Consider the following 461,373-nt stretch of genomic DNA (forward strand, 5'->3'; position numbering starts at 1 on the left):
ACCGAGTGCACCCGAGCGAGCGCGTAGCGCGCGCAGACCGGGGATGGTCGTTCTGATCCGTGCCGGTTGCTGTGCAGCGTCTTCCTCGAATCGTGCGCCGTAACGCTGGATGACGCTGCCGAGGGCGTAGATGCCGACCATGATCGGCAGGTAGTCGATGCCGTCGCGAAGGATGTCGATGCCGAAGTCGAAGCGGACCGTCCCGTACACGTCGTCGACGCCGACGGTGGCGACCAGCATCCCGATCAGCATTGATGCGATGGAACGAAGCACCGACCGCTCCGCGAGGGCGAGCACGCTGGTCAACCCGAGCAGAATGATGATGAAGTACTCCGCCTGGCCGAACTTGAGGGCGAAATGTGCGAACGAGCGTGCGGCGAAGGTGAGTAGCAGCCATGCGACGAGGCCGCCCGCGAGTGCGGAGATCGCTGCCCACCCGAGCGCCTCGGCGGCTCTGCCCTTGCGGGTCATCTGATAGCCGTCCCACAGCAGCGGTACGTTGTTCGGCTCGCCGGGAATGTGTAGCAGGATCGACGTGAGCGCGCCGCCGTAGGTGCCGGCGACGTAGACCGCGAGCATCAGCACGATGCTCGCGTCGGTGTCCATGCCGTACGTGAACGGCAGGATGAGCAGCACGCCCATCACGAAGGTGAGCCCCGGGAGCACACCGACGATCAGACCGGTCAGCACGCCGACAGCGAGAATCGCCCACATGGTCAGGTCGAAGCTGGTGAGCGCGTCCATCGCGCCTTGTAGGGTTTCCATCGGACCTCCGGTGCAGTCGGCGGGTCAGTAGATTCCGAGTGCGATGAACACCTGGACCGAGAACTCGTCGAACACGCCGATGCCGGTGGGCAGTGCGATGTAGACCAGCTTGATGAACAGGTACGCAGATCCGACCGCAAGCGCGGCTCCGAGCGGCACCGTGATGAACAGGTTGCGTTTACCGCACGCCCAGCAGAAGAGCGGGACGAACAGGAAGGTCGCGAGCAGCCAGCCGAGGTACACGGTGGCGATCACGAACCCGACAGAGATCGCGATCACCTGCGCGATCCGCAGCAGCGGAAGGCCCGCGACGTCCTCCTCCGCCGGCGGCCTGACCGTGCTGGTGCTGGCGTCTTCGTTTGCCCGAAGCGCGGACCGGACCTGGCCGGCGGTCCGCAACAGCATGACGAAGGCGAGCAGTGCGATCAGGATTCGTGGATAGAGGGCAGGGCCCGGTCCTTCGTCGCTCTGGCGAAGGTCAAGTGTTTGTACGTAAAGCGCGATGCTGGTCACGAGTACGACGATCTCGGGCAGCGACGCGCGGAGGCCGATTGCGAGTGCGCGGCTTCGGTTCGAGACCGTTGCGGCCGGCCTGTGTGCGGCGATGGATCGCTCGATCGACATGTCTGCGACTCCAGAACTAGTGTTATACACCTGAGTTACTGCACTATAGTCGTACGAGACCAGGCCGGATAGCCAGCGGGGTCGGATCTCGGTGCGGCGATAGGTGTTTCGCTATATGGCAATCTATTCCACATGACACTAAACCCGTGTCGGCGTGACGTCAATCACTTCGTGTGTATCGCGGGGGAAGCTGTCTGCAATCGAGCACAGGACGACTACGAGACGCCTTGTTTCGTTGAGATGTGGGAATCGCTCAGGCGATCGCCTGGACGGCGCTGAGTAGCGCAACGTCCACGATGTCGTCCGCGGTCGCGCCACGGGAGAGGTCGTTCAGCGGTGCTGCGAGTCCTTGCAGGACGGGGCCGAGCGCGCGTGCGCCGCCGAGTCGCTGGGCGATCTTGTACCCGATGTTGCCCGACGCGAGGTCGGGAAAGATGAAGACGTTTGCGCGACCAGCGACTGGCGAACCGGCGGCCTTCGTTGCGGCGACCGACTCCACGAAGGCAGTGTCGAACTGCATCTCTCCGTCGGCGAGCAGATCGGGTGCGCGTTCATGGAGCAGCGCGAGAGCGGCGCGCACCTTGGAGATACTCGGATGGTCGGCACTGCCCATGCTGCTGAACGAGAGCAGGGCCACGGCAGCGGACTCGCCGGTCAGCGATTCGAAGGTTGCAGCACTCGCGACCGCGATGTCGACGAGTCCCTCGGCGTCGGGGTCCGGTACGACCGCGCAGTCGCCGAAGGCGAGCGGTCGGCCATCGGGCAGGACGAGTACGAAGCTACTCGACAGGGTGCGGAACCCGGGGGCAAGCCCGATGACGTTGAGGCCTGCGCGCAGTACGTCTGCCGTCGGCGAGGTGCAGCCCGCGACACAGGCATCCGCGCGGCCGAGTCCGACCAGGGCGGCGCCCAGGTTGATCGGCGCGGACGCGGCAGCTTCGACCTGTTCGCGCGTACGCTTCCCGTCGGAGTACCGCGACCGTACGTACTCGCCGGCATCACCATCGGCGAGGCTGGCGAGCGTCGCCACTTCCACCCGATCATCGAGCGAGCGTGACACGGCCGACGGTCCGACCACTGCTACATCGATGCCCTTGCTTGCAAGGGAATTGGCCGCACTGATGACACGGTCGTCCTCACCTTCGGGTAGTACCACGCGAACCCGCTCGGACGACCCGACGCGGTCGAGCCAACTGGTAGTCAGCAACTCTTGGTCGGCGAGGGTGGTCACGTGATCAGAGCTCCGTCGGCGCATGCCCTTGGCCAGGTCGTGGCTACGATCCGCATCGTCCACCACCTCGCCGTCGGTCGTGACAACTCTGCTCGCACCTCCTGGGTGGCCGAAAGATCCAGTTCGCTGCAGGATTCGCGGTACCAGTCGGCGCGTCCGACGCCGACGACCTACGCTGACCCGAGGAGGAACGAGCATGAGCGCGAAGCAGGCACCGGCCGGAACACAGGCGATCGGGCGTGCCCTTGCGGTGCTGCGGATGCTCGCCGAGTCGCCGGATGAGCTGGAGGCGGGTGCGATCTCGTCCGGCCTCGAGTTGTCGACCGGCACGACCAAGCGGATCCTCGGTGCGCTACTCGCCGAGAGCCTGATCGCCCAGAACCCGAAGACCGGTCACTACTACCTCGCGAGCGGCGCCATCCTGCTCGGCCAGGCCGCGCAGCGTGGTTTCGGGCTCGACCGGGCGCTTCCCGTTCTCGAGGATCTGAATGCCGAGACGTCGGAGTCGGTGAACCTCGTCGTACGCGAGGGGTCCGAATCGGTGGTCATGATGCGTGTGCAATCCACGCTGCCTCTTCGGTTCGAGCAGCACCCCGGTGCTCGGTTCCCGCTGTACTCGACTGCATCGGGCAAAGCGATGCTGTCGAGGTCTTCTGATGCAGACACGTACGTCGCATCTCTTCCCGAGAGCCTCAAGCCGCTTACAGACAACACGCTTCGTACTCCCGCACGACTCGACGCACAGCTGGCGCAGATCCGAGAGCGCGGCTACAGCATCGACGATGAGGAGAACGTCGCCGGCGTCCGCTGTGTGGGTGCCCCCGTGCTCGACTCGTACGGCGAGGCACAGGCTGCGGTGACCGTGCAGGTTCCGACCGTGCGGATGCCCAAGCGGCGTGTGCTCGAACTCGGAGAGCGGGTGCAGATCGCGGCCAAGGAAGTCGCCCGCTTCGTGCCCATCGACCGCAGGATGTCGGGCTGAGGGACTATCCGGCGATCGTATCGATCGTGGGTCAAATCGGCTGGGGACAGGCGGCGTACAGGCGTTCCCGCATGCTCTGCGAATGAAGAATTTCCGGGTGACGGGGTTCACAGCGAGCTGATCTCGTTCTAGTGTGCCTCACTATGTGGCTACAGCGACCACATAGTGAAGGGACGTTCGATGGGATCAGATACGAGCAATGAGAGCGTGTTCACCTGGGCGGCGCCGCCGCTCAAGTTCGGCCTCGGAGCACTCGACGAGATCGGCGCAGAGGCCGCGGCGCGCGGAGTGACTCGATGCCTGGTCCTGACTGATCCCCGCGTACGACAGACGGGCACCGCGGATCGGGTGCGGGACTCTCTCGCCAGCGCCGGCGTCAAAGCCGAGGTCTACGACGGCGTTGCGACCGAGCCGACCGACGAGAGCATCGATGCCGCTGTCGAGTTCGCGCGGGACCAGGAATGGGACTGCTTCGTCGCCGTAGGTGGCGGTTCGGTCATCGACACGGCGAAGGCCGTCAACCTGCTCACGACTCACCCGGGCACCTTGCTGGACTTCGTGACGCCGCCGATCGGTGAGGGCAAGACGCCTTGGTTGCCGCTGAAACCGCTCATCGCCGTGCCCACCACGGCCGGCACCGGCTCGGAGTCGACGACGATCTGTGTCGTGGACCTCCTCGGGCTACACCTCAAGGCAGGTGTCAGCCATCCGAGTCTGCGCCCTGCCCTCGCGATCATCGATCCGCTCACGACCGTGACGATGCCGCCCGCCGTGACTGCAGCGAGCGGCATGGACGTGCTTTCGCATGCACTGGAGAGCTACACCAGCGTGCAGTTCGATGCCAAACCGGCGCCCGCCGATCCGATGACTAGGCCAGCGTTCTGCGGGTCGAACCCGATCAGCGATGTCTGGTGCGAGATGGCGCTCGGGCTCGTCGGCCGATTCCTCCGACGCGCGGTTCTGAACGGCCGCGATATCGAGGCGCGCTACCAGATGGCGCTCGCGTCGACGTACGCCGGAACGGGGTTCGGGAACGCGGGAACGCACCTTCCACATGCCAACGCATATCCCGTTGCCGGCGCCGTGCGCGACTACCAAGCGCGCGACTATCCGCCGATGCCCATGGTTCCGCACGGGCAAGCGGTTTCGTCCACCGCAGCCGAGGTCTTCCGTTGGACGTATCCGGCCGATCCGGCCAGGCACCTACGCGCCGCGGAACTGCTGTCCGGTGGAACCTTCACCTCGACCGACGGAAGGGACGCGCTTCCGCAGGTCCTGCAGGAGCTGATGCGCGACATCGGAATGCCCGTCGGCCTGCGCAGCTTCGGATACACCCGTGACGACATCGACGAGCTCGTCGAGGGCACGTTGAAGCAGACGCGTCAGCTCGCCGTCGTACCGCGACCCGTGACACGTGAAGACCTGGGGGAGATCTTCACCGCATCTCTGTAGTGCACCCGTCCCCGGCCCCTAGGAGCTTCCGATGAGCAGCACCTCTCCCGCAAGAGAACAGGTCTCGGTACGAAGAGTCGCCTTCGCCTCGGCGATCGGCGCGACCATCGAGTGGTACGACTTCTTCATCTATGGCACGGCCGCTGCGCTCGTGTTCAACCGGTTGTTCTTCTCGAACCTCCCGGACTCCGTCGGAACCCTGGTCGCGTTCGGCACGTTCGCCGTCGGCTTCCTGGCCCGCCCTGTCGGCGCCGTCATATTCGGACATCTCGGCGACAAAGTCGGCCGCAAGAAGATGTTGATCCTCACCCTCGCGATCATGGGTGTTTCGACCTTCGTCATCGGCCTGCTGCCGACGTACGACCAGGTCGGCGTACTGGCGCCGATCCTCCTCGTGGTCATGCGGGTTCTGCAGGGAATCGGCGTCGGTGGCGAGTACGGCGGCGCAGTGCTGATGGCTGTCGAGTACGCGCCGCGTGGGCGGCGGGGCTTCTACGGCAGCTGGCCACAGGTGGGTGTTCCGGGCGGACTGTTGCTCGCCTCGCTGATGTTCAGCGCACTCTCGTTCATTCCCGATGCGCAGTTCGACGCGTGGGCTTGGCGGATCGCGTTCCTGAGCACGATCGTGCTCGCCGCGGTCGGACTGTACGTGCGGCTCAAGGTGATGGAGACGCCCGCGTTCGCCAAGGTCCAGGCGGCGCAGGACGAGGCGAAGATCCCGTTCGCCGAGCTGCTTCGGACCCACCGCAAACAGTTGCTCCAGGGCATGGGCACGCGGTGGATCGAGGGCCTCGTCTTCAATGCGTACGCAGTGCTCGCAGTGAGTTACGCGACCTCCGATGTCGGGGTATCGAAGTCCGTTGTGCTGAACGGTATTGCGATCGGCGCGGCGATCGGATGCGTGCTCACGCCGGTTTACGGACACCTGTCCGACCGATTCGGGCGTAAACGCGTCTACAGTGCGGGCGTCGTGGCGATCGTCTTGTACACCTTCCCGTCTCTCGCGCTGATTCGTACCGGGTCTACGCCGCTGATCTGGCTGAGCATCGCCCTCGGGCTCGGCGTCATCTACGCCGCGATCTACGCGCCGCTCGCAGCGATGTGGTCGGAGATGTTCGATACTCGCGTTCGCTACACCGGCATCGGATCGGTCTACCAGTTCTCCGGCATCTACGCGAGCGGACTGACACCGTTGATCGGCGCCTCGCTGATCGGGTGGCTGGACGGCGAACCGTGGTTGTTCGCTACCTACATGGTCGTGATCGGCGTCTTCAGCCTGGCGGTCGTTTCGCACATGCCGGAGACGTACCGCAAGGAGATCATGCCGACCGTGAGCGCGGACGGAGAGCAGATCGACCCGGAGCCCGTCGGGGAGATCGCCCTCGACGACAGTCCGCGCGCCGGTCTCGGGACGTGAGCGCTGGGTGGTGCGGCCTTGGCTCACTGGCGGGCTCCGTGGCCAAGTGGTTCCTGCTCGCTGCCGGCCTTCCCGATACTTCGGCTGGGCAAAAGACCCGGCGACGCGCGCAGCCGCCACTTCGGTTCGGTCGCTTGGCGGCTGTCCCGTCACCTTAATATGGGGTCAGGGTAACGTTCGGTTTCGATGTCACATCCGTACCAGTTGTCGCTGGCGTACCAGCGGGCATGGCAACCTATCACTTTGCACGGTGTATCTGCCGTGCAGAGTGGAGTTTCACCATGTTTACTTGGTAAACCACCACCCACCGACCCTGCAGAAACCAACCGGAAGGCGAAAGCCGGCAAGCAGCCCAGCCCGTAGCTGCGGATCCCCGCGTTGCCGCGTCTTTTGCCCAACTGAGCGGCAGGGAAAGCCGACAGCGGGGCCGAAACGGGCAGTCGGGCAGTCGCACGGTAGAAGCGGAAAGGCCGAGTACGCACCCCAACCGATGGCCGACCAACTGGGTCAGAATGGATCATGACGCGAACCCCGATCTCGATCAGGCGCGACGCTGATCAGCCGCTGTACGAGCAGCTGCGCGATGCGATCGAGCATCAGATCGCCAACGGGGCGATCGATCCGCGGTTGCCGCTGCCGTCGTCGCGTGAGCTCGCCCGTGAGCTCGGCGTGTCTCGCAACACGGTCAACACCGCGTACCAGGAGTTGCTTGCCGCGGGCTTCATCGAGGCGCGGCCGCGCCGGGGGTTCTTCGTCAACGCCGAGATCACGGTGCCGTTGGACCCGCCCGGCGACCGGCTGCGGGAGGCCCCCGTCGACTGGTCCGAGCACATTGTGCGCAGAGCCGACACCGCGATGCCGCAGATCGCCAAGGTTCGTGACTGGTACCGATATCCGTATCCGTTCATCGCCGGCCAGGTCGCTCCCGACTCCTTTCCTCGGCTGGCGTGGTCTCGGGCGTTACGGGACGCGCTCGACAAGCCGCATCTGCACTTCAGCCTGCGCGACGGCGTCGACGAAGACGACCCGATGCTGGTCGAGTCGTTGTGCAAGCACGTTCTGCCGTCGCGAGGGATCGAGGTCGGTCCCGAGAATGTGCTGATCACGCTCGGATCGCAACAAGGACTCGACCTGCTCGCACATTCATTGCTCGGACCCGATCGTACTGTCGGCGTCGAGAATCCCGGCTACCTCGACGCGTGGCACATCTTCGTACGCGCCGGCGCCGCGTTCGCGCCGATCGACGTCGACGACAGCGGGCTCGTCCCGCCGCGCGATCTCGACGGCATCGACGTGGTCTACCTGACGCCCAGCCACCACAGTCCGACGAACGTCACGCTGTCGATCGGTCGTCGGCAGGCGCTGCTGGCGATGGCCGAACGCTCGCGCTCCCTGATCATCGAGGACGACTACGACAGCGAATTCAGGTACCAGGGAAGCCCGACGCCCGCGCTGAAGGCCTTGCCCGGAAGTCAGCGCGTGGTCTATCTCGGCACGTTCTCGAAGTTCCTGGCCCCTGGGCTACGGCTCGGCTACATGGTGGCGGAGCCCGAGCTGATTGCGGAGGTACGCAACCAACGGCGCTACCGCGTACGCCATGCGGCGGGGCAGACCCAGCGGGCGATGGCGCTGCTGATCGAGAACGGGCAGTACCGACGCACGATCCGCCGTCGCCGAACCGACCTGCAGCGCAAGTGGACTCGGCTGCGCGACGCGTTGCGCGACGAGCTCGACTGGCCGATCAACCCGCCGCCGGGCGGTGTGAGCATCTGGCTGAAGGCCCCGCCGGAGGTCGACGGTGTCGACCTGGCCGAGCGTTGTCTCGAGGCCGGTGTGGTGATTGAACGCGGCGACATCTTTTTCGCCGACCCGGAGGCGAACCGAAACCACCTCCGACTCGGATTCTCGGCGATCGACCTCGAGTCGATCGCCCCGGGCGTACACGAGTTCGCTCGGGTGCTGTTGCGCAGCTGAGCCGCCCCGTCGAAGCGCGCTCGGCCTGGTACCCACGAACTGGCCGATGGGTGGACCTTCAACCAACCCACTGCGATGGGCCACAGTTGGCGAACACCCGTCGGCCGAGTTGGAGGGCCCACCATGACGCGATCCGATCTCCGTGCCCGCGCGCAACGGCATCTGTTTCCGCACTTCACCCGGGGACAGGCATGGCAGGCCGACTCCATTCCGATGATCGTGCGCGGCGAGGGAAGCTATCTGTTCGACGATCGCGGCAACCGTTTCCTGGACGGGTTGTCTGGGCTCTTCTGTGTCAACATCGGGCACGGGCGTACCGACATCCCTGCCGCGGCAACCAAGCAGATGGAGGAGCTCGCCTACTGGACGAACTGGGGCGCCGCACATCCGGCGGCCGTCGACGCCGCCACGCAGATCGCGGAGCTCGCGCCAGGTGACCTCGACGTGACCTTCTTCGTCAACTCGGGTTCGGAAGCGGTCGAGTCCGCAATCAAGTTCGTACGCCAATACCACCGCAGTCGAGGGGATGCGTCTCGTACGCAGATCGTCGCCCGAGACATGGCGTACCACGGCACGACGCTCGGTGCGCTCGCTGTGACCGGAATCCCTTCGTACAAAGAGCCCTTCGGTCCGCTGATGCCGGGGGTTCTCCGGGTGCCGAATACCCTTGGGGAGGAGATTCCCGACGGCGGGAGCGCCGCCGACCTCCCGAGCATTCAGGCGATTCGCGCGACCATCGAGGATGCCGGCCCTGAGACCGTTGCTGCGTTGTTCGCCGAGCCCGTACAGAACTCGCGCGGCGCCCTGGTGCCGCCGGACGGATACTGGCAGGAACTGCGTGCCCTGTGTGACGAGTACGGAATCCTTCTGGTCGCCGACGAGGTGATCTGCGGTTTCGGTCGGCTCGGCGAATGGTTCGGGTCGACCAAGTTCGGCGTCGTACCCGATCTGATCACGTTCGCGAAGGGATCGACCTCGGGGTACGCGCCGCTCGGTGGCGTACTCGTCCGGAGACCGCATGTCGACCAGCTACTCGAGTCGCCGGCAGCCGGGATGTTCAGCCACGGGGCCACGTGGGGCGGTCATCCCGTGTCGACGTCGGTCGCGGTTGCGAACCTCACCGCACTGCGCGACGAACAGGTGCCGGCGCACGTACGCGCGCTGGAGCCGCACTTCCAGTCGGGCCTTGACGGTCTGCGGAATGCGCATCGCAGCGTGCGCGAGTGGCGCGGCACCGGGTTCTTCTATGCGCTCGAGCTGATGGGCGACCGTGACGCCCACCGAGAGCTGACGGCGAGCCAGTCGGTCGAGCTCATCCGTGAGGTCATGCCGCGAGCTATGAGCGACGTCGGTCTCATCACCCGGCCCGACGACCGCGGCGCGACGATGCTGATGCTCTCGCCGCCGCTGGTATCCGACCAGACGGTGCTCGATGACCTACTGGACAAGGTCGATGGCGTGCTCACGGCCGTGGACGCGCATGTTGCCTAGTTGGGGGTTACGCTCCCGCGGGCTCCGATCAACGTGAGCAGTTCACGGTACGTTCTCATCGAGATGTCTTCGTTGAGGTCGAGTGCGAGCGACCGCGGGTAGTAACGGGTAAGCAGATCAATGCCCATCCCGACCCCGATCACCTCGGTGCCTCGTCGTTCCTGCGCGGCGATCGTAGAGCGTAGGTGGTCGTCCAGATACTCGTCCCCATTGGCGCGTGCGGTTGCAGAGTCCATCGGACTGCCGTCGGAGACGACGATCACTACTCGGCGACCGCTGTCCGCGGGCATTCGCGAGCAGGCCCACTGGATCGCCTCGCCGTCGATTCCCTCTCGGAACAGGTCGGTTCGAAGTAGGCCGGCGACTCCCGATCGGCCTTTGTGCCATGGGACATCGGCGTCCTTGAAGACGAGATGAGACAGCTCATTGAGCCGGCCGGGCATACGGGGCTCTCGCGCACGTTGCCATTCACGCAACGTGCGTCCGCCGTTCCACGCGCCGGTCGTGAACCCGAGGATGTCGGTGGGTATGCCGGCGAGCGTGAGTGCGTGCCCGAGAACGTCGACGAAGACGACGACGTGCTCCAGCTGCGGCTTCATCGAGCCCGAGCAGTCGACCAGAATGCTGACGCGACTCCGTGGTTCGAGCTCGACTCCTGCCTGGACGAAGATGTCGTGCGCGTCCGGCGACGTGACGAGGCTGCTCAGCCGTAAGCCGTCGACGTAGCCGTGTTCATGTCCCCCGGACCATCCGTTCGTACGCGGCTCACGAAACAATCGGTACAGGTCACGGGCGAGTCGTCGCACGTTCAAGCCGGAGACCTGAACACGTTCGTCGAGCTGGTGCCGTAGCTGCTCGAGCTGCGCAGTACGTACCAGGTCGTGGATGTCGTGCTGTCGGTCGTAGGTGGTGTCGAAGGCACGATAGGCATGCTCGGGCCGACCTCGTTGACGGTGCCGGCGTGCGGATACTCGGGGTGTTCGGGCGGCCGAGGAGGGATCGAGGTACAGGGTCAGCGAGGTGGACTCACCGTTCGTTGCCGCGTCGATCACGTCCTCGTCCAACAGCTCGGATACGCGCTCGCCGATCTCGATTGCCAGCTCCGCGTATCGCGCCTGGTCTGTACGCGCAGAGCGCAGCGACGCAACGGCGGACCCGATCAGGGGCGATAACGCAGCGCGGTTGCCCTCGAGCAGGTCTTCGGTCTGCTCGACGACGGGCTGCTGTGTGATGCGGGCGCGGCAGATCTCGACGGTCGTGTACAGGAGTAGCCCCGAAGCGGTCGACGTGACGCCCGAGCCATGAACAGCGAGACACCAGCGTACGTAGCGATGTCGCAGATTCGTCGTGACACCCGGCAGCGATGCGCCGACAAGCGACTCGACACGTAACTGCTCGAGCACCTCGAAGATCCATGCCACGACCGGATTCGACGGCTGTAACCTTCGGTGGAGCTCGGGGTCGGACCGGAGTAGTCGAAGGGCGATCCCGTCGGCAGACCCGCGCTGTGAACCGGCCTCGGCGTCGCCGTCAACGTGTACGTGTGGCGCGGCGATCGGCACCCGTACGCCGTCGGCGCGTACGACGAAGCCGTCCAGGTCTGCGGACGGTTCGGCGCTCACGGCGCGGACCGTCGCGCCGCGTAGGTCGTCCCAGTCGACCGTCATCGGCACTACTGCCCCGCGGCCGAGCCCGGGGCGCTCCCGTCGAGTTCTCGGTCGAAGCAACGTTGGAAGAGCTCCGCAACGAGCGGACGCTCGGCTTCGTCGCATCGGTTCACGAAGGAGAGCCGGAACGCGGTGTCGATATCACCGAACAGTTCGACGTTCTCGGCCCACGAAATGACGGTGCGAGGCGACATCAGGGTGGAGATGTCGCCGGCTCGGAAGCTGTCGCGGGTCAATCCGGCGACGGTCACCATCGCATCGATGAGTGTGGGACCGAGCCGGTCGACAACGGCGGGTACGCGCGCCGCCACGATCGCCGACTCCTCCGCGGGAGCCAGATAGCCCAACGAGGCAACGATGTCCCAGCGATCGAGCTGGGCATGGTTCAGTCGCTGCACGCCGTAGTACATCCCGTTCAAGTCGCCGAGCCCGACGGTGTTCGAGGTCGCGAACATCCGGAAGTACGGATGCGGCGTGAGTACGGTGTTCTGGTCGCTCAGCGTCAGTTTGCCCGCGCGTTCGAGCAGTCGCTGGATCACGAACATGACGTCGGGGCGACTGGCGTCGTACTCGTCGAGCACCAGGGCAACGGGGCGTTGCACGGTCCAAGGCAGGATGCCGTCCTCGAAGCGGGTCACCTGCTGACCATCTTCGAGCACGATCCGATCGCGTCCGAGTAGCTCGAGTCGGCTGATGTGACCGTCCAGGTTGAGGCGTACGCACGGCCAGTTCAGCCGCGCAGCGACCTGCTCGACGTGCGTCGACTTTCCGGTGCCGTGCATACCTTGCACGAGAACTCGGCGGTTGTGGGCGAAGCCGGCGAGTAGCGCGAGGGTGGCATCGCGGTTGAACTTGTAGGCCGAGTCGATCTCAGGCACGTGCTCGTCGCGGTATGCGAACGCCGGGACACGCAGGTCGGAGTCGATGCCGAAGACGTCGCGTACCGCGATGGTCGTTGTCGGCTCTGTGCCGCGCAGGTCGACGCTCGGTTCGTTCAGGTCGATGGTCATCGGTTCGTGCTGCCCTCGGACTCGATGGTGCTCAGGGTGGCTGCCGCGCGCCGCAGCGCAGGGAGTACGCGCGATGCGTCGTCCGCCTGGAACCGCATGACGGGCGCCTGCGTAGCAAGGCACAGGTTCGTACGTCCCGATTCGTGCGGGACCAATACGGCGACGCAGACCAAACCGGGGAGGAACTCCTCGTCGTCGATCGCGTAGCCGTTGCGCCTTGCCTGCTTGAGGTCTTGCTCCAAGTCGTCGAGGTCAACGATGGTCTTAGGCGTGTGCTTCTTCAGGGGAGCGTGGCCGAGCAGCTTGCGCTGCTGTTGCGGACCTAGTTGAGAGAGCAGCATCTTGCCGGTTGCGGAGCAGTGCGCCGGCACTCGCGAGCCCGGGTGCAGGTGGAAGCGGAGGGGCTCGGGCGTCTCGGCCCGGTCGAGATACACGACCTCGTTGCCGGAAAGCGTTGTGAGGTTGCAAGCCTCGCCGATCTCATCAACGAGGGCGCTCAGGACTGCGTGGCGTGCTCCGTACTGCGTTGCGTTGAGCAGGATGTCTTCTGCCAGCCGGCGTAATCGGGCGCCCGTGCCGTAGTGCCGACCGTCGCTCTGTCGTACCAGGAGCTCGGCGCTTTCGAGCTGTTGCAGCATCCGGTGCAGGGTCGGCTTCGGGGTGCCGGTCTCCTCGGCGAGCCCCTGCAGAGATACGAACTCGTCCTTGGCAGCGATCAGCTCGAGCAAGGCGAACAGCCGCATGGTCGGTGTGTCACCGGCGAGCTCGACGGGTGCCGGCTCTGCGATGCGTCCGTCGGTGCGTGGCATGGGGCTCCCGGGTCGTCGATTCGGCGGTCGAATCTCATCGTGCCGCAAGCATGCGTTGACGCACTCTGCGGCTCATCCGTATAGTCGACTCAAATTTCAGTTTCAGAGATAGATCATACAGGTTTTCGAGATTTGACGCGGAGAGGACTCGAGATGACGGACAAGAGCGGCGCCGGTGGCCCGCAGCGGATGACGCCGTCGGAGGCATTCGTCGAGACGATGGCCGCGAATGGCGTGACGGACATCTTCGGCATCATGGGCTCGGCCTTCATGGACGCGATGGACATCTTCGCGCCCGCGGGTATGCGTCTCGTGCCCGTGGTGCACGAGCAGGGCGCCGCACACATGGCCGACGGGTACGCGCGGGTCAGTGGCAGGCATGGCGTGGTGATCGGGCAGAACGGCCCCGGGATCAGCAACTGCGTCACCGCGATCGCCGCGGCGTACTGGGCGCACAGCCCGGTTGTGATCGTCACGCCGGAGGCGGGAACGATGGGAATGGGCCTCGGTGGTTTCCAGGAGGCGAACCAGCTGCCGATGTTCCAGGAGTTCACCAAGTTCCAGGTCCACGTGAACAACCCGGCACGAATGGCCGAGTTGACCGGACGTTGCTTCGATCGCGCCATGTCCGAGATCGGTCCGACTCAGCTCAACATCCCGCGCGACTACTTCTACGGCGACATCAACGTCGAGATCCCGCAGCCACAGCGGCTCGATCGGGGCGCAGGCGGTGAGCAGAGCCTGAACGATGCGGCAGATCTGCTCGCCGAGGCCAGGTTCCCGGTGATCATCTCCGGTGGCGGTGTCGTCATGGCCGATGGCGTCGACGAGTGCCGCGTGCTCGCGGAGCGTCTTGGTGCGCCGGTCGTCAACAGCTACCTGCACAACGACTCATTCCCCGCGAGTCATCCGCAGTGGTGTGGGCCGCTCGGCTACCAAGGGTCCAAAGCGGCGATGAAGCTGATCTCGCAGGCGGATGTCGTCGTCGCGCTGGGGTCCCGACTCGGCCCGTTCGGCACTCTGCCGCAGCACGGTCTTGACTACTGGCCGACCGAGGCCAAGATCATTCAGATCGACGCGGACCACCGGATGCTCGGCCTGGTCAAGAAGATCACGGTCGGCATCTGCGGTGACGCGAAGGCAACTGCCGTCGCTCTGAGCGAGCGGCTCCGCGAACGTACCCTCGCGTGCGATGCGACGCGCGATGACCGCGCCGAGACGATCCGTGCGGAGAAGGAAGCCTGGGAGCAGGAGCTCGACGGCTGGACGCACGAACGAGACGATTTCAGCCTCGACGCGATCGCCGAAGCCGAGCAGGAGGAGGGCAACTGGCTCCACCCGCGCCAAGTCCTGCGCGAGCTGGAGAAGGCGATGCCGGAGGACGTCATGGTCTCGACCGACATCGGCAACATCAACTCGGTCGCGAACAGCTACCTGCGGTTCGAGAAGCCGCGGAGTTTCCTTGCCCCGATGAGCTTCGGCAACTGCGGCTACGCCCTGCCGACGATCATCGGCGCAAAAGCCGCAGCACCGGAGCGGCCTGCGATCGCGTACGCGGGCGACGGCGCATGGGGTATGAGCATGGGCGAGATCATGACTGCAGTACGTCACGACATACCTGTCACGGCCGTCGTGTTCCACAACCGGCAGTGGGGTGCGGAAAAGAAGAACCAGGTCGACTTCTACGACCGGAGGTTCGTTGCCGGCGAGCTCGACAACCAGAGTTTCGCCGGTATCGCGCAGGCAATGGGTGCAGAGGGCATCGTCGTAGAGAAACTCGACGATGTCGGTGCTGCGCTGACCCGAGCGGTCGAGGCGCAGCTGACGGAGCGCAAGACCACGGTCATCGAGATCATGTGCACGCGAGAGCTCGGAGATCCTTTCCGGCGTGACGCGTTGTCCAAGCCGGTACGGCTGCTCGAGAAGTACCAGGACTTCCAGTAACGGCGGAGACCTCGAGACGGCCCATCCCATTGCGGGGTGGGCCGTTTCGTCGTCGATGGAAGGGTTGGGCCGCGAGCCGGGCCGGTGGTGATCCCAGGGTGTCGTAGGATCCACATGCATGGCGCGTGCGCCATGCTCTCTCGGGACTCGGAGGGAGGCCGAGGGCAGCTCTCCTTGTCGTCCGGTTGGAGACCTGAGGGAGCATGATGGTCCGCGCCTACCAGAGGCAGTTGGGGCGACGGTTCGTCATGGCCCTTTCCGCCACGGTGACGCTGACGGTCGTGGCGGCCGCCATCACCAATGCGACGACCGCGGCCCCCGTCGCCGAAGACATCTCGTACACGGGTGCGGTTTATCGGGCCACGCCGTACGAGACACGCACCGCCGTGGTCGACCTCGCGGGCGACGAGGGCGACGGTGTGGACAGGTACGAGATAGTCACCCAGCCGACCACCGAAGAGGGTACGGTCGGCACCGCCGAGGTCTCGGGAACCCAGGCGACGTTGTCGATCGACCCCGATGCGCCGGTCGGGGACGCCCACTTCGGGTACGTCGCAGTCGGTCGTGACGGCACCCGAAGCAACGAGGCGACCGTCGCGTTCGAGATCGCGAACCGTAAGCCGTTGACCCGTGCCCTTGCCCTCACCACCAGCCGGGACGAGCCGCTGGACATCTGGCCGTACGCCCGCGACGCGGAGAGCGGCGGGCCGTTCGTGTGGCGTCGGGAGAAGAACCGGCTCACGTACTCGGACCCCGAGCACGGCACCATCGAGCCGTTCTTCGGTGCGAACGGCAGCGAACCCGAGTTCGCCGACATCGACCACAAGGTCGTGTATGTGCCCGACTCGGGTTATGTCGGCGCCGACTCGTTCAAGTACACGTTCACCGACGAGGACGGCACGAAGTCGTCCAGCACCGTATCGGTCGATGTCGTCGATGGAGCTGACGCTGCAGCAAGTGAGGCCAGAGGTGTTCGGTACCGGTGTGCGCTGAACGTGAGAACCGACGGTGACGCGCGTACCGATGCCGACGGCAGGTACGACGCGCAGGCAACGCGACGGCTGTCGCGATACCTCGGCGGCGACCTGATGATCAACGTCGCTGCCGGAGCCGAGGCTCCGCAACAGATCGGGCCGGGAGAAGAGTACGAGCTGCGAGACCCGTGGGTGACGCTCCGGCCCGAACAGGGCTTCGCCGATCTGCTGGCAGGCGCCCCGGTCGGTGGCGAGCGGGGCCTCCGGGAGGTCGGGTTCGCGCAGTCGTCGGTGGCGGCGAGCGCGGATCTGTCGGTTCAAGTGCGTCGGTTGCCCTCCGGCAGTTCCCGTGGGTTCGCAGTCGACGGTCTCGAGGCGGAGCCGGTGAACACGCGGTCGGAGGACCTGACGATGCGTCTCACCGGTTCGCCGCCCGCGCTGCGGGCGCCGGGTACGGGGGCGGTCGAGGTGACGCTTCCGCAGGTCTTCCTCGTCGATCTGTCACTCGATCCGGGCCTACGCGGACGTGATGACTCGGTCGGTCTGCGCTGTTATGCCGCGCATGGCGAGCGGTTGCGGATCGCCCGCGTCGCGGTCGTACGGGACTGACCAAAAACCCCGACTCTCAAACCTCGATCCGAGTTACGAATCCATAACGAAAGTCAACCGAGGAGTAACTACTAGTTACGCAACCGTAGTAGCAAGTCGTAGTGTCACCCGATGTGACGGTAGTCACGGATCTCGGGATCCAGGGGAGGACATCGGTCCTCTCTGCGTCTCACAGGGGAGCACCACGTGAAAATGCGTGCATCACGTCGGCTCAAGCGCGGTCTGTTGATCTGCGCAACGGCCGCCGCACTCGTCGTCGGTTCCACAACAATCACCACCACGGCCGCAAACGGCGCACCCGCCGATCCGGTCGCCGCGGACGTCACCGTGTCCGATCCGGTCCATCGACCCTCGAGCGGGCGTCCCAATCCGGTCAGCGTCGACCTGGAGGCCAGCGGTGGCAACGGCAGCCTGACCTACCAGATCGTTGATCAACCCAGCATCGATGGCACGGTGCACGGCACCGCGACGATCGACGGCGATGTCGCGACCATCGAGATGAAGGTCAGCGCTCCGATCGATGTGCCGGCCACCTTCACGTACAAGGCGGTCGATGCTGACGGTGCCGAGAGCAACGTGGCAACAGTGTCATTCGAGGTCTCGGACATCCTGCCGCTGACGCGCGACTTGCAGTTCAGCACCGAGCAGGACACTCCGCTCGACATCTGGCCCTTCGCCCGCGATGCCGAGAACGCCGGACCGTTCTTCTGGGGCGTTCCGGAGCACAGGGTCACGTACGGCGATCCCGCCCACGGGACAGTCGAACCGTTCTTCAACGAGGACGACGACCTTCCCCTGTTCGCCACGGTTGCACACAAGGCGACCTATGTCCCCGACGACGGATACGTCGGAGAAGACTCGTTCACCTACACCGCGCTGGACAAGGACGGCCAGTCGACGACGAAGACCGTCACGGTGAACGTCACGGAGCCGGCCCCGACCGCGCGCGGTGAGGTCAACAACATCCGGTATCGCTGCGCCTTCTACGTGAAGACGAACGAAAGCGGCCAGGTCGATCCGGACGGTGAGTACAACGAGGACACGACGAAGCTGATCGACCGCGTGATGGGCGGTGACGTCGCATTCCGGATCGACGTTCGGGCGAAGGCGCCGAAGACGCTCGCGCCGGGCGAGAAGTACACGGTGCCGGAGCAGGAGATCGACCTGAAGATGCCGCAAGGCATGGCGGAACTGCTCGCGGGCGACGACATCATCAACGGCGACGTTCCGCTGGAGACCGCAGGCTTCGGGCAGACCGCCGTCGGTGGTCAGGCGACGTCGGATGTGCACTTCACGGAGACGGCCACGGGTGAGGAGTACGACGTGCCGTTGTCCGGGTTGAAGTCGAAGATGATGCCGATGTCGCTGCCGGTGCCCTCTGCCGGTATCACGATTCCGGTGACCGGCGGTCTGCCGGAGCTGACCGCTCCGCAGTCGGGCAAGGTCGTGGTGTCGATGCCGGAACAGTTCTTCATCGACTCGATCCTCGAGCCCGGCGTGCTCGGTGGCGCCATCAAGTTCGTCGGACTGCGCTGCTACACCTTCCCTGGCGAGGACCTGAGAATCGTCAGCTCCAAGGTGGTCCAGCAGGCGGCAACGGCGACGAAGGCCACTGCGCCGAAGGTCGCGTACGGAAAGCCGGCGAAGGTCAACGTGAAGGTGTCCAAGCAGGCCAAGGGCAAGGTGTCGGTCTTCAAGGGCAAGCGCAAGCTCGGCACCGCGAAGCTTGCTAAGGGCAAGGCGACTGTGAAGCTGGGCCGTACGTCGTTGAAGCCGGGTAAGCACAAGCTGCAGGTGAAGTTCGCCGGCAGTAGAGGCTTCAAGGCGTCGAAGGCCAAGACGACGTTGCGGGTGACCAAGGCCAAGTCGACGGTACGCGCGGCGAAGGTGGCGCCGAAGAAGGTCGTGGCGAAGAAGACTCGCGCGAAGGTTCGGGTCAAGGTACGCGCGGCAGGCCTCAAGCCGGGCGGAAAGGTGACGATTCGTTCGGGCGGCAAGGTCATCGGCAAGGGCAAGGTGCGTAAGGGCACGTTGACCTTGCGGGTGAAGAAGTTCGCCAAGCCAGGCAAGAAGAAGCTGACCGTCAGATATGCAGGCAATGCCGTCACCAAGGCCGGCGCCGATCGGTTGACCATTCGGGTGGTCAGGCGACGCTGAGCAAACGGTGGTGCGCTCCACCTCGGTGGGGCGCACCACCGTGCGGTCACCGAATCTCAGTGGCCGCGTTGGTCTCGGGTTCGACGGGGATGGCGAAACGAGTCATCCCCCTTTTGGAGGGAGCGTGCGCATCCGAATGCGTACATCACATCGGATAAGACGCGGCCTGTTGGCCTGCGCAATGTCAGCGGCGCTCGTCGTCGGCTCGACGACAGTCACGACGTCGGCAGCGAACGCGGCACCAGAGCCGCCGGTTGCCTCGGACGTCACATATGAGAAGCCCGTGTACCGACAGTCGGCGTACTACCCCGGCAAGATCGAGATCGATCTGAACGCAACCGGCGGGAGCGGCGCGTTGACGTACGAGATCGTCGACCAGCCAACGTCTGGTGGCGCACCGGCCGGGCCGGTGACCATCGATGGCAGCACTGCGGAACTCCTCGTGCAGGGCTCTGCGCCGGTCGGCGACGGAAGCTTCACCTACAAGGCTGTCGACGCCGACGGCGCGGAGAGCAACGTCGCGACCGTGTCGTTCGACGTCACGAACATGTCGCCGGTCATGCGCGATCTGGAGTTCACCACCGAGCGAAACACGCCGCTCGATTTGTGGCCCTACGCGCGTGACTCCGAGGACAACGGACCGTTCATCTGGAACTCGCCTGGCCTGACCGTCACGTACGGCGACCCGTCACACGGGACGGTCAAGCCCTTCTTCACCGAGGACGACGATTTCGATTCGTTCAAAGCAGTGGGGCATAAAGCGATCTACGTGCCGGATAAGGGTTTCACTGGGACGGATTCGTTCACCTACACGACGACCGACCGTGAAGAGGGTGTGTCCACCAAAACGATCAAGGTCACGGTGACCAAGCCGGCGCGTACCGCACGTGGAGAAGTCAACGACATCCGCTACCGCTGCGCGTTTTACGTCAAGACGAACGAAGCTGGTGAACCCGACCCAGACGGTGAGTACAACGAGAGCATCACCGATCTCACCGCTCGCGTGATGGGCGGCGATGTCGCGTTCCGGATCGATGTGCGGGCGAAGGCGCCGAAGAGGCTCGCGCCGGGCGAGAAGTTCACTGTTCCGGAGCAGGAGATCGACCTGAAGATGCCGCAAGGGATGGCGGAGCTCCTCGCGGGCGACGATGTTGCAAGCGGCGGTGACACCGTGCCCCTGGAGACCGCTGGCTTCGGTCAGACCGCCGTCGGTGGTCAGGCGACCTCCGATGTGCACTTCACCGAGACCGCGACTGGCGACGAGTACGACGTGCCACTGACCGGCCTGAAGTCGGAGATGGTGCCGATGTCGCTGCCGGTTTCGCCCGACGGGGTGGCGATTCCGGTGAAGGGCGCGCTGCCGGAGCTGACCGCACCCGAGTCGGGCAAGCTCGTGGTGTCGATGCCGGAGAAGTTCTTCATCGACTCGATTCTCGACCCGGGTGTCCTGGGCGGCATCATCAAGTCTGTCGGACTGGACTGCTATGCCTTCAAGGGCGAGGATCTGCAAATCGTGAGCTCGCAGGTGGTCACGCCGACCACGACGACGGCGATGGCGCCGAAGGTTACGTACGGCAAGCCGGCGAAGGTCAACGTGACGGTGTCCAAGCAGGCCAAGGGCAAGGTGTCGGTCTTCAAGGGCAAGCGGAAGCTCGGCACCGCGAAGCTTGCTAAGGGCAAGGCGACCGTGAAGCTCGGTCGTACGTCCCTGAAGCCGGGTAAGCACAAGCTGCAGGTGAAGTTCGCCGGCAGTAGAGGCTTCAAGGCGTCGAAGGCCAAGACGACGCTGCGGGTGACCAAGGCCAAGTCGACCGTACGCGCGGCGAAGGTCGCACCGAAGAAGGTCGTGGCGAAGAAGACTCGCGCGAAGGTTCGGGTCAAGGTACGCGCGGCAGGTGTCAAGCCGGCCGGGAAGGTGACGATTCGTTCGGGCGGCAAGGTCATCGGCAAGGGCAAGGTGCGTAAGGGCATGTTGACGTTGCGGGTGAAGAAGTTTGCCAACCCCGGCAAGAAGAAGCTGGTCGTCAAGTACGCGGGCAACGCGACCGTGAAGGGGGATGCGGGACGGCTGACGATCCGCGTCGTCAAGCGACGCTGACAAGCGCCGGTGGGTGCGGCTGGACGGTCCGCACCCACCGGCCATCTTCAATCGAACGCATACACAGGGGAGAATCATGCAGCGCACAGAACTGCGAACGCGCGTACGACGCGCATGTACGACTCCGCTCGCCGCGACGATGGTTGCGGGAGCGGTCGGTCTGGTGGGCGTCGCGTCGGCGCCATCGGCGTCGGCGGCAGACATACCACTGAACAAGGACTTCATGTACCGATGCGAGGTCGTCGCCGGTGGGCTCAATATCGGTACGTACGGCGTCAGCATCAATGCAAAGGTCGCAGTGCCGGCGAGCGTCGCCCCGGGTGACACGGTGCCGCCTCGCAAGACGCAGATCACGCTCACGATGCCGGAGCAGCTGCGAGACGCGACCGTCAAGATGCTGAAGGGCGACGCGGCCTCCGGCTTCTCCAAGAATGCGGCGGTCGACCTGACGATCAACGGGAAAGTCCAAAGCCTGCCGATCGCGAACCTCGAGTCGCCGAAGCTGGACGTACCTCAGCAAGTCGGCGAACCGTGGATCATTCCGACAGAGGGCGATGTGCCGGCGATCGACGTGCCACCAGGCGCCTCCGGCATCATCGACATGGCGATGCCCAAGGCGTTCAAGGTCACCGCGACGGTGTATCGCTCACCCGAGCTGGGCGACCTGCCCGCCACCATGGACTGCGCCGGCCCGAAGAATCGCAAGCTGGGCACGATCGCCGTTGAGAAGCCGGTTGACGAGTCGTACCAGTACACCTGCGAGGTCACGGCGGGCGATCCCGAGAATCCGATCAACCTCGGTGAGCAGGCGGTCGGCGTACGCACGCAGCTGATGGTTCCGTCGGCGGTGAACGCGGGCAGGTCGATCGGGGAACGCGAGGCGAAGCTCACGCTCACTCTTCCCGAGGGTCTCCGCGCGGCCACGAAGGATCTACTGAAGGGTGTCACGGCGGGAGGCTCGTCTGACGACGCCGCTGTCGGAGTGACGATCGGCGGTGCGACGAAGAACTACCCGATCGACGGTCTGTCTGCGCCGCAGACGGCGATTCCCGACACCGTCGATGAACCGTGGCTCGTGCCGACGGCCGGAACGATGCCCGCCATCGACGTCCCCAAGAAGGCAACGGGCACGGCGGCGATCACGATGCCGGCAGCGTTCACGGTGCAGGCAAGCGTTGTCACCGAAGAGGATCAGACCATCCCGGTGTCGATGGACTGTGCGCTGCCGGCCGATGCTGACGCTGCGCTGACCAGCGTTCGGATCATCAAGGCGCCGACGCCACCGGCGAAGACACGTACCTCGGCCACCGCGCCGAAGGTCACGTACGGCCAGCCGGCGAAGGTGAAGGTCAAGGTCTCGCCGAAGGCGACCGGCAAGGTCCGCGTGTTCAAGGGCAAGCGGACGCTGGGTACGGCCAAGCTGAACAAGTCGAGCCGCGCAACGGTCAAGCTCGGCAAGAAGAAGCTGAAGCCGGGCAAGCATGCGCTGCGGGTTCGCTACCTCGGCAATGCGAAGTCCAAGCCGTCGACCGACAAGGTCGCCCTTCGGGTGACCAAGGCGAGGTCGAAGGTTCGCGCTTCGGTCACCACCAAGAAGGTGGTTGCGAAGAAGACGCGTGCACGCGTGCGAGTCACGGTGAAGGTGCCGGGTCTCAAGGCGCGGGGCAACGTGGTCGCGAAGGTCGGCAAGAAGGTCGTCGGCAGGGCATGGGTCGGTAACGGCCGGGCAGTGCTCAAGCTGAAGAAGTTCCCGACGGCAGGTGCCAAGAAGGTCAAGATCCGTTACGCGGGTACGAAGACCATGAAGGCCGGCACGGCCAAGGTGAAGATCCGGGTGGTGAAGCGACGCTAGTCGCGCCACTCGCCCGACCGTGAGCCGGACGTCTCGGTAACCCCCCCCTCGCCGAGCCGTCCGGCTCCCGATCTTTCCGGCCCTGGTTCCGATCGGCGGCGGAACCGAATGCTCGATCTGGCCGCCTCACCAGCTCGCGTGCAGCGGGCGCCCCTCGTCGTAGCCGGCCGAGCTCTGGAGCCCGATCACGGCGCTGTCGTGGAAGTCGTCGATCGTCGCCGCGCCGGCGTAGGTGAACGCCGAGCGTACGCCCGCGGTGATGGTGTCGATGAGATCTTCGACGCCTGGTCGCTGCGGGTCGAGGTACATCCGCGACGAGCTGATGCCCTCCTCGAACAGCGCCATTCGAGCCCGAGCGAATCCGGCGGCGTCGCGCGTGCGGTTCGACACCGCTCGGGCCGAGGCCATACCGAACGACTCCTTGTACGCCCGGCCGTCTGAACCGAACTTCAGGTCGCCCGGGCTCTCGTGGGTGCCGGCGAACCACGAGCCGATCATCACACTTGCCGCTCCCGCAGCGAGCGCGAGTGCGACGTCGCGGGGGTAGCGAACACCGCCGTCGGCCCAGACCGTAGCGCCGGACTCCCGCGCCGCCTCTGCGCATTCGAGCACGGCGGAGAACTGCGGGCGGCCGACGCCGGTCATCATCCGAGTCGTGCACATTGCGCCCGGGCCGACGCCGACCTTGATGATGTCGGCGCCCGCAGCGGTGAGGTCGGCGGCACCCTTGGCGGAGACGACGTTGCCGGCTGCGATCGGGATGCGCGTGCCGTGTTGCTCGGCGTGCTCGTCGCGTACCTCGCGTACGACCGCAAGCGCCTCGATCATCTTGTCCTGGTGGCCGTGTGCGGTGTCGACGACGAGTACGTCGGCCCCGACCGCAATCAGATCGGCGGTCTTCGCGCGTACGTCTCCGTTGATGCCGATCGCCGTACCGACGACGAGCTCGCCGGCCGCGCTCAGAGCGGGCTGGTAGATCGTCGCGCGCAGAGCGCCGGCCTTCGTCATCACGCCGAGCAGCCGATCGCCGTCGAGCACCGGTGCAAGCGTCACATGGTGCTCGGACAACGTGTTGAACATGGTTTGGACGTCTTGGCCGGCCGGCAAGGTGAGCATCTCGGTCGTCATCACCTCATGCACCTGCGCGAACCTGTCGACGCCCTCGCCGTCGTGCTCGGTCATCACCCCGATCGCCTTGCCGTCCTGGACGACGACCGCCGCGCCGTGCGAGCGCTTGGGGATGAGCGACAGAGCCTCGCCGACCGTGGTGTGCGGGTCGACCGTCACGGCCGTCTCGTACAACGGGTGAGCAGCCTTGACCCGGCGTACGGCATTGCCGACCACGTCGAGCGGAATGTCTTGAGGCAGGATCGCCACCCCGCCGCGACGCGCGACCGTCTCGGCCATCCGGCGGCCCGAGATCGCGGTCATATTCGACACGACCAGTGGAATGGTGGTGCCGATGCCGTCCGGGGTCGTGAGGTCGACATCGAAGCGTGAGGTGACGCTCGAGCGGCTCGGCACCATGAACACGTCGTTGTACGTGAGGTCGTGGCCCGGCTGGAGGTCGTTCAGAAATCGCACGACACGAGCGTACCGTCGCCGAAGATTCGTGCCGTGTGAGTTCTGGTCAGAATCCGGTCGAGGCCCGCGCAACCAGCTCGGGCGTGAAGCTCAGCTGCCGGTGTCCGAGGCCGGGATCGGTCGCCTCGTCGAGCAGCAGCTCCGCCGCCGCGCGGCCGAGAGCTGATCGCGGCTGGCGCACGGAGGTGAGGGGTACGGCAGCCGCGGCGGCGAAGTCGATGTCGTCGAAACCGACGATCGCGAGATCATCGGGTACGCCCCGGCCGGTCAGGATCGCGTGCTGCAGCAGCCCGAGCGCAACCAGGTCGTTGGCGCAGAACGCCGCTGTCGGCCGACGCTTGCGCGGCATACCCGCGAGCCTTTCACCGGCTGCTCGTCCGTCGGCGAACCCGAGCGCAGGAGTAGTGATCTCGACGAGTGCAGACTCGTCGAGACCGGCCTCGACGACAGCCTTTCTGGCGCCCTCGTATCGGTCGCGGACCTGACCGAGAGTCGAGGGACCGCCGACGTACGCGATCGAGGTGTGCCCGAGGTCGAGCAGATGCTCGACGGCGAGGCGACCGCCCTCGAGGTCGTCTGCCGCGGCCGACGAGAACGCTTCGTCGCCCCTGGTGCGGTCGACGATCACCAGGGGTGTCGTCCGCGCGATCTCGTCGAGCAGGGGTGACGCCGGCTCGACCGGGGTGATCAGGATGCCGTGTACCTGCTGCTGTTGGAGCTGGCGGAGGTGGCGCTGCTCGCGCTCTGCGTCGTTGCGGCTCGCGCACAGGATCACCGACATATCGCGTTCGTTCGCGACGTCTTCGATGCCTTGTGCAACATCGGTGAAGAACGGGTTGGCGACGTCGAGCATCACGTACGCAAGGGTGCGGCTACGGCCCGCGCGGAGCTGACGGGCGGACTCGTTACGGATGAACCCGAGGTGCTCCATCGCCTGCTCGACACGTGCTCGGGTCTTCTCGCTGACTCGGTCGGGGCGGTTGAGGACGTTCGACACGGTGCCGAGAGACACGCCGGCCTCGGCCGCGACGTCCTTGATGGACGCCTTTCGCTGGACCGGTTGCGATGCCATCGTGCTGTCCTCCCGTGTGGGCGAGTTTGCGCCCGGTCAATGAAACGTAGCCAAAGGCTACGCCACCTTGCGGTCGATCGGTGCCATTCTGACCCTCGTTCCCGAAGCAGCGATGCTCGGGGGAGCGTACGAAGAACCGCCATGTCATCGGCGTTTCGATAACGGCAACGTAACTTTGGCCCGATGTCTTGACGGCGTGAGCCGTCTCACTCTACGCTCCATTGAAACCTTTCATAGCGCGGATCGCAGACATCAAGACTCGCGACGCATCACTCCCGAGTGACGCGCGTCGATCCGACGCATCACTCTGGAGTTCATCGCATGACCAACCAACCGGCAGCCACGCTGGTGCTATGCGACGTCGTGAAGTCGTTCGGCGCCGTCGTCGCGCTCCGCGCCGGTTCGCTGGTGGCGCGTCCGGGCTCGATCCACGCTCTCGTCGGAGAGAACGGCGCCGGCAAGTCGACCCTGGTGAAGATCGTCGCGGGCGTACACCGCCGCGACGGTGGCACCTTGGAGTTCCACGGCGAGCCGGTGGACTTCACCTCGACGGCCGAGTCGAAGGCGGCGGGCATCGCGGTCATCTACCAGGAGCCGACGCTGTTCCCGGACCTGTCCGTGACCGAGAACATCTTCATGGGTCGGATGCCGCACGGTCACTGGCGACGCATCGACCGCGCCGCGATGATCGCGGAAGCGGAGCAGATCTTCGCGCGTCTCGGCGTCGACATCGATCCGCGGCGACCCGCGCGCGGCCTGTCGATCGCCGATCAGCAGATCATCGAGATCGCCAAGGCGATCTCGCTCGATGCGTCGCTACTGGTCATGGACGAACCCACCGCTGCCCTGTCGGGGGTAGAGGTGGAGCGGCTCTTCGCGGTCGCGCGAAGCCTTCGCGACGAGGGCCGCGCGCTTGTGTTCATCAGCCACCGATTCGACGAGGTCTTCGACCTCTGCGACACGGTCACGGTGATGCGCGACGGGGCGTACGTCGACACGCTTGCCGTCGAGGAGACGAGCGTCGACGAGATGGTCGCACTGATGGTCGGTCGAGAGGTCGGCGACCTCTATCCGAAGCTGCCCGCGGAGATCGGCGAGGTGGTGCTCGACGTCTCCGGGCTCTCGTCCCGCGGCGTGTTCGACGACATTGCGTTCCAGGTACGTGCCGGCGAGATCGTCGGTCTCGCCGGCTTGGTCGGAGCGGGGCGCAGCGAGATCGCCAGAGCCGTGTTCGGCATCGACGCCTACGACAGCGGGCAAGTTCGACTCGGTGGTACGCCGGTACGCGCGTCGAACCCACGAGCCGCGATCCGTGCCGGGATGGCTCTCGTACCCGAAGACCGCCGCCAACAGGGTTTGGTGATGGAGAGTTCGGTCGCCCGCAACATCGCCGGAGCCATCCGCCGACGACTCGCCAAAGCGGGCCTGCTGACGGCGCAGATGGAGAACACCGCTGCGCGACCGTGGGCCGCCAAACTCGAGGTGAAGACGAACGCCCTCGATATGGCGGCGACCACGATGAGCGGCGGCAACCAACAGAAGGTCGCCATCGCGAAGTGGCTCGCCACCGAGCCGAAGCTGCTGATCATCGACGAGCCGACCCGTGGCATCGACGTCGGTACGAAGGCCGAAGTGCACCGGCTGCTGTCGTCGCTCGCCGGCCAGGGCATGGCGATCCTGATGATCTCGTCGGAACTTCCAGAGGTTCTGGGGATGGCCGATCGCGTCGTCGTCGTATGCGAGGGCGAGATCACCGCAGACATCGAACGCTCGGAGGCGACACCCGAGAACGTCATGTACGCAGCCACCCACGTACGCGGGCACGAGGCGGGCGCGAGTCTCGCCGATTCGGTGACGGAAGGTGCCGGGGCATGACGGAGACATTGGTGAAACCGTCCGAGCTGTCGCCGGTGCAGCGCATGATCGGTGGTGCGTTGCGCTCGCGCGAGATCGCCGTCTTTCTCGTACTCATCGTGCTGGTGGTCGTCGCCACGGCGAAGAGCAACAGTTTCCTGTTCGGCGGCGACGGCTGGCGCGATCTGCTCGTGACGCCGTCCATTCTGCTCATCCTGGCCGCCGGCCAGACGATGGTGATCGTCACCCGCAACGTCGATCTGTCCGTCGGCTCGACCCTCGGGCTGACGGCGTACCTGACCGGCCGGCTGTTCGCCGATCAGCCAGGTATCCCGGTCGTCGCGGTCTTCGCGATCGGAATGCTGTTCGGCGGCCTGCTCGGCCTCGTCAACGGCTTGCTCGTCGCCGCGTTTCGGGTGCCGGCGCTGGTGATCACGCTCGGCACGCTGTACATCTACCGCGGCATCTTCCTGGAGTGGGCCGGCAGCGATCGGATCAACCCGTCCGACCTACCCGACGGCTTCTTGAGTCTTGGTACGAAGCAGTTGCTCACCATCCCGGTCCTCACCATCATCGCGCTGCTCGTGGTCGCAGCGATCGGCTACTACCTGCACACGGCACGCGGCGGCCGCGAGATGTACGCGATCGGCTCCGACCCCGGGGCGGCCGAGCTGTACGGCCTTCCGGTCGGTCGAAGGGTGTTGTGGGCGTTCATCCTGTGCGGTGCGCTGGCCGGTCTGGCCGGTGTCTTCTACGCGGCGCGATACGGCACGATCAGCTCCGGTGCCGGCCGCAACCTCGAGCTGGAGGCGGTCGCTGCCGCAGTCATCGGCGGTGTCGCGATCTTCGGCGGGAGCGGCACCGTGTGGGGCGCGGCGATCGGGGCGTTCCTGCTGGTCACGATCGACCGAGCGCTCCCGGTTCTCGGCATTCCGGACTTCTGGCAGCGCGCCGTCGTCGGTGCGCTCATCATCGGTGCGGTCGTCCTCGATCGGGTCCTCGCGGCCAGACAGGAACGCAAGCTGATCGAGTCGCGGGCGGAGAGATGAGCATGTCGATCGACGAGGCCGTCAACGAGCGTACGTACGCCGACTACTCGCGCCCGCTGCTGTGGCGCGTGCTGCTGACCCGTGAGTTCGCAGTCATCGCCCTGCTGGTGATCGTCTACTTCTACGCGTACGGTAACGTCGCGAACTTCGACGGACCGCTCACGCTGTACTACCTGTTCCTCGACATTGCGCCGATCCTGTTGATCGCGCTGCCGATGACGTTGGTGATCATCACCGGCGAGATCGACCTGTCGGTGGCGAGCATCATGGGTCTCACCAGCGTCATGCTCGGCATCTTCTACCACGACTTCGACCTGCCGATGATCGTCGCGTTCGTCCTCGCGATCGCCGTCGGAACCCTGTGCGGTGCATTCAACGGCTTCCTGGTCGCGTACGTCGGGCTGCCGTCGCTTGCCGTGACGATCGGCAGCCTGGCGCTGTTCCGCGGTATCGCAGTCGGGCTGCTCGGCACCGAGGCGATCACCGACTTCGACGAGAAGTGGACCGACCTGGCCACCGAACGCATCGGCGGCGACAGCAGCTATCCGGTCATCCTGATCGCCTTCGTCGTCCTCGCAATCGCGTTCGCGATCCTGTTGCACTTCTCGACCTTCGGCCGCGGCGTCTACGAGATCGGGCTGAACGATCAGGCCGCTCGGTTCACCGGCGTCAACGTGGAGCGTACGAAGTTCTGGCTGTTCCTGCTCGCCGGTGCGGTTTCGGCGTTCGCCGGTGTCTTCTACACGCTGCGCTACGGCAGTGCTCGCGGCGACAACGCCGAGTACTACGAGCTGCAGGTGATCGCTGCGGTCCTGCTCGGCGGGGTCTCGATCTTCGGCGGACGCGGAGCGCTGCACGGCGTGATCGCGGGCGTACTCCTGATCGGCGTCGTCTCCAGCGCGATGCGTTTGGAGAACGTCTCGACCAACTTCACCAACATCGTGATCGGTGGGCTCCTCGTGCTCTCCGTCATCTCCGGAAGCCTGCTCTCCTGGGTTTCTGGGCTCCGGGCGAGGCGTTCGCGTACCGGCCAAGGGGCATCCGCACCCGGCGGGAAGCCGTCCGGCGAGTAACCAACGAAAGGCACATCCATGTTGACAAAGAACCGGCCACTGGCCGCCTTCGCCGGCCTCGCACTAGCGGCGAGCCTGGGTCTGACCGCCTGCGGCGGAGACGATGACGGCGGAGGCGGCTCCGGTGGCGACGCCGGGATCACCTTCCTGCCGAAGAACCTCGGCAACCCGTACTTCGACGCCAGCACGACAGGCGGCGAGAAGGCAGCCAAGGAGTTCGACGGCTCGATCGACGAGGTCGGGCCCGACCAGGCGACGCCGGACTCCCAGGTGTCGTTCATCAACACAGCAGCCCAGCAGGGTGTCGGCGCGCTCGTGGTGTCGGCCAACGACCCGACCGCGATCTGCGATGCGCTCAACGAGGCGCGTGACGCCGGCGTGAAGGTCGTGACCTTCGACTCCGACACCGATCCGGAATGCCGAGACGTCTTCGTGAGCCAGGCCGACGCCGAGGGCATCGCCAAGAAGCAGGTCGAGCTGATCGCTGACCAGATCGGCGGCTCGGGCGACATCGCGATCCTGTCCGCCGCGGCGAACGCGACGAACCAGAACGAGTGGATCAAGCTGATGGAGCAGGAGCTGGAGGCCAACTACCCGAAGATCAACCTCGTCGACACGGTGTACGGAGACGACGACGATCAGAAGTCCTTCGACCAGACGGCAGCGCTGCTCTCCAAGCACTCCGATCTCAAGGGCATCGTCTCGCCGACCACCGTCGGCATCGCCGCCGCTGCGCGGTACTTGTCGACCTCGGACTACAAGGGGAAGGTCGCGCTGACCGGTCTCGGTACGCCGAACCAGATGCGCAAGTTCGTCAAGGACGGCACGGTCACCGAGTTCGCACTCTGGAACCCCGAGGACCTCGGCTACCTCTCCGCGTACACCGCAAAAGCGCTGATCGACGGCGACATCGAGGGCGAGGAGGGCGACACCTTCAAGGCCGGTGACCTCGGCGACTACGAGGTCGGTGCCGACGGAGTGGTGGTGCTCGGCGACCCGTTCGTCTTCAACAAGGGCAACATCGACGACTTCGACTTCTGAGGCTTCGGGTCGGCCGGGCCAACCGAAGACCCGGCCGCCCCGCAGGCAGATCCCAACCACAAACTCGAAGAGAAGTGACCATGACGAGGTTCGCACAGATCGCCCACCTGCTGGACGGTCAGGCAATCGAGGTTCCGTCGTGGGCGTACGGCAACTCGGGCACTCGCTTCCACGTGTTCGGTACGCCCGGTACTCCGCGTACGGTCGAAGAGAAGGTCGCCGACGCCGCAACCGTGCATCGGTTTACGGGACTCGCGCCGAAGGTGGCGCTGCACATCCCTTGGGACCGTCTCGACGACTACGCGGCGCTGCGTACGTACGCCGAGGGTCTTGGTATCGGCATCGGCACCATCAACTCGAACACGTTCCAAGACGAGGACTACAAGTTCGGCGCACTCACTCACGTCGACCGCAAGGTTCGCCAGAAGGCGATCGACCACCACTTCGAGTGCATCGACGTGATGAACCAGACCGGCTCTCGCGATCTGAAGATCTGGCTCGCCGAGGGTACGAACTACCCCGGTCAGGGCGATATTCGTGGTCGGCAGGATCGCCTCGCCGAAAGCCTGCACACGATCTACGAGCGACTGTCCGACGACCAACGGCTCGTACTCGAGTACAAGTTCTTCGAGCCGGCGTTCTACCACACCGACGTGCCCGACTGGGGCACGTCGTACACCCAGGTCGCCGCACTCGGTGACCGCGCTCTGGTCTGTCTCGACACCGGGCACCACGCGCCGGGCACGAACGTCGAGTTCATCGTCGCGCAGCTGTTGCGGCTCGGGAAGCTCGGCTCATTCGACTTCAACAGCCGGTTCTATGCAGACGACGACCTGATTGTCGGCGCGGCCGACCCGTTCCAGCTGTTCCGCATCATCTTCGAAGTCGTGCGCGGCGGCGGCTACCAACCGGCCAACCCGGACAGCGATGTGGCGTTCATGCTCGACCAGTGCCACAACATCGAAGCGAAGATTCCAGGACAGATCCGGTCGGTCCTCAACGTGCAGGAAATGACGGCCCGTGCACTACTCGTCGACCGGGAGGCCCTCACGGCTGCGCAAGAGTCCGGCGACGTCCTGACGGCGAACGAGATCTTCATGGACGCCTTCTACACCGACGTACGCGCGGATCTGTCGGCCTGGCGCGATGAACGCGGCCTACCCGCCGACCCGATGCGGGCGTACGCGCAAAGCGGTTACCAACAAGAGATCGAGGCGAACCGTGTCGGCGGTACGCAGGCAGGATGGAACTAGTGGCCGGCAGTACGAAAGCGGAGCTGATCGCGCGATCCAACCGCCTCGGCGCAGATCGCAAGAACACCAACTATGCCGGTGGCAACACCTCTGCGAAGGGAGTCGACACCGATCCGGTGACCGGTGAGTCCGTAGAACTGTTGTGGGTCAAGGGCTCTGGCGGTGACCTCGGCACCCTGCAGGAGTCGGGGTTGGCCGTGCTCCGGCTCGACCGGATGCGCTCGCTCGTCGACGTCTATCCCGGGGTCGAACGGGAAGACGAGATGGTCGCCGCGTTCGACTTCTGCCTGCATGGCAAGGGCGGTGCGGCACCGTCGATCGATACCGCAATGCACGGTCTCGTCGATGCGGCGCACGTCGACCACCTTCATCCCGATTCCGGAATCGCGATCGCGACGGCCGCCGACGGCGAGAAGCTGACTGCCGAGATCTTCGGTGACCGCGTGGTGTGGGTGCCGTGGCGCCGCCCGGGTTTCCAACTGGGGTTGGACATTGGCGCGATCAAGGCCGAACATCCCGACGCGGTCGGGTGCATTCTCGGCGGGCACGGGATCACCGCGTGGGGCGACACGAGTGACGAGGCGGAGCGAAACTCGCTCTGGATCATCGACACAGCCGCGGCGTACATCGCAGAGCACTCCAAGCCCGAGCCGTTCGGTGCTCGGCTCGATGGCTACGAGCCCCTTGCCGAGAGTGAACGGCATCAGCGAGCGGCGGCCCTTGCACCGACCATTCGAGGCATCGCCTCGGTCGATTCCCATGCTGGCAAGGGCCGTGCGATGGTCGGCCACTACGACGACTCCGACGTCGTGCTCGACTTTCTCGCATCGGCAGAGCATGTCCGGCTCGCGGCCCTCGGTACGTCTTGCCCCGACCATTTCCTGCGTACGAAGGTCCGCCCGTTGGTGCTCGACCTTCCCGTCACCGCGACGGTAGAGGAGTCCATCGAGCGTCTTCACGAGCTCGCCGCTGCGTACCGCGACGACTATCAGGCCTACTACGACCGGCACGCGACCGAGGACTCGCCACCGATCCGCGGAGCCGACCCACTGATCGTCCTGGTGCCCGGCGTCGGCATGTTCAGCTACGGCAAAGACAAGCAGACCGCCCGGGTAGCAGGAGAGTTCTACCTGAACGCGATCAATGTCATGCGTGGTGCCGAGGGTTTGTCCACGTACCAGCCGATCGACGAGAGCGAGAAGTTCCGCATCGAGTACTGGGCGCTCGAGGAGGCCAAACTGCAGCGGATGCCTCAACCAAAGGCGCTCGCGGGTCGCGTCGCATTGGTGACGGGCGCGGCGAGCGGGATCGGAAAGGCAACAGCGAAGAAGCTTGCTGACGAAGGCGCGTGCGTTGTCATCGGGGACCTCGATGCACAGCGCGCTTCGGATGCGGCGGCCGAGATCGGCGGTACGGACGTTGCTGTCGGCGTTGCCGTCGACGTCAGCGATCAGAGCGGCGTACGTGCGATGGTCGACGCGGCGGTGCTCGCGTTCGGAGGCATCGACCTCGTGGTCAACAACGCAGGTCTATCGCTGAGCAGGTCACTGCTGGAGACGACCGAGGCCGACTGGGACCGCCAGCACAATGTCATGGCAAAGGGCTCGTTCCTCGTCTCCCAGGCTGCGGCGAGAGTGCTGATCGAACAACGACTCGGCGGCGACATCGTCTACATCTCGAGCAAGAACTCCGTTTTCGCAGGGCCCAACAACATTGCGTACGCAGCGACGAAGGCCGACCAGGCGCATCAGGTACGTCTGTTGGCCGCTGAGCTCGGTGAGTACGGTGTGAAGGTCAACGGGGTGAACCCCGACGGCGTCGTCCAGGGTTCCGGCATCTTCGCCGGCGGATGGGGAGCACAACGCGCTGCGGTGTACGGAGTCGATGAGGCCGATCTCGGCAAGTTCTATGCACAGCGCACGATCCTGAAGCGTGAGGTGCTTCCCGAGCACATCGCCAACGCGGTCTTCGTACTGTGCGGACCGGAACTCACCCACACCACCGGTCTGCACGTGCCGGTCGACGCCGGAGTGGCGGCGGCGTTCCTGCGATGACGCAGAAGCGAGCCGCCGCCGTCGATCTCGGCGCCACAAGTGGCCGGGTCATCGAGGCGACGGTCGGCTCAGACGCCCTTCTCGTACGGGAGGTTCACCGCTTCGCGAACGGCGCGGTCCAGGTCGGCGATTCGTTGCACTGGGATGTGCTGGGCATCTATCGCGAAGTGCTCAACGGCCTTCGTACGGTTGCGCGCGGCGGCAGGCTCGATGGTCTCGGAATCGACTCCTGGGCAGTCGACTACGGACTGCTCGATCGCGATGGAGTGTTGCTCGGAAACCCCTATTCACATCGCGATCGGCGTACGGACGGCGTTGCGGCACGGGTTGCTGAGACGATCGAGCCCGCGGAGCTGTACGCGGTGACGGGTCTGCAGGAGCTGCCGTTCAATACGATCTACCAGCTCGCCGCCGAGGCTGGTTCGGCGCGACTCGGTGTCGCCGAGACGCTGTTGTTGCTTCCAGATCTACTGGCGTACTGGCTGACTGGTGAGATCGGCGCGGAGCGTACGAACGCTTCGACGACGGGGTTGTACGACGTGCGGCGGCAGGACTGGGCCGTCGACGTCGTCGAGCGCCTGGCGTTGCCGGCATCGATCCTTCCACCGTTACGAGATCCCGGATCGGTGATAGGTGCGCTGCGCGGGACGGTGTCGTCCGATGTCGAACTTGCCGACGATGTCCCGGTGATCGCGGTCGGGTCGCACGACACCGCATCGGCTGTTGTCGGCGTACCCGCCACCGGCGACTCGTTCGCCTACATCTCCTCGGGGACCTGGTCGCTGGTCGGACTCGAGCTGGACGCCCCCGTACTGTCGGACGCTGCGCGTGGTGCGGACTTCACCAACGAGGGTGGCGTGGACGGCACCGTCAGGTTCCTGAAGAACGTCATGGGCCTGTGGGTGCTGACGGAGTGCATCCGCGGGTGGGGCGACCCGGCAGCGGATCTGGATTCGCTGCTAGCGGCGGCGGGCAGGGCCGAAGGTCTGCGGACCGTCATCGACATCGACGATGTTTCGCTACTGCCACCGGCGACGGCCACCGACCCGATGGATGCGCGGGTGACGAGGCTCGCCCGGGCTGCCGGCGAACCAGTTCCGACGACGCCTGCGGAGGTCGCCCGCTGCGTACTCGACAGCCTCGCCCTCGCGTACCGACGCCAACTGCGGACCGCCGCCGAGCTGGCGGGCAAAGACTTCGACGTCGTGCACGTGGTCGGCGGTGGCTCGCAGAACGAGCTCCTGTGCCAGCTCACCGCCGACGCGCTCGACGTACCGGTACTCGCAGGACCGGCCGAGGCGGCAGCGCTCGGCAACGTACTGGTTCAGGCGCGCACACTCGGCGTCGACATACCCGATCTTGCGGCGATGCGCGCTCTGATCGCACGTACGCATCACGTTCGTCGGTACGAACCCCGTCGAGATCTGGCCTGGGCCAGCGCCGCTGCGCGGGTATCCGGCGGCGACGTCTGATTCGAGCAAGGGCCGGCCTGTGGACTCGATACGAGCGTGGAAGCCGGCCGAGGTCGACATCGTCATCTTGGACCTACTGGCGCGAGGCCACACGATCGAGTACGTCGCGCGCCAGGTCGAGATGTCGGACCGCACCGTCAGGAGGCGTCTCCGCGCGACTGCAGATGACCTCGGCGTCGATTCGTCGATCGAGGCGGTCGTGCACGCGGTGCGCGCGGGGCTGATCTGAGCCACCGGGACCTACGGCGGCGTAAAGCGCTGGCCGAGCACGGTGACTGCTGATACTTTTCGCGAAGACCGTGCAGCAACCGAGGAGGTGGTACCCCGTGAACGTATCGACATGGGTGCTCCCCTCCGGGGTCACGATCGGGCGGTAGGTCGTCCGGGAGCGCCGTTGTGGAGCACTCCCGAAAGGCACGACCATGGACTTCACCTCCAAACACCAACACAGCAACGGCGTACTCGAACGCGATTTCACGATCGGCGAGGTATCCGGCATCCTTTGGACGCCTCCGTCCGGAGCAGCACCTGCGCCGCTGATCCTCATCGGCCATCCCGGCGGGTTGCGCAACCTGTACCCCCGACTGGCGGGGAGAGCCCAACATTGCGCGACGAATGGCTTCGCCGCCGCCACCATCGAACTTCCCGGGTGCGGTGACCGATCCCGATCGGTCACGGCCGATCAAGCCCGTGCCGATCTGCGCTCAGCGATAGCGGCCGGCGAACCCGTCAACGACGACATCATCGACAGACTCATCCTCCCGCTCGTCGACGAGTCGGTCCCGGAATGGCGCGACAGCATCGACGCACTCCTTCGACTACCCGAGATAGCCGGCCCGGTCGGCTACTCCGGCGGCGTGATCGCAATCGGCGTCAGACTGGCGCTGGTCGAGCCACGCATCGTCGCGGCCGGTCTGTTTGCTGGGAGCTTCATACCGCGGGCGACGTACGAAGAGGCCAGACAGGTCACGATCCCACTGCACGTGCTTCTGCAGTGGGACGACGAGTCGAACGACCGGCAGGCTGCGCTGGACCTGTTCGACGCATTCGGATCGCAGGAGAAGGCGCTGAACGCCAATCTCGGAGGGCATACCGGTGTTCCCGCGTACGCCGGGGAGGACGCGTACCGGTTCTTTGTCAGGCATTTGGGGTAGGGGCTCCCGGTCCCTTTCGGGTTGCTGCTTTCACAGTCTCCGCCTACTTCGGTTCCGTCCTTCATCGTTTCCCGCTACTTACGGTTCTCTCCTTCACAGTTTCTGCGCACTGCGGTTCTCTTCTTTGGCGGCGACGACGCCGGGTACGCGCCGGTGGCCGCCTCCCCGCGACCCTCCCCGCCACTTCAGTTGTCGCTTTTCACAGTTTCTCGCTTCGCCGTTTTCCCAACAAAACAAGGCGATCCGCACCTTCTATCTCTTGTTCATCGAACCTCTGTACGATACAATAGGTGCCATGTTCGAACCGCAGACCTACACCCGCCTCCACGAGCAGGCGCGGCAGGCTGCGAACGCTTCCGACGCCGTCGGTCTTGCGACTGACGAGCAGCTCTGTCAGTCGTTGCGGGATTTGCAGTCGGCGTTGGATTTGCTCGACGGGGTACGCGCCTCCCTGTTCGCGCAGCTGAAAGAGTCCGAGGCGTACAAGTCCGACGGTGCCTCCACGGTCGCCGGGTGGGCTCGCCAAGAGTTGCGGATGGGGTTGGGTGAGTCGCGCCGTCACACCAAAGCCGGCCAGACCCTCAAGACGTTGCCGAAGGTTGCCGCCGCTCTGGATGCCGGGACGATTCGGGGTGCGCATGTCGACGAGTTCACCGTCGGCGTCACCAAGGTCGGCGTCGACATCATGACGAACCTGCAAGACGTACTGCTGCCGATCGCCCGCGAGTGTGAGCCCCGGGATCTGCGGGTGGCGATCAACGAACTCAACGACATCGTGAACTGTGAAGAACGCGATAAGGCGTACCAGCGGGGCATGAACAAACGCGACATCCGGGTCGACAAATGCGGTGACGGCTACTACGTGTCCGGGATGCTCGACCCCGTCACCGGAGCAAAATTCGCCCAATGGGCCAAAACCGTGTCAATGCCTGAATACGACGGCGACGACCGCACACCCTCCGACCGCCGCGTCGACGGACTCGGACGGATGCTCGACGACCAAAACACCCCACCACCAGCCGACCAGCGGCCAGATGAGCAGTCCGCCGACGGGCAGGAGCGACCGAAGCCGCGCCGTCGTGCCGACACCACCCTGCTCGTCCTGGCCGACCTCGAAACCCTCCTGCGTCTGCCCGGTGCACGTCCGGCGACGCTGGTCGGGTTCGGACCCATCGGCCCGCAACTGATGAGCTATCTGACCTGCGGCGCCGACACATCGGGTGTCCTCACCCACGGCACAACGAACGGCCCCGTCCCGCAGGCCAACGTGTTGAACGTCGGCCGCACCAGCCGCCTCGCCACCGCCGCACAACGCAAAGCGATCACCGCCCGCCAAGACGGCATCTGCGCGAACCCCGGCTGCGGCTCCACCTTCTTGGAGTTCCACCACGTCAACTGGTGGAACCGCGACGGCGGGCGTACCGACCTGTCGAATTTGGTCGGGATCTGCGGCGGCTGCCACCACCTCGTGCATCAGAACAAGCTGACCATCCGGCACGACGGCCACGGTGGGTTCACGTTCCACCGCTCCACGGGCGCCGTCATCGACGACCACACCCGCATCACCAGACAACGCGTCCGCGACCTCATCGCCAAAATCCGCCACACTGCGGTCGAAACCGAGACCAAGCAGAAACCGGCGAGATCATCACCACCGCCCGGCCGGCGACGCTCCTTACGTGACCTCCCTGCCTGTGGCTACACCGTCACGTACGTCGACTTCCACCGCCTGCCCAACCCACGCACGTCCGCCTGAGAGGGCACCTCAGCTGTCGCGGGCTGCGACCTCGGCGCGCCAGGCGTCGATCACCAGGATCGTGCGCATCCCGACGGACTCGTACAGCCCCAGAGCGGGAGTCGTGTTGTTGCTGTCGACGTGCAGCAGCGTGCCCGCCAGCCCTCGCGCGGCATCAGCTGCGAACGCCTGCTTCAGCAAGGCCTTCGCAATTCCTCGGCCACGCGCCCGCGGGACGACGCCAACCTGAGCGACATAGCCGCAGTGCTCGTCCTCGACGAACTGCTCCGAAACCCGGATCATGCCGACCGGTTCGCCATCCAGCTCAGCGAGGCGGACCTGGCTCCAGCCGAACGTCGAACGACTCTCCAGCGCTGCGACCCAATCGTCATACGACTCCGGCTCCTCACCGAAGTGCTCGACGAACGATTCCTCTCGCACGCCATGAGCCGCGCGGCGAACACTCACGTCGTCGGAGGCCGGGACCGTGACCCCGGTCGGCAGCAGCGGGTTCGGTTCGACATCGGAACGGTCGACGCGCATCCGGTAGAACGATGTCGCAACACGGAATCCGCGATCGGCGAGCAGCGCGCCCAGTTGCTCGTCACGCCGGTAGGTGCCGTGATCGACAATTGCGCGTTCGTGCCCGGACTCGTGCGCCATTGCCCTGGCGCGCTCGAACGACGCATCGAGCAACCAAGCCGCGACCTGCTCATCGAGCGAGACGACGTCGATCCCGACCTGGTCGCCGTCAGGACGGCGCCGTCGCGCCGTTGCGTACCCCAACACGTCGCCGCCCGCATCCTGCACCAGCCATCCGTCGGTGTCCGCCGCGAAGCCCGGTTCGTTCAGCTCGTCGCGCACGTCGTCAGGCGTGAAGTCCGGGAATCCGACAACCGCGTTGCCGTACGCGGCAACCAGGGCGTAGATGCGGGCGACATCGGCGAGGCGAGGCGGGCGTACAGCGAGCCCGACGGGAAGGTCGTGCGACTCCATTCGCCAATCGTGAACCCGGGACCCGCAGGCGTCCATCGAATTGCGGCGCCGCGACTCAGTCGACGAGGAACCCGTCGACGAGCAGGGAGCGAACCCGGTCGGCGTAAGCGGCGCGAATCTCGCTCTCGTCGCGCTCCAGCAGCTGGGCGAGTGCGTCGAGGATCTGGCCGACGTTGAGCTCACCGTCGCTGGCGCCGATGAGACCCGCCTCGACCGTGTCGACCTGACGTGCCCGGCCGAACCCGCTCTGCTGGCGGACGATGATCGACTCGATCTCGGCGGCGCCGGGAACTGATCGCTGCTCCTGCACGAGATCGGGCTGTCGTAGGTGCTTGGCGAACAACTCGTCATCGGCCGTCGAACTCGTGTCGACGGCCTTCGCCCACTCGGTAATCCGCGGCGCGACGGGCTGCTCCAGCTCATGTGGCCAGTCCTCGAGACGTACGACCGGCTCATCGCGATCGGTGCGGCGCAGACAAATCCAGCCGAACCCGAGCGCCTCGATGCCCTCATCGGCAAACCACGAGAGCCACGTGTCGTAACGCTCACGGTACTGCGGGGTGCCGTGCAGGCCCGCGTCCGCGAGCCAAAGCTCAACGTACGTGGGCAAATCCACCACCTCGCGCTGCAGTACCCAGGCGTCGCAGCCCGTGTCGTCGAGCCACTCCTCGAGGCGATCGTCCCAAGGACGACCGCCACGATGGACCCAGTTGCCGAGAAGCTGCAGCCAGCCCCCAGGTCGTAGGTGATTCGGCGCCTCGGCCACGAGCCGGCGCACCAACTCATCGCCGGGCAGACCGGAGTCGCGGTACACCAGCCGTTCGCCCGTACCCGGTGAGATCACGAACGGCGGGTTCGTCACGATCAGATCGAACTGCTCGTCGGCTACCGGAGCGAACAGGCTGCCGTCGCGTACCTCGAAGTCGACACCGTTGAGACGCGCCGTCGCCCTGCCCATTGCCAGCGCACGCGGATTGACGTCGGTGCCGACGACCTTGCCGGCGTGCGTACTCAGGTGCAGCGACTGGACACCGCAACCGGCGCCCAAATCGAGTGCGGAATCGACGGAGTCGCGAATCGTCAACTGCGCAAGAGTCATCGATGCCTCGCTGATGCCGAGGACGTGATCGGTTGAAACAGTGCGATCGGCACCATCGAGGCCCGGCGTCAGATCGCAGACCACCCACCAGTCGTGCTGCTCGTCGCCGTACGGGCGGATGTCGACGCGGGCACGCACCTCCGAGACGGTTCGTTCGAGCACACCGGACAGGCAGAGCCGATCGACGAGTCCTGGCAGCGCCCGATCGGCGGCCGCTGCATCGACCGGCCGCTGCAGCGAGAACAGTCGGGTCAACGTCGAAAGTGCGCTTCCGTCGCTCGTTGCGCGAAGCGCCGGCGTCGTCTCGTTGCGCAGCAGCGCACGATGAGCGGGCGTACCCAGGAGGTCACCGACCGCCTGCGGTGTGAACGGTGCGTCGTTCAGAGCATCGCGGAGTTCGGCTGCCACGTCGTCATCGATCATGGCACCAGCCTCGCAGGTGGCAGATCGGGCTGCGCGGGCACATCGACCGCGCCGGCTGCAGACACAGATCGGCCGCACGACGCGTACGCCGTGCGGCCGACCTGTGGTTGGTTACCGGGTGACTCAGGGAGCCGCGATGCTGTCTCCCTGTGCCTCACTGATCGCCACCGGGCGCCGCTTCGAGATGTAGACGGCGGCAACGATGACCGCGACCGCGACGACCGCAATCGCGAGTCGCACCGGCGTGCTCGCGTCGTCGCCGTACGACAACGCCACGACTGCCGGAGCGATCAACAGCGACACGAGGTTCATCACCTTGAGCAGCGGGTTGATCGCCGGTCCGGCGGTGTCCTTGAACGGATCGCCGACGGTGTCGCCGATGATCGTCGCCTCGTGGGCGTCCGACCCCTTGCCGCCGTGGTGACCGTCCTCGACCAGCTTCTTGGCGTTGTCCCAGGCTCCACCGGAGTTGGCCAGGAAGACGGCCATCAAGGTGCCGGTTGCGATCGCACCTGCGAGGTACGCGCCCAGCGGCCCGACGCCGAGGCCGAAGCCGACGGCGATCGGCGCGAAGATCGCCAGCACACCGGGTGTTGCCAGCTCACGCAGCGAATCCCTCGTGCAGATGTCGACGACCCGGCCGTACTCCGGTCGACCCGTGCCCTCCATGATCCCGGGGATCTCGTGGAACTGGCGACGTACCTCGAAAACCACGGCGCCGGCGGCACGGCCGACAGCCGCGATCGCCAGACCGGAGAACAAGAACACCACCGAGGCACCGATGAGCAGGCCGAACAGGTTGCCCGGGTCTGCGATGTTGAGGATGCCGCCGAGCGACAGGAACTCAGATACGGACTCGATCTCGTCTTCACCGACGTTCGCGTCGCGTACCGCTCCACCGATGGCATCGGTGAACGAGCCGAACAGCGCCGTCGCCGCGAGCACCGCGGTCGCAATTGCGATGCCCTTGGTGATCGCCTTCGTGGTGTTGCCGACTGCATCGAGCTCGGTGAGGATCTGCGCACCGTCGTCATCGACCTCGCCGGACATCTCGGCGATGCCCTGTGCGTTGTCACTGACCGGTCCGAAGGTGTCCATTGCGACGATGACGCCGACGGTGGTCAGCAGGCCGCAGCCCGCAAGCGCCACCGCGAACAGGGAGACGATGATCGTGCCGCCACCGAGCATTGCTGCTCCGTAAACGGCCGCGCCGATCACCAACGCGGTGTAGACCGCCGACTCGAAGCCGACCGAGAGGCCGGACAGGATGACGGTCGCGGGTCCGGTGAGCGCGGTTTTTCCGACGTCGTTGACCGGTCGGGTCTCCGTGCCGGTGAAGTAGCCGGTGAGCGCGAGGATCAGGGCGGCAAGGACGATTCCGATGACGACCGCCACCGACGCGATGAGCGCCGGGTTGCCGTCGACCTCACCGAGGTCGAGTCCGAGGTCGCCCAACAGGCTTGCGTCCGCACCCGATGCGTCGGTCAGGTCGCCGAAGTTCGTCGGGAGGTACACGAATGCTGCGATCGTGCACGCTACCGCCGAGACCGCTGCCGAGATGTAGAACGACCTGTTGATCGTCGTCAGGCCGCTCTCGCCGGCACGCGGGCGGGTGATGTAGACGCCCAGGATCGCGGTCAGCGCGCCGATCGCCGGAACGATCAGGGGGAAGACCAGGCCTTCCTCGCCGAACGCGACAGAACCGAGGATCAGCGCCGCAACGAGCGTCACCGCGTACGACTCGAACAGGTCGGCCGCCATGCCGGCGCAGTCGCCGACGTTGTCGCCCACGTTGTCGGCGATCGTCGCCGCGTTGCGCGGGTCGTCCTCGGGGATGTTGTTCTCGACCTTGCCGACCAAGTCGGCGCCGACGTCGGCGGCCTTGGTGAAGATGCCGCCGCCGACACGCATGAACATCGCCAGCAGCGCCGCGCCGAAGCCGAAGCCCTCCAGGACCGTCGGTGCGTCACCCTTGTAGATCAAGACGACAACCGCCGCACCCAGAAGCCCGAGGCCGACCGTCGCCATGCCCACGGTGCCGCCGGTACGGAACGCGATCCGCATTGCCGGGTCGCGGCCTTCGTTCTGGGCGGCGGCGGCAACGCGTACGTTCGCGCGTACGGCGAGCCACATGCCCATGTAGCCGATGACCGCCGAGAATCCCGAACCGAAGAGGAAGAAGATCGACCGGCCGATGCGTACGTTTGCATCGCCGGGAAGTACGAACAGCAGTGCGAACGCGAGCAGCGCGAACACGCCGAGTGTCCGGAACTGCCGGGTGAGATAAGCCGACGCGCCCTCCTGGACCGCCGTGCCGATCTCCTTCATGCGGTCGGTGCCCTCGTCTGCGGACAGCACCTCCTGTCGGAACAGAGCGGCCATCGCGAGCGCGACGACCGCGATGACCGCTACTACCACGACGAAGGCGATATTGCCGCCGGACAGCGACAAATCCTCCGCAGCGGCCACAGTCACGTTGGCCATGGATTTCCTCCTAGACGGATCGGGTCGGCCCCCATCCTGGTGAACGAGATCACATTAGATGCCGACCTACCCAATCAGGTGTGAGTTCGACCACAACAGGCGGGTCATGATACGGGCCCGACCAACCGAGCCCTACTCGTACGACCTCTAGCCCTGGTCGGTCTTCCAGCGCAGCTCGACGCAGGTCGTGTCCGCACCCTCGCGTACGCGCAGATCGTCTGCCATCCCGGAAGCGACGGCCAGCCGATCCACCGACTGGGTCGCCGTGGCGGGAACTCGTCCGTGTACGCCGTGGTGCTCGACCGTGACGACCACCTCGTCTTCGCCGATGTCGAGTACCACCGCGACCGGATCGTCGATCTGGGCGTACGTATGCGCGGCGATCGCTTCGGAGGCGGCCTCGGTGACGGCGAGCCGGATGTCGTCGACCAGCGGCTCGGAAAGGTCTCGCAGGCGCGCGGTGGATCCGATGGTCATCCGCATCACCCGCAGCAGTGCGGGATCGGGTTGCAGGCGGAGCTCGACGCGCGGCATGGCGCGCGTCAGTGCGCGCTGATGGCGTCGGTGACGGAAGCGTAGATCCCGAAGACCTTCTCCAGACCGGTGATCCGGAAGATCTTGAGCAGACGCTCCTGCGTGCACACGATCACGAGCCGGCCGCCGTTGGCGCGCACTCGTTTGAGCCCACCGACGAGGACGCCGAGCCCGGTCGAGTCGAGGAACTCGACCTTCTCGATGTCGACGACGAGATAGTGGTGCCCCTGGTTGACCAGGTCGATCAATCGCTCCCGCAGCCGCGGAGCGGTATAGACATCGATCTCACCCGTGACTTCGATGACGTCGTACTGTCCTTCGGACCGGGTGGTCAACGACAGGTCCACTCCAGTCTCCTTAGCCGATACCGGTAACCGTCCACCGCATTCAATCACGATACCGGCCCAGTGCCTTGCCTTCGAAGCAACTTGCTGTCTTTCGCCGCGCGGACTGCGCTTTCCGTGCAGCCACTTCGGATGTAGGCATGAGTAGCGGAAGATCCGCGGTGTCATTGACGTTTGACACACTTCGATGGTGACAACCGACCCATCGACCCTCCTTCGACATGCGCTTGCTGGGTCACGGCGCGAGGACCGGCTCCGTCATCTCGAGCATGTTCCCGAGCGCACTCCGGTCTTCGCCGCGTGGCCGACCGCGATCCCCGCCGAGGTCCGCGCGGCGTACGGCGCGATCGGCGTCGATCAACTGTGGGCGCATCAGGCCGAGGCGATCGACCGGGTGCTCGCAGGCGGCAGCGTCGTCGTATCGACGGGTACGGCCTCGGGCAAGTCGGCTTGCTACCAAGCTCCGGCGCTCGCCGCGTTGACCGCGGGACGCCAGGGCAGCGTGCTTCGCGACCGCTCGCCGAGCGTGCTCTACGTCGCGCCGACGAAGGCGCTTGCACATGATCAGCTGCGTGCGCTCGAAGAGCTGGTCGACGGGCGGCTGAGCGGCGTGCGTCCGGCCGCCGTCGACGGTGACAACTCCAGGGAGGAGCGTGCCTGGGCACGCGACCATGCCAACTACGTGGTCACCAACCCCGACCTCCTGCACCGGACGCTCCTGCCCGGACACTCCCGTTGGTCGCGGTTCCTTGCGGGGTTGCGCTACGTCGTCATCGACGAATGTCATCACTACCGGGGTGTGTTCGGCTCGCATGTCGCGCACGTCGTACGCCGGCTGCGGCGGCTGGCGGCGCATTACGGCGCCGATCCGGTGTTCGTACTCGCATCGGCGACGGTTGCGGAGCCCGAACAACTCGCCCGACGCCTCACCGGTCTCGACGTCGCAGCCGTCACCGACGACGGGTCGCCTCGTGGGGCGGCCGCGATTGCGCTCTGGGAGCCGCCGCTGATCGACGACGGAGGCGGTGAGCACGGTTCACCGACTCGTCGCTCTGCAATCGCTGAGTCCGCGGATGTGCTCGCCGACCTTGTCGTCGCCGGCATCCGGACCCTGGCCTTCGTACGATCCCGACGCGGGGCGGAGGCGTTGGCGATGTCGGCGCAGCGTCTGCTCGACGAGGTCGACCCGAGCCTGACTCAATTGGTCACGACCTATCGCGGCGGCTACTTGCCCGAGGAACGCCGAGAGATCGAGCGGACATTGCGCGAGGGTGAGCTGCTCGGCCTCGCGTGTACGAGCGCACTCGAGCTGGGCGTTGACATCGCCGGCCTCGATGCGGTCGTGACGGTGGGATTTCCGGGCACCAGGGCAGCGCTGTTCCAGCAGTTCGGCCGTGCCGGGCGGGCAACGGATGCCTCGCTCGGGGTTCTCGTCGCCCGCGACGATCCGCTCGACACCTATCTCGTCGGCCATCCGGAGAAGCTTCTCGGCGCGCCAGTCGAGGCGACGGTGCTCGACCCGTCCAACCCGCATGTGCTCGGCCCGCACCTGGCGGCCGCCGCCCAGGAGCTCCCGCTCACGCCCGCCGATCTCGAGCTCTTCGGCCCCGGCAGCGCCGCGGGTGTCGACGCCTTGCTGGAGGCCGGATGGCTGCGCCGCCGCCCACGGGGGTTGTTCTGGACCCGACGTGAGCGGGCCGCCGACCTCGCCGACATCCGCTCCAGTGGCGGACCAGCGGTGCAGGTCGTCGACGGGAATACCGGCCGGCTGCTCGGCACTGCCGACTCCTCGTCGGCTCATGCGAGCGTGCACACCGGGGCGGTGTACGTACACCGCGGAGAGACGTACCTCGTCGAGGAGTTCGATCATGAGGAAGGCGTCGCTGTCGTACACCGTGATGATCCCGATTACACGACGACGGCGCGCGATGTCACCGAGATCGCGATCATCGACACCGAGTCGACCTCTGAATGGGGACGAGCGCGGTTCTGTTACGGATCGGTCGACGTGAGCCAACAAGTCGTGTCGTACCTGCGTCGCCGTATCGGCTCCGGTGAGGTGCTCGCCGAAGAGCCGCTGGACCTGCCCGTGCGAACCCTTCGTACGAAAGGCGTCTGGTGGACGCTTTCGGACGACGCGGTGGCATCCGCGTTGGAGTCCGCAGACGTGCCGGGCTCCGCGCACGCCGCCGAGCACGCTTCGATCGGGCTGCTCCCGCTGCTGGCCAGCTGTGATCGCTGGGACATCGGCGGCGTGTCCACCGCGCTTCATCCCGACACCGGCAGATTGACGGTGTTCGTCTACGACGGTCACCCCGGCGGTGCGGGATTCGCCCGGCGCGCGTACGACCGAGCGGCGGAGTGGCTGCAGACCACCCGAGACGCGATTGCCGCCTGTGAATGTGCAGACGGCTGCCCATCGTGCGTGCAGTCGCCGAAGTGCGGCAACGGCAACAATCCGCTCGACAAGACGGGCGCCGTGCGCCTGCTCGACGTAGTGCTCGCTGAACACCGGTCTGCTCAGCTCGCCGACGTGTCTTCGATGTAGTCGCCGGGTGCCGCCCGTGCCCGCTGCGCAACCTGCCAGGTGCGGCCCCACATCTGCGGACTCTCGATCTCGACCGTGACAGTTGCGACGGCATCGGCGAGGTCACAGTCGCGAACCACGCCGTCGTTGCGGCGGGCCACCTTGCGCGCCTGTGCGCAGCCGTCACGACCGGCCTGCTCGGCCTGTGCGGCCGCGATCGCCGCGAGGTCTGCCGCACTTGCCGCGTGGTGCTGGATGCGGGCCAGCGCGACACACTGTGCCGCCACGACCGCCATCAGGCCGATTGAGGTGGCGAGGACCACGGCGTACACGGTGGCCGACCCGCGTTCGGTACGTGACCTCACGATGCCGAGGCCTCAGTGACGGACGACGCGGTGGCATCGAGGTTGATCGACCCGATGCGGCCGACCAGGGGCAGATCGGGGCGTACGACCAGTTCCGCACGTACCTCTGCGACTCCGTCGACCGTGTCGATCTCGACCGCGGAACCATCGGGTGCGATGCGCTCGGCCATCTTCTGTGCCTTCGCCTGCGAATCGCCGCGCGCGGTCATCCGGGCCGCCTCTCGCGCCGCATCGACGAGACGAACCTGGGCTATGCCGAGTGACACCACCCAGGCGAGCAACATGGTGAGCACGAGTAACACCGGGATCACCATGGCCGTCTCGATCGTCACCATGCCGTGCTCCTTGCGGCGGCCCATCAGAAGCCGAACGGCATCGGGATGCCCGGGAACCGGGGTAGACCCAACGCAAGTTGCAAGATCTGTTCGATCAGGCCGCGGAACCAGTCGCCACCGGCGAGGTGGACGAGCACGCCTGCGAGTCCTGCGGCCCCCACCGTGCCGATCGCGTACTCCGCGGTGGCCTGACCGCGGTCGCTCGGTGTGCCTGAGGGATTCATCGGTTCCTCCTTCTGCTCGGGTCGTTCGTCGAGATGCAGGGCCGGGGCGGGGCACGTTGCCCCGGCCCTGCGGCTTTGCTGCGCCTATCGGCTCAGAACGGAAGCCAGTTGGTGACGTTGTCGATGACGCCCTTCACCAGGTCCCCGAACCAGGGGCTCTGCGCGAGCTTGACGAGTACGCCGCCGAGACCACATGCGCCGACGGTGCCGACCGCGTACTCCGCCGTCGACATGCCGGAGTCGTCGCGACGGAACCGGGCTGTGAGTGTCTTCATTTCGTGTCTCCTCGATCGGATCGATCTGCTCGACGTCTGCGTCGAGCGGGTTCGCCTTCAACGTGCGTGTCGTGGAGCGGTAGTTGTCGCCGCTGCGATGGGACTGGGGATAACGGGGGGAGTCGTCGGCCGGATGTGGACAAGAGCTGGTCGGAGGTCACAACACGAGGTGCCAGAACGCGCCGACGACCGTTGGGACGACGCCGACGACGATGAACGCAGGTAGGAAGCAGACGCCGAGGGGTGCGGCTGTACGTACGCCGGCGCTGCGCGCGACCCGGTTCGCCTCAGTATGGCGCCGACGTCTGAGGTCTTCGACGCATCGGGCGAGCACCGACGTCACCGATGCGCCGCTCTGGGATGCACGGCGAAACGACCTGCCGACCGGGCCGAGTACCGGGTCTGAAGCCATCTCGTGCCATACCCGCATCGGATCGGCGCCGAGCTCGAGTCGGGCCGCAATCGCCGTGAGGTCGTCGCCGAGCGGACCGCCGACGGCGTTCGCAACCGCGGCAAGCGCCTGGCCGGGTGGCCGGCCGGCGGACAGTGCCGCCACGAGGAGGTCGACGGCGACTGGCAGGTCCCGAGCGAGTTGTTCCCGGCGCCGGCGCGCACCCAGCGACTCGAGTCCGTCGACCCACCGATAAGCAACCAACGCCGCGGCGCCGGCGACAACGAGTCCGAGCCAGCCCGACACGAGTTGAGTGACGGCGATCGCGGCGCCGGCTCCGGCCAGCCAGGGGGAGGTCAGCAGGTCAGCGTCGCGAATCCGCGCTAGGGCGCCACCGATATCGGGGCGTACGGCCAGGTGTTCGACCCGTCTTCGCGACGGCGCACGCATCAGTGTCGCCACCGCGATACCGCTGAGGATGCTCGCCAAGACCATGTCAGACCAACTCCGCCGCGTCGGCGATGTGCTCGACCCAGAGGAGTCCCGAGATCGCGAGTGCGCTGCCGGCAGCGAGGCAGATGGCGCCCAGCATCGACTCGAGCAGCACGGCGAGCGGATCGCCGCCGATGCCGGCACCGAGCGCGAGACCGAAGACGGGGAGTACGGCGAGTACCCGCGCCGTTGCACGTGGCGCGCCAAGTGCTGCTATCACCTCTTGGCGCGCCTCGTCGTCTTGGCGTAGGGCGGTCGAGAGTCGGTCGAGCACATCCGCGAGGCCGGCACCCGTGCGTACCGACACTTCCCATGCGGCGGCGATCGACGCGATTGCTTCCCTCCCGCGGGCGGCAGCGACGTTTCGAAGGCTCTGTGAGACGTCGCCGCCGAGCTCGGCGCAATGCGCGACCGGGTCGAGGAACGGCCAGTCGATCGCCACATTGGTAACCGCTCGCGTCGGCGGACTGCCCGCGGCGAGTTCGGCGACGATCGCATCGCAGACGTCTACTGTCTCGGCTTGTCTGCGGTGTCGTTCGGTACGAAGGGCGGACCGCCGTCGCAACATGACCGCGGAGTAGGCGATGCCGCAGGCCGTGACGGCGAGTACGAAGACGTTCGGTTGCGCACCGACCACGAAAAACGCGAGTACGCACGCCAGGACGACTACGGGGCCGCCGACAGCGTGCGGTGTCGCAGCCAACCGCGCGCGAAGCGGAGCGCGAGACGTGCCCAATCGACGCTTCGCGACCCGGTCGGGCGAACCACGTACGAACAGCGCGACAGCACAGCCCGCCAGCGCGATCGCGAGCGCTGCACTCATCGCCGTCTGCCCAGGATCGCGTCGAGACGTGCGCTGCCCGGCCCGGCCTTCACCCCATCGTCGAAGCTGACCGCGGTCACGGCCTTGGCGAGGCCGTCGGCGGACGGCTCGAGAACGGCGACCTCGCGTACCGCGCGTCGGCCGTCGCGGTCGCGACCGATGTGTACGACGGCATCGACGGCGGCCGACAGTTGGCTGTGTACGGCACTTCGCGGGAGGCCGGCGGCCACGCCGAGCGCTTCGATCCGCGCGGGCAGGTCGCCTGCGGAGTTGGCATGGACGGTGCCACAACCGCCTTCGTGCCCGGTATTGAGAGCCGCAAGCAGGTCGACCACCTCGGCCCCGCGTACCTCCCCGACGATCAGCCGATCGGGACGCATGCGGAGGGCCTGCCGGACCAGGTCACGGAGCACAACTGCACCCGCGCCCTCGACATTGATGGGCCGGCCCTCGAGGCCCACGACATGCGGATGATCGGGCCGCAACTCGCTGGCGTCCTCGACGATCACGAGCCGCTCTGCAGGGTCGGCGATGCCGAGCAGAGCAGCGAGCAGTGTGGTCTTACCGCACCCGGTGCCACCGGTCACCAGGAATGCGGCACGAACGGAGACGAGGCGACGCAGCACGTCGGCGCCGCCTGTGCAGACAGTGCCTCCTGCCTCCAGATCGGCGAGGGTGTACGCCCGGCGGGCCGGCACTCGAAGGGAGAGCAAGGTGCCCGGCCTGGCGATCGGCGAAAGCACGGCATGGAAGCGAGTGCCGTCGCGCAACCGGACGTCGACGTACGGGCTTGCGTCGTCGAGTCGCCTGCCGCCGGCGGCCGCGAGCCTGGCCGCAAGCCGGCGTACGGCGTCGTCATCGGCGAAGTGCACATCGACTCGCTCGAGACCCTCGCCGCGGTCGACGTACACGTGGTCGGGACCGTTGACGAGGACGTCGGTCACACCGTCCTCGCGGAGGAGGTCGTCGAGTGGGCCGGCTCCGACCGTCTCTCGGCGCAACGCGTCGACCAATGCGAGAACGGTGCCGTTGCCATACAGTCGCCCCTGGGTGCGCAGAGCGCCGGCGACGTTGGACGGTGTGGGCAGCGCACCGGTGTTTGCGAGGGTTTCGCGTACCGACTCCACCAGCTCGGGCGCGACGGCGCTCATGCGGCGGCCACCGCAGGGATGCCGACGACATCGATGATGTCGGAGCAGGCGGACCCGAGTGAGCCGCGCCGGCGAGCGAATGGCCCGAGACCGTTGTCGATCAGCTCGGCAAGTCTCCGGTCGGTACGAACGGTGGCGGTGAGGGGTAACGCCATCGTCTGCGAGACGACGTCGGCCCGCAGCCCCGACGGCCCTGGCAGGCGTACGACCAAGCGCACGTCGTAGCAGAGCGGACGTAACCGAGCCAGCACCCGCTGCGCCGCTGCGATCGCACGGATCTCGGCCGAGACGAGGAGGACTGTGCACGAAGCGCGTACGAGCGCCTCCTCGGCCGCGTCGTCGAACGCTCGTGGGACGTCGATGACGACCGCGTCGTGGCTACGGCAGCCGGCCGACAGCACCGAGCTCATCGACTCGCGCGGTACGGCGTCGAGCTCGCCGCCGGCCCAGGACAGGACCGACAGGCCCGAGGTACGCGGCAGCACCTGGCGTAGCGATGCGCCACTGACCCGCCCGTGGGTCACGGCGAGGTCGGGCCATCGCAGACCCTGCGCGTCTTCGGTGCCGACCAGCATGTCGATGCCCCCGCCGAGCGGGTCGGCGTCGACGAGCAGCGCCGAATGCCCGTCGCCGACGACGGAAACGGCCAGCCCCGTCGCAAGCGTCGATGCACCGCACCCGCCCGTGCCGCCGACCACCGCTACAACTGACGCGTCGCCTTCTGCGCCGTCAGCGCCGGACGCGAGTCGGTCGACGACCGCGGACTCGTCGTCGGGTAGGGCATAGACGCCCTCGGCGCCGACCTCGACTGCACGCTCCCACACGTCGGCATCGGACTTGTCTCGGGCGATGACCAAGATGCGCGTACGGCGGCCGAGCGTACGGGCGGCCGCTTCGACGTGGTCGGCTCCGATGACCACGCATGGCGCCGACTGCCAGGAGCGTCTTGCCTGCGGGACGTCTGCTGCGACCTCAGGCGTGACGCCGGCGGCAGCGCACAGCCGAAGGATCTCGTCGAGCATGGCCGGGTCGGAAGTCACCACGAGCGGACGCTGTGGTGGATCGATGAATGTCATACCCACACCAGTAGCGCCGTCGGCGCCGTGCTGTTCATACCCGGATCGCGACTGTGGACAAGCCTGTGCACATCGGTACCGGTATGCTCTACCGGCGAAGGGGAGTAGCTCCCGTCCGAACCGGACGGCGGTGCGTCGACACACTGGCCCGAAGGCCCGGCGTACCACCCGAGAGGGCGAGCGAGACCTTCGACCGAAGCAGTGTCAGATCTGCCGGTCGAGGTCTCTGGTTCCCCTCGGCCGGCGCCGAGGAAGGGACTCCATGTCTCCCGATGTCCAGCGCGACCGCGAGCCCAGCGACGCCGATCTGCGTCGCTGGCGTCGCTATCTCGCGAACGAGCGTGCAGAGGCAGCCGTCTACCGCGATCTCGCCGGCAGACGTTCAGGTACGGAGCGCGAGATCCTGCTCGCGCTCGCCGACGCCGAAGGCCGGCACGAGGCGCACTGGGAGGGGCTGCTCGGCGAGCAGATCGGCCATCCGCAGCGCAGTGACTTCCGTACGCGCATCCTCGGGTTCCTCGCCCGCCGGTTCGGTTCGGTGTTCGTACTTGCGCTTGCACAGCGCGCCGAGGGTCGTTCGCCGTACGACGATGACACCGACGCGACCGACACGATGGCCGCCGACGAACGCATCCACGAGGAGGTCGTCCGCGGTCTCGCAGCCCGTGGGCGCAGCCGTCTATCGGGTACGTTCCGGGCGGCCGTGTTCGGCGCGAACGACGGTCTGGTGAGTAACCTGGCGCTCGTCCTCGGCGTCACCGCGAGCGGTGTCTCCAACGAGACGGTGCTGATCACCGGGCTCGCCGGGTTGCTCGCGGGTGCGTTGTCGATGGGCGCCGGCGAGTACGTCTCGGTGCGTTCGCAACGCGAGCTGCTCGAAGCCGCCACGCCGAATCCTGAGGCCGACACCGCGCTCCCGCATCTCGACGTCGACGAGAACGAACTCACCCTCGTCTACCGCGCGCGGGGCATGTCGGAGGAAGACGCGGAGGCCCGAGCAGAGGAGGTGCTGCGTACGCATGACTCGAAGACCGCGTCGGACGGTCAGTCGACCCTCGGCAGTCGAGACTACGAGGAGATCGGCACCGGCGTCGGTGCCGCCGCCTCGAGTTTCTGCTTCTTCGCATCCGGCGCGCTCATCCCGGTCGTTCCGTACCTCCTCGGACTGACCGGCATAACGGCGGCGGTCGTTGCGTCCGTGCTCGTCGGGTTGGCCCTGCTGATGACCGGCGCGATCGTGGGCTTGCTCTCCGGCGGCCCGCCGCTGCGCCGTGCACTGCGCCAGCTCGCGATCGGGTACGGCGCCGCCGCGGTCACGTACGTACTCGGTCTCGCGCTCGGTACGACGGGGATCTAAGGCGGTTTGCTTTGCCGGCGGGTGGGTTGCTTCGGTGCGACTACTCGCCTGTCCGGCTGAGCTTCGCTGTCGGCTTTCCCAGCTTCTACCGTGCGACCACCCGCCTGCCCGATTCCGGCGCTCTGTCGGCTTCCCCGATTCGTCGGCTGGGCAAAGACGCGGCGACGTGCGGAGTCGCCACTTCGGTGCGGTTGTTTCGCGGCTTTCCCCTCACTTTAGGGCGGATTCGGGGTAAGGTTGCTACGTCCCAATGACGGTTGGCGCTGTCCACGGGAAGTGTCCCTTGGGACTGTGGCGGATTGCGTTGGGGTGTACGGCTGGGGGGGGGTGCGATTTGCCTTGGTACCAAGGCAAATCGCAGGACGGTCGGCGTGAGCGAGTGGACTCCAGCCACGTCAGCCCCTGGCGTACCAACGAGCACGGCAACGACTCACTTTGCACGGCGTACCTGCCATGCAAAGCGGTACTTCACCATGTTTACCTGGTAAAGCACCACCCGCCGACCCCGCAAAAGCCAACCGAATCGGGAAAGCCGGCAAGCAACCGGGCCACGTGGCTGCGGCTCCCGCGTCGCCGCGCCTTTTGCTCAGTCGAAGCAAGCGCGAAGGCCGACAGCGAACGTGAATGGGGCAGACGGGATGTCGCCGAAGCAAATGGGAACGCAGCCAGGAAGGCGAATCGGCCAGGCGGGATGTCGCCGAACGAACAGGAAAGCCGACAGAGCGCCGGAATCGGGCAGGCGGGCAGCCGCCGGTAGAAGCGAAGGGCCGCTTCGCGGCGACAACCGATTTCGGCGTACGGAGCAGAACCCACATCGCTCGCTGCTCGGCATACGATGCGTTGGTATGGAGCGGATCGACTGCGACGTGCTGGTCATCGGATGGGGCAAGGCCGGTAAGTCCTTGGCCCGAGCGCAGGGGCTGGCGGGTCGACACGTGGTCATGGTCGAGCAGTCCGAGCAGATGTACGGCGGTACGTGTATCAACATCGCCTGTGTGCCGACGAAGGCGCTGGTGCACCGGGCGGGGCTCCGTCGCGATGATGATCCGCCGGCTCCGTGGTTCGCCGATGCCGTCGGGCGGCGCGACGGGTTGACGGCGAAACTGCGCGCGGCAAACCGCGCCATGCTCGCCGACGTCGATTCCGTGACGCTGATCGACGGCGCGGCGAGGTTCGTCGGCCCTCGTGAGATCGAGGTCTCCGCGGGCGACGACCGGTTGCGAGTCGGTGCCGACACGGTCGTGATCAACACCGGCGCGGTGCCTGCGCGACCGGATCTGCCGGGTGTCAAGAGCGTTCGGGTGTACGACTCAACCACGCTTCAGCACGCCGACCCGCTGCCCGAACACCTCACCGTGGTGGGTGCGGGGTTCATCGGGCTGGAGTTCGCCGGAATGTTCGCCGGCTTCGGCTCGACGGTCACCGTGCTCAACGGTGCAGATCGACTTCTGCCTCAGTTGGACAGCGACGTCGCCGACGCCGTCGAGGCATCGCTCGCCGACGCGGGTGTCGAGGTGCTGCACGGCGTACGGGCGACCGGGTTCCGCGACGGCGGGTCGCAGCTCAGCGTGCAACACGACCAAGGGGAGATCGTCTGCGACGCCGCCCTCCTCGCGACCGGGCGTATTCCCGCAACCGCGGGGCTCGATCTCGCAGCCGCCGGAGTCGACATCGATGAGCGCGGTTTCGTACGGGTCGACGAACGGCTGCGTACGTCGGCCGAAGGGGTCTTCGCGGTCGGTGACGTCAACGGTGGCCCGCAGTTCACCTATGTCTCGTACGACGATCACCGCATCGTGTTGGACCAGCTCGCCGGCTCCGGTACTCGTCGTACGACCGACCGCGTCGCCGTTCCGACGACCACGTTCCTCACCCCGCCGTTGTCCCGGGTCGGGCTGTCGGAGACCGAAGCACGTGAGCGTGGACTCGACGTGCATGTGGTGTCGAAGCCGGTCGCCGCGATCGCTGCGATGCCGCGACCGAAGATCGTCGGCGAGACGCACGGCCTGATCAAGTTCGTGGTCGACGCGAAGTCGCGGATGGTCCTCGGCGCAGTCTTGTTCTGCGTCGACTCCCAGGAGCTGGTGAACCTGGTCGCCCTCGCGATGCGGGCCGGCGTACGCGCCGACGAGCTGCGCGACGGGATCTGGACGCATCCGTCGAGCACGGAGTCGATGAACGAGGTCCTGGCCGCGCTACCTCGCTGACCGTTTGTCTATGCTCGGCGACGTGGGCGGTACCCCTATTCGCGGAGCGTCCAGGTCGGCTGCGTTCTTCGATCTGGACAAGACGATCATCGCCAAGTCGAGCACGCTCGCGTTCAGCAAGCCGTTCTTCGCCGGCGGTCTGATCAACCGGAGGTCGGTGCTACGCAGCGCGTACGCGCAGTTCGTCTTCGCGCTCAGCGGCGCGGACGCGGACCAGATGGCCAAGATGCGTGCGTACCTCACCCAACTCGTATCCGGATGGGATGTACAGACCGTCCGCGACATCGTCGGCGAGACGCTGCATTCCATCGTCGACCCGCTCGTGTACGCCGAGGCGGTCGACCTGATCGCGCTCCATCACGCCGCCGGGCGCGACGTGGTGATCGTGTCGGCTTCGGGTCGCGAGGTCGTCGAGCCGATCGGCGAACTGCTCGGCGCCGACCGGGTGATCGCGACGAGGCTGGTTGAAGAAGGCGGACTTTACACCGGCGAGATCGAGTTCTACGCCTACGCGGAGGGCAAAGCCGATGCGATGCGCGAGCTCGCCGAAGAACGCGGCTACGACCTCACAGCCTCGTATGCGTACTCCGACTCAGAGACCGATATCCCGATGCTCGAGGCAGTCGGGCACGCCCACGCCGTCAACCCCGATAAGGTCCTACGTCGCGCGGCCGAGGCCAACGACTGGCCGATTCTCGAGTTCGCTCGCCCCGTTGCACTGCGGCCGAAGATGCCGTTGCGTTCGACGCCGTCGCGGATAGCGGCCGGTGCGTTCTTGGCCGGTGCGGTCACCGCGGGCGTGGCCGTCCACCAGATGCGTAAGCGGTTCCGTGCCTTGTGAAGTGAACCGCAAGAGGTGACCCGCCGGTAGGTCTTCAGAAAGACCGGAAAGCGGCGTACAAATGATGCAAGAAGTAAACAGAGACCGAGCGGTACCCACGCGGCGATCCACCCTCGCTAAAGGGCAATCGTCCCGGGAGACTCCCGTGGCGATGTTCGATAACTGCACGCCTGGTAACCGCTTCCGGTGATCTGGAGGTCAGCGCCACCCCACGCGGTGGCGCTGATCTTATGTGCGCTCCAGTGGTGTCGCCTCTGCGCCGCGGGCGAATGCGTCGGCCGCGTACAACAACCACTGCTGAGCGCCCGCCTCACTACCGTCTGCATAGGCCGCGAGTGCGCGGGCGTACGCGTTCGGCGCTTGCGCGTGACCCGACTCGGGCACGGTCACCGATGCCGGGTCGACGCCCTTCGCGACCATCACGATGCGCTCTGCGGCGCGCGCGACGATCGCGTTGTCGGAGGTGAACGCCTGAGCGGCAGCGACCTCGGCGTGGACCACGGCCGCGACGACGAGACCTGGCGCGTCGGTCGGGCGTACGACCTGCTGGGCGAGCGCATGCAGCCGTCGTGCTCCGTCCGGGCTCGCCGGGCGTCCGAGGTCGGCGGCGGCGACGCGTCCCGCGCCAACGAGTGCGTGCAGCCGCGCCAAGGCCTGCAGCGGCGCACGCTCCCAGACGGGTACGAGGCCGAGCAGCTCGGTCGACATGCGCACCGCCGCGAGTGCAAGAGCGTCTCCCTCACCGCCGCGCAAGGCATCGACGTCGTACGTACTCCCCTCCAATGCGGCGGTCGCCGAAGCGCCGCGTAGGAGCGACTCGGCGGTGGTGTCGGGGCTGCTGCGTCGCAGGCCTCGGTCGCGGAGCAGCGAGTCGATGCCGTCACGGGTGGCGGCGAATGCGGAGGGGACTCCCTCGAGTCGGCTCGCGGTGGCGATGTCGTCGAATTGCACGGCGGCAGCATAGTGTCGGGTGGGTACGCTGCGAAGTGATGGACGACTCTTTGCGCCTGACCCGCGGCAGTTCCTTCTCCGAGGTCGCCGATGACTATGCGCGTGCGCGTCCCGGCTACCCTGCTCGCGCGACCGGCTGGCTGTTGCCGTCCGCACCCTCTGACGTACTGGAGCTCGGCGCCGGTACCGGCAAGCTGACCGAGTCCGTTGTCGCGCGCGGCCATGCGGTCGTCGCAACCGATCCGTCGGGTCCGATGCTTCGGGAGTTACGCGGCTCGCTCGACATTCCGGCCGTGGAGGCGGGCGCCGAGTCGCTGCCGTTCGGGCCCGAATCGTTCGACTGCGTGCTCGTCGGCCAGGCGTTCCACTGGTTCGACACCGAGCGGGCCCTTCCGGAGATCGCACGCGTACTCCGCGACGGCGGCACACTGGCGTTGATCTGGAACATGCGCGACGAGTCGATACCGTGGGTGCGCGAGCTGACCGAGGTCATCGGCAGCGAGGGTTCCGACTACGCCTGGTTGTACGACGGAGCGCTTCCGGACTCGCCGCTGTTCGGGCCGCTCGAGCGCGAGGACTTCGGCATGTGGCAGGTCCTCGACCTCGACTCCCTACTGGCGCTCGTACGCTCCCGTTCGTACGTCGCCACATTGCCCGACGCGCAGCGGTCTGCGCTGCTCGAGCGCGTGCGTGAGCTCTACGCCGACCACGCGCGCGGTGCCGACGGGTTGCGACTGCGTTATGTGACGTCGTGCTTTCGGACCCGCGTGAACCGCGCCGCGTTGCCGCCCGAACCGCCGGGTGACACCGACGTCGTCTTCCGCTTCCGCTGATCGGCGCGACTGCGGTCGGCAGACCTGACAGACTCCCGGCGTGGACAACGTCATCGTGATCGCCTCGGCGATCGCCGCCCTGGTGGCGGCGGCGTTCGCCGTCCGTTGGGTGGTGCGCCTGCGGCGGCCGCTCGGGTCGCTGACCGAACGCGTCACGTACGAGACGCTACACACTGCTTCGCTCGCATCGCCGACGCTGCGCACCGGTCTCGACCGCGCAAGCGCCGAACGCTCCCTTCGCCACCTGCGTACCCTGCTCGGCGCTCCCGCCGTCGCACTGACCGACAACGAACAGGTGCTCGCGTGGGAGGGCGCGGCGCCGGAGCTGGCCGATCGCGCGGCTGAGCTCGCCCGACGGACCGTCGCATCCGGGTCAACCGAGGTGTTCGGTCCGACCGACGTTCTCACCCCCGGACACGACTCGTTGCTCGGCCATGCGATCGCCGCGCCTCTCATCGTCGACGAGGTCGTCATCGGGTCGGTGCTCGTCGTCACCGATGCACCGTCCGCGGGTCTCGTACGGGCGACCACCGAGGTGGCCAGGTGGGTGTCGAGCCAACTGGAGCTCGCCGAGCTCGACAAGTCACGCACCGCCCTGATGGAGGCGGAGCTACGGGCGTTGCGCGCACAGATCTCACCGCACTTCGTCTACAACTCGCTCGGGGCGATCGCGTCCTTCGTACGCACCGATCCCGAGCGCGCGCGCGAGCTGTTGATGGAGTTCGCCGACTTCACCCGCTACTCGTTCCGCCGGCATGGCGACTACACGACCCTCGCGGAGGAACTGCGCTCGATCGAGCGCTATCTGGTGCTGGAGAAGGCGCGTTTCGGTGATCGGCTGCGGGTGACGGTACGAGTCGCGCCGGAGGTGCTGAGCGTGACGCTGCCGTTCTTGTCGATCCAGCCACTCGTCGAGAACGCGATCAGGCACGGTCTGGAGAAGAAGGCGGGCGACGGCACGATCGTCGTACTCGCCGAGGACACCGGCAACGAATGCGTGGTGACGATCGAGGACGACGGGGTCGGCGAGGAGCCCGATCGCGTACGCCAGGCGCTAGCGGGGAGCGCCGGCAGCGACTCGGTCGGACTCGGCAACGTCGACCAGCGACTGCGCGCGGTCTACGGCGACGAGTACGGCATCGTGATCGAGACCGCACCGGGTGCGGGTACGAAAGTCACCGTGCGACTACCGAAGTACGCGCCCGGCGTCGAGCGTTGAGGCATTTCGCCCACAGCGAAAGTCCCGTGTGATCCCTGGTGGCGACGCGTTCGGGTCCATAGCCTGAGGATGTGACGATCCCACTGCGGCCACTGTCTCCCGTCGACGACCGATCGGAGCCGCTCCTGCGTGAGCTGCTCGGCGAAGTGCTCCGGCGGAAGAGATCGCAGCGCGGACGCACGCTGCGTGATGTCGCCGACGCCGCGAGGGTCTCGCTCGCGTACGTGTCGGAGGTCGAGCGCGGCCAGAAGGAAGCCTCATCGGAGATCCTCGGGGCGGTCTGCCAGGCGCTCGACATCACGATGCTCGAGCTGATCGGCGATGCTCACCGCGAGCTCGAGGTACGACGCACTGCCTCTGCGCCGGCATCCGGCGGCGCCGCCCTCGCACTCGCTGCCTGACGCACTCGATCCAGCCGCGGTTTACCCCCGAGCAGTGCTCGTACGCACGGCGCGAAATACCACGGGCCCATGGGAATCCACGCCGCTCAGTACCAAACTTGCTGGGTAGTGGCGCGAAATACCGTGGGCCCGTGGTATTTCGCGGACCTCGTACGCGCTAGAGGCCGACCGGGCGGCGCTGTGACAGCAGCCGTACGTCGGTGGCGCTGGCGACGACTTGGTCGACGATGCCGTAGTCGCGTGCCTCATCGGCGGTGAACCAGTGGTCGCGGTCGCCGTCGCGTTCGATCTGCTCGACGTTCTGGCCGGTGTGTTCGGCGATGAGGCGCTGCAGCAGCTTCTTGGTGTACAGCAGGTTGGTCGCCTGGATCTTGATGTCCGACGTACTCCCACCGATGCCGCCGAGCGCTTGGTGCATGACGATCCGCGTATGCGGCAGGCTGAACCGCTTGCCGGGTGTACCCGCGCACAGCAGGAACTGCCCCATGCTCGCAGCGAACCCCATCGCCAGCGTCGACACGTCGTTCGGGATGAACTGCATCGTGTCGTAGATCGACATGCCGGCGGTGACTGAGCCGCCGGGACTGTTGATGTACAGCGAGATGTCGCGGTCGGGGTCCTCCGCCGACAGGAGCAGCAGCTGTCCGCTGATCCGGTTGGCGATGTCGTCGTTCACCTCGCCGCCGAGTACGACGATGCGCTCGTGTTGCAGCCGGGTGATCAGTTGCTCGTCGAATGCCGATTCGGCCATGAGGTCCTCCCCGTTCGTGGTGCGGTGATGCCCACGCTGACACTCATCGGCCCGCCTGCGTTAGGGATTCGGCTGTGAGCGGATTCGCTGCCGGCGTACGAACAGCTGCGCCGCGGGAAACGGGTTTCATCAGGTGTTGAATTGCGTGGCGAAGCGTGTTTGAATGAGATTCAACGCTTGATGAATTAGGAGTCGTCATGACACCGCACACTCCACGCCCGCAGGAGGCACGGACGCACCATCGTCTGCTTCTGCCCGCCGTCTTCCTTTCCCTCGCGACGGTCATCTCGGCGGTGACCTCGCTCAACGTCGCGCTTCCCGATCTCGCTGCCGACACCGGAGCCACCCAGACGCAGGTCTCATGGGTCGTCGACGCGTACGCACTCGTGTTCGCAGCACTGCTGTTGATCGCCGGAGCGCTCGGCGACAGGTACGGGCGGCGCCGGGCGCTTCTCGCCGGTCTCGCCGTCTTCGGTGCGGGTTCGCTCGCTGCGATGTTCGCCTCCGACGTCGAGGCGGTCATCGGGCTTCGAGTCGTACTCGGCGTCGGCGCCGCCCTGGTGATGCCCGCAACGCTGTCGATCATCACGACCGTGCTGGATCAGCACAAGCGCCAACAGGCCGTGGCGATCTGGGCAGGTGTCGCCGGCGCGAGCGCTGTGCTCGGCCTGTTGGCTGCCGGCACGCTGCTCGAATGGCTGCCCTGGGAGTCCGTCTTCGGCCTCAACGTCGGGCTCGCCGTGATCGCGTCGGCGATCGTGCTTCGAGCGGTGCCGGAGTCGTCGGAGCGTCCGGAAGGCCGGCTCGACGTCGTTGGCGGGTTGCTGTTCGCCGTCTCAGTCGGAGCGATCGTCTACTCGATCATCGAGGCCCCGCACGCCGGCTGGTCCTCGGCCGAGACCGTCTCCGGGCTGGCGATCGGCATTGTGCTGCTCGCCGTCACGGTCGCCTGGGAGCTCCACCACCCGCGGCCGCTGCTCGACCCACGACTGTTCAGGCACCGTACGTTCGCGGCGAGCTCATTGACGATCACGATGCAGTTCACCGCATTCTTCGGGTTCATGTTCCTGCTGATGCAGTACCTCCAGTTCGTCGGCGACCTGAGCCCGCTCGCGGCGGCGGCCAGCATGCTGCCCTTCGCGGTGGGCATGATGGGCTCGTCGCGCGGATCGGTGAAGGTGGTCGCACACCTCGGCCGCGCCCGCACTGTCCTCGTCGGGCTGACCGTCCTCACCGTCGCGCTGCTTGCGCTGAGCCGGCTCGACAGCGATGTGAACTACTGGCTGCTGTTCACGACGCTTCCGTTCCTCGGTATCGGGATGGGCCTCTCGATGACCCCGTCGACGAGCATGCTGACCGAGGCGCTGCCGCGGGCGCAGCAGGGCGTCGCATCGGCGGTCAACGACCTGTCTCGTGAGCTCGGCGGCGCACTCGGTATCGCCGTCATGGGAAGCATCCTGACCGACACGCTCAACGACCGGCTCGGTGTCGGCGGCGGCATCGGCGGAGCCGCCGAGATGCCGAAGCAGATGATCCCGGTCGCGATGGACGCGTTCGCCGATGGCTTCTCCAACGCGCTGCTCTTCGCGGCCTTCGTGATCGCCGGAACCCTCGCGCTGGTCGTCGTCCTCACTCGCGGCGGGCGTACGCGGCACGAGGGAAGCGACCCCAGTGACGTACCCGCGAAGGTCCATTGAGGACGCGCCGCCAAGACGGGGGGGCCGCCCCGGTCCGGCATATCGCTGGGACCGGGGCGGCGTCGCACGTCAGGCGTCGCAGTCAGTCGAGCGGCACGACCCAGACGTCCGCGATCGACGGGTCGTAGTCGCCTTCCGTGTCGAGGAACCGAATACGGACGGTGCCGTCCGACGACGCGTCCGGCTCATCGACCACGAACTGGTACGCGATGGTCCCCTCTCCGGACTCGGTTCGGGCGAGGTCTTGGGCGTACACGACCTTGCCGTCTGCTTCGACGTCGTACGTCTTGCGCTTCGCGCCGTCGAAGGTCTCGATGGCCCGGATCGCGTACGGCTTGTCCCTCGGCACCTCGACGTCGAACTCGAACCAGCCGCCCGGGTAGGACGAATGGGTGTAGCGCCGCGACAGACCGGCCTCCTGGCTCGTGCCGGAATGCTCCGAGGCCTCGAGGGCATGCGCGGCCTCGGAAGCATCGTCTCCGAGGTCCACATGGTCGTTCGCATCCTCCGGTGGTGTGGCGAGCGAGACGGCGATGGTGCCTGCCGTGCGCTCGCTCGGTGCGTCGCCGATGACCGCCTCCACCTGCGCCGAGCCCGCTGCGATGGTGAGCGGAACGCTCGCCTGCACGTCGACGGAGGTCTTCTCGCCGGGCGCAACCTCGTAGGAGACCGCCTCGGGGGAGTCCCACCCGTCGGGCAGGACCACATTGACCTCACCGGACTGCGTTTCGCTGGTCCGGTTCGCCAGCACCGCAGTCACCGTCGCCGTCTCACCCGGCGCAACCGAGTCTGGTTTGGTCGTGACCGAGTCGACCACGACGCCGGGCGCGATCATCATCCCGGCCGAGACGGGTAGTTTCGCCGTTCCGCCCGTGTGTCGGTACGAGATGGAGCCGGTGAGGTCGGCGACGGACGCCTCCGCGTCGTCGGGGACGCTCATCTCGTACGCATGCGCGACGTCTCCGCGGGCACCGACCGTGGACTTGTGCTGACCGACCGGCCGGGCGCTCCAGCCGTCGGGTGCCTCGAGCTGCGACTCGACGCCGGTCAGCGGGCGTTTGCCGGCATTGTGCAGACCGACCTCGACTCGCACCGTGGCGCCGGGGAGGATCTCCTCGGCCGGAACCTCGAGCGATGCGACGGCGCCGACCAGCCGTGACGATGCCTTCGACAGGACTGATTCGATCTCGGCCAACGACGCACGTAGCGCCTTCGCCGCGTCGGCGTCGATCTGGCCGAGTCGCGCGTACGTATCGGTCCAGCGGTCGAGATCGGCAACGCTCGCGAGCGCACGATGAACTGCCGCAGCGGTGAGCTGGTCGTCGGAGTCGGCGAGTCGGAGGCGTTGCGCTGCCGCGATCTCTGTCGTCATGACCTTCGTACGCAGTTGCAGGCGCTTCTTGGCGACCTTGCCGAGGGGCCCGCGTACGTCCAGCGCGTCGACTGCGTCCGCAAACGATGCCGCCTTGTTCGCTGCGGCACCCAGGTCACCGAGCACCGGGTCGACTGCGAACGCGTACGTACCCGACCCGACCTCGAGCACGACGTCGTCGCCGTCGACGCGTACGAACTCGACGCCGTCCACCTCGGCGATCGGCCTGCCGTCTTCGGTCACTGCCCATCGGTTGGCGGCCGGCAGCCGTACCTCGGCCGCGGTGTTGGCCGGGATCGTCGTGTCGAGCGTCATCGGGCCGTCCGCCGTGCTCCACGCACTTCGTACGGTGCCGTAGCGCGTCTCGTGCTCGAAGTCGGCATGATCGATGCCGTCGCCGGGCTCGGGTGCGATCAGCACCTTCTTGTATCCGGGCTCAGCGGCCGAGACCCCGGCCATCGTGCGATACATCCACTCGCCCACCGCGCCGTACGCGTAGTGGTTGAACGAGTTCATGCCCACGTCGTTGAAGCTGCCGTCGGGGTTGATCGAGTTCCACCGCTCCCACACCGTGGTCGCACCCCAACCGATCTCATAGCCCCATGAGGGGTAGTCGTCGCGCAGCAGCAACCGGTACGCGATGTCGGTGCGTCCGGCCTCGGTCAGCGCCGGCAACAGGCCGTCGACGCCGAGGAACCCGGTCGACAGGTGGAAGTCGCGCCGTTCGAGAGTCTCGACAAACTGATCGATCAGGGCCTTGCGCCGGTTCTTCGGTGCCAGGTCGTTCGTCAACGTCAGCACGTACGACGTCTGGCTTTCGCCCTGCACGGTGCCGTCCGCGCCGATGAACGCGTTCTGGTACGCAGACCGGATCGCCTTGTAGCGCTGCTGCAGCTCCGCGGCGTCTGCGTCCTTGCCGATCGCCTTCGCCATCTGGGCAAGCTCACGCGTGCTCTTCGCGACGAAGGCCGTGTCGACGACTCCGGCCGGAGTCGGGTCGTCCAGGTTGAGCCAGTCGAGGTAGCCGCCGGTCGTTCTGATGTGGTCGGTCGAGTCTGCTTCGAGGTAGTCGACGTACTTGCGCATCATCGCGTAGTTCTCGCGAATCACCGCGGTGTCTCCGTACGCCTGCCACAGGGTCCACGGAACGTGTACGCCCGCGTCCATCCAGCCCGCCGGGCCGTAGCCGCCGTCGAAGCGCTTTGGCACGATCGGCGCGACACCCGGCAGTGCACCGTCATCGCGTTGCGTATCACGCAGATCCTGCAGCCACTTGGTGAGGAACGTACGAGAGTCCATGTTGTAGGCGGCGGTACGCGCGAACACGTTGATGTCGCCGGTCCAGCCCATCCGCTCGTCGCGTGCGGGGGTATCCGTCGGGATCGACAGGAAGTTGCCGCGCATGCCCCAGACGATGTTGCTCTGCAGTTGGTTGACGAGATCGGAGTTCGTCTCGAGGCTGCTGGTCAGCTCGCCGTCGGTGCCGACGACGACTCCGACCACGTCCGCCGCATCGGGTGCTTCGTCCACGCCGGTGATCTCGACGTACCGGAAGCCGTGGAACGTGAATGACGGCTCGAACGTCTCCGGTTCGTCGGAGGAGAACGTGTAGTAGTCCGTCGCCTTCGCAGTACGCAGGTTGGCGGTGTACAGCGTGCCGTCCGGGTTCAGCACCTCTCCGTGGCGGATCCGGACCGTCTGCCCGGGTTCGCCCTGCAGCGTGAGACGTACATGGCCGACCATGTTCTGGCCGAGGTCATAGAGGTACGCGCCATCGGTCGGCGAGTCGATCTGCTCGGTGTCGGTGAGCTCCTGCGTCACTCGTACGGGGTCGTCGGTCTGCGGCTCGAGCACCTCCTTCGGTTCGTCGCGTACGGTGACATCGCTCCACCCGTCGCCCTCGTAGCCGGGCTCGTCCCAGCCGGCGACGTCGGCTGCGACCCGGGCGTCGTACGACTCGCCGTCGAGCGGGTCGGACTCCGTGGTCGGACCGGGCCTCGTCTGCCAGCTGCCGTCCGTGCCGACAACGGCCTGAGTGCCGTCGTCGAAGTCGACCACCAGTTCGGCGATCACCGAGTTGTCCTTGCCGTAGACGTCGGTACCGAACATCGCCACTTTGCCGGTGTACCAGCCGCTCGCCACCTCGGCGCCGAGAACGTTGTCGCCGGTGCGTACCTGGTCGGTCACGTCGTAGGTCTGGTAGTCGATGCGCTTGTCGTACGCGGTCCAGCCCGGTGCGAGCTCGTTGTCGCCGACTCGCTCGCCGTTCAAGCGGAGCTCGTAGACACCCCGTGCCGATGCGTAGATCCGGGCACGTGCCACCTCCTTGTCATCAAGGGAGAAGTCCTTGCGCAGCAACGGGACCGATGCATCGCGCCGCAGCCACGCCTCGGCTCCGGAGCTGTCGACTCGCAGGCCGTCGTCGGTGACGGTGCCCGCGGCGAACGTGCGGTCGCCGGCGGGAAAGTCGGTCTCGACAAGCACTTCGTCATCGGCCGACGTGACCCGTACGTCATGGACGAGACCGGACTCCTCCCCGTTCGTACGAAAGCCGAAGATGCCCGGGCCAGCGAAGGTGCCATCGGTCCGCTCGTCGAAGACCTCGCCGTCGACCCGGGTCGTGATGGTCTTGCCCTCAACGCTGATCGAGTAGTCGTGCTCGGCAGCGAAGTCGAACCCGTCGGGGAACGGAGCTGCCTTCAGCACGGTGTAGTTGCCGTTCTTCTTCACATGCGGACGCAGGGCGTGATCGGACTCGCTCACCTGCCACATGTACGCGTTCTCCGTGTCCTGGCCGCGTACGTACACACCGAGTGCGCCCTTGATGTCCGATGCGGTGAAGTCGATCGAGTAGTCGGTCCATTCGGCGCCGAGCTGCTCGGACTTCGCGCCGACCCACTCGGCTTGCCACGGATCGTCGCCGAGCGACGTGGCGAACCGTGCCGGCTCACTCCAGTCCGATGCGACATCGCGGTCGTCCCACACGCGCACGGACCACACGTAGTCTGTGCGCGGCTTCAGCGCCGGACCGTCGTACGCAACGTCGAGCGATCGACCGGAGGTCACCTTGCCGCTGTCCCAGACGTCGGCGTCGGCGAGGGAGTCGGTCGAGGACGCAACCCTGACCTGGTAGGCCTGCTGGGTAACGCTGCGCCGGTCTTCGGAAAGTTGCCAGCTGAACGATGGATCTGCGACCGGGATGCCGAGTGGGTCGTCCAGGCCATTGGTGGTGAGACCGTCGACGCTGGGCTGATCGGTCGCCGGCGCGGCGGAAGCGGCAGGCGCGGCGGTCGTCGCCGGAGTCTGTGCCGGCGCCTGGCCGACGCCGAGAGTCAGCGCCAGCACGGCGCTCAGTACGGGCGCCGCCACCCGCATCACTGGTTTCCATCGGTACGTGCTCACGGGCCACTCCCTGCGTTGGTCCTGAAACGATTCAGCAACGTGAGAACACATAGTGACTCAGGTCACGCGTCGATCGCAAGGGTGCATCGTGATCGTCAGACTGTGCATCGGCGTTGATGGAGCGAGTTCTCGGCGTTCGCTCTGACGGGAGGTGGCCGGATCCGGCCACCTGTCCGGTGGGCGCTCGTACGTCGCGACAGTCGACGGGACGCCGCAACGTTTCACCGCGCCATGGCGCGTACGAGGGGTAGGCAAAACCCCACCTACAGAAGGGTTGCAGAGCCACTGACCCGACCGCCGATCGCCGGAAGGCTGATACCTGGGCGAACAAGCGCCCACCAGAGTGAGAAGGGGAAGTGCGATGGCACGCACCGCCGTGACCGTACGGGCAGCCCGCTGGAGTGCAAAGCATCCGTGGCGAGCGATCCTGATGTGGATCGTCTTCGTCGTCGCGGCTGTCGGCATCAGCACGGTGGTCCCGCAGCAGCAGGCGACGGACGCCGACCACCGGACTGGTGAGTCGGGCACTGCCGCCGAAATCATCGAGGACGCCGGGCTGGAGGAGCCGCCGTCCGAAAGCATTCTCGTCACCTCCGACGCCGATGAGCTCGATCAGGGAGCCGCACGCGGAGCGGTCAAAGACCTTCGTACCGGTATCGCCGACGTTTCCGGCGTCGAGAGCGTCGGCAAGGCCATCCCGGCGGAGGACGGCAGCGCGTTGCTCGTGCCAGTCACGATGGCCGGCGACGCCGAAGATGCCGGCGACCACGTCGACGGGGTCCTCGACGTCACCGACGACGTCGCGGCGGCGCATCCGGATCTCGAGATCAGCCAGGCCGGTGAGGCATCGGTCGATCAGGCGATCATGGATCGGGTCGGCGAAGACCTCGGGTCCGCCGAGAAGATCAGCTTGCCGATCACCTTCGTGATCATGCTGGTCGCGTTCGGGGCGTTGATCGCCGCGGGAATCCCCGTGCTGCTTGCGATCACCTCGGTCATCGCAACTCTGGGCCTGTACGCGCCACTGTCGTACCTCGCACCCGATGACGGAACCGTTGCGAACGTCGTGCTGCTGATCGGTATGGCCGTCGGAGTCGACTACTCGTTGTTCTACCTCAAGCGAGAGCGCGAAGAGCGCGCCAAGGGTCGAAGCACCCTCGACGCGGTCGAGATCGCGGCCCGCACCTCCGGGCACGCCGTCGTTGTCTCCGGTTTTGCAGTCATGGTTGCGATGTCGGGTCTGTTCATCGCGGCCGACGTCACGTTCGCTTCGTTGGCGGCCGGTTCGATGCTGGTCGTCGGGGTAGCGGTCGTCGGATCGCTCACGGTGCTGCCGGCGCTGCTCGTCAAGATGGGGCATTGGGTCGACCGGCCACGGGTGCCGTTCCTGTGGCGGCTCAATCGTCGGATCGGCAAGGGCGGCATCGCCAGTCGCATCCTCGGCCCCGTCGTACGCCACCCGAAGCGCTCGGCGATCGGCTCGATCCTCATCCTGGCCGTTGCCGCGACTCCGGTGCTCGGCATGAAGCTCGAGCAGGGAACGCTCCAGACGCTGCCCAAGGACCTCGACGCCGTGCAGTCGATGGCGCAGATCCAGGAGAAGTTCCCGCAGGACGCAGACACAGTTCAGATCGCAGTGTCTACCGACAAAGGCACGATTGACGCCGCGACGAGCGAACTGCGCGCCATCGAGCGTGAGGCGCTCGACGGCGACGACTTCGCTCGCACCGGCTCGGATCAGCTGAAGGTCGCCCACGACGGCTCGGGTGCCGTACTCACCCTGCCGACGACGCATCCGGAGGGCTCAGAGGCCAACGAGACAGCGATGCTGAAGCTTCGCGACAAGGTTGACTCCAAGCCCGGCGGCGAGCTCGAAGGCACTGAGTGGGCAGTCGGCGGAGGTGTCGGACGGGTGTACGACGCTTCGCACCATCTCTCGGATCGCCTGCCGCTGGTCGTCGGGTTCGTGCTCGCGCTGACGCTCGTGATGATGCTGGTGATGTTCCGCAGCGTCGTGCTCGCGCTCATGACCACGCTGCTCAACCTGCTGTCGGTCGGTGCGTCGTTCGGGGTCATGGTGCTGGTCTTCCAGAACACCTGGGCGGAGTCGATGCTCGACTTCAACTCGACCGGATCGATCATCGACTGGACCCCGTTGTTCTGCTTCGTGGTCCTGGTCGGGCTCTCGATGGACTACCACGTGTTCGTCCTGACCCGAGTGCGAGAGGGACTCCGTAACGGCTTGTCGCACCGGGCAGCAGTGGAACGAGGCGTACGTGACACCGCGTCGGTCGTGACGAGCGCCGCGCTGGTGATGGTGTCGGTCTTCGCGGTCTTCGCAACGCTCTCGATGATCGAGATGAAGATCATGGGTGTCGTACTCGCCACCGCGATTCTGATCGACGCGACGATCGTACGACTGGTGCTGCTGCCGTCGCTGCTGCTGGCTTGCGAGCCGCTACTGCGTCGCTTCGACCGTCGCGAAGCCAGCCACGGGGAGCCGGAGGCGGTGACGGAGGAGCGGGTGCCGCAACTGGTGTAAGCGCCCCGATCCCCGGGGGGATGGTTCGGCGGGTTCTGGCAGGTGCCAACGGCATCGGCCGGGACCCGCCGAACTGTTTGCGTTCGTACTTCTTCGGGTCGACCACTCGCCGCTTCGCTTCTCGTCGCTGTCGGCATTCCCTGCTACCTCGGTGCGACTACCCGCGTGCCCGATTCCGCTTCGCGGTCGGCTTTCCCTCGCCTTCTGGCTCGGTGAAAGACGCGGCGACGCGGGAGCCGTTGCTACGTGGCTCGGTTGCTTGCCGGCTTTCCCGATTCGGCTGGCGTTTGCGGGGTCGCTCGATGGTGCTTTACCAAGTGAACATGGTGAAACTCCACTCTGCACGGCAGGGACACCATGCAAAGTGACAGGTTGCCTCGCCCGTTGGTACGCCCGTGGCTACCGGTACGGGAGTGACGTCGAAACCGAACATTACCCCGATCCCATATCAAGGTGGCGTGGAAAGTCGCCAAGCAACCGATCCGAAGTGGAGCCTCCGCGCGTCGCCGCGTCTTTCCCAACCGAACGAAGCAGAAGGCCGACAGCGACGAGGATCGGGCAGACGGGTTGTCGTACGGAAGGAGGCACGAAAAGCCAACAGACTCCGGCCTCACCCGAGATCTACCTGCCGAGGCACGAAACCGCAGCGCTCCCTGGTGTCGACGGCTGCGATCGCATTGGGGTCGACGCCTTGTAGTCGTTCCGACAGCCGGTTGCGTGCTCCGTTGATACTGCCGCGGTCGGCCGGGTCGACGTCGTCGTTCGCGAGATCGTCCCAGCTGAGGTCGCGTTCCTCGATGACCGTACGAAAGTCCTGCAAGGGGTCGTCGAGGGGAGCCCACCGTTGCTCGACGTCGTCCGGTGCCGCCGAGCGGATCCGGTGGATCGCATCGGTGACCTCCTCGTAGTCGTCGATGGCGAGGCCGTCGGTGGACGCTGCGGCGATTCGGTCCCAGTCTGTTTGCAGGACTGTGCAGTAGTCGGCTGCCGGCTGCGCGCTGCCGCCACCGCCCGCGTCGGAGCCGGAGTCACCCCACGGATCGAGCAGGTACGCGCCGAACGCCAAGGCCGCGACGACCACCGCGATCACAATGGCGGCGGGAATGCGTTTGCGAGAGCTGCCCTTCAGCACCGGCGTACGAGTCGACGGTGACACCCGGATCGTTGTGTCGGTGGCGGCAGGTTGCCGCGTGTCCGAAGCATCGTCGCCCGCGGCGCCCTCGAGCGCGGTTGCGAAGGCCAGCGGGTCGGGCCAGCGGTCCTCGGGGTCGAGAGCAACCGCACGGAGGACGACGTCGTCGATGCTCTCGGGAGCGTCGGCAACGGCACTCGGCGGCCGGGGCAGGTCGGCGTCGCGCCGCCCGTACAGCGTGCCCTCACGGATGACCTCACCGGTGAGCAGGTGGTACGCGACGGCCCCGAGCGCATGCACGTCGGCACGACCGTCCACGGGTGAGCCGGGCTCCGACTGCTCCGGCGCCATGTACGCAGGCGTGCCGACGATCTGGGTCATCCCGGAGGCGTACATCATCGCCTTGGCGACGCCGAGGTCCGCTACGAGCAGGCGCCTTCCCCGTGCCCGGTCGGACCGCAGTAGCAGGTTCGGCGGTTTGATGTCGCGATGGATCACGCCCGTCGCATGCAGGTCGGTGATGCCCTGCGCGGCCTGGGTGATCAGGTCGACCGTCGTCGCGATCGGCGGTATGCCTTCGCGGATCACGTCTGTGACCGTGCCCTGGTCGGCGAAGCTCATGACGAAGTACGGCGTACGGTCGTCCAGCTCCCCGATGTCGTACACCTGAACGACGTGTGCGGAGTCGGTCGCCCGTAGGAGTTGGGCTTCGTTCAAGAAGCGCTCGCGGATGTCGGCGCGCTGGGCCCAGTTGTCGGCAAGTGCCTTGACTGCGACATGAGACTTGAGCTCGGTGTCGTGATAGAGCCACACCGACGCGAAGCCGCCGACGCCGATGCGACGCACGCGGCGTAGGCGACCTATCGTCTCCGGGGCTGACACGGTGTGCATTCTGCCTCAGCAGACCGCGCTCGCCGGGTAGGGCCAACGAGACGGCCACGGGCCCGGCCGCGCCGGATTCGTGACACAGTGGCTGTTCGGGAGGTCAACGGGGTGAGTGAGTACGCGCGCAGAGTAGTCGCCGTGGCGGCGGCGATGCTGTGTGCGGCCACGTTGCCCGTCGTGACGACCGCCGATGCCGCGATGGAGCCCGAAACCTGCAAGGGCAGGCCGGTCACCATCTCGGGTACGGACGACGACGACACCCTGGACGGTACGTCCGGCGACGACGTCATCCGCGCGTACGCCGGCGACGATGTGGTGCACGGACGCGGTGGCGATGACGTCATCTGCGGTGACTCGGGCGCAGACGAGTTGTACGGCGACGAGGGCGACGACGCACTGCACGGCGGCCCGTACCGGCTCTACTCCGATGACGGTGCGTACGCCGCGGAGGGCGACGTACTCGCAGGCGGTGCCGGCGACGACCGGATCTTCGGTGGCGGTCGACCCTCCAACGAGGCCGTTCGGGTGTCGCCCGCACGCCATACGCCGGATCGCGTCGAGTTCCCGGAGGCGAAATCCGGCATCACCATCACCGCCGACGGAGTGGTGACCGGACGCGGAATCGGACGCGACCAGATTTTCGAGATGCAGCACGTCGTCGGAACGCGATGGGCGGACGACATCACCGTGCACGGCGATGTCATCGTCTCCGGCGGCAGCGGCCCAGATCGCATCACGGTCCTCCCCGGCGCCGAGGACCAGACGTTGTATCCCACGCTGTACGGCGATGGCGGTGACGATCGCCTCGATGTCTCGCGAGCCGATGCGGACGGCTACTGGCTCTACGGCGGCGATGGTGACGACACGCTGCTCGGCTCGAAGTACGCGGACCACATCGGAGACAACGAAGGCGGCGGCCAAGTCGATGCCGGCGGCGGTGATGACCAGATCGATACGACCTCGCTGATGACGGTCCTCGCCGGTGGTGGCGACGACTCGCTGCAGATCGCGCTCGAGTCGGGCACACGCGAACCCATCGACGGGGGACCCGGCGAAGACCACGCCGAGCTGCAGAACGCCACTTCGGCTCCGCTGTCGATCAATGTGCCCGATCGGGTGCTCCGCGCCGACGGGGAGTCGTCGGACCTGACCGGCGTCGAGAGCTTCGGAGCTTCCGCCCGCGAGGCAGACGTACGTTTCGTCGGTGGTCCAGGTGACGAGCGACTCGGGGTGGTCGCCTGGCACGGCAACACCGTGCGTGCGCGGATGGGCGCCGGCGACGACGAGTTCGTCGCGTACGCAGCCATCGACCCCGACGACTACGGAGCAGTGATGGCCTGGGGCGGGCCCGGCGATGACGTGTTCGACGGAGCCGAGAGCGACGACAGCCTGTTCGGCGAGGGCGGCGACGACGTGATGTACGGGGACTCGGGTGATGACGTCATTCGCGGCGGGCCGGGCGACGACCGAGCGTTCGGGAGCCGCGGTGACGGCGACTCCTGCACGGGCGAGGTCGAAAGCGATTGCGAGGAGTGACTCGGCACTGACCCTGCGCTGACGTAGGCTCTACCAATGAGTAATGGGGGAGCAGGGGGTCGGCGATGGCACCTACGGATCTGAGCGAGGGTCCGCCGTTTCCGACTGTGCCCGGTGACGTCTCCGGCGCGGGGCTGAGCGTGCTTCGCTCCGGCGGCATGGTGACCGGCGTCGGCACGTCGCTTCGTACGGCCCATGAGCCGGCGTGGCAGAACGTCGACGGCGTCATCGAAGAGCCCATGGTGGATGTGCTGAAGCTACCGTTCGACGACCTCGACCTGACGTCGAAGACGGCGCGGGTGGCCGCCGGTGCGCTCGGGTTGTACGACGGTGCACGAGTGGCCTACAACGGCACGATCAACGAGCTGAACTCCGAGTGGAAGTCGTACTCTGACCGCGCGTACCTACCCGGCGGCGCTACGAAGGCGCAAGCGGAGGCGTTTCAGGCGGCGATCGATGAGAAGAAGAGCGATCTGCGCCGGCGACAGTCCACTGCCGAGGGCACCTTCGACGACGCCGCGACGGATGCGATCGGACTGCTCGACCTCGGGCCGGCCGCTCTGGACAATCCCCGGCTGAAGTCGATGGTCGATCGTGGGCTCAAGACGTACTTCGTGCCGAAGGCAGGTATGACCTCGGCCGAGCTGAAGGCACTGCTCGATGATGCGCGGGCGTCGGGGCTCGATCCGAAGGACTACAAGGACCTCCTTCAGCAGTATTACGTGACGAAGGCGGCCGAGAAGGCCGGAATCGACATGTCTGACTGGGATCCCTCCAAGGGCGCGGAGGGGCTGCGCGACATCATCGAGAAGGTCTACACGTACTACGGTCAGCTCTACCTCGACAACCCGAACCTCAAATGGGCCGGTATGGCCAACATGATCGGGCCTTCGTTTGCTGCCGGCTTCTTCGACCTGAACCTGTTCCGCAACATCGCCGACAAGGCCGCGGGGCCACTCGACGACCTGCCCGACGAGGTACGCGACAGTCTCCCGCACCCGATCAGCGACATCGGCAAGCTGAGCGATCTGACGCAGGAAGATCTCAACTTCTACGAGACCACCTTCCTGCAGATGCAGAAGGACATCTTCATCGATCAGGCAGCCATGCACGAGGCCTACCTCGAAGGCGGCGTCGATGCGATCGAGGAGATGCGCGATGCGGGATTGTTCGACAACGGTGACCCCGATCAGACCGTCGAGTCGTGGCAGCAGATCGACGACGGCATCACCACTGGTGACAACGACCTGATCAACCAGGGCAACAAAGGGCTGCTCTACAGAGAGCAGCACGACATCATCGACGATGCGTACCAGCAGATGTACGACCACGATCCGACCGGGCCGGTCGTCACGTACCTGATGGGTGTTGTCGGAGACCCGTCGATTCCCGATGCTCAGACGCTCGGCGAGGTCGACCCGCTGACGTTCACCGGCGGGGCCGATCCGTGGGGCCCGGGAAAGATCGACGTGACCGTCGAGACGCCGCTGCCGGCGGGCAACATCGCGGACTTCGACACCCGCTGGAATCTCATCGAGGAAGACACGCTCGACAAGTACCTCGCCGTCGTCGACGGAGACCCGGATCGGGCCGAAGAGATCATCGGCTCGTCGGTTCACGACCGGATCGAGGAGGATCGTATCTACTGGCGGATCGACGACATCGTTGATGACTTCAAGTACAACTGGGATATCGACATCGACGTGGGATGGTAGGCAGATGCGGCTACGACTTATCTGCCTGCTGATGTTGCTTTCCGTCGCCATAGTCGGATGCGAAGGAGCCGAAGTGAAAGACGATGAGCCGAAGCTCCCGCCTGCCGCGTCCGTACGAGACGGGGTCGAGGTCTGGGACCTTCGCGAGCGCCCGACGGCCGAGCAGGTCGGCATCGCCGACGGGAGCGAAACGGCGACGTACGAGCCTGAGAAAGCCCGTACCGTCGAGCTGACGCTGCCCGAGGACGAGTCGGTACGACTGCCCGACACAAGGTACGTGTCGTTCAGCGCCATCCTGAGCTCCGACGACCGTCCGGACAGCTGGGAAGTGCACACCACTCTGCTGGAGACCGACCCGTTGGTCACCCAGCTACGCTCTCTGGCCGAACAGGTCGGCGGCGGGCCTGACGTCGCGAACGACTTCGCGCGACAGATCGACAGCGCGCAAGGAACCGACCGTGTCTCCTCCGACCGGGTCGAGGCGAAGTTCGGTGATCTGAAGCTCGGGGTGTTCGCGCGCTACTATCCGAATTCCGGCAAGGGGCTCGTCGTCATCAACGGCGGCTGGCACTAGGAGCCGGAACAAACCTCGACGCTGCCTGGTTGAGCGTGGCTTGACAGGACGCGTTACCGTGTCCGTCGATCCATTTCTCCCCGTAAACTCGGGAATCTCGCAAGAACCAGGAGCATGCTCGTGACCGCACTCGTCATCGTGGAGTCGCCCGCCAAGGCGCGTACGATCGCGGGTTATCTCGGCAAGGACTACATCGTCGAGTCGTCGATCGGGCACATCCGCGACCTCCCGCACAACGCCGCCGAGGTACCCGCGAAGTACAAAGGTCAGTCCTGGGCACGGCTCGGCGTCGACATCGACAGCGGCTTCGAACCCATCTACGTCGTGCCGTCCGATAAGAAGTCGCACATCTCCAAGCTGAAGAAGCTGCTCAAGGACGCCGATGAGCTCTACCTCGCAACCGATGAGGACCGCGAGGGCGAGGCGATCGCCTGGCACCTCCTGGACGAGCTGAAACCGAAGGTTCCGGTCAAACGGATGGTGTTCCACGAGATCACCCCGCAGGCGATCCAGGCGGCCGTCGAGAACCCCCGTGACATCGACGACCACCTCGTCGACGCGCAGGAGACCCGCCGCATCCTCGACCGGCTCTACGGCTACGAGGTCAGCCCGGTGCTGTGGAAGAAGGTCATGAGCGGGCTGTCTGCGGGCCGCGTCCAGTCGGTCGCGACTCGCCTCGTCGTCGAGCGCGAACGCGAACGGATGGCGTTCAAGGTCGCGTCGTACTGGGATCTCGAGGCGACCTTCGATGCCGGCGCCGACCATGATCCCCGGCAGTTCCCGGCAAAGCTGGTCTCCGTCGACGGCCACAAGGTCGCGCAGGGGCGAGACTTCACCAGCGAGGGAGTGCTGAAGCAGTCCGGCGATGCACCACTGCACATCGACGGCGAGCGGGCTGCCGCGCTGGCCGGTGCCTTGCGTACCCAGACCTTCGAGGTACGCGCGGTCGACTCGAAGCCGTACACCCGCAAGCCGTACGCGCCGTTTCGTACGACCACGCTGCAGCAGGAGGCCTCGCGCAAGCTCGGCTTCGGCTCGTCGCGCACTATGCAGGTGGCGCAGCGGTTGTACGAGAACGGCTTCATCACCTATATGCGTACCGACTCGGTGACGCTGTCGAGCACCGCGGTCAACGCCGCCCGGGCACAGGTACGCGAGCTGTACGGCGGCGACTACCTCCCGGACGCTCCGCGTACGTACTCCAGCAAGGTGAAGAACGCTCAGGAGGCGCACGAGGCGATCCGCCCGGCCGGCGACTACTTCCGTACGCCCGCGGAGACCGGGCTGACCGGTGACGAGTTCCGGGTCTACGAGCTGATCTGGATGCGTACTGTCGCCTCGCAGATGAAGGACGCCAAGGGCAACTCGGTGACCGTGCGCCTTGGCGCACAGGCGACGAGCGGCGAGGACTGCGAGTTCACCGCGACCGGCCGCACGATCACGTTCCACGGGTTCCTCAAGGCGTACGTCGAGGGCGCCGACGACCCGAGCAAGGATCGCGACGACAAACAAACCCGGCTCCCGAACGTCAACGAGGGCGATCGTGTCGACGTTGCGGAGCTCGCGGCGGCCGGACACGAGACCCGCCCGCCGGCCCGCTACACCGAGGCGACGCTGATCCGGGAGCTAGAAGAGCGCGAGATCGGTCGTCCCTCGACGTACGCCTCGATCGTCACGACGATCCAGAACCGCGGGTACGTCTACAAGAAGGGCACCGCGCTCGTTCCGGCATGGCTCGCGTTCGCCGTCGTACGCCTGATGGAGCAGCACTTCGGCAAGTTGGTCGACTACGAGTTCACGGCGATGCTCGAAGACGTCCTCGACCGTGTCGCCCGCGGCGACCGCGACCGCAAGACGGTGCTTCGCGGCTTCTACTTCGGCGAAGAGGAAGGCGATACGGCGCTCAAGTCGCTGGTCGAAGATCTCGGCGACATCGACGCCCGCGGGCTGTCGACGTTCGAGATCGGCGAAGGCATCGCCGCGCGAGTCGGGCGGTACGGCCCGTACGTCGAGGGGCCCGGTAAAGACGGAGAGCCGGCGCGGGCGAACATCCCCGACGATTTGCCCCCCGATGAGTTGACCCTCGAGAAGGCGCGTGAGCTGCTCGCCAACCCGACGGGTGCGGAGACCCCGCTCGGCGATGACCCGAAGACCGGCTACCCCATCGTCGCGAAGAACGGCCGGTACGGCCCGTACGTCACCGAGGTGCTGCCCGACGACGTGCCGACCAAGGGCAAGAACGCCGTCAAGCGGCGTACCGCCAGCCTGTTCAAGGACATGTCGCTCGACACGATCACCCTCGAGCAGGCGTTGGAGTTGCTGAGCCTGCCGCGGGTCATCGGCGCTGATCCGGAGTCGGGTGAGGACATCACCGCCCAGAACGGCCGGTACGGCCCGTACCTCAAGAAGGGCACCGACTCGCGGTCGATCGACTCCGAGCGCAAGCTCCTCACGATGACGCTCGACGAAGCGCTCGCGATCTACGCGCAACCCAAGCAACGTGGGCGCCGTGCTGCTGCCGCACCGCTCAAGGAGCTCGGCGCCGACCCGGTCACCGGCAATCCGGTGGTCGTCAAGGACGGTCGCTTCGGTCCGTACGTCACCGACGGCGAGTACAACGCGACGCTGCGCAAGGACGACTCGGTCGAGTCGGTCACGCTCGAACGCGCATCGGATCTGCTCGTCGAGAAGCGGGCAAAGGGTCCGGCGAAGAAGAGCGCCAAGAAGGCGGCGAAGAAGACGACCAAGAAGACCGCTGCAAAGAAGTCGACGGCCAAGAAGACGGCGGCGAAGAAGACCACCAAGAAGAGCACGGCGAAGAAGGCTGCTGCGAAGAAGTCGTCGTAGCAGCCGGGCCGTCTATTCTGTGGCGGCTGCTGTGGCCAGGTGGTCCCACTCGCTACCGGCTTTCCTGGTACTTCGGTCCCGAGAAGACGCGGCGACGCGCGGAGCCGCCATTTCGGTTCGATTGCTTGGCGGCTTTCCCGTCACCTTGATATGGGATCGGGGTAATGTTCGGTTTCGGTGTCAAACACGTACCGGCGGCCACTGGTGTACCAATGGGCACGGCAGCCTTCCACTTTGCACGGCGTACCTGCCGTGCAAAGTGGAGTTTCACCATGTTTACTTGGTGAAGCACCATCGATCGACCCCGCTTGCACGCGTGACACGTCTCTCGGCACTACGATGCCGAGCGTGCAAGCTCGACAGATCCGACTCGTACGCCCGCTGCGACCGCGTGATCCCACGGAGGAGCACCGAGCCGCAACACCGCTCGAGTTGTTCACCGACCTGTGTTTCGTGGTGGCGGTCGCGCAGGCAGCGGCATCGTTCCACCATGAGATCTCCGACGGGGCGGTGTTCGAAGGCACCATCTATTTCGCGATGTCCTTCTGGGCGATCTTCTGGGCGTGGTTGAACTTCACCTGGTTCGCCTCGGCGTACGACAACGACGACGTGACGTACCGGTGCCTCACCTTGTTGCAGATCGCCGGATCGCTCGTGATCGCCGCCGGCATCCCGCAGGCGTTCGACGGCGACTTCACCCTCGTGGTGATCGGGTACATCATCATGCGGATAGCGCTCGTCGTGCTCTGGCTCCGTGCCGGGCGCAACGATCCGCCTCGCCGGACGACCGCATACCGATACGCCGGCGGGATCGTGATCGTGCAGTGCTACTGGGTTGCTTTCCTGTTCTTGCCGACTGAGATTGCCCTTGTCGGTTTCGTCGTCGGTTTCGTCGCTGAGATGGCCGTGCCCGCGTTCGCTGAGCGTGCCGCGGGCACGCCGTGGCATCCGGAGCATGTGGCGGAGCGCTACAGCTGCTTCTTCATCATCGTTCTCGGCGAGACGATCCTGTCGTCGACAGTCGCGATCCAGTCGTCGATCGATGCCGGCACCGCGGCGAGTGAGCTCACTGAGACGATCGTCGGCGGCATTCTGATCGTGTTCAGTCTCTGGTGGCTCTACTTCAGCCGCGACGACTCGGAGGTACTACGCGGCCGAAGCGATGCGGCCAACATGGCCTGGGGTTTCGGCCACTACTTCATCTTCGCTGCGGCGGCTGCCATCGGCGCAGCGCTCGCCGCACGAGTCGACCACTACACAAACCACAGTGCCGTCGACGATCTTGCGTCGGCGTACGCCTTGGCAGTCCCGATCGCGATCCTGCTATGCGGCTTGTATGTACTGCGGCTTCGTCAACACGACCGCAGTCGGCGTACCGCAGTGCCGTTGTTCGTCGCCGTGATCGCCGTACTCTTGGCCGCGCTCTTCCCGGTGCCGGAGATCGTGATCGGGTTGATCCTCGCGGTCCTGGTGGCGATCGAGGTGCTGAACCCCGAAGGAGTCGGCGACCAGTACGCCGACGCGTCGACCGAGTGAACGGACGCCGTCAGCGTACGACCGCGGCGATGGCCGAGATCTCCACCAGGGCGCCGGGTACGCCCAAGCCGGCGACCATCGCGGCAGTGACCAAGGGCGGCTCGCCACCCGTGTCGAGGGCGCCCGCGACCGCGCCGTACGCCGCGCGCAGATCGACTCCGTCGACGAGCAGGATCGAGTACGAGACGACGTCCGCGAGCCGCGCGTCTGCCGCGGCGAGTGCCGACTCGACGTTCTGCAGGGCCCTGCTGGACTGCGTACCGACGTCGTCCGGGCCGACGATGGCTCCGGACGCGTCGACGGCGTTCTGGCCGCCGATGTAGATCGTGGTCGCGTTCGGTGGGATGACAGCGGCGTGGCTGAAGGCGGGGCTCTTGATCAGTGAATCCGGGCTCAGGAGGGTGATCTTGTCCATGCCCACACGGTAGGAGGAAAACCAGACGATTCGCGTCCGGATTGAGCCTGCATCGGCGAGCGACCTTTCGACCGGGCGACGGCTCGGCACGCAGACGCCTTAGGGTCGTTATGTGAGCGGGTCCGGCATCGACGATGTGAACGCGACGGGTCTCCGGGCAATCTTTCGCATCCGGGACTTCCGGCGTATGTGGGCCGCGCTCGGCCTCGCCTCGCTCGCCGATTGGATGGGGCTGCTGGCGATCACCGCGTTCGCCAACGACATCGCCGACGGCGGGTACGCGGAGAAGAACTTCGCGATCGCAGGAGTGCTGTTCCTGCGCGTACTCCCCGCCCTGCTCATCGGCCCGCTCGGCGGCTACATCGCCGACCGACTCGACCGGCGTACGACACTGGTGGTCGGTCTGGTCCTGCGCGGGCTCTGCTTCGCGAGCATCCCCCTGGTCGGCACGCTGTGGTGGCTGTTCGCTGCGACTGTCCTGATCGAGGCCGTCAACGCGGTGTGGCTGCCGACCAAGGACGCCACCATCCCCAACCTGGTGCCGGCCAAACGACTCGAGGACGCCAACCGGGTCAACCTCGCGACCACGTACGGATCGGCGCTGCCCGCTGCGGCGCTGTTCATCGTCGTCGCCAATATCACCGAGCTGCTCTCCACGTACGCGGGGTTGACCAGCGGTACGTCTGCCGACCTGACGATGTACGTGATCGCGGTGGGCTTCCTCGCCGGCGGAGTCGTCTGCCAGACGATGCGTGACATTCCGCGCGGTTCGTCGATCGCGGCCGACGACCAGCAGGGTCTCGTCCGTACGATCCTCGACGGCTGGTCGTACATCCGCGACACCGACGTCGTACGCGGACTCGTTGTCGGGATCGTGGGGGCGTTCGCCGCGGGCGGTGTCGTGATCGGTCTCGGGCGGGTGTACGCGACCGACCTCGGCGCCGACGATGCCGGGTACGGCGTGTTGTTCGGCTGCGTGTTCCTCGGGCTCGGCTCTGGTATGTGGCTGGGTCCACGCACGCTGGCTCGTATCTCCCGTCGCCGGATCTTCGGCCTCGGGCTCGTGGCGGCGGGCGTGACCCTCGCCGTCATCTCGCTGATCGGCAACATGGTCCTCGCGGCGCTGCTCGTCGTGGTGCTCGGCTACTTCGCCGGCATCTCCTGGATCACCGGTTACACGCTGCTCGGGTTGGAGGTCGCCGACGACGTACGCGGGCGGACGTTCGCGCTCGTGCAGTCGCTGATCCGGATCGCGCTGGCGCTCGTACTCGCCGCGGGTCCGGCGGTCGCCGGCTTGATCGGCGCGCACAAGTGGCGCATCACCGACGAGGCGTCGATCACCTACAGCGGCGCCCAGTTCACGTTCCTGATGGGGGCGGCCGTTGCGATCGTTGTCGGGGTCAGCGCATATCGTCGGATGAACGACAGACCAGGGGTGACATTGCGAGACGAGCTGACCGGGCGGCAGCCGCAGGGTCGTTACAGCGACAACGGCGTGTTTGTCGCGTTCGAAGGCGGCGACGGTGCGGGCAAGTCGACACAAGCACGCTTGCTCGCCGAGTCGCTGCGTGCCGATGGGTACGACGTGCTGCTGACGCATGAGCCGGGTGACACGCCGGTCGGTGCGAAGCTGCGCGAGATCGTGCTCAGCATCGAGACCGGAGAGCTGTCGCATCGCACCGAGGCGTTGCTCTACGCCGCTGACAAAGCCGAGCACGTCGACACGGTCGTGCGGCCCGCGCTCGACGACGGCCGCGTCGTGATCACCGACCGTTACGTCGACTCCGCGCTCGCGTACCAAGGTGCTGGTCGCGAGTTGACCCGTGACGAGGTCGAGTCGGTGATCCGTTGGGCCACCTCGCAGTTGCGCCCGCACCTCACCGTCGTGCTCGACGTGGAGCCCGAGGTGGGCCGTGACCGGTTCAGCACGCCCGACCGGCTCGAATCGGAGTCGGCCGACTTCCACCAGCGGGTACGCGACTCCTTCCTCGACCTCGCGGCAGATGATCCCGAGCACTACCTGGTCCTCGATGCGCATGGCTCCCGAGAGGAGCTCGCAACGCACGTACGCGAACGCCTCGGTGCTCACCTCGGGCACGCCACCCGTAACGAGGGTCAGCAGGCATGACCGTCTGGGACGACCTGGTAGGCCAGGGCCAGATCGTGGAGCAGTTGCAGCGCTCCATCGACCGCGATATGACCCACGCCTGGTTGTTCATCGGGCCGCCGGGGTCGGGCAGGTCCAACGTCGCGCGCGCGTTCGCCGCAGCCCTGCAGTGCGAGTCGGGCGGGTGCGGCGAGTGCAATGCCTGCCGCACCTCCCTGTCCGGCGCGCATCCCGACGTCACCCTCGTACGCACCGACCGCTTGAGCATCGAGGTCGATGAGGTACGCGAGCACGTACGCACGGCGGCGCTGCGCCCGTCAGCGGGCAGGTGGCAGGTGCTGATCGTCGAGGATGCCGATCGGTTGACCGAGAAGGCTGCCGACGCCCTGCTGAAGACGCTTGAAGAGCCACCCCCACGTACCGTCTGGATGCTGTGCGCGCCGACGGCCGAAGACGTCATCGTCACCATCCGATCGCGTTCACGCCAGGTCGTGCTGCGGACGCCGCCGGCCGCAGAGGTCGCGGCGATGCTGGTGCGGCGCGACGGCGTCGACGAGACGATCGCTCTCGAGTCCGCGCGCGCGGCACAGGGCCACGTCGGTCGCGCGCGTGCCCTGGCGACGAACGACGCAGTGCGTACGCGGCGGCACGAGGTGCTCGCGATCCCCTCGTCGCTGCGCGACCTGGGCGCGTGCCTGACGGCCGCCCAGAACCTCAACGAGACCGCACAGGCACAGGCCGCCGACCGCGCCGACGAGCTCGACTCGCGAGAGTTGGCGGATTTGCGGCAGGCGTGGGGCGTGGAAGACCGTGGCCGCCGCCCGGCGGGCTACCAGGGCAATCGGTCATCGCTGGAAAAGGACCAGAAGCGGCGTCGTACGCGGATGGCACGTGACGCCATCGACGGCGCGTTGATCGATCTCATGTCGTTGTACCGCGATGTCTTGTCTGTGCAGCTCGGCGCCGCCGCGGAGATGGTGAACGCCGATCTGGAGTCGACCATCCGTGAGCTCGCCGATAGCGGTACGCCGGAGTCGACGCTGGCCCATCTCGATGCGATCCTCGAATGCCGCGAGGCGCTCACCGCCAACGCCGCCCCGCTGCTCGCCCTCGAGCACCTGATGATCCGGCTGGCGCGCTGACGCCGCTACCGGCCGCTGTGGATAACTTCGACCTGCTTTCGCAGGTTCACGTACCTTGATTGACGACGCCCCGACCACGAGGAGATCGATGCCAATCCGACGCCATGCCCGAGTTGTCGCCGGGCTGCTGCTGGTGACGATGGTTGCCGCCGGCTGCACCGACGACTCGCCGGACGAACCGTCGGACGACTCCGGTTCGAGCGGGGCCACCCAGGAACCCGCCGATGCCGGCGTATCCGGTGACCTGCGGCCGTATTACCGCCAGCAGGTCGACTGGTCGTCGTGCGACCAGGGTGAGTGCGCGACCGTCAAGGTGCCCATCGACTACGCAGAGCCCGACGGCGACACCACCGAGCTCGCGCTGGCGCGCCGACCCGCTGACGACCAAGACGAGCGGCTCGGCACGCTGTTCATCAACCCTGGTGGGCCCGGTGGGTCGGGCATCGACTACCTCGCGTCGTTCGCGGGGCAGGCGAGTGACGAGATGCTCGCGAAGTACGACATCGTCGGCTTCGATCCGCGTGGAGTGGGCGAGAGCGACCCCGTCGACTGCCTCGACGACGAGGAGCTCGACGAGCTGCTCGCGGCCGATCCCGATCCGGACACCCCCGCCGAGACCAAGTCGTACGTCGGCTCGATCAAGGAGATGGGCAAAGGCTGCCTCGCAAACTCGGGTGCACTCGCGGAGCACATGTCGACGGTCGAGGTGGCGAAGGACCTCGATGTGCTGCGCGGCCTCGTCGGCGACGAGAAGCTCACGTACTCCGGCGCTTCGTATGGCACGTTCATCGGCTCGACGTATGCCGAGTTGTTCGCGAAGAACGTCGGCCGCATGGTGCTCGACGGTGCGATCGACCCGAGCCTCTCCCTTCGGGAGTCGACCATCGCGCAGGCAAAAGGTTTCGAAGGGGCGCTGCGGGCGTACGCCGAGTACTGCGTGAGCGAAGGCGACTCGTGCCCGCTTGGCGACGACGTCGATGCGGGTATGAAGAAGGTCGGTGACTTTCTTGATGCGCTCGGCGACAAACCGGTGGAGACCGGTGACACGAACCGTCCGCTGACACGTTCGCTCGCCTTCTACGGCATCGCGCTGCCGTTGTACGACGAGGCGGCTTGGCCGCAGCTCAGCCAAGCTCTCGAGGGCGCCTTCGGTGGCGACGGCGCCCTGCTGCTGCAGTTCGCCGACTTGTACTTCGGCCGTGAGGGCGGTTCGTACCAGAGCAACCAGCAGGAGGCGCAGTCCGTCGTGAACTGCCTGGACTCACCGGGGCGCATCACGCCCGCGGACGTACGCAAGGCATTACCGGCGTACGAGAAGGCCGCACCGGTCTTCGGCGAGATGTTCGCCTGGGGTGAGCTGACCTGTGGCCAGTGGCCGATCAAGCCGTCGCACAAACCGCTGAAGATCGACGGCAAGGGCGCGGCGCCGATCATGGTGGTGGGCACGACGCGTGATCCGGCGACTCCGTACCAACAGAGCGTCGCCTTGGCGAAGGAACTCGACTCGGGCGTACTCCTCAGCCGTGACGGAGACGGCCACACGGCGTACCACCGCGGCAACAGCTGCATCGACGAGACGCTCGATTCGTACCTCCTCGACGGCGACGTGCCCGACGACGGCAAGGAGTGCTGACGCGGGTCGATCTGCTGCTGGACCCGGATCATGATGGGATCTCTGCATGCTTTCGCGTCGTCTGCATGCCGTTGCCGTGGCCAGCGCGATCGCTGTGCTCGCGGCAGGTTGTACGAGCGACGACAGCAGCTCCGGCGATGAATCGGCAGAGTCGGGGGCGTCAGCCGAGCTGACCGCGTTCGCGGAGCAGGACGTCGTGTGGACCGGCTGCCTGAAGGCGTCGGGTGAATGTGCGGGCTTCGACGTACCCGTTGACTACGACGATCCTGATGGCGAGACCGTCAGCCTGAGCGTTCGACGCATACCTGCGACCGGCGAGGCCGAGGGCACGCTGTTCTTCAACCCTGGCGGACCGGGCGTCTCGGGTGTGCAGGAGCTGTCGTGGTTCGCCGAGGGCCTCTCCGCCGAGGTACGTGAGCGGTACGACCTGGTCGGCTTCGATCCGCGGGGGATAGCCGATAGCCAGGGGCTCGATTGCACCCCGCGGGAGGGGCGGCGTTCGATCGCGCCACCGGACCAGACCCCCGACTCCACGAGCGAGCAGCGCCGGCTCATCCGTTGGCACCAGAACGTCGCACGCGCCTGCGTCGAGTGGGACTCCGACCTCGTCCGCAACATGTCATCTGTCGACGTCGCGCGCGACCTCGACGTCATGCGCACGGCGTTCGGTGACGAGAAGCTCAACTATTACGGCGCTTCGTACGGCTCGGTGATCGCCGATCGATACCTGGCGATGTTCCCGGACCGGGCCGGCCGCATCGTCATCGACTCACCGCTCGACCGCTCTCGCTCAGACTCGAAGAGCATGCTGAGCTCGGTGAAGGCGCACAAGCGCACCCTGCGCGGCTACTTGCGCTACTGCGTGAACCGCAACTGTCCGCTGGGCGGCAGCGTGGATGAGGCGACAGCCGAGCTGGCTGGGCTACTGGATCGCCTCGACGCTTCACCGCTCCCGGCCGGCGGTCGACAGCAGCGGCTGACGGAGAACGACGCGCGAGCGGCTCTGGAGTACGCGCTTGCGTCAGGTGCGTGGCCCCAGCTCACGAAGTCGCTGCGTGGCGCGATGAACGGCGATGGCAGCCGCCTGACGAAGCTGGCACTGGGCTGGTACGGCGGCGATCTGAACTGGGCGACGATGCTGGACGTGTCGGGGTTCGGCACCGCCTGTCTCGACAATCCCGAGCGCTTGGGCGTTCGGGGAGTTCGGGGCGTTCTACCGAAGTACGGTCGCGCGTCCGAGATCTTCGGCGAGTACTTCGGGTGGACGCAGCTGCAATGTGCGAGCTGGCCGATCGCCGCGCCGCCGACGCCCAAGCCCAGCACCGACGAGCTCGAAGAGCCGGTCGTCGTCATCGGCAGCATGGGCGACCCACTCACGCCATATGCGGATGCGGTCTCGCTGACCGAGCGGATCCAGCCTTCCACGCTGCTCACCAGCCGTACGTACAGTCACGGCGCGTACGCGCGCGGCCTCGCCTGCATCGACAACAGCGTCGACGCGTACCTTCTGGAGGGAGAGGCGCCCACCGACGGCAAGCAGTGCTGACTTCGGAGGCGTCAGCCGCGGATCGCCTCATGGTGGCGGATTACCTCGCCGATGATGAAGTTCAGGAACTTCTCCGCGAACGCGGGATCGAGATCAGCCTCGTGTGCGAGGCTACGCAACCGCTCGATCTGGCGTGCCTCCCGCTGCGGATCTGCGGGCGGCAAATCGTGGTCGGCCTTCAGCCGGCCGACCCGTTTGGTGCACTTGAACCGCTCCGCGAGCAGATGCACGAGGGCCGCATCGATGTTGTCGATACTCGAGCGAATTTCCTCGAGCTGCGCGAGGGCGTCGTCGGGCTTCGTCACAGTAGCCGAGTCTACGGGCCGTACGACCGATCCGATTTCGGTCTCACCCACCGGCATGGGTATGATCGTGCGCTGTTGCCAAGCAACGCGCCGCCTTAGCTCAGTCGGCAGAGCGTCTCACTCGTAATGAGAAGGTCGTCGGTTCGATTCCGACAGGCGGCTCCACATGCCATCCCCCGCGTTGACCCAGGTCAGCCGGGGTTTTTTCGATTCTCGTCACGGCTGAGACGCCAGCGACTACGGCGCTTCCTCCCTTCCGCGTGTGCCCCTGGCGTGCCCGGAAGCCTGATTGAGGCGATCCAGACCCGCCCTATCGGCCCCGGTTCCGAGGAAATGGACGTACTTGTTGGTCGTCGCGATCGACTCATGACCGAGCCACGCCTGGACCGTGCTCGGGTCGACCCCACGTGACAGCCACAGGCACGCGGCAGTGTGTCGCAGGTCGTGCAGCCGCCGCCCCTCGCCGGTCTTGTGCCACTGGACGGCGCGCAGGATCGACGTTCGATGCAGCCGCGCACCACGCGAGGTCGTCAGCAGCAGGTCGTCGGGCCCCTTGCCCTCGGCCAGCTCCCGAATGATCGGCAGCACCCGGTCAGCCAGCGGCGTGCGGCGGCTTCTGCGTCCCTTGGTCGCCTTGGTCCCGACACCCTCAGGCGCCGACCGCCGCACCAGCACGCCCGGCGTCGGTATCTCCATGAAGTCGGCGACGATGAACGAGCGGGCCTCGGCCCAGCGAGGACCGACCCAGCCCATCACCAGCAGAATGTCGGCGATGCGCTCGTCGTACTTGCGCCACCGCCGCCAGGCCTGCTCTAGACCGTCCTCGGTCCACGGGTTCATCTCCGTTGCCTCGTCAGACTGCCGGGGCACGCGCGTGCCCGTGACCGGATTGCGCGCGATCAACTTCTCGCGTACGCACCAGCTGAAGAACGCCGATAGGCTCGCGCGGTAACGAACGACCGAGCCTTCGGTGAGCCCGGCGTCGAGCAGATGCTCGTAAGACCTGGACACCTCGCGATCCGTCACGGCCGCAATGGAGAGCGCTTGCAGCGAGGACGGCATGAGCCGCCCAAGCGCAGAGTCCGCCCGGTACGTCTTCTTGGCCACCGTCGTGCGTCGGACCTCCAACCAGCGCGGCAGGAGGCTGCGCACACGCTCCTTACCGGCGCGCGGATCGATACCGCCCTCTAACGCTGCTCGCTCGCGAGCCAGCCACGCAGACGCCTCCCGACTGGTATCGAACGTCTTCCCGGCCACGTACTGACCGCCGCTCTTCAACACCGCGCGGTAGCGACCGCTCGGCTCCCGGCGCGGCCTCATGCCGCCACCCGCCGCAACCAGACATCGACATCGTCGCGTCGATAGCGAGGACAACCCTCGGACAGCCACGTGACCCGTGGCCCGTGACCCTCCCGTCTCCAACGGCATAACGTGCTCGGCGAAACACGCAACCACTCGGCTACTTCCGCCGACGTGAGGTAGACCGACTCTTGCGGTAGTGCGAACGTCGTCATCTAGAACGCCTCCTTGGCAACAGCACGTGGACTTGTGGGTCTTCCCCCTCCACCCGAGCGGGGGAATGTACGGACCGATCCGGCAGCGTCAAGGGCGCTCCTGCGTCGCGTCGCATGCGATGGCGCAAGCGCCACCCTTGACCCAACCGGTCCGGTCCTGGTTTCGGCAGCTATCGGGTGGAGGGGGAAGAATGGCGGGGTCGCTTCTGTGTCTGCCCGGCTGACCCGCCGCTGGGCTGGGCGACTCATACGGCCGATCCCTCGTTCGTCTGCTCGGAGTCCGACTCGACCGACTCCGAATCCTCCGACTCTGAATCGCCCGGCTCTGAAACGTCCGCCTCGGAATCGTCGGGCTCAGGGACATCGGGCTCAGGTGCATTGGGGCGCGGGGGCATCGAGTCGGCCATGGCTCGTATCTCGTCGTCGTCGGTGTACGGGAACCGGATCCGTGCCGGGTCGGGATGCCCGTCGAGTGCGACGTAGGCGGTGCCGGGCATGTCGAAGGGGATGAGGTCGCACAGTGCCCCGGCCTTACGCATCCCGGAACCGAGCGCCATATCGACCTGGTCGGCTTCGACCACGCGCAGCGCGATGCGGTGCGGGAACAGGTCACGGATCCGGCCGAGCGTTTCCTTGGCTGCGTCCTGCGTTGCTGCCACGATCGTTATGGCCTGCGAGCGGCCCTGAGTGAGCAGCACCCCGAGCGCGGCGTCGATGCGTTTCTTGGTGGCGTTGTCTGCGAACTTCGTCAACGCCAGGAACTCATCGATGACCACCACGTAATGCGGTTCATCGGTCGTCGGTGTGTGTTTGCGTTTCTGACCGGCCATCGCCCGGGCACGGTCGGCGTTGATCGTCACCAGCCGTTCTAGACCGTCCGCGATATCTGCGATCTCGACCAGCAACTCATCGAACAACTCCGGGCCGAGCGGCAACTCGACCCGCTTCGGGTCGATGCCGATGACCTTGACCAGGCCCGAGCGGATGCCCGGTAGCAGCTGGCCCACGATGGACCAGATCACCGAGCCCTTGCCCGAGTCCGTGGCACCGACGATCAGCAGATGCGTATACAGCAGTTGCAGCCGGTACCGGGTGCCGTCCTCGGTCATCGCGACCGGCAGCCCGCGAAGGTTCGGAACCTCCGCAGGAGTCGCGGCCTCGATCTGCTCCGCGAGCGCATCGCGGCGGATCAACTCGACCGCGACCACCCGCTGCGGGATCGTGCGACGACGACCCCACCGGCCGCCGCCGTTGCGGAGCGGTGTGCGGATACGGCCCGACTGCGCGTTGAGCCCGACTGCGAGCGCGCGTACTTTCTCGTTCCAGTCCTCGATCGTGTGGCCAGCCGGCATCGACACGAGGAACCGATCACGGTACGGCGACGAGACGACCGGGCCAGGGATCGGCATCACCCGCACACCGTCGTTGGTCTCGCCGGTAAGCCCGCATCCCGCGACCACATCGCGCCACCGACGCATCAATATGAAACGACGCCAGCGGCCCCGCAGCCGCCACGTCACCCGCCACCGGAACGAGGTCGGTCTTTTCCAGGCCCACAACCCGAGCCCGACCACCATCCCGACGACAGCGCCGACCAGCACGAGGAGCCCGTAGTCATAGGTCATCGACCCGACGAGCCCGCCAGCAGCCAGCGCCCCGAGCCGCGACGGACGCCGCAGCAGCCACCGCGAAACCTTGGCGAGCCTGCGCAGCACCGCCCACAACAGCGACACCGGCAGCGGTATCCGCACCTTCGCCTTACGTACCTCGACCGCGTCAGTCATGCCGCGTTCGCCCCTTCCACGTTGGTCATTGCGTTACGGGCCGGTTCGGTCGCCCAGGCCGGGCGCAGCGTGTACGACGGGCACACACCCCCGGTCAGATGCGGCCCCGAGACGCCGCAGAACGGACACGGCCCCGTGCGTTCGTGCGCCACCTCATCGAGGCACGAACCGAACGCCGGGCCGATCCGCCAGTCATCGAAAACGACCGCCGCAGCAGCGCCACAGGTGCAGCGCTCACCGGCAACCGCTGGACGACCCAGCGAGCCGCGACGGTCACGACGACGGCCGAACATTGCTCAGCCCGCCTTACGAGCAGGAGCCAGACAGGCCGGGCACAGATCGCCCGGCATCGTCGCCCCATAGCGGTTGCAGTTGCCGCACAAGAACCGATACGGCACCCCGCCACGCTTCGGGTCACGCTCGACCGCGACGAACAACACCGCCTGGTCCTCACACCGGCACGGCCGGATCCCGGTACCCATGGTCAGCACACCGCCCCTACGCCGCAGCGCCGCCGGAGATCGGCGAACAACAGGCTCAGGAGACAGCCGCACTCATCGTCCGCGTCATGGTGGAACCCGACGCAGCGGTCATCGGGACACCCGCACACATCGCCGCCCCAGCCAGAACCCGAGAAGAAGCGACGGGTCCACCCGGCCTCACTCACCCCCGCCGCCGCCAGTTCCTCACGCGCGGCCCGATTCAGTCGCCCCGACATCGGTCACGCCGCCTTGCTATCGGCAGGCTTCGAGGTCGGACGAGCGCCCGACGCGGCAGAAGCCAACGACTCAGCGCGGAAGAACATCGAAAAGCCCTGACCGTCGCGACCCTCCATCACACCGACCGTCAGCCCCTCAACCTCGACCGGCGACATATCCGGAATCGACTTCCCCGGATCCGACTCCGACGCGATGGTCAGTTTCAGAACCTCCGCGACCTCAGCACCAAAACCGTTCGTGTACTGCACCAGCAGCTGCGCGACCCACTGAGGCTTACCGTCCTTCGTGGTCGCCTGCTCCCCGGTATCACTGCCGAACTTCAACTTCGGCGTAACACCAACCTTCGTGAACTTCGCCGCACCAAACGTCTTGTCCTGATCGATAACGAACGTGGTCTGCATCTCAGTCTCCTTAGGCCAAACTCTTGCATTTGGGCATATCGTATCATGAGTCTTGCATTTGCCTATATCTGTGGCTTTCGCCATGTCTTCGTGCATTTCTTGCATCTGACTGCGAGACTGGCGGCATGGCGCAGTTGATGAAGACGAGCGAAGCGGCCGCCCGCCTGGGCGTGAATCCCGCGACGCTGTGGCGCTGGCAGAAGGCCGGCGCAGTCACACCTGCGTTCCTCACGCCTGGCGGACAGGCCCGCTGGGACCTCGATCAACTGCACGAGCAACTGCGGTTGCGGAAGGACGACACCATGGCCGACCCGACACCCGAGTCCCGCAGGCCCGAGCCCCAGCCCGTCGTTGCAGCCATCGTCACGTCATCGCGTGGCGTGCTGGTTGGCCGGCGCAATGACGGCAAGCCACCTTGGACCTTCATCGCAGGTGAGATCGAGCCGGGGGAGTCGCCCGTTGACGCTGCCGTCCGCGAGGTCAAGGAGGAAACCGGGCTACTGGTCACAGCCGCCGAACGCGAGATCGGACGGCGAGTGCACCCCAAGACCGGACGCACGATGATCTACCTCGCTTGCTCGCCGGTCGGGTCGAGCACTGGCGTTTTCGTCGGTGACGAGGACGAGCTAGCCGAGGTCCGGTGGATCAATCGTGCCGAGGCTGACGAGCTGCTACCTGGCATGTTCGAGCCCGTCGCGGAGCATCTACGCATGCAAATCGGTTAGTGGCGGGGCGTCGATCGGCTCGAAATCGTGTTGGGACGGTCGAGCGTCGTCGCGGTCTCAGGGGTACTCCGTTGCCACCTAGCAGTATCGCGACGTTCTGTCCGTCGGTGTCGCTAGTGTGTCGTCATCATGCGCTAGGGCTTGGAGCCGTAGTCTCATCATGGACGCATGCGCAGGAAGGCTAGAGGTTTGACAGACGCGAACCGTGATCGACTGTATCGAGAGACGCTTCTTGCGCCCCTTCGCACGTCGGCTGCTTACCTGCCGAAGATGGGGGGTGGCGACGAGGTCGACCTTCCCGGGTTCACGGACCTCTATGGCGCTGACCCGCTGTACCACTGGATGGGCCTTGACTCACCCCTGATGTTCGCGGCTCACAAGGCTGCTGGTGGTATGACTTCCGTCTACCGGCAACTCGGCATCGGGTGTGAGCGGCTGTTCCGGCAGGTACTAAGGGATGAGCTGCACCTGTCCGAAGAGCAAGTGAAGTGGTCGTATCAGGTGCTCCCTGACAGCGAGGATGAGACCAAGAAGGCACGTACTCTGTCTCTCGATGGCCGGGTGGAGCTGAGCGACGTAAGGGATGACGCTGCGAGCGAGCGGGTTGAGGCATGGATCGAGCAGCAGCAGCGGGCTCTTGCGATAACTGTGCCCTTGAAAGGTGCTGTGTTCGAGGTTCGGCAAGGTTACAAGAGTGCAGACTCCAAGCGGCAAAACGCAGATCTGGCAAACGCGGCGCAGGCGCTCGGCCATGGATACTTGCCAGTGCTGACGATCATGAGTACCCAGATCAACAACGTCGTTCGCGCGCGTTACCTGACTGGAAACTGGAGCGTGCTTCTGGGCACTGTTGGCGCTGGCGATCCGCTCCACAGCACGTTTGACTTTGTAGCCAAGGTGATCGGATTCGACCTCGCGGCCTTTTTTGAGCGAAGCACAGATGACCTGCGGGCTGGCCTTGAAGATGTCCTGCGGCACCTCTTGGAGGCAAAGTGACGGAAGCGATCGACCGTGCGATGCACGGGCGCAACGAACATATGACGTTCCGCGCCAACATGGGAGTCGGTCGCCATGGGTGGCTTCGTCTTACCCCTGCGTACGGGGTACGGCTTGTCCGTGATCGCATATCTCAGATGCCGAGCGGCAGTGTGATCACGGATCCGTTCTCAGGTACCGGCACAACACCCCTTGCGGCAGCTGAACTCGGACACGTTGGTCAGTCGGTAGATATAAATCCGTTCCTCGTATGGCTCGGCAACGTGAAGGCTACGAACTATACGGAGGATGTGCTCCTTGCCGTCTCGGAAGCTGCGAAGTCCATCGTCGACGCAGCTCGTACCCATAAAGAGGGCAGTGACCTATGGCAGCCCAGGCTCTTCAAGATCGAGAAGTGGTGGAGTGCAGGTGCGCTCCACGCGCTTAAAGCACTGCGCTACGAGCTCGACCTGTTCGAGGGACAGGTCCGAGATCTCCTCGAGATCGGTTTCTGTCGATCGTTGATCTCGTGCTCGAACGCTGCATTCAACCACCAGTCGATGTCATTCAAGGCTGAATCAGGCGATGATGTGCTCTTCGACATGAACGACGCCGAGCGCGCTCTTGAGGCGTACGGTACTGAGATGGCCTCCGTAATCGAGTCTGGCCGGTTCGATCTTGCCGGGTCAGCAACGGTTGCACTCGGCGACTCGCGGACAGTGTTGAAGACACTAGCCCCGGCTGATCTTGTCCTAACATCTCCGCCGTACGTCAATCGCATGAGTTACATTCGCGAGCTTCGCCCATACATGTACTGGATGCGTTACCTCGACGAGGCAAGCGATGCCGGGGACCTCGACTGGCAAACGATCGGGGGAACTTGGGGGACGGCTACGAGCAAGTTGAACTCCTGGACTGCGGAGGTTGAGACCCCCATCGATGAGGCGATGAAAGGCGTGTGTGAAAACATTTCGACGGATGGCGGCAAGAACGGTCCGTTGCTAGCGACCTACGTACACAAGTACCACCACGATATGTGGCTGCACTTCCAAGGCATCGCCGAGCACCTGAAGCCGGGTGGCCGAGTGTCTTACATCATCGGCAACTCGACGTTCTACAAGCATGAGGTTCCTGCGCACGAGTGGTATGCCGAGATGCTCCGTGCACTTGGCTTCACAGACGTGCGTGTCGAGACGATCCGAAAGCGGAACTCCAACAAGGCTCTCTTCGAGTACGACGTGACTGGTACAAAGCCTAAATGACAGTCATCCGCGAGAACCCCAGGTCAGGCGTCCAGTTAGTCCAGCGTGACGACGGTAAGTACGTGGTGACCGCTGGCGACGATGTCGTCGTTGAAACGGCGGTTCAATCTCTGGCGGAGTTGACCTACGCGGAGGCTGTCGAAGAGCGTGATCCCGCCAAGGAACACCGTGCACGCGAACGAGCTCACTATGACATGCAGGCGATGCGCTCAGAGTCCTTCGCTCGACGCGCGGCAAACGCGCGGAAGAGCGGTGGTATCGGGGGGCGAGGCGGCGTCTAGGGCTCTGTCAAGGCGTGACGAGTTTCTCGCTCCGATCGCGCCAAGCCCGGCCGGTGTGATCGTGTATTCGATCCCGCGGTTGTCGAGCCAGGCGATAGCGCCGCGTACGCCGTGCTCGGCGGCTTCGAGCAGGTCGACTTGTTCGTTTCGCACGGTCCGCCAGGCGTCGGAGTCGAGCAGCAGTACGTCGGCGTCGCCGCCTTGTTCGTCGGCGGCGATCTCTTCATCGGTGCGTTCCTCGACCGCAAGCCCGGCCATTTCGCGGAGCCCTTCGGACCAGGTGAGTTGCTTGCGGCCGCGCGAGACTTCCTCGAACTCATGCCACCGATCGAGGGCGTCCGCGTCGGCGTGCTCGACCGCATCGGCCAGCAGTTCGAAGGGTGTCCGTGAGTCCTTGCGGCCGGTCTTGGCGTGGCCGTGCGTGGCCTCTAGCGCGAGTTGCTTCGCGAGGTACGCGGCGAGCCACGTCTCGGCGTCGGCGGCGGTGCGGGTGTGGACGCCGCCCTTGCCGTCTTCCTCGCCCTGGAACTGTCGGGCTACGTCGAAGCCGCGGCGGCCAAGCGCACGCGACCACGGCCCGTACATCAGGTCGCCGAGAACACGTACAACGTCGGGGGAGACCTGTCCGCGTAGGACCATCACGACGTGCAGGTGCACGTGCCAGCCGTTGCGGCCATAGGTCACCTCGAGCGCTCGAGCGAACCCGACCACGCCGAACCGCTCGACCAGTCCGATCGTGCGTTCGGCTCGCGGGCGAGGTCGCGAGCCCTTCCAGTCGTTTGCCCAGTCGCCTTCCCACTTGCACAGGCGCTTGTCGTGCGCCGCGACGCTTTCGCCTGCCCACGCCTTCCCGGAGGTCACCGACGACCACGCAGCCGTCAGCGCATCCCAGCACTCGCGGAGACTGTGCCCCTTGTTGTGCCGCATCGTGAACGTCGCCATAGCCGCCGTATGGCCTTCGCGGGTCGCCCACGCGAGGACGTGCCCGAGGTCGCCCGCACGTTCGGCCGCGATCTTCGCCGCACACACCGGACACGCCCACGGCGACCCACACGTAGCGAGACCGGAGAACCCCGCACGACCACCGGAAGCAGGGCCGGGTGCGCGTACGCCGATCTGCTCGACACGTGCCACACGGCCACAGGCACGGACACGTTCCAGCGACGACTCGCGCCACAGTGTGTTCCGCAGTCCGTAGCGACGACGCCGAGCCTGCGCCGACCGCTCGCGGTCATCTTGTGAAGACTTATCCGCGTTGTTCCCAAGGGCCCGGCCAGAGGCCGGGCCGCGTCCACCGTCTGACGGCTTCGGCCCGGCCGCGCGGGCAGGCGCGGCCGGGCATGCGGACCTTCGGCCCGTTCCGGGCCGCGCCTGCCCGCGCTGGGCCTTCGCCGTCGCGGTGGACGCCGTACTGCCAATGGCCCGGCCGGGTCCCGTACGGTCGTCACCAATGACCGGAAGGCCGGGCGTGCGTTTGTCGAGACTACGAGGAACATCTGAGCGACGAGCCATGCTTGCCGCGCACGTGCCCCTGGCGTGCCCGCGTGACGAAAATCAGAGCATTAGCGACCGCCATTGCCGCCTACGCAACGGGTGAAACCACCGCTACGTATGCGCCAGGCCCGCTCGTAATGAGAAGGTCGTCGGTTCGATTCCGACAGGCGGCTCCACCTGCCATTCCCCGCGTTGGCCCAGGTCAGCCGGGGCACCTATCGGTGGTGCGGCTCCCCTGATACTTCGTGGTCGGCGTGGTTGATTGCCTCGCGGACGAGCCGGGTGAGGTGGCCGCCACGCAGGCTGTAGATCATGCGGCGACCTTGCCGGTTGGCCTCGATGAGTCCGCTGTGGCGCAGTTTCGCGAGATGTTGACTCACGGAGGTCCGGCTCGTCGTGACCTGCTCGGCCAAGGTCGTGACGTCGGCCGAGTCGTACGTCAGCATCCACAGGATGTGTAGCCGCGTCGGGTCGGCCAGTTGCGCGAAAACCTCGGCGGCCAACGCGAGTTGGTCCGGCGATGGCGGCCTGTCGTGCTGCCAGCTGACACCGTCGATACCGGCCTCGGGTTTGGGCATGCCGACTATTGTGCCGTGCCTGTTGGGGTCGTGGTCGGCTCGTCAACTCGTGACCATGTCGGCCATACCCGCATCGCAGCAACTCCAGCACCGGTGGAGATGGCAGCGAGAACGGCCGATGCCCACGCGAGACCGGCCCAGCTCCCGACCCATCCGGCGATCGGATAGGTCACCAGGTAGCAGGCGTGGGAGAGCGAGAACTGCGCGGCAAAGATCGCGGGTCGATCCTGCTCGTCGCTGTGGCGACGCAGCAGCCGCGCCGACGGCGTGAGGATCATCGACGTTGCCGCACCGAGCAGGCACCACAGGACCAGAAGCGCCACCCACGTGAGGGTCGCCGACAGGTCGACCCCGAGCAGAGCCGCCGACAGCGCGACGCCGACGCCGAGGGCGAGCCCGGCGGGGATCATGACGCGGCGGTCCGTCGTGCGGTCGAGCACACGCGGGAGGGCCAGCGCGACAACCATGGAGCCCGCGCCATATGCGGCGAGCGCTACCGCAACGTCGCTGGAGCCCAACCCCAATGCACTACGCACGATCACGACTGTGTTCACCAGAACGACAGCGGTGGCGCCGGCGACCGCCAGGTCGAGCGCAAGCAGCGCGCGCAGCTGCGGCGCTGCGAGGAACCGGCGCGTGCCGTAGGTGACCTTCTGCCAGAACGACGCGCCGGAGTCCGGTTCGCCGCGCGGCACGTCGAGTCTGATCGTCACCACGAGGAGCGCCGAGGCGAGGAACCCGATCAGCGTGCCGGCGAACAGGTTGCGGTAGCCGATAACGGTCAACAACGCCGCCGCCAACGCGGGACTCAACAACGACTCCAGGTCGTACGCCAGGCGCGACAGTGACAAGGCCCTGGTGTAGTCGCGCTCGGCCGGCAGCACCGACGGCATCACCGCCTGAAACGCAGGGGTGAACGCCGCGGACGCGGTCTGCAGTACGAAAATCAGGACGTATATCTGCCACACCGAATCCACGAACGGCAGACACGCCGCGACCGCAGCGCGGACCAGATCGGCACTCACCAGCAGCCCGCGGCGGGGAATGCGCTCCGCGAGTGCCGCGATCACCGGTGACAACACGGTGTAGGCCACGATCTTGATCGTCAGCGCCGTGCCGACCACAGCACCGGCTGAGTCCGGCGCCAGATCGTACGCCAGCAGGCCGAGCGCGACGGTCAACAACCCGGTGCCGACCAACGCAACGACCTGAGCCGAGAACAGGTGTCGATACTCCCGATTCGCGAGAACGCCTCGCATGATTACGCCTCCACGTCATATTCATATGTGCGCAGATATGAACATAACGCGATCGAGTGTCCCCCGGCAACCGAGCGGGGCACGGTCAACTGACACGTGAACAGTCGCCGAGGCCGCCGTCAGGCGCGGCGTACGTACGTCACCATCACAACGCCACTCGGAGAGGTCTCGGTACTAGCGAGGTCGAACTGGCTGAGTTGGCCACGTACGCCGAACATGCGTTTGCCGGATCCAAGGATCACCGGGAATATGAGCAGCCGGTACTCATCGACGAGATCACCTGCCGCGAGCGATGCGACGAGTGTTCCTGACCCGAGAACGAGCAGATCGCCCGATGCCTGCGACTTCAATTGGCGCACCCCGTCGCAGGTGTCGTCGTACTCGATGCGCTGAGAGTTCCGCCAGCTCAGCGTTGCCCTCCGCGACACGACGTGTTTCGGCATCCGGTTCATCGCTGCGACGGCGGGTTCGGCCTCGTCCACCGCCGACCAAGCCTCGGTGAGGATTGCGTACGTGCGGCCACCGACCAACAAGCCACTTGCGGAGACAGTCGTGCGGCGCATGAAGTCGGCTACCGTCTCATCGCTATGTGACGTGACCCAACCGCCATCCACGAAGCCGTCATCGCGGTCCTCGTCGGCCGAGAGCGGCGACTGGATGACGCCGTCGATGCTCGTGAAGTTTGCTACCACTATCCGCGCCATGGAGTACCTCCGTATCTGCGTCACTGTGCAGGGTCGAGACGGATCCCGGCCGTCGAGGTCATCGCTGCGACCGGCGTACGCGCTCGGGCAACGGGCTGCGGCGAAAACCACCGGACTGCGCTGGCGCGAGCGAGTACGTTGAAGGTCATGGAATCGACCGCACCGCGACCGGCGATCATCCTGGCATCGCAGGAGTACGCCGACGAGCTCGTCGACACGTTCTGGCGGTACGAGCGCGAGTACGACCTGCGGCCGGCCAGGTCAAGTGGCGAAGTGCTCGAACTCACCGAGAAGCTGCAGGCCGATGGAGTGCCGATCGCCTTGTACGTATCGGATTCTGAACTTCCCGATGAGCATGTCCTCGGTGCGTTCGCGAAGTGGCGGATGGCGGTGCCCACCGCACGGCGAGTGATTGTCACGCCGTTCGAACGGTTCGGCCGTGACGCTCCGGGTTTGCGCCATGGCATGGCGAAGGGCAAGTACGACGCGTACCTACTGATGCCGCGCGGTCCGCGCGACGAGGAGTTCCACAACGCGATCACCGACCTGCTCTCTGACTGGGGCTCGACAGTGCCCGACCCGGAAGCGATCACGGCAAAGGTGATCGGGGCGTCGAACTCCTTGTTGACCACTCAGATCCGCGACTTCTTCGACCGGATGGGCATGCCGACCCGGCTGTACGAACCGGAGAGCGAGGTGGGACGCCGGGTACGTGACAGGTTCCCGTCCGACGTCGACTTCCCGCTGGTGTGGTCGATGATCAGAGACCCCATCGCCCCGCGGTCGGTCAGCGACGTGGCGCGGTCCATCTACGGCGCACCCGATGAGGTAAACGTCCGCGATGTGGTCGATCTGGTCGTGATCGGCGCCGGGCCGGCGGGCCTGGCCTCCGCGGTCTACGGGGCGTCCGAAGGGTTGTCCACGGTTGTGCTCGAGACCGGAGCGGTCGGCGGGCAGGCCGGTACGAGCTCGATGATCCGCAACTACCTCGGTTTCCCCCGCGGCATCTCCGGAATGCGGCTCGCGCAGCGCGCCCGCAACCAGGCGCTCCGGTTCGGCGCGCAGTTCTTCACCGGCTGGCCGGCGCTGGAGCTTCGCCCCGGTGCCCCGCACGTCGTACGCACCGAAGGAGGTGACATCCGAGCGCGCGCCGTGGTGATCGCGAACGGCGTCACCTACCGCAAGCTCGGGGTGAAGCCGATCGAGACGCTGGTCGGCGCCGGCGTCAACTACGGCGCGGCGCTCACTGCGGCCCGCGACCTCGAAGATCGCGATGTCGTCGTGGTCGGCGGCGGCAACTCGGCAGGCCAGGCCGCGGTCCACCTCGCCCGTTTTGCGCGTTCGGTACGCCTGCTGGTGCGACGCGAGGGTCTCGAGGAGACGATGTCGTCGTACCTGATCGGCGAGATCGCCTTCACCTCGCGCATCACCGTGCAGACGTGTACGCAGGTCGTCGACGGCGGCGGCGACCCGAATCTGGAATGGCTCTGCCTCGAAGACACTCGTACGGGCGAGCGGACCAGAGTGGACGCACAGGGCCTCTTCCTGTTGCTCGGCGCCACGCCGGAATGCGACTGGATGCCCGAAGGACTCGCGCGTGACGACCATGGCTTCGTTCTCACCGGCCGCGACGCACCGCAACACGCCTGGACCGACGGACTCCCACCGGTCGAGCTCGCGACAACAGTTCCGGGAGTCTTCGCGGTCGGTGACATCCGATCGGGCTCGATGAAGCGCGTCGCCGCCGCCAGTGGTGAGGGGGCCTCGGTGATTCCCCAGGTGCACCGCTGGCTCGCCGCCGCGCCGGACGTCGCCACTCCCTGACCGGCGGACAATGTCGCGGCCAATGCCGAGATCACGGCCCAGGTCGCCGTCCGTGCGCATTCCGCGATCGCCCGCCGAGTAAGGGAAAACTGACTCTAGCCCGGGAACCGATTCCCGGTGCTAGCCTGGGGTCGGATCGCCACGTAGGACCTTGCTGTGCAGTCGGGTTGCACGACCCGCACCGTCGCAGGAGGAGCAATCGTGTCCGGTAACAAGGCAGTCGCGTACAAGGAACCCGGAGTCGTCGAGGTCGTCGACACCGACTACCCGACGTTCGAGCTGAAGGACGGCCCAGGGGTCAACCCTGCCAACGTCGGAAGAAAGGTGCCGCATGGAGCGATTCTGCGCGCCGTCACCACCAACATCTGCGGCTCCGACCAACACATGGTCAGGGGCCGTACCACTGCACCCGCCGGGCTCATCTTGGGTCACGAGATCACCGGGGAGGTCGTCGAGGTCGGGCCCGACGTCGAGTTCACCAAGGTCGGCGACGTCGCCTCCGTACCGTTCAACATCTCGTGCGGCCGCTGTCGCAACTGCAAGGAGCGCAAGACCGGAATCTGCCTGAACGTCAACCCGGACCGACCGGGCAGTGCGTACGGCTACGTCGACATGGGCGGCTGGGTCGGCGGACAGGCCGAGTACGTGCTGGTGCCGTACGCCGACTGGAACCTCCTCAAGTTCCCGGACCGTGACCAGGCGCTCGAGAAGATCATGGATCTCACCATGCTCTCCGACATCTTCCCGACCGGGTTCCACGGCGCGGTCACCGCAGGCGTCGGTCCTGGCTCAACCGTCTACGTCGCCGGAGCGGGGCCGGTCGGCCTTGCCGCAGCCGTCGGCGCACAGCTCCTCGGCGCTGCGGTCGTCATCGTCGGCGACATGAACGATGATCGACTTGCGCAGGCGCGCAGCTTCGGCTGCGAGACGATCAACGTCGGTGCTGGTGCTCCAGAAGACCAGATCGAACAGATCCTCGGCGTACCCGAGGTCGATGCGGGGGTCGATGCGGTGGGCTTCGAGGCGCGCGGACACGGTGGCGGAGACAAGGCGACGGAGGCGCCGGCGACGGTTCTCAACTCGTTGATGACGTTGACCGCTGCCGGCGGTGCACTGGGCATACCCGGTCTGTACGTGACCGGCGACCCCGGCGGCATCGACGAAGCGGCAAAGGTCGGGTCGCTGTCGATCAGCATCGGTACTGGTTGGGCGAAGTCTCTGTCGTTCACCACCGGCCAGTGCCCGGTGATGAAGTACAACCGTGAGCTGATGATGGCGATCCTGCATGACAAGGTCAACATCTCGAAGGCCGTCAACGCAAAGGCGATCTCGCTCGACGATGCGCCGCGCGGGTACGCCGAGTTCGATGCAGGGGCGGCCACCAAGTACGTCCTGAACCCGAACGGGTACGTCAAGAGCTGACCGGGGTCGCGTACGTACTGGCTCGTTCCGACCACACTGGTGTGATGATGGGCGCCGGTCTCCTCGCTTGGGGGCCGGCGCCCATGTGTGAAAGGACCGCCGAATGCCTGACCGCCCGACGCTGTTGGTACTCGATGACACCGAGGGCCTGATCGAGGCCGCGCCGGCGGCCGAGCGGTTGCGCGAGTTGGCAGACGTACGTTTTGCCGGCTCGCCGGTGGCAGATCTGTCCGACAACGAGCTCGCGGACGTACGCGTGGTGCTCGCGATCCGCGAGCGGACGAAGTTCGACGCGGCGACGCTCGCCCGATTCCCCTCGCTCGAGCTCATCTTGCAGACCGGCGGCCATGCGTACCACGTCGACGAGGCGGCGGCGAGAGCCAGCGGTGTCGCGGTCGCTCTCGGCCGTGGTGCGACGGCGGCGAGCGCCGCTGTCCCAGAGCTGACCTTCGCCCTGATGATCGGTTGTCTGCGGCGCTTCCCGGAGGCGCAGCGCGGAATGGCTTCCGGCGAGTGGCCGGGGCTCGTCGGTCGATGCCTGCGCGGTCGGCGACTCGGCTTGCTGGGTGTCGGCCGGCTCGGCGCGGGTGTTGCGCGGATCGGGGAGGCGTTCGGTATGGACGTCGTCGGCTGGCAACGCCCGGGATCGTCCGGAGCAGACGACGGCGTGACCCGCGTCAATCTCGACACCCTGCTCCGTACGTCCGACGTCGTTTCGATCCATCTCCGGCTGTCGGGCGAGTCGCGCGGTCTGCTCGGCGCGCGCGAGCTGGCGATGTTCAAACCCGGCTCGGTGCTGGTCAACACCGCTCGCGGCGCGATCGTCGACGAAGCGGCCCTGGTCGACACGCTCCGAGATGGCCCGCTCGCTGCGGCCGGTCTCGACGTCTTCGCCGAGGAGCCGCTGGCGGCCGACTCACCGCTGCGGGACCTCCCGAATGTGCTTCTCACCCCGCACGTCGGCTGGACCGTCGAGGAGCACTTCGAGGAGTTCGCGGCCATCGCCGCCCGTCAGCTCGCGGCGTACGTCAGCTGCGAACTCGACCCGGCGGAGCTCCTCGACCCCTCGATGTCGACCCATTGACCGCTGGGCCGCTGCACTGGACCTGTCGGATCTCGGTTGGCATACCGGCTCGAACAGCACATCGCGTACGGTGGCGAGCAGATATCTGGCGGAAGGGGGCGGACGGTGTCGGAGTTCGTCTCGGCAGGCACAGTTGGATCGTCGGATGTGCGACGCCATCACATCCGCCTCGTACTCGGCCTGATCCGCGACGGCGACGGCATCTCGCGCGCCGACCTCGTTGCGCGCACCGGCCTGACGAAGCCGACGGTCACGAGCCTCGTTTCCGATCTCGACAAGCGAGGCATCGTACGCGAGACCGGCACCCGTGAGACGGCGAGCCGCGGTCGTCCGGCACGTCTGCTCGAACTGAACGCCGCGCATGCCGTGACACTGGTCATCGAGGTGAACATCGACCGGGTTGTCGTATCGACCTTCGACCTTCGCGGAGACCTGGTCGCCGAGAACGTCGAGCAGTTCGACGAGTCGCCCCACCCGGACGAGGTGGTACGGATCGCTGCGAATGCGGCAGCGGAGCTCGAGGCCGCACATCGCACGTTGGCCGGGGTCGCGGTAGCTGTGCCGGCGATGATCGACGCAGGAGTCGTGCGATCAGGTCCCCACCTGGGCTGGGACGAGGTCCGGCTGGCGGACATGCTCCACGCGACCACTTCGATCGGTTCGACTCCGGTGATCGTTGACCGGTTGGTGAACTTCTCCGCGGCGTCCGAACGTGGCAGTCGTGGTGGTCTGGCGGACGACGTAGTCGTCGTTTACGGCGACGTCGGTCTCGGCAGCGCACATCTCGTCGACGGTGAGATCGTACGTGGTGCCCAAGGCCTCGCAGGCGAGGCCGGACACACGCTGCTCGACCCGGACGGCCCCATGCACGAATGCGGGCGACGGGGCTGTGCCGCGGCGTTGATCGGCCTCGGTCCGCTGGTACGCGACCTCGGTCTGGGGGAGGGTCGCGTGGGCGCAGCGGGCATGACTGCTCCGGATCTCCTGTCGCGGATCAGCGACCTGGCCGTCGACGCCGATCCCGAGACTCGCGAGGTGTTGGACCGGCAAGGGCGCTGGCTCGGCCGGCTCGTCTCGACACTGCTACACCTGATGAATCCGTCAGAGCTGTTGCTCGGTGGGCATTTCACCACTCTCGCGCCGCTGTACTGGGACGCCTTCGACGACGAACTGCGTGTGCGCGCGCTGCCGCAGCATCTGCGTTCGTGCGAGATCAACGTGTCCGAGCTCGGCGCCGAGTCGGTCCGCAGAGGCGCGCATCGTGTCGTGGCGGACGGCTACCTCGCCCGTTTCTAGGCCTGGGGCGTACTTCGGAATCAACCCTTCCGCGTTCCGCCTTCCGTACGGTAAGGTCTCGATTTAGGTAAAGCGCCTAATACTAAATAAACTCACTGCAGTTAAGGCGGAGGCCGGTATGAAGCGAACGCGTACGACAACGGGGCAGACCGCGATGGGTTCCTGGAGTCGCCGACGCTTCTTGCGGGCGGCCGGAGTGAGCGGTGCCGCCGCGCTCGCACTTCCGGGGTGCGGCGGTGGCGGAGGCGGCGCGCTCGGTGGAGGGTCCGACGGTGAGGTCACCGAACTCGTCGTCCCGACCGCGAGCACCCCGTGGGTCGATGCCTACAAGGCGGTTCTGGCGGAGTACGAGAACAGCAGCGGCATCTCGGTGACGGTGCGCGAGTTTCCCTATGAGGGGTTGGTGACGCAGTACACCAACGACATCCAGAGCGGCGCCGGCACCTTCGACCTGTTCCAGCTCGACGAGGCATGGACCGGCGAGTTCTACGACAAGGAGTGGGCACAACCCGTATCGGATGTCAGCTCCGGCTGGTCGCTCGACTCCGAGACGATCACGTACGCCGACCTCCCGTTCTGGGATCCGAAGGCACGTGCGAGTTCACCAGACGGCAAGCCGATGGGCCTTCCGTACAACGGAAACGTCGAGCTGCTCACGATGCGCTCCGACGTGTACGAAGACCTCGGACTCGAGACACCACGTACCTGGCAGGACGCGATCGAGAACGGCAACCGCGCGATGTCCAAGAAGGCGGTCGAGTTCGGTTACGCGCCGCGTGCACAAGCGGTGCCCAGCGGGCAGTCGATCACCTACACGTTCATGCCGGTGTTCTACAGCTACGGTGCTGACTGGTTTGCAGAGCCGGGCAAGGACTGGACGCCGACGGTCAATACGTCGGAGGCGATCGAAGCGATCACGACGTACCGAGAGCTCGCCCGCCTGGGGCCACCCGAGACGAACAGTCTCGGCCAGGCAGAGGTGATCGCGTTGATGCAGAGCGGCCGGTTGCTCCAGACGCACACGGTCGCCGCTGCGTCGTCTCAGTTTCTCGATCCGGATGCCTCGAACGTCGCCGACGCGGTCTCGTTCGCCGAACTCCCGGCCGGTCCCGCCGGAATCGCTCCAACGAGCGGCACCTGGACGTTGGCGATCCCGGCGGGTCTGCCCGAGAACCGAGCCAAGGCCGCGGCCGACCTGCTGACCTGGTTGGGCGAGCGCGAGCAGCAGCAGAAGTTTGCGGACGAAGGTGGTATCCCCAACCGGCACGACGTTCTCGCGGACGTGACGGGTGAGGCGAGCGCGTACCTGAAGCCGTACGCGCAGTCGCTGGAAAAGGACATCTACCCGTCCATCCGGTATGTCTTCAACGCGGCGATGCTGAAGCCGACCGAGCAGGTCCTCGCGTCCATCACCGCGGGCGACACTGAGCCGAAGAAGGGTATGAACCAGCTGCAGGACGAGCTGACATCGGTTGTCCGCGACGCGGGATTCCTCGACTGACGTATGCGTTCACACTCTCGCCGGACGGCGCTGATCGCGCTGGCGCCGTTCGCAGTTCTCATTGCTGCCCTCGGCGCCTACCCGGCGGCGCAGGTGGTACGAATGTCGTTCTCCGACGTCGGCGTACGCTACGGCGCGTTCGAGTGGGCATTCGCCGGTTTCGACAACTTCCGCGATCTCGCAACCGACCCGATCGCGGGCGAGTCGATACGGGCAACGCTGCTGTTCACGCTTGGCGCACTTCCGTTGAGCCTGCTCATCGGCACCGCCCTCGCGCTTGCAGTTGACCGCGCCCGATGGCTCGGCGCCCTCGCGCGTACTGCCTTGCTCTGGCCGGTTGTGATGACACCGGTGGTGATCAGCGTGCTGTGGTTGCTCTTGTTGAGCCCGACGATCGGCGCCATCAACCGGACGTTCGACTCGTTCGGTCTACCGGAGCAGGGGTGGCTCGGCTCCGGAACGGGCGCGATGGCGTCGGTGATCGCCGTCGACGTCTGGCACTGGACGCCGCTCGTCTTCCTGATCGTCTACACCGCGCTGCGTAACGTCGACGACAGCGTTGTGGAGGCGGCGCGCCTCGACGGAGCCGGCGAGACCCGCCTCGTATGGCACGTCGTGCTGCCGATGATCGCGCCGGCGATCGCCGCCGCGGCAGTGATCCGGCTCGTCATGTGCGTCAAGGCGTTCGACGAGATGTACCTGCTCACCAGGGGTGGCCCCGATGGCGCGACCACGCTGGTCAGTCTCCATATCCGAACCCTCGTCTTCGACGAACGCGCGCTGGGGACCGGCGCGGCATTCAGCCTGCTGGTCGTGCTGGCTCTGACGGCGGTGCTCGGCATTGTGCGCCTTGCACAGCGCAGTCGGATCGTTCTCGCCGCTCGACGGGAGCACGTATGAGTGGCCGGGTGGAACGTACGCCCGCCGGCGGGCGCTCGTGGATAGCGGACGCACTGCTGGCGGTTGCGATCCTGGTCGCTGTCGTGCCGGTCCTGTGGCTGGTCTTCCTGGCGCTCCAGCCGCAGCGCGTGATCATCAGCCGCGGCTGGAACTTCGAGTTCAGCCTGACCAACTTCGAGGCGCTGCTGGAGCCGGGTCAGCCGTACGCAGCGCAACTACTGAACAGCATGGTTATCGTGATCGGCACGGTCCTGATCTGCCTCGTGGTCGGTGCCGTATCGGGATACGCGTTGTCTCAACTACCGGTTCCGCGCAGCGTCGTGCGGATCCTGCTTGCCTTGGCCGGCTTCATCGCCGTCGTACCTCCGATGACTCTCGTGCCTGGACTGTACGTCACCTTGGACCAATTCGGACTGCTTGGAAGCCTCGGTGGCCTGGTGCTGCTCAACGCCGTGTTCCAGCTGCCCTTCGCCGTACTGCTGATGCGCGTCTACTTCGATGCCGTGCCCGCCGATATCGCCGAGGCGGCACGGATGGACGGTGCGGGAGACGTCCGCACGCTCTGGTCGGTCATGCTGCCGATCGTTCGTCCCGGACTCGCGACAGTCGCCGTTTTCACCGCAATCATGGCGTGGAACGACTTCCTGTTCGGCCTGACCATGACTTCTGGCGGCACCACAGCACCGCTCACTGTCGGCATCTCCTCACTGGTCCAGCCGTACGAGACCGCCTGGGGTGAGATGGCCGGGATCGGTGCCGTGGCGGCCGTCCCGCTGATCGTGCTGATCGTCGTCGCCAACCGCCACATCGTCTCGGGTCTCACCGGCGGCGCCGTCAAGGGCTGAGCCCGATCCATCTGATCGACCATGAGCAAGGAGCTGTGCCCACTGATGACGAACGTCGTGCTGATTCTCGTCGACGACCTCGGCTACTCCGATCTCGGCTGCTACGGCAGTGAGATCGCGACGCCGAACATCGATCGGCTTGCGTCGGAGGGCGTACGGATGACCCGCTTCTACAACACGGCGCGCTGCAGCCCGTCGCGGGCCTCGCTGCTGTCGGGTCGCCACCCGCACCAGACGGGGATCGGCATCTTGACCAACGATGATTCGCCACGCGGATACCCGGGCAATCTGCGGTCTGATGTGAAGCTGATGCCCGAGTATCTGCGCGAGCGCGGATTCACGACGGCGATGGCCGGCAAGTGGCACCTAGCCGCCGACGTCCAGAACCCCAACGCTGCCTGGCCGACTCGACGGGGGTTCGAGAGCTTCTTCGGGACGCTCACTGGCTGCGGCAGCTACTTCGATCCGGGAACGCTGACCAGGGGCGAGGAGAACGCGGAGGATGAGGCGCACCGCGACGACTTCCACTACACCGATGCGATCACCGATGAGGCCGTGAACCGGATCGCCGAACTGGCCGGCGGCGACAATCCATTCTTCACTTACGTCGCGTACACCGCTCCGCACTGGCCTCTGCACGCGTCCGAGGAACGCATCGCCGCGTACGAAGACTCCTATGCCGACGGCTGGGACGCGACGCGCGAACGCCGGTTCGAGCGGCAGTGTGAACTCGGCATAGCCGACGAGTCGTGGGAGCTCAGCCCGCGACACCCCGATGCCCCCGCGTGGGAGTCCGAGGAGAACCCGCGGTGGCAGCAGCGACGGATGGCCGCGTACGCCGCGATGGTTACCCAGCTCGATGAGGGAGTCGGCAGGATCCGCGCTGAGCTCGAGCGGCAGGGCGTGCTGGACGACACGATGATGATTTTCCTCAGCGACAACGGTGCATCCGCCGAGGAGCTGCCCTTCATCGAGCTCGACCGCTTCCTGGCGCGTACCGATATCGTCCGCACCCATACCCGAGACGGCGAGCCGGTCGCCGTCGGCAACGACACCGCGATCGATCCCGGTCCAGAGGACACGTACTGCAGCTACGGACTCGGCTGGGCGAACGTGTCGAATACGCCGTTCCGGCTCTTCAAGCAGTGGACACACGAGGGCGGGATCGCGGCGCCGTTCGTGGTCCGGTGGCCCGCTGGAGGAGTGCCGGCCGGAGAGATCGTGCGCACCCCGCGTCAGCTCACGCACGTTCTGCCCACAATCCTGGATGCGGTCGGCCAGGGGACCATGCCGCCTGAGCTCGAGTCGTCGAGCATGCTCGACTCGCTACGGGGAGAGCCCGAGGTCGACACGGCCCCACTGTTCTGGGAGCACATCGGCAACGCTGCGATGCGCACAGCTGAGTGGAAGCTCGTACGTATGTGGGGCTGCGGCTGGGAGCTGTACGACACCTACGACGATCCTTGCGAGCTCGTCGATCTCGCCGATCGCCACCCGGAGGTTGTCGCCGAGTTGAGCGCACAATGGCAGGACTGGGCCGATCGGGTCGGTGTGATCGATTTCGCCGTCACCCGCGATATCTACGCGGACCGGGGCTTGGGCTACCGCGACGCAATCGGCTGAGTAGATCTCGGAGGCAACGCATCGGCCCCCTCGTGCGTCGTACCTGTTAGTAGGCCACTAGTGGTGGCCGAACACATCGCGAGGGAGCAGTGCATGAGTATCGAGTCCCAGGGGCACACCGGCCGTCGCCGTGCCGACGCGCCGGACGAAGTGTCGGGGATCGTGTTCATGCTCGGTGTGATCGCCGTGCTGTGCGTCCTCGCGGTGCTCTTCGTCTGAGTTCACCATTGCCGTACGCCTCAGCGGCGAATGCGGTAGCGCAGGTGGGTGGCGTCGCGTCCTCGGGTCACTCGGATCGTTTCGAGCTGCCGTTGCTCGGTGCCGAGATGGTCGAACAGCCTGCGCCCCTCGCCGAGCAGCACCGGTACAAGATGGAGCTGCAGTTCATCGAGGAGCCCTCTGGTCAGCATCCATTGACCCATCAAGGCGCCGTGAACGAGTACGTTTCCGTCGCCGGCCGCGTTCTTTGACTGTTCGACAGCGGAGGTGAGGTCATCGACGTACGTGACGTTGGGCCAGCTGAACTCCGCAGTGGGCTCGTGTCGGCTGAAGATGAAGATGGGCACGCCGCCGTGGTGGTCGCCGTCCCACCCGTGTGCCGGTTCGAAGGTGCCGCGCCCGGCCAGTACGGAGCCGGTGGACATCACCTCGTCCCAGATCTCGCGGTCCGGGCCGGACAAGTCCTGTGTATGGAGGTGCTTGCCCTTGTCTCCCGGTCCCGACTGGAACCACTCGTGGAGCCGCATGCCGCCATCGCCCAAAGCGTTGTGGCGGGACTCGTTCGGCCCAGTGATGAAACCGTCGATCGACATGGACATATAGAGAACGGTTGACGCCATCGTCGGCTCCGGTTCACTCAGGATTGGTGCAGGCAGACCGAGGCCAACCACGTTAGTTCGTAATCGAACTAGTGTAAAGACGTAACAAATTACGGGTGCGCAGGTACGCCCGGAGCCGCGTCTCACTCAGTAGGTCATTTGTCCCGGACTCTTGACTCAGACAGGTGCAAACGCCATTCTCGCTCTTCAGGTAACCGCTGTGGATGCGGTCCGAGGAGGGAACGCACCATGGGCCCGAGACGTACGATCGGCGTACTTGCCGCGCTGCTCGCCTTGGTCGTGACGGTGGCTGCGTCCGGCGGGGGCGCATCGGCCGGCGGCGCGGATCCGGCGGCGAAGGACAAGTGGTGGGTTCCGACCGATCGACCGGAACCGGATTCGCGGATCAACGTCACGGGTGAGCCCTTCCGCGGGACCGACAAGCATGGCGACGTACGCGGGTTCATCGACGCGCACAACCATGTGATGTCGAATGAGGCCTTCGGTGGGCGATTGGTCTGCGGTAAGCCGTTCGACGAAGCGGGTATCGAAGAGGCCCTCGAGGACTGCCCGGAGCACTACCCCAACGGACTCGGCGCGTGGTTCGAGAACATCACCGGCGGGAGCAACGGTACGCACGACCCCGACGGCTGGCCGACGTTCAACGACTGGCCTTCGCACAAGTCACTCACCCATCAGCAGAACTACTACGCCTGGATCGAGCGTGCCTGGCGCTCGGGGCAGCGCTTGATGGTGACCAACTTGGTCAGCAACGGCGTCATCTGCACGCTGCTCCCGCGCGACCGCGGCTGCAACGAGATGGACGCGATCAGGCTGGAAGCCCGTAAGACCTGGGAGATGCAGGACTACATCGACGACATGTACGGCGGCCCGGGCAAGGGCTGGTTCCGGATCGTCAAGACTCCCAAGCAGGCGCGAAAAGTCATCAAGCAAGGCAAGCTCGCAGTCGTACTCGGCGTCGAGACCTCAGAACCCTTCGGCTGCAAGCAGGTTCTCGGTTTCGCCCGATGCAGTAAGGATGACATCGACCACGGGCTGGACGAGCTGCACGACCTCGGCGTACGCAGCATGTTCTTGTGCCACAAGTTCGACAACGCGTTGTGCGGAGTTCGATTCGACGAAGGCGTGATCGGTACGGTCATCAACATCGGACAGTTCCTGTCGACCGGCACGTTCTGGCAGACCGAGCAGTGCGAGGGCCCTCAGCACGACAATCCGATCGGGATGGTCCGAATCCCTAAGCTGGAGGCGAAACTGCCGGTCGGCACGGTGCTTCCGAAGTACGCCCCCGACGCCCGCTGCAACACTCGCGGGCTGACCGGCCTCGGTGAGTACGCGCTGGACGGCTTGATGAAACGAAACATGATGGTCGAGATCGACCATATGAGCGTCAAGGCCGCAGACCGTACGTTCGACGTGCTCGAGGCGGCAGACTATCCGGGCGTCATCTCCAGTCACAGCTGGATGGATGCGAACTGGACCAAGCGCCTCTACCGGCTGGGCGGCTTCAAGGCCGAATACCCCGGCCAGCCGAAGAGTTTTGCCGAGCAGGCAGCCGACGGCCGGAAACTCAGGCAGAAGTTCCACAAGGGTCTTGGGCTTGGACTCGATATGAACGGTCTCGGCGGCTGGCCTGCTCCCGAGGGCGAGGACGGGAAGTACGCCGTGCACTACCCGTACAAGGGCCTCGACGGCACGACTCGAATCAACCGACAGCAGACGGGCGAGCGTACGTGGGACGTCAACCGCGACGGGATGGCGCACTACGGATTGATGCCCGACTGGCTCGAGCAGGTACGAAAGGCGAGCGGTGGCAAGGCCACCGACGACCTGATGCACGGCGCCGAGTCGTACCTCGAGACCTGGTCGGCCGCGAACTCGTACGGCAGGTAGCCGTCAAGGAACGGGTGCGCTGCGTGTGCGTGGTTCGAACTGGCGAGCCATCACCGGGAGTACGACCGCCACGAGCAACGGGAGTACGAACATGTAGCGCTCGCCGAAGGCATCCGACGTGAAGGCGATGGCAAACGCCGCAACAAGGTAGCCGAGGTAGTTGGCCACGTTGACTCGGGCGATCGCCGTCGTACCGCCTTCGCGGTCGAGGTGTCCGGCTGCCACGTACGAGAGCGGAGGTACGAGCGACAAGCCACCGCCGAGCAACGCGAACCCGATGACCACGACGTACACGCTCGGCGCGGCAACGATCACGACAAGTGCCGCGACCGCGACGATGCCGCTGACTCGTACAACTGCGGTCGCGCCGTAGCGCCCGACCAGTCGGTCGCCGACGAGTCGTACGACGAGCAGCACCGCCTGGTACGCGCCGTACGCGGCCGGTGCTGCGTACGCGGCGGCGTCGAGACCGTCCTGTAGGTAGATGCCGCTCCAGACCGAGGTCGCGGAGTCGTTGACCCACATCGCGAAGGTCGGGATTCCGATCAGGATCACGGGAAGCCACGGCACCCGGTGCGTGGGAGACGGGCCGGATGCCGACTGCGAGCTCGCGGGCTCGGTGCGCAGGAGGTCGGGTCCGGTCAGTGCGTTGGCGGCGAGGCCGACGAGGCAGACGACGGCGAGCGATGCGAACAGCGGCCAGTCCAAGGCGATGGTGAGAGCCGCGTACCCAGCGCCGACGACGGCGGCGATGCTCCACATGGCGTGGAAGCCGGTCATGATGCTGCGGCCGTAGCGGTCTTGGACGGCGACGCCCTGCATGTTCAGCGCCGCATCGACTCCGCCGACGAAGAAGCCGTAGACGCAGGTGCAGGCGACGAGGGCCGGCAACGAGCCGGCCAGACCCGGCAGCACCGAACCGAGCGACGCACCCGCGAGAGCCACCCGCAGCGTCGCGGCGCTTCCCCATCGCTGCGCCGTGTAACCGGCGACGATGCTGCCGACAGCCGACAGAGCCGCGACGGCCGCCAGCAGGAGCAGGACGTCGAGGTCGTCGAGATCGAACTTGTCCTTGATTGTCGCGAGCCTGGTGACGATCGAGGAGAACGTGAGGCCCTGGATCGCGAAGCCGGTGAGTACTGCCCGCCGTGCCGCGACGTCGGTGGCCATCATTAGCCGCGCGCGCTGATGCGGTCGACGACGTGATCTGCGATCGAGTCGAGGATGCGTTCGGCGGAAGCGTTGTTGCCGGCCACGAGGTAGTTCAGGGTCAGCCCGTCGAGCGTGGAGGCGAGGTACCGGGCGAGATCGGCCTTCGACACAGTGGTGTCGGCGTCGAAATGGTCGAGCACCCGATCGATGACCTGCTGGTTGGCCTTGACGTACCGGGCGTACTGCTCCCGCGCAACCTCCTCCAGCCCTGGCTGGCGAAGTACGTACTGCGTCAGTTCGTAGGTCAGCATGTGTTCATCGGGTTTGGCGACGACGTGATCCCAGTACGCCTGGAGGCTCGACCGAACGGTGTCACGCAAGGATGCATCGGGGTCGACGTCGGCGGCGGCCATCGCAGGCGAGGCGGAGTGTTCGGTCAGGGTCTCGATGACGGCTTCGAACAGTGCCTGCTTGGACTCGAAGCAGTAGTGGAAAACGCTCAGCGAGACGCCCGCCTCTCCGACGATCGCACGTGTGGTCGCCTTGGCGATGCCGTCGCGGGTCATGACCCGGATCGCGGCGTCGACGAGCTGGACTCGTCGCTGTGCTGACGACAACCGAGTCATTCGTACGCTCCTGCTGGTGCGGTGATGTGACGGACCGTGGGTCTGGATCGGTTGGGAGCCGGTTCGTCCGCCAATATAGACCCAATTGGTCAGTCGACCCGGACTCTTGACCTGGTACGCCTGGCCCGCGATGCTCGCACCAACCACTGTCACGACGAGGGGCCGCGGATGTCCGACTTGCCGAACCTACCGTCCGACTTCGTCTACGGCGTTTCCACGGCGTCGTACCAGATCGAGGGAGCGGTCGAGGCCGATGGTCGCGGTCGTTCGGTATGGGACACGTTCTGCGCCGAGCCCGGGCGAATCAGGAACGGCGAGACGGGTGACGTCGCATGCGACCACTATCACCGATACGCCGACGACGTTGCGCTGATGCGCGAACTGGGGATCGACTCGTACCGGTTCTCCATCGCCTGGCCGCGCGTTCAGCCAACGGGTTCGGGGCCGGTGAACGACGCGGGTCTCGACTTCTACGACCGGCTCGTTGACGAGCTACTCGCGGCCGACATCAACCCTGCTGCGACGTTGTTCCACTGGGATCTGCCACAGACGCTCCAGGACGAAGGAGGCTGGCGCAACCGCGATACTGCGCACAGGCTTGCCGAGTACGCGACCGTGGTCGCCGAACGGCTCGGTGACCGGGTGCAGATGTGGATGCCGATCAACGAGCCGGTGGTCGTGACGATGTTCGGGCACGCTCTCGGCACGCATGCGCCGGGCGAGCGGCTCGGATTCGAGGCGCTTCCGGTCGCGCACCATCTGCTGCTCGGGCACGGGCTGGCGGTCCAGGCGTTGCGGGCGGAGGGCGTCTCGAACATCGGGATCGCCTCGAACCACCAACCCACCTGGCCGGCGAGTGAGTCTCCCGCCGATCAGGAGGCGGCCGCTGCGTACGACACGTTGATCAACGAGCTCTTCGCCGATCCGATCCTGCGCGGCGAGTATCCGAACGGAATCGGCGACGGCATGCCCGGACCGGTCAGCGAAGACCTCGAGGTGATCGCGTCGCCGCTGGACTGGTACGGAATCAACTACTACCAACCGACCCTTGTCGGTGCCCCGGGCAGCACCACTGGCGCTTCTCCGACGTTGGAGGGCGCCGAGGCCCCCGTCGAGCTGCCGTTCGACCTCGGGCAGATCCCCGACGTGCCCACGACTGACTTCGGCTGGGCGATCGTGCCGGAGGGCCTGACCCAGATGCTCACCTGGTTCCGTGACCGCTATGGAGACTCGTTGCCGCCGTTGTACGTGACTGAGAGCGGGTGTTCGTACCACGACCAGGTCGCCGAGGACGGTCGCGTACGCGACCGTCCTCGGATCGACTACCACCGCGCCCATCTGGCCGCGGTCGCCGATGCGGTCGAGGCCGGCGTCGACGTACGCGGCTACTTCGCGTGGTCACTGATCGACAACTTCGAATGGGCCGAGGGCTACACCGAACGCTTCGGCCTCGTCCACGTCGACTTCGAGACCCAGCGGCGTACGCCCAAGGACTCCTACCACTGGCTACGCGAGCAGCTCGCCGCGCGGCGTGGAAACGGATAGTGCTGGGTACTGCTCGGCTCACTTGACGGTGGGTCTGCTCGAGTGACGAAGCGCGAGCAGGGACGAGCGAGCCATGAGTACGACCGCGACGACGACGACGCAGAGGATCACGATCGTTACCGGACGACCGAGAATATACGAAGGATCGCCATTGGAGTACGCCAAGGTCTGTCGCAGTGATGATTCGAGCGTTGGTTGCAGCACCACTGCCAGGACGAACACGGCCATACTGAAGCCGCTGGCGCGCAGGAGGAACCCGATCAGCCCGGCGATGAGCATGACGATCACGTCGAAGGTGGAGTTGCGGTCGGCGTAAACCCCAATCGTGCAAAGGCCGACGATCAACGGCATCATGACGCGTGGTGGGACCGAGAGCAGTCGTGTGAACAGACCGACCAGCGGCAGGTTGAGCACCAAGAGCATGAGGTTGCCGATGTACATGGCGGCGATGACAGTCCAGAACAGCTCGGGTTCGTCATCGATCAGAGTTGGGCCGGGAACGATCCCGTTGAGGAGTAGGGCCGCGAGTACGAGTGCCATCGTGGGAGCGAAAGGTATTCCCAAAACCATGAGCGGGATGAAAGCGGCCCCCGCGGCGGCATTGTTCGCGGCCTCCGGCCCGGCAACTCCCTCGATCGCTCCGTGGCCGAACTTTTCCGGATGCCGAGAGATTCGCTTCTCGGTTACGTATGAGGCGAACGTCGACAGCACTGCTGCTGGACCAGGCACCAGGCCGAGGAGGAACCCGATAACCGAGCCACGTGCGGCCGCAGGCGCAGCATCGCGCACTTCTCGACGGTTGGGGAGAAGATCGCGCAGGCCGGGCGCGGCGATGGCAGACGACCGCTGGTGCCCACGGACCATGGTGAGTGCCTCGGCAATGCCGAACACGCCCATCACCAGCGCAATGAAACTGAACCCTTGGGCCAAGGTGGTGGAACCCATCGTGAAACGTAGGTCACCGGTTGCGGGGTCCATTCCGACGGTGCCAACCGCGAGACCCAGGCAGATCATGACCAGACCACGCGCCGTCGACCCCTGCGAAAGGGCTGCGAGAAGTACGAGTCCGGCAATGCACAGTGCCATGTACTCCGGTGGCCCGAGCTTGACCGCGACCGAACTGAGGAACGGGGCGAATAGCATCAGGCCGACGATCGAGAGCGTCCCGGCGACGAAGGACGACACCGCCGCCACTGTCAGAGCTGGACCCGATCTGCCCTTCTTCGACATTTGGTTGCCGTCGATCGCCGTAACGACCGACGACGCCTCGCCCGGGATATTGAGCAGGATCGAGGTAGTCGACCCTCCGTACGTGGAGCCGAAGTAGACACCCGCGAAGAGGATCAACGACCCCGTCGGTCCAACCTGGGTTGTTACCCCGAGCAGCACGGACATGGCGCCGATCGGACCGATGCCCGGAAGGACTCCGACAAGCGTGCCGAGGAGAACACCAGCCACGGCGAGCAGGACGTACGTCGGGTCGGCGAACGACGCGAACCCACCGCCTAGGTCGCTGAGCACGTTGGCCCCCTTCTAGACGAGACCTAGACTGCCGGCCGGCAGCGGGACGAACAGCCAGTACACGAAGAAGAACCACACGGTTACACCGAAGGACGCCCCAAGCAGCAGTGGCCACAGCACGCCACGCATGCCCATGAGTTTGGCTATCGCGACGACGGCAGCCGAAAGGGTCACGACGAAGCCGGTGGTGTCGGCCAGCAACGGTACGGCGAGAGCCGCGAGTAGGACACCAACGATCCGCAGCCAGGAACTCGGTCGCTCGGTTTGGCCTCGTTCGTCATGGTCGGAAGGTTCGTTTTGGGCTTCCTGTGCAGCCGCGGTCTCGTCCTCGGCTCTCTCGGAGGAAGCGATACGAGGTCCAGACATCAGTACGACGGCCGACGCGCCGGCGAGCACCGCTGCGACCAGAAGAGGGAAGAATCCGGGGCCGGTGTCGGCCGGTGTGCCAACACCTTCCTGAACAGCCCGATAGCCGTAGAAGAGACCGAACAACAGGAGTACCCCCGCGGTTACGATCTCGGCGGGCAGCCGGCCGCGCTTTTCCGGCTGCCGGTCCATACTCGTCATCCGAGCGTCTCGAGGATCGGCGTCGAGGCTTCGGTCTTGTCGCGCAGATGCTGCGTCGCATCGTCCGGTCCGATACCGCTGACGATCAGTCCTAGCTTTTCTGCCGCGTCGGCGAACTCGTCGCTGTCGATGGCATCGGAGAACGCGCCCTCGAGATCTTCAACGACATCGTCGGGGACTCCGTCGGGCGCTATGACCATGTTGTACGCGCTCCAGTCGATGTCGACACCTTGGCTGGCGAACGTCTCTACATCGGGCACCAGATCGACAGGTTTTGCAGCGGTGACGCCGAGGGCCCGGATCTTGCCGGACTTCAACTGCGGCAGAGCGCTAGCCAACTGCATCACGCCGACGTCGACGTTGTCGCCGAGTAGAGCGGTGGTCGTGGCTTGGTCGCCGTCGAAATCGATGTGCTTGAGTTTGACCCCGGCCTTCTGCTCGAACTCAGTTGCCGGAATCGCGTAGTTGAGCGGGCCTTCCCCGATCGTGATCGACGACGGCTCATCCTTTGCCGCGTCAATGAGGTCCTGCAGATTCTGGTACGGCGACGCTTCCGGTACGACGAAGATGATCGGGGACTCGATCACCTCGTCGATCATCGTGAGCGCATCCGGGTCGTACGCGATCTCTTCGACCTGAGGCACCAGCGTGAGCGGGCCGTCGGGGACCACTCCTATGGTGTAGCCGTCGGCCTTCGCTTGGAGGATCTCAGTGGTGCCGACGGAGCCGCCCCCACCATCTCGGTTGACGATCTGAAGGTCTTCGCTCAGCGCATCGCCCTCGTTGATGATATCGGCGAGGGCACGTGTTGTCGTGTCGATGCCGCTGCCGGCCGGGTACGGAACGATGACTTGGATTGAGCGCTGCGGGAAGTTGCTCGGTGCGTTTTCGCGCGCACCGCACGCAGCGATCGGCAGCATCGTTGCGAGTGCGATTGCGGCAACGTACGTGCAACGGCGCGATGGGGTGGCCTTCATCTGCGACTCCTCTGCGTTCCGGACGCCGACATCAAATCCAAGTGCCGTCTGGGGTGTGGTGAGGACCACAGTCGACTACGCGAATCGCAGCACGTCAAAGACGTGAATCCATCACAACTCATTGCGTAGGGCAATGTGTCATTCATTGGCTTCGGCGATGAGTCGCAGTCCTTTTTGCTCTTTGACGCACTGTGTCAGACGTACAGAGGATGAAATTGCCCCGCAGGCGGCCGCCTCGCGAACGATTTCGAGAAGGAGCGTACCGATGGTAGACCGCCCGCCCCCTGGTTCCTCGGCATCAACGGTTCTGCTTGATGTGGACGATCGTGTCGCGACGCTGACGCTGAGCCGACCGGAACGCCGGAACGCGATGTCCTGGGAGCTTCTCGTAGACCTGGTGTCCGCTGTGGAAGCGGCGAGCACGGACCCGCAGGTCGGCGCCATCGTGCTTACCGGCGCTGGGCGAGACTTCAGTGTCGGCGCCGACCTCGCCCGGGTGGCCTCGGATCGTCGTAGCGACCAGGACAGCCGTACGCTCCGCGGGCGCTCAAGGGACGACGATGTCGAGCGACTCACGTTCGCCTCGAAAGTTGCGGAGCTCATCGTGTCGTGCCGCAAGCCGACAGTAGCGAAGCTCAACGGTGCATGCGCCGGTGCCGGTCTGAGCCTCGCTCTGGCGACCGACTTTCGAATCGCGGCGACCCGAACGGTGATCAACACCGCGTTCGTGAGTGCAGGAGTTTCCGGAGATCTGGGTAGTGCGTGGCTGCTGGCGAGGGCTGTGGGCGATGCCCGTGCGCGTGCACTGCTCCTCGACCCGATGAAGATGACCGCGGACGAAGCGCTCGTGGCGGGTATTCTGACCGAAGTGTCGACCGACCTGGATGCTCGTGTCGAGGCGCTGACCTACAGGTTGGTGCGGCAACCCCCGACGGCGATCGCGTTCGCGAAGGAGAATCTCGCCGACGCGGCTTCACTCACTTTCCCCGACTACTTACGCCAGGAGATCCCGCGCATGGTCGACAGCGCTGCCAGCACGGACGCTCGCGAGGCAGCCCGTGCGTTCCTGCAGAACCGACGCGTGCATCCGTCAGGTGAGTGACCGGGATGAGTGGGCCCCTGGAAGGGATTCGTGTCATTGAGTTCGGCCACTACATAGCTGCTCCGGCCGCCACCCAGATCATGGTTGATCTGGGCGCAGAGGTCGTCAAGGTCGAGCCACCGTCCGGCGATCAGGCTCGTTCCATCGGTGCGTACGGCGAGGGCATCGTGTGTGCGTACAACCGGGGCAAGCGTTCCGTGGTCCTCGATCTCAAGGACCCGGAGGAGCGCAGCGTAGCGCTGGATCTCATCGGCGCAGCTGACGTTGTCGTGCAAAATCTGCGTGCAGGGGCGATGGAACGGCTTGGACTCGACCGGGAGCGCCTGACGGCAGCCAATCCGCAACTGATCCACGTGGCGATCTCCGGGTTCAGCCGAAAGGGACCCTCCGCCGATCGGGCCGGTCTCGATATCGCTGCCCAGGCCGAGAGCGGGCTCATGTCGGTCACGGGCGAGCGCACCGGTGAGCCGCAGCGTGTGGGTTTCCCGATCGCCGACGTCGGGGCGAGCTATGCGGTAGTGCAAGCCGTCCTCGCCGCTCTGTTCCGCCGCGAGCGAACCGGCAAAGGCGGCCACGCGGACATCTCTCTCGTCGATGTCGCCATCCACATGCAGTCGGCGCTGTGGGGCGAGTGGCACGCGTCGGGTACGCAACCTCGTCGTAAAGGGAACGGGCAAGCTACCGTCGCGCCGGCAGCTGACCTCGTCACGACCGCTGATGGTGAGATCGTTCTATCCGCGTACACGTCGGAGCACTTCTCACGTCTGTGTGCCTTCTTGGAGAAGCCATGGATGACAACCGATCCGCGCTTCGCCGACAACGATGCCAGGGTGCGGCATCGTGCTGAGTTGCTGGCCGAGATTTCAGCAGTCCTCCGCGGCTTCACCACCGAGGAGTGCGTGCGGCGTTTGGGTGCGATCGGCCTGGTGGCCGCTGCGGTCCGGACCTTCGCCGATGTGAAGACCGCTACAGATATCGCCGCAAGCGAGGTGTTCGTTACGGCGCGAGATACGGAGGGTCGCGACTTTGCGGTCCCGGGCCTTCCGTTCAGTCTCGATGGGTCGGCAGCGCGCACTGGCTTGTCGGTCGCTGGTATCGGAGCCGATAGCGAGTCGGTGCGACGCCAGTGAAGCCCCAAGAGGACGCGGCGGGGCCGACGCGAGGAATGAACCTGCGTGAACTCGAGTGCTTCTTAGCCGTGGTGGACCACGGCGGAATCACCCGCGCGGCATCTGCGCTCTATCTGGCACAGCCGTCGCTGTCGCAGGTAATTCGCCGACTAGAAGAGAGCATCGGCGTCGAGCTGTTCCGACGAGTGGGGAGGGGCCTGGTGCTCTCGCCCGCGGGAGAGGCGCTTGTCGGGCCCGCGCGTCAGGTGATGCGCGATCTCATCCATGCGCGCAGTGTCGCCGCGGGATACCGGGGGCTATCCGGCGGCCGGGTCGACCTCGCGGTCTCCGCGTCGCTGACATCGAGCTTTCTGGCCGCTTGGGTCGGTGACTTCCGGCGTCAGCATCCGCAGATCACGGTGCGACTCACCCAACACGATGGTGACACCGGTGAAATCGCGGCACTCATACGGTCCGGAGCCGCTGAGGTCGCTTACACCGTTAGCCCGATGACCCAGCCCGGAGTGAAGTGTGCACACATCGGGAAGGGAGAAATCGTCCTGGCTCTCCCGCTCGGCTGGGGCAGAGATCTCCCGGACCCGGTGCCCTTGCCGATGCTCAACGGCTTGCCGATGGTTGTAGATCGTGGAATCGGGCGTAGCTATTTGGCGACGATCCGCGATGAGCACGGGATCGATCCGAACGTGGTCGTGGACATCAGTGAATCCGGAGACCTACTTCCTCTGCTCACCTCTGGCGCGGGCGCAGCGCTGCTACCGATGCGCCAGGCCATGGAAGCGCGACGACGTGGTGCTGTGCTGCGCATGCTGGACCCGCCTCCGACTCGCGATATCTATGCCATTACTCCGACGACCTCGCTCACGCCCCCGGCTCAGCGGTTCCTCGATCTGAGCATCGACAACATTCAGCGTTGGCACCGAGCAGTCGGCAAGCGAACCTCGCAAGGAATGAAGCTGCTGGATGCCGCCGTCGAAGCCGATGACCTGATCGAGAGGGCATATCGACGCCGAGCTGGGACCGAACCCACTCAGTAGGGGCCGGGTGGTTCATGTGGCCGACTCCGATGAGCAGAAGTGCACAGGCCTCTTAGCCTGCCGGGAGCCGACTGGGCGTCCACCCGTCCGCTCCGCCGGTTGCTCCTTTCACAGTTCCCCCGCCTACTTCGGTTGCGTCCTTCATCGTTTCCCCACCGCTGCGGTTCTCTTCTTTGGCGGCGACGACGCCGGGTACGCGACTGGTGGCCGCCTTCCCGCGACCATCCCGCCCCATTTTCCCTGGGACCTTCACAGTTTCCGCACTTCGCCACGATCCCGTTTTCCCAACAAAACAAGGTGATTCGACCCTCTCAGCTCTTGCTCCTCGAACTTCTGTGCGATACAATAGGTTCCATGTTCGAACCGCAGACCTACACCCGCCTCCACGATCAGGCGCGGCAGGCTGCGGACGCTTCCGAGCTCATTGGCCTCGCGACCGATGAGCAGCTGTGCCAGTCGTTGCGTGACCTGCAAGCGGCGTTGGATTTGCTCGACGGGGTACGCGCCTCGCTGTTCGCGCAGCTGAAAGAGTCTGAGGCCCACAAGTCCGACGGTGCGTCCACGGTCGCTGGGTGGGCTCGCCAAGAGTTGCGCATGGGGTTGGGTGAGTCGCGGCGGCACACCAAAGCCGGACAGACCTTGAAGACGTTGCCGAAGGTCGCCGCCGCTCTGGATGCCGGTCAGATTCGGGGTACGCATGTCGACGAGTTCACCGTCGGGGTCACCAAAGTCGGTGCGGACATCATGAGCGACCTGCAAGACGTCCTCGTCCCACTCGCACGGAACTGTGAGCCGCGTGATCTGCGGGTCGCGATCAACGAGCTGAACGACATCGTGAACTGTGAAGAACGCGATAAGGCGTATCAGCGGGGGATGAACAAACGCGACATCCGGGTCGACAAATGCGGTGACGGGTTTTATGTGTCGGGGATGCTCGACCCCGTCACCGGAGCAAAGTTCGCCCGATGGGCCAAAACCGTGTCAATGCCTGAGTACGACGGCGACGACCGCGCACCGTCCGACCGGAGGGTCGACGGACTCGGACGGATGCTCGACGACCAAAACACCCCACCCCCGACCGAACAGCAGCAGCCGGCAGATAAGCAGTCCGAGCAGTCCGCCGACGAGCAGCCTGGTGAGTCATCCGAGCAGGAGCCGTCGAGGCCGCGTCGGCGCGCGGACACCACTCTGTTGGTCCTGGCCGACCTCGAAACCCTGCTGCGTCTGCCTGGTGCACGTCCGGCGACGTTGGTCGGGTTCGGCCCCATCGGGCCGCAACTGCTGGGCTACCTCACCTGCGGCGCCGACACGTCGGGCATCCTCACCCACGGCACGACGAACGGCCCGGTCCCGCAGGCCAACATCCTGAACGTCGGGCGTACCAGCCGCCTCGCCACGACAGCGCAACGCAAAGCGATCACCGCCAGACAAGACGGCATCTGCGCCAACCCCGGCTGCGGCTCCACCTTCCTGGAGTTCCACCACGTCAACTGGTGGAACCGCGACGGCGGGCGTACCGACCTGTCCAATTTGGTCGGGATCTGCGGCGGCTGCCACCACCTCGTCCACCAGAACAAGCTGATCATCAAAGCCGACGGCCACGGCGGGTTCACATTCCACCGCTCCACCGGCGCCGTGATCGACGACCACGCCCGCATCACGAAACAACGCATCCGCGACCTCATCGCCAAAATCCGCCACACCGCCGAAACCGGCGACGAGCCCGAACCATCGGTACCGAAACCACGGATCGACGCTAGCTGGCTCACCCCACTCACACCAGACCAACGCTCACCCGGCGAGCAACACCTCTACGCACACCTCACCCACCGCACCTAGCAAATTCGGGTCACCGATCAGCCCGCCCCGGCGGGCTGATCGGCATGCGTATGCTCTGACCGGAAGCTGTCGAAGCCGACGGAGGTAGTGATGGCAGACAACACGCCCGAATCGGACTTCTCGCATGGCGCGGCGTATGTGGATGGTCAGCTGGTTCCGGTCGCGGATGCGCGAATCCCCTTACTGGACACGGGTTTGACCCGATCCGACGTCACCTACGACGTTGTTGCGGTCTGGGACGGCGGGTTCTTCCGGCTCGACGATCACCTCGACCGCTTCCTGCGCGGATGCGAGCAACTCCGGATGCAGGTCCCACTCGGGCGCGCCGAAATCGCCGACGTACTGACTCGCCTGGTTGCGGTGTCCGGACTGCGGGAGTCGTACGTCGAGGTCATGTGTACGCGCGGCATTCCGCCCGCAGGGTCACGCGATCCACGTACGTACCCCAACCGGCTCTATGCGTACGCCATCCCGTACGTATGGATCCTGCGGCCGGAAGACACCGAAGCGGGCATGGACGCCGTGATCGTGCGCTCGACCCGCCGGATCCCGTCCGACTCCATCGACCCGACTGTGAAGAACTTCCACTGGGGTGACCTCACCCGCGGTCTGTTCGAGGCGTACGACCGTGGAGGGCAGCATCCGATCCTGCTCGATCATCGCGGGTACATCACCGAAGGCCCCGGTTACAACGTCTTCGCGCTGACCGGCGACGAGCTGATCACACCCGCGACTGGCGTACTCGAAGGCATCACCAGGCGCACTGTGCTCGAGGTCGCTGCCGAGCACGGTGTGGCGACTCGAATCACTGATGTCGAGGAATCCTCGCTGCGCAACGCAGCTGAGCTGTTCGCTACCTCGACGGCCGGTGGCATCATGCCCATCACCTCGATCGACGGAGTGCCCGTCGGTGATGGGCGCGCCGGCCCGGTGACGAGCCAGCTGCGTGATGCGTACTGGAAGGCGCACTCCGATCCGCGCTACGTGACCACCGTCGACTATCAGGCGTTTGCGACGAATGGCTGAGCCGCCGCCCGCGATCGTCGAGTCGCTGCGCCGGGCGGGGTGCGTGTTCGCCGAGGACGAGGCGCAGTTGCTGACCGAAGCCGCGCAATCGGCGGAGCAGCTTGCCGCAATGGTCGAGCAGCGCGTATCCGGCACCCCGCTCGAGCACCTACTCGGCTGGGTCGAGTTCGCCGGTCTGCGCATTGCCGTTGACGACGGGTTGTTCGTCCCGCGCCGGCGCACCGAAGTGCTCGTACGAGAGACGCTCAACGTCATCCGGCCCGGCGGAGTGGTCCTCGAACTCTGCTGCGGAGTCGCTGCCGTCGCGACCGCGGTCGCCGCCGAGTCAGACGGTGTCGAGGTTCATGCCGCAGACCTCGACCCGGCAGCCGTACGTTGTGCGGTACGCAACCTCGCGAGCGTCGGGGGGAAGGCGTACGAGTCCGACCTGTTCGACTCGGTGCCCGAGTCGCTGCGCGGCCGCGTCGACGTTCTCGTCGCCAACGCGCCGTACGTACCGACCGATGCGATCGCGACGATGCCACCCGAAGCGCGAGAGTACGAGCCACGCGAATCGCTCGAAGGTGGCCCCGACGGCGTCGACCTCCACCGGCGAATAGCCGACGGCGTACGCGACTGGCTCGCGCCCGGCGGGCACCTGATCATCGAGACCAGTGAGCGTCAGGTGCTGTTGACGATGGACGCCTTCACCCGCAACAGGCTGGAGGCCAAGGTCGCCCGCGCCGAGGATGTCGACGGTACGGCCGTGGTCGGGTCAGCGCCGCGCTGAGAGCCACCGCTGCAGGGCGACCGCGAGTCGGACGGGCTGATCGAACTGGATCAGGTGTCCGGCGCCCGCGATGATCTCTAGCTCTGCGCTGGGGATCAGCTCGGCCAGCCGATGCGCGCGATCGACCGGAATCCAAGCGTCGTCGGCACCCCACACGACGAGCACCGGCATCTCCAGCTCGCCGTAACGCTCCTCGACTTCGGCGGTGAATCGCTCATCGGCCTGCGCGATCTGGCGATAGAACGCCGGCTGACCATCCTCGGTGAGCCATGGCGCGGTCAGCAGCTCGCGTTGATCCTCTGTCAGACCTTGGCCACTCGCCGACTCGATGTACGCCTCGAGCGCACCGCGATGCACGGCAGACGGCTGGGAGGCGAAGGTGTCGGCGTGCTGCGCGACCAGCCGGAAGAACGGCGACCCCCACGGACGCAGAGCCACCACGTCGACGAGTGCGAGCGATGCATACTGCGCCCCATGCAGGAGGTGTGCGCGCAGAGACACGGCCCCGCCGAAGTCGTGGACGACGACGTCTGGCCGGGGCAACTCCCAGTACGTGAGCAGATCGGCGAACAGCTCGGCCTGCGTACCGAGGTCGACGGCGTGCTCGGGGTGCATCGACGATTGTCCGTAGCCGGGCATATCCCACAGGTAGACGGTGTGATCGCGGGCGAATGCCTCGGCGTACGCGCGCCAGAGCGCCGACGACCAAGGCGTGCCATGGCACATCACCACTGCGGGACCGGACCCGATGCGGTCCCAGGCGACAGTGCGCCCGCGCCACTCGAAGCTCTCGGTCAGAGTGTGGTCGATCATGGCGCCCATCCTGCCGCGGCGGTGTGACAGGTACGCACGCAGCGCACCCGGTCGACGACCGCGCCACCCCTCGGGACTACTCCTTGAGCGGTGCCTCGTCGAAGGTTCCCTGCTCGGTGAGGATCCCGAAGATTCGCTTGTACGAGTCGTTGCCGGATCCGTCGACCATCGCCTGGCCGAGGTCGATCACGACGCGCGTCTCGCCGTCGGGGGTCTCCTGGAACACGAAGTTGCCTGCGTACTCGTTGTTCGCCGCGAGCTGTTGGTTGTACAGGACGTTCTCCCCGGCGACGATGGCGAGGTCGAGACGGGCGCCCATCCGTTGGAACTTGTCGAGTCGCGGATTCGGACCGAGCACATCGTCAAGGTCGCCGGACTCGCGGGCAGTTTCGGGATAGGGCCCGCCCGGCTGCGGTTTGATCGTCCCGGTCGGCGCTTCGGGACCGCCGGCGTTGACGAGATTCCCGTTCGCGTCGATCGCCCAGTAGTTCGTCTGATCGTCCTGCACCGGTTGCGGCCCGATCTGTGGCGGCGGACCGAGCGGCAACAGCACCGCCAGGTCTTGGCCGAGCTCGATGTCCGTGAGGTGGCTGTAGAGGTTGGTCCACCCGAAGTTGTGGATCGTCTGTGTGTTGTCGGCGGGCCCGTACGGGACCTCAACCGGGTACCAACGTCCGTCCGGGCCCTGGATCCAGCCGTCGTCCGAATCCATCCCCTCGGGCGAATGACCGGCGGGAATGATGTGATCCTTCGGATTCCAGTCATCGGCGAACTGCTGCATCTCCTCGGGGAAGTTCAGCCACAGCCATTCCAGCTCCTCATCCGTACGCGGGTCTTCTGGATCGCTGAGGATGTCGGGGAAATCGTCGGCTTCGACCTCGAGCAAATCAGTGCTGACCCCCTTGATGGGGACCTTGGTGAGGTCGAGCTCCGGCCATGCCAACGCTGCCCACGCGGGGAGGTTCCCGTTCTGCCAGGCGCGCAGGATTGCACCGTCCGTCGGGCCCGTGTCGATCGCGGTAGCGACACTCCGCGCGGCCGCATCGAGCTCGGCCTCGAGCCGTCGATGTTCATCGTCGAGTCGTTTCTGCTCTGCTGCCTCGAGGTCGGGTGGATCGGTGATGGGGTTCGTGGTGACCAGATCCTGGATGTCGGTCGACGCCGGAGTGGCCGGCAGACAGTCAGCCTCGGCGACTCCTCCGGCGGCAATGATCTCTTGGACCCGGGCATTGAGCCTCGAGATCGACATCGGATCGACGCTCGTGTTGTTGTAGCGCTCGATGGCGTCACAGAATCGCTCGACCTGCAGCCCGGCCCAGATGGCCGTGCGGTTGACCTGAGCTGCGTCCTTGTTGGTCGGCTTCAACAGGGCCGAAAAGTTGGTCACGAGCTCGCCGTCGGCCGCCGACACTGCCTTCTCATGCTGTTGAGCCACGATGCCGCTCACGTCATGGACGGCCTTGCCCGACTTTCGCGCTTCGCCTGCCATCGTGCGAAGAGCGGCCGGATCCGTCGGGTAGTACGCGTAGTACCTCATTCATTCCTCCGAGACAGCGCATGCCCACGCCCGATCGGTGCCGCGACATCGATCGCACAGCGACGTGGAACTCCCGAGAGTCTGCGCTGTTCGGAGTGTAAGAGCCGATCGGCTCATGCGCCGCTAAGGGCGCGGATCAGCCGGTGAGGGAGCGCGCGGCAGAGACGATCGTGTCCTCGTCCAGCAGCACGTGCCGGGTCGCGTCGCCGAGTGGTACGAAGCTGTCCTCGCTTGCGACCCGGACGAGCGGTCCGGTAAACCCGCCGTCAACGAGCGCCGTGATGACTTGCTCGGACACTCCGCCCGTGCGCCGCGTCTCGTCGGCGACGAGTACTCGTCCCGTGGCGCGTGCGGCATCGAGGAGGTCCTGGACGGGCAGGGGAGCGAGCCACCGCAGGTCGAGCACTCGGGCATCGACTCCCTGCTCGGCCAGCCGTCGCGCTGCGCGCAGACTCATTCGTACGCCGTTGCCGAAGGTGACGATGGTCAGATCGGAGCCTTCGCCGTACGTACGAGCAGAGCCGATCGGCACGTGCGTGGTCGGGTCTGCCGGGTCGGGGTAGGCGGCGAGCCATTCGCCGTCGTCATCGTCGTGGAGATCCTTGGTGTGGTACAGCGCGATCGGCTCCAGGAACACGCACACCCGGCCATCGACGCCGGCCGCCGAGACGCAGGTGTGCATCATGGCGGCCGCATCGTCGGGGCGCGCCGGCGATGCGATCACCAGCCCGGGTATGTCGCGCAGCGCGGCAACCCCGTTGTCGTTGTGGAAGTGACCCCCGAATCCCTTCTGGTACGCGTACCCGGCGATGCGTACGACCATCGGGTTGCGGTACCGACCGTTCGAGAAGAAGCTCAGCGTGCTCGCCTCGCCGCGCAGCTGATCGGCGGCGTTGTGCAGGTACGCGAGGTACTGGATCTCGGGTACGGGCAGTAGACCGGCGAGGCCCGCACCGAGCGCCGTGCCGAGCACACTCTGCTCGTCGAGCAGCGTGTCGAAGACCCGTCGTGCGCCGAACTCCTTCTGCAGGCCGCGCGTCACGCCGTAGACACCACCCTTGCGGCCGACGTCCTCGCCGAACGCGATCACCCGCTTGTCGTACGCGAGCTCGTCGGCAAGCGCCCGATTGATCGACTGCGCAAGAGTCAGCGGAGTGTCGTCTGCCGTCGTCGTGACCTCGGTGACGCGTCGTGCGACCGACTCAGGAGACGATTTTGCGATCGACGACATGACCTCGTCGGGACTCTCCAGCCGGCGGCTCGTGAGCACCTCGTCGACGAGTGCGGCGACCTCGCTGCGCTTTGCCTCGTACAGGTCCACGATCTCGTCGGGGGTCGACACACCGGACGCGACGAGTGCGCGCGCTGTGCCGAGCAGCGGATCGCGCGCGTACTCGTCGACGATCGCGGACTGGCGCCGGTACGCGGACTCGACGTCGGATCCCGCGTGACCCATCAGGCGGACGGTGCGCAGGTGCAGGAACGCCGGCGACCTGCGGTTGCGTACCCAGTCTGCGGCGGCCGCGGCGGTTTCGAGGCAGCCGAGTGGGTCGCGCCCGTCTGCGGAGAAGTATGCGAGGCCTTCGCGATCGGCGTAGGTGCGCTCGATCCAGTCGGCCGGCGTCGGGACGCTGATGCCGATCTGGTTGTCCTCGCAGACAAGCAGCAGCGGCATCGGAGCGCCTTGGTAGTTCGCATGTAATGCCGCGTTGATTGCGCCGACAGTGCTGGAGTGGTTGGCCGAGGCGTCGCCGAAGCTGCAGACCACGACCGAGCCGGGCGGCCACTCGGAGACGACGCCGAGCTGTTGTGCTCTGCCGAGCGCGAAGGCCAGCCCGACCGAACGAGGCAGGTGCGATGCGATTGTCGAGGTCTGCGGGATCACGGACAGGTCGGCGTTGCCGATCACCTTGTGGCGTCCGCCCGAGATGGGGTCGTCGACGGACGCGACGATGCCGTGCAGCATGTCGCGAAGTGGATGCTGGCCGGGTAGTTGACCCGCTCGCTCCACATAGAACGCGCCGGAGCGGTAGTGCAGCAGTGCGGGATCGGAGGGCCGCAACGCGGCCGCAACCGCGGCGTTCGACTCATGGCCCGCCGAGCCGATGCTGTAGTAGCCGAGGCCTCGCCGACCGAGGTCTCGGGCAGCGAGGTCAACGTGGCGGCTGCCGGCTTGAGCGTCGAACAGCGCCAGCAGTCGCTTGCCGTCGGCATCGGATTCGGCGACGGACGCGGGATCGATGCCACGGATCGCGTCAAGGAGATGACGGTCGACGTCGGCGGCTGGGTCGGTACGTGCCATGCAGCCATTCTTACCGGGTCGGCGATGCAGATCGGCAGGGGTCCGATCCGGAGGGCTCCTGCCGCTGCAGGGAGAGGTCGAGTCCGATACCCGCCGCGATCGCGAGCGTACGTAGCGGACCTTCCACGTCGGGCTGCAACGTGATCGCGCATCCGACGGTGCTTGCACTGGTGCCGCGCGGGTACGTGCCCTGCACCGAACCGATCGGTCGTTCCTTCACGTCGAGGATGTCGAACGCATGCTGCTTCGCGTTCCGAGTACGCAGCTCGCCCACCGGGGTGCCGCCGCTGGTGAGTCCGAACCGGATCTTGCCGACGGAGTTCAGCTGCGTCACCTCCCCGACCTCACGATCTGTGGCGTCGCTGACGACGAGCTGAGCGCGTACGAAGCGGGCCGGCTGGTCCAGCCGTAGCGTGACATCGCCGTCCTGGTCGACCACCTCGAACTGGTGACTGAGGTACTCGTCGATCTTCGATACCAGCCGAAACGCCTTACGTGCAGCGGACTGCTCGACGCGGCGTACGTGCCCGATCGAGTTTCCTTCGCGGTCGACGATCGCATGATCGGAGCAGACCTCCTTGCGCTCGACGACGAGAACTGGCTGCTGCAGCAGCGTCGACATGGTTGCCCTCCGCGGGATAGTCCTGGATGCGGCCGGCTGGGTTGCCGGCGCGCACTTTGATGCAGGACATCCGCGTTGGGTTTCACTTCGGCGCGTACCAACGAATCCAGGTCACTAGTGCAGGTCACTAGTGCAGAGCACTAGGTGGAGGGGATATCCCGCCGCCGCAGACAGGCGAGCGCCGAGGCGCCGAATGCGATCGCAAGCGCGAGCGCCGCGCCGAGCGCCCAGGTCGCCACCGACTCCGTCGGGACCCGGCCGACCCAGTGCATCGGCGAAAGGTTCATGGCCCAGTCGGGTAGCTGCAACGTATCGCCGAGGGTCGCGACCACGGCGAAGTACGCGTAGACAGCCCAGCCGATCGGTTGCAGCGACGGCTTGGCCGCGTAGAGCAGTACGGCCAACGCGGCGAGTGCGAGAGTCGCGGGGAGGTACGCGAACGTCGCCCCGAGCATCCTCGTGAGCTGACTCGAATCACCTTCGGATGCAGCGACGCCAACCCCGAGGGCAAGGCCGCTCGCGAGCGTGACGAACACGATGCCTCCGCAGATCGCGGGTAGGTGACCGAGCAGCCAGCGTGTCCTGCCGAGCGATCCGGCGAGGACGGGTTCGAGGCGTCCTTCTCGTTCCTCCTCACTCACCCGGCTCGCGGCCGCGACTGCGTATCCGGCGACGACGAGCGCCACGATCATCACCACAAAGGCGACGAACGCATCGGCTTGGTCGGATCCGCCGGCCATCACGTCCTGCAATGCAGTGTTGTCCGATGCGACGTCCTCGATCGCGTCGATGACCGACCCGAACGATGCACCGACGAGGATGCCGACGACCGCCCACGCGATCACGAGGCCGCGGTGCATCCGTGCTGCGAGTCCGACGTTGCCCAGGACCGAACGGCTTGCAGCGGTCGGTCCCGGTCGGGCGATGAGCACCCCGCTGCCCAGGTCGCGGCGCTCGAGTACGGCGAACGCCGCCGCTGCGACCGCGACAGCTGTTCCGACGGTGATCGCGATCGGCCACCAGCGGGTGTCGTCGGCGAACGCGCGTACCTCGTCGGTCCAGCCGAGCGGCGTGAGCCAGGTGATGAAGTTGTGCTCGACGGCTCCGACGCCACGGAGCACGAAGGCGACGGCGAGTACGCCGATGGTCATCGCGTACACGCCGCGGGTACGTTCGGCGAGTTGCGCGGCGAGCGCTGCGACCGCGGCGAACCAGACGCCGAGCGCCGCTTGCGCGACGGCGTACGCCGAGGCGTCCGACGACGACACTCCGATCGTGACGAGCGAGAGTACGAAGCCGACTGCGGTGACTGCGAGAGCCGCGACCGTCCAGGTGAGTGCGGCGGCCAGCGGCGCCCGGCGCGAGACGGCGCCGGCGCGGATCATCTCCAGTCGACCGCTCTCCTCTTCTCGTCGAGTCCAGCGCGCCATCAGCAGTACGCCCATCAGCGGGATGGCGATCGAGCTCATGAAGCCGTACTCGTAGCCGATGACGCCGCCGATGTTGTCGACGCCATGCGGGCGGCCGTTGATGGCGAGCGTCGAGCTGTCGGACCCGCTCACACCGGCCGCATACTCGGCGACCTTCGCGGGGGTGTTGTAGACGCTGTCGAGCGACCACGCGGTCGACGCGAAGAGCGCGATCATCGCGATCACCCAGATGAGCAGGGCACGCCTGCCGCTTCGCCAGTGCGTGGCCAGCATGATTCGGAGCCCGCCGCGCTCCGAGAGCGTCGCCGTTTCGACGGTTGCGGCTCGCGTACTCATGCTCCGGCTTCCGTCGATGCGGAGTCGGCGCCGTAGTAGCTGCTGAGGAACAGGTCGTCGAGGCTCGGCGGCTCCACCGTCAGCGAGTGCAGGCCGGCCGCGTGCACAAGGCCGATCGCTTCGTCGACGTGGTCTGTATCGACCTTGAACGTGACATCGAAACGATCGTCGACCGGAGTCGTTGTCAGATCGTGAACCCCCCCGAGGTTCACGATCTCGACCGGATCGACCTTGGTCACCGCATGCACCGAAGTACGCGTATGCCTTCTCATCTCGGAGAGAGTCCCGGAGGTCACGGTCTTGCCCTTGCGGATGATGGTGACTCGGTCGCCAAGCGCCTCGACCTCGGACAGGATGTGGCTCGACAACAACACGGTCGTACCTTCGCTCGTACGCTCGCGGACGGTGTCTTGGAACACCTTCTCCATCAGCGGGTCGAGGCCCGAGGTCGGCTCGTCCAGCACGAGCAGGTCGACCTCGGCGGCCAATGCTGCGACGAGGGCGACCTTCTGCCGGTTGCCCTTCGAGTAGTCATCGCTGCGCTTGGTCGGATCGAGGTCGAAGCGATCGATCAGGTCCGCACGCCGGCCGGCGGGGAGCCCGCCGTGGACCGATGCGAGAACGTCGATGCATTCACCGCCGCTCATGCCCGGCCACAGCGAGACGTCGCCCGGCACGTACGCGAGGTTGCGATGCAGTCGTACGGCGTCCTGCCACGGGTCGCCTCCGAACAACCTCGCCTGACCGCCGCTCGCGCGTACGAGCCCGAGCAGGATGCGGATCGTCGTCGACTTTCCTGCTCCGTTCGGGCCGAGGAAGCCATGCACCTCGCCGCGGCGTATGTGCAGGTCGAGGCCGTCGAGAGCCCGGAAGGAGCCGAAGGTCTTCTCCAGGGCGCTGATGTCGACGACCACCTCGTCTGGGGTTGTCTGAGTTGTCACGAGAGTCCAATCTGCCGGGTCGGACGGCGCGCCCGACACATCATGTGTACCACTTGTACACACCACCCGTCCAGCGGCTACGATCGTTGCCGTGCCGCTTCCTCGATTCACCCGACTTCCCGCTGACGAGCAACGTCGCATCCTCGACATAGCGTTGACGGCGTTTGCGGAGAAGGGCACCGACGCCGCGTCGTACAACCAGATAATTGCCGCTGCGGGCATCTCCCGCTCGTCGGCGTACAACTACTTCGACGGTCGAGAGGACCTACTCGACGCCGTGCTCGATGAGGTCGCTCAGCGCTTCGGTGACGTACTCGGCACCTGGCCGCCGGTCGCCGACGCCGCGTCGTTCTGGGCCGAGCTGGCGCGGAGCACGGAGCGAATCGCGGCGCATATCGAGCAGCATCCGGCCGACCTCGCGCTCATCGATGCGGCGTTCTACGACCGGAGTCGTGGCCGGTTCGTCGGCTGGATCGAGGACCTCGTGGCGAACGCCGCGGATATCGGGCTGGTGACCATCCCGGTGGACCGATCCCTGCTCGTCACGATCATGACGACCGTGCTTCCGGCGTTCGACACCTGGGCGATCGAGGTGATGCGGTCGGGCGGGCCGATGCCCGACTTCGCCGAGCTGAAGACGGTGCTGTGCCATCTCTGGGGTACGCCCGACGAACTGCGGTGAGTCAGGTCCGGATGATGCGCCGCTCGATCGCTGCGGCTACGGCACCGGCACGGGTGTCGACGCCGAGCTTGCCGTAGATGTGTGACAGATGCGATTTGACCGTGGCCTCGCTGACCAGGAGTCGCTTGGCCAGCTCCTTGTTCGCCAATCCCCTGGCCAGCAGCTCAACGATCTCGACCTCCCGATCGGTCAGGGTAGGCACCGGCGAGCTCGCGCGTCGTACGAGGGTTGCTGCAACTGCTGGTGCGAGCACAGTCTCGCCGCGGGCGGTGCCGCGGATCGCTCGGAACAGCTCGTCCGACGGAGCATCCTTGAGCAGGTAGCCCGCCGCACCCGCTTCGACCGCTGCCAGGATGTCGGCCTCGGTGTCGTACGTCGTCAGTACCAACACCTGTGGCGGATCGGGCAGTGAGCGTACGGTCGCCGTCGCGTCAGCACCGCCGCAACCGGCCCCGAGGTTCAGATCCATCAACACGACGTCGGGCTTCGTCTGCCGCACCGTCGCGGTCGCCGAGGCGGCGTCGGCCGCCTCACCGACGACGGTGAGGTCGTCTTGTCCATCGAGCAGCGCCCGGACCCCCGCGCGTACGACGGGGTGGTCATCGACGAGGACGATGCGGATCACCAGGTCATTCTCCCTGTATGGAGGCGTCCAGCGGAATGCTCACTGCGAGTGCCGTGCCCTCGCCGGGGGCGGACTCGATGACGAAACTGCCGCCCAGCCCGTCGATACGGGCCCTGATGCCCGCCAGTCCGCGGCCCCGCCCGCGACCGTCCGGGCGTACTGCCGTCGGGTCGAAGCCGCGACCGTCGTCGCGTACGTCGAGGGTGACCGAGTCCGGTTGGTACGTCAGCGACACCGCGACGCGGTCCGCGTTTGCGTGCTCGATGACGTTGGCAAGAGCGCCGCGCACGGTGCGTACCAAGGCGGTGGAGATCGGCCCAGGCAACGTGGCGGCCTGCCCATGAACACGCATCGAAACCTCGACCCGCCCGCGTACGGATTCCTCGGTCGCGCGCTCGATCGCCGCCTGAAGGCCGGCGCCGCCGCTCAGCTCTGCCGGGGCCAGATCGCGTACGACCCTGCGTACCTCGTCGAGCCCGTCGCGTGCCGTGAACGCCGCCTGCGACATATGCTTGCGCGCCGCAGACGGGCGGGTGTCCCAGTCCTGGTCGGCTGCCTGCAACAGCAGGTTGATGCTCGACAGGCCCTGCGCGACGGAGTCGTGGATCTCCCGCGACAGCCTGGATCGTTCGGCCTCGACCCCGGCCTGATGTTGCGCTGCGGCGAGGTCTCCTTGCGCCTCGTGCAGTTCGTCGAGGAGCCGCTGGCGCTCTGCGGCTTGTCGTTCGAGCGCGCGGTAGGCACCGACGGCGAGCACGGCAATCGCGATCGGACCGGCGATCACCGTGGGATCGAGAGAGTCGGACATCGTCGACCACGACACGACGACCGTCGTGACCATCACCGCGACGACCACGTACGCAGCGGCGTAGGAGAGGACCCGCAGCGCGACGAACGCGAGCGGGACGGCACACCAGGAGAACGACGGCGCCAGCACGGTGAGGCCGACCCAAACGGCGACGACCAGGCAACACCAGGCCGCGGCGGGAAGCAGCCGGAAGCTCGCGTACGCGCAGAGCAGTAGCACCGCGCCGGACAGGACCAGCGGCCCGCGATCGGATAAGCCGTGGCCATCGAGGTATCGCCACGTGGACGTGACCGTGAGCACCACGAATGCGACGTGGAGCCAGGACTCGAGGCGTTCGACACCGCCGAGCAGGGGACGGATGCGTCCGTGCGCCGACCCGTCCATAGCTGTCGACACTAGCGAAATGAGTGGACCTCGGCATCATCCGTTCGGCTATTCGCGGCAAGCCGATCGGGTGGACGACGCATGGCTGGTTGCCCGATGTGCGGGCGCGTTCGAGCGGCGAGGGTGGTGGAACACGCAAGTGAGTCGATGAGGGAGCACCTATGGCGCGCACGGCCGAAGCGATGCCCGCAGTCACCTCCAACGGACCGGAGGCGACATGATCCGCGGGATTGCCATGGTGGCGGTGGCCTTGACACTCGTCGTTGGCTGCGCCGGGCAGGGCGAGAATGGTGCGCCGGCCGCCGAGCCACAGGGAACAAGCACCTCGCAGCCGACCGGAACGCCAGATCAACCGAAGGAAGCGCAGGAGACGACGGTGCTGAGTGACGAACGCCAGGCGGAGCTCGACGCCGAACTGATCGAGGCATCGTGGGACAACGACGTGCCGCGAGCCCGTCGACTGATCGAACAGGGCGCCGACGTCAACGCCAAGGACGACACGGAGCAGAGTGCGTACCTGATCTCCACCAGCGAGGGGTACGCGCGGTTGCTCGATCTCACGCTGCGGCATGGAGCCGACGTGACGTCGTTGGACAGCTTCGACGGCACCGGGCTCATCCGTGCCGCCGAGCGTGGGCACGCAGACATCGTCGGCCGGCTGATCCGGGCGAACGTCGAGGTCGACCACGTCAACAACCTCGGCTGGACGGCACTGCACGAGGCGATCGTCCTCGGCGACGGATCGCGCCGGTACATCGACACGGTTCGTACGCTCGTCGCAGGGGGTGCGGACGTATGCATTCGCTCCGAAAGGGACGGCGTAGCGCCGCTCGACCACGCCTCGTCGAAGGGATTCGACGCGATCGCGGCGACGCTGCGTGGCGCGATCGATGATGCGCCGATCGCGGGGGCCGATCGGGCGCTGCTGGAGGCTTCGGCGGCGGGCGATGCCGATCGAGCGGCCCTCGCCATCAGGGCGGGTGCCGACCTGGAGACGCGTGACGACCGCCGGCGGACGCCGCTGCTGGCCGCCGTCACGAACGACCGAGTCGGCGTTGCGCGGCTGCTCGTATCGCTCGGGGCCGATCCCGATGCGCTCGACGGCCAGCACGACACGCCCTGGCTGGTCACGGGTGTGACGGGAAGCGTTGTGATGATCGAGGCGCTGCTGCCCGCAGAACCCGATCTGTCGATCCGCAACAGGTACGGCGGCCTCTCGGTGATTCCGGCGAGCGAACGCGGGCACGTCGAGTACGTACGCCGAGTGGTGCGTACCGGGATCGACGTCAACCATGTCAACGATCTCGGGTGGACCGCGCTGCTGGAGGCGGTTGTCCTCGGCGACGGTTCGCGGCCGTACCAGCAGATCGTCCGTGCCCTGCTCGATGCGGGTGCAGATCCGTCGATCGCTGACCGCGACGGCGTCACGGCACTGCGGCACGCGGAGACGAGCGGGCAGACCGTGGTCGCGCAGATCCTCGGGGCGGCGTCCTGAGCACGGACGTCCTACGCTTAGGGCATGACTGAACGGTTCGACGTCGTTGTCCTCGGCGGTGGAGTCGGCGGTTACGTCGCCGCCATCCGCGCCTCCCAGCTCGGCAAGTCCGTTGCCGTGATCGAACGGAAGTACTGGGGCGGTGTCTGTCTCAATGTCGGATGCATCCCGAGCAAGGCGCTGCTACGCAACGCCGAGGTCGCGCATCTGATCCAGCACGAGGCGACCGACGTCTACGGCGTGACGGTCGGCGACGTGAAGCTCGACTACTCCAAGGCGTACGAGCGCAGCCGGTCGGTCTCCGACGGTCGCGTCAAGGGGGTGCACTTCTTGATGAAGAAGAACAAGATCAAGGAGTACGACGGCTGGGGCACGTTCGTCGACGCGAACACCATGCAGGTGACGCTCAACGACGGTGGCGAGGAGACGGTGTCGTTCGACAACTGCATCATCGCGACCGGCGCCACGACGAAGCTGCTGCCCGGCACGTCGCTGTCGGAGCGCGTCGTGACGTACGAAGAGCAGATCATGTCGGACTCCCTGCCCGACAGCATCGTCATTGCCGGCGCGGGTGCGATCGGTATCGAGTTCGCGTACGTGATGGCCAACTACGGCGTCGATGTGACGATCGTGGAGTTCCTCGACCGAATCCTGCCGCTCGAGGATCCCGAGGTCTCCAAGGAGCTGACCCGCCAGTACAAGAAGCTCGGCATCGAGCTGCTGACGTCGACCCGCGTCGACTCGATCGACGACAGCGGTGACAAGGTCACGGTGGCTGTCACCAAGGGCGATCAGCAGCAGACCCTGCAGGCCGACAAGGTGCTGCAGGCGATCGGGTTCCAACCGCGGGTCGAGGGCTTCGGTCTCGAGAACACCGGTGTCACCGTGACCGAGCGTGGCGCCATCGACATCGACGATCGCATGCGTACGAACGTGCCGAACATCTACGCCATCGGCGATGTGACCGCCAAGCTGATGCTCGCGCACGCCGGCGAGGCGATGGGCATCGTCGCGGCCGAGACGATCGCCGACGCCGAGACGTTCGAGCTCGACTACACGATGATTCCGAAGGCCACGTACTGCCAGCCGCAGGTCGCCAGCTTCGGCTACACCGAGGAGCAGGCCAAGGAGCTCGGCCACGACGTGAAGGTGGCGAAGTTCCCGTTCATGGCCAACGGCAAGGCGCATGGCCTCGGCCAGACAGCCGGGTTCGTCAAGGTGGTCGCCGACTCGCAGTTCAACGAGATCCTCGGCGCGCACATGATCGGTCCCGATGTCACCGAGCTCCTACCCGAGCTCACCCTCGCCCAGCTGTGGGACCTCGGCGCCGACGAGATCGCCCGCAACGTACACGCGCATCCGACGCTGTCCGAGGCGGTCAAGGAGGCCGTTCACGGCATCGCCGGCCACATGATCAACATGTGATCGAAACTAGGCGCTGACCTGCGAAGACTCATTCGCGCCACCCTCTGTGGACACAGCCGGTACACGGAGCGCTGCGTCGATGGCCCGTCGTGCACGCTCGCCGCTCGATGGCATCAGGTGCGTGTACGTCCGCAACGTGAAGCCGGGATCGGTGTGTCCGAGGTACTCGCTCAGGGCGCGAATGTTCTCCCCGGCGTCGAGGAGCGCGCTTGCGTAGTAGTGCCGTAGCGCGTGCATTCCGTTCTCGCGGCTTGGCCTTGCCTCTGCCCCTTTCAGCGCGGGAACCCAGACGCGACGGTTGAACTCATTGCGTACGAGTGCATCGCCAGACTTGGACGTAACGATGAGATCGAACCCCGACGGGGAGCCGTCAGGTGTGCCCCACGGCAGCACGACCCGCTGTGCAGGCAAGACCGCAAGATGAGCCGCGAGGGCGTCCCGGACGGAGCTCGGTAGCGGCACGGTTCGTTCAGCCTTGCTCTTGGGCAGGCGGAACGCGAGACCGCCCGTCGAGAACTGACGGACCTGCCGCCGCACGTGTACCTCGCCACCCAGGAAGTCGACATCATCGACTGAGAGGCCGAACACCTCACCCTGACGAAGGCCAAGGCCCGCCGCGAGCGTCGCCACGATCCGGTATCGCTCCGGCAGCGCATCCCGCACAGCGTGGACCCGCTCGACCGACCACGGCACGACCTTGCGCGACGTGCGACGCGGAGCACGTACGGACCCCGCCTTGCACGGGTTCGACCGAACTACCTCGTCATCGACCGCCGCCGTGAAGATTGCCGAAACGACTCCTAGCACGTCGTGTTGGTAACTCTCGCTGATCGACAGCCCACGTAGCCAACTCTGCACCGTGGACGGCTTGATCTGCCGCATCTGCTTACCGCCCAGGACCGGGTACACGTGACGCCTAAGCGCACGCCCCTGAATATCGCGTGAGGTCATGTCGAAGGTCTGAGCCTCTAGCCACCCTGCCGCGTACTTCTCAAACGTGACCTTTCCCGCATCAGGGTCGATGTACTGACCACGCACAAGGTCGGCAGCCACGTTGTCCCGATGGCGCTCAGCGTCACGCTTCAACCGGAACGTCTTGGCACGCTGTCGTCCGTCAGGATCACGCCAACGTACGCGATAGCTCACAATCTCCTTGCCGCTGTCGTCCTCGCGAGTACGACGTTCGATGCTTGCCATCAGCTACGCCGCCTCGTCGAACAGCCATTGCCGAATAACGTCGGGGTCGTACCGCAGGTACCGACCGACACGAAACGCCTTAGGCCCGATACCCAGATGCCGCCAGTGATACAACGTCGCAACGGGAACGCCCAGGTACGCCGAAGCATCCTCTGCCGTCCACAGGGCCTCACGAACTGCTCTACTCATGCTGATCGTCCTTTCTCCGGTTATGCCGCATCGGACGCGGCGGGCTGAGTTGCCGAACGGTTGTCGGGTGGTCCGTCTCGTGCGGCGATGAGTTCGCGTGCTCGTTCGTACTCGGCTCGCCGTTGGTTGCGTTCGGTGATGGCGGATTTGATGATGAGTCGGTATTCGGGTCCGCCGTCGTCGTCGGGGTCGAGGTTTTCCCAGGCGTAGCGGGCTTGGCCGTCGTCGTCGGTGGCGTCGGCGGCGTAGCGGTCGGTACGTGGCGCGTCGATCCCGGCTTGGATAAGAACTTGCCGAATGACGGCGGCACGATCGGCCTTGTGCTCGACGAGCGTCTTACCGGACCACTGCCGCGAGGTCAGGACCCGCCGTCCGCCGTGGCCGAGGTTGTTCGGGTCGTGTGCAGCTTTGCCGCAGTCGCCGGGTTCCATACCAGGCTCGACGCCATCGGGTTGGATTCCGAACCGGAGCCAGTTCGGGCACTCCGGCGAACAGGGCAGGTATTTCGTTTCGGCGGCCAGCCGCGACCGGTGCTCACGCTGACGTGCGCTGACGGTGCCGGGGTCGTAGGCGTCCGCGATCGACTTGGTGAGGTACTTCGTCAGGTACCCGACGGTGCGTTTGACCTCGGCCCGGTTGGTCGGTGCCACTCCCTGGTAGTCGAACTGTGAGCCGAACCGGATCGTGTGGGCCGGTTCGGCGTTCTCGTCGTCGAGCTCCCGCATGGCCGCATCCCAGGTCTGCAAGGGCGTACGGGTGTCGGGGTCGACGTAGCCGCCGCGTGAACCGTCACGGGTTTCGGACCGGTCGGTTATGTGTGGGCTGGCTCCGGTTGGAGCACTGGTAGGAGCCGATCGTAGTGGGCTTGTTCGTACTCGATCGGCGGGAGGTAGGTCAGGCTGGAGTGCAGACGATCGTGGTTGTACCAGTCGACCCATTCGGCGGTCAGGTACTCGGCCTCGGCGAGGGTCTTGATCGGCCCGTCGGGCTTGATGCACTCGTTCTTGTAGAGGCCGTTGATCGATTCCATCAGATTTGCTACCAGCTTTGCTATCACGGCACCGCCGGGACGCCCTCCGCACCATCGTCGGTGTCGTCGTCCTCGTCATCTGCCTGGTCCATGGCGTCAGCGAACAGGTCAGCGACGCCGTCCGTGTGCTTTCGGATCACGTGCGCGTACACCCGGAGCGTGATCGACGGGTCGGCATGTCCGAGCCGTTCGGCCACCACATGCACCGGGACGCCAGCGAGCAGTAGGTGAGTCGCTTGCACATGCCGCAGGGCACGCGCGGCCGGCTTCGATTCGGGAGTCACTGTTGACGATGATCAGATTATGGTAGATAGTGTGATGTATTGGTAGAAGTTGAGAGGATTTGGGCGATGGCGACGGAGATTCCGGCGGCACGGCTGGAGCGGCTGCGTGAGCTCGTCGACCGGCGCGGGGTCGTTTCTCTGAAGCAGGCGCAGGAAGCGCTCGATGTTTCGGTGATGACGGTTCGCCGCGACTTCGCCGCGCTCGAGGAGCTCGGTGTCGTACGCCGGACCCGTGGCGGGGTGGTCGGTGTAGGGCGGGTCGTTCCGGATACGTCGTACGCCGATCGCAAGGATCGCGAGGTCGACGCGAAGTCCACGATCGGGCGGGCCGCCGCCGGGCTCGTCGAGGACGGCGACACGATCTTCCTCAGCGGCGGGACGACCTGTCTCGCGATGGCTCGGGCACTCGCCTCGACCAAGGGTGTGACCGTGGTGACCAACTCTCTCGACGCGCTCGCCGTCCTGGTACCGATGCCGGAGCTCACGGTGATCGGCACCGGCGGGCATGCGAGCGGCCGCAACAACGACATGACCGGGCCGGTGGCGGAGTCGATGATCGCCGGACTGCGTGCGACGAAGGCATTCATCGGCGCCTCGGGCCTGACACCCGACGGTGTGTTCAACGCAGACCTCGGGCGAGCTTCGATCGACCGGGTGATGTCGGAGGCGGCGAACGAGACGGTCGTCCTGTCCGATCACACGAAGATCGGAGCATCGGCGTTCGCCCTCGTCACGGCGCTGAGCGGTGTCGACAGCGTCGTCACCGACAAGACCCTGCGCAAGGCCGAGCGCGAATGGCTCACAGCGGAGGACGTTTCGGTCCTCGTCGCGCGGGCGGGTACGCGACTCGACGACGCCGGGTGACAGTCAGGCGATCGGTCCGGTTCGGGTCGTTCGGGTCGCCCTTCTCGAATCAAACGAATCAGGAGGAAGGACCCATGCTCAAAGCAGGCACGGGAGTGGTCGTCTTCGCGGCCGTCGTTTCACTGACAGGTGGAGGCAGTGTCTCGGCGATGCCGGGCAATCATTCGGGCGCCGCGGAGATCGGTTCGGTGGCCGCGGAGTTCGAGACCCGGGCGGTATTCGACGACGAGGCCGGTGGCTTCGCCGACACCGACGACCCGGCGATCTGGGTGAACCCGGAGCACCGTGATCGCAGTGTCGTGATCGTCACCCAGAAGGAGGCCGGGCTCGTCGTCTTCGATCTCGGCGGGAATCCGCTGCAGGAGCTCCCGGCTCCGCCCGCACCAGGCGATGGGGATGCACCGGGTCGCCTCAACAACGTCGATCTCGTCTACGGGGTGCCGCTCGGCGACGACGAGGAGCCCACCGACCTTGCCGTCGTGAGCGACCGCGGCCGTGACCAGGTGCGGATCTACGCGATCGATCCGGAAGCGGCGGACGACGGCGATGCGCCCTTGCGGGATGTGACGGCCGACGATGTGCCGTACGTGTTCTCCGCCGATCAGGACGAGGTCAACGGCGAGGCGACCGCGTACGGCCTGGCCGCCTGGCAGGACGGCGATCAGGCGTACGCCGCCGTCAGTCGCAACAACGACACGGCCCTGGCACAGGTTCGCCTCGAGCCGACCGACGATGGTCACGTCACGTACGAGACCGTCGATCGGCTGAACCTGCCTTCCAGCTTCGACCTGCCCGACGGCACCCGATGGACACCGTGTGGCGATCCCGGGGAGCTGCCGCAGGTCGAGGGCATGGTGGTCGATCGCGATCGTGGAGTGCTCTATGCGGCGCAGGAGAACGTCGCCCTCTGGCGGGTTCCGCTCGACGAGGAGGAGTTCGGTTCTGTGCGCATCGTCGACAAGGTACGCGAGTACGGCATCCCGTGGACGTACGACCCGAACGCGGACGAGGAGTGCGCGGTTGACTACGCCGACGACCCGGGCTTCGGAGGCAAGCATCTCGCTGCCGATGCCGAGGGGTTGACGATCTACGACGCGGGTGACGGCGACGGGCAGCTCGTTGCCTCCAGCCAGGGCGACAACACGTTCGCGACCTACGACCGTGCCGCGGGCAACGCGTTCACGGGATCGTTCGAGATCGTCGACGGTGACGCGACCGACGGTGTGCAGGAGTGCGACGGCGCCGACTTGACGAGCGCCGACCTCGGCGGTGCGTTCGAGGACGGACTGCTGGTCGTACAGGACGGAGACAACACCCCTGACGTACCCGGCGACGGTGGCGAGGCACGCGACAACTCGAACGTGAAGTTCGTGAGCTGGGGCGAGATCGCGCCCGGGCTTGCGCGCCGAGCCCACCTCGGATCACATCGTCACTCGAAGGGACATGCACGATGAGTCCGCTGTTGAACAGGCATCGGGCCAGGATCGGGTTGGCGGCGGCCGTTGCGACAGTTAGCGCCCTGGTCGCGGCCGGGTGCGGCACCTCCGACGACGCGCCGGCAGAGGAGTCCGCGGAGCTCTCCGACACCGACTTCGACCTCGAGGATATTGCCTCCGCTGCGAAGGAGGAGGGTGAGCTCAACGTCTACAACAACTCCAGCTCGGTCGAGGACGTCGCGGCGAACTTCAGCGACGAGTTCGGGATCGACACAACCGGCACCAAGGCCGAGACCAGCGAGATGGTCGAGAAGGTGACGCGCGAGGTCGACTCGGGCAATGTGACCGTCTCGGTCATCCAGATCGAGGACGGCGCGGCACTGGTCGGCCAACTGCTCGACCGGGGATACGTGCAGTCGTGGGTGCCTTCCGACCTCGAGTCGAAGATCGATGGGCAGAACGCCGACCCGCTCGCGTACGTCTGGCGTGCGCTGACGGTCGCGTACAACCCGGACGTGTATCCAAAGGGATGTCCGGTCGACAACATGTGGGAGCTGACCGACCCGGAGTGGAAGGGGAAGGTTGCCTTCCAGGATCCGCGGCTCAAGACCAACCTGCTGAACTGGTTCATCGAGCTCACCAACAGCGGAGCGACACCGCTCGAGGACGCGTACAAGGACTACGCCGGTGAGGCCCTGGACACCGATGAGGACAACGCGGGTTGGGAGTTCATCCAGCGGCTGGCCCAGAACGAACCGATCCTGACCGACTCGGACAGCGATGCCGCGGCCGCGACCGGGGCGAGCGGCCAGGACGATCCGCCGCTCTCGATCCTGTCGTCGGCCAAGTACATCGATGCGGAGGAGGACGGTAACTCGCTCGCCGTCTGCGACACGCTCAAGCCCTGGGTCGGGGTGGCGTACCCGAAGTACATGGCCATCGTCTCCGACGCCCCGGCGCCGAACGCGGCCAAGCTCTGGGTCCACTACGTGCTCACCGAGGAGGGCATCGAACCCGAGCTCGAGGACGGAGGCTTCTCCGCGAACACCGAGGTTCCGCCGGCGTCGGATAACGACCCCGAGGGTCTGGAGGACTGGGGCAAGCAATTGCTGCCCCTGCTGCCTAAGAACAACGGCGACTACTGGGACGGACGACAGACCATGTCGGACTTCTGGCAGATCAACGCGGACAGCTGACGTCGATCCACCACCGACAACGAATGCGGGAGGCGAGACATGCCAACGGCCCTGGCCACGCGCCCTGAGGCGCCACGGACGCGTCGGTTGCGTTACCGGCTGACCGTGGCAGGACGCGAACCCACCCTCCTGGTGGGCCTCATCCTGACCGTGCTGCTCCTCTACCTCGTCGTCGCGCCCGTTGTCGCCCTGCTGTCGGACGGCTTTCGGGTTCACTACGGCGACGAGGGTGCGGCCGGGGCTCCGGCGGGCGAGTGGACGCTCTACTACGCGCAGCGGGTGTTCAGCTCGCCGATCAGCAAGCTGCTGCTCTGGGAGCCGCTGGTCAACACGCTGGTCGCCGCCGTCGGCGTCACGATTCTGGCGCTCTTACTGGGTGGTGGACTGGCCTGGCTCGTCTCTCGCACCGACCTTCCCGGACAGCGAGTGCTCGGGACCGCGCTGATCATCCCGTACATGCTGCCGTCCTGGACGTTCTCGCTGGCCTGGCTCGCGGTCTTCAAGAACCGCCGCATCGGCGGGCAGGCCGGTCTGATGGAGACCGTTGGCTTCACACCGCCGGACTGGCTTGCGTACGGCCGAGTGCCGATCATCATCTGCCTCGGGGTGCACTACTTCCCGTTCGCGTTTCTCCTTGTCAGCAACGCGTTGCGGCGAGTCGACTCCCAACTCGAGGAGTCGGCGCGGATACTCGGCGCGCCGCGGCGGGTCATCGCCCGCAGGATCATCATCCCGTTGCTCCTGCCGGCGCTGATGTCCGGAGTGCTGCTGACCTTCTCGCGGGTGATCGGGACATTCGGCACACCGTACGTGCTCGGGCTTCCGGTCGACCACACGATGCTGTCGACGTCGCTGTACCAGGCGTTCCGCCAGGGCTCGGTCGGAGTGATGGCGGTCCTGGCCGCGGTGATCGTCGCGATCGGTGTGTCGATCCTGGTCGCCGATGCGTGGTTGCTTCGAGAGCATCGAAGGTTCGTCACGGTCGGCACGAAGGGCGCGATGCACCGGCCCGTCGACCTCGGGCGCTTCCGGACACCGGTCGTCGCCGGGGTGTGGCTCGTCTTCGGGCTGACCGTCATCGTTCCCGCCGGTGTCCTGCTGCTGTCGACGATCAGCCGGGTGCCCGGAGACTTCAGCCTCGACAACTTCACGCTCGACTTCTGGTTCGCCGAACACATCGACCATCAGGACGCTCTACCGCAAGGACTGTTGCGGAGTCCGGAGATGATCGAGGCGACCTGGAACACGCTCCGCATCGTGGGGCTCGCGGCACTCGTCTGTGGCGTACTCGGCCTGCTCATCGGCTACCTGGTGGTCCGGCTCGCGCACACGAAGATCGCGCAGATCCTGCGCCAGGTGTCCTTCCTGCCCTATCTCGTGCCGGGCATCGCGTTCGCGGCGGCGTACCTCTCGCTCTTCGCCGTCGCACGCGGTCCGATCCCGGCGCTGTACGGCACCTTCTTCCTGCTGCTGTTGGTTCTCGTGGTGCAACACATTCCCTACTCCTCGCGATCCGGCATCTCCGCGATGATGCAGCTCGGCCGTGAGCCCGAGGAGGCCGCGCAGATCTGCGGCGCGGGATGGATCTCTCGCATCGGCCGGATCGTGATACCGATCCAGAAGGGCGCCTTGGCGACCGCCGTGATCCTGCCGTTCATCTCGACCGTCAAAGAGCTGTCCGCGGTGATCATGCTCGCCACGCCGGGGACCGAGCTGCTGACCACCTTGTCCGTACGCCTCAACGACTACGCCTACACGCAGGCGGCCAACGGTGTCGTTCTCGTCATCGCGTTCATCGCGCTGGTCTTCACGTGGATGGCGCAACGCATCGGCCGCAACACACTCGACTCCGGAATCGGAGGGTGATCACGTATGCCCGACATTCGCCTTTCTGGCATCTGTAAGGACTTCGGCAGCGCACGAGCGGTCGACGACCTCGACCTGACGATTCCCGACGGCTCCTTCACTTGTCTGCTGGGGCCCTCGGGCTGCGGCAAGACGACCACCCTGCGCATCATCTCGGGCCTCGAGCATCCGACCGACGGGGAGCTCGCCATGGACGACCGGGTACTCGACTCCGTCGCGGCGGGGACGTTCGTACCGCCAGAGCGCCGCGACATGGGTCTCGTCTTCCAAAGCTACGCGCTGTGGCCGCATCTCACCGTGCGCGAGAACACCGAGTTCGGTCTGCGGATGCGCCGCCTCGGGCACGCGGAGCGGGACGCGCGGGTGGACGAGACGCTCAGACTGGTACGCATCGACGACGTCGCCGACCGCTACCCGGCGCAACTGTCCGGCGGACAGCAACAGCGGGTCGCACTCGCCCGTATGCTCGCGATGCGGCCCAAGGTGCTACTGCTCGACGAGCCACTGTCGAATCTCGATGCGCAGCTTCGTCTCGAGATGCGTACCGAGCTGAAGCGGATACACGACGAGCTCGACACGACCATCGTCTTCGTCACTCATGACCAGCTCGAGGCGATGACGCTCGCAACGGATGTCGCGGTCATGAACAACGGCCGGCTCGAACAGTTCGCGCCTCCACTCGAGGTGTATGGGCGCCCGGCGTCGGAGTTCGTGGCGCGTTTCGTCGGCAGCCCGCCGATGAACCTGATCTCGCTCGCAGGCGACCGCCTCGGCGCGTCGTTGAACGCATACACGAGCGCGTTCGGCCCGGGTCGGACAGACATCGAGTCAGTCGGAATCCGCCCGGAGGCGCTCCAGCTCGGATCGTCCGCGGCCGGCACGGGATGTTGGCAGGAGACCGCGACGGTCGAGACCATCCTGCCGACCGGGTACGCCTGGATCGTACGACTCAGCGTGCTGGACGGCACGGTGTTCGCCGTCGCCTTCGCCGAGGACGGTCTGAGGCCGGGCGCGACCGTACGTTTCCACGTCGAAGCCGCGGACATCCACCTGTTCGACAATGGAGGGCGTCGGGCCGGGTCGGTTGCCGGCGACGACCGTGACGCCGCAGCAGAGTCCATGCGTGACTCGACAGAGGTGGCGTGATGACCGGACGGCGGCCGTTCGTCCCCGAGGCGCTCCTCGTCGATTTCGGCGGCGTGCTGATGTCGTCGACTGTCAAGCAGGGCTGGCGCGAGCAGGTCGTCGACGCCGTTGCGTACGCCGTCGGGTCCGGCGTCTCGCGGGAGCAGATCCGCCACGACCTCGACGCCGGCCTGACCGCCTGGCGGGCGTGGAAGGCGGCGATGAATCGCCCGTACGCCCCGCGTGACCTGAGCCATGTCGAGTTCTGGTGCGATTTCGTCGGCGCGGACTGGCCGGGCGCAGCCCGCGATGCCGTGCGTGATCGGGCGAGCGAGCTCTGCTGGTTCCTCGACCGGTCGAGGGCAGCTCGCGAACCCCGCACCGGCACCGGCGGGCTGCTGCAGGCGGCATACGACGCCGATATCCCGGTCGCGGTCGTGAGCAATGCGCTGTGTGGGCAGGTGCATCGCGAGGAGCTTGCGCGTCTTGGCATGACGAAGCACATCGCCGTGGAGCTCTACTCGGACGAGGCCGGCATCCGCAAGCCGAACCCGCATCTCATCCACCAGGCGGCCAAGCGGCTCGACGTACCAGTCGGACGCGCCTGGTACGTCGGCGACCGGTACGACCGTGACATCGTCTGCGGTCGCCGTGCAGGCGCCGGTCTGGTGGTGCTGATGCGGGCCGGCGACACCGAGGCCAGCAAGGCGAACGTCGCCGCCGCACCAGATCTGATCGTCGACGACCCGGCCGACCTGTGCCGTCGACTGCGCGACATCCAAGACGAAGGGGAGCGATCCGGATGACCAACACGACTGGGTACGACTCGGCCGGCCTGCTCGACGTGGCCCGCTCGGCGGCGCTCGAGGTCGGCGATCTCATCCGCGAGGGCTTCGGAGCGGCAGGAGGGATCTCCTTCAAGCGGGATTTCCACGACGTGGTGACCGAGTACGACAAGCGCGCCGAGCAGGTCATTGTGGACATCCTGCAGTCCAAGGTTCCCGGCTCGACGGTGTGCGGTGAAGAGGGCGGATTCCTGGCAGGCGACGCCGACGCCACCGTCGAGTCGGCCATCACCTGGTACGTCGACCCGATCGACGGTACCGGCAACTTCGCCCGCGGGCTCCCGTTCTGCTGCGTGTCGATCGCCGCGGCCACCGCCGACGCCCTCGTCGCAGGGATCGTGTACGACCCCTTGCGTCGTGAGGAGTTCACCGCCGCCGACGGTGCTGCGTACTGCAACGGTGAACGGCTCGAGGCCAGCGCGGCCCGCAGCGACTCGGAGGCGGTTCTGGTCACCGGGTTCCCGAAGCATCGGCCGTGGGAGCGCGGGGGCAGGCCGGACCCCGCGCGTTTCGCCGAGTTGGTCGACCGGTTTCGTTCGGTGCGGCGCATCGGGTCCGCGGCGCTGACACTCGCGTACGTCGCCGCCGGCAGGATCGACGTCGCGCTCGGCGTTCGTACGAGCCCGTGGGACGTCGCGGCGGGAGCGTTGCTCGTCGAGTGTGCGGGTGGGGCGTACGTGCCGCTGCGATCCGAGGGCGATGACGACCTGCCCGTGTGGGATGTCGACAGCCACGTCGCGTTCGGTCGCGGCTTCGACCTGGACCAGTCCTGTCTCGCCGACCTGGTCGGTCGGTGAAGGAATGGAACGGCACAGCCTTCGCTACCGCTGGCTGGTCACGGATCTCGACGGCACCCTACTCGACAGGCGACAGCGGATCGTGACCCGCAGCCACCACGCACTCGACCGCTTCCAGGAGCTCGGCGGAACGGTGCTGATCGCCACCGGCCGGATCGAGAGTTCGGCTCTGCCGTACTACCGCGAGCTGGGCTTGCATACCCCGGCGATCCTGCACAACGGCGCACGCGTCGTCGACCTGTCGACCGATCGGACGCTGCTGCGCAGAGAGCTTCCCGAACGCTCCGTGGCGGCCATCGTGAAGGTCGCCGAGAGTGTCGACTTTCCGTGCTCGTTCGCGGTGTTCTCTGGACGGACCGCGTACGTGACGGCGGTCGACTCCGCGTTGTCCGGCTACGCGAGCAGGGACGGCCTCGAGTTCGAGATCCGTGCTGAGGTGAGCGATCTACGCGCGTCCAAGGTGTTGCTGATCGCCGCCGAACGCGACCAGACGGCACTGCTCGCGGAACTCGCGAACGTCGACGGCACCCATGTCGTGCAGTCCGAACGAACGTATCTCGAGGTACTTCCCGAGCACACCGACAAAGGCAGCGCGTTGGACTGGCTGCTTCGAGAGAACTCGGTCGCCGCCGCGGACGTAGTCGCGATCGGCGACGGAATGAATGACGTCGCGATGATCGGTCGCGCCGGACTCGGTGCATGCGTCTCGGACGCGCAGCCCGACGTCGCTGCGATGGCAGACCTGATAGTCGGGTCATGCACGGCCGGTGGGGTCGCCGACGTAGTGGACCTCGCCATCAACGGGCTGCGATGAGTGCGGCGTACGCGGCGGCAATTCTGCCGCTGGTGGTGGCGGGTGCGTTCTCGATCGTGACCGGATTGAACGACGGCGGCACGCTGCTCTCGGCCGGTCTCAAGGTGCGCGGGTTGCACTTCCCCGTCGCGGTCGGCGTTCTCGCCATCGCGCTTGTCGTGGTGCCCATCATCGTCGGTACCTACGTCGCAAGCATGTTCAGCGAACGGATGGTCTCGTTCACCGGTTCCGGCGCCTCAGGCGTACACGCGGCCGTGACCATCGCGATCGTCGTCGCGCTTGCCACGACGAGTTGGCTCGCATCTCGTGGTAAGCCCACCAGCCTGACCCTTGCGACCGTCGGCGCTCTCGTCGGAGCCGGCCTCGGACTCGGGCTGCCCGTGTCGGGGCGAACGGTCGTGACCGTGTTGCTCGCCGGTATCGCCGCGCCACTTGCCGGCGGACTCGTCGGGAATGCGATGGTCCGGATACTCGGCCGGATCTCCTTGACCGGCTCGCTGCGCCGCGTACACCGGCTCGCGTTCACCGGGCAGTGCATCGCGTACGCGGCCGGCGACGGCCAGAAGATGTACGCGATCTTCGCGCTCACCGGCGGAGCGACTGGCTCGACCGCAATCCATCCGTGGATGATCCCCGTCGCAAGCGTCCTGTTCGTGGTCGGCGCGGTCGGCGGTCTTGCAGGGACCGGGCGCGCCCTCAACTCGGCGCTCGCCCCGGTACGTCCCGTGCACGCCGTGTCGGCCGAGCTCGGCTCGGCGGGCGCGGTGTCGGGCTGCGCGGCACTCGGATTCCCGGTCAGCATGACCCAAGCCGTCGCCGGAGGCATCGTCGGCTCGGGTCTCGACCGCGCTCGCTGGCCGGCGGTCTTGCGTCTGGCGGGAGCATGGATCGTCACGCTTCCAGTCAGCCTGCTCGCCGCCGGTATTGGCGTCCTTACCATGCGGACGATGCTGTGAGCGCGGTGCGCAGGCTGCTGAGCCTCACCACCGGCCGGATCGACGGCACCCTCGTCAGCGCGCTGTCCGGCCAACTGCACGCGGCGCAGGAAGGTGCCGATCTCGCCCTCGCCATGACGAGTGGAGCGCTGGCTGCCGCTGAGGCGCGCGAGCAGATGCGGCTGACCGAACATCGCGGCGACCGCGAACGCGGCCGCCTCGTCGGCGGTCTCAGCAGGGCGCTCGTCACGCCGATGGACCGCGAAGACCTGTTCCGATTGTCTCGCTCGATCGATGACGTACTCGACACGCTGCGCGACTTCGTACGGGAGTCCGACCTGTTCGGAATGGGCGACCAGGCTGATCTCGCGCCGATCCTGGACCAGATCCGGGCCGGTCTCTCCGCGCTATCCGACGCCGTCGACGACCTGCTCGCAAACCCCGATCGGGTGGCTGCCAGTGCACTGGCTGCGAAGAAGGCAGGCGGCGGCGTACGCCGCCTGTACGAGGACGAGATCGCCCGCATCCTCGCCGACGAGAACGGCGTACTCGCTCTGCGCAAGCATGAGCTGGCACGCCGGCTTGACGACGTCGGCAGGCAGCTCAGCCAGGCCGCCGACTCGATCGCCGACGGTGCGATGAAACGCTGGCATTAGTTAGATCCTCGGCCCGATCGAGTACTGACACGCGCGCTCGCGGTGCAGACGCGTAGGAGCGGTCGATCTGCGTCGCGGATCGGTTTGAACTCCTGACGACGAACATGCCCGGTGCCCATTGAATGCGTAGGTGACCGAGCACCTCGGCGAGGACAGCTACGGCCCGGTACAGCACGGTGAGCGAAAGTCGATCGCGTTACCTCGACGCGCACCGCTAGGGTCTGTTACGAAGTCGGCGTCGATCAGTGAGCGGGATATCCGCGCCCGGTCCGGCAAGGCGTGGGAGCGAAGTAGTAGTCGGTCTCTCCGGCGAGCGACCGCAACGCAGCCGGTCGGGATGCGGGATCACGCGAACCGGCGACGACTTTGGTAACAGGCCCTAGCCTTCTACGGTCGATGTGGCGAGGCCGAGTCACGCGATTCTTGCATGCGCGAGTTGGTCACGCGCGCTCATTGCCCGTGATATGTACGACGTTCCTGCCCGGGAGGCGATGGTGGTTAGGCAGTGACGTGCAGCGGTTCAGAGCGCGCGGTCTGAGGTCTCTCGAGAGGATGTGAGGAATGCGATGCCGGTCAGCGCCGGACAAGTACTGCCCTACCGCGACTATGGAGGCAACGGTCCACACATCGTTGCTCTGCACGGCCATTTCGGGAGCTCAGCGTCGTTCGGGGCACTGGCGGCCGCGCTGGATGAGAAGACGGCTCGGCTCACGGCGCCGGACCAGCGTGGCCACGGCTTCGCGCCGCGCGGAAGTGATGCAAGCGTCGAGTCGTACCTGGCCCTGCTCGAGGCGTTTGTCGAGCACCACATTTCAGCGCCGGTGACGCTTTTCGGTCATTCGATGGGTGGCACCCACGCCATGCTCCTCGCGGAGCGCCGTCCCGATCTGGTCGGGGCGCTCGTCGTCGAGGATCAGCCGATGGTCGTCGGCTCGACGGTCCTCGACGTCACCGCGTGGCCGAGACGCTGGCCATCATTTCTGGCGCTCGCTGAGGATCTGCGTGGGCGCGGCATCGATGATCCGAGCTACTTCATACGTGATGCCTTGCGGTTCGCCGATGGTTGGGGTCTCGGTTTCGACCACGACGATATGGTCGAGTCGCAACGCAGGCTCGTCGGTGACTACTCGCGGAGTTGGCAGGCAATCCAGGTACCGACCCTGCTCATTCGTGGTGCGGAGAGTTTCATCCTCGATGGGGACATGGCTGCCGAGATGATCACGATGCAGCCGAAAGCCGTGTTACGTGAGTTCGACGGGTGCGGGCACTGGGTCCATGACGATGACCCCGCCGGCGTCGCAGGCGCCGTACGCGAGTTCATCGCGAATGCGATCCGTTGACCAACGGATGTCCAGCCGGATGAGCAGTGAAGAGGCGTCCCCGGGGCGAGCGATCGGCCACGGCAGCCACCTCCTAGGGTCTGGCGTCTCCACCGACACCCAGATTCCGACCGGGTGGGGCCCAAGTGGGCACTCCCGCAGGCGAATGGTGGTGACCGGGAAGGTGCTCTACCAGGGCCGTTACAGCCCCAAGGCCGTCGGTTCGATTCCGACTGGCGGCTCACCGCTACAAACCCCCGGCTGACCCAGGTCAGCCGGGGGTTTCCAGTCTCGTCGTGGCTGACACGCCGCCGAATACTGCGCTCCCCAAGGTCTGCGTGGAGTGCACGATCCGGTGACGATGTGAGCAGCACGTGTAGTGGTGGATGACTCCGACCGAGTCCGCTCCGGACGGCTGAGCGTCCGGGTGCTAGTCGACAGGCAGTCTCATGGCTTCTGCAGATTCGTCGACGATTGCGCGCATGGCGGCTTGTGCGGCGTCTGGTTTGCCGAGTTGGATCGATTCGGCGACGTCGCCGTGGAGTCGGATCGCGCTCACTTCGGGTCGTGTGGGCATGAGGTCGTGGTGCGTCCTTCCGGCGAGAACCTCCGCGACGGTGTCGGCGATGGCGGCGAACATGTCGTTCCCGGAGGCCTGGAGGACGACGCGGTGGAACATTATGTCGTGGTCGAGGTAGGCGTCGAGGTCTCCCTCTTGTCCGGTGATCGACATGCCGATCACTGCCGCGGTCAGGGCGCCGCATTGGCCGGCGGTCGCGTGCATCGCGGCGAGCGCGGCCGCTGCCGGTTCGATCGCGGCGCGGAGTTGGCTGAGCGTGGCGAGCTGTTGTAGTCGGTCGTCGCCTGACAGGCGCCATCGGATGATCATCGGGTCGAACACCCGCCAGGACTCGCGTGAGCGAACAATGATCCCGACGCGACGTCTGCTCTCGACCACGCCCATCGATTCGAGTACGCGTATCGCCTCTCGGACGACCGTCCGTGAGACCTGATGGGTCCGTTCGAGCTCGTCGAGTCGCCAAACGGTGCCCGCGGGGTGGTCCCCGCGGACGATCGAGGCGCCGAGGGCGTCAAGTACCTGGTGGTGGAGGTCAGTCAGTTGCGTCATCACGAGCAAGAATCTCACGACAGGGGTGCAAAAGATATGATCTAAGTGGAAGATGCGTTCATGTCATCATCTCTTATGGCTCCGCCGCGGGTTGTTGTCATGGGGGTGAGTGGCTGCGGCAAGACCACTGTCGGTCGCGAACTCGCGGCCAGGCTGGGTGTGTCGTACGCGGATGCGGACGGCTTCCACACCGCCGCGAGCATCTCGAAGATGTCGGCGCATGTTGCCCTCGATGACACCGACCGTGAGCCGTGGTTGAGGGCGATCGGTCGGTGGCTCTGCACACAGCCGGACGGTGGAGTGGTCGGATGCTCCGCGCTCAAGCGGCGTTATCGAGACGTTCTACGCCACGAGGTCCACGGCGTGTGGTTCCTCCACCTCAGTGGTCCAGAACAGGTCGCGAGGGCGCGCGTACGGCAGCGGTCCGGACATTTCATGCCTCCAGAGGTCGTACACACGCAGTACGAGGCACTCGAACCCCTCATGACCGATGAACCCGGCAGAACCGTCGACTTCACCGCCAGTGTGGATCGACTGGTCGGCGCGGCACTGACCTCGCTCGGCCGGCATTCGAAGGAAGAAGACAGTGACACAACACGTATCCAGTGATCGGACCGCCGCAAGCGTCGAGCTTCGCGGGATCGTCAAACGCTTCGGTTCGGCTGTTGCGGTCGACGGCGTGAACCTCACCATCGGCGAGGGCGAGTTCATCTCGCTGCTAGGTCCTTCCGGCTGCGGCAAGCGACCCCGCGCGGAGCGCCTCGATCACGGCCCGCTCGTCCACGATCGCCCCGCGCGCAGTGTTGACCAACACCGCACCCGGTTTGAGCAGTGCGAGCTCACTTCGGCCCAGGAGGCCACGGGACTCCTCCGACAGACGCAAGATAGGCGACGACGAGGTCGTCCTTGCTCCGGAGGTAGGCGTTTCCCGCCTGGCGTGCGATCAACATGCGAGTATGGCGTCCAAGAACGCGCGTCGACCCACGAAGAGTCGGGGGTCGCGCATCGCTGGAGGATGAGTGCGTGACTGGTCGAGAAGTGAGTACTGAGGGTCCGGCGCACCGACGTGCCAACGATTACGACGCCTTCGCTGCCGCCTACTCGGCAGAGAACGACGACAGCGTTGCCAACGCGTATTACGAGCGTCCAGCCATGTTGGAACTCGCCGGAGACGTGGCGGGCCGCAGCGTACTCGACGCGGGGTGCGGATCGGGCTCTCTGAGTGCCGCCCTGCGCGACCGTGGGGCGACCGTCGCGGGCATCGACGTCAGCGCCAGGATGCTAGATCTTGCTAGGGAGCGGCTCGGCGGTGACGTGGAACTCCGCGTGTCCGACCTAGACGACCGACTCCCGTTCGACGATGCCTCGTTCGACGACGTCATCGCCTCGCTCGTACTGCACTACCTCGAGGACTGGACGGCCGCGCTAGCCGAGACGCGACGCGTCCTCAAGCCCGGCGGGCGCCTACTCGTGTCCGTCGACCACCCCATCGTCGCGTACACCATCGAGGAGCAGCGCCCTGACTACTTCGCGACCACCAGCTACGAGTTCGAGTGGGAATTCGGCGGGCAGCGGGTCCCGATGCGATTCTGGCGCAAGTCGTTGCAACAGATGATCGAGGCCTTCACATCAGCCGGGTTCCGCCTCGTGAGCATCACCGAGCCGCAGCCCCTGCCCGAGGCGCGCGACCTACACCTGGATGGTTTTACCCACTTCTCGACCTCGCCGGGATTCCTCTTCTTCGCGCTCGAAGCGGTCAGAAAGCCCGGGTCGAGTGAGTGCCCGAGTCATGATCGCGGTTCCACTCGTAGGAGAGGCAGTGCGTAATTGCGTTGCGGCGCCGAACGCGGCGGCTTAGCGTTGCGAAACCGCTAACGAGCGGGCGACGTGGTACGACCACGTGCGCAGATCGGAGCCACCGATGTCCTCGAACCTCGTCGCGTTCTGTTTCGACGCCAACGACCCCCGCCGTCTTGCCGAGTTCTGGTCCGGCATGCTCGGCCGGGAAGTCGTCGATGAGGCGAACGCGGTTGCGGTTCTCCCGGCGGGGCAGGCCAACGAGTTCGATATCTGCTTCCTGCCGACCGACGTCGAGAAGACGACTGAGAACTACACCCACTTCGACCTGACGAGCGCTACACCCGAGCAGCAAGACGAGACGGTTGCCAAGGCCCTTGAACTCGGTGGCCGGCACATCGACGTCGGCCAGCTGCCCGAGGAAGGTCACGTCGTGCTCGCCGACCCCGAGGGCAACGAGTTCTGCGTCATCGAAGCGGGTAACAACTTCCTCGCTGACACTGCCTTCATCGGCGCACTTTCGAGCGACGGTACGCAAGCCGTCGGGTACTTCTGGAGCGAGGCGCTGGGCTGGCCGCTGATCTGGGACCAGGACGAGGAGACGGGGATCCAGTCGCTACAAGGAGGCTCGAAGATCACCTGGGGTGGCCCTCCGGTTGCGCCGAAGCACGGCAAGAACCGCCTCCACCTCGACATCGCACCAGCTGCCGGGAGTGACCAGCAGGCCGAGGTCGACAGGCTCATCTCGCTCGGCGCGCGCCGGGTCGACATCGGGCAAGGTGACGTCAGCTGGGTGGTCATGGCAGACCCCGACGGCAACGAGTTCTGTGTGCTGACGCCTCGATAGGAGGCGCTCGTCCCGCTATCGTCGATTGATACGCGGCGAGACGAAGAAGGTTGCCCGTGGGCGATCCTGGCTATGGCAGGGGCCAACGGCCGGTGGAGACGCTCCAGTCCGGCCCTTCCCGTCCGCCTTGTCTACAAAGGATTCCGGCTCGTTGGCGGTTGCGCGGGGCGGTATTGTCCGCGCTCATTCTCGGCGCCGCCGCAGGCGTTGGCGCCGTGCTGTGGCTGGAGGACGAGCCGAAGCCGGATGCGCACGTTCCGCATGAGCACGCAGTAGAACTCGTGTTGCTCGGGCAGAGCGCTTCCCGCGTCACGCAGACCGCAGAGCCACCGATCCGAGGTGTGGTGGCCGTCGACGCCGCAGTACTACTCTCCGGTGCGGTGACATCGACCGTCACCGACATCAAGAACCTCGACCGCCGTCTCGCGGTACGCGCAGAAGGCCTGCCGTTGACGGTTTCTCCGGCCGACCGCTTCCAGCTCGTCGACCTCGAGGTCAAGGTCAGAGACTGCACCGCCGCGTCGAACGACGAGTCGCTCGATCTGCCCTTCACCATCGCGTGGCGAGACGAGTACGGGCGAGAGCACACCGACTCGGCGGGCGACATGAACGGTGCGATACGGCGTGAGCTGACCGGCTTCATCGACCAAGCGTGTGCCGACCGGTAGCGCGCACGTCGACAGGTCAACGAGTCGTACCGACTGCACCCAGGTACGCGGCGCCGCGCGGAGAGAGGCGGTAGCCGACTTCGAGGCTGCGAGTGAGCCCGAGCGCTTTCAACTTGCGCACATCGAGCTTGAACGGGTCACGTTCGCGGCCGATCGACTCGGCAAGATCTTGCGCGCGTACGCCCGGGTTTACCTCGATCAGTCGGAGCGTTTCGTACGTCCAAACCCCGTGCGTACTGTGCTTGTCGAGCATGCCGAGGCGTGCGGTGATCTCGGCGACCTGGGCATCCGACAGATCGGCGTCGTCGCCGAGCGCGATGCGCGGATCGGGGCCGGCGTACGCAAGCCCGACGCGGAACACCGGATCGGGCTCGCGTTTCCGCATGCGTTTGAGCACCTCGTCGACCGAGCCCGCGCCGGCAGCACGCGCATCGGCCGCCGTGATGCGGTCGGGATCGACCTGATCGACGTCGGTGACCTCGATCAGTCCCGCAGTGGTCAGGAACGTGCCGCCGACCTTCACCCGAGGCTGTTTCCAGCGCCGGTACGCGAGGCGTACTTCACCCGAGGCGACGGCGGCGGCGATGGCAGGTGGCAACAGCATGACGGTGCTCTCGGTCGGTGCGGATGCTCAGCAGGATAACCGCGGCAGCGTACTGGCAGTACCTTGACAGAACCACCAACTAGCGCCGTGACTTGCGTCGATCCGCCAATGTGGAGGTGCGGACATGTCCGAGCACAACGACTACGTGTTCGACGAGACGAACGAGCATCGTCGCCTACGATCGCAGTCAACCGTGTTCGACCCGATCACCTCGCGGTTGTTCACCGAGGCCGGTCTTGCCGCAGGTATGCGGGTGCTCGATCTCGGAAGTGGAGCAGGCAACGTAGCGATGCTCGCGTCGCAGTTCGTCGGACCGCGCGGCAGCGTAGTCGGGATCGAGCGCGATCCTGAGTCGATCAGGGCGGCGCGTCACTGGGCTGAGGCTGCGGGCCGGGACAACATCGAGTACGTCGAGGGTGACGTGACGACGCTCGGCGGGGTCGACGGAGAGTTCGACGCCGTGGTGGGCCGCACGATTCTCGTTCACCTCGCCGATCCGAAAGCCGTTCTTCGTGCTGCGATCGGGCGGCTACGCGCCGGTGGCCTCCTGTGCATGCAGGAAGTCGATCTGACGCACGTCTGGGCACAGCCGGAGACACCACTGTGGAAGCAGATCCGCCGCTGGGTCGTCGATACGTGCTCCTTGGTCGGGGTCGACTATGGGTACGGACGGTCGTTGTTCTCCGTCCTGGGATCACTCGGCCTTTCCGACGTGCGCCTCTCGATCGAGGCGTCAGGCGGCGGCGGTGAACGCTCGGTCGCGTTCGCGTGGGCAGAGGCTGTCGCCGGGATCCTGCCGGCGATGGAGCGGTTGGGGATAGCGTCGGCCGACGAAGTCGGCATCGGCGATCTGGAGCAACGTCTCGACGCCGAGCTCGACGCACAGCACGGCTTTTCGGTGTCCCCGTTGGTATTCGGCGCGTGGACACGCTTAGCGGAATGATTCTGACGGCTGGGTCAGACTCGCTGTCGACTCGGACGCATCGACGGTGATGAGCGCGTTGTCGGATAGCCGGGCGTACTCCCGCGATGAAAGCACGACGATGGGCATTGCGATCTCGTAGAGCTCCGACGCGACGATCGCGCCGAGCGTCACGATCGCGTCGGGCTCGGTCATCACGATGCCTGCCGGACCGTTACCCGTGCGCAGCAGCTCGGCGAGCACGTTGGCGCTCGAGCTCGACCCGCGCCCGGACGTCATGGCGAGTACGCGCCTGCGTACCGACGCTCCGGACTGCGGATGGTGGCGATCGACGATCCGCCCCGACTCGTCGACACCGCCCCAGAACGACAAGGGTCCGTCGAGCTCGAGTACGACACCCGATGCGACGCCGTTGTGCAGTGTCGTGCCCGTGAGCTCAACGGAGGAGGCCGTCATCGAGCGTCACCCTTCCCGCGCGGGCCGACGCGACGCACTCCCGCAGATCCGCGAGCACCACGTCGACGCCGAGGTTGGCGGGCGCGTAGTGCGCCCACTTGCCGGAGTTCGTCATCACCACGCGCGTGCTCGGGTCGAGGATCGACGTGACGTACGTACAGGTGTCGACCACGATGCGTACGCCGGAACCTTCGAGCACATCGACGATGCCTTGTCGGGTCGCCTGCTCCAGCACCGTGCGACCTGTCGACACGTACACCGCGACCCCATCGTGGATCGGTGGTCCGTCGCGCAGCTCGTTGGCCAGCGACGCCAGCTCGGCTAACGAGGCATGCGGGGTGCCGATGCTGACGGCATCCAGGTGATCACCGCCGGCGGTGCTGAGCTCCGACCGCGCAGCAGACAACCGCTCAGCCGTGATCACCTCGGTACGCGCCGCGGGCTCGCCGCGCAGAGCAGCTTCCAGGGTCTTGGCCTCGGGCGTCACGCCGACGACATGGAAGAGCGCGACGCCGCCTGCCGAAGCGGCCGCCGCGCCGAGCGCCTTCAGCCGGTCCTGGGACGTCTCGGGCGGTAGCCCGACGAAAACCGGGTTCTTCGTACCGGCGATGCCGCCCGCGATATAGCCGAGCAAGGGGTACGCGAGGTCGAGATCGAGCACGGCTCCAAGACCGCGGCAGTCCAACACGACCTCGGCGCGGCGGTTCTCGTCCAGGTGGAGCCCGGCGTACGGTGCGCGCCCGGTGACGGCGGCGCACACGTCGAGGAAGTCGCCGTAGCGGTCGGTACGCGCGCCCAGCACGGAGTTCGCGAACACGATCGCATTCGACTCCGCCCAGGCGATGTGCTCGCCGAGCGCCGGTCGGAGGTCGGCCTGGTACGGCGCGCACGTCCAGGTCGGCCGGGCGCCGAGCGTCGCGTACGCGCCAGCGAGGCGGCGACCGCCAGTTGCGACGTCTCGCTCATGCGGTGTCGTCGTTCGCACCAGGCCCGGATGCAGCAGGTCGAGCGAACCGACGTTCAACGTCGTCGGCACTCTCGTATGCGCGCCGAGCTCGACCAGGCGCTCGGCGAAGTCGACGCCCGCCTGACCGTGGTAAAGGCACCCGTCGATGTGCACGGACGAGATCTCCACCAGCCGCTCGGCGCCGGACGCCCGCGCGAGCCCGGTGACGACCCGCATGGCCATCGCAACGCCGGGCCCGTCCTCGCCATCGAGCATCGCGCGCTCGCCGGGTTCGAGGTACATGCCGGCACCCTAGTTCCCCCGCCCGGAAGGTCACGATTAGGTCGCAACCGCGTCCTGCATCCTGGCGCACAGTGGTCTATTCGGTGTACCAATGGTCTATGGCGGTGGAAGCGGCAGGTGCCAAGCGCTCGCTGGTACGCGAGCGGCTCGAGGCGTTGATCCAGCCACTGCTGCCGGGTGAGGCGATTCCGGCCGAGCGCGAGCTCGCCCGCGAGCTCGGCATCGCCCGGATGACGCTGCGTCGCGCTGTCGACGAACTCGTCGCCGAACGCAAGCTGGTGCGTCGACACGGCTCCGGTACGTTCGTCGCACCCAGCCAGGTAGCCAAACCCTTGTCGGCCACGTCGTTCTCCGAAGACATGCGTGCTCGGGGGCTGCGCCCCGGCAGTCGTACAGTCTCCTGGCGGCAGCTCCCGGCGAGCCTCGCGTACGCGGCGCTGCTCGAGATCTCACCGCACGCCACGATCCTGAGCGTACGAAGGCTGCGCCTCGCCGACGACATCCCGATGGCGATCGAAGACCTCTACGTACCGCAAGACCTGGTACCCGGACTCACCGGTGCAGAGTTGCAGAACGCGTCGTTCTACGAGTTGCTCACCGAGCGCTTCGGCGTGACGATCCGCTCCGGTCAGCAGGTCATCGAGCCCTGCCTCGTCGACCCCGAAGACGCCGAGCTGCTCGACGTACCCGCAGGTGATCCGGCGTTCTGCTTCGAACGCACCTCGCGTACCGGCGACGGACGCGTCGCGGAGTTCGTGCGCTCCATCTACCGCGGCGACCGGTATCGGATCGTCGCCCCGATATTCCCCGAACCGATCATGACAACCCAAGGTGACAAAAGTTAGACCTCTGGTCTGGTAAGGAAGGCAAGGACGATGAGACGTCGAACCATCAGCGGTGTGGCGTGCCTGGCGGCACTCGCGCTCACCGTCGCGGCATGCGGCGGCGACGACGACAGTAGTGCGGGCGGCGAGCTCAAGGAGTCTTCCTGCGCGCCGGTCACCGACGGCAGCGCAAAGGGCGAGAAGCTGACGGTCTGGATCATGGAGGGCACCAACCCGGACGCGACGCCGTTTTTCAAGGAGGTCAGCAAGAAGTTCGAGCAGCAGACCGGCGCGGAGCTCGACGTCCAGTTCGTCGCCTGGGCCGATGCGCAGGCGAAGTTCAACAACGCCATCGGTGGCGGTACGACCCCTGATGTTGCCGAGACCGGCACCACCTGGACCCCTGGGTTCGCCGATGCGGGCGCCCTGACCGACATCGACGCATGCGTCGACGAGGCCGGCATCCGCGACGATCTCGTCGACAGCCTGGAAGAAGCGGGTACGTACGAGGACGACCTGTACGGCATGCCGTGGTACGCGGGCGTGCGCAGCATCGTCTACCGCACCGATGTCTTCAAGAAGGCCGGCGTCGAACCGCCCAAGTCCTGGGACGAGCTGGTCGAGGTCTCCGAGAAGCTGAAGAAGGCCGAGCCCGACATGCTGCCGTTCCCGGTTGCGGGCGACAGCGAGTACGGCGTCGACCCGTTCATCTGGGGCGCCGGCGGCGAGATCGCAACCGAGGAGGACGGGCAGTGGACCTCACAGCTCGACTCCGATGAGGCCCGCGAAGGCATCGAGTTCTACACCGGGCTCGACACCGAGCACGGCTTCTCCTCGGCCGCAGCGCGTACGTGGGACGAGACCGGCCTCAGCGACGCCTTCGCTCGCGGCGAGGCCTCGATGATCATCTCGGGTAGCTGGACGCCGGGCGCTCTGGTCGAAGAGAATCCCGAGCTGAAGGGCAAGATCGGCGCGTTCCCGATCCCGGGTCCGGAGGGCGACATGAGCCCGTCGTTCGTCGGCGGCTCGCATCTGAGCATGTTCAACAACGCCGAGAACCAAGACCTGGCGTGGACGTTCGTTCAGATGATGACGACCGGTGAGTTCGCCGAGAAGTGGGGCGAGCAGTCCGGCTTCTTCCCGGGCACCGAAACCCTGCTGAACAAGGTGATCGAGGAGGACGACCCGATCGTCGCCCCGTTCGCCGAGCAGATGGTCGACGCAGGCGCGAGCGTGCCGGTGACGCCGCTGTACGAGAAGGTGCAGGGCAAGAGCACCATCCCGGCGATGGTGCAGGAGATCATCACCGGTAAGGCATCGGTCGACGACGCAACCTCGGCGGCGGCCGAGGAGATGAACAACATCTTCCAAGGCGGGTAGGAACAGCTAAGTGTCCGTCCTCTCATCCGGGCGACGCAGCCGGGCGCTGCCACACCGAAGGGTGTGGCGGCCCTGGCTGCTGCTCGCCCCGTCGATCCTCACCCTCGCCGTACTCCTGCTGTATCCACTGGGGCGGGTCGTGTACCTGTCCTTCCAGGACTACGGCCTGCGTGAGCTCAACCTCGGGTTGAGCAACCCGGTCGGTCTCGACAACTATCGCGCGATCTTCGAGGATCCGCTATTTCGAACGGCCATCACCAACACCGTGGTGTTCGCGTTCGTCTGCGTCGTGCTCACGGTCGTCCTGGGCACGCTCGTCGCTCTGCTACTCGTACGGTTAGGCACGAAGCTGCGGGCGTTGGTGACCACGGCGATCATGGTGGCGTGGGCGATGCCCGCGGTGACCGGTACGTACGTCTGGGTCTTCATCTTCGATACGCCGAGCGGCGTCGTGATGCGCGGCCTGAACCAGCTGGGAATGGTCGATCCGGACACGACGAACTGGTTCATCGACCGGGTCAGCTTCTACTCGATCGCGACCATCAACGTCGTGCATCACGGCTTCCCCTTCGTGGCGGTGACGGTGCTCGCCGGTCTGCTCACCCTTCCGGGCGAGATGATCGAGTCGGCACGCATCGACGGCGCCAACGCATGGCAGCGGTTCTGGAATGTCACGTTCCCGACGCTGCGTCCGGTGTTCGCCGTGGTGACGATCCTGTCGACGATCTGGGACTTCAAGGTGTTCACCCAGGTGTTCCTGATGCCCGGCGGCGACGGCACGAACCGCGATGTGCTCAACCTCGGCACCTGGTCGTACGTCACCGGCATTTCGCAGAAGGAGTACGGCCTCGGCTCGGCGATCGCAGTCGTGCTGACCTTGCTGTTGCTGTTGATCACGATCGTCTACCTACGGTCGATGTTCAAGGAGGACGAGCTGCGATGAGCACGCAGACCGAAGCAGAGTCGGTGCGCGATGATGCGCCGCCGCCGTCCGCGAAGCAGCCGAAGGCGCGGCGTAAGGGGGCGATGAACCACACCCTCGGGGCGCGTACGACGACCGGCAAGGTGCTCACCGTCGTTGCGATCGTCGTGCTGCTCGTCTTCACCTTGCTGCCTGCGTTCATGATGGTGTCGACGTCGTTGGACGCGCGCTCCGACGACGGCTCTCGTTCGATGATCCCGACCGAGCTCACCCTCGAGCACTTCAAGTTCGTGCTCGATGAGGGCGGCTTCGTCACCTACATGCGCAACTCGCTGCTCGTCGGTGTCGGCACCGTACTGATCTCCGGTGTGCTCGCATTGCTTGCTGCGGTCGCCGTTTCCAGGTTCCAGTTCAAGCTGCGTACGTCGGTTCTGGTGATGGTGTTGATCGTGCAGATGGTGCCGCTCGAGGCATTGGTCATCCCGATGTTCATCCAGGCCCGTCACCTCGGGCTGCTGAACCAGCTGTTCGGCCTAGTGGTCGTCTACGTCGCGTTCTCCTTGTCGTTCGCGATCTGGATGTTGCGAGGCTTCGTCGCCGCTGTGCCGGTGGAGATCGAGGAGGCTGCGTACGTCGACGGGGCCTCCTGGTGGCGGATGTTCCGGTCGGTCCTGTTGCCGCTCGTTGCGCCGGGGCTCGTGGCGACCAGCATCTTCTCGTTCATCACCGCATGGAACGAGTTCATCTTCGCCATCACCTTCATGAGCGAGCAGTCGAACTACACCGCTGCGGCCGGATTGCGCAGCTTCTTCGGACGCTTCGGTGACAATGACTGGGGTGCGGTGATGGCGGGTTCGACGCTCATCACGGTGCCCGTGATGATCTTCTTCATCTTCGTGCAACGCCGGCTCGCCGAAGGTTTGGTGTCCGGCGCAGTCAAGGGGTAGACCCATGAGAAACAGCGATGCCGGCGTACGCCGGTTGGTCAATGCCGTGCTCGTACCGGGCTTCTTCGGTACGAAGGTTCCGCCGTGGCTCGTACGCGAGCTGGAGGACGGGCTCGGCGGGGTGTGCTGGTTTGCGCAGAACGTCCCCGACCGAGACACCGCGCGAGAGCTCGCGGACGATATCCACCGACTCGGCGAGCATCCGCTCGTGTGGTGCGATGAGGAAGGCGGTGCGGTCTCGCGACTGGACGCCGACCACGGGTCACCGTGGCCGGGCCATGCCGCGCTCGGCCACGTCGATGACGTCGACGCGACCCGGAGTGTCGGCCTCGGAATCGGCACTGCGGCGCGCGAGAGCGGTATCGACGTCGTGCTCGCTCCCGTGGTCGACGTGAACTCCGAACCGGACAATCCGGTGATCGGCGTACGCTCCTTCGGTGCCGCGCCCGATCTCGTTGCGCGACACGGTGCCGCATTCGCCTCGGGCGTGCAGGCGGCCGGGGTTGCGGCCTGCGCGAAACACTTCCCCGGGCATGGTGCGACCCGGGTCGACTCGCACCTCGAGGCGCCGGTCGTCACGGCCGAGCGTGAAGTCCTCTGGGCGCGAGAGCTGGCTCCGTTCGTGACTGCCGTCGAGGCGGGCGTGAAATGCATCCTCACCTCGCACGTCGTGTTCCCCGCGGTCGACACCGAGCTCGCGACGATGAGTGCGACGTGGATGCGCATCCTGCGCGACGAGTTCGGGTTCGACGGTGTGATCGGCACCGATGCGCTTGATATGAAGGCGATCTCGGCGGGCGTCGGCCGCGGCGAGGGTGCAGTGCGGGCGCTGATCGCCGGCGTCGATGCCTTGGGCATCGGCAACCCTGCGTTCCCTGAACCCTACGACGATGCGGAGGTGTTCGAGGAGGTACGCATGGCCGTTCTCGGTGCGATCGACGACGGCCGGTTGACCGTTGGCCGCGTCGAGGAAGCGGCGGGCAGACTGGCCGACCTTGCGACCTGGACCCGTCGCACGAATGCGTTCCCTGAGGCCGCGCGCGAAGGGCTCGGCATTGCTCGCCGGTCGATCGTGGCCGAAGGCGACGTACACCTCGACAAGGATCCGCTTGTACTCATGCAGCAGACCGGAAGCATGGCCGCCGGCGACGTGCGATTCCCGCTCGCGCGGTTCCTCGGCATCGGACGCTCGGCACCGGCGTATGCAGACGTACGCTCCGCTGCCGATGCGCTGGCCGCGATGAACGAGCATCCAGATCGCTCGGTCGTCATCGTGACCGACGGCCTTGCCGGGACGAGTGTCGTCGACGCGGTACGTGCGGTCGACCCCGCCGCCGTCGTCGTGCACAACGGCCCGGCCGGCACAGCCGAAGGTGTGACCGCACCGTTGGTTCGTACGTGGGGAGGCGGCGCCGCGAGCGCCGAGGCCACCGCCGAGAAGCTACTCGGAGGAGATTGATGTCGGAGCGCCGCTGCATCGTTGGAGTCGATGTCGGCAAGACGGGTTGCCGTGTCGCCGTGCTCGACGGTGAGACTCGCACTGAGTGGACCGGGCGTGGGGTGGTGCCGACACCTGACGCTACCGGCGTACGTGTCGCCGGATCCGCTATCCGTAAGGCGATCCGGCAAGCGCTGGCGGCCTCCGGCTGTGCCGATGAAGCGGTCTCGTCGATAGCGGTCGGGATGGCCGGTGTCACGACACTGCGCGGCGGTGCCGCCGGTCTCGCCTCGCTGATCGGTGAGCAGTGGCGGGGCGTCGACGTCGCCGTCGCGACCGATGCGGTCACGGTGCACGCCGGTGCGCTCGACGGAGCGCCCGGTGTCGCGCTGGCTGTGGGCACGGGCGCGATCGCGCTCGGGCTCGCCGCAGACGGCTCCATCCACCGCAGCGACGGCTGGGGTCAGTGGCTCGGCGACGACGGTAGCGGTACCTGGATCGGTCGCGAGGCACTGCGAGCCGCAGTGCGCGCCGACGACGGCCGTGGTCCGGCGACAGCGTTGCTCGCCGCGGTCGAGCGCGCCTTCGTCCCGCTGGCAGACCTCGCCGCTACCTTGCCGTTCACGACCGACCTGCCCACGCGTACCGCCGAGTTCGTGCCCGAGGTGGTCGCGGTCGCCGAAGCCGACGACGAAGTCGCGCGGGCGATCCTGGAGCGGGCCGTCGCGTTCTGGGCCGAGTCGACGCTTGCTGCAGCTCGAGCAGTCGGTGCCGAGGCCGCAACGTGTTCGGGCGGCCTCGCCGAGATCCCCGAGATGTACGAAGGCTGGCGACGACTCGTCGAGGACTCGCTGAAGGTCGTCCCGGCATCCGGCTCCGCGCTCGACGGGGCGCTGCTGATCGCCGAGAGCCGCGATCTGCCGCACGAGCCCCAAGTGGCCAGGCACCGCACGGCTGCCGGGAGCGGCGACCGGGGCGAGAATCTCGATGTGCTGGCAACAGAAGGCGTACGCGACGGGCTCGACGACCTCGACACCCGTGACGCCGACCAGCTGGTCGACGTACTCCTCGACGCCGAGGGCAAGTTGCCACAGGTGCTCTCCGGAGCGCGTGATGCGATCGCCCAAGCGGTGAAAGCGATCGAGTCGGCGTTCCAGCAGGGCGGGCGCCTCGTCTACACCGGTGCCGGTACGCCCGGCCGTCTCGCGGCGCTCGATGCGGCGGAGTGCCCCCCGACGTTCGGCACACCTGCCGGGCAGGTGGTCGCCGTTCTCGCCGGCGGGTCCGATGCGTCGACCTCCGCGATCGAGGGAGCCGAAGACCGCGTGGACGAAGCCGCGACCGCGCTCGCCGCCCTCGATATCGGCCCGAACGATGTCGTCGTCGGGATCTCCGCGTCCGGGCGTACGCCGTTTGTCCTTGCGTCGTTGGAGTCTGCGCGTGCTGCAGGTGCCGTGACGGTCGCGATGGTCAACAACCCGGACAGCGTGATCGCCGACTCGGCAGACATCGCAATCGAGCTCCTGACCGGTGCTGAGGTGATCGGAGGGTCGACCCGACTGACCGCCGGCACGGCCCAGAAGGTCACTCTGAACACTCTGTCGACGGCAGCGATGGTCCGCCTCGGCAAGACCTACGGTCCGCGGATGGTCGACGTCGTAGCGTCGAACCACAAGCTGCGTAGGCGCGCTGCGCGGATCGTACGTGAGGTCTGCGACGTCGACGATGCGACCGCGCTCGAGACCCTCGAGGCAGCGCAGTGGCAGACGAAGATCGCAATCGTCACCCTGCTTGCGGGCGTCGACGTCGACGACGCGCGGGTGCGGCTTGACGAAGCCGGCGGGCGGGTACGCACTGCGGTCGGCGATCGATGATCGTCGTCGCTGTCGCCTCCGGTACGTCCGCGGACGGCTGCGATGTCGCCGCCGTCGAGGTCGCGTGGGACGACACCGCGATTGAGATGCGCGTACTCGGCACGGATGAGTATGCGTTTCCCGACGGGCTGTCCGCCCGGGTGCTCGCCACCTTGCCTCCGGCCACGCCCGGTATGGCCGAGGTGTGTCGCCTCGACACCGACCTGGGCAAGGCGTTCGCTGCGGCCGCGGAGCTCGGCGTACGCGAGCTGGCCGGCGGGTCGGCGGATCTTGTGGTCTCTCCGGGGCAGACGGTCTTTCACGATGTCGTCGACGACCGCTGTCTCGGCACTCTCCAGCTCGGCCAGCCAGCTTGGATCGCCGAGCGGACCGGCTTGGCGGTGGTCTCCGACCTTCGCGCGAGCGATGTCGCCGCCGGAGGACACGGCGCACCGTTGGCCAGCACCTTCGACGCATTGTGGCTTGCGGGCTTGGCGGACGGCAGACCGGTAGCCGCGTTGAACCTCGGCGGAATCGCGAACGCCTCTGTTGTCGATCCGTCGGCCCGACTACTCGCGTCATTCGACACCGGGCCCGCAAACTGCCTGCTCGATGTCGCGGCGGCGCAGGTGAGCGGCGGCGCGTTCGCGAGTGATGTCGACGGACGTCTGGCGCTCGCCGGCAGCGTCGACGAGCGACTCCTGGAGCGGTTGCTCGCGGACACGTACTTCGACCTGGCGCCGCCGAAGTCAACCGGCCGAGAGCTATTCTCGGCCGACTTCCTGGCGTCAGCCCGTGCGGGGCTCGAGGTGAGCGACGCCGATTTGCTCGCCACTCTGACGGAGTTCACAGCTCGTACGATCGGCGATGCACTGCGTCCCTACGGCGTCGGAGAGGTCGTCGCGTCGGGTGGCGGAGTACGTAATCCCGCGCTGATGCAGGCGATCGAGCGTCAGCTGGCGCCGGCGACGCTCGCTCGCGCGGAAGACCACGGAGTCGACGGCGATGCGAAGGAAGTGCTGCTGTGGGCGCTGCTCGGCTTCCTGAGCTGGCACGGGCTACCCGGTACTGTGCATGCCGGTGAACGCGTCAGCACCGGAGCAGCCGAACCGCGCGTACTCGGCCGCATCACCCGAGGTGCCGAAGCGCTCGACCTACCGACACCGAGAACCTCGGCGCCGAGCGCGCTGCGGCTGACCCTCGGATGAAGTCGCCGCCTCCCGTGTGTACCTGGTGAAGGTCCGCTTCGCACGGTGGCACCGTGCGAAGCGGACCTCGACCGTGACTGCTACTTGTGGTCGATCAGACCGACCGGCGGAACCTTGACCGTGCGGGCTCCCGGCTTGCCGCCGAGGATCACCTTTCGGTACGTGACGTTGTTACTGGTGTCGCTCTCGGTGAGGTTCTTGATCGGGTTGGCGCGTACCTCGATGTAGTACGTGCCGTTCGGGATGTTCTTCAGTACGAACGACTGCCCCGGACGGAACTGCTCGTAGGTATCGCCGTTGCCGCTGTCGAGCACCTCACGCAGACCGAGTGAGCTCTTCTCACCGCACGCCGTGTGGAGGTCTGTGTTGTCCGGCTGCCAGTTGGCACCCTCGACGGTGTAGTCGACCGCGTCGGTGTTTGCGAGACAGAACGCCTCCTTCTTGCTCCGTACGATCCCCTTCTTGTCTGCATCCACGAGCCGGTATCGCGCGAAGTCGGTGAAGTGCCAGTGATGGTGGTCCTCTCGCGGATCCCACTCCATCGTGCCGACCTTGTCGTACCCGGTTTGGTTGCCGTCGGCGTCGAAGAAGTACTGGTAGGCGTCCATCAGATCCTTGTTCTTCCGGCGGAAGCCGTCGACGACGAGCGGTGAGTCACCGGCGTTCCAGACGGTCGCCGAGAACGCGAGGTACTTGCCTTTCCGTACCCGGATGCCCCATGCGGGCACCGAACGCAGATCGGGCACCGGACCGGACTCCGGAATGCGAGAGACTCCGGTGGGTCGCTCACCCGGCTTGGCGATGTCGCCCGCGTGATGGCTGTGGCGGTGCTCGCGGCACCCGTAGCGGTCGCAGTCCTTCGTCTTACGGACACGCATCGTGAGCGTCACGACGCCCTGGGACTTCGCAATGCCGAGCGCCTTGCGGTACTTCTTCGTGATCGCAACGGTGGTCGAGTACTTGCCAACCGGCAGCTTTGCCCGAGTGGTGTACGCCGGCGGAATCGGAATGCCGTGGCCCGCCTGCACACCCCACACGTTGCCGAGCGTGAACGGCATCCGACCGCCGCACGCCAACGGGTACGGGGAGTTCGCCGGCGCATCGGGGTCGACGCGGACGGACTCGGCGTCCGGACAGAACGACTTGGTCTTGTCGAGGACCTTCTTGCCGTCCTTGTTCTTGATGGTCAACCGGTAGAAGTCGCGCAGCCCGCGGAACGCCTTGACCGAGCCTTGCGGCAGCTTCAGGTCACCGCCTTCGCGCTTGACCACCCCCTTGATCCGCTTGGCGTATGACGTACGGGTCGCGCGTACCTCGAACGGTTGGCTACCCGCGACGGCGTACGTACCGAGGTCGAGATCGGCCCACTTTCCGTACTTCCAGACGGTGACGGACTTCGAGCTCGCCCGCAGCGTCAGTGGAGGTTCGTCGTCGGCAGCGCTCGCCGCCGGCGACTGGGCTGTGCTACTGATGGCCGGAACGGCCGCGGCGGCCATGACGACCACCCCCGAGACGATGAATCGTCGAATCTTGCTCATTGTCTTCATGACTGCCCCTCGATGGCACCCCCTGTAGGTGCCTTGACCAGGAGACGCCGCTAGAGCCCGATTGGTTGCAACGCTCACGCAGTGAGCAGTGATCGCATGGATCGGCGTACGTGGTCGACGGCCTCGTCATCGAGGTGGAACCCGCGGTTCGGGGAAACGCTGACTGCCAGTGCCCAGAGCATGTGGGCAACGCGGTCGGGGTCGGTTTCGGCCGGCAGGTCGCCGGCCTCGACCGCAGTTGCGGCGTCGGCGGCGAGGCGTTGATGCCAACGCTGAAGTCGTGTGGCGAGCTCGTCGTGCACCGGTCCGGGTTTGTGGTCGAACTCGAACGAAGCCGATGCCAGGAGGCAGCCGCCCGGGAAGGTGGGACCGGACTCGTAGTCCATCCAGGTGTCACAGACGCCCAGCAACCGGGGGAGCCCGGGCTCGAGCTGCTCAACGGGTGCCCACACCTTGGCGACGAAGATCTCGGCGGCATGGTTGATCGTCGCGAGTTGGAGCTCGAGCTTGGAGCCGAAGTGGCCGATCACGCCGGCCTTACTCATCTTCAACACGCTCGCGAGCCGACCGACGGTCAACCCGTCGAGCCCGTCGACCGAGGCCATGTCTGCGGCCGTGCGAAGGATCGCGGTGCGGGTGTCGCGCGCCTGCGCGACCGATCGACGTCCTGCCACAACGACGACCATACCGTACGATCGATCGCTATTGACGTACGAACGATCGGTCGCTAAATTCAGGGCAGTTCAAAGGGGGACTCACACCATGCTCGACACCCGGTCCAGGTATCGCCGTACGCTGCTCGTCGCCTGCGGTGGTTCGTTTCTGGCGTTTCTCGACGTGACGATCACCAACCTCGCGATGCCCGACATCGGTCGCGACTTCGACGGAGTGCCGATCACGGACTTGTCCTGGGTCGTCACGCTTTACACCGTCGTGTTCGCCGCCCTGCTCGCGCCCGCCGGCCGGATGGCCGATGTGGTCGGTCGCCGCCGATTGCTCGGCACAGGCATGTTCGTGTTCACGGTTGGATCGCTGGTGGCTGCGGCGGCACCGACGTACGCCGTGCTGCTCGGCGCCCGTGCCGTACAGGGGATAGGTGCGGCGTTGTTGCTCCCGGCTTCGCTCGCGTACGTATTGGCGGACTCGCCGCCCGAGCGACGCCCGGCCGCGATCGGGCTGTGGAGCGCCTCGGCAGCGATGGCTGCAGCGCTCGGACCGGCGATCGGCGGCGTCTTGGTCGATGCCGCCGGGTGGCGCTGGCTGTTCTGCATCAATGTGCCCATCGGCATCTGGTTCGTGTACGACACACTGCGCCTACCGAGTGTCGAAGGGTCGCGCAGTGGGTGGCCGGACTGGTTCGGCACGACCTTGCTCGGCGGCGGAGTGCTTGCCGTCGTGCTCGGCACGACCCAGGGGGAGGCGTGGGGATGGTCCGACGTGCGCACCGTCGCGGCGATCGGCCTCGGCTTGGCTTCCTTCGCCGCTGCCGTCTGGCGTTCGACCCTGCATCCGCGCCCGGCGTTCGCGACCCATCTGTGGCGGTCCCGTACGTACGTCGCGGCGAATGTCGTGTCGGTCTGGTTCGGTGCTTCCCTGTTCGCCTGGTTGCTCGTCGGTGTCCTGTTCCTCACCACCGTGTGGCATTACTCCGAGCTGCAGGCAGGTCTGGCGATGTCGCCAGGTGGAGCCCTCGCTGCCGTCGTCGGTATCGCGGTGAGTCGGGCGACCCGACGCCCATCGCCTCGGCTGCTGGTCGTCACGGGCAGCGTCGTTCTCACCGCCATCGGAGGGGTGGTCGCGGTATGGCTGCCGCAAGATCCGGCGTTCCTTGCGTTCTGGCTGCCGGTTGGGCTGGTGAGCGGAGCGGCCGTCGGTGCGGTCAGCGTCGGCGTTTCCAGCGCCGCGGCACTCGCAGTCGCGCCCGGAGACTTCGCGTCGGCCACGGGGCTGAACGTCGCCATGCGTCAGATCGGAGGAGCGATCGGTGTCGCGGTGATGGCCGCCGTGCTCAGTGCGGGCACCTCCGCGCTCGACCTCGATGCGTACCGGACGGTGTACCTCATGTGCGCCGCCGCGACCCTCGTCTCGGCCGTTGCAGGTGTGTTCCTGGTGTTGCCCGGTGTGCCGGCTACCAAGCAGACCGGGCACGCCTCCGCCGCGCCGTGAGCGTCAAGCCGACAGCAGATCGAGGCTCTCCGCGATCTCGGTAGCGACTGCGTCCGGTGGGCGCAGGCTCGCGTCGACCGTCTGCCCGCGAGCAGCCAGCTCATCGCGCACCGCGGTGTAGTTGTCGATGTGCGTACGCCGCCACTCGGTTGCGTCGGGCTCCTCCTCGTCCTCGGCGATCCGAGCGTGCAGCACGGCCTCGGGCGCATCGAGGGTGAGGTGGCGGACCTCGTGACCGGCGTCGCGGAGTCGGTCGAGCATCTCGTCGAGGTAGTCGGGGCGCAGCACCGACATCGGCACGATCACGTTCGTACCCGTACGCGCCGCCGTACCCACGAGTGCCACCGTGCCGCGTCGCCAGGAGCGCAGATGCTGGAAGTCTCCGCGCTGCATCCAGCCGATGGTGTGCTGGAGTGCCCAGCCGAGATGCTCGGGGTCGATGATGCGCGAATGCGGTACCAGCAGCATCAACTCCCTGGCCGTCCTCGTCTTGCCGACCCCGAACGCTCCATTGAGCCAAACGATCACGCTGAGTAGTTACCCACTTTGGGGCACGGTCTAACCGAAAGCCTTGCGCAATCTTGCGACACCTTCGTCGATCACCTCGAGTCGCTTGCTGAACGCCCAGCGTACGAGGGTTCTTGCGTCGCCCGCGTCGTCGTAGAAGACCTGGTAGGGCACGGCGACGACGCCGGCGCGCTCCGGCAGGGCGAGGCAGAACTCGATGCCGTCGTCGAATCCGAGTGGCGCGATGTCGGTGGTGACGAAGTAGCCGCCCTCGGGCACGTACGTACGAAAGCCCGCGCCGGCCAGACCTTCGCACAGTCGGTCGCGTTGGGCCTGCATTCGGCGGGTGAGGTCCGAGAGGTAGTCGTCTGCACTGTCGAGGGCGAGTGCGATGGCCGGTTGCAGTGGTGCGCCCGAGGTGTACGTCATGAACTGCTTCGCCGACAACATCGCCTGCACCAGGGAAGCCGGGCCGCTCGCCCACCCGATCTTCCAGCCGGTCAGCGAGAACGTCTTACCGCCGCTGGAGATCGTGAGCGTCCGCTCGGCCATGCCGGGCAGCGTTGCCAGCGGTACGTGGGTTCGGCCGTCGTACGTGAGGTGTTCGTACACCTCGTCGGTGATCACGACCAGATCGTGTTCGACGGCGACCTCCGCGATCGCTGCACGTTCCTGCTCGTTGAGGACCATGCCGGTCGGGTTGTGCGGCGAGTTGATGAGCATCGCGGTGGTCTTGGGCGTCACCGCCGCCCGGAGCCGGTCGATGTCGAGTCGGAAGTCGGGCGGGCGCAATGTGATCGGCTTTCGTACGGCATCGACCATGCGCATGACCGCGACGTAAGAGTCGTAGTACGGCTCGAGCACGAGCACTTCATCGCCGGGGTCGATGAGCCCGAGGACCGCTGCAGCGATCGCCTCAGTCGCGCCGGCGCTCACTGCGACCTCGGTGTCGGGGTCGAGGTCGATGTCGTAGCAACGCTTCTGGTGCCGTGCGATCGCGTGCCGCAGCTCGGGTGTGCCGGGGCCGGGCGCGTACTGGTTGCGACCGCTGTGCATCGCGTCGACGGCGGCTTCGATGACGTACGCAGGGCCATCGGTGTCGGGAAACCCCTGGCCGAGGTTCACCGAGTCGGTCTCGACGGCGAGCTGCGACATGCGCGCGAAGATCGTCGTGCTCATGCCCTGAGTGCGCTGGCTGCGTTCCTTCATGGGTAGACGGTAACGGCCTGGCTCAGGCTCGTCGTGGGCTCACTCGCGTTCGCGCGGCCACGGGCGTCCGTCGCGGAGCTCGATCTCGGTGTTGAACCGGCGTAAGTACTTCGCCAGCTCGACGACGTCGTCGTCCGGCCAGTCCTCCAGCACCTTGCGCAGGCCGGCGAGCTTCGACGCCCGGTCGGTGGACAGCTCGCGCAGCCCGGTATCGGTGACGGCGAACTTGCGGGCCATTCCGCCGTCGGGGTCGGGGATCCGCTCGACGAGACCCGAGCGCAGCATCGCCGCGGTCTGCCGATTGAGCGTCGAGGAGTCGAGTCCGAATGCGTCGCTGAGCTGGCCGATCGACATCGGACCTTCGAGCTCCAGGCGGCTCAACAGGGTGTACGCGCTGCGGTCGAGGGTGCTGTCACCGGCTTGGTTCCGGTTGGGCGTCAGATACCGACCCAACAGCATCGCCTCGAATTGGATCTCCTCGAACGGGTCGCTCAACCCTGCTCAGCTCCTCTGCCGACTCTGGCCCGCAGCGTACGCGTGCCGACGACCACCGCCGAGTATGCATCATGCACTCGATGTGTATGATGCACATTCGTGTCGTCATCACTCGCCCAAGCGGACCGGCAACAGACCGCCGCTCACCCCAACGCCATCGTCGTCGTCCTCGCTTTCGCCGGCATCACCGCGGCGATCATGCAGACCCTGGTCGTACCGCTGATCGGCGAGCTGCCGATCATCCTCGACACCTCCGCATCAAATGCCTCCTGGGTCGTCACGGCGACCCTGTTGGCGGCGGCGGTCGCGACTCCGGTCAGCGGCCGACTCGGCGACCTGTACGGGAAACGGCGGGTCATGCTTGCCTGCGCAGCCGTTCTGATCGTCGGCTCGGGAGTGTGTGCACTGGCGTCGTCGGTGACGCCGATGGTCGTCGGCCGTTGCCTCCAGGGCGCGGGGATGGGACTCATCCCGCTCGGCATCAGCGCCATGCGCGACCTCATTCCCGCCGAACGGTTGGGTACGTCGATCGCCTTGATGAGCGCGTCCATGGGTATCGGCGGCGCGCTCGGCCTGCCCGTCTCGGCCGCGGTCGCGGAGAACGCGAGCTGGCGGATCCTGTTCTGGGGCGCCACCGCTCTCGCCGTGCTCGTCGGCCTGCTGATCGCGTTCTTGGTACCCGCGACTCCGGTCAGCGCACGCGGGAAGTTCGACCCGATCGGCGCGGTCGGTCTGGGCACCGGCCTGATCTGCCTGCTGCTCGCCGTGTCCAAAGGCGCCGACTGGGGCTGGGGAAGCGCGACGACGGTCGGGCTGTTCGTGGCCGCGGCCGCGGCACTGCTCGCGTGGGGCTGGTACGAGCTGCGTACGCCTGACCCGCTCGTCGACCTCCGGGTCACGGCTCGCCCAGTCGTGCTCCTGACCAACGCCGCCTCCCTCGTCGTCGGGTTCGCGATGTACGCCCAGTCGCTGATCATTCCGCAGTTGCTGCAGCTGCCGGAGGAGACCGGCTACGGGCTCGGGCAGAGCATGGTCGAGATGGGCTTGTGGATGCTCCCGGGTGGTTTGATGATGATGCTCGTCTCGCCACTCGGCGCGAAGGTCTCGCATGCGTACGGACCGAAGGTCACCCTCGCGATCGGGGCGGCCATTGTGGCCGTCGGCTATCTCTCGGCCGTCGTGCTGATGGGATCGACCTGGGGTCTGACCCTGTCGGTGTGCATTTGCAGCGGCGGTGTCGGACTCGCGTACGGAGCGATGCCCGCACTCATCATGGGCTCGGTTCCTTTGTCGGAGACGGCGTCGGCGAACAGCTTCAACACCTTGATGCGGTCGGTCGGCACCTCCGTCGCCGGTGCGGTCGTCGGTGTGGTGCTCGCCGAGATGACCATCAACCTCGGCGGGTACGTGGTGCCGAGCGAGAACGGCTTCAAGGCAGGCCTGTTGATCGGGGCCGGGGTCGCTCTCGTGGCCGCGGTGATCGCATCGGCGATTCCGACGAGAGCCAGCCAGGCGGCCGAAGACCAGATCGAGCACGCCGCGGCGTGACGGCCGCCGGCGGATATGGTGCTGCCATGACAGACCGGGACGCCCTGATCGAGCAGATTCGCAAGAAGGCCGTCGTACACGGTCGGGTGACGTTGTCGTCAGGCAAAGAGGCCGACTACTACGTCGATCTGCGTCGCGTCACGCTCGACGCCGAGGCCGCACCGCTGATCGGTCGTACGATGCTGGAGCTGACAGCAGACCTCGACTTCGACGCCGTCGGCGGGCTGACCCTCGGCGCAGACCCGGTCGCCACCTCGATGCTGCATCAGGCGGCAGAGCAGGGTCGGCGCCTCGATGCGTTCGTCGTACGAAAGGCCGAGAAGCAGCACGGTATGCAACGCCGGATCGAAGGGCCCGACGTCAGCGGCCGGCGCGTACTCGCCGTCGAAGACACCTCGACAACAGGCGGCTCGGTGATGACCGCGGTCGAGGCGCTCGAGGAGGCGGGTGCGACGGTCGTCGGGGTCGCCGTCATCGTCGACCGGGACACCGGTTCGCGAGAGCGGATCGGCGAGGCGGGCTATGAGTACCTGTACGCGTTCGACAAGGATGACCTGGGACTCTCGTGACCGACCTGCCGGGCGTCGGACCGTGGCCGGGTGAGTGGCCGGACGACCCGAGGTACGACCCCGAGCTGCTGCGCGACGGCGACCGGCGAAACGTCGTCGATCACTACCGCTATTGGCGGATGGACGCGATCGTGGCCGATCTCGACGAGCGCCGGCATCCGTTCCACGTGGCGATCGAGAACTGGCAGCACGACTTCAACATCGGCTCGATCGTCCGTACGGCCAACGCGTTCCTGGCGGCCGAAGTTCACGTCGTAGGGCGGCGGCGCTGGAACCGCCGAGGCGCGATGGTGACCGACCGCTACCAGCATGTACGCCACCACGAGTCGGTCGAGGACTTCGCCGCCTGGGCATCGGCCGAGTCGCTGGCGGTCGTCGGCATCGACAACGTCGACGGGTCGGTTCCGATCGAGACGGCCGCGCTCGCACGTGAGTGCGTGCTGGTGTTCGGCCAGGAGGGCCCAGGCCTGTCCGACGAAATGCGCGCCGCCTGTCGGACGACGTTGGAGATCACGCAGTTCGGGTCGACCCGCTCGATCAACGTCGGCGCCGCCGCCGCGATCGCCATGCACACCTGGATCCGCCAGCACACGTCCACTTCCCCGCGCGGCTAGGGCATTAGGGTCGGGCGGCATGGGTACGAGACGCGTCATAGTGGTCGGCGGTGACGCAGCGGGTATGGCCGCAGCAGCCACCGCAAAGCGCCGAGCCGGTGACGAACTCGAGGTCGTCGCCTTCGAGCGAGGAGGTTGGACGTCGTACTCCGCATGCGGCATTCCGTACTGGGTCGGTGGCCAGGTGCCGTCGCCGCACGATCTGGTGGCGCGTACGCCCGAGGAGCACCGTCGGCGCGGGATCGACGTGCGCTTGGGCGTCGAGGTGACCGAGCTGGACCCGGAAGCCGGCAAGATCGCGACCCGCGACGCAGATGGTGCGGTGGGCAGCCACGAGTACGACGAGCTCGTGCTGGCGACCGGCGCCGAACCAGCGGTTCCCGATCTGCCGGGCGTCGACGCGGCCGGGATCCATGTCGTGCACACGATCGACGACGGTCAGCGCGTCCTCGACGACATCGCGGGAGCTGCTCCCCGGAACGCGGTGGTGGTCGGCGGCGGCTATGTCGGCCTCGAAGTCGCAGAGTCGTTCGTACATCGCGACATCCCGACGACGCTCATCACGCGGTCTGCCACTCCGATGTCGTCCCTCGACCCCGACATGGGCGCCAGGGTGCACGAGGCGATGCAGCGCGACGGCATCGACGTACGCGTGTCGAGCCCTGCCCGTGGATTCGCCGTTGCCGACGGGAGAGTACGCGCCGTCGAGACCGACAGCGGACCGGTCGAGGCCGACGTCGTGGTTCTCGGGGTCGGCGTGCGTGCTCGGTCGCGGCTGGCATCCGACGCCGGGCTGACCGTGGGAGCAGGCGACGGCATCGTGGTCGACTCGCGCCAGCGCGCCGATGTCGCACGCCATGTCTGGGCGGCCGGCGACTGTTCACAGACGTACGACCGACTCACCGACCGCGGCGTGCACATCGCGCTGGGTACGCACGCCAACAAGCAGGGCCTCGTGATCGGTCGCAACCTGACCGGCGACGATGTCGAGTTTCCCGGTGTGCTCTCGACCTCGATCACAAAGGCGTGCTCGAGCGAGATCTCCCGTACCGGCCTAGGTGAACGCGATGCGGCCGAGGCGGGGTTCGACGCCGTCGCGGTTTCGATCGATACGACGACGCGATCGGGCTACTACCCAGGTGCGGAGCCGATGACGGTCAAGCTGATCGCCGATCGCGCGAGCCGGCGCGTACTCGGTGCACAGATCGTCGGCGGTTCGGGTGCGGCGATGCGCATCGACTCGGTCGCGATGGCCCTCTGGTCGGGTTCGAGCGTTGACGACCTGATGTTCGCCGACCTCGCCTACGCGCCTCCGTTCTCGAGTGTCTGGGATCCGGTGCAGGTCGCTGCCCGCGCGCTGGTGTCACAGTTAGGATGACGGCCAAGCCCCCAGTACACCCCCGTTTCTTCGAGGAGCTTCCCGATGCCCATCGCCACCCCTGAGGTCTACGCCGAGATGCTCGACAAGGCCAAGCGCGAGTCGTTCGCGTACCCGGCCATCAACGTCACCTCGTCGCAGACGCTGCACGCGGCCATGCGCGGCTTCGCCGAGGCCGAGAGCGACGGCATCGTGCAGGTATCCACCGGCGGTGCCGACTATCTGTCCGGGTCGACGGTCAAGAACATGGTGACCGGGTCGGTCGCGTTCGCCGCGTACGCGGAGGAAGTCGCCAAGGGCTATGGCGTGAACATCGCGCTGCACACCGACCACTGCCCGAAGGACAAGCTCGACGGTTTCGTACGCCCGCTGCTCGAGCTGAGCAGGGAGCGCGTCGCCGGCGGCGGGCTCCCGTACTTCCAGTCGCATATGTGGGACGGCTCGGCGGTGCCGCTCGACGAGAACCTGCAGATCGGCCAGGAGCTACTCGAGAAGGCCGCCGCGGCCAAGATCATCCTCGAGGTCGAGATCGGCGTCGTGGGCGGCGAGGAGGACGGCATCGTCGGCGCGATCGACGACAAGCTGTACACCACCGCGGAGGACGCGATCGCCACCGCGGACGCCCTCGGCACGGGTGAAAAGGGCAGGTACCTGACGGCGTTGACGTTCGGCAACGTGCACGGCGTCTACAAACCGGGCAACGTCAAGCTGCGGCCGGAGATCCTCAAGAAGGCACAGGACGCGGTCGGCGCGAAGGTCGGCAAGGAGCGGCCGTTCGACCTGGTGTTCCACGGCGGCTCGGGTTCGCATCCCGACGAGATCTCCGCGGCCGTCGACTACGGCGTGGTCAAGATGAACGTCGACACAGATACGCAGTACGCGTTCACCAGGGCAGTGGCCGGACACATGTTCGCCAACTACGACGGTGTACTCAAGGTCGACGGCGAGGTCGGCAACAAGAAGGCGTACGACCCGCGCGCGTACGGCAAGGCTGCGGAAGGCGCGATGGCCGAGCGTGTGGTCGAGGCCTGCCAGAATCTTCGCTCCGCCGGTACGCGCATCGGTTGAGCCCTTCGACAGGGCCGTGAAATGTCGTTCGCGGAGGTGGATCCCCACCCCCGCGAACGACCCCGAGAGATAAGTGCAGTGGCCGGTCAGCCGCGTTTGAGGAACTTCGTGAACGGCGTGGTGTCCCTTACCGCGGTCTCTGCCGAATCCCGCAGTTGCGCACGCACCGTGACGGCCGCGCGCACCTTGACCGGCTTCTTGAGCGCCTGGCGCGAGAGGCACGTCCGGGGCACGACAGTTCGGACGTTGTGCTTGGACGTGGTGACCCGAATCCGCGGGCAGGGTATGCCGACCGCCGGGTCACCCGGCTTGCCCGCCATGACCATCCACTTCTCGGTGGCCTTACCCGCCCGGTTGTAGCGAACGATCGCGCGCCAGGTATGCGAGCTGTTCCGTGTCTTCATCACGACGACCGTCCGGATCAGTCGTGTTCGGTTGACTTTGGGCATCCGGGTCACGGCGACGAGGCGCTTCTTCGCGTTGTTCACATGCAGCGCGGTGATGTCGCCGTACGCCGGGTGCGAGGTGTCTCGGCCGAGGTTGAGGTGACCGGTTTCGGCCTCGGCCGCAAGTGGCGTGGAGAGCAGTGCAACGCCGGCGATGACCGCGCCGGCCCGAACGTAGGTCCGCATCAGTGTCCAATCGTTGGTCGGATGGTGTGTGCGTAACCTCGATGTCTGACGGGTGCGCCCGGTTGCATCGGATTTCGAGACCGATTCGGATGCAACCGAGACGGGCGCGCGGACATCGTGTGGGTATGGCGACAGTTGTAGACGGGAGCTGGATGGGAATCGTGCGTGCCGATGCCCGTTCGACGCATGATCCTCGGGCGCTGTTCGACACCCACTACGTCACGCTGGTCGGTCAATTGCATGCGATGTGCGGCGATCGGAGCGAGGCCGAAGACGCGGTGCAGGATGCCTTCGTACGTGCGTTGCGTAAGCCGGACGCGTTCGCGGCACTCGAGAATCCGGTCGGCTGGCTGCGTACGGTCGCGGTGAACCAGATCCGAAGCCGGTGGCGGCGGCGCAAGCGACACCGAGCGGTTGAACATCTGCTACTCGAGGACGGCGAGCCGTCCCCAGGCCTCTCTCCGCACTATCTGGCGATCGTCGACGCGCTACAGAAGATTCCGTTCTCGCAACGCGAGGCGATCGTGATGTACCACATCGGCGATCTGTCCGTCGGCGAGATCGCGGCGGCGCTCGACGTCCCCGCCGGGACGGTCAAGGCTCGGCTGAGCCGCGGACGAGCGGCGCTGGCGAAACTGCTGGACGACGAGGAGGACGCTCATGCGTGACGACTGGACGGGGCTACGCCGCTCGCTGGAGTCGGGCGTGCGACCTCCGTCGTTCGACGCCTTGTCGGAGCGGGCGGCCGCGACGAAGGGGCGTGGCCGCCAGCGTACGGTGCTGCTCGCGACCTGCGCGGCCGCCGCCGCGATCGTAGTCGCGGGGGTGTCGGTGACCGCCGAACTCGGCGACGACCCGACAAAGACCGCCGCGCCATCGCCGGCCGAATCCGCCGGAAAGGGGAAGGACCGTACGGTCCCCCCAGAGCCGCAGTTCCGCATCACGGTCGGCGGTACGACGAGCGGCCGACAGGCCCGGGTCACCGTCGGGCAGTCGTTCCTGCAGTCGGCTCGCCGCCTGACGATCGAGGTGTCGGCCTCGGGGCGCGGCCGGTTCGAGACCACGATGCAACGGGGCAGCGCGGGCAACTGGACACCTGTCGGTACGGGCGAACGCTGCACGGCGTCGTCGGCTCCGGCGGCGACGGGTGGAGTCACGCACCTCGATATCGCCGCTGACTGCATACCCGAGCAGCTGTTGACGAGCTCTGACTGGCGCCTGAGCACCGAAGACGGACCTTCGAAGGGCACCCGCGTCTACACGGGGCGCGTGGGCGAGGACGGACGAGTCCTGAAGGGCGGCGGGTCCGTCACACAGAACCTTCCCGGCTCGAACAACGCAGATCCACCGCGCGTCTCTCGCTGATCACCGGCCTTTCGGACCGTCCCATGCTCTCAGGTACGCGTACCCGAGGGCATGGCCGATGCGCACGAATGAGCCAGTAGGGTGCAGCCATGACGAACCTCCTGGGCGAGCCACCCGAGACCCTGCTTCCCGAAGACCCGGCCGCTGCCCAGATCGATGGGGGAGTCGACTCGCGAGATGTGGCGCGTCAGCACCCCGAGTCGAGCCTGGCGTGGGCCGTGCTCGCGGAGTCGGCGCTGTCCGACGGCCGCGATATCGAGGCATACGCGTACGCCCGCACCGGCTACCACCGCGGGCTCGACGCGTTGCGTCGTAACGGCTGGAAGGGTCACGGGCCGATTCCGTGGTCGCATACGCCGAATCGTGGCTTCCTTCGTGCGCTCTATGCACTGGCGGTCGCGGCGGCCGAGATCGGCGACGGCGAGGAGGCCGCTCGATGCGGCGGGTTCCTGCGCGACTCCAGCACCGAGGCGTACGACGCCCTCGCGGCCAGCTAACTCCTGAGCGTCCTCAGCGTTTGATTGGCGGGCCGTACCCGCAATGCGCGGCGACGTACGATGTGAGCCGCCCCTCGAGCTGCGGGCTCGTACCCAGTGCGAACTGCGTCGTTTGGCCGCCGTCGAGGGTGAACACCGCGGTGAACTCGGTGCCTTGACTGTTGTCCGACAGCGCATGCGAGTCGCAGCGCGTCGGGCCGATCTTCAGCACCGTCCGCAACGGGTCGTCCGACCCGTCGACGGAGATATCGAGATCCCACGAGTCGCCGCCGGTGCTCGGGCTGATCAAGGTCGTCGCGAGGATCTGGTCGAGAGTGAATGACCCGGATGCACCGCGCGGTTCGATGATCAACGGGAGCTCGGCGACGCTGTCACGCCCCTGTCCGTGGATGGTGATGTCGTCCGCGACCTCGATGTCGGCGATCTGCTGCACCTGATGTCCGGCGCACTCGGCTTTGACGAAGCGCGGCAGCGCGTCGTACATCATGGTCGGCTTGTACGTACGGTGACGCAGGCGGTGGCTGCCTTGTCGGAACGCGAGGATCACCTTGTCGACCGTGGGTACGTCCGCGCACCTGGCCGGCGCCAGCTCGACAGGCAGATCAATGGTGAACCCGCCGGGAATGCGAGTGCCTTCATCCCACACGGCGGGCTTTTCGAACCGGGACGACACGTACGTCGCGCGCTCTACGCGCATCAGCCGGCCGGTGTTGTTGGCGACCTGCACCTCGAACTCGCGTCCGCCGTAGCTCTGGCGCAACTGGTACAGGCCGACCGAGATGCCGGACGCGCCCGGATCCTCGGTGACCTCCACCGTCTCCTGAGTCGGTGACGGCGCCGAGTTGCCGGCATCGTCGGAGTCGTTCGAGCAGGCGGTGGCGAGCCCGAGCAACGCGACCGCGACGATGAGAACGCGGCGCACGAACGCAGTGTAGTCCGCGCACCGCAGGGGCGCGGAGCCGTGACCGTTAGACTGCCCCGGTAAGAGCCCGGTGCCGCCCGCACAGGGCTTCGTCTGTGTCCGAGGGGGCGCGTTATGCCCGCAATCGTGATCGTCGGTGCCCAGTGGGGCGACGAAGGCAAGGGCAAGGCCACCGATCTGCTCGGCAGCCGGGTCGACTATGTCGTGAAGTTCAACGGCGGCAACAACGCCGGTCACACCGTCGTCATCGGTGAGGAGACGTACGCCCTGCATCTGCTGCCGAGCGGCATCCTCACGCCCGGGTGTACGCCCGTCATCGGCAACGGAGTCGTGGTCGATCTCGGTGTGCTGTTCGACGAGATCGATGCACTCGAGGCGCGGGGAGTCGACACCTCTTCGCTGCTGGTGAGCGCCAACGCGCACGTCATTCCCGACTACAACCGCACGCTCGACAAGGTCACCGAGCGTTTCCTCGGTTCGCGCAAGATCGGTACGACCGGCCGCGGTATCGGCCCGACGTACGCCGACAAGATGAGCCGGCTCGGCATCCGGGTGCAGGACATCTTCGACTCCGGAATCCTCCGCCAGAAGGTCGAGGGCGCACTCGAGCTGAAGAACCAGATGCTCGCCAAGATCTACAACCGGCGCGCCGTTTCGGTCGACGAGACCGTCGACGAGCTCCTCGAGTACGCCGACCGACTCCGCCCGATGGTCGCCGACACCTCGCTGTTGCTCGGCGAGGCACTCTCACGGAGCGAGACCGTGCTGCTCGAGGCCGGCCAGGCGACGCTCCTCGACGTCGACCACGGCACGTACCCGTTCGTCACCTCGTCGTCGGCGACGTCGGGTGGCGCGTGCACGGGGTCGGGGATCGCGCCGACCCAGATCGACCGGGTCATCGGGATCGTGAAGGCGTACGCGACCCGGGTCGGTGAGGGGCCGTTCCCGACCGAGCTGCACGACGACGATGGTGAGCGGTTGCGCAAGAACGGCGGTGAGTTCGGCACCACGACCGGCCGGCCGCGGCGCTGTGGCTGGTACGACGCGCCGATCGCGCGCTATGCAGCCCGGATCAACGGCGTGACCGACTTCGTACTCACCAAGCTCGACGTACTCACCGGCTGGGACCGCATCCCCGTCTGCGTCGCGTACGACGTCGACGGCGAGCGCGTCGACGAGATGCCGATGACGCAGACCGGCTTCCATCACGCGAAGCCGATCTATGAGTTCTTCGACGGCTGGCATGAAGATCTCAGCGCGGCCCGCACGATGGACGACCTCCCGGCGAACGCCCAGCACTACATCGAGGCGTTGGAGAAGATGTCCGGCGCGCGGATCTCCGCCGTCGGTGTCGGACCCGACCGCGAGCAGACCGTCGTTCGGCACGACCTGATCTGACGCCGAGGGCGACGAGGCACTCTGCCGACGCTTCGAACCGCCGGACAACCCGTCGCGTAGTTGCAGCGTATGTAGTGCAGGTGATGACTACGTGACGGGGAGACGAGATGGCAGGAACGACAAGGGTCACGATTCGTGATGTCGCGAGTCGGGCAGGCGTTTCGGTGTCGACGGTTTCGCATGCACTGAGCGGCAAAGGCCAGCTTCGTCCGGAGACACGTGAGCGCATCCGTTCAGTTGCGACATCGCTCGGCTACCGTCCGAGCCGCGCCGCGCAGGCGCTCCGGATGAGCCGTACCGGCACGATCGCGTTGATCGTACCGAGCGCGGGGAGCCGCGCCGAAGAACGCGAGATGATCAGCCTCGACTACTACATGTCGATCGCTGCGGCGTGCGCACAGGATGCGTTCACCCGCGGCTACTCGTTGATCCTTCCGCCGCGGCTGACCACCGCCGACGAATGGCAGGTGCTCGCACCGGACGGCGTCATCCTGTGCGATCCGGCGACCAATGACGAACGCATCGACCTGCTCGAGACGCTTGGCGTACCGGTCGTGTCGATCGAACGCGACTCCGGTCGGCCCGAGCGGCCGCACTTCGTCGCGGGCGACAACGTCGGCAACATGAACGAACTGTTGGCTCATCTGCACGGGGTCGGCGCTCGGCGGATCGCGTTGTTATGGGCTGAGTCGTCGTGGTCGTGGACCCTCGACAGCCGCGAGACGTACGAGCAGTGGTGCCTCGGGCACGGCCAGCGGCCGATCGTGGCTCCGGTGTCACTGAACCACCTCGAGTCGGAGTCGTATCGGGCGTCGGTGTCGCTGCTCGAGTCCGACCCGCGCCCCGATGCGATGATCGCTTCGGCCGAGCGATACGCAGACGGCCTGCTGCACGCGTGCCGCGAGCGTGGTTTGCGGGTGCCGCACGACGTGTTGGTGGCCAGCGGCATCGACAACCACGTGCTCCGGCAGCATGATCCGCCGGTGACCGCGATCGATCTCGAACCCGCCGCTCAGGCGCACGCTGCGGTGGAGATGCTGCACCTGCGCCTCGAAGGGGGAGAGGTCACCGAGCCGCGCATCGTGCCGAGCAAACTGCACGTACGCCGCAGCACCCAGCCCGGCTGAGACTACGCCCCGGCGACAGCGGGAACCGGCAGCCTGCGGTCAGTGTGCGACCTCGACCGAGTCCACCTCGAACGGCGGCCGGCCGCGACCGGCGATCCGGAAGCCGCCCCACGGGTTCTGCTCGCCGAGGCGAGCCGGCGACCACTCACCACCCGGTACGCGGGCCGCAATCTCGTTGCGAGCAACGTGTTCGGCCAACGCGCTCACCTCCGGATCCGGGTCGGTCCGACCGTGCCAGTGGAACGATCCGTCGATGGGCTGGAAGAACCCGGACAGATGGACGCGTACCCGAACGGTCTCGACCGAACGGTTGGGAGACAGCTCGAGGTCGCCGTCGTACGTCTGGGGTGCCTCGTCGTGGTCGCCGGGATTCTGCTCTGCGCTCAACGTGCGGACCCGTCCTCGAGGAGTCCGGCGCGCCTCCACAGCCATCGGCCGGGGCCGGTGATCATGTCGATCTCCTCCAGTGACGCGCGTACCCGCCGGGCAGCCCAGCGCCGGGTCGCTTGCCACTGCGGGTTCGACGCCGCTTGGCGGCGCGCTTCGTGGGCGTCGAGGCCGGCGTTGGTGTAGACGTGCGGATGCACCAACTGAGTAGAGGCGAGGAACGCGGTAACGCCGACGATCAGCTTCGACCACTCCTTGGCGACGACGCCCTGGCGACCGAACTCGGCGGCGGCCTCCTCGCGAGCGAAGCGCATGTGCCGCGCTTCCTCGACGACGTGTACGCGGGACACGGCGCGTACGAGTGGCTGAACCGACTCGTCGACCATCGCCTCTCGCTGCAGCTGGTCGAGGATCTCCTCGACGAACAACGCGCCCGCGAAGCACATCGGTCCGTTGGAGATCGTCTTCAACGCGCGACCCCCGCCGTGCAATGCCGAGACCGGCTTGTAGTGCGGGGCGTCGAGCTTGTCGACGAGCCGCGCGAACATCACGGAGTGCCGGCACTCGTCGCCGATCTCGGTGTAGGTGAACTGCACGTTCGTCGTACGCGGGTCTCGGTCGTACGCGCGGCGGACCAGCATCTGCATCAGGATCGTCTCGAACCAGATGCCCATGCAGGCGATGCTCGCGAGCTCGTGGCGAGTAAGATCCATCCGTTGCTGATGCGACATGGACTCCCACATCGGCGTTCCGGACAACGTGCTGCGGTGCTCAGGCACGTACAGCAGATCGGGATCGAGCGGGGCGTCCCAGTCGATGTCGACGACCGGGTCGTACGTCATGGTGGCGGCCGATCGCAGCAGGCTCGCGCCCGAGGTCTCGCGATCGGAGTCGTTCGCAGTTGCGGTCATCGTCGACCTCACAGTGACAGGCGGCTTATGTCACGGCGAATGTAACACTGGTGATGTTACGAATCCAGGGTGCGCGACGTCCGTTCTGATCGGACGGGGCATTAGGCTCGCGCCGTGAAGATTCTGGTGATCGGCTCGGGCGGGCGAGAGCATGCCCTGGCCCTGGCGTTATCGCGCGACCCGAACGTCGACGAGGTGCACGCAGCGCCCGGCAACCCTGGTATCGCGGCGATCGCAGTAGTCCACGCCGTCGACCCGATGGACGGGGCGGCCGTCGCTTCGCTGGCAACCGACCTCGGAGTCGATCTCGTCGTCATCGGCCCGGAGGCACCGCTCGTTGCAGGCGTCGCCGACGCCGTACGCGACGCGGGAGTCGCCTGCTTCGGTCCGACCCGTGCGGCCGCCCGGCTCGAGGGCTCGAAGGCCTTTGCGAAGGACGTCATGGCCTCGGCGGAGGTTCCGACCGCGATGGCGCGGGTATGCGAGACCGACGACGAGGCCTCCGCTGCTATCGACGCCTTCGGCGCACCGTACGTCGTCAAGGATGACGGGCTCGCCGCTGGCAAGGGTGTCGTCGTGACCGCGGATCGCGCGCTCGCCACGGCACATGCCAAGGAGTGTCGACGAGTCGTCATCGAGGAGTACCTCGACGGTCCGGAGGTATCGCTCTTCGCGATCACCGATGGCAAGACGGTGTTGCCGTTGCAGCCCGCACAGGACTTCAAACGCGCGTACGACAACGACGACGGGCCCAACACGGGCGGCATGGGCGCGTACACGCCACTGCCGTGGGCACCTGACGATCTCGTCGAGTCGGTCACCCGCCGGGTGCTCCAACCGACGGTCGACGAGCTGGCGCGACGCGGTACGCCGTTCGCCGGGCTCTTGTACGCCGGTTTGGCGCTGACCGACCGCGGCGTTCGGGTCGTGGAGTTCAACGCGCGCTTCGGCGACCCGGAGACGCAGTCACTGCTCGCATTGCTCGACTCGTCGCTCGGGACACTGTTGTACGCGGCGGCGACTGGAACCCTCGACGAGGTCGGCCTGGTGCGCTGGCGCACGGGCTCGGCCGTGACCGTTGTGGTCGCCGCCGACGGTTATCCTGCCTCGCCGCGCAAGGGCGACGTCATCGAAGGTGTCGACGACGCCGACGCGATCGACGGCGTCGACGTGATCCATGCCGGCACCGCCGTTGCCGACGGACGGCTCGTCACCGCCGGTGGCAGGGTGCTGTCGGTGACCGCCGTCGGAAGCGATCTCGCCGTAGCGCGTGCCCGTGCGTACCGCGCAGTTGAGCTGATCCGCATCGACGGAGCACACCACCGCACCGACATCGCCGCCGCTGCCGCGAGCTGACCCCGGAATAGCAATGGCTGCAGGTTGTTGAGACCTGATATGGGACTACAGGGAGATTACGAACCCAGTCCGTCGACGCACGTCCGCGATCAGGTCGCGTTGTACGAGAGTTCCGGCGGCACCGAGGGCGCCACGATGCGAGGTAAGCCGGTCATCGTGCTGACGACGCGCGGGGCGAAGTCGGGCAAGATCCGCAAGACCCCGCTGATGCGCGTCGAGCACGACGGTGAGTACGCCGTGGTCGCGTCGCAAAACGGCGCCCCGAGCCACCCGCAGTGGTACCACAATGTCGTCGCCGACCCGCACGTGGAGCTGCAGGACGGTCCGACGAAGACCGAGATGGTCGCCAACGAGGTAACCGGCGAGCAGCGAGCGACGTGGTGGCAGCGTGCGGTCGAGGCCTGGCCCGACTTTGCCAACTATCAGACGAAGACCGACCGGGTGATTCCGGTCTTCGTACTCAGCCCGGCAGATTAGCCCGACCGCACGCTGTCATTCCGCGGGTGCGCGGCCTGTCAGCCGAGAAGCTTCAGGCCGATGAACGTCGTGTCGAGGTTGTCGAGCGCGCGGAAGTTGTTCACGCCCTTCACCAGCCTGGAGACGCGCGTGCACTTGCCGCCGATCGTGCAGCGGACACGTGCGGCCTTCTTCTGTGCGGCGGCCTCGACGACGATCGTCTTGGCGTTCTCCCAACCGGCCGAGCTGAACTCAGGCGCCCGGAACCTACGTACGACCGACCCGTCCTTGACCCGGCGCACCGTCAGGGTGGCGACCTTCGGCTGATCGTGGAACGAGACCGTCGTGAGCATGCGCTTGCCGTCGGGCGAGAATACGATGCCGTCGGGGATGCCCTTCTTCGAGCAGAATCTCCACAGCCTCTTGCGGGGCGCCTTGAACCGGCGTACGTCGTAACAGGAACCCCCGGGACCGGCGCCGAGGCCGAGCACGTTGTGCTCCACGTCGGCGAACCGTGCCCATTCGGGTACGGTGCCGATCTTGGCGGTCATGCTCTTGCCCGGGTGGTACCAAGACAAGACGCTGCGGTTCTTCTTCACCTGGTAGTTCGACAACAGGGTCCGGCCGTTCGAGTATCCGAGGAGCTCCTTACGCCCGAGGTCCTTGCGCCGGATGACCTTGTTGTCGGTTGCGTTGAACACGACCAGCTTCGAGCCGACGTCCTTGGTCTGCGCGTTGACGGCGACCCGTTGGCCGTCGGTGTTGACGTGCAGGTTCCAGATGCCCTGTGCGAATCGGCGAAGCTTGGTTGCGTTGCCGCCCTTCGGCCCAACCCGGTAATAGATGATGCCCCAGCCCGTCTTGGGGTCGTCGACGCCGACCAGGTAACCGCGTCGCAGCTTGTACACGTTCCAGATGTCGTGCGGCACCTTCACCTTCACGGTCTTCTTACCGTCGTGCAGGGTCTTGCCGTCGACGTACGTTGCGGTGGTCTTGCCTTTGGCGAGCTTCGTCGGGTTGAACGTCGTTGTCGGTGGCTTGGCGGCGGTGTCGGACTGCGGCGCGGCATTCGAAGCGGTCGCGGGAACGGCGCCGAGCAACGCCATCGATGCGACGCCGCAGACGATTCCGTTGCGCAAGCGGGTATGACTCATGGATCTTTCCCCCAAGTTGATGTGCGTTCGGCAGAACAGCACGTAAGCGGCCGAGGCCCTGTGCCGGTCGGCCGAGTGCCCAGAGTACTCACCAAGTTGAGAGACTGTCAGCGTGATCTCGAATGTTCTCGCTACCCGTTATGCGTCCTCGGAGCTCGTCCGCCTGTGGTCCCCGGAGCACAAAGTCGTACTCGAACGACGGCTATGGCTCGCGGTCCTCACGGCACAGCGTGACCTCGGAGTCGACGTGCCGGATGGCGTCGTCGAGGCGTACGAGAAGGTCGTCGAGTCCGTCGACCTCGACTCGATCGCGGCACGCGAGCGGGTCACCCGCCACGATGTGAAGGCGCGCATCGAGGAGTTCAACGCACTGGCAGGTCATGAGCACATCCACAAGGGCATGACCTCGCGCGACCTCACCGAGAACGTCGAGCAGCTGCAGATTCGGGCTTCACTGGAGCTGGTCCGCGACCGGGCGGTTGCGGCGCTCGCGTACCTCGGACGGCTCGCGGCAGAGCACAAGAGCCTCGCGATGGCCGGGCGGAGCCATAACGTCGCCGCCCAGACCACCACGCTCGGCAAGCGGTTCGCGACGATCGCCGACGAGCTGCTCGTGGCCGTGACCCGGGTCGAGGAGCTCATCGCGCGCTATCCGCTGCGCGGTATCAAGGGTCCGGTCGGCACGGCTCAGGACATGCTCGACCTGCTCGGAGGCGACCGGGATCGCCTCGACGAGCTGGAGCGCCGGATCGCCGATCATCTCGGTTTCTCCCACGTACTCCGCAGCGTCGGCCAGGTTTACCCGCGCTCGCTCGACTACGACGCGGTGTCCGCCGTTGCGCAGCTCGTTGCAGCGCCGTCGAACCTCGCCACGACGGTTCGACTGATGGCCGGCAACGAGCTGGTGACCGAGGGGTTCAAACCCGGCCAGGTCGGGTCGTCGGCGATGCCGCACAAGATGAACACCCGCTCGTGCGAGCGGGTCAACGGGCTGGCGGTCGTGGTACGCGGCAATTTGTCGATGATCGGCGAGCTTGCCGGCGATCAGTGGAACGAAGGCGACGTCTCGGACTCGGTCGTACGCCGAGTCGCACTGCCCGATGCGTTCTTCGCCGCAGACGGGTTGTTCGAGACGTTCCTGACCGTGCTCGCGGAGTTCGGTGCGTTCCCGGCGGTCGTCCAGCGCGAGCTCGACCGCTACCTGCCGTTCCTCGCGACAACGAAGGTGCTGATGGCGGCGGTACGCTCCGGCGTCGGTCGCGAGCAGGCGCACGAGGCGATCAAGGAGCATGCGGTCGCGGTCGCCCTCGGCATGCGCGAGTCGGGTGCCGCCGAGAACGACCTGTTCGCGCGCCTCGCGGCCGATTCGCGTCTCAGCCTGGCCGAATCCGATCTGTCCGCGCTCGTCGCCGAGCCGCTCTCGTTCACCGGCGCGGCCGGCGACCAGGTCGACGCGGTCATCGCCGAGATCGAGTCGGTCGTACGCCGCCACCCGGACGCCGCCGCGTACACGCCGAGCCCGATCCTCTGACCCAGCCGTGGGTGGTCAGTGATCTGCGCGCTCGAGGGTCACCTCGGCTTCGGCGCAACGACGGTCGAGATCCGCCGGTGCGCCGGTGTCGGTGATGAGCCGCCACGGATTCGGCAGGTGTGTCCAGGCCGGAGTCTCGCCCGCTTCGAGCTTCGATGAGTCCGCGAGTACGGCGACCAGCCTGGCCACGCGTGCCACGGATTCCTTGACCATCGTCTCCTCCAAGGTCGGCTCGCCGACCCCACGCGCCGGGTCGACGGCGTCGGCGCCGAGAAACGCTGCATCGAACCCGAGCCGCTCTATTGCGAGGTCCGTCAGCGGGCCGACGAGTCCGTGGCTCAGCTTACGTACGCGGCCGCCGAGCAGAATCAGCTCGATATCGGGCGCGTCGGCCAGGGCGACCGCGGTCTCGAGTCCGCGGGTGACGACCGTGAGGTCGGAGTGCGTCGACGACGCCGCGAGCAGCCGAGCGAGCGCCCCGCAGGTCGTACCCGCATCGATGAACACCGTGCCCGACTCGGGTACGAGCTCGAGCGCACGTCGAGCGATCGCCGACTTGGCCGGCCCGGCGTGACGTTGGCTCTCCGAGATGGGTCGCTCATGGAAAGGCGCCGTGACCATCGCCCCGCCGTACGTACGAGCCACTTGGCCATCGGCCTTGAGCCGTTCGAGATCGCGGCGAACGGTCGAGACCGAGACCCCGAGCCGGTCGGCGAGCTCGTCGACGTGGGTCGTGCCTGCGCCGAGCAGGGTCAGTAACGTCGCGTGCCGAGAGCGCGTGCCCGCCCGGGGCGTTGAGGCCATGTCACTTACCGTACGTGGACCTGATCCGCGGGACGTACGGGCTGTACTCGACGCCGGCGAGGTACGCCGAACGCATCGTGGCGTGATCGGCGCGTCCCGTGCCGGCGATGTCGAATGCCGTGCCGTGGTCGACCGACGTACGCAGGATGGGAAGCCCGACGGTGACCGAGATCGTGCCGTCGAAGTCGTACGTCTTGGCGGCGATGTGTCCTTGGTCGTGATACTGCGAAAGCACACCGTCGTAGCGGCCGGCCAGCCCCTGGTGGAAGACCGAATCCGACGGGATCGGGCCCGAAACCGTGAGTCCCTCGGCGCGGGCGTCTTCGCACGCCGGACCGATGCCGTCGATCTCCTCGGTGCCGAAGGCGCCGTTCTCCCCGCCGTGCGGGTTGACGGCGGCGACCGCGAGCCGGGGTGAGTCGGCGCCGAACACCTCGAGCGCGGTGAGTGCGCGACGGATCGAGCCGAGCTGGTTCTCGCGAGTCAACTGGTCGAGTGCCTTGCGGAGTGAGACGTGGCGGGTGGCGAAGAAGATGCGCAGGTGATGGGGCGTCTCGCTGATCCGGCTGCGTACGACGAACATCGTGTCTTGCTCGGTCACGCCGGTCAGCTCGCCGAGCATCTCGGTGTGCCCGAGATGCTCGCTGCCGCTCGACCAGATCGCCTCCTTGTGGATCGGCCCGGTCACGACCCCCGAGACCTGTCCCGCCATCGCGGCTCGGGTGGCGACCTCGATGGCGGTGACCGCTGCCCTGCCGGCACGCGCATCGACGGTGCCCCAGTCGGGTACGTCTGCGCCCAGCACACCCGTGTCGTACACGTCGATCACGCCGCTACCGGCCGGATCGGTATCGAAGCCGCCGACCTCGCGTACCTCTACCTCGAGACCTGCGGCGCGTACGCCGCGACGCAATGCCTCGGCATCGCCAACGGCGACACCGTGGTGCCCGGGCTCGCCGGCGTACTCGGCGAGCGTGCGAGCGGTGATCTCGGGGCCGATGCCGACCGGGTCGCCGAGGGTCACAGCGAGCACGGGGTGTTCGACGGGCATGGGGTCTCCTCCGTTGGTTCTGCTCACCAGGCGGTCTGCCTGGATTGTGCGGGATGTACGCGCCGGCGCCGGGTCGCGGCCTCGTGACGCAGGTGGTCGATGCAGGCGACGGTCGTGTCGGTATCGCCGACGAGTCCGCCCTTCGTCGCAACGGGTAGACCGGACCAGGGTCCGCCGACCAGTTCGCCGGCGACCGCGAGCGGCTCGATCTCACCCTCGACGTCGAGGCCTCGGGCGGCGAGTTCGGCGAACAGCGACGCTGTGACGTCGCCGCCGGTGGCGAAGATCCCGTCGACCGGGTGTGTCTCGAGCGCCCGCCGGACCGACCGGGCAAGGGCAACAGGGATCGCGGCGGCAGCGTGCGAGTCGACGGGGCGTACGTCGGCGTCGTCGAGCGCCGACGCGAGAAGTACGACCTGCTCGGGTCGGGCCGAGTCGAGCGCACACGTCAGTCGATCGGCGGTCGCGTCGACATCGGGTACTTGCCCGGGCTCGTCCGCCGCCGTACGTACGACCACGACGTCGCGCTCGCCGCGCAGGCGTGCGAGCTGTCGACGGGTCAGAGCGGTCGCAGATCCGGATACGGCGAGGATCGGTGCGCCGTCGGCCGAGCGGTGGAGCCCGAGCGCCTCCGCCATCGCGACCGTCGCCGGCCCCGGGTCTACCGTCACCCAGGTGACGTCGGTGACGGTCGCCGCAGCGCGGGTCACCCGCGCGATGTTGTCGGTCGTCAGGGCATCGACCACGATCACCTGCGCACCGTCGTCGACGACAGTCGTGAGCGCCTCGACCAGGCGGTCGTCCGGCCCGGTCACGGTCTCGAGTGAGACGGTTGCCACCTGGAGGCCGGCGAATCTGCCGGCGACGCCGGAGTGCCGGATCGGCGAGCGCGGGTCACTCGCCAGCTCGGTCTCCTCGAGGCGTACGCCACCGAGAAGCTGTACGCCACCGACGGTGTGGCGACCGGCATCCGGATGGGCGGGTACGCACAACGCGACGGTGCGCTGCCCGGACAGGGACGACACCTCCGCCACCACCGCCGCGGTGGTGGGGCCGACCTGACCGCGAAGAGTCGAGTCGATCCGGTTGGCCGCCAACCTACTCGGCCAGCCGCTGCGTACCGCCTGGCGTACGAGGCCGGCGGCGGTCTCGGGATCATCGTGGCGCGCGTTGGTGCTGATCACGACCGCGTCGAAGCGAGCGACGAACTCGGCCACGATCTCGGGTTGGTCGCCGGTGGCGACCGTGACCGCGCGCATGCCCGCCCTGGCCAGCGCGGCGGCCGTTGCGTTGGCTCCGGTGAGGTCGTCGGCGACGACGATGACCGGTCCGTCGGTCACAACACCCAACCGGCGATCAGTACCAGCGGGATCGAGCCGAGCCAGGCGGCCGTGGTGATACCGGACCAACCGCGCAGCGCAGCGACCCCGTCGAGGCCGGTGAATCTGGTGACAACCCAGAAGTACGAGTCGTTGAAGTAGCTGAACACCATCGAACCAGCACAGCACGCGAGGGTGGCGGCGAGCGCGGACAGGCCGAGATCGGAGACCAGGGGAGCGGTCACCGACGCCGCGGTGATCATCGCGACCGTGCCCGATCCCTGCGCGATACGGACGAGGGACGCGATCAGGAATGGCACGAGTACGCCCGGCAGGCTGAGGTCAGCGATCGCCTCGGCGAGTGCGTCGCCGACACCGCTGTCGCGCAGCACTTGTCCGAGCCCGCCGCCCGCGCCGGTGATGAGCAGGATGAGGCCCGCGGATGCCGCGGCATCGGACAACCAGCCGGACACCTGGTTCTTCGTTGTCCACCGCGGGAGCAGCACGTACACGGCGAGGATGAGGCCGATCAGTAGCGCAACGACCGGGTTGCCGATGAATGCGATCGCGGAGACGAAGGTCGAGGGCTCGTACGCCTCGTCGTCGCCGAGCACGCCCTGCGAGTTCTTCTCTATTGCGGTGGCGACGGTGTTGGCGACGATCAGCAGGATCGGAATGACCAAGGGGAGCGCGCCGAGCCAGGCGCTGACGCGGTGCGGCGGCGCACCTTTGGGAGGAGCGCCGAGAGCGGCGGCCGGATCGTCTTCGGGCGGGAGCTCACCGAGCGCGACGTCGGTCGACACGCTCGACTCGCCGGAGCTTGCATGCGCATGGCCGTACACCGCCTCGCGTACCTCCGGGAGCACTTCGTCCTCGAGTTTCGGTCCGACGATCGTCGCGTACAGGATGACGATGGGAAGCAGCAGTACCGAGAAGATCAGGCCGACCAGGATCACGCCACCGAGATCGGCACCGAGGATGCCCGCGACGCCGAGCGGGCCGGGTGTCGGGGGAACGAGGTGGTGGGTGAGCGTCATTCCGCAGCCCAGCGCGAGGGCGAGCGTGACATAGCCCTGCTTCTTGCGACGGGCGATCGACCGGGCGAGCGGGTTCATGATCACGTAGCCGGAGTCGCAGAACACCGGGATCGACACCAGGGCGCCGGTGCCGCCCATCGCCCAGGGTTCGCGGCCCTTGCCCAGCGCTGCGACGAACGCGCGCGCAAGTGCGTCCGCGGCGCCGGAGACCTCGAGGATCTTGCCGACGGCGACGCCGAGACCGATCACGATCCCGATCGAGGAGAGCGTCGCGCCGAAGCCGGCGATGATCGAGTCGACCGTGTCGATCGGCTTGCTGCCGGCGATCGATCCGGTCACGATCGCGGCGACCAGCAAGGCCACGAACGCGTCCAGCCGGGTCCACAAGACGATGCCGACGATGGTGGCGATGCCGACGATCAAAGCGGCGAGTAGTTGCAGGTCCACGGTGCCTCCGGTGACGGGTTGCGCAGCAGCATGGCAGCAAGTCATGCGTAGTGCAAGCAAAACGTTCTTCGCACTTGCTCGAAACGTGCAACTCAGTGGTGACCGTTGTTGCGATCGGTTACGCCCGGGTCGCTACCTAGTGGATCTGGGCGTAACCGCTCGCAACGGGGTGGGATCTGGGCGTAACCGATCGCAACCCGACGCATTACAGTGACCGCGTGACTGGTCAACCGACACCGCCGGTGATCCCCGGCGCGCGACACGTGCACTCGGGCAAGGTGCGAGATCTGTACGAGCTCGCCGACGGCAACCTGTTGATGGTCGCCTCCGACCGGATCTCCGCGTACGACTATGTGCTCGAGCCCGGCATCCCCGACAAGGGCGAGATCCTGACCCGGATGTCGCTGTGGTGGTTCGAGCAGGTCGCCGATCTGGTGCCCAACCATGTGACCTCGACCGATGTGCCCGAGCAGGTACGCGGGCGGGCGATCGTCTGCGAGCGGCTCGAGATGTTTCCGGTCGAATGCGTCGCGCGGGGCTATCTCACCGGCTCAGGGCTCATCGACTACGAGCGCACCGGAGCCGTCTGCGGTGTCGCGCTGCCACCCGGTCTCGGCGAGGCGAGCAGGCTGGACGAACCGATCTTCACCCCCGCGACGAAGGCCGCACTCGGCGATCACGATGAGAACGTCTCGTACGAGCATATGGTGGGCGTCGTCGGCGCCGACATCGCTGACAGACTTCGCGGCCTGACCATCGCGGTCTACCAGCGAGCCGAGCGGATCGCCCGCGAACGCGGCATCATCCTGGCCGACACCAAGTTCGAGTTCGGCGCCCGGGCCGACGGCACGATCGTCCTTGCCGACGAGGTGCTGACGCCCGACTCGTCACGGTTCTGGCCGGCCGACGACTACACACCCGGCCGTGTGCAGGACTCGTTCGACAAGCAGGTCGTACGCAACTGGCTGACGACCGAAAGCGGCTGGGACAGGCACGGCGACGTACCCCCACCGCGGCTGTCCGATGCCGTCATCGACAAGACGCGGCAGCGCTACCTCGACGCGTACGAACGTCTCACCGGCGAAACCTTCTGACCGACGAGTCAGCGAATGTTGCGGGTGGGAGACGAATCGCCTACCGCCAAGTAGAGTTCCGCGACAAGGAACCGCGCCGGCGGTGATCGAAGCCGAGGAGACGACCCTTGCTCAATCTGTCCGTGATGCTCGAAGACAGTGCCCGCAACTTCCCCGACCGAGACGCCGTCGTACTCGGCGACACCCGACTGACGTACGCGCAGGTCAACGGCGCCGCGAACCAGGTGGCAAACCTCCTGAGCTCGCGCGACATCGGCCGTGGCGACAAGGTCGCGCTCTCCTGTCCGAACCTCCCGTACTTCCCGATCGTCTACTTCGGCATCCTCAAAACCGGCGCGACCGTCGTACCCCTGAACGTGCTGCTGAAGGGGCGCGAGGTCGCGTACCACCTCGACGATTCCGACGCGAAGGCGTACTTCTGTTTCGAAGGCACGCCCGAGCTGCCGATGGCACAGGAGGGCTGGGCAGGGTTCAACGACGCCGACCGCTGCGATGACTTCTTCGTCATCACCGCAGACCCGACGGCTCCGTCGCCGATCGACGGTGCGGAGACGTTCGCAAGCGCGATCGCGAGCCAGCCGCCGGCGTACTCCACGGCGGTGACGGAGCCGACCGACACGGCGGTGATCCTCTACACCAGTGGTACGACCGGCCAGCCGAAGGGCGCCGAGCTCAGCCACACCAACATGACGATGAACGCCGCCAACCTGCCGCGGCTGTTCGACTTCCACCCCGACGGCCACGAGACGTACCTCTGCGCGCTCCCGTTGTTCCACTCCTTCGGGCAGACCGTGATCATGAACTCCGGCTTCTCCCTCGGCGGCACTCTCGTGATGCTGCCGAGATTCGATGCGAAGGCTGCGCTCGGCCTGATGCTCAAGGAGAACATCACGTTCTTCGCCGGCGTACCGACGATGTACTGGGGTCTCCTCGGGGCGCTCGATGACTCGGTCGACGTCGACAAGATCGCCGCGAACCTTCGGCGGTCGGTCTCCGGCGGATCCTCGCTCCCGGTCGAGATCATCCGAGACTTCAAGGAGCGTTTCCATCTGCAGATCCAGGAGGGATACGGGCTGTCCGAGACGTCGCCGGTGGCGACGTTCGCGCCGCTCGGACAAGAGCCGCGGCCGGGCTCGATCGGTACGCCGCTGTGGGGCGTCGAATGCAAGCTGGTCGACGGCGACTGGAATGAAGTCGAGGGCGAGGATGCCATCGGCGAGATCGCCATGCGGGGCTACAACATCATGAAGGGCTACTACAAGCGTCCGAAGGAGACCGAAGCGGTCATGCGCGACGGGTGGTTCCGCAGCGGCGATCTCGGTAGGCGTGACTCCGACGGTTTCTACTACATCGTCGACCGCGCGAAGGACATGATCATCCGCGGCGGCTTCAACGTGTATCCGCGCGAGATCGAAGAGGTGCTGATGACGCACCCCGACGTCTCCCTGGTCGCGGTCGTCGGGGTGCCGCACGAGTCGCATGGTGAGGAGGTCAAGGCGTTCGTGATCCGCAACGAAGGCGCGGCTGTCACCGAAGACGCCCTCGTCGAGTGGGCGAGGGAGCAGATGGCGTCCTACAAGTACCCCCGCATCGTGGAGTTCCGCGCGGAGCTCCCCATGACGAGCACCGGCAAGATCCTCAAACGCGAGCTGACCTAGGAGCGCTCGGTCTCGTACACGTACAGCTCGGTACCGGCCGCGTCCTCGCCGTCGTCGGGCGCGGCGAACATCCGCAACCCGTCACGCGTCGTCTCGACTGCGACCGGGTTGCGAGTCATCACATGGCCGGCCGAGGAGAACTGCTGGAACGGCACCTCGTGCAGCATTGAGCCACTACGCAGGTCGAGCAAGGCAAGACCACCGAGCTCGTACGAACCTCCGTCGGCTGTCGGCAGTCCGGTGACGCCGGTGCACAGCTGCTTGCGGAACGCCACGTACGCGCAGTCCTGGTAGTCGAGCATGTGGTCGCGATTCGGCGCCCGGTCGAGCTGGCGGCCGTGCGGTGTCCAGCTGTACATCGTTCGTGAGCCCCAGCTGACACCGTGCACACGGCCACTAACCTGATCGCGAACCACACCGCCGATGTGGTCGTTCGCCTCGAAGGCCCGATCTACGTCGAGCGTCTCAGGGTCGACGCGGTAGACGGTCGCGGCACTGTCGGGCCGGTATTCGGCGACCGGGACCCACACATCTCGACCGTCGTAGTCGATCCCGCCCGGGTGGTACGAGTCGCCGGCGCCCAGTTCGATGTCGTCCAACAGCTCACCGTCACGGTTCAGGACGAACAGGTGTCCGACGCCCTTCCCCGGGCTGCGGTCGTACCCGTCGATCGGCTCCGGGTAGCGCTGCGGAGCCTCGATGACCTCCACCGACGAGATGAAGATGCGATCGCCGACCAGCGCCATGCCCTGTGGGTGGTACGTATCGAAGTCGAGCGAGATGCGGTCGACCTGCGTCCACGTGGTGTCACGGGTCAACGAGGCCACGCGGTCGGCGAGCGGCTCACGGTCGTGGGACGGGGAGGCGGCTGCCCCGCTCGATGCCAATAGGCAGGCGGCGGCCACGGTGATGGCGAGGGTGCGCATGGTGCTCCTTGGGTCGGTTGCGAGCCATCGTGGCGGATGCGGCTGGCGATCACATGAACGCCGGTCGGACAGTCGGCAAGCGACGTCATAGACTGCCGGAGTACTCATCTCGTGATCGTTTGGAGCAGTCCAGTGGCTCGTGTCGTCGTCGACGTCATGCTCAAGCCCGAGATCCTCGACCCGCAGGGCAAGGCCGTACACGGTGCGCTCGACCGGCTCGGGTTCGACCTGGTGACCGATGTACGCCAAGGCAAGCGGTTCGAGCTCGAGATCGAAGGCGAGGTCGATGATGCCAAGCTCGCCGAGCTCAACAAGGTCGCCGAGACCCTGCTGTCCAACCCGGTGATCGAGGACTACGCCGTGACGGTGGCGCAGTGAAGGTCGGAGTCGTCACCTTCCCCGGGTCGCTCGACGACGTCGACGCGGCCCGCGCGGTGCGTCTTGCCGGCGCGGAGTCGGTTGCGCTCTGGCATGGCGACAAGGAGCTGTCCGGGGTCGACGCGGTCGTTCTTCCGGGCGGCTTCTCGTACGGCGATTACCTGCGCTGCGGCGCCATTGCGCGGTTCGCCCCCGTGATGGAGTCGATCGTGGCGGCCGCGAACGCCGGTATGCCGGTGCTCGGAATCTGCAACGGGTTCCAGATCCTGTGCGAGGCGCATCTGCTGCCGGGAGCGCTCGTCCGCAACGACCATCAGCGGTTCGTCTGTCGTGACCAGCTGCTGCGCATCGAGAACGCCGACACCGCCTGGACCTCCGCGTACGACGGCGACCAGGAGATCGTCGTACCGCTGAAGAACGGCGAGGGCGGGTTCGTCGTCGACGAGCAGACTCTCGACGCGCTGGAGGCCGACGGACGGGTCGTGGCCAGGTACGTCGGCCTGAACCCCAACGGTTCGATGCGTGACATCGCCGGCATCACCAATGAGCGCGGCAACGTCGTCGGGCTGATGCCCCACCCCGAGCATGCGGTCGACGCGTTGTTCGGCTCCGGACTCGACGGGCGCGGCTTCTTCGAATCGGTCCTGGAGTCGGCCGCGCAACCTGCCTGAGCGCCGACCACGCTCGCCACCTGCGACTCTGTCGGGTGGCATCATGGGCGTGGCCCGCAGGGAAGGAGCCGCATGTCAGACGCGCAGTCGCAGAGTTCGGTCGCGGATGCGACGGAGCGCAGCCGCTTCGAGATAACCGTCGACGGAAGCGTCGCCGGCTTCGCCGAGTATCGCCTCGATGGAGACGTGATCACGTTCACCCACACCGAGGTCGCCGACGAGTACGCCGGTCAGGGCCTGGCAGGAGCGCTCGTACGCGCCGCGCTCGACGACGTACGTACTCGCGGCCTGTCCGTACGCGCGCAGTGCCCGTACGTCGCCGCCTACATCAAGCGGCACCCCGAGTACGCCGACCTGCTGGCCTGAGCGCGTGTACGTCGTCCGCTCGGCGGTGCTCGCCTGCGCCCTGGTCGCGTCCGTCGGTGGATGCGGTGCGGATGACGCCTCGCCGCAGCGGGTCTCGTACACAGCAGAGATCTCGAGTCCGCCAAAGGCGGGCACGGCCAAGGATGAACGGGTGTCCTTGAGCACCGAGACCTGCCCGGATTCCGACGGCGGAACACTCGTGGGGGTCGTGCCGGATGGTTGGCAGGTCGACTCCAGCGGAGCGGACTACTGCTCCTGGTCCCGCGGCACCTCGAACCTGACCTTCGAATACGGCGCCATCGACGGTGACCCGTACAAATGGCTCCTACTGCAGAGCAACACGGCGCAGATCGATGGCTCGATCCCCGGTTATGAGCTCATCCGGCAGACCAGCGACGCCGGCGGCGGACCGCTGTGGCACTACCAGTACGCGGTCGCCCGGGTCGACGGCAGCGTCTATGTCGACTCGCTCCATCTGTTCCGAGGCGAATGGCACGTGACGTACGAGGCGGATTCCGGCGACTACAACACCTACGTGGAGCGGGAGTTGACCCAGGCGCTGGACGCAACGGACTGAAATCTCGGGCTCGCGGAAATCACTCGGCGAAACACCAGATATGGGTAGTTGCATCGCTGTGGTTTCCATATATGGTGATCAAGCAGCTGGTTCGACCGGTCCCCCAGATCGGTCGTCGTAAGAGGGAACCCGGTGTGAATCCGGGACTGCCCCGCAGCGGTGAACGGGAACGACCGTCGTCAAGGCACTGGGTGCGCACCCGGGAAGCGACGACCAGTAGGCGCGCTGGACGCAGCGCTGGCCCGTGAGTCCGAAGACCTGCCAGCGCACCGCGCGTACGACATGCGCGGTGGTCCGCGGCCGCGTGGGACGGCCAGGGGACTCGGGTCATGCCGTGCCCTCCCGACCCCATGCGCCGCGGGTTGCGCAGATAGCGACCGAGGGGTTCGAACATGGCTACCACCGACATCACCGTCGTCAAGCGCGACGGCTCCAAAGTGCCGTACGACGGCTACGAGATCGCCGCTTCGATCGAGGAGGCGAGCACCGGCCTGGACGACGCGGTCGCCCGAGCGACGCAGATTCAGTCCGAGCTGGAGATCGTGTTGTTCGACGGCATGACCAGCGAACAGCTGGACGAGGCCGTCATCTCCGTGGCGCTGCAGAACGTCAAGGACGATCCGGCCTTCGACACTGTTGCCGCGGGACTGCTGACGAAGCTGCTGTACAAGCGCGCGTTCGGTGAGGGCAGTACGCATCTGGAGACGCGGAGCTTCCCGGGCCCCGCGTTCGTGGCGTACGTAGGGCGCGGGGTCGAGCTCGGACTGCTCGACACCCGACTCACGCAGCTGTTCGATCTCGAACGGCTCGGCGCGGCCATCGACCCCGCGCGCGACGACCTGCTGCGCTATATCGGAGTGCAGACGATGCGCAACCGGTACATGATCACGTCGCCCGACGGTACGCCGCTCGAGGTGCCGCAATTCTTCTGGATGCGAGTCGCCATGGGGCTGTCGCTGAACGAGGAGGATCCCACTGCCATCGCCTTGGCTCTGTACGACAAGCTCTCGCGGCTGGAGTACGTCGCAGCGGGTTCGACCCTCGTCAACGCAGGCACGTCGTACGCCCAGCTGTCGAACTGCTTCGTGATGCAGATGGAAGACGACATCGAGCACATCGCGAAGTCGATGCGCGACGTCATGTGGATCACCAAGGGCACCGGCGGGATCGGCTTGTCGGTCACCAAGCTGCGCAGCGAGGGCTCGCCGATCCGCAGTAACAACACGAAGTCGACGGGTCCCATCCCGTTCATGCACACGATCGACTCGACGCTGCGGGCCGTCTCGCGCGGCGGCAAGAAGTTCGGCGCGCTCTGCTTCTACCTGGAGAACTGGCATCTCGACTTCGACCAGTTCCTCGATCTGCGGCAGAACTCCGGAGACCCGTATCGGCGTACGCGTACGGCCAACACCGCGGTGTGGATCTCCGACGAGTTCATGAAGCGGGTGGCCGCCGATGACGACTGGTACCTCTTCGACCCGCTCGAGGTGCCGGATCTGCCTGAGCTCTACGGAGCCGCGTTCTCCAATCGTTACGCCGAGTACGTCGCACTGGCCGAGGCGGGTGAGCTGCGGGCGTACCGCAAGGTCCGCGCACGCGAGCAGTACCGCGCGATGCTGGTGTCGTTGCAGACGACATCGCATCCGTGGCTGACCTGGAAAGACACGATCAACACGCGAGCGCTCAACGACAACACCGGCACGATCCACCTGTCCAACCTGTGCACGGAGATCTGCCTCCCGCAGGACCGCGACAACACCGCCGTGTGCAACCTCGCATCGGTCAACCTGTCGCGGCACCTCGTCGGCGAGCGAGGGGACCTGCGCATCGACTGGGACCGCCTCGCCGAGTCGACTCGCCTGGCAGTACGCCAGCTCGACAACCTCGTGGACATCACGCTCTCGTCGGTTCCGGAGTCGGAGCACTCGAACGATCTCAACCGCGCGGTCGGTCTCGGTGTCATGGGTTTCACCGACATCGTCGAGCGGCTCGGGTACGGGTACGAGAGCGAGCGGGCGTACGAGCTGATCGACCGGCTGATGGAGTTCATCAGCTGGCATGCGATCGACGCGAGCGCCGATCTGGCCCGCGAGCGCGGCGCGTACGCGAACTTCGAAGGCTCGGGTTGGAGCCGAGGGATTGTCCCGGTCGACACCCTGGACCGCCTCGCGGCAGACCGCGGTGCGCCCGTCGAGGTCGACCGCAGCACCCGCCTGGACTGGGAGTCGCTGCGCCGCAAGGTACGCGGAGGAATGCGCAACGCGACCCTGATGGCGATCGCACCGACCGCGTCGATCGGTCTGGTCGCCGGGACAACGCCGGGGCTCGATCCGCAGTTCAGCCAGATCTTCAGCCGGTCGACGTCGTCGGGGAAGTTCCTCGAGGTCAACCGCAACCTGGTCGCCGATCTGCGCGAGCGCGGGTTGTGGGAGCAGGTACGCGAGGATCTGCTGCGCGCACAGGGCGATCTGTCGAAGCTCGAGTCCGTGCCGGACGATTTACAGCGCATCTACCGGACTTCGTTCCAGCTGTCGCCGTACGCGTTCCTCGAGGTGGCGGCGCGGGCGCAGAAGTGGATCGACCAGGCGATCAGCCGCAACATCTACCTGGCCGATCGTGATGTGGACGGCATGGTCGACCTGTACGAGGCGGCATGGAAGCGCGGCGTGAAGACGACGTACTACCTGCACATGATGCCGCGGCACACCGCCGAGCAGAGCACAGTGAAGGTCAACAAGGCCGAGCAGCTCACTCCGGCCGGTGCCGGTCAACGCCGTGGTTTCGGGTTCGCGGCGGCCGCGTCGACGCCGGACGTACCGGAAGTGGTGCCGCCCGAGACGGTCCCGGTCGCGACCGTCGATGACCACACCTGCCCGATCGATCCGCAAGAGCGCCTGCAGTGCGACTCCTGCCAGTGAACTGACCAGAACCACCCAACCCCCACCCCGCTGGGCCGCACGTTTCGGCCCCATTTCGGCGAAATTTGGGGCCGAAACGTGCGGGCCAGCGGGCGTGGGCGACGTGAGGAGAGAACTTTGAGTACGAACGGAATTCTCGGGACCGGCATCGGCGAAGGCCTGCTGCTCAAACCGGTGACGTACGAATGGGCGTACGACCTCTACAACCAGGCCGTTGCGAACACCTGGTTCCCCAACGAGGTGCAGCTGGGCGAGGACCTCGGCGACTTCGCCACCATGAACGACGAGGAACGCCATGCGCTGACCTTCCTGATGAGCTACTTCAACCCGAACGAGCTGCTGGTCAACAAGGCGCTCGCGTTCGGCGTCTATCCGTACGTCAACTCGGCCGAATGCCACCTGTACCTCGCCAAGCAGATGTGGGAAGAAGCCAACCACTGTATGGCGTTCGAGTACGTTCTCGAGACGTTCCCCATCGACCGCGAGCAGGCGTACGAGTCGCATCTGAGCGTGCCGTCGATGGCGGCCAAGGAGGAGTTCGAGATCCGCTTCATCAAGCGGATGACCGAGCAGACGCTCGACATCACCACCACAGAGGGCAAGCGCGACTTCGTACGCAACCTCGTTGCATACAACGTGATTCTCGAAGGCATCTGGTTCTACTCGGGCTTCATGGTGGCACTGTCGTTTCGGCAGCGGAACCTCCTGCGCAACTTCGGCTCCCTGATCGAGTGGATCGTGCGTGACGAGAGCCTGCATCTGAAGTTCGGACTCAACCTGATCCTCACCGTGCTCGAGGAGAACCCCGATCTGCAGACTCCGGAGTTCGCCGCGGAGATTCGCCAGCTCATCCTCGACGGCGTCGCGATGGAGGAGCGTTACAACCGCGATCTGCTGCCCAAGGGGATCCTCGGGCTCAACGCCGACTACATCAACACCTACGTGCGATACCTCGCCGACCGTCGTCTCGAGGAGCTCGGGTTCGAGCCGGCGTACGGCGTTGCGAACCCGGCGAAGTGGATGGCGACCGCCAACGACACGTTGCAGCTCGTCAACTTCTTCGAGTCGACCAACACCAGTTACGAGGTGAACGCTCAGGCCTGAGCTCGTCCCGCGGGTCGGGCTCGGCATTGCTCCCGGTTCGGCAACGTGTTAGAACGTGCGCCAACTACTGGCGCACGTTCTGATGCGTGCTCCCTGCGGGTACGTATGGCCCGCGGCCGCCGAGTGAAGGAGAGCCGCCATGTCACCCGATCAACTGACCCGCCGCCGCCTGCTCACCACTGCCGCCGGAGCGACCGCGGCGGCGCTCGTACCTGGAGTCGCCAGTGCGTCGCGTACGTCGGATCAGGCGCCCGCAGACCTCGTACTACACGGCGGCAACGTGTGGCCGGGCATGCGCGCCGGCCGGGTGCATGGCCCCGCGCTGCCCTGGTGCGACGCCGTAGCAGTACGCGGACAGCGGATCGTTGCTGTCGGACGCGACGCCGAGGTGCTGACCTGGGCCGGTAGGCGCACCCGCGTCGTCGACCTGGCCGGGCGCTTCGTCATGCCCGGGTTCCGTGATCAGCACACGCATCTGCTCGGCATGGCCTTCGCGGGCACGTCCGCAGAGGGCTACCGCCCGGCGTTCAACTGCTACGACCCACAGGCGGCGTTCGAGGGGCGCCGTCGCACCGGGCAGGGGCACGTACATCTGCATGAGCAGGGCAAGTCGCCGATGGATCAGTTCGGCGACGGTGAGGTCACCGACGAGCTCAAACAGAATCTGCTGACGATGCAGGACGAGCTCGCCAAACAAGGCATCACCACGGTCGTGGAGGCGGGGATGCGCGACTTCTCGTTGTGGCGCGCGCTGATGGAGCTCGCCGAGGAGGACCGCCTCAAGGTGCGGTTCCTCGTCCGGGTCGCCTTCGGCGGCATGGAGCTGGCGGCCGAGCGTGGCCTACACACCGGCGTCGGCAACGAGTGGGTCAAGATCCTCGGCGTCAAGAACTACGCCGACGGCTGGCTCGGCCCGCGTACGTCGGCGCTGCGTGAGCCGTACTCCGACGACCCGTACGGCTTTCCTCCCGAAGGGATCCTGTTCCTCGACCAGGATCGCGCCGACCGCGACATCGCCCGTGCCCGCGAGCTCGGGTTCAACGTCACCGCGCATGCCATCGGAGACCGGGGCGTCGAGACCGCGCTCACCGCGTACGAGCGCGCGGGCGTCACTCCGGCCGACCGCTGGGCGCTGGAGCACGTGCAGGTCGTCGGTGACGACCTGGTCGACCGGATGGCCGCCGATGGTGTGATCGCGAGCTATCAGCTGAGCTTCGCCACGACCGATGCCCGCTTCGCCCAGGACGCGCTCGGTAAGCCAAGGCTCCGCGAGACGGCCTATCGCTGGGCGACCATGCAGCGCAGGGGCGTACGACTGGCGGGCGGCTCCGACGTCGATGTTGAGGTCGTGGATCCGCTGTGGGGTCTGCAGCGGGCCGTGACCAGGCAGGACTTCGACGGCTTCCCGCGGGGTGGCTTCCGCCGTAGCGAGGCGCTCGGCCTGCGCGACACCCTTCGTACGCTCACCTCCGACGCGGCGTACGCGAGCCTCGAGGACCACGAGCGCGGCACCATCGAGGTGGGCAACTACGCCGACCTCGTCGTACTGCGCGAGAACCTCCTTCGCATCCCGCATGATCGGATCGCGTTCTCCACCAGGGAGATGACGATCACGAACGGCAGGATCGCCTCGGAGGAGTCGGTTACGTACCCGCCGGACAAGGCCGCGACGTGCGACCCGTACCCGGATGAGTAGTTCGGCAGGTACGAAGTCGAGCCGCGACGTACGCTCGGCTGGACGATCAGGAGACGACCGATGAAACTGCTCACCGCGACGGCACCGCGGTCGCTCGCCGGAGACGGTTCGGTGCGTACGCCGGTGCGAGTCGGCCTTGTCCAGCACCGCTGGCGCGACGACGCGAGCGCACTGGGCCGTACGCTCGCCGATGCGGTCGCGCAGGCCGCCGACGCGGGAGCGACCGCGGTCTTTCTGCCCGAGCTGACGCTTTCGAAGTACCCCGCGGACACGCGCGCAACCGGCCGCCCGGTCGAGCGGGCCGAGCCGCTGGAGGGCGGCCCGACGTACGAGCTCGCCGCCACTGCCGCAGCTCGCAACGACGTGGTGGTCCACGCGTCGCTGTACGAGCGAGTCGACGGCGACGACGGACGCGGCTTCAACACAGCGATCATGGTCGCACCGAACGGCGAACTGCTTGCACGTACGCGCAAGCTGCACATTCCGGTCACCGAGGGCTACTACGAAGACACCTACTTCCGCCCCGGTCCACCGGACGACGCCTATCCCGTCTACGAGTCGCCGCAGCTGCCCGGCGCCGCGATCGGACTGCCGACGTGCTGGGACGAATGGTTTCCGGAGGTCGCGCGGTCGTACGCGCTCGGCGGGGCCAACCTGCTCGTCTACCCGACGGCGATCGGGTCCGAGCCGGGCTTCCCGGACTTCGACACGCAGCCGTTGTGGCAACAGGTGATCGTGGCGAACGGCATCACCAACGGCACGTTCATGGTCGTACCGAACCGTACGGGTGACGAGGGTGCGCTGACGTTCTACGGTTCGTCGTTCATCTCCGACCCGTACGGACGCGTGCTCGTGCAGGCGCCGCGCGACGAGGAGGCGGTCCTCGTCGCCGACCTCGATCTCGGCCAGCGTGCCGACTGGCTCACGTTGTTCCCTTTCCTCGCCACGAGGCGCCCGGACACGTACGCCCGACTCGCCGCCCCCGTCGAAGCCGACCATCCGCAGGGCAGGCGAACGTGAGTTGGCGGATGCCGAGCGAGACCGCCGAACAGGAACGGATCTGGATGGCGTTCCCGCCGGCCGGCTACACCCTCGGCGACACACCGGCCGACGCGGACGAGGCGCGGTCGACGTGGGCTGCAGTCGCGCACGCGGTGTTGCGGTTCGCGCCGGTGTCGATGGTGATCAACCCGACCGACCGGGAGGTGGCGCGTACGTACCTCTCCGGTGAGATCGAGCTGGTCGAGGCGCCGCTCGACGACGCTTGGATGCGCGATATCGGCCCTACTTTCGTGACCGATGACGAAGGCGGGCTCGGCGCGGTCGACTGGGTGTTCAACGGCTGGGGTCAGCAGGACTGGGCCACCTGGGACAACGACGCTCGGATAGGAGCGTTCGTCGCGGAGCGTGCGGGTGCGACCCGCATCCCGTCGTCGTTGGTCAACGAGGGCGGCGGCATCCATGTCGATGGGCAGGGCACGGTGCTCGTCACCGAGACGGTGCAGCTCGACCCGTACCGCAACCCCGGCCTGTCCGAATCCGATGTCGACGCGGAGCTGCGGCGTACGCTCGGCGCGAGCAAGGTCGTCTGGCTGCCCTGCGGGCTCACTCGCGACTCGCAGCGCTACGGCACTCGCGGACACGTCGATATCGTCGCGACCATCCCGTCGCCCGGTGTGCTTCTCCTGCACACGCAGCCGGATCCCGAACACCCAGACCATGCCGTGTGCAGGGAGCTGACCGATCTGCTCGGTGCGGCGACCGATGCCGCGGGAGATCCGTTCGACATCGTGCCGCTCGCCGCACCGGAGACGTTGCGCGACGCTGACGGCTGGGTCGACTACAGCTACGTCAACCATCTGGTCGTCAACGGCGGTGTGGTGGCGTGCACGTTCGACGATCCGCGCGACGCTGAGGCGGCGGACGTACTCGCCGCTGCGTACCCAGGCCACGAGGTCGTGGGTGTCGATGCGAGACCGCTGTTCGCGCGCGGTGGCGGGATCCACTGCATAACGCAGCAACAGCCACGCGTTTCTCGGCGGGCATAGTCGCCGTAGGTGCACTAGCGTCTACTGCGTGAGCGAGCCCGATGGTCAGTCACCGCTGGGACTTCCGCGTGGTCTGCTCATCCTGTTGGGCACCGGTTCGGCGTTCCTCGTGGTCTTCGGGCTGCGCGCGGCATCGGACGTCATCGGCCCGATCTTTCTCGCGCTCGTACTCGTCGTCGCGGTGCATCCGGTACGCGGGTGGTGTGAGCGTCGGGGTCTGCCGCGGTGGGTGGCGACGTTGGCCGCGATCATCGCGGTGTACGCCATCTTGCTTGCGATGGTCCTTTCGCTGGTTGTCGCCGGCGCGCGATTCGCATCGCTGCTGACCCATTACGAACCCCAGTTCGCAGAGCTGGTCCGCGACGTACGCGACCTGCTCGATCGCGCCGGTGTCGGCGATGACCAGATCCGTGCGATGACGAGTGAGTTCGACCTCGGCAAGGTCGCGGGCGTCGCCGCCGACATTCTCGGCGGTCTCGCAGGGGTACTGAGCAACATCTTCTTCATCGTCGTGCTGTTGTTCTTCATGGTCTTCGACGCGACGCAGTTCCCGAGTGCACTCGGGAAGGTGCCGGAAGCGCGCCGCTCGGTCGTCGAGGCATTCCACAGCTTCGCGGTCGGAACGCGCCAGTACCTCCTGGTCGCGACTGCGTTCGGCGCGATCGTGGCGTTGTTCGATGTCGCTGCGCTGTACGCGCTCGACATCCCGGATCCCTGGCTGTGGGGGCTGTTGGCGTTCATCACGAACTACATCCCGAACATCGGGTTCGTCATCGGACTCGTACCACCCATGATCATCGCGATCGTCGACGAGGGGGTCGGCACAGCGATCGCGGTCGTGGTCGTGTACTGCCTGCTCAACGTCGTGATCCAGACGGTGATTCAGCCGCGGGTGGTGGGCAACACGGTAGGACTGTCCGGAACGCTCACCTTCCTGTCGCTGATCGTGTGGGCGTGGATCCTCGGCGCGGTCGGTGCGCTGTTCGCCGTTCCGTTGACGTTGTTCGTCAAGGCGTTGCTGATCGACGTCGACCCGCGTACCCGGTGGGTGGGGCCACTGCTCGCCGGTCCGTCGGCAGACGCGTTCGACGACAGCGCCGAGGTTGCGCCGGCCGGAGAAGCGCCACCCGAAACGGTCACGTCCGATACGCAAACCACCGATCGACCCCGGACCGACGAGGAGTGAACGGCCATGTACGACAGCCAGCCGGGCTACCCAGGGCGGCGCGATACTCCGCAGGTCGACGCGGGGAGGCTGTGGGCAGGCGGGGTCGCGACGGCCTTCATCGCTGCGCTGATCGCGATCGTGGGTGACCTGATCGCTCGGGGTGTACTCGACATTCCGGTGCTGGCGCCGGAGTCGCACGGCACCTGGCACACCGCGTCGCTCCTGCCGTACGCGATCGCCGCCGCCGGAGGTGCGCTGCTCGCGACCGGACTGATGCACGCGTTGGCGCTCACGACCCCGCGACCGACGATGTTCTTCGGCTGGATCCTGTTCCTGGTCGGAGTCGTGGTGGCGGTTTGGCCGTTCACGACCGGCGCCGATCTCGACGCGAAAATCGCCACCGCAATACTGGACGTCATCATCGTCCTCGCGATCTGGTCGCTGGTCGACGGGACCGCGCGTCGCACCGTACGCCTGCCCGGGCGTTGAACCGATCGCACATACTGGTGTGGTGACGGAGACGACGACACGCACGCACCGCAAGGGCACCGCAGCGATGAAGCGGGTCAGCGGCGGCACACTCCTGCAGGGCAGCGAAGACTTCTATCCCGAGGAGCAACCGGTACGCGAGGTGGAGGTCGCCGCGATCTGGGTCGACGAGCATCCGGTGACGAACGCGGAGTTCCGCCGGTTCGTCAAGGACACCGGGCACGTCACGATCGCCGAGCGCGACCCCGATCCGGCCGACTTCCCCGATGCGAAGCCGGAGCAGTTGGTCGCGGGGTCGCTGGTCTTCACTGCGACGGAGGGCCCCGTACCTCTCGACAACTGGCATCAGTGGTGGCGCTGGCAGCCCGGCGCCGACTGGCGGCACCCCGAAGGCCCGGAGTCGACTCTGCACGGCCGCGATAAGCACCCCGTCGTACACATTGCGTACGAGGACGCCAAGACGTACGCCGCCTGGGCGGGTAAGCGCCTGGCCACCGAGAGCGAATGGGAATGGGCGGCGCGTGGCGGCCTCGTCGGCAAGTCGTACGTGTGGGGCGATGAGTTCATGCCCAAGAACCGCGTCATGGCCAACACCTGGCACGGAGAGTTCCCGTGGCGCAACGACCGCGCGGGCAAGCATGCGTTGACCAGCCCGATCGGGTCGTACCCGCCGAACGGGTACGGGCTGTTCGACATGGCCGGCAACGTGTGGGAGTGGACCGACTCCCCGTGGACGTTCTCGCATGCCGACGAGCACGTGGTCGAGTCGTCCTCGTGCTGTGCACCGTCGCATCTTGCCGACGAGTCGAACCGGATGGTCTCCAAGGGCGGTTCCCACCTGTGCGCCCCTTCGTACTGTCATCGTTACCGACCGGCGGCGCGGCAGGGCCATGCGATCAAGAGCAGCACCAGCCACCTCGGATTCCGCTGCGTGGTCAGCGCAGACTGACGCGTAGGCCCGCTCAGCCCACGGAGTTAGCGCGGCCCGGCGTGTTGCCGAGGTTTCGCCGGTAGACGTCGATGAACGCGCTCGGCGTTGACCACCCACACGCGTACGCAACCTCCGTCACCGAGCTCCCCTCCGCAAGGCGGCGTACCGCATGAGCGAGCCGTGCCTGCGTACGCCATTGCGGATAGCTCATCGTCAGCTCGGTGCGGAACATTCGGCTCAGCGTCCGTGCGCTCACGCCGATCTGCGCTGCGAGCTGGTCCAGCGGCCAGGCCGTCGCCAGGTCGGCCTCGACGATCTCGCAGGCGTCGTACAGCAGCTCATCCTTCGGCCGGGGGACGTGCAGCGAACCGAGTGTCGCGTTGCGCAGCTGATCATGGGCCACTGAGCGTACGCGGTCGAGCTCCGCGTCGGTGAGCGCGCCGTCGGCGAGGGTGACGAACAGTTCGCGCAACAGGGGCGGTACGAGCAGGACGGCCGGTGCGTTCGGGTCGAGCGGTGGGTCGGTGGTTGCGAAGCCGACCGTATGCGAGCGGCTCGCGCCGTGGAAGTGGTGCGCGTGCCACTGGCCGGCGGGCACCCACACGGCTCGTTGCGGTGAGGCGATCCAAGCACCCCGCTCGGTCGTCACCTCGACCACTCCGGCACTCGCGTACATGATCTGGTGCTCGTCGTGGAAATGCCGGTCGATCCGCTCGCCCGGTCGGTGGTCGAGGGTGCGCGTGGTTGCGCGGGTGTTGTGGCGGATTTTCGACATTTGTTGGCAGGCTATCGGAAGCCTGGGGGAGCGGTCGATTCGTACGGTTGTTGCCGGCCGACGAACGGGGGCGAAATGACGACGAAGACAGCGTCGGTATGGCAGCGGGTCCGGATCTGGGCAACGGCGCATGCGGTCGACGACTTCTACCAGGGTCTTGTGCCGGCGATGATTCCGTTCTTCATTCTCGAACGGAACTACACCTACGTCGCGGCGTCTGCACTCGCGATGGCGGCGACGCTCGGTAGCTCGCTTCCGCAGCCGTTCCTCGGTGTGGCGGCAGACCGCCGCAATGCCTCGTGGATGGCGCCGATCGGGTTGGCGATCGCCGGCGCCGCGGCCGGACTGTCCGGTGCAATACCTGCCTACGCCGTCGTGTGGGTGCTGCTGCTCGCGTCGGGGATCGGCGCCGCGATGTTCCACCCCGCGGCGGGTAAGGAAGTACGCGCCGAAGCCGGTGACAGCGCGACGGCGATGAGCCTGTTCGCGGCCGGCGGCAGCGTCGGCTTCTTCCTGGCGCCGGTCTTGTGCGTGGTGCCGGTCGTCGCCGTTGCGTTCGCTGCGTTCCTACCGGCCCCGGCCAGAGATCGCGCACTTGTCAGCTAGCCGGCAGCGACGAGCGAGACGGCAACTGCCGCGAAGATGAGACCGATCGCCTGCACGCGATGGATCCGTTCACGTAGTACGACGGCCGCCAGCGCGACGGTCATCGCAGGGTAGAGCGTGGTGATGACGGCTACCAGGGTCAGTAGCCCGATGTGCGTCGCGTACACGAACGATCCGAGCGCGAGCATCAGCAGCGGACCCATGATCAGTCCGCGGAGCTCCGCTCGGTCGCGGGGGACCCATGCCTCGCGGAACGCGAGTGCGGTGACGACGACGGCCACAACCGATGCGAGTTGGCTCAGCGCCAGCGGGTAGAGCCCGGCGTCCTCGTCGATCTGACCGAGCATGGCGAACAGCGCGCCGAATCCGAGCCCCGCGACGATCCCGTCGAGGAGTCCCGAGTCGCGAGACGTCGTGTCCGCCGACTCGCGCACCTGTGAGATGAGGTAGATCGCGGGCATTGCCGCGACGATGCCGACCCATGCGAGCAGCGACGGTCGCTCGCCGGTGAGGAGCCCGACGGCGACCGGGACCAGCGCCGCGCCGAGCGCGGAGATCGGCGCCACGACGCTCATGCGTCCGCGAGACAGACCCCGGTACAGGAACGCCGCCCCGATACCGTTGCCGAATCCGGCGGCCGCGCCCCAGGCCCAGTCGCCGGTTGTGACCGTGCCGCCGATGACCGCTGCCAGGCAGCCGACACAGACCGCCGCGGACGCCTGCCCGGCGACTGCGACGGGCCACGGCGACGCGCGCCGCGAGAACAGTCCGCCGAGGAAGTCCGACAGACCGTACGCGCCGGCCGCGAACAGTGCGAGAACGACTGCCACGAGCTCCTCCTACGTCACGTCGCGGCGACGAGCGAGACCGCGACCGCTGCGAGTGCCAGCCCGATGCCTTGTGCGCGGTGGATGTGCTCGCGGAGCAGGACGGTGGCGAGTACGACGGTGAGCGCAGGATATAGCGCGGCCACGACGGACACGATGGTGAGCATGCCGCTGTGCGTCGCGTACAAGAATGCTCCGGTCGCGGCGGCACCGAGCGGACCCATCGTCAAGGCGCGCCAGGCGTACCGGTCGCGTGGCACCCAGTCCTGGCGGAGGCAGGCTGCGACTGCGATCACGGCGAACACAGACGTCAATTGGGTGAGCGCGAGCGGATAGAGCTCGGCTGCGCTGCCGACCTGTCCCAGCAAAGCGAACATCGACCCGAATCCCAGCCCGGCGAGTACCCCGTCGGCGATGCCCAGGTCATGCGGGCTCGGACCTTCGTCGGGATCGTTCGGTGCAGCGGCCGGGCCGTCCACCCGAGAGATGAGATAGATCGCCGGCAGCGCGAAGGCGATGCCGAGCCACGCGAGTGCGGTCGGGCGTTCGCCCGTGACGAGTCCGGCCACGATCGGCACGATCGCTGAGCCGAGCGCCGATACGGGTGCGACGACGCTCATCCGGCCCGCGGCGAATCCGCGGTAGAGGAACGCCGTGCCGACCCCGCCGCCGAGCCCGGCGGCCGCTCCCCACAGCCAGTCGGCCGGTGCGACGGTACCGCCGACCAATACCGCCAGCGCCGCCGCGCAGATCGTCGACGAGACCTGGCCGACGACGGAGATCGGCCAAGGCGAGGTCCGGCGCGAGAAGATGCCGCCCAGGAAATCCGACAGCCCGTACGCCAGAGCCGATACGAGTGCTAGTACGACGGCCACCAGCGGAGACTAGTCGGGGCCGTTCGGTTCCAGCTACTTGGCGGTGGATCCAGTCCGCAGAGGTCGCTATCCGGTACCGATCAGATCGGCGATTCCGCTGTCGTCGGGGAGTACGTGATGCAGGCCGGGGATCTGCGCGAACGCCTGATCGGCCGAGACGAGCGTCGCGTACTTCGAGTCGAGTGCGACGGCCGCGAGTACGGCGTCGAACGCACCGAGTGTCTCGTACCGCCGCCACAGCTCGAGCCCGTCGGCGAGGTGATCTTCGTCGGAGCAGCGAAGCGGAGCCAGCAACTCGGCGAAGTCGCTGGCAACGGGCAGCACCTGCTCGCGCGGGCGACGGCGTGCGAGTACGTGGGCGAACTCCTGGATGACCTCGGGCGTCGTCGTCGCGCTCAGCGTGCCATCGCCGATCAGGTCAACGATCTTGCGACACGGTCGTCTGTACGGATGGTCGCCGCCGGCGGCATAGACGAGCGCCGACGTGTCAAGAAGGATCATCGTGGCGCTCGTCGCGCAGTCGGTGGATCTCCTCGATCAGCCCGTCGCCAGGTGGGACGGGAGCGGGATCGGCCGCCAGGATCCGCGCGGCTGCGGCGCGCTTGTCGCGCCGTCGGTGCTCGAGCTTCTCGTCGATCGCGTCGCGGATCACCGTTGCGACCGAGACACGCTGCCGGTTGGCCTCTGCAGCCACCAACTCGTACCGCTCCTGGTCGAGCAGCAGCTGGAGGCGCCGCGTCATCGTTGCGGACATACACATACATTAGCATGTGTATGTCGCGTACCTATCCCATCCGGCACCGGTGCACCCCGATGGATAGCCTGTCCGTGTGACAGACGCACCCGCGCGTACGGTCGACACCGTCGAGCGCGCCACGCAGACGCCCGATGACGCCCAGCCGTGGTCCGAGCTCGGCCTGAAGAGGGACGAGTACGACCGCATCCACGAGATCCTGGGGCGTCGCCCCACGAGCTCCGAGTTGGCGATGTACTCCGTGATGTGGAGCGAGCACTGCTCGTACAAGTCGAGCAAGGTGCATCTGCGCAAGTTCTCCGACCTCCCCCAAGAGACACCGCGCGGCAAGACGCTCGCGGGCATCGGCGAGAACGCCGGCGTGATCGACGTCGGGCAGGGCTATGCAGTGACCTTCAAGGTCGAGTCGCACAACCATCCGAGCTATGTCGAGCCGTACCAGGGCGCCGCCACCGGTGTCGGCGGGATCGTGCGCGACATCCTCGCGATGGGTGCACGACCGGTCGCGGTGATGGATCCGCTGCGGTTCGGCCCCTTGGACGCCGAAGACACGCGCAGGGTGCTGCCGGGAATCGTCGCGGGCGTCGGCGGGTACGGCAACTGCCTCGGCCTGCCCAACATCGGCGGTGAGGTTGTCTTCGACGAGTCCTATGTCGGCAACCCTCTCGTCAACGCGCTGTGCGTCGGCGTACTCCGCCACGAGGACCTCCACCTCGCCCATGCCAGCGGGGTCGGCAACAAGGTGATCCTGTACGGCGCGCGTACGGGCGGCGACGGCATCGGCGGAGTCTCGGTGCTCGCTTCGGAGACGTTTGCCGATGAAGGCCCGTCCAAGCGGCCGAGCGTGCAGGTCGGCGACCCGTTCATGGAGAAGCTGCTGATCGAGTGCACGCTCGAGCTGTTCGCGGCCGGTGTCGTCGCGGGGATCCAAGACCTCGGCGGGGCCGGGCTGTCGTGTGCGACGTCGGAGCTCGCCAGCGCCGGTGACGGTGGCATGCACGTTTCGCTAGAAACGGTGCCGCTACGCGATTCGTCGCTCTCCCCCGAGGAGATCCTGATGAGCGAATCACAGGAGCGCATGATGGCCGTCGCGACGCCCGAGAACGTCGAGCGCTTCCTGGAGATCTGCGCGAAGTGGGATGTCGAGGCGACCGTCGTCGGTGAGGTGACCGACGGCGACCGGCTCATCGTCGACTGGCGCGGCGATACGATCGTCGACGTGCCACCGCGCACGGTTGCGCATGAAGGGCCGGTGTACGAGCGACCGTACGCACGGCCCGACTGGCAAGACGCCCTGCAGGCAGACGTACCCGACGACCTGCCCAGGCCGTCGACCGGTGCCGAGTTGCGCGAGACGATGTTGCGCGTCGTCGGCTCACCGAACCAAGCCGACAAGTCATGGGTCACCGACCAGTACGACCGGTACGTCCGTGGCAATACCGCGCTTGCGCAGCCCGAGGACGCCGGTGTCATTCGAGTCGACGAGGACACCGACCTCGGCGTCGCGGTCGCGACCGACTGCAACGGTCGGTACGCGAAGCTCGACCCGTACGCCGGTGCGCAGTTGGCGCTCTGCGAGGCGTACCGCAATGTCGCCGTCACCGGCGCCGTGCCGCTCGCCGTGACCGACTGCCTCAACTTCGGCTCGCCGGAGGATCCCGATGTCATGTGGCAGTTCGAGCGGGCGACACAGGGTCTGAAGGATGCCTGCGCCGAGCTCGGCATCCCCGTGACGGGTGGCAATGTCTCGTTCTACAACCAGACGGGTGACACTGCGATCCTCCCGACTCCTGTTGTCGGTGTCCTGGGCGTGATCGACGACGTGAAGCTGCGAGCCGACCAGGGCTTCAAGCTCGCCGACCACGTGCTCTACCTGCTCGGCGAGACCCGAGACGAGCTCGGCGGATCGGCCTGGGCGGACGCCGTCCATCACCATCTGGGCGGAGTGCCGCCGAGGGTCGACCTGGCCGGCGAGCGAGCACTTGCGTCGTTCCTGGCCGAGGCCGCGAAGTCGCGTAACGTCTCGGCGACCCATGACCTCTCCGACGGTGGACTCGCAGTGGCGCTGGCCGAGGCGAGCGTACGTAACGGGGTCGGAATCCGAATCGAGCTCCCGGCCGACGCCGATCCGTTCGTGACGTTGTTCAGTGAGTCGGCTGCCCGAGCGCTCGTCGCCGTCGCACCCGAGCGCGTCGAGGTGTTCGACGAGGTCGCCGAACGCCACGGCGTACGGGCACAGCGCATCGGCGTGGTCGGCGGAGACGCCATCGTGGTCGAGGGACAGTTCGAGCTGCCGATCCCCGAGATTCGGGCGGCCTGGTCGGAAGTCCTGCCGGACGCTCTCGGCTGAGGCGTTCGGGTGCAGTGCTCCCGGAGACTTGAGACGCAACGGCGAGGCGCGGAGTCGGGCAGGTTCGCCGTTACGTCACAGATCCCCGGGAGTCGACGGCATCGCGTCAGGTTGCGGCGCAGTCCAAGCACGCTCGGCGTCCGAGGCCGCTCAGCCAGGTGCGTACCGGCAGCGGCCAGGCACCGCCCAACCGTCGGACGCGTTTAGCCAGACTGCACCTGCGACATGCGTTTCCGTCGTGTCCGACCTCGTACGACCGCGCCGCGTTGGAGAGCCCGCGGCGGACTTCCTGATCGCGCTGTCGGGCGACGTCGTTCATGAGCTGTGCTGGCGTCATGGCGCTATCAGACAACCTGAACAGCGATTGAGGTCAAGTTTTCGTCGCGTACCTGGTGAGTCGTAGGATCGCTCGGTGCCCGTACGCCTGACGCCGCTGCCGGCTGAGCAGTTCGCAGCAATCCGCGAGCGGATCTCCGCCGGAGATGCCGACCGTGCAGACCTGCGTGCAGCGACGAAGCATCTGCTCGCGCTGCTCAACGAGAAGGCTCCGGGCCACAGTGTTGAGGTACGCGTACCTCCGTACGCGGCAGTGCAGTGCATTCCGGGCGCGCGCCACACCCGCGGCACGCCACCTGCGGTCGTCGAGATGGACGCTCCGACCTGGATAGCGCTGGCTCTCGGCGAGACCGATTGGGCAGCGGCCGTTGGCGCCGGCAAGGTTCAGGCATCGGGCGAGCGCTCCGACATCTCCGCGTACCTGCCCGTCTGATGGGTGGTGTGCTCGAAGGCTTCGGCGTCATCGGCGTCGTGATCGCCGTCGGTGTCCTTGTCGCGCATCTGGGAATCGTCGGCGCGGACGCTCAACTGATGTTGTCGAGGCTCGTCTTCTTCGTCGCGACCCCTGCGCTGCTGTTCGGCCTGATGTCCGATGTCGATGCGGTCGAGGTGTTGTCGACCCGGCTGCTCGTCGCAGCCGCCAGCTTCGCGGTGACGGCGGCCATCTGCATCGTGGTGGCGAAGTCGGTGTGGCGCATGCCGAGGGGTGACATCGCCATTGCGACGATGTCGGCGGCGTACGTCAACGCGGGCAACCTCGGCATCCCGATCGCGGTCTACGCACTCGGGGACGCCTCCGCCGTTGCGAGCGTGATGCTGTTCCAGCAACTCGTGGTCACACCGGTCTCGTTGATGGTGCTCGACCTCGACAGAGATGGGCATCGGCTCACGCGGTTGCAACTCGCGACCCTTCCGCTTCGCAATCCGATGACGCTCGCCGTGATACTCGGGCTCGCGGTTGCGTTGACGGGATGGCAGCTGCCGTCGTTCGCTCGTGAACCGATCGACATGCTCGCCGGAATGGCGGTTCCGAGCATGCTGATCGCGTACGGCGTCTCGCTCCGGCTCGGACCGCGGCCGGGCAACGGCGCGCCGCGCCAGCAGGTGGCCGTCGCGACGGCGCTCAAGCTCATCGTGCAGCCCGCTTGTGCCTACGTCGCCGGTCTACTGCTCGGACTCGAGGGCAGCGCCCTGCTTGCCGTCACGGTCGTGGCAGCGTTGCCGACTGCGCAGAACATCTTCGTGCATGCGACCAGGTACGGACGCTCGCAGCTGTTGGCACGCGACTCGATCTTCGTAACGACGATCTTGGCCGTACCTGTCGTGCTGGGGATCGTCGCTCTGCTCGCCTGACCAGATGACTCCGACCCACGGTGGCACTGCGCAGAGCTGCGACTCGTAGGCTGCGGGACATGTCTGACTCGCTCATCGCCAATGTCGCCGATGTCCTGCCGTCCGTACGCTCCGATCTCGAGGATCTGGTTCGAATCGAGTCGGTGTGGGCCGACCCCGACCGCCACGACGAGGTGCACCGCAGCGCCGAGGCCGTCGCCCGGCTGCTTCGGGAGTCCGGGTTCGCCGAGGTCGAGATCGTCGCGGAGGGTGCGAGCGCACCGGCGGTGATCGCACACCACCCGGCGCCGGCGGGCGCGCCAACCGTTCTGTTGTACGCGCACCACGACGTACAGCCCGAAGGCGACCATGCGCTATGGGAGACTCCGCCGTTCGAGGCGACCGAGCGGGGCGACCGCCTGTATGGGCGCGGGGCCGCTGACGACAAGGCGGGCATTGCCGCGCACCTCGCGGCTTTCCGCGCACACGGTGGCAACCCGCCCGTCGGGGTGACGGTTTTCGTCGAGGGCGAGGAGGAGTCCGGATCGCCCAACCTGGTGCCGTTCCTGAACCGCTTCCGGGATCGGCTCGCCGCCGATGTCATCGTGATCGCGGACTCCGCGAACTGGGACATCGGCACGCCGGCCCTCACGACCTCACTGCGCGGGCTGGTCGACCTCGAGGTCGAGGTACGTACGCTCGGGCACGCCGTGCACTCGGGACTCTGGGGCGGTGTGGCGCCCGATGCGCTCACCGCGCTGTGCCGACTTCTCTCAACCCTGCATGACGATGAGGGCAACGTCGCGGTCGCCGGCCTGCACACCGGCACCGCCGCCGATCTGGAGTATCCGGAGGGCCGGCTGCGCGCCGAGTCGGCGATGCTCGACGGCGTACGTCAGCTCGGCTCGGGGTCCGTCGTCGAACGGCTGTGGGCGAAACCGGCCATCGCCGTGATCGGCCTCGACGCGCCGCGGGCCACAGGTGCGTCGAACACGCTCCTGCCGTCTGCGCGCGCGAAGATCAGCATGCGAATCGCGCCCGGCACCGACCCGCAGCAGGCGATGGACGCGCTCGTGAAGCATCTGCGCGACCATGCGCCGTGGGGTGCCCAGGTGCACATCGAGCCGGGTGAACAGGGCGCTGCGTACGAGATCGACGCCACCGGGCCCGCGTACGACGCGGCACGTGCGGCGTTCCGCGAGGCGTGGGACGGCACGGAGCCGGTCGACATGGGCATGGGCGGGTCGATCCCGTTCATCGCGGAGTTCGCGAAAGCGTTCCCGGACGCCGCGATCCTGGTGACCGGTGTCGAGGACCCGGACACCCGCGCACATGGGGTCAACGAGGGCCTGCACCTGGCCGAGTTCGAGCGGGTCTGCGTTGCGGAGGCGCTGCTGCTCGCCAAACTCGCTGAGTAGTCACTCCTGCACGGCTGAGTCGTCAGTCGTACGCGGTCTGTTTTAGGCGCCCTCCGGTTTTGTATCTATCACGCATAGGTCCAATAGGTTTGTACCTCTGCGTGATAGATACAAAATCCCGGGAACCCGCACCAAACCGTGCACCCGCGTACGCGCCAGACCCGGCTGCGCCGGAGCGTTCCAACCGAACGTCCGGGCTCATTGGCCGTCGGCGGCGGGCCAGTACAGCTTGCGCAGCTCGCGTTTGAGGATCTTGCCGGTCGGGTTGCGCGGTAGTGCATCCACCACGTCGACCGACGACGGGCATTTGTAGTGCGCTAGCTGCTCCCGGGAGTATGCGATGAGCTCATCGGGTTCGATCACCGAGCCGGGCTTGAACGCCACGACCGCCTTGACCGACTCGCCCCACCGCTCGTCGGGTACGCCGATCACAGCGAGCTCGGCGACCGCCGGATGTTCGGCGAGTACGCGCTCCACCTCCGGACAGTAGACGTTCTCGCCGCCGGTGATGATCATGTCCTTGAGGCGGTCCTCGATGTACACGAACCCGCCGTCGTCGACCCGGCCGATGTCACCGGAGCGCAACCAACCGTCCACGATGACGTCCGCCGTCGCCTCGGGTTGGTTCAGGAAGCCCGCCATGCACTGGTCCGAGCGGAACCACAGCTCCCCGCTCCGGCCCGGCGCAACGTCTTGCAGCGTCGCCGGATCGACCACCCGGAGCTCGGCGCCCGGAAGGACGGTACCCGCCGACAGGATGCGTTCTGGATGCTCCGGATCTTCGTGTGCCTCAGGAAGCAGATGCGTGATGACGCCGGCCATCTCGGTCATCCCGTAAACCTGCAGGAACTTCGTATCCGGCCACGCCTGCTGTGCGGCACGCAGTACCGGCGGCGGCATCGGCGACGCGCCGTAGGTGAAGAGCCGCAGCCGCGAGAACAGCTTGATCGCATCTTCGCCGGCCGCCAGGATGCTGGCCGCGACGGCCGGTACGAGGAACGCGTGGTTGGCGCCGCCCATGATCGCCGCCGCCAGGGCAGCCGGCTCCGGATCGCGGGTCATGATCGAGTGAACCCCGTCGTGCAGCCCGAACATCACGTACGAAGTGCCGCCCACATGGAACAGCGGCATCGCGACCAGGCAGACGTCGCCGACTTCGAACTCCCAACCCTCATGGGCGTTGCGCGTATGCGTCATCAGGTTCCGATGCGTCAGCATCACGCCCTTCGGGTGGCCGGTCGTACCCGAGCTGTACATCACGAGGCATACGTCATCGGGCTGCACGGAGTCGAGACGGCCGATCGGATCCTGGTCGGCCAGCCACTGCTCGTACTCGTCGCCGCCGTCGGGCGCGACCTCGATGACGCGCTCGACCGATGTCAGCCGGTCTCGGATCGGGTCGACGGCGGGCATCAGCTCCGAGCCGACGAACAGCACGCGGGCGCCCGAGTCGTTGATCGTGTAGTCGAGCTCGTCGCCGGCGAGCCGCCAGTTGATGATCGCGTGCGCTGCGCCGATTGCCGATGCCCCTAAGGTCACCTCGACGCATGCCGGGTGGTTCTTGTCGAGAAACGCGACCCGGTCTCCGTGGCGTACGCCCGCGGCGACCAGACCCGCTGAGACTCGCCCGACTCGGTCGGCGAGCTGCGACCACGTCCAGGTGCGTTCGCCGTACGTCAAGGCCGGGTCGTCCGGTTTCGCCTGCGCCCAGTGCTCGACGCGGTCGGTGAGGTAGACGGCGGCGTCCGGCATGGTGGCTCCCTGGTGCTCACACATCGGGTGGGCCGACTGTGACACGCATCACCTAGTCACGCAATGGGTGCGAGGTGACTACTTGCGCGCGCCGTCCAGGCGCAGGAACCACCGGGTCACCGCGGCAGTGCCGGCGACGTTCGTGCCGAGGTGCCTGGAGCCGCCGTACGTGGGGCGGCCGGGGAGCCGGACCGGGATCCGGGCGCCCGTCGTACGAAACGACTTGCGACAGCTCCACGTATTGGCGGTCGCGGCTTGCTCGTCCTGTCGTGCTGCGTACAAGCGAGTCGGTGTGGCGGGGCGCCAGTTCTTGCACACGCTGTCGGCGACCCGAAGCGCCTTGCGCAGCCGGCGCGGCGGGTGCTCGAGAAGCGCGCGCCCGCGATCGGTGAGAAGCCGGTCGAGGTCGCCGGGTAGCTTCGCCAGCATCTGCGCGCCCGGAGTCGAACCGTCGAAGACTCGCTCCACTCGACCGGCATACGGGCGTTTGAAGACGTCGGTCGGATCGTCGTACAGACCGTGCAGCCGATTCCAAGCCACCAGGAAGTACGCCGCGTACGCCACGCTCATCTTGGGTTCGAGTCGCCCTTGCAGCATCGCCGGGATCTCCGCCCCTGCCAGGTCGTACGCGCCGCTGATCGGTGCGGTTGCGGCCGGCCGAAACCACCGGTGATCGGCTCGTTGCAACCGCCGCGCCGTACCGAGAGCGGCCGAAGCGCCTTGCGAGAAGCCTGTGACGTACGCCCCGCGCTTCAGCTCGCGTCCTTGCCGACGAGCAAGCATGCGTGCCGCACGAAGCAGGTCGACTGACGCCGAGGTCTCTGATGGCACGTGCATCCAGGGATGCGTGCCCGGACTCGCACCGAGCCCGAGGTAGTCGGGGAGCGCCGCGGCAAACCCGGCCGATGCGTACGTGAGCCCGGGCGAGGTGAGGAAGTCATCGGAGAATCGCGATGCTACGTCGTGCCGATAGCTCGTCGTCCCATGTGCGTACGACACGACGCGTAGTCGACGCTTGGCGCTGTCGGGAAGCGCGACGAGCCCGCTGGCGATCGTCGGCTCACCGTCGACGGCGACGGTGCGGTAGACGACTCGGTACGTATCGACGCCATGCCGGGTGTGAGATGCGTCCCAGCCAGCCTTGTGGAGGTAGCGATTCACCTGCTTTTTGGACAGTTCTCGGACCTTCTCGGCCGAAACGAGCCGGCCGCGATCGTCGGCTCCTGCCCGGATCGCGGGCCGCCCAGTAGAGTCGTCTGCGGTGGCGGGTGCGGCACTCAAACCGACCGCGAGGGCGGCTCCGAAAGCGGTACAGGTTCGTAGGATCGTCATGCAGTCGACGCTAAGTACGGCCGGCCCGCGATTCGATGGCGCAGCATCTACGAATGACGTGGACCTAGCACCATCGACGCGCCTCGTTGGCGCGTGCGACACGCGTGGAACCATAGATGCATACGCATGAGACATCACGAAGGGAACAGGGATGGACACGGCCTCTGATCTGCCGGAGGGCACCCGTCTGGGCGAGCGCTATCGCTTGGGCAACGTCCTCGGACGCGGCGGTATGGCGGTCGTCTACCGGGCCGAGGACGAGTTGCTCACTCGGCACGTCGCGGTCAAGGTGATCTCCGGCGCTTCGGCGACTCCGGACGCTCTGCAGCGGCAGTTCTCCGAGGCACAGATCGGTGCCAAGCTGAACCATTCCGGTCTGGTCGCCGTGTACGACGTGCAACCGAACGCGACGCCACCGTTCATCGTGATGGAGCTCGTCGAGGGCATGACGCTGTCCGATGCGCTCAAGCGCGGCACGCTTCGGCCGGCGGCGGTCGCCGAGATCGGGGCGCAGCTGTGCGAGGCGCTCGCGGCAGTGCATGACGCCGGGATCGTGCATCGCGATATCAAGCCGTCGAACGTGATGCTGGTCTCCGACGACGCACACACCGTGAAGCTCACCGACTTCGGCATCTCCTTGCTGGTCGACTCCACTCGTATCACCGCAGCCGGCAGCCTCGTCGGCACGGTTCGCTACCTATCGCCCGAGCAGGTCCTCGGCCAGCGCGTCGATCGGCCCACCGACATCTACGCGTTGGGGCTCGTGCTGATCGAGTGCCTCACCGGCGAAAGCGTCTTCCCCGGTACGCAGACCGAGACGATGTCTGCGCGACTGCACCGAGACCCCGATATGCCGACGAACGTCGGCCCGGACTGGATCCGCGTACTCCAGGCGATGACCGCGCGCGAGGCGTCGCAGCGTCCGGACGCGCGTACGGCGGCCTCCGCACTCCGCGATCTCGCAGCCGGGCGTACGCCAAGTGCCCTCGGCGTCGCTCCGGTCCCCGCGGCGACGCAGGCCGTCGCGGCCCCGCCGGCAGACCAGACCCGCGCGCTCACTACGCCGATGGCAGCGGCAGCACCCGCCGCCGACCCGACTGCCGAAACGCCGGTCGCGCATCGTGATGACGATGGCCGTCGCCGTGGACGTACGGTGCTGATCGCGGTGCTGGCGGTCGTGGCGATCATCATCATCGGCGCAGTGCTCGTCCAGGCGATGCCGTCCGGTGACTCGAGCGACGACGATCCGAGTGACACGCCGACGTCCGGTCAGACCGACGACCAGGGCAATACCGACGATGGTGGCGGGCAGACCGACGACGGCGGACAGACCGACGACGGCGACACGGGCGACTCCAACACGAATGAGCCGACGGATGATTCCACCATCACCGATGGCACCGACGAGCCCACCGACGAACCGACGGACGAACCAACTGACGAACCCACCGACGAACCGACCGACGAACCGACCGATGAACCCACGCTGAGCCCCACCGAGGACTCCACCGGTGAGGCGACCGACGGGTCCACCGAAGGCTCGACCCAAGGCACGGACGACGGCACCGGCGAGGGGCAGACGGACGGTGGGGCTCAGGGGCAGACCGACGGCACGACACAAGGCCAGACCGACGGTACGACGCAGGGCCAGACGCCCGACGGCGGACAGTGATCGACCCGACCCACCGTGGGTCATCGCAAGGCCTCTGAGTCGCCTACACTTGGCACGTGCCACGCGGAGACGGTCGACTCACGCATGACCTCGACCCCAACGATCTCGGTCCCCAAGACGCCTGTGGAATCTTCGGCGTATGGGCTCCCGGCGAAGAAGTCGCCAAGCTTTCGTACTTCGGGCTGTACGCGCTGCAGCACCGTGGCCAGGAGTCGGCAGGCATCGCGGTCAGCAACGGTGAGCAGATCCTGGTCTACAAGGACATGGGCCTCGTCTCCCAGGTCTTCGACGAGCCGACGCTGAACTCGCTTTCCGGCCACCTCGCCATCGGTCACTGTCGGTACTCCACCACGGGTGCGAGCGTCTGGCAGAACGCGCAGCCGACGTTCCGTCCGACCTCGACCGGATCTCTCGCGATCGGGCACAACGGCAACCTCACCAACACCCATGAGCTGGCCCAGCTCGCCAAGGAGTGGGCGAGCCAGTCCGGCCAGCTCGACGCGTTCGGCCGGCTGCATGACGTGATGACCTCCGACACCGGCGTCGTCTCCGCGCTCCTCTCGTCTTTTCCCGACCGCACGATCGAGGACGCCGCGATGGATGTCCTGCCGCGGTTGCGGGGCGCGTTCTCGCTGGTCTTCATGGACCAGACGACCGTGTACGCCGCGCGCGACCCGCAGGGCATCCGACCGCTCGTACTCGGCCGGCTGGAGCGTGGCTGGGTCGTCGCGAGCGAGACCGCGGCCCTCGACATCATCGGCGCGTCGTACATCCGCGAGATCGAGCCGGGGGAGTTCGTCGCGATCGACGAGGACGGCGTACGCAGCCGCCGCTTCGCCGAGGCCGAGCCAAAGGGCTGTCTTTTCGAGTTCGTCTATCTCGCCCGGCCCGACACGCTGCTGTCCGACACCCGCCTGTACGAAGTGCGCGCCGAGACCGGCCGACGCCTCGCCCACGAGCTGCCCGTCGAGGCCGACCTGGTCATCCCGGTGCCGGAGTCGGGCACGCCGGCGGCGATCGGGTACGCCGAAGAGAGCGGCATCCCGTTCGCACACGGGTTGGTCAAGAACTCCTACGTCGGGCGTACGTTCATCCAGCCGAGTCAGACGCTCCGTCAGCTCGGCATCCGGCTCAAGCTGAACCCCCTCACCTCGGTGATCGCAGGCAAACGTCTCGTCGTCGTCGACGACTCGATCGTGCGTGGCAACACCCAGCGCGCGCTCGTACGGATGCTCCGTGAGGCCGGGGCAGCGGAGGTGCACGTACGCATCTCGAGCCCGCCGGTCAAATGGCCCTGCTTCTATGGCATCGACTTCGCGAGCCGCTCCGAGCTGATCGCCAACGGCGCCGCGGTCGACGAGATCGCGGAGTCGATCGACGCCGACACCCTGGCGTACATCGCCCTTGACCGGCTCGTCGAGGCGACCGGCGTACCCAATGACCGGCTGTGTCGCGCCTGCTTCGACGGCGTCTACCCCGTCGAGCTCCCCGACGCCGCCCACCTCGGTAAGAACCTGCTCGAGATGCCTGCGGAGGCCATTTCATCGTGACGGACAGCTCGCGCACGACGTATGCCGACAGCGGAGTCTCCATCGAAGCGGGCGACCGGGCCGTCTCGCTGATGCGGGACTGGGTCGAGAACGCCCGGCGCCCCGAGGTTGTCGGTGGCATCGGCGGCTTTGCCGGCCTGTTCGACGCCTCGTCGTTCAAGAACTACGACCGCCCGTTGCTGGCCGCCTCTGCCGACGGTGTCGGTACGAAGGTCGTGATCGCCCAGCGGATGGATGTGCACGACACGATCGGTTTCGATCTCGTCGGCATGCTGGTCGACGACCTGGTCGTCAGCGGTGCGGAGCCGCTGTTCTTGACCGACTACATCGCCTGCGGCACGGTCGTGCCCGAGCGCATCGCGGCGATCGTGAAGGGCATCGCCGAGGCGTGCATCGAGGCGGGCTGTGCGCTGCTCGGTGGCGAGACCGCCGAGCATCCGGGCCTCCTCAGCCCCGAGGAGTACGACGTCGCCGGCTCGACCACCGGCGTCGTTGAGGCCGAGAAGGTGCTCGGCGCCCACCTCGTACGCCCGGGCGATGCCGTGATCGCCATGGCGTCGTCGGGTCTGCACTCCAACGGCTACTCACTCGCCCGCCATGTGTTCTTCGACCAGGCGGGCTGGGAGCTCGAACGCCACGTCGACGAGCTCGGCCGCACGCTCGGCGAGGAGCTCCTCGTACCCACCCGGCTCTATGCGCGGGCCTGTCTGGCACTGGCCGATACGGCCGGTGTGCACGCGATGTCGCATATCACCGGCGGCGGGCTGGCCGCGAACCTCGCCCGCGTCGTACCCGATTCGGTCTCCGTACGCGTCGACCGTTCGACGTGGAGTCCGGCGCCGATCTTCGATCTGATCGGTTCGGTCGGCGAGGTGACCCGGGACGATCTGGAGGCGACACTCAACATGGGTGTCGGCATGGTCGCGGTGTGTGCTGCGGACGCCGCTGAGCGAGTTCTGGCGACGCTGAGTCAGCACGGGATCGACTCCTGGCAGTGCGGCACGGTCACCGAGGGTGGAGGCGGCTCGGTCGGCCTGGTGTCCGATTATCGGTGAGGCATGGCTCACCCCGTCGCGGGCGGGGGTGATGTGCGGTTTCTGGGATACAACAGGTACGGTTGTCGTACGACATATCGACTTACGAGACTGTGTGCGAGGGGGTCGACCCAATGGGGCGCGGCCGTGCGAAGGCAAAGCAGACGAAGGTCGCTCGGGACCTGAAGTACCGCACGATCGAAACGGATTTCGATCAGTTGCAGCGTGAACTTCATGGCGAGGATCGTTCGCATTCGTCGGGTTCTCACGACGATTCGACCGATGATGACCTCGCCGAGTACGGCGAGGACTCGTCTCGCCGATAACGCCGGGAGCTCAGCTCTCGCGTGCCGTGGTCACGGTTCCACGTACTTCCGCCAGGCCAATGCGCCCGCCGGAGTTCGACGGTGCCGTTGCGGTGATGGCGACCTCGTCGCCGTCCTCGAGGAACGTGCGCGTTGTGCCGTCGGCGAGTGCGACCGGGCGGGTGCCGGCGTGGGACAGCTCGACGAACGAGCCGACCTGATCCGACGCCGATCCGCTGATCGTGCCGGACGCGAAGATATCGCCGGTCCGTACGGACGCGCCGTTGACCGTCAGATGCGCGAGCATCTGCGCCGGCGACCAGTACATCGCGGAGTACGGCGGCCGTGAGACGGTCGTGCCGTTCCAGTCGACGGCGAGGTCGATGTCATATCCGGCGCGCTCGCCCGTACGCAGGTAGGCGAGCGGCTCGGGATCCTGGCCGGGCAGCTCGACCCGGGCGGACTCCAGAGCCTGCAGCGGGGTGATCCACGCCGCGATGCTGGTCGCGAACGACTTGGCCAGATGTGGCCCGAGCGGCTGGCCCTCCCAGCCCTGGATGTCACGTGCCGACCAGTCGTTGAGCAAGAACACGCCGAACACGTGGTCGGCGAACTCCTCGGTGGTGACGCGATCGCCGTGCGCGCTCGGCGTACCGATGACGAACCCGAGCTCGGCCTCGATGTCGAGCCGCCCCGACGGGCCGAACGTCGGAGTGTCGTCGGTCGACGCCTTGCGCTGACCGAGCGGTCGTACGACGGGCGTACCGGACTCGACGACGGTGCCGGACCGCCCGTGGTAGCCGACCGGCAGGTGGCGCCAGTTCGGCAGCAACGGCGGGGAGTCCGGCCGCAGGATCCGCCCGAGGTTCGTGGCGTGGTCGATCGAGGCGTAGAAGTCGATGTAGTCGCCGATCTCGATCGGCAGGTGGGTACGAACGTCGGCGAGCGGGTGCAGATGTGGCTCGACTGTGGCTCGGTGGGCGTCGTCGCTGAGCAGCTCGACGAGCCAGGCGCGTGCGGTGTGCCATGCGTCGCGGCCCAGTGCGAGGAACGGGTTGAGGGTCGGCGCCTGCCAGACCTCGCCGAGGTCGGGGCCGAGCCCGAGCGCCGCAATGGGAGCGACATCGAGCGCGTAGTCGCCGATGCGCACCGCGACGCGTGGCTTCGCATCGCCGTGCGACACCACGCCGTACGGGAGGTTGTCGACGTCGTACAGGCCGCCGGCGGCGCCCGGAACCCACGTCATTCGATCAGCCCGAGTTCGCTGAGATCGGTGACCGGCTCGTCGATGCTGCAGCTGCCGAATGAGGTGAACCAGCGTCTGGTCGACTCCGCCGCTGCGTCGTCCCAGCTCAGCAGCTCCGACGCGATCGCGGTGGAGTCGCGTCGCGCGAGGATCTGCGCGGCGTCGTCGGTGCTCGCGCCGTCGAACAGCGCCCGGGTCGCGAGGAGCACGTTGCAGAAGCCGTGCTGCTCGTACCCGTGCTCGGCGTCGGTGTTGCGGACGGCGTGGTGGAGCCCGGCGGTGAGCTTGAATGCGCATTCGCGGTCGAGTGCGGCGTCGATGAAGCGGGCCAGCTCGTGCTCGGAGGGGTGGGAGTCGGCGTACTCGCCCCCGGTACGCAGCTTGAGCCGGTGCTCGTCGGCGGCGATCGTGTCGAGTGCCTCCCACCACGATCCGGTGGGCTCGCGGTCGTACGTACGCGGGACCTCGATCGCCGCGGTCGCTGCCTCGGGTAGCTCGAGGTCGAGCATTCGTACGATCCGCTCGGCGTTGCGGGCGAGGTCGTCTTCGTCGCGCAATGCGATCTCGACCGCGACCACATCGACGTGCTCGTTGCTGGTCGCGTGCGCGATCGCCGGGCCGATTGCGCCGGCTCCGCCGCTGACCACCACGCCGACCTCGATGCGATCGGTGACCGCATCGCCCAGCTCGCGCAGGAATCGGTCGCTGCACAGCAGCGGGCCGACCAGCGGTGCGTACGAGGAACCGAGGTGGTCGTGGTGGGAGGTGATGGCTTGCGGGAGTGGGGCATTGCCGGGCGGGAACATCGCGGCGTCGTCGATGAGGTTGCGCCAGAGCCCTTGCACGTTCGTTGGCATCGGGTGCAGCATAACGTAAGACCGAAAAACGGACTATCCGTCCGAAAAACGAACACGGAGCGACTTGTGGCGCATTACCAGCGGGTCGGGCGCGTACCCGATAAGAGGCACACCCAGTTGCGCGACGACGAGGGCAACCTCTACCGCGAGGAGCTGATGGGCGAGGAGGGCTTCTCGTCCGACTCGTCGCTGCTCTACCACACGGGCGTGCCGTCGGCGCTCGTCGATTCGACCGTGTGGGACCTGCCGGACCAGTCGTTGCAGAGCAACCATCCGCTGAAGGCGCGGCATCTGAAGCTGCACACGCTCTTCGATACCGACTCGAATGACTGGAAGGCCAACGACCCGGTCACCGGTCGCCGGCTGGTGCTCGGCAACGGCGACGTACGCATCAACTACGTCATGGCCGGATCCGCGTCGCCGTACTACCGCAATGCGGTCGGCGATGAGTGCGTGTACGTGGAGAAGGGCGCGGCGACGGTCGAGACGGTCTTCGGGGCGCTGCCTGTGCGCGAGGGTGACTACGTGATCGTGCCGCGGGCCACCACCCACCGCTGGGTTCCCGACGACTCCGCCGGGCCGCTGCGCGCGTACGCGATCGAGGGCAACAGTCACATCGCGCCGCCGAAGCGGTACCTGTCGCGGTACGGGCAGTTCCTCGAGCACGCCCCGTACTGCGAACGTGATCTGCACGGTCCGTCGGAGCCGCTCGTCGTCGACGGCACCGACGTCGAGGTCCTGGTTAAGCACCGGGTTTCGGGGATGCCCGGTGGCATCGGCGGGAGCAGGCTGGTCTACGCGACACATCCGTTCGACGTGGTCGGCTGGGACGGCTGTCTCTACCCGTACACGTTCAACGTCGAGGACTTCATGCCGATCACCGGGAAGGTGCATCAGCCGCCGCCCGTGCACCAGGTGTTCGAGGGCTACAACTTCGTGGTGTGCAACTTCTGCCCGCGCAAGGTCGACTACCACCCGCTCGCCATTCCGGTGCCGTACTACCACTCCAACGTCGACTCCGACGAGGTGATGTTCTACGTCGCCGGCGACTACGAGGCGCGTAAGGGCACCGGCATCAACGTCGGGTCGATCTCGCTGCACCCGGGCGGGTACGCACACGGCCCGCAGCCCAGCGCGATCGAGGGTTCGCTCGGTGCGGAGTACTTCGACGAGCTGGCCGTCATGGTCGACACGTTCCGCCCGCTGGATCTCGGTGAGGCGGGGGTGGAGTCGGATGACGGCGCGTACGCCTGGACCTGGAGCGGCGAGTCGCGTAGCGAGGGACGAGCGGAGCGCGAGCGCGACCAAAAGGATGAGAGCGGCGAGTCGGGTCGGTACTCGATCGGCTAACCCCCCCCGCTGGGCCGCACGTTTCGGCCTCATTTCCGCGAGAATCGGGGCTGAAACGTGCGGCTCAGCGGGGTGGGGGTTGCCGGTTAGGGCAGCCAGACCGAGCGGAGTCGACCGACGTCGCGCATCCGCTGCTCGGCCAGCGAGTCGGCGGCGATCGACGGGGGTACGTTGTCGGAGTCGGCCCGGCGGAGTACGTCGAGCGTCGTGTCGTAGATCTTCGCGGCCCGCGACTTCGCGCGATCGAACGAGAACCCTTCGAGCTCATCGGCGACCTGGATGACCCCGCCCGAGTTGACGCAATAGTCGGGCGCGTACGTGATGCCGCGTTCGTCGAGGACCTTCTCGATGCCCGGGTGCGCGAGCTGATTGTTCGCCGCGCCGCATACGATCTGGGCCTTGAGCACGTCGGTGGTCGCGTCGTCGAGCGCACCGCCGAGCGCGCATGGGGCGTACACGTCCAGGTCCATTCGCACGAGCGCGTTCGTGTCGGCAGCGGTCGTCGTAGCCGGGTGGTCGCTCACGACCCTGGCCACAGCGTCGGCGTTGACATCGGTGACGACGATCTTGGCGCCCTCATCGGCGAGGTGGCTGACGAGGTGATGGCCGACCTTGCCGACGCCGGCGACGCCGACCGTGCGGCCCTCGAGCGACGGCGAGCCCCAGCGGTGCTGCGCCGATGCGCGCATTCCCTGGTAGACACCGAACGCAGTCAGCACCGACGAGTCGCCCGCGCCGCCGTGCTCGACCGTACGGCCGGTGACGTACGAACACTCCCGCGCGATCACGTCCATGTCGGCTGAGTACGTGCCGACGTCGCAGGCGGTGTAGTAGCGGCCGTTCAGCGACTGGACGAAGCGTCCGTACGCGCGTAACAGTGCCTCGGACTTGTCGGCCTTAGGGTCACCGATGATGACAGCCTTGCCGCCGCCGAGATCGAGCCCGGCAAGTGCGGCCTTGTAGGCCATGCCCTGCGAGAGGTTGAGGACGTCCTCGATCGCGTCATCTTCGCTTGCGTACGGATAGAAGCGGGTACCGCCGAGCGACGGCCCGAGTGCGGTGGAGTAGATGGCGATGATCGCCTTGAGACCTGAGTGCTTGTCGTGACAGAAGACGACTTGCTCGTGGTCGGTGCCACGGGAGAATACGGCGGATACTGGCCGGTCGGTCACGGTAGTGAACCTTCCTTGAGTCGGGGTAGGTGCCTGCGGGGGTGGTGCAGGTCACTTCCACTCTATCCGCGTCGGCGCGCACCTCGGTACACGCATGACCGCGTACGTCGGCGGCTTCCGAGCGAAGGTCGGGGAATGCGCCCGAGGCCTCGACGGTTCGGACGGAGTATGGAATGGGAGCTTGACGTCATGCGCCGCGAGCGGGTGCTCGCGGGGCTCGATGTGGCTCCAACGGCTCGGTGGGTGCTCGTCATCGACGGTGAGGCCGCCCTGCACACCGCCGCTGCGCACCGGACGCTCGCGCCCGGTGACGCTGTCCTCGTCGACGCGCGCACGGCGTACCGGCTGACCGCGATCGCTGACACCGAGATCGTTCACGCCGATCTCCGTCAGGTCGTGCCCTCGCCTCGGCTACCCAGCCCGCTCGTCGTCTCGGACTTCTCCCGGCAACACCCCGGCGTCGCCGAGCTGATCAGCGCGTGTCCGCTGGCTGCCGAATGCCGTTCGACGTTGTTCGCGGTGAGCTATGCCGGCCTGGTCGGAGCCGCGATGACCTCCTCCTGGCTCGCGGACGAAGCGCAGGGCACCGCGCGAACAGACGAGCAGGTCGCAGATGTGTTGGCGGAGCTCAGCTCACGACCGGGCGAGTCATGGACGCTTGACCGGATGGCCGATGTCGCTCATCTCTCGCGCTCCGCGCTGACCGATCGATTCCGTCGTACGGTCGGTCGCAGTCCGATGCAGATGGTGCGCGAGGTGCGGATGCAGCAAGCGCGCAGGCTGCTCAGCGAACAAGCGATGCCGGTGACCCGGATCGCGTTCGCCGTGGGGTACGGGTCGGTTGCGGCCTTCAGTCGCGCATTCACCGCCCAGCATGGTGTCTCGCCGCATGCCTGGCGATCGTCAACGCTCGTCGGGGATGCGCAAGAGCGCCCAGAGCAACCCAGCCGCGGCGGCGGCAGCAGCGCCGACGACCAGCGGTACGCGTACGCCGAAACCGTCCAGTAGTGCCCCGCCCAGCGCCGATCCGAGCGTGATCGCGACCTGGAATGCCGTGACCTGAAGCCCCATCGCCGACTCGGCTCGCTCAGCCTCGACTCGCGTGACCCACAACTGCGTCGCGACCGGGATGATGTTCATCGCTACACCCCACAGCACGACCGCGATGGTCAGCGTCGTGAGGGAGCTCGCGACCGCCGTGCCGAGTAGCCCCAGGGCCAGTACGACAGGCGTTACGGCCGTGAGGGGTCGCAGCCAGCGCGCGAGTACGCCGGCGCTGACCGTTCCCACGACGCCGCCGATGCCCCAGGTGAGCAGCAGCCAGGTAGTCGCCGACGGATCGATTCGCTCGATCGCCACGCGGATATAGGGGTACGCGGTGAAGTTGCCGAACGCCACGCCCGCGACGCCCGCTATGCCGGCCATCAGCCGCTTGTTGGCGACGGCTTGGCGCATCATCCGGTAACCGGCAGCCGGATGCGCACTCACTGGCGGCAGCGCCCGTGCCACCACGACAGCACTCAGACCGGTGAGCGACGCCGCGCCGACGAAGGCCGTGCGCCACCCGAGCTGATCGCCGACGACCGATGAGACCGGTACGCCGATGACGGTCGCGAGGCTGACACCGGATGCGATGCCGGCCGAGACGATGTTGGCGCGCCCCGGCACTGCGCTCACGCCGGCGCCGAAAGCGAACGCCCAGTAGCCGGCGAGGGCGGCGCCGAGAAGCAGCCGCCCGGCCAGCAGTACGACGAGATCGGGTGCCGCGGCAACGATGAGGTTCGAGAGCGCGGCGAGGACGAGTAGCCCGATCAGGACGCGGCGTCGGTCGGCGCGCGGCACGATCATCGCGATCGTAGGCGCGGTCAACGCTCCCGCGATCGCGGTGGCAGCGGCCGCCAGCCCTGCGGTGCCTTCGCTGACACCGATGTCAGCTGCCAACGTGGGCAGGACGCTTGCGGGCAGGAACTCGCTCGCGACGACCATCGCGATGCCCAACGACAACGCGATGATCGGGGTCCACTGCGGCTGAGAGGCGCGTACTCGGGTGGTGGTCGGTGTGGTCACGCCTCAACAGTCGGCCGCCGTACGCCGATCTGGTTGACGGTACGACCGGCGTCGTTGATCGAGCGACCGAGCTTGATCCCGACGGCCGAGGTCCGCTACCTGTCGTGAGCCTCTTCGGCGTCCTGGGCAGACTCGACCGGCAACAAGGCGGCTCCGGCGAGGAAGCAGATCGCGCCGACGAAGGTGCCTGAGTTGACCAGTGCGACGTTCGCCGGCTCACCGGTCGAAGGCAGGTAACGGGCGGCGACTGCCGCGGCGCCGAAGGCGATCGACCCGATGAGGTTCACCATGCAGATCCGCCACCCGATCGACCGGTCCGAACGTGGGCGTACGCCCGGGTTCACCTCCGTGTACGCGAGCCAGCTCGCGATCAGGAAGCAGATGGATCCGGCCAGATCGGGCACCCAGATCAGGTTCTGTTGCCGGTCCGGGTCCAGATCCGAGCGGGTCGCTGCGAACGTGCTCACGTTGAAGCACACCGTGCCGACGAGTTGCACCGTGCAAGCCCACCAGGCGATCCGTCGCGGTTTCCAGCCGATGAGCGTACGCAGCCCATGCGATCGTCTCGACTCGTCGAAGATGCCTGCCGGCTCGGCCAGGACCTCTCGATACTGGAGGTAGCCGGCCGCGGTGAACGGGATCGAGCCGACGAAGAACGTCCACGCGGTCACGGCGGGAACGACGTTGTTGAAGTACATCGGCACTGAGCCGAGCGCGAAGCAGACGGCTCCGGCGCCGAACAAGGCGCCGAGCCACCAGCTCATCGTGGTTGGCGAAGTGCCCCAATGCAGGCCGATCCGAGTGCCGCCGTGGTGACCCGCCGGCCGTACGCCGAGACGCTTGCGCTGACGGCGAGACGTCCATTCGACCCGTCGGCCGTCCGGCCCTTCGACTACGGCGCGGGTGATGAAACCCAACGGACCCGATCGGCGTACGACCTGCCAGCCCTCGGGACTGCTGTCTGTGCCGGACTGCGGCGTGCGCGACATCGACGGTCCCCGACGGTCAGCGGGAAAATCCCATCCTAGCTTTGCTGTGCGCCGCCGACTTCTCCGGTGCGGTCCACAGATCGGGCTTCGAAACCTTGCGGGGAGGTGGGGACTCCGCCGCCAGCGCTTCGTACGCATGGTCGAGGTCGCGTAGCAGGACGTCGACCATTTGCCGGCTCAGATCGAGGCGTACGACGATCCGCATCAGATGTACGTCGTCCGCGTCCGGCGGGAGGCTATAGGCCGGCACGATCCAACCGTTCTCCCGCAGGCGCGCCGACAGGTGATACACGTCGAACCCCGGATCCCCGCGAAGCCTGAACGTCACGACGGGCTCCGCGAGTCCCGGATTGAGAATCTCGTACTTGCCGCTCGCAGCGAGTGCCTCGTTGATGTGTCGGGCGTTCGCGAGCATATTCGCCACGATCGAGGTGTATCCCTCTCGGCCGAGCCGGAGGAAGGAGTACATCTGCGCCTGGATCATGCCGGACCCGCGAGAGAAGTTGAACGTGTACGTCGGCTGCGCTCCACCGAGGTAGTTGACGCTGAACACGAGATCACCGGGCAGTTTGCTCGCGTCGCGGAAGATCAGCCAACCGACACCGGGATAGACGAGCCCGTACTTGTGCCCGGATACGTTGATCGAGGCCACCTGCTCCAGCCGGAAGTCCCAGCGGAACTCGGGGTCCGCGAACGGTGCGATGAAGCCGCCGCTGGCTCCGTCGACGTGCAGCGGAATGTCCCAGCCCCGGGTGTTCTTGACCCGGACGAGCAGTTCGTCGATCTCCTCGATCGGGTCGGACTCGCCGATATGGGTCGTACCCACCACCGCGCCGACGGCGATCGTGTTCTCGTCGACCCGCTCCTCCACATCGGCGGCGCTGATCACGAACCGATCGGGCTTCATCGGTATCTTGCGCATCTCGACATCGAAGTAGTTGGCGAACTTGTCCCACACGACATGGGTCTCCGCTCCGTACACGATGTTCGGACGATCCGTCGGCAGACCTGCTTCCTCTCTCCGATGGCGCCAGCTGCGCTTGTGGGCGAGGAGCCCGAGCATGATCGCCTCGGATGATCCGATGGTGCCGACACCGACGACCTTCGCGGGGTCGGGCGCATTGAAGAGCGCACCGAGCATGTGCACGCAGCCTTCTTCGACCAGCGCGGCCGCGGGGTACTCCTCGTGGTCGATGTGGTTCTTGGGCAGGCTGTGGTGAATGAGCGCCTCGGCCTGCGGTTCCATCCAGGTCGTGACGAACGAAGCGAGATTGAGCGTCTCGCGTCCGTCCAGCATGAGGCGGGTACGCAGCAACTCGTACGCCTCATCCGCATCCATCGAATCCTGCGGAAACTGGAACGGATCGATATGCGTGCGGAACCCCTTCTGGCCGTGGATCGGGCCGGAGTCGTCGTCGCTCTTGGTCATGGTCAGCCCTCTGGATCGTGGCGCAGCACCGCAGGCCGGAGCTGCGGCTGGACTCGAGCGTCGCAAGACCGAACGCCGGACGCATCATCCGCCGCGGGTGAGGCGCGGCCGCGACGCACAACCACCACTCGCTGCGACCACACGCTCATCCTGCGTGGGTGATCCGTGGTGCGTTCCCACCGCCCATACTTGGCAGGACACAGACACTTCTCGGTACGGATTCTGGTCGTGATGGCGGGTACTTATGAGATCGTCGCTCTCGGGGCTGCCGGCCCGATCGTTCGGGCAGCCTTCGAGGATTTCGAGATCGAGGACCTCGCCGACGGGCGTATTCGGTTGGTCGGGGAAGTCGTCGACGATGCTGCGTTGCACGGCGTACTCCACCGTTTGCAGGACCTTCGCCTGACGATCGTCGAGCTACGACGACGCGATCGAGATTGACGAATCTGCATCGCAGCGCACTCGGATCTGACACGCTGATCACGTGTCGGCGCCGTACCCGGCGGACCGATCGGTTACGCCACGGGTCCCCCGGCCCCGGTTGAGTCAAGCACTCGACTCGATCCCGTCGGGGGGTACGGGTCTGCTCATCGCACCGGCCGGCTCCGGAAAGTCGGTGCTGCTCGAGGAGTGGGGGCGTACGAACAACGTCATCTCACTGTCGGTACGCGCGGCGCACGACGACTCGGTACGTCTCGCCCGTGACCTGGTGGCAGCCGTGCATGAGGCGTATCCCGCCGTCGACCCGGCGATCGCGGCATTGTCGGTGACCGGCGGTAGCCGACTCGGCTCTGTCTTCGTCGATGCCCTGGTCGCCGACCTGGCGGACCTTCGAGAGGAGATCGTGCTGGCGCTCGATGACCTGCATGCGATCACGAACTCCGACTCGCTGAGCGATCTCGGCGATCTGCTGCTCGCCATGCCCGACAACGTACGCGCGGTGATCGCGTCACGCTGGGACCAGCCGCTGCATCTCGGCCGGCTGCGGTTGCAGAACCGGCTCGTCGAACTCCGGCTGAGTGATCTCGCCTTCGGACCGACCGAGGCGGCACGGCTCCTCGAGGGAGTCTCGGGGAGGGCGATGTCGAGCCGGCAGGTGGAGACTCTCGTGTCGCGTACCGAAGGGTGGGCGGCCGGACTCCAGCTCGCTGCGTTGTCACTGCAGAAGCTGCCCGACGTCGATGCCTTCGTCGCGGGTTTCGCCGGCGATGACCGCCTTGTCGCCGAGTATCTTGCCGATGAGGTCGTGCGTTCGCTGGAGCCGTCGGTGCGAGAGTTCGTCCTTCGTACGTCGGTCCTGGAGTGGCTGACTCCCGACTTGTGCGAAGCCGTCACCGGACACGATGGAGCGCGGGCAATGCTGCGGTCGCTGGTCGATCGCGGGTTGTTCCTGACCCGTGTCGACGGGGAGATCGAGCGATTCCGCTACCACCAGCTGTTCGCCGACCTGCTCCGGTTCCAAGTGCGCGGAGAGGACGGCGATGCGGAGCCGGAGTGTCGGCGTCGCGCCGCGCGCTGGTTGCTTGCGAACGGTGAGCATCGAGCAGGTGTCGAGCAGCTGCTCCGATGTGGCGACTACGGCGAGGCATTCGAGATCGTCGCGGTTGAGGGGCATCGGCTGTTCGAGCGAGGTGAGACGGCGACGCTCGCCAGTGCTCTCGCCGCGATCCACGACTACACGGCCGCACCGAGCACGAGGATGTCGATTGCACTGCTGGCGAGTCAGATCGCAGCCGATCAGTACGGAGCCGCGGCCGAGACGTACCGGGTGATGGCGCGGCACGCGTTGACTCCGGGCGAGCAGGTCGCCGCGGACACGCTCGGCTCGATCGCCGGCCTCGGGGACCTGCCGGTTGACGAGATGAGACGGCTCGCCGACCGCGTACTTCGGCTGCTGCCGACGGTGGAGCCGGAGTCGGTCGTCGACTTTCTCGGCGCCGGCGGTGCGGAGTCGTGCGAGGTCATGGCCACGACCGCATTGGCGCTTGCGGACTTCTTCGACGGGAGACTCGCAAGGAGTGCCTCCACGTTCGCCGGTGCGCTGGAACTGCCCGGCGCGAAGTACGCCGTGTGGCGGATCAACCTGTTGGGGATGCTCGCATTTACCCAGTCGGTTGCGGGGCATCTGAACGAGGCCGAGGGTTACGCGTTCGCGGCCGTCGATCTTGCTCGCGAGGTCGGTGCGATGGACCACGTCGCCCTGGCGATGGCGCAGCTCGCGCTGGGTGCGATCGGTGTCGAGCGGCTGAACTACGGGTTGGCCGGAGTTCATCTCGATGCTGCGGCGCAAACGATCGCGCACTGTCAGCGTCCGATCTACCACCACCTGCTGCAGCTGCTGAAGGCACGACACACCGCGGCCGTCAGAGGTGTGCAGCCGGCGCTCGCCCAGCTGCGCGAGGTGACGTTCAGGGGACCGCAGCGGTTGATCGTGACACGCTCGCGAGTCGCTCTCGAGACGCAGCTGCTCGTACGTGCAGGGGCCGTACGCGAGGCGCGTGCGGTACTCGCCGCGGCGGTCGAACCTCCGCCTGCGGCGTCGTTCGACGTGCTGGTCGCCGACGGTGACCTGGCCGGGGCGCGGCGCATCCTTCAATTGTGGCGGGTCGATGACGGTGAACCGCGGTATGCGCTGGCGAAGAGCCTGCGCGAGGCCGTCTTGATGCAATGCGAGGGTCACGCAGGTCTCGCTGGCACTGCCATCGCGGATGCTGCAGAGGTGGCCGAGGCCGAAGGTCTCCTGGCGCCGTTCCTGGAGACGCCACGGGCGCAGAACATCCTTCGTACGATGGCACCTGCCAGGCAATTGCGGCGGGTGAAGGAGCTGCTGGACACCGCCCCGTCGGACGACGGCCGCCTGCAGGCCAACTCAACCTTGATCGAGCCGTTGACCCCGCGTGAGCTCACCATCCTGGCGTACTTGCCGAGCCGGTTGAGCAACGACGAGATCGCGGATGCGTTGTTCGTCTCGGTCAACACGTTACGTACTCATCTGCGCAGCATCTACCGAAAGCTCGACTCTCCTGGACGCGATGCCGCCGTCGCGAGCGCCGCGATGATCGGGCTGACCTGACCATCAGCCCTGGGACTCGAGCGCGTCGAGGTCACGGACCGCGTAACGGTGATGCTCCCACTCCTCATCAAGGATCGTGTGTATGCAGGAGAGAACGGTCTCCTGGTGCCGGGGGTCATGCGGGTTGTTGCGCGGCGCGTGCAGCTCGTCGGAGGTGACGGCGTCGAGGTAGTCGCGGACCATCGTGACCCGCTCGGTGCGAGCAGCGAGCACTTCTTCGTACGAGGGGGTAGCCGTCGTCAACTGTGCTGGCGGGTCGGCATCGGGGTCTTCGTGCATCAGGCCGAGCGGGTGGTACGGCTGCTCGACGCCGAGGACCGCCTTGCGCAACCAGACGTCCGTTGCGAACGTCAGGTGGCGCAGTGTTTGTGCGAACGACCACTCACCGGCGACCGAAGCGTCGACGGTGCCGACGGGCATCGTCGCGACACGTTCGAGGGTTGCGGCCCACGTACGCTCGAGCGCGGCCCAGGCGTGCCGGAGGCCTTGCGGATCGGACGCCTGCCGATCGCCTCGACCGGGGAACCGTCGGTTCAGCTCCGCCTCGACGAACGGCAGTACGTCGACACCGTTGACCCGTAGGAACCCATCGCCGTCGAACAGCCACGGCGAGTCGATCTCTACGTCGCGTACCTCGACACCGCGGAACACCGCGCCAGCAAGATCGACCGCGACAAACCGAGCACCGCGCAGGTCGACATTGGAGAACTCCGCTCCCTCGCGGCGTTCGGGGTGGCCAGGGAACGTGGTCATGGGAACTCCTTCAGCGCGGCCATGGCGTCGTGTCATGACAGCACAAAGGACTGACACCGCCGGTGGCCTTCGCCCACATGCAGCGCAGTGACAGCGGATCGACAGTGCCGGAGGCCAGAGTCCCTGATCGAAGCATCGCATACATCAGGGAGAGGCATGACCCGCCGTTTCGTCGGCCCGCTCGTACTCATGGTCGGCTTGATTCTCGCGGGCTGTACGGGATCGCCCGACGATGAACCGCAGCCGACGGTCTCCGACGCGCTGCACGATAAGGGACCGGCCGAGCAGGTTGAGCTCGAGGCGGAACGCCCTGCGGGTGCTCAGGATGCGGCGGCGGTGAGCGCCGCGCTCTGGCGAACTGACCCATGCGCGCTCCTACCGAACGACACCGACCCGACTCGCATCGAGCGGGACAGTCCGCATGTGTGCTCGATCGACTACGAAGATCACGCCGTCAGCGTCAAGGTCGGATCGTTTTTCGGCGAGGGAGAGAAAGCCGACTACGAGCCGATCACCATCGCTGATGGTAGGGCATACGAAATCGGCACCGATCGCAACAAGACCCTGTGCTATCTCTGGATACCGGTCAGCCCGACCGCGTCGATTTTCATCCAGGACATCGACTACGGCATAGGCAAGGTCTCATGCCGGCTCAGCAAGCGCATCGCGGCACATGCCATCGATAGGATCGGAGCTGGCAAGACCGGCACGCCACCGGCGAAGGGGGTCAAACCTCCCTGCCAGGCGCTCCGCGCGGCATTGAGCGACAAGCTCGGGGACCGCCGGCTGGTCGTCGGCGGACATCGGACGAGTATCGACTCCTGCTCCGCGGTCTCGGCCGAGTCTCCGAATCCGCACAGCAACTTCGAGCCGCCTGCGTACGCGTTGCTCGAAGTATCGAACGACTCCTCGATCGACGGCGCGGCGAGCTTGCGGGTACGCGGACACGAGGTTCGGCGACGGATCTTCGTCTGGGAATCGACGAATAGTCGACGCTGCGAGATGGAGTGGAGTGGGCGGGCCGGGTTCGTCACGGTGACCACGCGTTCGTGCCCGCTCACGCAGAAGACCATGCAGAAGGTCATCCCCCAGTACGAACAGCCCGCGTCCAATCAGCCGGGTGAAGCGAGACTCCGGGCGTACAGGCAGGGAGAGTCCGACCTGGATGCCGTCGGCGCCTGTGACGCCTACGTTTCGTCCTGGCTTGTTCCCGGCGACGGCCTCGACGCATCGCTCTTGCCCGCAGCACCCGGATGCCGTACGTACGAGACGGTTGAGCTTCCCCCCGAGCCGGCAGAGATACTGCACGACGCTCACGTCGATCCACGCGTCACCTGCGAGCTGGCGCGGGAGGCGATGAACGCGCACGACGAGTCGGCGACGCCCGTGGTTCTCACCGACGTCCCGGAAGAGATCGCGAGACCGTATGGCGTGAAATCGCGCCCGTGCGCATTCGTCGACTCGCGAACCGATCGGCAGTACCTCGTCGTAGCGTCGGCAGATCCGCCGCCTGGGCCGCTCGTACGTCGCAGTCTCTACCGAGGCGACGATGAGGCCGACGATCGCCGCTTCACGCCGGATCCCAAGAAGAACTGGGATTTCGGCACGTCCACCCAAACGTTCGGGCACGCTGACGGCGACCAGGGTTACCTCACTGTCATGGTCAGTGAGGTCACCCGGTTCGACGACATCGAGTCATCCAGTTTCGTCACGCCCGAACAATCCGAGACCGCCGAGGAGATCCTCGACGCGATCATCGACGAACACTTCAAGGAGGCTCAGTGAGGCGTCTGCTCGTCTGCGTACTCGTAGCGTTTGCGCTAATGGTCGGAGGCTGCTCGGGAGGGGGCAGCGACGACCACGCGGACAAGAAGGCACTCGACAAGAACCTGTCGAAGCGGATCGACGCCGTTGATGAGCCGACCGAGTGGTCCCAGGAGGACGATGCGACCACGGAGCGCGATCCGAAAGCGACTTCCGCGGCATTGTGGCGGCTCGATCCGTGTCGGCTCGTTGCTCCGAAGAAGGGAAAGCCGGGAAGAGTCGAGCAGAGCGCACCACATCGGTGTCAACTGTCGATCGGCGCGACCGAGATCCGCTTCGTCCTTGGTGCGATCCTGACCACGAGCGAGCGTAAGCAGATCGGTGCGACGAACGTGCGGGGTGCGAAGGCCTACATACAGCGGGGTAGCCGTCGACTCGGTGGGTGCACAGGATGGCTGCCGGTCAGTCGTGACAACACGATCCGGGTCGAGGACGAGTTCGCCGAGTGCTGGAGAGTACGACCAATCCTGCGGCGTGTGGTCGATCGCATCGACGCTCCATCGAGCACAAGGACCGTACCGGGCCTGGGTGCTGTCGAGACGTGTCCGCTGTTGGAGCACGGGCTCGGATCTGCGATCAAGGGTCGAAAAGTAGAGTACGGGGCCGACAACCGCGACTACGGACTCGACCATTGTGCCGCTCTCGATTCGGGGCAACAGGATACGGCGCACTCGACGATTTACGAACAGTTCGCGTCACTGGAATTGGATGCGTACCAGGCACAAACGCTGACCTTCGAGGAAGGTGTTTCCGATACGCCTACTCCCGATGCCTACGCCTCCTCTGGGTGGCCCGCGGATTTCGGAACCATCCGCGGCCGGTCGGTTTTCGGCTCGCGTGGAGACGGCGGCGACTACGAATGCATCATGCGTTGGGCCGAGTCCACGACGATACTGCAACTCGAAGCGAGGACCTGCGCTCGTGCCAAGCCGTTGGTGAGGCGGATGATCAAGTTCCTGGACAATCGGCCGCAGCCGTCCGCCTCCCCGCAGAAGCCGTTGCTTTACGACGCCGGTGACGACGATTTCGAGGCACGAGGGGGGTGCGCCGACTACCTTCCGCTGTGGTTCGGACCGGAATACGGCGGGACCATGCCGTCTTTGGATGGTCCGGCATGCCATCCGTTCACGGAATCGGATGTCCCGGACGACCCGGCCGAGATCGTCGTAGCCGCACAGGCGGATCCCAACGTCACCTGCGATCTGGCGACCGACGCCGTACGGGACGAGTTCGGCGATCGACTCGAGCCTGCGACCTTGGAGGTGGGTGGCTACTCGCCTGTGGGGCCCCTTCACGACGAGACTGTGCCTCCCCCGCTTCGCGTGCGGCCGTGCGTTTTCGTCGACCCCCGTCGCAAGGTTCAGGTGCAAGTCTTCGTCTCGTCCGATCCGATGGCGGTGAGCCGGTACCAGGCCAAGCAGCTCGAGAAGAACGACACGCCTACACGAGCACCAATCGGGCCGGGAATCTATGGCATCGGGAACGGCGACATGGTGGGCCTTGGTGAAACGGCGGACGATGCGGGGTTTGTCGCGGTCTTCGCCGGCAAGCGACCGAAGGAACCGGAAGTGCTGTCGTTCCTTCCCGTGGACGGGATACCCCAGTCGCTCGAACGTGTCACGGACGCCATCATCCGCGACCACCTCGCCGAATGACCACGCGGCACGAGTTCCGCGTCGGCTTTGCCGCAGTATGGCAAGCGCAAAGAGCCGACACGGCCGCTGCTCGGCGTCAGCCAATGACAGCGCTTCTGTGACAGTTCGCTTCTTTGCTCGATGCGAGGATGGGTCACGTGTTGTTGCTCGTCCGCCACGCGATGCCGCTCGCAAGCGAGTTGACGCCCGCGAACCAATGGCCGCTGTCCCCAGACGGACTGCGCGCCGCGGACCGACTGCGATCTCGACTGCCGCATGACGCCGAACTCGTGGCGAGCGACGCGCGCCGAGCGTACGAGACGGTCGGCGGGCTAGACGGGGTGGTCGAGCGCGACAGCCGATTCAACGAGATCGCGCGACCCGACGAACCTTGGGGCGGTGACTACCGCGAGCCGCGCCGACGGTACGTCGAGGGCATTGCACAGCCGGGTTGGGAGCCGCAGCGTGATGCCGCCGCCCGATTCGACGCCGGTGTCGCCGACTTGCAAGGCCGTTTCGGCGGCCGTCCCATCGTGATCGGTACGCACGGAATGGCGCTCACCGTCTGGCTTGTCAGGATCGGCGCAGTCGCGCCCGACGAGGCGGCAGTCTTCTGGGCTGGCTTGCGATACCCCGACTGCATCGAAGTGCGCACCGACGGCCCGGCCTGGACGAGATTCGACGATGCGGGGCGAAACTCCGCAGACCTCATGCCAAGGGAGCATTGATGCGCGAACTGCAGTTCATCAGCAGCGGTCACCTGGAGTGGCGAGAACGCGATAGTCCGCGGCTTCGTGACGCGGGAGACGCAATCGTGCGCCCGTTCGTCGCTGCGCGTTGTGACGGCGACACGCTGCCGCTCCACCGACCGGTCTCGCGGCCGATGCAGATCGGGCTGCGTACGGGGCTGATCGATCCGGTCGTCGGTTCGATCTGCGGTGACATTCCGTTCCGCGGACCGTTCGGCATCGGACACGAGTGTGTGGCACAGGTGGTGTCAGTCGGCGCCGACGTACGCGATCTGCGGATCGGGCAGATCGTGGTCGTGCCCTGGTCGGTGTCGTGCGGAGACTGCATCGAGTGTTCGCGCGGTCTCACCGCCAAATGCTCCACGACCCGCCACGAAACCCTTGCGGCGTACGGCTTCGGACCACGGTGCGGCGATTGGGGAGGCATGGTCGCCGACGAGATCAGGGTGCCGTACGCCGACCACATGCTGGTGCCGGTGCCCGATGGCGTCGACCCACTGCGCGTCGCAGCGGCCAGCGACAACCTCTCGGATGCGTGGCGGTCCGTCGTACCTCAGCTCGCACACAGGCCGGGCGGATCGGTGCTCGTACTCGGCGGGGGAGGCAAGAGCATCGGGCTGTACGCGGCCGGATTGGCAGTCGCACACGGTGCCGAGGTCGTCGACTACGTCGACAGTGATCCGCGGCGCCTCGAGATCGCGGCGGACTTCGGCGCGCGCGTACACAAGATCGACAAGCCCGGGCAGTCCTCGCTCCGACGGGTGTTGCCACAGCGCTACGACATCGCCGTCGAGGCGTCCTCGCGTGCTTCGGGCGTACGCGCGGCGCTGCGTGCGCTCGAGCCCGGCGGGGTGTGCACGGCCGTCGGCTACTACGTCTCCACGGGTACGAAGGTTCCGTTGATGCACATGTACGCGAACGACGCGACCCTGAAGCTGGGCGTATCACACGTACGCCCGCACCTGCCTGACGTGCTGGACTTCGTCGCGCGTACGGACTTCCCTGCCGAGCGGATCACGACGCTGACCGCAGACTGGGAGGATGCGCCGACCGCGTACGCAGAGCGCACGGTCAAGCTCGTGCTGCAGCGCGCGCCGCTCGAACTCTAGGATCCTGGATCTGCTGCGCGCGGAACCGATGAGGTCTGCGTACGGATCACGTCTTCACTGACGCGAGCATGCGCACGATGAGGAGAGACCCATGGCAGACCTGATGGTTGACTACATCATCTCCCTGGACGGCTACGGCGCAGCCGAGGGCTGGCCGGGCTACTGGGGTATGGAGAGCAAGGAGTACCTCGAGTGGGTGGGACAGGATGAGGGGCTCGATCACACGGCGTTGATGGGCGCGACGACCTACCGGCTGATGTCCGGGTTCGCCGCGGAGATGGGCGACGACCCAGGCTTCGCCGCGCTGACGGCGCTGCCGAAGGTGGTGTTCTCGTCGACGCTCGAGGAGCCGCTGACGTGGGCCAACACGGAGCTTGTCGCCGGCGACGCGGTCGAAGCCGTGCGGCAGATGAAGCGGACCGGATCGCAGCCCTTACGTACGATCGGCAGCCTCACTCTCGCGCGGTCGCTGCTCTCGGCGGGTGTCGTGGACCGCTTCCGGGTCGTCGTGTTCCCTGTCATCACCGGCGCCACCGGCACTGACCGGATCTTCGACGCGTACCCCGATATCGCCCTGGAGCTCAAAGAGAGCAGGACGTTCGAGGGCGGACTCCAACTTCTCGAGTACGCTCCGACGATCCTCGACGGCCCGCCACTGTCTGCGTCGTGAGATGTAGCCGATCGGTTGGTATAGCGTTTCTCATCAGACGGACGAATCCATTTTGGGGGCGGCGTGGACGGTCGGCTGGCATCTCTGCTCGATGAACTGCATCAGTTCGGCGTCAACCACGATGCTGACAAGGAAGATCGGCTCGATCGGCTACGCAACCTCGAACCCGACACCGCCGCGTTACTTGCGCTTTTGGTGCGAGCGACAGGTGCCAGAGAGGCGTTGGAGCTGGGCACCTCGAATGGCTACTCGACCCTGTGGCTTGCCGACTCGCTGCGTAGCAACGGAGGGCATCTGGTCAGCGTCGAAGTGGACGAGGGTCGGAGCGCACAAGCAGCCGTCAACCTTGACCGGGCCGACGTGCGGTCCGTTGTCGAGCTGCGAGTCGCGGACGCCGCCGATGTCTTGAGAGAGTCCGCGGACGAATCCTGGGACCTCGTCTTCCTTGATGCTGAGCGTCCGGCGTACACGACGTACTGGCCCGACCTTGTCCGCGTGCTGAAGCCGGGTGGCCTGCTCGCCGTCGACAATGTGATCTCCCACGCCGAACAGGTCGCGGATTTCCGAGCTGTCGTCAACGACGACGCTCGCGTCACCGAAGCGCTTGTTCCTACGGGCGCAGGGCTCTTGCTCATCGCACGCTCTCGGGAGCCAGTCACGGCGCAGCTGCCGACGGGTCCCTGAGCGTACGCGGGATTGGGTCACAGGGGCGAGCGTCCCATCCACCGTCGGCGGATAAGTGCGCACATGTACGAGGCGATCCCGGCAATCATCCCCAGACCGAGCGCCGAGCCGGTGAAGAGCAAAGCGGCGCCAAGGGGCCAGAGGTTTGCGCCGGCTGGGCACTGGTCGCTGACCGTTGCCGAGTCGAACGACCAAAGGACAGTCAGGCAGAGTACGCACGAGATCGCGGATGACCACGCATGTCTATGCCAAGCCGCAACGCTGACAACGAGTGCCAGTCCCATGGCGACGCCCATGACCTGCCACGGTTCGTACGGACCGTGGCACTCGCCGTTCGGCAAGAGCGTCATCTCGGCGTGCCAACCCAAGAGCGCGACGTACAACGCCGTCGTCGCGGCCACAGTGCCCGCGACCCAAAGGAGTTCGCTGAGGCGGGGAAAGCGGTGAACGCGCATGTACTGATCCTGAGCGATGCGAACCTGCGCGCACATGAGTATGCGTACTCATCCGATGCGTCGGAATCCGTGCCGTTACGTGTATCGAGTTCTGCTGCAGAACGTTTCGCCGGGTGATGTGCGACGCCACGTCTAGCGGACCACCTCGAGCGGACCCTCTTCGGGCGTCGGTGGCTCGAATCGCTCGAAGTACTCCGTCGCCGTCTGTTCGGTGAGTGGCCAATCGTCCGCCCGCCTGCCGTGTCGGTCACCGACCCGGCTCAGGATGGTCTCCAGGCTCGTCGCAATGTAGACGGTCTCCGGCACGATGCCCTCCGGTGCGAGCAGTGCGCGGAACTCATCGCGCTGTCGCCGGAACCAGAATCCGAAGTCGAGCACGACATCGTTCCCCGCCACGACCTGGCGCAACAAGCGTGCCTTCAGCTCTGCGGCCACCTCGGCGACCACTTCGGCCGAGGGCATCGTCGTGATTCCACGATCCCAGAACTCCACCTCGAACGACAAACGCGTCCAGCCATTGCCCTCCAGGCGCTTGGCGTACGTGGTCTTGCCGGCGCCACCTGGACCGCACATCATCACGACTCGGGCTAGTCGCGCCTTGTTCTCTGTCATCGGGCCGAGGTTACGCTCCGCAACTGACGTTGAGCTCTGCAAACCTGGATCATCTGCACGGCCTTGGTGCTGATCACGGCTCGAGGTTGGTCACTCCGGTGCCGCTCGCCAGGTCGAACGGTACGGAGACGTGGTCGTGCGTTATCAACCAGTTGCCGTCGATCTTGCGGAAGCAATAGGTGACCCGGACCCACATGCCGTTCGTGACCGTCCCGTCCTGCAGCGTTCCGCTGAGCCGACCGAAGGCGTGCCCGTAAGCCACGTCGTCGCCCACCGTGAGTGTCAGGTCGCGGAGTTCATAGCGTGAATCGTGGATGAACGCGAACGCGCTCGCCCAGTTCTTCGACTTCGCGGCCAGCCCGGCATGTTGTAGCGGCGGTTCGATGTCGAAGGACTCGACATCAGTTGCGTAAAGCTGTTTCAGACTCTCGAGATCCTGGGTTTGGATTCCTTCGACGATCTTGTCGATCTGCTGCCTGATCCTGGCGCCGTCCACCTCGCGTTGGCTTGGCATCGCTTCGCATCCTCCACTCGAGCTTCAGCCGTGGCTTCTCGCCCGTACGACGACGCAGCACCCTGGTATGTGACACTCCAGGTCCGTTACGTCACCCGCGACGACTGCGGCGTTCGTTGAGGCCCAGGCCCGGTTGTGGTCGGGTAAAAGGCAATGCAGACCAATCAACGGCACGCACGCTGGTCGACGTGTTCGGCCCGGTGTCCGCGCACCGTCACCACGCAGGCGTGTCGCGTGAACCGGAGAGCGGTCCACGTGCGACATCTCCCGGCAAACGACGGTCAATCATGGTCAGATGCGGTGAGGTGGATCGGGACTTTGGCCCGGAATTCTGGGTGGCCAGGGGCGGGATCGAACCGCCGACCTTCCGCTTTTCAGGCCTAGCCATTTCCGCAGGTCAGGAGGGTAGTTCATCGTCCGTGCAACCCTCACGCAACTCATCGCCGCTGTCTTCGGCGCCATCGGTCTCAGCCGGCCGATCATCGGGGCGCGCGCTGGCAAGGTCGCTCAGCGCCGCCGCGATCACTGAATCACGGCCCTCCACTGCGTGCAGGTAACGGTTGGCCGCAGCCGAGGACGAGTGGCCGAGCCGCAGCTTGAGGTCTGCGAGGTTGGCCCCAGCGGCGGCCGCGAGGCTCTGTCCCGTGTGTCGTAGATCGTGAAACGCGAGGTCGAGTCCGAGCTTCTTGCGTGCGCGGACGTGCGCCTGGTACACCGCGTTGCCACGCATGCGCGAACCGTCCCGACCGACGAAGAAGTACTCCTCACCCGCCCAGTCCTGCGCATGCTCGCGTACGACGGGCAGAACATGAGGCGGAATCGTGACTGGCCGACGACCGGCGCGGGTCTTCGGGTCCTTGTCGTACGCACGCTGCGATTCCAGCAGCTCGACCCGGTTCCGTCGTACCCACACGGTCCCCGCTTCCAGGTCGACGTCCTCCACGCGAAGCGCACAGACCTCACCGCGCCGGATACCGCACCAAGCAGCCAACGCGACGGCCGCCCGATATCGAGGTGTGATCGTTTCTATGAGCTGGGCGACTTCGCGAGCCGTGGCAATCGGGCGTTCATCAGCCATGTCAGCGGTCGCACCCTTGATGGTGCACGGGTTCCGCTCTATCGCATCGTCGCGCACCGCGGCATTCATTACGGCGTGCAAGAAGGCGTACGACTGTTGAATCGAACGCCGACCTCCCTTGCCTGCCAACGCTTTCCGGTACCAGGCACGCACGATGGCCGGGGTGATCTCCGCGAGCGTCATGTCGAGGAGATCGCCCATGTGCAGCCGCATGTTGCGATGGCACGTTTCGGCCCACCGCTCACCGATATCGGGACTCTCCTCGAGGTAGTCCGTGGCGTAGTCCTCGAACAGTGCACGAGCTAACGCCTCGTTTCGCCAGGTTCCACGGCTAAGGTCCGACTCCACCTTCGAGAGCCACCGCGACGCGTCTGCCTTCCTCGTAAAGGTGTGCGGAGCGTACTGTCGGCGGCCATCAGGCCCGATGAACGACGCTTGATAGCGGCCGGAGCGTTGCCGAACAACCTTGCCGAACTGCCGTCTGGCCATCATGCGGCCCTACCACCTGACCACGAGACCACCAGCGGCTGAATCGTCTGTGCTTCGACATACTCGGCGATCGCAGCCTCAGGGATTCGCACATGGCGACCGACCTTGACATACCGGATTCGACGTTCGGCGATGAGACGACGAGGAAATCGTTCCGTCGTCCCAAGCACCTCTGCGGCCTCATCAACTCTCAGTAGGCGTTCCATCGTGTGCTGTCCCTTCCGGTTATGCCGCATCGGACACGGCGGTTGATTGAGTTGCCGAACAGTTTTCGGGTGGTCGGTCGCGGGAGGCGATGACCTCGCGGGCTCGTTCGTATTGGGTGCGCCATCGGTTGCGTTCGGTGATGGCTTGGCGGACGAGTTCGCGGAAGATGGGCACGTTGTCGGCGTCGCCGTCGGCCAGGTCGAGGTTCAGTGATTCCCACCGGTAGCGTGGGTCGCCGTCGTCGTTGACGGCATCGGCGGCGTACCGGTCGGTGTCGGGCATCTCGATACCGGCCTCGTCGAGAACCTCACGCACGACGGCGGCACGGTCGGCCTTGTGCTCGTCGAGTCGTTTGCCGGACCACTGACGTGACACGAGGACACGTCTGCCGCCGTGGCCGAGGTTGTTGAGCTCGTGGGCCTTCTTGCCACACTCACCGGGACGCATCCCCTCGGCAGCGTCCTTGGGCTGGACCCCGAACCGCAGCCAGTTCGCACACTTCGGGGAACACGGCAGCCACCGAACCTCACGGTGGAGCCGGTCACGGTGCTCGCGCTGTGGCTTGCTCAGGGTGTCGGGGTCGTAGGTTTCCGCGATCGACTTGGTGAGGTACTTCGTCAGATACCGCACCGAGTTCGCGACCTCACGCTCGTTGGTCGCGATCAGGCCCTGGTAGTCGAACTGCTTGCCCGCGCGGATCACATATGCCGGCTCGTCGTTCTCGGGGTCGATCGCATCAATCGCCTGATCCCACGACGGCAACAGGACGCGGCTGTCGGGGTCGACGTAGCCGCCCTGGTAGTCGTCCCAGACCGGAAGCCGGCCACCGGTGTAGACGGGTTCGGTGTGTTGGGGCCACCAGACCTGGTGGTAGGTGCCGTCCACGACCTGACGCACTGTCTTGCGGGGAATCGTCCCGCGTACCGCGGCGTGCAGATGCAGCGCGAGCCGGTGCTGTGGTTCGACGGTGGCGAAGTACTGCACCTTGTAGTCCGCCGCCCGGCGCAGGTTCTGAAACAGCCTGTCGACGAGCTTGGGAAAGTGCAACGCATCCAACGCGGCCTTGCGGTAGTCGTAGCCGTATTTCGGATCGATCGGCGTCCCCGCAATCCCCTCCGACTCCGAATGCCTGCCACCGCACCGGCACCGCACAACCCGCCCACCCCGACGACTGGCGGTGTGAACCGGCCCGTAGGACGGGAGTGTGAAGGTCAGGAACATTGACGGCCGATACGACTTCCCGTCCGGTGACGTGAATGTCCGCCCGAGTGTCGTGTCCGCTGTTGGTGACTTCGGCAGATCGCCCGCATCATCGCGCCGTCTGGTCGAACGCCTACGACGAGCAGAAGCCTCCTCGACCTCCTCAGGCTTATCGGCCTGGTCACCGTCCTGCTCAGGGTCGGGTCCAGGTTCGACGTCGAATCCGTCGGGCTCGACATCGCGGTGCCAGCCTTCGCGGCATTGGGTGATGCGCAGCTGGCGCGCCTTCTCGGCACACGGGCCGCACACGTTCGCCCGCGTCGAGCCGCACGGAATCGGCACATAGTGCTCTTCACCGGTGTCGAGGTCGATGCGTTTACGGATCACCGGACGCACGCAGACCCCGGCCAGTTCGGCCATCTCCAACAGTTGGGCGCCGTTCATGTCAGTCATCGGATTCGTCGCCCTTCTCGGTACGTGTCCAGCGCCGAAGACCAGACGGGCTCGGGTGGGTTTCGATGAGTCCGGCATCGACGAGCGCGGCCACGATGCGGCCCTGGTCGTCGACCTCCGGAAGGGCCAGCCGGGCAACGGGTCCGGCTGCCTCGACCTCGCACACGATGTAAGCCAGAACCTGGAGCAGGGGGCGCAGTTCGACCGGCACCCGTTCGATGAGAGCCGCGGTGCCGCCGGGTGGTTCCCAGCCGTCGAGGGGGAACCAGACGTGATGGCATTGCACGCACATGCGCGGCATCGCCACGTCCGGTTGCTGCGATGGCGACAGTGTGCCCGGCCGTCCTGGTTCGGCGTTCTGTTGTGCGTGCTTCAGCACACACTGTGCGCAGGTGCAGTCACTCATGCCGCCTCCTTGGTTGTGACGTGCTGGGTGTCGTCGAGCCCGATTCCGAGTCCGAGTGCGGTTGCCAGATGGGCTGCGAGTGGGGGTGGGATCGCGTTGCCGACCTGTTCGTACTGCTTGGTGCGTGAGCCTTGCCACGGGTAGTCGGGCCGGAACCCCTGCAGGACGCCCGCCTCGACGACCGAGACACGGACCCCGCCGTCGGCGTTCTGCCGGGAGGTGCGGGTGCGGTAGCCCGGAGGTGCGATCACGTCGGGGCTGTAGGAGCCGACCACCGTCGTCGCGGGTCGATGGCGGAACCAGTCGCCATCACTTGGGCGAGTTGGAAGCCAGACGGCGGTTCCTTTGCCGGTCACCGTGTCCGCTGGCCCTGCCTCGGCGTCTTTGGGTGTGGCGAGTCCGGTCGACCCGGCTGCGGCCATGTGGGTGGCGAGTTTGTGGCGGTAGCGGGCGTTCGCGAACGGCTCTGCGCCACCGGTCTGTGTGCCGCCCGACGAGACGGTGCACGACGGCTGGTCGTCGATGCCCCAGCCGAGCGCGGCAGCCATCGACACCCACGGCATGCGGGCGCCGCCGAACAGGTCGCCGTCGTCGCCGTCACGTGAGTGCGTCGGTTCGGGTGGGAGAACGAGCCTGTCGGAGCGGGCCAGCAGGATGGCGCGTTTGCGAGTCTGCGGGACGCCGTAGTCGGCGGCGTTGATGACACCGACCCACGTCGTGTAGCCCCATCCGGACAGGATGCGGGCGAAGTGTTCCCACAGCCCGCGTACGGGTGGGACTTCCTCGAGCCCGACCACGGCCGGTCGGAGCTCGCGTATCCAGCGGATCGGCTGACAGACCAGCGCCGAACGTGGATCGGCCCATGCGGTCCAGGCCGTCGAGTCGTCGCCGTCGGCCATGCGGTCGGCCAGCGTGTGGCAGTTGGTGCGGTCGTCCTCCCCGCGGCGTAGACCGGCCGGAGACCAGGCCTGACACGGCGGCGAGGCCACCAACCCGTACACGCCGGCGTACTCGCACGGGTCGGTAGCCGCGACGTCGGCGCACACGCGGGCATGACCTGCGGCTCTGGCGGTCGCACACGCGGCCTCGTCAACGTCGATCCCGGTCACCGACGTGCAGCCCGCAAGGCGCATGCCCTCGTCCCAGCCGCCCGGGCCAGCGAACAGGTCGACCACCGTTGCGCCGTTCATGCCGCCGCCCCCTGGTCGTCGAGGCGTGGCCGGATGGTCTCGACGAGGACCGCGTCGACCGACACACCGCGATCGAGTGCGGACAGCATCCGGGCGCGGTCGGCTTCGGTCGTTCCGCCCCAGATGCCTTGTTCGGCGTTGAGCAGCGCAGCCGCGCGGCAGGAGGACCGGACCCGGCATCCGTTGCACGTCGCGAGCGCAGCAGCCTCCATCGATGCGCCCCGTTCGTCGAGTTCGGGGAAGAACACGTCGCCGTGGGTGTCGCCGCAGGCGGCCTGTGTCTGCCAGCCCGGCGTGATCCGGCGTGCAAGCTGCGCGGCATGGTCGGGGTCGGGTACCGGCAACACGAGCTGCCCGTCGAGGTTCGCGCTCATGACGCTTCCCCCTCCTCAGCCTGCGCGTCGTCGGTCTCGGTCTGCTCGGCGTCAACGTCGGTGTCGCTCGACGAGGTGTCGCGCCGTGCGTCGAGGTCGATCACTTCCGCGTCGCGCGGTGCGGGATGCGCGGCCGCGAGAGCGCGAATCTGCTCATCGGAGGTGAACGGAAAGCGGAGCCGTACTGGGTCGGGAACCCCGTCGACCACGGCATAACCCGTTCCGGGCAGCGCCAGCGGAATCTGGTCACACAGCGCGCCCCGTTCCCGGGCTCCGTCACCGAGCACCATGTCGACCTGCTCGGACGTGCGCAGACTCAGCGCGACACGGGACGGGAACAGGTCCCGCATGGACAGAATCTCCTTACGCGGGTCCTGGACCGCGCCGACCACGGTGATGGCCTGTGCCCGTCCTTGGGTGAGCAGCGTCGACAACGCCGCCTCGATCCGCTTCTTCGCGGCCTTGTCGGCCATGTAGGCGATCAGTGCGGCCAGCTCGTCGACGAGCACGAGGTAGAACGGCTCGTCGACGGTCGGGACGTGCAGACGAGACCTACCGCGCATCGCCTTCTTACGTTCGTCGTTGACGGCGACCAGGCGCTCGAGGCCGTCGGCCATCACCGACCCGTCCCCGTCGTACAGCTGGTGGAACAGAGGTGCGCCCATGGTCAGCTCGTTGAACTTCGGATCAAACCCGACCACCCGCACCAGCCCCGAGGAGATGCCGGGTGCAACGTGGTTGACGATCGACCACAACACGGACCCTTTGCCCGCGCCGGTCTGACCGACGATCAACAGATGCGTGCCGAGCAGCCGCAGCCGATACGGTGTGCCGTCCTCAGTGAGCGCGACCGGGAGCCGTTTCAACGCGGGCGACTCAGCCACGCCGAAGGGCTGCACCGGCTGCGAGAGAACGTCGTGACGGATCAGCTCGACCCGCACCACCCGCCGTTCAAACCCACGGCGACGTGTCCACGGCATGACCCCGGCACGCCTGCCGGGTGTGCGAATCCGACACGACTCGGCATTCAACCCCACAGCCAGCGCGTCGGCCTTAGCCGTCCAGTCGCCGATGGTCTGACCCGCAGGAATCCGCGTCAGGAACCGGTCCATCGACGGCGACGACACCACCGAACCCACCGACGGGAACACCACGCTGCCGTCCGGGTCCTTGCCCGTCAGCCCGCAGCCCGCGATCACGCCGTCCCAGCGGCGACGCAGCCGGAACCGCCGCAGCCGTCCGTGTAGCCGCCAGACCACCCGCTGACGGAATGCCTCAGGTCGACGCCACGCCCACAACCCGAGACCAGCAAGGCCGAACAGGACCAGGCCGGCGAGAAGCGGGAGGCCGTAGGAGCTGAGCGACCAGCCCAACAGGCCGCCCAGGCCGAGGGCAACGAGACGGACCGGGCGGAGGAGCAGCCAGCCGACGATCCGGGCAACTTTGACGATCAGCCACCCGGCTGCCAGCAGCCACAGCGAAATGCGGAGCTTCGCCGGGCGGATACGGACAATCTCGGTAGTCATGACAGGTCGCCTCCAACTGTTGTGGCGAGGGCGCGTCGGGCGGGTTCAAGAGCCCAGGCCGGACGCACGGTGTAGGAGGGGCAGACGCCGCCCGTTCGATGCGGCCCCGAGACACCACAGAACGGACAAGCGCCCACCCGAGAATGCGAAGCCGCCTCGGCGGCCAGACAGGAACCGAACGCCGCACCCAGCCGGGGATCGTCGAACACCACCGCAGCGGGTGCGCCGCAGGTGCAGACCTCACCGGCCAGGGCAGGCCGCCCGAGCGACCCACCCCGACCACGACTACGTAGCGAGAACACGACGACTCACCGACCGCTCTCGCAGTGAATGCACGGCCCGTACTGCTCCTGCACACCACCGCACCGCGTGCACACCACCACGCCCGTGAGCGAGCAGAACCCGCACAGATCGCCAGCAGCCTGCGCGGCCAGGTCATTGCACACCGCGCACGGGTACCCGAGTTCGGCACCGGTCGAGACGACGATCGGGTCGGCCAGGCCACGCATTACGCGGCCTCTTCCTTGCTCGCGCTACGCGCCGACTTGCCCGCCGCCGGCGTTGAGGTCGACCCGGCATCGGAGCCGATCGGGACGAGCTGCTCGACGGTGATCGACAGCGCCATGCGCTCGTTGCTCTCGTACGGCTGGACCCAGACCCGGCCGCGCGCTTCGTAGAACGTCCCGAACTCGTAGACCGTCGCGGGCTTGAGCACGTGCACGCTCGCGGTCTTGTCCGGCTGCACGCTGCCGTCCTTGCGCTGCACCATCAGAATGCAGCCCGAGCTGTGGGTCTGCTCGCCGGTCGGAGCCGCCTTCTCACGCGGCTTCACCGGAGCACCCATCCCGCCGACCACGACGGCCCAACGGTCAGCGGTGGTCTCTACCGGAAGTGAAGTACCTACGTTCATTGCTCTCTCCTTCAAATCGATACTGGCTTAAGCCAGTTGCTATGTGACCGATTGAACACTGGCTTGAGCCAGTTGTCAAGTACTGGTCCAAGCCAGTTGGGTATACGCTCGCTGCATGGGTACGACCGAAAGAAGCGCGCAAGGCGCTGGAACACCGAGCAGACAGCTCGCCGCATACCTTCGCGAACAGATCGCAGCCGGTGAACTCGCGCCGGGTGACCGCCTCCCCTCGGAGCGCGCATTGGCAACGGAGCACGACGTGGCCCGCAATACGGCTCGTGAGGCGATCCGCCAGCTCGCAGAATCCGGACTCGTCACGGCGGAGCACGGCAGAGGCGTGTTCGTGCGTAACAAGGCACGGCTGATGAGGTTCGGTCAGAGCCGCTACTCGAAGCGTCTACGCGACGAGACCGGCATCTCGCCGTACCACGCCGAGGTCACCGCTCAGGGCCGGGAGCCTTCCGCGAAGTGCACCAGCGTGACGACCGTGACCCCGCCCGACGACGTGGCCGAGCGGCTCGACCTCGATGCCGACAGCACCGTGATTCGTCGCGAGAACTGGTACTACGCCGACGAGGAGCCGATGCAGGTCGGCATCACCTACATCCCGTCGCAAATCGCCGACGGCTCACCGCTCGCTATGACGGGTGACCGTCTCGGCAAGGGCGACCTGTACGCCCGGTTTGAGGAGAAGGGACACGCGATCACCTACACACGCGAGGAAGTGACCGCCCGCATGCCGTCGCCGGCCGAGGCCGACGGACTGCAGCTCCCCGAAGGCGTACCTGTGCTCGAAGTCGTACACACCGGGATCGACCAGGACCGAACCCCGTTCGAGGTCACCCGATTCGTGATGCGGGCCGACTTCATGGGACTTGACTACCGGATGCCGGTCGACGACTGATGCCCGGCCAAGCCGCACTCGTCCGACGACGCCACGAGGACGACCTAACCGAACTCGCTCAGGTACTCGTTCGAGTCCATGCGCTCGACGGATACCCCGTCGAGGGCGTTGCCGATCCCGAAGCATGGCTCACTCCCGACACAGAACTCGCAAGCTGGACCGCCGAGTACGACGGCACGATCATCGGCCAGATCACGCTGGCGCAAGCGACACCAGACGACGACGCCGCCCAAGTGTGGCGCGATGCAACCGACGGCAGCATCGAGGAGCTCACGATCCCTCTACGCCTGTTCGTCGACCCTGCGCATCGCGACCTCGGCGCAGGACGCGACCTGATGCTCGCCGCCGGAACCTACGCGGTGACGCACGGACGCCCGATCGCGTTCGACGTGATGCTCAAGGACAAGCGAGCCATCGCCCTCTACGAGAGCATCGGATGCCGCCGCCTCGGCACGATCACGCATCGACACAGCGAAGGCCTCACCGAGCCCGCCGCTGTTTACGCCGGACCCGAAGTACTACCCACCGGACCCGCGCAGCCCTAACGCGATCAGCGCCGTGTTCCAGATTCCTCCGTTCTTGCCTATAACTCCCTACGAGTCTGTAGTTTCCTTCCATGAGCGAGCCGGACGAGCCACACCGGACGCCGAATGCTTGCTGGTGGTGCGGCGACCCCGAAACGACGGGGGAACACAAGTTCAAGCACAGCGACTTAAAGCGTCTTGCACGGGAGAATGGACAGGTCGACCCCACATCGGTCTACAAGGGCGGCGAGGGGTACTCCGGGACCCTGCGAAGCCTGAAGAAGGGTGCAGGTCTTCGCTGGGAGCAATCCCTCTGCGGTGCCTGTAACAACCACCGCTCACAACCGTTCGACATCGCGTATACGCGCTTCTCCGAGTATGTGTGGGAACGACAAGACCACTTCGAGCACTGCAACACCCTCGACTTCAACGATGTGTTCGGCATGTCGTGGTCAGCACAAGCCACAAACCTAGCTCGCTACCTCGGTAAGCAACTCGGGTGCGTGCTTGCTGAGAAGGGCCTACCAATCGCGCCGAGTATCATCCGCTTCCTGAACGGCGACTCGGGCTGCTCGGACGTCACGTTCGTCCTCTGGCGAGACCGCGCCAGACGTGAGCTGCATCGGATGGGCCAGCTGGACGAACTCGACGTTCGCGGATACTGGCTTCCACCCATGCCGCGGTACACCGACGAAGTCGGCGCGTTCGTCGGGACGGACTATGCATACATCATTGGCTTCTTTGGACTATGCGCCCGCTACCGCACCAACGTGGAGGCGAGCGCATCCTTCTTCGAATCCGCTACTGTGCCCGTCCCGCTCGATGACCAACCATTCAGCCTCCCGGACTGAACCTCTCGATCGTCTCACCCGAGTTACACACGCGGTCGCGTCACCGGTCGCGTGACCACGTTGCCGATTCCGGCTCTCTCCTTATCAAGGGCGCGCGCCGCTACGCGGCGCGCTTCGCTCCGTCGCGCCACGCGCCCGGGCATGCGGACCTTCGGCCCGTTCCGGGCCGCTCGCGCTCGGAGCTACACGCCTCGCTACCGGCGCGCGCACAGAACGCAGGAGTCGTCAGGCATCAGCTCGTGCGGCGAGTTCGTCGACCTGGCCGTCGAGCCCCGTCCCCTGATCGGTCCAGTCTTCGGCCTCCGCTCCACGAGTCAAGGGCGCTCCTACGTCGCGTCACTCCGTGATGGCGCAAGCGCCACCCTTGACACGCTCCACTCCGACCTACGAGCGGCACCTATCAGGGGATGGGGCAGGTGTGCCCGGACCTTCCATCATCGCCAGGGACGGTTCCAGGCCCTCGTGAGCGCATTGTGGAGGACGAACCCGTACCGTGCCGTGAATCCGGCACCAGAGACCTTACGGAAGACGAAGTCCGTATGCTCAATCTTTCCCGACGCGTTCCTAATACCGATTCCGCCGACCTCAAACATCTGCTTCAGAAGCATCATGGTCTCGCGTGGCTCTAGGCTTCCCTCAAGGTCTTCTTGTACCTCGCTGAACACAAACACGCGAGTTGGAAGTGTGCGCATTGCATCACGAAAGGCCGAGAGCTTGCGCTCGTTCCCGTACGGGAGCACCCCAGCGAGATTGTCGAATATCTCGCCTTCAAAGTAGTGCTCACTGTAGCTTTTTACGGCCTCGCGCGCATGATCGGATGTTACCGGCGTCGAACCACGGTGCGACGTCTGGACGTACCCCATGAGCGAGACCAGATCGCGAGGTATAAGTCGAGTGTAGTCGAGCAGATACTCTGAGACTTCGGTGTACGGGCCGAGGTCAACCGGTCCACGCAGGTAGGTCTTGACCAGGTTCTTTAGGTCTGGGCGCGCCACCGCGGCCTTACTCTCGACAAGACTCCACAACTTGTTGCCAGCTCCGATGCCGAGAGCGCTCCAGTCGAGGTGGACCGAATGCGGCTTGATCTTGTTGAGCTCGGCGCTGGGCAACACGTCGAAGATGTCTGACCGTACGGCGGCCACCACGGATATACGAGAGTCAAGGCCTCGGAGGTATCGATTGATCGACTCAATCGCGTGCATTAGGCCTGCTAACGATCGCAGCTCGTCCTCGGTCTCGAAGAAGAAGGAGTCAAGGCCGTCGAGCGCCACAAGATGTTGGCTCGTCGTCTCAACTCTTGCGATCGCGGCCTTCAAGATGGAGCACAGCTCGAGAGGCGTCGCGGACTTGACGGTCGTCCTTGAGGTAGTGACATCGACGACCTTGAGCTTGATTTTGACCGTCAGTGACGACCATTCAGCAACCTTTGCCCTCCAGTCTGTTGAGATCAAACCTTGCCGTTGCAGGTCGTCACGGAGCGTGTAAAACTCTCGAGGCGCGTTAATGCCCTCATCCTCCGCTAGCGACCCGAATATTCTTAAGAGAAGAAGGAACTCCCATGCGGACTGCGCACGAGAGGCACCCGGAGTCTGCCCGGTCTGGATCCGTGTGACGTCATTCACTGGAAAGGAACGCAGGTCCCACCAAACAAAGAACCGGTCCCAGCGGTCGAGCCACTCCAAACGCAGGTGTTCTAAGACTGCAGACTTTCCTGCACCCTTAGGACCAAGTAGGACCCACGTGCGGCGCGCGGCGATGCCATACGCCGCCTCGAGGTAGTCATAAAAGCCAGCCCGCAGGAGTTCTGGTTGCTCGACTGCCTCCATGTTGGCGTCGAGGTGACCGAAGTGCAGTTCGCGCAGAGGCGTTGGCTTTGCTGGTGGCATCCGGACAACTTACCGGGACAGCGACTGGCGCGTAGTCCGATTCCGGAAGATCAGCCCCGAGGATCGTCGATGCGAGTGTCTGGATGCTCCGAGGTGTGCAGCAACGGCTGTTCAAGCACAGACCCGGCGAGCGTCGTGGGACCTCGACAGGTCCCGGGCCCGATCGCGATCGACACGGACCGTCGACTTGTAGCGAACTGCGTACTGCTTCCCCAGGTCTATCGAACCATCGAGTCTGGCACAGGTCGGGCCGCTCGGGCAGGGCTTTCGGCTGGGCACCAGGTGACCCCCAAACTGACCCCAACGCCCCCAGTCGAAGGTCGTTGCGCGCGACTCGACGGGACCGACCGAGCAACGGAATCACGGCATGGCCGCAGTCTCGCCGACGCCTTTTAATCCGCGGGCGAGGCTCCGCCGCAGAGGTCACCACCAAGCCGTCCCCGACACGACCGGATAGGCGGACCGCTTCGCCCTGGCATCAGCGAGTACTTGCTCGGCCTCCGCAAAGCCCCATGGCCCGCTCGCGGACCAACCGTCGCGTTCGCCCTGCACGGTCCCTCGTGGAGTGGCGACGTGGGTGAACGCGCCGGTTACCACGTCGAGGATGTGATCATCCAATTCCTCTAGTAGCTCCGCAGACCCCGAGTCGCAGGCATCGCAGCCGCAGTCGGGGAGCAGCACGATCTCAACCGCTGGAGTACCGGCTCCAAGCAGAACGCCGTTGTCGGTCGGGCCTTTAAAGCCGCTAGTGCACACCAGGAGTGCGATGGCGTCGGTTCGGTGTGGTCGCACCCAGCGCGCCTGGCTGATCGGACCGCTGTCGGGCTTCTTCCCGCGCCACATCGCGCTCATGTCGTCGACCGTGCTGACCGTCGCGAGACCCAACCCGGTCAACGCACGAAGCCACGCCTCGACCCGAGCGCCGAGAATCCGATACTTCGCAGGATCGGAGACACGGGAGTACTCGGCCTCATCAGGCTCGTCCTCTGCGCCCGCATGCGGATCGGGCCAGGAGGGCGTGTTCGCTCCGGTCACCCTGAACTCAGCCTCGACGGCGGCACGAACCGTGTCTACGTTCATGACTTCAAAGCGTATGACAGCCGTGGTCTCATTTGCGGTCTCATTCGGTCCCGTTCGCGGGCGTACGGGTCACGGGTCGTGTACCGATGGTTCCAAGTCGCGAGCATTCCCGAACTCCGCCGATCGACTGACGACAGGCTTGGAAAGCGTGTTGGCGGCATAGCCCGCCCTGCGGCCTCTAGGCCATGCTCTGGCCCATGCGATTGGTCGCGAAACGACCGGAACTCGTCCGTATCGCCCGCGGGCGCCAGAGTGGCATCTGCGCAGGTCAGGGGCCACTTTCCGACCTGAACGCAAATCGGCAAGAAGCGGCAAACGCTAATCAGTGGCTTCCGGGTCGGGTGGAGATAAGCATCCTCAGACGCTCAGAAGCCGTCGTGGGCTTCGGGCGTCGTCGGGGACGTGCGGACGGGAGCGAGGTGTTCAGCCGATAGCCAGCGTTGGACGAACACAGCGCGGTTGGTGTCGTCTGAGCGGACCAGGACGACGAGCGCGCTCCACTTGTACGCGTGTCGTCGCCATTCCAGAACGAAGCCTTGCTCTGGCTCCTGGCCGCGGTCTGTCGCCACCCATACGTGCCGCGTGAACCGGGGCGGGGGCGCGTACATCGGTCTGCGTCTACCCACGACACCAGCGTACGACGAGTTCGAACACGTGTTCTATGTCTGCTCGATCACGTGCAACCCCCATGCAACCCAAGGGTCGGCAAACAGGGGTCAACGACGGTCACTGAGGGGGAGAGGCGATCGGGACTTTGGCCCGGAATTTCGGGTGGCCAGGGGCGGGATCGAACCGCCGACCTTCCGCTTTTCAGGCGGACGCTCGTACCAACTGAGCTACCTGGCCGTGTCCGTGGCGCGCGTACGAGCCGGACGGACGAGTGCCCGGCGTGCGCCGGGCTCCAGCAAGTATAGGGCCAAGGGTTCGGGGCTTACGGTGCGGGGACGCGCAGCACGGTGACGGCGAAGGACGCGTCGTCGTGCCAGGGGCGGAGGTCCCAGGTGGCGAAGCGGTGTTCGATGGGCAGACCGGCGGTTTCGAGGTCGGCGTCGAACTCCGCGAGCGAGTACTCCCGGTCGGTTCCGAAGCCGATCGAGATCGGACCGTCGGGGCGTACGTGGCGGCGCAGGTTCGACAGCACGGTGGCGCCTGTGCCCGGTGCGAGGAAGGGCATCACGTTGCCGGCGCAGATGGCGGCGTCGAACTTCTCGTCGATGCCGGCCGAGGGCAGATCGAGAGTCGACAGGTCGGCGTTGATCCACGTGGGGCCGGGATGGTCGACACGCGCGGCCTCGATCAGCTCCTGGTCGACGTCGACGCCGACGACGGTGTGGCCGCGGTCGTGTAGCTCCGCACCGATGCGGCCGGGCCCGCAGCCGGCGTCGAGGATGCGGGAGCCGCGTTCGACCAGGGTGTCGAGGAACCGCGCTTCGCCGGCGAGGTCTGCACCGTCGGCGGCCATCTTGCGGAACCGCTCGATGTACCACTGCGAATGGCCGTCGCCGGTCGCCGAGAACCAGCGTGGCGTGGGTGTGTCAGTCACGCGTCCATCCTGCACCACGGCCAGAAAGCCCCGGTGGGCCGCACGTTCCAGCCCCAAAATTCGAGAATCTGGGGCTGAAACGTGCGGCTCAGCGGGCGGGTCAGCCGGGGAAAACGGTCAGGCGACCAGCTTGTCGGTGTAGGTCAGCGCCTCGTCGATCACGTCGAGCCCGCGGCGCAGGTCGTCCTCCGAGACCACAAGGGGCGGCGCGATCTGGAGCCGGTTGAAGTGGATCATCGGCCAGACGCCCGACGCCTTGCAGCGGGCCATCAGCTCGGCCATCGGAGCCGCGTCGGCGCCAGATGCGTTGTACGGGACGAGCGGTTCGCGCGTCGCCTGGTCGCGGACGAGCTCAACCGCCCAGAACAGCCCGCGTCCACGTACCTCTCCGACGCTCGGATGCTTCGACGCCCACTCGGCGACGGTCGGGCCGACCACCTCGGACCCGAGCCGGCGCGTACGCCCGAGGATGTCGTCGCGCTCGAACACCTCGAACGTCGCGAGCCCGGCAGCGCACGCAAGCGGGTGACCCGAGTACGTGAGCCCGCCCGTGTACGCCCGATCGCCATAGTGCGTGGCGATCTCGTCGCGGATCACGACACCGCCCAGCGGTACGTACCCGGAGTTGATGCCCTTCGCGAACGAGATCAGATCCGGCTCGATGTCGTACGCGTCGAAGGCGAACCACTCGCCGATGCGGCCGAATCCGACCATCACCTCGTCGGCGAGATAGAGGATGCCGTGCCGGTCGCACAGCTCGCGTACGCCCTGCAGGTAGCCGGGCGGCGGGATCAGCACACCGTTGGTGCCGACGACCGTCTCCAGCGCGATTGCCGCGATCGTCTGCGGCCCCTCGAGCATGATGACCTCTTCGAGGTGGCGCAGCGCGCGCTCGGTCTCCTGCTCGGGGGAGTCGGAGTGGAACGCCGACCGGTACGGGTACGGGCCGAAGAAGTGGACAACCGACGAGTCGCTCGGCTCGTTCGCCCACCGCCGCGGGTCGCCGGTCATGCTGATCGCAGACCCCGTCGCACCGTGGTACGAGCGGTACGTCGTGAGGATCTTGCGCCGGCCGGTGTAGCCGCGCGCCATCCGAATGGCATTCTCGTTCGCATCGGCGCCGCCGTTGGTGAAGAACACCTTGTTCAGCCCGTCCGGCGCCTTCGAGGTGATCAACCGCGCCAGCTCGCCGCGTACGTCGTTGGCCATCGACGGCTGGATCGTCGCCAACCGACCGGCCTGCTCCTGGATCGCGCGGACGAGATCCGGATGCTGGTGCCCGAGGTTGAGGTTGACCAGCTGCGAGCTGAAGTCGAGGTACTCGTTGCCGTCGTAGTCCCAGAAGGTTGCGCCCTCACCGCGCGCAACGGGCGTCGGGTCGATCAGGTTCTGCGCAGACCAGGAGTGGAAGACATGCGCACGGTCGTCGCGACGTACCTGCTCGTTGGCGGCACGATCGGGCAGCGGTGCGGTCGTGCCGTCCCTTCGGGTGTATTCAGTCATGGCAAGCTCCTACCCGTTCGCCGGGAATCCGAGATCGATGCGAGAGGTCGCCGGGTCGGGCCAGCGGCTCGTGACGACCTTGCTTCGAGTGTAGAAGTGCACGCTCTCCGGGCCGTAGATGTGGGCATCGCCGAACAACGAGTCCTTCCAGCCCCCGAACGAGTACGAGCCGACCGGCACCGGGATCGGCACGTTGATCCCGACCATGCCCGCTTCGACGTCGAACTCGAACTGCCGAGCGACGCCACCGTCGCGGGTGAACAGGGCGGCGCCGTTGCCGTACTGGTTCTCGTTCACGATCTGCAGCGCCTCCTCGTACGTTGACGCGCGTACGACCGACAGCACCGGCCCGAAGATCTCATCGGTGTACACGGACATATCGGTCGTCACCTCGTCGACCAGGCTGACGCCGAGGAAGTAGCCATCGCCGTAGAAGCTCTGCTCGCGCCCGTCGACCACGACCTTGGCACCCGACTCGCGCGCCGCATCGATGTACGAAGCGACGCGGTCGCGGTGCTCGCCGGTGATGAGCGGGCCCATCTCGGATGCGGAGTCGGTGCCGGGGCCGATCGACAACGAGCCGATGCGCTCGCGGATCGCGGCGACGAGGTCGTCGGCGATGTCGCCGACGGTGACCAGCACGCTGACCGCCATGCACCGCTCGCCCGCCGAGCCGTACGCGGCGGACACAGCTGCGTCCGCGGCGGATGCGAGGTCGGCGTCCGGCAGCACGACCATGTGGTTCTTCGCACCGCCCAATGCCTGCACGCGCTTGCCGGTTGCGGCCGCGCGCTCGTAGACCGACCGCGCGATCGGCGTCGAGCCGACGAAGCTGACGGCCTGCACGGTTGGCGAGTCGAGGATCGTGTCGACGGCCTCCTTGTCGCCTTGCACCACGTTGAGTACGCCCGGCGGCAGACCCGCCTCGGCGAACAGTTCCGCGAGCAGTACGGACGCCGACGGATCCTTCTCACTCGGCTTGAGTACGACGGTGTTGCCGCATGCGATCGCGCTCGCGATCATCCACAGCGGCACCATCACCGGGAAGTTGAACGGCGTGATGCAGCCGACGACACCGACGGGCTGCTTGATGCTGTGCACGTCGATGCCAGACGACACCTGCTCGCTGAGTTCACCCTTGAGGTGCTGGGTCAGCCCGGCCGCGAACTCGACGTTCTCGATGCCGCGCGCGACCTCCCCGGCGGCGTCGCTGAGCACCTTGCCGTGCTCGCTGGTGACCACGGCGGCGATCTCGTCGCGGTGCTCGGTGAGCAGCGTACGAAGCCGGAAGAACACATCGGTGCGCTTCGTCAGGCTGGTGGCACGCCAGGCCGGGAGCGCGGCGGCGGCAGCGGCGATCGCTTCCTCGGTCTGCGCCCTCGAGGCGTACGCGACGTCGTGCTGCTTCTCGCCGGTCGCGGGGTTGAACACGACGCCCATCCGATCGGCCGACTCGACGCGCTTACCGTCGATGAGGTGGGGTACGACTGCCACGATGACTCCTGTCCAAGACACAATGTTGCGACCCGATACGGGGTCTGAAACTGCAGTGTGACACGGATCTGGCGCGACTCGAGCGGTCAGACCGTCGATGATGTGAGCTATCGTCGGACATTGTGTCCGTCGACCGAGGTGCACGATGCTGCCGACCGTGAGCGACGTCCTGGCGCTGACCGAGGTTGCCGCCGGGCGACCGCGCGTGCTTGCCGGGTTCGATGCGCTCGATCGCGAGGTCCGGTGGGTCCACGTAGCCCCGGTGAGTGGCACGCGTCGGTTGCTGCTCGGCGGCGAGTTGCTGCTGACGACCGGCGTCGGATGGGAGAGCGAGCCGCGCGAACTGGAGGCGTACGTCGACGACCTGGTCGCGGCCGGTGCGGCCGGGCTGATCCTGGAGCTCGGCGACCGCTTCGACGCCGCCCCACCGGCGTTGGTGACACGGTGCCAGCGGGTCGGCCTTCCGTTGGCCGTACTCGAACGCGAGGTTCGCTTCGTCTCCATCACCGAGGCCGTGCACGCGCTCATCATCGACAGCCAGTCGGCCGCGCTACGCGAACGCGATCGAGTGCACGAGGTCTTCGCGACACTCAACCGTCGCGGCTGCACCGTGGATTTCCTCCTCGATCAGGTCGCCCGGATGATCGGATCGGCTGTCGTACTGGAGGATCTGAACCACCGCGCGCTGGCATGGAGTTCGTTCGGACACGATCCGGGCAGCTACCTCGACGGCTGGGTCAGGCGTTCGCGACGTGCGGCGCGGGCCGCCATTGCACGACCCGCGCCCTACGAACGCACGACCCACTGGGCCGCTGGCGGTTGGTTGCGTACGCCGGTCGAGGCACTGGGGCGGCAGTGGGGCAGCCTCATCGCCGTCGACTGCGACGATGTGCCGTCGTCGGGCGAGGTGGTCCTGGAGAACGCCGCGCTGGCCTTGTCTCTTGCGCGCCTCGCCGGCCGCGACGAGTGGACCCGTGCCGGTCACCGGGCTCTGCTCGACGGGCTCATCGACGGCGCGTACGTCGGGAGCAGCGACCTCCATGCGGCGTTCGAGGCCACCGGCTTTCGTACCGAGAATCGGACGCTCGTCGGGGCCGGGCTCCGCGGGCCGGCCGATACGTTCACCGAGGTGCTGGCTCGCGTACGTGAACGCGCGCCCGCGAACAACCTCGACGTCGTATGTGGTCCGTGGTCGCAGGCGCCCGGCGATGCTGCGATTGTCCTGCTGTCGACCGACCGAGACGGCGCGGACCGAGAAGCCTTGTTGCGTTCGCTGCTCGGGCCGGTGACGACCGAGCGCATCGTGGTCGCGGTCGGTCCCGACGCCGAGTCCCTCGACGACCTGGCCGCATCGGCCGATGCGGCGCTCGGCCTGTTGCCGTCGCTACCGGTCACCGGAGCGCCGGGAATCCAGGTGCACCATGCGCGGTCGGCGGCCTTCGCCATGTTGATGTACGCCCGCCGTGGCGAGCCGGCACTTCAGGAGTTCGTCGAGGAAACACTCGGCCCGCTGCTCGCGTACGACGCCGAGCACGGTGCCGATCTGGTCGAGGTCGCGCGGGCGTACGTACGACACCCGACCAACCGCAAACGCGCGGCGACCGAATGTCACCTCTCCCGCTCGGTGTTCTACCAGCGGCTCGACACCATCGAGCGGCTCCTCGACGTCGACCTCCGCGACGGCGACGTCGTCGGTACGTTGCACGCCGCGCTCGTCGCGCACGGCCAGCTCTGAGGTCGCACACCGCGGGCGCGTACCAACCAATTTGCCAAACTGTCAACACTTTCGACAATTCCGTTTGACATTTAGAAAAAGTAAATCCAAAGTGTTGACACTTCCGATTAGCGTGCGATTTGATCATGCTGCTTGATCGGAAGGAGTGGGTATGACAGGTCAGCGGATCGCCGTCGTCGGCCTCGGCACGATGGGTGCCCAGTGCGCTTGGCAGCTCGCCCGGCGCGGGGTGCAGGTCGTCGGGTTCGAGACGTACGCGCCCGGCCACGCCCGTGGAGCGGCCGGCGGCGAGAACCGGCTCTATCGCACGATCGAGCTCGAAGACCCGCGCTACAGCCCGATCATCGAGCGCGCCGACGAGCTCTGGCGCGACCTCGAGACCGAGTCCGGCAGACACCTGCGTACGACGAGTGGCTCGCTGCTGATGGGCGATCCGGAGTCGTCGCAGATGGTGACTGCCCTGCGCAACGCGGCCGACACCGCTGCCCCGCATGAGATCTGGGACGAGTCCGAGCTGCGCCGGCGGCATCCGCAGTATCGGATGGATCCGGGCGATATCGCGATCTGGGACGAGCGCGGCGGGTACGTACGACCCGAGCTCACGGTGGCGACCGCTGCCGGGCTCGCCGAGAGCCACGGTGCGGAACTGCGGCGCGACACCAAGGTGCTCGATATCGCGCAGACCGGTTCGCAGGTGACGATCACGACCGCCGCCGGGCAGGAGACGTTCGATCGGGCCATCGTCGCCGCAGGCGCATGGACCCGCGTACTCCTGCCCCGGATGCGCGACGAGCTGGTCACCCGGCGGCTCATCTCCGCATGGTTCTTCGGCCGCGAGCCTGACTACCTCGACGCGATCCCGCCGTTCATCCGCGCCGAGCCGACCTATTGCTACGGGATACCGACGACGGACCACACGGCGATGAAGCTCGGTCTCGGTTTCGACCACCACCTGCCCTTCGACGATCCCGACACCGTCGAGCGAACCACCCGCCCGGACGAATGGGCGCCGTTCCAGGAGGCCGCGGCGCGCTACCTACCCGGTCTGCAGAGTCACCCGATGAGGGTCGAGACGTACCTCGAGACGTACACCCCGACGAGGCGCGAGTGGATTGGCCCCCATCCCGATCTGCCTGATGTCATCCTGCTTGCCGGGTTCTCCGGTCACGGGTTCAAGATGTGCCCGGCCATCGGAGAGATCGGCGCCGACCTCGCACTCGGCGAGCACGCCGGTGCGGCCGCCGAGTTCCTGACCGCGCCCCGAGCCAACGACCTCGGGGTCGCACCGTGAGGCGCCGACCCGAACCGCGCGCCGGCGGGATCGACCGGCGCTCCCTGCTGCGGATGGCCGGTGCAGCAGGCATGACGGCACTTGCCGCACCGGCACTGTCCGGCTGCGCGAGCGTGTTCGGCACCCAGCGCGAGAACGCCGTCGTCTTCGTCTCCGACGGCGGTGAGTACCAGGAGGCGCAGCGCCTCGCGTGGCTGGATCCGTTCCAGGCAGCACATCCGGAGCTCGAGGTCGTCGAGGACGTACCGAAGAGCTACGCCCGGCTCCAGGCGATGGTCTCGAGTGACAACGTGCTCTGGGACCTGATGACGGCGACCGGCGACTTCGGGTTCGGCGGCGACCGCGACTACCTCGAGGACTTCGCCGGCCATGGACTTCCACTCGACCAACTGCTTCCCCAGTACACCCACGAGTCGATCGTCGGCCACACGATCTTCTCCAACGTACTGGCGTACCGAACCGACGAGCTCAAGGGCAAGAAGCCGCAGAGCTGGGCCGACTTCTTCGACCTAGATGCGTTCCCGGGGCGCCGCGGGTTGCGTAACTATCCGTCTGGCGGTGTCGTCGAGATCGCCCTGCTCGCAGACGGCGTCGACGAAGACGACCTCTACCCGCTCGACTACGACCGGGCGTTCGCGAAGCTCGACACGATCAAGGACGACACGGTGTTCTGGACCACCGGGGCACAGTCGGCGCAGCTGCTCGCCGACGGTGAAGTGTCCATGTGTCAGGTGTGGAACGGCCGCGTCTACGACCTGCAGCAGGAGGATGCGCCGATCGAGATCCAGTGGAACCAGCACCTGATCCAGGCCGACTCGCTGGTCGTACCGCGCAACGCCAACACCGAGTACGCGATGAAGCTCGCCGAGTTCATCCTCGCGCCGGAGAACAACGCGAAGCTCTCGGAGTACATCCCGTACGGCCCGACCAACAAGGAGTCGTTGAAGATGGTCGATCCGAAGATCCGCGATCAGTTGCCCACGACCTATCTCGACGTCGGGATCGACTTCGACAACAAGTGGCTGAACGCACACCGGGCCGAGCTGGACTCACGCTGGCAGGCATGGGTGAGGTCGGCATGACCACCACGACACCGGCATCGCCGCGGAGGGTACGAAGGACCGGCTGGGGTTCGCTGATCTGGCCCGGGCTGATCTTCCTCGCGCTGATCTTCATCTACCCGTTCGCAGAGACGGCCTGGCGCTCGTTCACCGATCCCGGTCCGGAGAACTACGACATCTTCCGCACCGACCCGGTGTACGTACGTTCCCTTGTGACGACCTTCGTCACGGCGCTGATCGTCACGCTGACGGCGCTGGTGATCGCGTACCCGTACGCGTACCTGATGTATCGCGCCGGACCGAAGCTGACCGTGTTGCTGACCATCCTGGTGCTCCTGCCGTTCTTCACCAGCCTGCTCGTACGTACGTATGCGTGGACGGTGTGGCTGCAGCAGACCGGGATCGTGAACAACGCCCTGCTCGACCTGGGTGTCATCGACTCGCCGTTGTCGCTGATGCGCAACACCTTCGGGGTCACCGTCGGGATGACCCATGCCCTGTTGCCGTTCATGGTGTTCCCGATCTTCGCCTCGATGCTTCGCATCCCGAAAGACCTGGTGCCGGCGGCCCGGACCCTTGGCGCGACCGAGCGGTACGCGTTCAGAACGGTGTTCGTTCCGCTGTCGATGCCCGGCATCGTCTCCGGCTCGTTGATCGTGTTCGTCATGTCGCTCGGCTACTACGTGACGCCGGCGCTGCTCGGCTCGCCAGACGACGCGATGCTCTCGGAGCTCATCGTCAATCAGGTGGAGACGCAGCTGGAGTTCGGTGTCGGAGCGGCGATCGGCGTGGTCCTGTTGGTCGCGACCCTGATCGTGCTCGCGATCGGCTCACGCCTTGTCGGCTTCCGCAACATCGCATCCGGAGGTCGATGATGGACCGCAGGCCTTCCCTCCCGCTCCGGATCGTCGGCGGTGTGATCGGCGTTCTGCTGCTCCTGCCGACCCTGGTCGTCGTACCGATGTCGTTCTCGGACTCGGCGTTCCTCGCCTTTCCGCCCGAGGACTTCGGCACTCGCTGGTACGGCGAGTTCTTCTCCGACGACATGTGGATGTCCGCGCTCGGCGAGAGCCTGAAGATCGCGACGATGACGACGGTGTTGTCGATCCTCCTCGGTGTCCCGACGGCGATGGCGGTGATCCGCGGGAGGTTCCGCGGTAAGTCCGCCGTGCAGGCGCTCGTCCTGAGTCCGATGATCATGCCGCTCGTGGTGCTGGCCGTCGGTCTGTTCTTCGTCTTCAGCGACTGGCGGATGCTCGGCTCGGTCGGCGGCCTGGTGCTGGCTCACACGGTGGTCGCGTACCCGCTCGTCTTCATCGCGGTGTCGACGAGCCTGAGTGGGATGGACGAACGCCTGGAGCTCGCGTCGGCGAGTCTCGGCGCAGGTAGGTGGTACACGTTCCGACGGGTCACCCTGCCGATCGTGGCGCCCGGCGTCCTGACGGGCGCGCTGTTCGCCTTCACCACCAGCTGGGACGAGCTCATCTTGTCGATCTTCCTGTCCGGGCCGACCGTCAAGACGCTGCCCGTACGGATGTGGGAACAGGTACAGACCGAGCTCAATCCGTCGCTGGCGGTTGCCGCGACCCTCGTCATGATCGTGACGGTCACCCTCATCCTCGCCGCGACGTGGCTCGCCACTCGCAGGAAGGTAGTTCAGCCATGACGCTCACAACGACGCGGCCACCCGAGGAGAGAGTCGGCGGCGCGCTGAAGATCGCCGGCGTACGTAAGTCGTACGGTGACCAGCGCGGCGTCGAGGGGATCTCGCTCGAGGTCGAACCGGGCGAGTTCCTCACCATGCTCGGTCCGTCCGGTTCGGGTAAGACCACAACGCTCAACCTGGTGGCCGGCTTCCTCGAACCCGACTCCGGGCACATCGAGCTCGACGGTGCGGAGCTGTCAGGTGTCGCGCCGCACCGGCGCGGGCTCGGCATGGTCTTCCAGCAGTACGCGCTCTTCCCGCATCTGACGATTCGCGAGAACGTCGCGTACCCCCTGCGCGTACGCAAGGTCGCTCGCGCCGAGAGACGTACGCTCGTCGACGATGCGCTCGAGCTGGTCAAGCTCGGCGACTACGCCGACCGCAAACCGGCCGAGCTGTCCGGCGGCCAGCAACAGCGGGTCGCGCTCGCCCGGGCGTTCGTGTTCAAACCACGGCTGCTGTTGATGGATGAGCCGCTCGGAGCGCTGGACAAAAAGCTACGCGCACATCTGCAGACCGAGATCGCCCGGATCTGCCGAGAGCTCGGAGCGACGGTCGTCTATGTGACGCACGATCAGGAGGAGGCACTCGCTCTCAGCGACCGGATCGCGATCTACAACGAGGGGCGGATCGAGCAGATCGGCACGGCCGAGGAGCTGTACCTACGACCGTCATCGATCTTCGTCGCCGACTTCATGGGGGAGTCCTCGGTGTTCGAGGGAACGCTCGACGGTGACCGTCTTCGGCACGCCGACGGCACGTTCGCGGTCGGTCCGCGTAGTGGCCAGGACGTCGCGGACGCCACCGAGGCAGCGCTCGTCGTGCGACCGGAGAAGCTTCGCCTCTCTTCGGCCGATGAACCCGGCGAATCGGGCGACGTCAACAGCGTCGAGGCGACGGTCGAGGAGCGGGTCTATCTCGGGGTGGCCCGACGCTTCGTCCTGCGTACGAGGTCCGGGCTGGCGCTGACCGTACGGGTCGACGCCGACTCTGATGCCGCGGGTCTCAGTCTCGGCGACCGTGCGCAAGTCTCCTGGGACCCGGCGCATTCCGTACTGGTGCCGAGACCCGCGTAGTTCGCCAACCGATCGTATTCAGCATTCAGGAGAACGCAATGCCAACGCCCCCGGTGGTCACCTTCGACTGCTACCGAACGCTCATCGACTTCGACCTCAACGCGGCGACGCTGCCCATCGTGCGCGACCGGCTGGACGAGGTCGGCGTCGACCACGCGACGTTCCTGGACAACCTGCGCGTCATGCGGTTCCAGGGAGTCGCCAACCCGTACCAGCGCTACACCGACATCGTCCGGCAAACCCTCGAGACCTGCATGCTGCTCCACGGTGTGCCGTACCGCGACGACGACCACCCGCGGTTGATGGCGGCCGCCAAGGAGTTCCCGGTGTTCCCCGACGTGCCCCCGGCGCTCGAGCGGTTGAAGGAGGGCGGCTATCAGCTCGGCATTCTGACCAATAGCGACGATGACCTGATTCCCCACCACCTGGAGACGATCGGCGTCGAGTTCGACTACGTCGTGACGGCGGAGCAGGCCGGCGCGTACAAGCCGCGGCAGCAGGCGTTCGAGTACCTCTACTCGGTCCTGCCGCAGGAACGCAGCCAGATCACCCACGCCGCGCAGGGCTGGGACTACGACATCATGCCGACCCTCAATCACGGGGTGCGCCGGGTGTGGATCAACCGGTACGGCCTCAAGGGCAGCGACTACTACCAGCCGTACGACGAGCTGGGTGACCTGTCCGGGCTCCCGGCGCTCCTCGGGGTCTGAGATGCCGACCGGGGCGGCCGGGTCCGAACCAGACGAGCGAGATCGCGCGCAGGTGCGACTCGCCGTCCTGGTCGGCGATCACGAACCCGACCTGAGTGGCGTGACCGACGTCGAGGTACGAATCGCACGCCAGGATGCCCTTCCCGAAGCGCTCTCTGACGCCGATGCGCTGCTGGTCTGGGACTTCAGCGCCAAAGGCGTGGCCGAGGCGCTGCCGACTGCGCAGCGGTTGCGTTGGATCCACGTGAGCAGCGCCGGAGTGGATCGGGTACTCGACGACGAGGTGCGCCGCCGCGACTTCGTGGTCACCAATGTCAGCGGTGTCCTCGACGAGACGATGGCCGAGTACGTACTCGGTCTCGTGCTCGCGTTGGTCAAAGACCTGCGCGGGACACTCGAACGACAGTTTCGAGCGGACTGGGAGCATCGACCGACCGGCCGTCTCGCCGGCCGCCGCGCCCTGGTCGTCGGGGTCGGCGCGATCGGGCGCGCTACTGCCGATCTGCTGCGCGGCGTGGGCGTTCAGGTCGACGGGGTCGGTCGTACGGCGCGCGACGGCGATGGGCCCTTTGGCACCGTCTACGGACAGTCGGACCTACCCGATGTCGTCGGGGCGTACGACATCGTGGTCCTCGCCGCACCGCTCACCGCGCAGACTCGGCGAATGTTCGACGCCTCGACGATTGCTGCGATGCGGTCGTCGGCGTACCTCATCAATGCCGGACGCGGTGAGCTGGTCGACGAGCCGGCGCTGACGGATGCCTTGCGTAGCTGCGCGATCGCCGGCGCTGCGCTCGACGTGTTCGCGACCGAGCCGTTGCCGCGGGACAACCCGCTGTGGATGCTGCCCAATGTGATCGTCTCGCCGCACATGGCCGGCGACTACGTCGGCTGGCGCGACGACCTGCTGGAGGTGTTCCTCGAGAATCTCGACCGCTACCGAACGGGTCGGCCGCTACTGAATAAGGTCGACAAGGAGCTTGGCTACATACCCTCGCACTGAGCCGTCGGGCTCGCCGCGAGAGAAGGGGGAGGTCGTGAAGGGCCTCGACAGTGTGTTTCCGCTGCCATCCGGCGCAACCGCCGATCTGATCGCCGACGTGCTACGAGCACAGATCCTCGACGGCGAGCTGGAATCGGGAGCCCATGTCAACGAGGTTCATGTCGCCGAGCGGTTCGATGTGAGCAGGGGGCCGGTGCGTCAAGCCGTGCAGCGACTCGTGCAGGAGGGGTTGCTCACGCACGCCCGCAACCGCGGTACGCGTGTCGTGGAGCTGGATCTCGCCGACGTCGCCGACGTCTATCAGGTACGCGCGGCGATCGAGCGCGAAGCCGCTCTCGCACTCCTCGGTGATGTGCCCGACACCTTGCCCGAGCAACTCGACGAGGTGCTCGACGAGATGTCGCAGGCCGTTGAGCAGGACAGCTGGAGTGCGATTTCACTCGCCGACGTGCGGTTCCATCAGACGATCGTCAACGCGGCGCAGAGCCCGCGGCTGAGTCGGGTCTTCAGCACGTTGGTGGCAGAGAGTCTGTTGTGCATCCGTCGGCTCGAGATCGCGTACCAGTCGCGCGGTCGCCTTGTGGAGCAGCACCGCAAGCTCGCCGACCTGATGACGGCCGGCGACTCCGATGCGTACCTCGCGGAGCTGGACTGGCACCTGCGCAACTCGGTCATCACCATCTCGAACTCGCTCGACGGTTCCTGACTCGACCTACGTCGGGAGGTGCTGAGCGAGGAAGTCGAGCTGGGCCGGTGCCATCCGCCGCCAGTAGCCGACGTCGTGGTCGCCGAGCTGGAAGCCACCCGCCGGGGCGTCGTCGAAACCGTCGACGTACGTGCGGGTGTATCCGTAGAACGGGTCGCCCTCGCCGCAGTCGATGCGCACCGGGATGCCATGCAGAAGGCCCTGCTGACCCCACACGAGCGCGTCGGCGAAGTCGTCCTCGCTGTCGAACGCACCAGGTGAGGTCTCGGAGTAGCTCGACCACAGGGCAGGGCTCTCGGCGACGACGCCGAACACCTTGCGCGTACCGAGGCGTTGCGCGAGTAACAGCGCGCCGTAGCCACCCATCGACCAGCCGAGAAGTCCGATGCGTCCGACATCGAGCCCGTACTTGCCGAGCAACGGGATGAACTCGTCGACCACCATCGAGCCGGAGTCCTCGCCGCTGTCGCGAGCGTGCCAGTACGTATCGCCTCCGTCGACGCTGGCGATTGCGAACGGCGGTGCACCGCCTTCGACTGCAGCGGCAAGGAAGCGGTCGAGTCCGAGGTCGTCGAATGCCGATGAGTGGTCCATATGGCGACCGTGCAGTGCGACGACGACCGGCAGGTTGCCGCGGTGACCGGGCGGGTAAGCGAGTGACCATCGGCATCGCCGACCCGCCCTTGCCGTGGACCTGAACGCGCCGCTGACGACCCGACCCGGGCGTACGTCGGGGATAGACCCGTCGTCACCGTCGATGCCGAGATGGCTGTACGCCCACGACCTACCCGGGAGCACACCGGTCTCGACGCCGACGGCGCCTGCAGTCGCGCCGAGTGCGACTGCGCCACCGGCGACCAGGAAACCCCGCCTGCTCACGCCCATCCGGGTAGTTTCGCAGATCCGGCGCATAGGGACCGGGCGGAAACGACTCAGCGCCCCCGACCCGAAGGACGAGAGCGCTGCCGTATGCGATGGCGACCCTGACGAGACTCGAACTCGCGACCTCCGCCGTGACAGGGCGGCGCGCTAACCAACTGCGCCACAGGGCCAAGCTATTCAACTGTTTGCGATCCTCCGCGCTGCATATCGTAGCGCAGTGAGATCCGCGTGCCCCCAACGGGATTCGAACCCGTGCTACCGCCTTGAAAGGGCGGCGTCCTAGGCCTCTAGACGATGAGGGCGAGGTGTCAGGCAAGGTACTGCCGTCAGGGACCGCTACAGCATAGAGCGTCACCCGCGATGCGCCAAAATCGGCCCCGGGTGACGTTGCGTCGGGCTGCCACACTTGACCCGTGATCGATATCAACGAGGAGCGGTTCTTCGCCCTGGTCGAGGCGGCGTTCGCCGAGATCCCGGCCGAGCTGACCGACCTGCTCGACAACGTCGCCTTGTTCGTCGAAGACGATGCGCCGTCGTACGACCCCGGCCTGCTCGGGCTCTATGTCGGTACGCCACTGACCGAACGCGACAGCTCGTACGCCGGGGCGATGCCGGACCGGATCATGGTCTACCGGCGTCCGACACTGCGGATCTGCCGCACCGAGGACGACGTCGTACGCGAGGTTGCGATCACGGTCGCCCACGAGATCGCGCACCACTTCGGCATCGACGACGACCGGCTGCACGAGCTCGGCTATGCCTGAGCGGCCGGCGGTGACGGTGCTTCGCGGAGCCGACCGCTACCGCACCCGGCAGGACGGAATCGACACCAGGCATTGCTTCTCGTTCGGCGATCACTACGACCCCGACAACGTCGGGTTCGGCGACCTGACCGCGATCAACGACGAGTCGCTCGCGCCCGGCGCCGGCTACGACCTGCACCGGCACCGCGATGCCGAGATCGTCACCTGGGTGCTCGACGGAGCGCTCGACCATGAGGACTCCGCCGGCAACCGCGGCACGATCGGACCGGGCATGATCCAGCGGATGAGCGCCGGGGCCGGAGTCGAGCACGCCGAGCGAAACGCATCCGACGACGAGCCGCTGCGGTTCATTCAGATGTGGCTGCGCTCCGACGGGGCGGAGCGGCCGTCGTACCGTCAAGCCGACATCGGCGGCCTGCTCGATGAGGGTTCGTTCGTACCGGCCGTCTCCGGAGATGCCGACCCCCCGGCGGCGATCGACCTCGGTCGAGCCGGTGCGCGATTGTGGATCGGCCGCCTCGCCGCCGGCGCCACTGTCGAGCTTCCCGATGCGCCGCTGCGCCATGTGCACGTCGTGAGGGGGAGCGCGCGCATCGGCGACGAGGATCTGGCCGAAGGCGACACTGCGCGCATCGTCGGCGCCGGTGAGGTGTCAGTCGAGCCCCGCGGAGTCACCGAGATCCTGCTCTGGGGGATGAGTCGGTCCAGCTGACCGGATCTTTGCCGTCGATCTGGCGCACGAACTCGTCGAACTGCCAGTGCCGCACGCGTACCTGGTCCTCCGGCGGAGGCAGCGTGAGCAGCACCTTCTCGCGGCAGAACTGCTCGGCTCGGTCGAACAGCAACGTCAGCTCGATGCAGTCGGAGCGCTCCTCGGCCCGCGTCTGGTAGTGCAGGGTCGTCGACTTCTCGCCGCGCATGTACGCCCGGTCGAGGATCTGCTCGTCGCCGAGGAACACCGGGTTCACCTCGTCGAACCGGCGGGCTAGGTCGACGAGGGCGCTCGGTACGTCCGGATGGCGCTCGGGCTGCAGGTTGATCAGCATGATCTCGCGGCGCAGGTCGCGGTAGTACATCCGCGACTGCCACAGCAGCTCGACGGGTGTATCGAGCAGGTAGATGTCGATCGGCGCCGTCTGCGGACGTACGGAGGTGTACTGCTCGACGAAGTCCGACTCGACCCCGTCGTCGGGCGGGGCCGGGATGAACCAGACGCATTTGCCGTCGCCCCACGGCTCGACTCCCCAACTGGTCGTCATCGCGGCCACCAGCGAGATCCCATTGCCGTTGTTGCCGGTGTCCTGGAGTGCGTCGGAGACGACCGGTCGGGGACGGATGCGGCGCCGCGAGAGGTCGTACACGTCGACCCGCGGCTCGTCGCCGTTCTCGATCCGAAGGCCGATCCAGATAGTGGTACGGGCGTGGATCACGGCGTTCGCGACGAGTTCGGAGACCGCGAGGGTCGCGCTGTCGATCAGCTCTTCGCGGCGCAACTCGTTCAACTGCATGCGAATCCACCGACGCGCCTGCGAGGCCGAGCGAGGGTCAGGAGGGAGCTCCAGCGCTCGATCGGGCAGAGTGCCAGCCGTACTCACGAACCAAGACTTGCACTTATGTCGCGTCGCTCGCCACCCCTTGGCGGAGTGTCGCGTGCCCGCATGGGCGCAGTTGCGCGTACGCGCGTAGTCTGAGCGAGTGACGACGATCGGACATACTGCCCATCAACGAGGTGTGGACCGGCTGGTCGATTCGTACCACGCAATCCCGCCAGATCGGCCCGTACGTCTGGCGAAGAAGACCTCGAACCTCTTCCGCGCCCGCGAAGGCGTCGAGTCCGGCGGGCTCGACGTATCCGAGCTCGACGCCGTGATCTCGGTCGACGCCGAGGCCCAGACGGCCGACGTACAGGGGATGTGTACGTACGAGAACCTCGTCGACGCCACTCTCCCGTACGGCTTCATTCCGTACGTCGTTCCGCAGCTGCGCACCATCACGCTCGGCGGTGCGGTCACCGGCCTTGGAATCGAGTCGACGTCGTTCCGCAACGGTCTCCCGCATGAGTCAGTGACCGAGATGGACATTCTGACCGGTGCCGGCGAGATCGTCACGGCGACTCCGGACGGCATCAACGCCGACCTGTTCGCGGCCTTCCCGAACTCCTACGGAAGCCTCGGCTACGCGACGCGTCTGCGCATCCGGCTGGAGCGCGTGCCCCGGTTCGTTGCGCTGCGCCATGTTCGGTTCTCCGATGTGGAGCAGGCCGCGGCCGCGATCGAGACCATCGTGCCGAGCGGCGCGTACGACGGCGAACGAGTCGACGGACTCGACGGAGTCGTCTTCTCGCCGGACGAGGTGTACCTGACGCTCGCGACCTTCACCGACGAGGTGGCGCCGACCAGCGACTACGGCGGCCAGAGCATCTACTACCGCTCGATCCAGTCGCTGTCGCGAGACACCCTCACGATGTACGACTACCTGTGGCGATGGGACACCGACTGGTTCTGGTGCTCGCGTGCCTTCGGGGCGCAGCGCCCGGTCGTACGTCGGCTGTGGCCCCGCCGCTACCGCCGCAGCGATGTCTACCACAAGATCATCGGGCTGGAGAACCGCTTCGGCGTCGCCGCACGGATCGACCGCGCCCGTGGCCTGCCCGACCGCGAGCGCGTGATCCAGGACATCGAGGTCCCCGTCGACCGGCTCGCCGAGTTCATGGCGTGGTTCGACGCGAGCGTCGGCATGCGTCCGGTCTGGATGTGCCCGCTGAGGCTGCGACGTAGCGACGACGAGCCGGCGCGTACCTGGCCGCTCTACCCGCTGGAGATCGACCAGACGTACGTCAACGTCGGATTCTGGGGCACGGTGCCGATCGCGCCGGGCGCCGAGGACGGCGACGTCAACCGTGCGATCGAGGCGAAGGTGACCGAGCTCGGTGGGCACAAGTCGCTGTACTCCGACGCCTACTACGACCGCGAGACGTTCGACCGTCTGTACGACGGCGAGACCTGGGCGAAGGCGAAAAGCACCTACGACCCGCAGCAACGGCTGACGGGCATGTACGAGAAGGCGGTGAGGCGTCGGTGACGACGACAAGTGCGAGAATTCGAATCGCGGATGCCCTGACGGAGGTACTCCCGCACGGCATGCCGTTCAGGTTCACGGCGTACGACGGCAGCAGTGCCGGCCCACCCGACGCCAAGGTGCGACTGCATCTCGCCAACGAGCGCGGGCTTTCGTACCTGCTGACGGCGCCGGGCGATCTCGGGCTCGCTCGGGCGTACGTCGCGGGCGACCTCGAGCTCGAGGGCATTCACCCGGGAGACCCGTACGAGGCGATGGGCGCGATCCTCGACGATCTGCAGCCGAAGCTGCCGTCGCCGAGCGATGCGTTCCGGCTGCTGCGCGGGCTGGGGTTGTCGCACCTCAAGCCGCCGCCCCCGCCGCCGCAGGAGCACCTGCCGCGCTGGCGCCGCACGCTCGAGGGTCTGCGGCACAGCAAGACTCGCGACGCTGCGGTGATCCATCACCACTACGACGTGTCGAACGAGTTCTACGAGTACGTGCTCGGCCCGTCGATGACCTACACCTGCTCGGTGTTCCCGCATGAGGACGCCACGCTGGAGGAGGCGCAGGCGTACAAGTACGGCCTGGTCGCAAAGAAGATCGGGCTGAAGCCGGGCATGCGGCTGCTCGATGTCGGCTGCGGCTGGGGCGGCATGGTGATGCATGCGGCCAGCGAGTACGGCGTGAAGGCGCTCGGCGTCACCTTGTCGGAGCAGCAGGCCGAGTGGGCACAGCGCGAGATCGAGCGGCGTGGCCTCGCCGACCTCGCCGAGGTGCGCTTCGCCGACTATCGCGACGTACCCGAGCGCGACTTCGACGCGATCAGTTCGATCGGTCTGACCGAGCACATCGGTGTTCGCAACTACCCGGGCTACTTCCGCTTCCTGTACGACCGGCTGCGTCCGGGCGGACGCTTGCTGAACCACTGCATCACTCGGCCCGACAACCACTCGCGGGCGAGCGCCGGGGCGTTCATCGACCGCTATGTGTTCCCCGACGGGGAGCTCACCGGCTCGGGCAAGATCATCACGGTCATGCAGGACACCGGCTTCGAGGTTCGCCACGAGGAGAACCTCCGCGAGCACTACGCGCGTACGCTCGCCGGCTGGTGCCGCAACCTCGAGGCCAACTGGGATGCCTGTGTGAAGGAGGCCGGTATCGGCACGTCGCGGGTGTGGGGCCTCTACATGGCGGGCTCGCGGATGGCGTTCGAGCGCAACGAGATCCAGCTGCATCAGGTGCTGGGCGTACGCCCGGACAGCGACGGCAACGCGCACTTCCCGCTGCGTCCCGACTGGGAGAGCTGAGACGCGGCTCGTACAACACTGAGACGCCCCTTCTGCACTTTGCAGAAGGGGCGTCTCAGTACGTCAGAAGTCGCGTCTCGGTGTCAGACGTTTGACCTGATCGGGCCGACCTTGAGGTGCAGCTTGTTGCCCGGGCCCGACAGGAGCTGGGTGAGCAGCGAGTTGCGCAGGTCGAGCGGCGGCACGTTGACGATGCTGCACCCGTCGAACTTCGGGATGGTGAAGGTCGAGTTGATGACCATCGCCTTCTCGAGGTCGAGCTTCTTCTTGCTGATCATCTTGATCTTGAACGGGTCGGTCGTGCAGGTGTTCTGCACGATGTTGATGCCGTTCAGGATCGGAATGTCGAGACGGACGTCGGGGATCGCCAGCCGAAGGTTGGCGGTCGAGACCAGATGGCCCTTGTTCTTGCCCTTGCGCGGCACCTTGCCGGTGATCTTCTTGGTCTGAACCATGTTGACCTTGGCGGTGGTCGGCACGCCCGGGAGGGGTCCGATCTTGGCGTTCATATGCGCGGTGATCGTCGGCACCGACATCACGCCCTTGCGGATCTTGCCGCTCGGCAGGAACAGGCTCGTCTTGAGATTCGCGCCCTTGGGGAGAGTCAGCTTGTCGCCGGTCTTGGCGACGGTGCTGGTGCCCTGGACCTTCGCCTTGATCTTGATCTCCGACGCGGACGCTGGCCCGCCGGCCGCAACCGCTCCGGTGACCAAGGCCGTTGCGGCGGCCCCGATAGCCACACGCTTGAGAACCGACATTGAGATACTCCCTATTGCTCGACATGCGTACGCACCGAGATAGCGTACGGCTTGTGGTGATCAGGTTGTGACCCAGATCATCAGGACGGCCATACTACTTTCGAGTAACCAGTGGTGCAACCCTGTGTTGCGGGGCTTGACGGGGTGCCCGGCGCCCAAGCGGGGTGGGCCTACGCCCACTGACGGCGCGGCACGGGTGGTCGATGATGGAACCGTCGACACCACCGCAACAGAAGGGGCAACGCCGTGACGGCAACCTTGGACGAGCGTGGCACAGACCGCCAGCTCGCGGCGCGCGTCAAACTGACCGCGCTCGCCGTCGCCTACGCGCTGTTGAGCGTCCCGCTCGCGATCATCTTCGCGCTGACCTCGGCCAGTGTCATCACTCTCGTGATCGGCCTCGGAGCCATCGTGCTCTCGATGTTCCTGCCGTTGTTGCGAGCGCTCGCAAACCAGCATCGGCGGATGGCCGAGCTCACCCTCGGTGGTCGGATCGAGTCGCCGTACCTCTCGACCGCCGGAATGTCAGCGATGTGGCGGCTGCGCACCTGGCTCACCGATCCCGCTACGTGGCGCGACCTGCTGTGGGCGCTGATCAGCTGCACGGTCGGCATCCTGCTCACGAGCTTGGCCGTTGCGTTCCTGCTCGGAGTCGGATGGTTTCTTGTCTTTCCGCTCGTATTCGCCGTGACACCGGAGGGACTCTTCGACATCAACTACGGCCTGTTCAAGATCGACACGTTCGGCGAGTCGTTCCTCGAATGGACGTGGGCGGTCGTCTCCGGTCTGCTCTGGTGGTACGGCACGCCGTTTCTCGTACGTCTGCGCGCTCAGCTCGATCGCGCGTTGCTCGCGCCGTCGCGGGCGCAGCTCGAACGCCGCGTCGCGCAAGTGGCCGAGTCGCGCGCCGAAACCATCGACCATTCGGCTGCGGAGCTCCGTCGGATCGAGCGCGACCTCCACGACGGCGCCCAGGCCCGGCTGGTCGCACTCGGCATGAACCTCGGCATGGCAGAAGACCTGATGCGCAAGGACCCCGAGGCGGCGGTGAAGTTGCTCGAGGAGGCCAGGCTGACGACCACGTCGGCGCTCGGCGATCTGCGCTCGGTCGTACGCGGCATCCACCCTCCGGTGTTGGCCGACCGCGGCCTCGACGGTGCAGTACGCGCGCTCGCCCTAGACATGGCAGTGCCGGTCGACGTCGAGATCGTGTTGGACGGCCGGGCGCCCGCGCCGGTCGAGTCGGCGGGGTACTTCGCGGTCGCGGAGATGCTCGCCAACGTCGGTAAGCACTCGGGTGCGACTCGGGCTCAGGTCGACGTCAGGCATGCCGAGGGGGTGCTCCGGATGACCGTCACCGACAACGGTCACGGCGGCGCAGACGCCGACTCGGGCACCGGACTGGCAGGGGTGCGTCGACGGCTCGCGGCCTTTGACGGCACGATGGAGGTCGTGAGTCCCGCCGGGGGACCGACCACAGTCACCATGGAGTTGCCGTGCGTGTTGTCATCGCCGAGGACCTCGCCCTCCTGAGAGATGGCCTGACCCGTCTGCTGGAGGCCAACGAGTTCGAGGTGATCGCGGCGGTCGACAACGCGCCGTCGCTGACCAAGGCGCTCGCCGAGGCCGACGTCGACGTCGCCGTCGTCGACGTACGAATGCCACCGACCTTCACCGACGAGGGCCTGCGCGCCGCGATCGAGGCCCGCGGTAAGCGCCCAGGGTTGCCCGTACTCGTCCTATCGCAGTACGTCGAGCAGCTGTACGCACGTGAGCTGCTGGCGAGTGGCGACGGTGCCGTCGGCTACCTGCTGAAGGACCGGGTCGCGAACGTCACCGAGTTCGTCGAGGCCGTGCGCCGCGTCGCCGACGGCGGCACCGTGCTCGATCCTGAGGTGGTGTCGACCCTGCTTGCGAAGGCGGGAAACGACACGGGCATCGGCAGTCTCACCCAACGCGAGCGCGAGGTACTGGAGCTGATGGCAGAAGGTCGATCGAACGCCGCGATCGCGCGTGAGCTGTTCGTCACCGAGAAGGCGATCAGCAAACACTCCAACAGCATCTTCACCAAGCTCGACCTACCCGTTGACGAGGATGACAACCGCCGGGTGCTCGCGGTCCTCGCGTACCTCCAGGGCGGCTGAGTCGAGCGTTAGTCGAGGTCGACGATCACGGGTGCGTGGTCGCTCGCGCCTTTGCCCTTGCGCTCCTCACGGTCGATCGCCGCATCGACCACGCGGTTCTCGAAGGCCGCCGAGCCGAGTATGAAGTCGATGCGCATGCCGCGCCGCTTCTGGAAGCTGAGTCGGGTGTAGTCCCAGTAGGTGAAGATGCCCGGGCCAGGTGCGTACGGGCGTACGACATCGGTCAGGCCGGCGCCGAGGACCGCCTGGAACGCGTCGCGTTCGGCATCGGAGACATGCGTATGGCCTTCGTACGCCGCCATTTCCCAGACGTCGTCGTCGTGGGGCGCGATGTTCCAGTCGCCCATCAGCGCAAGCGGCAGGTCGGCGTCGTCGGCGAGCCACTCGGCGGTCGTCGTACGCAGCGCGGCGAGCCAGTCGAGCTTGTACTGCAGATGCGGGTCGTCGAGCGCTCGACCGTTGGGTACGTACAGACTCCACACGCGTACGCCCGCGCAGGTGGCCCCGATGGCGCGCGCCTCGGCAGCGGGCCGGTCGCCCCAGCCCGGCTGGCCGTTGAAGCCGATGGTCACGTCGTCGAGGCCGACCCGGGAGCACAGCGCGACGCCGTTCCACTGGGAGAGCCCGTGATGAGCAACGGAGTACCCGAGCTCATTGAAGCGATCTGCGGGGAACTGGTCGTCGCGGCATTTGGTCTCCTGCAACGCAACGACGTCGACGTCGCTTCGCGCGAGCCAGTCGGTCACCCGGTCGATTCGGGCACGGATCGAGTTGACGTTCCAGGTAGCGATGCGCACGCCGAGACGCTATGCGATCGCGCAGACAGCAAGCTCCCCGGGCTCGCGGACCCGACTCGCTGATCGCTATCCCTCGCCACCGGCGGCGTTCTCACCGGGCCGAGGCCGCTGCTCCGAAAGCCGCGGCGTCAGCTCGTCGACCAGCAGCAGGTCTTCGCGGATGGGCGTCTTGCGGAACGCCGTACGCCCGACCATATGAGAGGAGACCGGCGCAGTCAGCAGCTGGAAGGCCGCGACCAGCGCGAGCATGCCGATATCGGTCGGACTGCGCAGACGGAGGCCGAGGCCGATGACGATGAGAATGAGACCGAGCACCTGCGGTTTGGTCGCGGCGTGCATCCGGGTCAGCAGGTCGGGGAACCGAAGCACCCCGATCGCCGCGACGAGAGCGAGGAATGCTCCGACGAGCAGGCAGATCGCGGCGAGTACGTCGAGGAATCCGTCCCAGTCCATCAGTGATCCTCCCGGCTCTCACGCGCGGCGAATCGGGAGATGCTGACCGATCCCACGAAACCGACCAGCGACAGCACCACCAGGATCGGCAGCGTGGTCGAATGCCGGTTGAAGGCTGCGTCGACGGCAAGTCCGGCAACGATGGTTGCCGCGAGTACGTCCATGCCGACTGCGCGGTTGAGCATGGTCGGGCCGAGGGTCATCCGGATCACGGCCAGCAGCGCCGCGAGCGCCAGCATCCCGCCGCAGATCCACACGAAGTACGCGGACTCGATCATCGGCTCTCCTCCTCCACCAGACGGCGGTACGCCGCGAGGTCAGCGTCGGTCGCGAGGGCCTCGACAACGCGGCGTTCCTGTTCCAGCACGGTAGTGCGCGCCCGCTCCACCTCATCACGATCGTGCACATCGAAGACGTGTACGAACAACACGTTGCGATCCTCGGCGTTACCGACGCCGAGGTTGCCGATCGGGTCGACCTCGATCAACAGGCTGCCCGGGACGAGCGAGGTCAGCTCGGCGGTGAACGTCGTGAACAGATCGGAGCGCGACCGCAGGCGTACCTCGATCAGGGCGTTCATCGGGGTATGGCCGAACCGCAGCGCTTGTACCGCCACCTGAACGCTCGCGACGATCACGTCGTACGCGAACCGCAGGAGTAGCCGAGTCAGCGCAACGGGCCGGATCCGGATCGACTCGGCCAGCGGCGGCAGCGGGAAGAACGCGAGGACAACGACGGCGATGAGAATGCCCGAGACGATGTTGAGCGCGTTGATCTCGCCCCACAACAGCACCCAGACCAGGGTCAGGACCAGCACGATGTGCCACTGGTCGACCGAGTGGCGAAGGTTGCGTCTGATGGCGTTCATCGCTCGGCCGCCTCCTGTACGGCGGTGATGTACGGCGTACGCTCCCGAAGTTCGTCGGCCGATCGCTCGGCGAGACCGAACAACGGCCCGGCGGCGACGGTGAACGCGATACCGACCGCAACGAGCAACGCGGTCGGTACGACCAGGCTCAGAGGCAACCTCGTCGTACGCGCACCACTGTCGACCAGGATGCCGTCGCCTCCGTGTAGGGCGGCGTCGGTGGGTGCGTCTGTCACGGAGTCGGGTGGCGACTGCCAGAACGCGCGGTTCCATGCTTTCGCCATCGCGTACAGAGTCAACAGGCTGGTGACCACGGCCCCGGCGACGAGTACGTACGCCAGCCAGGTGCCCGCTTCGGCACCTGCCTGAAGCAGCGCCACCTTGCCCAGGAAGCCGGAGAACGGTGGGATGCCGGCGAGGTTCATCGCCGGGATGAAGAACAAGATCGCGAGCACGGGCGACAGACGCGCGAGCCCGCCGAGGAGGTCGAGGTTGGTGCTGCCCCCGCGGATCTCGACCAGGCCGCTCACCAGGAACAGCGTCGTCTGCACGGTGATGTGGTGGATGACGTAGTAGATGGTGCCCGCCAGCGCGATCGGGCTGTCGAGGGTCGTGGCCAGTGCCAACCCGAAGATCATGTAGCCGATGTGACTGAGCAACGTGAACGACAGGAGTCGTTTGATATCCGACTGCGCGACCGCGCCCAGGATGCCGATGACCATCGTCAACAGGGCGGCGATGAGCAGCAGCCCTTCGAGTGGTGAGTCGGGGAACAGCAGCGTCTGCACGCGGATCATCGCGTACACGCCGACCTTCGTCAGCAGGCCCGCGAACACCGCCGTCACCGGTGCCGGTGCGGTCGGGTAGCTGTCGGGCAGCCAAGCGCTGAGCGGGAAGACGGCGGCCTTGATGCCGAACGCAGTCAGGAGCATCAGCTGCAGGATCAGCGTGACCCCGTCGGGCAGGTCGTCGATGCGCGATGCCAATGATGCGAGGTTGATCGTGCCGGTGGCGGCGTACACCATCGCTATCGCGATCAGGAAGAGCACCGACGACAACAGGCTCACCACGATGTACGTCGTTCCGGCGCGTACGCGCGCCGGGGTGCCGCCGAGGGTGATCAGGACATAGCTGGCGGCGAGCAACACCTCGAAGCCGACGTAGAGGTTGAACAGGTCACCGGAGAGAAACGCAATGGAAACTCCGGCGACCAGCACGAGGTACGTCGGGTGGTACACCGACAGGGGAGTGTCTCGGCCGTACTCGACGATGCCCTGGCCGAGCGAGTACGCGAGCACGCACAGGGTGACGATGCTGGATACGAGCAGCAGCAGCGCCGACATCCGATCGGCGACCAAGCTGATGCCGAGATCGCCCCACCCGCCGACGTCGACGACCTGCGGGCCGCTCGCATCGGTCTTCCACAGCAGTACGCCCGAGATCGCCACGACGACGCCGAGTACGGCGAGGCTGACGATGCGTTGTGCGCGCGCCGAACGCCCGAGCACGAGGCAGATGCCGGCGCCGAGCATCGGGAGCATGACGGGCATCGGGACGAGTGCGTTCACGTGCGTCCCTCCGATGACTCGGCGGTGGTTTCGTCGCTGCCTTCCTCGTCGGCCACGCCACCTTCGCTGTCGTCGAAGGAGGTCGACGCCTCATCGAGTTCGGCGAGACGCCGGATCAGCGCATCCTCGACGTCGTCCTGCACGTCGTCGTTGCGGTTCAGCTGCCACGAGCGATACGACATGGCGAGCAGGAATGCGGTCATACCGAGGGTGATCACGATCGCCGTCAACACCATCGCCTGCGGGAGGGGGTCGCTCATCTGCTCGCGCTCATCGCCGACGCCGACGATCGGGGCGTACCCGGCGCGTCCGGACGCGACCAGGAACAGCAGGTTGGCGCCGTTGCCGAGGAGCAGTACGCCGATCAGAATGCGCGACAGGCTGCGTTCGAGTACGAGCGGAACGCCGGCCGCGAAGAGCGCGCCGATGGTGACGATCAGGGTCAGGTTCGCACTCATGCCTGGCTCCCCACTTCGGCGACGTCGTCGGAGGCTCCCGACGGCTCGGTCGACTCGGGGTTCTCGCCGTGGCGGTCGATACCGCCGCCGAGGCTGCGGAGCACATCGAGCATCAGCCCGATGACGACGAGATACACGCCGATGTCGAAGAACAGCGACGTGACGAGGTGGATGTCGCCGAGAAGGGGCGGGTGCAGGTCGACGACCGCGCTTTGCAGCACGTCACCGCCGAATGCCAGCGGCGCAATCGCGGCGACCATCGCGATCGACAACCCGAGACCGAGGACGACGCCCGCATCGATCGGCGCGGCGTTGTCGAGCTCGTGTCGGCCGCCGGCGAGGTAGCGAACCATCAGCGCGAGTCCGGCGATGAGCCCCCCGGCGAACCCGCCGCCCGGAGCATTGTGGCCGGAGAAGATCAGGTAGATCGAGAACACGATGATCGTGTGGAAGACCAGCCGGGTGACGACCTCGAAGACCAGCGACCGCCGGTCGGTACGTAGCAGCGGCCCAGCGGCGAGCCAGCGGCCGGTCGCCGCCGGTGCATCGTCCTCCTCGTCGCGCTGCGGCAGTCGCTGGACCCGACCGGAGCGGCCGGTGATGAGGAAGATCAGGCTCGCGACGCCCGTCGCCGCCACCACCAGTACGGTGAGCTCGCCCATGGTGTCCCAGGCGCGGATATCGACGAGTGTCACGTTGACGATGTTCTTGCCGCCGCCGTACTCGACGGCGTGTTCGGCGAACTCCTCGGAGATCGGCGCCGCGGTGCGGCTGCCGCTTGCGACGAACGCGATGCCGGAGGTGACCAGACCGACGGCGACGCCGAGTGCGACCCGCCACCAGCGGCTCTTCGACAGTGGCCGGCTGGAGAAGTACGGCGGCAACCGCCGCATGACCAGGACGAACACGACGAGGGTGACGGTTTCGACCAGGATCTGCGTCAGCGCGAGATCGGGTGCTCCGTGCAGGATGAACAGCAGCGCGGTGCCGTAGCCGGTGACGCTGACCAGGATCACCGCGCGCAGGCGGCGACGGGAGCGTACGGTCAGCACGGCCGCGCCGACCATGATCGCGGCGATTACGGCCTGCGCCGGGGTGTCCCACAGGTGATAGTTGCCCGACCAGTCGCCGTTCACCGCCAGCGCAGTGCCCGGGAGTAGTACGAAGGCCACCAGGATCACACTCAGATAGACCGGGAGCGATCCGCTCTGGGAGCGACCAGTCGTCTCGACGGCGAGCCGATCGACCGAGCGCATCACCGCGCGGTAGGCGTGCTCGGCGTCCAGGCGGCTCGGCCATCCCCAGTGCAGAGCGGCGACGCGTCGGCGCTGCCAGAAGAGCACGACGCCACCGACGACCGCCGCCGCAGAGATGGCGAGTGCGCCCGTCCAGCCGTGCCACAACGAGAGGTACGGCTCGTGTGCTCCGGCCGGGAACTGGTCGGCGTACGGTGCCAGCACCTCGGTCTCGGGATGTCCGAGAAAGCCGAGGGCAAGGCTCGAGACGCCGAGCAGCACGGGTGCGAACACGAACATCGGCATCGGGCGACGCTTGCCGGCCGGTGCCTCGACGCCGGGTTTGTCGGCGAACACGCCCCAGAGGAAGCGCGCGCTGTACGCGACCGTCAGAAGGGAGCCGAGGAACAGGCCCACGATGATCGCGACTGCGAACCAGCCCTCGAACCCGGTGCCTTCGCCGTTCTCGGCAATGTCGATGAAGGCGCCGTAGACGCTCTCCTTCGCGACGAACCCGGCGAGCGGCGGCAGGCCTGCCATCGATGCCGCTGCGAGCAGCGCGGTGCAGAACAGGACCGGCATCCGGGCGCGCATCCCCGTGAGCTCGCGTACGTCACGGGTGCCCGTGCACCTGTCGACGACACCGACCACGAGGAACAGCGCGGACTTGAACAGCGCATGCGCAACGATCATCGCGACGCCGGCGAGCGCGGCCGCACGAGTGCCCACCCCGACGATCACCATCAAGAAGCCGAGCTGGCTGACCGTTCCGTACGCGAGTAGCAGCTTGACGTCGTACTGCCGTAGTGCGCGTACGCCGCCGAGCACCATCGTGAACACGCCGAGAACCAGCAGCGGTTCGCGCCAGAGCGCGGTCGCCGCGAATGCCGGCGCAGCCGCCGCGACGAGATAGATACCGGCCTTGACCATCGCCGCGGCGTGGAGGTACGCGCTGACCGGTGTCGGAGCGGCCATGGCACCGGGCAGCCAGAAGTGGAATGGTACGAGCGCCGACTTCGAGATCGCCCCGATGAGCAGCAGCCCGACGCTGACAGTGACGAGGGTGCCGGTCGGCGGATCTGCCAGCAGATCGGTGAGCCGGTACGACCCGGTCGACTCGCCGATCAAGATGACTCCGGCGAGCATCGCCAACCCGCCGAACGTGGTCACGATCAGGGCGGTCATCGCTGCGCGGCGGTTCGCCTTGCGCTCCGGGTTGTGGCCGATCAAGAGGTAGGAGAGGACTGTCGTGAGCTCCCAGAAGACGTACATCAGGAGCAGGTTGTCGGAGAGGACGAGTCCGAGCATGGAGCCGGCGAACGCCGTGAACACGGCCGTGAAGCGCCACAGTGCCGGGTCGTCGGGTCGGAAGTACGAGGCGCAGTAGACGAGGACGAGCGCGCCGACGCCGGTGACGAGCAGCGCCATCATCCAGGAGAGCGCATCGAGCCGGAAGTCGAGACCGAGGCTGATCAGGTCGACCCAGCGGTAGCGTTCCTCGTGCGTCACCCCGCTCGATCCGACGACCGAGCCGGTCTGGCTCACCACCCAACCGAATGCCACTGCGGGTACGACGGCCAGGACGTAGAACGCTCGGCGATCAAGGAGCCGGACGAGCCCGGGCGCGACAGTGGCGGCGGCGAAGTGCAGGGCCAGCAGGACGACGATCATGGCGGCGTAACCGCCGGCGCACCTCGAAGGGTAGACGTGACGGTGCGTCTGAGCATCGTCTGTCTCCTGGTCGCCGAGTCCATCCGACGGTCATTCTACGGGTGGTGCGTCGGCTCGGCAGCGCATGGTCGTCCCGGGTTGACGCGGGTTTGGCGTGGTATTGGATGATGGTGCGGTGACTGCAGCAGCCAAGGACACCGAAGCCGACGTTGAGCCGGACGCCGAGGACGAGTTCGCGGCGTACGACGACGAGGACTTCGATCCCGACGATCGCGGCGTACCGGCGATGCCGGTGCTGCCGTGGCTCCTACTGATCGGCGGCGCGGTCGGGCTGGTGAGCTCGTTCGTCCTGACGCTCGACAAGATCAAGCTGCTCGAGGATCCCGGCTTCGTACCGAGTTGCAACATCAACCCGATCATCAGCTGTGGCACGGTGATGGCCCGCGAGCAGGCTGAAGCGTTCGGGTTCATGAATCCGCTGATCGGTCTGGTCGGCTTCGGGGCGGTGATCGCAGTCGGCGCTGCCATGCTCGCCGGAGGGCGGTTCCGTGCGTGGTTCTGGATCGGCATGCAGCTCGGCGTGACGTTCGGGATCGTCTTCGTACATTGGCTGATCTTCCAGACGATCTATGACATCAACGCCCTCTGCCCGTACTGCATGGCCGTCTGGGTCGTCACGGCGCCGATCTTCCTGTACGTCACGCGGCGAAACCTCGCCGAGCTGGCGCCGCGCCTGTCGGGTGGCGGTCGCAAGGTCGTCAACGCGATCGTCGACTACCACGCGCTGATCCTGTGCCTCTGGTTCATTTTCGTGCTGGTGCTGATCATCGAGCACTTCTGGTACTTCTGGTCGCTCGGCCCGAGCCACTGGTTCTGAGCGGCTGCGAAGCAACGGCGCGGGCATAGCGTGTTCGCCGTCGGACCCGTCCCGTCGCTGACATGATGTGACAATGAGCGACGATCCCGATCCGACCCGCCGCTATGAGTCTTATCCGCCGCAACAGCAGTACGGATACCCGCCACCGCCCAAGCGATCGAAGGCCCCGGTCGTCGTGGCGGTCGTCATCACGCTGCTCGTCGTCGCGGTTGCCGTTCTGGTGTTTCTGCTGATCAGCGATGACTCGGACGACTCACCGGTCGATGAGGACACTCCGTCGCAGACCACGCCCAGCGATTCGGAGCCGACGAGCGATCCGACGACGGAGCCGACAACAGAGCCCACGACCGAGGAACCGACCGACGATACGGTCGAGCCGACCGAGACGACGGAGGACGGCGAGTAGACACTCGCTTAGGCCGGTGTCCTGCTGATCTCTGCGGCGTCGGTGCCCGTACCGCCGACGAAGTGCATCGGGTCTCCGCTGCCGAGGTCGAGAATCGCGCGTAGCCGGTCTGGCGATGACATGCGACCGTCCTCGCCCCATTCGACGGCGCGGCGCCTGATTCTGCTTGCGCAGTCCGAAGGTGCGGTCGGTACGGTCAGTGACGTGACCCATGATCCGCAACGCCCGGTCTGGTACGTCGCCTACGGTTCGAACCTGGCCGCCGATCGATTCGGCTGCTACGTCAACGGCGGCCGCCCGGCGGGCAGCGCCCGCGACTACCCGGGATTCCGCGACCGTACGCCGCCGCGCTCGGTACGGCCGATGACGGTACCCGGCGGCATCTTCTTCGCCGGTGAGTCGCGGGTGTGGACCGGCGGCACCGCGTTCTTCGATCCGGAGAGCGACGGGATCGTCGCCGCGCGGGCGTACCTCATCACGGCCGAACAGTTCGTCGACTTGGCGGAACAGGAGATGCTGCGACCTCCCGGGGCCGATCGAGATCTGTCGGTCGTACTCGGCACGGGGCGGCATTCGTACGGCAGCGGCCGGTACGAGACGCTGCTCGGCCTCGGTGAGATCGAGGGCATTCCGATGCTGACGGTCAGCGCACCGTGGTCGGCATCGGCGGCCAGTTTGAGCGCACCCACCGGCGACTATCTGCGGATGATCGGCCGCGGTCTCGTCGAGGCGCACCAGTGGGATGAGGTACGCGCCGGCGCGTACCTCGCAGGCGCCCCGGGCGCGTGCGGCACCTGGCAGGCTGAGCACGTCACTGCGTTACTGAATTGACCTGAAAGACGGGCTCAGGTCAATCCAGCTGGTGTGCGTTCATCAGGTGCGGGGTGGGGCGAGGTCGCAGAGGTTGAGGCGGGTGATCGTGTAGGTACGGCCGGGGAGGTCGTGGAGTCGGCCGTGCCGTCGGTGCCGCTGGTGTTGTCGGTCGGGTGGTCGTGGCGGCGGTGGTCGTCTTTCGACGTCGGTTTCAGCAGCCGCGTGGCGGATTCTTGCGATGAGGTCGCGGACGCGTTGTTTCGTGATGCGGGCGTGGTCGTCGATGACGGCGCCGGTGGAGCGGTGGAAGGTGAAGCCACCGTGGCCGTCGTGCCGGATGATGAGCTTGTTCTGATGCACGAGGTGGTGGCAGCCGCCGCAGATCCCGACCAAATTCGACAGGTCGGTACGCCCGCCGTCACGGTTCCACCAGTCGACGTGGTGAAACTCCAAGAACGTCGATCCGCAGCCGGGATTGGCGCAGATGCCGTCTTGGCGGGCGGTGATCGCTTTCCGCTGCGCTGTCGTGGCGAGCCTGCTGGTGCGCCCGACGTTGAGGACGTTGGCCTGCGGGACCGTGCCGCCGGTGACGCCGTGGGTGAGGATGCCCGACATGTCGGCGCCGCAGGTGAGGTAGCCGAGGAGCTGGGGCCCGATGGGGCCGAACCCGACCAACGTGGCCGGACGTGCACCAGGCAGGCGCAGCAGGGTTTCGAGGTCGGCGAGGACGAGCAGGGTGGTGTCGGCACGTCGGCGTGGCTTCGACGGCTCCTGCCCGGACTGCTGCTCTTCCCGCTCACCGGGCTGCTCGTCGGCGGACTGCTCATCTGAGGGCTGCTGCTGGTCGGGCGGGGGTGGGGTGATTTGGTCGTCGAGCATGCGTCCGAGTCCGTCGACTCGTCGGTCCGATGGTGCGCGGTCGTCGCCGTCGTATTCGGGTGCGGAGACGGTTTTGGCCCATTGGGCGAATTTTGCGCCGGTGACGGGGTCGAGCATTCCGGACACGTAGTAGCCGTCACCGCATTTGTCGACCCGGATGTCTCGTTTGTTCATGCCCCGCTGGTAGGCCTTATCGCGTTCTTCACAGTTCACGATGTCGTTGAGCTCGTTGATCGCGACCCGCAGATCACGGGGCTCGCACTCGCACGCGAGTGGGACGAGGACGTCTTGGAGGTCGGTCATGATGTCGGCGCCGACTTTGGTGACGCCGACGGTGAACTCGTCGACATGCGCGCCCCGAATCTGCCCGGCATCCAGAGCGGCCGCGACTTTCGGCAGGGTCTTCAGCGTTTGGCCGGCTTTGGTGTGCCGCCGCGACTCACCGAGCCCCATCCGCAGCTGCTGGCGGGCCCACCCGGCGACGGTGGAGGCGCCGTCGGCCTTGTGGGCCTCGGTCTCTTTGAGCTGCGCGAATAGGGAGGCGCGTACCCCGTCGAGGAGATCGAGAGCGGCTTGCAGGTCCCGCAGCGACTGGCACAGCTGCTCATCGGTCGCGAGACCAATGGCGTCGGAAGCGTCCGCAGCCTGACCCGCGAGGTCGCGGAGGCGGGTGTAGGTCTGCGGCTCGAACATGGAACCTATTGTATCGCAAGAATGTTCGATGAACAAGAGCTGGGAGGGTCGAATCGCCTTGTTTTAAAGGTGAAACGGGAAATGGAGCAGCGCGGAAACGGTGAAGGCGCCAACTGAAGTAGCGGGGAAGGTCGCGGGGAAGGCGGCCACCGACACGTACCCGGCGTCGTCGCCGCCAAAGAAGAGAACCGCAGCGAACGGGAACGACGAAGGAAGCAACCGAAGCGAACGGAAAGCGAAGAAGGAAGCAACCGAAGTAGCCAGCAACCCATCACCCTCCGTGACCTGTTTGGCTTCCCGCACCTCAACGCGTACCGTCGAGGGCTGCAAATCGCATAATCCGCGGCGGTGCGCCGAATCCCATCCCGTCGCCCGCGGATCCGTCTGAACACCGTGGGGATGGGAGCGGGGAACCCATGGATCCGGGTCTTCGTACAGCGAGACCCTTGGGGTGAAGCCGCATCGACGGCCGGGCGCTCTCCGCCCGAACCCGACAGCTAACTCCGTAGGCGTGGGAGAGGTATCTCTATGCGCTACATCCCTCGTCATCGTGCCGAGACCACCCGTCGTTCGCCGCGGGTCGCGGCTGCAACCGTCGGGGCGGCGGCCGCCGTCGCCGTACCTGTCGTCGGCGGTATGTCATCGCCGGCGTCTGCGGCCGATGAAAGCACCTGGGACCGGCTCGCACAGTGCGAGTCCGGCGGTGACTGGTCGATCAACACCGGCAATGGCTACTACGGCGGAGTGCAGTTCTCGGCCAGCACCTGGGCCGCGTACGGCGGCACGCAGTACGCCGAGCGGGCGGATCTCGCTTCCAAGTCGGAGCAGATCGCGATCGCCGAGAAGACCCTCGACGGGCAGGGCTGGGGCGCCTGGCCGGCTTGTTCGGCTTCGCTCGGCCTGAGTGAGGCCGACGCGGCGGGTACGCCGCCGTCGCCGAGCTCGGACTCGGACGGGCCGTCCCGCGACTCAGACCGGGCTCCGGTCGAGTCGAACGGTGGTACGTACACCGTCGAGTCCGGTGACACGCTCAGCAAGATCGCGCAGGCGCAGGGCATCGACGGCGGCTGGCGTGCCCTCTACAAGGCCAACAGCGACTCCGTCAGCGATCCGACGCTGATCTACGTGGGTGACGAGCTGCAGCTGCCGTAGTCGCAGCCCAGAACCCGAGCTGGGCCGGTGTCGTCGTGCAGACGGCACCGGCCCGGTCGTTTCAGTACGTACTGGTCACGGCCGCCAGGCCGGATCGCGACCCGCATAGCCGAGCGCGCGGTCGAACAACGGCGCGTCGGCGGGTACGTCGACGACGGGGCCGAACAGCCCCTCCCTGGCCGCCTCCTCGCCTGGCTTCGCCGACTCCTTGGCGAACTCGTATACGACCTGTGTCGTCACCGGGTCACAGCTGAACTCCTGGCCCGTTGCTCGCGCGAGGTCCCAGCCGTGCAGTACGAGCTCATCTACGGCGACGACGCCGGCGATCTCGCCGGGCAGCGTCAGCCCTCCGGCCGACGTCATACCCTCCCAAGCCTCGGGTGCGCGCCACGCGGCGACCAGCTCGTCGAGGCGGTCCGGCAGCTCGGTGCGCCAGTCGGGAGCGAGCCCATCTGCGAGTGCCTCCTGCGGCTCGATGGAGTCGCCGACCTTGTTCGCGGCATCTCGGAAGGCCTCCGATAGCCCGATCAGGTGTGCCAGCAGCGTCGAGACCGAATACTCCGGACACGGGGTGCGTCCGTCGAGCTGGTCGTCGCGTACGTCAGCGGCGAGATCGGCGACCTGTTGTGCGGCTGGTCCGAGATCGATCGGGTCCGGCATCTGCCCTCCTTGTGAGTGTCGGACCAGCATAGGGGCCGGCGCGCGTGTGACGCGCATCCCAGAGACTCGCCAAGTCACCTGTGGTCCCACTATAACTATAGTGAAACCACCGAAGGGGGAGTCAAGGATGAGAATCGCCGTCATCGGCGCAGGGATCGGCGGGCTGACCGCAGCCGCCGCGTTCACCCGTCGTGGTCACCAAGTCGACGTGCTCGAGCGGGCGTCCGAGATCCGAGAGGTCGGCGCAGGCATCTCCCTGTGGCCGAATGCGCTGGCCGCCCTCGACGTCATCGGCGCCGGCGAGCGGGTGCGCGAGCAGGGGCTACTCGTCGCCGACGCAGGCATCCGCGCCTCGAACGGCCGGTGGCTGTCACGCGTGGACGTTGCAGAGTTCGAGCGCCGGATCGGTTCGCTCGTCGTCATCTATCGGCCGCTGCTGCTCGACATTCTTCGAGAGGCTGCCGAACTGGCAGACGTCCACCTGGGTGTCGAGGTCCGCGGCGTGACGACCGACGGAGTGGTCACCCACTCCGGTGGCACGACGCGCGCCGATCTCGTCGTCGGCGCGGACGGCATCCGCAGCATCGTGCGCGGCTCGGTGTGGCGCGAGGCGGCCGCGCCGAAGTACGCGGGGTACGCAGCGTGGCGCATGGTCACCGAACCGATCTCTCTGGACAACGGGGGCGAAACGTGGGGTGCGGGGCGGCGCTTCGGCTTCGCACCGCTTCCCGACGGTCGGGTGTATTGCTTCCCGGTCGTGAACACGCCCGCGGGTCGGGCGCACGGAGGTCTCGGCGAGATCCGTCGGCTGTTCGGCGACTGGCATGCGCCCATCCCCGCATTGCTGGACGCGACCCGTCCGGACGCGGTGATGTACCACGACATCTACGAGTTGCCCGACCTCGCCACGTACGCCAGAGGGCGCGTCGCCCTGCTCGGCGACGCCGCGCATGCGATGACGCCCAACTCGGGACAAGGCGCGGGCCAGGCGATGGAGGACGCTGTCGTCCTCGCGGAGACGGTCACAGCAGGCAAGGGGCTGGAGGAGTACGACGCGCTCCGGCGCGAGCGTACGCAGCGGATCACCAAGCAGGCACACCGCATCGGTGCCGTCGCGAAATGGTCGTCGCCCGTGGCGGTGGGCGCGCGGAACGCGTTACTACGGGCGACGCCGAGCTCGACGGTCATGAAATCGCTCGAGCCGGTTGTCGGTTGGCGCCCTTAGGCTCCTCGAGAGGCCGCACATGCGGGCGGCGTTCGGTCGCGTGGGGGACGACCGAGCGCCGTCGGGGCGCAGGTCAGTAGACCGTGACGTGCACGTGGTCGTAGTGGTTGGCCGTGGTCGACCCACGGTCCTCCATCGGGCGCCACCCCTCGGAGGAGCGCTCGACGGTCCAGATCTGCTGCGACCACAGCACCTCGCTGACCCCGAGCGCGCCGGCGTTGGCGCGGGCGAAGTCGGCGATCTCGTCGCCGGTAGCGCCGGTGATCATGATGTCGATCGCCTGGCCGCTGCCGTGCTCGCCGCTGTCTCCCGGGCGCAGCCCGCCGTACGAGCTGACCTCCGGGAACTCCGCGCACACGGCACGGTGTACGGCGATCGCGTTCTCGGTGAGTCCGGACTCGACCGACGAGTCGTCGCAGGGCGCGTCGGACAGGCCGCCGGTGGAGGTGCCGGAGTCGTCGTCGGACTCTTCCTCGGGCTTGTCCTCGGAGAGGTACTCGGCGGTGACCCAGCGCGACTCACCTTCGTAGACGACCTCCGCCCACGGGCCGTCGGTCTCGTCGGTGACTGCGAGCTTCGTACCGGTGTCGACGACGGTGACGACGCCGTAGCTCTCGCCCGGCCCCTTGCGGATGTTCAGATCGGTGGTCGCGAAGAGCTTGCCGGTGGCCTCTGGGGGCTCCTCGGGCTCCTCGGCCTTCTCCGCGGGTGCCTTCTTGCCAGCGCCTGCGCCGGGCGCCTTCGCCGAGCTAGGCCCACCCAATGGCTTGCGCTCGCTGTTGCGGCTGGTGCGTTCCTCGCTGGTACGAGAGTCGGTTGCAGTCGTGTCGGAGTCGGTGCTCTGCTCGCCGGCGGCGGCCTGGGCCGACGGCTCGCCCTGATTATCAGAGGGGAGCTCGACCGCAACTGCGCCGATGACGACTGCCGCGAGCGTCGCAACGGCCGCGGGGGCGACCTTGCGGACGGTGCTGCGCTGTTTGGGTTGTTTGTGACGAGACGTAGCCACGAGGAATCATTCACCCACGATCGAAATCAAAGCGTTACCAGGGGCGCACACTACCGGGTCAATCCACATCAACACACCCCGGCGCGTCGCTTGACAGCAGATTCAGTGCTGCGCGCGCACCTGGCGACCCGTGATCGACTTGGGTTCGACCCGCAAAAACAGGCTTCGGGTGCCCGCAGCCCACGGGTTCGGGCGTGCTTCATCCCACAGTCGTTGAAGCTCGTCGGTCTGGGTGACAGCCGCGATTCGTCCGTGTACGACGACGCTCCAACCCGACTGGGTGAGGTCGTCGTGGTGGTCCACCTCGAACGCGACACCGTCGACGCCCGGGCCGAGCGCCGCCAAGGGTCCGTACGGCGAGGTGCGGATCAGCACGGCGTCACGGTAGACGTAGTTCACCGGAATGATCTCGATCCGCCCGTCGCCTGCGTACGCAAGCCTGCCCACGATGGCCGACCGGAGGTACTCCTCGCACTTCTCGCGGCTCACTTCCCGGAAGGTTCCGCGGACGATGTGGTCGTCTGCCATCGCTACTCCTCGGGTCGTACGTCGTCGAGTCGGCGGTGAGCTCGTCTCTCGGCGCGATGCTCACCCGACCAGCGTAGGCCGAGACGGGCGTCTACGGGCAGGTCTCAATTTGCGAGGTCCAGCCGACGCAGTAGTTTGCCGAGCACTCGCCGCAGATCGGCGAGGTCACGCTCGGTGAGTCGGTCGTCGAAGAGCTCCTCTCGAGCCCGTCTCGCGGCGCGACCACTTGCGCGTACGGCCGTGACGCCCTCGTCGGTGAGAACGGCGTACGTCGCGCGCCGGTTGGCCGGGTCGACCTCGCGGCGTACCCACCCCTGGCGCTCCAGTCGCTCCACCAGCCGGGTTGCGCCACTACGCGTGACCATCGCGCGTTCGGCGATATCGGACATCGTCAGGCGTCGGTCGACGTCGTTCGCCAACGCCCACATCACCTCGTGCTCGGTCGAGGTCATCCCCGACTCCGCCTCGACGCGGGTGCTGAGCTCAGTTCGGACCCGTGCGGTCGCCTGCTGGAGCTCGAGCCAGGCGAGTCCGCCGTCTCCGTCGCTTTGCATGAGCCGCATCGTACCAGTGACTTGACTCCGCAATGATTGCGTGCACAATAGTTGTATAAGCAATCGAGGAGGAATCATGACGGACGAACTGACGGTGCTGGTCACCGGAGCAACGGGTACGCAGGGCGGCGCGGTCGCCCGGGAGCTGCTGGCGCGTGGACACAAGGTCCGTGCGATGACCCGGCGGGTCGAGTCCGAGCGGGCAGCGGCGCTTGCCGAGTCGGGGGCGACTCTGGTGCCGGGAGACTTCGAGGACGTGGACTCGCTGCGACGTGCGGCCGCGGGGTCGGACGCCGCCTTCATCATGGGCACGCCGTTCGAGGTCGACACCGAGACTGAGACGCGGCAGTCGATCGCCGCGATCGACGCGGTCCGCGAGGCCGAGGTGCCGCATCTCGTGTACACCTCGGTAGCAAGTGCGCTCGACAACACGGGCATTCCGCACTTCGAGAGCAAGGCCGAGGTCGAGCGCCATCTGCAGTCCGTCGAACCGAACGCCGCCGTGATAGCGCCTACGGCGTTCCTCGGCGATCTCACCTCGTCCTGGTACGCACCGGGCCTGCGTAGCGGTACATACACGTTCGCACTCCCGGCCGACGTGCCGTTGCAGCATGTCACGGTCGCCGACATCGGTGCCTTTGCGCGGCTGGTGATCGAGGACGCGGACCGGTTCGCCGGCACTCGCACGGAGCTCGCGTCGGTCACTACGACCGGCGGCGAGATCGCGGCGAGACTGTCCGGGTGGCTCGGCACGCAGATCCGCTTCGTGGAGATCCCGATCGACGTAGTACGCGAGCAGATGGGTGCCGACGGACTAGCGATGTTCGAATGGTTCCGGGCGGGCGGCTTCACCATCGACGTCGAGCGACTGCACGCTGCGTACCCCGAGATCAAGTGGCACGACCTCGACGCCTGGATCGGGGGTCACGACCTGACGGCGCTGCGCTGAGCCTTCGTGTCTCGTGAGGTCGGGCTCGGGCACGCCGCGCGGCACGGTCAGTCCTCGAGCCACTCCGTGATGAACTCGTCGCTCGCGTGGATGTGGGTCGCGACATACCGCTCCGGGCCGAGCACGGCGAACTTGTGCGGTGTCCACGCGGGTACGACGAGCACGTGGCCGGCCTCGCCGATCAGCTGTTTGTCGCCAACGGTGAAGGTCGCCCGGCCTGCTCGGATGACGAACGTTTCCGCGTACGGATGCTGGTGCAGACGTGGCCCTGCGCCAACCGTGTCGGTGTCCTCGAAGATGATCGAGACGCCCGCGCCGTACGCGGCACCCTCGATGTTGTCGAGGATGCGCCCGTCGTCCCGGATGAGGCCGGTCGTCTCGATGATGTGCATGCCGTCACATTAACGGCCACGCTTGCTCGGGTGCCACTGACGAACGGTGTGCGAAGCGTCGAGACGGCCGACGCGCGTGGATTGGGTTGACTCCCCATCTGGCCCTCGGGCAAGGTGAGAGCCGCGCTAAGCAAGCGCTTAGAGATCGTTGCGGTCTCTCGGTCGATCGATGAGGAACGCTGATGGACTTCGGCTTCGATGCAAGGACAGAAGAGCTGCGGGCCAGTCTGCTGGACTTCATGGATCGTCATGTCTATCCCGCAGAGGCGGTGTTCCGCGACCAGGTGGCGAGCTTGCAGAACCCCTGGGCGTGGGATTCCGTGCCGGTGCTCGCCGACCTTCGTACCGAGGCTCGGCGGCGTGGACTGTGGAACCTCTTCCTGCCCGGCGAGCTCGGCGCCGGCCTCACCAACCTCCAGTACGCTCCGCTCGCCGAGATCACCGGCCGCAGCGGAGCGCTCGCGCCGGCGGCGCTGAACTGCGCAGCGCCCGACACGGGCAATATGGAGGTGCTGGCGATGTTCGGCACCGCCGAGCAGCGAGAGCGCTGGCTCGATCCCTTGCTGGCCGGAGAGATCCGCTCGGCATTCGCGATGACCGAGCCCGACGTCGCCTCGTCCGATGCCACCAACATCGCGACCCGCATCGAGCGCGACGGCGACCAGTACGTCGTCAACGGCCGCAAGTGGTGGATCACCGGCGCGATGAATCCGAACGCCCAGATCTTCATCGTGATGGGTAAGACCGATCCCGGTGCCGAACGGCATCGCCAGCAGAGCATGATCCTCGTCCCGCGTGATACGCCCGGGGTCGAGGCCGAGCGCGGCATGGAGGTCTTCGGGTACGACGATCGGGATCACGGCGGCCACGCCGAGATGTCGTTCACCGACGTACGCGTACCTGCGTCCAACCTGATCGGCGCAGAGGGCGACGGTTTTGCGATCGCTCAAGCTCGGTTGGGCCCCGGCCGCATCCATCACTGCATGCGGTCGATCGGGCTCGCCGAGCGGGCGATCGAGCTGATGTGCGCGCGGGCCGAGGAGCGGGTCGCCTTCGGCAAGCAGATCTCCGAACAGGGCGTCGTACGCGACTGGATCGCGGAGTCGCGCGTACGCATCGAGCAGCTGCGGCTGCTCGTACTCAAGACCGCTTGGCTGATGGACACGGTCGGCAACAAGGGAGCGCACACCGAGATCCAGGCGATCAAGATCGCGACACCGGCGACGGTGCAGTGGATCCTCGACAAGGCCATTCAGGTGCACGGAGCCGGCGGCTTGTCGCAGGACTTCCCGCTTGCCGCGGCGTATGCGGGTATTCGTACCCTGCGGTTTGCCGACGGCCCCGACGAGGTACACAAGAACGCGCTCGCGCGCGCCGAGCTGCGCACGCAGGCGAAAGCACGTGACGAACGAACGGAGACGCAGTGACCTCCAGTACCCAGATCCGGCTGGCCGCAAGGCCGCTTGGTGAGCCGTTGGACTCCGACTTCGAGTTCGTGGAGACCGAGCTACCCGAGCTGGCCGACGGACAGGTGCTGCTTCGTACCGTCTACCTGTCGCTCGACCCGTACATGCGCGGCCGGATGAGCGCGGCCAAGTCGTACGCGAAGCCGGTCGAAGTCGGTGACGTGATGGTCGGTGGCACCGTGTGTGAGGTCGTGGAGTCACGCTCACCGCGGCGGCAGGTCGGTGACATCGTCCTCGCGTACTCCGGCTGGCAGACGTACGCCGTTGCGGACGCTCGCCATACGCGTCGGCTCGACCCCGGCGCCGCGCCCATCTCTACGGCGCTCGGCGTACTCGGAATGCCCGGCTTCACCGCGTACGCAGGGCTGTTGGCGATCGGGCAACCGCAGCCGGGGGACACCGTCGTGGTCGCGGCGGCGACGGGGCCGGTCGGCTCCGCGGTCGGCCAGATAGCGAAGGTCAAGGGTGCTCGTGCGGTCGGCATCGCGGGCGGATCCGAGAAGTGCCGGGCGTTGGTGGACGAGTTCGGGTTCGACGCTGCCGTCGATCACCGCTCACCCACGTTCGACGACGACCTCGTGGCTGCGACACCCGACGGCGTCGACGTCTACTTCGAGAACGTCGCCGGGCCGGTCGGCGCGGCCGTTGTGCGTCGGCTCAACAAGTTCGCCCGGGTGCCGGTCTGCGGGCTCGTCGCGAACTACAACGCAACCGAGCCGCCGCAGGGCACAGATCACCTGCCGGGATTCCTGAACGCGATCCTCACCCTGAGCCTGACCGTGCGCGGCTTCATCCAGGACGAGTTCGTACCCACGCATCACGACGACTTCCTGCGTGAGATGGCAGGCTGGGTCGCGGACGGGTCGGTGCGCTATCGCGAGGATGTCGTCGAGGGTCTCGAGAAGACGCCGGAGGCATTCCGTGGCCTGCTGGCCGGCCGGAACTTCGGCAAGCTTCTCGTACGAGTCGGTGACGACCCGACAACCGACTGACATAGGGATGACGGGATGGCTACTGGGATATCGGCGAGGTTTCTGACAGTAGTCGACACGCTCCCGCTGGCTGAAGGGTCGCGGGTACTCGAGATCGGCGGGGCTCCGGGTGCGGCGGCGCGCGAGGTCGCGTCCCGCATCGGACCCGCAGGGCACATCCTCGTCGTCGACCGTTCGCGAACCGGTATCGAGCGTACGAACCGCCACTGCGCGGCCGAGATCCGGCTCTGATCGGGTCAGACGCTTCCGGCGCGTTCGATCACAAGGATCCGCGCCTCGGGCGCCGGCTCGGCGACGTGCTCGTCACCGACGTCGACCACACAGACGCGACCGGGCGTCAGATGCTCGCTGCGTTCGCGACCCTGGGTGTCCCGGTACCTCATGTCGACCGCGCCTTCGAGCACCGCGAACACCTCGGGCCCGTCGTTGACATGCCATACGTACGGTTCGTCGGTCCAGTGCAGCCGAACTGTCGCATTGTCGAACTCGGCCAGGTCGTGGGCGCCCCAGGCGCGCTCCGCCGTGAACGCGGCAGCGTCGAGAAATCTCACGTGGCAACGCTGACACCGCGCAGCTGCTTGCACAGTAGGAAGAAGTGACAGTTCTCCCCGAGATCCCGCCAAATCCGAATCTTCCGGATGGTCCGTCGCGGGTCAGCGGGCCGCCGGCCGGCAGCTACCGGTCGGGCGCAGGGATCCGGCTCCCGAGAATGTGTGCGCCGGAATCCGGACGGTGAACGTGGTCATCCCGGGGCGGCTGTGCTGGTCGACGTCTCCTGCATGTGCGTGTACGACGGCGGCGACGATGGCGAGCCCGAGGCCGGTGCTTCCATGGGAGTGGGAGCGACTGGTGTCTGCGCGGGTGAAGCGTTCGAAGAGCTGCGCGGCAAACTCATCCGGGATTCCCGGGCCGTTGTCGGTGACGGTGAGTACGGCATCGCGGCCTTCGAGGGTCAGGCGGGTCCGTACAGTCGTGCCGGGTGGAGTGTGGATCGCTGCGTTACGCAGGAGGTTCGCGAGGACCTGGCGCAGACGCGCCTCGTCGCCCGTGACGTAGATGGGCTCGCTGGAAAGCGCAACCGTCCAGGAGTGATCGTGAGCAGAGACCCGTGCGTCGTTGACGCCGTCGATGACGAGCCGGGTCAGGTCGACTGGCTCCGCGGCGAGGGGCCGTCCGGAGTCGAGTCGGGCGAGGAGAAGGAGGTCCTCGACGAGGTCGGACATCCGGGTGGACTCTGCCTCGACACGCGTGATCGCGTAGCGCAGGTCGTCGGGAACGTCCGGGTAGCGGCGCCGGGAGAGTTCGGCGTAGCCGCGGATCGACGTCAGTGGAGTCCGTAGCTCATGGCTGGCATCGGCGACGAATCTGCGTACGCGCATCTCGCTCTCATGACGCGCCTGCAGGGCGACCGCGAGGTGGTCGAGCATCTGGTTGACGGCAATGGCGACCTGGCCGGCTTCGGTGCGACGGTCATCGACGTGTGCCCGCGCGGCAAGCATGACATCTCCCTGTTCAAGGGGGAGTTTCGAGATCGAGGTCGCCGTCGCTGTGACGCGTTCGAGCGGCCTCAGGGAGCGGCGCACCATCCGGCCGCCGACGAAGACTGCCCCGCCGATTGCGGCGACCGTCAGGACACCTTCGAAGATCAGCAGCTGGGTGACGGTTTCGCCGATGGAGTCCATGGGCAGCGCAACCACGACGGTGTCGGTTCCGTCGGATCCATCGACAGTTACGGCGACGGCGCGGTAGCTGCCGTAGCCCTCAACATCGACGGAATGGGGCTCGCCGTCACGAGCGATGTCGGCGAGGTCTTCGGTGGCAGCCGATGACAGGGCCTTGGGCCGCGGGTCGTTCTGGTCGGCGAGGATGAAGCCGTCCGCCTCGTCGCCGCTGATCCGTACGTTGATGGTGCCGACCGTCTCCCCGCGACCAGGCTTCGAATCCGCGGTCGGCGGCGGAACATCATCGGGAATGACTCCAGCGATGGAGCCGGCACGCTGTGCGCTCTTGTCCAGATCGGCGTCCAACCTGTCGACGAGGAACTGTCGCGAAGCGAAGGTGGTGAGGATCGCGATCGCAATGCACACTCCGGCAACGAGCGCGGCGATGCCGTACGCCAGTCGGCGCCGCAGCGGCCACCCGCGGGTCAGACCACGGAGCCTCATTGGGCAGTGGGTCGCAGCACATACCCGGCACCGCGTTTGGTGTGGATCATGGGGTCTCGACCGGCGTCGATCTTCTTGCGCAGGTAAGAGATGTAGATCTCGACAACGTTGGCTTGCCCGCCGAAATCGTAGTTCCAGACACGGTCGAGAATCTGGTCCTTGGACAACACCCGGCGGGGATTGCGCATCAGGTAGCGCAGCAGTTCGAACTCGGTCGCGCTGAGCTCGACGGACACGCCTTGGCGGGCGACCTCATGCGACTCCTCATCGAGCGTCAGATCGCCTACGACCAGGACGTGCTCGCTGGCGGGCTCGTGCATGCCGATACGCCTCAGCAGGGCCCGCAGCCGCGCCACGACCTCCTCGAGGCTGAACGGCTTCGTTACGTAATCGTCGCCTCCGGCGGTGAGGCCGGCCACCCGGTCCTCGACTGCATCCTTCGCGGTCAGAAACAACACCGCAACGTCCGGTCGCTCAACGCGGATCCGACGCAGAACCTCCAACCCGTCGAAGTCGGGCAGCATCATGTCGAGCACCACGAGGTCCGGACGGATCCGATGCGCAGCGGCGACGGCATCGGATCCGGTGCCGGCCACGGTGACTTCCCAACCCTCATACCGCAGGGTCATGGCGAGCAGCTCGGCGAGGTTCGGTTCGTCGTCCACGACGAGCACGTGCGCCGTGCGTTCGTCACTGCGTGCGGTAACCGACTGATTGTCTGCGTCCTTCACCGAACCAGCCTCTCTGCGTACCCTGGCAGAATCCCCAGAGGATCCTGTGAACCAACTGTGACCAGCAAGTCCGTCGATGGCCCTTATGACTCGGTAGCCTGCTTGTCGCCCGCACGTCGCTTCGGTGCGGTCGACACCACCGGATCCTTCGCGACCGCTTTGGCCCGCGCTTTGAGGGCCTTCGTCAGCGACGCCACCGCGTCATCGATGGCGTTCTCGTCGAAGGTGTCGCTCGTCGGCACCGAGTCGGCGATCTCCTGCAACGTCGCGACGGCGTTGTTGCCGGAGAACATGTCCTCAGCCACCTGACGGTACGCGTCGTGGTACTCGTCGGCGTACGCGTCGGAATCGAGGAAGCGTTCCTTGAGCGTGTTCCCCATCCGGGCTCCGCCCTCGGGGAGGTCGCCTTGGTCGGGCATTCCCTCGGGGAGGTCGCCTTGGTCGGGCATTCCCTCGGGGAGGTCGCCTTGGTCGGGCATCCCTTCGGGTGGTTCGTCGCCCTGGCCTGTGCTGTTCCCGCCGTTCCCGCCGTTCCCGCCGGGCATTCCGCCTCCCATGGACAGTTCGTCGTCGGCCTGGGTGGAGGTATCGCCGGACAGCGCCAGGTTGAGGTCCCACGACACGATCGAGAACTTCTTGGTGTCGAGGTCGTACCAGAGGTACCCGTTGCGGCCAGGTCCGGCGATGTCGTCGAAGTTCAGCAGCAGGTTCTGCGAGGCGGTGTACTGTGCGAGGGATTCGACGTCGACGTATTCGTCGAGGTCGCGGTCGAATTCCTCGTCGTTGGCGGTGTCGAGCCATTTGAGCAGCTTGATGACGGGACCGAGGTCCTGAGTGCCGAGCTGACTGATCTGGGTGAAGTCCTCGGTGTAGTCGGTCTGGTCGTCGCCGTGATAGCTGAAGTCGCTGGTCGCGGTCACCTTGTACAGGACGCCGTTGCCGCCGAGGTCCTCGGTGGCGTAGGGCTCGTCGGGGACCTCGAGAACGAGCCGCGTCGTCGTCGGACTGTCGTTGACCGAGTACCGGGTGTACGCGTACTGCTGGCTCGGTTGCCCCGAGTCCGCGGTCAGGTCCAAGGAGACGGCCTCGTTCAGCATCGGGCTGTCTCCCATGACCGGGCGCACCGACAGCTGTGTCATGCCCTGGTAGGCCCGTCCCTCTTCGTACTCGCTGAAGCTGATCAGCAACGGCAGTGTCTCGGGGTCGTCGGAGGACAGGTCGGAATTCATCATCCCGGCCATGCCTTGGTTCGGCTCGCTACTCGCGCCACCCGGGTCCTCGTTGTCACCTCCTTTTGTCCGATCGAGGCCGTTTCCCGGCGTGCCCGACTGGTCCTGCGACGGTCCGCCCTGTGGCAGGTTCTCCGGCAGCTCGCCCTGCGGCATGTCCTCCGGCATGTCCTCCGGCATGTTTGCACCACTGCCGTCGAGGCCGCGCAGGGTCGAGTTCCCCTTGAGGCGGACCGCGACGTCGGAGATCACCGTGTCATCGATCGTGACGTCGGCCGGGACCCAGTCCTTCTCGCCGGTTTCCAGGTAGGTGTCGATCATGTCGTCGTACGCCTCGTCGTCGATGTCGATGTGCACCTCGTGTGAACCGTCGTCGAACAGGTCCGTCGTACCGGCGATGTTCTCGGTGATCGTCGATGAGACCGTGGTGACGTCGCCGGTCACGTACGGGCGTACCCGCGCATCACCGAACCAGCCGACGAGAAGCGCGACCAGGACCGCGAACGCGGCGACCGGCTTCCAATGCTGGCGTAACGACACCGGTATCCGACGACGGATCCGTGCGACGACGCCGTCCGGGCGAGGTTTCCGCGGCGTCCTGAGCTTGGCGAGAATCCTCATAGGTCGGTCTGGTCGTAGCCGGTCAGGACGGTCACCCGTTGGCCGCTGTTGACTTCGCTCAGCGCCTCGATCAGCTGGTTCTGACTCACTCCCGACCGCAGCTGCGCGGTGTAGAACAACTCCAACAGCGCGCCCGAACGAACCGACTCGGTGCTGACCAGTTCGAAGTTGTCGGTGAATCGCGCCAAAACGTCGTCGACGTACGCCTGCGCCTCGGACTCGGGCGGAACCTGCACCTTGACCACCTGACGCTGGATGTCGAGGCGGAACCAATCGAACTTCTGCATGATCACGATGACCAAACAGATCGCGATCGTGGCGACCGCGGCAAGCAGATAGAACCGTGTCCCGGTCGCCATACCGATGGCCATCACCAAGAAGATGAACCCGACATCGCGGGTCTCCTTGATCGCGTTGCGGAACCGGATCACCGATAGCGCGCCGACGAGCGCGAACGCACGGGCGATGTTCGAGCCGACCACCAGCATGATCAGGCTGATCACCATCCCGACGATCACCAGTGTCTGCACGTAGCCCTGGCTGTACGAGATGTTCTGATGCGTTCGGCGGTAGACCCAGCCGATGATGGTCGACAGCACGAACGACAACGACATCGATACAACGATGTCGAACGTGGAGAACGTGCCGCTGAGATCCTGAACGTCGAAGTTCATCATGCTCCTTGCTTGTGGTACACGGCTTGGTTGCCGGCGTGGTCGTGGACGTGGAAACGGGAGCGCGGCGCACGGTCGAACACCTCGACGCTCTGGCAGTACTTGGAGATGCGCACCACCGACAGGTTCGAACGTGCGGTCAGGTCCGTCACCCAGTACGGAACCCGCTCGTTCGCCTTCACCTCGACGACACAGGTGCCCCGCGGCACGATGAACCGGTTCTCCGTGCCTGCGGCCGGATGGAAGTCTCGGTCGCGTCCCACGATGCGGTGGTCGATCGTCACTCGCAGCCCGAAATCGGCCTGCCGACCGATATATGCTTCGCGTCGATACCCCGTCGTCGCAATCGGTCGCAGGGATAGCGATCCGACGAGTCGGCCCACCTCGTGGACGAACGCCTGTTGTTCGGGGTGGTGTTCGACGGACACGTCGCCCGCGCACAGCCTGCGCGCATCCGCGAGCGGCAACCTGATCCGCCGCTTCTGAGTCACCCGGTTGACCCGTTGCTTGATCTCAACGAATGCTGGCGCGGAGTCGTCGGCCTCCGACGCGTCGCCGTAGTGCCGCAGACGAAGCTTGCGTCGAAAGCGGATTCCCTCGATCTTCTCCCAATAGAACCGCAGATCGGTGGTGTCGTAATACACGCTGTACACGCCGTACGCTCCGTCGGCGCCGAAAGTGTCGGGCTCCATCCGTGCCGCCAGTTCCTCGCGCAACCTCGGCACATCCCGCTCTGGGATCAGGTACTTGATCTCGTAGCGATTGAACGAGCGAAACGCCCCACTCGCGCCGCGGACACCGAGGTCCGGCACCGCAACCGTTTCCGAAACGGCGCCATGCGCCGATAGCCGTCGTCTCAACACCAAACTGCGCTCCTCCACATCGATGGACGACCGCGAGTCAACACACGAAGCCTTGGAGAAGCCTGTGGAACACCTGGCAGACAGATATTGAACAAACAGTTAACGGCCGCGCAGCCTGCGCGACGGCGGAAGGGTACGTACCGAGCTCCGGTGGAGCCGGGCGACGGCTGGTCGTCCGGCTCCACCGGTCGCGTACGAGGCTAAGCCGAGATCTCGGCCTTCAGGATGTTCGCGAGCTCAGCCATATCGGAGACGGTGACGTCCGGCACGTAGCGGTCGTTGCCGAACGGGCGCTTGCGCCGGTCGATGAATGCTGACCGGAGTCCGGCGGCCTTCGCGCCAATGCAGTCGAAGGCGTGGTTGGCGACGAAGAGGACCTCGCCTCGGGCGAGCCCGATGAGCGATGTCGCCGTGTGGTACGTCGTCTGGTGCGGTTTGAACGAGTCGGCTTCGGCGACGGACATGACGCGGTCCCACAGGTGTTCGGTTCCGGAGTGCGGAACCCCGGCGGCGAGCATGTCGGGGTCGCCGTTGGACAGGATGAACAGCTTGAGGCCATGGCTCTTCAGCTCGCTGAGAGCCTGGACGACTTCGGGAAACGGATCGAGCCTGGTGATCTCGTTGACGAGTTCGCTGACCTCGTCGTCGGTGTGCTCGATGCCTGCACACGTTCGAGGGTGTAGTCGACGGCCTCGAACCCGATCCGGCGGTACGGCGTGTGGTCGCGGTGGAGGAGCGCGTCGATCATGGAGTTCTCGAAGTGCGTACGCCGCCACCAGGTGACAAGGCGCCGGCGGGTTCTTGTCGTACCCCTTGCGCTCCAGGTACGGAGCGATGGTGTTGCCATCGGGGCTGTGGTCTCCGCATTTGGATCCACGACAGCACTGCTCGGTGTCGTTGTCCCCCTCGCGACGCCCTTCCTGCTCACCGACCAGATCGGCGTCACCGCATTCATCATCGCGCTCGCCGTATCCAGCTCCGTCGTCGACTGCAGTCCGCTATCGACCATGGGCGCCCTCGCCGTGGCAACACCGAGGAAGACAAGCGCACGCGTGTGTTCTCCGGGCTCATGCGCTGGGGCCTGACCCTCATCGTGATCGCTCCCACGGTCACGTTCGTGGCACTCGTACTTCCGTCCGCTGCCTGACTGCCATCCAGGCGGATAGCGGCCCGTTCGTACAGAGTTCGCGGACTTGTAGGTGCTGTGCGTGCGCGCCAACACCCAAAAGTCCGCGAACTCCGTGCGGCAGTTGCCAGTGGGCCCCGTGGGACTCGAACCCACAACCCGCGGATTAAAAGTCCGCTGCTCTGCCAATTGAGCTAGAGGCCCTGCTGATGCTGCGGCGAATATCGTCTCAGGTCGCGCCGGAGCCGCGCTCCCGACCCGGCGTAAAGGCGATGTGACACGTTCCCTGCGCTGGTCGAGGCAACCTTCCGGGGGAGATCGCCGTTAATAGGGATGGACCAGTTCTCGACCCTAGGTGGACTCATGCCGGTACGTCGTGCGGTGTGCGCGATGGCTGTTGCCGTGCTGCTGGGCGGGTGCGTCGCAGGCTCCGGCTTCGCGTACTCCGGAGACGACGGTGAGAAGGACGGTAAGCCCACCTGGAAGCACAAGGGCGACGGAACCAGCGGCACGGCTACCGCCGACCGGATCGCGCTCGACGAGCTGGGCGACGCCAGGCACGGTGTCGACATCCAGTCACTCGCGGTGTTCAACCGGACCGACCTCGACTTCGTCGGGCTGACCATCTCGGGCCGCGACTTTCATCGCAACCAGGCGCGTGCGGTCCAGGTCTTCCTGGAGACGAAGGCCAAGAGGTCGGGGCCCGACTACCGACTCGTCGCGTTCAACGAGAAGCCGCGTGCCAACGCTCCGCGGGTACGCCTTTACCGAGTCGGCGGGTGGGCCGCAAACACGGCCAAGCGGGTCTCCTGCGACCGCGTCCGGGTGCAGTTCGACATCGAGCAGGTGAGTCAGATCCGCATCGCCGTCCCGCGCGAGTGCCTCGGTGGGGTACGCGGATCTCTGCGCGCGAATGCGACCGTGTGGCACCAGAAGGCCCCGGAATGGAAGACGCAGCCGGGCCAGGGCAGCGGTGTCGACGTCATCCCCGAAGAGCGCGAGCTCACGCCCGACACGCGCTGACCCGAGTCTCGGGACGTGCCGAGATCCGATGTCTCGCGAGCGATGTGGCCTGCGACACGTTCGTCCGGTCGTCGGCAGCAAATCCGAGACTCCGCACACTACGCCCGCGTAGGCTAGAGCCACTGGAAAGCGCCACGAAGAGGTGTCCGTGCACATGTCAGAGCCACTCGACGTGCGCCTGCGCGATGAGCAGGCACTCGACGAGATCGAGATGACGAGCGATCTCATGATCGCCGCGTCCGAGCACGACGGACCCCTGACGCAGCCGCAGGTCGACCAGATTCTGGGCCTCGGCTGACCGTCGAACGACGTACCCCGGGTCACATGGGCGGACCATTTTGACGCCCGAGTAGCGACTGCGCATAGCATGGTCGCGGCCAACGCCCATCTCGACGGGAGAATCTCGTGCGGCTCAAGCTCCGCCCCACCGAGGATACGTTTTACGACCTGTTCACCGAATCCGCCACGCATCTGGTGAACGGCGCCCGTCTGCTCGCGGCGATGCTCGACGTCGAGAGCGATCGGCCCGCCATCGCCGAGCAGATGCGAGAGGCCGAGCACCAGGCGGATGAGACGACCCACGCGATCGTACGAAGGGTCAACAGCACCTTCGTGACCCCGTTCGACCGCGAGGACATCTATCGGCTCGCCGGCATCCTCGATGACGTCATGGACTTCATGGAGGAGGCCGTCGACCTGATCGGGCTCTACGAGATCGGCGAGCTTCCCGCCGAGTTCGCGACCCAGGTCGAGGTCCTCCAACGCGCCGCGGAGCTCACCGCAGAGGCGATGCCGCGACTGCGCACCATGAAGGACCTCGAGGAGTACTGGATCGAGATCAACCGGCTCGAGAACCAAGGCGACCGAAGCTATCGGCGCATCGTCGCCAAGCTGTTCAGCGGTAAGTACAAGGCCCTCGAGGTGCTCAAGCTCAAGGATGTCGTCGACGCCCTCGAACACGCGATGGATGCGCTCGAGACCGTGGCGAACACGATCGAGCAGATCGCCGTCAAGGAGAGCTGAGGGTGGACGTCACCCTCGCGTTGGTGATCGCGGTTGTCGTCGTCGCCCTGGTGTTCGACTACACCAACGGGTTCCACGACGCGGCCAACGCAATCGCCACCTCGGTTTCCACCCGCGCACTGACACCGCGGATCGCGCTCGCGATGGCGGCGGTCATGAACTTCATCGGCGCTTTCCTCGGTACGGAGGTCGCCGACACCATCGGCAGCATCATCGCCGAAGGGGTGCACGGTGAGGGTGCACATGGTCTGACGATCGTGCTCGGCGCACTTGTGGGCGCGATCGTCTGGAACCTCATCACCTGGTACTTCGGCATCCCCTCGTCGTCCTCGCACGCGCTGATCGGCGGCCTGGTGGGGGCGGGCGTCGCATCGGCGAGCGCGGTCAAATGGGAAGCCCTGATCGACAAGGTGCTCATCCCGATGATCGTGTCGCCGGTCGTCGGTTTCGGCGGGTCGTTCATGCTGATGATCGCGATCCTGTGGATCTTCCGCCGTTCGAGCCCCTGGCGCGTCGGTCGCGGGTTTCGCTTCGCTCAAACCGTCTCGGCGGCGGCGATGGCGCTCGGGCACGGCCTCCAGGACGCCCAGAAGACGATGGGCGTGATCTTCCTGGCCCTGCTCGCGAGCGGTCATTACAGCCAGGAGGACGGCATCCCGCTGTGGGTCAAGGTTGCGGCCGCGACCGCCATCTCTCTCGGTACGTACTCAGGAGGCTGGCGCATCATGCGTACGCTCGGCCGCCGGATCATCGACCTCGACCCGGCGCGTGGTTTCGCATCCGAGACGGTCGCCTCGATGGTCTTGTACGTGATGGCGATGGGCCTCGGCGCACCGGTTTCGACCACGCACACGATCACCTCGTCGGTCATGGGCGCCGGCGCCACCAAACGGTTCAGTGCCGTTCGTTGGGGTGTTGCCCGCAGCATCGTGGTGGCCTGGGTGGTCACGATCCCTGCCGCGGCGTTCGTGGCTGCGATCGTCTACTGGATCTGCGCGCTCTTCTTGCCCTAGCAGCATCGACCGGCTCCTGCCCTAGCCGCATCGACCTGCTCGGGCAGATCAGCCGAAGCGGCCCTGGATGTACGCCTCTGTCGCCTTCTCCTCCGGGTTGGAGAAGATCGTCGACGTCGCGCCGTACTCGACCAACCGGCCCGGCTTGCCGACCGATGCCAGGTTGAAGAAGGCCGTGTCGTCGCTGACCCGGGCAGCCTGCTGCATGTTGTGGGTCACGATCACGATCGTGTAGCTCTCCTTGAGCTCGTGTACGAGGTCCTCGATCGCGCTGGTCGAGATCGGGTCGAGCGCCGAGCACGGCTCGTCCATCAGCAGCACCTGTGGCTCGACGGCGACGGCGCGGGCGATGCAGAGGCGCTGCTGTTGCCCACCGGAGAGACCCGATCCGGGCCGGTTGAGGCGGTCCTTGACCTCGTTCCACAGGTTCGCGCTCTTCAACGAACGCTCGACGACCGCATCCGCGTCGCTCTTCTTGATCCGCTTGGCGTTCAGCTTGAAGCCTGCGAGCACGTTGTCGTAGATCGACATCGTCGGGAACGGGTTCGGCCGCTGGAAGACCATGCCGATCTGGCTGCGTACGACCACCGGATCGACGTCCGGACCGTATAGGTCCTGTCCGTCGATGACGACCTTGCCGTCGACGCGCGCGCCCGGGATCACCTCGTGCATCCGGTTCAGCGAACGCAGGAAGGTCGACTTGCCGCAGCCGGAGGGTCCGATGAACGCGGTCACAGAGCGCGCCGGGATGCTGATGGTGACGCCTTCGACGGCGAGGAAGTCGCCGTAGTAGATGTCCAGGTCGGAGACGTCGATGCTCTTAGCCACGGTCAGTCCTTGCTCGGTTGGGTGGGGGTGTCGTCGTCGAGGTCACTTCTCCCCCTTGGGCGAGAAGAGGTAAGACACCACACGGGCGATCAGGTTCAGCAGCATCACGATGATCATCAGCACCAGCGCGGCGCCCCATGCGCGTTCGGTGGAGAGCTCGGGGTTCATTCCCGGCGAGCTCACCTCTGAGTACGCGAAGACCGGGAGCGTCATCATGTTGCCGTCGAACAAGTTGAAGTTCGTCGACGTGGTCGATCCCGCGATCAGCAGCAGAGGTGCCGTCTCACCGATGATGCGGGCGATGGCCAGGGTGATGCCGGTGACGATGCCGGCCAGCGATGTCGGGATCACGACCCGTACGATCGTGCGCCACTTCGGTACGCCGAGGGCGTACGACGCCTCGCGCAGCTCGTTCGGGACCAGCTTCAGCATCTCTTCGCACGAACGTACGACCACCGGGATCATCAGCACCGACAGCGCGACCGAGCCGCCGATGCCGAGTCGGATGCCCGGCTCGAACAGCGCGACGAACAGCGAGTACGCGAACAGGCCCGCCACGATCGACGGGATGCCGGTCATCACGTCGACCAGGAAGCGGATCCAGTGTCCGAGGCGGTTGTCCTTGGCGTACTCGACGAGGTAGATCGCGGTGAACAGGCCGATCGGAACCGAGATGACGGTCGCGCCGGCGGTGATCAGCAAGGTGCCGATCAGGGCGTGGTAAATGCCGCCCTGCTCCTCCCCGATCACGTTACGCATCGAGTACGTGAGGAACTCGGCGCTCAAGGCGCCGGCACCCTCCGCGATCACCTTCACGATGATCGAGACGAGGGGTACGAGCGCGAGCGCGAACGCCGTCAGGACGCCGACGGTCACCAGCCGGTCGGTCGCCTTGCGGGTGCCTTCGATGGTCAGCGACCATACCGGGTACGCGACCGCGCACACCAGCCAGGCGACGACGACCGAGCCGACGAGCGGCATGCCGATGACGAAGTACAGGACTGCCGCCAGCGCGACCAGTCCGCCGAAGACGGCGTACCCGGCCCAATGGGGCAGTTTCGGCTGGCGCAGCGAGGGGTCCGGCGGCGTGACCGGCGTGCCGGGGCGCTCGGGTGCGGTCGTGACGCTCATCAGTTGGCTCCGGAGAAGTCCTTGCGGCGATCCACGATCGCGCGGGCGGCGAAGTTGACCAGGAAGGTGATCACGAACAGCACCAGGCCGCTGGCGATGAGCACGTTCACGTTGAGACCCGAGCTCTCCTTGATGCCGTGCGCGATGTTCGCGGGGATCGTCGACGGGTTCGTCGTGGTGAGGAGCCGTACGGTGACTACCCCGCTCGTGGACAGCACCATCGCAACGGCCATCGTCTCGCCGAGCGCGCGGCCGAGGCCCAGCATGACAGCGCCGACGATGCCGGAGCGGGCGTACGGGAAGACCGTCATCCGGATCATTTCCCAGCGGGTCGCGCCGAGTGCGAGCGCCGCCTCCTCGTGCAGGCGCGGTGTCTGCAGGAAGATCTCGCGGCAGATCGCGGTGATGATCGGGAGGATCATGATCGCGAGTACGAGCGACGCGGTCATGATGGTGCGGCCGGTGGTGCTGAAGGCGTACGCCTGCCCGGCCGGGTTGGTGTCGAAGAACGGGATGAATCCCAGGTTGTCGGCGAGCCAGCGGTAGATCGGCACCAGCTCTCCGGACAGGAAGGCGATGCCCCAGAGGCCGTACACGACGCTGGGGACGGCCGCGAGCAGGTCGACGACGTAGCCGACCAGCTGGCCGATGCGGCGTGGCGCGTAGTGCGAGATGAAAAGTGCGACGGCGATCGCGAGCGGGGTTGCGATCAGCAGTGCGATCGCGGCCGCGAAGAGGGTGCCGTAGACGAGCGGCCAGACGTACGACCAGAAGCCCGCGCCGTCCAGGATCGGCGCTTCTTCCGCGGTCGCGCTGATGCCGGGAATCGCCTCGACGGTCAGGAAGATCGCAACGCTGGCGAGCGTGATCAGGATGAGTGCGCCGGCCGCGAACGAGATGCCGGAGAAGATCCGGTCGCCACGCCGGCGTACGGGTCGCGGCGCCTCGCGGGTGCTGGCTGTCGTCACGTTCTCGGCTCCTGGTCGTGCGAGTGGCAGTACATGAGTCGGTGGCCGCCTCTCCTCCCCCGAGGAGGAGAGACGGCCACCAGTGATCAGCCCTTGGCCGAGATCTGGTCGACGATGGCCTTGGCGTCGCTGGCCACCTGCTCGGAGAGCGGAGCCGAGCCGGCCTCACCGGCGGCGGCCTTCTGGCCCTCGGGGCTGAGTACGTAGTCGAACCAGCCCTTCACCAGATCGGCCTCCTCGGCCGACTCGTACTCGCTGCAGGCCATGCCGTACGAGACGAGGACGATCGGGTAGACGCCGCCCTCGGTCGTCGTGCGGTCGAGGTCGAGCGCCATGCTCGTGTCGGCGCGCCCGGAAGCGGGCTTGGATGCGTCGAGCGCGGCGGCCGCGGCCTCGGGGCTGTACTCGACGAACTCCTTGCCGACCTGGACCTTGGCGACACCGAGGTCACCGGCCTGGCTGGCGTCGGCGTATCCGATCGTTCCCTCGCCGTTCTTCACCGCGCTGACGACACCGGAGGTGCCCTCGGCGGCCTCGCCGCTCTTGATCGGCCAGGTCTCGATGACGCCGTGCGACCAGCTGCCGCCCGACGCCTGGTCGAGGTAGTCGGTGAAGTTGGCGGTCGTACCCGACTCGTCAGAGCGGTGTACGGCGGTGATCGGCTCGCTCGGCAGGTTGGCGTCGGGATTCTCGGCCGCGATCGCCTTGTCGTCCCAGGAGTTGATCTTGCCGGCGAAGATCGAGCCGAGCGTCTCCGGGCTGAGGTTCAGCGAGTCGACGCCCTTGACGTTGAAGATGACGGCGATCGGGCTGACGTAGACCGGGACCTCGACGACGTCGCCGCCGCAGCGCTCCTCGGCGTCGGCGATCTCCTCCTCCGGGAAGTACTCGTCGGATCCGGCGAAGAGGATGCTGCCGCCGGCGATGAACTGCTCGCGGCCGCTGCCCGATCCCACCGGGTCGTAGTTCACGGTGACGTCGGGGTTCTCGGTCTGGAAGCCCTTCTGCCAAGCGGCGAAGGCTGCCTCCTGCGAGCTCGCGCCGGCGCCGTTGAGCTCGCCGCTGAGATCGCTCGAGCCGCTGTCACCGTCGGCGTCTGCCTCGTTGCCAGCACCGCACGCGGTCGCGAGCACGAGCGCGGCCGTTGCGGCCAAAGGAGCGCCATAGCGCATCAGGTTGCGTTTCACTTCATATCCCTCGAAGTCGGGGCTACGCGTGCCACGTAGCAGGTAGTTGACCACTGTTCGTCGCTGACGCTAATGAGACGAGGTGAAGCGGTCGGAGGGCGTCGGTGAACGAGCGGTGAACGGTTGGGGACGAGTCCGTACGCACCCCTGTTGCCTGCCCGGGGCGGCCCGGTTTCGACGTGAAAAGGGTAGTCAGCGCTGCCGGCTCATGCGGATCGCGACGCCGCCGGCCGCGATGGCGATCGCCGACAGCAGCAGCCACAGCGGGTTGATCGAACTACCTGTGTCGGGCAGATCGTCACCCTCGTTGTCGTCGTCACCGTTGTCATCGTCGTCACTATCGGGCCGGTTGAAGGTGTTGGTGACCGAAACGTCGACAGCGCTGTCACCGTCTACGGTCACGGTGCCGGGTGTGACCGTCACGTCGTCGGCCCCACCGTTCCTCGGTTCGGTGACGGTGCATCGCGCGCCCACTGGCAGATCATCGATCATCCAGGTGTCGCCCGCCGTGATCTGATGCCTATCCGTACGTACGACCGATCCGTCGAGGACACAGCGAGCCCGCACGGTGTACGGACCACTCGCGTCGTCGGCGCCGGGCCCGTTGACGACCTTCTCGACCCTGAGGTGGCCCTCGCCGGGACCTCCGTCTGGCGGCCCGAACGTGTTCGTTGCCCGGACCTTGACGGTTTTTCCATCGCTCACGGTCACGGTGCCGGGATCGATCGTCACCTCGTCCGCGCCGCCGTCCTTAGGCTCGGTCACGGTGCACTCGGCGCCCGCCGGGAGGTTGGCGACCTGCCAGGTCTCGCCCGCATCGAGCTCATGCTTCTCGCTGCGCACCACCTTCGGCTGCGCGTCGTCGAACGTGCAGCGGACGCGGAGCGTGTACGGGCCGGTTGCGTCGTCGGCGCCGGGTCCGTTGACGACCTTCTTGATCTGCAGGTCGCCGACCCCGTACGCGTTCGTGACGGTCACGGTGTCGAGCTCGGTTGTGCCCGCGGTGAGCGTGAACGTGGCCGATGTCGCGTCACCGGGTGTCGTCGTGCCGTCCTGGGTGACCTGCATAGTGGTGGTCTTCGCACCGGCGGTGTCGGTCTCCGTGACGGTGCACCGCGCGCCGACCGGCACCCCGTCGACCTGCTTCGATTCGTCGGCATGAACCGTCACCTCGGTGTCGAGCACCGTCTGACCGTTGAACGTGCACATCGCGTCGAACGTGTAGTCGACGTCGTACGCGACCGGGTCACCGTTCGCATCGACCGCGCCCCCGGCGTCGACCTGCTTCTTGATCACGAACCCGGAATCGTCGTACTGGTTGGTGATCGTGGCCGTCGTACCGTCCGCGCCGATCGTCACGTCGCCGTCGCCGGTGATCGTCGTGGACGTGGCGTTGCCGGTATCGGTCTCCGTAACGCTGCACTCGGTGCCTACCGGCAGATCTGCGGTGGTGAACGACTCGTCCGGGGCGAGCGTGAAGTCGTACGGGCCCGGTTCGGCATCCGGGTTGTCCGGGTCGACGTTCAGCGGTACGTCGCCGAACGAGCACTCCAGCTCGACTCCGAACTCGTCCGGGGCGTACTCGGCGGCGTCCCCGGTGACCAGCTTCTCGACGGTCAGCGGCGCCTCATCGAACACGTTGATGACGACGGCGCGAGCCTGCGGTGGGTCGCCCGCTTCATGCACCGTCACCGACTGCGGGAAAACGATGACGTTGACGGTGTCCGGATACTGCGAGTCAGGAACCTCGGTGACCGTGCACTCGGCTCCGACCGGAAGCTCCGCCCAGACCGCGACCGGGTTCTCCGATGGCGTGACGTCCCGGGTGGGACCGTCGGGGATGTCGACATCCTCGGTCTCGCCGTCGACCTCACGGGTACAGGCCAGGCTGAACGTGTATGTATGATCGCGCGCCTGCTCGAGCTGCTGACCGGCCAGGCCCGCGATGACCTTGCGGGCCCGCACCTGGCCATCGAGGAACGTGTTGGTGATGTTCACCTCGACCGGATCGTCGGCATCATCGCCGACCGTCACGATGCCGTCCGCGGGATCGAGTGTCGTCTCGTTTGCCCCACCGGTCTTGGGCTCGGTGACCGTGCACTCGGCGCCGGTCGGCAGATCGTTCACCGTCCAGGTGTCGGTGTCGCCGGCCGGGAACGGCGGCGTGAAGGTGTGTGAGTCCTCGTACACCCGGTCCGGGGTCGCGCCGTCGAGCGTGCAAACCATCGCGACCTCGAACGGGTCGGTTGCCCACTGGTCGTCACCTTCGATGTGCTTGATGACGCTGACCGAACCGGTCGTGTACGTGTTCGTGAAGTCGACTGTGTTGACGTGCTCGTCGCCCTCATCGGGTTCGATGGTGAAGTCGGACGCCGTTCCGTCATCGGACGGGGTGCCGTTCGGCGCGACCTCGACCGTCGTGTCCGCGGCACCCCCGCTTCCGGTCTCGGTGACCGTGCACTCGGATCCGGCCGGTAGATCGTCGAACGTCTGCTCCTCGCCGTCGTCGAGACTGAACGTCTCGTCCAGGACGTCGACTGTCTCCTCGCCGTTGTCGTACGTACACGTCGCCATGAAGTCGTACGTGCGGTCGTACTCGATCGGTTCCTGTACGCCGCCGTCGTCGACCGTCTTCGAGACGCTGAACCCGCCGACCTCGTACGTGTTCGTCGCCTGGATCGTGAATGGCTCAACCGGATCCGGCCAGGCCGGGTTGACGATGTCGTCTCGGCCGGCGAAGTCACGGGTTGCGTCGACCTCGCCGGACGCCGGATCGTCCCCGGCCGGGTCCCAGGTCACGGTCGCGCCGGGCGGCACGGGATCCTCGGTGGCCGTGCAGTCGGCTCCCCACGGGATGGTGAGGCTGCCGTCGGCGTTGACAGTCACCGAATTGTCGGCCGGCACGCTGACTTGGCTCTGGTCGTTGCCGTCGGCGTCGACAATCGAGACGTCCTCCGGACCGGAGGTGCACGCCAGCGCCACGCTGTACGAGTCGGGGAGCGCATCGCCTGGGTAACCGTCCGGTACGTCGACGATCTTCTCGAGCGCGAGCTCACCGGTCGCGGTGGCGACGCCGACCTTGCGCGGTTCGATCACGTTCGTCGGGCTCTGTACGTCGTCGCCCGCGGTCGCCCGGGCGCCCGCAGCGATCGAGTTCCACGCGATCGGTGTGGGCGGCAGTGCGCCGGGTGTGTCCGGTGCCCACGGTGTCCGGGTGTCGAAGGTGACCGTCTTCGTCTCCAGCGGGTGCAGCCCGTCGTCGGTTCCGGAGTTGGAGTAGTCGATGACGCCCTTGATCGCCCTCGCCTGGGCGAGCTCGGCCTCTGTCGTGCTCGGAGTGACTCGAATCCAGTTGCGGCCCTCGACCTCGTCGAAACAGTCGGGATACTTCTCGGCACTCCACTCCGGGTCGGTGTCGCTGAGGATGTCGGCCTCGTTGCACGCCTGGTTCGGCACCGTCGTCAGGTAGTACAGGGTCACGAAGTCGTTGCTGAGGTCGACGGGCACACCGTCGCTGGTGAAATTGCCGAGCAGGGTAGGTGTCCATTCGGAGTCGCGGTCCGACGGCACGATGACGCCCGTGTCACCGGGGTGGGGGAGTACGTCTATGCCGGACAGCACGCCGGCGACGGTGTTGCCGGAGTTGGTGAACCGCAACTGCCACCGTTCGTCTCCGCCGGGTCGTGTGATCGGCACGCAGGGGTAGGTATAGAACCCGTTGGGTGCGTTCGGCGCCTCGCAGGCGCTGGGAGCCGCCCCGCCGTCGACATAGATGCCGAGGTCGTCGAAGTTCTGGTCGGCCGGCTGCGCGTCGGGCAACCCGGCGCCCTCGCCCTTGACCGACTTGCTGACCCTGATAGGCGACGCCGGCAATGGCTCGGTCACCGTGATCGAGGTACACCGGTCGACGTCGGTCGACGTACGGTCGATCGTCGCGTTGCGCGTGGACTCGCAGACGTCGTACGTACGGTCGTCGGTGGTCGTGACGCGGTTGTGCACCTGAGTGCCCGGGTCGAGCCCGGGTTGATAGATCAGCGGAGTCTCGACCGTCAGAACGTCACCCGGTTCGAGCACGAAGCCGTCCGGCGGGGTGACCGTCAGAACCCCGGTCTCCTCGTCGAGCTCGGCGGTGAACCCGTCGGTCGGCTTCGGATTTCCGTCAGCGTCGACGAGCGTGAAGGTGTACGACGGGTCGGGATCGCCGTTGGAGTCGCGCGGCTCGACAAGCATCGAACCGTTCTCGTTCGTCTGGATCCGGTCCGTGATCGTGACATTGGTCTGTGGCCACGTCCCGGTGTTCGTGATCGTGAACTCGTACGGGATCTCGCTGTCGGGTAGGTACAGCGGTGGGTCGTCGTTGCCGCGTCCGGGCGTCTTGACGATCGAAACCTCGTTCGTGAGGTGCTTGCGCAGGGTGCTGTCCGTTGCCGAGTCGTCCGCCTCGTACGTACCGCCGCCCGGGGTGTTGAACGACCCTGTCGCATGGACGTCGACCGAGTCCGTCGTACGTCCCTGGTCGGTCTCGCCCGGTGCAGTGGGCAGACCCGGTTGTGTCGTCGGCACCGGAACGGAGTTGTCCTCGCCGTTCGGACCGATGATCAGCGTGTCGCGCATCGTCGCGGTGAACTCGACGGGCACGATCGGGTTGGCCGGGCGTTCCCATCCCGTGTCGGCGGCATTCTGGAACGAGAACCGCAGACCGCGTACGGCGCCGGCCGACACACCGTCGGGCAGCATCGGCGTGATGGTGTCGCCCGTCGCGGTCCAGTCGCCTTCCTCCCAGCAACCGGAAAGGTCCGTCGATCCATCGCACAGCGCGACCGGGTCGCCGTCGGCATCGAGCTCGTAGGTGATGCCGACGAGAGCATCGGTTTTGATCTGCGCGATGGGCTCGGGCGTCGGCACCGAGTCGAACGAGGTGAGGTCGAACGCGTTCCAGAACGTCTCCGCGGTGTCGGTGATCGTCAGCTCGCGGGTGCGGACGTTGCCGGTGGGCTGCCCCTGTAGCCGGATGGTGTAGTCCTTGCTCTCGTTCTCGAACCGTTCCTCCGGGTCGATCGTCTTGTCCGCTTCGACCCCGTACGTCGCCTGGGCGATCGTGAGTTGGTCGTTGGCGTTCGCGGTGGCGTCGTCCTCGGGGCTGCTGACCTCTGTCTGCGCGATGTTGAGGACGTTCTGACCCTCCTCAACGGCTGAGCCGTCGCTGCGGTGGGTCGGTCGAAGGCGCATGCTCAGCTCGACGACGGACTGGGCGTTCGGGTTTATCGCGACGAGGCTTCCGTCCGGGCTGTGGTGAAGGACCCGGATCTGGGTCACGTCTGCCAGCTCGGACTCGCTCAGTTCGAGCGCCTCGTCGATCGACAGAGCGGGGCCTTCGGCGCCGTTCTCGGTGAGGTACACCTCGCTGAGACCGGGATCGGCGTCCGCCGGTACGGAGATCGAGACGATCTGCTGCAGGTTGAAGACGTCGAACATGTTCGACGACACGGGTCCGTTGTCGACGGAGTCGGTCACCTGCAGCGTCGACACTTTCGCTGGGGTCGTGTTCGTCGCCGTGAGGGTGGCGAGTGCGAGTGGGTAGTCCTCCGGCGGCGTGTCCCCGCCGGGTGGCGGCAGGCCGACCGTGTCCGTGTCGAATGTCTTGGTCAGCGTTGCGTTGACGGCCGAGTCGGTGATCGTGATCAGCGCGTCGTCGGTCGACGGCGGGTAGTCGTCGGGCGTCAGGCTCGCGGTGTTGTCGACGAGGCCCGGCTCACCGGTGTTGTACGTGTAGTCATGTTCGGTGCCCAGCACCGCCTGGTCCGGATCGGACCGCAACGTCTGCCGGATCTGGAACGTGAGATCAACCGGGCGACTCGCCGCAGTTGAGTTCGCCACGCCACTGCCGACGGGCGGGTCTGTCGCCGGATCGGTGATCCGGTCCGCGCGGGTCGGGCTCTCCTCGAACGTCAGGCGTACGCCCAGGGCCTCCGCAGACTCCGGGTCGGTGAGCGTGTACCCGGGGAACACCCCGTCGCAGCCGGCGCCGTCCGTACCGCAGACCTCGTCGGTGATGTCGGTCCAGCCGCCGTCGGTGAAGTACAGTTCGACCGACGTGACCGCGTCGAAGGTCATCAGCGGGTCGTTGTCGGCATTGATCGGTTTGATCGCGACCAGGTCGAACGCGTCGTAGACGCTCGTAGACACCTCGTTGAGCTCACCGGCCGACGCGGGGTCGGTGATGACCGCCTGCTGGATCGGGAAGCCGCCCGTGCCCCAGGTGATCCGGGCATCACGTGTGTCGTCGGTGAGCGCACCGACCGTGACTGCGTCATCCGGGTCTCCGGTGTCCGGGCCGAGCCACGTCTTGTCGAGCAGGTCCGTGCCGGGCCCGTCCGGAGCCGGATTCACGGTGATGGAGTCGTCGTCGCTGTCGTACCGTGGGGTTTCCTGCGAGTCCGGATTGTCGACCTTCGTCTGTACGTCGTTGTCGTACGTGATGGGGTCGTCGCCGGGCAGCGCGCTGCCCGAGCCGTCGCGAAGCTGGTCGCGCTGCGCGACGGTGATGTACGGCGTGACCTCGAATCCGGGCGGGAGCGTGCCGTCCGGGTCGGTCGGCTCGTACGTGAGCCGGATACCGGCGATGTCCTCGCGCTCCTGGGCCGTGGGTGTCCAGTTGAACGGTGAGTCGTCGCTGGTGAGGCCGCTCTCGACGGTGACCCATTCCTGCTGTGAGTCGCTCCAGTACTCGACCGTCAGCGTGGTGTTGGTGGGGATCTCGACCGGCCCGATCGACACCAGGTCCATCGCGTTCCAGAAATCGGTCAGTGCCGGTGGGTTGTCGCTGTCCGGTGGCTGAGGGGACGGATCGGTGATCTGCAGATAGTCCGAGCCGATCGTGGAGTCCTCCGACACCATCGCGTCGAACGAGATCACCGTTGCCGATCCGGGTACGCCCGGCATCTCGTCGCGGATGATGTCCTTGCTGACGTTCGTGTCCACCTGTAGCGGCAGAATGGTCAGATCGGCCGTGTCGTCGGCCTCGGCGCTCGCGCCGTTGGCATCGGTGACCTCCGTCGACGTCGAGTTCGTCGAGGTGACGGGTCCGGAGTCTCCGGGCAACGTCTCTGCCGTGACGTCGTACGAGAGGTTCGCCGTCGCGTTCTGCTGGATCGGCCCGGAGAACGTGATCTCGAACCCGGTGACCGTCTTACCCAGCTCGGGGGCGGGCAGCGTGTTCGCCGCGGTCGTCGACTCGGTTGAGGTGGTGTCGTCGTCGTAGGTGTAGGTGACCGATGCTTCGGTCGCATTCGCCGGCCACTCGACCGAGTCTGCGTCGAAACCGTCGAACGTGACGCCCTGCTCGTCGAAGCCGGGTTGGCCGGCGCCGGGGTCGGTGATCACCATCTCGTCGACTGGCACTGCGCCGTTCGTGGAGCTGATCGTCGCTGTGCTCGTGCCGCCGGAGGGTACGTTCTGCGGTGCGTAGGTCTTCGAGGTCGCGACCGTCGGATCCGCACGGTTGATCACGAGGCTTGCGTCGTCGGTGACCTCGTCGGAAGTCTGGCCATCGAGGTTGACGACTGTTGACGTCACGTTCGTGACGGTCGTCCCTCCCGCCGGCAGGTCCGTGACACTGTCACGGGTCTGCGTCTCGAGCACGATCGTTGAGTCGGCGTCGGGCGGAATCGTGGCCCCGTCCTCGCTGATCCAGGTGATCCGGAGTCCGTGGATGTCCTCCATCGGAATGCCGTTCAACAATGCGTTGGGGTCGTCGGGGATCGCCGTCGGGCTGCCGTCGGTCCAGTTGCCGTCGGCGTCCTGCCAATCGACCTGCACCTGGGTGGCGCCTTCGGGTGGCGTGACGGATGCGACCCCGGTGACCTCGAGATATGCGAACGGGTCGTCCGCACCGTCTGTCGGATCCTGCACGACCAGCGAGTCGACCGACGCATTGGACGCGTTCGAGGAGTCGATGGTGAACTCGACGGGCTGACCTGGTACGCCCGGGACGCTGCCCGGCTCGATCGTCTTCGTGACCTGCGCGGCCAGGTCCAGGGGAATGTTGAGGGGCACATCGGCGGAGGCCGAGTCCGGGTCACCGTTGGTCTGAGTGGCATCGACCGTGTTGGTCACCGTGCCGTCGTAGTTCGCGGAGGCGTCCTCGGGGACCATGACGTTGACGATCACGACGACGTCAGTGCCGGCGGCGAGCCCGACGACATCACCCTCGAGCGGCTCGGTGAAGTCGATCGTGAAGGCGTCTCCGTCGGCGCTGACCTCGTAGTCGGTTGTGCCGCTCACCGACGGGTCGCCGGCAAGAACGAGCGGTTCGGGTAGCGGGTCGTTCAGGGCAGCGGCGTCGCAGCCTGCACCTTCGAGGTTCGAGCAGGAGAGCTCAATTCGGTATTGGAAGGTGTCACCCGGTGCGTACCCGTCGGGCGGCGGCGTACCCACGACCTCCTTGGAGACGTTGAGGATGCCTTCACCCTGGGCGTGCGCGGGCGACAGGGTGAGACCGCTGAGCGCGGCGGACAGTGCGATCAGAACGGCGCCGAGCAGCGCGAGTACGCCGTGGTGTCGGGACATCCTGCCTCCAGTCAGCGGCCCTGGAGCCTCAGCCCGGCCTGGCACCTCGCGAGCCCCGACAATGACTGAAAGTGACCGCGACCGCACGAAAGGTTGCTGCCGTCGTCATCGTGTGCCAGCTGGGACGCTTCCGCCTCACCCTTGCGGGGTGACTCTGCCCGCCATACGCAGTCAGTCGAGGTGATCGACGATGCGGGCCCGTGCGTCGAGGAACGCGGCGTGCGTCGATTCACCGATCGTGGGCGTTGCCCGGTACAGCCGAATCGGCGCGGACCGCTCCGGCAGCCGATCGCGCTCCCAGCGGCTCGCCAGGCTTTCGTCGAGTCCGGACAGGTAGAGACGGCCATCGACGTCCTTCAACCGCTTCGCATAGTCGCCGATGACCTTGAAGAACGTCGCGCCAAGCGTCGAGCGCCCGCGCAAACGCAGGATCACCGCCGGTCGTGTCGATCCGCTCGGGTCGGGTAGCTGCAGTTGCAAGGTGCGGGCGCCCGCATAGAACAACGAGCCGTACACATCGAGAACGACGACCTCGATGTCAAGCAGCGCGTTCGGTGACTCCGTCTCGGTGAGTCGGCCCTGGTCTCCGGGCACCAGCCGAACGACTCGCAGATCGACGCGTTCCTGGTTGATCTGCAACAGCAGGGACAGGGCGACGCCGATGCCGACCGCAGCCGCAACCGGCAGGGTGATCGTCGCGACGAACGTCGTCATCAATGCGATCTGCGGTGTGTTCCCGGCTCTGATGACGGCACGTACATCGGTGGGGGCGAACGACTTGACCGCGGCGAAGATCAGGACGGCAGCCAGCGTGGGCATCGCCACCAGGCCGACGACCGTTGACAACGCTCCCAGGATCGCCAGCATCCAGATGCCCGAGATGACCACACTCCATCGGGTGCGTCCACCGGCGGCGAGATTGAGCGCCGTCTGGCCGACGGAGCCGCCGACCGGTTGGCCGCTGAAGATGCCGGCGGCGAGGTTGCCCGCTCCCTGCGCGGAGAAGTCCTGATCGGGGTTTGTACGCGACCCGTCGGAGTTCGGGGTGGCCTCGGCGACCCCGACACCTTGGACGAGAACGATCGCTGCGACCGCTAACGCACCGGTGACAAGGCCGGGGGAGAACGCGTCGACGTCGGGTAGGCCGGGCATCGGCAAGCCGGACGGAATGTCGCCCACATCCTCGACGCGGGCGACCCCGTCCGCATTCGTGAGTACGACGATCGTGGTGGGTACGAGGAGGGCGAAGATCGAGCTGACGACCGCCAGTCTGCCGCGGCCGAGCACGACGAGGAACGCCAGCGCCGCGAGTCCGGCCGCTGTCGACGGCAGATCGATCATCCTCGGGTGGAGGACGACATCTGCCGCCTGGGCGAGTGCGATGTCGCCGGACGGGTCGGCACCGACGAGGTTGGCGAACTGTGCGAGCACGATGTTCATGGCGATGCCGGTGAGGAAGCCGACCATGACCGAGTGCGAGACGAAGCGTACGTAGCGCCCGAGGCGTAAGGCTCCGGCCAGCACCATGAACGCTCCGGCCAGAAGCGTCAAGATCAACAACGCGTCGGAGCGTTGATCCGCATCGACCGATTCCAGGGCCGAACCGGCCGCGAGGGCGGCCGCGCTGGTGGTGGTGATGACCATCAGCCGCGTACTCGAGGTTAGGCCGCCGGCGACCGGGCCCGCGAAGCATGCGTACAGCCCGTGCACCGGGTTGACACCTGCGAGCACACTCGAGGCCATCCCGTCCGGGACGCTGCTGATGGCTCGGGACAGGCCCGCGACCGTGTCCGACTTCAGGTGTCGTCGGTTCGGGCGAACCCCACGGGCCCACCGTACGAGCGCCGGCCACACCTGCATCGTCGGTCGCGGATCAGTCGCCGAAGACTTCGTGCAGGCGGCTCTCCTGCTCTCCGCTGAGATTCGTGAAGATCAACCGCGGATCCTGGCCGGCGAAGCCCTCCTTGACCTTGTCGATCACAGCATCGGACGTCATGACGAACAGCGCGGACGTACCCGGCGTGATCTCGGCTCGAACGCGGTCGATGAAGCCGTCGTCGATACCGACATCGGTCATCGCCCCGGACAGCGCTCCGCCTGCGGCACCGATCGCCAGGCCGAGCACGGGGAGGAAGAAGATGAGGCCGAACAGCATTCCCCAGAACGCACCCGCGAGAGCGCCGGTACGGGTGGTTTCGTGGAGTTGCCGGGTCTTCGGCTTCTTCCTGTCGGGCTCCCACGAGACCGTGGCCGCGTCGTGGATGGTGACGAGCCCCTTGCCGGCCAGGTGCTCCAACGTCTCGACGGCCGCCTCGGCTCCGTCCGGGGTGTTGAACCTCCATACCGTCAGTGCCGTCATGGGGCACCCCTTTCCTCTTGCTTGACTCGATCAAACAAGCCTGGCGGGTCGGTGGCTTCGCCCGTCGCGGGTGAAAGACGGATCACCCGGAACGGGTGATCCGCGGCCTTCGTACCCGGTGTGAGGATCGGGTCATGTCGACTCCAAAGCCGGTAACCCCCGCCGTCGTCGAGCAGCAGTCCGCCCTTCGCGAGCGGCTGCCCTTCTCCGATGTCCAGGACTTCGAGGACGCAAGACGTGGACTGGTCGCGCCGATCGAGGGCCCTGTCGTTGCCGATGACGGCACTGTGCTCTGGGACAACTCGACGTACGACTTCCTGCAGGGTGAGGCACCCGACTCGGTGAACCCCAGTCTTTGGCGCCAGTCCCAGCTCGCCGCGATCGGAGGGCTGTTCGAGGTCGTCGACGGCGTCTACCAGGTCCGCGGCATGGACCTGTCGAACACGACCATCGTCGAAGGCGATGAGGGTGTCATCGTGTTCGACACGCTGCTGTCGGTCGAGACCGGCGCGGCAGCTTTGGCGCTCTATCGCAAGCATCGCGGGGATCGGCCGGTGAAGGCGGTTGTGATCACCCATTCGCACGCTGACCACTTCGGCGGCGTCAAGGGCTTCGTCTCCCAGGAGGAGGTCGACTCGGGCGCGGCTCGGATCTTCGCGCCCGAGGGGTTCGTCGAAGCCTCCGTGTCCGAGAACGTCTACGCCGGAACGGCGATGAACCGGCGTGCCGCGTACATGTACGGAGCCGCACTCGCCCGCGGACCACAAGGACAGGTCGGGACAGGCCTCGGGCAGACCATCTCGACCGGCACCGTCTCACTCATGGAGCCAACCGACATCGTCACCACTACGGGTCAAGAGGTCACCGTCGACGGTGTGCGGATGGTCTTCCAGATGGCGCCGAACACCGAAGCCCCGTCGGAGATGTTGATCTACCTGCCCGACTTCAAGGCGCTCTGCGCGGCGGAGGACGCCACTCACAACCTGCACAATCTGCTCACCTTGCGCGGCGCCGTCGTGCGAGACCCGCACGGCTGGTCGAACTACTTGACCGAAACCATCGACCTCTTCGGCGAGGCCGAAGTCGTGTTCGCGTCACACCACTGGCCGACCTGGGACAACGATCGGGTGATCGAGTTCCTCTCGACCCAGCGTGACCTGTACGCGTACCTGCATGATCAAACCTTGCGGATGATGAACAAGGGTCTAGTCGGTGCGGAAATCGCCGAGGAGATCACGCTGCCACCCGCGCTGGAGAATGCCTGGAACGCACGCGGCTATTACGGCTCGGTGAGCCACAACGTGAAGGCCATCTACCAGCGATACCTGGGTTGGTTCGACGGAAACCCCGCCCATCTCTGGGAGCACACCCCGGTCGAGCGAGCCAAACGGTACGTCGACCTCGCGGGCGGTGCCGACGCCGCCGTTGAGAACGCCCGGGCAGCCTTCGATGCCGGCGACTTCCGTTGGGCGGCGGAGCTCGCGAACCACGTCGTGTTCGCCGAACCCGACCATGCTGGCGGTCGGGAGGTGCTGGCGGACACCTACGAGCAGCTCGGCTACGGTTCCGAGAACGGCACCTGGCGTACGTTCTACCTATCCGGTGCCACCGAGCTACGCGACGGCGGATTCGGCACCCCCACCGAAACCACTGCGCCCGACGTGATTGCCAACCTGACGCCGGCGATGCTGTTCGACGCCATCGCGATCCAGGTCAACGGACCCAAGGCATGGGATGAGAATCTCAGCATCGACGTGGCGTTCACGGATACGAACGAGCGTTACCGCGTCCGACTCGCCAACGGTGTGCTCACCTATAGCGCTCGCCCACAGAAAGGCGCGCCCGACGCGACTCTGACAACAACGCATCGGGGGCTCCCTGCTTTGGCCGCCGGTGGGCTCTCAGCCGAGCGACTGGCAGAGACCGGTATGACACTCGAGGGCGACGCCTCGGTGCTCGCGCGGCTCGGGGCCGTCCTCGACCCGGGGGACAAAGACTTCGCGATCGTCACGCCGTAGGCGTTCCCAACGGCCATGTCGGTGTTCTTCCGGTCGTTCGCCGGTTACCGGCGGGTGTGGCTGCGTGGCGATATCATCGCCGGGCTGACGGTATGGGCGGTGCTCGTACCCGAGTCGCTCGCGTACGCGACGATCGCCGGTGTCTCACCGGTCGTCGGTCTGTACGCAGCGACCCCGGCGTTGTTGCTGTACGCGGCGCTCGGTAGCTCTCGGCATCTCGTCGTCGGCCCGATGTCCGGCACGGCGGCGCTGTCGGCGAGTGTCGTCGCGGCGGTCGCCTCGGGCGGCAGCAAGGAGTTCGTGGCCGCGACGGCTGCCATCGCACTCATCGTCGGCGTCCTCGGTGTGGTCGCGGGCCTGTGCCGCCTCGGCTTCTTATCGGAGTTCATCTCCGAACCGGTTCTCAAGGGCTTCATCGTCGGGCTCGCGTTGACCATCATCATCGGGCAGGTCCCCGCGTTGCTCGGCATCGAGAAGGAAGGCGAGGACTTCTTCGAGAAGACCTGGAACGTCATCACCCGGCTCGGCGACGTCGACACGCTGACCTGTGTGATCGGCCTGCTCTCGCTGGCCGGAATTCTCGTCACGAGGCGGATCGTGCCCCTTGTACCGGGATCGCTCGTGTTCGTCGTACTCGGGATCGTCGCGGTGGCCGCGTTGGGCCTTGACGACGAGGGCGTCGAGATCGTCGGTCACATCGAGGCCGGCCTTCCCGGCTTCGGTCTGCCGGACCTGTCCGGTGGCACCTACCTCGACCTCGTCGGACCGTGCGTCGGCGTGCTGCTGATCGGGTACGCAGAGGGGCTCGGCGCCGCCAAGACGTACGCGGCGAAGGAGGGCTACGACATCGATCCGAACCAGGAGCTCATCGGACTGGGCGCGAGCAATCTCGGTTCGGGTGCGCTCGGCGGTATGGTCGTCAACGGCAGCCTGTCGAAGACCGCGGTCAACGGGTCGGCCGGTGCGAAGAGTCAGACGTCGGGCCTCGTCGTCGCGGTGCTGACCGTGCTCACCCTGTTGTTCCTCACCGGTTTGTTCGAGAAGCTGCCCGAGGCGGTGTTGGCTGCCGTCGTGATCGCCGCCGTGATCGAGCTGGTTGACTTTGCGTCCCTTCGCCGGCTTTACCGGGTCTGGACCAGTCGCCTCGGTCGGATCTATCGCCACTCGGCTCGTGCCGACTTCGCTTCGGCCATCGGGGCGATGATCGGCGTACTGCTGTTCGACACACTGCCCGGGCTGTTCATCGGGATCGGCCTGTCCGCGATCGTGCTGCTGTACCGCTCGTCGCGGCCGAACGTCATCCAGCTCGCCCGTCAGCCCGGTGCGGACGGGGCGTGGGTTGATGCGTCGCGCAAGCACGTGACGCCGCCGGACCCGCAGATCGAGGTGCTGCGGGTCGAGTCGGGCCTGTTCTTCGCCAACGCAGACTTCGTACGCGAGCGGGTGCGGGCGGCCGTGAACGAGCAAACCGAGATCGTGGTGTTGGACGGCGAGACCACGCCGTTCGTGGACGTGACCGCCGCATCGATGCTCGTACTCCTCAGCGCGGATCTGCAGCGTTCGGGCATCGCGTTGATGTTCGCCCACGACATCGGTCAGGTCCGGGATGTGGTCGTCACGACGGAGGCTGCTCGGATCGCGGAGTTTCATCCGACGGTGGACGAGGCGGTTGCCGTTGCGCGGTCGCGCCTCGACGCGGCAGCGCGCGGACGCGGGTCAACAGTGGAGGATGCGCCCGACGCAACCGATCGGTGAGCTCGACGCCGATGACTGCGCTGCCGACGAGGAGGTACGCGACGAGTACGAGCCACGAGACCAGCGCGAACGCGACGCCGATCACGCCGTACCGCTCGGCGTCGACGGAGATCAGATGGGGTACGTAAAGCCGGGTCCACGAGCTCAATGCGACCTGACCGGCGGCGCTGATCGCTGCCGTGATCAACAGGATGCGGTAGCCGACGCGTCGCGAGACCATCAACCACATGAACAGCGCCCACAGGGGCACCAATGCCGCAGTCTCGATCGCAAGACTCGCTGCGCGTGGGATCGAGTCGGCCGACAGCAGGCGAGTCAGCCAGCCCTGGCTGAACAGGATGAGGATCAGGGCACCGAGACCGGCGAGACCGGAGACGGTGCCGCGCATCCCGCGCCGCGGCAGCCGCCACGCCGACTCGTAGACGCGCTGCAATGCCCGTGAGAAAGACCCGATCGACACGAGCAGGATGAAGAGCCCGACCAATGACGTACCGCCCGTCACCGAGGGCGGAGTCTCGAACAGCGCGTGTACGGCGTCGGCCGCCGACCCCGACAGTGCGAAGTAGGAGATCAGCGAGTCGTCGACACCGTTGCCGTCGTCACCGCCGCCGGACCAGCCGGCGATCACGATCATCAGGGGCACCAGCGCAATGAATGCCTGACCGGCGATAGTGACCGCGCGGTCACGGCTGCCGATTTCGATCATCCGGCTGGCGCAGGAGCCGACGAAGCTCGCCCGTGCGTACGCGGTGATCCGGGACGCGAGCTCGATGAGCCGTGCCAACCGTCCCGATCCCAAGGCGTGCTCCTCGTCCGCGCTCGATGTGGGTGCGTACCTGGGAGGTTAGTCGCAGTCGACGCGCTCGGCTGGCTATACGTACGCCTTGCCGGTCATCCATTTCGGGTGATCCTGCGGACTGCCGCGAGGCGATATGGTGCGTTCACCGCGCTCGGAACCGTCTCGGGCCGGAGCGAGTTTCGACTATGCACGGATCGGGTCACGAGAATGACCAACGCATCGGATGACGACGCCACGCGGGCCGAGGTGGAGGCGCTGCGAGCCGAGGTCGCACGCCTGCGCGAGAGCTCGCCGAAGGACGCCCGGGAGCCTCGGCGTCCCGGTAGGTGGCGTACGCCGATTGTTTTCACCCTTGTGCTCATCGCAACGATCACCGCGCCGTTGTCGGTTGTCGCGACGTGGGCACGTGATCAGATCGTCGACACCGACCGATACGTCGAGACGGTCGAGCCTCTTGGCAGCAACCGGGCAGTGCAGGACGCGATCGCCGCGCGGATAACCCAGGAGATCTTCACCCGCATCGACATCCCGTCCGTCACCGACGATGCCCTGACGGCACTGTCGAAGCAGCAGTTCGTGCCGGAGCGCGCTCGGCCGCTGCTACCGGCACTCGCCACGCCGTTGAGCAGTGCAGTGGAGGACTTCATCGCGAAGCGGGTGGACCAGGTCGTTGAATCCGACGAGTTCAGTCAGGCGTGGGTCGAGGCGAACCGGCAGGCACACGACCAGATGGTCGCGGTCCTGACCGGCGAGGAGACAGGCTCCGTCGACGTGTCCAACGGCGAGGTTCGGGTGAATCTCGCCAGCTTCATCGACGCCGCGAAACAGCGGCTCGTCAATGACGGCTTCCAGCTCGCCGGCAACCTGCCGACGATCAACGCGTCGTTCACGATCTTCGCCTCCACCGATGTCGAGAAGGCGCAGAGCGCCGTCGGTTGGCTTGAGCTGGCCGCGCGCGCTCTCCCGGCGATCGGGCTTGCGCTGCTCGTCGTCGCGTTGGTGATCGCGCGTGATCGGCGGCGTACCGCGTTGGCGATCGGGCTGGCCGTCGCCGCGTCGATGCTGCTCCTCGGCATCGCCTTGAACATCATCCGGCAGGTGTACCTCGACTCGGTACCCGAGTCGGTGCTTCCGCTCGACGTCGCCGGGATCATCTACGACACGCTGATCCGGTTCCTGCGTACGGCCCTGCGTGCGCTGGCGGTCGTCGGCCTCGTAGTCGCGCTGGTGGCGTACCTCCTCGCACCGACGGGCTCGGGCAGCCGGGTACGCGGAGTGCTCGCGTCCGGCGTCGAAAGGCTCCGGACGGGTACCTCCAAGGCCGGCCTGGACACCGGACCTGTCGGCGCCTTCCTCGGCCGCAACCGCGGCCTGCTGCGAGTCATCATCTGCGTCGTCGCCGCAATGACGTACGTATCGATCGACCATCCGTCGGGTGGTAACGCACTCGTCGTCGTGCTGTGCACTGCCATCGCGATCGTCGTACTCGAGGTGCTGGCCGTCCCTGCCGAGGGCGACGAACAGGAACCGGTGGAGACGACGCGCGACGCTCGCTGATTTTGCGGCGTCGGCCGCGGTGGTTCACCAAGTAGACATGGTGAAACCCCACTGTGCACGGCGGAGACACCGTGCAAAGTGGGAGGTTGCCGTGCTCGTTGGTACGCCCGTGGCCACCGTGACTGGAGTCCACTCACTCGTGTCATCGGTGGTGCGGTTTGCCTTGGGACCAAGGCAAACGGTCACTGTCCCAAGGGACACTTGCCGTGGACAGTGGTAACCGTCCTTGGGAAGGGCCTACCTTACCCTGCATCCACCCTAAAGTGGCGGGAAAGCCGCCAAGCAACCGAACCGAATCGGCACCTCCGCGCGTCGCCGCGTCTTTGCCCAGCCGACGGAAGCGGGGACAGCCGACCGCGACGAGAAGTGAAGTGGCGGGTAGTCGTAGACGCAGAAGCGGGGAGCCGACAGCGAAGCCGAGCGGGGCAGACGCGTGGTCGTACCGAAGGAAGCGAGACAGCAGATAGAGCGAGCCGACAGCCGGCTCAGAGCAGATGTAGCCGCTCACCCCTGAGTACGGCCTGCCGCCGGGATTCGACGCCGAGCTTGCGGTAGATCGCACGCAGGTGGGTCTTGAGAGTGTTCTTGGAGATGAAGAGTTGGCGGGCGAGCTCGTCCTGGTCGCATCCGGCCGGCAGGACCCGGAGGATCTCGATCTCGCGTTTCGACAGTGCGATGACGAGATCAGCGCGAGGTTCTTCCATGGGTTGGTCGAGGTCATGCAGGAGGTCGCCGATCAGGCTGCTGTACGCCGAGATCCGCAGTCGTTCGCGGCTCAGCAGCGACCCGACGGCACCACCGAGCTCGAGGTAGGGAAGCCGCCAGCCCTGCTGTTCGGTCTCGGCGAGCGCGCGATGGAGCAGCACCGACGCACGGTCGTGATGATCTTCCCGCGACTCGATGACGGCCGCGGCGAGTAGTAGACGGACTGCCCAGCCGGAGTAGGTGTCTGCGTGGAGTTCTCGCTCGAGGGAGGAGACAGTCTCGCGGAGACGCCCCATTTCCTCGTCCGTGACCGCTGCGGGGTCGAAGACCGCGGTTCGGGCGACGACGGTGGCGCGGGCGAGGGCGGCGTTGTCGTCGCCTGCTGCGATCGGCCCCGACTCGATCACCTCCAGGGCGTCTGTATGGGCGCCCATCGCGAGCAGAGCATGGACTGTCGTCGCGAGGCGCATCGTCTTGAACAGGTACGGATACTGCGTACTCGGCCGACGCTCGGTGATGTTGCGTACGTCGTTGACGACGCTCGTCGGGTCCTGCCCGTTCGCAGCGTCGAGACGGGTCTCGATGACCTCCATGAGGTATCCGCCCACCTGGTCGACCAGTCGTGCCTGACCGCCGACCGTTCGGGCCGCGTCGATCTCAGCGGAGGCACCGGCAAAATCGCCACGTTCGAGAAGTGACCAGGCAGCGACGGCGTTCGCCAACGGGGTGTCGATGAGTGCACCTGCTCGTCGACTCGACAGACGCTTCGCCTCGCCACTGAGCTCGAGTGCACGTCGAAGATCACCGCGGGCAACGGCAATCGCGGCATTGACCTGACGAGTATGCACCTCCACGAGTGCGAAGTCGCTGCCAGCTGCGCCCATCGCCTCGTTCGCCGTCCGATCTGCGGCGGCCAGCCTGCCGAGGTGCAGCTCGCCGTACGCCTGCAGCGAGCGAGCACAGGCCCGGCGGGCCGCGTCGGCGGAGGACCACGGCGCATGTCGATCTCCGACGACGGCGAAGTCCTCGTCGGGGCCGAGCGCGGTCAGTAGCCGTTGGCCGTCACCTCGCAGATACTCGATGCCCGCCGCGAGCAGCCGCCTCAGTAGATCCGCTCGTACGCGGGAAGCGGTCGGCAGACTCTCGATCGCCTCCGCCGTCATTGCGAGCCGGGCCGCGCTGCCGTCGAGGTCGCCGCGATCGAGCGAGAGGGCCACATCGACGAGTACGGGCCGCGGATCGATCGTCGTCCTGCCGGTCCGGAACCGCTCGAGATACCTGGCTGCTGCGCTCAGCGGTCCGTTCGCCATACCCAATGAAGCCAGGTCAACGAGCAGATCGGCGGCGAGGTCCCAGTCGCGTGCCTCGAGCGCGCAGTCGATTGCCGGGCCGATCAGGTCGACGGACCGGTACCACTCCGCGGCTCCCACGTTGACGGCTCGAACGAGCGACCCGTCGGCGATCCGCAGCTCGTCTCGCAGCACTGTCCTCAGCAACCCGTGGATGCGGAACGGCAGTGACTCGAGGGGGTCGCTGGTCAGGAATCCGCCGACCTGTGCAAGCCCGTCGAGTCGAGCGAGGGAGACCGGTGCTCCGGTCAGTCGTTCGGCAAGGGTCACGTCGAACCGATCGACGACACTCAGCTGCATCAGCATGCGCCGGTCGGCAGGGTCGAGCCGGTCGAGCACCTGCTCAACGAGATAGCCCGTGAGTAGTGGGCCGGCGCGCGGTCCGACGTCGGAGGACGCTGCCGATCCTTCAGCGTTCGCCAGGGACGAAAGGGCGAGTCCCAGTCCTGTTGCCCAGCCCTCCATCCGGTCTCGGATCTCGCTGATCTCGCGTACGCCCGGGAGGGCGATCCCGCGCTGTTCGACCAGCAGACGGGTCTCCTCCGCAGTGAACGCGAGATCATCCGCGCGTACCTCGGTCAGAATGCCCGCGGCCCGTGCCCGATACAGCGCCAGTAGCGGGTCCGCCCGAGTGACCAGGACCAAAAGCAGAGACGCCGGCGGATGCGCGACGAGCGCCTTGAGGTCATCGAGGACGGCGGGGTCATCGAGCACATGAAGGTCGTCGAGAACGAGTACGACGTCGGACCTGGTCGACAGCAGGGGAGAGAGTACGTGGTGCAGGATCGGCCGGTCGACCGGAAGGGACGGCTGGGGCACGCTCGGCAGGTCGGTGCCAAGAGCATCCGTGAGGCTTGTCCGGATCACTTCCCAGAGCGCGTCCGGCTCGCCCAGAGCCGCATTGCAATCCACCCAGGCAACGGGTCGATCGCCGGACGCGGCCCATTGGCTGACCGCGGTGGTCTTGCCCCAGCCGGCAGGTGCGGCGACGAGCAACAGCTCTCCCGGTCGGGCGCCGTCGAGTAAACGAATCACGCGTTCGCGGGCGACTGTCCCGGGAGGTAATCGGGGGATTCGGACGCGTGCGGGACCAGCGAGCTGGGTCCCACCCGGTGGCGGATCCGACAACACGGCCCCCATGGACGAAGTCGGCACCGAGACTGCCGAGCACGAGGCTGGTCTTTCATTGACTCTAAGTGCAGTTGGCACGTACCGCACGACGAATGTCGGATCTGCCGCGCAGGTGGCTCCCGGCTCCCGTGCGCGAGTCGAGAGCTGCCTGTGCCCCGCCACGGTGGTGCTGTGGTGGCGGGGAAGCTAGGCGGCAGCAGGTTTTCGCTTCGGCGGGTCGGTGGTGTCGACTCTGCCGGGGAGTTTGGTGGTGGTGCCGGCGGTGACGAGGTACGAACGTCCGGCCGGGAGAGCGATAACCAGATTCCGGGCGCCGGGTCGCGACTAGGACGACCCGGCAGGAGGCTCGACCCGGTGCACTTCGAGCAGGTCGAGCGAAATGGCGGCCAGCGAGTCGAGTACGCCGCGCAACTCCGCTTGGTCGCGTACGTCTCCGGCAAGCACGGTCGCCTCGCCGTCGGTGTCGACCGACCAGCCCATCGTCGTGAGGGCGTCGGCGAGTGCGTACGTGACCTCGCCACGGACGCGTATCTCGTACGCAGAGCTCGCCATGAGCCACCTCGCGGTCGATGGATGGGCCCGAATGTCTGCAGACGAGCCGCCCCCCGGGAGCGGACGGCTCGTCCACAGGCGATCGGTCACCCCTCGGCGAACGCCTCCCGAAGACGCTGCTCGTCCTCGTTGGACAGGTTGGTGTGGATGAGCTCCGCGTGCGAACCGGTGAACGCGCTGTGCACCTTGTCCTGGACGGCGTCCGAGGTCATCACGAACAGCGCGGAGGTACCGGGAGTGACCGAGGCCTTTACCTGGTTGATGAATCCGTCGTCGATGCCCGCGTCGGCAAGCGAACCGGCGAGCGCTCCGGCAGCGGCGCCGACGGCGACACCGAGAAGCGGTACGAAGAACAGCAGTCCGAAGAGCAGCCCCCAGAACGAACCGCCGAGCGCGCCGGCGCCCACCAGGTTGTTCAACTGGCGGGTCTTCGGCTTCTTCTTCCCTTCTTCCCATTCCACGACTGCCGCATCATGGACCTTGATCAACCCCTCGGACTGCAGGTTCTCCAGGGTGGAAACTGCGCGTTGCGCGTCCTCGGGGCCGGGGAACTTCCATACGGTCAGTGTTGCCATGGCTGGCTCTCCTCGTACGTGGTGTGTGCGCGATACCTAGTGCCCTGTCAGCGTGCGTTGCCGTGTCGGCGAGTTCATCACCCCTTCGGGGTGACACGAGCGGTTCAACGCAGCAGGAATCACCCCGCGGGGATGAGGCCGCGTCCCGGTGAGATGGCCGACGATGGACCGTGACGCGGCGGATCTCGCGCGCCGCTGCGTTCTGTCGGGCAATCGAAGGAGCGATATGTCGACGTCACACAGTGGACAGCGGGGCAGTTCGTGGGCGTTGGGCACCGCGATCTTCGCGGCCGCATTGATGCTGGTCACGGGTGCTTTCCAGATCCTGCAGGGCATCGTCGCCCTTGCGAACGACACGTACTTTGTCACGCTGCCGAACTACACGTACGAGTTCGACCTCACCGCATGGGGCTGGATCCACCTCGTCATCGGGATCGTGTTGATTCTCGTAGCTCTCGGGTTGTTCTCGGGCAACATTTGGGCGCGCGCCGCGGGTATCGCGTTCGCGTCGATCTCGGCGATTGCGAACTTCCTGTGGCTGCCCTACCAACCGTGGTGGGCGATTCTGGTGATCGCGATCGACGTACTGGTGATCTGGGCGCTCGCCACCTATCGACCCGTCGACGACTGAGCGATCAGGCCGGGTGGCGTTCCGTCGCGGCGATCTCGCCGTTGCGGTGGTGCACGACGAGCATCTCGCCGGTCGCGAGCGGCGGATCGATCTCCAACCCGAGCGCGTCGGCGACGTACGGCAGTACGGGTCGGTGTGTTGCGGCGACCACGGGGCTGCGGTTGTCGAGCAGGTCGTACGTCGCCTTTCGTACGCGCTTGGGTCGGGCGCCCTCTTCGGCGAGGCGGGGGTCGAGCACGATGTCGGCGGCGACCGCGTCGGCGTACGGTGTGACGGTCGCGATGCAGCGTGCGGCATCGCTGCTGACGATGTCGCTCAGCCCGTACGCCTGCAGCGTCGCTGCCAGCCGGACCGCTTGCCGGTCGCCGGCCTTCGTCAGCGTGCGCTCGGTGTCGGGGCCCTTCCAACGCGATCGCGATCGTGCGTCCGCGTGTCGTAAGACCACGAGGGTGCGGGTCTTGTGCAGTTTGCGTCGCTTGAGCGTGCGGAACGCGTCAAGGACGTCGCGGTCGCGTTCGTACGTGAGCAGGGCTGACGCATCGCGCAGGCGGACCCATCGCACGCCGTCCACCTCGTGGTTCGGCGCGTACGCGCTCACGTCGTCGGCACCGATCGGACGCGCGGTCCAGTAGTGCACGCGCTTCGTCCCGTTCGTGCGCATCTCGTATTCGTGGGTGACCAGGGGCATGCCGAGTCGGACGCGTACGCCCGTCTCTTCCTCGACCTCGCGCACGCTGGCGTGTACCGCGCGTTCGCCACGGTCGAGCTTGCCCTTCGGGAACGACCAGTCGTCGTACTTCGGCCGGTGGATCAGCAGCACCTCGGTGTGCCCATCGGCTCGGCGCCACGTGACGGCACCGGCGGCTTCGACTGTCTGTGCGACCACGCGGCCAGTGTCTCAGGAAGCGGTGAACGTACGGCGAACAGATGGGCGAGGCACCTACGGACTCCGTTGGCCGACTCTGGAGGCGAGTGGCCACACGATGAAACTGTCGCGTTTCCGTGGAAGGCCGACAGGACGGCATCATGGGCGCTTAACGTACCGGGATGTGCAGAACCACCGTTGATCCGGCGCGCTCGGAGAGGGAAGCCCCGTCATTGCTCGACAGGATCGTGACTGAGCATGTCCATGTGGTGGAGACGCGCGTCGATCGCGACGTCACCCTCCTCGGGCTAGAGCATCAAGCCATTGCGGGCGCAGTACCTGGACGCCGTGCGGAGTTCGGCACAGTGCGTTGGTGTGCGCGCGTAGCGCTCAACGAGCTGGGCCTCGCTGCCGTACCGATAGTGCCAGGGGAGATGGGCGCACCGACGTGGCCGGACGGCGTCGTCGGAGCGATGACGCACTGCACTGGCTACCGGGCAGCCGCGCTCGGAAGGGCGAGCGATGTTGCCGCACTCGGCATCGATGCCGAACCAAACGAACCGCTACCTGATGGTGTGCTCGGTGTCGTCGCGCGCAGTGAGGAGGTGAAAGCGCTCGCGACCCTGCCGCAAAGCGGTGTCGCTTGGGACCGCGTGCTGTTCAGCGCCAAGGAATCGGTCTACAAGGCATGGTTCCCGCTCGCGGGACGCTGGCTCGGCTTTGAGGACGCGACGATGTCGGTCTACCCGGACGGTCGTTTCGTCGCTGTCATCGATCCGCGACTGACCGACGGTGTGCTGCCGGACCGTTTCGCCGGACGGTGGCTTGCGAGCTCTGAACTGGTGGTCACCGCTGTGACCGTTCACGCCTGAGGACCACCGTCACGCACTGCGGCGTTTGTACAAGACCGTGGCCCGCGGAGCGAAGACGATCAGGATCCCGGCCGACCAGAGCAGCGACTGAATCCCGTCCGAGCCGAATGTTCCGTGCATGAAGCAATCGCGCAGCGCGTTGACGGTTACCGTGACCGGGCTGTGGTCGGCGTACACCTGCAGCCAGCCCGGCATCGACTGCGTCGGAACGAATGCGGAGCTGACAAAGGCGAACGGGAACAGCCAGAAGGTCCCGGCCGACTGTGCGGCCTCGACGCTGGGTGCGGTCAGTCCCAACACTGAACCCAGCCAAGAGAATGCGTAGCCGAACAGCAGCAGTAGTGCGATACCGAGGAGCGCGTACGCCAACCCACCGTGGAACCGGAACCCGATCACGAGACCCATGACGATCATGATCGCGACCGTGATGCCCGTGCGGACAACCTCGGATGCTGTCCGGCCAACCAGGACCGATGACTGCGTCATGGGCATGGATCGGAAGCGATCGATGATGCCGCGTTGCATGTCTTCGGCCAGGGTGACTGTTGTCGCCGACACCGACGAGAAGAGCACCATCATGACGAAGATGCCTGGCATCAGAAACTGTTTGTAGTCGCCGCCCTCCACGTCGATCGCGCCGCCGAAGACATAGGCGAACAACAGGATGAACATCACTGGTTGGACGACTGCGTACATCAGCAGCTCGGGAGTCCGCTGGATTCGGCGCAGATTTCGCGCGGCCATGAGCCAGGCGTCGATCAGCCACCAGGACACCTTCGTCGCATCGGCATCCGTGGGAACCGAAGGTCCTTCGGCGAACACGTCGTGAGATCGGGTACGCGTCGCGTCGCTCATGCGTTCCTCCTTGAGTTGTTGGCGCCGGACCGGGCAACGGGTGTGAAGGGTTCGTACGTACCGTCGCCGGCCGCACGGTCCGGGTCATGCTCGTCCGATGGGCCGCTTGTGTCGCCGGGCTCGACGTACGCGCTCGTCAGGCGTAGGAACACGTCGTCGAGGGTCGGTCGACGGACCTCGACGTCCTTGATGGTGATGTCGCGCCGGCGGAGCTCGAGCACTGCGTCGGCGAGACCGTCGAGTCCACTGCCGTCCAATGCCACCGTCACCACGTGTGCCTCCGGGTCGAGAACCGGATTGGTGTTTCCGAGGTCGCGCAGCGCCGTGGTGGCATGCTGCAGGTTCGCTGCGTCCGGGAGCTGGACGCGCAGGTTCTCGCCGCCGACCTCGCTCTTCAGCTGGGTGGCGGTCCCGTGCGCGATCAAGCGCCCCTTCGCCATCACTGCGATCTCGTCGGCGAGATGCTCGGCCTCCTCGAGATCCTGGGTCGTGAGCAGTACCGTCGTCCCTGCGTCGCGGAGACGAGCGACGGCATCCCACACCGTCAACCGGCTGCGTGGGTCGAGGCCGGTCGTTGGCTCATCCAGGACGAGCACCCGCGGACGTGCGATGAGGCTCGCAGCAAGGTCGAGCCTGCGCCGCATGCCACCCGAGTACGTCTTCACCTGACGGTCGGCCGCGTCCGCGAGCTCGAAGGCGTTCAGGAGATCGTCGGCACGCTGTGCCGCGTCGGCCTTGCTCAGACGAAACAGCCGGCCGATCATCCGGAGGTTCTCGGCTCCAGTCAGAATTTCGTCGACCGCTGCGAACTGTCCGGTGAGCCCGAGCGAAGCGCGTGCCGTCTGCGGCTGTTCGACGACGTCCGCGTGGCAGATCCGTGCGGTGCCTGAGTCCGGGCGCAGCAGTGTCGACAGGATGCGTACCGCCGTCGTCTTCCCGGCGCCGTTGGCGCCGAGGAGGCCGGCCACCGACCCCTCCGGCACGGCCAGGTCGAGCCCGTCGAGCGCGGTCTGGTCCCCATAACTCTTGTGCAGTCCGTTCAACTCGATTGCGTTCGCCATATACCCATCGGACACCGTCCGCAGGGGACGGGGGCAGGAATCTGTCGCGACTGTGTTCGTCGTGGTTCGAGGTACGACGGGCCCGAGGCAATCTGGTGGCATGCGTACCGCTGCGCCAGGCCGGAGGAGTGGAGCCGATTGACCACCGAACTCGAAGGGGTGGTCGCCGCGTCCGCCGAGAGTCCCGACCCTCTCACCGTCGACGGTCGTTCCGCTGCTGCTCGGACGGCCGCACCGGACGACCTGGACGGGGAGCACCGTGTCGGTCGCGCGACCGTCCACGGCACGTGCGGTGAATTGTTGCAGGGCTACCGATACCCGGTGGAGAGTATCGGCGACCTTCGATACAACGGTGTCAGTCAGGATGCCAGCGATTATCAGCACTTCCTGTTCACACTCCCCGTATCCGAGTTCGCCTCTACCGGGACCGTGGTACTCGATTCCCGCCAGCAACAGCCGCGGGTCACCCCGCCCGACCGCACGCGCGCGCTCACCGCTGTTGTGAGCGCAGCTCGTGCTCTCGGACTCCACAGCGCGCAGGTCGATCTCGAGATCGCAAGCAATATTCCGGTCGGCAAGGGCTGCGCGAGCTCGACGGCCGACGTGATGGCTTCGATCGCGGCGCTGTTGGACGCAACGCACACCCAGACTCCGGATGCCGTCGTGCATGCATTCGGCGGCTTGGTCGCCAAGGACATCGAGTGGGGGGACTATCTGTTCAGTGACTCGATCGCCTTGTGTCTGCAGCGTTCGCACACGTTGGTGCGCGAGTACGAGACGGACCTGCGGTGGCGCATCGTTTGCGTCGACGAGGGTGGTGTCGTCGACACGGCGCAGTTCCACGTACAGCAACGCGCGTCGCGCCGCCAAGCGCAGCACTTCGATCTGCTTGCCAGGCAGCTCGATACCGCGCTGCGTGAGGGTGACTACGTGACGGCGGCGCAGATCGGAACCGAGAGCGCGCTGATAAACCAGCGCGAACTACCGAAACGGACAATGCCGGTGATGCGTCGTGTCGCGGCCGCCACGGGTGCCCTTGGCCTTGCCGTCGCGCACACCGGGACCGTGATCGGACTGATCTTCTCCGAGCATCAAGACGACGCCACTCTGCGGATGCACGAGTCGCTTCGACTACTCGACGCGGAGGGGCTCGCACCCCGGATGTTGTCGGTACGGGAGTGACCGTACCGACGACCAGCGGCGCGCCGACCGGCGGTGAGACTCAGTCGGTGAAACCGAGGGTCTCGCGCAGGAGCCCCGCGAGGTCGTCGGCGGCCGCGGATGAAACGTCAGCGGGTCGGTGATCGAGGTCGACATCGATGACTCCACCTGTGACCCGAACCTCGCATGACAGCACCGACTTCGCGTACCCGAACCGCACGGGCGACGGGCGCAGCACATCCAGCTCGCCGGGTGGGCTCTCGGTGAAAGTGAACCGCACGCCGATCTGCTCGTCCTGGACCGGCTCGTCGTCGAAAACGGCCTCGAAGGGAAGGTCTGCCGTGCCGAGCGCGAGAGTCAGAGTGCGGTGCACGTGGTCCGTGAGCTCGTGGTCGGACGACCTGGTCCAGTTCTCGGTTGGCGCCACAATGACCGTGTTGGTCAGGTTGCCCAGTGTCGTACCCAACTCCGGTCGCATCCGGGCGGTCGTACAGCATCCGATCGCCGTTTCGGCAAAGCCCGGGCGCCAGGTGCGCAAGGCGCGATACCAGGACGAGAGGGCGACCGAGACCGCCGACACCTGTTGACTTGTCGCTTGGTCGCGTAGTGCGGTCCACGCGGCGGCGCCGTTGCCGACATGTACGCGCCGGCCGTCACGGTTGCCACGTACGTGCAGTGGGCAGCGCGGTGTGTCACGGACTGCGCGACGGCGTGCCTCGACAGCAAACCCGAGGAAGCCGTCCGCCAGCTCGTGCTGCTGCCAGTCGGCGAGATCGCTGATGCGCAGTTGTTCGCGTACTCGGTCAGTACTCGTGAGGTATGCGGACATCGCCGGACCGAGTATCTGCCACAGACCTTGCTCGTCCAGGTGGAGATCGTGGCCGACGACGCCGATGGCGCCAGATCCGTCGGGCAACGAGTACACGAGAACCCGGGCCGGCTCGGTTGCGAGCTCGATCGGTTCGCGAGCAGCGATCGTGACGGCGTCCTGAACCCACTCCTGCGGATCGCTTGCATCCGTGGGTACTGAGTTGATCGACGGCACTGGGATGGGGACGCGGACGGCCACCGGTGTACCGTCCACGTCGAGGCCGACTCCACGACCGAGTGCGTCGAAGTCGGGTGCGACGGCTGTGAAAGCGGCGGCGAGATCTGCAGCGGGTGTGCGCGGTGCGAACCACAGGGCACCACAGTGGTAGAAGTCGTCGTGCCGGCCATCGTGGTCGAGCGCCCACAAAGTTTGCTGCTTGTGCGTGAGTCGACTCCCGAGTACCTCCCGGCGCTCGAGGGCTGTCTCCACGGTGCCGAGCAGGCCGCGTTCGGCTAGTGTGTTCACCGCCTTCGCTCGTTGTGCCGCGTCCATCGCCCGGAGCCGGTCGAGCACGGGCGACCTCGACGCCGTCGTCTCAACCGGCGGCATTGACCTGCGCCCCGTCGTCCAGTAGTTGATCGAGGACGTCATTGGCGAGGTTCTCGCTTTGTGCATGTCGTTCGATCGCGTCGGCGAGCTGGGCGATGGTGCTGGCCTCGAGCCACTCGCGTAGCGAAAGCCGGGTGTCGAAGGTACGGCGTACTTCCGCGATCACCTGCGTGGCGATGAGCGAATTTCCGCCGATGCCGAAGAACTCCTCGTCGGCACCGACGGACTCGAGGTCGAGCAGCCTGCACCAGATAGCGGCGATGCGTTCCTCGACCGGTCCACTCGGGGCGCGCCCTGCTGTGCGGCCCACGCGTTCCGCGGCCGGGTCGGGCAGCTCCTGTCGATCGATCTTCCCGTTGGCGTTGAGCGGGAACTCATCCAGCACGATGACAGCAGTCGGCACCATGTACGGCGGCATCCGCTCGGCGAGGAACGAGCGCAGTTCGGCGACGTCGATCTGGCGGTCACCCGCCTCGATCACGTACGCGGCAAGGCTGCGGTCAGCGCCATCGCCGTACGGAACGACCAGGGATTCACGTACCGACGGGTGTTCGTTGATGCCGGCAGCGACTTCGAGAAGTTCGATTCGGATGCCGCGAACCTTCACCTGATGGTCTGCCCGGCCGAGGAAGTGCAGGTTGCCGTCTGGGAGCAGCAGCGCGATGTCGCCGGTTCGATACATCCGCGTACCCGCACCTCTGAATGGGTCTGGTACGAACCGGGATGCGGCGAGCCCTGGGCGTCCGAGGTAGCCGCGGGTCACCGAGTCACCGGCGATGTACACCTCTCCTCGGGCGCCGAACGGCACCGGCTGCATCGATTCGTCGAGCACGTACGTGCGGGTGTTGTGCAACGGAGTGCCCGACCGAACGAACGGGAGGTCGTCACCGCGAGGGCAGACGTAGAACGTCGAGTCGATGGAGACCTCGGTGACGCCGTAGAGGTTGATCAGGTCGGCGTCGAGTCGTTCGTGGAAGCGGCGCAACAATGAGACCGGAACCGGCTCACCGCTGACGAATACGTGGCGAAGAGACGTGCACTCATGCGCGCGATCGGCGGACAGGAACGTTTGCAGCATGGCCGGTACGAAGTGCAGAGTCGCGACCTCGTTGTCCTTGACGAGGTCGATGAAACGGTCGATGTCGAGATGGACCTTGCCGGGAGCGATCACGGCGCGTCCGCCGATCAGCAGCGGCCAGAACAGCTCCCACACTGCGGCGTCGAAGCTGTACGCCGTCCACTGCAGCGCCGCCTCATCCGGATGCAGGTCGAAACGCTCACGCATCCACCAGCAGAAGTTGACCGCACCGCCGTGCTCGATCAGGACACCTTTCGGCCGGCCGGTCGAACCCGAGGTGTACATGACGTAGGCGAGGTTGTTCGGGCGTACGTCTACGTCTGGATTGTGCTCGGGGTGGCCGGCGAAAGCCACCTCGCCGTCGTCCGGGTCGAGCTCCACGATGCGTTCTCCGTCGTCCGGAAGCAGCGTGCGTAGTTTTCCCTCGATGAGCACAACCGAGCAGTCGAGGTCGTGATAGAGGTAGTCGAGCCGGCTGCGTGGGAAGAACGGGTCGAGCGGTGCGTACGCCGCGCCGGCCTTCAGGATGCCGAGTATTCCGACGGCGAGGTCGAGGCTTGGCTCGGCGCACAGACCCACGATGTCGTCGGGTCGGACACCCCGGGCGATCAGGTCATGCGCGAGGCGATTCGCGCGTCGGTTGGTCTCGGCGTACGTGAGGGATTGGTCTCCGAAGACCAAGGCGACGGCGTTTGGGGTCTTGGCGGCCTGCTTCTCGACCAAGTGATGAAGGCAGCGATCGCTGGGATAGTCGGCGTCCGTCACGTTGTGACGGTGCACTGCGTCGGTCTGCGCGGCTGGCAGCAAGGAGAGCGTCTCAGTCGACCCGTCCTCGGCGATGAGTTCGCCAAGTGCGGTTGCGAGGCATTGGGGCAACTGGTCAGCGAGGTGGTCGTCAACGACCTCGGGGTCATAGGTTGCCAACAGCGTGTTCGGAGCGCCGGGCTCCAACCGAACCGTGTAGGCGACGGCTGGTGACGGTGGCGTGGGTCCGGCATCGGGTCGCAGATCGACGGCAGAGTCGAACAAACTCACGGTGCCGCCCTGCCCGGAGTAGTGATTGCGGTCGGCGCGGGTCATGTGGGCGGCAGTGTGCAGCCGGTGTACGGCAGCGGTCTGGTCAACAAGCCAGGTCTGCAGGGGACGGCGATCGAGACGGGCGACGAACGGAAGGGTTGTCTCGAAGCCGCCGATCGCGTCGGACAGGCCGGCCGGCCGCGCGTCGAGGAGTGCGCCGACGGCCGACGGCTCTCCGCCGCGGAATCGGTCCACCACGACGGACCACCCGAGCAGCGCAAGCCATTCGAGTGGCACCTTGAGATGACTCGCGACCCGGGCGAGGTCGGCGGCAAGACCCGGCGACAGATCATGCTGCGTGGTGCGATGCGGCTCGGGCAGCTTCCGGGGCTCCTCGAAGAGCGGGGTCGGACCGTCGAGATCATTGAGCGCGATCGACCAGTACTTCTGAAGCGCGTCGCGGTCGAGATGAGCCTCGCGCCATGCTCGGTACTCGGCGGCGCCGGGTACCGCTGCTGGGTCGTCGCCGGCGGCGAGCGCGACGGCGCGCCGGAGCATCACCAGAGCGGCGCGGTCGTCCAACGCGACCGGACTGTAGGCGACGACGAGGGCGCTCACCCCCGCGCTGCCTTCGCCGTCGACGACGGCGAACATGGTGCACAGCTGGCCCTCGGAGGTCACGGCCTCATTGACGGACGCCGCGACCACGGCGGCGGACTCAGCGATCTGTACCGGCGCTACCTCTCCGGTGGGCACTGCCGTTGGCGGCGCGTCGCCCGGGTCACGAACCGTCAGCCTGGCCGCGGGCGTCTCCTGACCGATCAGGTGCCATGCCCGTTGCACCGCGGCGATAGTGGTGTTGGGCGGGCACGTGATCTCCGCGGTTCCCATCGGCACAAGGCTGGGGTCGACCAACAGGTCGATCAGGCGGTCCTCTTGGACGGGTGTGAGTAAGGCGTCCATCAGCGGTCTCCGGTTCCTTGTCTGGCCTCGTCGTTGATCACGCTGTCGAGCACGTCGAGGACGGAGGTTGTCGAACCGTCGTCGCCCTCCTCGATCAGCCGGTGCAGAGTCGCGACTGTCGGTTCCTCGAAGAACCGTGCGAGCGGTACGTCGACCCCGCGTTGCTCTTTGACCTGGAGCAGGATCCGCATCAGCTGCACAGAAGTCGCGCCGACCGAGAACAGTTGGTCGTCAGGACCGACTGCTGTGGCCAGTACGGGTGCAACGATCTCGGTCGCGAGTCGCTTCTCCTCAGCGCTGCTCCAATCTGCGGCGGTCTGCGGGCGTGCGTCGCGGTCGAGCACGAGTTGCCAGCACCCCTGATCGGAAAGGGAACCTGGATCTTCGTGCCACACCAACTCCGCTTCGGCGAGCGGCGCGGGGAGGTCGACGTCTCCGGCAAGTGCCGTCGACCTGGGTACATCCGAGCAGTCGGCGTACGGCAGGACGACGAATGCCTTCTCCGGAGTGTCGGTATCTGCTGGTGGCAAGACGACCCGCGCACCGGGCACGGCCGCCTCCCACGCGCCGGCAAGGCACGTGCGCGTGCCGGCGACCGTGCGGCCGTGTGCATGGCGCAGCACGCGGAGCCCGTTGCGGGTGCGTCCGACGAGCACGCCCGTGTGTAGCACCCGGGCACCGCCTGCGGCAGGACGCAACGAGTCGGCAGTACGACGCGGGTCGCCCACGTAGCGAGTGCCCGGGTCGACCGGCAACGTCAGTTGCGCGACCGTCCCGATCGGGCACGGGGCGCCGTCCGGGCCGACGATCCGTGCGCCGTCCTTCGTGGCGTCGGTCAGTACGCCGTTGTGAACAAACCACTGGGTGGAGGGCGCCTCGGCGAACCACCATCGATTACCGGTGCCGTTCGGCCGACGGTGCCATCTCCGCGTACCGGCCAGTGAGGTCAACGGCATCTTGGCGCTGAGTACCAGGTCGGCATTCAGGTGCACGCCGTCGTGAGCGGCGAGCAGGTCCGTGGCTTCGGCGGCGTCGTCGCCGATCACCACGAGGTCCGCACCGGATGCGCCGCAGGCCAATGCGGTCACGACGAGGTCCTCGCCTCCACGAGAGGTGTTGACCGCACACGCTACGCCGTCGCCAAGGTCGAGACGTGTGATGAGAGCGGTCGCCGCGAGCAGCAGATCGTGTGTCGGTACGCGTGCGAGCACGGTCGGCCCGGGTGCGCTCGACAGGCCGAGCAGCAGCGCGCCGTCCGCGTCGTCTGGTTCGACATTAGTATTGGCATTGCCGACATCGGTGCCCGTTGGAGGACGAACCGCATTGTCCGTGTCGATGGTGTACGCGCCTGGCAGCTGCTCGCGAAGCGCGTTACGCCAGGGAAGCGGGTCGGCGGGATCGATCAGCAAGACGTCGGCACCGCGGCGTAGACCCGCGAGTACGTTCGCGACGGTCTCGGGTCCTGGCGTTGTCTCGAGCACGAGCCCGTCACCCGGCCCCAAACCCGCCGCGGCGAGTTCGTCGTCACGCCGCGCGACGGCCGCGCCGACGACGTCGGCGTCGAGCGTACGGCGGGTGGTGACCAGCCGCGGCGCGTACAACGCCGCGACGCGCGGGTCCTCGACCGGTGAGGGTGTGGTCGCGGTTTCGATACCGCCCGGTGTTTCGAGGGCACGGTGCAGGGCAGGAAGCGTGGCCGCCGGCCCTGCGAGGTACAACTCTGCAGTTGCGCGAGTACGCACGAGCACGGCGCGCCAACCGGCGGATTCGTCGAGCAACGGCTCAACGTGCACATCGCCGTCGAGCCGCAGATCGGGCAGATCGACGACGTCGACCTCGAGCTGGACGAGTGGCTCGCCGGATGCTTCGTGGAGCATCTCCGATACGGCGCCCGTTGGTGCAGCGGGCCCTAGTTCGCCGGCGCACGACACGGTGCCGATCAGTGCCTGCATCGTGCGTCCGACCGCAGGCACCGACTCGACTCGTTCGGCCCATCGCTGCGTACGGATCTGGTTCGACTGCCACCCGCAGCTGCCGAGCGCGATCGCGACATCACGGGCGAGGGCGTCGAGGGCTTCCGTTCGGCCCGCCGCAATACGGTCAGCGACCGGTCGCGAGAGCACATCGAACTGCTCGTCCGCGACGAACTTCGCGTAGGGGTCCGCCAACGGCGCGCCGATTTCGCGAACGACCTGCTCGATGGCGGTCGGTCCGGGGGCGGGCTGGTTGGTCAACCAGTAGCAGTGATCGCCGAATGAGACGCGGGCGTCACTAGCCGGAGGACCGTTTCGATATGCGGCCGAGACATCGGCCAGTAGCGCGCCCCACGCGGCACGGTCGAACAGAGACGCCGACACCGCAAGAGTGACGCTCACCTCGCCTCCCGTGCCATTGCGTTGGCCGATCGACCAGCGCAACGGATGCTCGGGATCGGGTTCGATGAGCTCTGGAGCGGGGACGCGGGCGGCCGGTTGGACCACCGACTCGAGGAACCACCGACCGCTGTCACGTGTCGCACGGAGTCGCAGTGCTTCGTGTCGGCGCGCGGTCGAGTCCAATGCCGCGGCGAACCGCTCTTCATCGAGGCTCGACGTGGTGAGACGTACCCGGTGGGTGCCTGAGCCGGTGCGGCCGAACTCGGTCGGTAGTGGGATGCGCGCAGAGGACGGCCGCGGTCGGACGCCGTTCCCGCGCTCGGTGGCGACTTGGCGGGCGATTGCGCGTAATGCGCGACTGCGGTCAGACATCGGCGCGTCCCCCGTTCAGCAAGTTCAGGACCGTGTCGCGCTCCGCGCGTCCGACGAGCGGGACGTCGCTGACACGTAGGGAGTTGTCGGCCGCAACCCAGTCGAAGATGCGTGCGAGCCGGTCAGCGAGTCGTCCGGCGGTGTCGCGCTCGAACAACGCATCGCTGAATTCCATCTGGACGGTCGGTCGCTGGAGACCGAGTGCGAAGGTGGCGTTGAGGTCGAAGCGCGCGACCGCGTAGTCGGCGACGACCGGCTCCGTTCGGATGCCAGCCATCTCGAACGCCGGAGCCGCCTCATCCAACACCGAACAGAATGCGGTGTACAGCGGGTTACGAGCGTTCCCACGCTCGGCGCCGACAGTACGTACGACCTCGCCGAAGGGCACGTCCTGGTGTTGCAACGTGCGAGAGAGCGCAGCGCCGGTGGTTCGCACCAGGTCGGCGACGCTTGCGTCCGGATTGATGACGATGCGCACGCAGACCGTGTTGAGGAAGCACCCGACCATCGGCTGGGTGACGGCGTCGGTACGGCCGGCGACAGGCGTTCCGATCAGAAAGTCGGTGCGTCCGGTGCAGCGGTGGAGCAGGAGCGCGTAGCAGCTCAGCGCCGCCGAGAACAGGCTTGTGCCGCACTCGCGTGCGAGGCCGGACAGCCCCTGCACGACGGCGGGGTCGATCTCGCGCCGGAGGGTGATCATCCCTGCACCGACACCGTGCCCTGGTCGGTCGGCGGGCAATGGGAGCTCCGCGACGCCGTCGAGCTCGGTCCTCCAGAAATCCAGCCCGGCCTGGTCTGTCGTGCGTTGTGCACGCTGCCGGGCGATATCCGAATAGCTGGTGGTCAGTTGCGGAAGGCCGGCATCGTCGGGAGTCCCGCCAGTGCTCAGCGCCGCGTAGGTACGGGTCAGCTCGGACGAGACGATCGACAGTGAAACACCATCGACGACGAGGTGATTGAAGGTGAAGACCAACAGGTGCTCATCGGAGGTGAACCGGATCAGCCGTATTCGCATCGGTAGCTCAGCGACCAAGTCGAAGGGGCGATCGAGCTCTTCGCGCAGGACGTGCTGGATGTGCTGTTCGACGCTGTCGGTCCGGTTGGCGGCAGCGTCGTCGATGCCGGCAGGCTCGGACTCGATCCGTGGTACGGCGCCTTCCGCATCCCACTCGGTGACGTGCTGGCGCGGAACTCCAGCATGGTCGGGGACGAACCGGGTGCGCAGCGGTTCGTGGCGGCGAACGACATGCTCGATCGCGGTCCGCAGGTTAGGGACGTCCAACTGTCCGTGCAGGCGCAACGCGACCTGGAGGTTGTACTCCGACGTGTCCGGACGAAGTTGCTGCAGGAACCACAACCCGCGCTGCTGAGGGGCCAGCGGAGCCGGCTCGTGCGCAGGAGCGGACGGGTTGACTGTCATCCTGCCGCTCCAGCCCGCAGCGGCGCGAAGGTAGCGGCGGCGGCGCGGAGCGCGACGTCGATGTCGTCGTCCGTCAGGTCACGATGGGTGACGAAGCGGACGACGCCCGGCACGACCTCGGTCACCCGAACGCCGGCCGCCGCCAGTGTCTCGACCAAGTCACCAGCAGCCGCACCGATGTCGAGTGTCACGATGTTGGTTGTTGGCGGCTCATCCAGCAGGTCGGTGGGAAGGAAGTGCGTGAACCCTTCCCACAGGTCACGCGCGCGGCGGTGATCGTCGGCGAGGTCGGCGACGCGGCCCAGACCGACGAGTCCGGCTGCAGCGAGGTGACCAGCCTGCCGAAAGGTGGAGCCGAGCGTACGGCGAAGCACCCGCGCATGCTCGATGAACTCCGCAGACCCACAGAGCACCGAACCCATCGGCGCACCGAGTCCCTTGTACAGCGAGATCGAGACCGAGCAACAGCGTGCGACTGCTTCGTCCGCGCTGTAGCCCGAGGCGACGGCGGCGTTGAACAGTCTCGCGCCATCGCAGTACAGAGGAACTCCGGCGTCATCGCAGAGGTCCGCGACGACATCGATCTCGGAGACGGACCACGGCCGCCCCCCGCTGGCGCTGTGAGTGTTCTCGATCGCGACAACTGCTGGGCGCGGTGCGTAGGGATCGGCTGCGGCAAGGGCGCTCGCCAGAGCGTTCAGGTCGAGCTGACCATGCCGACCGGGCAGCGGCAGGGTCTGCAAGCCTGCCACCTGGGCGAGTGTGTGCGCCTCCCATGCATGGATGTCCGACGTTGCATGCGTCAGCACCTGGCGGCCGCTCCGACCGTCAGCGACGTTGCACAACGTCAGGAGCGCCACCATGTTGGCGCTCGTACCGTTGGTGAGGTACAAGCCGGCGTCCTTCCCGACCATCCGTGCGGCGGTGCGCTCGAGTTCGTCAACCGTCGGGTCCTCGCCGTAGAAGTCGTCGCCGACCTCTGCCGTGACCATTGCTTCACACATGCGGTCATCGGCGACAGTGACTGTGTCAGACCTGAAGTCAGCCAAGGTTGTGCCTCCCTACGGGTGCGACGTGCGTACGCGGCGCGGACGCTCCGATTGATGCTCGCGAGGCATGCGCGACGCCAGCCGTCCTTCGCGGGTCTGTCCGCCGGCGACGGTTCTCCTTCGGGGGTACGTTGTCGCGCCACGGCGGCCGTCATCACCCGTCTACGGTCGGCTACGACCTTCCCATCTCCGAGGAGGAACGATGGACGATTCCGATACCCGCGAATACCTGGTCGTGCTGAACGACGAGGAGCAATACTCCATCTGGCTGGCCGACAAGCCGTTGCCAGCAGGGTGGCACACCGACGGAACTCGCGGCACGAAGGACGAGTGTCTCGATCACATCGAGCAGGTGTGGACCGACATGCGCCCGCTCAGCGTGCGTAAGCGACTCGCGAACGCCTGACTCGGGCGAGCAGACCATGGGTGAGTACAAGCCGGTGCACGAGCTCGTCGCACAGCGTGCGGCAGAGACTCCCGACGCGTGCGCGGTGACCGATGCCGCGGGAACCATCACGTACGCGGACCTGGTCGCGCGTGCCGAAACATTGGCGGAGACACTGATCAGGTCCGGACTCACTCCCGGCGACACGGTCGCCGTACAGCTGAGTCGCAGTGGCGCGGCGATCGTCGCGCTGCTTGCGGTGTCGCGTGCAGGGGGCGGAGCCTTGATGCTGGACATCGACGGGCCGCGCCGCTGGCTGGAGGGCTTCGTCGAGATCACTCGCCCCGTCGCCTGGCTCGCGCACGACGATGCGCCCCCGCCACCGTACACAGGGACGGTGATATCTCTCGGCGTCGACGGTACGACGACCGAGCCCGCCCCTGACGAGGTCCCGATCGGCACGGAGGCTTCGCCGATCGAGTTCCCCGATGTCGAGTCCGAGGACTTGGCGTGCCTCGTGCAGACGTCCGGGACGACGGGGCTGCCGAAGCTCGTACGGGTGCCGCAGCGCACCTGGACGACTGCGGCGAAAACGCAATGTCAGTTGCACGGGATCGACGCCGCCGAACGTGGCGCCTGGCTGTTCCCCTCACACACCAATGTGTCCGTCAGCGTCGTCGTGTGGCCGTTCCTGATCTGTGGAGGCCACCTGTCCGTTCCGCCGGACGATCTGATCGGCGCTCCGGAAGAGCTCGCCGAGTGGATCGCCGCCGAGCGGGTGACACAGTGCTTCGCGGTCGCACCACTCGCCGAGGCGTTGGCCAAACAGGACTGGCCACCGTCCCCGCTGCGTCTACTCCTCACGGGCAGCGATCGGGTTCGTGAGTGGGGTCGGGTCGATCTGCCGTTCGAGGTCGGAAACTGGTATGGCGCGAACGAGGTCAACATCGTCACGTCATCGGTGGTGCCGTGGGACCAGCGCATCACCTCGGCGACCGCTGATCGTTCCGAGGGCGAAGGACCGCCGCCGATCGGACGCGCGTGGCCCGGCGTCCGGTGGCGGGTCGTCGACCCCGACGGTGCCGACGTTGCCGAGGGAGAGATCGGCGAACTGCTCGTTGGCGGAGACCAACTGGCAATTGGCTACCACTCGGCGCGCAAGACGGCAGAGAAGTTCACACCGGACGCCGGCGCTGTGCCAGCCGGCGAGCGGATCTACCGGACAGGCGATCTGGTGCGGGTGCGTGACGGCATCTTCGAACACTGCGGGCGCACCGACGAGCAGGTCAAGATCAATGGCGTGCGGGTAGAGATGGCCGAGGTGGAGGCCGCGCTGCTCGCCTGTCCCGGCGTCCGGGAAGCAGCGGCAGCCCCTGTTGAGACCGATACGGGACGCCTGCAACTTGTCGGGTACGTGGTCACTGAACCCGGCGCGCTCGTCGAGGATGCTGGTCTGCGCAGACGGTTGGCCGACCTGCTGCCGGCGCACATGGTCCCGGTCGCGTACGTCCACCTGGATGCGTTGCCCCGTAACCGCGGCGACAAGATCGACCGTCGTGCGCTGCCCGCTCTGGAATCGTCCCGAGCCGAGACTTCCGACGCCCTAGGCGGGCGCGTCGCAGCCGTGTTCGCTGGCGTGCTGGAACGGGAGTCTTGTGCACCGAATGACAACTTCTTCCTGCTGGGCGGCGACTCGATGCGCGCCACGCAGGCGGCGCGGACCCTCACCAGCGAGCTCGGTCGTGAGGTGTCGGTCGAGCAGGTGATCATGCACCCGACACCGCGTGAGCTGAGCGAACTCATCCGCAACTGAGCAAGCTGACCGGGCGACTGGCGCAGGCAAGCCGATCACCGGCGCCGGTCGCCCGCGTACTGCCGGGGATCATTCCGCGAGCAGGAGCTCGAGAGCCTCGGGGCACGACACGAATTCCCAGTGACTTCCGGGGAGCGTCCTCAGGTCGGCATCGCCGATCTCACGCCACCGTTCGTTCGCTGCCTCTTCGGGCGGTACGACATCGTCGTCGGACCATGCGAGGGCGGTGACCGGGCAGGGAACTCTCCGCGATGAGTCGTACAGCCAGGGGCGGTGGACGACCACCTCCTGGCGCAACACCTTGGCGCCGATCTGGGCGAGTTCGGTCGGCATGTCGGGGTTGCCGAGTCCGGCCTGCACCTCCTGCACCTCTGCGACGAAGTCGTGTGTGTCGAGGTCGACCTTGTTCAGGCCGCCGTAGAGGTCGACATGTGGCGGACCCCACGACGACGCGACGAGTTTGCGTGGCGGCCGGTGCCCGTTGTCAACGAGCCAGTTGATGGTCTCGAGCGCGAACGGCACACCGCCGCAGTGCGCAAAGTAGACCGTCTCCCGGTCGCCCAGCCCGGCGAGGTACTGGCCGAGGTCAGCTGCGTACTCCTCGTGGGTCGCGAACGGTGGCTCGGGGAATCGGTTCTCCCGCCCCGGCGGTTGCAAGGGTGCGACACTGCCCGCTTTGATCGAGTCCGGCCAGCCGCGGAAGGCCGAAGCGCCGGCACCTGCATAGGGGAAGCACAGCACGAGTGGTGCGCCGTTGTCCTCCGGACGTCCGCGGAACAACCACTTCTCGGGATTTCGTGTGTTGGCCATTGTTGAACGCTAAGTTGCCGGGTCGTTCCTCCAGGCGGGTCTTTCACGTACGTGTCGCGGCGACGTACTGACTGCGCGCGCGTCCGTAACGTCCGAGAAGCAATGCCGTCGCAATGGGGCATTGGCGATGGATCGGGAGGTGACGCCGTGACGACTACTCCGCTGCTGCCGGTCGGCGTGGTGCAGAAACAGATGTGGCTGGTGGATCGGTTGGATCCGGATGCGAGCATCTACAACGAAGATGTCGCGTTCTGGGTCGACGGTCCCGTCGAGCCAGACGCTCTGGAAGCCGCCTGGCAACAAATCGCACGTCGCCATGATGCTCTGCGTTATGTGTTCGCCGAGAGCGACGGTGAACTGTTCGTACGCGTGGAGCCTGACAGCGACCTCACGATGGTCAGGACGGCGGTAGCAGACGAGGCCAGCGCACTGGGTTGGGCGGTCGACTTCGTCCAGCGCACGTACGACATCACCTCGGCGCCCCCGGTCCGGCTCGGGCTGGTCGAGGTGCACGACGACCGTCACCTACTTGTCATCGGCTTCCACCACGCGATCATCGATGCTGGATCCATTGGGCTGCTCTTCGATGAGCTGCGCGAGCTCTATGCCGCGGCGCGAACTGGTCGAGCCGCCGACCTTCGTGAGGTTGATAAGACGTACCTCGACTTCGTCCACGAGACCCAGAACGAACAGCACCAGCAGACCATTGCCCGACTGCAGAACGACGTTGTCGCGCGGCTCACCGAAGGCGGCGGCGCCCAGAGTGCAGAACTCCCGAGCGACCGCCCGCGTCTGCCGGTGCGCAGCACCCACGGCTCGGTTACCGATGCTGAGTTCCCTGCCCAGATCGTCCCGCGGCTGCGCGCATTCGCAGCCGAGAATCGCGTGACGACGTTCCAGATACTGCTCGCCGGTATGACCACGCTGCTTCGTCGATACACCCGCCTCGACGACATGGTCTTCGGCGTCGGAACCAGCGGTCGCCCTGAGGGTTACGAGAACGCCGTAGGGCCGTTCGCTTGTTTCGTTCCCGTACGCGCTGCGACACCCGCCGATGCCACGTTCTCGGATCTACTCGACTCCACGCGCAACATCACACTTGGGCTCAGCGGAGCGCAGTTCGTGCCGTTCAGCAACGTCGTCAACGAGGTCAGCACCACCCGCGATCCGAGCCGGTCGCCGCTGGTCCAGATCGTGTTCAACGCTCCACCTCTGACCTTCCCCAGGGACACGCTTGCCGGCTGCAGTCTGCAACTCACTCGGCTTCCTCGCACGCGCGCCCGCGTCGACCAACTCATCAACCTCGAGACAGTTGGCGACGAGATCACACCCAGTGCGGAGTTCGACGACTCGCTGTTCGACGAGGACACCATCGCGACGTTCCTCGGCGAGCTCGGCGTGCTGATCGACGCCGCGATGAAAGATCCGCAAACCCTGTTGGACGATCTGCCGATCGATTGGCCCGGCGAGCCGCTCGCCTCCGGACTCATCGTCGACGGGGATGCGCCTGACGTCGAGGACGATGCCGCTACGCGTACCGTCGTCCGGGCCGATACGTCCTGGACGGTTCTCGACGACACGGGCTTCGTCGGATCCGTGTCTGCGCATCCGGAAGTACGCGACGCGAATGGTCACGCGGCGCCGGTAGGCGTCGAAGGCGAACTCGTCGTTGCCGGCCAGGTCATCCCGGGGATTCGGGTCCGGCGGACGAGCGGGGGTCAGCTGCGCTGGCGACGTCCGAGCGTCGCGTCCGACCGGGGAAGCACAGCCAAGTTACGTGGGTCCCACATCGAGGCGCACGTGGTGGAGGTATGTCGAGAGCTGCTCGGCAACGACACCGTCGCCGTCGAGGACGACTTCTTCGTCGCCGGCGGACATTCGATGCTGGCGGCGCGTCTCGTGCAACGGCTCGGTGACGAGTTCGGCGTTGATGTGCCGCTGCTGCTGGTGTTTGAGCACCCGGTGCTGTTCGATCTGGCCGGTGAACTGGAGGCGCAGTTCCCCGAGATCGAAGAGGTGCTCGAGCGAGTCGAAAGCCTTTCGGATGTCGAGCTGGAAGGCTTGTGGGAGCAGGTACCGGGCGAGGACATCGTCGCTGCCGAGCCGGAGTCGGTGACCACGGTATCTGGTCACGAGCAGCCGTTCTGGATGATGGAACAGTTCGCTGCGGGTGCCTCGGTGAACACGCTGACGCTACGCGTTCGCGGTACCGGCGAGCTGGACGTTGACGCGTTCGAGACCGCGCTGAACCGCGTCATCGAACGCGAGGAGATCCTCCGCACCAGTTACGTCGCCGACAATGCCATGAACGCGGTGCGCCGCGTTCATGACTCCACCTCGGCGTCAGTTGCGGTGCACCATCTCGATGCCGAGTCCGCCGAGCGCCTCGTGCGACAGGAGAGCACGACCGGCTTCGACATCACCCAAGCGCCCCTCATGCGATGCACCGTCGTGTTCACCGGCGACGACCGCTTCGAGGTGGTCTTCGCGTTCCACCACCTCGTCATGGACTACTGGGGCGTCACCAAGGTGATGCTGCCGGCGCTGAGCGCGTACTACCGCGAGGCGATCGGCGGTGTTCTCGCCGAGCTGGACGAACCGCAGGGCTACCGTCAGGCGATGCTGCGCGACGCCGACTGGCGTACGACACCGCAGGCACGAGCCGAGCAGGAGTACTGGCGCAGGCAGCTGGACGGCATGACGCCGGCGGAGTTCCCCACTGACCGCGGGCGCCCGGAGACGGTCGACTTCCACGGCGCAACCAGGACGGCGGCCGCGGATGCTGAGCTCGTTCGCGACGTCGAGCGGTACGTGACCGAACACGGTACGACGCTGTTCGTGGTCGCGGCGGCGGCAGTCGCAGCGACGACGCAGCGATGGTGTGGTGGTGACGATGTCAGTTTCATGTCACCAGCGGAGAATCGTCGTCACGACGCCGATGTGAAGGTCATGGGTACCTTCGTGAATCTCGTGACGTTGCGGTACCGGTTCGGCGACGACCTGACGTGGCAGGGGTTGGTGGAGCAAAGTCGACGGCTCGCGTTGGATGCGTACGCACACCAGTCGGTTCCGATCAACGCCGCGATGGCCGAAGCGGGACAGCACAACGCAGTCGCGAGTGGCCGTGGCAGCTATCTCGTGCTGAACGTGTTCTCCGATGCCACCGGCCTCGATATCGAGGGTGCGCAGGTCAGCGGTGGCGACATCATTCAACACGACTCCGCGAGCACCGACCTGGAGCTGTCGATCATGCACTCGTCCGACGGGTTGGGGCTCACGCTGAAGTACCGCACAAGCCTGTGGGATGCCGACACTGCTGATCGAATCCTTGCCGACGTGCTCGCCATGCTCCACGAAACCGTGACGGGCGGCGATCGTCTCGTCGCGCAATCGGAACCCGCCATAGCCGGTGCGCGCACCGGTCGAGAGTGAGGAACGTATGCGTACCGCAGTCCCACCCCAGTTCAGCGCCGACGACCTGCAGCAACTCCTGACCATCGAGCTCACCCAGTCGTCCGGGTCTCAGGGCGTACGCAACGAGGCGTTCACCGGTGAGCCGACGGGACCGGCGCCGACACCGTCGAGCAACGGTACGGATGGTTGGGACTGGACGTCCGGTTCGGGGACGGCATGACAGCGACTACCGACGCGGAGCGTACGGCGGTCCCTGAAAGCTATCTGCAGTACCTACGCTTGCCCGACGACGTGCAGTCGGGTGGTGAGGTCGACGTCGACTCCGGCGCGGTCCTCCTGACCGGCGCAACCGGGTTCTTCGGCGCCGCGCTACTCGGGGAGCTGCTCGCCCACGAGCCGGATCGCCTCGTGTACTGCATCGTGCGGCCCGGCACCGAAGCGCCGAGTGAGCGGCTACGCAACTCACTGATCGAGTTCGGGTTGTGGGACGACGCCTGGGGCGACCGTGTCCGCGCCGTCGCAGGTGATCTCGCCATGCCAGAGGCGGGACTGAGCAGCCAAGACCTGACGCTGCTGCGCGACGAGGTCTCACTGATCTACCACAGTGGGGCGTTCGTGAATCTGGCATTTCCGTTCGAACACGTCGTCGATGCCAATGTCGGCGGTACGGTCGAGATGCTGAGGCTCGCCGGTCGGGGTCGGCCGAAGCGGATGGCACATATCTCCACCCTGTCAACCATCGACATCGAATCCCGCAACGGCGACGAACTCGCCGATCCGGCGCCGCTCGGTGCGTTCGAGACGATGACGACTGGCTACACGCGAAGCAAGTGGGTGTCGGAACGGCTCGTTGAAGAGGCGTCCCGGCGCGGCTTGGACGTTCGCTGCCTGCGCCTCGGCGCGTTGGCAGGACATTCGCGAACAGGCGTGTCGAACCCGAACGACTATGCGTGGCTGGTGGTGAGCGCCTGCCTGGAGATCGGGGCCGTACCACTGCTTCGAGCCCCGACGAGCTGGTTGCCGGTCGACCACGTCGCGCGTGCCTCGATCGCGCTGACGGCGATGTCGACGGAAACGTACCTCCCCTATCAAGTGCTGCCGGCCGGGCAGGTCACGTACACGCAGATCTTCAGCTGGCTGCGCCGCGCCGGCTACCACCTGACGACCCTGAGCTTCTCCCGGTGGCGCGACCGGCTGCGAGGGCGGGCAGAGCACAGTTCCTCGGCAGTTCAAGCCATCGCATCGGTGATCCCGAAGGATGGATTGCCGGGCGAGACGCAGCGGGACCTGCACTCGCCGCGTACCGAGCGGCTGCTCGCAGAGCAGGGAGCGCCGACTCCGACACTCACCGAGGACACCTTCGGTGTCTTCCTCGACGCCGGGCAGCGGCGCGGGGAGATCCCAGCACCGACAAGACGACAGGCGACGGGACGACATGACTGACACGAGCACCGGCGGCACAGCGTCGGCGAGCACTGCCGACGACTACGACCACGTAGCGCCCTACTACGACACCCTCACCGCGGCTCTGCCGGAAACCAATGAGACGGTCGACTTCATCGCCGCCCATGCCGGCAGCGGCCGCGTGCTCGAGCTCGGCGTCGGCACCGGACGTGTTGCCTGTCCGCTATCGCTGCGCGGCTACGACGTCACGGGGCTGGACAACTCCGCGGGAATGCTCGCGCGACTGCGTAGCCGCAGCGACGGCGCGAAAGTCAACATTGCGCTCGGCAGCTTCACGGATCCCCCGGTCGAGGGCGAGTTCACCCTCGTCTATGCGGTGTTCAACACGCTCTTCTGCGTCATCAACCAGGACGAGCAGCTTCGTGCCATCGAACAGGCGGCAAAGCGCCTCACCCCTGAAGGCACTCTGATCATCGAAACGGACCTACCCGACCTCGCTCGCTCGGATAGTTCAGGACGTACGCTCAACACCGGCGGCGTTGAGCGGAACCGGGTCTTCATCGAGGCGGCCATGCACGACGCCGCCACCCAGCGCATACGAACCCAGACGATCATCGTGTCCGAGCAAGGCATTCAGATGTTCCCGCTGATGATGCGCTACTTCTGGCCGAGCGAACTGGACCTCATGGCGAAGCTGGCCGGCCTGCGACTGGATGCGCGCTATGGCGACTGGCACCGCGGGCCGTACTCGCGCGACAGCTCGCGGCAGATCAGCGTCTACCGCCGCGCCGACACGTCCGACCGTTGAGCTGACACGTCGACGCTCGTGCGCAGGTGAACCGCAGCGACGAAAAGATCTGGTGACATCCGATCCGCAGATCGGATGTCACCAGATTTCCGTTCTGCTACGGAGCGGGTCGCGCCGGATTCGCGGCGAGCGGCAGCTGTCGGCGGTTGCCGCGCGGCCAGAGTTGCGTCGTCGACGAGCCGGCATCAAGACCCGCGTCGTTCGCAGAACCGCCGTCCCTTACCACTCGAGTATCCGTACCCGTCGCGATCAGTGCCTCGAGATCGACCGCGACGTCGCCGCGCCTCTGTAGGGTGACGACGCAGCTGCCGTCGGGGCCACCCTCCAGCTGCACGGTTGCTCCGACGCCCGTGCGGGCCGGCGTCGGGCCGTCGACGCCGGGGGTCGGGCGTACGACGAAGACCACCCCGCGGTCGCTGGTCGGCAACGCGTGATCACCAACTTGCGTGTCGATCGCGGCGACGGCGATCTGCGGAACGGCCGGTAGCAGTTCGCCACCCTGGGAGTGCAAGCCGAGGAGCTCGGCGGGTACGGCGTGCTTCTCCGCCCAGGCGATGTCGTCGCGCAGGCTTTCTGCACCCGAGGATTCGGTGAAGGGGACGAGCAGGGTGGAGGCGAGCGGGGCAACGAGTTTCTCGGTGCCGTCGTATCGTCCATTGACCAGCAGCGCGCCGAGCGTACTTCCAGTACTCGAGCGCAGTCGTCCCAGTACGAGTCCTGCGGTGTCGAGACCGACTCGTTCGGCTTCCCGGCGCAGTGCAGTGTGCTGCTCTGCGCTGAGAGTACGACTCTCGATCATGGTCGAGTGGTCGCTGCCGAGCGGTTCGACCTGCTTCGGCAGCCGCTTCCGCCAGGTCGCGATCAGTTCGGTAGCCGCCGCGCCGGTGCCCTGTCCGCGCTGAGCACGGGCGAGGTCTCCGAAGCTGAGTGCCGTCGTCGGTGCGGGGGCTGCATCGACGTCGGGCTCAGTGCCGGACGCTCCGTACGCCGCGGCAAGTTCGGCGACCACGAGTCGCGCCGATACGGCATCCGCGATCGCATCGTGGAAACACAGGTTCAAGGTTTGGGCGGCACCGTGCTCGAGTAGGAGGACCCGGAACAACGGACCCGTACTGAGATCGAACGGTCGCGCTGCCCATGCGCGAACCTCGCTTGCAACCGAGTCGTCGCGGCAGACGGACTCGTCGAAATCGAGCTCGGCGTGCGGGTCGACGATTTGCACGGAGTCGGCCCCGCGGAGCTCGAAGCGAGTGCGTAGCAGATCGTGTCGGGTGGTCACGGTGTCCAGCGCCGCGAGCAACTCGCCGACGTCCAGCTTTCCCTGGATCTCGACGCTGACGACGTTCCCGGGCGAAGTGACGCCCGCTACGACCTGTTCGGCGATGCACAATGCGGCCTGTGCAAAGGTCGCAGGCGCCGATCGGGTGGTGGAGTCTTCGGCGTCGCTGCTGCTCAGCGCATCGTCGAGAGCCTGCGCCCAGGCGCGCACTGTCGGCACCGAGAACAGTTCCCATACAGGTAGGTCGACGCCGAAGTCCGAGCGGATGCGCGCCACGATTTCCATTGCGAGCAGTGAATGGCCGCCGAGGTCGAAGAAACCCTGGTCGAGGTCGACTTCAGCCGCACCCAACACCTCGCTCCACAGTTCGGCGATCCGCCGTTGCAGGTCCGTTCGTGGGTCAGCGTCGGCCGCGTCTTCAGAGACCGAGGAGCCGGCGTCGGCGCGCGCGGCGGCGGCCACCGCTGTGCGGTCGGGTTTGCCGTTCTCGGTGAGTGGGATTGCCTCGAGCGCCTCGAAGCGCGTCGGCACCATCGAGGCAGGTAGCTCGGTCGTGAGGCGGTTACGCAAACCGGAAACTTCCCCGACGACGTACGCGACGAGTTCGGTGTTGCCGAGGGAATCCGGTTCGGCGGCTGCGACGCATTGCCGGACGCCAGGCTGCCGCTGCACTGCCGCCTCGACCTCACCGAGCTCGACGCGGAAGCCGCGGACCTTGACCTGTGTGTCGGCACGTCCGGCGAAGATCGCCCCACCGTCGTTGTCGACGCGCACCAGGTCACCACTCAGATAGCAACGTGCGCCTGGATCATCGGCATAGGGGTCCGGCCGGAATCGCTCCGCGGTCAGGCGGGCTCGTCCGTGATACCCCGCAGCAACCATCGATCCGCCGATGGCGAGTTCGGCGAGCGTGTTGAGTGGCAGGACCTCGAGGTACTCGTCCACCGGATAGTAGGTGGTTCCGGCACTCGGGCGTCCGAGTGGTCGGTAGCCAGGGTTGGTCACCGGGTGGTACGAACACAGCACTGTGGTCTCCGTCGGCCCGTACCCCTGGTAGAGCGCCGAACAACGCTCCAGCAGCGTGGTCGCCAACCCGTGGCTCATCGCCTCGCCACCGGTGATAGCGCGCACGGAGCGGCGCCCGTCAGTCCCTAGTCCGGCGAGGGTCATCATCTGCAGCAATGACGGTGTCGCGTAGATGGTGTCGACCTGGTGCCGCTCGATCGAATCGAGTAACTCCGAAGGCTCGCGCTGTCGGCTACCGCCGGGAGGTAGCACGACGGTCGCACCATTGGCCAGGGCCGTGAAGATGTCGATGATCATCATGTCGAACGCGAGGCTCGCGACGGCAAGCACCGTGTTCTCGGCGTTCACGCTCGGCTCCTCGCTCGCGACCACCTCGGCGAGCTGCGCCATCTGGGCCTGCTGCACCATCACGCCCTTCGGCTCGCCCGTTGAGCCGGAGGTGTAGATGACGTAGGCGATGTCATCGAGCGCGGGAGCCATGCCAGAGACGCCGTCGTACAGCGCGGCATCGGCCGCGAGCTCGTCGAGCAGTGCCTTGTCGCCCTCGTAGCCGATCGTGAGTTCGCGGGCAGCGGCGTTGTCGGTGACCAGCAGAGACGGAGATGCGTCGCTTATCGTCCGGCGCAGCCGAGGCGTCGGATGCTCCGGCTCGCAAGGCACGATGGCTCGGCCGCTCGCGAACGCACCCAGTACGAGGGCCAGGACCTCCGGGCTGCGCTCGGCGCAGATCGCGATCCAACCGCCCGCCGGGACTCGCTCGTCCAGGAGCGCGGCGTATCGCCCGGCTCGGGTAGCGAGCATTCGAAACGTCCACGGCTTCCCGGTCCAGCACAGGGCTGTGTCATCGGGGTGTTCGGCGGCATATCGCGCGAACCGCGTCGGCAGATCGACAGCCACCCGCTGGTCCTGCTCGACGGCGAACATGTCGGTTGACGTGGTGGTCATGGGAGCAACTCCCCGCATTCCTCGATCTGGTGGGTCAACAGGTGTCCTGAAGTTCGATGCTTCTCACTCGCCGAGGCGAACAGGTAACTGCTGTAGCTGCCGGAACAACGGCGTTGGCATCCAGCGCAGTTGCTCCGGCTCGACGGCGAGTGCCATCTGTGGGAACCGTTCGAAGATGGCTGGCAGGGCGATGCGGGCCTCTGCCAGCGACAAGAGTGCGCCGACGCAGCGATGGATGCCGGCCCCGAAGCCGAGGTGCGGGTTGTCAGTGCGTGTCACATCGAAGACGTCCGCGTCACGGTATCGACGCGGATCCCGGTTGCCGGCTTGCAGCAATCCCGCGACGACCTCGCCGGCGGGCACCGTACGGCCGCTGTAAATGACGTCCTCCAACGCAACGGCGAGTGTCACGCCGAGAGGAGACTCGAAACGCATTGCCTCGTCAACGGCGAGCGGCCACAGCGCGGGGTCGTTCTCAACTAGCCGACGCTGCTCGGGGTGGGTGAGCAGGAGCATCAGGCCACTTGTGAGAAGCCCGATCGTCGTCTCGTGTCCGGCGATGAGGAGATGGAACGTGATCCCTATGACCTCCTCTTCGCTGAGTACCTCGTCCTCGTCGAGGGCATTGACCAGCACAGTCATCAGGTCGTCGCCCGGATCGGCGCGCTTCATGGCGATGAGGCTCTTGCAGTACTGCGCAAGATTGCGTTGAGACTCGCGTAGCGAGTCGGTTGAGGTGCCGCCGGCACCGCTCTGCACCAACCCATCCATCCAGCGGCGGAAACTGAGCCGGTCGCTGTTCGGGATGCCCATGACACGGCACAGGACCGTCAGCGGCAGCGCGACTCCGAACGCGTGGACGAGGTCGACCTCCTCGCGTCCTTCCATACCGTCGAGCAGCCGGTCGACGAGCTCGGAGATCCATCCCTCGAGTTCCTTGACCCGTCGGTTCGTAAACGTCGCTTGAACCGTTTTTCGCATGCGCGTGTGGTCAGGCGGGTCGACCGAGAGCAGGTTCTTGTTCGTGAGCAGGTCCGTGCCACCGGTGTACTCGATGACACCCGCGGGCGCGTTACGCAGATCTCGGCTCAGCCGGGGATCGGTGAGTGATTCCTTGATGTCGTCGTAGCGCGACAGGGTCCACATGTCGAAGCCGTGTGGCGAACGGGCGCGAGACACGGGTTCCTCGTCGCGCAGGTGCGCGTACACCGGGTAGGGGTCTTCGACGAACCGATGAGTGAAGAGCGGATGTCGGTCGACGATCGTGGTCATGATGGTCCTCCGCGTGCTGACGGTGGTCAGGACGACTCGCCGGGCAGCGACGTCGTGCAGGTCGTGCGTTTCGGTGCCCAGCCGAGCGTCAGGAACATCGTCGCTGTCGTATCGATGCACGAGTCACGCCCGAGCTGGATGCTGCCGCTGCCGCGTACGTGCACAGTGCGGGCGCCGAGTCGGCTGGCCGTCCGTCGAGCGCCTTTGTACGGTGCCAGCGGGTCGTCGTCCGCGGTGAGAACGAGCACGGGTACGTCGTGCGGGTTCGTCCAGGGTCCGGAGAATCGCTCCTTCGCCTCGGTCGGCCAGGCGTAGCACTTGAACTCCGCGTAGCCGTAGCGGCCGCCGATCAGCGGAGCAGCTCGCTTGGAGCGGCGCAACTGGTCGTCGAAGCTGGCGGGATCGTCCGGAAAGGTTCGGTCGAGACAGGTTTGCGAGTAGAACTCGGCGAATGCGCGGTCGTCGCCCTGGTTCAACGGGGCCATCGGCACCGCTTGCTTCTCAGCGGCGGCAAGGTTCTTCGCAAGCTCCGGCCACTGCTGCGGGAAGAGCATCGCGCCCGATACGAGGTCGACGAGTGCGCCGTCGGTGAGTACGTCCCAGCGTCCCGGATGGTTGAGCCGGTTCTTGCGAGTCTTGTCGAGCAATGCGGTGAACGCCAGGTGCGGATGTCCGTTGCCGAACGTACACAGCTTTTCGTTCGACTTGCACCAGGAGAAGAACGTGCGCATCGTTCGCTCGGTGGCGATCGACTGTTCGATGTCGAAGGCGAACGGACGGTCGACGTACTGCGGAGTGTCGAACGGCGAGTCGAGCACCAGGGCCGCGACTCTCTTCGGGAACATCGCGAGGTAGTTCTCCGCCAACGTCGATCCGCCGGCAGCCGTCACGATCCGCAGTTGACGCTCGCCCAGGGCGGCGCGAACACGGTCGAGGTCGCGAGCCGATGTCGTACTGCTCAGATGCGGGAGCAGGCGTCCGCTTTGCTCTTGGCACTTGGCAGCGAGATCGGTCGCCTCCTGGATGCGCTTTTCCCGATCGGCAGTGGTCTGCGCCGCCGAGAGCGGCGCCTCAATGCGTCGCTCTTCCTCGTACGTCACGCATGACACGAGGGGCGAGCTGTGACCAACGCCGCGGGTGTCGAGCCCGATGACGTCATGGAACCTGTTGATCTCGTCGAAAGCCTGCGGAAACTGCTGGACGAAGCCGGTGCCGCCGCCATTCTGCGTGCCTGCGTTGACGACGACCGAACCACGGTTGAATCCGCTCGTTGCGGGCTTGCGCGTAAGCGCGATCTGAATGGACCGACCGGACGGTTCGGAGTAGTCGATCGGCACCGCGAGCATCGCGCACTGGTACCCGTCATCTCCACAGGCTTGCCAGTCGATTCCCGCGGTCTCCTCGTTCGTGGCGCTCGAAGGACTGTGTACGCCCACCATGAAGAAGGACGCAACCAGACCGGCGGCGATCACTGCGATCGCGAGTCGTTTGCGCATGTGTACCGCAATCAATGTTCCTGCTCCTTGTCTTGGGCGTCGCCATTGGCCGTCGGCTCGACGGGTGGGGCGTTCGTGACCCCGAGTATGTCCTCGGGGTGGCATGGCATGAGAGGGAGAAACAGGTTTGGAACAGGTCCCCGTGTATTGCGTTCAAGGACACGGAGACTTGCTGACGACCGGATCGGATGTGTGCGGAGGTGTTGACGATCGCGACGATCGCTCGAACAGAGCCGGCTCCCAAACCGCCCCTCGTGGACGGATGGGATCACAGTGGCGTACCGGGTTTCGGTGCGCCGGTCATCGACATCGACTGGCTGTCAACGCTGTACGGCTGGCTCGACAACACCCTTTACGTCGCGCCGGACGGCACCCACATGGGCGACTATGAGTTGTCCTCCGGCACCAATCAGTTGACCCCGCCGCGCTTGTTCACCGACGCATTGCGTGCATTCGGACCCAGGCAGTACTGGGAGATGAACACCTACAGCGGCCCGCTCGGAGACGATCAGCTGCGTGACGCAGTCGCGACGTACGAGAACAGCGTGAACGGTTGGAGTATCGGGCGCGACAATGTCGTCGTCACCTACGGAGCACACGAGGGTGTGCAAATCGCATTGCGTTCACTGCCGTCGTCGGGAAGACGCGCTCTCGTACTCGGACCTCAAGTGCCGCTGATCTTCCAAGCACTGCTGCAACAGGGCTACACCTTTCGCGAGCTTTGGGGCGAGCAGCAACACGAGCTCGTACCGTCGGCCGACCGAGTACTGGACACGATCGCAGCGTGCCGTCCGGACGTCGTCGTCCTCACGTCGCCGAACAACCCCACCGGCGACACGTACACGCCGGACGAGCTCGATGCGATCGGGGCCGCGGTGATCGATCGCGGAGGGTATCTCGTCGTGGACAAGATCCTGTCCGACAGTTGTCTGCCCGGCAACTCGATGACCGGCGGAACCTCACGCCAGCTGGGGGAATGGATTATTACCGGCAGATGCCTGGTCGTCGACAGCTTGTCGAAGCGGCGCGCTATCAGCGGACTTCGGACGGGCTATCTGCTCGCAGCAGCGGAGCTGGTGGAGCGACATTCGGCGACCGAGATCGGCGGTTGCCCGCCGCTGCTGCTGGCCGCCGCTGCTGCCGATGACCTGGCGACCTCGGCACGCATCCACGTCAGCGCGAACAACAACGGTGCGAGTATCAGCGCGCACGATGTAGCACACGTCGATGACCTGCAGCGCATGCGCTCGACTGTCGAGCACAACTTCGAGTTCGCGCGTGACGCATTGGGTTCGTACTGGGCTTGGGATACGAAGCATGCGGGTTGTTTCAACTGCGTGGTGGGAATCCACGTCGACCCAGCCCTCGTCGACGACCGTGAACGCTGCGAGATGCTCTTCACCGAGTCGGTCTCGTGCTACCCGCTGAGTACGTTCGCCGTGGACCCGGCTCTCGTCGCCGGCAGAGCTTCGGGGTTGCTCGAGTTGCGGCTTACCTGTGCTGCGGAGTCGGTACGGTTCGCAGAGACCATCGCGCGAACCAAACGCGCGCTCGACGCAAGGGGCCACCGCTCATAGCGGACGTCGTCGCCGCACCGCTTCGAACTGCAAACCGAGCAGGAAGTCAGGCAGTTTCGGTGGCTAGGTGCGGGCACGCCGCGGCCGCCGCATTGGAGTCGGCCGGCTTGTCGTCGCTCTCGGTCGCTGCCGCGTTCTCGTGCATCGTCGAGACCGCACTCCAGAGCGGCGCGAACGGCATGCGCAGGCGTCGCGCGAGGTAGTCGGAGCCGGCAGAGCCGCCGGTGCCGTCGGCGTGCGCGCCGATCATTCGGTTCACGAGCTCGAGGTGCATCACCTTCCAACGCCACGCCTTGCGGGACAGGTCGAGCATGCCGAGCACGATCTTCGCGAGGTCGGGGTGCTCCGGGTCGCCCGGTCGTAGTAGCCCGGGCAGCCTGACCTGTTCCCGGTCGCACGCGGCGAGCAGCGACGCGAGCAACGCGGAGTGACCGCCGACGCCGAGGAGTCGGTCGAACTGGCGGAACTGTCGCGACTGCGCACCAGACGCGGTTCCGAGCTCAGTACGAAATGATGCGAAGCGGCCGGGCGGCATCGTCGCGAGCACATCGAGGTTCGAGGCCATCACATCGACGACAGTCGCGCACCGCTGTACGCATTCTTCTGCGTCGAGGTAGCGCATCTGTTCGATGGCTGCGGTCGCTTCGTCCATGTCGAGCAGAACCTGATTGAGCCACAGCTCACTGGTTTGGTGGGTGACGATGAAGAAGTGCTCGCACGTATGGGTCAGCGTCACCTCGTCTCGCGCGCGGGGATGCTGCAAATCAAGTAGCTCATCGACGTTGATGTAGCCGGCATAAGTGAGATCGTCGCTCACGTTGTCGCCTCGCTTCGTACGTCTCGGGTGTCGCCCCATTCGCGACACGCCTGGATGATCTCCCGGACACCATCGACGAGCTGGTCTCGGTCTCCGGCCATCGAGATGCGGATGAGGTCGCGCGCGACCGGATCGTCGTCGACGGCGAATGCCGCTGCCGGTGCAACGCCCACTCCACGTTCGTCGAGCAGTCGGTCCGCGAACTGCTGCGCGCCCAGTCCCGACTGCGCGATGTTGAGCAACGCGTACCAACCACCGGCCGGCGGGACGTCGATCAGTCCTTCGGCAATCAGATCCGGCATGACTGCGTCCCTGGACGCGCGCACGTATGCCACGTTGTCGCGTACCGCGTCATGCTCGTCCAGCGCAGCGAGAGCTCCTCGCTGAGCCGGCGTGGGCGGAGCGATGATCGTCGCTTCCTGAACTCTGCGTACCAGTGCTGCGAAGCGATCGTTCGGCGCTACCACGTATCCGACGCGGCATCCGGTCATGGCGTGGCTCTTGGAGAAGGTGAAGGCCGAGAACACCCGTCGCTCGGCCGGGTCGATGTCGGCTTCGAGCGTGGCGAGCGGTGTGTGCTTCCCGTCGTACACGAAGTCTTCGTACGCTTCGTCGCTGATCACGATCCAATCGCGCTCGGTCGCGAGCGTGAGCAGCTCGCGCCGGTCGCGGTCGTCCGCGACAGCACCGGTCGGATTGGCCGGGGAGTTGACGACGATCACCCGGGTCTGCGCCGTGGCGCTTTGTGCGATCCTGTCGACGTCCAGTCCGTAGTGCTTACCGAGCGGGTATGCGAGCGTCTCGTAGCCGTTCACCGCACCCTGCTGGCGGTAGATCGGCCAGTGCACCTGGGGAATCAGCCACGCCGAACCGGGGGTGTGTACCGCTTTGCCCACCGCCGAAAGACCCTGGCATGAGCCGGGTGCGACGAAAACGTAGTCGGGTGATACATCGAGGCCCTGTCGAATGAGCTTGGCAGTCAAGGCTTCCCGCAGCTCTGACGCACCCTCGGCACTCGTGTAGGCGGTGTCTCCGGAGGAGATCGCATCAGTCATCGCTGTCACCACCGACGGCGGCATGCCATAGGCCGGTTCGCCGACGTGGAGTGCGTTGACGTCTCGGCCGTGGGTCAGCATCCAACGGTGGGATGCTCGAAACACCTTGTGCAGAACGGACTCCGGTACGCCCTCCATCGGAAAGTATTCCGCGGAGGCTGCGTCGGGTACGCCGGCCGCCGGACGATCTGTCAACTCGGTCATGTGTTGTCCTCTCCTCGGATAGGGTTGTCACGCACTGCGGCCGCCGTCGACCGTCGCCAAGGCTCCGGTGACCCAGCCCGATACGGATGGGTCGAGCAGCATGCACACATAGCGGGCGACATCGTCCGGTTGGCCGAAACGCCCCATTGGCGTCGTGCGGAGTAGACCCTCGCGCAGCGTCGCCGTGTGCTGCTCATCGAGTCCGAGGTCGGCGTACATCGGGGTGTCGACAGCGCCCGGGACGACGGCGTTCACTCGCACGTCTGGGGCGAGTTCGTGTGCGAGCGAGCGCGTGAGACTGTTCGCGGCAGCCTTGCTTGCCCCGTACAGGGCACGATTTGGCATCGCGACGACACCGCCGATCGACGTCACGTTGACGACGCTCCCGCCGGCCGCACGTAACGCAGGGAGCAGCGCTTGCACGAGTGCGGCTGGTGCCCTGACGTTCACGGCGAGCATGCGATCCAGGTCTGCGAGATCTGCAGCGTCGATCGACGCGAAGCGAGCGAGCCCGGCGCAGTTGACCAGCCCGTCGAGTCGATCGGAGCGTTGGTCGACGATTTCGCGCAGGCGAGGCGGGGTATCGGGATCCGTCACATCGGCGACGACAGGCACCACGAGTCCATCACCACCACCGTCGGGGTAGGTGTCTGCGACGGCTGCAAGCTCGTCCCCGCGACGGGCGACTGCGAGGACGGTCGCACCCGCCGCGGCGAGGCGGCATGCAACGGCGCGGCCGATGCCGGAACTCGCTCCGGTGACTGCCACGGTGGCGCCGAGTGCCCAAGTGCCCATGTCGTACTGCGCCTTCCGGTCGGGTACCCAGTCACCATCGCGTCCTGCCCGAGGGGGCGCAGCCGATCTGTCGCGGATGTTCCATGGCCGCCGCCGGATCTGCCCGGAATCCTTCGGCCGTGTTGTCAGCCAGGTGCCTACTGGCTGACAGTTCGATGCGATGGCACACCGGAGAGCGAGGGAGGTCCAGGTGCGGGACGGTGATGTGGCGCACGACGTGATCCACTATCGCGTCGGATACTGGGTAGGACTGACCCCTGACAACCCGGCGATCGTAGATGGCGACACGGTGCTGACCTACGCCGAGTTGGATGCCCGTGCGGCGTCAGTGGCGGCTCGGCTCGCCGGCGACGGCGTCGGTATCGAGGACAGCGTTGCGGTCCAGATACCGCGTGGCCACCGCGCTGTGATCGCCTTCCTGGCGGTTCTCAAGGCCGGCGCCCGATATGTGCCGATCGACCCGTCCTATCCGGCGGATAGACAACGGTTCATGTGCGATGACTCCGACAGCGCTCGCACCGTCACCGAGGACTATGTGGACGCGGCGATTGCCGAACCGTCTACTGAGCCGCGGCGCGAGGTCGTGGGATCCAATGCTGCGTACGCCGTTTACACCTCGGGCTCCACCGGAGCTCCCAAGGGCGTGATCGTCGAACATCGCAACGTATGCGCATTTCTCGATGAACCGCGGCTCGCCGTCCAGTCCGGCGAGACGGTCGCACAGAACGTGTCGATCAGCTTCGATGTGGCGACCTTCGAGATCTGGGGCGCACTCTGTAACGGCGCCTGTCTGGTGATACTGGCCGGAGGGCGTTCGGTTGCCGAGTTGGCGGCCGACATCCGCCGGGTGCGTCCCGACTGGATGTTCTTGACCGCCGGAGTGTTCCACCTGATGGTCGAACATGACCTCGACGCGCTTGCTTCGGTAGGCACCTTGCAGGCCGGCGGTGACGTGCTCGCGCCATCGCGGTGGATGCGTGCAGCGGCAACGACGCGCCGCGGTCTGTTCAACGCGTACGGTCCGTCAGAAACGACGGTGTACTCCGCCTTGTACCGCGCCGAGCCGTACGAGCAGCTGGAGACATCGGTTCCTATCGGCGTTGCTCCCGTCGGTGAGCGCCTCGCCCTCGGCGAAGGCGGGGATCGGCATGGCACCGGAGAGATTCTCATCGGCGGCGTCGGGGTTTCGCGCGGGTACCATCGGCGTCCCCGGCTGACTGCGGAGCGGTTCGTTCCCGATCCTGATTCACCGCACGCCGGAGCTCGACGCTATCGGTCGGGTGACCTCGGCAGCGTTGACGGCAACGGCGTATACCGCATGCACGGGAGAATCGACCGGCAGGTGAAGGTGCGCGGCCATCGAATCGAGCTCGCCGAGATCGAGGCGGTGCTCTGCGCGCACCCGGAGGTGCGGCAGGCCGCAGCGGTGACCTTCGATGTCGGCGCCGAGAAGCGCCTCGGCGTGTTCGCCTCGCCGTCAGCGCCCGGCGCGGTCTCGTCGAACGATCTGCGCATCTGGATGCGGGAGGCCGTACCTGAGTACATGGTTCCGGCCAATGTTCAGGTCATCGATGAGATCCCGTTAGACGGCAACGGCAAAGTGCACCGTGCTGCATTGCCGTCGCCTTGGACCCGCCGCGCCGATCTGGCCGCGCTCGGACCACCCGCGCGCCCGAACTCCGCGCTCGAGCAACGGTTGTGCGAGCTGTGGGCCGACACGCTTCAGATCGATGAGGTCGGTATCGACGACAACTACTTCCTTCTCGGGGGCGACTCGCTGCGCAGCATCTCGCTCCTTGCGAACCTCAACGAATTGGGCTTCGAGGTGACGGCCGAGGAGTTCCTCGCCAACCAGAGCGTCGGCGAGCTCGCCGATCTACTCGAATCGAATGCGGGCAGGGAGACGGTGGCATCGTGACTCAGCTTTCCGGCCGGACCCCCGACGACGCGCTGCGCGTCTACGAGCTACCGCAGTTCGTACGGCTGCGGAGCGGGGTCGTGGCCGTCTGCTTTCCGCTGATGAAGCTGCTCGTCGCGCGGCACATCATCGACCACGCGCTCGCGAACGGCATGATCCGACCAGGGACGCGAGTGCTCGAGACAACGTCGGGCACGTTCGGACTAGGACTCGCGCAGGTGTGCGCAGTGCGCGGGTTGCCGCTGACCTTGGTGACTGATCCCGTCGTCGATGAGTCCTTTCGCAACAAACTCGAAGCGCTCGGCGCCGACATCGACATTGTCGAACATCCCGCCGCCGAAGGGGGATACCAGCGCTCGCGGCTCGACCGGCTCGAGCAGCTGCGCAGCAATGAACCCGACGCGTTCGTGCCCGAGCAGTACGCGAACCCGCAGAATCCGGCCGCGTACGGTTCGGTCGCCGACCTGATCACCGAGCACGTCGGACGCGTCGACCATCTCGTCGGCTGCGTTGGTTCCGGTGGCTCGATGTGCGGATTGTCCGCGGGGCTACGGCGCTCCCAGAGCACCCTCGACGTCGTGGGTGTCGACACCCACGGCAGTGTTCTGTTCGGTATGCAGGACCGGCCGCGGGTGTTGCGCGGTCTCGGCAACAGCCTGATCCCGCCGAACGTCGCCCACGAGGCGTTCACGTCCGTGCACTGGGTCAATGCCGCCGAGGCGACCACGGCGACCCGACGTCTCCTGCGCGAAGAGGCGTTGTTCCGCGGCCCGACCAGTGGAGCGTCGTACCTTGTCGCGCAATGGGTGAAGCAACGGAATCCCGATGACACCGTCGTCGCTGTCATGGCCGACGAGGGCGAGCGTTATCTGGACACGGTGTACAACCCCGGCTGGCGCCGCGAACACGACTGCGTGCTCAAGCAGCTCCCCACCGATCCGGTCGCCGTGACGAGTCCCGCTGAAGCGCAGGAACTCGGCACCTGGAGTCGGATGAAGTGGGTGAGCACAAAGGCAGAGGTGGCCGCGTGACAAACGTGCATGCGGAAGTGGCCGTGGACTTGGAAGCCGTCGATCTTGCGAACGATCGGCTCCAGAGGTGAGAGGTAGGCTGTATGACGCATCGCGTGGCGGTGTTCGTCGAGAGCAATACGACGGGCCATGGTGCGGAGCTGCTCCACGTTACGCGGAGACTGGGACTCGACCCAGTGCTGCTCGCGCGGAACCCCGCGCGTTATCCGTTCGCGGTCGACAGCGCCCGCGTTCTGACGGCTGACACTGCAGATCCGGACGCGGTGCTTGCCAGATTGCGTGACCTACCCGGCCGGATCGTACTCGTCACCTCAGCGTCTGATCGCTTCGTCGAGACGGCGGCACGGGTCGCGGCGGCGTTGCAACTGCGGGGACCGAACGCCGAAGCCGTCGCCAGCTGTAACGACAAGGCGCGCCAACGCGAAGTCCTGGCCGCGGCGGGCGTTGCCGTGCCGCAATGGATGGTTGCTGGGGACGCACAGTCGGCCGGCACTTGCGCTGAGCAGATCGACCGACCGTTCGTCGTGAAGCCGGTGACCGGCAGCGGTTCGGTGGGTGTGCGGTTGTGTACGACCCCGGCTGAGGTCGCAGCGCACGCGGGCGCGTTGCTCGCCGGGTCGGTCGACGAGCGCGGCGAGGCGCTGCCCGGGGCGGTTCTCGTCGAGCAGGCCGTACCCGGTCGTGAACTCTCGGTGGAGATCCTCGGTGGCGAGGTGGTCGGTGTCACTGAGACGCGCCTCGGTTCGCCGCCGCATTTCATCGAGGTCGGGCACGAGCATCCGGCACGCCTGACGACCGATGATGCGGAACGAGTCACTGGTCTTGCCCTTGCCGCGGTCCGTGCGCTTGGTCTCTCGGACCAGAACGCACACGTCGAGGTGCGCTTCACCGACGACTCCGAATGGATCATCGAGGTCAACCCGCGCCTACCAGGTGGACTCATCACCAGGCTCGTGCGCGTCGCGACCGGCGTTGACATGCTTGCGGCGCATCTGCAGGCATTGCTGGGCGAGCAGCCTGTCTCCGCGCCTGGCCGGCGTCGGGGTGCGGCCATCGGATTCGCCATCAACCCGCCTCCTGGAACGCGCCCCGACCTAGGTGAGGTGAGGTCCCTTCCCGGAGTCGTGGAGGTCGCGTACGACCACTCCCGCGTCGGCAGTGCAGGGCACGGCGACTTCCGAGACCGAGTCGGCTGGGTGCTTGCCGAAGGCGCCGACTCAGAGGAGGCCGCCGAGCGGGTCGAGTCCGCGCTCGAATTGCTCATCGGTACCGCGGACAGGTGTCCCGCGTGACCGGGCGGCTGACCGCGACCCTCCTTCCGGAGGCGCAGGCGATCGTGCAACAGCCAGGCGTGGACAAGGCGTTAGCGGGTGAGCTGCGCACTGCCATGGACGTCGACCGAGCACACCTGATCATGCTCGTCGAACGCGGGATCGTCCCCGCTCCGGCCGGCTTGGCCGTGCTGGATGCCATCGACAAACTGGACGCAACCGACCTGACCGGCCTACGGGAACGTCCCGCGCCGCGCGGGTGGTATCTGATGTACGAGGCCTACCTCTGCGAGCAACTCGACCTCGAGGTGGCCGGCTGGCTGCCGACGGCGCGCTCGCGTAACGATCTGGCCGCGACACTCGCGGCGATGTCACTGCGGCGGGCGCTCGCCGACCTCGGCGCCAAGGTGGTGCGACTGCACCTCGCACTCCTGCGGCAAGCACGCACCCACCTGCACACGGTGATGCCTGGGTTCACGCACGGACAGCCTGCGCTGCCCGTCACGTACGCGCACTACCTCGCCGCTGTCGCCGGCGAGGTCGGACGCGCACTGCGGCATATGCTGACGGCGATCGAAGACCTCGACGAGTGTCCGCTCGGTGCGGGTGCCATGGGAGGCACTTCCATTCCGATCGACACGCGGCGCACTGCAGAACTGCTCGGCTTCACCCGTCCGGCGAGGAACTCGTTGGCCGCTGTTGCCTCACGCGACACGGCGCGTCGACTGTGCGCCGACGCCACCGGAATCGCCGATCTGCTCAGTCGGGTTGCCACGGACCTGCACGGGTGGGTCAGTCTGCCGGAGCCGCTGCTTCGATTGCCCGACTTCCTGGTCGGCCAGAGCTCGATGATGCCCCAGAAGCGCAACGCCTACATGCTCGAACACATCCAAGGACGCGCATCCGCTGCCCTCGGCGCCTTCACCGCGATGTCGGCCGGTACCCAGAAGGCGCCGTTCACCAACTCGATTGCGGTGCACACGGAAGCGACGCGCTACGTCGAGGAGGCTGTACGTGTCACGACCGAGACGGTCACCCTGTTGCGACTGGTTGTGTCGTATGCGATCCCCGATCGCGAGGCGATGCTCGCGCGGGCGGAGTCCGGCATGACCCAGGCGACGGAGATCGCCAACCGGCTGGCGTTCGTGGACGGTCGAGGTTTCCGCGCCGCCCACGAGATCGTCGGCGCGGCGGCGCGCCATGCGGTCCAGCGCGACATTTCGCTGCGCGAGGCCGTCAGGGCAGACACGGCGACCACGGTCGACGCGTTGGACGTGACCTCCGTAGCCGAAGCGAACTGCTACGGAGGTGGACCGGCACCGCAGACCGTTCAACAGGACCTCGCCGGCCTCACCAGCGCGCTGTTGGTCGCTCGGCGCGATCTGCGCGCGGCGAGCGCGAGGTGGGAGTCCACCCACGGTCGCATCGCGCGGGCGGTCGACGAACTGCGCCAGGAGTACGCATGACGATCAGTGACACAGCGGTGGATCGGTGGCTCACGTGCCCGTCACCTCGCCCGGCCGCGCGGGCACGGCTGTTCTGTCTCCCGCATGCAGGGGCAGGAGCCTCGGCGTACAACGGTTGGCCGGAGAAGCTCGCCGAACACACCGACGTCGAGGTGATCCCGGTACGCCCGCCCGGTCGCGAGTCGCGACTCGCGGAGTTGCCCCGTCTGGACCCTTCGGAGCTCACCGATGCGCTCGAGCGACGGCTCGACCGACCATATGCGCTCTTCGGGCACAGCGTCGGCGCTCGCCTCGCCTTCGAGGTCGTACGCGAGCTGCGTCGGCGCGGGCTGCCCGAGCCGGTGTTCTTGGGTGCCTCGGCATGTCCCGCCCCACAGCTTCCGGTCGAGTCACCGGAAGACTCGACCCTGTCCGACGATGCATTCCTCGATCGTGTCGCGAGCATCGGCGGCATGCCGGCGCATGTGCTGACCGACCCGGAGGTGCGGGAACTCGTGCTGCCTGCATTGCGAGCCGACTTCGACTACGTCGACACGTACCGCTACGAGCCCGAGTCCCCACTCCGCGTACTGCTGCACGCGTTCGGCGGCGATGACGACCCAGAGGCCCGGCCAGACCAGATCCAGGCATGGCAAAGCCAGACTGTCGGACCGTTTCGGTGCACGATCCTCCGCGGCGATCACTTCTTCGTCACGGAGCAGCGCGATGCGGTGATCCGCCAGGTCGCAGAATCACTGGAGTCCGCATTTGATGCCTCGCTCAGCATTGCCGGCGACGCCGACTCGACACTCGACGGCCATCGATCATGAGTACGCCGCCGGTGTGTCTTTGGGCAGGCACACTTGCCGACCATGACCTGATCACGAGGCTGCACGCGGCTGCGGAGGCGGAGTACGCGTCGCTGTCTGCGTCCCCGACCGAGTTGGTTGCGGCCGTGGCGGCCGACGACGGCCGCGCTGTGCAAGAGGTACTCGATGACACCGGTTTGACCCTCGCCTGCTTGGACCCTGTCGCCACCTGGGTTCCTGGTGCTGTCGCCGCCCATCCTGCGCACAATGCGCACGCGCGTGTAACCGTGCAGACGTGCCTGGAACTGGCTGAGCGGTTTGCCATCCCGTTACTGAACGCCGTTGACGTCACCTGGCGGCCGCTCGAGGCCGAAGCGCGGGACGGATTCGCCGAGCTTGCTGCCGCAGCCGCGAAGCGGGGTGTCAAGCTCGCGGTCGAACCCCAGGTCTACTCGGGGGTGCCTGACCTCGAAACCGGAGTGGATTTGTGCTCGCACGCGGGAATGGGCACCGCGCTACTCGTCGATCTGTGGCATCTGAATCGCATGGACTCGTCGGTCGATCTTGCGAGCCTGCCGATCGCAGCGCTCCAAGTCGCAGACGGTCCGCGCCGTGCCGCGTCCGATCTGGTCACCGAAAGCATTACGGCTCGTCTTACGCCGGGTTCAGGGGAGTTCGATCTCGCCGATCAGCTGCGCACGTTGGGGGTTCGCGCAGAGACCCCGATCGGACCGGAGCTGTTCGGTGCCAAGGTATCGGCCGACGATGCTGTAGCACACGTGGCCGGGGCACTGACGGCCACCTGCGGGATCATCGCCGATGCGGCACGCGAGCGGGTCAGTCCCAGGTGACCGCCGGTGCGTCGTCGCCGGTTGAGGCGGCGACGGCAGCGGCACGGTCCTCGGCCGCGTCCTTGTCTGTCGGGGTGAGCCGGTCGAACGGTTCGATCGTCACCTCGCTCGACGAGCTGCGGTAGCGCCATACGCCGGCGACCTCTCCGTTCACGAGGAGGGCGCCCGGTCCGGACAACGCCTTGAACACCTCCTTGCGACGCGTTGAGTCGGGCACGAGCAACGCACGGTCGACCTGGCGTAAGTACGGATCGTTCGGCGGCACCAGCGCGACTCCCTCCGGAGGTTCTGCCGTACGCAAGCCGTCGAGCAGAGACTCGGGAAGGTCACACCTCTTCGATCCGACCTTGACCTTGACGAGGTCGCTCTCGAACTCGTTCCAGACTCGGGTGATGCCAGTAGTACCGGCCTCCTGCCAGTCCCGGTAGAGCGTTTTGGTGATCGGGCCGTTGACCCTGAGGAACGTCTCGAGGAACGTCTTGCGTGGGTTCTCGGTACGTTGCTGCTTCACCTTCGGGCGCGGATAGAAGATCGTGGCGCGGTTTTCCGACGGACCGATGACGATCTGCGCCTGTCGTACGGCCGCCCGGAACAACCCGTCCGGCACGTGTACGGCATCGCATCGCTGGCAGTACGACGACAGGGACGGCGACACTTCGTCGGCGACCTGCCGGCTCGCGTCACCCTTGGGTGTCCTGCCTGTCACGATTTTCCCCAGTGCGGCGGCGACCTCATCGACCGCGTCGACGAACGCCGCGCCGCCGTCGTCGGACTCGAGCGGGGCGAGGGCGTCGCGCACCAGGTCGAGTTGGTCGGCGCTGTGTGCGTGCGGAGCCCCGCGTACGGACCACATGCACACTGCCGGGCCGGCGGGCGTGATCGCGTCCGCAATCGCCTTCTTGTCCACGCGCGCGGTGCGCTGGGAGAGTGCCTGCTCGCCGTTGGACTGACGGCTACCTTGCATTCCCAACAGGAGCAGATCCTCGAGCACGCCGTCTTCGGAGCGCCGACCCAGGCCATGCCCGTTCCATCGATAGCCGAGCCAACGGTCTCTGTCCACGGTGACGGTATTACTCATGCGGGCGAGCCTACGGGGAGTCGGACTGCGCGGCTTGTAGGACATCGCCGGCGATGCGCAGGATCTCATCGACGTAATCGACGAGGTAGAAATGGTCGCCGGGAAAAGTGCGCATCGTGAATCCGCCGGTTGTCACATCTGCCCACTCGTACATATCCGATGCCGGAGCGATCGAATCGGATTCGCCGGCCATGGCTATGACCGGGACATCGATACTGCCGCTGGCCGCAGGGTCGACGTAGGCGGCGCTGATGGTGAGATCGGCGCGGATGGCAGGGGTGAACAGATCGCGCAGTTCAGGAAGGTCGAGGACCTCGGCCTCGGTGCCGCCCCACTCGGCGAGTGCCTGCCACATCTGGTCATCGGGCAATTCATGCACGGTGCTTGTGACGGGCACAGTTGGGGCGACATGCGCGGACACGATGAGTCCACACAGCGTGGCTCCGGCGTCGATAATTCGTCGAGCGGTCTCGAACGCGACAGAGGCGCCCATGCTGTGGCCGAACAGAACGATCGGCGTATCGACGGCTTGCTCACCGACGTCCGCGAGGAGTTCCGTAGCGAGTGCGTCCCCGATCTGTCCGACGCTGTCCGCGAATGGTTCGGCGAGGCGTTCGTGGCGCCCTGGGTACTGCACGGACGACAGCGCGACACCGTCGGGGACCGCCGACGTCCAGGGTCGAAAGTACGTGGCGCTGCCGCCGGAGTGGGGACAGCAGACGATGCGTGGCGTACCCGGCGCGAGTCGATCGCCGTGCTGCCAGCGTCTCGTGGCCGGTGCGTTCGGAGCCGTGGCGCGGTGGATCACCCGTAGAGTCTCGGTGTTGTTGCGACGCCTGGTCGACCGACCTTGCACAGATCATTCACGGGTCATTCGTGGGACTCGTCGTCGCGCTTCTTAGCCGGGATCGTGGTGTGGTGATCACCGGACTCGACTTCGATCTCACCGACCCGCAGACCTTCCGCGCCGGGGAACACGGGCATCTCGTCGAACTATGGGAGCTGATGCGCACCCGCGGTCGAGTGTTCTGGCAGCCGTACGAGGACACGGGCTTCTGGTCGGTCATCTCGTACGCCGATATCTGCACGATCTACCGCGATCGGGAGAACTTCACGTCGGAGCGCGGAACTATTCTCGATACGCTACTTGCCGGCGGTGATCCCGCCGGCGGACGCATGCTCGCGGTGACCGATGGCGCACGACATCGAGCGCTGCGTAAGGCGATGAGCCGATTCTTCACGCCGCGGCATCTCGAGTCGGTCGAGCAGTCGATCGCGCGGCGTACGGCACGCGTCGTCGACGAGGCGGTGGAACAAGGCGCGGTCGACTTCGCAACGGATGTCTGCGAGCGTCTCCCGATCGAGGCCATCTGTGACCTGATGGAGGTGCCGGAGGCCGATCGTCCGCAGCTACTCACCTACACCAAAGCAGCGCTGTCGTCTGATGCAGAGGACAGCTCCGAACTTGACGCAATCAGTGCTCGGAGCGAGTTGTTGCTCTACCTTTCTGACTTGGTGGCCATGCGGCGGAGCGATCCGGGCGATGACATCGTCAGCGTGCTCACGAGCGCCGAGGTCGAGGGCGAGCCGTTGGACGACGACGATCTCGCGCTGAACTGCTACTCCCTGATCCTCGGCGGCGACGAGTCGACGCGCGTATCTGCCGGTACCGGCGCTCTCGCGTTCGCGCGGTGCCCGTCGCAATGGACAGCTCTACGGGAATCCCGCGACACGACGCGGGACCTGCTGCCTGCGGCTGTCGAGGAGGTGCTGCGCTGGAGTACGCCGTCGATGCATTTCGCTCGAACCGCGACTGCCGATGTGCGGATCGGCGGGCAAACCATTCGCCGCGGCGACGTCGTCGTTCTGTGGCTGAGCGCGGCCAACCTGGATCCGGAGCAGTTCGAACGGCCCGGACGGTTCGACATCGGCCGTCCGGCGCACGATCACCTGACCTTCGGGCAGGGCAGACACTATTGCCCAGGAGCGGTCATGGCTCGCATCGAATTGCGCTGCCTTTTCGACGCGCTTCGTAACCAGGTTGCCAGGATCGAGGAGACCGCCGAACCGAGGCAGGTCTACTCGAACTTTCTGTTCGGTCACAGCAGCCTGCCGTTTCGGCTGCACCGCGTCTGACTCGACGCACGGTGCCGCACAACTCGATTCGTTGTGCGGCGCCGGTGCGAGATCAGGCGCGGCGGTCGGCCAACGCGGTCAGACCTGCCGGAGTCGCCGCCTCGAAGGCGTCGCGCAGTGGCAGCCGTACTCCTGCTCGTTTGGTGAGCATGCTGATCAGTCGGGTGAACTTGATCGAGTCCCCGCCCAGGCTGAAGAAGTCGTCGTCGGATCCGACCGCGTCGACTGCTGGCAGGTTCGAGACGAACAGCTCACGTACGATGCCTTCGAGGTCGCCGGAAACGTCACTCGACAGCAGCGAGTGGTCACTCGGCTCGGCCGACCCGGACGGGTCGTCACGCCCGAGGGAGTCCCCCGAGACGGGGAGCCGGGACCGGTCGATCTTGCCGTGCGCATTGGCTGGCATCTTGTCGAGCACGATCAGTCGGGCCGGCAGCATGTAGCGAGGGAGCTTGTCGGAAAGGTCGTGCTGCACGTCCTCGAGATGGGCGCCCGCGGCTAGCGTCACCCAGGCGATGATGCTGTCGCTCCCCGGCTCGAGCTGGCGTACCCCGACGGCCGCAGTGGACACTGCCGGGTGTGCGGCGAGCGTCGCTTCGATTTCTCCTAGCTCGATCCGGAAGCCGCGTAGCTTGACCTGGGCGTCGCTCCGTCCGACGAACTCGAAATGCCCATCCGGGCGATGTAAACCCAGGTCGCCCGTGAGGTAGACCCGCTCGCCGGGATTCCCGTTCGGGTCTGGGCGGAATCGCGCAGCAGTCTGCCGCGGCCGGCCGAGGTATGCGCGCGCGATGCCGTGGCCGCCGACCCTGATCTGGCCGACCTGGCTGCTGTCGACGGCGGTGAGGTCGTCGTTCACGATGTCGACGCGGGTGTCCTCGAAGGCGGTGCCGATGTCGGCGCGGTGCCCGGCATGCAGGGGATCGCTCAGAGTTGCGCCGACGGTCGTCTCGGTCGGCCCGTACCCGTTGATGAGGGTACGCCCGGGCGCCCACGCGTCGACGATTCCCTGCGTGCAAGTGTCGCCCGTCGAGACGACGGTTCCGCCACGGAGCACATCGCCCGATGGGTCCAAAGCGCCGAGTGCGACAGGCGGCAGAGTCGCGTGGGTGATGCGGCGATCAGTGAGTGTGTTTGCGAGCGGCTCGCCGGGAAGCAGCTCTTCGGACGTGGTGAGGTGCAGCGTTGCACCGTGCAACAACGCCAGCGTGATGTCCCAGAACGCGGCGTCGAAGCTGGGTGACGCCCACTGCAGCACTTGGTCGCCTTCGCCGGTGCCGATCCTGCGAGCCTGAGTCGAGCTGAGCCGGTCCATCCCGTCGTGCGTGATCGCCACGCCTTTTGGCTGACCGGTCGAGCCAGAGGTGTAGATCAGGTACGCGAGGTTGTCCGGACACAGCGATGAGAGTCGTTCGGTGTCGGCGACAACGTGGTCGGGCACGCCAGGCGCGCTCGCTTCGGCGATCGCCATGTGGTCGATGTCGACCGGCCAGGGCGGCCGACCCGTGTGCAGCAGGAGTTCCGGACCGGCGTCGGCGATCGTGAACGCGACTCGCTCGGCCGGGTAGGACGGGTCGAGAGGCAGGTACGCCGCGCCCGATTGCAGGACCCCGAGCAGTCCGACCAGCCAGTCGCTCGAGTCACGGTCTGCGATGAGCGCGACGATCGATTCCGGTCCGACTCCGCGCTTGATCAAGCGTCGTGCCACGCGACGCGACGCCCGTGCGAGCTGTCGGTACGTCAGTGCGCGGTCCGGTGCCACGACCGCGGGAGCGCTAGCGTGCCGAGCAACGGTCTCCTCGAAGAGGGTGACAGCGGTCGTTACGCGCATTTCGGTCGCGATCGGGCACTCTGTATGGCCTGCTGTGCCGGGTCCGGCGGCAGGTATGACGAGCTCTCCGGGCGTGGTCATGCCGGTTCCAGCAGGTAGCCGCGACCCCACACGGTGACGATGGCGAGTCTGACGGGCTTGATGCGCCGCCGCAGACGCAGGATGCGTAAGTCGAGTGCGTTGCGGTGGTCATCGCACTCCTCGCCCCAGGCGCGCTCGATGAGCTGATCGCGTGAGGCGACTCGTTGGAAGTTGTCGACGAGTACGTGCATGATCGCTGCCTCGGTATCGGCCAGTGGCAATCGTGCCGCGTTCGTACACAGGACATTGTCTGGACTTATCGCCGGAATCTGCTCGTTCCGGGCCCGTTGAATCAGGCTTTCGACTCGGGCATCTACGTCGCTTTGTTTCAGTGGCGGTCGCACCCAATCCTCTAGCGGATCGGTACATTCCGGTGCTTCTGCGTTGGATTCCGCGACCCACAGCACAGGAGTGCGGTTGCTCAGGAAGCGATCGCGTTCGCAATATTGCAGCGGCCAGCGTAAGAACTGGATGTCGTCGCGCGGGAGACGTCGCCGTCGGCTCTCTGGGGCATCGGCGGATAAGGTCTGCCCGGCGGCGTCCGTTGCCGGACGCGAGGTTAAGGGGTTCGTACGGTTCATTGCGCTCAACGGCGCGTCGGTGATCCTCAAGGTTGAATTCTCCCTCGGCATGCGTACCCGGCGGTCGTGCCCCGAGGTTGTGTCGCCGGTACTCGAATTGTTGCCGATTGAGCGAGGATCAAAACATGTTTCTCGTAGGTTGCAAAACGCCGGTCGGCGCGCTAAACGTGGGCGTTATAACGTAGCGTGATGGCGCGTAGAAGGAGTCTTTCTCGCATCTGTTGCCGGAGCCGACTGCCAGCCTAATATCGCAACTCGACGTACGGAGTGTTAACAGCTGTGGCGCCTGTGGCATACGTTCGGCCAACCCGACGACGCGAGTGCACATTCGTGTCGGGTATTACGTTGAACCGCTCATCCATTGGAAGTCCGAGTGTGTCGACGGCAGGCGATCGCCGGCTGCGTCCAACCACCCGCGGATGACCTCGCCGTGGCGTCGTGTTGCCGAAAGATTCACGACAGGCAGCCGCATGGGCACCGCGCTACATGGTCAATTCGGGTCGTCATGGTGTGCCCGGGTGTCGTCCCCGGCGATTCGGGGCAAGCCGACTTCGGAGTAACGACGATGGCACGCGTACTGGACGGGAGCCACGCATGGCAGTGAACGACGCGTCGACGTCACCGAATCCTTGTACCGTCGCCACGCAAGTCCGATGCGACACGTGACGGGTTCGAACGGTCGCCAACTCGTCGCGGCGGCCGGTGTGGTCCTCGATATCGCAGGCACGATGAGTCCGAGCGCGGAGTTCACCAGGGGCCCGTACTCGTACGCGCGGACTCGCCTCATCAACACCGTGGTTCGACCCGAGGCCGAGCTTCGCGAGGTGGTAGCCGATGTCGTCGCCGACGTACGCCGCGTGGTCGGTCGGTCCGAGGCCGACGTGCACGAGGTTGCGCAGGTACTCGAGAGGTGGAGCGACGAAGGCCGAGCGGTGGCACCGCTGAGTACCCTGCAGAATGCGATCTGCCGACGAGGCTTCGTCTCCGGCGAATTGCGGGGGAGCGTGTTCCCCGACGTCCACGGGACACTCGTCCGCTGGCAAGCGGCCGGTGTCCCGCTGTATGTCTACTCGTCCTGGGCGGCGCCGGTCCAGCAGCAGTGGTTCTCCTACAGCGACGAAGCCGGCGTAGCGTCCCTGTTCAGTGGCCACTTCGATAGCCGGACCACCGGCGTGAAGACTCAACCCGCCGCCTATACGCGCATAGCAGGCGTGCTCAACTCACCTCCAGAGAACCTGGTGTTCCTCTCGGCCGCTCGTGGCGCGTTGGACGCCGCGAGTACGGCGGGCTGGTCAACCGTCGGGGTTCGTCGCCCGGGCGAAGCTCAGGACGATCTCGGTGACCATCCAGGTGTCACCAGCTTCGACGAACTCGATCTCTCGGTCGCACCCTCCTACTGACGAGCCGGCGGTACGCTCTGACTCGCGCAACGGTGGCAACCCGCATAGGCTGGTGAACCCGGGAATCGGTTTCTTGTGGGGTGGACGTTGGGGCGCATCTCGTCCGAGGATCGTCGTGACCAGCTCGTCGAGGCTGCGATCCGGGTCGCCACCCGCGAAGGTGTCGGCGCCGTGACCACCCGCACCGTCGCCGCCGAGGCGGATGCGACCCCGGGAATCGTGCACTACGTGTACCGGTCGATGACAGAGCTGCTCGGCGACATGATCAAGGCGATCGCCGACGAACAGGTCCAGCGCGTCACGTCGGTGCAGATCGAGGGTACGAACGTACGGGAATGTCTCGAGCGGGCGTTCGAAGCGTTGTGGACGACCCTCGAGTCGGAGCCCGACGTGCACCTGCTCACGTACGAGGTGACCGACCACGCGTTGCGTCATCCCGAGCTCGCAGAGCTGGCCGACTGGCAGTACCAGTGCTACTTCGACGCGGCCACGGCGGCGCTCGGTGCGGTCGCGAAGGCGGCGGACATCGAATGGAGTGTGCCGGTGCGCTCACTCGCCCGCCTGATCGTCGCCGTCAACGACGGCATCAGCCTTGCCTGGTTGGTCGACCGCGACACTGACCGGGCGCGCGAGACGTACGGCCACGTCATCGATCATCTCGTAGAGGTGGCACGGCCGGTCGGGCGTTGAGTCGTACGCTGCGCCGACTCAGCCCAGTGCCAGCCCGATACCCAGCCCGAAGCCGTACGCGAGGGTGGTGAGTCCGGTGTTCTGCAGCACCGGGATCAGCGCCATGCCTGTCGCCCCGCGTACGACCGGCAGCACAGCGCGTACGCCCGGCAGGAGCGCGACGAGTGCGAGCAGCACCCACGGGGTGGCGACGACGAGTACGCCGATCACAACCAGTGCGACGATCTGGAGCGCGACGAACAGGATCCGGGTGCCGCGGTCGCCGAGCACTACGGCGAGGGTGAGCTTGTCAGACTCCCGGTCGGTCGGAATGTCGCGCAGGTTGTTCGCGACCAGGATCGCGCAGATCAGCACCCCGAGACCGACGGCCGCTGCGACCGACGGCCAGGTGATGTCTTCGACCTGGACGTACGTCGTGCCGACTCCGGCGACCAGGCCGAAGAAGACGAACACGCTGACCTCGCCGAGGGCGCGGTAGCCGTACGGTGTCGAACCGCCCGTGTAGAACCACGCGGCAGCGATGGCGGCGGCGCCGATCAGCAGTAGCCACCAGGTCGTCACGGCTGCGAGCACTAGGCCGGCAACGGCTGCGACGGCGAAGCAGGTGAACGCGGCCGTCTTCACCGAGCTCGCTGTCGCGACGCCGGAGCCCACGAGGCGAAGCGGGCCGACCCGCTCGTCGTCGGTGCCGCGCACTCCGTCGGAGTAGTCGTTTGCGTAGTTGACGCCGATCTGCAGGATCAGCGCGAGCACAAGGCAGAGCACGGCGCGCCACCACACGACGGAGTCCGCGTACGCGGCAGCGCCCGTGCCGGCGATGACCGGGGAGATGGCGGCCGGAAGCGTACGCGGGCGAGCGCCCTCGATCCATTGCGATGCGGTTGCCACGAGCGGCAATTCTGGCAGCACCGGTCGACGCGGCCGACGCCGGGACCGGTCGGTCAGGATGCCGGTGCGCAGGCTAGTGCCCTGCGTTTGAAGTACCTTGACGTCTTTCGCCGCCCAGGCGGCGCCCCGCGGCGTCCTCGTCGTCGGAAATAGGACCGACTATGCCCGTCCTCCTCGTCCTTGCGGATGCATCCACCTGGACGACGCCTTCCGTAAATCCACTTCAAACGCAGGACACTAGGAACGGTGCGTCGCGGTTGAGGATCATCTGCAACACCACAGCGGGCGACTCGGCCGGCTCGATAGCGATCGACTGCACGGAGCCGTCGACCGTGACGTCGCCGACAGTGAAGTAGTCGGCGAACGGCTGGTTCGACACCGGCGACCTACCGTCCTCGAGCAGTTCGCGGCGATGGTCGGCATCGGACTCCGCGGTTTCGTCATCGCCGAAGCGAAGCCGAGCGAGCGCTGCCGGATCGCCGTCGCGTGGTCCGATGGTGACAGCCGCCGCAGTCGGCGACTCGAGATCCTCGTACGGCTCCATTGCCTGTGCCGCCGTCTCCGGGTCTGCGTGACTATGACCGCCGAATGCGGCCATCGGGTCGCAGCTCTCCTCGCCCGACTGAGCGTAGACATACTCGGCGTCGATCTCGTCGCCGTCGACGAGACCGTCGAACGTACCGGCATCGGCGAGCGTCTCGTGTTCGTCGGTGTACTCGGTCAGACCTTCCTCGTCTCGTGCCGACACGACGAGCCGCTCGTCGGGTTGTACGAGGATGGCGGTGCCGAGATCGAGATAGAGAGCGGCCTCATCGGGTTCGAAGTCGTTGACGTCGGCGGTGAGCAACGTGCCGTCGTCGGCGGCTTTCGACGCGTATCCCGCCTTCTCCAATTCGCCGATCGTCGCCTCGAGGTCGACGTCGTCCGAGACGGCTCGAATCGTCAGCGGCGAGTCGTCGTACGTCATCGCTTCCCACTCGATGTCGGCTGCACGCAAGGGCGAACCGTCCACCGCGAGGTACTGCACCAGCGAGGACACGCCCCACTGCGCGTCGGAGGCGCCGTTGATGTACTTCTCGGCATCGGCTTCGCCGTCGAGGTTCAGCCGCTTCTCGGTCGCAGCAACGTTGTGGAACTCGAAGCTCCCTGCGGAGGCTGGAAGCAGGGCGAGCGCATTCGCGTACGCTGCTGGCGGATTTGCGTCGTCGGCGGTGTCCGACCCGTCGTCGGAGCATCCAGCGACGAGCAGGGCGGCGCCGACCGCGGCGGCGAGCGGAAGTGCGGGGTTCATGGTGCGGTGAGCGTACCGAGGTCTGAGACCTCATACTCTTGCCGGGATGACCGAACCGAGCCTGCGCCCGTTGACGGGTACGCCACGCGAGCTGATCGGACTGCTCCGCGATTGGCTCGAAGGTCCCGAGCCGGCCGAGCCCGTCATCGTGTCGACCTCGGGTTCCACGGGGCAGCCGAAGAACGTGGCGCTCTCCCGTGCCGCCGTCGTCGCATCCGCACGCGCGACGGACGACCGGTTGGCCGGCCCCGGGCAGTGGCTGCTCGACCTGCCGGCCACGTACGTCGCCGGGCTGCAGGTGGTCGTACGCTCGCTTCTCGCCGGGTACGAACCCGTCGTCGCGGCCGAACATCCGACCTTTGCGGATGCGGTTGCTGCGCTGTCGGCCGAGGTGCGCTATCTGTCTCTCGTACCCACGCAGTTGCACCGTCTGGCGACGTCGGGAGAGCTGAGACTGCTTCGAGGGTTCGACGCGGTGCTGCTCGGTGGCTCGGCCGCGTCTCCCGCGCTGCTGACCGAGGCTCGGTCGGCGGGTGTACGCGTCGTTCGCACGTACGGGATGAGCGAGACGAGCGGCGGCTGCGTGTACGACGGTAAGCCGCTCGACGGCGTCACGGTCCGGATCGGCGACGATCGACGTGTGTACCTTGCCGGCCCGATGCGCTTCGACGGTTACGTCGATGACCCGGCGGCAACGGATGCCGTTCTCGATGGCGGCTGGTTCGCGACCTCCGACCTGGGTGAGGTCGACGCCGACGGCACGTTGCGCATCATCGGCCGAATCGACGACGTGGTTGTCAGCGGCGGCGTCAACGTACCGCTGCCGGCAGTCACCGAGGCGGTGCGTGCGTATCCGTCGGTTGTCGACGCGGCCGTCGTCGGCGTCGACGACGACGAGTGGGGTACGCGGGTCGTTGCGTGCGTCGTCGCTGCCGACGCGATCGACCTGGCGTCCGTACGCGATGCCGTGCAGTCGGCCGGTCTCCCACGTACCTGGGCGCCGCGCCAGCTGGTCGTACTCGACTCGATGCCGCTACTGGCCAACGGGAAGGTCGATCGGCTGGCGTTGCGAGCTGTCGCGAACCAGTGATGTCCGCCGCCGGCCCAGCCGACTCAGCGGCTGGTGGCGCGTACGCTGCGCTGCGTGGACATGTTCACGTACTCGATCCCCATGCGCACGCGGTTCCGCGGCATCACGAACCGCGACGGCATGTTGCTGCGCGGCGAGGCGGGCTGGGCGGAGTTCAGCCCGTTCTGGGACTACGACGCGTCGCAGTCTCGGCCGTGGCTCGACGCCGCACTCGACTCGGCGGCGCATCCGTGGCCGGAGCCGGTACGTGACCGAGTAGCGGTCAACTGCACGGTTCCCGCGGTCGATGCCGACCGCGCGCGGGCGATCGCCGGAGGCGACCACGGCTGTCGTACCGCGAAGGTGAAGGTCGCCGAGCCGGGCCAGACGCTCTCCGACGACATCGCCCGTGTCGAGGCCGTACGCGACGCGCTGGGTCCGGACGCACGAATCCGAGTGGATGCCAACGGCGCTTGGGATGTCGACGATGCAGTCATCGCGATCCGCGCGCTCGACCGGGCCGCCGCAGGGCTCGAGTACGTCGAGCAGCCGACTGCCGCGGTGGAAGACCTCGCTGCCGTACGCAAGCGGGTCGATGTGCCGATCGCGGCCGACGAGTCGATCCGGCGCGCGAGCGATCCGATGCGGGTGAAGCAGCTCGGCGCTGCAGACGTGGCGGTGCTCAAAGTCCAGCCACTAGGGGGAGCGCGCGCCTGCCTGCGCATCGCCAACGACATCGGCCTGCCCGTCGTCGTCTCCAGTGCGCTCGAGACGTCGATCGGCATCGCTGCCGGAGTCGCCCTCGCCGCAGCGCTTCCGGAACTGCCGTACGCATGCGGCCTCGCCACCACCAGGCTGCTGACGGCCGACGTCGTCGATGACCCACTCACGCCGATCGACGGTGCCTTGCCGGTCGTACGCCCCGAGCCGAAGCCAGACCTCGCCGACGTACGCGCCGATGACGAGACGGCCAAGCGTTGGGCCGCGCGCCTCGCAGACGTAGGGGCCCGCCGCTGACGCGACGGGCCCCTCGATTCGGTCTACGACCGGGTGACTACTTCTGCCAGCCGATGTCCTCGGCGTGCGGGAGCATGAACCCGGCGAGGCCGGCGCCGCTGGTGCCGGAGTAGTTCGCGAGATCCTTCTTCGCGGCATCCATCTTCGGGCCCGCGTACAGCGGGAACATCCCGACCATGGCCAGCGCCTCCTTCTCGCCCTCGTTCATTGCGGCGATCGCGTCGGCGGAGTCCTCGTGAGTCGGCGCCTCCTTCAGCAGCTTGTCGATCTCCGGCGTGCCCACGCCCGAGTAGTTGCTCTCGGACTTGCTGCACATGAGCTGGCAGGCCCACACGTAGCCGTACGGGTCCGTGCTCGACCAGCCCATCTTGATGACGTCGTAGTCGCCATCGGTGAGTGCCTTGGAGAAGTCTGCGGCCGGCCGGTTGTCGATGTTCATCTTCAGGCCGATCTCCTTGGCCATCTGCTGCTGTGCACGGGCCGTCGCCTCGGCAACGGGATCATCGCCGAAGTTGACGTACGTGAACTCCGCGACCTCGCCGTCCTTCTCGCGGAACCCGTCGTCGCCTTCGGTCCAGCCGGCGTCGTCGAGGACCTTCTTGGCTGCCTCGGGATCGTACTTACCGAGATCACCAAGGTTGTCCTCGTAGCCGTCCTGCCAGGGGAAGATGTTCGCCGAGTTGGGAGGCTCCTCTTCCCAGTCGAGGCCCTGGAAGGCGATCTCGATCAACTGCTCGCGATCGGTGCCCATCACGAATGCCTCGCGCGCCTCCTGGTCCTTGAACAGCGCGCTGTCCTGACCGAAGCTGTAGACAGCCGTCGACTTGTCGTAGTTGCGCCGGATCACGGCACCGTCGACATCGCGCACCTGCTCGAGAGCGTCACCGCTGTCGATCTCGACGTCGTCGATCTGGCCGTTCCGGAAGGCGCTGACCGCAGCGCTCGGCTCCATCTGGTTGTACGTGACGGTGTCCAGCTTCGGCTCCGGGCCCCACCACTTCGGGTTCGGCTTGAGCGTGAGCGTGTCCTTGGACAGGTTGTCGACCACGTACGGACCCGCCAGCAGGTCGTTGTCGATGTTGTTGATCCAGCCGCTCTTGTAGTACTCCGGATCCTCGTTCTTCGGGTGCAGCAGCTGCGGGAAGACCAGCTCGTAGGGGTACGAGGGGGTCTTCCAGGTCACGAGAACCTCGTTGTCCTTGTCGCCCTTTTTCACGCTCTTGATCGTGTCGTAGCCGACCGTCGACGCGGGGTTGTACCGGCTGTCGCCGCTGTTGGTGATCCAGGTCGTCTTGAACGAGCGCCAGTCGATCGGCGTGCCGTCGTTCCACTTCGCGTCCGGGTTGACGGTGTACTTGACCGTCTGCGGATCATCGCTGATCTGCTCTACGTCCTCGAGGAAGTTCGGGTTGGGCGATGGGTTGCCCTTCTCGTCGTAGTCCCAGAGTGACGGCTGGGTCCACATCATGATCTCCGACCCCGAAACGCTGTTGCCGTCGACGTTGAAGCCGTTGAAGTTCGGACCGAGGTTGTCGATCGGAAGAGTGAGTGTGCCGCCGTCCTTGACGTTGTCGCGCGACTGCGGGTTGTTGTACGCGACGCCCTGCTCCGGCATCGGCAGCGGACTCGAGTTCACGGGCACGCCCTCGGCCGACAGTTTGTCGACCTTCTGCGTGTCCTCATCATCGCCCCCGCCGCACGCGGCGACAGCCAGCAACGCGGCGGTGCTGACCACCGCGAGCGTCTGCTTCATCCTCATGAACCCTCCTGGGTTTGTTGTGTCTCTGCGTCGAATTCTTCGACTCTCATCTCGGGAAGTGGCACGCACGTAATTGGTCGACCACCCCCTCGCCGAGCAGTCCGGGATCGTCCGTCTCACAGCGGCTGCGATCCTCCTCGGGGAGCTCGCGATAGACGGGGCACCGCGTGCGGAACCGGCAGCCTTCGAGGTGCTGGGTCGCGCTGGGCAGGTCGCCGGTGAGCAACGTACGTTCACGTTCGCGCTCGACCTTCGGGTCGGGAATGGGCACGGCCGAGAGCAGGGCGGCGGTGTAGGGATGCCGCGGGTGGGTGAAGACCTGCTCGATCTCCCCGACCTCGACGACCCGACCGAGGTACATCACCGCGACCCGGTCTGCGATGTGGCGTACGACCGACAGATCATGCGCGACGAACAGGTACGAAAGCCCGAGCTTGGCCTGCAGGTCTTCCAGCAGGTTCATCACGCCGGCCTGGATCGACACGTCGAGCGCCGAGACGGGCTCATCGAGCACGATGAGCTCCGGCTCCACGGCGAGAGCCCGGCCGATGCCGATGCGCTGACGCTGACCGCCGGAGAACTGCTCGGGGAAGCGGTCGACGTGATCCGGGTTGAGCCCGACGAGCTCCATCAGGTCGCCGATGCGGTCGTTGATCCGCTTGCGATTCCAGCCCTGGGCGCGCAACGGCTCGGCCAGGATGTCGTACACCGTCATCCGCGGGTCGAGTGATGCCATCGGGTCCTGGAACACGATCTGCAGGTCACCGCGCAGCTTATGCCGCTCGGACCGGCCCTTCACGGCACCGACGTCGGTGCCCATCACGACGATGCGGCCGTTCTCCGGTGCCTTGAGCTGCATGATCTCCAGCAGCGTGGTCGACTTGCCGCAGCCGGACTCGCCGACGAGCGCGAGCGTTTCTCCGCGCTTGATATCGAAGGTGACCCCGTCGACGGCGCGTACGGTGCCGGCCTTGCGACGGAGCATGCCGCTCGTCAGCGTGAAGTACTTCTTCAGATCCTCGACCTCGAGCACGCTCTCGAGCTCGGACCGAGGCGCGTCGCCGACGACCGACTCGGGTGCCTCCGGTACGGGGAACACATCGGTGGGCGTCAACCCGCGAGCGACGAACTCGCCGGCACGTACGCACGCGACGACGTGGTCCTCTGGCTCCTGATGTGCCAGCAGTGGAGGCTCCTCGGTGCGGCAACGATCCTCGACCATCGGGCAGCGCGGCGCGAACGGGCACCCCGGAGGAAGATCGACGAGCGCGGGCGGATTGCCCTCGATCGGTACGAGGCGCTCGGCCTTGCCCTGGTCGGGTCGCGGCACCGCGCCCAGGAGCCCCATCGTGTAAGGCATCTGCGGCCGGTAGAAGATGTCGTCGACCGTGCCGCGCTCGACCGGGCGGCCGGCGTACATGATGAGCACGTCGTCGGCCATCCCGGCTACGACGCCGAGGTCGTGAGTGATCATCACGACCGCGGCCCCGGTTTCCCGCTGTGCGGTCTTGAGTACGTCGAGAATCTGCGCCTGGATGGTGACGTCGAGCGCAGTCGTCGGTTCGTCGGCGATGATCACCTTCGGGTCGTTCGCCATGGCGATGGCGATCATCACCCGCTGTCGCATACCGCCGGAGAACTCGTGCGGGTACGACTTCAACCGCTCGTCGGGCCGAGGGATGCCGACCAGATCGAGGAGCTCGATGGAGCGCTCTCGTACTTGGGCGCGGGTGAGGTCCTGGTGGACGTCGAGCGCCTCGGCGATCTGCTCGCCGATGGTGAACACCGGCGTCAACGCGGAGAGCGGATCCTGGAAGATCATCGCGATATCTCTGCCGCGGATGCCCGACAGCTCCGCGTCGTCGAGGCCGACCAACTCGCGGTCGCCCAACATGATCGATCCGCGTACGGCGGCGGTGGTCGGAAGCAAACCCATGATGGCAAGGGAAGTGACCGACTTGCCGGATCCGGACTCACCCGCGATCGCGAGAGTACGCCCGGGCCGCAGGTCGTACGAGACTCCGCGGACGGCCTGCACCTTGCCGGCCTCACTGGCGAAGTCGACCTGCAGGTCACGCACGCTGAGCACGGTGCCGTCGGGTGCTCCGAACGTCGGAGCGGAGCTCAGTGGCTCGGCGGTCATGCCTTACCTCCCGATTCGGACGACGGGTCGAGTGCATCGCGCAGGCCGTCGCCGATCATGGTCATCGCGAAGCACAGCGCGACGAGTAGCCCGGCGGGGATGAGGAACATCCAGGGTGCCGTGTCGAGGGTCTTGGACCCGTTGTCGATCAGCACACCGAGCGAGGTGTCGGGCGGGTTGATACCGAACCCGACGAACGAGAGCGCCGTCTCGAGCTCGACGGCGTACACGACCCCGAGCACGGTGTGAATGATCAGGATCGAGCCCAGGTTGGGGATCAGATGCCGCCGTAGGATCGTGAACGAGCCGACGCCCATGAACTTGGCGGCCGAAACGTACTCACGCTCTCGCAGCGACAGCGCGACCGAGCGGATCACTCGGGCGTATCCGACCCAGCCGAGCAGCATCAGCGCGAGGGTCAGCCAGAGCCAGCCGTTGGTGCCGGACGCGCTCGAGGTCACGATCGCGATGACCAGGAAGGCGGGGATCACGAGCAACATGTCGAGGATCCAGGTGCCCACCTTCTCGATCCAGCCGCCGAAGTACGCAACGGCAGTGCCGACCAGGGCGGCGATGACGGTGATGCCGATCGAGGCGATGAAGCCGATCATCAGCGAACGGCCGAGACCGCGGATGGACAGCGCAAACAGGTCGCCGCCGGCGTTGTCGGTGCCGAACCAATGATCCCCCGACGGGGCTTCCTTGAGGGCCAGGAAGTCGAGCTCTTCGTACTCGTACTTGGCGAACATCGGTCCGATCAGCGTGAACGCGACGAGCAGCAATACGATGAACAATCCGACGACGGCGGACTTGTTGCGCATGTAGCGGCGTACGAGCAGGCGACCCTTGGACGTGCGTTGGATCGCGACGCGCTCGTCGGCCTCGACTGTGGTGACGGTGGGGGTAGTCATCGCGTACCTCCTTCTAGATCCGTATCCGCGGGTCGAGCATCGCAATCGCCAGATCGGCGAGGATCAGCCCGACGCAGGTCGCGACACCGCCGAGGAACGCGACGGCGACGGTGCCGTTGATGTCGTTCTTGCTCAGCGTGTCGATGAAGTAGTAGCCGGCGCCGTTGATGGAGAAGATCTTCTCGACGAACACCGACCCGGTGACGATCGTCGTGATGCTCAATGCGACGCCCATCGCCGTCGGGATGAGCGAGGTACGCAGCGCGTGGCGACGGATGGCGACGTTCTTGCGGAGACCCTTCGCTCGCGCAGTACGTACGTAGTCGTCGTTGATGGTATCGAGCAGATACGTGCGTTGGGTGAAGTGGTACGAGACGTACCCGGCGAGAGTGAGGGTCAGCGTCGGTAGCGCGATGTAGCGGAAGAAGTCGACGAAGCCGCCTTCGATCGGCCCGGTGACGTACAACGGGTTCATCCCGGTGGACTCGTGGAACCGCAGGTAGGCGAGCTGGATGAGCAGCCCGATCACGAACGTCGGGGTGACGAGGACGAGCACGCTGACCGCGTTCGCGGTGCGGTCGACCGCGCTGTACTTGCGGATCGCGGTCGCGACGCCGATCGAGATGCCGATCACGATGGCCAGGATGGTCGCGATCGTCACCAGCTCGAGGCTGATCAGCGCCCGATGCCAGAGGACCTCGTTGATCGGCTCGCCCTGTGGGCTCTTGCCGAAATCGAGGTGCAGCACGATGTCTTTGACCCATGTGCCGTAGCGCTCGAAGATCGACGTCTTGTCGTTGATGTTCGCGTAGTTCAGCGAATTGTCGATCGAGGTGTCGGAGGGCTGCGGACGCATCGCGAGGTAGTTGGAGCGCGGATCGAGGAACCAGGACGCGAGGAAGTACGTCGCGCTCGTCGCCACGAACAGCATGGCCAGGTAGCTGACCATGCGGCGCATGATGAATTTCAGCACAGGACCTTACCCCGGTAGACGCAAAAATAAGCCGCGTCGGTGGATCCGGCCCATTTAGTCGTACTTCGGCCCGCCGCGCGTGACACTTGTGAGTGTGAACATAACCGTTAGCCGGGTCGCGTAACCATCCGGGGCAGTCACGATTTAGCAACGGCTGTTGAGGAGTAAGGTCACGAAGGTGGTCTGGATGGCTGTTGGGACGAGCTCTGTGACCCCCGTCACGAGGCGAGCGAGGCGATCGCCGTGAGTACCGCTGTGGCCGTGGCGCAGGTCGTCGTCGACGAGCTCGTCCGCGCGGGCGTACGAGACGCGGTGCTGTCGCCGGGCTCTCGGTCGGCCCCGCTCGCGTACGCCCTCCACGACGCGGATCTGGCCGGGACCCTGCGGCTGCACGTCCGCGTCGACGAGCGCAGCGCGGGCTTCCTCGCGGTGGGGCTCTCGAAGGGGTCGCACCGTCCGGTGCCGGTCGTGACGACGTCGGGTACCGCGGTCGCGAACCTCCATCCGGCCGTGCTCGAGGCGGCGCACGCCCGGGTGCCGATCATCGTCGTCAGTGCCGATCGACCGGCCGAGCTGCGCGACACGGGCGCGAACCAGACCACCGACCAGGTCAAGGTGTTCGGCACTGCCGTGACGAGGTACGCGGAGATTCCGGCGGCCGACGTCGTGCCCGAGAGCACCGCGGACTGGAGGTCGGTCACCGCGCGCACCGTTGCGGCCACCAGATCCGGTCCGGTCCAGCTGAACATCTGTTTCCGTGAACCGCTCGTGTCGGAGGTGGTCGAGGTACCGGCGGGGCGCGCCGACGGGGCGCCGTGGACCACCTGGCCCGCGTGCCCCCAGCGCGATGCTGTGCCGCTGGCCGCGGGTCCGCGTACGGTCGTCATCGCCGGGGACGACGCGGGGCCGCCCGCGCGGCAACTGGCCGAGCGCGCCGACTGGCCGCTCCTCGCCGAGCCGACCTCGGGTTCACGCACCGGCACTCATCCGATCGCCACGTACCGGTTGCTACTCGCCAAACCGGAGCTCGCCGAGCGGATCGAGCGAGTCGTCGTCTTCGGTCACCCGACGTTGTCGCGCCCGGTCACCAGGCTGCTGGACCGCGCAGACGTCGAGGTCGTCGTCGTTGCGTCCGCCGACGCTCCGGTGGTGCGCGGGGCGGCCTGCGTCGTCGAAGCCGCCGAGGCGCCGGAACCGGTCGACGACGGCTGGTTGGACGAGTGGCGCGCGGCCGACGAGCGACTGCGGACGCTCCTCGACGAGTTGTTGGCCGACCAGACGGAGCTGACGCCGTACGACGTCGCGCGCACCGTCTCGCAGGCGCTGCCGCCGGAAGGGCTACTGGTCGTCGGATCGTCGAACCCGGTCCGCGATCTCGATCTGATGTCGCTGCCGTACACCGTCGGTGAACGCCGGATGGTGATGGCGAACCGCGGTCTCGCCGGCATCGACGGCACCGTATCGACGGCGGTCGGGGCAGCTCTCGGTCGCCGGTCGTCACGTTCCCTCGCGTACGTCGGCGACCTCACGTTCCTGCACGACAGCAACGGGTTGCTACTCGGCCCAGACGAGCCACGGCCCGATCTGACCATCGTGGTGGCGAACGACGACGGCGGCAGCATCTTCGCCACCCTGGAGCAAGGGGCCGAGGAGTACGCCGGCTCGTTCGAGCGCATCTTCGCGACCCCGACGGGCGCCGATCTCGGTCGGCTCTGTGCCGCGATGGGAGTCACGCATCGACGGGTCGAGTCCCAGCAGGCGCTTGCCGAGGCACTGTCTCGCGTACCGGACGGCATAGAGGTGGTCGAGGTGGTCATCGGGCGCACGGATCGCCGGGCGCTCGACGCTGCTATCCGCGCGCTGGCCTGAGCCCGGCGTTCCCGCGATTACCCGCCTGTGTCCGCGACTACCCGTCTGCCTGGTTCCGCTCGCTGTCGGTTTCCCGCTTCCTTCGGTACGACTACTCGTCTGCCCGGTTTCTCGTCGCTTTCGGCTTCCCCGCTTCCGCCGGCTGGGTAAAAGACGCGGCGACGCGGGAGCCGCAGCTACGGCATCGGGTTGCTTGCCGGCTAACCCGTTTCGGTCGGCTTTTGCGGGGTCAGTGGCGGTCGTTCACCAGGTAAACATGGTGAAACTCCACTCTGCATGGCAGGGACACCGTGCAAAGTGACTGCTCACCGTGCTCGTTGGTACGCCCGTGGCCGCCGGTACGGATGTGACACCGAAACCGAACGTTACCCCGGTCCCATATTAAAGTGGCGGGGAAGCCGCCGAGCAACCGAACCGAAACGGCGCCTCCGCGCGTCGCCGCGTCTTTGCGCCGGCCGAAGGAAGCCGGTAAGCCGACAGTGGCCGGAATCGGGCAGACGGGAAGTCGCCCGGTAGGAGAACGGAAGCGTCGAGCGCCGCGCTTCGTGGGAAACTGTGCACGCGAGCCGCAACCTGAGGAGAGCGCGATGGCCGACCAATTCGACTACGTGGTCGTCGGTGCCGGAAGCGCGGGTGCTGTCGTCGCGTCCCGGCTCAGCGAGGATCCGGGCGTACGAGTACTGCTCCTCGAAGCGGGTGGTGATGACGACGCGGATGAGATCCGGGTGCCGGCGATGTTCCCGACGCTGTTCAAGACCCGTTGGGACTGGAACTACTCGACCACCGAGCAGAAGCAGCTCGACTCGCGGCGCGCGTACTGGCCGCGGATGAAGGCGCTCGGCGGATGCTCATCGATGAACGCGATGATCTACATCCGTGGCAACGCCGCAGACTACGACGAGTGGCGGGACTCCTACGGCGCGACCGGCTGGGGTTACGAAGACGTCCTGCCGTACTTCGTCCGCGCGGAGGGCAACACCCGGCTCGGTCAGCCGTACCACGGGATGGACGGACCGCTCCATGTCGAGGACCGGCGCTACACCCACGAGCTCAGTCATGCCTGGGTCGACGCCGCGGTGGCGGCGGGCCTCAAATACACCGACGACTTCAACGGTGCGGAGCAGGAGGGCGCCGGGCTGTACCAGGTGACCTGCAAAGACGGGTTGCGATGGTCGGTCGCCGACGCTTACCTGCGTCCCGCGCTCGACCGGCCCAACCTCGTCGTACGAACGCGCGCACGCGTCGGGCGGATCGAGTTCAGCGGTACGCGCGCGGTCGGTGTGCGGTACCGCCACCAAGGCGATGAGCAGGTCGCGTACGCAGACGGTGAGGTCGTACTCAGCGGCGGAGCGATCAACTCACCGCAGCTGCTGATGCTGTCGGGAGTCGGCCCGGCCGCGCACCTGCGTGAGCACGCGATCGACGTCGTCGCGGATCTGCCCGGAGTCGGTCAGAACCTGCACGACCATCCGGCGTCGCCGCTGATCTGGCATACGAAGGACACCACCGACGTCATCGACTTCGCCAACCTCAGCGGTCTGCTGAGTGCCAAGCTACGCGGCGTCGGTCCACTGACCTCCAATGTCGGCGAGGCGGGTGCGTTCTTCCGGAGCCGGCCAGAGTTGGACGCGCCCGACCTGCAGGTGCACATGGCGCCGACCGGCTTCTACGACAACGGTCTGCACGAGGCGCAGTCGCGCAAGGTCACGGTCGCGTCGACGTTGGTTCGCGTCGAGAGCCGGGGTACGTTGCGACTTCGATCGGCCAACCCTGATTGGCATCCGGAGATCGACCCCGCGTACTTCGACAACCCGATAGACCTCGACGCGCAGGTTGCCGGGATGCAGCGGTTGGTGGAGATCGCGACGCATGCGCCGTTCGCCCCGTACCTCGCGCAGCCGTGGCTTCCCTCCACCTCACAGCCGTCGGACGACGACCTGCGCGCCGTCATTCGCTCGAAGACACAGACGTTGTACCACCCAGTCGGCACCTGTGCGATGGGGTCGGGCGATGAAACCGTCGTCGACCCCGAGCTTCGCGTACGTGGTGTCGACGGCCTCCGCGTGGTGGACGCATCGGTGATGCCGGTCGTACCCCGGGGAAACACCAACGCACCAACGATCATGATCGGTGAACGAGCCGCCGACCTGCTGAAGGAGCGCGTATGACCAAAACGTTCGAGTCGCTGAACCCGGTGACCGGTGACGTCGTCGGCACTCACCCGGTCGACGGGTCTGCGGAGGTCGGTGCGGCCGTCGGCAAGGCATTCGAGGCGGCCAAGTGGTGGGGCGAGCTCGGCTTCGACGGGCGAGCCGAACACCTCGACCGATGGAAAGGCGTACTCGCGCGGCGACTCGGACAGCTCGCGGCAGCGATGCACGACGAGACCGGCAAACCGTACGCCGACGCGCAGCTCGAAGCAGGCTTGGCGATCGACCACCTCGGCTGGGCCGCAAAACATGCCAAGAAGGTCCTCGGGCGCCGCCGGGTCCCATCCGGTCTCCTGATGGCCAACCACACGGCACACCTCGAATATCAGCCACTCGGCGTCGTGGGCGTCATCGGTCCGTGGAACTACCCGGTCTTCACGCCGATGGGCTCCATCGCGTACGCGCTGGCGGCAGGTAACGCGGTCGTCTTCAAACCGAGCGAGTACACCGCCGGAGTCGGGCAGTGGCTCGCCGACTCGTTCGCCGAAGCGGTGCCAGATCACCCGGTGCTGCAGGTGGTGACGGGCTTCGGTGAGACCGGTGCGGCTCTGTGTCGTTCGGGTGTCAACAAGATCGCCTTCACCGGGTCGACGGCGACCGGCAAACGCGTGATGGCCACGTGCGCTGAGACACTCACTCCCGTCGTGATCGAGGCCGGTGGCAAGGACGTACTCGTCGTCGACGATGACGCTGACCTCGAAGCGGCCGCCGACGCGGCCGTCTGGGGAGCGATGTCGAACGCGGGCCAGACGTGTACCGGCGTCGAGCGGGTGTACGTACATGAGCGTGTACACGACGAGTTCGTCGCGGGTGTGCGCGCACGGGCCGAGCAGGTGCGCGCAGATGTCGACGGGCAGATCGGGCCGATCACGATGCCGTCGCAGCTGAAGGTGATCCGCGACCACATCGAGGACGCGACCCGGCGTGGGGGTCAGGCCCTCGTCGGGGAGCCGACGCCGTTGGCGAGGCCTTCGTACAGCCGACGGTGCTCGTCGACGTGCCGGAGGACTCCCTCGCTGTCACCGACGAGACGTTCGGCCCGACCGTCACGATCGCGAAGGTCTCGTCGATGGACGAGGCGGTACGTCTGGCCAACGCGTCCCGGTACGGGCTCGGTGCAACGGTGTTCTCGAAGCGCCGCGGCGACGCGATCGCGCGACGCATCCGCTCGGGCATGGCGTCGGTGAACTCCGTCATCTCGTTCGCGGCGATTCCATCGCTGCCGTTTGGCGGCGTCGGTGACTCTGGCTTCGGGCGCATCCACGGAGCAGACGGTCTACGCGAGTTCGCGAGTCCGAAGTCCGTTGCAGCGCAGCGGTTCAAGGCCCCGCTGACCCTGACGACGTTCGCGCGTACGGCCAAGGACGACTCGCTCTTTGCACAGCTGATCACCGTGCTGCACGGGCGTACGCCCACTCTCCCCAAACGCTGACGAGCCGGCCGTCAGATGTCGGCGGTCTCCGGTTCGTCGGTGCCGGCGCGTCCGCGGATCGGCAACGAGTCGAACGCCGCCGGTGGCTCGCGCCACAGCTGCTGCGGCTCGCCTTTACGCGCCGAGTCGATCGCCCGCCACACGCGATCAGGAGTGCATGGCATGTCGATGTGCCGTACGCCGAGATGGCTCACGGCATCGACGACGGCGTTCTGCACCGCCGGTGTGGCGCCGACGGTCGCCGACTCGCCAATCCCCTTGGCACCAAGGGGATTGAGCGGCGTCGGTGTCTCGGTGTTCGCCACCTCGAGCGAGGGTACGTCGGCCGCAGCCGGCAGCGCGTAGTCGGCGAACGTCGAGGTCAGGGGAGTGCCTTCCGCGTCGTACACGAACTCCTCCCAGAGCGCCTGTGCGATGCCTTGCGCAGCGCCACCGTGCTGCTGGCCTTGTACGAGCAGCGGATTGAGGATCCGCCCACAGTCGTCGACCGCGATGTGCCGCAGCGGTGTCACCTGGCCGGTCTCGGTGTCGACCTCGACGGCAGAAAGATGCGCACCGAACGGGAACGTGGCGCCCTCCGCGGCAAAGTCGTAACCCGAGCGCAGCGGGGAGTCGTGCTCGGCTGCGTACGACGCGACCTCTGCCCATTGCAGCGAGACGTTCGGTACGCCGGCGACGCTGAACTCGCCGGCGTCGTTGAGCTGCACGTCCTCGACCGCGGCCTCGAGCATAGACGCCGCAATGCCTCGCGCCTGCTCGAGAACCGCGTCGGCGGCGCCGACGACGGCATTTCCTCCGAGCTGAAGCGATCGCGAGCCGCCCGTACCGCTGCCGCGCGGCACCCGATCGGTGTCGGACTGCGCGTACGTCACCGACTCGATCGGGATACCGAGGCGCTCGGCTACCAGCATCGAGAAGGCTGTCGCGTGTCCTTGCCCGTGAGCGGACGTGCCGGCCATCGCGGTAACCGTCGCATCGGGGTGCACTTCGACGAAGCCGTACTCACCCGCGCCGCCTCCGGTCACCTCGGCGTAGAGCGCGATGCCGATGCCCAGCTGACGTACGGAGTTTGCGTCACGACGTCGTTGTTGCTCGGCGACGAGCTCGTCGTAGCCGCCGATCCGCAGCGCTTCGCGTAGCGGCAGGTCGTAGTCGCCGTTGTCGTACGTGGTGCCGACGCGCGTCTCGTACGGAAAGGCGTCGGACGGGATCAGGTTTCGCCGGCGCAGCTCGATCGGATCGAGGTCGAGCTCGTCCGCGGCCAGGTCGATCATCCGCTCCAGCAGCGCCGCCGACTCCGGACGCCCGGCCCCGCGGAAAGCGCCCACCGGAGTCGTGTTCGTCATTGCTGCGATCGCGGAGTAGTGGATGGCGGGGAGCTCGTAGACGCCCTGAGCCATCGTGCGCGTCGGACCGAGCGCCAGCGCGCCGCCGAAGCCCGCGTACGCGCCGCAGTCGCCGATCACCCGCCAGCGCATACCCGTGAACGTGCCGTCGGCTCGTACGCCGAGCTCGGCGTACTGCACTTGGTCACGCCCGTGCATCGACAGCATCGCCTCGCTGCGCGTCTCGGTCCATTTCACCGGCCTGCCGAGGCGGCGGGCGGCCGCGATGACCGCGATGTGGTCGGTGATGAGCGCGGGCTTGCCACCGAATGCGCCACCGACGTGCGGTGCGACCACGCGGACGGCATCGCGGTCGAGGCCGAACGTCCGCGAGATCATCGAGCGGCTCAGATGCGGCATCTGCGTTGAAACGTGCACGGTGAGGTGATCGCCGTTGGGCTCGACCAGCAACGCGTTGCCCTCGATCGGTGCGACGGCGACCCGCTGGTTCTCGACCCGGGCGCGTACGACGTGGTCGGCACCGGCAAGCGGGTCCACCTCGGGATCGTCGCGTACGCCCGCGGCGATATTGCTGCCGAGCTCCTCGAACTGCAACGGGGCGTCCGCGGCCAGCGCGGCTTCGGCGTCGCTGACGGTATCGAGCGGCTCCAGATCGGCATCGATGAGCTCGAGCGCATCGGTTGCCGCGGCGGGTGTTTCGGCGATCACCAGCGCAATGGAGTCGCCGACGAAGCGGACGCGGTCGGTCGCCAGCGGCGGGCGGCTGCAGGCCTCGTTGACGGGCGAGAAGCCGGCGAACGGCGTGAGACCGAGGTCGTCGGCCGTGTACACCGCGACAACTCCCGGAAGGGCGGTCGCCTCGGTGGTGTCGATCGAGGCTATGCGGGCATGAGCGAACGTCGACCGCACGAAGGCGGCATGCAGTACGCCTGCGGGCTGTACGTTGTCTACGTAGGTTCCGTGACCGCGTACGAGAGCAGGGTCCTCGACGCGACGGACTGATGTTCCGAGTATCGATCCGGGCACGTCAGCGACCTTACGCCGCCGTGCCAACCTGCAGGCCCGTCAGTCGTGTCGACCGGTCACGGCGACGCTGAGGCCGAGACCGATCATGGAGAACCCGCCGACCGCCTGCACGGCCTCACTCCGCCGCGCCGACCGCGCGAACCAGGATCGCACGCCGCTCGCAACCAGCGCCCACACGCTGTCGCTGAGTACCGCGACGACCGCGGCGAGTAGACCGAGCAGCAACATCTGCAGGGGTACGTGACCTGATGAGCGGTCGACGAACTGCGGCAGCACCGACGCGAAGATGATGAAGCCCTTCGGGTTGGCGACGGCGACCACAAACCCCTCGCGCATCGACCGCCACGCACTCTGGGCGCTCGCGAACTCGGGAGTCGCGAGCGACGCGGAGAACGCAGCCCTGCTGCGGATCGCGCGCAGCCCGAGCCAGACGAGGTACGCCGCGCCGGCGTACTTGAGGATGGTGAACGCCGTGATCGAAGTGGCGACCAACTGGCCGACTCCGAGCGCCACCAGGACGGCGAGTGCGAACATTCCGGCCGCGTTGCCGAGCACCGAGGCAAGCGCGGTACGCCGGCCGTACGCGAGCGCACGGCCGACGACGAACATCACGCTCGGTCCGGGAATCGCGATCAGGATGAACGCTGCTGCGCCGAAGGCGAGGAACTGGTCGATGGTCACCGGCAGATGATCTCACCGATGTCATCGTTTCGACCAGGTATTTCGTTCAGCGGAGTGCAGGTAGAACCTTCAGCGTGAGCATCGGGGCAAGGTCGTCGTACGCCTCGGCGCCGGCGGGGTCCAGCCAGCGCAGCTCCTCGATCTCGCCGGCGACAACGGGACGAGGATCGGATACATCTGCGGTGAACACCGTCGAGTCGATGTACGTATCGGGCTCGTTCGCCGCGGGGGCCCGCCACTCCCCGAGCAGTACGAGGTCGTCGAGGGCGACGACGATGCCGACCTCCTCGGCGGTCTCACGTACGACGGCCAGCTCGGGTGTCTCCCCGGGTTCGAGCTTGCCGCCGGGGAGCATGAAGCGATGGGTGCCGCGCTTGCGTACGGTCAGCAGCCGACCCGCACCATCGTGAATGCAGATCGCCGCCACCACGATCACCTCGGCCACGACTCAGAACCCTTCGTCGGCGCAGGCGTCGCGGGCGTCGGCGAGGGCCTCGACGAACTCGTCACTCGTTGCGACGAACGTCTCGTTCGAGATGGCGCGCGGTTTGCGGATCGCGTCGTACAGGTCTGCGTACGTGTCGTCCTGAGCCTCCGCGAGCATCGCAAGCGACTCGGCCGCAGAGAGCCGCGCTAGATCGGGCGGGTAGTCGTCCTGGTCGCCGGCCGTCAGCTCGAATCCGCGCTCGGGGATCTGGTTGATCGCCTGACATGCTCCTTCGGCACTCGTGGCGGCGGACTCGCCGACCTTGTCGCCGTCCGAGGCGAGCAATACAACCGTCAGCGTCACCGACAGGCACACGGCTACGAAGGCGAGTACGCAGGTCGCGACGACCCACTTGGTCGGTCGTGGTCGCGACGGCGGCATGACGGGCTGCATCCGAACTCCTCAGGGTGCTGTGGTCGCGGGTCAGCCGGGGGCGTACGGGCCAACGTCGTCGAGGCGTACGGCGGCGGCGCCGATCTCGTCGGACTCGGCCAGGTCGACGACTGCACTGATGCCCCAGTCGCGGTCGCCATCGGGGTCGTCGAAGGTCTGGCGGACGTTCCAGCGCCCGGGAGACTCGGTGATCGTGAGCAGCGCCGGACCGCGTGCGTCGGGGCCTGTGCCGACCCGGTCGTACTCCTCGAAGTAGCCGGCCATCGCATCCGACCAGGCGTCGGCGTCCCAGCCTGCCTCCGAGTCGAGCTCGCCGAGCTCGTCATAGCGTCGCAGGGCGGCCAGCTCGACGCGGCGGAACATCGCGTTGCGGACAAGCACCCGGAATGCGCGCTTGTTGCCGGTTACAGCGGCAGGTTCGTCGTCGACCATGCTGGGGCGCACCTCGACGTCGGTGTCACCGGCGGCGAGCTTCTCCCATTCGTCGAGCAGACTCGAGTCAGTCTGCCGGACCAGCTCGCCCAACCACTCGGTGATATCGCTCAGCTCGTCGGTACGAACGGAGTCTGGAACCGTGTGTAGCAAGGCCTTGTACGCATCGGACAGGTAGCGCAGCACCATGCCCTCGGAGCGCGCGAGCCGGTAGAACGCGACGTACTCGCCGAACGTCATCGCTCGCTCGAACATGTCGCGGGCCACCGTCTTGGGGCGCAGCTCGTGGTCGGCGATCCACGGATGGCCTGTGCGGTAGTGCTCGTACGCGACCTCGAGCAGATCGCGCAGCGGCTGCGGGTGCTCGACGTCTTCGAGCAACTCCATGCGCTCTTCGTACTCGATGCCCTCGGACTTCATCTCCGCTACCGCCTCGCCGCGTGCCATCGAGCGCTGGGCGGAGATCACGGGGCGAGGATTCTCCAGCGTCGACTCGATCACCGAGAGAACGTCGAGCGCGTACGTGGGGCTCTCGGGGTCGAGTACGTCCAGCGCGGCGACAGCGAACGGTGACAGCGGCTGGTTGAGGGCGAAGTCTTCCTGCAGATCGACGGTCAGGCGTACGGTCCGCCCGTCTGCGTCGGGCTGATCGAGTCGTTCGACGACGCCTCCGGCGACGAGCGCCCGATAGATGCCGATCGACTCGCGGATGAGGCGGTTCTGGGTGTGACGGTCTTCGTCGTTGTCGCGCAGCAGATGGTGCATCGCGGCGAATGCGTCGCCGGGTCTTGCGACGACGTTGAGCAGCATCGAATGGCTGACCCGCATCCGTGAACGAAGTGGCTCGGGCTGCGAACCCACCAATCGGTCGAAGGTGCCTTCGCCCCACGAGACGAATCCCTGTGGCGGCTTCTTGCGTACCACCTTGCGTCGCTTCTTCGGGTCGTCGCCCGCCTTCGTGAGCGCCTTGTGGTTCTCGACCTCGTGCTCGGGTGCTTGCACGACGACCGTGCCGACGGTGTCGTATCCGGCGCGACCGGCGCGTCCGGCGATCTGCTGGAACTCGCGTACGTTGAGCTGGCGTTGACGGATGCCGTCGTACTTCGAGAGGCCGCTGAAGACGACCGTACGGATGGGCACGTTGATGCCGACGCCGAGCGTGTCTGTACCGCAGATGACCTTGAGCAGGCCGGCCTGGGTGAGCGTCTCGACGAGCCGGCGGTAGCGGGGCAGCATGCCCGCGTGGTGTACGCCGATGCCCATGCGGACCAGGCGGGAGAGCGTCTTGCCGAAGCCGGACCGGAACTTGAAGTCGCCGATCTTGGCGGCGATCGCGTCCTTCTCCTCGCGGGTGCAGACCCGGATACTGCTCAGTGCCTGAGCGCGCTCGAGCGCCGCGGCTTGAGTGAAATGCACTACGTACGCGGGTGCCTGATGGGTCTCGAGGAGCTCTTCGAGGGTCTCGTGCATAGGAGTGAGTACGTACTCGAAGTGCAGCGGAACGGGGCGTTCCGACGACGTCACTGTCGTGGTCGTACGCCCGGTGCGCCGCCGCAGGTCGCGCTCGAACCTCGACGTGTCACCGAGCGTCGCCGACATGAGCAGAAACTGCGCACGCGGCAGCTCGATGAGCGGAACCTGCCATGCCCAACCTCGGTCGGGCTCTCCGTAGAAGTGGAACTCGTCCATGACGACGAGGTCGATGTCGGAGGCCGCGCCTTCGCGAAGTGCCTTGTTGGCAAGGACTTCAGCTGTTGCGGTCAGGATCGGCGCGTCGGGGTTGACCGATGCGTCACCGGTGAGCATCCCGACGTTGTCGGCGCCGAACAGGTCGCACAGGGCGAAGAACTTCTCCGAGACGAGCGCCTTGATCGGTGCGGTGTAGATGCTGCGTTTGCCGCGTGCGAGGGCCGCGAACTGTGCGCCGGCCGCGACCAGGCTCTTGCCGGAGCCCGTCGGTGTCGCGAGGATCACGTTGGCGCCGGAGACGAGCTCGATCAGAGCTTCGTCCTGGGCAGGGTAGAGATCGATGCCCTGTTCTTCGGCCCATTCGAGGAACGACTCGTACAGCGAATCCTCATCGGGCTCGGCAGGTACGTGGTCGACAAGGCGCATGGTGCGGCCATCGTGTCACGGAGGCGCCGACGGGACCCCGCCCGGCCACCGTGTACGCTCGTCGTGACTGGGTGCGCACACGGCGCACCCGCGGTCGTCTGCATGAGCGCCCGACCACGTGGCGCCGCACCCATCTCGAGTCTCCTTGCGATCGGTCCTGCAATCGCGGCCACCCGACCGAGGGAATCCCTTGACTCTGCAAGACAGCACTATGCCCGTTTCCGACCGTACGGAGCCTCGTCCGCTCGACTTCGCCGAGCTCGGCGTGCGCGCGGAGCTCGTATCCGAGCTCGCCGCACAGGGGATGAGCTCGGCGTTCCCGATCCAGGCCGCGACACTGCCCGACTCGCTCGCCGGGAGGGACGTTCTCGGCCGTGGGCGTACCGGCAGCGGTAAGACGATCGCGTTCGCGATCCCGACTCTCAGCCGGCTCGCCGCATCGGGTCGCCGCCCTCGCAAGGGCGAGCCCCGCGCTCTGATCCTCGTACCGACCCGTGAGCTGGCCGCTCAGGTCGCGTCGACGATCATGCCGCTCGCGCAGAGCCTGCGGCTGCGCACGATGACCGTCTACGGCGGGGTGAGCCAGAACCCGCAGGTCGACAAGCTGCGCGCCGGCGTCGACGTCTGTATCGCGACGCCGGGACGTCTCGAGGACCTGATCGGTCAGGGGCACTGCCGGCTGTCGCAGGTCGACGTGACGGTGCTGGACGAAGCCGACCACATGGCCGACCTCGGCTTCCTCCCGGTCGTCAAGCGCATCCTGGACCAGACGCCGCGTACGGCCCAGCGGCTGCTGTTCTCGGCCACTCTCGACAACGGCATCGACAAGCTGGTCAAGCGGTACCTCACCGATCCGGTGACGCATTCGGTCGACAGCGAGACATCGCATGTGCCGCAGATGGAGCATCACGCGTTCGTCGTGGACCGCGGCAACAAGGCGGAGGTCGTACGAAGGCTCGTCTCCGGTCGTGGCCGGACCCTTGCGTTCGCGCGTACCAAGCACGGAGCCAGGGCGCTCGCCCGCAAGCTGACCGCTGCGGGCATTCCGGCGGTCGACCTGCACGGAAACCTGAGCCAGGGAGCGCGGCAGCGCAACCTCGCGGCATTCGGCGACGGTCACGCCCGGGTGCTCGTCGCGACCGACATCGCTGCGCGAGGCATCCACGTGGACGACGTCACGCTTGTCGTACATGTCGATCCGCCGAGCGAGCACAAGGCGTACCTCCACCGGTCGGGCCGTACGGCGCGAGCGGGCGCTAGCGGGCGGGTCGTGACGGTCGTGACGCACGAACAGCGACGCGACGTACGCCAGCTGATGCGGCGGGCGTCGATCAAACCGACCATCGCGATGATCGAGCCGGAATCCCCGCAGATCACCGAGCTCACGGGTCCGCCCGCCGAGTACGTCGATCCAGCGACCGTTGCGCGGTCGGCTCCGGGCGGCGGATCACAGGGCGGCGGTCGCAACCGCAATAGGAACCGGAATCGCAATCGAAACCGCAACCGGCGGGGAAGCACTGGTCGGGGTACGGCGAGTCGGGGTAATTCGCGCCGGGGCTGATGGCCGCTCGGGGTTGCGCGTCTTCTGTGCGACTACTCGGCTGCCCGATTCGGCTGCGTCGTCGGCTTCCCCGCCCGCTTCGGCTGGGCAAAAGACGCGGCGACGCGGGAGCCGCAGCTACGTAGCTCGGTTGCTTGCCGGCTTTCCCGATCTGGTCGGCATTTGCGGGGTCGGTCGATGGTGGTTTACCAAGTAAACATGGTGAAGCACCGCTTTGCATGGCAGGGACACCGTGCAAGGTGACACCTTGCCGTGCCCGTTGGTACGCCCGTGGCCGCCGGTACGGATGTGACAACGAAACCGAACGTTACCCCGATCCCATATTAAGGTGGCGGAAGGCCGTCAATCGGCCGAACCGACGTGGCGGCTGCGCGCGTCGCCGCGTCTTTTGCCCAGCCCGAAGCAGCGGGAAAGCCGACGGCGGTGAGGACCGTAGTAGCGGGTAGTCGCCGAAGCAGCAAGGAAAGCCGGCAGCCGCCCGGCACAGCAACTACGCCGTACGACCCACCCCCAGGACCGCTTGTGTCTGTGTCACCTGTGCGACAAGGCGATCCTGTGCGTCGGTGAGGCTCGTCTGTACGACGATGGTGGTGCGACCCCGGTGTAAAGGCCGAGCGGATGCGATCACGGTCCCTTCCCGTACCGCCCGGAGCAGTTGGGTGTTCGAGGAGGTCGTGGCGGTCGACGCGCCCTCGGGGAGGTTCAGGAAGGCGCATACGGCGCCGATCGTGTCACCGAGTGACATGAGTGACCCGCCGTGCAGGATGCCGCCGGCGGTGCACAGCGACTCGTCCCAGTCCAGATGACCGACGACCCGATCGGCGTCGGCCACGTCGACGACGATCCCGAGCCGGCGCGCGTACGGCATCGCGTCGACGAGGTCCGCGATCGAGAAGTCGGCCATCGGTGTCTCCGTTTCAGCGGCGACGCAGGGCAGTGATCTGCAGCTCTGCGAACGCGGCGACGACTGCTGCTTGAGTGACGACCCAGACCGTACCGATCGTCGTCGGGGAGTGCCAGCCGGATATTGCGACGACAAGGCTGCCGGCGACCCAGATGGCGTTCGCCGCGACGACGGAGTACGCGAGTGGCCGCGAGATCGTTCGGGGTGTTCGGACCGCCCATACCGACAGGGCGTACCCGATCAGGAACACGCCGACGACTCGAAGCACGGTGGCGGGGATGCCGAGCACGTCGTCGAGAACCGAGCCGGCGGCGACGTAGGCGACACCGTTGAGTCCGGTGACGACGGCGTCGAGCGACAGTGCGGTCCGCAAGTCGGTGAGAGTGGAGAGGAGGGTCCGTGAGGTCATTGTCGAAGTAGTCATGCGACAACCCTGCGGTCGATCGCGCGGCGCGTCGATTACGCGGGAGGTAATGGCGACACCGCTCGGATAGGACAAGGCTCGGCGCATGCCGACCACATACGATTTCCGCGTGACCATCGACCGAACCGAATCGCCGATCGGGCCCCTGTTGCGTGAATGGCGAAACCGCCGCAGCATCAGCCAACTGGACCTCTCGATCGAAGCCGACATCTCCTCCCGGCATCTGAGCTTCCTGGAAACCGGTCGATCGAAGCCGAGTCGAGACATGGTGCTCAAGCTGGCCGAGCGCCTCGACATTCCATTGCGGGAGCGCAACCAGCTGCTGCTCGCGGCGGGTTTCGCACCGGCGTACTCCGCGCTCGATCTCGACGCGGAGGAGATGCGCCCGATCCGGGCGGCGATCGACCAGGTACTCGGGGCGTACGCGCCGTTCCCGGCTCTCGTCGTCGACCGCGGGTGGCACCTCGTCGCGTCCAACGACGCCCTGCCGATGCTGCTGACCGGCCTCCCGGAGGAGCTCCTCGCCCCGCCCGTGAACGTGCTGCGGGCGAGCCTGCATCCGGACGGTCTCGCGCCGCGCATCGCCAACCTTGCCGAATGGCGGGGGCACGTACTCGAGCGGCTTGCCCGCGAGATCGCTGTGACGGGGTCCGATGAGCTACGCGAGTTGTACGACGAGCTCGCTTCGTACCCGGGCGGTCTGGAGCCGGGTACGCCCGAGGGCCGTGTCGCGGTGCCGCTGAGTCTGCGCCCCCCCGATGGCGAGCTCGAGTTCGTCAGCACGGTGACGACGTTCGGCACAGCCGTCGATGTCACGTTGGCCGAGCTGAGCATCGAGGCTTTCCTCCCTGCCAACCAGGAGACGGCCGACGCGCTCCGCCCGAAAGGGTGAGACGATCGGGGCCATGACGGTCCCTGCCTTCCACCGGTACGTAGCACTCGGCGACTCCTTCACCGAAGGTGTGGGCGATCCGGACCCGACGCGGCCCAACGGCCTACGTGGGTGGGCCGACCGCGTGGCCGAGCAGCTCTCGTCGCTCACGCCCGACTTCGGGTACGCGAACCTCGCGATCCGAGGCAGGCTGTTGCGGCCCATCCTCGCGGAGCAGCTCGAACCGGCCGTTGCGCTGGATCCTGACCTCGTCACGGTCAATGCCGGCGCCAACGACATCCTGCGGCCGAAGGTCGATATCGACGGACTGATGGCGAAGTACGACAGTGCGGTCGGCAAGCTCGCGGCAACGGGCGCGCGCGTACTCGTGTGGACCGGGTTCGACCTCGGCTGGGCGCCGGTGTTCGGCAAGCTGCGCGGCCGGGTCGCGATCTACAACGAGCTCGTACGCGAGATCGTCGATCGCCATGGAGCAACGTTGGTTGACTTCTGGCGACTGTCGGAGTACCGCGATCCCCGGCTGTGGGACATCGACCGGATGCACATGTCGCCGGCCGGACATCAGCGGATGGCGATCGAGGTGCTCGACACCCTCGGCATCGAGCATGGCCTCGTACCCGACGACCTCGGCGATCGGCCACTGCTCAGTAAGAAGGAGCAGCGCGATGCCGACCTCGAATGGGCGAAGGCGTACGCGATGCCCTGGGTTCAGCGCCGCCTCAAGGGCACGTCGTCGGGCGACGGGGTTGCGGCGAAGCGGCCGACACTGCAGCCAATCTCGATCGACAGCTGAGGCGGAGCAGAGTTCGCGGACTTCTCGTTGTTTTCGGCGCTCCGCAGCACCGAAAAGTCCGCGAACTCTTCAGTACGTCAGCCGCCGAGCGAGTCGCGTACGGGGATCAGCTTGGCCTGGCTCTCGGCGAGCTCGGCCTGCGGGTCGGAGTCGGCGACGATGCCGCAGCCGGCGTAGAGACGTACGGTGTCACCGCAGACGCTGGCCGATCGAAGGGCGATGCCCCACTCGCCATCGCCGTTGCCGTCGATCCAGCCGACCGGGCCTGCGTAGCGGCCGCGGTCCATGCCCTCGATCTCGGCGATCAGGTCGACCGCGGTGGCGGTCGGGGTGCCGCCGACTGCGGCCGAGGGGTGAAGCGCGGCCGCGAGTCCCAAGGACGAGGTCGCGTCGTCGATCACGCCCGCAACGTCGGTTGCGAGGTGCATGACGTTCGGTAGATGGAGTACGAACGGAGACTCGGGCACGTTCATGCTCGAACAATGCGGAGCGAGCGACTCGGCGACGGAGCGAACGGCGTACTCATGCTCCTCGAGGTCTTTGCTCGATCGGGCCAGTGAAGCGGCGAGCCGCAGGTCGTGTGCGTCGTCTCCGGTGCGCCGGATCGTGCCGGCGAGCACGCGCGAGGTGACGAGGCCGCGTTCGCGGCGTACGAGCATCTCCGGCGTGGCGCCGAACAGTCCGTCTACATGGAACGTCCAGCAGGCCGCGTAGCGATCGGCGAGACGCTGCAACGGCCAACGTACGTCGAGCGGGGTCGGTGTTTCGGCAACGAGGTCACGTGCGAGCACGACCTTGTCGAGGTCGCCGGCCTGGATGCGGCGTACGCCGTCTGCGACAACGAGCTCCCACTCGGCGCCGGACATCGAGCCGTCGGCGAAGGTGACGTCGGTCGGCCGCTCGGGTTCGTGGGTACGAAGGTCCGGCGGAGTGGCGAGCGCGCCGGAGCTGACGGTTGTGATCCAGCAGGAGTCGCCGCGGCGACCGACGATGACGCTCGGCACGACGAGCGCCGACTCCCCAGGGGAGTCGGCGAAGGCAAAGGAACCGAAGGCGACGAGCCCCGAGCCCGGCAGCCGGACCTCGTCGCGGATGACGGCGCGCGTCGCGAGGTCGTTCCACCAGGAGTCGGCCTCCGCGAACCTGTTCGCGCCGGACGGGTTGATGGCCGTCGCGCGGCCCCACCCGACGATCCCGTCGGTGTGGTGAACCCACGCGAGCGACTCGTCGCGGGGGAGGAGGGCGAGTAGCGGGCCGGGGTCGTCGATCGGAACGCTTCGCACCACGAGCGGACTCGTGTGCGGAGTCGATCCGGCAAGTTCGGTCACGGAAGAAGAGTACGACCCAGGGGCGTCGTGACGGTCGTCACCGTGACACGCTTGCCGGATGAACCGAGCGGATCTGGACAAGCGACCGGATGAAGTCGCGTCGATGTTCGACGATGTCGCCCGCCGTTACGACCTGACGAACGACGTACTCACCTTCGGCCTCGACCGGCAGTGGCGTTCGCGAGTTGTGCGGGCGATCGCGCCGCGGGCGGGCGAGCGCATTCTCGATCTCGCTGCTGGCACGGCTACGTCGAGTGATCCGCTCGATCGGGCAGGCGCTCGCGTTGTTGCATGCGACTTCTCTGTCGGCATGCTGCAGGTCGGCATGCGTCGGCGTCCCGGTCTCTCGTTCGTTGCGGGTGACGCGATGGCGCTGCCGTTCGCCGATGCGAGCTTCGATGCCGTGACCATCTCGTTCGGGCTGAGGAACGTCGCCGATGTCGACGGTGCGCTCACTGAGATGGCGCGCGTGACGAAGCCGGGCGGGCGGCTGGTGGTCTGCGAGTTCAGCGACCCGACGTGGAAGCCCTTCCGCATCGTCTATCTGGAGTACCTGATGCGTGCGCTCCCGATGATCGCCCGACGCGTGTCGTCGAACCCCGCCTCGTACGTGTATCTCGCGGAGTCGATCCGGGCGTGGCCGAACCAACCCGAGCTCGCCGCGCGGATCGGCGACTGCGGCTGGACCGACGCGAAGTGGCAGAACCTGACGGGCGGCGTCGTCGCCATCCACCACGCCACTCGGGACGCCTAGCTTCGGCCAATTACGCAACGAATACGTACGCTAAATGCCCAGGTCAGCAAGGGATTTCGAGTCGGCACCCCCGGTTCGCACACCTGCCGCGTTCGTCCTAGACTGCACCTACCTATCACCCTTAGTGAAGACATTCACTAACAGCGTCGTTAGCGAGAGGGGCGGATGTGGCACGGCGGTGCCCGCACAGCATGACTCCTAATCACCCCGCCGGCCTGGTTCAAGGCCGCGTCTGCTCATCGGACGCCGGCTCGCGTGCCCCCGCATCCCGCCCGGCTGCGTTGCGGTCGCTCACAGGAGGAATCGGCTTCGGTTTCGCTCCCACGCCTTGCCGGACCGGGCGCGGAACCCCGCTCGCTGATCGACGCCCGATGAACAGACCCGGCCTTGACCAGAGGGCGTCCGCATGAACATCTATATCCCGATCCTGGTGATCGGCGCGCTCGGTTTCGGCTTCGCGTTGTTCTCGCTCGCCGCGAGCGCGCTCGCCGGGCCGAAGCGCTACAACCGCGCGAAGTACGACTCCTACGAGTGCGGGATCCAGCCCACGCCGCAGCCCGCGGGCGGCGGCCGGGTGTCGATCAAGTACTTCATCACGGCGATGCTGTTCATCGTCTTCGACATCGAGATCGTCTTCCTCTACCCGTTCGCCGTCGCGTTCGATGCGCTCGACTGGTTCGCGCTCATCGCGATGGTGCTGTTCCTCATCGACGTCTCGATCGCCTACGCGTACGCCTGGAAGCGCGGCGGATTGGAGTGGGACTGACATGGGCATCGAGGAGAAGCTCCCGAGCGGCATCCTGCTGTCGACGGTCGAGGGCCTTGCGGGCTACTTCCGTAAGGCGTCTCTGTGGCCCGCGACGTTCGGTCTCGCGTGCTGCGCCATCGAGATGATGACGACCGGCGCACCGCGGTACGACCTCTCGCGGTTCGGCATGGAGGTCTTCCGGCCGTCCCCGCGCCAGGCCGACCTGATGATCGTCGCTGGCCGCGTCAGCAACAAGATGGCGCCGGTGCTGCGTCAGATCTACGACCAGATGGCAGCCCCCAAGTGGGTGCTGGCGATGGGTGTCTGCGCCAGCTCCGGCGGCATGTTCAACAACTACGCGATCGTGCAGGGCGTCGACCACGTCGTACCCGTCGACATGTACCTCCCCGGCTGCCCGCCGCGGCCGGAGATGCTGATCGACGCGATCCTCAAGCTGCACGACGACATCCAGCACACCAAGCTCGGTGCCAACCGCGCGGCCGAGATCGAGGAGCAGGAGCAGGCCGCGCTGACGGCGCTGCCGACGTCGCAGATGAAGGGGCTCTTGCGGTGAGCGAGAAGGACGAGCGCAAGGAGCCCGAGGTCGGCACCACGCCGCACGCCGACGACCAGCCGACGAAGGCCGACCAGAACCTCCCCGAGAACACCCTGCCGGCACCGAGCGATGCCACCCAGCTGGAGGTTGTCGACGTACGCGAGGGCATGTTCGGCGTACGCGGCTCGGGCGACACCTCGGGTTATGGGGGTCTCACCCGTCCGGTCGCGATGCCCGGGGCATCGCAGCGTCCGTTCGGTGGTTGGTTCGACGACGTCGCCGATCAGCTCGAGCGGGTCCTCGATGACGATGCCGCCGTCGAGAAGGTCGTCATCGACCGCGACGAGATGACTGTGTTCGTACGCCGCGAGGACATCCTCGGTGTCGTCCAGGCGATGCGCGACGACCCGGACCTTCGGTTCGAACTGTGCAGTGGCATCTCCGGCGTGCATTACCCGCACGAGGCGGGGCGTGAGCTGCACGTCGTCTACCACCTGCTCTCGTTGACGCATAAGCGTCGTATCCGCCTCGAGGTCACCGCTCCCGACTCCGACCCACATGTGCAGTCGGTGGTGAGCGTCTACCCGACCGCCGACTGGCATGAGCGCGAGACGTACGACTTCTTCGGCGTGATCTTCGACGGCCACCCGTCGCTGACCCGGATCCTGATGCCCGACGACTGGCCGGGCCACCCGCAGCGCAAGGACTACCCGCTCGGCGGCATCCCGGTCGAGTACAAAGGCGCAACCATTCCGCCACCCGATCAGCGGAGGTCCTACAACTGATGTCCACAACGGACCCGTACGCCAGCACTCAGGACACCACCGGCGGTCCGGTCTTCACCGTCACCGGCCAGGACTGGGACTCCGTCGTCAAGGGAGTCGACCTCGGCGAAGAACGCATCGTCGTCAACATGGGGCCGCAGCACCCGTCGACGCACGGCGTGCTGCGACTCATCCTCGAGCTCGACGGTGAGCAGGTGACCGAGGCCCGTTGCGGCATCGGCTACCTGCACACGGGCATCGAGAAGAACATGGAGTTCCGCAACTGGACGCAGGGCGTTACGTTCTGCACCCGGATGGACTACCTCTCGCCGCTGTACAACGAGGCGGCGTACGTCATGGGCGTCGAGAAGCTACTCGGCATCGAGGACGACATCACCGAGAAGGCCAGAGTGATGCGCGTCCTGCTGATGGAGATCAACCGCATCTCCTCGCATCTGGTCGCGATCGCGACCGGCGGTATGGAGCTCGGCGCGCTCACCGTCATGACGATCGGCTTCCGCGAGCGCGAGCTGTGCCTCGACATGCTCGAGTTGATCACCGGTCTGCGCATGAACCACGCGTTCATCCGGCCCGGCGGCGTCGCGCAGGACATGCCCGACGGCTCGATCGGCGAGATTCGCGACTTCGTCAAGCTGATGAAGAAGCGGCTCCCGGAGTACGCCGCTCTCTGCAACCAGAACCCCATCTTCAAGGGGCGCCTCGTCGACGTCGGCTACCTCGACCTCGCGGGCTGCCTTGCGCTCGGCATCACCGGGCCGCCGCTGCGAGCGACGGGCTACGACTGGGACCTCCGTCGCGATATGCCGTACTGGGGCTACGACGAGTTCGACTTCGACGTCGTCACCTGGGACACCGCCGACTCGTACGGACGCTTCCGCATCCGGCTCGACGAGATGTGGGAGTCGCTGCGCATCATCGAGCAGGCGCTCGACCGCCTGGAGGGCCTCGAAGGCGCTCCGGTCATGGTCGGCGACAAGAAGATCGCCTGGCCTGCACAGCTCGCGATCGGCGCTGACGGCATGGGCAACTCCCTCGACCACATCCGCCACATCATGGGCGAGTCGATGGAGGCGCTGATCCACCACTTCAAGCTGGTGACCGAGGGCTTCCGCGTACCCGCCGGGCAGGCGTACGGCGTGGTCGAGTCGCCGCGTGGCGAGCTCGCATGCCATGTCGTCTCCGACGGTGGCACGCGCCCGTACCGCGCGCACTTCCGCGATCCGTCCTTCGTGAACCTGCAAGGTACGTCGGTGATGTCCGAGGGCGGCATGGTCGCCGACGTGATCGTCGCGGTGGCCAGCATCGACCCGGTGATGGGAGGAGTTGACCGGTGACACACGAGCTCACCGACGAGGTACGCGCCGAGCTGGGACAGATCATCGACCGCTACCCGCAATCGCGGTCGGCACTGCTGCCGATGCTGCACCTCGCACAGTCGGTCCAGGGCCGGGTCACACCGGAGGCCATCGAGCTGTGCGCCGAGATGCTCGACATCAGCGCGGCCGAGGTGTCCGGTGTCGCGACGTTCTACACGATGTACAAGCGTCGTCGGGTCGGCGACTACCACGTCGGCGTCTGCACCAACACGCTGTGCGCGGTCATGGGCGGCGATCAGATCTTCGAGCGGCTCAAGGACCACCTCGACGTCGGCAACGACGAGACCACCGAAGACGGCAAGATCACGCTCGAGCACGTCGAGTGCAACGCGGCATGCGATTTCGCGCCGGTGATGATGGTCAACTGGGAGTTCATGGACAACCAGACGCCGGAGTCGGCCGTCGAGGTCGTCGATGACCTGCGCGAGGGCAAGGAAGTCCACGCGACGCGTGGTGCGCGCATCTGCACGTGGCGCGAGGGCGAGCGCGTACTCGCGGGATTCTCCGACGACCGCGCCGACGAGGGCCCCGCTGCGGGCCCCGCATCTCTTGCCGGGCTGGAGCTTGCCCGCGAGAACGATTGGCACGCGCCAGGCATGGGCGCCCGCCCGACGTCGCGTCCGGAGCGGGCGACCGCCCGTACCGCCGAGGGTGCGGTCAAGCAGGCCGACACACAGCGCGCCGAGACAGAGACGAAGGGAGAGGTCGACAAGTGACCGATACACTGACTCCCGTCCTCTCGGACAACTGGGACGCCGATCGTCCGTGGACCCTCGACGGCTACGGCCGTTACGACGCCCTGTCGAAGGCGCTCGCGATGGACCCCGACGACCTGATCCAGCTGGTGAAGGACTCCGGTCTGCGCGGCCGCGGCGGCGCGGGCTTCCCGACCGGAATGAAGTGGGGCTTCATCCCACAGGGCGACGGCAAGCCGCATTACCTCGTGGTCAACGCCGACGAGTCCGAGCCAGGTACGTGCAAGGACATCCCGTTGATGATGGCCAACCCGCACGTACTCATCGAGGGCATTGCGATCTCCTCGTACGCGATCCGCGCCGAGAAGGCGTTCATCTACGTACGCGGCGAGGTGCTGCACGTCGTACGCAGGCTGCAGCGCGCCGTACAGGAGGCGTACCTCGCCGGTTACCTCGGCAAGGACATCCTCGGTCGCGGTGTCGACGTCGACGTGATCGTGCACCCGGGTGCGGGCGCGTACATCTGCGGTGAGGAGACGGCGCTGCTCGACTCCCTCGAAGGTCGGCGCGGCCAGCCCCGGTTGCGGCCGCCGTTCCCGGCGGTCGCCGGTCTGTACGACTGCCCGACCGTGATCAACAACGTCGAGTCGATCTCCTCGGTTCCGAGCATCGTCGCCAACGGCATCGACTGGTTCGGCTCGATGGGCACCGAGAAATCGAAGGGTATGACCCTCTACTCACTGTCCGGCCACGTGAAGCGGCCCGGGCAGTACGAAGCGCCGCTCGGCATCACGCTGCGCGAGCTCCTCGACCTCGCCGGCGGAATGCGCGAGGGCAGCGAGCTGAAGTTCTGGACGCCGGGAGGGTCGTCGACCCCCATCCTGACCGCCGAGCATCTCGACATCCCGCTCGACTACGAGGGCGTCGGCGAGGCCGGTTCGATGCTGGGCACCAAGGCGCTGCAGATCTTCGACCAGACCACGTCGATGGTCCGCTGTGCGTTGAGGTGGACCGAGTTCTACAAGCACGAGTCCTGCGGCAAGTGCACGCCGTGTCGCGAGGGCACCTTCTGGCTGGTCCAGGTGCTCGAACGTCTGGAGGCGGGCAAGGGCACCCAGGACGACGTCGAGCTGCTGCTCGACCAGTGCGACAACATCGTGGGTCGGGCGTTCTGCGCCCTCGGAGACGGCGCTGCCGCACCGATCACCTCTGGCATCAAGTACTTCCGCGAGGAGTTCGAGGCCGGTTTGCACACGCCGGCGTGGGAGCTCTTCCCGTACCAGGCATCGACGCTGTTCGCGCAGCCGGAAGGAGCGTCGGCATGACCGTCACCAGCGGACCCGGCGAGCAGGCCGCGCCGCCGGAAGAGCTCGTGACGCTGACCATCGACGACGTCGAGGTGAGCGTCCCGAAGGGCACGCTGCTGATTCGCGCCGCCGAGCTGATGGGCGTCGAGATCCCGCGGTTCTGCGACCACCCGCTGCTCGACCCCGTCGGGGCCTGTCGTCAGTGCCTGGTCGAGATCACCGATGCCGGCAACGGGCGGGCAATGCCCAAGCCGCAGGCATCGTGCACGATCCCGGTTGCGCCGGGCATGGTCGTCAAGACCCAGGTGACGTCACCGGTGGCCGAGAAGGCGCAGCACGGGATCATGGAGTTCCTGCTGATCAACCACCCGCTCGACTGTCCGGTGTGCGACAAGGGCGGCGAGTGCCCGCTGCAGAACCAATCGCTCAGCCACGGGTACGGCGAGTCGCGCTTCACCGAGACCAAGCGGACCTTCCCGAAGCCGATCAACGTATCTCCGCAGGTGCTGCTCGACCGTGAGCGCTGCGTTTTGTGTGCACGTTGTACGCGGTTCTCCGAGCAGGTCGCCGGTGACCCGTTCATCGAGCTGCTCGAGCGCGGTGCCCTCCAGCAGGTCGGCATCTACGAGAATCAACCCTTCGAGTCGTACTTCTCCGGCAACACGATCCAGATCTGCCCGGTCGGTGCGCTGACGAGTGCCGCGTACCGCTTCCGGTCGCGTCCGTTCGACCTCGTGTCGACGCCGTCGATCGCCGAGCACGACGCATGCGGCTCGGCGATCCGCGTCGACCACCGGCGCGGCAAGGTGATGCGGCGACTGTCGGGTGACGATCCAGAGGTCAACGAGGAGTGGATCACCGACAAGGACCGCTTCGCGTTCACCTACGCACGTCAGCCGGACCGCCTCACGCGGCCGCTCGTACGCGACCCCGACACGGGTGAGTTGGAGCCGGCGTCGTGGCCGGCCGCCTTCGCTGTCGCCGCGCGCGGTCTGCAGGCGGCCGAGGGCAAGGTCGGCGTGCTCACCGGCGGACGCCTGACCAGCGAAGACGCGTACAGCTACGCGAAGTTCGCACGCGCGGTGCTCGGCACCAACGACATCGACTTCCGTGCGCGTACGCACACCGCCGAGGAGGCAGCGTTCCTCGGCTCGACGGTGGCGGCGTCGCCACTCGGTGTCACCTTCACCGACCTCGAGCGCGCAAACACGGTCGTACTCGCCGGGTTCGAGCCGGAGGACGAAGCCGGCACGGTGTTCCTGCGCTTGCGCAAGGGCGCCCGCAAGAACGGCGTGCGTGTGTTCGCGATCGCGAGCCATACGACGCGGTCACTGACCAAGATGAGCGGTTCGCTGCTTCGTACCCGCCCGGGTGACGAGGCGTCCGCCCTGGACGACGTCGCATCGAATGCCGAGGTCGCCCTCGACGGAGGCGGCATCATCCTCGTCGGCGAGCGGCTGGCGCAGACCCCCGGTGCGTTGACGGCCGCGCTCGCGCTGAGCCGGAAGACGGGCGCGCGACTCGCCTGGATCCCGCGCCGTGCCGGCGAGCGAGGCGCACTCGACGCGGGCTGTCTGCCGACGTTGCTGCCGGGCGGGCGCCCCGTACACAGTGCCGAGGCGCGTGCAGACGTCGCGGCCGCCTGGGGCCTCGACTCGTTGCCCGCACTCGAAGGCCGCGATACCAACTCGATCCTCGCGGCTGCGCGTGACGGCGAGCTGTCCGCCCTCGTGGTCGGTGGCGTTGAGCTCGACGACCTTCCCGACTCCGAAGCCGCCGCTGCGGCGCTCGATGCGGTCGGGTTCGTGGTGAGCCTGGAGGTACGCGAGAGCGCGGTGACCGAACGCGCCGACGTCGTACTCCCGGTCGCACCGGTCGTCGAGAAGCCGGGCACCTTCGTGAACTGGGAAGGCCGGCACCGTCGCTTCGAGACCGTGCTGGACACCCCGAACTCGCTCACCGACACCCGGGTGCTCGCGGGCATCGCCGAGGAGCTGGGCGACGGGCTCGGCTTCCGTACGGTCGAGCAGGCCGGCGCGGAGCTGGCCGAGGTCGGACGCTGGGACGGCGCACGTACCCCCGAGCCGCAGAGTGCAGGCGAGCCGCCGGCATCGCCCGGCGAAGGCGAGGTCGTCCTCGACACCTGGCGACTGATGGTCGACGACGGTCGTGGCCAGGACGGCGACGACTACTACAAGGCCACCGCGCGCAAACCGGTGCTGCGCGCCAGCGAGGCGACGCTTGCCGGCGCGGGAGTCGGCGACGGCGCCGAGGCAGTCCTCAGCACCGCCGAGGGCGCGATCGCACTGCACGCCGAGATCGCAGATCTACCCGACGGCGTGGTCTGGGTACCGGCCAACTCCGACGGGCTGAACGTCCGCCGAGTGCTCGGTGCCGGAGCGGGAGACGCGGTACGCATCGAACGCGGTGAAGCGGGCGATGTGGGAGCGAACGCGGAGGTTGAGAGATGAGTGATCTCTTCGGCAACGAGACCTTCTGGGTCGTCCTGCTCAAGGCTGTCCTGGTCTTCATCGTCCTGGTGGTGTTCACGCTCTTCAACATCTGGTTCGAGCGGCGCCTGGTTGCGCGCATGCAGCACCGGGTCGGGCCGAACGTACACGGCCCGTTCGGACTGCTCCAGAGCCTTGCCGACGGCGTCAAGCTCGCGCTGAAGGAAGACATCACTCCGACGGCGGCCGATAAGTTCGTCTACTTCCTGGCACCCGTGCTCGCGACCGGGCCGGCGTTCCTCACCTGGGCGGTCATCCCGTTCGGGCCCGAAGTGACGATCCCGTTCACCGACACCCAGACTCCGCTGCAGCTCACCGATCTCCCGGTAGCAGTTCTGTACGTCCTGGCCGTCGCATCGGTCGGCATCTACGGCATCGTGCTCGCCGGCTGGTCGTCGGGCTCGACCTACTCGCTGCTGGGTGCGCTCCGTAGCTCGGCGCAGATGATCTCGTACGAGGTCGCGATGGGCCTGAGCCTGGTCGCGGTCTTCATGTATGCGGGCTCGATGTCGACATCGGAGATCGTCGCGGCACAGGCCGACGACATGTGGTTCGGACTACCGCTGATCCCGTCGTTCCTGATCTTCGTGATCGCGATGGTCGGCGAGACGAACCGCGCACCGTTCGACCTCCCCGAAGCCGAGGGCGAGCTCGTCGGCGGCTTCCACACCGAATACTCATCGCTGAAGTTCGCGCTGTTCTTCCTCGCCGAGTACATCAACATGGTCACGGTCTCCGCGATGGCGACCACGATGTTCCTCGGCGGCTGGCGCGCACCGTGGCCGATCTCCCAGTGGGACGCCGCCAACGAGGGCTACTGGCCGGTGCTGTGGTTCCTCGGCAAGGTGCTGCTGTTCATCTGCCTGTTCGTCTGGCTGCGCGGTACGCTCCCGCGGATGCGCTACGACCAGTTCATGCGCTTCGGCTGGAAGATCCTGATCCCGGTCTCGCTGGTCTGGATCGTCGCGGTCGCGGTCGTCCGACGCATCCGTCTCGACGGCGGCATGGACACCCAGACGGCGATGATCATCGGCGGGGTCGTGCTTGCCGCGCTCGTCGTCGTGATGATGATCCCCGAGCGCAAGACACCCGACGAGCCCGCCGAGGCAGAGTTCGACGCGTTCGCGGGCGGCTACCCCGTACCCCCGCCGCGCGGTCAGGAGCTGTCCTCGCAGGTCGGTAAGCGAAACGACGAGCTCGTGGCGTCTCGGGCCGCGGACTCCACCGAGGAGGAAGGCAATGGCTGAGTCTCGCCCCCGCCTGAAGGAACAGCTGTGGGACCCGATCGCCGGGTTCGGCGTCACGTTCCGCACGATGTTCCGCAAGACCGTCACGGAGCAGTACCCGTTCGAGAAGAAACCGACGGCTCCGCGCTTCCATGGTCGCCATCAGCTCAACCGCTGGCCCGACGGACTCGAGAAGTGCATCGGCTGCGAGCTGTGCGCATGGGCCTGCCCGGCCGATGCGATCTACGTCGAGGGTGCGTCCAACGGCGGTGACGATGAGCGGTTCTCACCGGGTGAGCGGTACGGCCGGGTGTACCAGATCAACTACCTGCGTTGCATTCTGTGTGGCCTGTGCATCGAGGCGTGCCCGACGCGCGCGCTCACGATGACCAACGAGTACGAGCTCGCCGACAACTCCCGCGAGAAGCTCATCTACGAGAAGCAGGATCTCCTCGCTCCACTGCTGCCCGGTATGGAGCAGCCGCCGCACGGCATGCGTCTCGGTGACGACGATGACGACTACTACCGCAACGCCACCCGTGACACGGTCGCGACCGGAACCGACGCGGAGGCAGACGAGTGAACGCCTGGGAAGAGTTCGCGTTCTGGCTGATGGGCGCGATCATGGTGGCGTCTGCGCTCGGCATGGTCCTTGCGCGCAAGGCGGTCCACTGTGCGTTGTTCCTCGCCACGATCATGATCACGCTCGCGATCATGTACGCCGCGCAGGGCGCGCCGTTCCTGTTCGCCGTCCAGATCATCGTCTACACCGGCGCGATCCTGATGCTGTTCTTGTTCGTGCTGATGCTGGTCGGCGTCGACTCCTCCGACTCGATCGTCGAGACGATCAAGGGTCAGCGCCTCCTCGCGGCGTTCGTGGGCATAGTCTTCGGCGTCGTGTTCGCCGTTGCCGTCTCGCAGACCGCAGTCGGTACGGTCGCCGGCACCGATGTAGCAAACGAAGACGGCAACGTCTACGGCATCGCCAAGTACCTGTTCTCCGACTACATGTACGCCTTCGAGCTCACCGGCGCCCTGCTGACCGCCGCGGTCCTCGCCGCAATGGTGCTGGCACATCGCGAGCGCCTGGTGAAGAAGCAGACCCAGCGCGAGCTGGCTGAGCAGCGGATGGTCGACTACGCCGAGTCCGGTAAGCACCCGGGTCCGCTGCCGACACCGGGTGTCTTCGCCCGCCACAACGCCAACGACACCCCGGCACTGTTGCCCGACGGGTCGATCTCGCAGCTGTCCATCTCGCGTACGCTGCGTGCCCGCGGCTCGGTCAAGGGCGCGCTCACCGACGACGTGAACGAGACGATCCGGATGCTCGATCCCGAGGCGCAGGTCGACGAACGCGACGACACCTCGCCGCCGGAAGCCGACGCGCAAGACGACAACCGAGACGAGGACGGTGACGACAAGTGAGTCCCACCTGGTTCCTGACGCTCTCGGCGCTGCTGTTCACCATCGGCGCGGTCGGCGTACTCGTACGCCGCAACGCGATCGTCGTGTTCATGTGCATCGAGTTGATGCTGAACGCCTGCAACCTCACCCTGGTGACCTTCTCGCGCGTCCACGGCACGCTCGAGGGCCAGGTTGCCGCGTTCTTCGTGATGGTCGTCGCCGCCGCCGAGGTCGTCGTCGGCCTGGCGATCATCGTGGCGATCTACCGTGCCCGGCGTTCGGCTTCTGTCGACGACACCAGCCTGCTGAAGTACTGAGGAGAGTGTCTTGACTCATCTCATCGCCAGTTCCGAGCATGCCGGTACGATCGCTCCGGTAGCAGCGGACGGCTCGTTCTCACTGCTGTGGCTGCTGGTCGCACTACCGCTTGCGAGCGCCGCCGTGCTACTGCTCGTCGGTCGTCGGGGCGACAAATGGGGTCATCTGCTCGGCACCGCGGCGCCGCTGGCGTCGTTCGTGATCGGCGTGATCACATTCGTCGAGCTACTCGGCCGCAACGACTCCGATCGCACCGTCTCGCAGAACCTCTTCACCTGGATCGAGGTCGGCGGCTTCAACGTCGACATGGAGATCCTGTACGACCCGCTGTCGGCGGTCTTCGTACTGCTGATCACCGGTGTGGGATCGCTGATCCACATCTACTCCATCGGTTACATGGAGCACGACGAGCGACGTCGGCGATTCTTCGCGTACCTCAACCTGTTCGTCGCGGCGATGCTGACACTCGTACTCGCCAGCGACTACCTGGTCCTGTTCCTCGGCTGGGAGGGCGTCGGCCTGGCGTCGTACCTGTTGATCGGGTTCTGGCAGCACAAGAACTCCGCGGCGGTCGCGGCCAAGAAGGCCTTCGTCGTCAACCGGGTCGGCGACATGGGCATGGCACTCGCGATCATGCTGATGTTCGCGCAGTTCGGTACGACCTCGATGGCCGGTGTCTCCACCGTGGCCGGCGAGGCGTCCAACGCCGCTGCAACGGCACTCGGCCTGCTGCTTCTGCTCGGTGCCTGCGGTAAGTCCGCTCAGGTACCCCTGCAGAGCTGGCTGCTCGACGCGATGGAAGGCCCGACGCCGGTCTCGGCGTTGATCCACGCCGCGACGATGGTGACCGCGGGCGTCTACCTGATCGTCCGGTCGAACTTCATCTTCAACGAGTCGGAAGCCGCACGTACCGCCGTTGTGACCGTCGGTCTCGTGACGTTGTTGTTCGGTGCGATCATCGGTTGTGCCAAGGACGACATCAAGAAGGCACTGGCCGGTTCGACCATGAGCCAGATCGGCTACATGACACTCGCCGCAGGGCTCGGCCCGGCCGGTTATGCGTTCGCGATCTTCCATCTGCTGACGCACGGCTTCTTCAAGGCCAACATGTTCCTCGGCGCCGGCTCGGTGATGCACGGTACGAACGACGACGTCGACATGCGCCATTACGGCGCATTGCAGCGGGCGATGCCGATCACGTTCCTGACCTTCGCGGCCGGCTATCTCGCGATCATCGGCTTCCCGGGCTTCTCCGGGTTCTTCTCCAAGGACAAGATCATCGAGGCCGCGTTCGCCGACAACATCTGGATCGGTCTCGGTGCCGTTCTCGGTGCCGGCATCACCGCGTTCTACATGACGCGACTGATGATCATGACGTTCGTCTCCGAGAAGCGGTGGCGCGAAGGCGTACACCCGCATGAGTCGCCGCGGGTCATGACGGTGCCGCTGCTGGTGCTCGCCGCGCTCTCGGTGTTCGGCGGCGTGCTGCTGCTCGGTAACTGGATCAGCGACTGGCTCGAGCCGGTCGTCGGTCACGAGGAGCACCACCTCGACGTGCCCGTATGGGTGCTGACGGTGTTCGTGCTCGCGGTCGTCGCGGTCGGCATCGTGATCGCCTACTTCCGCTACCTGCGCGACGAGATCCCCGACGTCGCCCCGACGAAGGTCTCGGTGTTCACCAAGGCGGCGCGTGCCGACCTGTACGGTGACGCGTTCAACGAGGCCGTGTTCATGCGGCCGGGTCAGTACCTCACCCGGACCCTCGTCTTCGTCGACAACCGCGGCATCGACGGAGCCGTCAACGGCATCGCAGGTCTGACCGGACGCGCGGCGAACGCGGTTCGTCGCTGGCAAAACGGATACGTGCGTTCGTACGCACTCGCAACCTTTGGAGGCGCGCTCCTCGTGGTGCTCGCAATGCTGGCGGTGAACCTGACATGAGTTTTCCCTGGCTCACTGTTATTGCCGCGCTGCCGATCGTCGGTGCGCTGGTCCTGGTCGCGCTGCCGCGCGGGCGTACCGCTCTGGTCAAGCAGACCGCGATCGGCTTCACCGCCGTCACGTTGGCGGTCGCCATTGCCATGGCGACGCAGTACTCCGCGAGCGACGGCGGCTACCAGCTGACCGAGAAGCATGAGTGGATCGGCCTCTTCGGCGCGTACTACGCCGTCGGCGTCAACGGCATCGGGCTCACCCTGATCCTGATGACGGTGATCCTCACCCCGATCGTCGTACTCGCATCCTGGCGCGACGGCGACACCGGGCGCTGGAGCCCGAACGCCTTCTTCGCTTGGATGCTCGCGCTCGAGGGCCTTGCGATCGGCGTCTTCGCCGCGATGGACGTGTTCTTGTTCTACGTCCTGTTCGAGGCGACGCTCATCCCGATCTATTTCCTGATCGGCGGTTTCGGCGGGGCAAAGCGCTCGTACGCCGCGATCAAGTTCCTGCTGTTCTCGCTCGTCGGCGGGCTCCTGATGCTCGCGTCGGTCGTCGGGCTGTACGTCGTATCGGCCGACCAGGGCGATCCGAGCTTCCTGATCACCGATCTGATGAGCCTCGACATCGGCGAGACCACCGGCCGCTGGCTGTTCCTCGGCTTCATGATCGCGTTCGCGATCAAGGCGCCGATGTGGCCCGTGCACACCTGGCTGCCCGATGCCGCGGCGGCAGGTACGCCCGGAACATCGGTGTTGCTGGTCAGCATCCTGGACAAGATCGGCACGTTCGGCATGATCCGGCTGTGCCTCGGGATCTTCCCGGAGGCATCGCAGTGGGCAAGCCCCGTGGTGATCGTGCTGGCCGTGATCAGCGTCATCTACGGTGCGTTGCTGGCGATCGGCCAAGACGACATCCGCCGGCTCATCGCCTACACGTCGGTGTCGCACTTCGGCTTCATCGTGCTCGGCATCTTCGTACTCAACAGCCAGTCGGCGTCGGGTGCGTCGCTCTACATGTTCAACCACGGATTGTCGACGGCCGCGTTGTTCCTGGTCACCGGCGTCATGATCAGTCGGCGAGGCTCGGCGCGAATCTCCGACTTCGGCGGCGTACAGAAGATCGCGCCGTTGCTCGCCGGGGTGTTCCTGATCGCCGGTCTGTCCAGCTTGTCGCTGCCTGGGTTGTCGCCGTTCGTGAGCGAGTTCCTCGTACTCGCAGGCACGTTCACGCATTCGATCGCGGCTGCCGCGGTCGCGACGCTCGGCATCGTGCTCGCTGCGCTGTACATCCTGTTGATGTACCAACGCACGATGACCGGACCACTGCGCGAGGACAACGAGGGAGTCACCGACCTGCGTCCGCGCGAGTTGGCCGCGTTGGCGCCGACCGTTGTTCTGATCATCGGCCTCGGGTTCTTCCCGCAGCCGCTGCTCGACGTGATCAACCCGGCCGTCTCCGACACGCTCGAGCACGTCGGCGTCCACGATCCTGAGCCCGACCACCCGGCTGCTGAGTCGGCGGAGGAGGCACACCAGTGAGCTCAGCTCTACTCGCAGCGCCCCCGGACATCTCGGGGCCGTCGATCGAGTACTCCGTCATCTACCCGGTCCTGATCGTCTTCGGGGCTGCGTTCGTCGGCGTGATGCTCGAAGCGTTCGCGCCGCGCAAGGTGCGCTACTTCTCGCAGCTGGTCGTCACCCTGATCGGGCTCATCGCCGCCTTCGTCGGCACGATCCAGGTCGCGGCCGGGCTCGACGAGACGTCCGGTGGTGCCGCTTCGGCGCGAGGCAAGGTCGTTGCCGAGGGTGCACTTGCGGTCGACGGTCCGACGGTCTTCATCTGGGGACTCGTCCTCATCCTCGCGTTCGTCAGCATGCTGCTGTTCGCCGAGCGTCGACTCGAGGGCGGACTCACCGCGTTCGCTGGCCAGGCCGCCGCGATCCCCGGCACCGAGGCGGAGCGCGAAGACACCGCACAGCGGGTCGAGCAGACGGAGATCTTCCCGCTCGCCCTGTTCGCCATCGGCGGCATGATGGTCTTCCCAGCGTCGAATGACCTGATCACGATGTTCATCGCGCTCGAGGTGCTGTCGTTGCCGCTGTACGTACTCTGCGGCATGGCTCGGCGGCGTCGCCTCCTCTCGCAGGAGGCCGCGATGAAGTACTTCCTGCTCGGTGCGTTCGCATCGGCGTTCTTCCTGTACGGAATCGCGCTCACCTATGGCTACGCGGGCAGCCTGACGATGGCCGGGATCGCCGATGCAGTCGCGAGCCGCTCGGGCGGTCACAACCTGCTTCTCGCGGGTATCGGCCTGCTCGCCGTCGGCACGCTGTTCAAGGTGTCGGCAGCGCCGTTCCACGCGTGGACGCCCGACGTCTACCAAGGTGCCCCGACGGCCGTCACCGGCTTCATGGCCGCGTGTACGAAGGTCGCCGGCTTCGGCGCCCTGCTGCGGATCTTCTTCGTGGCGTTCGGTGACGCGCAATGGGACTGGCGCCCGATGCTCTGGATCATCGCCGGACTCACCATGGTCATCGGCTCTCTGGTCGCCATCGCGCAGACGGATATGAAGCGCATGCTCGCGTACTCCTCCGTCGCACACGCAGGCTTCCTGCTGGTCGGTGTCGCCGGTGCGGTCGGTGTGACTGCCGATTACACGGGCATCACCAGCATCGAGAGTGTGCTGTTCTACCTGGCCACGTACGGCTTCCCGACGATCGGTGCGTTCGCCATCGTGACGCTCGTACGTGATGCGGGCGGCGAGGCGACGCACCTCTCGCGGTGGGCGGGGCTCGGTAAGGAGTCACCGCTGCTCGCCTGCATCTTCGCGTTCTTCCTGCTCGCATTCGCGGGAATCCCGCTCACCAGCGGCTTCATGGGCAAGTGGGCGGTGTTCGGCGCGGCTTGGGCCGGCGACGCCTGGCTGCTCGTGGTGATCGGCGTGCTGATGAGCGCCGTGGCGGCGTTCTTCTACGTCCGGGTGATCGTGCTGATGTTCTTCCAGGAGCCGACCGGCGAGGGCCCGACCGTCGCCGTACCGAGCTATCTGACCTCGGTCGTTCTCGCCGTGACGGTTGCTGTCACAATCGTGTTGGGCATCGTCCCCGGACCGGTGCTCGAGCTTGCCCAGCATGCGGGCGCGTTCGTACGCTGACCTGCACTTTGATCGAGGAGTCGTCGTGTCGTCCACGTTTGGCGTGACCATGACCGACGACGCCTTCGAGGCGCGCGTACGCGGTCGGCTCGACTCCGTCGAGCAGGCGCTCACCGATGCGGCGGCCACCGACGAGGCGTTCATCGCCGAAGCCGCGACCCATCTGTTGCGCGCGGGCGGCAAACGGTTTCGGCCGTTACTCGTCGTGCTGACCGCTGAGTTCGGCGATCCGGTCGCCGAGGGTGTGGTGCCCGCCGCACTCGTCGTCGAGTTGACCCATCTGGCGACGCTGTACCACGACGATGTGATGGATGAAGCATCGCTTCGGCGCGGAGCCGAGAGCGCGAACGCGCGCTGGGACAACTCGATCGCGATCCTCACCGGTGACTACCTGTTCGCCCGGGCCTCGCATGTCGTCGCAGATCTCGGACCGGATGCCGTGCGCATCCAGGCCGAGACGTTCTCCCGCCTCGTCCAGGGTCAGATCCGAGAGACGATGGGTCCGCGCGACGGCGAGCAGCCGCTCGAGCACTACCTGTCGGTCGTCTCGGACAAGACCGGGTCACTCATCGCGACGTCCGCGCGCTTCGGCGCCATGATGGCGGGCGCATCGGAGTCGGTGCAACAGCGGTTGACCGAGTTCGGCGAGCGCATCGGATCCGCGTTCCAGCTCAGCGACGACATCATCGACGTCGCAAGTGACTCACACGACTCCGGCAAGACCCCGGGCACCGATCTGCGCGAGGGTGTGCCCACGCTGCCCACGTTGATCGCCCGGTCGTCGGACTCACCGCAGGATGCACGGTTGCGTGAACTTCTGTCGGGGCCCATCTCCAGCGACGCTGACCATGCCGAAGCACTCGCGTTGCTTCGCGAGCACTCGGCACTCGACGAGGCGCGAGCCTTCGTACGAGGCCGTGCCGATGAGGCGCGAGCCCTGCTCGCGGATCTGCCGCCCGGCCACGCTCGCGACGCCCTCGAGTCGCTCTGCGACACGGTCGTCACCCGCATCGCCTGACGAGGGTTCGCAGGGTCCCCGCCGCACGGGTCGGAGCAGGGGTGGCCGAGTCAGTCGACTCCTGCCACGTCAGCCACGGACGTACCTATGGGCACGGCACCACGTCACTTTGCACGGTGTCCCTGCCGTGCAAGGTGGAGTTCCACCATGTCTACTTGGTGAACCACCACCCACCGACCCGGCAAGAGCCAGCCGAATCGGGGACGCCGGCAAGGAGTCCGAGCCCGCAGCCGGTGCACTTGGTGCGACGAATGCCGAGAGGCCCTACGTACAACGACGAAGCGGCCGGCGCGAACCACGTTCGCGCCGGCCGCCTCAGCAGCGTCGGGTCAGCGACCGATGCGCTGGTTGTCGATGCGGTACGTGCAGATGACCGACGGCCGCGGGAAGCGGTCGGTGTGCGGCCACGTCGAGGTCGGCTCCTCGAAGGTCGCGCCGTCGGACTCACCCGGATGCTGCACGGCGGCGAACACCGTGAGGCCGTCCTCCGATACCAGCGGCCCGCACGTCTCGGCGGCGACCGGAACGGTCAGGAACTGACGTACGTTGCCGCGCTCGCTGCCCCGTGTCGGTACGGCGAACATCCCGTCGTTGGACCCGAGCGCGTTACCGTCGGTCGAGATCCACAGATTGCCGGCAGGGTCGAACGCCACGTTGTCCGGGCAGGAGATCGGGCTGACCTGCTCCTTCGGGAACCCGCCGAAGTACGTCTCGGGTGCCTCCGGATCGCCGCAGACCAGGAACAGGTTCCACCGGAACGCCGTCGCAGCCGCGTCGTTGCCACGCTCGACCCACTCGAGTACGTACCCGTTGCGGTTGCCCGATGCGCTCGTCAGCGGTGCATCGAGCGATTCGCGAACCATTGAGGTGTCCAGCGGGTTCGCCTCGTCGACGGGCTGGTCCTTGCCGCGGTTCGAGTTGTTGGTCAGCGCCGCGTACACCCGGCCGGTGACGGGGTTGCGCTCGATGTCCTCGGGGCGGTCCATCTTCGTCGGCGACACCGAGTCGGCCGCGAGCCGCGTGTCGATCAGCACGTCGGCGACGGTCATCCCGTCCACGTACGACTCCGTCGCGGAGGTGAGTGCGATCCACTCACCGGTGCCGTCGTACTCATCGTCGTCGAGCCCGTCGCCGGTGAACTTCGCGACGTACAGCGTGCCGTCGTCCAGCAGGCCGAGGTTGTGCTCGCGAGCCTTCGCGGCCTTGCCCTTGCGGAACTTCTGCCTGGACACGAACTTGTAGATGTAGTCGCCGCGCTCGTCGTCGCCCATGTAGACGACGACGCGGCCGTCCTTGCTGAGCGAGGTCGTCGCACCTTCGTGCTTCATCCGGCCGAGCATCGTACGCTTGCGCGGCTTGGCCTTCGGGTGCTGCGGGTCGATCTCGACGATGTAGCCGAACCGGAACGGCTCGTTCGGCTCCTTGGTCAGATCGAACCGGTCGTCGACATCGCCCCAGCCGCGGCCCTCGCCGCTCAGTCCGTACCGGTCGTAGCTGTCGGCATGCTTCGGGTCGAGGTCGCCGGATGCGTCGAAGTAGCCGTTGAAGTTCTCCTCGCCGGACAGGAACGTGCCCCACGGCGTCATGCCGCCCGAGCAGTTGCCGATCGTGCCGCGCGCGGTGCGACCCTTCGGGTTCGCGCTCGTCCGCATCCGCTTGTCACCGGCGGCCGGGCCGGTCAGCTGCATGGGAGTGTCTGCGGTGATCCGTCGGTTCAGCTTGGTCTTACCGACCGGACGCTGCTTCCACGCGCCGTCGCGGCGGCCACGCTCGATCTCGACGACGCTGAACCCGTGTGCGGCCATCTCGATGCGCTTCTGGGTGTCCGCGTCGTACCAATCGGTCGGGAACATCAGCTCGGGGTCGGTGTACTCGTTGTTGACGCCGAGGATGGCGCGGTTCTTCTCACCCTGGACGGGGAGTACGCCGACGTAGTCGCAGTTGTAGCCGAACTGCTGTGCCTGTGCCTCGGGCGACTGCTTGTACACGTTGAACCGTGGCGCACCCGGCACGACCCGGTCGCCCCACGAGATGATGACGTCGTAGTCGTACCCGGCGGGCACCGTCACGTTGTCGCGTACGTTCGGGCGTACCGGCCGGAACGCGAGCTCTGCGGCGGCACTGCCCTTACCCGGCTTGCCCGGCTTGGCAACCGCCGCGGCCGCCGGGCCGGCGAGGGTTGCGCCGAGACCAACGGTCACCGACGCCGCCGCGCCACCTCGGAGGAGCGACCTGCGCGCAACCACGGAGGCGAGCACATTCGACATGTGCTCGTTGTCGGATTTGTTCGGGATCGGCTTATCGCATGCGTCGCCACAGCGGTAGTGGCAGGTCATCGCGCTTCGAGACCCATGCGGGCCGGTCGGGTTGATCAACGGCAGCAGTCGCGGCATCGCTCGCTCCAAAGATGCGGGGAGTTGTCTTGCGTGCGTGACGTTAAGCAGCCAACACGTTCACCGGATGACGTACGGGTGAACGGTCGGGTACGCCGAGGAGTCAGCGGGCCGGTGCCTGCGCGGCGCGGCGCAGCAGCCGGCGACGGTTGGCGATGCCCTCGACGGTGATGATCGCCAACGCGGCCCAGACCAAAATGAACCCGACCCACCGGGCCGGTGTCATGTCCTCGTGGAAGACCAGGATGCCCAGCAGGAACTGCAGCGTCGGCGTCACGTACTGCAGCAGTCCGAGCATCGTCATCGTGACTCGGTTCGCTGCGCCCGCGAACAGCAGCAGCGGGATAGCGGTGAGTACGCCGGCCAGTACGAGTAGCAGGGCGTTGCCGACTCCTCGGTGGCCGAACGATCCCGAGCCGTCGACATCGAGGTAGCCGAGGTACGCGAGGGCGAGCGGTGCGAGCACCATGGTCTCCAGACCGAGCCCTTCCAGTGCTCCGACGCCGACCTTCTTCTTCAGCAGCCCGTACGTGGCGAACGAGAACGCAAGCGCCAACGAGATGTACGGCGGCCGGCCATAGTCGACACCCAGCTCGATCACCGCAGCGAATGCGAGAGCGAGCGCCGCCCACTGCACGACGCGGAGCCGCTCGCCCAGGACGACGACACCCATCAGGATCGTCACCAGCGGGTTGATGAAGTAGCCGAGCGAGGTCTCGACGACGTGCCCGTTGTTGACGCCGTAGATGTACACGCCCCAGTTCACGGCGATGAAGATCGCGGCCAGGGTCAACAAGCCGAGCCGGCGCGGCGACCGTACGACGGCCAGCGCGCTGCGCCATTTGCCGAGCAGGGTGAGCAGGCCGATGACCAGCGCCAACGACCAGACGACCCGGTGCGAGAGGATCTCCACCGGTCCGGCGGGCTCCAGCAACGGGAAGTAGAGCGGGAAGAACCCCCAGATGGTGTACGCGGCGGCGCCGAACACGAAACCTCGGCGTCGATCATCCGCGAACTCAGCACTCACCAGATGAGTCTAGTGATCGTGGATGGCGTCAGCGCGGTCAGTCCGGTAGGCGGTCGGCGAAGCTCCGCGCGAGGACATCGCCGCAGGTCAGCAGGGCTGTGGTCGTACGTGTTGCCCGGGAGATCACGAACGCTCCCTCCAGGCCGCACACCAGCGCAGTCGTGAGCTCGGCTGCGGTTTCGGCATCGACACCGCGGTCGACGAAGTACGCGGTGCCGACGTGCTGCCAGGACGTGAAGACCTCGGCCGTCGCTTCGCGCAATGGCTCGTTCGTACTCGCGACCTCGAGCGCGACGGTGGCGATCGGGCACGCGTCGGCGAAGTCGGACTCCTCCAGATGCTGCGCGGCCAGTTCGAAGTAGCGCCGGATGCCGCTGGTCAGATCGGGCGCATCGGCAAACGCGAGCGGGAGCACGCCCGCGTACTCGGCGCCCGAGGTGCGGATCGCTTCGGCACTGATCTGCTGTTTGCCGCCGGGAAAGTGGTGATAGATCGAACCGAACGGCGCGCCCGCGCGCTCGACTATCTGTTTGATGCCGGTAGCGGCGTAGCCCTGGTCGCGCAGTAGCTCGGCCGTGCTCGCCACGATCCGGTCACGGGTTCCGGTTGTCATCAGCACCTCCGCGGACCATACTAGAGCGATCATTCTAGAACGATCACTCTAGTCGAGGCCGGCTAGTTGGGGGCGAAGCGATGCAGACAGCATCAGTACCGGCAGGCACCATCGAGTACGCAGACACCGGCGGCGACGGTCCGGTGGTCGTCTTCCTGCACGGCCTGTTCATGAACGGTTCGACGTGGCGCGACGTGGTACCGCAGCTAGCGGACTCCTATCGCTGCATCACTCCGAACCTCCCCCTCGGTTCGCATCGCATTCCGATGAACGAGGACGCCGACCTCGCGCTGTTCGCCATGACCAATTTGGTCGCGGACTTCCTGGACGCACTCGACCTGCACGACGTCACGCTGGTCACGATCGACTGGGGAGGAAGCCTCTTCCTCACCGCCGAAGGTCGTGACGACCGCATTGCGCGGCAGGTGATCTGCCCAGCCGAGGCGTACGACAACTTCCCGCCGGGACTCGCCGGCAAAGTGGCCGTACTCGCCTGCAGACTGCCCGGTGGCATCAGCCTTGGCCTGCGCCAGTTGCGGATCTCTTGGCTCCGGAACTCCCCGCTGATGTTCGGCGGGTTGTTCAAGAAGGGGCTGCCCGACGACATCGCACGCGAATGGACCGCGCCGGGTCTTGCCTCTGCTGATATCCGTCGTGACCTGCGTAAGTACGGTCGTCGGCAGCCGCCGAAGTCAGAACTGATCGCGGCGACGGAGCGGCTCGCGGACTTCGAGGGTCCGACGCTGATTGTCTGGGCGCCGGAGAGCGCGATGATGCCGGCGGAGCACGGGCGTCGACTCGCCGAGCTGATCCCGCACGCCCGCTCCGTCGAGATCCTCGACGCACACACGATGGTCAACGAGGACCAGCCCGAGGAGTTCGTCCGCCAGCTGGGTGCGTTCCTCGCCGACACCGACGCGTCGATCGCGAGAAGCTAACACATACTGAGATATCGGCCTGCGTACGACTGGACGCTGATACCTTCCTGCGTATCAGCGCCACCATCGAATCCAGGAGCCGCTATGCCGGGCCCGCTTGTCCCAGTCCACCTCTGCGGCAGCGTCCCGCTGGCGGACGCCACGGCCGTGTTCACCCAGGCCGCGCATCGACTTGGCGTCGCCGTCGGGCGGATCCCCGACGGTGAGACGGGCGTACGCGACAACTGGGTCGTCTGGCAGCTCCCGATGCTGCAGGCACATCCCGACCTCGAGACCGTGCCGCCGCCGAGCCCGGAGTACGGGCCGAGCATGCGAGTGCAGGCAAAGCCCGGCATCGATCCGGCGTCGGTGAGGTTCGAGTCGCTGGGGTACGCAGACGCTGCACGGGCGTCATGGCAGATCTTCAGCGAGCTGCAGGACGGTGGAGTGATCGCGCCCGAGGTGCGGTTCCAAGTGAGCCTCCCCACGCCGATCGCCGTTGTGGCGGCATTCGTCGGCGCACACCAGGCCGAGCTCGAGGTTGCTTACGAGGATGCGATCCTGCGCGAGCTCGCCGAGATCGTCGCCGCGGTCCCGGCAGACCGTCTCGCCGTCCAGTGGGACACTGCGGTCGAGTTCGCGGTGTTCGAGGGCGTATTTCCGTCGTGGTTCGGAGCGGACTACGACGACCAGCGTGCGGAGGTCGCGCGGCGACTCGTGCGTCTCGGCAACGCCGTGCCCGCGGGCGTGCAGCTGGGCTATCACCTCTGCTACGGCGACTTCGGGCACGAGCACTTCGTGGAGCCCGCCGACACCTCGAAGCTCGCCGACATCGCGAACGACCTCGGCGCGGGTCTCGATCGCGACCTGAACTGGGTGCACCTTCCGGTGCCGCGCGGGCGCGACGACGCCGCGTACTTCGAACCTCTGAGTGCGCTCGCCCTTCGACCGGAGACGACCGTCTACCTCGGGCTCGTACACGCAACGGACGGGCAGCCCGGCGCCGAACGCCGGATCGCCGCCGCCAGGGCCGCGATCTCGGAATTCGGCATCGCAACGGAATGTGGCATGGGCCGACGTCCCGCCGAGCAGATCCCCGGCCTGCTGGATCTGCACGCACAACTCGCGGCCGAGCTCTGAGCGCCTACGGCGCCCGTCGGGTCAGCTGACCTTCCAGGTGTCGGGGCCGGTGATCAGGGTCTGCAAGTCACCGGAGCCGTTCATCTCGGTGGCGGACTCGACCTGCTGCCGGGCCAAATCGTCGTACGTAGGACGCTCGATCTGGCGGAAGATCCCCACCGGTGCGCGGTCGAGCTGGCCGGCGGCGGTGAGCCGCGACAACGCGAACGCCTGGCTGGGGTCTTCGGCGTACGCATCGTGCACGACCAGCTTGTCGACATCGTCGTCGCCGGTGACGTCGACGACCTCGAAAGCACCCGTCGCCCCGTCGCGTACGAGCCCCTGCTCACCATTGGGGCCGAAACGCACGGGCTGACCGTGCTCGAGCCGGATGACCGCGTAGTCCTTCGTCTCGTTGTCCTTGATCGTGTCGAATGCGCCGTCATTGAAGATCGGGCAGTTCTGGTAGATCTCGACGAGCGAGGTGCCACGGTGTGCTGCGGCCTCGCGGAGCACACCGGTCAGGTGTTTGCGGTCCGAGTCGATCGTGCGCGCCACGAACGTCGCCTCCGCACCGAGCGCGACCGATACCGGGTTGAACGGGGTGTCCAGCGATCCGTACGGGGTCGACTTGGTGACCTTGCCGAGTTCGGACGTGGGGGAGTACTGCCCCTTGGTGAGGCCGTAGATCCTGTTGTTGAACAGCAGAATCGTCATGTTGACGTTGCGCCGCAGCGCGTGGATGAGGTGGTTGCCGCCGATCGAAAGTGCATCGCCGTCTCCCGTGACGACCCACACCGACAGGTCCGGTCGGGTCGACGCGAGTCCGGTCGCGATCGCCGGCGCCCGACCGTGGATCGAATGCATTCCGTACGTGTCGAGGTAGTACGGGAAGCGCGACGAGCAGCCGATGCCCGATACGAACACTATGTTCTCGCGTTTCAACCCGAGCTCGGGCAGGAAGCCCTGTACGGCTGCCAGCACGACGTAGTCGCCGCAACCGGGGCACCAGCGCACCTCCTGGTCGGAGCCGAACTCCTTGCGGGTCTGCTTCTCGTCCGTCGTGGGTACGGATGCGAGCCCGTCACGCGCCAGGCTCGGCGTGGGCAGGTCGACGGCGGTCATCGGACGGCCTCCTCTTCGAGGGAGTCTGCGGTGGCTCGGATCACGTCGGACAACTCGGCTGCGCCGAACGGAAGTCCGCGTACCTGGTTGTAGCCGACGGCGTCGACGAGATACTCGGCGCGCAGCAGCGTGCGCAGCTGACCGAGGTTCATCTCGGGCACCAACACCTTGTCGTAGCGGTGCAGCACCTCGCCGAGGTCGGGCGGGAACGGGTTGAGGTGACGCAGATGCGCCTGCGCCACGTGGTAGCCGGCCGCGCGCGCCCTTCGTACGCCCGCTCCGATGGGGCCGTACGACGAGCCCCAGCCGATCACCAGCAGCCGTGCGTCGCCGGTCGGGTCGTCGAGGTCGGTTGCGCCGATCGTGTCGGCGACGCGATGCACCTTCGCGTCGCGGAAGGTCACCATCCGGTGGTGGTTGTCGGGGTCGTACGAGATGTCGCCGGTGCGGTCGGCCTTCTCGAGCCCGCCGACGCGGTGCTCGAGCCCGGCGACCCCCGGCGGTGCCCACGGGCGCGCCAGCGTCTCGGGGTCACGGAGGTACGGGAGGAACTCCTCGGTGCCGTCGTCGGCCGTGTGGTTCGGGCCGGTGACGAAGTCGGGCCGGATCCGCGGCAGACTCTCGATATCGGGGATCGCCCACGGCTCCGAGCCGTTGGCGATGTAGCCGTCGGACAGCAGCATCACCGGCGTGCGGTAGGTCACGGCGATGCGAGTCGCCTCCAGCACGGCGTCGAAACAGTCCGAAGGCGAACGCGGGGCGACGATCGGGATCGGGGCCTCGCCGTTGCGGCCGTACATCGCCTGTAGGAGGTCGGCCTGTTCGGTTTTGGTCGGCAGGCCCGTCGACGGCCCGCCGCGCTGAACGTCGATCACCAGCAGCGGCAGCTCCAGCATCACTGCGAGCCCGATCGTCTCGGACTTCAGTGCCACGCCGGGGCCGGACGTCGTCGTCACGCCGAGCGCGCCACCGAAGGAGGCTCCGAGCGCCGCGCCGATCGAGGCGATCTCATCCTCTGCCTGGAACGTCGTGACGCCGAAGTTCTTGTGCTTGCTGACCTCGTGCAGGATGTCCGAAGCCGGTGTGATCGGGTACGCGCCCAGGAACACGTCGAGCCCGGTCTGCACACCCGCCGCCACGATGCCGTACGACAGTGCGGTGTTACCGGTGATGTTGCGGTACGTACCTGCAGGCAGCGCCGCTGGCTTGATCTCGTACGAGACGGCGAACGCCTCGGTCGTCTCGCCGTAGTTCCAGCCGCTGCGGAAGGCCGTGAGGTTCGCGTCGCGGATGTCCGGCTTCGACGCGAACCGCTGCGACAGGAACTCGATGGTGCCGTCGGTCGGCCGGCCGTACATCCACGACAGCAGGCCGAGCGCGAACATGTTCTTGGCCCGTGAGGCGTCCTTGCGCGACAGCCCGAACTCGTCGATCGCCTCGACGGTGATCGCGGTGAGGTCGACCGTGTGCAGGTTGTACGACTCCAGGCTGCCGTCCTCGAGCGGGTTGGCGTCGTAGCCGGCGCGCGCGAGGTTGCGCTTACCGAAGTCGTGGGTGTCGACGATGAGCGTGCCGCCGTCGGCGAGGTCGCTCACGTTCGCCTTCAGCGCGGCCGGGTTCATCGCGACCAGTACGTCTGGGCGGTCGCCGGGAGTCAGGATGTCGTGGTCGGCGAAGTGCAGTTGGAAGGAAGAGACGCCGGCCTGCGTACCCGCGGGTGCGCGGATCTCTGCCGGGAAGTTCGGCAGCGTGGACAGATCGTTGCCGAATGCGGCCGTCTCCTGGGTGAATCGGTCCCCCGTCAGCTGCATTCCGTCTCCGGAGTCACCGGCGAACCGGATCACGACGCGATCCAGCTGTTGTACCTGCTTCGACACTGAGGGTGTTCCCTTCTACGGAGGCCTCCGCCACCCTCGATCGTACGCTGACGGAACCGGCGCGTGACGGGTCCCACCATGTGAGCCAGGTGCTGGCCGAACCGCACCCCCGCCCGCTGGGCCGCACGTTTCAGCCCCTATTTTTGCGATTTCGGGGCCGGAACGTGCGGCTCACGGGGCGGTGTCAGCGGTAGTTGACGAACTGTGTCGCGAAGTCGAGGTCGGCGGCCTTCACCAGCGCGATGACCTCCTGCAGATCGTCGCGCTTCTTGCTGCTCACACGGAGCTCATCGCCTTGCACCTGGGTCTTGACGCCCTTCATGCCCTCGTCGCGGATCAGCTTGGCGATCTGCTTCGCCTGGTCCTGGGTGAGGCCGTCCTTGAGCGTGCACGAGATCTTCGACTCTTTGCCCGACTGGCGCGGCTCGCCTTCCTCGAGAGCCTTCAGCGAAACACCGCGCTTGACGAACTTGTCCTTCAGTACGTCGAGTGCGGCGAGCGCCCGCTCGTCGGCATTCGCGGTGATCTCGATGCCGAGCTCACCGCTGCGCTCGACCGACGCGCCGGTGTTCTTGAAGTCGAACCGCGTCGCCAGCTCGCGGGACGCCTGGTTGACGGCGTTGTCGACCTCCTGCTTGTCGACCTTGCTGACGATGTCGAACGATGACTCGCTGGCCATTCGTACCCTCCGGAGTGGATGCGGTTTCGGTGAACGCGGTTTCGTTGCTGAAAGTCTCCTACGCTATTGTTTCTCCTCGTTGCTTCGTGGCGCACAGGGGGATGCTCGATCCGCTCGCACCCGCGGCAGCGAACCCCGGCAGGTTGCCCGAGCGGCCAAAGGGAGCTGACTGTAAATCAGCCGGCATTGCCTACGCAGGTTCGAATCCTGCACCTGCCACCGACGTGAGGCCCGACCGCAAGGTCGGGCCTCATTCGTTTCACTCGGGCCGTGATCGTGGCCCGCTGCCGTGTGCAGGTCACGACGTGATCTCTCGCGGTACGCCGCCGCGGACCGCGTCGGCGAGCATGGCTGGGAGCCGGTCGAGGATGTACGGCAGACTCAGCGGTGACGTGAAGTAGATCGCTCCCGCGAGTGTGCCGTCGGTGTACGCGGAGCGGCCCTCCTCGACCGGCGCGAGGTTCATGAACGTCGCCTCGCCCTCGAACCGGTCCAGGTCGGCCGGCTTCTCGGTCGCCCACAACAACACGTCTGCGCCGTCGATGATGTCGATCTTCTCCGCGGGGATGTAGGCCTGTGCTCCCTCGCGGCGGTACTGGTCGAGGTATCCCGGGACAGTGAAGCCGAGTGCGGTCAGGAACTCCGTACCCAGGCCGTCCGGGTACGCGATGTAGGTGCTGTCGTAGACGGCGTTCTGCAGGAACACGATCGACTTGTCCGCGAACTCCGGATGCTTGCTTGCCTCGGACCTGAACCGGCTCTTGATGTCGTCGATCAGCTTGTCCGCTTCGGGCCGCAGACCGAGCGCGTCGCCGATCAGGCGGGTCTGTACGGGCCATGGCGAGAAGTAGTCCGATGCGCCCTGGGGAGCCGCGAGGGTGGGCGCCAGCTCCGAGAGCTTGTCGTAGTCGTCCTTCGTCACGCCTGAGTTGGTGCCGATGATCAGGTCAGGGCGCAGGGTGGCGATCTTCTCGAAGTCGAACCCGTCGGTGGCGCTGAGTACGGTGGGTTCCGCGTCGCCGAGCGCGTCTTGGGCCCACGGCCACACGGCGTACGGCTGCTCGCCGTACCACTCGGTCGTCGCGATCGGCGTGTGCCCGAGCGCGAGCACGGTGTCCTGCTCGGTGAGCCCGACGATCACGATGCGCTCCGGCCGGCTCTCGACGGTGATGGTTCCGTACTTGTGCTCGGCCGTCGCCGGGAACTGCCCGCCAGAGCCGGCGGATGCCGGTGCATCGTCGTTCTCGCGCCCGCAGGCCGATAGAAACAGGGCCGCACCACCGATCAGGACGGTTCGACGACGGATGTGATGGGCCATGACGCCTCCGGTTCAGTTAGGTGTGCCTAACCTATTCCATGAGATCGATGGCCCGACCGTTCGGGCGCCTTCGACGCACCGCGCTGGGCGTACGAAGGGGTCGAGGGGCCCTGGTCGTCAGCGGAGGTTGCGCTCGGCGACCTTGGTGAAGCGGCGGTTGAGGTAGGTCATCGCGACGTCGTACGCAGGGGCGAACTTGCGCTGCCACCAGTGCCCGAACGCGATGTCGCGGGAGGTGAATACGAGGTGGCGCCGCGACCGAATGCCGCGCATGATCGCCTCGGCCGCCTGCTCCGGCGTCACCGCGTGACGTTGGAACTTCTCGATCAGCTCGCGTATCTCCGGTGCGTCGCGTTCGACTCCCACGATGTCGACACTGCCGACCAGGGGAGTGTTCACCGCGCCAGGGCACACCAGCTTCACGCCGATGCCGTGTCGGGCGAGATCGAAGCGCAGTACCTCGGAGACTCCTCGGAGCCCGAACTTGGCCGCGCTGTACGGCGCATGCCACGGCAGGCCGAACAACCCGGCCGCCGACGAGACATTCACCACCAGACCGCCGCGGCCCGCCTCGATCATCGCGGGTACGAAGCACTCCATGACGTGGATCGGCCCCATCAGGTCGATCTCGACGGTGCGCTGCCAGTGCCGGTGCTCGAGTCGGTCGATGGTGCCCCAGGTGGAGATGCCGGCGATGTTCATCACGACGTCCATCGAGCCATGCGCATCGTGGATCTCTTCGGCGAGCGTACGAATCGCTTCGTAGTCGGCCACATCTGCCGGTTTTGCGAAGGCGATCCGCCCGCCCGCGTCGCGTACTTCGGCGACCACTCGGTCGAGCTGTGTGCCGTCGAGGTCGGTGAGGTAGAGCTCGGCGCCGTCGCGGGCTGCCGCGAGTGCCGTCGCGCGACCGATGCCGCTGGCGGCGCCGGTCATGAAGACCCGGCGGTTCTGCAAGGACGTGACGCGCATGATGAGGTTCGCTCCCGCGGAAGACGTGATTGGGACGAATGTACTACTTGATGCTACCGGCCGGTAGTGCAATCCGAAACCAGTTGGGTGAGGGGTCGACGCGGCCCGCGCCGGCGGGCCAGAATTGTCCTGGCATGGCCGATTTCTCTATTCGCGGTCGCACTGTGTACCATCGACCGTCGGCTCGCCCCTTTAGCTCAGTCGGCAGAGCGTCTCCATGGTAAGGAGAAGGTCTACGGTTCGATTCCGTAAAGGGGCTCTGGGTTGGATGGTTCGTCGCTCGCGGCGGATCACCCTCCCCGTGGCGGGGTAGCTCAGTTGGTCAGAGCGCACGGCTCATAATCGTGAGGTCGCGGGTTCGAGCCCCGCCCCCGCTACGTAACAAGCCAAACCGGCAGGCAGGCGCCGCACCTGGGCGCCGATGAAGCAGTACGACCGACAGAGGACACTCCAGTGGCCAGCAAGAGCTCAGACGTCCGCCCCAAGATCACCTTGGCTTGCACCGTGTGCAAGGAGCGGAACTACATCACCAAGAAGAACCGCCGCAACGATCCGGACCGGATGGACCTCAAGAAGTACTGCCCGCGTTGCAAGCAGCACACCGATCACCGCGAGACCCGCTGACGTCAGGCGCTCTGGTTCGACGCTCGAATGGCACCCACCGCGTACGCGCGGTCGGGTGCCGTTTCGCGTACGCGCGCGCTACGCCTAATCTCGTCCCATGGCACTCGATCCCGAACTCGTCGGTCGTACGTTCCCGCCGACCGCGCCGTACGACGTGAGCCGACATGAGATCGCCGAGTTCGCTGCGGCGGTCGGCTATGCCGAGGCCGGCGACGAGGCGCCGCCGACGTTCCCGATCGTGATCGCCTTCAAGGCGATGACCGCTCTGATGGGCGATCCGGAGGTCGGTATCGAGCTCCGCAACGTCGTACACGCCGACCAGCGGTTCGTCTCCGAGCGCGCAATCCGCGCCGGTGACGTGCTGACCGCCCAGCTGCAGGTCGAGAAGCTTCGGCACATGGCGGGCACCGACATCATCACGACCCGCAGCGATATCGTCGCGGCCGACGGCGAGCACGTCTGCTCGGCGTACGCGACCCTCGCGCACAAATCGGGAGCCGACGCATGAGCATCACCGAAGGCGCCGAGCTCGGCCCGATCTCCTACGCCATCACCCGTGCCGACCTGGTTCGCTACGCCGGTGCGAGCGGTGACTTCAACCCGATCCACTGGTCCGACCGGGTTGCGATGTCGGTGGGGCTGCCGGGAGTCCTCGCACACGGCATGTACACGATGGCGCTCGCCGGTCGTGCCGTGGAGTCGTGGCTCGACGACGGTCAACGCGTCGCGGAGTTCGCGGTGCGGTTCACCAAGCCGGTGCTGGTTCCCGATGACGAGCAGGGCACCGAGATCGAGGTGGCAGGGCTCGTCAAGGGCGACGACGATGACGGGCGTACCCGCATCGACCTGACGGTCCGGTGCGGCGACGAGAAGGTGCTCGGGATGGCGAGGGCGTTCGTTGCGTGAGCAGTACGACGCCGCGCTCGCACCACTGACGACGCTGCGGCTCGGCGGACCCGCGTGCCGGCTGGTCGAGGTCGACACCGAGTCGGAGCTGCTCGAGGTCGTGGGCGACGCCGACGACGCGAACGAGCCGGTGCTCGTTCTCGGCGGCGGCAGTAACGTCGTCGTGGCCGATGACGGGTTCTCGGGCACGGCCGTGCTGGTGCGTACGCGCGGTGTCGACATCGAGGTCGACGCGAGCGGCGCAGTGATGGTCACGGTGGCTGCCGGCGAGGAGTGGGACCCGTTCGTACGGCGAGCCGTCGATGAGCAGTGGGTCGGCGTCGAAGCGCTATCGGGCATCCCCGGTCTCGCGGGAGCGGTCCCGATCCAGAACGTCGGAGCGTACGGCCAGGAGGTCGCGCAGACCATTGCGAGCGTGCGTACGTACGACCGAGAGGAGCGGCGGCTGCGTACGTTCTCCGCGGCCGACTGCGGTTTCGCGTACCGGACGAGCAGGTTCAAACAGTCGCCGGGTCGGCACCTGATCTTGTCGGTGACCTTCCGATTCGCGCTCGGCGAGCTGTCCGCACCCGTGCGGTACGCCGAGCTCGCGCGCAGACTCGGCGTCGAGCAGGGCGAGCGCGCCAAGTCCGCCGACGTACGCGAGGCGGTGCTGACGCTGCGGCGCGGCAAGGGCATGGTGCTCGATGAGCACGATCACGACACGTGGAGCGCCGGGTCGTTCTTCACGAACCCGATACTTGCGTCCGACGATGCCGCGCGCCTCCCCGGTGACGCCCCGCGGTTCCCGGAGCCCGGCGGGCAGGTCAAGACCAGCGCCGCCTGGCTGATCGACCATGCCGGGTTCCCCAAGGGTTACGGCGAAGGCAATGCACGACTGTCCGGCAAACACTTGCTCGCGCTCACGAACCGCGGCGGCGCCACGACGGCGGAGGTCTTGGACCTCGCCCGCGAGATACGTGATGGCGTCCGCGCCGCGTACGACGTCACCCTGAACAATGAGCCGGTGCTCGTCGGGGTCGATCTGTGAAGTTCGCTGGTCGTCAGGCATCCTGGCGGCCGAGTTGTGCGTCATTGACATGGTGAGGGAATGAGTTCGAGGCGTGTTTTGACCAAAGCCGCGGCGGCAGTGGCCGGCGCGGCGCTCATCGTGTCGGCCTGCGCGCAGGAGCCGGACTCCGCCGCGACTGAGTCGTCGGAGAGCACATCGGACGAGGCGACGACAGACGACGAGGCAACGACGGTGGACTTCGTCAGCCGCCCGGATCTGCCTGGCCCCGTCATCGACATTGAAGGCGACACAGACAAGGCCGCGCCCGGCAAGGTGTTCCTGGCGCCGAAGGGCGCGGACGACCCGATGCACGGTCCGGTCATCGTCGACTCCGAGGGCGAGCCGGTGTGGATCAACCCGGTCGGTGACCGCTGGACGTACGACTTCCGCGTGCAGACCTACCAGGGCAAGCCGGTGCTGACCTGGTGGCAGGGGCAGCACCTGTCCGGTGGCTACGGCCACGGCGAGTATGTGCTGATGGATCGGTCGTACCGCGAGGTCGCCACCGTGACGACTCCGAAGCTCGGTGCCGACTTCCACAACATGACGCTGACGCCTCAGGGCACGGCGCTGATGACGAGCTTCCCGGTGGTTCGCCGCGACCTGACCTCGATCGGCGGTGCGAAGGACGGCTACGTCGCCGACTGCGTGGTGCAGGAGGTCGATGTGAAGACCGGCAAGGTGAAGTTCCGCTGGAGCATGCTCGACCACGTACCGCTGAGCGAGACGACCGAGGACCCCGAGAGCAACCCCGACGAGCCAGGCACCAAGAAGGCTCCGCTCGACCCGTTCCACGTCAACTCGGTGTACCGCGACGGCAAACACGGGCTGCTCGTGTCGGCACGTAACACCAGAGCCGTCTACCGCATCGACAAGCGCACCGGCAAGCTCGACTGGACACTCGGCGGCAAGAACACCGACTTCGACATGCAGGGCGACTCCGAGTTCGCGTACCAGCACGATGCGCAGCGTCAGCCGGACGGCACGATCACGATGTTCGACAACGAGGCGGCGCCGACGGTCGGCGAGGAGTCTCGCGGCCTGCGGCTCGCGCTCGACGAGAAGAAGATGACGGCGCAGGTCGTCGCCGAGTACCTCCCGCCGGACGGGCGACTGTCGGCGAGCCAGGGCAACATGCAGGTGCTGCCGGACGGTCATGTGATGATCGGCTGGGGCTCGGAGGAGAACTACTCCGAGTACAACCGCCGCGGCAAGCTGCTGTACGACGCCGCGGTCATCGGCCAGAGCTACCGCGTGCACCGCCATCGGTGGCATGCAACGCCGAGTGAGCCGCCGAAGTTCGTGTACCAGGACGGCACGGCGTACGTCAGCTGGAACGGCTCGACCGAAGTGAAGTCGTGGCGCTTCATCGCCGGCGGCGACAAGAAGTCGGCCCATGTCGTGGCGACCGTGAGCCGAGACGGTTTCGAGACCGCGCAGCGGATGGCAGACCGTCCGTACATCGCGGCCCAAGCGCTGAACGCGAAGGGCAAGGTCATCGCGACCGCGGAGCCCGACGTCTGGCCGTAGCGCGGACGCGAGTCAAGCACCGAACCACGCGGGCGCATCGAGCCGGTACGCGTGCGGACCGACCACCTTGCGCAGATCGGCTTCGAGCGCATCGACCCGACCTTCGCCGAGCGTACGCACCCAGCGGGCGCGTAGATCGTCGAAGATCGCTGCGGACCGCCGCAGCACGTCGATGCCGGCGTCGGTGAGTACGACAACCTTGCGGCGCGCATCGTGTTCATCTGCGGTGCGGGTGACATAGCCGAGTCGTTCGAGGCCGTCGATCGTCTTGCCGGCGGCCTGTTTGGTGACGCCGAGCCGTCGGCCGACCTCGCTCGCGGTGGCGCCGTCGAGGCCGATCGCCTGCATCGCGAACCCGTGTACGGGTCGCAGCTCGGCATGGCCCTGATCGCGGAGTTCGGCGTGCAGCTCGTCGATCAGCGTACGAAAGCCGCCGAACAACAGCAGCGGTAGTTCGTATCCGGGCGACGCAGGATTCTCAGTTGGCATTATCGACAACCAGGTTTACTATGTGGTCAACCATGTTGACCAATCTAGCCCAGGAGAATCCAGTGCTCGACTTCCCACGCCATACGACCGAAACCGCATCGGAGCCCGCACGGCGCCGGCTGGGCGCCATCGAGGGCGCGTTCGGATACCTGCCCGCGGCCGTTTCGCTGATGGCCAACTCTCCGGAGACGGTCGAGGCCTTCTCGGCCGCCAACGCGCAGTTCGAGCGGGCCAGCCTCGACCCGGTCTCGCGGGAGGTCGTCGTGATGACGATCGCGACCCGCTACGACTGCCACGTCTGTATTGCCATGCACTCGGCGAGACTCGAGGCGCTCGACGCGTCGCCGGCACTCATCGCAGCGTTACGCGACCGTACTCCGCTGCGAGATGAGAAGTACGAAGCGCTGCGTACCTTCACGCTCGCGGCGATGGACGGTCACGGCGTCGTCGAGGACTCGGTGGTGGAGCGCTTCCGACAGGCCGGTTACGACGAGCGGAACGCGCTCGAGGTCGTACTCGCGATCGGTACATACACGCTCAGCGCGTTCGCGAACCGGATGACCGCGGCTCCCTTGGACGATCAGGTATCCGCGTAACCACACCCCCGCTGGGCCGCACGTTTCTGCCCCGATTTCGCCGGAATGAGGGCCGAAACGCGCGGCCCAGTGGGGGTGCGGTCAGGGCGGCGTGCTCAGCCATTCGTCGATGCCCTTGAGTCCGGCCTCGACGATGTCACTCGGCGCCCGCGACGAACGCAGCGACATACGAGCCAGGTCGGCCAGCTCCTCATCGGAGAAACCCTGTGCCGCGCGCAGGATCGAGTACTGCGCGGCGAGCCGCGAGCCGAACAACAGCGGGTCATCGGCGCTGAGGCCGAGCTGGGCGCCCGCCGCGACGAGCTCGCGTACGGGCACCTCCTGGTACGTGTCGTACACGCCGAGGGCGACGTTCGAGGCGGGGCAGACCTCGAGGGGTATGCCGTCGTGGACGATCCGATCGAGCAGGCGGGGGTCTTCGATGCTGCGTACGCCGTGGCCGAGCCGGTCGGCGTGCAGGTACGTCAGGCAGGCGTCGATGTTCGCGGGGCCGCGTAGCTCGCCACCGTGCGGCAGGCTCGCCAGGCCGGCCCGTCGAGCGATGGCGAAGGCCCGCTCGAAGTCCGACGTCGTGCCCCGGCGTTCGTCGTTCGACAGGCCGAAGCCGATCACGCCGCGACCCGCGTACTGTGCCGCGAGTCGCGCCAGCGTGCGCGCGTCGAGCGGATGCTTCGTACGGTTCGCGGCGATGATCACCCCGATGCCGATCCCGACAGTGCGCTCTGCCTCGCGGGCCGCGTCGAGCACCAGGTCGGTGAACGCCGTGACGCCACCGAAGAGGCCGGCGTACCCCGACGGGTCGACCTGGATCTCCATCCACACCGATCCGTCTGCGCGGTCCTCCTCGGCCGACTCACGCAGCAGACGGCGTACGTCTGCCTCGGTGCGGAGTACCGACCGCGCTACGTCGTACAACCGCTGGAACCGGAACCAACCCTTCTCGTCGGCGGCACTGAGCTGCGGCGGCCAGTCGTCGACGAGCGCGCTGGGCAGCGGAATGCCGTCGCGCTCCGCGAGCTCCACCAGCGTCGGATGACGCATCGAGCCGGTGAAGTGCAGGTGCAGGTGAGCCTTCGGGAGGGTGGCTACCGGTCGCAATGGAGGCGGCCTCAGGCCGTGCCGAGCAGCTTCTGGATCCGCGAGACACCCTCGACCAGATCGTCGTCGGACAAGGCGTACGAAAGCCGCAGATAGCCGGGCGTGCCGAATGCCTCGCCGGGTACGACGGCGACCTCGACCTGGTCGAGGATCGCGGCCGCGAGCTCGACCGACGTCGTCGGTGTGACATCGCCGACCGGGCGACCCAGGGCGCCCTTCACGGACGGGTACGCGTAGAACGCACCGGTCGGTGTCGGGCACTCGAAGCCGTCGATCGCGTTCAGCATCTCGACGATGGTGCGGCGGCGTCGGTCAAACGCGTTGCGCATCTCGTCGACGGCCGACAGATCGCCGGTGAGGGCCGCGATCGCGGCGCGCTGCGAGACGTTCGCGACGTTGGAGGTCGCATGCGACTGCAGGCTGGTCGCCGCCTTGATCACATCGCGCGGACCGATCGACCATCCGACTCGCCAGCCGGTCATCGCGTACGTCTTGGCGACGCCGTTGAGCACGACACACGTATCGGCGAGTTCGGGCACGACGACCGGCATCGAGACCGACTCGACGCCGTCGTAGGTGAGGTGCTCGTAGATCTCGTCGGTGACGACCCACAGACCGTGCTCGACCGCCCAGCGTCCGATCGCCTCGACCTGTTCGCGGGGGTAGACCGCGCCGGTCGGGTTCGACGGCGAGCAGAACAGCAGGACCTTCGTACGGTCGGTGCGCGCCGCCTCCAGCTGCTCGACGGTCACCAGGTAGTCCTGGGTCTCATCGGCGACGACGTCGACGGCGACACCCCCGGCCAGCTTGATCGACTCGGGGTAGGTCGTCCAGTACGGAGTCGGCAGCAGCACCTCGTCGCCCGGGTCGAGCAGCGTCGCGAACGTCTCGTACACGGCCTGCTTGCCGCCGTTGGTCACCAGCACCTGGGCGGCGTCGATCTGGTACCCCGAGTCGCGCGCGGTCTTGGCCACGATCGCGTCCTTGAGAGCGGGCAGGCCGCCGGCGGCGGAGTAGCGGTGGTTCACGGGGTCGTGGCACGCGGCTGCCGCGGCGTCGACGATGTAGTCGGGCGTCGGGAAGTCGGGCTCACCGGCGCCGAATCCGATCACGGGGCGGCCGGCGGCCTTGAGCGCCTTGGCCTTGGTGTCGACGGCGAGCGTCGCGGATTCGGTGATGCCGCCGATGCGAGCGGAGACCCGGCGCGCGGTGGAGGGGGCTGCGGAGGAAGCCGACGAAGTCATGTGCCTATCGTTGCACTGCGGTTGAGCGCACGCTACGCGGTATCCCGCTTGCCGGACCCGTCGTCGAGAGTTTGCGGACTTCTCGTTGTCGTCGACGCTCGGCAGCACCTGAAAGTCCGCGAACTCCGCCCGACGTACGCCTGAGTTCGACGGCGACCGCCTGCTCCCGTACACTCGTCACGCGGTGGATTTCCACGCTTGGTCGTCATGCCCTCACCAACACCGGTGTTGCATGGTCGCGCCGCGCGCCGGAACCGCCATAGGGCAGTAGCTCAACTGGCAGAGCATCGGTCTCCAAAACCGAAGGTTGGGGGTTCAAGTCCCTCCTGCCCTGCGAACCACCTCGGCCACCCGGCCGGGGTGTACGAGAAGAGTCGACGAGTAGTAGGTGGAATGTGGTGAGCGATACACGCGCCTCGACCCCGAGCGGGAAACGCGGCGGACGTACGTCCCCGGCCACGTTCTACCGACAGGTCGTTGCCGAGCTTCGCAAGGTCGTCTGGCCGACGCAGAACCAGGTCGTGACGTACTTCTTCGTCGTGCTCGTCTTCGTACTCGTGATGATGGCGATCGTCGCCGGGCTGGACTTCGGGTTCGGCAAGGCGATGTTCGCGGTGTTCGCCTGACCCCCGCGGGTCGGCTTGATGGTGAAGGTGGCGTAACCAACCGTGTCCCAGTCGTACAACGAGCCTGAGCTCGATCAGGCGCTCGAGGACGTCGCTCCCGAGGGTGACTCCGACCTCGAGCAGGACATCGAGGTCGACGAGGTCGAGATCGGGCTGGACGCTGCCCTCGAGGCGACCGAGACCGCGGGCGAGGCCGGTGCCGAGGCGTACGACCCGGCCGCCGATGCGGCTGCGGACGCAGGTGACGCCGACACCGCCGACACCGTCGCCGACCCGGCCGCCGACGCGCTGGTCGAGGATGCGGCCGGCGAGCCCGAGGCTGCGGTTGAGGCAGCGGCCGACGAGGCCGAGGCCGCCGATGACGACGGGTCGACGACAGCGCCCGATCCGCTCGAGGACTTCCGCCAGGAGCTGCGCAGCAAGCCCGGCGACTGGTTCGTCGTCCACACGTACTCCGGCATGGAGAACCGCGTGAAGACGAACCTCGAGAACCGCGTCACCTCCCTGAACATGGAGGACTTCATCTTCGAGGTCGTCGTACCGACCGAGGAGGTCGCCGAGATCAAGAACGGCCAGCGAAAGATGGTCAAGCGCACCGTTCTGCCCGGCTACGTTCTCGTCCGGATGGACCTCAACGACGAGTCGTGGGGCGCGGTACGCCACACGCCGTCGGTCACGGGGTTCGTCGGGCACTCGCATCAGCCGGTGCCGTTGAGCCTCGCTGAGGTGGAGAACATGCTCGCTCCGACCATCGAGCCGGAGGCCGAGCCCGAGGAGGCAGCGGCGCCCGCGCAGCAGGCCAAGACGCCGAAGGTCGAGTTCACCGACTTCTCGGTCGGCGACTCGGTCATGGTCGTCGACGGCCCGTTCGCCACGCTGCATGCCACGATCACCGAGATCAACGTCGACGCCGCCAGGGTCAAGGCCCTGGTGGAGATCTTCGGCCGGGAGACGCCGGTCGAGCTCAGCTTCTCCCAGATCCAGCGGGTCTGAGCCGCCGACGTACGCAACACCAGATAACGCAGACAAAGGACCCCATCAATGCCCCCCAAGAAGAAGATCGCCGCGCTGGTCAAGGTGCAGCTCCAGGCCGGCTCGGCCACGCCTGCGCCGCCGGTCGGCACCGCGCTCGGCCCGCACGGCGTCAACATCATGGAGTTCTGCAAGGCGTACAACGCCCAGACAGAGTCCATGCGCGGCAACGTCGTCCCCGTCGAGATCACGATCTACGAGGACCGCTCGTTCGACTTCATCACCAAGACGCCGCCGGCGGCCGAGCTGATCAAGAAGGCAGCCGGGCTCTCCAAGGGATCGGCGATCCCGCACAAGGACAAGGTCGGCAAGCTCAGCCGCGACCAGGTCCGCGAGATCGCGAACACCAAGCTCCCCGACCTGAACGCCAACGACGTCGACGGCGCGATGAAGATCGTCGAAGGCACCGCCCGCTCCATGGGCGTCACCGTCGACGGCTGACAGCACAACCCAACAGTTCCGTGGTAGGGCACACGCTGGCCCGCACACCACACCTGGTTGGCCGCCCCGGCGGCCGGAAGAGAAAGAGACACACCAGTGGCACAGCGCAGCAAGTCGTACAACTCGATCGCCAAGAAGATCGACAAGGACGCTCTCTACAGCCCGCTCGAGGCGGTCAAACTCGCGAAGGAGTCGGGCAACCTCACCAAGTTCGACGCGACCGTCGACGTCTCCATGCGTCTCGGCGTCGACCCGCGTAAGGCCGACCAGATGGTGCGCGGCACCGTCAACCTTCCCAACGGCACCGGCAAGACCTCCAGGGTCCTGGTCTTCGCTACCGGAGCCAATGCGGAAGCCGCTCGCGAGGCGGGCGCCGATCACGTCGGCGACGACGACATGGTCGAGAAGGTCAACGGCGGTTGGCTCGACTTCGACGCCGTCGTGGCGACGCCCGACATGATGGGCAAGGTCGGCCGCCTCGGCCGCGTACTCGGCCCCCGCGGCCTGATGCCCAACCCGAAGACCGGCACCGTCACCACCGACGTGAGCAAGGCCGTCGGCGACATCAAGGGCGGCAAGATCGAGTTCCGCGTCGACAGGCACGCCAACCTGCACTTCATCATCGGCAAGTCGTCGTTCTCCGAGCAGCAGCTCGCCGAGAACTACGCCGCCGCACTCGATGAGGTGCTGCGGCTCAAGCCCGCCAGTTCGAAGGGTCGTTACCTTCGCAAGGTGACGCTCTCGACGACGATGGGCCCGGGCATCCCGGTCGACCCGAACCGCACCCGTGCGGTCACCGAGGACGACTGACTCCTCTGCAACATCACTCGGCGGGTTGTCGACGGACGCGATCGCGGGCCGTCGGCAGCCCGCCGAGTCGTTCGTCACGGTCGCCGTACCGGAACCGTTCGGTACTCTTGGACGTCGTAGGTGGCGACAAATCGACTACATCACTTGGGGCAGCTCCGATGAAGGTACGTAAGACTCTGGTCGCGCTCTCGGCGGCCGCCGCGCTTTCGCTGACCGCTTGCGGCAACGCCGAAGACGCGGCCGACGGCACCTCGTCGGGCGGTGACGACTCCTCGGCAGCGCAGGCGTCGGGCGCCTTGACCGAAGACACCTTCGCGTCGTCGGTCTCCGATGCGCAGAGCAAGGCCAAGACTGCCCACTTCGAGATGAGCATCGAGGCGTCCGGCTTCGATATGAGCGGCTCGGGCGATATGGCGATGGATCCCGAGTCCGATGACCCGAAGGACTCCAAGATGTCGATGAGCATGGAGATGCCGATGGTCGGCGACCTCGAGATGCGCCTCGTCGACGGAGTCATGTATCTGAACATGGGTTCGTACACCCAAGGCAAGTTCGCCGAGTTCAACCTGGACGACGAGAGCAACCCGATGGGCGCGTCGCTCGAGCAGGTCGACCCGAACGCCATGGTCGAGCAGCTCGCGGGCTCGTTGAAGGATTTCGAGAAGACCGACGAGACCGAGCAGATCGACGGCGTCGAGGCGACCAAGTACAAGCTCACGATGGACGGGTCCAGTATGAACACCATGATGGACTCCCCGGGTGGCATGGGCGGTACGACCGGCGATCTGCCGGAGAGCGTCATCGCGTACGTCTGGATCGGCGACGACGACCTGCTCCGCAAGTTGACGATGGACATCGACGAGGGCACCGTGCCGATGGGCATGGAGATGACGTTCACCAAGTGGGGCGAGTCCGTCGAGATCGAGGCTCCGTCCGACGGTGATGTCATCGACGGCTCGGAGCTCGACTTCTCGACCTCGATGTGACCGTGCGCGCCATCCGGATCGACGCCACCGGCGCGCCCGTTGTGGCGGGCAGCGTCGGTCTGCTGCTCGGGTGGCTCGTCAGCGGCATCGCGTACGCGAGCGGTCCGCTGTCCGATGGCCTCTGCCTACTCGTATGGCTGCTACTTGCGGGCGGCACCGCGTACTGGCTCTACCAGCGCATGACCGGTCCGTACGCCGACTGGACCGACGACAAATTGGTCAACACCCGCCTCGGCAAATGGATCGTGACGGTTGCGGCGCTGCTGGCGCTGGTCACGGTGATCCGGATCATCACCGGCATCGGCAACGATGACGATCTCGGGTTGATGCTCTGGGGATTCCAGCCGCTCTAGCCTCCAAGAGCTCGTACGCACGGGCCGGATTTGGTACGCGGCGGGCGCGCCCTATATGCTTGCTTGCGCCGAAGACCGCTGGTCAGTACGAAGGTCCCACTCAGGTGGGCGGCCCGCGCAGGAGATC

404 protein-coding genes, 9 tRNA genes, 4 pseudogenes and 2 riboswitches (1 of these 419 only partly in view) are annotated in these 461,373 nt (G+C 66.5%); of the genes and pseudogenes, 228 read left to right on the forward strand and 189 right to left on the reverse strand.

Annotated elements, in window-relative coordinates; translation table 11 throughout:
• The 3 genes from MU582_02200 to MU582_02210 form a co-directional block, all read right to left on the reverse strand.
• Positions 1 to 765 carry the 5' portion of a tripartite tricarboxylate transporter permease gene (locus MU582_02200; protein UPK75469.1) on the reverse strand. Its footprint begins 774 nt before the window's first position, so only the first 765 of its 1,539 coding nucleotides appear in the window; it begins with the start codon at positions 763 to 765; the stop codon falls past the left edge of the window.
• 24 nt (positions 766 to 789) lie between these two features.
• The gene (locus MU582_02205) at positions 790 to 1,389 is read right to left on the reverse strand and encodes a tripartite tricarboxylate transporter TctB family protein (protein UPK75470.1); all 600 of its coding nucleotides are present in this window, start codon (positions 1,387 to 1,389) and stop codon (positions 790 to 792) included.
• A gap of 253 nt (positions 1,390 to 1,642) precedes the next feature.
• Entirely contained in the window at positions 1,643 to 2,620 is a 978-nt protein-coding gene (locus tag MU582_02210; GenBank protein UPK75471.1) for a phosphotransacetylase, read from the reverse strand.
• Between the two features lie 196 nt (positions 2,621 to 2,816).
• Between MU582_02210 and MU582_02215 the strand changes: the two genes are divergently transcribed.
• The 5 genes from MU582_02215 to MU582_02235 all read left to right on the forward strand — a co-directional run bounded on the left by MU582_02215 (position 2,817) and on the right by MU582_02235 (position 9,936).
• Positions 2,817 to 3,602 (forward strand): IclR family transcriptional regulator, encoded by a 786-nt coding sequence (locus MU582_02215; GenBank protein UPK75472.1) that lies wholly within the window; start codon positions 2,817 to 2,819, stop codon positions 3,600 to 3,602.
• Between the two features lie 180 nt (positions 3,603 to 3,782).
• Positions 3,783 to 5,054: an iron-containing alcohol dehydrogenase gene (locus MU582_02220; protein UPK75473.1), complete on the forward strand. Its 1,272-nt coding sequence runs from the start codon at positions 3,783 to 3,785 to the stop codon at positions 5,052 to 5,054.
• A gap of 31 nt (positions 5,055 to 5,085) precedes the next feature.
• Positions 5,086 to 6,471, forward strand: a complete 1,386-nt coding sequence (locus MU582_02225; GenBank protein ID UPK75474.1) for an MHS family MFS transporter — start codon at positions 5,086 to 5,088, stop codon at positions 6,469 to 6,471.
• Positions 6,472 to 6,990: 519 nt separating this feature from the next.
• Positions 6,991 to 8,445 carry a PLP-dependent aminotransferase family protein gene (locus MU582_02230; protein UPK75475.1) on the forward strand — a complete coding sequence of 485 codons (1,455 nt, stop codon included), beginning with the start codon at positions 6,991 to 6,993 and terminating at the stop codon, positions 8,443 to 8,445.
• Between the two features lie 123 nt (positions 8,446 to 8,568).
• The gene (locus tag MU582_02235; GenBank protein ID UPK75476.1) at positions 8,569 to 9,936 is read left to right on the forward strand and encodes an aspartate aminotransferase family protein; all 1,368 of its coding nucleotides are present in this window, start codon (positions 8,569 to 8,571) and stop codon (positions 9,934 to 9,936) included.
• On the opposite strand, the gene MU582_02240 is transcribed toward MU582_02235, so the two are convergent.
• The 3 genes from MU582_02240 to MU582_02250 are packed head-to-tail and all read right to left on the reverse strand — an operon-like array spanning position 9,933 to position 13,422.
• Positions 9,933 to 11,603, reverse strand: coding sequence for a hypothetical protein (locus tag MU582_02240; GenBank protein ID UPK75477.1), 1,671 nt, complete (start codon positions 11,601 to 11,603; stop codon positions 9,933 to 9,935). The two genes, MU582_02235 and MU582_02240, sit on opposite strands and share 4 nt — an antisense overlap.
• Before the next feature lie 5 nt (positions 11,604 to 11,608).
• Entirely contained in the window at positions 11,609 to 12,613 is a 1,005-nt protein-coding gene (locus tag MU582_02245) for a MoxR family ATPase (protein UPK75478.1), read from the reverse strand.
• Entirely contained in the window at positions 12,610 to 13,422 is an 813-nt protein-coding gene (locus MU582_02250) for an IclR family transcriptional regulator (GenBank protein UPK75479.1), read from the reverse strand. The genes MU582_02245 and MU582_02250 overlap by 4 nt, the downstream gene beginning before the upstream one ends.
• A gap of 153 nt (positions 13,423 to 13,575) precedes the next feature.
• On the opposite strand from MU582_02250, the gene xsc reads away from it, so the two are divergent.
• The 5 genes from xsc (at position 13,576) to MU582_02275 (ending at position 23,056) form a co-directional block, all read left to right on the forward strand.
• Positions 13,576 to 15,366 carry a sulfoacetaldehyde acetyltransferase gene (xsc, locus tag MU582_02255; protein UPK75480.1) on the forward strand — a complete coding sequence of 597 codons (1,791 nt, stop codon included), beginning with the start codon at positions 13,576 to 13,578 and terminating at the stop codon, positions 15,364 to 15,366.
• A gap of 248 nt (positions 15,367 to 15,614) precedes the next feature.
• The gene (locus MU582_02260) at positions 15,615 to 16,949 is read left to right on the forward strand and encodes an Ig-like domain-containing protein (GenBank protein ID UPK75481.1); all 1,335 of its coding nucleotides are present in this window, start codon (positions 15,615 to 15,617) and stop codon (positions 16,947 to 16,949) included.
• A gap of 192 nt (positions 16,950 to 17,141) precedes the next feature.
• Complete coding sequence (locus tag MU582_02265) at positions 17,142 to 19,106, forward strand: Ig-like domain repeat protein (protein UPK75482.1); 1,965 nt, start codon at positions 17,142 to 17,144, stop codon at positions 19,104 to 19,106.
• A gap of 136 nt (positions 19,107 to 19,242) precedes the next feature.
• A complete protein-coding gene (locus MU582_02270) occupies positions 19,243 to 21,204 on the forward strand; it encodes an Ig-like domain repeat protein (protein UPK75483.1) in 1,962 nt (653 codons plus the stop codon).
• A 76-nt stretch (positions 21,205 to 21,280) separates the two neighbouring features.
• On the forward strand, positions 21,281 to 23,056 hold the full coding sequence (locus MU582_02275) for an Ig-like domain repeat protein (protein UPK75484.1): 1,776 nt from the start codon (positions 21,281 to 21,283) through the stop codon (positions 23,054 to 23,056).
• A 126-nt stretch (positions 23,057 to 23,182) separates the two neighbouring features.
• Here MU582_02275 and MU582_02280 read toward each other — a convergent pair whose 3' ends face one another.
• Entirely contained in the window at positions 23,183 to 24,583 is a 1,401-nt protein-coding gene (locus MU582_02280; protein UPK77096.1) for a GuaB1 family IMP dehydrogenase-related protein, read from the reverse strand.
• 103 nt (positions 24,584 to 24,686) lie between these two features.
• Entirely contained in the window at positions 24,687 to 25,712 is a 1,026-nt protein-coding gene (locus MU582_02285) for a LacI family transcriptional regulator (GenBank protein ID UPK75485.1), read from the reverse strand.
• Positions 25,713 to 26,033: 321 nt separating this feature from the next.
• Here MU582_02285 and MU582_02290 point away from each other — a divergent pair, with 321 nt between their 5' ends.
• From MU582_02290 to MU582_02335, 10 genes are all read left to right on the forward strand, one after another.
• A complete protein-coding gene (locus tag MU582_02290; GenBank protein ID UPK75486.1) occupies positions 26,034 to 27,587 on the forward strand; it encodes a sugar ABC transporter ATP-binding protein in 1,554 nt (517 codons plus the stop codon).
• Positions 27,584 to 28,615, forward strand: a complete 1,032-nt coding sequence (locus MU582_02295; protein ID UPK75487.1) for an ABC transporter permease — start codon at positions 27,584 to 27,586, stop codon at positions 28,613 to 28,615. Before MU582_02290 ends, MU582_02295 begins: the two co-directional genes overlap by 4 nt.
• Positions 28,616 to 28,617: 2 nt before the next feature.
• Positions 28,618 to 29,688 carry an ABC transporter permease gene (locus MU582_02300; GenBank protein UPK75488.1) on the forward strand — a complete coding sequence of 357 codons (1,071 nt, stop codon included), beginning with the start codon at positions 28,618 to 28,620 and terminating at the stop codon, positions 29,686 to 29,688.
• Between the two features lie 18 nt (positions 29,689 to 29,706).
• Positions 29,707 to 30,729, forward strand: coding sequence for a rhamnose ABC transporter substrate-binding protein (gene rhaS, locus MU582_02305; protein UPK75489.1), 1,023 nt, complete (start codon positions 29,707 to 29,709; stop codon positions 30,727 to 30,729).
• A gap of 80 nt (positions 30,730 to 30,809) precedes the next feature.
• Positions 30,810 to 31,982 (forward strand): L-rhamnose isomerase, encoded by a 1,173-nt coding sequence (gene rhaI, locus MU582_02310; protein UPK75490.1) that lies wholly within the window; start codon positions 30,810 to 30,812, stop codon positions 31,980 to 31,982.
• Positions 31,973 to 34,036, forward strand: coding sequence for a bifunctional aldolase/short-chain dehydrogenase (locus tag MU582_02315; protein UPK75491.1), 2,064 nt, complete (start codon positions 31,973 to 31,975; stop codon positions 34,034 to 34,036). The genes rhaI and MU582_02315 overlap by 10 nt, the downstream gene beginning before the upstream one ends.
• On the forward strand, positions 34,033 to 35,508 hold the full coding sequence (locus tag MU582_02320) for a rhamnulokinase (protein ID UPK75492.1): 1,476 nt from the start codon (positions 34,033 to 34,035) through the stop codon (positions 35,506 to 35,508). The genes MU582_02315 and MU582_02320 overlap by 4 nt, the downstream gene beginning before the upstream one ends.
• 19 nt (positions 35,509 to 35,527) lie before the next feature.
• The gene (locus MU582_02325) at positions 35,528 to 35,737 is read left to right on the forward strand and encodes a hypothetical protein (GenBank protein UPK75493.1); all 210 of its coding nucleotides are present in this window, start codon (positions 35,528 to 35,530) and stop codon (positions 35,735 to 35,737) included.
• 193 nt (positions 35,738 to 35,930) lie between these two features.
• Positions 35,931 to 36,662 carry an alpha/beta hydrolase gene (locus MU582_02330; protein UPK75494.1) on the forward strand — a complete coding sequence of 244 codons (732 nt, stop codon included), beginning with the start codon at positions 35,931 to 35,933 and terminating at the stop codon, positions 36,660 to 36,662.
• A 295-nt stretch (positions 36,663 to 36,957) separates the two neighbouring features.
• Complete coding sequence (locus MU582_02335) at positions 36,958 to 38,418, forward strand: HNH endonuclease (GenBank protein ID UPK75495.1); 1,461 nt, start codon at positions 36,958 to 36,960, stop codon at positions 38,416 to 38,418.
• A 9-nt stretch (positions 38,419 to 38,427) separates the two neighbouring features.
• Here MU582_02335 and MU582_02340 read toward each other — a convergent pair whose 3' ends face one another.
• The 5 genes from MU582_02340 to MU582_02360 form a co-directional block, all read right to left on the reverse strand.
• On the reverse strand, positions 38,428 to 39,393 hold the full coding sequence (locus MU582_02340; protein ID UPK75496.1) for a GNAT family N-acetyltransferase: 966 nt from the start codon (positions 39,391 to 39,393) through the stop codon (positions 38,428 to 38,430).
• Positions 39,394 to 39,448: 55 nt separating this feature from the next.
• Entirely contained in the window at positions 39,449 to 40,915 is a 1,467-nt protein-coding gene (locus MU582_02345) for a class I SAM-dependent methyltransferase (GenBank protein UPK75497.1), read from the reverse strand.
• 123 nt (positions 40,916 to 41,038) lie between these two features.
• Entirely contained in the window at positions 41,039 to 43,399 is a 2,361-nt protein-coding gene (locus MU582_02350) for a sodium-translocating pyrophosphatase (GenBank protein ID UPK75498.1), read from the reverse strand.
• A 147-nt stretch (positions 43,400 to 43,546) separates the two neighbouring features.
• The gene (locus tag MU582_02355) at positions 43,547 to 43,933 is read right to left on the reverse strand and encodes an ATP-binding protein (protein UPK75499.1); all 387 of its coding nucleotides are present in this window, start codon (positions 43,931 to 43,933) and stop codon (positions 43,547 to 43,549) included.
• Positions 43,934 to 43,941: 8 nt separating this feature from the next.
• Positions 43,942 to 44,280 carry an STAS domain-containing protein gene (locus MU582_02360; protein ID UPK75500.1) on the reverse strand — a complete coding sequence of 113 codons (339 nt, stop codon included), beginning with the start codon at positions 44,278 to 44,280 and terminating at the stop codon, positions 43,942 to 43,944.
• A 187-nt stretch (positions 44,281 to 44,467) separates the two neighbouring features.
• On the opposite strand from MU582_02360, the gene MU582_02365 reads away from it, so the two are divergent.
• Positions 44,468 to 46,825, forward strand: a complete 2,358-nt coding sequence (locus MU582_02365) for a DEAD/DEAH box helicase (protein ID UPK75501.1) — start codon at positions 44,468 to 44,470, stop codon at positions 46,823 to 46,825.
• On the opposite strand, the gene MU582_02370 is transcribed toward MU582_02365, so the two are convergent.
• From MU582_02370 to MU582_02405, 8 genes are all read right to left on the reverse strand, one after another.
• A complete protein-coding gene (locus MU582_02370; protein UPK75502.1) occupies positions 46,798 to 47,169 on the reverse strand; it encodes a flp pilus-assembly TadE/G-like family protein in 372 nt (123 codons plus the stop codon). The genes MU582_02365 and MU582_02370 overlap by 28 nt on opposite strands.
• Positions 47,166 to 47,504: a pilus assembly protein gene (locus tag MU582_02375; GenBank protein UPK75503.1), complete on the reverse strand. Its 339-nt coding sequence runs from the start codon at positions 47,502 to 47,504 to the stop codon at positions 47,166 to 47,168. Before MU582_02375 ends, MU582_02370 begins: the two co-directional genes overlap by 4 nt.
• A 23-nt stretch (positions 47,505 to 47,527) precedes the next feature.
• The gene (locus MU582_02380; protein ID UPK75504.1) at positions 47,528 to 47,728 is read right to left on the reverse strand and encodes a DUF4244 domain-containing protein; all 201 of its coding nucleotides are present in this window, start codon (positions 47,726 to 47,728) and stop codon (positions 47,528 to 47,530) included.
• A gap of 92 nt (positions 47,729 to 47,820) precedes the next feature.
• Positions 47,821 to 48,003 (reverse strand): DUF4244 domain-containing protein, encoded by a 183-nt coding sequence (locus tag MU582_02385; GenBank protein ID UPK75505.1) that lies wholly within the window; start codon positions 48,001 to 48,003, stop codon positions 47,821 to 47,823.
• Positions 48,004 to 48,160: 157 nt separating this feature from the next.
• Positions 48,161 to 48,889 (reverse strand): type II secretion system F family protein, encoded by a 729-nt coding sequence (locus MU582_02390; protein ID UPK75506.1) that lies wholly within the window; start codon positions 48,887 to 48,889, stop codon positions 48,161 to 48,163.
• A gap of 1 nt (position 48,890) precedes the next feature.
• Complete coding sequence (locus MU582_02395) at positions 48,891 to 49,709, reverse strand: type II secretion system F family protein (protein ID UPK75507.1); 819 nt, start codon at positions 49,707 to 49,709, stop codon at positions 48,891 to 48,893.
• A complete protein-coding gene (locus tag MU582_02400) occupies positions 49,706 to 50,860 on the reverse strand; it encodes a TadA family conjugal transfer-associated ATPase (GenBank protein ID UPK75508.1) in 1,155 nt (384 codons plus the stop codon). The genes MU582_02395 and MU582_02400 overlap by 4 nt, the downstream gene beginning before the upstream one ends.
• The gene (locus MU582_02405) at positions 50,857 to 51,936 is read right to left on the reverse strand and encodes a CpaE-like family protein (GenBank protein UPK75509.1); all 1,080 of its coding nucleotides are present in this window, start codon (positions 51,934 to 51,936) and stop codon (positions 50,857 to 50,859) included. Before MU582_02405 ends, MU582_02400 begins: the two co-directional genes overlap by 4 nt.
• Before the next feature lie 262 nt (positions 51,937 to 52,198).
• Here MU582_02405 and MU582_02410 point away from each other — a divergent pair, with 262 nt between their 5' ends.
• The 3 genes from MU582_02410 (at position 52,199) to MU582_02420 (ending at position 56,341) form a co-directional block, all read left to right on the forward strand.
• Positions 52,199 to 53,293 (forward strand): VIT1/CCC1 family protein, encoded by a 1,095-nt coding sequence (locus tag MU582_02410; GenBank protein ID UPK75510.1) that lies wholly within the window; start codon positions 52,199 to 52,201, stop codon positions 53,291 to 53,293.
• A gap of 845 nt (positions 53,294 to 54,138) precedes the next feature.
• The gene (locus MU582_02415; GenBank protein ID UPK75511.1) at positions 54,139 to 55,500 is read left to right on the forward strand and encodes an FAD-dependent oxidoreductase; all 1,362 of its coding nucleotides are present in this window, start codon (positions 54,139 to 54,141) and stop codon (positions 55,498 to 55,500) included.
• Between the two features lie 22 nt (positions 55,501 to 55,522).
• Positions 55,523 to 56,341: an HAD-IB family hydrolase gene (locus MU582_02420; protein UPK75512.1), complete on the forward strand. Its 819-nt coding sequence runs from the start codon at positions 55,523 to 55,525 to the stop codon at positions 56,339 to 56,341.
• Positions 56,342 to 56,569: 228 nt separating this feature from the next.
• On the opposite strand, the gene MU582_02425 is transcribed toward MU582_02420, so the two are convergent.
• The gene (locus MU582_02425; GenBank protein ID UPK75513.1) at positions 56,570 to 57,292 is read right to left on the reverse strand and encodes an oxidoreductase; all 723 of its coding nucleotides are present in this window, start codon (positions 57,290 to 57,292) and stop codon (positions 56,570 to 56,572) included.
• Positions 57,293 to 57,330: 38 nt separating this feature from the next.
• On the opposite strand from MU582_02425, the gene MU582_02430 reads away from it, so the two are divergent.
• The 3 genes from MU582_02430 to MU582_02440 all read left to right on the forward strand — a co-directional run bounded on the left by MU582_02430 (position 57,331) and on the right by MU582_02440 (position 59,745).
• A complete protein-coding gene (locus tag MU582_02430) occupies positions 57,331 to 58,125 on the forward strand; it encodes a methyltransferase domain-containing protein (protein ID UPK75514.1) in 795 nt (264 codons plus the stop codon).
• 40 nt (positions 58,126 to 58,165) lie between these two features.
• Positions 58,166 to 59,344: a histidine kinase gene (locus MU582_02435; protein ID UPK75515.1), complete on the forward strand. Its 1,179-nt coding sequence runs from the start codon at positions 58,166 to 58,168 to the stop codon at positions 59,342 to 59,344.
• A 92-nt stretch (positions 59,345 to 59,436) separates the two neighbouring features.
• Positions 59,437 to 59,745, forward strand: a complete 309-nt coding sequence (locus tag MU582_02440) for a helix-turn-helix domain-containing protein (GenBank protein UPK77097.1) — start codon at positions 59,437 to 59,439, stop codon at positions 59,743 to 59,745.
• A gap of 157 nt (positions 59,746 to 59,902) precedes the next feature.
• Here the strand turns inward: MU582_02440 and MU582_02445 are convergent, their stop codons facing one another.
• Entirely contained in the window at positions 59,903 to 60,496 is a 594-nt protein-coding gene (locus MU582_02445; GenBank protein ID UPK75516.1) for an ATP-dependent Clp protease proteolytic subunit, read from the reverse strand.
• Between the two features lie 197 nt (positions 60,497 to 60,693).
• On the opposite strand from MU582_02445, the gene MU582_02450 reads away from it, so the two are divergent.
• Positions 60,694 to 62,193, forward strand: coding sequence for an MFS transporter (locus tag MU582_02450; protein ID UPK75517.1), 1,500 nt, complete (start codon positions 60,694 to 60,696; stop codon positions 62,191 to 62,193).
• Positions 62,194 to 62,275: 82 nt separating this feature from the next.
• On the opposite strand, the gene MU582_02455 is transcribed toward MU582_02450, so the two are convergent.
• A complete protein-coding gene (locus MU582_02455; GenBank protein ID UPK75518.1) occupies positions 62,276 to 66,967 on the reverse strand; it encodes a family 78 glycoside hydrolase catalytic domain in 4,692 nt (1,563 codons plus the stop codon).
• A gap of 361 nt (positions 66,968 to 67,328) precedes the next feature.
• On the opposite strand from MU582_02455, the gene MU582_02460 reads away from it, so the two are divergent.
• On the forward strand, positions 67,329 to 69,509 hold the full coding sequence (locus tag MU582_02460) for an MMPL family transporter (GenBank protein ID UPK75519.1): 2,181 nt from the start codon (positions 67,329 to 67,331) through the stop codon (positions 69,507 to 69,509).
• Positions 69,510 to 70,119: 610 nt separating this feature from the next.
• Here MU582_02460 and MU582_02465 read toward each other — a convergent pair.
• On the reverse strand, positions 70,120 to 71,523 hold the full coding sequence (locus tag MU582_02465) for a serine/threonine protein kinase (GenBank protein UPK75520.1): 1,404 nt from the start codon (positions 71,521 to 71,523) through the stop codon (positions 70,120 to 70,122).
• Between the two features lie 111 nt (positions 71,524 to 71,634).
• On the opposite strand from MU582_02465, the gene MU582_02470 reads away from it, so the two are divergent.
• From MU582_02470 to MU582_02490, 5 genes are all read left to right on the forward strand, one after another.
• Complete coding sequence (locus MU582_02470; GenBank protein UPK75521.1) at positions 71,635 to 73,062, forward strand: hypothetical protein; 1,428 nt, start codon at positions 71,635 to 71,637, stop codon at positions 73,060 to 73,062.
• Between the two features lie 65 nt (positions 73,063 to 73,127).
• Entirely contained in the window at positions 73,128 to 74,777 is a 1,650-nt protein-coding gene (locus MU582_02475; GenBank protein ID UPK75522.1) for a hypothetical protein, read from the forward strand.
• 73 nt (positions 74,778 to 74,850) lie between these two features.
• Positions 74,851 to 75,351: a hypothetical protein gene (locus MU582_02480; GenBank protein UPK75523.1), complete on the forward strand. Its 501-nt coding sequence runs from the start codon at positions 74,851 to 74,853 to the stop codon at positions 75,349 to 75,351.
• Positions 75,352 to 75,465: 114 nt separating this feature from the next.
• A complete protein-coding gene (gene topA / locus MU582_02485; protein UPK75524.1) occupies positions 75,466 to 78,198 on the forward strand; it encodes a type I DNA topoisomerase in 2,733 nt (910 codons plus the stop codon).
• A gap of 348 nt (positions 78,199 to 78,546) precedes the next feature.
• Entirely contained in the window at positions 78,547 to 79,734 is a 1,188-nt protein-coding gene (locus MU582_02490) for a low temperature requirement protein A (GenBank protein UPK75525.1), read from the forward strand.
• 10 nt (positions 79,735 to 79,744) lie between these two features.
• Here the strand turns inward: MU582_02490 and MU582_02495 are convergent, their stop codons facing one another.
• Positions 79,745 to 80,149 (reverse strand): Rid family hydrolase, encoded by a 405-nt coding sequence (locus MU582_02495; protein UPK75526.1) that lies wholly within the window; start codon positions 80,147 to 80,149, stop codon positions 79,745 to 79,747.
• Positions 80,150 to 80,261: 112 nt separating this feature from the next.
• On the opposite strand from MU582_02495, the gene tmk reads away from it, so the two are divergent.
• The 4 genes from tmk (at position 80,262) to MU582_02515 (ending at position 86,577) form a co-directional block, all read left to right on the forward strand.
• Positions 80,262 to 82,277, forward strand: a complete 2,016-nt coding sequence (gene tmk / locus MU582_02500; GenBank protein ID UPK75527.1) for a dTMP kinase — start codon at positions 80,262 to 80,264, stop codon at positions 82,275 to 82,277.
• Positions 82,274 to 83,398, forward strand: a complete 1,125-nt coding sequence (locus MU582_02505) for a DNA polymerase III subunit delta' (protein ID UPK75528.1) — start codon at positions 82,274 to 82,276, stop codon at positions 83,396 to 83,398. The genes tmk and MU582_02505 overlap by 4 nt, the downstream gene beginning before the upstream one ends.
• An 88-nt stretch (positions 83,399 to 83,486) precedes the next feature.
• Positions 83,487 to 85,031 carry an alpha/beta hydrolase gene (locus MU582_02510; GenBank protein UPK75529.1) on the forward strand — a complete coding sequence of 515 codons (1,545 nt, stop codon included), beginning with the start codon at positions 83,487 to 83,489 and terminating at the stop codon, positions 85,029 to 85,031.
• 46 nt (positions 85,032 to 85,077) lie between these two features.
• The gene (locus MU582_02515) at positions 85,078 to 86,577 is read left to right on the forward strand and encodes an alpha/beta hydrolase (GenBank protein ID UPK75530.1); all 1,500 of its coding nucleotides are present in this window, start codon (positions 85,078 to 85,080) and stop codon (positions 86,575 to 86,577) included.
• A gap of 11 nt (positions 86,578 to 86,588) precedes the next feature.
• Here the strand turns inward: MU582_02515 and MU582_02520 are convergent, their stop codons facing one another.
• Positions 86,589 to 86,882, reverse strand: coding sequence for a chorismate mutase (locus MU582_02520; GenBank protein UPK75531.1), 294 nt, complete (start codon positions 86,880 to 86,882; stop codon positions 86,589 to 86,591).
• Positions 86,883 to 86,971: 89 nt separating this feature from the next.
• On the opposite strand from MU582_02520, the gene MU582_02525 reads away from it, so the two are divergent.
• Positions 86,972 to 87,047 (forward strand) — tRNA-Thr (locus MU582_02525).
• A gap of 72 nt (positions 87,048 to 87,119) precedes the next feature.
• Here the strand turns inward: MU582_02525 and MU582_02530 are convergent.
• The 6 genes from MU582_02530 to MU582_02555 all read right to left on the reverse strand — a co-directional run bounded on the left by MU582_02530 (position 87,120) and on the right by MU582_02555 (position 91,300).
• Positions 87,120 to 88,202, reverse strand: coding sequence for a tyrosine-type recombinase/integrase (locus tag MU582_02530; protein UPK75532.1), 1,083 nt, complete (start codon positions 88,200 to 88,202; stop codon positions 87,120 to 87,122).
• Positions 88,199 to 88,396 (reverse strand): helix-turn-helix domain-containing protein, encoded by a 198-nt coding sequence (locus MU582_02535; GenBank protein UPK75533.1) that lies wholly within the window; start codon positions 88,394 to 88,396, stop codon positions 88,199 to 88,201. The genes MU582_02530 and MU582_02535 overlap by 4 nt, the downstream gene beginning before the upstream one ends.
• Before the next feature lie 245 nt (positions 88,397 to 88,641).
• On the reverse strand, positions 88,642 to 90,180 hold the full coding sequence (locus tag MU582_02540) for a hypothetical protein (protein ID UPK75534.1): 1,539 nt from the start codon (positions 90,178 to 90,180) through the stop codon (positions 88,642 to 88,644).
• On the reverse strand, positions 90,177 to 90,473 hold the full coding sequence (locus tag MU582_02545; protein ID UPK75535.1) for a hypothetical protein: 297 nt from the start codon (positions 90,471 to 90,473) through the stop codon (positions 90,177 to 90,179). Before MU582_02545 ends, MU582_02540 begins: the two co-directional genes overlap by 4 nt.
• A gap of 3 nt (positions 90,474 to 90,476) precedes the next feature.
• Positions 90,477 to 90,662, reverse strand: a complete 186-nt coding sequence (locus MU582_02550; protein UPK75536.1) for a hypothetical protein — start codon at positions 90,660 to 90,662, stop codon at positions 90,477 to 90,479.
• Between the two features lie 239 nt (positions 90,663 to 90,901).
• The gene (locus MU582_02555; GenBank protein ID UPK75537.1) at positions 90,902 to 91,300 is read right to left on the reverse strand and encodes a hypothetical protein; all 399 of its coding nucleotides are present in this window, start codon (positions 91,298 to 91,300) and stop codon (positions 90,902 to 90,904) included.
• A 125-nt stretch (positions 91,301 to 91,425) separates the two neighbouring features.
• Between MU582_02555 and MU582_02560 the strand changes: the two genes are divergently transcribed.
• From MU582_02560 to MU582_02570, 3 genes are all read left to right on the forward strand, one after another.
• Positions 91,426 to 92,025 carry an NUDIX domain-containing protein gene (locus tag MU582_02560; protein ID UPK75538.1) on the forward strand — a complete coding sequence of 200 codons (600 nt, stop codon included), beginning with the start codon at positions 91,426 to 91,428 and terminating at the stop codon, positions 92,023 to 92,025.
• Between the two features lie 189 nt (positions 92,026 to 92,214).
• A complete protein-coding gene (locus MU582_02565) occupies positions 92,215 to 93,021 on the forward strand; it encodes a hypothetical protein (GenBank protein UPK75539.1) in 807 nt (268 codons plus the stop codon).
• Positions 93,018 to 94,262 (forward strand): site-specific DNA-methyltransferase, encoded by a 1,245-nt coding sequence (locus MU582_02570; protein ID UPK75540.1) that lies wholly within the window; start codon positions 93,018 to 93,020, stop codon positions 94,260 to 94,262. The genes MU582_02565 and MU582_02570 overlap by 4 nt, the downstream gene beginning before the upstream one ends.
• A 209-nt stretch (positions 94,263 to 94,471) precedes the next feature.
• On the opposite strand, the gene MU582_02575 is transcribed toward MU582_02570, so the two are convergent.
• The 4 genes from MU582_02575 to MU582_02590 form a co-directional block, all read right to left on the reverse strand.
• Complete coding sequence (locus tag MU582_02575) at positions 94,472 to 95,677, reverse strand: protein rep (GenBank protein UPK75541.1); 1,206 nt, start codon at positions 95,675 to 95,677, stop codon at positions 94,472 to 94,474.
• A 575-nt stretch (positions 95,678 to 96,252) separates the two neighbouring features.
• On the reverse strand, positions 96,253 to 96,615 hold the full coding sequence (locus tag MU582_02580) for a metalloregulator ArsR/SmtB family transcription factor (GenBank protein ID UPK75542.1): 363 nt from the start codon (positions 96,613 to 96,615) through the stop codon (positions 96,253 to 96,255).
• Positions 96,616 to 96,620: 5 nt separating this feature from the next.
• Positions 96,621 to 97,874, reverse strand: coding sequence for an MFS transporter (locus tag MU582_02585; protein ID UPK75543.1), 1,254 nt, complete (start codon positions 97,872 to 97,874; stop codon positions 96,621 to 96,623).
• Between the two features lie 119 nt (positions 97,875 to 97,993).
• Positions 97,994 to 98,578, reverse strand: coding sequence for a dihydrofolate reductase family protein (locus tag MU582_02590; protein UPK75544.1), 585 nt, complete (start codon positions 98,576 to 98,578; stop codon positions 97,994 to 97,996).
• Between MU582_02590 and MU582_02595 the strand changes: the two genes are divergently transcribed.
• The 9 genes from MU582_02595 to MU582_02635 all read left to right on the forward strand — a co-directional run bounded on the left by MU582_02595 (position 98,577) and on the right by MU582_02635 (position 109,073).
• Positions 98,577 to 98,720: a hypothetical protein gene (locus MU582_02595; protein ID UPK75545.1), complete on the forward strand. Its 144-nt coding sequence runs from the start codon at positions 98,577 to 98,579 to the stop codon at positions 98,718 to 98,720. The two genes, MU582_02590 and MU582_02595, sit on opposite strands and share 2 nt — an antisense overlap.
• Before the next feature lie 5 nt (positions 98,721 to 98,725).
• On the forward strand, positions 98,726 to 100,402 hold the full coding sequence (locus tag MU582_02600) for an FAD-dependent oxidoreductase (protein UPK75546.1): 1,677 nt from the start codon (positions 98,726 to 98,728) through the stop codon (positions 100,400 to 100,402).
• A 201-nt stretch (positions 100,403 to 100,603) separates the two neighbouring features.
• Positions 100,604 to 101,824 (forward strand): formaldehyde dehydrogenase, glutathione-independent, encoded by a 1,221-nt coding sequence (gene fdhA / locus MU582_02605; protein UPK75547.1) that lies wholly within the window; start codon positions 100,604 to 100,606, stop codon positions 101,822 to 101,824.
• 103 nt (positions 101,825 to 101,927) lie between these two features.
• Positions 101,928 to 102,908, forward strand: coding sequence for a D-2-hydroxyacid dehydrogenase family protein (locus MU582_02610; protein ID UPK75548.1), 981 nt, complete (start codon positions 101,928 to 101,930; stop codon positions 102,906 to 102,908).
• 105 nt (positions 102,909 to 103,013) lie between these two features.
• On the forward strand, positions 103,014 to 104,204 hold the full coding sequence (locus MU582_02615; GenBank protein UPK75549.1) for an ROK family transcriptional regulator: 1,191 nt from the start codon (positions 103,014 to 103,016) through the stop codon (positions 104,202 to 104,204).
• 118 nt (positions 104,205 to 104,322) lie between these two features.
• A complete protein-coding gene (locus tag MU582_02620) occupies positions 104,323 to 105,705 on the forward strand; it encodes an extracellular solute-binding protein (GenBank protein ID UPK75550.1) in 1,383 nt (460 codons plus the stop codon).
• 3 nt (positions 105,706 to 105,708) lie between these two features.
• A complete protein-coding gene (locus MU582_02625; protein UPK75551.1) occupies positions 105,709 to 106,605 on the forward strand; it encodes a sugar ABC transporter permease in 897 nt (298 codons plus the stop codon).
• Positions 106,602 to 107,450, forward strand: a complete 849-nt coding sequence (locus MU582_02630) for a carbohydrate ABC transporter permease (GenBank protein ID UPK75552.1) — start codon at positions 106,602 to 106,604, stop codon at positions 107,448 to 107,450. Before MU582_02625 ends, MU582_02630 begins: the two co-directional genes overlap by 4 nt.
• Positions 107,451 to 107,495: 45 nt before the next feature.
• A complete protein-coding gene (locus MU582_02635) occupies positions 107,496 to 109,073 on the forward strand; it encodes an arylsulfatase (protein ID UPK75553.1) in 1,578 nt (525 codons plus the stop codon).
• A gap of 239 nt (positions 109,074 to 109,312) precedes the next feature.
• On the opposite strand, the gene MU582_02640 is transcribed toward MU582_02635, so the two are convergent.
• The gene (locus tag MU582_02640) at positions 109,313 to 109,912 is read right to left on the reverse strand and encodes a dihydrofolate reductase family protein (GenBank protein ID UPK75554.1); all 600 of its coding nucleotides are present in this window, start codon (positions 109,910 to 109,912) and stop codon (positions 109,313 to 109,315) included.
• Positions 109,913 to 110,140: 228 nt separating this feature from the next.
• Between MU582_02640 and MU582_02645 the strand changes: the two genes are divergently transcribed.
• The gene (locus tag MU582_02645) at positions 110,141 to 111,805 is read left to right on the forward strand and encodes a dipeptidase (protein UPK75555.1); all 1,665 of its coding nucleotides are present in this window, start codon (positions 110,141 to 110,143) and stop codon (positions 111,803 to 111,805) included.
• 3 nt (positions 111,806 to 111,808) lie between these two features.
• On the opposite strand, the gene MU582_02650 is transcribed toward MU582_02645, so the two are convergent.
• Together MU582_02650 and MU582_02655 are read right to left on the reverse strand one after the other, a co-directional pair.
• A complete protein-coding gene (locus tag MU582_02650; GenBank protein UPK75556.1) occupies positions 111,809 to 112,978 on the reverse strand; it encodes an MFS transporter in 1,170 nt (389 codons plus the stop codon).
• Positions 112,978 to 113,583 (reverse strand): TetR/AcrR family transcriptional regulator, encoded by a 606-nt coding sequence (locus MU582_02655; protein ID UPK75557.1) that lies wholly within the window; start codon positions 113,581 to 113,583, stop codon positions 112,978 to 112,980. Before MU582_02655 ends, MU582_02650 begins: the two co-directional genes overlap by 1 nt.
• 168 nt (positions 113,584 to 113,751) lie before the next feature.
• Here MU582_02655 and MU582_02660 point away from each other — a divergent pair, with 168 nt between their 5' ends.
• Entirely contained in the window at positions 113,752 to 115,128 is a 1,377-nt protein-coding gene (locus MU582_02660) for a GH1 family beta-glucosidase (protein UPK75558.1), read from the forward strand.
• A gap of 18 nt (positions 115,129 to 115,146) precedes the next feature.
• Here MU582_02660 and MU582_02665 read toward each other — a convergent pair whose 3' ends face one another.
• From MU582_02665 to MU582_02675, 3 genes are read right to left on the reverse strand one after another with little or no spacing between them, the layout of a single operon-like run.
• Positions 115,147 to 116,649, reverse strand: a complete 1,503-nt coding sequence (locus tag MU582_02665; GenBank protein UPK75559.1) for a tripartite tricarboxylate transporter permease — start codon at positions 116,647 to 116,649, stop codon at positions 115,147 to 115,149.
• A gap of 12 nt (positions 116,650 to 116,661) precedes the next feature.
• On the reverse strand, positions 116,662 to 117,207 hold the full coding sequence (locus MU582_02670) for a tripartite tricarboxylate transporter TctB family protein (GenBank protein ID UPK75560.1): 546 nt from the start codon (positions 117,205 to 117,207) through the stop codon (positions 116,662 to 116,664).
• Between the two features lie 5 nt (positions 117,208 to 117,212).
• Positions 117,213 to 118,193 (reverse strand): tripartite tricarboxylate transporter substrate binding protein, encoded by a 981-nt coding sequence (locus MU582_02675; GenBank protein ID UPK75561.1) that lies wholly within the window; start codon positions 118,191 to 118,193, stop codon positions 117,213 to 117,215.
• A gap of 316 nt (positions 118,194 to 118,509) precedes the next feature.
• Here MU582_02675 and MU582_02680 point away from each other — a divergent pair, with 316 nt between their 5' ends.
• The 6 genes from MU582_02680 (at position 118,510) to MU582_02705 (ending at position 125,093) form a co-directional block, all read left to right on the forward strand.
• Complete coding sequence (locus MU582_02680; GenBank protein UPK75562.1) at positions 118,510 to 119,295, forward strand: enoyl-CoA hydratase-related protein; 786 nt, start codon at positions 118,510 to 118,512, stop codon at positions 119,293 to 119,295.
• A gap of 5 nt (positions 119,296 to 119,300) precedes the next feature.
• Complete coding sequence (locus tag MU582_02685; protein UPK77098.1) at positions 119,301 to 120,425, forward strand: CoA transferase; 1,125 nt, start codon at positions 119,301 to 119,303, stop codon at positions 120,423 to 120,425.
• Between the two features lie 35 nt (positions 120,426 to 120,460).
• On the forward strand, positions 120,461 to 121,459 hold the full coding sequence (locus MU582_02690) for a LysR family transcriptional regulator (protein UPK75563.1): 999 nt from the start codon (positions 120,461 to 120,463) through the stop codon (positions 121,457 to 121,459).
• 354 nt (positions 121,460 to 121,813) lie between these two features.
• Positions 121,814 to 123,298 (forward strand): HNH endonuclease, encoded by a 1,485-nt coding sequence (locus MU582_02695; GenBank protein UPK75564.1) that lies wholly within the window; start codon positions 121,814 to 121,816, stop codon positions 123,296 to 123,298.
• 90 nt (positions 123,299 to 123,388) lie between these two features.
• Positions 123,389 to 124,324, forward strand: a complete 936-nt coding sequence (locus MU582_02700) for an aminotransferase class IV (GenBank protein ID UPK75565.1) — start codon at positions 123,389 to 123,391, stop codon at positions 124,322 to 124,324.
• Positions 124,317 to 125,093, forward strand: coding sequence for a putative protein N(5)-glutamine methyltransferase (locus tag MU582_02705; GenBank protein UPK75566.1), 777 nt, complete (start codon positions 124,317 to 124,319; stop codon positions 125,091 to 125,093). Before MU582_02700 ends, MU582_02705 begins: the two co-directional genes overlap by 8 nt.
• Here the strand turns inward: MU582_02705 and MU582_02710 are convergent.
• The 6 genes from MU582_02710 to MU582_02735 all read right to left on the reverse strand — a co-directional run bounded on the left by MU582_02710 (position 125,079) and on the right by MU582_02735 (position 133,074).
• Positions 125,079 to 125,906 carry an alpha/beta hydrolase gene (locus MU582_02710; protein UPK75567.1) on the reverse strand — a complete coding sequence of 276 codons (828 nt, stop codon included), beginning with the start codon at positions 125,904 to 125,906 and terminating at the stop codon, positions 125,079 to 125,081. The two genes, MU582_02705 and MU582_02710, sit on opposite strands and share 15 nt — an antisense overlap.
• A 76-nt stretch (positions 125,907 to 125,982) precedes the next feature.
• On the reverse strand, positions 125,983 to 127,443 hold the full coding sequence (locus MU582_02715) for a hypothetical protein (protein UPK75568.1): 1,461 nt from the start codon (positions 127,441 to 127,443) through the stop codon (positions 125,983 to 125,985).
• Positions 127,444 to 127,579: 136 nt separating this feature from the next.
• On the reverse strand, positions 127,580 to 129,745 hold the full coding sequence (locus MU582_02720; GenBank protein UPK75569.1) for a thiamine pyrophosphate-dependent enzyme: 2,166 nt from the start codon (positions 129,743 to 129,745) through the stop codon (positions 127,580 to 127,582).
• 10 nt (positions 129,746 to 129,755) lie between these two features.
• The gene (locus MU582_02725) at positions 129,756 to 130,367 is read right to left on the reverse strand and encodes a hypothetical protein (GenBank protein UPK75570.1); all 612 of its coding nucleotides are present in this window, start codon (positions 130,365 to 130,367) and stop codon (positions 129,756 to 129,758) included.
• 140 nt (positions 130,368 to 130,507) lie between these two features.
• The gene (locus MU582_02730) at positions 130,508 to 132,133 is read right to left on the reverse strand and encodes a hypothetical protein (protein ID UPK75571.1); all 1,626 of its coding nucleotides are present in this window, start codon (positions 132,131 to 132,133) and stop codon (positions 130,508 to 130,510) included.
• A complete protein-coding gene (locus tag MU582_02735) occupies positions 132,130 to 133,074 on the reverse strand; it encodes an ABC transporter ATP-binding protein (GenBank protein ID UPK75572.1) in 945 nt (314 codons plus the stop codon). Before MU582_02735 ends, MU582_02730 begins: the two co-directional genes overlap by 4 nt.
• A 91-nt stretch (positions 133,075 to 133,165) precedes the next feature.
• Here MU582_02735 and MU582_02740 point away from each other — a divergent pair, with 91 nt between their 5' ends.
• Positions 133,166 to 133,756: a TetR/AcrR family transcriptional regulator gene (locus MU582_02740; protein ID UPK75573.1), complete on the forward strand. Its 591-nt coding sequence runs from the start codon at positions 133,166 to 133,168 to the stop codon at positions 133,754 to 133,756.
• 1 nt (position 133,757) lies between these two features.
• Here MU582_02740 and MU582_02745 read toward each other — a convergent pair whose 3' ends face one another.
• Together MU582_02745 and MU582_02750 are read right to left on the reverse strand one after the other, a co-directional pair.
• Positions 133,758 to 134,381, reverse strand: a complete 624-nt coding sequence (locus MU582_02745; GenBank protein UPK75574.1) for a response regulator transcription factor — start codon at positions 134,379 to 134,381, stop codon at positions 133,758 to 133,760.
• A 4-nt stretch (positions 134,382 to 134,385) separates the two neighbouring features.
• On the reverse strand, positions 134,386 to 135,573 hold the full coding sequence (locus MU582_02750) for a sensor histidine kinase (protein ID UPK75575.1): 1,188 nt from the start codon (positions 135,571 to 135,573) through the stop codon (positions 134,386 to 134,388).
• A 217-nt stretch (positions 135,574 to 135,790) separates the two neighbouring features.
• Between MU582_02750 and MU582_02755 the strand changes: the two genes are divergently transcribed.
• Together MU582_02755 and lpdA are read left to right on the forward strand one after the other, a co-directional pair.
• Positions 135,791 to 137,068: an ankyrin repeat domain-containing protein gene (locus MU582_02755; GenBank protein UPK75576.1), complete on the forward strand. Its 1,278-nt coding sequence runs from the start codon at positions 135,791 to 135,793 to the stop codon at positions 137,066 to 137,068.
• A 24-nt stretch (positions 137,069 to 137,092) separates the two neighbouring features.
• Positions 137,093 to 138,493, forward strand: a complete 1,401-nt coding sequence (lpdA, locus tag MU582_02760) for a dihydrolipoyl dehydrogenase (protein ID UPK75577.1) — start codon at positions 137,093 to 137,095, stop codon at positions 138,491 to 138,493.
• A gap of 6 nt (positions 138,494 to 138,499) precedes the next feature.
• On the opposite strand, the gene MU582_02765 is transcribed toward lpdA, so the two are convergent.
• From MU582_02765 to MU582_02785, 5 genes and pseudogenes are all read right to left on the reverse strand, one after another.
• Positions 138,500 to 139,690: a site-specific integrase gene (locus MU582_02765; protein ID UPK75578.1), complete on the reverse strand. Its 1,191-nt coding sequence runs from the start codon at positions 139,688 to 139,690 to the stop codon at positions 138,500 to 138,502.
• 3 nt (positions 139,691 to 139,693) lie between these two features.
• The gene (locus MU582_02770) at positions 139,694 to 139,879 is read right to left on the reverse strand and encodes a helix-turn-helix domain-containing protein (protein UPK75579.1); all 186 of its coding nucleotides are present in this window, start codon (positions 139,877 to 139,879) and stop codon (positions 139,694 to 139,696) included.
• A 20-nt stretch (positions 139,880 to 139,899) separates the two neighbouring features.
• Entirely contained in the window at positions 139,900 to 140,604 is a 705-nt protein-coding gene (locus tag MU582_02775; GenBank protein UPK75580.1) for a hypothetical protein, read from the reverse strand.
• Between the two features lie 182 nt (positions 140,605 to 140,786).
• Positions 140,787 to 140,915, reverse strand: a pseudogene (locus MU582_02780) (integrase core domain-containing protein).
• 17 nt (positions 140,916 to 140,932) lie between these two features.
• Positions 140,933 to 141,193: a tyrosine-type recombinase/integrase gene (locus MU582_02785; GenBank protein ID UPK75581.1), complete on the reverse strand. Its 261-nt coding sequence runs from the start codon at positions 141,191 to 141,193 to the stop codon at positions 140,933 to 140,935.
• A 66-nt stretch (positions 141,194 to 141,259) separates the two neighbouring features.
• Here MU582_02785 and MU582_02790 point away from each other — a divergent pair, with 66 nt between their 5' ends.
• The 11 genes from MU582_02790 (at position 141,260) to MU582_02840 (ending at position 153,067) form a co-directional block, all read left to right on the forward strand.
• Positions 141,260 to 142,057, forward strand: a complete 798-nt coding sequence (locus MU582_02790; GenBank protein UPK75582.1) for a DeoR/GlpR family DNA-binding transcription regulator — start codon at positions 141,260 to 141,262, stop codon at positions 142,055 to 142,057.
• 74 nt (positions 142,058 to 142,131) lie between these two features.
• Positions 142,132 to 143,511 (forward strand): phytase, encoded by a 1,380-nt coding sequence (locus MU582_02795; GenBank protein ID UPK75583.1) that lies wholly within the window; start codon positions 142,132 to 142,134, stop codon positions 143,509 to 143,511.
• Complete coding sequence (locus MU582_02800) at positions 143,508 to 144,689, forward strand: ABC transporter substrate-binding protein (protein ID UPK75584.1); 1,182 nt, start codon at positions 143,508 to 143,510, stop codon at positions 144,687 to 144,689. The genes MU582_02795 and MU582_02800 overlap by 4 nt, the downstream gene beginning before the upstream one ends.
• A gap of 105 nt (positions 144,690 to 144,794) precedes the next feature.
• On the forward strand, positions 144,795 to 146,555 hold the full coding sequence (locus tag MU582_02805; GenBank protein UPK75585.1) for an iron ABC transporter permease: 1,761 nt from the start codon (positions 144,795 to 144,797) through the stop codon (positions 146,553 to 146,555).
• A 6-nt stretch (positions 146,556 to 146,561) separates the two neighbouring features.
• Positions 146,562 to 147,701 carry an ABC transporter ATP-binding protein gene (locus MU582_02810; GenBank protein ID UPK75586.1) on the forward strand — a complete coding sequence of 380 codons (1,140 nt, stop codon included), beginning with the start codon at positions 146,562 to 146,564 and terminating at the stop codon, positions 147,699 to 147,701.
• On the forward strand, positions 147,701 to 148,486 hold the full coding sequence (locus MU582_02815; protein ID UPK75587.1) for an HAD family hydrolase: 786 nt from the start codon (positions 147,701 to 147,703) through the stop codon (positions 148,484 to 148,486). The genes MU582_02810 and MU582_02815 overlap by 1 nt, the downstream gene beginning before the upstream one ends.
• Positions 148,483 to 149,322: an inositol monophosphatase gene (locus MU582_02820; protein UPK75588.1), complete on the forward strand. Its 840-nt coding sequence runs from the start codon at positions 148,483 to 148,485 to the stop codon at positions 149,320 to 149,322. The genes MU582_02815 and MU582_02820 overlap by 4 nt, the downstream gene beginning before the upstream one ends.
• Positions 149,323 to 149,326: 4 nt before the next feature.
• Positions 149,327 to 150,136 (forward strand): Cof-type HAD-IIB family hydrolase, encoded by an 810-nt coding sequence (locus tag MU582_02825; protein ID UPK75589.1) that lies wholly within the window; start codon positions 149,327 to 149,329, stop codon positions 150,134 to 150,136.
• Positions 150,133 to 151,092 carry an inorganic phosphate transporter gene (locus tag MU582_02830; protein UPK75590.1) on the forward strand — a complete coding sequence of 320 codons (960 nt, stop codon included), beginning with the start codon at positions 150,133 to 150,135 and terminating at the stop codon, positions 151,090 to 151,092. Before MU582_02825 ends, MU582_02830 begins: the two co-directional genes overlap by 4 nt.
• Positions 151,089 to 151,727 carry a DUF47 family protein gene (locus MU582_02835; protein UPK75591.1) on the forward strand — a complete coding sequence of 213 codons (639 nt, stop codon included), beginning with the start codon at positions 151,089 to 151,091 and terminating at the stop codon, positions 151,725 to 151,727. The genes MU582_02830 and MU582_02835 overlap by 4 nt, the downstream gene beginning before the upstream one ends.
• A gap of 566 nt (positions 151,728 to 152,293) precedes the next feature.
• On the forward strand, positions 152,294 to 153,067 hold the full coding sequence (locus tag MU582_02840; GenBank protein ID UPK75592.1) for an alpha/beta hydrolase: 774 nt from the start codon (positions 152,294 to 152,296) through the stop codon (positions 153,065 to 153,067).
• A 409-nt stretch (positions 153,068 to 153,476) separates the two neighbouring features.
• On the opposite strand, the gene MU582_02845 is transcribed toward MU582_02840, so the two are convergent.
• Entirely contained in the window at positions 153,477 to 154,175 is a 699-nt protein-coding gene (locus tag MU582_02845) for an FCD domain-containing protein (GenBank protein ID UPK75593.1), read from the reverse strand.
• A gap of 60 nt (positions 154,176 to 154,235) precedes the next feature.
• On the opposite strand from MU582_02845, the gene MU582_02850 reads away from it, so the two are divergent.
• Positions 154,236 to 154,784 (forward strand): gluconokinase, encoded by a 549-nt coding sequence (locus MU582_02850; protein ID UPK75594.1) that lies wholly within the window; start codon positions 154,236 to 154,238, stop codon positions 154,782 to 154,784.
• A gap of 109 nt (positions 154,785 to 154,893) precedes the next feature.
• Here MU582_02850 and MU582_02855 read toward each other — a convergent pair whose 3' ends face one another.
• Complete coding sequence (locus MU582_02855) at positions 154,894 to 155,058, reverse strand: hypothetical protein (protein ID UPK75595.1); 165 nt, start codon at positions 155,056 to 155,058, stop codon at positions 154,894 to 154,896.
• A 140-nt stretch (positions 155,059 to 155,198) separates the two neighbouring features.
• On the opposite strand from MU582_02855, the gene MU582_02860 reads away from it, so the two are divergent.
• From MU582_02860 to MU582_02870, 3 genes are all read left to right on the forward strand, one after another.
• Positions 155,199 to 156,002 carry a class I SAM-dependent methyltransferase gene (locus MU582_02860; GenBank protein ID UPK75596.1) on the forward strand — a complete coding sequence of 268 codons (804 nt, stop codon included), beginning with the start codon at positions 155,199 to 155,201 and terminating at the stop codon, positions 156,000 to 156,002.
• A 94-nt stretch (positions 156,003 to 156,096) separates the two neighbouring features.
• A complete protein-coding gene (locus tag MU582_02865) occupies positions 156,097 to 156,819 on the forward strand; it encodes a VOC family protein (GenBank protein UPK75597.1) in 723 nt (240 codons plus the stop codon).
• A gap of 173 nt (positions 156,820 to 156,992) precedes the next feature.
• Positions 156,993 to 157,487, forward strand: a complete 495-nt coding sequence (locus MU582_02870) for a hypothetical protein (GenBank protein ID UPK75598.1) — start codon at positions 156,993 to 156,995, stop codon at positions 157,485 to 157,487.
• Between the two features lie 16 nt (positions 157,488 to 157,503).
• Here MU582_02870 and MU582_02875 read toward each other — a convergent pair whose 3' ends face one another.
• Positions 157,504 to 158,085, reverse strand: coding sequence for a hypothetical protein (locus tag MU582_02875; GenBank protein UPK75599.1), 582 nt, complete (start codon positions 158,083 to 158,085; stop codon positions 157,504 to 157,506).
• Positions 158,086 to 158,215: 130 nt separating this feature from the next.
• Here MU582_02875 and MU582_02880 point away from each other — a divergent pair, with 130 nt between their 5' ends.
• Entirely contained in the window at positions 158,216 to 159,034 is an 819-nt protein-coding gene (locus MU582_02880) for a class I SAM-dependent methyltransferase (GenBank protein ID UPK75600.1), read from the forward strand.
• On the opposite strand, the gene MU582_02885 is transcribed toward MU582_02880, so the two are convergent.
• Positions 159,023 to 159,469: a DUF126 domain-containing protein gene (locus MU582_02885; GenBank protein ID UPK75601.1), complete on the reverse strand. Its 447-nt coding sequence runs from the start codon at positions 159,467 to 159,469 to the stop codon at positions 159,023 to 159,025. The genes MU582_02880 and MU582_02885 overlap by 12 nt on opposite strands.
• On the reverse strand, positions 159,450 to 160,718 hold the full coding sequence (locus MU582_02890) for an aconitase X catalytic domain-containing protein (protein ID UPK75602.1): 1,269 nt from the start codon (positions 160,716 to 160,718) through the stop codon (positions 159,450 to 159,452). Before MU582_02890 ends, MU582_02885 begins: the two co-directional genes overlap by 20 nt.
• Before the next feature lie 98 nt (positions 160,719 to 160,816).
• Between MU582_02890 and MU582_02895 the strand changes: the two genes are divergently transcribed.
• The 7 genes from MU582_02895 to MU582_02925 are packed head-to-tail and all read left to right on the forward strand — an operon-like array spanning position 160,817 to position 169,290.
• Entirely contained in the window at positions 160,817 to 161,563 is a 747-nt protein-coding gene (locus MU582_02895; GenBank protein ID UPK75603.1) for a GntR family transcriptional regulator, read from the forward strand.
• A 30-nt stretch (positions 161,564 to 161,593) separates the two neighbouring features.
• Positions 161,594 to 162,922: a sugar ABC transporter substrate-binding protein gene (locus tag MU582_02900; protein ID UPK75604.1), complete on the forward strand. Its 1,329-nt coding sequence runs from the start codon at positions 161,594 to 161,596 to the stop codon at positions 162,920 to 162,922.
• A 10-nt stretch (positions 162,923 to 162,932) separates the two neighbouring features.
• Positions 162,933 to 163,865, forward strand: coding sequence for a sugar ABC transporter permease (locus tag MU582_02905; GenBank protein UPK75605.1), 933 nt, complete (start codon positions 162,933 to 162,935; stop codon positions 163,863 to 163,865).
• The gene (locus tag MU582_02910; protein UPK75606.1) at positions 163,862 to 164,791 is read left to right on the forward strand and encodes a carbohydrate ABC transporter permease; all 930 of its coding nucleotides are present in this window, start codon (positions 163,862 to 163,864) and stop codon (positions 164,789 to 164,791) included. The genes MU582_02905 and MU582_02910 overlap by 4 nt, the downstream gene beginning before the upstream one ends.
• 4 nt (positions 164,792 to 164,795) lie before the next feature.
• Positions 164,796 to 166,250, forward strand: a complete 1,455-nt coding sequence (locus MU582_02915) for a glycoside hydrolase (protein UPK75607.1) — start codon at positions 164,796 to 164,798, stop codon at positions 166,248 to 166,250.
• Positions 166,250 to 168,103, forward strand: a complete 1,854-nt coding sequence (gene murQ / locus MU582_02920) for an N-acetylmuramic acid 6-phosphate etherase (GenBank protein UPK75608.1) — start codon at positions 166,250 to 166,252, stop codon at positions 168,101 to 168,103. The genes MU582_02915 and murQ overlap by 1 nt, the downstream gene beginning before the upstream one ends.
• Positions 168,100 to 169,290, forward strand: coding sequence for an anhydro-N-acetylmuramic acid kinase (locus tag MU582_02925; GenBank protein ID UPK75609.1), 1,191 nt, complete (start codon positions 168,100 to 168,102; stop codon positions 169,288 to 169,290). The genes murQ and MU582_02925 overlap by 4 nt, the downstream gene beginning before the upstream one ends.
• An 80-nt stretch (positions 169,291 to 169,370) precedes the next feature.
• Here the strand turns inward: MU582_02925 and MU582_02930 are convergent, their stop codons facing one another.
• On the reverse strand, positions 169,371 to 170,837 hold the full coding sequence (locus tag MU582_02930; protein UPK75610.1) for a lysyl oxidase family protein: 1,467 nt from the start codon (positions 170,835 to 170,837) through the stop codon (positions 169,371 to 169,373).
• Between the two features lie 74 nt (positions 170,838 to 170,911).
• Positions 170,912 to 171,511, reverse strand: coding sequence for a TetR/AcrR family transcriptional regulator (locus MU582_02935; protein ID UPK75611.1), 600 nt, complete (start codon positions 171,509 to 171,511; stop codon positions 170,912 to 170,914).
• An 88-nt stretch (positions 171,512 to 171,599) separates the two neighbouring features.
• On the opposite strand from MU582_02935, the gene MU582_02940 reads away from it, so the two are divergent.
• Positions 171,600 to 173,003, forward strand: a complete 1,404-nt coding sequence (locus MU582_02940) for an MFS transporter (GenBank protein ID UPK75612.1) — start codon at positions 171,600 to 171,602, stop codon at positions 173,001 to 173,003.
• Positions 173,004 to 173,006: 3 nt separating this feature from the next.
• Here MU582_02940 and MU582_02945 read toward each other — a convergent pair whose 3' ends face one another.
• From MU582_02945 to MU582_02955, 3 genes are read right to left on the reverse strand one after another with little or no spacing between them, the layout of a single operon-like run.
• Positions 173,007 to 173,531 (reverse strand): ATP-binding protein, encoded by a 525-nt coding sequence (locus MU582_02945; protein ID UPK75613.1) that lies wholly within the window; start codon positions 173,529 to 173,531, stop codon positions 173,007 to 173,009.
• A 30-nt stretch (positions 173,532 to 173,561) separates the two neighbouring features.
• Positions 173,562 to 174,719: a pyridoxal phosphate-dependent aminotransferase gene (locus tag MU582_02950; GenBank protein ID UPK75614.1), complete on the reverse strand. Its 1,158-nt coding sequence runs from the start codon at positions 174,717 to 174,719 to the stop codon at positions 173,562 to 173,564.
• Positions 174,720 to 174,758: 39 nt separating this feature from the next.
• Entirely contained in the window at positions 174,759 to 175,214 is a 456-nt protein-coding gene (locus MU582_02955; protein ID UPK75615.1) for a MarR family winged helix-turn-helix transcriptional regulator, read from the reverse strand.
• Between the two features lie 99 nt (positions 175,215 to 175,313).
• On the opposite strand from MU582_02955, the gene MU582_02960 reads away from it, so the two are divergent.
• Genes MU582_02960 through fbaA form a run of 5 tightly spaced genes read left to right on the forward strand, consistent with a single transcriptional unit; the run spans position 175,314 to position 180,391 of the window.
• Positions 175,314 to 176,762, forward strand: coding sequence for an MFS transporter (locus MU582_02960; GenBank protein UPK75616.1), 1,449 nt, complete (start codon positions 175,314 to 175,316; stop codon positions 176,760 to 176,762).
• A 26-nt stretch (positions 176,763 to 176,788) separates the two neighbouring features.
• Positions 176,789 to 177,331 (forward strand): orotate phosphoribosyltransferase, encoded by a 543-nt coding sequence (pyrE, locus tag MU582_02965; protein UPK75617.1) that lies wholly within the window; start codon positions 176,789 to 176,791, stop codon positions 177,329 to 177,331.
• Positions 177,328 to 177,945, forward strand: a complete 618-nt coding sequence (locus MU582_02970; protein UPK75618.1) for an RNA methyltransferase — start codon at positions 177,328 to 177,330, stop codon at positions 177,943 to 177,945. The genes pyrE and MU582_02970 overlap by 4 nt, the downstream gene beginning before the upstream one ends.
• A gap of 19 nt (positions 177,946 to 177,964) precedes the next feature.
• Entirely contained in the window at positions 177,965 to 179,323 is a 1,359-nt protein-coding gene (locus tag MU582_02975; protein UPK75619.1) for an FAD-dependent oxidoreductase, read from the forward strand.
• Positions 179,324 to 179,368: 45 nt separating this feature from the next.
• Complete coding sequence (fbaA, locus tag MU582_02980; GenBank protein UPK75620.1) at positions 179,369 to 180,391, forward strand: class II fructose-bisphosphate aldolase; 1,023 nt, start codon at positions 179,369 to 179,371, stop codon at positions 180,389 to 180,391.
• An 86-nt stretch (positions 180,392 to 180,477) separates the two neighbouring features.
• Here fbaA and MU582_02985 read toward each other — a convergent pair whose 3' ends face one another.
• Positions 180,478 to 181,023 carry a hypothetical protein gene (locus MU582_02985; protein UPK75621.1) on the reverse strand — a complete coding sequence of 182 codons (546 nt, stop codon included), beginning with the start codon at positions 181,021 to 181,023 and terminating at the stop codon, positions 180,478 to 180,480.
• 125 nt (positions 181,024 to 181,148) lie between these two features.
• Between MU582_02985 and MU582_02990 the strand changes: the two genes are divergently transcribed.
• From MU582_02990 to MU582_03000, 3 genes are all read left to right on the forward strand, one after another.
• Positions 181,149 to 181,691 carry an RNA polymerase sigma factor gene (locus MU582_02990; protein ID UPK75622.1) on the forward strand — a complete coding sequence of 181 codons (543 nt, stop codon included), beginning with the start codon at positions 181,149 to 181,151 and terminating at the stop codon, positions 181,689 to 181,691.
• Complete coding sequence (locus tag MU582_02995; GenBank protein ID UPK75623.1) at positions 181,684 to 182,388, forward strand: hypothetical protein; 705 nt, start codon at positions 181,684 to 181,686, stop codon at positions 182,386 to 182,388. The genes MU582_02990 and MU582_02995 overlap by 8 nt, the downstream gene beginning before the upstream one ends.
• A gap of 89 nt (positions 182,389 to 182,477) precedes the next feature.
• The gene (locus tag MU582_03000) at positions 182,478 to 182,885 is read left to right on the forward strand and encodes a DUF3151 domain-containing protein (GenBank protein ID UPK75624.1); all 408 of its coding nucleotides are present in this window, start codon (positions 182,478 to 182,480) and stop codon (positions 182,883 to 182,885) included.
• A 13-nt stretch (positions 182,886 to 182,898) separates the two neighbouring features.
• On the opposite strand, the gene MU582_03005 is transcribed toward MU582_03000, so the two are convergent.
• Entirely contained in the window at positions 182,899 to 183,807 is a 909-nt protein-coding gene (locus MU582_03005; GenBank protein ID UPK75625.1) for a hypothetical protein, read from the reverse strand.
• Between the two features lie 114 nt (positions 183,808 to 183,921).
• Here MU582_03005 and MU582_03010 point away from each other — a divergent pair, with 114 nt between their 5' ends.
• Both MU582_03010 and MU582_03015 read left to right on the forward strand, forming a co-directional pair.
• Positions 183,922 to 185,205, forward strand: a complete 1,284-nt coding sequence (locus MU582_03010) for an adenylosuccinate synthase (protein UPK75626.1) — start codon at positions 183,922 to 183,924, stop codon at positions 185,203 to 185,205.
• Positions 185,206 to 185,312: 107 nt separating this feature from the next.
• Positions 185,313 to 186,332: a LacI family transcriptional regulator gene (locus tag MU582_03015; protein UPK75627.1), complete on the forward strand. Its 1,020-nt coding sequence runs from the start codon at positions 185,313 to 185,315 to the stop codon at positions 186,330 to 186,332.
• Positions 186,333 to 186,371: 39 nt separating this feature from the next.
• Here the strand turns inward: MU582_03015 and MU582_03020 are convergent, their stop codons facing one another.
• Together MU582_03020 and MU582_03025 are read right to left on the reverse strand one after the other, a co-directional pair.
• Positions 186,372 to 186,719, reverse strand: a complete 348-nt coding sequence (locus tag MU582_03020; GenBank protein ID UPK75628.1) for a DUF4873 domain-containing protein — start codon at positions 186,717 to 186,719, stop codon at positions 186,372 to 186,374.
• Entirely contained in the window at positions 186,716 to 187,630 is a 915-nt protein-coding gene (locus tag MU582_03025; GenBank protein UPK75629.1) for a diiron oxygenase, read from the reverse strand. The genes MU582_03020 and MU582_03025 overlap by 4 nt, the downstream gene beginning before the upstream one ends.
• A gap of 114 nt (positions 187,631 to 187,744) precedes the next feature.
• On the opposite strand from MU582_03025, the gene purD reads away from it, so the two are divergent.
• Together purD and MU582_03035 are read left to right on the forward strand one after the other, a co-directional pair.
• Entirely contained in the window at positions 187,745 to 188,986 is a 1,242-nt protein-coding gene (gene purD / locus MU582_03030) for a phosphoribosylamine--glycine ligase (GenBank protein ID UPK75630.1), read from the forward strand.
• A gap of 39 nt (positions 188,987 to 189,025) precedes the next feature.
• Positions 189,026 to 189,463: a nitroreductase family deazaflavin-dependent oxidoreductase gene (locus MU582_03035; protein ID UPK75631.1), complete on the forward strand. Its 438-nt coding sequence runs from the start codon at positions 189,026 to 189,028 to the stop codon at positions 189,461 to 189,463.
• 38 nt (positions 189,464 to 189,501) lie between these two features.
• On the opposite strand, the gene MU582_03040 is transcribed toward MU582_03035, so the two are convergent.
• Positions 189,502 to 190,596 carry a hypothetical protein gene (locus MU582_03040; protein UPK75632.1) on the reverse strand — a complete coding sequence of 365 codons (1,095 nt, stop codon included), beginning with the start codon at positions 190,594 to 190,596 and terminating at the stop codon, positions 189,502 to 189,504.
• Between the two features lie 112 nt (positions 190,597 to 190,708).
• Between MU582_03040 and purB the strand changes: the two genes are divergently transcribed.
• On the forward strand, positions 190,709 to 192,127 hold the full coding sequence (gene purB / locus MU582_03045) for an adenylosuccinate lyase (protein ID UPK75633.1): 1,419 nt from the start codon (positions 190,709 to 190,711) through the stop codon (positions 192,125 to 192,127).
• Positions 192,128 to 192,142: 15 nt separating this feature from the next.
• Here the strand turns inward: purB and MU582_03050 are convergent, their stop codons facing one another.
• From MU582_03050 to MU582_03065, 4 genes are read right to left on the reverse strand one after another with little or no spacing between them, the layout of a single operon-like run.
• Complete coding sequence (locus tag MU582_03050; GenBank protein UPK75634.1) at positions 192,143 to 192,931, reverse strand: DeoR/GlpR family DNA-binding transcription regulator; 789 nt, start codon at positions 192,929 to 192,931, stop codon at positions 192,143 to 192,145.
• A gap of 1 nt (position 192,932) precedes the next feature.
• Complete coding sequence (gene pdxA, locus MU582_03055) at positions 192,933 to 193,982, reverse strand: 4-hydroxythreonine-4-phosphate dehydrogenase PdxA (protein ID UPK75635.1); 1,050 nt, start codon at positions 193,980 to 193,982, stop codon at positions 192,933 to 192,935.
• A 23-nt stretch (positions 193,983 to 194,005) separates the two neighbouring features.
• Positions 194,006 to 195,322: a four-carbon acid sugar kinase family protein gene (locus MU582_03060; protein UPK75636.1), complete on the reverse strand. Its 1,317-nt coding sequence runs from the start codon at positions 195,320 to 195,322 to the stop codon at positions 194,006 to 194,008.
• Positions 195,319 to 196,785 (reverse strand): GntP family permease, encoded by a 1,467-nt coding sequence (locus MU582_03065; protein UPK75637.1) that lies wholly within the window; start codon positions 196,783 to 196,785, stop codon positions 195,319 to 195,321. The genes MU582_03060 and MU582_03065 overlap by 4 nt, the downstream gene beginning before the upstream one ends.
• 218 nt (positions 196,786 to 197,003) lie before the next feature.
• Here MU582_03065 and MU582_03070 point away from each other — a divergent pair, with 218 nt between their 5' ends.
• Positions 197,004 to 197,879: a phosphoribosylaminoimidazolesuccinocarboxamide synthase gene (locus tag MU582_03070; GenBank protein ID UPK75638.1), complete on the forward strand. Its 876-nt coding sequence runs from the start codon at positions 197,004 to 197,006 to the stop codon at positions 197,877 to 197,879.
• 125 nt (positions 197,880 to 198,004) lie between these two features.
• Complete coding sequence (locus MU582_03075; protein UPK77099.1) at positions 198,005 to 199,537, forward strand: long-chain fatty acid--CoA ligase; 1,533 nt, start codon at positions 198,005 to 198,007, stop codon at positions 199,535 to 199,537.
• On the opposite strand, the gene MU582_03080 is transcribed toward MU582_03075, so the two are convergent.
• The gene (locus MU582_03080) at positions 199,534 to 200,463 is read right to left on the reverse strand and encodes a DUF6454 family protein (protein ID UPK75639.1); all 930 of its coding nucleotides are present in this window, start codon (positions 200,461 to 200,463) and stop codon (positions 199,534 to 199,536) included. The two genes, MU582_03075 and MU582_03080, sit on opposite strands and share 4 nt — an antisense overlap.
• A gap of 132 nt (positions 200,464 to 200,595) precedes the next feature.
• Between MU582_03080 and purS the strand changes: the two genes are divergently transcribed.
• The 12 genes from purS to MU582_03140 all read left to right on the forward strand — a co-directional run bounded on the left by purS (position 200,596) and on the right by MU582_03140 (position 212,827).
• Entirely contained in the window at positions 200,596 to 200,841 is a 246-nt protein-coding gene (gene purS, locus MU582_03085) for a phosphoribosylformylglycinamidine synthase subunit PurS (GenBank protein UPK75640.1), read from the forward strand.
• Positions 200,838 to 201,512 (forward strand): phosphoribosylformylglycinamidine synthase subunit PurQ, encoded by a 675-nt coding sequence (gene purQ, locus MU582_03090; GenBank protein UPK75641.1) that lies wholly within the window; start codon positions 200,838 to 200,840, stop codon positions 201,510 to 201,512. Before purS ends, purQ begins: the two co-directional genes overlap by 4 nt.
• A 72-nt stretch (positions 201,513 to 201,584) precedes the next feature.
• A complete protein-coding gene (locus MU582_03095; GenBank protein UPK75642.1) occupies positions 201,585 to 201,878 on the forward strand; it encodes an N-acetyltransferase in 294 nt (97 codons plus the stop codon).
• A 4-nt stretch (positions 201,879 to 201,882) separates the two neighbouring features.
• Positions 201,883 to 202,455, forward strand: coding sequence for a hypothetical protein (locus tag MU582_03100; GenBank protein UPK75643.1), 573 nt, complete (start codon positions 201,883 to 201,885; stop codon positions 202,453 to 202,455).
• A 70-nt stretch (positions 202,456 to 202,525) separates the two neighbouring features.
• Positions 202,526 to 202,736, forward strand: a riboswitch (cobalamin riboswitch).
• 111 nt (positions 202,737 to 202,847) lie between these two features.
• Positions 202,848 to 205,373 (forward strand): ribonucleoside-diphosphate reductase subunit alpha, encoded by a 2,526-nt coding sequence (locus MU582_03105; protein UPK75644.1) that lies wholly within the window; start codon positions 202,848 to 202,850, stop codon positions 205,371 to 205,373.
• Positions 205,374 to 205,490: 117 nt separating this feature from the next.
• Positions 205,491 to 206,477, forward strand: coding sequence for a ribonucleotide-diphosphate reductase subunit beta (locus MU582_03110; GenBank protein UPK75645.1), 987 nt, complete (start codon positions 205,491 to 205,493; stop codon positions 206,475 to 206,477).
• Positions 206,478 to 206,616: 139 nt separating this feature from the next.
• Positions 206,617 to 208,173: an amidohydrolase family protein gene (locus MU582_03115; protein ID UPK75646.1), complete on the forward strand. Its 1,557-nt coding sequence runs from the start codon at positions 206,617 to 206,619 to the stop codon at positions 208,171 to 208,173.
• Positions 208,174 to 208,233: 60 nt separating this feature from the next.
• Positions 208,234 to 209,193, forward strand: a complete 960-nt coding sequence (locus tag MU582_03120; GenBank protein ID UPK75647.1) for a hydrolase — start codon at positions 208,234 to 208,236, stop codon at positions 209,191 to 209,193.
• Positions 209,190 to 210,221 (forward strand): agmatine deiminase family protein, encoded by a 1,032-nt coding sequence (locus tag MU582_03125; protein ID UPK75648.1) that lies wholly within the window; start codon positions 209,190 to 209,192, stop codon positions 210,219 to 210,221. The genes MU582_03120 and MU582_03125 overlap by 4 nt, the downstream gene beginning before the upstream one ends.
• Positions 210,222 to 210,249: 28 nt before the next feature.
• Positions 210,250 to 211,407, forward strand: coding sequence for an AI-2E family transporter (locus MU582_03130; GenBank protein ID UPK75649.1), 1,158 nt, complete (start codon positions 210,250 to 210,252; stop codon positions 211,405 to 211,407).
• A gap of 6 nt (positions 211,408 to 211,413) precedes the next feature.
• Positions 211,414 to 211,878: a DUF6069 family protein gene (locus tag MU582_03135; GenBank protein ID UPK75650.1), complete on the forward strand. Its 465-nt coding sequence runs from the start codon at positions 211,414 to 211,416 to the stop codon at positions 211,876 to 211,878.
• Between the two features lie 22 nt (positions 211,879 to 211,900).
• The gene (locus tag MU582_03140) at positions 211,901 to 212,827 is read left to right on the forward strand and encodes a formylglycine-generating enzyme family protein (GenBank protein UPK75651.1); all 927 of its coding nucleotides are present in this window, start codon (positions 211,901 to 211,903) and stop codon (positions 212,825 to 212,827) included.
• A gap of 13 nt (positions 212,828 to 212,840) precedes the next feature.
• On the opposite strand, the gene MU582_03145 is transcribed toward MU582_03140, so the two are convergent.
• Positions 212,841 to 213,584, reverse strand: coding sequence for a helix-turn-helix transcriptional regulator (locus tag MU582_03145; protein UPK75652.1), 744 nt, complete (start codon positions 213,582 to 213,584; stop codon positions 212,841 to 212,843).
• 75 nt (positions 213,585 to 213,659) lie between these two features.
• Here MU582_03145 and MU582_03150 point away from each other — a divergent pair, with 75 nt between their 5' ends.
• Entirely contained in the window at positions 213,660 to 214,190 is a 531-nt protein-coding gene (locus MU582_03150; GenBank protein UPK75653.1) for a hypothetical protein, read from the forward strand.
• Here MU582_03150 and MU582_03155 read toward each other — a convergent pair.
• The 4 genes from MU582_03155 to MU582_03170 all read right to left on the reverse strand — a co-directional run bounded on the left by MU582_03155 (position 214,187) and on the right by MU582_03170 (position 216,646).
• Entirely contained in the window at positions 214,187 to 215,020 is an 834-nt protein-coding gene (locus MU582_03155; GenBank protein UPK75654.1) for a DMT family transporter, read from the reverse strand. The two genes, MU582_03150 and MU582_03155, sit on opposite strands and share 4 nt — an antisense overlap.
• Before the next feature lie 14 nt (positions 215,021 to 215,034).
• On the reverse strand, positions 215,035 to 215,892 hold the full coding sequence (locus tag MU582_03160) for a DMT family transporter (GenBank protein ID UPK75655.1): 858 nt from the start codon (positions 215,890 to 215,892) through the stop codon (positions 215,035 to 215,037).
• 66 nt (positions 215,893 to 215,958) lie between these two features.
• Positions 215,959 to 216,393: a type II toxin-antitoxin system VapC family toxin gene (locus MU582_03165; GenBank protein ID UPK75656.1), complete on the reverse strand. Its 435-nt coding sequence runs from the start codon at positions 216,391 to 216,393 to the stop codon at positions 215,959 to 215,961.
• Entirely contained in the window at positions 216,380 to 216,646 is a 267-nt protein-coding gene (locus MU582_03170) for a hypothetical protein (GenBank protein UPK75657.1), read from the reverse strand. The genes MU582_03165 and MU582_03170 overlap by 14 nt, the downstream gene beginning before the upstream one ends.
• Before the next feature lie 76 nt (positions 216,647 to 216,722).
• Between MU582_03170 and purL the strand changes: the two genes are divergently transcribed.
• The 4 genes from purL to MU582_03190 all read left to right on the forward strand — a co-directional run bounded on the left by purL (position 216,723) and on the right by MU582_03190 (position 222,082).
• Positions 216,723 to 218,996: a phosphoribosylformylglycinamidine synthase subunit PurL gene (gene purL / locus MU582_03175; protein UPK75658.1), complete on the forward strand. Its 2,274-nt coding sequence runs from the start codon at positions 216,723 to 216,725 to the stop codon at positions 218,994 to 218,996.
• 412 nt (positions 218,997 to 219,408) lie between these two features.
• On the forward strand, positions 219,409 to 219,765 hold the full coding sequence (locus tag MU582_03180; GenBank protein UPK75659.1) for a sterol carrier family protein: 357 nt from the start codon (positions 219,409 to 219,411) through the stop codon (positions 219,763 to 219,765).
• The gene (locus tag MU582_03185) at positions 219,765 to 220,685 is read left to right on the forward strand and encodes an AEC family transporter (protein UPK75660.1); all 921 of its coding nucleotides are present in this window, start codon (positions 219,765 to 219,767) and stop codon (positions 220,683 to 220,685) included. The genes MU582_03180 and MU582_03185 overlap by 1 nt, the downstream gene beginning before the upstream one ends.
• Positions 220,686 to 220,744: 59 nt before the next feature.
• Positions 220,745 to 222,082 (forward strand): dipeptidase, encoded by a 1,338-nt coding sequence (locus tag MU582_03190; protein UPK75661.1) that lies wholly within the window; start codon positions 220,745 to 220,747, stop codon positions 222,080 to 222,082.
• A gap of 198 nt (positions 222,083 to 222,280) precedes the next feature.
• Here the strand turns inward: MU582_03190 and MU582_03195 are convergent, their stop codons facing one another.
• Both MU582_03195 and MU582_03200 read right to left on the reverse strand, forming a co-directional pair.
• The gene (locus MU582_03195) at positions 222,281 to 223,834 is read right to left on the reverse strand and encodes a long-chain-fatty-acid--CoA ligase (GenBank protein ID UPK75662.1); all 1,554 of its coding nucleotides are present in this window, start codon (positions 223,832 to 223,834) and stop codon (positions 222,281 to 222,283) included.
• 78 nt (positions 223,835 to 223,912) lie between these two features.
• The gene (locus MU582_03200) at positions 223,913 to 225,166 is read right to left on the reverse strand and encodes a hypothetical protein (GenBank protein UPK75663.1); all 1,254 of its coding nucleotides are present in this window, start codon (positions 225,164 to 225,166) and stop codon (positions 223,913 to 223,915) included.
• Between the two features lie 151 nt (positions 225,167 to 225,317).
• On the opposite strand from MU582_03200, the gene MU582_03205 reads away from it, so the two are divergent.
• The 4 genes from MU582_03205 to MU582_03220 all read left to right on the forward strand — a co-directional run bounded on the left by MU582_03205 (position 225,318) and on the right by MU582_03220 (position 229,748).
• Positions 225,318 to 226,838 (forward strand): protein kinase, encoded by a 1,521-nt coding sequence (locus MU582_03205; protein UPK75664.1) that lies wholly within the window; start codon positions 225,318 to 225,320, stop codon positions 226,836 to 226,838.
• Between the two features lie 56 nt (positions 226,839 to 226,894).
• Entirely contained in the window at positions 226,895 to 228,388 is a 1,494-nt protein-coding gene (gene purF, locus MU582_03210; GenBank protein UPK75665.1) for an amidophosphoribosyltransferase, read from the forward strand.
• Positions 228,385 to 229,443 (forward strand): phosphoribosylformylglycinamidine cyclo-ligase, encoded by a 1,059-nt coding sequence (purM, locus tag MU582_03215; GenBank protein ID UPK75666.1) that lies wholly within the window; start codon positions 228,385 to 228,387, stop codon positions 229,441 to 229,443. Before purF ends, purM begins: the two co-directional genes overlap by 4 nt.
• Positions 229,444 to 229,556: 113 nt before the next feature.
• Entirely contained in the window at positions 229,557 to 229,748 is a 192-nt protein-coding gene (locus MU582_03220; protein UPK75667.1) for a DUF3073 domain-containing protein, read from the forward strand.
• A gap of 10 nt (positions 229,749 to 229,758) precedes the next feature.
• Here MU582_03220 and fahA read toward each other — a convergent pair whose 3' ends face one another.
• Positions 229,759 to 230,973, reverse strand: coding sequence for a fumarylacetoacetase (fahA, locus tag MU582_03225; GenBank protein UPK75668.1), 1,215 nt, complete (start codon positions 230,971 to 230,973; stop codon positions 229,759 to 229,761).
• Positions 230,970 to 231,830 carry a hypothetical protein gene (locus MU582_03230; GenBank protein UPK75669.1) on the reverse strand — a complete coding sequence of 287 codons (861 nt, stop codon included), beginning with the start codon at positions 231,828 to 231,830 and terminating at the stop codon, positions 230,970 to 230,972. The genes fahA and MU582_03230 overlap by 4 nt, the downstream gene beginning before the upstream one ends.
• Positions 231,831 to 231,896: 66 nt before the next feature.
• Here MU582_03230 and MU582_03235 point away from each other — a divergent pair, with 66 nt between their 5' ends.
• Complete coding sequence (locus MU582_03235) at positions 231,897 to 233,180, forward strand: homogentisate 1,2-dioxygenase (GenBank protein ID UPK75670.1); 1,284 nt, start codon at positions 231,897 to 231,899, stop codon at positions 233,178 to 233,180.
• A gap of 86 nt (positions 233,181 to 233,266) precedes the next feature.
• Here MU582_03235 and MU582_03240 read toward each other — a convergent pair whose 3' ends face one another.
• Complete coding sequence (locus MU582_03240; GenBank protein UPK75671.1) at positions 233,267 to 234,352, reverse strand: NAD(P)-binding domain-containing protein; 1,086 nt, start codon at positions 234,350 to 234,352, stop codon at positions 233,267 to 233,269.
• Between the two features lie 168 nt (positions 234,353 to 234,520).
• On the opposite strand from MU582_03240, the gene MU582_03245 reads away from it, so the two are divergent.
• Positions 234,521 to 235,360: a helix-turn-helix transcriptional regulator gene (locus MU582_03245; protein ID UPK75672.1), complete on the forward strand. Its 840-nt coding sequence runs from the start codon at positions 234,521 to 234,523 to the stop codon at positions 235,358 to 235,360.
• Here the strand turns inward: MU582_03245 and MU582_03250 are convergent.
• The 3 genes from MU582_03250 to MU582_03260 all read right to left on the reverse strand — a co-directional run bounded on the left by MU582_03250 (position 235,256) and on the right by MU582_03260 (position 238,837).
• Positions 235,256 to 236,419: an MFS transporter gene (locus MU582_03250; GenBank protein UPK75673.1), complete on the reverse strand. Its 1,164-nt coding sequence runs from the start codon at positions 236,417 to 236,419 to the stop codon at positions 235,256 to 235,258. The two genes, MU582_03245 and MU582_03250, sit on opposite strands and share 105 nt — an antisense overlap.
• A gap of 95 nt (positions 236,420 to 236,514) precedes the next feature.
• Positions 236,515 to 237,408, reverse strand: coding sequence for a YrhK family protein (locus MU582_03255; protein UPK75674.1), 894 nt, complete (start codon positions 237,406 to 237,408; stop codon positions 236,515 to 236,517).
• 16 nt (positions 237,409 to 237,424) lie between these two features.
• On the reverse strand, positions 237,425 to 238,837 hold the full coding sequence (locus MU582_03260) for a glutamate decarboxylase (GenBank protein ID UPK75675.1): 1,413 nt from the start codon (positions 238,835 to 238,837) through the stop codon (positions 237,425 to 237,427).
• A 231-nt stretch (positions 238,838 to 239,068) separates the two neighbouring features.
• Here MU582_03260 and MU582_03265 point away from each other — a divergent pair, with 231 nt between their 5' ends.
• Both MU582_03265 and MU582_03270 read left to right on the forward strand, forming a co-directional pair.
• A complete protein-coding gene (locus MU582_03265; GenBank protein ID UPK75676.1) occupies positions 239,069 to 239,278 on the forward strand; it encodes a hypothetical protein in 210 nt (69 codons plus the stop codon).
• Between the two features lie 100 nt (positions 239,279 to 239,378).
• Positions 239,379 to 241,910, forward strand: coding sequence for a LuxR C-terminal-related transcriptional regulator (locus tag MU582_03270; GenBank protein ID UPK75677.1), 2,532 nt, complete (start codon positions 239,379 to 239,381; stop codon positions 241,908 to 241,910).
• Positions 241,911 to 241,913: 3 nt separating this feature from the next.
• Here the strand turns inward: MU582_03270 and MU582_03275 are convergent, their stop codons facing one another.
• A complete protein-coding gene (locus MU582_03275) occupies positions 241,914 to 242,663 on the reverse strand; it encodes a DinB family protein (GenBank protein UPK75678.1) in 750 nt (249 codons plus the stop codon).
• A 156-nt stretch (positions 242,664 to 242,819) separates the two neighbouring features.
• Here MU582_03275 and MU582_03280 point away from each other — a divergent pair, with 156 nt between their 5' ends.
• The 6 genes from MU582_03280 to MU582_03305 all read left to right on the forward strand — a co-directional run bounded on the left by MU582_03280 (position 242,820) and on the right by MU582_03305 (position 249,333).
• On the forward strand, positions 242,820 to 244,448 hold the full coding sequence (locus MU582_03280; GenBank protein ID UPK75679.1) for a hypothetical protein: 1,629 nt from the start codon (positions 242,820 to 242,822) through the stop codon (positions 244,446 to 244,448).
• Positions 244,445 to 246,142, forward strand: coding sequence for a hypothetical protein (locus MU582_03285; protein UPK75680.1), 1,698 nt, complete (start codon positions 244,445 to 244,447; stop codon positions 246,140 to 246,142). The genes MU582_03280 and MU582_03285 overlap by 4 nt, the downstream gene beginning before the upstream one ends.
• Before the next feature lie 137 nt (positions 246,143 to 246,279).
• Complete coding sequence (locus MU582_03290) at positions 246,280 to 246,849, forward strand: phosphoglycerate mutase family protein (protein ID UPK75681.1); 570 nt, start codon at positions 246,280 to 246,282, stop codon at positions 246,847 to 246,849.
• The gene (locus tag MU582_03295; GenBank protein UPK75682.1) at positions 246,849 to 247,979 is read left to right on the forward strand and encodes an alcohol dehydrogenase catalytic domain-containing protein; all 1,131 of its coding nucleotides are present in this window, start codon (positions 246,849 to 246,851) and stop codon (positions 247,977 to 247,979) included. The genes MU582_03290 and MU582_03295 overlap by 1 nt, the downstream gene beginning before the upstream one ends.
• A 91-nt stretch (positions 247,980 to 248,070) precedes the next feature.
• Positions 248,071 to 248,649, forward strand: coding sequence for a dihydrofolate reductase family protein (locus tag MU582_03300; protein UPK75683.1), 579 nt, complete (start codon positions 248,071 to 248,073; stop codon positions 248,647 to 248,649).
• Positions 248,650 to 248,712: 63 nt separating this feature from the next.
• Entirely contained in the window at positions 248,713 to 249,333 is a 621-nt protein-coding gene (locus tag MU582_03305) for a class I SAM-dependent methyltransferase (GenBank protein UPK75684.1), read from the forward strand.
• A gap of 17 nt (positions 249,334 to 249,350) precedes the next feature.
• Here the strand turns inward: MU582_03305 and MU582_03310 are convergent, their stop codons facing one another.
• The 11 genes from MU582_03310 to MU582_03360 all read right to left on the reverse strand — a co-directional run bounded on the left by MU582_03310 (position 249,351) and on the right by MU582_03360 (position 258,747).
• A complete protein-coding gene (locus MU582_03310; GenBank protein ID UPK75685.1) occupies positions 249,351 to 249,788 on the reverse strand; it encodes a hypothetical protein in 438 nt (145 codons plus the stop codon).
• Between the two features lie 132 nt (positions 249,789 to 249,920).
• Positions 249,921 to 250,400, reverse strand: a complete 480-nt coding sequence (locus tag MU582_03315) for an ATP-binding protein (GenBank protein UPK75686.1) — start codon at positions 250,398 to 250,400, stop codon at positions 249,921 to 249,923.
• A gap of 73 nt (positions 250,401 to 250,473) precedes the next feature.
• Positions 250,474 to 250,914, reverse strand: a complete 441-nt coding sequence (locus tag MU582_03320) for a nuclear transport factor 2 family protein (protein ID UPK75687.1) — start codon at positions 250,912 to 250,914, stop codon at positions 250,474 to 250,476.
• A 397-nt stretch (positions 250,915 to 251,311) separates the two neighbouring features.
• A complete protein-coding gene (locus tag MU582_03325; protein UPK75688.1) occupies positions 251,312 to 252,340 on the reverse strand; it encodes a site-specific integrase in 1,029 nt (342 codons plus the stop codon).
• A 366-nt stretch (positions 252,341 to 252,706) separates the two neighbouring features.
• A complete protein-coding gene (locus tag MU582_03330; GenBank protein UPK75689.1) occupies positions 252,707 to 254,341 on the reverse strand; it encodes a replication initiation protein in 1,635 nt (544 codons plus the stop codon).
• Positions 254,334 to 254,747: a hypothetical protein gene (locus MU582_03335; protein ID UPK75690.1), complete on the reverse strand. Its 414-nt coding sequence runs from the start codon at positions 254,745 to 254,747 to the stop codon at positions 254,334 to 254,336. The genes MU582_03330 and MU582_03335 overlap by 8 nt, the downstream gene beginning before the upstream one ends.
• Positions 254,744 to 255,937 carry a DNA cytosine methyltransferase gene (locus MU582_03340; protein ID UPK75691.1) on the reverse strand — a complete coding sequence of 398 codons (1,194 nt, stop codon included), beginning with the start codon at positions 255,935 to 255,937 and terminating at the stop codon, positions 254,744 to 254,746. The genes MU582_03335 and MU582_03340 overlap by 4 nt, the downstream gene beginning before the upstream one ends.
• Positions 255,934 to 256,311 carry a WhiB family transcriptional regulator gene (locus MU582_03345; GenBank protein ID UPK75692.1) on the reverse strand — a complete coding sequence of 126 codons (378 nt, stop codon included), beginning with the start codon at positions 256,309 to 256,311 and terminating at the stop codon, positions 255,934 to 255,936. The genes MU582_03340 and MU582_03345 overlap by 4 nt, the downstream gene beginning before the upstream one ends.
• The gene (locus MU582_03350; GenBank protein ID UPK75693.1) at positions 256,308 to 257,837 is read right to left on the reverse strand and encodes a hypothetical protein; all 1,530 of its coding nucleotides are present in this window, start codon (positions 257,835 to 257,837) and stop codon (positions 256,308 to 256,310) included. Before MU582_03350 ends, MU582_03345 begins: the two co-directional genes overlap by 4 nt.
• Positions 257,838 to 258,145: 308 nt before the next feature.
• Positions 258,146 to 258,346 carry a hypothetical protein gene (locus MU582_03355; GenBank protein UPK75694.1) on the reverse strand — a complete coding sequence of 67 codons (201 nt, stop codon included), beginning with the start codon at positions 258,344 to 258,346 and terminating at the stop codon, positions 258,146 to 258,148.
• Positions 258,346 to 258,747, reverse strand: a complete 402-nt coding sequence (locus tag MU582_03360) for a hypothetical protein (GenBank protein UPK75695.1) — start codon at positions 258,745 to 258,747, stop codon at positions 258,346 to 258,348. Before MU582_03360 ends, MU582_03355 begins: the two co-directional genes overlap by 1 nt.
• Positions 258,748 to 258,862: 115 nt before the next feature.
• Here MU582_03360 and MU582_03365 point away from each other — a divergent pair, with 115 nt between their 5' ends.
• The 3 genes from MU582_03365 (at position 258,863) to MU582_03375 (ending at position 261,026) form a co-directional block, all read left to right on the forward strand.
• Entirely contained in the window at positions 258,863 to 259,651 is a 789-nt protein-coding gene (locus MU582_03365; GenBank protein ID UPK75696.1) for a GntR family transcriptional regulator, read from the forward strand.
• Positions 259,651 to 260,196 carry a GNAT family N-acetyltransferase gene (locus MU582_03370; protein ID UPK75697.1) on the forward strand — a complete coding sequence of 182 codons (546 nt, stop codon included), beginning with the start codon at positions 259,651 to 259,653 and terminating at the stop codon, positions 260,194 to 260,196. The genes MU582_03365 and MU582_03370 overlap by 1 nt, the downstream gene beginning before the upstream one ends.
• Before the next feature lie 71 nt (positions 260,197 to 260,267).
• Positions 260,268 to 261,026 carry a hypothetical protein gene (locus MU582_03375; GenBank protein ID UPK75698.1) on the forward strand — a complete coding sequence of 253 codons (759 nt, stop codon included), beginning with the start codon at positions 260,268 to 260,270 and terminating at the stop codon, positions 261,024 to 261,026.
• A 434-nt stretch (positions 261,027 to 261,460) separates the two neighbouring features.
• Here the strand turns inward: MU582_03375 and MU582_03380 are convergent, their stop codons facing one another.
• The 7 genes from MU582_03380 to MU582_03410 form a co-directional block, all read right to left on the reverse strand.
• Positions 261,461 to 262,912, reverse strand: coding sequence for a hypothetical protein (locus MU582_03380; protein ID UPK75699.1), 1,452 nt, complete (start codon positions 262,910 to 262,912; stop codon positions 261,461 to 261,463).
• A 423-nt stretch (positions 262,913 to 263,335) separates the two neighbouring features.
• Positions 263,336 to 263,992, reverse strand: a complete 657-nt coding sequence (locus MU582_03385; GenBank protein UPK75700.1) for a DUF6226 family protein — start codon at positions 263,990 to 263,992, stop codon at positions 263,336 to 263,338.
• A gap of 365 nt (positions 263,993 to 264,357) precedes the next feature.
• Entirely contained in the window at positions 264,358 to 264,618 is a 261-nt protein-coding gene (locus MU582_03390) for a hypothetical protein (GenBank protein ID UPK75701.1), read from the reverse strand.
• Positions 264,619 to 264,764: 146 nt separating this feature from the next.
• A tRNA-Phe gene (locus tag MU582_03395) sits at positions 264,765 to 264,838 on the reverse strand.
• 85 nt (positions 264,839 to 264,923) lie between these two features.
• On the reverse strand, positions 264,924 to 265,535 hold the full coding sequence (locus MU582_03400) for a class I SAM-dependent methyltransferase (GenBank protein ID UPK75702.1): 612 nt from the start codon (positions 265,533 to 265,535) through the stop codon (positions 264,924 to 264,926).
• A 117-nt stretch (positions 265,536 to 265,652) separates the two neighbouring features.
• Positions 265,653 to 267,038, reverse strand: a complete 1,386-nt coding sequence (locus tag MU582_03405) for an aspartate aminotransferase family protein (GenBank protein ID UPK75703.1) — start codon at positions 267,036 to 267,038, stop codon at positions 265,653 to 265,655.
• Between the two features lie 9 nt (positions 267,039 to 267,047).
• The gene (locus MU582_03410; GenBank protein ID UPK75704.1) at positions 267,048 to 268,532 is read right to left on the reverse strand and encodes a CoA-acylating methylmalonate-semialdehyde dehydrogenase; all 1,485 of its coding nucleotides are present in this window, start codon (positions 268,530 to 268,532) and stop codon (positions 267,048 to 267,050) included.
• 157 nt (positions 268,533 to 268,689) lie between these two features.
• Here MU582_03410 and MU582_03415 point away from each other — a divergent pair, with 157 nt between their 5' ends.
• The 9 genes from MU582_03415 to MU582_03455 all read left to right on the forward strand — a co-directional run bounded on the left by MU582_03415 (position 268,690) and on the right by MU582_03455 (position 277,819).
• Positions 268,690 to 270,267, forward strand: coding sequence for a PucR family transcriptional regulator (locus tag MU582_03415; protein ID UPK75705.1), 1,578 nt, complete (start codon positions 268,690 to 268,692; stop codon positions 270,265 to 270,267).
• Between the two features lie 151 nt (positions 270,268 to 270,418).
• Positions 270,419 to 271,558, forward strand: coding sequence for an N-methyl-L-tryptophan oxidase (solA, locus tag MU582_03420; GenBank protein ID UPK75706.1), 1,140 nt, complete (start codon positions 270,419 to 270,421; stop codon positions 271,556 to 271,558).
• Positions 271,555 to 272,640: an ABC transporter substrate-binding protein gene (locus MU582_03425; protein UPK75707.1), complete on the forward strand. Its 1,086-nt coding sequence runs from the start codon at positions 271,555 to 271,557 to the stop codon at positions 272,638 to 272,640. Before solA ends, MU582_03425 begins: the two co-directional genes overlap by 4 nt.
• Complete coding sequence (locus MU582_03430) at positions 272,622 to 273,494, forward strand: ABC transporter permease (GenBank protein ID UPK75708.1); 873 nt, start codon at positions 272,622 to 272,624, stop codon at positions 273,492 to 273,494. The genes MU582_03425 and MU582_03430 overlap by 19 nt, the downstream gene beginning before the upstream one ends.
• Positions 273,491 to 274,285: an ABC transporter permease gene (locus MU582_03435; protein UPK75709.1), complete on the forward strand. Its 795-nt coding sequence runs from the start codon at positions 273,491 to 273,493 to the stop codon at positions 274,283 to 274,285. The genes MU582_03430 and MU582_03435 overlap by 4 nt, the downstream gene beginning before the upstream one ends.
• Positions 274,282 to 275,400, forward strand: a complete 1,119-nt coding sequence (locus MU582_03440) for an ABC transporter ATP-binding protein (protein UPK75710.1) — start codon at positions 274,282 to 274,284, stop codon at positions 275,398 to 275,400. The genes MU582_03435 and MU582_03440 overlap by 4 nt, the downstream gene beginning before the upstream one ends.
• Before the next feature lie 38 nt (positions 275,401 to 275,438).
• Entirely contained in the window at positions 275,439 to 276,110 is a 672-nt protein-coding gene (locus MU582_03445) for an HAD hydrolase-like protein (GenBank protein UPK75711.1), read from the forward strand.
• A gap of 1 nt (position 276,111) precedes the next feature.
• The gene (locus tag MU582_03450) at positions 276,112 to 277,113 is read left to right on the forward strand and encodes a D-2-hydroxyacid dehydrogenase (protein UPK75712.1); all 1,002 of its coding nucleotides are present in this window, start codon (positions 276,112 to 276,114) and stop codon (positions 277,111 to 277,113) included.
• 34 nt (positions 277,114 to 277,147) lie between these two features.
• The gene (locus tag MU582_03455; GenBank protein ID UPK75713.1) at positions 277,148 to 277,819 is read left to right on the forward strand and encodes a GntR family transcriptional regulator; all 672 of its coding nucleotides are present in this window, start codon (positions 277,148 to 277,150) and stop codon (positions 277,817 to 277,819) included.
• A gap of 6 nt (positions 277,820 to 277,825) precedes the next feature.
• Here MU582_03455 and MU582_03460 read toward each other — a convergent pair whose 3' ends face one another.
• The 3 genes from MU582_03460 to MU582_03470 form a co-directional block, all read right to left on the reverse strand.
• Positions 277,826 to 278,704, reverse strand: coding sequence for an esterase family protein (locus MU582_03460; GenBank protein ID UPK75714.1), 879 nt, complete (start codon positions 278,702 to 278,704; stop codon positions 277,826 to 277,828).
• Between the two features lie 90 nt (positions 278,705 to 278,794).
• A tRNA-Asp gene (locus MU582_03465) sits at positions 278,795 to 278,871 on the reverse strand.
• A 59-nt stretch (positions 278,872 to 278,930) separates the two neighbouring features.
• Positions 278,931 to 279,003, reverse strand: a tRNA-Glu gene (locus MU582_03470).
• Positions 279,004 to 279,114: 111 nt separating this feature from the next.
• Here MU582_03470 and MU582_03475 point away from each other — a divergent pair.
• Both MU582_03475 and MU582_03480 read left to right on the forward strand, forming a co-directional pair.
• Positions 279,115 to 279,465, forward strand: coding sequence for a metallopeptidase family protein (locus tag MU582_03475; protein UPK75715.1), 351 nt, complete (start codon positions 279,115 to 279,117; stop codon positions 279,463 to 279,465).
• A complete protein-coding gene (locus MU582_03480) occupies positions 279,458 to 280,177 on the forward strand; it encodes a pirin family protein (GenBank protein ID UPK75716.1) in 720 nt (239 codons plus the stop codon). Before MU582_03475 ends, MU582_03480 begins: the two co-directional genes overlap by 8 nt.
• Here the strand turns inward: MU582_03480 and MU582_03485 are convergent.
• Positions 280,137 to 280,973, reverse strand: coding sequence for an ATP-binding protein (locus MU582_03485; protein ID UPK75717.1), 837 nt, complete (start codon positions 280,971 to 280,973; stop codon positions 280,137 to 280,139). The genes MU582_03480 and MU582_03485 overlap by 41 nt on opposite strands.
• A 187-nt stretch (positions 280,974 to 281,160) precedes the next feature.
• Between MU582_03485 and MU582_03490 the strand changes: the two genes are divergently transcribed.
• Positions 281,161 to 282,546, forward strand: a complete 1,386-nt coding sequence (locus MU582_03490) for an FAD-binding oxidoreductase (protein ID UPK75718.1) — start codon at positions 281,161 to 281,163, stop codon at positions 282,544 to 282,546.
• Positions 282,547 to 282,605: 59 nt separating this feature from the next.
• A complete protein-coding gene (locus tag MU582_03495) occupies positions 282,606 to 283,832 on the forward strand; it encodes a class I SAM-dependent methyltransferase (protein UPK77100.1) in 1,227 nt (408 codons plus the stop codon).
• Positions 283,833 to 283,915: 83 nt separating this feature from the next.
• Here MU582_03495 and MU582_03500 read toward each other — a convergent pair whose 3' ends face one another.
• Positions 283,916 to 284,590 carry a hypothetical protein gene (locus MU582_03500; GenBank protein UPK75719.1) on the reverse strand — a complete coding sequence of 225 codons (675 nt, stop codon included), beginning with the start codon at positions 284,588 to 284,590 and terminating at the stop codon, positions 283,916 to 283,918.
• A gap of 246 nt (positions 284,591 to 284,836) precedes the next feature.
• On the opposite strand from MU582_03500, the gene MU582_03505 reads away from it, so the two are divergent.
• A complete protein-coding gene (locus tag MU582_03505) occupies positions 284,837 to 286,123 on the forward strand; it encodes a sensor domain-containing protein (protein ID UPK75720.1) in 1,287 nt (428 codons plus the stop codon).
• Positions 286,087 to 286,734 carry a response regulator transcription factor gene (locus tag MU582_03510; protein ID UPK75721.1) on the forward strand — a complete coding sequence of 216 codons (648 nt, stop codon included), beginning with the start codon at positions 286,087 to 286,089 and terminating at the stop codon, positions 286,732 to 286,734. The genes MU582_03505 and MU582_03510 overlap by 37 nt, the downstream gene beginning before the upstream one ends.
• A gap of 8 nt (positions 286,735 to 286,742) precedes the next feature.
• On the opposite strand, the gene MU582_03515 is transcribed toward MU582_03510, so the two are convergent.
• The 7 genes from MU582_03515 to MU582_03545 form a co-directional block, all read right to left on the reverse strand.
• Complete coding sequence (locus tag MU582_03515) at positions 286,743 to 287,531, reverse strand: exodeoxyribonuclease III (protein ID UPK75722.1); 789 nt, start codon at positions 287,529 to 287,531, stop codon at positions 286,743 to 286,745.
• 66 nt (positions 287,532 to 287,597) lie between these two features.
• A complete protein-coding gene (gene mnhG, locus MU582_03520; GenBank protein ID UPK75723.1) occupies positions 287,598 to 287,984 on the reverse strand; it encodes a monovalent cation/H(+) antiporter subunit G in 387 nt (128 codons plus the stop codon).
• Positions 287,984 to 288,262: a monovalent cation/H+ antiporter complex subunit F gene (locus MU582_03525; GenBank protein ID UPK75724.1), complete on the reverse strand. Its 279-nt coding sequence runs from the start codon at positions 288,260 to 288,262 to the stop codon at positions 287,984 to 287,986. The genes mnhG and MU582_03525 overlap by 1 nt, the downstream gene beginning before the upstream one ends.
• Positions 288,259 to 288,852 (reverse strand): Na+/H+ antiporter subunit E, encoded by a 594-nt coding sequence (locus tag MU582_03530; protein UPK75725.1) that lies wholly within the window; start codon positions 288,850 to 288,852, stop codon positions 288,259 to 288,261. Before MU582_03530 ends, MU582_03525 begins: the two co-directional genes overlap by 4 nt.
• Positions 288,849 to 290,420, reverse strand: coding sequence for a Na+/H+ antiporter subunit D (locus MU582_03535; protein ID UPK75726.1), 1,572 nt, complete (start codon positions 290,418 to 290,420; stop codon positions 288,849 to 288,851). Before MU582_03535 ends, MU582_03530 begins: the two co-directional genes overlap by 4 nt.
• Positions 290,417 to 290,878 (reverse strand): Na(+)/H(+) antiporter subunit C, encoded by a 462-nt coding sequence (locus tag MU582_03540; GenBank protein ID UPK75727.1) that lies wholly within the window; start codon positions 290,876 to 290,878, stop codon positions 290,417 to 290,419. Before MU582_03540 ends, MU582_03535 begins: the two co-directional genes overlap by 4 nt.
• Positions 290,875 to 293,784: a Na+/H+ antiporter subunit A gene (locus tag MU582_03545; protein ID UPK75728.1), complete on the reverse strand. Its 2,910-nt coding sequence runs from the start codon at positions 293,782 to 293,784 to the stop codon at positions 290,875 to 290,877. Before MU582_03545 ends, MU582_03540 begins: the two co-directional genes overlap by 4 nt.
• 175 nt (positions 293,785 to 293,959) lie before the next feature.
• On the opposite strand from MU582_03545, the gene MU582_03550 reads away from it, so the two are divergent.
• The 3 genes from MU582_03550 to MU582_03560 all read left to right on the forward strand — a co-directional run bounded on the left by MU582_03550 (position 293,960) and on the right by MU582_03560 (position 295,898).
• Positions 293,960 to 294,661, forward strand: a complete 702-nt coding sequence (locus tag MU582_03550; GenBank protein ID UPK75729.1) for a vitamin K epoxide reductase family protein — start codon at positions 293,960 to 293,962, stop codon at positions 294,659 to 294,661.
• Between the two features lie 73 nt (positions 294,662 to 294,734).
• Entirely contained in the window at positions 294,735 to 295,067 is a 333-nt protein-coding gene (locus MU582_03555) for a hypothetical protein (protein ID UPK75730.1), read from the forward strand.
• 204 nt (positions 295,068 to 295,271) lie between these two features.
• The gene (locus tag MU582_03560; protein ID UPK75731.1) at positions 295,272 to 295,898 is read left to right on the forward strand and encodes a histone deacetylase; all 627 of its coding nucleotides are present in this window, start codon (positions 295,272 to 295,274) and stop codon (positions 295,896 to 295,898) included.
• Between the two features lie 42 nt (positions 295,899 to 295,940).
• Here MU582_03560 and MU582_03565 read toward each other — a convergent pair whose 3' ends face one another.
• Complete coding sequence (locus tag MU582_03565; protein UPK75732.1) at positions 295,941 to 297,452, reverse strand: HNH endonuclease; 1,512 nt, start codon at positions 297,450 to 297,452, stop codon at positions 295,941 to 295,943.
• 341 nt (positions 297,453 to 297,793) lie between these two features.
• Positions 297,794 to 297,977, forward strand: a riboswitch (cyclic di-AMP (ydaO/yuaA leader).
• Between the two features lie 135 nt (positions 297,978 to 298,112).
• On the opposite strand from MU582_03565, the pseudogene MU582_03570 reads away from it, so the two are divergent.
• Positions 298,113 to 298,340 (forward strand): annotated as a pseudogene (locus tag MU582_03570) (transglycosylase family protein).
• A 168-nt stretch (positions 298,341 to 298,508) separates the two neighbouring features.
• The gene (locus MU582_03575) at positions 298,509 to 298,604 is read left to right on the forward strand and encodes a hypothetical protein (GenBank protein ID UPK77101.1); all 96 of its coding nucleotides are present in this window, start codon (positions 298,509 to 298,511) and stop codon (positions 298,602 to 298,604) included.
• Between the two features lie 75 nt (positions 298,605 to 298,679).
• Here the strand turns inward: MU582_03575 and MU582_03580 are convergent, their stop codons facing one another.
• Positions 298,680 to 299,264, reverse strand: coding sequence for a TIGR03086 family metal-binding protein (locus MU582_03580; protein UPK75733.1), 585 nt, complete (start codon positions 299,262 to 299,264; stop codon positions 298,680 to 298,682).
• A gap of 127 nt (positions 299,265 to 299,391) precedes the next feature.
• Between MU582_03580 and MU582_03585 the strand changes: the two genes are divergently transcribed.
• The gene (locus MU582_03585) at positions 299,392 to 300,489 is read left to right on the forward strand and encodes an FAD-dependent monooxygenase (GenBank protein ID UPK75734.1); all 1,098 of its coding nucleotides are present in this window, start codon (positions 299,392 to 299,394) and stop codon (positions 300,487 to 300,489) included.
• 73 nt (positions 300,490 to 300,562) lie between these two features.
• On the opposite strand, the gene MU582_03590 is transcribed toward MU582_03585, so the two are convergent.
• The 3 genes from MU582_03590 to MU582_03600 all read right to left on the reverse strand — a co-directional run bounded on the left by MU582_03590 (position 300,563) and on the right by MU582_03600 (position 302,577).
• On the reverse strand, positions 300,563 to 301,495 hold the full coding sequence (locus MU582_03590; protein UPK75735.1) for an SH3 domain-containing protein: 933 nt from the start codon (positions 301,493 to 301,495) through the stop codon (positions 300,563 to 300,565).
• Positions 301,496 to 301,597: 102 nt separating this feature from the next.
• Positions 301,598 to 302,023 carry a pyridoxamine 5'-phosphate oxidase family protein gene (locus MU582_03595; GenBank protein ID UPK75736.1) on the reverse strand — a complete coding sequence of 142 codons (426 nt, stop codon included), beginning with the start codon at positions 302,021 to 302,023 and terminating at the stop codon, positions 301,598 to 301,600.
• A 104-nt stretch (positions 302,024 to 302,127) separates the two neighbouring features.
• Positions 302,128 to 302,577: a MarR family transcriptional regulator gene (locus MU582_03600; GenBank protein UPK75737.1), complete on the reverse strand. Its 450-nt coding sequence runs from the start codon at positions 302,575 to 302,577 to the stop codon at positions 302,128 to 302,130.
• Positions 302,578 to 302,653: 76 nt separating this feature from the next.
• On the opposite strand from MU582_03600, the gene MU582_03605 reads away from it, so the two are divergent.
• Complete coding sequence (locus tag MU582_03605; GenBank protein ID UPK75738.1) at positions 302,654 to 303,526, forward strand: NmrA/HSCARG family protein; 873 nt, start codon at positions 302,654 to 302,656, stop codon at positions 303,524 to 303,526.
• 47 nt (positions 303,527 to 303,573) lie between these two features.
• Here MU582_03605 and MU582_03610 read toward each other — a convergent pair whose 3' ends face one another.
• Positions 303,574 to 303,918, reverse strand: a complete 345-nt coding sequence (locus MU582_03610) for a cupin domain-containing protein (protein ID UPK75739.1) — start codon at positions 303,916 to 303,918, stop codon at positions 303,574 to 303,576.
• 182 nt (positions 303,919 to 304,100) lie between these two features.
• Between MU582_03610 and MU582_03615 the strand changes: the two genes are divergently transcribed.
• The 3 genes from MU582_03615 to MU582_03625 are packed head-to-tail and all read left to right on the forward strand — an operon-like array spanning position 304,101 to position 306,607.
• Positions 304,101 to 305,345 carry an acyl-CoA dehydrogenase family protein gene (locus MU582_03615; protein UPK75740.1) on the forward strand — a complete coding sequence of 415 codons (1,245 nt, stop codon included), beginning with the start codon at positions 304,101 to 304,103 and terminating at the stop codon, positions 305,343 to 305,345.
• Complete coding sequence (locus MU582_03620; GenBank protein UPK75741.1) at positions 305,342 to 306,376, forward strand: NADP-dependent oxidoreductase; 1,035 nt, start codon at positions 305,342 to 305,344, stop codon at positions 306,374 to 306,376. The genes MU582_03615 and MU582_03620 overlap by 4 nt, the downstream gene beginning before the upstream one ends.
• Before the next feature lie 15 nt (positions 306,377 to 306,391).
• Positions 306,392 to 306,607, forward strand: coding sequence for a hypothetical protein (locus tag MU582_03625; protein UPK75742.1), 216 nt, complete (start codon positions 306,392 to 306,394; stop codon positions 306,605 to 306,607).
• A 5-nt stretch (positions 306,608 to 306,612) separates the two neighbouring features.
• On the opposite strand, the gene MU582_03630 is transcribed toward MU582_03625, so the two are convergent.
• The 8 genes from MU582_03630 to MU582_03665 all read right to left on the reverse strand — a co-directional run bounded on the left by MU582_03630 (position 306,613) and on the right by MU582_03665 (position 313,989).
• On the reverse strand, positions 306,613 to 306,927 hold the full coding sequence (locus tag MU582_03630; protein ID UPK75743.1) for a hypothetical protein: 315 nt from the start codon (positions 306,925 to 306,927) through the stop codon (positions 306,613 to 306,615).
• Positions 306,928 to 307,029: 102 nt separating this feature from the next.
• The gene (locus MU582_03635) at positions 307,030 to 308,541 is read right to left on the reverse strand and encodes a HAMP domain-containing histidine kinase (GenBank protein ID UPK75744.1); all 1,512 of its coding nucleotides are present in this window, start codon (positions 308,539 to 308,541) and stop codon (positions 307,030 to 307,032) included.
• Positions 308,538 to 309,272 carry a response regulator transcription factor gene (locus tag MU582_03640; protein ID UPK75745.1) on the reverse strand — a complete coding sequence of 245 codons (735 nt, stop codon included), beginning with the start codon at positions 309,270 to 309,272 and terminating at the stop codon, positions 308,538 to 308,540. Before MU582_03640 ends, MU582_03635 begins: the two co-directional genes overlap by 4 nt.
• A gap of 83 nt (positions 309,273 to 309,355) precedes the next feature.
• Positions 309,356 to 311,041: a CotH kinase family protein gene (locus MU582_03645; protein ID UPK75746.1), complete on the reverse strand. Its 1,686-nt coding sequence runs from the start codon at positions 311,039 to 311,041 to the stop codon at positions 309,356 to 309,358.
• A 77-nt stretch (positions 311,042 to 311,118) separates the two neighbouring features.
• Entirely contained in the window at positions 311,119 to 311,799 is a 681-nt protein-coding gene (locus tag MU582_03650; GenBank protein UPK75747.1) for a DUF4956 domain-containing protein, read from the reverse strand.
• Positions 311,796 to 312,659 carry a polyphosphate polymerase domain-containing protein gene (locus MU582_03655; protein ID UPK77102.1) on the reverse strand — a complete coding sequence of 288 codons (864 nt, stop codon included), beginning with the start codon at positions 312,657 to 312,659 and terminating at the stop codon, positions 311,796 to 311,798. The genes MU582_03650 and MU582_03655 overlap by 4 nt, the downstream gene beginning before the upstream one ends.
• A gap of 200 nt (positions 312,660 to 312,859) precedes the next feature.
• Positions 312,860 to 313,435, reverse strand: coding sequence for an HAD-IA family hydrolase (locus tag MU582_03660; GenBank protein UPK75748.1), 576 nt, complete (start codon positions 313,433 to 313,435; stop codon positions 312,860 to 312,862).
• 481 nt (positions 313,436 to 313,916) lie between these two features.
• Positions 313,917 to 313,989, reverse strand: a tRNA-Lys gene (locus tag MU582_03665).
• Between the two features lie 159 nt (positions 313,990 to 314,148).
• Here MU582_03665 and MU582_03670 point away from each other — a divergent pair.
• From MU582_03670 to MU582_03685, 4 genes are all read left to right on the forward strand, one after another.
• Positions 314,149 to 314,808: a hypothetical protein gene (locus MU582_03670; GenBank protein UPK75749.1), complete on the forward strand. Its 660-nt coding sequence runs from the start codon at positions 314,149 to 314,151 to the stop codon at positions 314,806 to 314,808.
• A 154-nt stretch (positions 314,809 to 314,962) separates the two neighbouring features.
• Positions 314,963 to 315,106, forward strand: coding sequence for a hypothetical protein (locus tag MU582_03675; protein ID UPK75750.1), 144 nt, complete (start codon positions 314,963 to 314,965; stop codon positions 315,104 to 315,106).
• A gap of 107 nt (positions 315,107 to 315,213) precedes the next feature.
• Positions 315,214 to 315,831, forward strand: coding sequence for a DUF47 family protein (locus MU582_03680; GenBank protein UPK75751.1), 618 nt, complete (start codon positions 315,214 to 315,216; stop codon positions 315,829 to 315,831).
• A 2-nt stretch (positions 315,832 to 315,833) separates the two neighbouring features.
• Positions 315,834 to 316,844 (forward strand): inorganic phosphate transporter, encoded by a 1,011-nt coding sequence (locus MU582_03685; protein UPK75752.1) that lies wholly within the window; start codon positions 315,834 to 315,836, stop codon positions 316,842 to 316,844.
• 48 nt (positions 316,845 to 316,892) lie between these two features.
• Here MU582_03685 and pstB read toward each other — a convergent pair whose 3' ends face one another.
• From pstB to MU582_03720, 7 genes are all read right to left on the reverse strand, one after another.
• Positions 316,893 to 317,672, reverse strand: a complete 780-nt coding sequence (gene pstB, locus MU582_03690; GenBank protein UPK75753.1) for a phosphate ABC transporter ATP-binding protein PstB — start codon at positions 317,670 to 317,672, stop codon at positions 316,893 to 316,895.
• A gap of 42 nt (positions 317,673 to 317,714) precedes the next feature.
• A complete protein-coding gene (pstA, locus tag MU582_03695; GenBank protein UPK75754.1) occupies positions 317,715 to 318,803 on the reverse strand; it encodes a phosphate ABC transporter permease PstA in 1,089 nt (362 codons plus the stop codon).
• The gene (pstC, locus tag MU582_03700; protein UPK75755.1) at positions 318,803 to 319,771 is read right to left on the reverse strand and encodes a phosphate ABC transporter permease subunit PstC; all 969 of its coding nucleotides are present in this window, start codon (positions 319,769 to 319,771) and stop codon (positions 318,803 to 318,805) included. Before pstC ends, pstA begins: the two co-directional genes overlap by 1 nt.
• An 86-nt stretch (positions 319,772 to 319,857) precedes the next feature.
• Positions 319,858 to 320,958 carry a phosphate ABC transporter substrate-binding protein PstS gene (gene pstS / locus MU582_03705; GenBank protein ID UPK75756.1) on the reverse strand — a complete coding sequence of 367 codons (1,101 nt, stop codon included), beginning with the start codon at positions 320,956 to 320,958 and terminating at the stop codon, positions 319,858 to 319,860.
• Between the two features lie 192 nt (positions 320,959 to 321,150).
• Positions 321,151 to 329,526, reverse strand: a complete 8,376-nt coding sequence (locus MU582_03710) for a DUF5979 domain-containing protein (protein ID UPK75757.1) — start codon at positions 329,524 to 329,526, stop codon at positions 321,151 to 321,153.
• A 171-nt stretch (positions 329,527 to 329,697) separates the two neighbouring features.
• Complete coding sequence (locus tag MU582_03715) at positions 329,698 to 331,269, reverse strand: SulP family inorganic anion transporter (GenBank protein ID UPK75758.1); 1,572 nt, start codon at positions 331,267 to 331,269, stop codon at positions 329,698 to 329,700.
• Positions 331,270 to 331,399: 130 nt separating this feature from the next.
• Entirely contained in the window at positions 331,400 to 331,885 is a 486-nt protein-coding gene (locus MU582_03720; protein UPK75759.1) for a DUF1269 domain-containing protein, read from the reverse strand.
• A gap of 134 nt (positions 331,886 to 332,019) precedes the next feature.
• Here MU582_03720 and MU582_03725 point away from each other — a divergent pair, with 134 nt between their 5' ends.
• Both MU582_03725 and MU582_03730 read left to right on the forward strand, forming a co-directional pair.
• Positions 332,020 to 333,903 (forward strand): MBL fold metallo-hydrolase, encoded by a 1,884-nt coding sequence (locus MU582_03725; GenBank protein UPK75760.1) that lies wholly within the window; start codon positions 332,020 to 332,022, stop codon positions 333,901 to 333,903.
• Between the two features lie 15 nt (positions 333,904 to 333,918).
• Positions 333,919 to 335,658 (forward strand): SulP family inorganic anion transporter, encoded by a 1,740-nt coding sequence (locus MU582_03730; protein UPK75761.1) that lies wholly within the window; start codon positions 333,919 to 333,921, stop codon positions 335,656 to 335,658.
• Positions 335,659 to 335,707: 49 nt separating this feature from the next.
• Here the strand turns inward: MU582_03730 and MU582_03735 are convergent.
• Positions 335,708 to 336,292: pseudogene (locus MU582_03735) on the reverse strand (hypothetical protein).
• A gap of 372 nt (positions 336,293 to 336,664) precedes the next feature.
• Between MU582_03735 and MU582_03740 the strand changes: the two are divergent.
• On the forward strand, positions 336,665 to 338,014 hold the full coding sequence (locus MU582_03740) for a hypothetical protein (protein ID UPK75762.1): 1,350 nt from the start codon (positions 336,665 to 336,667) through the stop codon (positions 338,012 to 338,014).
• A gap of 485 nt (positions 338,015 to 338,499) precedes the next feature.
• Here the strand turns inward: MU582_03740 and MU582_03745 are convergent, their stop codons facing one another.
• From MU582_03745 to MU582_03755, 3 genes are all read right to left on the reverse strand, one after another.
• Entirely contained in the window at positions 338,500 to 341,103 is a 2,604-nt protein-coding gene (locus tag MU582_03745) for a LuxR C-terminal-related transcriptional regulator (GenBank protein UPK75763.1), read from the reverse strand.
• 420 nt (positions 341,104 to 341,523) lie between these two features.
• Positions 341,524 to 341,751, reverse strand: coding sequence for a hypothetical protein (locus MU582_03750; GenBank protein UPK75764.1), 228 nt, complete (start codon positions 341,749 to 341,751; stop codon positions 341,524 to 341,526).
• Between the two features lie 86 nt (positions 341,752 to 341,837).
• The gene (locus tag MU582_03755; GenBank protein ID UPK75765.1) at positions 341,838 to 342,326 is read right to left on the reverse strand and encodes a DUF1269 domain-containing protein; all 489 of its coding nucleotides are present in this window, start codon (positions 342,324 to 342,326) and stop codon (positions 341,838 to 341,840) included.
• A 226-nt stretch (positions 342,327 to 342,552) separates the two neighbouring features.
• Between MU582_03755 and MU582_03760 the strand changes: the two genes are divergently transcribed.
• A complete protein-coding gene (locus MU582_03760; GenBank protein ID UPK75766.1) occupies positions 342,553 to 342,957 on the forward strand; it encodes a hypothetical protein in 405 nt (134 codons plus the stop codon).
• 4 nt (positions 342,958 to 342,961) lie between these two features.
• Here the strand turns inward: MU582_03760 and MU582_03765 are convergent, their stop codons facing one another.
• A complete protein-coding gene (locus MU582_03765) occupies positions 342,962 to 343,843 on the reverse strand; it encodes an NUDIX domain-containing protein (protein UPK75767.1) in 882 nt (293 codons plus the stop codon).
• Positions 343,844 to 344,070: 227 nt separating this feature from the next.
• On the opposite strand from MU582_03765, the gene MU582_03770 reads away from it, so the two are divergent.
• Positions 344,071 to 344,694 (forward strand): 4'-phosphopantetheinyl transferase superfamily protein, encoded by a 624-nt coding sequence (locus MU582_03770; protein UPK75768.1) that lies wholly within the window; start codon positions 344,071 to 344,073, stop codon positions 344,692 to 344,694.
• Positions 344,695 to 344,703: 9 nt separating this feature from the next.
• Here the strand turns inward: MU582_03770 and MU582_03775 are convergent, their stop codons facing one another.
• Positions 344,704 to 345,549, reverse strand: coding sequence for an ABC transporter permease (locus MU582_03775; GenBank protein UPK75769.1), 846 nt, complete (start codon positions 345,547 to 345,549; stop codon positions 344,704 to 344,706).
• Positions 345,546 to 346,610, reverse strand: coding sequence for an ATP-binding cassette domain-containing protein (locus MU582_03780; GenBank protein ID UPK75770.1), 1,065 nt, complete (start codon positions 346,608 to 346,610; stop codon positions 345,546 to 345,548). Before MU582_03780 ends, MU582_03775 begins: the two co-directional genes overlap by 4 nt.
• Positions 346,611 to 346,748: 138 nt before the next feature.
• Between MU582_03780 and MU582_03785 the strand changes: the two genes are divergently transcribed.
• Positions 346,749 to 347,792: a hypothetical protein gene (locus MU582_03785; protein UPK75771.1), complete on the forward strand. Its 1,044-nt coding sequence runs from the start codon at positions 346,749 to 346,751 to the stop codon at positions 347,790 to 347,792.
• A gap of 40 nt (positions 347,793 to 347,832) precedes the next feature.
• Here the strand turns inward: MU582_03785 and MU582_03790 are convergent, their stop codons facing one another.
• The 5 genes from MU582_03790 to MU582_03810 are packed head-to-tail and all read right to left on the reverse strand — an operon-like array spanning position 347,833 to position 357,465.
• Complete coding sequence (locus MU582_03790; GenBank protein ID UPK75772.1) at positions 347,833 to 349,233, reverse strand: hypothetical protein; 1,401 nt, start codon at positions 349,231 to 349,233, stop codon at positions 347,833 to 347,835.
• Positions 349,178 to 352,249 (reverse strand): amino acid adenylation domain-containing protein, encoded by a 3,072-nt coding sequence (locus MU582_03795; GenBank protein UPK75773.1) that lies wholly within the window; start codon positions 352,247 to 352,249, stop codon positions 349,178 to 349,180. Before MU582_03795 ends, MU582_03790 begins: the two co-directional genes overlap by 56 nt.
• Complete coding sequence (locus MU582_03800) at positions 352,249 to 354,996, reverse strand: phosphopantetheine-binding protein (protein ID UPK75774.1); 2,748 nt, start codon at positions 354,994 to 354,996, stop codon at positions 352,249 to 352,251. The genes MU582_03795 and MU582_03800 overlap by 1 nt, the downstream gene beginning before the upstream one ends.
• Entirely contained in the window at positions 354,989 to 356,416 is a 1,428-nt protein-coding gene (locus MU582_03805) for a condensation domain-containing protein (protein ID UPK75775.1), read from the reverse strand. The genes MU582_03800 and MU582_03805 overlap by 8 nt, the downstream gene beginning before the upstream one ends.
• Complete coding sequence (locus MU582_03810) at positions 356,413 to 357,465, reverse strand: aminotransferase class I/II-fold pyridoxal phosphate-dependent enzyme (protein UPK75776.1); 1,053 nt, start codon at positions 357,463 to 357,465, stop codon at positions 356,413 to 356,415. The genes MU582_03805 and MU582_03810 overlap by 4 nt, the downstream gene beginning before the upstream one ends.
• A gap of 202 nt (positions 357,466 to 357,667) precedes the next feature.
• On the opposite strand from MU582_03810, the gene MU582_03815 reads away from it, so the two are divergent.
• Both MU582_03815 and MU582_03820 read left to right on the forward strand, forming a co-directional pair.
• Positions 357,668 to 357,871, forward strand: a complete 204-nt coding sequence (locus MU582_03815) for an MbtH family NRPS accessory protein (protein UPK75777.1) — start codon at positions 357,668 to 357,670, stop codon at positions 357,869 to 357,871.
• Between the two features lie 16 nt (positions 357,872 to 357,887).
• Complete coding sequence (locus tag MU582_03820; GenBank protein ID UPK75778.1) at positions 357,888 to 359,663, forward strand: non-ribosomal peptide synthetase; 1,776 nt, start codon at positions 357,888 to 357,890, stop codon at positions 359,661 to 359,663.
• A gap of 69 nt (positions 359,664 to 359,732) precedes the next feature.
• On the opposite strand, the gene MU582_03825 is transcribed toward MU582_03820, so the two are convergent.
• Positions 359,733 to 360,473, reverse strand: a complete 741-nt coding sequence (locus tag MU582_03825) for a thioesterase domain-containing protein (GenBank protein UPK75779.1) — start codon at positions 360,471 to 360,473, stop codon at positions 359,733 to 359,735.
• Between the two features lie 147 nt (positions 360,474 to 360,620).
• On the opposite strand from MU582_03825, the gene MU582_03830 reads away from it, so the two are divergent.
• Genes MU582_03830 through MU582_03845 form a run of 4 tightly spaced genes read left to right on the forward strand, consistent with a single transcriptional unit; the run spans position 360,621 to position 366,099 of the window.
• Positions 360,621 to 363,905, forward strand: a complete 3,285-nt coding sequence (locus MU582_03830) for a condensation domain-containing protein (protein ID UPK75780.1) — start codon at positions 360,621 to 360,623, stop codon at positions 363,903 to 363,905.
• A gap of 7 nt (positions 363,906 to 363,912) precedes the next feature.
• Positions 363,913 to 364,107 carry a hypothetical protein gene (locus tag MU582_03835; protein UPK75781.1) on the forward strand — a complete coding sequence of 65 codons (195 nt, stop codon included), beginning with the start codon at positions 363,913 to 363,915 and terminating at the stop codon, positions 364,105 to 364,107.
• Complete coding sequence (locus MU582_03840) at positions 364,104 to 365,330, forward strand: thioester reductase domain-containing protein (GenBank protein ID UPK75782.1); 1,227 nt, start codon at positions 364,104 to 364,106, stop codon at positions 365,328 to 365,330. The genes MU582_03835 and MU582_03840 overlap by 4 nt, the downstream gene beginning before the upstream one ends.
• The gene (locus MU582_03845; protein UPK75783.1) at positions 365,323 to 366,099 is read left to right on the forward strand and encodes a methyltransferase domain-containing protein; all 777 of its coding nucleotides are present in this window, start codon (positions 365,323 to 365,325) and stop codon (positions 366,097 to 366,099) included. Before MU582_03840 ends, MU582_03845 begins: the two co-directional genes overlap by 8 nt.
• Before the next feature lie 97 nt (positions 366,100 to 366,196).
• Here the strand turns inward: MU582_03845 and MU582_03850 are convergent, their stop codons facing one another.
• The 3 genes from MU582_03850 to MU582_03860 all read right to left on the reverse strand — a co-directional run bounded on the left by MU582_03850 (position 366,197) and on the right by MU582_03860 (position 372,132).
• Entirely contained in the window at positions 366,197 to 369,349 is a 3,153-nt protein-coding gene (locus tag MU582_03850) for an amino acid adenylation domain-containing protein (protein ID UPK75784.1), read from the reverse strand.
• A gap of 63 nt (positions 369,350 to 369,412) precedes the next feature.
• Positions 369,413 to 370,621 (reverse strand): cytochrome P450, encoded by a 1,209-nt coding sequence (locus MU582_03855; protein ID UPK75785.1) that lies wholly within the window; start codon positions 370,619 to 370,621, stop codon positions 369,413 to 369,415.
• Positions 370,622 to 370,647: 26 nt separating this feature from the next.
• Positions 370,648 to 372,132 carry an alpha/beta hydrolase gene (locus MU582_03860; protein ID UPK75786.1) on the reverse strand — a complete coding sequence of 495 codons (1,485 nt, stop codon included), beginning with the start codon at positions 372,130 to 372,132 and terminating at the stop codon, positions 370,648 to 370,650.
• Positions 372,133 to 372,371: 239 nt separating this feature from the next.
• On the opposite strand from MU582_03860, the gene MU582_03865 reads away from it, so the two are divergent.
• Entirely contained in the window at positions 372,372 to 373,694 is a 1,323-nt protein-coding gene (locus MU582_03865; GenBank protein ID UPK75787.1) for a pyridoxal phosphate-dependent aminotransferase, read from the forward strand.
• A gap of 46 nt (positions 373,695 to 373,740) precedes the next feature.
• On the opposite strand, the gene MU582_03870 is transcribed toward MU582_03865, so the two are convergent.
• The 3 genes from MU582_03870 to MU582_03880 are packed head-to-tail and all read right to left on the reverse strand — an operon-like array spanning position 373,741 to position 376,565.
• A complete protein-coding gene (locus MU582_03870) occupies positions 373,741 to 374,511 on the reverse strand; it encodes a tryptophan 2,3-dioxygenase family protein (protein ID UPK75788.1) in 771 nt (256 codons plus the stop codon).
• Positions 374,508 to 375,770, reverse strand: coding sequence for a pyridoxal phosphate-dependent aminotransferase (locus tag MU582_03875; protein UPK75789.1), 1,263 nt, complete (start codon positions 375,768 to 375,770; stop codon positions 374,508 to 374,510). Before MU582_03875 ends, MU582_03870 begins: the two co-directional genes overlap by 4 nt.
• 27 nt (positions 375,771 to 375,797) lie before the next feature.
• A complete protein-coding gene (locus MU582_03880; GenBank protein ID UPK75790.1) occupies positions 375,798 to 376,565 on the reverse strand; it encodes an SDR family oxidoreductase in 768 nt (255 codons plus the stop codon).
• 190 nt (positions 376,566 to 376,755) lie between these two features.
• On the opposite strand from MU582_03880, the gene MU582_03885 reads away from it, so the two are divergent.
• The 6 genes from MU582_03885 (at position 376,756) to MU582_03910 (ending at position 383,890) form a co-directional block, all read left to right on the forward strand.
• The gene (locus MU582_03885; protein ID UPK75791.1) at positions 376,756 to 378,483 is read left to right on the forward strand and encodes a non-ribosomal peptide synthetase; all 1,728 of its coding nucleotides are present in this window, start codon (positions 376,756 to 376,758) and stop codon (positions 378,481 to 378,483) included.
• Complete coding sequence (locus tag MU582_03890; GenBank protein ID UPK75792.1) at positions 378,480 to 379,514, forward strand: cysteine synthase family protein; 1,035 nt, start codon at positions 378,480 to 378,482, stop codon at positions 379,512 to 379,514. Before MU582_03885 ends, MU582_03890 begins: the two co-directional genes overlap by 4 nt.
• Positions 379,515 to 379,597: 83 nt before the next feature.
• Positions 379,598 to 380,806, forward strand: a complete 1,209-nt coding sequence (locus tag MU582_03895; protein UPK75793.1) for an ATP-grasp domain-containing protein — start codon at positions 379,598 to 379,600, stop codon at positions 380,804 to 380,806.
• Positions 380,803 to 382,251 carry a lyase family protein gene (locus MU582_03900; protein ID UPK75794.1) on the forward strand — a complete coding sequence of 483 codons (1,449 nt, stop codon included), beginning with the start codon at positions 380,803 to 380,805 and terminating at the stop codon, positions 382,249 to 382,251. Before MU582_03895 ends, MU582_03900 begins: the two co-directional genes overlap by 4 nt.
• Positions 382,248 to 383,060, forward strand: a complete 813-nt coding sequence (locus tag MU582_03905) for an alpha/beta fold hydrolase (protein UPK75795.1) — start codon at positions 382,248 to 382,250, stop codon at positions 383,058 to 383,060. The genes MU582_03900 and MU582_03905 overlap by 4 nt, the downstream gene beginning before the upstream one ends.
• Entirely contained in the window at positions 383,057 to 383,890 is an 834-nt protein-coding gene (locus MU582_03910) for a sugar phosphate isomerase/epimerase (protein ID UPK75796.1), read from the forward strand. Before MU582_03905 ends, MU582_03910 begins: the two co-directional genes overlap by 4 nt.
• Here MU582_03910 and MU582_03915 read toward each other — a convergent pair.
• Positions 383,877 to 384,968 carry a winged helix DNA-binding domain-containing protein gene (locus MU582_03915; protein ID UPK75797.1) on the reverse strand — a complete coding sequence of 364 codons (1,092 nt, stop codon included), beginning with the start codon at positions 384,966 to 384,968 and terminating at the stop codon, positions 383,877 to 383,879. The two genes, MU582_03910 and MU582_03915, sit on opposite strands and share 14 nt — an antisense overlap.
• A gap of 10 nt (positions 384,969 to 384,978) precedes the next feature.
• Positions 384,979 to 385,776 (reverse strand): alpha/beta fold hydrolase, encoded by a 798-nt coding sequence (locus MU582_03920; protein UPK75798.1) that lies wholly within the window; start codon positions 385,774 to 385,776, stop codon positions 384,979 to 384,981.
• A gap of 110 nt (positions 385,777 to 385,886) precedes the next feature.
• Here MU582_03920 and MU582_03925 point away from each other — a divergent pair, with 110 nt between their 5' ends.
• The gene (locus tag MU582_03925; GenBank protein UPK75799.1) at positions 385,887 to 387,104 is read left to right on the forward strand and encodes a cytochrome P450; all 1,218 of its coding nucleotides are present in this window, start codon (positions 385,887 to 385,889) and stop codon (positions 387,102 to 387,104) included.
• A 52-nt stretch (positions 387,105 to 387,156) separates the two neighbouring features.
• On the opposite strand, the gene MU582_03930 is transcribed toward MU582_03925, so the two are convergent.
• Together MU582_03930 and MU582_03935 are read right to left on the reverse strand one after the other, a co-directional pair.
• On the reverse strand, positions 387,157 to 389,016 hold the full coding sequence (locus MU582_03930; GenBank protein UPK75800.1) for a non-ribosomal peptide synthetase: 1,860 nt from the start codon (positions 389,014 to 389,016) through the stop codon (positions 387,157 to 387,159).
• Positions 389,013 to 389,627 (reverse strand): winged helix-turn-helix domain-containing protein, encoded by a 615-nt coding sequence (locus MU582_03935; protein ID UPK75801.1) that lies wholly within the window; start codon positions 389,625 to 389,627, stop codon positions 389,013 to 389,015. The genes MU582_03930 and MU582_03935 overlap by 4 nt, the downstream gene beginning before the upstream one ends.
• Before the next feature lie 623 nt (positions 389,628 to 390,250).
• Here MU582_03935 and mtnC point away from each other — a divergent pair.
• Both mtnC and MU582_03945 read left to right on the forward strand, forming a co-directional pair.
• Positions 390,251 to 390,997, forward strand: a complete 747-nt coding sequence (mtnC, locus tag MU582_03940; protein UPK75802.1) for an acireductone synthase — start codon at positions 390,251 to 390,253, stop codon at positions 390,995 to 390,997.
• Between the two features lie 87 nt (positions 390,998 to 391,084).
• On the forward strand, positions 391,085 to 391,687 hold the full coding sequence (locus MU582_03945) for a TetR family transcriptional regulator C-terminal domain-containing protein (protein UPK75803.1): 603 nt from the start codon (positions 391,085 to 391,087) through the stop codon (positions 391,685 to 391,687).
• 18 nt (positions 391,688 to 391,705) lie between these two features.
• On the opposite strand, the gene MU582_03950 is transcribed toward MU582_03945, so the two are convergent.
• Together MU582_03950 and MU582_03955 are read right to left on the reverse strand one after the other, a co-directional pair.
• Positions 391,706 to 392,575 (reverse strand): 1,4-dihydroxy-2-naphthoate polyprenyltransferase, encoded by an 870-nt coding sequence (locus MU582_03950; GenBank protein UPK75804.1) that lies wholly within the window; start codon positions 392,573 to 392,575, stop codon positions 391,706 to 391,708.
• A 223-nt stretch (positions 392,576 to 392,798) separates the two neighbouring features.
• Positions 392,799 to 393,866, reverse strand: a complete 1,068-nt coding sequence (locus MU582_03955; GenBank protein UPK75805.1) for a hypothetical protein — start codon at positions 393,864 to 393,866, stop codon at positions 392,799 to 392,801.
• Positions 393,867 to 393,912: 46 nt separating this feature from the next.
• Between MU582_03955 and MU582_03960 the strand changes: the two genes are divergently transcribed.
• Positions 393,913 to 394,956, forward strand: coding sequence for an AMP-binding protein (locus tag MU582_03960; GenBank protein ID UPK75806.1), 1,044 nt, complete (start codon positions 393,913 to 393,915; stop codon positions 394,954 to 394,956).
• Positions 394,957 to 395,016: 60 nt separating this feature from the next.
• Positions 395,017 to 395,952 (forward strand): o-succinylbenzoate synthase, encoded by a 936-nt coding sequence (locus MU582_03965; protein UPK77103.1) that lies wholly within the window; start codon positions 395,017 to 395,019, stop codon positions 395,950 to 395,952.
• Between the two features lie 37 nt (positions 395,953 to 395,989).
• Here the strand turns inward: MU582_03965 and MU582_03970 are convergent, their stop codons facing one another.
• The 4 genes from MU582_03970 to MU582_03985 are packed head-to-tail and all read right to left on the reverse strand — an operon-like array spanning position 395,990 to position 401,714.
• Positions 395,990 to 397,711: an ABC transporter family substrate-binding protein gene (locus MU582_03970; GenBank protein UPK75807.1), complete on the reverse strand. Its 1,722-nt coding sequence runs from the start codon at positions 397,709 to 397,711 to the stop codon at positions 395,990 to 395,992.
• A 46-nt stretch (positions 397,712 to 397,757) separates the two neighbouring features.
• Positions 397,758 to 399,854 carry an ABC transporter ATP-binding protein gene (locus MU582_03975; GenBank protein UPK75808.1) on the reverse strand — a complete coding sequence of 699 codons (2,097 nt, stop codon included), beginning with the start codon at positions 399,852 to 399,854 and terminating at the stop codon, positions 397,758 to 397,760.
• Positions 399,851 to 400,765: an ABC transporter permease gene (locus MU582_03980; GenBank protein UPK75809.1), complete on the reverse strand. Its 915-nt coding sequence runs from the start codon at positions 400,763 to 400,765 to the stop codon at positions 399,851 to 399,853. The genes MU582_03975 and MU582_03980 overlap by 4 nt, the downstream gene beginning before the upstream one ends.
• Positions 400,766 to 400,778: 13 nt before the next feature.
• Positions 400,779 to 401,714, reverse strand: a complete 936-nt coding sequence (locus tag MU582_03985; protein ID UPK75810.1) for an ABC transporter permease — start codon at positions 401,712 to 401,714, stop codon at positions 400,779 to 400,781.
• Between the two features lie 267 nt (positions 401,715 to 401,981).
• On the opposite strand from MU582_03985, the gene menD reads away from it, so the two are divergent.
• The 3 genes and pseudogenes from menD to MU582_04000 all read left to right on the forward strand — a co-directional run bounded on the left by menD (position 401,982) and on the right by MU582_04000 (position 407,249).
• A complete protein-coding gene (menD, locus tag MU582_03990) occupies positions 401,982 to 403,607 on the forward strand; it encodes a 2-succinyl-5-enolpyruvyl-6-hydroxy-3-cyclohexene-1-carboxylic-acid synthase (protein UPK75811.1) in 1,626 nt (541 codons plus the stop codon).
• 587 nt (positions 403,608 to 404,194) lie between these two features.
• The gene (locus tag MU582_03995) at positions 404,195 to 405,775 is read left to right on the forward strand and encodes a GMC family oxidoreductase N-terminal domain-containing protein (GenBank protein ID UPK75812.1); all 1,581 of its coding nucleotides are present in this window, start codon (positions 404,195 to 404,197) and stop codon (positions 405,773 to 405,775) included.
• A pseudogene (locus MU582_04000) lies at positions 405,772 to 407,249 on the forward strand (aldehyde dehydrogenase family protein). The gene MU582_03995 and the pseudogene MU582_04000 overlap by 4 nt, the downstream one beginning before the upstream one ends.
• 11 nt (positions 407,250 to 407,260) lie before the next feature.
• Here the strand turns inward: MU582_04000 and MU582_04005 are convergent.
• Genes MU582_04005 through MU582_04025 form a run of 5 tightly spaced genes read right to left on the reverse strand, consistent with a single transcriptional unit; the run spans position 407,261 to position 413,729 of the window.
• The gene (locus tag MU582_04005) at positions 407,261 to 409,621 is read right to left on the reverse strand and encodes a xanthine dehydrogenase family protein molybdopterin-binding subunit (protein UPK75813.1); all 2,361 of its coding nucleotides are present in this window, start codon (positions 409,619 to 409,621) and stop codon (positions 407,261 to 407,263) included.
• 39 nt (positions 409,622 to 409,660) lie between these two features.
• Positions 409,661 to 410,302 carry a LysE family translocator gene (locus MU582_04010; GenBank protein UPK75814.1) on the reverse strand — a complete coding sequence of 214 codons (642 nt, stop codon included), beginning with the start codon at positions 410,300 to 410,302 and terminating at the stop codon, positions 409,661 to 409,663.
• 46 nt (positions 410,303 to 410,348) lie between these two features.
• The gene (locus MU582_04015; GenBank protein ID UPK75815.1) at positions 410,349 to 410,747 is read right to left on the reverse strand and encodes an NUDIX domain-containing protein; all 399 of its coding nucleotides are present in this window, start codon (positions 410,745 to 410,747) and stop codon (positions 410,349 to 410,351) included.
• 3 nt (positions 410,748 to 410,750) lie between these two features.
• Positions 410,751 to 411,182 carry a hypothetical protein gene (locus tag MU582_04020; protein ID UPK75816.1) on the reverse strand — a complete coding sequence of 144 codons (432 nt, stop codon included), beginning with the start codon at positions 411,180 to 411,182 and terminating at the stop codon, positions 410,751 to 410,753.
• Between the two features lie 30 nt (positions 411,183 to 411,212).
• Positions 411,213 to 413,729 carry a DUF3516 domain-containing protein gene (locus MU582_04025; protein ID UPK75817.1) on the reverse strand — a complete coding sequence of 839 codons (2,517 nt, stop codon included), beginning with the start codon at positions 413,727 to 413,729 and terminating at the stop codon, positions 411,213 to 411,215.
• A gap of 211 nt (positions 413,730 to 413,940) precedes the next feature.
• Between MU582_04025 and MU582_04030 the strand changes: the two genes are divergently transcribed.
• A complete protein-coding gene (locus MU582_04030) occupies positions 413,941 to 415,290 on the forward strand; it encodes a DEAD/DEAH box helicase (protein UPK75818.1) in 1,350 nt (449 codons plus the stop codon).
• A gap of 490 nt (positions 415,291 to 415,780) precedes the next feature.
• Here MU582_04030 and MU582_04035 read toward each other — a convergent pair whose 3' ends face one another.
• Together MU582_04035 and MU582_04040 are read right to left on the reverse strand one after the other, a co-directional pair.
• The gene (locus tag MU582_04035) at positions 415,781 to 416,194 is read right to left on the reverse strand and encodes a PaaI family thioesterase (protein UPK75819.1); all 414 of its coding nucleotides are present in this window, start codon (positions 416,192 to 416,194) and stop codon (positions 415,781 to 415,783) included.
• A 13-nt stretch (positions 416,195 to 416,207) separates the two neighbouring features.
• Positions 416,208 to 416,618 (reverse strand): hypothetical protein, encoded by a 411-nt coding sequence (locus tag MU582_04040; GenBank protein UPK75820.1) that lies wholly within the window; start codon positions 416,616 to 416,618, stop codon positions 416,208 to 416,210.
• A 109-nt stretch (positions 416,619 to 416,727) separates the two neighbouring features.
• Between MU582_04040 and MU582_04045 the strand changes: the two genes are divergently transcribed.
• Together MU582_04045 and MU582_04050 are read left to right on the forward strand one after the other, a co-directional pair.
• On the forward strand, positions 416,728 to 417,510 hold the full coding sequence (locus MU582_04045; protein ID UPK75821.1) for a helix-turn-helix transcriptional regulator: 783 nt from the start codon (positions 416,728 to 416,730) through the stop codon (positions 417,508 to 417,510).
• Positions 417,511 to 417,523: 13 nt separating this feature from the next.
• Positions 417,524 to 418,303 (forward strand): SGNH/GDSL hydrolase family protein, encoded by a 780-nt coding sequence (locus MU582_04050; GenBank protein UPK75822.1) that lies wholly within the window; start codon positions 417,524 to 417,526, stop codon positions 418,301 to 418,303.
• Between the two features lie 77 nt (positions 418,304 to 418,380).
• Here the strand turns inward: MU582_04050 and MU582_04055 are convergent, their stop codons facing one another.
• Positions 418,381 to 419,631: an isochorismate synthase gene (locus MU582_04055; GenBank protein ID UPK75823.1), complete on the reverse strand. Its 1,251-nt coding sequence runs from the start codon at positions 419,629 to 419,631 to the stop codon at positions 418,381 to 418,383.
• A gap of 58 nt (positions 419,632 to 419,689) precedes the next feature.
• Between MU582_04055 and MU582_04060 the strand changes: the two genes are divergently transcribed.
• From MU582_04060 to MU582_04135, 16 genes are all read left to right on the forward strand, one after another.
• Positions 419,690 to 420,385 (forward strand): demethylmenaquinone methyltransferase, encoded by a 696-nt coding sequence (locus MU582_04060; GenBank protein ID UPK75824.1) that lies wholly within the window; start codon positions 419,690 to 419,692, stop codon positions 420,383 to 420,385.
• Positions 420,386 to 420,791: 406 nt separating this feature from the next.
• Entirely contained in the window at positions 420,792 to 421,151 is a 360-nt protein-coding gene (locus MU582_04065; GenBank protein UPK75825.1) for an NADH-quinone oxidoreductase subunit A, read from the forward strand.
• Position 421,152: 1 nt separating this feature from the next.
• Positions 421,153 to 421,707, forward strand: coding sequence for an NADH-quinone oxidoreductase subunit B (locus tag MU582_04070; protein ID UPK75826.1), 555 nt, complete (start codon positions 421,153 to 421,155; stop codon positions 421,705 to 421,707).
• 95 nt (positions 421,708 to 421,802) lie between these two features.
• Positions 421,803 to 422,474 (forward strand): NADH-quinone oxidoreductase subunit C, encoded by a 672-nt coding sequence (locus MU582_04075; GenBank protein ID UPK77104.1) that lies wholly within the window; start codon positions 421,803 to 421,805, stop codon positions 422,472 to 422,474.
• Positions 422,474 to 423,808, forward strand: a complete 1,335-nt coding sequence (locus tag MU582_04080) for an NADH-quinone oxidoreductase subunit D (protein UPK75827.1) — start codon at positions 422,474 to 422,476, stop codon at positions 423,806 to 423,808. Before MU582_04075 ends, MU582_04080 begins: the two co-directional genes overlap by 1 nt.
• Positions 423,805 to 424,566: an NADH-quinone oxidoreductase subunit NuoE gene (gene nuoE, locus MU582_04085; protein UPK75828.1), complete on the forward strand. Its 762-nt coding sequence runs from the start codon at positions 423,805 to 423,807 to the stop codon at positions 424,564 to 424,566. The genes MU582_04080 and nuoE overlap by 4 nt, the downstream gene beginning before the upstream one ends.
• Positions 424,563 to 425,870, forward strand: a complete 1,308-nt coding sequence (nuoF, locus tag MU582_04090) for an NADH-quinone oxidoreductase subunit NuoF (GenBank protein UPK75829.1) — start codon at positions 424,563 to 424,565, stop codon at positions 425,868 to 425,870. Before nuoE ends, nuoF begins: the two co-directional genes overlap by 4 nt.
• A complete protein-coding gene (locus MU582_04095) occupies positions 425,867 to 428,323 on the forward strand; it encodes an NADH-quinone oxidoreductase subunit G (protein UPK75830.1) in 2,457 nt (818 codons plus the stop codon). The genes nuoF and MU582_04095 overlap by 4 nt, the downstream gene beginning before the upstream one ends.
• Positions 428,320 to 429,609, forward strand: coding sequence for an NADH-quinone oxidoreductase subunit NuoH (gene nuoH / locus MU582_04100; GenBank protein ID UPK75831.1), 1,290 nt, complete (start codon positions 428,320 to 428,322; stop codon positions 429,607 to 429,609). The genes MU582_04095 and nuoH overlap by 4 nt, the downstream gene beginning before the upstream one ends.
• The gene (gene nuoI / locus MU582_04105) at positions 429,602 to 430,171 is read left to right on the forward strand and encodes an NADH-quinone oxidoreductase subunit NuoI (protein ID UPK75832.1); all 570 of its coding nucleotides are present in this window, start codon (positions 429,602 to 429,604) and stop codon (positions 430,169 to 430,171) included. Before nuoH ends, nuoI begins: the two co-directional genes overlap by 8 nt.
• A gap of 29 nt (positions 430,172 to 430,200) precedes the next feature.
• A complete protein-coding gene (locus tag MU582_04110) occupies positions 430,201 to 431,013 on the forward strand; it encodes an NADH-quinone oxidoreductase subunit J (GenBank protein ID UPK77105.1) in 813 nt (270 codons plus the stop codon).
• Positions 431,010 to 431,309 carry an NADH-quinone oxidoreductase subunit NuoK gene (gene nuoK, locus MU582_04115; GenBank protein UPK75833.1) on the forward strand — a complete coding sequence of 100 codons (300 nt, stop codon included), beginning with the start codon at positions 431,010 to 431,012 and terminating at the stop codon, positions 431,307 to 431,309. Before MU582_04110 ends, nuoK begins: the two co-directional genes overlap by 4 nt.
• Positions 431,310 to 431,394: 85 nt before the next feature.
• The gene (nuoL, locus tag MU582_04120) at positions 431,395 to 433,251 is read left to right on the forward strand and encodes an NADH-quinone oxidoreductase subunit L (GenBank protein ID UPK77106.1); all 1,857 of its coding nucleotides are present in this window, start codon (positions 431,395 to 431,397) and stop codon (positions 433,249 to 433,251) included.
• Positions 433,248 to 434,786 (forward strand): NADH-quinone oxidoreductase subunit M, encoded by a 1,539-nt coding sequence (locus MU582_04125; GenBank protein ID UPK75834.1) that lies wholly within the window; start codon positions 433,248 to 433,250, stop codon positions 434,784 to 434,786. Before nuoL ends, MU582_04125 begins: the two co-directional genes overlap by 4 nt.
• The gene (gene nuoN, locus MU582_04130) at positions 434,783 to 436,402 is read left to right on the forward strand and encodes an NADH-quinone oxidoreductase subunit NuoN (protein UPK75835.1); all 1,620 of its coding nucleotides are present in this window, start codon (positions 434,783 to 434,785) and stop codon (positions 436,400 to 436,402) included. The genes MU582_04125 and nuoN overlap by 4 nt, the downstream gene beginning before the upstream one ends.
• Positions 436,403 to 436,451: 49 nt before the next feature.
• Complete coding sequence (locus MU582_04135) at positions 436,452 to 437,420, forward strand: polyprenyl synthetase family protein (GenBank protein UPK77107.1); 969 nt, start codon at positions 436,452 to 436,454, stop codon at positions 437,418 to 437,420.
• 329 nt (positions 437,421 to 437,749) lie between these two features.
• Here the strand turns inward: MU582_04135 and MU582_04140 are convergent, their stop codons facing one another.
• The 3 genes from MU582_04140 to MU582_04150 form a co-directional block, all read right to left on the reverse strand.
• Positions 437,750 to 439,813 carry a PhoX family phosphatase gene (locus tag MU582_04140; GenBank protein UPK75836.1) on the reverse strand — a complete coding sequence of 688 codons (2,064 nt, stop codon included), beginning with the start codon at positions 439,811 to 439,813 and terminating at the stop codon, positions 437,750 to 437,752.
• 103 nt (positions 439,814 to 439,916) lie between these two features.
• Positions 439,917 to 440,840: an EamA family transporter RarD gene (gene rarD, locus MU582_04145; GenBank protein UPK75837.1), complete on the reverse strand. Its 924-nt coding sequence runs from the start codon at positions 440,838 to 440,840 to the stop codon at positions 439,917 to 439,919.
• Positions 440,841 to 440,877: 37 nt separating this feature from the next.
• On the reverse strand, positions 440,878 to 441,453 hold the full coding sequence (locus MU582_04150) for a TetR/AcrR family transcriptional regulator (protein ID UPK75838.1): 576 nt from the start codon (positions 441,451 to 441,453) through the stop codon (positions 440,878 to 440,880).
• Between the two features lie 80 nt (positions 441,454 to 441,533).
• On the opposite strand from MU582_04150, the gene MU582_04155 reads away from it, so the two are divergent.
• Both MU582_04155 and MU582_04160 read left to right on the forward strand, forming a co-directional pair.
• Entirely contained in the window at positions 441,534 to 442,391 is an 858-nt protein-coding gene (locus tag MU582_04155) for an alpha/beta hydrolase (protein ID UPK75839.1), read from the forward strand.
• Between the two features lie 84 nt (positions 442,392 to 442,475).
• Entirely contained in the window at positions 442,476 to 443,510 is a 1,035-nt protein-coding gene (locus MU582_04160; protein ID UPK75840.1) for a hypothetical protein, read from the forward strand.
• A gap of 21 nt (positions 443,511 to 443,531) precedes the next feature.
• Here the strand turns inward: MU582_04160 and MU582_04165 are convergent, their stop codons facing one another.
• The 3 genes from MU582_04165 to MU582_04175 all read right to left on the reverse strand — a co-directional run bounded on the left by MU582_04165 (position 443,532) and on the right by MU582_04175 (position 447,170).
• Complete coding sequence (locus tag MU582_04165; GenBank protein ID UPK75841.1) at positions 443,532 to 444,614, reverse strand: 2-oxoacid:ferredoxin oxidoreductase subunit beta; 1,083 nt, start codon at positions 444,612 to 444,614, stop codon at positions 443,532 to 443,534.
• The gene (locus tag MU582_04170) at positions 444,611 to 446,491 is read right to left on the reverse strand and encodes a 2-oxoacid:acceptor oxidoreductase subunit alpha (GenBank protein ID UPK75842.1); all 1,881 of its coding nucleotides are present in this window, start codon (positions 446,489 to 446,491) and stop codon (positions 444,611 to 444,613) included. Before MU582_04170 ends, MU582_04165 begins: the two co-directional genes overlap by 4 nt.
• Positions 446,492 to 446,675: 184 nt before the next feature.
• Entirely contained in the window at positions 446,676 to 447,170 is a 495-nt protein-coding gene (locus tag MU582_04175; GenBank protein UPK75843.1) for a YajQ family cyclic di-GMP-binding protein, read from the reverse strand.
• Between the two features lie 137 nt (positions 447,171 to 447,307).
• Between MU582_04175 and MU582_04180 the strand changes: the two genes are divergently transcribed.
• A tRNA-Tyr gene (locus MU582_04180) sits at positions 447,308 to 447,389 on the forward strand.
• 79 nt (positions 447,390 to 447,468) lie between these two features.
• Here the strand turns inward: MU582_04180 and MU582_04185 are convergent.
• Together MU582_04185 and MU582_04190 are read right to left on the reverse strand one after the other, a co-directional pair.
• The gene (locus MU582_04185) at positions 447,469 to 448,488 is read right to left on the reverse strand and encodes an ABC transporter substrate-binding protein (protein ID UPK75844.1); all 1,020 of its coding nucleotides are present in this window, start codon (positions 448,486 to 448,488) and stop codon (positions 447,469 to 447,471) included.
• Between the two features lie 117 nt (positions 448,489 to 448,605).
• Positions 448,606 to 449,460, reverse strand: a complete 855-nt coding sequence (locus tag MU582_04190) for an SDR family oxidoreductase (protein ID UPK75845.1) — start codon at positions 449,458 to 449,460, stop codon at positions 448,606 to 448,608.
• Positions 449,461 to 449,646: 186 nt separating this feature from the next.
• Here MU582_04190 and MU582_04195 point away from each other — a divergent pair.
• From MU582_04195 to MU582_04225, 7 genes are all read left to right on the forward strand, one after another.
• A tRNA-Thr gene (locus tag MU582_04195) sits at positions 449,647 to 449,719 on the forward strand.
• Between the two features lie 44 nt (positions 449,720 to 449,763).
• A tRNA-Met gene (locus MU582_04200) sits at positions 449,764 to 449,837 on the forward strand.
• 76 nt (positions 449,838 to 449,913) lie between these two features.
• On the forward strand, positions 449,914 to 450,084 hold the full coding sequence (gene rpmG, locus MU582_04205) for a 50S ribosomal protein L33 (GenBank protein ID UPK75846.1): 171 nt from the start codon (positions 449,914 to 449,916) through the stop codon (positions 450,082 to 450,084).
• A gap of 97 nt (positions 450,085 to 450,181) precedes the next feature.
• A complete protein-coding gene (locus tag MU582_04210) occupies positions 450,182 to 450,592 on the forward strand; it encodes a MaoC family dehydratase N-terminal domain-containing protein (GenBank protein UPK75847.1) in 411 nt (136 codons plus the stop codon).
• Positions 450,589 to 450,990, forward strand: a complete 402-nt coding sequence (locus MU582_04215; GenBank protein ID UPK75848.1) for a MaoC family dehydratase — start codon at positions 450,589 to 450,591, stop codon at positions 450,988 to 450,990. Before MU582_04210 ends, MU582_04215 begins: the two co-directional genes overlap by 4 nt.
• A complete protein-coding gene (locus tag MU582_04220; GenBank protein ID UPK75849.1) occupies positions 450,983 to 452,020 on the forward strand; it encodes a UDP-N-acetylmuramate dehydrogenase in 1,038 nt (345 codons plus the stop codon). Before MU582_04215 ends, MU582_04220 begins: the two co-directional genes overlap by 8 nt.
• Positions 452,021 to 452,080: 60 nt before the next feature.
• Complete coding sequence (locus tag MU582_04225) at positions 452,081 to 453,571, forward strand: arylsulfotransferase family protein (protein UPK75850.1); 1,491 nt, start codon at positions 452,081 to 452,083, stop codon at positions 453,569 to 453,571.
• Positions 453,572 to 453,583: 12 nt separating this feature from the next.
• Here MU582_04225 and MU582_04230 read toward each other — a convergent pair whose 3' ends face one another.
• Complete coding sequence (locus tag MU582_04230) at positions 453,584 to 454,060, reverse strand: MarR family winged helix-turn-helix transcriptional regulator (protein UPK75851.1); 477 nt, start codon at positions 454,058 to 454,060, stop codon at positions 453,584 to 453,586.
• A gap of 32 nt (positions 454,061 to 454,092) precedes the next feature.
• Here MU582_04230 and MU582_04235 point away from each other — a divergent pair, with 32 nt between their 5' ends.
• Entirely contained in the window at positions 454,093 to 454,656 is a 564-nt protein-coding gene (locus MU582_04235) for a carboxymuconolactone decarboxylase family protein (protein UPK75852.1), read from the forward strand.
• An 81-nt stretch (positions 454,657 to 454,737) separates the two neighbouring features.
• Here MU582_04235 and MU582_04240 read toward each other — a convergent pair whose 3' ends face one another.
• Both MU582_04240 and MU582_04245 read right to left on the reverse strand, forming a co-directional pair.
• On the reverse strand, positions 454,738 to 455,754 hold the full coding sequence (locus MU582_04240) for an adenosine deaminase (protein UPK75853.1): 1,017 nt from the start codon (positions 455,752 to 455,754) through the stop codon (positions 454,738 to 454,740).
• An 11-nt stretch (positions 455,755 to 455,765) separates the two neighbouring features.
• On the reverse strand, positions 455,766 to 456,998 hold the full coding sequence (locus MU582_04245; protein ID UPK75854.1) for a pyridoxal phosphate-dependent aminotransferase: 1,233 nt from the start codon (positions 456,996 to 456,998) through the stop codon (positions 455,766 to 455,768).
• A gap of 261 nt (positions 456,999 to 457,259) precedes the next feature.
• Between MU582_04245 and MU582_04250 the strand changes: the two genes are divergently transcribed.
• The 7 genes from MU582_04250 (at position 457,260) to MU582_04280 (ending at position 461,246) form a co-directional block, all read left to right on the forward strand.
• A tRNA-Trp gene (locus MU582_04250) sits at positions 457,260 to 457,332 on the forward strand.
• A 64-nt stretch (positions 457,333 to 457,396) separates the two neighbouring features.
• Entirely contained in the window at positions 457,397 to 457,624 is a 228-nt protein-coding gene (secE, locus tag MU582_04255) for a preprotein translocase subunit SecE (protein ID UPK75855.1), read from the forward strand.
• A 42-nt stretch (positions 457,625 to 457,666) separates the two neighbouring features.
• The gene (gene nusG / locus MU582_04260; protein UPK75856.1) at positions 457,667 to 458,617 is read left to right on the forward strand and encodes a transcription termination/antitermination protein NusG; all 951 of its coding nucleotides are present in this window, start codon (positions 457,667 to 457,669) and stop codon (positions 458,615 to 458,617) included.
• Between the two features lie 48 nt (positions 458,618 to 458,665).
• Positions 458,666 to 459,097 (forward strand): 50S ribosomal protein L11, encoded by a 432-nt coding sequence (rplK, locus tag MU582_04265; protein ID UPK75857.1) that lies wholly within the window; start codon positions 458,666 to 458,668, stop codon positions 459,095 to 459,097.
• A gap of 96 nt (positions 459,098 to 459,193) precedes the next feature.
• Positions 459,194 to 459,907: a 50S ribosomal protein L1 gene (gene rplA / locus MU582_04270; protein ID UPK75858.1), complete on the forward strand. Its 714-nt coding sequence runs from the start codon at positions 459,194 to 459,196 to the stop codon at positions 459,905 to 459,907.
• 158 nt (positions 459,908 to 460,065) lie between these two features.
• Positions 460,066 to 460,893 carry an LppX_LprAFG lipoprotein gene (locus MU582_04275; protein UPK75859.1) on the forward strand — a complete coding sequence of 276 codons (828 nt, stop codon included), beginning with the start codon at positions 460,066 to 460,068 and terminating at the stop codon, positions 460,891 to 460,893.
• Positions 460,894 to 460,895: 2 nt separating this feature from the next.
• Positions 460,896 to 461,246, forward strand: coding sequence for a hypothetical protein (locus tag MU582_04280; protein UPK75860.1), 351 nt, complete (start codon positions 460,896 to 460,898; stop codon positions 461,244 to 461,246).
• Positions 461,247 to 461,373 lie beyond the last annotated feature (127 nt).

This window comes from Nocardioidaceae bacterium SCSIO 66511 (assembly GCA_023100825.1).
GTDB lineage: Bacteria > Actinomycetota > Actinomycetes > Propionibacteriales > Nocardioidaceae > Solicola.

Excerpts from the sequence above, each read along its gene's own strand:
- MU582_02205 (UPK75470.1), bottom strand. The coding sequence starts at position 1,389 with ATGTCGATCGAGCGATCCATCGCCGCACACAGGCCGGCCGCAACGGTC.
- MU582_02215 (UPK75472.1), top strand. The coding sequence starts at position 2,817 with ATGAGCGCGAAGCAGGCACCGGCCGGAACACAGGCGATCGGGCGTGCC.
- MU582_02220 (UPK75473.1), top strand. The coding sequence starts at position 3,783 with ATGGGATCAGATACGAGCAATGAGAGCGTGTTCACCTGGGCGGCGCCG.
- MU582_02225 (UPK75474.1), top strand. The coding sequence starts at position 5,086 with ATGAGCAGCACCTCTCCCGCAAGAGAACAGGTCTCGGTACGAAGAGTC.
- MU582_02230 (UPK75475.1), top strand. The coding sequence starts at position 6,991 with ATGACGCGAACCCCGATCTCGATCAGGCGCGACGCTGATCAGCCGCTG.
- MU582_02235 (UPK75476.1), top strand. The coding sequence starts at position 8,569 with ATGACGCGATCCGATCTCCGTGCCCGCGCGCAACGGCATCTGTTTCCG.
- MU582_02240 (UPK75477.1), bottom strand. The coding sequence starts at position 11,603 with ATGACGGTCGACTGGGACGACCTACGCGGCGCGACGGTCCGCGCCGTG.
- MU582_02245 (UPK75478.1), bottom strand. The coding sequence starts at position 12,613 with ATGACCATCGACCTGAACGAACCGAGCGTCGACCTGCGCGGCACAGAG.
- MU582_02250 (UPK75479.1), bottom strand. The coding sequence starts at position 13,422 with ATGCCACGCACCGACGGACGCATCGCAGAGCCGGCACCCGTCGAGCTC.
- xsc (UPK75480.1), top strand. The coding sequence starts at position 13,576 with ATGACGGACAAGAGCGGCGCCGGTGGCCCGCAGCGGATGACGCCGTCG.
- MU582_02260 (UPK75481.1), top strand. The coding sequence starts at position 15,615 with ATGGCCCTTTCCGCCACGGTGACGCTGACGGTCGTGGCGGCCGCCATC.
- MU582_02265 (UPK75482.1), top strand. The coding sequence starts at position 17,142 with ATGCGTGCATCACGTCGGCTCAAGCGCGGTCTGTTGATCTGCGCAACG.
- MU582_02270 (UPK75483.1), top strand. The coding sequence starts at position 19,243 with ATGCGTACATCACATCGGATAAGACGCGGCCTGTTGGCCTGCGCAATG.
- MU582_02275 (UPK75484.1), top strand. The coding sequence starts at position 21,281 with ATGCAGCGCACAGAACTGCGAACGCGCGTACGACGCGCATGTACGACT.
- MU582_02280 (UPK77096.1), bottom strand. The coding sequence starts at position 24,583 with ATGGTGCCGAGCCGCTCGAGCGTCACCTCACGCTTCGATGTCGACCTC.
- MU582_02285 (UPK75485.1), bottom strand. The coding sequence starts at position 25,712 with ATGGCATCGCAACCGGTCCAGCGAAAGGCGTCCATCAAGGACGTCGCG.
- MU582_02290 (UPK75486.1), top strand. The coding sequence starts at position 26,034 with ATGACCAACCAACCGGCAGCCACGCTGGTGCTATGCGACGTCGTGAAG.
- MU582_02295 (UPK75487.1), top strand. The coding sequence starts at position 27,584 with ATGACGGAGACATTGGTGAAACCGTCCGAGCTGTCGCCGGTGCAGCGC.
- MU582_02300 (UPK75488.1), top strand. The coding sequence starts at position 28,618 with ATGTCGATCGACGAGGCCGTCAACGAGCGTACGTACGCCGACTACTCG.
- rhaS (UPK75489.1), top strand. The coding sequence starts at position 29,707 with ATGTTGACAAAGAACCGGCCACTGGCCGCCTTCGCCGGCCTCGCACTA.
- rhaI (UPK75490.1), top strand. The coding sequence starts at position 30,810 with ATGACGAGGTTCGCACAGATCGCCCACCTGCTGGACGGTCAGGCAATC.
- MU582_02315 (UPK75491.1), top strand. The coding sequence starts at position 31,973 with ATGGAACTAGTGGCCGGCAGTACGAAAGCGGAGCTGATCGCGCGATCC.
- MU582_02320 (UPK75492.1), top strand. The coding sequence starts at position 34,033 with ATGACGCAGAAGCGAGCCGCCGCCGTCGATCTCGGCGCCACAAGTGGC.
- MU582_02330 (UPK75494.1), top strand. The coding sequence starts at position 35,931 with ATGGACTTCACCTCCAAACACCAACACAGCAACGGCGTACTCGAACGC.
- MU582_02335 (UPK75495.1), top strand. The coding sequence starts at position 36,958 with ATGTTCGAACCGCAGACCTACACCCGCCTCCACGAGCAGGCGCGGCAG.
- MU582_02340 (UPK75496.1), bottom strand. The coding sequence starts at position 39,393 with ATGGAGTCGCACGACCTTCCCGTCGGGCTCGCTGTACGCCCGCCTCGC.
- MU582_02345 (UPK75497.1), bottom strand. The coding sequence starts at position 40,915 with ATGATCGATGACGACGTGGCAGCCGAACTCCGCGATGCTCTGAACGAC.
- MU582_02350 (UPK75498.1), bottom strand. The coding sequence starts at position 43,399 with ATGGCCAACGTGACTGTGGCCGCTGCGGAGGATTTGTCGCTGTCCGGC.
- MU582_02355 (UPK75499.1), bottom strand. The coding sequence starts at position 43,933 with ATGCCGCGCGTCGAGCTCCGCCTGCAACCCGATCCCGCACTGCTGCGG.
- MU582_02375 (UPK75503.1), bottom strand. The coding sequence starts at position 47,504 with ATGGTGACGATCGAGACGGCCATGGTGATCCCGGTGTTACTCGTGCTC.
- MU582_02380 (UPK75504.1), bottom strand. The coding sequence starts at position 47,728 with ATGAATCCCTCAGGCACACCGAGCGACCGCGGTCAGGCCACCGCGGAG.
- MU582_02385 (UPK75505.1), bottom strand. The coding sequence starts at position 48,003 with ATGAAGACACTCACAGCCCGGTTCCGTCGCGACGACTCCGGCATGTCG.
- MU582_02390 (UPK75506.1), bottom strand. The coding sequence starts at position 48,889 with ATGGTCTTGGCGAGCATCCTCAGCGGTATCGCGGTGGCGACACTGATG.
- MU582_02395 (UPK75507.1), bottom strand. The coding sequence starts at position 49,709 with ATGAGTGCAGCGCTCGCGATCGCGCTGGCGGGCTGTGCTGTCGCGCTG.
- MU582_02400 (UPK75508.1), bottom strand. The coding sequence starts at position 50,860 with ATGAGCGCCGTCGCGCCCGAGCTGGTGGAGTCGGTACGCGAAACCCTC.
- MU582_02405 (UPK75509.1), bottom strand. The coding sequence starts at position 51,936 with ATGACATTCATCGATCCACCACAGCGTCCGCTCGTGGTGACTTCCGAC.
- MU582_02410 (UPK75510.1), top strand. The coding sequence starts at position 52,199 with ATGTCTCCCGATGTCCAGCGCGACCGCGAGCCCAGCGACGCCGATCTG.
- MU582_02415 (UPK75511.1), top strand. The coding sequence starts at position 54,139 with ATGGAGCGGATCGACTGCGACGTGCTGGTCATCGGATGGGGCAAGGCC.
- MU582_02430 (UPK75514.1), top strand. The coding sequence starts at position 57,331 with ATGGACGACTCTTTGCGCCTGACCCGCGGCAGTTCCTTCTCCGAGGTC.
- MU582_02445 (UPK75516.1), bottom strand. The coding sequence starts at position 60,496 with ATGGCCGAATCGGCATTCGACGAGCAACTGATCACCCGGCTGCAACAC.
- MU582_02450 (UPK75517.1), top strand. The coding sequence starts at position 60,694 with ATGACACCGCACACTCCACGCCCGCAGGAGGCACGGACGCACCATCGT.
- MU582_02460 (UPK75519.1), top strand. The coding sequence starts at position 67,329 with ATGGCACGCACCGCCGTGACCGTACGGGCAGCCCGCTGGAGTGCAAAG.
- MU582_02475 (UPK75522.1), top strand. The coding sequence starts at position 73,128 with ATGGCACCTACGGATCTGAGCGAGGGTCCGCCGTTTCCGACTGTGCCC.
- topA (UPK75524.1), top strand. The coding sequence starts at position 75,466 with ATGCTCGTGACCGCACTCGTCATCGTGGAGTCGCCCGCCAAGGCGCGT.
- MU582_02495 (UPK75526.1), bottom strand. The coding sequence starts at position 80,149 with ATGGACAAGATCACCCTCCTGAGCCCGGATTCACTGATCAAGAGCCCC.
- MU582_02505 (UPK75528.1), top strand. The coding sequence starts at position 82,274 with ATGACCGTCTGGGACGACCTGGTAGGCCAGGGCCAGATCGTGGAGCAG.
- MU582_02510 (UPK75529.1), top strand. The coding sequence starts at position 83,487 with ATGCCAATCCGACGCCATGCCCGAGTTGTCGCCGGGCTGCTGCTGGTG.
- MU582_02515 (UPK75530.1), top strand. The coding sequence starts at position 85,078 with ATGCTTTCGCGTCGTCTGCATGCCGTTGCCGTGGCCAGCGCGATCGCT.
- MU582_02530 (UPK75532.1), bottom strand. The coding sequence starts at position 88,202 with ATGAGGCCGCGCCGGGAGCCGAGCGGTCGCTACCGCGCGGTGTTGAAG.
- MU582_02535 (UPK75533.1), bottom strand. The coding sequence starts at position 88,396 with ATGACGACGTTCGCACTACCGCAAGAGTCGGTCTACCTCACGTCGGCG.
- MU582_02540 (UPK75534.1), bottom strand. The coding sequence starts at position 90,180 with ATGACTGACGCGGTCGAGGTACGTAAGGCGAAGGTGCGGATACCGCTG.
- MU582_02545 (UPK75535.1), bottom strand. The coding sequence starts at position 90,473 with ATGTTCGGCCGTCGTCGTGACCGTCGCGGCTCGCTGGGTCGTCCAGCG.
- MU582_02550 (UPK75536.1), bottom strand. The coding sequence starts at position 90,662 with ATGGGTACCGGGATCCGGCCGTGCCGGTGTGAGGACCAGGCGGTGTTG.
- MU582_02555 (UPK75537.1), bottom strand. The coding sequence starts at position 91,300 with ATGCAGACCACGTTCGTTATCGATCAGGACAAGACGTTTGGTGCGGCG.
- MU582_02560 (UPK75538.1), top strand. The coding sequence starts at position 91,426 with ATGGCGCAGTTGATGAAGACGAGCGAAGCGGCCGCCCGCCTGGGCGTG.
- MU582_02580 (UPK75542.1), bottom strand. The coding sequence starts at position 96,615 with ATGCCCAAACCCGAGGCCGGTATCGACGGTGTCAGCTGGCAGCACGAC.
- MU582_02585 (UPK75543.1), bottom strand. The coding sequence starts at position 97,874 with ATGCGAGGCGTTCTCGCGAATCGGGAGTATCGACACCTGTTCTCGGCT.
- MU582_02595 (UPK75545.1), top strand. The coding sequence starts at position 98,577 with ATGGAGTACCTCCGTATCTGCGTCACTGTGCAGGGTCGAGACGGATCC.
- MU582_02590 (UPK75544.1), bottom strand. The coding sequence starts at position 98,578 with ATGGCGCGGATAGTGGTAGCAAACTTCACGAGCATCGACGGCGTCATC.
- MU582_02600 (UPK75546.1), top strand. The coding sequence starts at position 98,726 with ATGGAATCGACCGCACCGCGACCGGCGATCATCCTGGCATCGCAGGAG.
- MU582_02610 (UPK75548.1), top strand. The coding sequence starts at position 101,928 with ATGCCTGACCGCCCGACGCTGTTGGTACTCGATGACACCGAGGGCCTG.
- MU582_02620 (UPK75550.1), top strand. The coding sequence starts at position 104,323 with ATGAAGCGAACGCGTACGACAACGGGGCAGACCGCGATGGGTTCCTGG.
- MU582_02625 (UPK75551.1), top strand. The coding sequence starts at position 105,709 with ATGCGTTCACACTCTCGCCGGACGGCGCTGATCGCGCTGGCGCCGTTC.
- MU582_02630 (UPK75552.1), top strand. The coding sequence starts at position 106,602 with ATGAGTGGCCGGGTGGAACGTACGCCCGCCGGCGGGCGCTCGTGGATA.
- MU582_02635 (UPK75553.1), top strand. The coding sequence starts at position 107,496 with ATGACGAACGTCGTGCTGATTCTCGTCGACGACCTCGGCTACTCCGAT.
- MU582_02640 (UPK75554.1), bottom strand. The coding sequence starts at position 109,912 with ATGGCGTCAACCGTTCTCTATATGTCCATGTCGATCGACGGTTTCATC.
- MU582_02645 (UPK75555.1), top strand. The coding sequence starts at position 110,141 with ATGGGCCCGAGACGTACGATCGGCGTACTTGCCGCGCTGCTCGCCTTG.
- MU582_02650 (UPK75556.1), bottom strand. The coding sequence starts at position 112,978 with ATGATGGCCACCGACGTCGCGGCACGGCGGGCAGTACTCACCGGCTTC.
- MU582_02655 (UPK75557.1), bottom strand. The coding sequence starts at position 113,583 with ATGACTCGGTTGTCGTCAGCACAGCGACGAGTCCAGCTCGTCGACGCC.
- MU582_02660 (UPK75558.1), top strand. The coding sequence starts at position 113,752 with ATGTCCGACTTGCCGAACCTACCGTCCGACTTCGTCTACGGCGTTTCC.
- MU582_02670 (UPK75560.1), bottom strand. The coding sequence starts at position 117,207 with ATGGACCGGCAGCCGGAAAAGCGCGGCCGGCTGCCCGCCGAGATCGTA.
- MU582_02675 (UPK75561.1), bottom strand. The coding sequence starts at position 118,193 with ATGAAGGCCACCCCATCGCGCCGTTGCACGTACGTTGCCGCAATCGCA.
- MU582_02685 (UPK77098.1), top strand. The coding sequence starts at position 119,301 with ATGAGTGGGCCCCTGGAAGGGATTCGTGTCATTGAGTTCGGCCACTAC.
- MU582_02690 (UPK75563.1), top strand. The coding sequence starts at position 120,461 with ATGAACCTGCGTGAACTCGAGTGCTTCTTAGCCGTGGTGGACCACGGC.
- MU582_02695 (UPK75564.1), top strand. The coding sequence starts at position 121,814 with ATGTTCGAACCGCAGACCTACACCCGCCTCCACGATCAGGCGCGGCAG.
- MU582_02700 (UPK75565.1), top strand. The coding sequence starts at position 123,389 with ATGGCAGACAACACGCCCGAATCGGACTTCTCGCATGGCGCGGCGTAT.
- MU582_02705 (UPK75566.1), top strand. The coding sequence starts at position 124,317 with ATGGCTGAGCCGCCGCCCGCGATCGTCGAGTCGCTGCGCCGGGCGGGG.
- MU582_02710 (UPK75567.1), bottom strand. The coding sequence starts at position 125,906 with ATGATCGACCACACTCTGACCGAGAGCTTCGAGTGGCGCGGGCGCACT.
- MU582_02715 (UPK75568.1), bottom strand. The coding sequence starts at position 127,443 with ATGAGGTACTACGCGTACTACCCGACGGATCCGGCCGCTCTTCGCACG.
- MU582_02720 (UPK75569.1), bottom strand. The coding sequence starts at position 129,745 with ATGGCACGTACCGACCCAGCCGCCGACGTCGACCGTCATCTCCTTGAC.
- MU582_02725 (UPK75570.1), bottom strand. The coding sequence starts at position 130,367 with ATGTCGACGCTGCTGCAGCAGCCAGTTCTCGTCGTCGAGCGCAAGGAG.
- MU582_02730 (UPK75571.1), bottom strand. The coding sequence starts at position 132,133 with ATGAGTACGCGAGCCGCAACCGTCGAAACGGCGACGCTCTCGGAGCGC.
- MU582_02750 (UPK75575.1), bottom strand. The coding sequence starts at position 135,573 with ATGGACGGGTCGGCGCACGGACGCATCCGTCCCCTGCTCGGCGGTGTC.
- MU582_02755 (UPK75576.1), top strand. The coding sequence starts at position 135,791 with ATGATCCGCGGGATTGCCATGGTGGCGGTGGCCTTGACACTCGTCGTT.
- lpdA (UPK75577.1), top strand. The coding sequence starts at position 137,093 with ATGACTGAACGGTTCGACGTCGTTGTCCTCGGCGGTGGAGTCGGCGGT.
- MU582_02765 (UPK75578.1), bottom strand. The coding sequence starts at position 139,690 with ATGGCAAGCATCGAACGTCGTACTCGCGAGGACGACAGCGGCAAGGAG.
- MU582_02770 (UPK75579.1), bottom strand. The coding sequence starts at position 139,879 with ATGAGTAGAGCAGTTCGTGAGGCCCTGTGGACGGCAGAGGATGCTTCG.
- MU582_02775 (UPK75580.1), bottom strand. The coding sequence starts at position 140,604 with ATGCGGGAGCTCGACGACGAGAACGCCGAACCGGCCCACACGATCCGG.
- MU582_02790 (UPK75582.1), top strand. The coding sequence starts at position 141,260 with ATGGCGACGGAGATTCCGGCGGCACGGCTGGAGCGGCTGCGTGAGCTC.
- MU582_02795 (UPK75583.1), top strand. The coding sequence starts at position 142,132 with ATGCTCAAAGCAGGCACGGGAGTGGTCGTCTTCGCGGCCGTCGTTTCA.
- MU582_02800 (UPK75584.1), top strand. The coding sequence starts at position 143,508 with ATGAGTCCGCTGTTGAACAGGCATCGGGCCAGGATCGGGTTGGCGGCG.
- MU582_02810 (UPK75586.1), top strand. The coding sequence starts at position 146,562 with ATGCCCGACATTCGCCTTTCTGGCATCTGTAAGGACTTCGGCAGCGCA.
- MU582_02815 (UPK75587.1), top strand. The coding sequence starts at position 147,701 with ATGACCGGACGGCGGCCGTTCGTCCCCGAGGCGCTCCTCGTCGATTTC.
- MU582_02820 (UPK75588.1), top strand. The coding sequence starts at position 148,483 with ATGACCAACACGACTGGGTACGACTCGGCCGGCCTGCTCGACGTGGCC.
- MU582_02825 (UPK75589.1), top strand. The coding sequence starts at position 149,327 with ATGGAACGGCACAGCCTTCGCTACCGCTGGCTGGTCACGGATCTCGAC.
- MU582_02830 (UPK75590.1), top strand. The coding sequence starts at position 150,133 with ATGAGTGCGGCGTACGCGGCGGCAATTCTGCCGCTGGTGGTGGCGGGT.
- MU582_02840 (UPK75592.1), top strand. The coding sequence starts at position 152,294 with ATGCCGGTCAGCGCCGGACAAGTACTGCCCTACCGCGACTATGGAGGC.
- MU582_02845 (UPK75593.1), bottom strand. The coding sequence starts at position 154,175 with ATGACGCAACTGACTGACCTCCACCACCAGGTACTTGACGCCCTCGGC.
- MU582_02850 (UPK75594.1), top strand. The coding sequence starts at position 154,236 with ATGTCATCATCTCTTATGGCTCCGCCGCGGGTTGTTGTCATGGGGGTG.
- MU582_02865 (UPK75597.1), top strand. The coding sequence starts at position 156,097 with ATGTCCTCGAACCTCGTCGCGTTCTGTTTCGACGCCAACGACCCCCGC.
- MU582_02880 (UPK75600.1), top strand. The coding sequence starts at position 158,216 with ATGTCCGAGCACAACGACTACGTGTTCGACGAGACGAACGAGCATCGT.
- MU582_02885 (UPK75601.1), bottom strand. The coding sequence starts at position 159,469 with ATGACGGCCTCCTCCGTTGAGCTCACGGGCACGACACTGCACAACGGC.
- MU582_02890 (UPK75602.1), bottom strand. The coding sequence starts at position 160,718 with ATGTACCTCGAACCCGGCGAGCGCGCGATGCTCGATGGCGAGGACGGG.
- MU582_02895 (UPK75603.1), top strand. The coding sequence starts at position 160,817 with ATGGCGGTGGAAGCGGCAGGTGCCAAGCGCTCGCTGGTACGCGAGCGG.
- MU582_02900 (UPK75604.1), top strand. The coding sequence starts at position 161,594 with ATGAGACGTCGAACCATCAGCGGTGTGGCGTGCCTGGCGGCACTCGCG.
- MU582_02910 (UPK75606.1), top strand. The coding sequence starts at position 163,862 with ATGAGCACGCAGACCGAAGCAGAGTCGGTGCGCGATGATGCGCCGCCG.
- MU582_02915 (UPK75607.1), top strand. The coding sequence starts at position 164,796 with ATGAGAAACAGCGATGCCGGCGTACGCCGGTTGGTCAATGCCGTGCTC.
- murQ (UPK75608.1), top strand. The coding sequence starts at position 166,250 with ATGTCGGAGCGCCGCTGCATCGTTGGAGTCGATGTCGGCAAGACGGGT.
- MU582_02925 (UPK75609.1), top strand. The coding sequence starts at position 168,100 with ATGATCGTCGTCGCTGTCGCCTCCGGTACGTCCGCGGACGGCTGCGAT.
- MU582_02930 (UPK75610.1), bottom strand. The coding sequence starts at position 170,837 with ATGAAGACAATGAGCAAGATTCGACGATTCATCGTCTCGGGGGTGGTC.
- MU582_02940 (UPK75612.1), top strand. The coding sequence starts at position 171,600 with ATGCTCGACACCCGGTCCAGGTATCGCCGTACGCTGCTCGTCGCCTGC.
- MU582_02950 (UPK75614.1), bottom strand. The coding sequence starts at position 174,719 with ATGAAGGAACGCAGCCAGCGCACTCAGGGCATGAGCACGACGATCTTC.
- pyrE (UPK75617.1), top strand. The coding sequence starts at position 176,789 with ATGACAGACCGGGACGCCCTGATCGAGCAGATTCGCAAGAAGGCCGTC.
- MU582_02975 (UPK75619.1), top strand. The coding sequence starts at position 177,965 with ATGGGTACGAGACGCGTCATAGTGGTCGGCGGTGACGCAGCGGGTATG.
- fbaA (UPK75620.1), top strand. The coding sequence starts at position 179,369 with ATGCCCATCGCCACCCCTGAGGTCTACGCCGAGATGCTCGACAAGGCC.
- MU582_02985 (UPK75621.1), bottom strand. The coding sequence starts at position 181,023 with ATGCGGACCTACGTTCGGGCCGGCGCGGTCATCGCCGGCGTTGCACTG.
- MU582_02990 (UPK75622.1), top strand. The coding sequence starts at position 181,149 with ATGGCGACAGTTGTAGACGGGAGCTGGATGGGAATCGTGCGTGCCGAT.
- MU582_02995 (UPK75623.1), top strand. The coding sequence starts at position 181,684 with ATGCGTGACGACTGGACGGGGCTACGCCGCTCGCTGGAGTCGGGCGTG.
- MU582_03000 (UPK75624.1), top strand. The coding sequence starts at position 182,478 with ATGACGAACCTCCTGGGCGAGCCACCCGAGACCCTGCTTCCCGAAGAC.
- MU582_03010 (UPK75626.1), top strand. The coding sequence starts at position 183,922 with ATGCCCGCAATCGTGATCGTCGGTGCCCAGTGGGGCGACGAAGGCAAG.
- MU582_03015 (UPK75627.1), top strand. The coding sequence starts at position 185,313 with ATGGCAGGAACGACAAGGGTCACGATTCGTGATGTCGCGAGTCGGGCA.
- MU582_03025 (UPK75629.1), bottom strand. The coding sequence starts at position 187,630 with ATGACCGCAACTGCGAACGACTCCGATCGCGAGACCTCGGGCGCGAGC.
- MU582_03035 (UPK75631.1), top strand. The coding sequence starts at position 189,026 with ATGGGACTACAGGGAGATTACGAACCCAGTCCGTCGACGCACGTCCGC.
- MU582_03040 (UPK75632.1), bottom strand. The coding sequence starts at position 190,596 with ATGAGTCATACCCGCTTGCGCAACGGAATCGTCTGCGGCGTCGCATCG.
- MU582_03050 (UPK75634.1), bottom strand. The coding sequence starts at position 192,931 with ATGGCCTCAACGCCCCGGGCGGGCACGCGCTCTCGGCACGCGACGTTA.
- pdxA (UPK75635.1), bottom strand. The coding sequence starts at position 193,982 with ATGCCCGTCGAACACCCCGTGCTCGCTGTGACCCTCGGCGACCCGGTC.
- MU582_03075 (UPK77099.1), top strand. The coding sequence starts at position 198,005 with ATGCTCGAAGACAGTGCCCGCAACTTCCCCGACCGAGACGCCGTCGTA.
- MU582_03080 (UPK75639.1), bottom strand. The coding sequence starts at position 200,463 with ATGCGCACCCTCGCCATCACCGTGGCCGCCGCCTGCCTATTGGCATCG.
- MU582_03095 (UPK75642.1), top strand. The coding sequence starts at position 201,585 with ATGTCAGACGCGCAGTCGCAGAGTTCGGTCGCGGATGCGACGGAGCGC.
- MU582_03105 (UPK75644.1), top strand. The coding sequence starts at position 202,848 with ATGGCTACCACCGACATCACCGTCGTCAAGCGCGACGGCTCCAAAGTG.
- MU582_03115 (UPK75646.1), top strand. The coding sequence starts at position 206,617 with ATGTCACCCGATCAACTGACCCGCCGCCGCCTGCTCACCACTGCCGCC.
- MU582_03120 (UPK75647.1), top strand. The coding sequence starts at position 208,234 with ATGAAACTGCTCACCGCGACGGCACCGCGGTCGCTCGCCGGAGACGGT.
- MU582_03135 (UPK75650.1), top strand. The coding sequence starts at position 211,414 with ATGTACGACAGCCAGCCGGGCTACCCAGGGCGGCGCGATACTCCGCAG.
- MU582_03145 (UPK75652.1), bottom strand. The coding sequence starts at position 213,584 with ATGTCGAAAATCCGCCACAACACCCGCGCAACCACGCGCACCCTCGAC.
- MU582_03150 (UPK75653.1), top strand. The coding sequence starts at position 213,660 with ATGACGACGAAGACAGCGTCGGTATGGCAGCGGGTCCGGATCTGGGCA.
- MU582_03165 (UPK75656.1), bottom strand. The coding sequence starts at position 216,393 with ATGATCCTTCTTGACACGTCGGCGCTCGTCTATGCCGCCGGCGGCGAC.
- MU582_03170 (UPK75657.1), bottom strand. The coding sequence starts at position 216,646 with ATGTCCGCAACGATGACGCGGCGCCTCCAGCTGCTGCTCGACCAGGAG.
- MU582_03185 (UPK75660.1), top strand. The coding sequence starts at position 219,765 with ATGGGTGGTGTGCTCGAAGGCTTCGGCGTCATCGGCGTCGTGATCGCC.
- MU582_03190 (UPK75661.1), top strand. The coding sequence starts at position 220,745 with ATGTCTGACTCGCTCATCGCCAATGTCGCCGATGTCCTGCCGTCCGTA.
- MU582_03195 (UPK75662.1), bottom strand. The coding sequence starts at position 223,834 with ATGCCGGACGCCGCCGTCTACCTCACCGACCGCGTCGAGCACTGGGCG.
- MU582_03200 (UPK75663.1), bottom strand. The coding sequence starts at position 225,166 with ATGACGATCCTACGAACCTGTACCGCTTTCGGAGCCGCCCTCGCGGTC.
- MU582_03205 (UPK75664.1), top strand. The coding sequence starts at position 225,318 with ATGGACACGGCCTCTGATCTGCCGGAGGGCACCCGTCTGGGCGAGCGC.
- MU582_03220 (UPK75667.1), top strand. The coding sequence starts at position 229,557 with ATGGGGCGCGGCCGTGCGAAGGCAAAGCAGACGAAGGTCGCTCGGGAC.
- fahA (UPK75668.1), bottom strand. The coding sequence starts at position 230,973 with ATGACGTGGGTTCCGGGCGCCGCCGGCGGCCTGTACGACGTCGACAAC.
- MU582_03230 (UPK75669.1), bottom strand. The coding sequence starts at position 231,830 with ATGCCAACGAACGTGCAAGGGCTCTGGCGCAACCTCATCGACGACGCC.
- MU582_03245 (UPK75672.1), top strand. The coding sequence starts at position 234,521 with ATGGAATGGGAGCTTGACGTCATGCGCCGCGAGCGGGTGCTCGCGGGG.
- MU582_03255 (UPK75674.1), bottom strand. The coding sequence starts at position 237,408 with ATGTCGCGCACGCCGCAGTCCGGCACAGACAGCAGTCCCGAGGGCTGG.
- MU582_03260 (UPK75675.1), bottom strand. The coding sequence starts at position 238,837 with ATGACCAAGAGCGACGACGACTCCGGCCCGATCCACGGCCAGAAGGGG.
- MU582_03265 (UPK75676.1), top strand. The coding sequence starts at position 239,069 with ATGGCGGGTACTTATGAGATCGTCGCTCTCGGGGCTGCCGGCCCGATC.
- MU582_03275 (UPK75678.1), bottom strand. The coding sequence starts at position 242,663 with ATGACCACGTTCCCTGGCCACCCCGAACGCCGCGAGGGAGCGGAGTTC.
- MU582_03280 (UPK75679.1), top strand. The coding sequence starts at position 242,820 with ATGACCCGCCGTTTCGTCGGCCCGCTCGTACTCATGGTCGGCTTGATT.
- MU582_03295 (UPK75682.1), top strand. The coding sequence starts at position 246,849 with ATGCGCGAACTGCAGTTCATCAGCAGCGGTCACCTGGAGTGGCGAGAA.
- MU582_03300 (UPK75683.1), top strand. The coding sequence starts at position 248,071 with ATGGCAGACCTGATGGTTGACTACATCATCTCCCTGGACGGCTACGGC.
- MU582_03310 (UPK75685.1), bottom strand. The coding sequence starts at position 249,788 with ATGCGCGTTCACCGCTTTCCCCGCCTCAGCGAACTCCTTTGGGTCGCG.
- MU582_03315 (UPK75686.1), bottom strand. The coding sequence starts at position 250,400 with ATGACAGAGAACAAGGCGCGACTAGCCCGAGTCGTGATGATGTGCGGT.
- MU582_03320 (UPK75687.1), bottom strand. The coding sequence starts at position 250,914 with ATGCCAAGCCAACGCGAGGTGGACGGCGCCAGGATCAGGCAGCAGATC.
- MU582_03330 (UPK75689.1), bottom strand. The coding sequence starts at position 254,341 with ATGACTGACATGAACGGCGCCCAACTGTTGGAGATGGCCGAACTGGCC.
- MU582_03335 (UPK75690.1), bottom strand. The coding sequence starts at position 254,747 with ATGAGTGACTGCACCTGCGCACAGTGTGTGCTGAAGCACGCACAACAG.
- MU582_03340 (UPK75691.1), bottom strand. The coding sequence starts at position 255,937 with ATGAACGGCGCAACGGTGGTCGACCTGTTCGCTGGCCCGGGCGGCTGG.
- MU582_03345 (UPK75692.1), bottom strand. The coding sequence starts at position 256,311 with ATGAGCGCGAACCTCGACGGGCAGCTCGTGTTGCCGGTACCCGACCCC.
- MU582_03350 (UPK75693.1), bottom strand. The coding sequence starts at position 257,837 with ATGACTACCGAGATTGTCCGTATCCGCCCGGCGAAGCTCCGCATTTCG.
- MU582_03355 (UPK75694.1), bottom strand. The coding sequence starts at position 258,346 with ATGCGTGGCCTGGCCGACCCGATCGTCGTCTCGACCGGTGCCGAACTC.
- MU582_03360 (UPK75695.1), bottom strand. The coding sequence starts at position 258,747 with ATGAACGTAGGTACTTCACTTCCGGTAGAGACCACCGCTGACCGTTGG.
- MU582_03365 (UPK75696.1), top strand. The coding sequence starts at position 258,863 with ATGGGTACGACCGAAAGAAGCGCGCAAGGCGCTGGAACACCGAGCAGA.
- MU582_03370 (UPK75697.1), top strand. The coding sequence starts at position 259,651 with ATGCCCGGCCAAGCCGCACTCGTCCGACGACGCCACGAGGACGACCTA.
- MU582_03375 (UPK75698.1), top strand. The coding sequence starts at position 260,268 with ATGAGCGAGCCGGACGAGCCACACCGGACGCCGAATGCTTGCTGGTGG.
- MU582_03380 (UPK75699.1), bottom strand. The coding sequence starts at position 262,912 with ATGCCACCAGCAAAGCCAACGCCTCTGCGCGAACTGCACTTCGGTCAC.
- MU582_03385 (UPK75700.1), bottom strand. The coding sequence starts at position 263,992 with ATGAACGTAGACACGGTTCGTGCCGCCGTCGAGGCTGAGTTCAGGGTG.
- MU582_03405 (UPK75703.1), bottom strand. The coding sequence starts at position 267,038 with ATGACTGAATACACCCGAAGGGACGGCACGACCGCACCGCTGCCCGAT.
- solA (UPK75706.1), top strand. The coding sequence starts at position 270,419 with ATGACAGGTCAGCGGATCGCCGTCGTCGGCCTCGGCACGATGGGTGCC.
- MU582_03430 (UPK75708.1), top strand. The coding sequence starts at position 272,622 with ATGGGTGAGGTCGGCATGACCACCACGACACCGGCATCGCCGCGGAGG.
- MU582_03435 (UPK75709.1), top strand. The coding sequence starts at position 273,491 with ATGATGGACCGCAGGCCTTCCCTCCCGCTCCGGATCGTCGGCGGTGTG.
- MU582_03440 (UPK75710.1), top strand. The coding sequence starts at position 274,282 with ATGACGCTCACAACGACGCGGCCACCCGAGGAGAGAGTCGGCGGCGCG.
- MU582_03445 (UPK75711.1), top strand. The coding sequence starts at position 275,439 with ATGCCAACGCCCCCGGTGGTCACCTTCGACTGCTACCGAACGCTCATC.
- MU582_03450 (UPK75712.1), top strand. The coding sequence starts at position 276,112 with ATGCCGACCGGGGCGGCCGGGTCCGAACCAGACGAGCGAGATCGCGCG.
- MU582_03460 (UPK75714.1), bottom strand. The coding sequence starts at position 278,704 with ATGGGCGTGAGCAGGCGGGGTTTCCTGGTCGCCGGTGGCGCAGTCGCA.
- MU582_03480 (UPK75716.1), top strand. The coding sequence starts at position 279,458 with ATGCCTGAGCGGCCGGCGGTGACGGTGCTTCGCGGAGCCGACCGCTAC.
- MU582_03485 (UPK75717.1), bottom strand. The coding sequence starts at position 280,973 with ATGCAGTTGAACGAGTTGCGCCGCGAAGAGCTGATCGACAGCGCGACC.
- MU582_03495 (UPK77100.1), top strand. The coding sequence starts at position 282,606 with ATGCCGTTCAGGTTCACGGCGTACGACGGCAGCAGTGCCGGCCCACCC.
- MU582_03500 (UPK75719.1), bottom strand. The coding sequence starts at position 284,590 with ATGTCGGTTCTCAAGCGTGTGGCTATCGGGGCCGCCGCAACGGCCTTG.
- mnhG (UPK75723.1), bottom strand. The coding sequence starts at position 287,984 with ATGGACTGGGACGGATTCCTCGACGTACTCGCCGCGATCTGCCTGCTC.
- MU582_03525 (UPK75724.1), bottom strand. The coding sequence starts at position 288,262 with ATGATCGAGTCCGCGTACTTCGTGTGGATCTGCGGCGGGATGCTGGCG.
- MU582_03530 (UPK75725.1), bottom strand. The coding sequence starts at position 288,852 with ATGAACGCCATCAGACGCAACCTTCGCCACTCGGTCGACCAGTGGCAC.
- MU582_03540 (UPK75727.1), bottom strand. The coding sequence starts at position 290,878 with ATGAGTGCGAACCTGACCCTGATCGTCACCATCGGCGCGCTCTTCGCG.
- MU582_03545 (UPK75728.1), bottom strand. The coding sequence starts at position 293,784 with ATGATCGTCGTCCTGCTGGCCCTGCACTTCGCCGCCGCCACTGTCGCG.
- MU582_03555 (UPK75730.1), top strand. The coding sequence starts at position 294,735 with ATGAGCGACGATCCCGATCCGACCCGCCGCTATGAGTCTTATCCGCCG.
- MU582_03565 (UPK75732.1), bottom strand. The coding sequence starts at position 297,452 with ATGTTCGAGCCGCAGACCTACACCCGCCTCCGCGACCTCGCGGGTCAG.
- MU582_03580 (UPK75733.1), bottom strand. The coding sequence starts at position 299,264 with ATGCCGGACCCGATCGATCTCGGACCAGCCGCACAACAGGTCGCCGAT.
- MU582_03585 (UPK75734.1), top strand. The coding sequence starts at position 299,392 with ATGAGAATCGCCGTCATCGGCGCAGGGATCGGCGGGCTGACCGCAGCC.
- MU582_03595 (UPK75736.1), bottom strand. The coding sequence starts at position 302,023 with ATGGCAGACGACCACATCGTCCGCGGAACCTTCCGGGAAGTGAGCCGC.
- MU582_03600 (UPK75737.1), bottom strand. The coding sequence starts at position 302,577 with ATGCAAAGCGACGGAGACGGCGGACTCGCCTGGCTCGAGCTCCAGCAG.
- MU582_03605 (UPK75738.1), top strand. The coding sequence starts at position 302,654 with ATGACGGACGAACTGACGGTGCTGGTCACCGGAGCAACGGGTACGCAG.
- MU582_03610 (UPK75739.1), bottom strand. The coding sequence starts at position 303,918 with ATGCACATCATCGAGACGACCGGCCTCATCCGGGACGACGGGCGCATC.
- MU582_03615 (UPK75740.1), top strand. The coding sequence starts at position 304,101 with ATGGACTTCGGCTTCGATGCAAGGACAGAAGAGCTGCGGGCCAGTCTG.
- MU582_03625 (UPK75742.1), top strand. The coding sequence starts at position 306,392 with ATGGCTACTGGGATATCGGCGAGGTTTCTGACAGTAGTCGACACGCTC.
- MU582_03635 (UPK75744.1), bottom strand. The coding sequence starts at position 308,541 with ATGAGGCTCCGTGGTCTGACCCGCGGGTGGCCGCTGCGGCGCCGACTG.
- MU582_03650 (UPK75747.1), bottom strand. The coding sequence starts at position 311,799 with ATGATGAACTTCGACGTTCAGGATCTCAGCGGCACGTTCTCCACGTTC.
- MU582_03670 (UPK75749.1), top strand. The coding sequence starts at position 314,149 with ATGCCGGTACGTCGTGCGGTGTGCGCGATGGCTGTTGCCGTGCTGCTG.
- MU582_03675 (UPK75750.1), top strand. The coding sequence starts at position 314,963 with ATGTCAGAGCCACTCGACGTGCGCCTGCGCGATGAGCAGGCACTCGAC.
- pstA (UPK75754.1), bottom strand. The coding sequence starts at position 318,803 with ATGAGCGTCACGACCGCACCCGAGCGCCCCGGCACGCCGGTCACGCCG.
- MU582_03710 (UPK75757.1), bottom strand. The coding sequence starts at position 329,526 with ATGTCCCGACACCACGGCGTACTCGCGCTGCTCGGCGCCGTTCTGATC.
- MU582_03715 (UPK75758.1), bottom strand. The coding sequence starts at position 331,269 with ATGGCCTCGAGTGTGCTCGCAGGTGTCAACCCGGTGCACGGGCTGTAC.
- MU582_03720 (UPK75759.1), bottom strand. The coding sequence starts at position 331,885 with ATGACGGCACTGACGGTATGGAGGTTCAACACCCCGGACGGAGCCGAG.
- MU582_03725 (UPK75760.1), top strand. The coding sequence starts at position 332,020 with ATGTCGACTCCAAAGCCGGTAACCCCCGCCGTCGTCGAGCAGCAGTCC.
- MU582_03730 (UPK75761.1), top strand. The coding sequence starts at position 333,919 with ATGTCGGTGTTCTTCCGGTCGTTCGCCGGTTACCGGCGGGTGTGGCTG.
- MU582_03740 (UPK75762.1), top strand. The coding sequence starts at position 336,665 with ATGACCAACGCATCGGATGACGACGCCACGCGGGCCGAGGTGGAGGCG.
- MU582_03750 (UPK75764.1), bottom strand. The coding sequence starts at position 341,751 with ATGGCGAGCTCTGCGTACGAGATACGCGTCCGTGGCGAGGTCACGTAC.
- MU582_03755 (UPK75765.1), bottom strand. The coding sequence starts at position 342,326 with ATGGCAACACTGACCGTATGGAAGTTCCCCGGCCCCGAGGACGCGCAA.
- MU582_03760 (UPK75766.1), top strand. The coding sequence starts at position 342,553 with ATGTCGACGTCACACAGTGGACAGCGGGGCAGTTCGTGGGCGTTGGGC.
- MU582_03775 (UPK75769.1), bottom strand. The coding sequence starts at position 345,549 with ATGAGCGACGCGACGCGTACCCGATCTCACGACGTGTTCGCCGAAGGA.
- MU582_03780 (UPK75770.1), bottom strand. The coding sequence starts at position 346,610 with ATGGCGAACGCAATCGAGTTGAACGGACTGCACAAGAGTTATGGGGAC.
- MU582_03790 (UPK75772.1), bottom strand. The coding sequence starts at position 349,233 with ATGACGTCCTCGATCAACTACTGGACGACGGGGCGCAGGTCAATGCCG.
- MU582_03795 (UPK75773.1), bottom strand. The coding sequence starts at position 352,249 with ATGGACGCCTTACTCACACCCGTCCAAGAGGACCGCCTGATCGACCTG.
- MU582_03800 (UPK75774.1), bottom strand. The coding sequence starts at position 354,996 with ATGTCTGACCGCAGTCGCGCATTACGCGCAATCGCCCGCCAAGTCGCC.
- MU582_03805 (UPK75775.1), bottom strand. The coding sequence starts at position 356,416 with ATGACAGTCAACCCGTCCGCTCCTGCGCACGAGCCGGCTCCGCTGGCC.
- MU582_03815 (UPK75777.1), top strand. The coding sequence starts at position 357,668 with ATGGACGATTCCGATACCCGCGAATACCTGGTCGTGCTGAACGACGAG.
- MU582_03820 (UPK75778.1), top strand. The coding sequence starts at position 357,888 with ATGGGTGAGTACAAGCCGGTGCACGAGCTCGTCGCACAGCGTGCGGCA.
- MU582_03825 (UPK75779.1), bottom strand. The coding sequence starts at position 360,473 with ATGGCCAACACACGAAATCCCGAGAAGTGGTTGTTCCGCGGACGTCCG.
- MU582_03835 (UPK75781.1), top strand. The coding sequence starts at position 363,913 with ATGCGTACCGCAGTCCCACCCCAGTTCAGCGCCGACGACCTGCAGCAA.
- MU582_03840 (UPK75782.1), top strand. The coding sequence starts at position 364,104 with ATGACAGCGACTACCGACGCGGAGCGTACGGCGGTCCCTGAAAGCTAT.
- MU582_03845 (UPK75783.1), top strand. The coding sequence starts at position 365,323 with ATGACTGACACGAGCACCGGCGGCACAGCGTCGGCGAGCACTGCCGAC.
- MU582_03850 (UPK75784.1), bottom strand. The coding sequence starts at position 369,349 with ATGACCACCACGTCAACCGACATGTTCGCCGTCGAGCAGGACCAGCGG.
- MU582_03855 (UPK75785.1), bottom strand. The coding sequence starts at position 370,621 with ATGACCACGATCGTCGACCGACATCCGCTCTTCACTCATCGGTTCGTC.
- MU582_03875 (UPK75789.1), bottom strand. The coding sequence starts at position 375,770 with ATGACCGAGTTGACAGATCGTCCGGCGGCCGGCGTACCCGACGCAGCC.
- MU582_03880 (UPK75790.1), bottom strand. The coding sequence starts at position 376,565 with ATGGGCACTTGGGCACTCGGCGCCACCGTGGCAGTCACCGGAGCGAGT.
- MU582_03895 (UPK75793.1), top strand. The coding sequence starts at position 379,598 with ATGACGCATCGCGTGGCGGTGTTCGTCGAGAGCAATACGACGGGCCAT.
- MU582_03905 (UPK75795.1), top strand. The coding sequence starts at position 382,248 with ATGACGATCAGTGACACAGCGGTGGATCGGTGGCTCACGTGCCCGTCA.
- MU582_03910 (UPK75796.1), top strand. The coding sequence starts at position 383,057 with ATGAGTACGCCGCCGGTGTGTCTTTGGGCAGGCACACTTGCCGACCAT.
- MU582_03915 (UPK75797.1), bottom strand. The coding sequence starts at position 384,968 with ATGAGTAATACCGTCACCGTGGACAGAGACCGTTGGCTCGGCTATCGA.
- MU582_03930 (UPK75800.1), bottom strand. The coding sequence starts at position 389,016 with ATGACCACGCCCGGAGAGCTCGTCATACCTGCCGCCGGACCCGGCACA.
- mtnC (UPK75802.1), top strand. The coding sequence starts at position 390,251 with ATGCGACACGTGACGGGTTCGAACGGTCGCCAACTCGTCGCGGCGGCC.
- MU582_03955 (UPK75805.1), bottom strand. The coding sequence starts at position 393,866 with ATGAACCCCGCACTTCCGCTCGCCGCCGCGGTCGGCGCCGCCCTGCTC.
- MU582_03960 (UPK75806.1), top strand. The coding sequence starts at position 393,913 with ATGACCGAACCGAGCCTGCGCCCGTTGACGGGTACGCCACGCGAGCTG.
- MU582_03965 (UPK77103.1), top strand. The coding sequence starts at position 395,017 with ATGTTCACGTACTCGATCCCCATGCGCACGCGGTTCCGCGGCATCACG.
- MU582_03970 (UPK75807.1), bottom strand. The coding sequence starts at position 397,711 with ATGAGGATGAAGCAGACGCTCGCGGTGGTCAGCACCGCCGCGTTGCTG.
- MU582_03975 (UPK75808.1), bottom strand. The coding sequence starts at position 399,854 with ATGACCGCCGAGCCACTGAGCTCCGCTCCGACGTTCGGAGCACCCGAC.
- MU582_03980 (UPK75809.1), bottom strand. The coding sequence starts at position 400,765 with ATGACTACCCCCACCGTCACCACAGTCGAGGCCGACGAGCGCGTCGCG.
- MU582_03985 (UPK75810.1), bottom strand. The coding sequence starts at position 401,714 with ATGGTCAGCTACCTGGCCATGCTGTTCGTGGCGACGAGCGCGACGTAC.
- MU582_03995 (UPK75812.1), top strand. The coding sequence starts at position 404,195 with ATGGCCGACCAATTCGACTACGTGGTCGTCGGTGCCGGAAGCGCGGGT.
- MU582_04020 (UPK75816.1), bottom strand. The coding sequence starts at position 411,182 with ATGCAGCCCGTCATGCCGCCGTCGCGACCACGACCGACCAAGTGGGTC.
- MU582_04025 (UPK75817.1), bottom strand. The coding sequence starts at position 413,729 with ATGCGCCTTGTCGACCACGTACCTGCCGAGCCCGATGAGGATTCGCTG.
- MU582_04030 (UPK75818.1), top strand. The coding sequence starts at position 413,941 with ATGCCCGTTTCCGACCGTACGGAGCCTCGTCCGCTCGACTTCGCCGAG.
- MU582_04035 (UPK75819.1), bottom strand. The coding sequence starts at position 416,194 with ATGGCCGACTTCTCGATCGCGGACCTCGTCGACGCGATGCCGTACGCG.
- MU582_04040 (UPK75820.1), bottom strand. The coding sequence starts at position 416,618 with ATGACTACTTCGACAATGACCTCACGGACCCTCCTCTCCACTCTCACC.
- MU582_04050 (UPK75822.1), top strand. The coding sequence starts at position 417,524 with ATGACGGTCCCTGCCTTCCACCGGTACGTAGCACTCGGCGACTCCTTC.
- MU582_04060 (UPK75824.1), top strand. The coding sequence starts at position 419,690 with ATGAACCGAGCGGATCTGGACAAGCGACCGGATGAAGTCGCGTCGATG.
- MU582_04065 (UPK75825.1), top strand. The coding sequence starts at position 420,792 with ATGAACATCTATATCCCGATCCTGGTGATCGGCGCGCTCGGTTTCGGC.
- MU582_04070 (UPK75826.1), top strand. The coding sequence starts at position 421,153 with ATGGGCATCGAGGAGAAGCTCCCGAGCGGCATCCTGCTGTCGACGGTC.
- MU582_04080 (UPK75827.1), top strand. The coding sequence starts at position 422,474 with ATGTCCACAACGGACCCGTACGCCAGCACTCAGGACACCACCGGCGGT.
- MU582_04095 (UPK75830.1), top strand. The coding sequence starts at position 425,867 with ATGACCGTCACCAGCGGACCCGGCGAGCAGGCCGCGCCGCCGGAAGAG.
- nuoH (UPK75831.1), top strand. The coding sequence starts at position 428,320 with ATGAGTGATCTCTTCGGCAACGAGACCTTCTGGGTCGTCCTGCTCAAG.
- nuoI (UPK75832.1), top strand. The coding sequence starts at position 429,602 with ATGGCTGAGTCTCGCCCCCGCCTGAAGGAACAGCTGTGGGACCCGATC.
- MU582_04110 (UPK77105.1), top strand. The coding sequence starts at position 430,201 with ATGGGCGCGATCATGGTGGCGTCTGCGCTCGGCATGGTCCTTGCGCGC.
- MU582_04125 (UPK75834.1), top strand. The coding sequence starts at position 433,248 with ATGAGTTTTCCCTGGCTCACTGTTATTGCCGCGCTGCCGATCGTCGGT.
- MU582_04135 (UPK77107.1), top strand. The coding sequence starts at position 436,452 with ATGACCGACGACGCCTTCGAGGCGCGCGTACGCGGTCGGCTCGACTCC.
- MU582_04140 (UPK75836.1), bottom strand. The coding sequence starts at position 439,813 with ATGCCGCGACTGCTGCCGTTGATCAACCCGACCGGCCCGCATGGGTCT.
- MU582_04150 (UPK75838.1), bottom strand. The coding sequence starts at position 441,453 with ATGACAACCGGAACCCGTGACCGGATCGTGGCGAGCACGGCCGAGCTA.
- MU582_04155 (UPK75839.1), top strand. The coding sequence starts at position 441,534 with ATGCAGACAGCATCAGTACCGGCAGGCACCATCGAGTACGCAGACACC.
- MU582_04160 (UPK75840.1), top strand. The coding sequence starts at position 442,476 with ATGCCGGGCCCGCTTGTCCCAGTCCACCTCTGCGGCAGCGTCCCGCTG.
- MU582_04165 (UPK75841.1), bottom strand. The coding sequence starts at position 444,614 with ATGACCGCCGTCGACCTGCCCACGCCGAGCCTGGCGCGTGACGGGCTC.
- MU582_04175 (UPK75843.1), bottom strand. The coding sequence starts at position 447,170 with ATGGCCAGCGAGTCATCGTTCGACATCGTCAGCAAGGTCGACAAGCAG.
- MU582_04185 (UPK75844.1), bottom strand. The coding sequence starts at position 448,488 with ATGGCCCATCACATCCGTCGTCGAACCGTCCTGATCGGTGGTGCGGCC.
- MU582_04190 (UPK75845.1), bottom strand. The coding sequence starts at position 449,460 with ATGCGCGTCACGTCCTTGCAGAACCGCCGGGTCTTCATGACCGGCGCC.
- MU582_04210 (UPK75847.1), top strand. The coding sequence starts at position 450,182 with ATGGCACTCGATCCCGAACTCGTCGGTCGTACGTTCCCGCCGACCGCG.
- MU582_04215 (UPK75848.1), top strand. The coding sequence starts at position 450,589 with ATGAGCATCACCGAAGGCGCCGAGCTCGGCCCGATCTCCTACGCCATC.
- MU582_04225 (UPK75850.1), top strand. The coding sequence starts at position 452,081 with ATGAGTTCGAGGCGTGTTTTGACCAAAGCCGCGGCGGCAGTGGCCGGC.
- MU582_04230 (UPK75851.1), bottom strand. The coding sequence starts at position 454,060 with ATGCCAACTGAGAATCCTGCGTCGCCCGGATACGAACTACCGCTGCTG.
- MU582_04235 (UPK75852.1), top strand. The coding sequence starts at position 454,093 with ATGTTGACCAATCTAGCCCAGGAGAATCCAGTGCTCGACTTCCCACGC.
- MU582_04245 (UPK75854.1), bottom strand. The coding sequence starts at position 456,998 with ATGACTTCGTCGGCTTCCTCCGCAGCCCCCTCCACCGCGCGCCGGGTC.
- rplK (UPK75857.1), top strand. The coding sequence starts at position 458,666 with ATGCCCCCCAAGAAGAAGATCGCCGCGCTGGTCAAGGTGCAGCTCCAG.
- MU582_04275 (UPK75859.1), top strand. The coding sequence starts at position 460,066 with ATGAAGGTACGTAAGACTCTGGTCGCGCTCTCGGCGGCCGCCGCGCTT.